This window comes from Microbulbifer sp. ABF4_107, from assembly GCF_056312215.1.
On record NZ_CM149983.1, the window covers coordinates 2360001 to 2821373 of the forward strand.

The 461373-nt window shown below is 56.7% G+C and carries 351 protein-coding genes, 8 tRNA genes, 1 other RNA gene, 1 pseudogene and 1 riboswitch (1 of these 362 cut by a window edge); of the genes and pseudogenes, 111 read left to right on the forward strand and 250 right to left on the reverse strand.

The window, feature by feature from the left end; all coding sequences use genetic code 11:
- Window positions 1–195: 195 nt before the first annotated feature.
- The 14 genes from ACYX4K_RS09755 to ACYX4K_RS09820 all read right to left on the reverse strand — a co-directional run bounded on the left by ACYX4K_RS09755 (window position 196) and on the right by ACYX4K_RS09820 (window position 16500).
- Window positions 196–285 (reverse strand) — tRNA-Ser (locus tag ACYX4K_RS09755).
- Window positions 286–506: 221 nt separating this feature from the next.
- A complete protein-coding gene (gene csrA, locus ACYX4K_RS09760; RefSeq protein WP_010131831.1) occupies window positions 507–701 on the reverse strand; it encodes a carbon storage regulator CsrA in 195 nt (64 codons plus the stop codon).
- A gap of 215 nt (window positions 702–916) precedes the next feature.
- Window positions 917–2155: an aspartate kinase gene (locus tag ACYX4K_RS09765; protein ID WP_475092315.1), complete on the reverse strand. Its 1239-nt coding sequence runs from the start codon at window positions 2153–2155 to the stop codon at window positions 917–919.
- Window positions 2156–2324: 169 nt separating this feature from the next.
- Window positions 2325–4937 carry an alanine--tRNA ligase gene (gene alaS / locus ACYX4K_RS09770; RefSeq protein ID WP_475092314.1) on the reverse strand — a complete coding sequence of 871 codons (2613 nt, stop codon included), beginning with the start codon at window positions 4935–4937 and terminating at the stop codon, window positions 2325–2327.
- A gap of 62 nt (window positions 4938–4999) precedes the next feature.
- The gene (locus ACYX4K_RS09775) at window positions 5000–5362 is read right to left on the reverse strand and encodes a histidine triad nucleotide-binding protein (RefSeq protein ID WP_475092313.1); all 363 of its coding nucleotides are present in this window, start codon (window positions 5360–5362) and stop codon (window positions 5000–5002) included.
- Window positions 5363–5396: 34 nt separating this feature from the next.
- Window positions 5397–5582, reverse strand: a complete 186-nt coding sequence (locus tag ACYX4K_RS09780; RefSeq protein WP_475092312.1) for a Trm112 family protein — start codon at window positions 5580–5582, stop codon at window positions 5397–5399.
- Between the two features lie 451 nt (window positions 5583–6033).
- Window positions 6034–7512, reverse strand: a complete 1479-nt coding sequence (gene glpK / locus ACYX4K_RS09785) for a glycerol kinase GlpK (RefSeq protein WP_475092311.1) — start codon at window positions 7510–7512, stop codon at window positions 6034–6036.
- Window positions 7513–7633: 121 nt separating this feature from the next.
- Complete coding sequence (locus tag ACYX4K_RS09790; protein ID WP_475092310.1) at window positions 7634–8245, reverse strand: regulatory protein RecX; 612 nt, start codon at window positions 8243–8245, stop codon at window positions 7634–7636.
- 2 nt (window positions 8246–8247) lie between these two features.
- Window positions 8248–9279: a recombinase RecA gene (gene recA, locus ACYX4K_RS09795; protein WP_475092309.1), complete on the reverse strand. Its 1032-nt coding sequence runs from the start codon at window positions 9277–9279 to the stop codon at window positions 8248–8250.
- 164 nt (window positions 9280–9443) lie between these two features.
- Complete coding sequence (locus ACYX4K_RS09800; RefSeq protein WP_475092308.1) at window positions 9444–9938, reverse strand: CinA family protein; 495 nt, start codon at window positions 9936–9938, stop codon at window positions 9444–9446.
- A 66-nt stretch (window positions 9939–10004) separates the two neighbouring features.
- Window positions 10005–10940 (reverse strand): MaoC/PaaZ C-terminal domain-containing protein, encoded by a 936-nt coding sequence (locus ACYX4K_RS09805; RefSeq protein WP_475092307.1) that lies wholly within the window; start codon window positions 10938–10940, stop codon window positions 10005–10007.
- Window positions 10941–11060: 120 nt separating this feature from the next.
- Entirely contained in the window at window positions 11061–13247 is a 2187-nt protein-coding gene (locus ACYX4K_RS09810; RefSeq protein WP_475092306.1) for a prolyl oligopeptidase family serine peptidase, read from the reverse strand.
- A gap of 187 nt (window positions 13248–13434) precedes the next feature.
- Window positions 13435–14805, reverse strand: coding sequence for an SLC13 family permease (locus ACYX4K_RS09815; protein ID WP_475092305.1), 1371 nt, complete (start codon window positions 14803–14805; stop codon window positions 13435–13437).
- 54 nt (window positions 14806–14859) lie between these two features.
- Window positions 14860–16500 (reverse strand): metallophosphoesterase family protein, encoded by a 1641-nt coding sequence (locus ACYX4K_RS09820; protein ID WP_475092304.1) that lies wholly within the window; start codon window positions 16498–16500, stop codon window positions 14860–14862.
- Between the two features lie 59 nt (window positions 16501–16559).
- On the opposite strand from ACYX4K_RS09820, the gene ACYX4K_RS09825 reads away from it, so the two are divergent.
- On the forward strand, window positions 16560–17510 hold the full coding sequence (locus tag ACYX4K_RS09825) for a M90 family metallopeptidase (RefSeq protein WP_475092303.1): 951 nt from the start codon (window positions 16560–16562) through the stop codon (window positions 17508–17510).
- On the opposite strand, the gene ACYX4K_RS09830 is transcribed toward ACYX4K_RS09825, so the two are convergent.
- The 4 genes from ACYX4K_RS09830 to ACYX4K_RS09845 all read right to left on the reverse strand — a co-directional run bounded on the left by ACYX4K_RS09830 (window position 17401) and on the right by ACYX4K_RS09845 (window position 24410).
- Window positions 17401–18066: a nucleotidyltransferase family protein gene (locus ACYX4K_RS09830; protein ID WP_475092302.1), complete on the reverse strand. Its 666-nt coding sequence runs from the start codon at window positions 18064–18066 to the stop codon at window positions 17401–17403. The genes ACYX4K_RS09825 and ACYX4K_RS09830 overlap by 110 nt on opposite strands.
- A 47-nt stretch (window positions 18067–18113) precedes the next feature.
- Window positions 18114–22130: a translocation/assembly module TamB domain-containing protein gene (locus tag ACYX4K_RS09835; protein ID WP_475092301.1), complete on the reverse strand. Its 4017-nt coding sequence runs from the start codon at window positions 22128–22130 to the stop codon at window positions 18114–18116.
- A 2-nt stretch (window positions 22131–22132) separates the two neighbouring features.
- Complete coding sequence (locus ACYX4K_RS09840) at window positions 22133–23953, reverse strand: autotransporter assembly complex protein TamA (RefSeq protein WP_475092300.1); 1821 nt, start codon at window positions 23951–23953, stop codon at window positions 22133–22135.
- 70 nt (window positions 23954–24023) lie between these two features.
- Window positions 24024–24410, reverse strand: coding sequence for a hypothetical protein (locus ACYX4K_RS09845; protein WP_475092299.1), 387 nt, complete (start codon window positions 24408–24410; stop codon window positions 24024–24026).
- 345 nt (window positions 24411–24755) lie between these two features.
- Between ACYX4K_RS09845 and ACYX4K_RS09850 the strand changes: the two genes are divergently transcribed.
- A complete protein-coding gene (locus ACYX4K_RS09850) occupies window positions 24756–24902 on the forward strand; it encodes a DUF3149 domain-containing protein (protein WP_475092298.1) in 147 nt (48 codons plus the stop codon).
- A gap of 132 nt (window positions 24903–25034) precedes the next feature.
- Here ACYX4K_RS09850 and ACYX4K_RS09855 read toward each other — a convergent pair whose 3' ends face one another.
- Window positions 25035–27008: an acetoacetate--CoA ligase gene (locus ACYX4K_RS09855; protein WP_475092297.1), complete on the reverse strand. Its 1974-nt coding sequence runs from the start codon at window positions 27006–27008 to the stop codon at window positions 25035–25037.
- Between the two features lie 181 nt (window positions 27009–27189).
- On the opposite strand from ACYX4K_RS09855, the gene ACYX4K_RS09860 reads away from it, so the two are divergent.
- Window positions 27190–28071, forward strand: coding sequence for a LysR substrate-binding domain-containing protein (locus ACYX4K_RS09860; protein WP_475092296.1), 882 nt, complete (start codon window positions 27190–27192; stop codon window positions 28069–28071).
- Here ACYX4K_RS09860 and ACYX4K_RS09865 read toward each other — a convergent pair.
- From ACYX4K_RS09865 to ffs, 5 genes are all read right to left on the reverse strand, one after another.
- On the reverse strand, window positions 28054–29013 hold the full coding sequence (locus ACYX4K_RS09865; protein ID WP_475092295.1) for a hypothetical protein: 960 nt from the start codon (window positions 29011–29013) through the stop codon (window positions 28054–28056). The genes ACYX4K_RS09860 and ACYX4K_RS09865 overlap by 18 nt on opposite strands.
- Window positions 28997–29386 carry a PadR family transcriptional regulator gene (locus ACYX4K_RS09870; RefSeq protein ID WP_475092294.1) on the reverse strand — a complete coding sequence of 130 codons (390 nt, stop codon included), beginning with the start codon at window positions 29384–29386 and terminating at the stop codon, window positions 28997–28999. Before ACYX4K_RS09870 ends, ACYX4K_RS09865 begins: the two co-directional genes overlap by 17 nt.
- Window positions 29387–29544: 158 nt before the next feature.
- On the reverse strand, window positions 29545–30015 hold the full coding sequence (locus ACYX4K_RS09875; RefSeq protein ID WP_475092293.1) for a Dps family protein: 471 nt from the start codon (window positions 30013–30015) through the stop codon (window positions 29545–29547).
- A 150-nt stretch (window positions 30016–30165) separates the two neighbouring features.
- Window positions 30166–32121, reverse strand: a complete 1956-nt coding sequence (locus ACYX4K_RS09880; protein ID WP_475092292.1) for a M2 family metallopeptidase — start codon at window positions 32119–32121, stop codon at window positions 30166–30168.
- Between the two features lie 292 nt (window positions 32122–32413).
- Window positions 32414–32510: signal recognition particle sRNA small type (gene ffs / locus ACYX4K_RS09885), an RNA gene on the reverse strand.
- 279 nt (window positions 32511–32789) lie between these two features.
- Between ffs and ACYX4K_RS09890 the strand changes: the two genes are divergently transcribed.
- Together ACYX4K_RS09890 and ACYX4K_RS09895 are read left to right on the forward strand one after the other, a co-directional pair.
- Window positions 32790–33644 carry a 6-carboxytetrahydropterin synthase gene (locus ACYX4K_RS09890; RefSeq protein ID WP_475092291.1) on the forward strand — a complete coding sequence of 285 codons (855 nt, stop codon included), beginning with the start codon at window positions 32790–32792 and terminating at the stop codon, window positions 33642–33644.
- Window positions 33645–33647: 3 nt separating this feature from the next.
- A complete protein-coding gene (locus ACYX4K_RS09895; protein ID WP_475092290.1) occupies window positions 33648–34376 on the forward strand; it encodes a 16S rRNA (uracil(1498)-N(3))-methyltransferase in 729 nt (242 codons plus the stop codon).
- 186 nt (window positions 34377–34562) lie between these two features.
- Here ACYX4K_RS09895 and ald read toward each other — a convergent pair whose 3' ends face one another.
- Window positions 34563–35708 (reverse strand): alanine dehydrogenase, encoded by a 1146-nt coding sequence (ald, locus tag ACYX4K_RS09900; RefSeq protein ID WP_475092289.1) that lies wholly within the window; start codon window positions 35706–35708, stop codon window positions 34563–34565.
- 231 nt (window positions 35709–35939) lie between these two features.
- Here ald and ACYX4K_RS09905 point away from each other — a divergent pair, with 231 nt between their 5' ends.
- On the forward strand, window positions 35940–36425 hold the full coding sequence (locus ACYX4K_RS09905; protein WP_475092288.1) for an Lrp/AsnC ligand binding domain-containing protein: 486 nt from the start codon (window positions 35940–35942) through the stop codon (window positions 36423–36425).
- Between the two features lie 66 nt (window positions 36426–36491).
- Here ACYX4K_RS09905 and ACYX4K_RS09910 read toward each other — a convergent pair whose 3' ends face one another.
- The 3 genes from ACYX4K_RS09910 to ACYX4K_RS09920 all read right to left on the reverse strand — a co-directional run bounded on the left by ACYX4K_RS09910 (window position 36492) and on the right by ACYX4K_RS09920 (window position 42064).
- On the reverse strand, window positions 36492–36956 hold the full coding sequence (locus tag ACYX4K_RS09910) for an Mpo1 family 2-hydroxy fatty acid dioxygenase (RefSeq protein ID WP_475092287.1): 465 nt from the start codon (window positions 36954–36956) through the stop codon (window positions 36492–36494).
- 195 nt (window positions 36957–37151) lie between these two features.
- Entirely contained in the window at window positions 37152–37382 is a 231-nt protein-coding gene (locus tag ACYX4K_RS09915; protein ID WP_475092286.1) for a hypothetical protein, read from the reverse strand.
- Complete coding sequence (locus tag ACYX4K_RS09920) at window positions 37382–42064, reverse strand: RHS repeat-associated core domain-containing protein (RefSeq protein ID WP_476178683.1); 4683 nt, start codon at window positions 42062–42064, stop codon at window positions 37382–37384. The genes ACYX4K_RS09915 and ACYX4K_RS09920 overlap by 1 nt, the downstream gene beginning before the upstream one ends.
- Before the next feature lie 105 nt (window positions 42065–42169).
- On the opposite strand from ACYX4K_RS09920, the gene ACYX4K_RS09925 reads away from it, so the two are divergent.
- Window positions 42170–42409, forward strand: coding sequence for a hypothetical protein (locus tag ACYX4K_RS09925; RefSeq protein ID WP_476178684.1), 240 nt, complete (start codon window positions 42170–42172; stop codon window positions 42407–42409).
- 210 nt (window positions 42410–42619) lie between these two features.
- Here ACYX4K_RS09925 and ACYX4K_RS09930 read toward each other — a convergent pair whose 3' ends face one another.
- The 4 genes from ACYX4K_RS09930 to ACYX4K_RS09945 form a co-directional block, all read right to left on the reverse strand.
- Window positions 42620–43132, reverse strand: coding sequence for an O-acetyl-ADP-ribose deacetylase (locus ACYX4K_RS09930; protein ID WP_475092283.1), 513 nt, complete (start codon window positions 43130–43132; stop codon window positions 42620–42622).
- Between the two features lie 65 nt (window positions 43133–43197).
- Window positions 43198–44673: a sodium/proline symporter PutP gene (gene putP / locus ACYX4K_RS09935; RefSeq protein WP_475092282.1), complete on the reverse strand. Its 1476-nt coding sequence runs from the start codon at window positions 44671–44673 to the stop codon at window positions 43198–43200.
- An 802-nt stretch (window positions 44674–45475) separates the two neighbouring features.
- The gene (ttcA, locus tag ACYX4K_RS09940; protein ID WP_475092281.1) at window positions 45476–46420 is read right to left on the reverse strand and encodes a tRNA 2-thiocytidine(32) synthetase TtcA; all 945 of its coding nucleotides are present in this window, start codon (window positions 46418–46420) and stop codon (window positions 45476–45478) included.
- 44 nt (window positions 46421–46464) lie between these two features.
- Complete coding sequence (locus tag ACYX4K_RS09945) at window positions 46465–47163, reverse strand: arylesterase (RefSeq protein WP_475092280.1); 699 nt, start codon at window positions 47161–47163, stop codon at window positions 46465–46467.
- Between the two features lie 58 nt (window positions 47164–47221).
- Here ACYX4K_RS09945 and ACYX4K_RS09950 point away from each other — a divergent pair, with 58 nt between their 5' ends.
- The 5 genes from ACYX4K_RS09950 to ACYX4K_RS09970 all read left to right on the forward strand — a co-directional run bounded on the left by ACYX4K_RS09950 (window position 47222) and on the right by ACYX4K_RS09970 (window position 56952).
- Complete coding sequence (locus ACYX4K_RS09950) at window positions 47222–47986, forward strand: ABC transporter ATP-binding protein (protein ID WP_475092279.1); 765 nt, start codon at window positions 47222–47224, stop codon at window positions 47984–47986.
- Window positions 47986–50439, forward strand: a complete 2454-nt coding sequence (locus ACYX4K_RS09955; protein WP_475092278.1) for an ABC transporter permease — start codon at window positions 47986–47988, stop codon at window positions 50437–50439. Before ACYX4K_RS09950 ends, ACYX4K_RS09955 begins: the two co-directional genes overlap by 1 nt.
- 233 nt (window positions 50440–50672) lie before the next feature.
- Window positions 50673–51944 (forward strand): adenosylmethionine--8-amino-7-oxononanoate transaminase, encoded by a 1272-nt coding sequence (gene bioA / locus ACYX4K_RS09960; protein ID WP_475092277.1) that lies wholly within the window; start codon window positions 50673–50675, stop codon window positions 51942–51944.
- Window positions 51945–52132: 188 nt separating this feature from the next.
- Window positions 52133–54964: a glycoside hydrolase family 9 protein gene (locus tag ACYX4K_RS09965; RefSeq protein ID WP_475092276.1), complete on the forward strand. Its 2832-nt coding sequence runs from the start codon at window positions 52133–52135 to the stop codon at window positions 54962–54964.
- 98 nt (window positions 54965–55062) lie between these two features.
- Entirely contained in the window at window positions 55063–56952 is a 1890-nt protein-coding gene (locus tag ACYX4K_RS09970; RefSeq protein ID WP_475092275.1) for a cellulase family glycosylhydrolase, read from the forward strand.
- Window positions 56953–57054: 102 nt separating this feature from the next.
- Here the strand turns inward: ACYX4K_RS09970 and ACYX4K_RS09975 are convergent, their stop codons facing one another.
- From ACYX4K_RS09975 to ACYX4K_RS09985, 3 genes are all read right to left on the reverse strand, one after another.
- Window positions 57055–57687 (reverse strand): thioredoxin family protein, encoded by a 633-nt coding sequence (locus ACYX4K_RS09975; RefSeq protein ID WP_475092274.1) that lies wholly within the window; start codon window positions 57685–57687, stop codon window positions 57055–57057.
- A gap of 37 nt (window positions 57688–57724) precedes the next feature.
- Window positions 57725–59791 (reverse strand): protein-disulfide reductase DsbD family protein, encoded by a 2067-nt coding sequence (locus tag ACYX4K_RS09980; protein ID WP_475092273.1) that lies wholly within the window; start codon window positions 59789–59791, stop codon window positions 57725–57727.
- Between the two features lie 192 nt (window positions 59792–59983).
- On the reverse strand, window positions 59984–61429 hold the full coding sequence (locus ACYX4K_RS09985) for a catalase (RefSeq protein WP_475092272.1): 1446 nt from the start codon (window positions 61427–61429) through the stop codon (window positions 59984–59986).
- A 186-nt stretch (window positions 61430–61615) separates the two neighbouring features.
- Between ACYX4K_RS09985 and selD the strand changes: the two genes are divergently transcribed.
- Both selD and mnmH read left to right on the forward strand, forming a co-directional pair.
- Window positions 61616–62671 (forward strand): selenide, water dikinase SelD, encoded by a 1056-nt coding sequence (gene selD / locus ACYX4K_RS09990; RefSeq protein WP_475092271.1) that lies wholly within the window; start codon window positions 61616–61618, stop codon window positions 62669–62671.
- Window positions 62668–63789, forward strand: coding sequence for a tRNA 2-selenouridine(34) synthase MnmH (gene mnmH, locus ACYX4K_RS09995; RefSeq protein WP_475092270.1), 1122 nt, complete (start codon window positions 62668–62670; stop codon window positions 63787–63789). Before selD ends, mnmH begins: the two co-directional genes overlap by 4 nt.
- Before the next feature lie 266 nt (window positions 63790–64055).
- Here the strand turns inward: mnmH and ACYX4K_RS10000 are convergent, their stop codons facing one another.
- From ACYX4K_RS10000 to sdhC, 33 genes are all read right to left on the reverse strand, one after another.
- Entirely contained in the window at window positions 64056–64499 is a 444-nt protein-coding gene (locus tag ACYX4K_RS10000) for a hypothetical protein (RefSeq protein WP_475092269.1), read from the reverse strand.
- Between the two features lie 180 nt (window positions 64500–64679).
- Window positions 64680–64928: a hypothetical protein gene (locus ACYX4K_RS10005; protein WP_475092268.1), complete on the reverse strand. Its 249-nt coding sequence runs from the start codon at window positions 64926–64928 to the stop codon at window positions 64680–64682.
- A gap of 124 nt (window positions 64929–65052) precedes the next feature.
- Entirely contained in the window at window positions 65053–65565 is a 513-nt protein-coding gene (locus tag ACYX4K_RS10010; protein ID WP_475092267.1) for a hypothetical protein, read from the reverse strand.
- A gap of 149 nt (window positions 65566–65714) precedes the next feature.
- Window positions 65715–66050: a hypothetical protein gene (locus tag ACYX4K_RS10015; protein ID WP_475092266.1), complete on the reverse strand. Its 336-nt coding sequence runs from the start codon at window positions 66048–66050 to the stop codon at window positions 65715–65717.
- A 527-nt stretch (window positions 66051–66577) separates the two neighbouring features.
- Window positions 66578–67600, reverse strand: a complete 1023-nt coding sequence (locus ACYX4K_RS10020; RefSeq protein ID WP_476178685.1) for a hypothetical protein — start codon at window positions 67598–67600, stop codon at window positions 66578–66580.
- A gap of 47 nt (window positions 67601–67647) precedes the next feature.
- Window positions 67648–68505: an IS3 family transposase gene (locus ACYX4K_RS10025; protein WP_475091449.1), complete on the reverse strand. Its 858-nt coding sequence runs from the start codon at window positions 68503–68505 to the stop codon at window positions 67648–67650.
- Window positions 68502–68810, reverse strand: coding sequence for a transposase (locus ACYX4K_RS10030; RefSeq protein ID WP_475091450.1), 309 nt, complete (start codon window positions 68808–68810; stop codon window positions 68502–68504). The genes ACYX4K_RS10025 and ACYX4K_RS10030 overlap by 4 nt, the downstream gene beginning before the upstream one ends.
- 214 nt (window positions 68811–69024) lie before the next feature.
- A complete protein-coding gene (locus ACYX4K_RS10035; RefSeq protein ID WP_475092264.1) occupies window positions 69025–69345 on the reverse strand; it encodes a hypothetical protein in 321 nt (106 codons plus the stop codon).
- Window positions 69346–69942: 597 nt separating this feature from the next.
- Window positions 69943–70560, reverse strand: coding sequence for a DUF6630 family protein (locus tag ACYX4K_RS10040; RefSeq protein ID WP_475092263.1), 618 nt, complete (start codon window positions 70558–70560; stop codon window positions 69943–69945).
- A gap of 139 nt (window positions 70561–70699) precedes the next feature.
- Window positions 70700–71089, reverse strand: coding sequence for a hypothetical protein (locus tag ACYX4K_RS10045; RefSeq protein WP_475092262.1), 390 nt, complete (start codon window positions 71087–71089; stop codon window positions 70700–70702).
- Window positions 71090–71217: 128 nt separating this feature from the next.
- Window positions 71218–71598 (reverse strand): hypothetical protein, encoded by a 381-nt coding sequence (locus tag ACYX4K_RS10050; RefSeq protein WP_475092261.1) that lies wholly within the window; start codon window positions 71596–71598, stop codon window positions 71218–71220.
- Between the two features lie 135 nt (window positions 71599–71733).
- Window positions 71734–72090, reverse strand: coding sequence for a hypothetical protein (locus tag ACYX4K_RS10055; protein ID WP_475092260.1), 357 nt, complete (start codon window positions 72088–72090; stop codon window positions 71734–71736).
- A gap of 648 nt (window positions 72091–72738) precedes the next feature.
- Window positions 72739–73182, reverse strand: a complete 444-nt coding sequence (locus ACYX4K_RS10060) for a hypothetical protein (protein WP_475092259.1) — start codon at window positions 73180–73182, stop codon at window positions 72739–72741.
- 222 nt (window positions 73183–73404) lie between these two features.
- Complete coding sequence (locus ACYX4K_RS10065; protein WP_476178686.1) at window positions 73405–73986, reverse strand: CbrC family protein; 582 nt, start codon at window positions 73984–73986, stop codon at window positions 73405–73407.
- 82 nt (window positions 73987–74068) lie between these two features.
- Complete coding sequence (locus ACYX4K_RS10070) at window positions 74069–74527, reverse strand: hypothetical protein (RefSeq protein ID WP_475092257.1); 459 nt, start codon at window positions 74525–74527, stop codon at window positions 74069–74071.
- Window positions 74528–74781: 254 nt separating this feature from the next.
- Window positions 74782–75159: a hypothetical protein gene (locus ACYX4K_RS10075; RefSeq protein ID WP_475092256.1), complete on the reverse strand. Its 378-nt coding sequence runs from the start codon at window positions 75157–75159 to the stop codon at window positions 74782–74784.
- A gap of 120 nt (window positions 75160–75279) precedes the next feature.
- Entirely contained in the window at window positions 75280–75576 is a 297-nt protein-coding gene (locus ACYX4K_RS10080; RefSeq protein WP_475092255.1) for a hypothetical protein, read from the reverse strand.
- A gap of 149 nt (window positions 75577–75725) precedes the next feature.
- Window positions 75726–76043: a hypothetical protein gene (locus tag ACYX4K_RS10085; RefSeq protein ID WP_476178687.1), complete on the reverse strand. Its 318-nt coding sequence runs from the start codon at window positions 76041–76043 to the stop codon at window positions 75726–75728.
- A gap of 1040 nt (window positions 76044–77083) precedes the next feature.
- Window positions 77084–77413 (reverse strand): hypothetical protein, encoded by a 330-nt coding sequence (locus ACYX4K_RS10090; protein WP_475092254.1) that lies wholly within the window; start codon window positions 77411–77413, stop codon window positions 77084–77086.
- 643 nt (window positions 77414–78056) lie between these two features.
- On the reverse strand, window positions 78057–78299 hold the full coding sequence (locus ACYX4K_RS10095; protein ID WP_475092253.1) for a hypothetical protein: 243 nt from the start codon (window positions 78297–78299) through the stop codon (window positions 78057–78059).
- A gap of 138 nt (window positions 78300–78437) precedes the next feature.
- On the reverse strand, window positions 78438–78716 hold the full coding sequence (locus ACYX4K_RS10100) for a hypothetical protein (RefSeq protein ID WP_475092252.1): 279 nt from the start codon (window positions 78714–78716) through the stop codon (window positions 78438–78440).
- 171 nt (window positions 78717–78887) lie between these two features.
- Window positions 78888–79229 carry a MafI2 family immunity protein gene (locus ACYX4K_RS10105; RefSeq protein WP_476178688.1) on the reverse strand — a complete coding sequence of 114 codons (342 nt, stop codon included), beginning with the start codon at window positions 79227–79229 and terminating at the stop codon, window positions 78888–78890.
- 118 nt (window positions 79230–79347) lie between these two features.
- Entirely contained in the window at window positions 79348–79779 is a 432-nt protein-coding gene (locus tag ACYX4K_RS10110; RefSeq protein ID WP_475092250.1) for a hypothetical protein, read from the reverse strand.
- A gap of 120 nt (window positions 79780–79899) precedes the next feature.
- Window positions 79900–80322 (reverse strand): FxsA family protein, encoded by a 423-nt coding sequence (locus tag ACYX4K_RS10115; protein ID WP_475092248.1) that lies wholly within the window; start codon window positions 80320–80322, stop codon window positions 79900–79902.
- Window positions 80323–80731: 409 nt separating this feature from the next.
- Window positions 80732–81604 carry a succinate--CoA ligase subunit alpha gene (gene sucD, locus ACYX4K_RS10120; RefSeq protein WP_475092247.1) on the reverse strand — a complete coding sequence of 291 codons (873 nt, stop codon included), beginning with the start codon at window positions 81602–81604 and terminating at the stop codon, window positions 80732–80734.
- Window positions 81605–81606: 2 nt separating this feature from the next.
- The gene (sucC, locus tag ACYX4K_RS10125) at window positions 81607–82773 is read right to left on the reverse strand and encodes an ADP-forming succinate--CoA ligase subunit beta (protein WP_231757951.1); all 1167 of its coding nucleotides are present in this window, start codon (window positions 82771–82773) and stop codon (window positions 81607–81609) included.
- Window positions 82774–82926: 153 nt separating this feature from the next.
- Window positions 82927–84369 (reverse strand): dihydrolipoyl dehydrogenase, encoded by a 1443-nt coding sequence (lpdA, locus tag ACYX4K_RS10130; RefSeq protein ID WP_475092246.1) that lies wholly within the window; start codon window positions 84367–84369, stop codon window positions 82927–82929.
- 172 nt (window positions 84370–84541) lie between these two features.
- The gene (odhB, locus tag ACYX4K_RS10135) at window positions 84542–85744 is read right to left on the reverse strand and encodes a 2-oxoglutarate dehydrogenase complex dihydrolipoyllysine-residue succinyltransferase (RefSeq protein WP_476178689.1); all 1203 of its coding nucleotides are present in this window, start codon (window positions 85742–85744) and stop codon (window positions 84542–84544) included.
- 70 nt (window positions 85745–85814) lie between these two features.
- Window positions 85815–88640, reverse strand: a complete 2826-nt coding sequence (locus ACYX4K_RS10140) for a 2-oxoglutarate dehydrogenase E1 component (protein WP_475092244.1) — start codon at window positions 88638–88640, stop codon at window positions 85815–85817.
- 190 nt (window positions 88641–88830) lie between these two features.
- The gene (locus ACYX4K_RS10145; protein ID WP_475092243.1) at window positions 88831–89535 is read right to left on the reverse strand and encodes a succinate dehydrogenase iron-sulfur subunit; all 705 of its coding nucleotides are present in this window, start codon (window positions 89533–89535) and stop codon (window positions 88831–88833) included.
- 18 nt (window positions 89536–89553) lie between these two features.
- A complete protein-coding gene (gene sdhA, locus ACYX4K_RS10150) occupies window positions 89554–91326 on the reverse strand; it encodes a succinate dehydrogenase flavoprotein subunit (RefSeq protein WP_475092242.1) in 1773 nt (590 codons plus the stop codon).
- 3 nt (window positions 91327–91329) lie between these two features.
- On the reverse strand, window positions 91330–91698 hold the full coding sequence (gene sdhD, locus ACYX4K_RS10155) for a succinate dehydrogenase, hydrophobic membrane anchor protein (RefSeq protein WP_475092241.1): 369 nt from the start codon (window positions 91696–91698) through the stop codon (window positions 91330–91332).
- The gene (sdhC, locus tag ACYX4K_RS10160) at window positions 91692–92066 is read right to left on the reverse strand and encodes a succinate dehydrogenase, cytochrome b556 subunit (protein WP_475092240.1); all 375 of its coding nucleotides are present in this window, start codon (window positions 92064–92066) and stop codon (window positions 91692–91694) included. Before sdhC ends, sdhD begins: the two co-directional genes overlap by 7 nt.
- A 657-nt stretch (window positions 92067–92723) precedes the next feature.
- On the opposite strand from sdhC, the gene gltA reads away from it, so the two are divergent.
- On the forward strand, window positions 92724–94013 hold the full coding sequence (gltA, locus tag ACYX4K_RS10165; protein WP_475092239.1) for a citrate synthase: 1290 nt from the start codon (window positions 92724–92726) through the stop codon (window positions 94011–94013).
- A gap of 135 nt (window positions 94014–94148) precedes the next feature.
- Here gltA and ACYX4K_RS10170 read toward each other — a convergent pair whose 3' ends face one another.
- Together ACYX4K_RS10170 and ACYX4K_RS10175 are read right to left on the reverse strand one after the other, a co-directional pair.
- Complete coding sequence (locus tag ACYX4K_RS10170) at window positions 94149–95735, reverse strand: glycosyl hydrolase family 18 protein (protein ID WP_475092238.1); 1587 nt, start codon at window positions 95733–95735, stop codon at window positions 94149–94151.
- A 94-nt stretch (window positions 95736–95829) separates the two neighbouring features.
- Window positions 95830–98709 carry a glycosyl hydrolase family 18 protein gene (locus tag ACYX4K_RS10175; protein WP_475092237.1) on the reverse strand — a complete coding sequence of 960 codons (2880 nt, stop codon included), beginning with the start codon at window positions 98707–98709 and terminating at the stop codon, window positions 95830–95832.
- A gap of 727 nt (window positions 98710–99436) precedes the next feature.
- Between ACYX4K_RS10175 and ACYX4K_RS10180 the strand changes: the two genes are divergently transcribed.
- Complete coding sequence (locus ACYX4K_RS10180) at window positions 99437–99706, forward strand: hypothetical protein (protein ID WP_475092236.1); 270 nt, start codon at window positions 99437–99439, stop codon at window positions 99704–99706.
- Between the two features lie 79 nt (window positions 99707–99785).
- On the opposite strand, the gene ACYX4K_RS10185 is transcribed toward ACYX4K_RS10180, so the two are convergent.
- A complete protein-coding gene (locus ACYX4K_RS10185; RefSeq protein ID WP_475092235.1) occupies window positions 99786–100001 on the reverse strand; it encodes a DUF3820 family protein in 216 nt (71 codons plus the stop codon).
- A 241-nt stretch (window positions 100002–100242) separates the two neighbouring features.
- Between ACYX4K_RS10185 and ACYX4K_RS10190 the strand changes: the two genes are divergently transcribed.
- Together ACYX4K_RS10190 and ACYX4K_RS10195 are read left to right on the forward strand one after the other, a co-directional pair.
- Window positions 100243–102531, forward strand: a complete 2289-nt coding sequence (locus tag ACYX4K_RS10190; protein ID WP_475092234.1) for a S46 family peptidase — start codon at window positions 100243–100245, stop codon at window positions 102529–102531.
- Window positions 102532–102784: 253 nt separating this feature from the next.
- Window positions 102785–102982, forward strand: a complete 198-nt coding sequence (locus ACYX4K_RS10195) for a hypothetical protein (protein ID WP_475092233.1) — start codon at window positions 102785–102787, stop codon at window positions 102980–102982.
- A gap of 99 nt (window positions 102983–103081) precedes the next feature.
- Here the strand turns inward: ACYX4K_RS10195 and ACYX4K_RS10200 are convergent, their stop codons facing one another.
- Genes ACYX4K_RS10200 through dcd form a run of 3 tightly spaced genes read right to left on the reverse strand, consistent with a single transcriptional unit; the run spans window position 103082 to window position 105060 of the window.
- Window positions 103082–103267: a hypothetical protein gene (locus tag ACYX4K_RS10200; protein ID WP_475092232.1), complete on the reverse strand. Its 186-nt coding sequence runs from the start codon at window positions 103265–103267 to the stop codon at window positions 103082–103084.
- Window positions 103267–104472 (reverse strand): BaiN/RdsA family NAD(P)/FAD-dependent oxidoreductase, encoded by a 1206-nt coding sequence (locus ACYX4K_RS10205; protein ID WP_475092231.1) that lies wholly within the window; start codon window positions 104470–104472, stop codon window positions 103267–103269. Before ACYX4K_RS10205 ends, ACYX4K_RS10200 begins: the two co-directional genes overlap by 1 nt.
- Before the next feature lie 18 nt (window positions 104473–104490).
- Complete coding sequence (dcd, locus tag ACYX4K_RS10210; protein ID WP_475092230.1) at window positions 104491–105060, reverse strand: dCTP deaminase; 570 nt, start codon at window positions 105058–105060, stop codon at window positions 104491–104493.
- A 232-nt stretch (window positions 105061–105292) separates the two neighbouring features.
- Between dcd and imuA the strand changes: the two genes are divergently transcribed.
- From imuA to ACYX4K_RS10230, 4 genes are all read left to right on the forward strand, one after another.
- A complete protein-coding gene (gene imuA / locus ACYX4K_RS10215) occupies window positions 105293–106012 on the forward strand; it encodes a translesion DNA synthesis-associated protein ImuA (RefSeq protein WP_475092229.1) in 720 nt (239 codons plus the stop codon).
- Window positions 106013–106040: 28 nt separating this feature from the next.
- Entirely contained in the window at window positions 106041–107546 is a 1506-nt protein-coding gene (locus ACYX4K_RS10220; RefSeq protein ID WP_475092228.1) for a Y-family DNA polymerase, read from the forward strand.
- A complete protein-coding gene (locus ACYX4K_RS10225; protein ID WP_475092227.1) occupies window positions 107543–107839 on the forward strand; it encodes a GIY-YIG nuclease family protein in 297 nt (98 codons plus the stop codon). Before ACYX4K_RS10220 ends, ACYX4K_RS10225 begins: the two co-directional genes overlap by 4 nt.
- A 378-nt stretch (window positions 107840–108217) precedes the next feature.
- Complete coding sequence (locus tag ACYX4K_RS10230) at window positions 108218–111313, forward strand: error-prone DNA polymerase (protein ID WP_475092226.1); 3096 nt, start codon at window positions 108218–108220, stop codon at window positions 111311–111313.
- Between the two features lie 18 nt (window positions 111314–111331).
- On the opposite strand, the gene ACYX4K_RS10235 is transcribed toward ACYX4K_RS10230, so the two are convergent.
- The 6 genes from ACYX4K_RS10235 to arfB form a co-directional block, all read right to left on the reverse strand.
- Entirely contained in the window at window positions 111332–112531 is a 1200-nt protein-coding gene (locus tag ACYX4K_RS10235) for a pyridoxal phosphate-dependent aminotransferase (protein ID WP_475092225.1), read from the reverse strand.
- Window positions 112528–113982: an amidase gene (locus ACYX4K_RS10240; protein ID WP_475092224.1), complete on the reverse strand. Its 1455-nt coding sequence runs from the start codon at window positions 113980–113982 to the stop codon at window positions 112528–112530. The genes ACYX4K_RS10235 and ACYX4K_RS10240 overlap by 4 nt, the downstream gene beginning before the upstream one ends.
- Window positions 113983–114125: 143 nt before the next feature.
- Window positions 114126–114971: a hypothetical protein gene (locus ACYX4K_RS10245; protein ID WP_476178690.1), complete on the reverse strand. Its 846-nt coding sequence runs from the start codon at window positions 114969–114971 to the stop codon at window positions 114126–114128.
- A gap of 167 nt (window positions 114972–115138) precedes the next feature.
- Complete coding sequence (locus ACYX4K_RS10250) at window positions 115139–117739, reverse strand: TonB-dependent receptor (RefSeq protein WP_475092222.1); 2601 nt, start codon at window positions 117737–117739, stop codon at window positions 115139–115141.
- A gap of 183 nt (window positions 117740–117922) precedes the next feature.
- Window positions 117923–118978: an Ldh family oxidoreductase gene (locus ACYX4K_RS10255; RefSeq protein ID WP_475092221.1), complete on the reverse strand. Its 1056-nt coding sequence runs from the start codon at window positions 118976–118978 to the stop codon at window positions 117923–117925.
- 27 nt (window positions 118979–119005) lie between these two features.
- Window positions 119006–119422 (reverse strand): alternative ribosome rescue aminoacyl-tRNA hydrolase ArfB, encoded by a 417-nt coding sequence (gene arfB, locus ACYX4K_RS10260; RefSeq protein WP_475092220.1) that lies wholly within the window; start codon window positions 119420–119422, stop codon window positions 119006–119008.
- Window positions 119423–119536: 114 nt separating this feature from the next.
- Between arfB and ACYX4K_RS10265 the strand changes: the two genes are divergently transcribed.
- From ACYX4K_RS10265 to ACYX4K_RS10275, 3 genes are read left to right on the forward strand one after another with little or no spacing between them, the layout of a single operon-like run.
- A complete protein-coding gene (locus ACYX4K_RS10265; protein WP_475092219.1) occupies window positions 119537–121528 on the forward strand; it encodes a BCCT family transporter in 1992 nt (663 codons plus the stop codon).
- Window positions 121529–121582: 54 nt separating this feature from the next.
- Entirely contained in the window at window positions 121583–123571 is a 1989-nt protein-coding gene (locus tag ACYX4K_RS10270) for a BCCT family transporter (protein WP_475092218.1), read from the forward strand.
- A 55-nt stretch (window positions 123572–123626) separates the two neighbouring features.
- Window positions 123627–124145, forward strand: a complete 519-nt coding sequence (locus ACYX4K_RS10275; RefSeq protein WP_475092217.1) for a GNAT family N-acetyltransferase — start codon at window positions 123627–123629, stop codon at window positions 124143–124145.
- A gap of 67 nt (window positions 124146–124212) precedes the next feature.
- On the opposite strand, the gene ACYX4K_RS10280 is transcribed toward ACYX4K_RS10275, so the two are convergent.
- Together ACYX4K_RS10280 and ACYX4K_RS10285 are read right to left on the reverse strand one after the other, a co-directional pair.
- Window positions 124213–125913, reverse strand: a complete 1701-nt coding sequence (locus tag ACYX4K_RS10280; protein WP_475092216.1) for a sodium:solute symporter family protein — start codon at window positions 125911–125913, stop codon at window positions 124213–124215.
- 3 nt (window positions 125914–125916) lie between these two features.
- Window positions 125917–126264 carry a DUF4212 domain-containing protein gene (locus ACYX4K_RS10285; RefSeq protein WP_475092215.1) on the reverse strand — a complete coding sequence of 116 codons (348 nt, stop codon included), beginning with the start codon at window positions 126262–126264 and terminating at the stop codon, window positions 125917–125919.
- A gap of 263 nt (window positions 126265–126527) precedes the next feature.
- On the opposite strand from ACYX4K_RS10285, the gene ACYX4K_RS10290 reads away from it, so the two are divergent.
- Window positions 126528–126818 (forward strand): DUF1540 domain-containing protein, encoded by a 291-nt coding sequence (locus tag ACYX4K_RS10290; RefSeq protein WP_475092214.1) that lies wholly within the window; start codon window positions 126528–126530, stop codon window positions 126816–126818.
- 140 nt (window positions 126819–126958) lie between these two features.
- Here the strand turns inward: ACYX4K_RS10290 and ACYX4K_RS10295 are convergent, their stop codons facing one another.
- The 15 genes and pseudogenes from ACYX4K_RS10295 to ACYX4K_RS10365 form a co-directional block, all read right to left on the reverse strand.
- On the reverse strand, window positions 126959–128968 hold the full coding sequence (locus tag ACYX4K_RS10295) for a cellulase family glycosylhydrolase (protein WP_475092212.1): 2010 nt from the start codon (window positions 128966–128968) through the stop codon (window positions 126959–126961).
- Between the two features lie 340 nt (window positions 128969–129308).
- Window positions 129309–130373: a lipoyl synthase gene (gene lipA, locus ACYX4K_RS10300; RefSeq protein WP_475092211.1), complete on the reverse strand. Its 1065-nt coding sequence runs from the start codon at window positions 130371–130373 to the stop codon at window positions 129309–129311.
- Window positions 130366–131118: a lipoyl(octanoyl) transferase LipB gene (lipB, locus tag ACYX4K_RS10305; RefSeq protein WP_475092210.1), complete on the reverse strand. Its 753-nt coding sequence runs from the start codon at window positions 131116–131118 to the stop codon at window positions 130366–130368. Before lipB ends, lipA begins: the two co-directional genes overlap by 8 nt.
- Entirely contained in the window at window positions 131118–131399 is a 282-nt protein-coding gene (locus ACYX4K_RS10310; protein WP_475092209.1) for a YbeD family protein, read from the reverse strand. Before ACYX4K_RS10310 ends, lipB begins: the two co-directional genes overlap by 1 nt.
- A gap of 323 nt (window positions 131400–131722) precedes the next feature.
- A pseudogene (locus tag ACYX4K_RS10315) lies at window positions 131723–132872 on the reverse strand (D-alanyl-D-alanine carboxypeptidase family protein).
- Between the two features lie 80 nt (window positions 132873–132952).
- Entirely contained in the window at window positions 132953–133855 is a 903-nt protein-coding gene (locus ACYX4K_RS10320; RefSeq protein WP_475092207.1) for a septal ring lytic transglycosylase RlpA family protein, read from the reverse strand.
- Between the two features lie 92 nt (window positions 133856–133947).
- The gene (gene mltB / locus ACYX4K_RS10325) at window positions 133948–134937 is read right to left on the reverse strand and encodes a lytic murein transglycosylase B (protein WP_475092206.1); all 990 of its coding nucleotides are present in this window, start codon (window positions 134935–134937) and stop codon (window positions 133948–133950) included.
- A 213-nt stretch (window positions 134938–135150) separates the two neighbouring features.
- The gene (rodA, locus tag ACYX4K_RS10330) at window positions 135151–136296 is read right to left on the reverse strand and encodes a rod shape-determining protein RodA (RefSeq protein ID WP_475092205.1); all 1146 of its coding nucleotides are present in this window, start codon (window positions 136294–136296) and stop codon (window positions 135151–135153) included.
- Window positions 136289–138211, reverse strand: a complete 1923-nt coding sequence (gene mrdA, locus ACYX4K_RS10335) for a penicillin-binding protein 2 (RefSeq protein ID WP_475092204.1) — start codon at window positions 138209–138211, stop codon at window positions 136289–136291. The genes rodA and mrdA overlap by 8 nt, the downstream gene beginning before the upstream one ends.
- 208 nt (window positions 138212–138419) lie before the next feature.
- On the reverse strand, window positions 138420–138896 hold the full coding sequence (rlmH, locus tag ACYX4K_RS10340) for a 23S rRNA (pseudouridine(1915)-N(3))-methyltransferase RlmH (protein ID WP_475092203.1): 477 nt from the start codon (window positions 138894–138896) through the stop codon (window positions 138420–138422).
- Window positions 138897–138914: 18 nt separating this feature from the next.
- Window positions 138915–139277, reverse strand: coding sequence for a ribosome silencing factor (gene rsfS / locus ACYX4K_RS10345; RefSeq protein ID WP_475092202.1), 363 nt, complete (start codon window positions 139275–139277; stop codon window positions 138915–138917).
- A gap of 44 nt (window positions 139278–139321) precedes the next feature.
- Entirely contained in the window at window positions 139322–139966 is a 645-nt protein-coding gene (nadD, locus tag ACYX4K_RS10350) for a nicotinate-nucleotide adenylyltransferase (protein WP_475092201.1), read from the reverse strand.
- A gap of 13 nt (window positions 139967–139979) precedes the next feature.
- The gene (locus ACYX4K_RS10355; RefSeq protein ID WP_475093934.1) at window positions 139980–141227 is read right to left on the reverse strand and encodes a glutamate-5-semialdehyde dehydrogenase; all 1248 of its coding nucleotides are present in this window, start codon (window positions 141225–141227) and stop codon (window positions 139980–139982) included.
- Window positions 141228–141425: 198 nt separating this feature from the next.
- On the reverse strand, window positions 141426–144119 hold the full coding sequence (locus ACYX4K_RS10360) for a DUF2339 domain-containing protein (RefSeq protein WP_475092200.1): 2694 nt from the start codon (window positions 144117–144119) through the stop codon (window positions 141426–141428).
- A gap of 88 nt (window positions 144120–144207) precedes the next feature.
- A complete protein-coding gene (locus ACYX4K_RS10365; RefSeq protein ID WP_475092199.1) occupies window positions 144208–144789 on the reverse strand; it encodes an LON peptidase substrate-binding domain-containing protein in 582 nt (193 codons plus the stop codon).
- 151 nt (window positions 144790–144940) lie between these two features.
- Here ACYX4K_RS10365 and ypfJ point away from each other — a divergent pair, with 151 nt between their 5' ends.
- A complete protein-coding gene (gene ypfJ / locus ACYX4K_RS10370) occupies window positions 144941–145849 on the forward strand; it encodes a KPN_02809 family neutral zinc metallopeptidase (RefSeq protein WP_475092198.1) in 909 nt (302 codons plus the stop codon).
- A 76-nt stretch (window positions 145850–145925) separates the two neighbouring features.
- Window positions 145926–146207, forward strand: coding sequence for a peptidylprolyl isomerase (locus tag ACYX4K_RS10375; RefSeq protein WP_043318700.1), 282 nt, complete (start codon window positions 145926–145928; stop codon window positions 146205–146207).
- 214 nt (window positions 146208–146421) lie between these two features.
- Here the strand turns inward: ACYX4K_RS10375 and ACYX4K_RS10380 are convergent, their stop codons facing one another.
- The 7 genes from ACYX4K_RS10380 to ACYX4K_RS10410 form a co-directional block, all read right to left on the reverse strand.
- Complete coding sequence (locus ACYX4K_RS10380; RefSeq protein WP_475092197.1) at window positions 146422–147252, reverse strand: hypothetical protein; 831 nt, start codon at window positions 147250–147252, stop codon at window positions 146422–146424.
- A gap of 138 nt (window positions 147253–147390) precedes the next feature.
- On the reverse strand, window positions 147391–151491 hold the full coding sequence (locus ACYX4K_RS10385; RefSeq protein ID WP_475092196.1) for a YhdP family phospholipid transporter: 4101 nt from the start codon (window positions 151489–151491) through the stop codon (window positions 147391–147393).
- Window positions 151492–151560: 69 nt separating this feature from the next.
- Entirely contained in the window at window positions 151561–153048 is a 1488-nt protein-coding gene (gene rng / locus ACYX4K_RS10390; protein ID WP_475092195.1) for a ribonuclease G, read from the reverse strand.
- 11 nt (window positions 153049–153059) lie between these two features.
- Window positions 153060–153713 carry a Maf family protein gene (locus ACYX4K_RS10395; protein ID WP_476178691.1) on the reverse strand — a complete coding sequence of 218 codons (654 nt, stop codon included), beginning with the start codon at window positions 153711–153713 and terminating at the stop codon, window positions 153060–153062.
- 173 nt (window positions 153714–153886) lie between these two features.
- On the reverse strand, window positions 153887–154366 hold the full coding sequence (mreD, locus tag ACYX4K_RS10400; RefSeq protein WP_475092193.1) for a rod shape-determining protein MreD: 480 nt from the start codon (window positions 154364–154366) through the stop codon (window positions 153887–153889).
- Between the two features lie 4 nt (window positions 154367–154370).
- Window positions 154371–155162, reverse strand: a complete 792-nt coding sequence (gene mreC / locus ACYX4K_RS10405) for a rod shape-determining protein MreC (protein ID WP_475092192.1) — start codon at window positions 155160–155162, stop codon at window positions 154371–154373.
- Window positions 155163–155329: 167 nt separating this feature from the next.
- On the reverse strand, window positions 155330–156364 hold the full coding sequence (locus ACYX4K_RS10410; RefSeq protein WP_043318714.1) for a rod shape-determining protein: 1035 nt from the start codon (window positions 156362–156364) through the stop codon (window positions 155330–155332).
- 365 nt (window positions 156365–156729) lie between these two features.
- Here ACYX4K_RS10410 and gatC point away from each other — a divergent pair, with 365 nt between their 5' ends.
- The 6 genes from gatC (at window position 156730) to ACYX4K_RS10440 (ending at window position 162769) form a co-directional block, all read left to right on the forward strand.
- Entirely contained in the window at window positions 156730–157017 is a 288-nt protein-coding gene (gatC, locus tag ACYX4K_RS10415) for an Asp-tRNA(Asn)/Glu-tRNA(Gln) amidotransferase subunit GatC (protein WP_475092191.1), read from the forward strand.
- A gap of 62 nt (window positions 157018–157079) precedes the next feature.
- Window positions 157080–158534 carry an Asp-tRNA(Asn)/Glu-tRNA(Gln) amidotransferase subunit GatA gene (gene gatA / locus ACYX4K_RS10420; RefSeq protein ID WP_475092190.1) on the forward strand — a complete coding sequence of 485 codons (1455 nt, stop codon included), beginning with the start codon at window positions 157080–157082 and terminating at the stop codon, window positions 158532–158534.
- A gap of 6 nt (window positions 158535–158540) precedes the next feature.
- The gene (gene gatB / locus ACYX4K_RS10425) at window positions 158541–160019 is read left to right on the forward strand and encodes an Asp-tRNA(Asn)/Glu-tRNA(Gln) amidotransferase subunit GatB (RefSeq protein WP_475093933.1); all 1479 of its coding nucleotides are present in this window, start codon (window positions 158541–158543) and stop codon (window positions 160017–160019) included.
- A gap of 427 nt (window positions 160020–160446) precedes the next feature.
- Window positions 160447–160743 carry a PA4642 family protein gene (locus ACYX4K_RS10430; RefSeq protein ID WP_475092189.1) on the forward strand — a complete coding sequence of 99 codons (297 nt, stop codon included), beginning with the start codon at window positions 160447–160449 and terminating at the stop codon, window positions 160741–160743.
- Between the two features lie 3 nt (window positions 160744–160746).
- The gene (gene cysZ, locus ACYX4K_RS10435; RefSeq protein ID WP_475092188.1) at window positions 160747–161649 is read left to right on the forward strand and encodes a sulfate transporter CysZ; all 903 of its coding nucleotides are present in this window, start codon (window positions 160747–160749) and stop codon (window positions 161647–161649) included.
- Window positions 161650–161890: 241 nt separating this feature from the next.
- The gene (locus ACYX4K_RS10440) at window positions 161891–162769 is read left to right on the forward strand and encodes a PPK2 family polyphosphate kinase (RefSeq protein ID WP_475092187.1); all 879 of its coding nucleotides are present in this window, start codon (window positions 161891–161893) and stop codon (window positions 162767–162769) included.
- A 71-nt stretch (window positions 162770–162840) separates the two neighbouring features.
- On the opposite strand, the gene rhlB is transcribed toward ACYX4K_RS10440, so the two are convergent.
- Together rhlB and ACYX4K_RS10450 are read right to left on the reverse strand one after the other, a co-directional pair.
- A complete protein-coding gene (gene rhlB, locus ACYX4K_RS10445; RefSeq protein WP_475092186.1) occupies window positions 162841–164379 on the reverse strand; it encodes an ATP-dependent RNA helicase RhlB in 1539 nt (512 codons plus the stop codon).
- Window positions 164380–164545: 166 nt separating this feature from the next.
- A complete protein-coding gene (locus ACYX4K_RS10450) occupies window positions 164546–165172 on the reverse strand; it encodes an HvfX family Cu-binding RiPP maturation protein (protein WP_475092184.1) in 627 nt (208 codons plus the stop codon).
- A gap of 146 nt (window positions 165173–165318) precedes the next feature.
- Between ACYX4K_RS10450 and ACYX4K_RS10455 the strand changes: the two genes are divergently transcribed.
- A complete protein-coding gene (locus tag ACYX4K_RS10455) occupies window positions 165319–166674 on the forward strand; it encodes an MATE family efflux transporter (protein WP_475092183.1) in 1356 nt (451 codons plus the stop codon).
- A gap of 111 nt (window positions 166675–166785) precedes the next feature.
- Window positions 166786–168327 carry a succinylglutamate desuccinylase gene (locus ACYX4K_RS10460; protein ID WP_475092182.1) on the forward strand — a complete coding sequence of 514 codons (1542 nt, stop codon included), beginning with the start codon at window positions 166786–166788 and terminating at the stop codon, window positions 168325–168327.
- Window positions 168328–168330: 3 nt separating this feature from the next.
- On the opposite strand, the gene ACYX4K_RS10465 is transcribed toward ACYX4K_RS10460, so the two are convergent.
- Genes ACYX4K_RS10465 through hemA form a run of 4 tightly spaced genes read right to left on the reverse strand, consistent with a single transcriptional unit; the run spans window position 168331 to window position 172499 of the window.
- The gene (locus ACYX4K_RS10465; protein ID WP_475092181.1) at window positions 168331–169239 is read right to left on the reverse strand and encodes a cation diffusion facilitator family transporter; all 909 of its coding nucleotides are present in this window, start codon (window positions 169237–169239) and stop codon (window positions 168331–168333) included.
- 22 nt (window positions 169240–169261) lie between these two features.
- Window positions 169262–170092, reverse strand: a complete 831-nt coding sequence (gene prmC / locus ACYX4K_RS10470) for a peptide chain release factor N(5)-glutamine methyltransferase (protein ID WP_475092179.1) — start codon at window positions 170090–170092, stop codon at window positions 169262–169264.
- 5 nt (window positions 170093–170097) lie between these two features.
- Entirely contained in the window at window positions 170098–171183 is a 1086-nt protein-coding gene (gene prfA / locus ACYX4K_RS10475) for a peptide chain release factor 1 (protein ID WP_475092177.1), read from the reverse strand.
- Complete coding sequence (gene hemA / locus ACYX4K_RS10480) at window positions 171183–172499, reverse strand: glutamyl-tRNA reductase (protein WP_475092176.1); 1317 nt, start codon at window positions 172497–172499, stop codon at window positions 171183–171185. Before hemA ends, prfA begins: the two co-directional genes overlap by 1 nt.
- Window positions 172500–172919: 420 nt before the next feature.
- Between hemA and ACYX4K_RS10485 the strand changes: the two genes are divergently transcribed.
- The 11 genes from ACYX4K_RS10485 to ACYX4K_RS10535 all read left to right on the forward strand — a co-directional run bounded on the left by ACYX4K_RS10485 (window position 172920) and on the right by ACYX4K_RS10535 (window position 181679).
- A complete protein-coding gene (locus ACYX4K_RS10485) occupies window positions 172920–174809 on the forward strand; it encodes a tetratricopeptide repeat protein (RefSeq protein WP_475092175.1) in 1890 nt (629 codons plus the stop codon).
- Window positions 174793–175464 (forward strand): lipoprotein insertase outer membrane protein LolB, encoded by a 672-nt coding sequence (gene lolB, locus ACYX4K_RS10490; protein WP_475092174.1) that lies wholly within the window; start codon window positions 174793–174795, stop codon window positions 175462–175464. Before ACYX4K_RS10485 ends, lolB begins: the two co-directional genes overlap by 17 nt.
- Before the next feature lie 83 nt (window positions 175465–175547).
- Window positions 175548–176438: a 4-(cytidine 5'-diphospho)-2-C-methyl-D-erythritol kinase gene (ispE, locus tag ACYX4K_RS10495; protein WP_475092173.1), complete on the forward strand. Its 891-nt coding sequence runs from the start codon at window positions 175548–175550 to the stop codon at window positions 176436–176438.
- A 21-nt stretch (window positions 176439–176459) separates the two neighbouring features.
- Window positions 176460–176534, forward strand: a tRNA-Gln gene (locus ACYX4K_RS10500).
- Between the two features lie 210 nt (window positions 176535–176744).
- On the forward strand, window positions 176745–177677 hold the full coding sequence (locus ACYX4K_RS10505; RefSeq protein WP_475093932.1) for a ribose-phosphate pyrophosphokinase: 933 nt from the start codon (window positions 176745–176747) through the stop codon (window positions 177675–177677).
- A gap of 202 nt (window positions 177678–177879) precedes the next feature.
- Window positions 177880–178512, forward strand: a complete 633-nt coding sequence (locus ACYX4K_RS10510; RefSeq protein ID WP_475092172.1) for a 50S ribosomal protein L25/general stress protein Ctc — start codon at window positions 177880–177882, stop codon at window positions 178510–178512.
- 32 nt (window positions 178513–178544) lie between these two features.
- Window positions 178545–179144 (forward strand): aminoacyl-tRNA hydrolase, encoded by a 600-nt coding sequence (pth, locus tag ACYX4K_RS10515; protein WP_475092171.1) that lies wholly within the window; start codon window positions 178545–178547, stop codon window positions 179142–179144.
- A 67-nt stretch (window positions 179145–179211) separates the two neighbouring features.
- Window positions 179212–180303 (forward strand): redox-regulated ATPase YchF, encoded by a 1092-nt coding sequence (gene ychF / locus ACYX4K_RS10520; protein WP_475092170.1) that lies wholly within the window; start codon window positions 179212–179214, stop codon window positions 180301–180303.
- Window positions 180304–180436: 133 nt separating this feature from the next.
- Window positions 180437–181351 (forward strand): DMT family transporter, encoded by a 915-nt coding sequence (locus ACYX4K_RS10525; RefSeq protein ID WP_475092169.1) that lies wholly within the window; start codon window positions 180437–180439, stop codon window positions 181349–181351.
- 137 nt (window positions 181352–181488) lie between these two features.
- Window positions 181489–181565 (forward strand) — tRNA-Met (locus tag ACYX4K_RS10530).
- Window positions 181566–181604: 39 nt separating this feature from the next.
- Window positions 181605–181679: transfer RNA gene (locus tag ACYX4K_RS10535), tRNA-Gln, on the forward strand.
- Between the two features lie 73 nt (window positions 181680–181752).
- Here ACYX4K_RS10535 and ACYX4K_RS10540 read toward each other — a convergent pair.
- The 11 genes from ACYX4K_RS10540 to pgi all read right to left on the reverse strand — a co-directional run bounded on the left by ACYX4K_RS10540 (window position 181753) and on the right by pgi (window position 197302).
- Window positions 181753–182784, reverse strand: coding sequence for a sulfite exporter TauE/SafE family protein (locus ACYX4K_RS10540; protein ID WP_475092168.1), 1032 nt, complete (start codon window positions 182782–182784; stop codon window positions 181753–181755).
- A 97-nt stretch (window positions 182785–182881) separates the two neighbouring features.
- Window positions 182882–183598 carry a SapC family protein gene (locus ACYX4K_RS10545; protein ID WP_475092167.1) on the reverse strand — a complete coding sequence of 239 codons (717 nt, stop codon included), beginning with the start codon at window positions 183596–183598 and terminating at the stop codon, window positions 182882–182884.
- Between the two features lie 254 nt (window positions 183599–183852).
- Window positions 183853–184860, reverse strand: coding sequence for a cupin-like domain-containing protein (locus tag ACYX4K_RS10550; RefSeq protein ID WP_475092166.1), 1008 nt, complete (start codon window positions 184858–184860; stop codon window positions 183853–183855).
- 100 nt (window positions 184861–184960) lie between these two features.
- Window positions 184961–187582: a TonB-dependent receptor gene (locus ACYX4K_RS10555; RefSeq protein WP_475092165.1), complete on the reverse strand. Its 2622-nt coding sequence runs from the start codon at window positions 187580–187582 to the stop codon at window positions 184961–184963.
- Between the two features lie 388 nt (window positions 187583–187970).
- On the reverse strand, window positions 187971–189407 hold the full coding sequence (pyk, locus tag ACYX4K_RS10560; RefSeq protein WP_475092164.1) for a pyruvate kinase: 1437 nt from the start codon (window positions 189405–189407) through the stop codon (window positions 187971–187973).
- A 170-nt stretch (window positions 189408–189577) separates the two neighbouring features.
- On the reverse strand, window positions 189578–190591 hold the full coding sequence (gap, locus tag ACYX4K_RS10565) for a type I glyceraldehyde-3-phosphate dehydrogenase (RefSeq protein ID WP_475092163.1): 1014 nt from the start codon (window positions 190589–190591) through the stop codon (window positions 189578–189580).
- Window positions 190592–190693: 102 nt separating this feature from the next.
- Complete coding sequence (eda, locus tag ACYX4K_RS10570; RefSeq protein ID WP_475092162.1) at window positions 190694–191323, reverse strand: bifunctional 4-hydroxy-2-oxoglutarate aldolase/2-dehydro-3-deoxy-phosphogluconate aldolase; 630 nt, start codon at window positions 191321–191323, stop codon at window positions 190694–190696.
- 63 nt (window positions 191324–191386) lie between these two features.
- Window positions 191387–192097: a 6-phosphogluconolactonase gene (pgl, locus tag ACYX4K_RS10575; RefSeq protein WP_475092161.1), complete on the reverse strand. Its 711-nt coding sequence runs from the start codon at window positions 192095–192097 to the stop codon at window positions 191387–191389.
- Window positions 192098–192142: 45 nt separating this feature from the next.
- The gene (gene zwf / locus ACYX4K_RS10580; RefSeq protein ID WP_475092160.1) at window positions 192143–193600 is read right to left on the reverse strand and encodes a glucose-6-phosphate dehydrogenase; all 1458 of its coding nucleotides are present in this window, start codon (window positions 193598–193600) and stop codon (window positions 192143–192145) included.
- Window positions 193601–193660: 60 nt separating this feature from the next.
- Window positions 193661–195493: a phosphogluconate dehydratase gene (edd, locus tag ACYX4K_RS10585; RefSeq protein WP_475092159.1), complete on the reverse strand. Its 1833-nt coding sequence runs from the start codon at window positions 195491–195493 to the stop codon at window positions 193661–193663.
- Between the two features lie 57 nt (window positions 195494–195550).
- Window positions 195551–197302 carry a glucose-6-phosphate isomerase gene (gene pgi, locus ACYX4K_RS10590; RefSeq protein WP_475092158.1) on the reverse strand — a complete coding sequence of 584 codons (1752 nt, stop codon included), beginning with the start codon at window positions 197300–197302 and terminating at the stop codon, window positions 195551–195553.
- Window positions 197303–197659: 357 nt separating this feature from the next.
- Between pgi and ACYX4K_RS10595 the strand changes: the two genes are divergently transcribed.
- Window positions 197660–198706, forward strand: coding sequence for a LacI family DNA-binding transcriptional regulator (locus tag ACYX4K_RS10595; protein WP_475092157.1), 1047 nt, complete (start codon window positions 197660–197662; stop codon window positions 198704–198706).
- 323 nt (window positions 198707–199029) lie between these two features.
- Here ACYX4K_RS10595 and ACYX4K_RS10600 read toward each other — a convergent pair whose 3' ends face one another.
- The 4 genes from ACYX4K_RS10600 to nagK all read right to left on the reverse strand — a co-directional run bounded on the left by ACYX4K_RS10600 (window position 199030) and on the right by nagK (window position 203655).
- Window positions 199030–200361, reverse strand: coding sequence for a sugar MFS transporter (locus tag ACYX4K_RS10600; protein ID WP_475092156.1), 1332 nt, complete (start codon window positions 200359–200361; stop codon window positions 199030–199032).
- 69 nt (window positions 200362–200430) lie between these two features.
- On the reverse strand, window positions 200431–201558 hold the full coding sequence (nagA, locus tag ACYX4K_RS10605; RefSeq protein ID WP_475093931.1) for an N-acetylglucosamine-6-phosphate deacetylase: 1128 nt from the start codon (window positions 201556–201558) through the stop codon (window positions 200431–200433).
- A 21-nt stretch (window positions 201559–201579) separates the two neighbouring features.
- Window positions 201580–202623 (reverse strand): glucosamine-6-phosphate deaminase NagB-II, encoded by a 1044-nt coding sequence (gene nagB-II, locus ACYX4K_RS10610; protein WP_475092155.1) that lies wholly within the window; start codon window positions 202621–202623, stop codon window positions 201580–201582.
- 81 nt (window positions 202624–202704) lie between these two features.
- Window positions 202705–203655, reverse strand: coding sequence for an N-acetylglucosamine kinase (nagK, locus tag ACYX4K_RS10615; protein WP_475092154.1), 951 nt, complete (start codon window positions 203653–203655; stop codon window positions 202705–202707).
- Between the two features lie 538 nt (window positions 203656–204193).
- Between nagK and ACYX4K_RS10620 the strand changes: the two genes are divergently transcribed.
- The 3 genes from ACYX4K_RS10620 (at window position 204194) to ACYX4K_RS10630 (ending at window position 207931) form a co-directional block, all read left to right on the forward strand.
- Window positions 204194–205510: a substrate-binding domain-containing protein gene (locus tag ACYX4K_RS10620; protein WP_475092153.1), complete on the forward strand. Its 1317-nt coding sequence runs from the start codon at window positions 204194–204196 to the stop codon at window positions 205508–205510.
- 49 nt (window positions 205511–205559) lie between these two features.
- The gene (locus ACYX4K_RS10625; protein WP_475092152.1) at window positions 205560–206420 is read left to right on the forward strand and encodes a DUF6279 family lipoprotein; all 861 of its coding nucleotides are present in this window, start codon (window positions 205560–205562) and stop codon (window positions 206418–206420) included.
- 239 nt (window positions 206421–206659) lie between these two features.
- Window positions 206660–207931, forward strand: coding sequence for an aspartate aminotransferase type Ic (locus ACYX4K_RS10630; protein ID WP_475092151.1), 1272 nt, complete (start codon window positions 206660–206662; stop codon window positions 207929–207931).
- 73 nt (window positions 207932–208004) lie between these two features.
- On the opposite strand, the gene ACYX4K_RS10635 is transcribed toward ACYX4K_RS10630, so the two are convergent.
- The gene (locus ACYX4K_RS10635) at window positions 208005–209021 is read right to left on the reverse strand and encodes an aspartate carbamoyltransferase (RefSeq protein WP_475092150.1); all 1017 of its coding nucleotides are present in this window, start codon (window positions 209019–209021) and stop codon (window positions 208005–208007) included.
- Window positions 209022–209120: 99 nt separating this feature from the next.
- Window positions 209121–210560, reverse strand: coding sequence for an exodeoxyribonuclease I (gene sbcB, locus ACYX4K_RS10640; protein ID WP_475092149.1), 1440 nt, complete (start codon window positions 210558–210560; stop codon window positions 209121–209123).
- Window positions 210561–210727: 167 nt separating this feature from the next.
- Here sbcB and argS point away from each other — a divergent pair, with 167 nt between their 5' ends.
- Window positions 210728–212464: an arginine--tRNA ligase gene (gene argS, locus ACYX4K_RS10645; protein WP_475092148.1), complete on the forward strand. Its 1737-nt coding sequence runs from the start codon at window positions 210728–210730 to the stop codon at window positions 212462–212464.
- A 41-nt stretch (window positions 212465–212505) separates the two neighbouring features.
- Here argS and ACYX4K_RS10650 read toward each other — a convergent pair whose 3' ends face one another.
- A complete protein-coding gene (locus ACYX4K_RS10650; protein WP_475092147.1) occupies window positions 212506–212754 on the reverse strand; it encodes a putative signal transducing protein in 249 nt (82 codons plus the stop codon).
- Between the two features lie 253 nt (window positions 212755–213007).
- Window positions 213008–214753 (reverse strand): diguanylate cyclase domain-containing protein, encoded by a 1746-nt coding sequence (locus ACYX4K_RS10655; protein ID WP_475092146.1) that lies wholly within the window; start codon window positions 214751–214753, stop codon window positions 213008–213010.
- Between the two features lie 492 nt (window positions 214754–215245).
- Between ACYX4K_RS10655 and gcvP the strand changes: the two genes are divergently transcribed.
- The gene (gene gcvP, locus ACYX4K_RS10660) at window positions 215246–218137 is read left to right on the forward strand and encodes an aminomethyl-transferring glycine dehydrogenase (protein WP_475092145.1); all 2892 of its coding nucleotides are present in this window, start codon (window positions 215246–215248) and stop codon (window positions 218135–218137) included.
- A 73-nt stretch (window positions 218138–218210) separates the two neighbouring features.
- Here the strand turns inward: gcvP and ACYX4K_RS10665 are convergent, their stop codons facing one another.
- The 5 genes from ACYX4K_RS10665 to purU form a co-directional block, all read right to left on the reverse strand.
- Window positions 218211–218945: an MHYT domain-containing protein gene (locus ACYX4K_RS10665; protein WP_475092144.1), complete on the reverse strand. Its 735-nt coding sequence runs from the start codon at window positions 218943–218945 to the stop codon at window positions 218211–218213.
- A 189-nt stretch (window positions 218946–219134) separates the two neighbouring features.
- Complete coding sequence (locus ACYX4K_RS10670; protein ID WP_475092143.1) at window positions 219135–219872, reverse strand: MHYT domain-containing protein; 738 nt, start codon at window positions 219870–219872, stop codon at window positions 219135–219137.
- A 73-nt stretch (window positions 219873–219945) separates the two neighbouring features.
- Window positions 219946–220758, reverse strand: a complete 813-nt coding sequence (locus ACYX4K_RS10675; RefSeq protein WP_475092142.1) for a hypothetical protein — start codon at window positions 220756–220758, stop codon at window positions 219946–219948.
- A gap of 755 nt (window positions 220759–221513) precedes the next feature.
- The gene (locus tag ACYX4K_RS10680; protein WP_475092141.1) at window positions 221514–221918 is read right to left on the reverse strand and encodes a hypothetical protein; all 405 of its coding nucleotides are present in this window, start codon (window positions 221916–221918) and stop codon (window positions 221514–221516) included.
- Window positions 221919–221936: 18 nt separating this feature from the next.
- On the reverse strand, window positions 221937–222773 hold the full coding sequence (purU, locus tag ACYX4K_RS10685) for a formyltetrahydrofolate deformylase (protein WP_475092140.1): 837 nt from the start codon (window positions 222771–222773) through the stop codon (window positions 221937–221939).
- Window positions 222774–222884: 111 nt separating this feature from the next.
- Here purU and pepQ point away from each other — a divergent pair, with 111 nt between their 5' ends.
- The 5 genes from pepQ to ACYX4K_RS10710 all read left to right on the forward strand — a co-directional run bounded on the left by pepQ (window position 222885) and on the right by ACYX4K_RS10710 (window position 228106).
- On the forward strand, window positions 222885–224195 hold the full coding sequence (gene pepQ / locus ACYX4K_RS10690; RefSeq protein ID WP_475092139.1) for a Xaa-Pro dipeptidase: 1311 nt from the start codon (window positions 222885–222887) through the stop codon (window positions 224193–224195).
- 140 nt (window positions 224196–224335) lie between these two features.
- Window positions 224336–225604, forward strand: a complete 1269-nt coding sequence (locus ACYX4K_RS10695) for a hypothetical protein (protein WP_475092138.1) — start codon at window positions 224336–224338, stop codon at window positions 225602–225604.
- Window positions 225604–226485, forward strand: a complete 882-nt coding sequence (locus tag ACYX4K_RS10700) for a hypothetical protein (RefSeq protein ID WP_475092137.1) — start codon at window positions 225604–225606, stop codon at window positions 226483–226485. The genes ACYX4K_RS10695 and ACYX4K_RS10700 overlap by 1 nt, the downstream gene beginning before the upstream one ends.
- Before the next feature lie 108 nt (window positions 226486–226593).
- The gene (locus ACYX4K_RS10705) at window positions 226594–227526 is read left to right on the forward strand and encodes a LysR family transcriptional regulator (RefSeq protein WP_475092136.1); all 933 of its coding nucleotides are present in this window, start codon (window positions 226594–226596) and stop codon (window positions 227524–227526) included.
- A gap of 31 nt (window positions 227527–227557) precedes the next feature.
- Window positions 227558–228106, forward strand: a complete 549-nt coding sequence (locus tag ACYX4K_RS10710) for a cytochrome b (protein ID WP_475092135.1) — start codon at window positions 227558–227560, stop codon at window positions 228104–228106.
- A 438-nt stretch (window positions 228107–228544) separates the two neighbouring features.
- On the opposite strand, the gene ACYX4K_RS10715 is transcribed toward ACYX4K_RS10710, so the two are convergent.
- From ACYX4K_RS10715 to galU, 21 genes are all read right to left on the reverse strand, one after another.
- Window positions 228545–230311, reverse strand: coding sequence for a DEAD/DEAH box helicase (locus ACYX4K_RS10715; protein ID WP_475092134.1), 1767 nt, complete (start codon window positions 230309–230311; stop codon window positions 228545–228547).
- Window positions 230312–230575: 264 nt separating this feature from the next.
- A complete protein-coding gene (locus ACYX4K_RS10720; RefSeq protein ID WP_475092133.1) occupies window positions 230576–231340 on the reverse strand; it encodes a VpsP family polysaccharide biosynthesis protein in 765 nt (254 codons plus the stop codon).
- Window positions 231341–231386: 46 nt separating this feature from the next.
- Window positions 231387–232112, reverse strand: coding sequence for a tyrosine-protein phosphatase (locus ACYX4K_RS10725; protein WP_475092132.1), 726 nt, complete (start codon window positions 232110–232112; stop codon window positions 231387–231389).
- Window positions 232109–234382 (reverse strand): GumC family protein, encoded by a 2274-nt coding sequence (locus ACYX4K_RS10730; protein WP_475092131.1) that lies wholly within the window; start codon window positions 234380–234382, stop codon window positions 232109–232111. Before ACYX4K_RS10730 ends, ACYX4K_RS10725 begins: the two co-directional genes overlap by 4 nt.
- 13 nt (window positions 234383–234395) lie before the next feature.
- Complete coding sequence (locus tag ACYX4K_RS10735; RefSeq protein WP_475092130.1) at window positions 234396–234962, reverse strand: polysaccharide biosynthesis/export family protein; 567 nt, start codon at window positions 234960–234962, stop codon at window positions 234396–234398.
- Between the two features lie 43 nt (window positions 234963–235005).
- A complete protein-coding gene (locus ACYX4K_RS10740; protein WP_475092129.1) occupies window positions 235006–236205 on the reverse strand; it encodes an outer membrane beta-barrel protein in 1200 nt (399 codons plus the stop codon).
- A gap of 183 nt (window positions 236206–236388) precedes the next feature.
- Entirely contained in the window at window positions 236389–237798 is a 1410-nt protein-coding gene (locus ACYX4K_RS10745; protein ID WP_475092128.1) for an undecaprenyl-phosphate glucose phosphotransferase, read from the reverse strand.
- Window positions 237799–238056: 258 nt separating this feature from the next.
- Window positions 238057–238479 (reverse strand): VanZ family protein, encoded by a 423-nt coding sequence (locus ACYX4K_RS10750; protein WP_475092127.1) that lies wholly within the window; start codon window positions 238477–238479, stop codon window positions 238057–238059.
- A 78-nt stretch (window positions 238480–238557) separates the two neighbouring features.
- Window positions 238558–239880, reverse strand: a complete 1323-nt coding sequence (locus ACYX4K_RS10755; protein ID WP_475092126.1) for an MATE family efflux transporter — start codon at window positions 239878–239880, stop codon at window positions 238558–238560.
- Window positions 239881–239904: 24 nt separating this feature from the next.
- A complete protein-coding gene (locus tag ACYX4K_RS10760) occupies window positions 239905–241320 on the reverse strand; it encodes a mannose-1-phosphate guanylyltransferase/mannose-6-phosphate isomerase (protein WP_475092125.1) in 1416 nt (471 codons plus the stop codon).
- 38 nt (window positions 241321–241358) lie between these two features.
- Window positions 241359–241838, reverse strand: coding sequence for a GDP-mannose mannosyl hydrolase (locus ACYX4K_RS10765; RefSeq protein WP_475092124.1), 480 nt, complete (start codon window positions 241836–241838; stop codon window positions 241359–241361).
- Between the two features lie 7 nt (window positions 241839–241845).
- Entirely contained in the window at window positions 241846–242814 is a 969-nt protein-coding gene (gene fcl / locus ACYX4K_RS10770; protein ID WP_475092123.1) for a GDP-L-fucose synthase, read from the reverse strand.
- Window positions 242815–242922: 108 nt separating this feature from the next.
- A complete protein-coding gene (gene gmd, locus ACYX4K_RS10775) occupies window positions 242923–244044 on the reverse strand; it encodes a GDP-mannose 4,6-dehydratase (protein WP_475092122.1) in 1122 nt (373 codons plus the stop codon).
- A gap of 6 nt (window positions 244045–244050) precedes the next feature.
- Complete coding sequence (locus ACYX4K_RS10780) at window positions 244051–244800, reverse strand: WecB/TagA/CpsF family glycosyltransferase (protein ID WP_475093930.1); 750 nt, start codon at window positions 244798–244800, stop codon at window positions 244051–244053.
- A 4-nt stretch (window positions 244801–244804) separates the two neighbouring features.
- Complete coding sequence (locus ACYX4K_RS10785; protein WP_475092121.1) at window positions 244805–245572, reverse strand: glycosyltransferase; 768 nt, start codon at window positions 245570–245572, stop codon at window positions 244805–244807.
- Entirely contained in the window at window positions 245569–246456 is an 888-nt protein-coding gene (locus ACYX4K_RS10790; protein ID WP_475092120.1) for a hypothetical protein, read from the reverse strand. The genes ACYX4K_RS10785 and ACYX4K_RS10790 overlap by 4 nt, the downstream gene beginning before the upstream one ends.
- A 1-nt stretch (window position 246457) precedes the next feature.
- A complete protein-coding gene (locus ACYX4K_RS10795) occupies window positions 246458–247675 on the reverse strand; it encodes a hypothetical protein (RefSeq protein ID WP_475092119.1) in 1218 nt (405 codons plus the stop codon).
- On the reverse strand, window positions 247672–248655 hold the full coding sequence (locus ACYX4K_RS10800) for a sulfotransferase family protein (protein ID WP_475092118.1): 984 nt from the start codon (window positions 248653–248655) through the stop codon (window positions 247672–247674). The genes ACYX4K_RS10795 and ACYX4K_RS10800 overlap by 4 nt, the downstream gene beginning before the upstream one ends.
- Before the next feature lie 234 nt (window positions 248656–248889).
- Window positions 248890–258744: a hypothetical protein gene (locus tag ACYX4K_RS10805; RefSeq protein WP_475092117.1), complete on the reverse strand. Its 9855-nt coding sequence runs from the start codon at window positions 258742–258744 to the stop codon at window positions 248890–248892.
- Between the two features lie 83 nt (window positions 258745–258827).
- Window positions 258828–259190, reverse strand: coding sequence for a hypothetical protein (locus ACYX4K_RS10810; protein WP_475092116.1), 363 nt, complete (start codon window positions 259188–259190; stop codon window positions 258828–258830).
- A 496-nt stretch (window positions 259191–259686) separates the two neighbouring features.
- The gene (gene galU, locus ACYX4K_RS10815) at window positions 259687–260598 is read right to left on the reverse strand and encodes a UTP--glucose-1-phosphate uridylyltransferase GalU (RefSeq protein WP_475092115.1); all 912 of its coding nucleotides are present in this window, start codon (window positions 260596–260598) and stop codon (window positions 259687–259689) included.
- Window positions 260599–261245: 647 nt separating this feature from the next.
- On the opposite strand from galU, the gene ACYX4K_RS10820 reads away from it, so the two are divergent.
- The 4 genes from ACYX4K_RS10820 (at window position 261246) to ACYX4K_RS10835 (ending at window position 264991) form a co-directional block, all read left to right on the forward strand.
- Window positions 261246–261866 (forward strand): transglutaminase-like cysteine peptidase, encoded by a 621-nt coding sequence (locus tag ACYX4K_RS10820; RefSeq protein WP_475092114.1) that lies wholly within the window; start codon window positions 261246–261248, stop codon window positions 261864–261866.
- 30 nt (window positions 261867–261896) lie between these two features.
- A complete protein-coding gene (locus ACYX4K_RS10825) occupies window positions 261897–262700 on the forward strand; it encodes a LapD/MoxY N-terminal periplasmic domain-containing protein (protein ID WP_475092113.1) in 804 nt (267 codons plus the stop codon).
- Between the two features lie 189 nt (window positions 262701–262889).
- Complete coding sequence (locus ACYX4K_RS10830) at window positions 262890–263411, forward strand: hypothetical protein (protein ID WP_406828081.1); 522 nt, start codon at window positions 262890–262892, stop codon at window positions 263409–263411.
- Between the two features lie 137 nt (window positions 263412–263548).
- Window positions 263549–264991 carry an O-antigen ligase family protein gene (locus ACYX4K_RS10835; RefSeq protein ID WP_475092112.1) on the forward strand — a complete coding sequence of 481 codons (1443 nt, stop codon included), beginning with the start codon at window positions 263549–263551 and terminating at the stop codon, window positions 264989–264991.
- A 138-nt stretch (window positions 264992–265129) separates the two neighbouring features.
- Here ACYX4K_RS10835 and ACYX4K_RS10840 read toward each other — a convergent pair.
- A tRNA-Ala gene (locus ACYX4K_RS10840) sits at window positions 265130–265205 on the reverse strand.
- A gap of 298 nt (window positions 265206–265503) precedes the next feature.
- The gene (gene gltX, locus ACYX4K_RS10845; protein WP_475092111.1) at window positions 265504–266979 is read right to left on the reverse strand and encodes a glutamate--tRNA ligase; all 1476 of its coding nucleotides are present in this window, start codon (window positions 266977–266979) and stop codon (window positions 265504–265506) included.
- 329 nt (window positions 266980–267308) lie between these two features.
- Here gltX and ACYX4K_RS10850 point away from each other — a divergent pair, with 329 nt between their 5' ends.
- From ACYX4K_RS10850 to ACYX4K_RS10860, 3 genes are all read left to right on the forward strand, one after another.
- Window positions 267309–267878 carry a hypothetical protein gene (locus tag ACYX4K_RS10850; RefSeq protein ID WP_476178692.1) on the forward strand — a complete coding sequence of 190 codons (570 nt, stop codon included), beginning with the start codon at window positions 267309–267311 and terminating at the stop codon, window positions 267876–267878.
- A 45-nt stretch (window positions 267879–267923) separates the two neighbouring features.
- Window positions 267924–270443, forward strand: a complete 2520-nt coding sequence (locus tag ACYX4K_RS10855; protein ID WP_475092109.1) for a TcfC E-set like domain-containing protein — start codon at window positions 267924–267926, stop codon at window positions 270441–270443.
- A 151-nt stretch (window positions 270444–270594) separates the two neighbouring features.
- Window positions 270595–271524: a hypothetical protein gene (locus tag ACYX4K_RS10860; protein ID WP_475092108.1), complete on the forward strand. Its 930-nt coding sequence runs from the start codon at window positions 270595–270597 to the stop codon at window positions 271522–271524.
- 11 nt (window positions 271525–271535) lie between these two features.
- Here the strand turns inward: ACYX4K_RS10860 and ACYX4K_RS10865 are convergent, their stop codons facing one another.
- Window positions 271536–272222, reverse strand: a complete 687-nt coding sequence (locus ACYX4K_RS10865; protein WP_475092107.1) for a fimbrial biogenesis chaperone — start codon at window positions 272220–272222, stop codon at window positions 271536–271538.
- Between the two features lie 746 nt (window positions 272223–272968).
- On the opposite strand from ACYX4K_RS10865, the gene ACYX4K_RS10870 reads away from it, so the two are divergent.
- The 5 genes from ACYX4K_RS10870 (at window position 272969) to ACYX4K_RS10890 (ending at window position 277501) form a co-directional block, all read left to right on the forward strand.
- Entirely contained in the window at window positions 272969–273661 is a 693-nt protein-coding gene (locus ACYX4K_RS10870) for a glycerophosphodiester phosphodiesterase family protein (RefSeq protein ID WP_475092106.1), read from the forward strand.
- Window positions 273645–274853, forward strand: a complete 1209-nt coding sequence (locus tag ACYX4K_RS10875; RefSeq protein WP_475092105.1) for a glycerol-3-phosphate dehydrogenase/oxidase — start codon at window positions 273645–273647, stop codon at window positions 274851–274853. The genes ACYX4K_RS10870 and ACYX4K_RS10875 overlap by 17 nt, the downstream gene beginning before the upstream one ends.
- Window positions 274854–274940: 87 nt before the next feature.
- Window positions 274941–275999, forward strand: a complete 1059-nt coding sequence (gene dusA / locus ACYX4K_RS10880) for a tRNA dihydrouridine(20/20a) synthase DusA (protein WP_475092104.1) — start codon at window positions 274941–274943, stop codon at window positions 275997–275999.
- Window positions 276000–276043: 44 nt separating this feature from the next.
- Window positions 276044–276988: a transaldolase gene (gene tal / locus ACYX4K_RS10885; RefSeq protein WP_475092102.1), complete on the forward strand. Its 945-nt coding sequence runs from the start codon at window positions 276044–276046 to the stop codon at window positions 276986–276988.
- A 42-nt stretch (window positions 276989–277030) separates the two neighbouring features.
- Window positions 277031–277501, forward strand: a complete 471-nt coding sequence (locus ACYX4K_RS10890) for a tellurite resistance TerB family protein (RefSeq protein ID WP_475092101.1) — start codon at window positions 277031–277033, stop codon at window positions 277499–277501.
- On the opposite strand, the gene ACYX4K_RS10895 is transcribed toward ACYX4K_RS10890, so the two are convergent.
- The 7 genes from ACYX4K_RS10895 to hrpA all read right to left on the reverse strand — a co-directional run bounded on the left by ACYX4K_RS10895 (window position 277495) and on the right by hrpA (window position 287061).
- Complete coding sequence (locus ACYX4K_RS10895) at window positions 277495–278130, reverse strand: STAS domain-containing protein (protein WP_476178693.1); 636 nt, start codon at window positions 278128–278130, stop codon at window positions 277495–277497. The genes ACYX4K_RS10890 and ACYX4K_RS10895 overlap by 7 nt on opposite strands.
- Before the next feature lie 305 nt (window positions 278131–278435).
- Window positions 278436–279695 carry a PP2C family protein-serine/threonine phosphatase gene (locus ACYX4K_RS10900; RefSeq protein ID WP_475092099.1) on the reverse strand — a complete coding sequence of 420 codons (1260 nt, stop codon included), beginning with the start codon at window positions 279693–279695 and terminating at the stop codon, window positions 278436–278438.
- Window positions 279679–280629 (reverse strand): MlaA family lipoprotein, encoded by a 951-nt coding sequence (locus tag ACYX4K_RS10905; RefSeq protein ID WP_475092098.1) that lies wholly within the window; start codon window positions 280627–280629, stop codon window positions 279679–279681. Before ACYX4K_RS10905 ends, ACYX4K_RS10900 begins: the two co-directional genes overlap by 17 nt.
- 161 nt (window positions 280630–280790) lie before the next feature.
- A complete protein-coding gene (locus ACYX4K_RS10910; protein WP_475092097.1) occupies window positions 280791–281633 on the reverse strand; it encodes an HvfC family RiPP maturation protein in 843 nt (280 codons plus the stop codon).
- Window positions 281623–282507, reverse strand: a complete 885-nt coding sequence (locus tag ACYX4K_RS10915; protein ID WP_475092096.1) for an HvfB family MNIO-type RiPP peptide maturase — start codon at window positions 282505–282507, stop codon at window positions 281623–281625. The genes ACYX4K_RS10910 and ACYX4K_RS10915 overlap by 11 nt, the downstream gene beginning before the upstream one ends.
- A gap of 28 nt (window positions 282508–282535) precedes the next feature.
- Entirely contained in the window at window positions 282536–282856 is a 321-nt protein-coding gene (locus ACYX4K_RS10920) for an HvfA family oxazolone/thioamide-modified RiPP metallophore (protein WP_043318922.1), read from the reverse strand.
- Window positions 282857–283146: 290 nt separating this feature from the next.
- The gene (gene hrpA, locus ACYX4K_RS10925) at window positions 283147–287061 is read right to left on the reverse strand and encodes an ATP-dependent RNA helicase HrpA (RefSeq protein WP_475092095.1); all 3915 of its coding nucleotides are present in this window, start codon (window positions 287059–287061) and stop codon (window positions 283147–283149) included.
- Window positions 287062–287234: 173 nt separating this feature from the next.
- Here hrpA and ACYX4K_RS10930 point away from each other — a divergent pair, with 173 nt between their 5' ends.
- Window positions 287235–288716 (forward strand): peptide MFS transporter, encoded by a 1482-nt coding sequence (locus ACYX4K_RS10930; protein ID WP_475092094.1) that lies wholly within the window; start codon window positions 287235–287237, stop codon window positions 288714–288716.
- A 227-nt stretch (window positions 288717–288943) separates the two neighbouring features.
- On the opposite strand, the gene ACYX4K_RS10935 is transcribed toward ACYX4K_RS10930, so the two are convergent.
- From ACYX4K_RS10935 to dnaX, 10 genes are all read right to left on the reverse strand, one after another.
- Window positions 288944–290125, reverse strand: coding sequence for a vWA domain-containing protein (locus ACYX4K_RS10935; RefSeq protein WP_475092093.1), 1182 nt, complete (start codon window positions 290123–290125; stop codon window positions 288944–288946).
- Window positions 290126–290295: 170 nt separating this feature from the next.
- Window positions 290296–291141, reverse strand: a complete 846-nt coding sequence (locus ACYX4K_RS10940; protein WP_475092092.1) for an AAA family ATPase — start codon at window positions 291139–291141, stop codon at window positions 290296–290298.
- Window positions 291142–291277: 136 nt separating this feature from the next.
- Entirely contained in the window at window positions 291278–291973 is a 696-nt protein-coding gene (locus ACYX4K_RS10945) for a YEATS-associated helix-containing protein (protein WP_475092091.1), read from the reverse strand.
- Between the two features lie 221 nt (window positions 291974–292194).
- The gene (locus ACYX4K_RS10950; protein WP_475092090.1) at window positions 292195–292560 is read right to left on the reverse strand and encodes a hypothetical protein; all 366 of its coding nucleotides are present in this window, start codon (window positions 292558–292560) and stop codon (window positions 292195–292197) included.
- Between the two features lie 27 nt (window positions 292561–292587).
- A complete protein-coding gene (locus ACYX4K_RS10955; protein WP_475092089.1) occupies window positions 292588–293088 on the reverse strand; it encodes a YcgN family cysteine cluster protein in 501 nt (166 codons plus the stop codon).
- The gene (locus tag ACYX4K_RS10960; RefSeq protein ID WP_475092088.1) at window positions 293039–293332 is read right to left on the reverse strand and encodes a YcgL domain-containing protein; all 294 of its coding nucleotides are present in this window, start codon (window positions 293330–293332) and stop codon (window positions 293039–293041) included. Before ACYX4K_RS10960 ends, ACYX4K_RS10955 begins: the two co-directional genes overlap by 50 nt.
- A complete protein-coding gene (gene rnd, locus ACYX4K_RS10965) occupies window positions 293329–294471 on the reverse strand; it encodes a ribonuclease D (RefSeq protein ID WP_475092087.1) in 1143 nt (380 codons plus the stop codon). Before rnd ends, ACYX4K_RS10960 begins: the two co-directional genes overlap by 4 nt.
- Window positions 294472–294475: 4 nt before the next feature.
- On the reverse strand, window positions 294476–295090 hold the full coding sequence (recR, locus tag ACYX4K_RS10970) for a recombination mediator RecR (RefSeq protein WP_475092086.1): 615 nt from the start codon (window positions 295088–295090) through the stop codon (window positions 294476–294478).
- Window positions 295091–295177: 87 nt separating this feature from the next.
- Complete coding sequence (locus ACYX4K_RS10975) at window positions 295178–295525, reverse strand: YbaB/EbfC family nucleoid-associated protein (RefSeq protein ID WP_475093929.1); 348 nt, start codon at window positions 295523–295525, stop codon at window positions 295178–295180.
- 118 nt (window positions 295526–295643) lie between these two features.
- The gene (dnaX, locus tag ACYX4K_RS10980) at window positions 295644–297749 is read right to left on the reverse strand and encodes a DNA polymerase III subunit gamma/tau (protein WP_475092085.1); all 2106 of its coding nucleotides are present in this window, start codon (window positions 297747–297749) and stop codon (window positions 295644–295646) included.
- 319 nt (window positions 297750–298068) lie between these two features.
- Between dnaX and ACYX4K_RS10985 the strand changes: the two genes are divergently transcribed.
- From ACYX4K_RS10985 to ACYX4K_RS11005, 5 genes are all read left to right on the forward strand, one after another.
- Window positions 298069–298599 (forward strand): RNA polymerase sigma factor, encoded by a 531-nt coding sequence (locus ACYX4K_RS10985; RefSeq protein ID WP_475092084.1) that lies wholly within the window; start codon window positions 298069–298071, stop codon window positions 298597–298599.
- Between the two features lie 466 nt (window positions 298600–299065).
- Entirely contained in the window at window positions 299066–300100 is a 1035-nt protein-coding gene (locus ACYX4K_RS10990) for a FecR family protein (protein ID WP_475092083.1), read from the forward strand.
- 134 nt (window positions 300101–300234) lie between these two features.
- Window positions 300235–303129: a TonB-dependent receptor gene (locus ACYX4K_RS10995; RefSeq protein ID WP_475092082.1), complete on the forward strand. Its 2895-nt coding sequence runs from the start codon at window positions 300235–300237 to the stop codon at window positions 303127–303129.
- Window positions 303130–303483: 354 nt separating this feature from the next.
- Window positions 303484–306258 carry a TonB-dependent receptor plug domain-containing protein gene (locus ACYX4K_RS11000; protein ID WP_475092081.1) on the forward strand — a complete coding sequence of 925 codons (2775 nt, stop codon included), beginning with the start codon at window positions 303484–303486 and terminating at the stop codon, window positions 306256–306258.
- 300 nt (window positions 306259–306558) lie between these two features.
- The gene (locus ACYX4K_RS11005) at window positions 306559–309510 is read left to right on the forward strand and encodes a TonB-dependent receptor plug domain-containing protein (protein WP_475092080.1); all 2952 of its coding nucleotides are present in this window, start codon (window positions 306559–306561) and stop codon (window positions 309508–309510) included.
- Between the two features lie 115 nt (window positions 309511–309625).
- Here ACYX4K_RS11005 and ACYX4K_RS11010 read toward each other — a convergent pair whose 3' ends face one another.
- From ACYX4K_RS11010 to ACYX4K_RS11025, 4 genes are all read right to left on the reverse strand, one after another.
- Complete coding sequence (locus ACYX4K_RS11010; protein WP_475092079.1) at window positions 309626–311284, reverse strand: tetratricopeptide repeat-containing sulfotransferase family protein; 1659 nt, start codon at window positions 311282–311284, stop codon at window positions 309626–309628.
- 158 nt (window positions 311285–311442) lie between these two features.
- Window positions 311443–311721 carry a hypothetical protein gene (locus tag ACYX4K_RS11015; protein WP_475092078.1) on the reverse strand — a complete coding sequence of 93 codons (279 nt, stop codon included), beginning with the start codon at window positions 311719–311721 and terminating at the stop codon, window positions 311443–311445.
- A 143-nt stretch (window positions 311722–311864) separates the two neighbouring features.
- A complete protein-coding gene (locus ACYX4K_RS11020; RefSeq protein ID WP_475092077.1) occupies window positions 311865–312182 on the reverse strand; it encodes a hypothetical protein in 318 nt (105 codons plus the stop codon).
- Between the two features lie 29 nt (window positions 312183–312211).
- Window positions 312212–312835, reverse strand: a complete 624-nt coding sequence (locus ACYX4K_RS11025) for a class I SAM-dependent methyltransferase (RefSeq protein WP_475092076.1) — start codon at window positions 312833–312835, stop codon at window positions 312212–312214.
- Window positions 312836–312974: 139 nt separating this feature from the next.
- Here ACYX4K_RS11025 and ACYX4K_RS11030 point away from each other — a divergent pair, with 139 nt between their 5' ends.
- Window positions 312975–313559 carry a MarC family protein gene (locus ACYX4K_RS11030; protein WP_255873261.1) on the forward strand — a complete coding sequence of 195 codons (585 nt, stop codon included), beginning with the start codon at window positions 312975–312977 and terminating at the stop codon, window positions 313557–313559.
- Between the two features lie 503 nt (window positions 313560–314062).
- Complete coding sequence (locus ACYX4K_RS11035) at window positions 314063–316762, forward strand: TonB-dependent receptor plug domain-containing protein (protein ID WP_475092075.1); 2700 nt, start codon at window positions 314063–314065, stop codon at window positions 316760–316762.
- Window positions 316763–316829: 67 nt separating this feature from the next.
- Here ACYX4K_RS11035 and ACYX4K_RS11040 read toward each other — a convergent pair whose 3' ends face one another.
- A complete protein-coding gene (locus tag ACYX4K_RS11040; protein WP_476178694.1) occupies window positions 316830–318047 on the reverse strand; it encodes a tetratricopeptide repeat protein in 1218 nt (405 codons plus the stop codon).
- Between the two features lie 190 nt (window positions 318048–318237).
- Between ACYX4K_RS11040 and ACYX4K_RS11045 the strand changes: the two genes are divergently transcribed.
- A complete protein-coding gene (locus ACYX4K_RS11045; protein ID WP_475092073.1) occupies window positions 318238–319773 on the forward strand; it encodes a peptide MFS transporter in 1536 nt (511 codons plus the stop codon).
- 78 nt (window positions 319774–319851) lie between these two features.
- Here ACYX4K_RS11045 and ACYX4K_RS11050 read toward each other — a convergent pair whose 3' ends face one another.
- The 10 genes from ACYX4K_RS11050 to ACYX4K_RS11095 form a co-directional block, all read right to left on the reverse strand.
- Window positions 319852–320676, reverse strand: coding sequence for a sulfite exporter TauE/SafE family protein (locus ACYX4K_RS11050; RefSeq protein ID WP_475092072.1), 825 nt, complete (start codon window positions 320674–320676; stop codon window positions 319852–319854).
- A 179-nt stretch (window positions 320677–320855) separates the two neighbouring features.
- Complete coding sequence (gene pnp / locus ACYX4K_RS11055; RefSeq protein WP_475092071.1) at window positions 320856–322973, reverse strand: polyribonucleotide nucleotidyltransferase; 2118 nt, start codon at window positions 322971–322973, stop codon at window positions 320856–320858.
- Between the two features lie 205 nt (window positions 322974–323178).
- Complete coding sequence (gene rpsO, locus ACYX4K_RS11060; RefSeq protein WP_043318965.1) at window positions 323179–323448, reverse strand: 30S ribosomal protein S15; 270 nt, start codon at window positions 323446–323448, stop codon at window positions 323179–323181.
- 176 nt (window positions 323449–323624) lie between these two features.
- Window positions 323625–324575, reverse strand: a complete 951-nt coding sequence (truB, locus tag ACYX4K_RS11065) for a tRNA pseudouridine(55) synthase TruB (protein WP_475092070.1) — start codon at window positions 324573–324575, stop codon at window positions 323625–323627.
- Complete coding sequence (gene rbfA, locus ACYX4K_RS11070) at window positions 324575–324991, reverse strand: 30S ribosome-binding factor RbfA (protein WP_475092069.1); 417 nt, start codon at window positions 324989–324991, stop codon at window positions 324575–324577. Before rbfA ends, truB begins: the two co-directional genes overlap by 1 nt.
- Before the next feature lie 193 nt (window positions 324992–325184).
- Window positions 325185–328022 carry a translation initiation factor IF-2 gene (infB, locus tag ACYX4K_RS11075; protein ID WP_475092068.1) on the reverse strand — a complete coding sequence of 946 codons (2838 nt, stop codon included), beginning with the start codon at window positions 328020–328022 and terminating at the stop codon, window positions 325185–325187.
- A gap of 142 nt (window positions 328023–328164) precedes the next feature.
- Window positions 328165–329667 carry a transcription termination factor NusA gene (nusA, locus tag ACYX4K_RS11080; RefSeq protein ID WP_475092067.1) on the reverse strand — a complete coding sequence of 501 codons (1503 nt, stop codon included), beginning with the start codon at window positions 329665–329667 and terminating at the stop codon, window positions 328165–328167.
- A 150-nt stretch (window positions 329668–329817) separates the two neighbouring features.
- Window positions 329818–330288, reverse strand: coding sequence for a ribosome maturation factor RimP (gene rimP, locus ACYX4K_RS11085; RefSeq protein WP_475092066.1), 471 nt, complete (start codon window positions 330286–330288; stop codon window positions 329818–329820).
- Window positions 330289–330508: 220 nt separating this feature from the next.
- Window positions 330509–330585: transfer RNA gene (locus ACYX4K_RS11090), tRNA-Met, on the reverse strand.
- 54 nt (window positions 330586–330639) lie between these two features.
- Window positions 330640–330716 (reverse strand) — tRNA-Met (locus tag ACYX4K_RS11095).
- Window positions 330717–331032: 316 nt separating this feature from the next.
- Between ACYX4K_RS11095 and ACYX4K_RS11100 the strand changes: the two genes are divergently transcribed.
- From ACYX4K_RS11100 to ACYX4K_RS11110, 3 genes are all read left to right on the forward strand, one after another.
- A complete protein-coding gene (locus ACYX4K_RS11100) occupies window positions 331033–331395 on the forward strand; it encodes a TonB-dependent receptor plug domain-containing protein (RefSeq protein ID WP_475092065.1) in 363 nt (120 codons plus the stop codon).
- A gap of 25 nt (window positions 331396–331420) precedes the next feature.
- Window positions 331421–333133, forward strand: a complete 1713-nt coding sequence (locus ACYX4K_RS11105) for a TonB-dependent receptor domain-containing protein (protein WP_475092064.1) — start codon at window positions 331421–331423, stop codon at window positions 333131–333133.
- A gap of 91 nt (window positions 333134–333224) precedes the next feature.
- The gene (locus tag ACYX4K_RS11110) at window positions 333225–334415 is read left to right on the forward strand and encodes a PepSY-associated TM helix domain-containing protein (protein WP_475092063.1); all 1191 of its coding nucleotides are present in this window, start codon (window positions 333225–333227) and stop codon (window positions 334413–334415) included.
- Between the two features lie 67 nt (window positions 334416–334482).
- Here the strand turns inward: ACYX4K_RS11110 and ACYX4K_RS11115 are convergent, their stop codons facing one another.
- The 30 genes from ACYX4K_RS11115 to uraH all read right to left on the reverse strand — a co-directional run bounded on the left by ACYX4K_RS11115 (window position 334483) and on the right by uraH (window position 384302).
- A complete protein-coding gene (locus tag ACYX4K_RS11115; RefSeq protein ID WP_475092062.1) occupies window positions 334483–339615 on the reverse strand; it encodes an OmpA family protein in 5133 nt (1710 codons plus the stop codon).
- Complete coding sequence (locus tag ACYX4K_RS11120) at window positions 339615–353597, reverse strand: isopeptide-forming domain-containing fimbrial protein (protein WP_475092061.1); 13983 nt, start codon at window positions 353595–353597, stop codon at window positions 339615–339617. The genes ACYX4K_RS11115 and ACYX4K_RS11120 overlap by 1 nt, the downstream gene beginning before the upstream one ends.
- A gap of 287 nt (window positions 353598–353884) precedes the next feature.
- Window positions 353885–354769, reverse strand: coding sequence for a hypothetical protein (locus ACYX4K_RS11125; protein WP_475092060.1), 885 nt, complete (start codon window positions 354767–354769; stop codon window positions 353885–353887).
- Window positions 354769–355866 (reverse strand): hypothetical protein, encoded by a 1098-nt coding sequence (locus tag ACYX4K_RS11130; protein ID WP_475092058.1) that lies wholly within the window; start codon window positions 355864–355866, stop codon window positions 354769–354771. Before ACYX4K_RS11130 ends, ACYX4K_RS11125 begins: the two co-directional genes overlap by 1 nt.
- Window positions 355867–356194: 328 nt before the next feature.
- Entirely contained in the window at window positions 356195–357574 is a 1380-nt protein-coding gene (locus ACYX4K_RS11135) for a TonB family protein (protein ID WP_475092057.1), read from the reverse strand.
- Between the two features lie 9 nt (window positions 357575–357583).
- Window positions 357584–358159: an ExbD/TolR family protein gene (locus ACYX4K_RS11140; RefSeq protein ID WP_475092056.1), complete on the reverse strand. Its 576-nt coding sequence runs from the start codon at window positions 358157–358159 to the stop codon at window positions 357584–357586.
- Window positions 358156–358755 carry an ExbD/TolR family protein gene (locus ACYX4K_RS11145; RefSeq protein WP_475092055.1) on the reverse strand — a complete coding sequence of 200 codons (600 nt, stop codon included), beginning with the start codon at window positions 358753–358755 and terminating at the stop codon, window positions 358156–358158. Before ACYX4K_RS11145 ends, ACYX4K_RS11140 begins: the two co-directional genes overlap by 4 nt.
- Window positions 358755–359534, reverse strand: coding sequence for a MotA/TolQ/ExbB proton channel family protein (locus tag ACYX4K_RS11150; RefSeq protein WP_475092054.1), 780 nt, complete (start codon window positions 359532–359534; stop codon window positions 358755–358757). Before ACYX4K_RS11150 ends, ACYX4K_RS11145 begins: the two co-directional genes overlap by 1 nt.
- Before the next feature lie 114 nt (window positions 359535–359648).
- A complete protein-coding gene (locus tag ACYX4K_RS11155; RefSeq protein ID WP_475092053.1) occupies window positions 359649–359948 on the reverse strand; it encodes a hypothetical protein in 300 nt (99 codons plus the stop codon).
- Entirely contained in the window at window positions 359948–360544 is a 597-nt protein-coding gene (locus tag ACYX4K_RS11160) for a tetratricopeptide repeat protein (protein ID WP_475092052.1), read from the reverse strand. Before ACYX4K_RS11160 ends, ACYX4K_RS11155 begins: the two co-directional genes overlap by 1 nt.
- Entirely contained in the window at window positions 360544–363798 is a 3255-nt protein-coding gene (locus ACYX4K_RS11165) for a tetratricopeptide repeat protein (RefSeq protein ID WP_475092051.1), read from the reverse strand. Before ACYX4K_RS11165 ends, ACYX4K_RS11160 begins: the two co-directional genes overlap by 1 nt.
- Window positions 363791–365845 carry a tetratricopeptide repeat protein gene (locus ACYX4K_RS11170; RefSeq protein WP_475092050.1) on the reverse strand — a complete coding sequence of 685 codons (2055 nt, stop codon included), beginning with the start codon at window positions 365843–365845 and terminating at the stop codon, window positions 363791–363793. The genes ACYX4K_RS11165 and ACYX4K_RS11170 overlap by 8 nt, the downstream gene beginning before the upstream one ends.
- Before the next feature lie 2 nt (window positions 365846–365847).
- Entirely contained in the window at window positions 365848–366357 is a 510-nt protein-coding gene (locus tag ACYX4K_RS11175) for a hypothetical protein (protein ID WP_475092049.1), read from the reverse strand.
- Between the two features lie 415 nt (window positions 366358–366772).
- Window positions 366773–367252: a molybdenum cofactor biosynthesis protein MoaE gene (locus tag ACYX4K_RS11180; protein WP_475092048.1), complete on the reverse strand. Its 480-nt coding sequence runs from the start codon at window positions 367250–367252 to the stop codon at window positions 366773–366775.
- A gap of 2 nt (window positions 367253–367254) precedes the next feature.
- Complete coding sequence (moaD, locus tag ACYX4K_RS11185) at window positions 367255–367503, reverse strand: molybdopterin converting factor subunit 1 (RefSeq protein ID WP_475092047.1); 249 nt, start codon at window positions 367501–367503, stop codon at window positions 367255–367257.
- Window positions 367500–368000 (reverse strand): cyclic pyranopterin monophosphate synthase MoaC, encoded by a 501-nt coding sequence (moaC, locus tag ACYX4K_RS11190; protein ID WP_475092046.1) that lies wholly within the window; start codon window positions 367998–368000, stop codon window positions 367500–367502. The genes moaD and moaC overlap by 4 nt, the downstream gene beginning before the upstream one ends.
- 165 nt (window positions 368001–368165) lie before the next feature.
- Window positions 368166–368681 (reverse strand): molybdenum cofactor biosynthesis protein B, encoded by a 516-nt coding sequence (moaB, locus tag ACYX4K_RS11195; protein WP_475092045.1) that lies wholly within the window; start codon window positions 368679–368681, stop codon window positions 368166–368168.
- Between the two features lie 204 nt (window positions 368682–368885).
- Entirely contained in the window at window positions 368886–369869 is a 984-nt protein-coding gene (gene moaA, locus ACYX4K_RS11200) for a GTP 3',8-cyclase MoaA (RefSeq protein ID WP_475092044.1), read from the reverse strand.
- Window positions 369854–369992: riboswitch (molybdenum cofactor riboswitch) on the reverse strand. (Overlaps the previous gene by 16 nt.)
- Window positions 369993–370014: 22 nt before the next feature.
- On the reverse strand, window positions 370015–370740 hold the full coding sequence (locus ACYX4K_RS11205; protein WP_475092043.1) for a GntR family transcriptional regulator: 726 nt from the start codon (window positions 370738–370740) through the stop codon (window positions 370015–370017).
- Between the two features lie 390 nt (window positions 370741–371130).
- On the reverse strand, window positions 371131–372609 hold the full coding sequence (gene pyk / locus ACYX4K_RS11210) for a pyruvate kinase (RefSeq protein WP_475092042.1): 1479 nt from the start codon (window positions 372607–372609) through the stop codon (window positions 371131–371133).
- 34 nt (window positions 372610–372643) lie between these two features.
- Window positions 372644–373957: a glycerate kinase type-2 family protein gene (locus ACYX4K_RS11215; protein ID WP_475092041.1), complete on the reverse strand. Its 1314-nt coding sequence runs from the start codon at window positions 373955–373957 to the stop codon at window positions 372644–372646.
- A gap of 630 nt (window positions 373958–374587) precedes the next feature.
- Complete coding sequence (locus tag ACYX4K_RS11220; RefSeq protein ID WP_475092039.1) at window positions 374588–375475, reverse strand: 2-hydroxy-3-oxopropionate reductase; 888 nt, start codon at window positions 375473–375475, stop codon at window positions 374588–374590.
- A gap of 39 nt (window positions 375476–375514) precedes the next feature.
- Window positions 375515–376294: a hydroxypyruvate isomerase gene (hyi, locus tag ACYX4K_RS11225; protein ID WP_475092038.1), complete on the reverse strand. Its 780-nt coding sequence runs from the start codon at window positions 376292–376294 to the stop codon at window positions 375515–375517.
- A 129-nt stretch (window positions 376295–376423) separates the two neighbouring features.
- Window positions 376424–378199, reverse strand: coding sequence for a glyoxylate carboligase (gcl, locus tag ACYX4K_RS11230; RefSeq protein WP_475092037.1), 1776 nt, complete (start codon window positions 378197–378199; stop codon window positions 376424–376426).
- A 172-nt stretch (window positions 378200–378371) separates the two neighbouring features.
- A complete protein-coding gene (locus ACYX4K_RS11235) occupies window positions 378372–378908 on the reverse strand; it encodes an ureidoglycolate lyase (RefSeq protein ID WP_475092036.1) in 537 nt (178 codons plus the stop codon).
- Between the two features lie 61 nt (window positions 378909–378969).
- Entirely contained in the window at window positions 378970–379821 is an 852-nt protein-coding gene (locus ACYX4K_RS11240) for a bifunctional allantoicase/(S)-ureidoglycine aminohydrolase (protein WP_476178695.1), read from the reverse strand.
- Window positions 379821–380816 (reverse strand): allantoinase PuuE, encoded by a 996-nt coding sequence (gene puuE, locus ACYX4K_RS11245; RefSeq protein ID WP_475092034.1) that lies wholly within the window; start codon window positions 380814–380816, stop codon window positions 379821–379823. The genes ACYX4K_RS11240 and puuE overlap by 1 nt, the downstream gene beginning before the upstream one ends.
- 521 nt (window positions 380817–381337) lie before the next feature.
- Entirely contained in the window at window positions 381338–382066 is a 729-nt protein-coding gene (locus tag ACYX4K_RS11250; protein ID WP_475092033.1) for a GntR family transcriptional regulator, read from the reverse strand.
- A gap of 250 nt (window positions 382067–382316) precedes the next feature.
- Window positions 382317–383681, reverse strand: coding sequence for a urate hydroxylase PuuD (locus ACYX4K_RS11255; protein ID WP_475092032.1), 1365 nt, complete (start codon window positions 383679–383681; stop codon window positions 382317–382319).
- Between the two features lie 267 nt (window positions 383682–383948).
- Complete coding sequence (gene uraH / locus ACYX4K_RS11260; protein ID WP_105103433.1) at window positions 383949–384302, reverse strand: hydroxyisourate hydrolase; 354 nt, start codon at window positions 384300–384302, stop codon at window positions 383949–383951.
- A gap of 197 nt (window positions 384303–384499) precedes the next feature.
- On the opposite strand from uraH, the gene uraD reads away from it, so the two are divergent.
- Window positions 384500–385036 (forward strand): 2-oxo-4-hydroxy-4-carboxy-5-ureidoimidazoline decarboxylase, encoded by a 537-nt coding sequence (gene uraD / locus ACYX4K_RS11265; protein ID WP_475092031.1) that lies wholly within the window; start codon window positions 384500–384502, stop codon window positions 385034–385036.
- Window positions 385037–385226: 190 nt separating this feature from the next.
- Here uraD and ACYX4K_RS11270 read toward each other — a convergent pair whose 3' ends face one another.
- From ACYX4K_RS11270 to ACYX4K_RS11285, 4 genes are all read right to left on the reverse strand, one after another.
- Window positions 385227–386012, reverse strand: a complete 786-nt coding sequence (locus ACYX4K_RS11270) for an outer membrane protein OmpK (protein WP_475092030.1) — start codon at window positions 386010–386012, stop codon at window positions 385227–385229.
- Between the two features lie 236 nt (window positions 386013–386248).
- Entirely contained in the window at window positions 386249–387496 is a 1248-nt protein-coding gene (locus tag ACYX4K_RS11275; protein WP_475092029.1) for an NCS2 family permease, read from the reverse strand.
- A gap of 627 nt (window positions 387497–388123) precedes the next feature.
- A complete protein-coding gene (guaD, locus tag ACYX4K_RS11280; protein WP_475092028.1) occupies window positions 388124–389422 on the reverse strand; it encodes a guanine deaminase in 1299 nt (432 codons plus the stop codon).
- A 315-nt stretch (window positions 389423–389737) separates the two neighbouring features.
- Window positions 389738–390508 (reverse strand): TetR family transcriptional regulator C-terminal domain-containing protein, encoded by a 771-nt coding sequence (locus ACYX4K_RS11285; RefSeq protein ID WP_475092027.1) that lies wholly within the window; start codon window positions 390506–390508, stop codon window positions 389738–389740.
- Window positions 390509–390924: 416 nt separating this feature from the next.
- On the opposite strand from ACYX4K_RS11285, the gene xdhA reads away from it, so the two are divergent.
- The 3 genes from xdhA to xdhC are packed head-to-tail and all read left to right on the forward strand — an operon-like array spanning window position 390925 to window position 395787.
- Window positions 390925–392490 (forward strand): xanthine dehydrogenase small subunit, encoded by a 1566-nt coding sequence (gene xdhA / locus ACYX4K_RS11290; RefSeq protein WP_475092026.1) that lies wholly within the window; start codon window positions 390925–390927, stop codon window positions 392488–392490.
- Complete coding sequence (gene xdhB / locus ACYX4K_RS11295; protein WP_475092025.1) at window positions 392483–394900, forward strand: xanthine dehydrogenase molybdopterin binding subunit; 2418 nt, start codon at window positions 392483–392485, stop codon at window positions 394898–394900. Before xdhA ends, xdhB begins: the two co-directional genes overlap by 8 nt.
- Entirely contained in the window at window positions 394897–395787 is an 891-nt protein-coding gene (xdhC, locus tag ACYX4K_RS11300) for a xanthine dehydrogenase accessory protein XdhC (protein ID WP_475092024.1), read from the forward strand. The genes xdhB and xdhC overlap by 4 nt, the downstream gene beginning before the upstream one ends.
- 100 nt (window positions 395788–395887) lie before the next feature.
- Here the strand turns inward: xdhC and ACYX4K_RS11305 are convergent, their stop codons facing one another.
- Window positions 395888–397282, reverse strand: coding sequence for an outer membrane protein assembly factor BamB family protein (locus ACYX4K_RS11305; RefSeq protein ID WP_476178696.1), 1395 nt, complete (start codon window positions 397280–397282; stop codon window positions 395888–395890).
- Window positions 397257–402449 carry a YncE family protein gene (locus ACYX4K_RS11310; protein ID WP_476178697.1) on the reverse strand — a complete coding sequence of 1731 codons (5193 nt, stop codon included), beginning with the start codon at window positions 402447–402449 and terminating at the stop codon, window positions 397257–397259. The genes ACYX4K_RS11305 and ACYX4K_RS11310 overlap by 26 nt, the downstream gene beginning before the upstream one ends.
- A 226-nt stretch (window positions 402450–402675) precedes the next feature.
- Here ACYX4K_RS11310 and ACYX4K_RS11315 point away from each other — a divergent pair, with 226 nt between their 5' ends.
- Window positions 402676–403395 (forward strand): YebC/PmpR family DNA-binding transcriptional regulator, encoded by a 720-nt coding sequence (locus ACYX4K_RS11315; protein WP_475092022.1) that lies wholly within the window; start codon window positions 402676–402678, stop codon window positions 403393–403395.
- Between the two features lie 91 nt (window positions 403396–403486).
- Here the strand turns inward: ACYX4K_RS11315 and ACYX4K_RS11320 are convergent, their stop codons facing one another.
- The 8 genes from ACYX4K_RS11320 to rlmE all read right to left on the reverse strand — a co-directional run bounded on the left by ACYX4K_RS11320 (window position 403487) and on the right by rlmE (window position 411872).
- Window positions 403487–404641, reverse strand: coding sequence for a hypothetical protein (locus tag ACYX4K_RS11320; protein WP_475092021.1), 1155 nt, complete (start codon window positions 404639–404641; stop codon window positions 403487–403489).
- Between the two features lie 480 nt (window positions 404642–405121).
- A tRNA-Leu gene (locus ACYX4K_RS11325) sits at window positions 405122–405207 on the reverse strand.
- Window positions 405208–405241: 34 nt separating this feature from the next.
- Window positions 405242–405673, reverse strand: coding sequence for a preprotein translocase subunit SecG (gene secG / locus ACYX4K_RS11330; RefSeq protein ID WP_475092020.1), 432 nt, complete (start codon window positions 405671–405673; stop codon window positions 405242–405244).
- Between the two features lie 56 nt (window positions 405674–405729).
- Window positions 405730–406467: a triose-phosphate isomerase gene (tpiA, locus tag ACYX4K_RS11335; protein ID WP_475092019.1), complete on the reverse strand. Its 738-nt coding sequence runs from the start codon at window positions 406465–406467 to the stop codon at window positions 405730–405732.
- A gap of 161 nt (window positions 406468–406628) precedes the next feature.
- Complete coding sequence (glmM, locus tag ACYX4K_RS11340) at window positions 406629–407975, reverse strand: phosphoglucosamine mutase (RefSeq protein ID WP_475092018.1); 1347 nt, start codon at window positions 407973–407975, stop codon at window positions 406629–406631.
- A gap of 205 nt (window positions 407976–408180) precedes the next feature.
- Entirely contained in the window at window positions 408181–409026 is an 846-nt protein-coding gene (folP, locus tag ACYX4K_RS11345; protein ID WP_475092017.1) for a dihydropteroate synthase, read from the reverse strand.
- A 143-nt stretch (window positions 409027–409169) separates the two neighbouring features.
- Entirely contained in the window at window positions 409170–411101 is a 1932-nt protein-coding gene (ftsH, locus tag ACYX4K_RS11350; RefSeq protein ID WP_475093928.1) for an ATP-dependent zinc metalloprotease FtsH, read from the reverse strand.
- A gap of 150 nt (window positions 411102–411251) precedes the next feature.
- Window positions 411252–411872: a 23S rRNA (uridine(2552)-2'-O)-methyltransferase RlmE gene (rlmE, locus tag ACYX4K_RS11355; RefSeq protein ID WP_475092016.1), complete on the reverse strand. Its 621-nt coding sequence runs from the start codon at window positions 411870–411872 to the stop codon at window positions 411252–411254.
- 71 nt (window positions 411873–411943) lie between these two features.
- On the opposite strand from rlmE, the gene ACYX4K_RS11360 reads away from it, so the two are divergent.
- Complete coding sequence (locus tag ACYX4K_RS11360) at window positions 411944–412249, forward strand: YhbY family RNA-binding protein (protein WP_475092015.1); 306 nt, start codon at window positions 411944–411946, stop codon at window positions 412247–412249.
- A 78-nt stretch (window positions 412250–412327) separates the two neighbouring features.
- On the opposite strand, the gene ACYX4K_RS11365 is transcribed toward ACYX4K_RS11360, so the two are convergent.
- From ACYX4K_RS11365 to mobA, 5 genes are all read right to left on the reverse strand, one after another.
- Window positions 412328–414310, reverse strand: a complete 1983-nt coding sequence (locus tag ACYX4K_RS11365; RefSeq protein WP_475092014.1) for a hypothetical protein — start codon at window positions 414308–414310, stop codon at window positions 412328–412330.
- 196 nt (window positions 414311–414506) lie between these two features.
- On the reverse strand, window positions 414507–415904 hold the full coding sequence (pntB, locus tag ACYX4K_RS11370; protein ID WP_475092013.1) for a Re/Si-specific NAD(P)(+) transhydrogenase subunit beta: 1398 nt from the start codon (window positions 415902–415904) through the stop codon (window positions 414507–414509).
- Between the two features lie 12 nt (window positions 415905–415916).
- Window positions 415917–417458 (reverse strand): Re/Si-specific NAD(P)(+) transhydrogenase subunit alpha, encoded by a 1542-nt coding sequence (locus ACYX4K_RS11375; RefSeq protein WP_475092012.1) that lies wholly within the window; start codon window positions 417456–417458, stop codon window positions 415917–415919.
- Window positions 417459–418127: 669 nt separating this feature from the next.
- The gene (gene modA, locus ACYX4K_RS11380; protein WP_475119255.1) at window positions 418128–418919 is read right to left on the reverse strand and encodes a molybdate ABC transporter substrate-binding protein; all 792 of its coding nucleotides are present in this window, start codon (window positions 418917–418919) and stop codon (window positions 418128–418130) included.
- A gap of 126 nt (window positions 418920–419045) precedes the next feature.
- Complete coding sequence (gene mobA, locus ACYX4K_RS11385; RefSeq protein WP_475092010.1) at window positions 419046–419717, reverse strand: molybdenum cofactor guanylyltransferase; 672 nt, start codon at window positions 419715–419717, stop codon at window positions 419046–419048.
- Between the two features lie 469 nt (window positions 419718–420186).
- Between mobA and ACYX4K_RS11390 the strand changes: the two genes are divergently transcribed.
- The 15 genes from ACYX4K_RS11390 to ACYX4K_RS11460 all read left to right on the forward strand — a co-directional run bounded on the left by ACYX4K_RS11390 (window position 420187) and on the right by ACYX4K_RS11460 (window position 439915).
- Window positions 420187–420363 (forward strand): hypothetical protein, encoded by a 177-nt coding sequence (locus ACYX4K_RS11390; RefSeq protein WP_475092009.1) that lies wholly within the window; start codon window positions 420187–420189, stop codon window positions 420361–420363.
- An 8-nt stretch (window positions 420364–420371) separates the two neighbouring features.
- Entirely contained in the window at window positions 420372–420974 is a 603-nt protein-coding gene (locus ACYX4K_RS11395; protein WP_475092008.1) for an ANTAR domain-containing response regulator, read from the forward strand.
- A 54-nt stretch (window positions 420975–421028) separates the two neighbouring features.
- Entirely contained in the window at window positions 421029–422117 is a 1089-nt protein-coding gene (locus ACYX4K_RS11400) for a CmpA/NrtA family ABC transporter substrate-binding protein (protein WP_475092007.1), read from the forward strand.
- Between the two features lie 402 nt (window positions 422118–422519).
- Window positions 422520–423998 (forward strand): NarK family nitrate/nitrite MFS transporter, encoded by a 1479-nt coding sequence (locus ACYX4K_RS11405; RefSeq protein WP_475092006.1) that lies wholly within the window; start codon window positions 422520–422522, stop codon window positions 423996–423998.
- A 146-nt stretch (window positions 423999–424144) separates the two neighbouring features.
- Entirely contained in the window at window positions 424145–425611 is a 1467-nt protein-coding gene (locus ACYX4K_RS11410) for a NarK family nitrate/nitrite MFS transporter (RefSeq protein ID WP_475092005.1), read from the forward strand.
- Between the two features lie 197 nt (window positions 425612–425808).
- On the forward strand, window positions 425809–427557 hold the full coding sequence (locus ACYX4K_RS11415; protein ID WP_475092004.1) for a bifunctional protein-serine/threonine kinase/phosphatase: 1749 nt from the start codon (window positions 425809–425811) through the stop codon (window positions 427555–427557).
- Between the two features lie 292 nt (window positions 427558–427849).
- Complete coding sequence (gene nirB / locus ACYX4K_RS11420; protein WP_475092003.1) at window positions 427850–430378, forward strand: nitrite reductase large subunit NirB; 2529 nt, start codon at window positions 427850–427852, stop codon at window positions 430376–430378.
- Between the two features lie 329 nt (window positions 430379–430707).
- Entirely contained in the window at window positions 430708–431064 is a 357-nt protein-coding gene (nirD, locus tag ACYX4K_RS11425) for a nitrite reductase small subunit NirD (RefSeq protein WP_475092002.1), read from the forward strand.
- A gap of 24 nt (window positions 431065–431088) precedes the next feature.
- Complete coding sequence (locus tag ACYX4K_RS11430) at window positions 431089–433791, forward strand: nitrate reductase (protein ID WP_475092001.1); 2703 nt, start codon at window positions 431089–431091, stop codon at window positions 433789–433791.
- A gap of 540 nt (window positions 433792–434331) precedes the next feature.
- Window positions 434332–435585 (forward strand): molybdopterin molybdotransferase MoeA, encoded by a 1254-nt coding sequence (gene moeA / locus ACYX4K_RS11435; protein ID WP_475092000.1) that lies wholly within the window; start codon window positions 434332–434334, stop codon window positions 435583–435585.
- A 193-nt stretch (window positions 435586–435778) separates the two neighbouring features.
- Entirely contained in the window at window positions 435779–436072 is a 294-nt protein-coding gene (locus ACYX4K_RS11440) for an antibiotic biosynthesis monooxygenase family protein (RefSeq protein WP_475091999.1), read from the forward strand.
- 225 nt (window positions 436073–436297) lie between these two features.
- Window positions 436298–436984, forward strand: a complete 687-nt coding sequence (gene trmH, locus ACYX4K_RS11445; RefSeq protein ID WP_475091998.1) for a tRNA (guanosine(18)-2'-O)-methyltransferase TrmH — start codon at window positions 436298–436300, stop codon at window positions 436982–436984.
- A gap of 366 nt (window positions 436985–437350) precedes the next feature.
- On the forward strand, window positions 437351–438079 hold the full coding sequence (locus ACYX4K_RS11450) for a dienelactone hydrolase family protein (protein WP_475091997.1): 729 nt from the start codon (window positions 437351–437353) through the stop codon (window positions 438077–438079).
- Between the two features lie 110 nt (window positions 438080–438189).
- Window positions 438190–439137 carry an ATP-binding cassette domain-containing protein gene (locus tag ACYX4K_RS11455; protein ID WP_475091996.1) on the forward strand — a complete coding sequence of 316 codons (948 nt, stop codon included), beginning with the start codon at window positions 438190–438192 and terminating at the stop codon, window positions 439135–439137.
- 16 nt (window positions 439138–439153) lie between these two features.
- The gene (locus ACYX4K_RS11460; RefSeq protein WP_475091994.1) at window positions 439154–439915 is read left to right on the forward strand and encodes an ABC transporter permease; all 762 of its coding nucleotides are present in this window, start codon (window positions 439154–439156) and stop codon (window positions 439913–439915) included.
- 72 nt (window positions 439916–439987) lie between these two features.
- Here the strand turns inward: ACYX4K_RS11460 and ACYX4K_RS11465 are convergent, their stop codons facing one another.
- Window positions 439988–440632, reverse strand: coding sequence for a TetR/AcrR family transcriptional regulator (locus ACYX4K_RS11465; RefSeq protein ID WP_475091993.1), 645 nt, complete (start codon window positions 440630–440632; stop codon window positions 439988–439990).
- 273 nt (window positions 440633–440905) lie between these two features.
- Between ACYX4K_RS11465 and ACYX4K_RS11470 the strand changes: the two genes are divergently transcribed.
- Together ACYX4K_RS11470 and ACYX4K_RS11475 are read left to right on the forward strand one after the other, a co-directional pair.
- Window positions 440906–442054, forward strand: a complete 1149-nt coding sequence (locus ACYX4K_RS11470) for an efflux RND transporter periplasmic adaptor subunit (protein WP_475091992.1) — start codon at window positions 440906–440908, stop codon at window positions 442052–442054.
- Window positions 442055–442105: 51 nt separating this feature from the next.
- Complete coding sequence (locus ACYX4K_RS11475; protein WP_475091991.1) at window positions 442106–445198, forward strand: efflux RND transporter permease subunit; 3093 nt, start codon at window positions 442106–442108, stop codon at window positions 445196–445198.
- Window positions 445199–445296: 98 nt separating this feature from the next.
- On the opposite strand, the gene ACYX4K_RS11480 is transcribed toward ACYX4K_RS11475, so the two are convergent.
- The 10 genes from ACYX4K_RS11480 to ACYX4K_RS11525 all read right to left on the reverse strand — a co-directional run bounded on the left by ACYX4K_RS11480 (window position 445297) and on the right by ACYX4K_RS11525 (window position 457339).
- Entirely contained in the window at window positions 445297–446220 is a 924-nt protein-coding gene (locus ACYX4K_RS11480) for a glycerophosphodiester phosphodiesterase family protein (protein WP_475091990.1), read from the reverse strand.
- On the reverse strand, window positions 446221–446982 hold the full coding sequence (locus tag ACYX4K_RS11485; RefSeq protein WP_476178698.1) for a glycerophosphodiester phosphodiesterase family protein: 762 nt from the start codon (window positions 446980–446982) through the stop codon (window positions 446221–446223).
- A 37-nt stretch (window positions 446983–447019) separates the two neighbouring features.
- Window positions 447020–448450, reverse strand: a complete 1431-nt coding sequence (locus ACYX4K_RS11490) for a hypothetical protein (protein ID WP_475091988.1) — start codon at window positions 448448–448450, stop codon at window positions 447020–447022.
- A gap of 234 nt (window positions 448451–448684) precedes the next feature.
- Window positions 448685–449809, reverse strand: a complete 1125-nt coding sequence (locus tag ACYX4K_RS11495; RefSeq protein WP_475091987.1) for an ABC transporter permease — start codon at window positions 449807–449809, stop codon at window positions 448685–448687.
- Window positions 449806–450783: an ABC transporter ATP-binding protein gene (locus ACYX4K_RS11500; protein ID WP_475091986.1), complete on the reverse strand. Its 978-nt coding sequence runs from the start codon at window positions 450781–450783 to the stop codon at window positions 449806–449808. Before ACYX4K_RS11500 ends, ACYX4K_RS11495 begins: the two co-directional genes overlap by 4 nt.
- Window positions 450770–451960, reverse strand: coding sequence for an HlyD family secretion protein (locus ACYX4K_RS11505; RefSeq protein WP_475091985.1), 1191 nt, complete (start codon window positions 451958–451960; stop codon window positions 450770–450772). The genes ACYX4K_RS11500 and ACYX4K_RS11505 overlap by 14 nt, the downstream gene beginning before the upstream one ends.
- A gap of 7 nt (window positions 451961–451967) precedes the next feature.
- Window positions 451968–452747, reverse strand: a complete 780-nt coding sequence (locus tag ACYX4K_RS11510; RefSeq protein ID WP_475091984.1) for an outer membrane protein OmpK — start codon at window positions 452745–452747, stop codon at window positions 451968–451970.
- Window positions 452744–453967, reverse strand: a complete 1224-nt coding sequence (locus tag ACYX4K_RS11515; RefSeq protein ID WP_475091983.1) for a c-type cytochrome — start codon at window positions 453965–453967, stop codon at window positions 452744–452746. Before ACYX4K_RS11515 ends, ACYX4K_RS11510 begins: the two co-directional genes overlap by 4 nt.
- Complete coding sequence (locus ACYX4K_RS11520; RefSeq protein ID WP_475091982.1) at window positions 453968–454513, reverse strand: (2Fe-2S)-binding protein; 546 nt, start codon at window positions 454511–454513, stop codon at window positions 453968–453970.
- Window positions 454514–454525: 12 nt separating this feature from the next.
- Entirely contained in the window at window positions 454526–457339 is a 2814-nt protein-coding gene (locus ACYX4K_RS11525) for a xanthine dehydrogenase family protein molybdopterin-binding subunit (protein WP_475091981.1), read from the reverse strand.
- Window positions 457340–458021: 682 nt separating this feature from the next.
- Between ACYX4K_RS11525 and ACYX4K_RS11530 the strand changes: the two genes are divergently transcribed.
- The 6 genes from ACYX4K_RS11530 to ACYX4K_RS11555 all read left to right on the forward strand — a co-directional run.
- The gene (locus ACYX4K_RS11530) at window positions 458022–458615 is read left to right on the forward strand and encodes a response regulator transcription factor (RefSeq protein WP_475091980.1); all 594 of its coding nucleotides are present in this window, start codon (window positions 458022–458024) and stop codon (window positions 458613–458615) included.
- Window positions 458612–459073, forward strand: coding sequence for a CsgE family curli-type amyloid fiber assembly protein (locus ACYX4K_RS11535; protein ID WP_475091979.1), 462 nt, complete (start codon window positions 458612–458614; stop codon window positions 459071–459073). Before ACYX4K_RS11530 ends, ACYX4K_RS11535 begins: the two co-directional genes overlap by 4 nt.
- The gene (locus ACYX4K_RS11540) at window positions 459073–459492 is read left to right on the forward strand and encodes a curli assembly protein CsgF (protein WP_475091978.1); all 420 of its coding nucleotides are present in this window, start codon (window positions 459073–459075) and stop codon (window positions 459490–459492) included. The genes ACYX4K_RS11535 and ACYX4K_RS11540 overlap by 1 nt, the downstream gene beginning before the upstream one ends.
- Window positions 459493–459634: 142 nt before the next feature.
- A complete protein-coding gene (locus ACYX4K_RS11545; RefSeq protein WP_475093927.1) occupies window positions 459635–460498 on the forward strand; it encodes a CsgG/HfaB family protein in 864 nt (287 codons plus the stop codon).
- A gap of 47 nt (window positions 460499–460545) precedes the next feature.
- Window positions 460546–461088 (forward strand): hypothetical protein, encoded by a 543-nt coding sequence (locus ACYX4K_RS11550; protein ID WP_475119236.1) that lies wholly within the window; start codon window positions 460546–460548, stop codon window positions 461086–461088.
- Window positions 461081–461373, forward strand: the beginning of a protein-coding gene (locus ACYX4K_RS11555; RefSeq protein WP_476178699.1) for a hypothetical protein. The gene runs 646 nt beyond the window's last position; the window shows 293 of its 939 coding nt (coding positions 1–293); the start codon lies at window positions 461081–461083; its stop codon lies off the right edge, out of view. The genes ACYX4K_RS11550 and ACYX4K_RS11555 overlap by 8 nt, the downstream gene beginning before the upstream one ends.

Below are 461373 nucleotides of genomic sequence, written 5' to 3' on the forward strand. Positions count from 1 at the left end.
ACACACCTAAGATCAGGAGGCTCCCATCCGGTCGGGATGGACTTGAAACACGCTTAGGCGCGTTTCAACCCTACGGGCTCGGCTGCGCCTCGGTCTCAACTCGCTTGCGCGAGTTGATCGAACCCGCGAGGGCTCTCACCCCCCTCACCGCCATACAAAAAAGGCCCCATGCTTTCGCATGGAGCCTTTTTTGTATGGCGGTGAGGGAGGGATTCGAACCCTCGATGAGTTTAACCCCATACGCCCTTAGCAGGGGCGCGCCTTCAGCCACTCGGCCACCTCACCGTATAACTTTCCGCACTGCTTTAGCAGGGCCACAGCAACTTCGAACAATTGATCTTGGCTGCTGAAAGTGAGCGGCATCATACCAACGGCGAAGCAAAAATCAATGGGGAATCAATAACTTTTTGGGATTTCTTCACCGGCGTTCACAAATCATACAGGCACAAAAAAGGCCGCTCTGCGGCCTCTTTCTCATCGACGAAAACTGTCATTCAAGACACTTCTCAGTCGGCACTGCCCTCACTGGAGGACTGCTTTTCACGCTGAATGCGCTGATAGATCTCTTCACGGTGAACCGCTACTTCTTTCGGCGCATTGACTCCGATACGTACCTGGTTGCCTTTCACACCCAATACGGTAACCGTCACATTGTCACCAACCATCAGTGTTTCACCGATACGGCGGGTTAAAATTAACATTACCTACTTCTCCTTGATCATCCTGTGATTTGGTACGACCGGTTATCCCTGGCCCGCACCTTGGGCCATAATAACCCGAGATTGCTGCAAACCGAGAATCTTGTCCGTCACTTTATTCAGTATTGCCCAGACGCAGAAAATCTCAACACGTCGTACCGTGCGCCAAACAACCGAATTGCTATGGTCGCCGGCGGTATCCATCACTCTGGTTATAGTTACGCAGAGGCCTTGGGTTCCGAGAGTTCAAATGCGCTGTGGAGCGCACGCACTGCGAGCTCAAGGTAGCGCTCATCGATGATGACCGAAATCTTGATTTCGGACGTGGTAATCATTTGGATGTTGATGTTGTCTTCACCCAGCGCCTCAAACATGCGCGAGGCAACATTGGCATGCGAACGCATACCAACACCGACAATGGACACCTTGGCAATCTTGTCGTCAGACACCACCTCTCGAGCACCAAGCTCACCCGCCACCCGCTCCAGAACCTTGCGGGCTTTGCCCAGGTCATTGCGGTGTACGGTAAAGGTGAAATCGGTGGTGCCGTCGATCGCGCTGATATTCTGCACAATCACATCGACTTCGATATTTTCAGCACCCACCGGCGCCAGGATGCGGCAAGCCACCCCGGGGGTATCTGGCACACCGCGGATTGTCAGTTTTGCCTCATCGCGGTTGAACGCTATGCCGGAGACTACAGGCTGTTCCATATCGCTCTCTTCCTCATCCAGACTAATCAGTGTGCCGTTGCCGTCCTCAAATGTGGAAAGGACACGCAGGGGGACTTTGTATTTACCCGCAAATTCAACCGCGCGGATCTGCAATACCTTCGAACCCAGGCTCGCCATTTCCAGCATTTCCTCGAAGGTAATGCGGTCGAGACGGCGAGCACTGTCTACAACTCGTGGGTCAGTGGTGTAAACACCATCAACATCGGTGTAAATCTGGCACTCGGTGGCATCGAGGGCAGCGGCAAGGGCAACACCGGTGGTATCGGAACCACCGCGACCGAGGGTTGTGATATTGCCTTCGTCGTCGACCCCCTGGAAGCCCGCAACAACGACCACTTTCCCAGAGTCCAGATCCCGTCGCATGCGCTCCACGTCGATGCGCTGAATACGGGCCTTGGTATGTGCGTTATCCGTGAGAATCTTGACCTGACCACCGGTGTAAGAACAGGCATCGTACCCGCGCTTTTTCAGCGCCATGCTCAGCAGTGCAATGGTGACCTGTTCGCCGGTGGAAACCAGTACATCCATCTCCCGGGGGTCCGGGTTTTCCTGGATCTGGCTCGCCAGGCCGATAAGACGGTTGGTTTCTCCGCTCATGGCGGACAGCACGACGACCATATCGTGGCCCTGGGCCTTGAAGCCCGCCACTTTGTCGGCCACAGCCTCAATACGCTCGATGGAGCCTACCGAAGTGCCGCCGTATTTCTGCACGAACAAACTCATCGCTCTAGTGTTTCCTTACTACCTGACTATCTACCTGAGTGCGCGGTACCAGATCCGCAGGAGCCGCGCACTAAATCACCAATCTTCGGGCAAATCAACTGAAAAATTGCGAGTTGTAGCCAATAAACTTCATCTGATTGCCCGGCGCCGAAATATTCGGCGCCTGGTTTCACTTGATATTGCTTTCCACCCACTGGGGAATGGCTTTGAGCAGCGCTGGCAACGCCGCCACGTCGGTGCCACCACCCTGCGCCATATCCGGGCGACCGCCGCCCTTCCCTCCGAGCTCACCGGCGGCATACCGCATCAGGTCACCCGCTGCCAGTCGACCAGTGAGATCCTTGGTAACCGCGGCAACCAGCGCTACCTTGTCGTCGCCTGGCGCCGCCAACAACACTGCACCGCTACCCAGTTTGTTTTTCATCTGGTCAGCCAGGTCACGCAGGGATTTGGCGTCCGCGCCATCAATCGATGCGGCGAGCAACTTGATACCAGCCACCTCCACAGCCTGACTGGAGAGGTCTCCACCAGCACCACTGGCAAGCCGGGTCTTCAGGGTGGCCAGGTCTTTTTCCAGCTTGCGGTTATTGGCGAGTAACTGCTCCACCTTCTCCGCCAGATTTTCCGGACGCGCCTTGAGCAGTGCCGCCGTGTGATCCAGACGCTGCTGGGCCTGATCAAACAAGGCCAGAGCGTGGGCACCGGTTACAGCTTCGATTCGACGCTGGCCCGAGGCAATACCACTTTCCGCCACAATACGTAGCAGCCCGATATCACCAGTGCGCTCTACGTGGGTACCGCCACACAGCTCCACGGAGAATGCTCCGCTATCGTTGCGCTCACCCATGGTCAGAACACGTACGGAATCCCCGTACTTCTCACCGAACAGCGCCATGGCACCTTTGGCCTTGGCGGTTTCAATATCGGTTTCTTCGGTCTCCACCGCGGTGTTCGCGCGGATCTGACTATTTACCAGCGCTTCGATCGCACGCAACTGCTTACTGGTAACCGCTTCCGGGTGGGAGAAGTCGAAGCGCAGGCGCTCGGAATCCACCAGGGAGCCTTTCTGGGTGACGTGATCGCCGAGAACTTTGCGCAGTGCCGCGTGCAGCAGGTGCGTGGCTGAGTGGTTGAGCGCGGTGGACTGACGCACATCACCGGCAACTTCCGCAGCAACCTGATCACCAACCGCCAGATTGCCGGACAGCAGTTTGCCCTGGTGCAGATGGTGCGCGCCGTGCTTGATACAGTCGCCCACTTCAAAACGGCCGGAATCGGACTGCAGATATCCGCTGTCGCCAACCTGACCGCCGGATTCGGCATAGAAAGGTGTGCGGTCCAGGACGATATCTGCAGACTCGCCCTCTTCAATGCTGTCGACCAGCTCGCCATCTTTAATGATGGCAACCACCTTGCCCTGTTCGCTAACGCGGTCATAACCGAGAAACTCGGTAGCGCCTTCAAGATCCAGATTGTCGGTGTAATCCTGCTTGAATTTGCCCGCCGCACGGGCGCGTTCGCGCTGGGCGTTCATGGCTTTTTCGTAACCAGCCATATCCAGGGTCAAGCCGCGTTCGCGGGCGATATCCTGGGTAAGATCCGTGGGGAAGCCGTAAGTATCGTGCAGGGTAAAGACCAGCTCACCGGGCACTTCGGAGCCATCGAGTGACGCCAGCGCCTCATCCAGCAATGCAAGACCTTTATCCAGGGTCTTCGCAAACTGCTCTTCTTCTTTGCGCAGCGCCTTTTCGATCAGCGCCTGCTTCTCTTTCAGCTCCGGATAGGCTTCGCCCATCTCCGCGACCAGAGCGGCTACCAGCTTGTAGAAGAAAATATCCTTGTGCCCAAGCTTGTGCCCGTGGCGAACCGCGCGACGAATAATGCGGCGCAGCACGAATCCGCGGCCCTCATTGGACGGCATGACACCGTCGGCGATCAGGAAAGAACAGGAGCGGATATGGTCCGCAATTACCCGCAGAGACTTCTCTTCGGTATCGCCACAACCAACGACTTCCCCGGCGGCATTGAGCAGCGCCTGGAACAGGTCGATTTCATAATTGGAGTGCACACCCTGCATAACCGCAGCGATACGCTCCAGCCCCATACCGGTATCCACAGACGGCTTGGGCAGCGGGTGCAGCTCGCCATCGGCGGAACGCTCGAACTGCATGAATACGAGGTTCCAGATTTCGATATAGCGATCGAGATCGTCGTTTTCGGAGCCGGGAGGACCGCCGGGCACGTCGGCGCCGTGATCATAGAAAATCTCGGAGCTGGGACCGCAGGGGCCGGTATCGCCCATCTGCCAGAAGTTGTCTTCATCCAGACGGGAGAAGCGGTCGGCACTAACGCCCACTTCTTTCAGCCAGATATCGGCGGCCTCGTCATCACTGATGTGAACGGTTACCCACAGGCGCTCTTCCGGCAGGTTCAACTCTTTGGTCAGAAACTGCCAGGCAAACTGGATGGCTTCGCGTTTGAAGTAATCGCCGAAGCTGAAGTTACCCAGCATTTCGAAAAAAGTGTGGTGACGGGCGGTGTAACCGACGTTTTCCAGGTCGTTGTGCTTACCGCCGGCCCGCACGCAGCGCTGAGAGCTGGCGGCGCGAACATAGGGCCGGGACTCCTGGCCGAGGAAGGTATCCTTGAACTGCACCATACCGGCATTGGTAAACAGCAGCGTCGGGTCATTGCCCGGCACCAGGGAGCTGGATGGAACACGAGTGTGCTCCTGCTCGGCGAAATAGTTGAGAAATGCTTCGCGTATCTGTGCGCTCTTCATTCGGGCTGTGTCCACATCGTCGGTAAATTCCTGTCGGCCCCGGGTATCCCCAGGCCAACGTTTCAGTCTTGCAGGTCTTCAACAAGGCCCGCTTCTGGCAGCTCGCGCTGCGCCAGCAAATGTATGTGCAGGTGAAACACCGTCTGGCCAGCTCCGCGGCCATTGTTGATCACCAGGCGGAAGCCGTCTTCCAGTTGGAGACGCGCCGCCATTTTTGAAGCCACCCACATCAAATGGCCGAGCAGCGGCACATCTTCTTCGCGGGCATCCGCCACGCTAACCAGTGGCTTGCGGGGAATAATCAGCAGGTGGGTGGGCGCCTGGGGAGCACGATCCTTGATGACGATACAGTGATCGTCTTCATACAACCGCGGGGCAGGAATTTCCCCGGCAATAATGCGGCTGAATACACTGACTTCTTCCATGCCTTTCCCCAATGCCCACAAATACCGCTAACGATTACTTGTCCAGCTTTTCGTCCACGGTCAGCTGGCGCGCTTCAGACTCCAGCATCACCGGGATGCCGTCGCGTACCGGATACGCCAAACCGCTGGCCTTACACACCAGCTCCTGCGCCTCTTCGTGATACTCGAGAGGGGCCTTGCTGACTGGGCAGACCAGTAAACTCAGTAATTTCTTGTCCATGTCGATCTCGGTGTTTCACTCAGATGACGCCCGCCGCCCTGAAAACGGGATGCCCCGGGGCTTGGCGGGCAAAAATGACCGCGTATGGTACAACGCTTTTTCGGGCTTTTCACGAATGACGGGAGAATTCCGCGGCCACTGGTTTGACCGCGGGCAGGAAGGGCTAGGGAACCTCTGATCAAGTCCGTGATGCCTCAGGCTTTCAGAGCGATTCACAATCAAGGCGTGGCTTCGCAGGAATGTCTAGACCTTTCAAGAAGTCACAACGCAGAGTATGAATCGCTCTGAAAGCCCCGTAGGGCGCGACCTGAAGACAGCATCTGCTGCGTTGCAGCTCTTGTAAAGGGCCAGCCATTCACTGCGAGCTGCGCCTAACAGCTACTGCCTTCAGGTCACGCTGAGGCATTACGGACTTGATCAGAGTTTCCCTAGGCGCCTGGCAACGGGATAGCTAGAAGCTGCGGCAGGCGGATACCGCCTTGCGCCAGCCATCGAGATGAGACTGGCGAGTCTGGGCGGACATCTGTGGCAGAAAGTCCTGCTCGATGTCCTGCAGGCACTCGGGAAGCGCATCGCTCTCCCACAGGCCGGCACCGACACCCGCGAGCAAGGCGGCGCCAACGGCGGTCGATTCTATCTGCCGGGGCCGCTCCACACGCAGATTGGAAATATCCGCCTGGAACTGCATCAGGAAATTATTCGCGCTGGCGCCGCCATCCACTCGCAGGCACTGCAACTCGACCCCCAGGGCCTGGGCCATCAGCTCTGCCAACTCGTGACTCTGAAAGGCAATGGCTTCGAGCGTGGCGCGGACAATCTCTGCCCGCCCTGCACCCCGGGTGAGACCGAACATGGCACCGCGGGCATCGGCATCCCAGTGTGGCGCCCCCAAACCGCTGAAGGCGGGCACCATATACACACCTCGGGTGTGCGGGATGGACTGGGCCAGCTGCTCAGAATCTGCCGCCTGCTGAATAACCCCCAGGTCATCCCGCAACCACTGTACCGCCGCACCGGCATTGAATACCGACCCTTCAATCGCAAATTGCGGCTGACCGTCTGCACCACAGGCAATGGTGGTGAGCATGCCATCCGGCACCAGCGGGCGGCGCTTGCCGGCACTGGCCAACATAAAACAGCCGGTGCCGTAGGTATTTTTCATACTACCCGGCGCAAAACAGCCCTGCCCGTATAGCGCCGCCTGCTGATCGCCCGCGACCCCAGCGATGGGCACCCGGGCACCGAAGAAAGCGGTGGGATCGGTAGTGCCAAAGTCACCGGCGGACGGGCGGATTTCCGGCAGTATGGAAGCGGGGCAATCGAACAGTTCCAGTAACTCGCTGTCCCACTGGTGGCGATCCAGGTCGTACAGCAGGGTTCGGCTGGCGTTGGTATGATCAGTGAGGTGCTGGCGTCCACCGGTGAAGCACCAGATCAGCCAACTGTCGATGGTGCCGAAACAGAGATCCCCGGCCTCGGCTCGGCGATGTAGCTCCGGCGACTCGCGAAAGATCCAGCGCAGCTTGCTGGCGGAGAAATAGGCATCCAGCAACAGACCGGTTTTGGCGCGCACCATGGGCTCGGCCCCTGCCCTGCGCAATTCATTGCAGATTCCGGCCGAGCGCCGGCACTGCCAAACGATGGCGGGATGCACTGGCTCGCCGGTCGCTCGATCCCACAGCACTGTAGTCTCGCGCTGATTGGTAATCCCCAGCGCACTCAGCTCGGACGCCTCAATGCCCGCCCGCTGCATCGCCGCCGCGCACACCTTCAGGGTCACCTGCCAGATCTCACTGGCATCGTGCTGTACCCAACCGGGCTCGGGGTAATACTGGGAAAATTCCGAATAACTGCGGCCGCGCAGCTTGCCATTGGTATCGAAGATAAAGGCGGTGGTACCGGTAGTACCCTGGTCGATGGAGAGAATCATGAAAGCGCGCCAGATCCGGGGTCGTTCTGTTTATGGATGGTTATTCACAAAACAACAGCCCCACTAGGCCTAGTGGACTCCGGCTGAACTAGTGCCAGTATATACGACGCGACAAGTCGACTCAGTCTTGCGGCCGGTTCAGCTCTTCAATGGCGTACTGGATCGCATCGCCATAGAAACCGCGGTAGGCCAGATACCGCTGGCGCCGCGCGCGCTCCTTCAACAATTGCTCCCGCGGCAGCGAGTCGTCGACGGGGCGGCGAAACTTGCGCTGCAATTGCTCCAGGGCAAGCTCGAACCAGTCCATTTCCTCCTGCAGCTTGTCCATCGCCTCCAGGGCCAGCACCCCGCGAATTCCACGGATCTGCAATTCCTGCCGGATTCGCAGCGGCCCCTGCCCACGGTTTACCCGGGAGCGGCAGAAGGTCTCGGCAAAACGCCGGTCACACTGGTAGTTCAGCTCCTGCAGCCGCTGCAGCACGCCGTCAAAATCTGCATCGGGGTGCTTTCGCGCGAGCTTCTGGCGCAGCTCTTCGCAGGAGTGCTCGCGGCGGGCAAGTAGATCCAGCGCGTGATTGAACAGCGCCTGGAAAGCATCGGCAGGTGTTTTATGGGGCTGAGGGGCAGGCGATGAGAGCGAGGCGTCTGAAGAGGGGCCTGAGGAGAAGTCTGGCGACGGGAAGTCGCAGTCTGCACTGCCCCCGTCGCCATTGGGATTGCGAAAGAAAGACAAGATCAGTCTTCCGCAGCTTCCACTTCTTCGGCCGGAGCCGGAGTCACGTCACCGAGCAACTGGGCGCGCAGCCCGGATTCGATCTCGTTGCGGATATCTTCGTTCTCTTTGAGGAACTTCACCGCATTGGCCTTGCCCTGGCCGATCTTGTCACCCTTGTAGCTGTACCAGGCGCCGGCCTTGTCGACCAGGCCCATTTTCACGCCGTAATCGATAATCTCGCCCAACAGGTTGATGCCCTGCCCGTACATGATCTGGAACTCGGTCTGCTTGAACGGCGGTGCCACCTTGTTCTTCACGACCTTGACCCGGGTCTCGTTACCCACCACCTCATCGCCTTCCTTCACGGAACCGATACGACGGATGTCGAGGCGCACAGAAGAGTAGAACTTGAGCGCGTTACCGCCGGTGGTGGTTTCCGGGGAGCCGAACATCACACCGATCTTCATACGAATCTGGTTGATGAACACGCACAGGGTGTTGGTGTTTTTGATGTTACCGGTCAGCTTGCGCAGGGCCTGGGACATCAGGCGGGCCTGCAGGCCTACGTGGGAATCGCCCATTTCGCCTTCAATTTCCGCGCGCGGCGTCAGCGCCGCTACGGAGTCGACCACCAGTACATCTACGGCACCGGAGCGCACCAGCATATCCGCCACTTCCAGGGCCTGCTCACCGGTATCCGGCTGGGAAACGATCAGCTCGTCTACGTTCACGCCCAGCTTCTCGGCGTAGATCGGGTCCAGTGCGTGCTCCGCATCCACGAAGGCACAGGTGCCACCTTTGCGCTGGGCTTCGGCGATCACCTGCAGGGTCAGGGTCGTTTTACCAGAGGATTCAGGACCGTAGATCTCGACAATACGACCGCGCGGCAGGCCGCCAATACCCAGTGCCACGTCCAGACCAAGAGAGCCGGTGGAGATCGCCGGGATGCGTTGCCGCTCCTTGTCTCCCATACGCATGACGGTGCCCTTGCCGAACTGGCGCTCGATCTGAGAGAGCGCTGCCTGTAAAGCCTTGTCTTTGTTGGAATCCATGACCTTTCCCATATGTACCTGAAATTTGGTGAGTAATGACTGCTATGGAAAGGGAGCTTAGAGAAAAATTACTGTATAAGCAACCAGTAATCGGGAATGGCGGGTATTCGACGGGCCAGGATAGAAAACCTGGCACAGCAGTACCGGACAAACGGGAATGAGGGTCAGGCTGGGTGACTGCGGGTAATGGCCAGCAAGCCCTGCAGGGCTTCGTCTACGGTTTGCAACTGAATGGCAGCGCGGTTGCCGGTGAAGTGCATTTGCCGGGCCTCGACGGACAGAGGTTCCTGCCCCTCCCCGTGTGCCCAGGCAATCCACACAGTACCTACCGGCTTATCTTCACTGCCGCCATCCGGACCAGCGATACCGCTCACCGCCACGGCCAGATTGGCATCCAGGCGATTGAGTGCCCCCACCGCCATCTGCCGAACCACCGGCTCGCTGACCGCGCCGGCGGTATCAAGGTCTCGCTGATCGACGCCGAGAAAGCTGCGCTTGATTCGGTCTGCATAGGATACAACTGCGCCATCAAACCAGACCGACGAACCGGCAACGGAAGTTATCGCTGCGGCAATGGCGCCACCAGTGCAGGACTCGGCAGTGGTCACTTTCCAGCCAAGCCGGACCAGCTCTTCGCCGAGTTCTGCCGCTAACGCCATTCGCGGATCCGTGTCGCTATTCGCCATAAACTTCTGTTCCGCCTCACAGACACACTTCTGCCAGCCCTACCGCAACGGCTCGAGCAGACCATTCAGATACTGGGTTTTACCGCTGTCGTCCGCAACCCGGAAACCGGTTGCCAGCTCCCCGGTGACACACTGGAAGCGCACGGACGAAGGCAGAAGTACCGGGCGTTTGTACTCCACACTCAACCGGAACTGCTGCGGCAGCCCCGCGCCTTTCTCCAACGAGGCAAGGCAGGCTGCTTTGGTCCACATACCATGCACAATGGCACTGGAAAAGCCAAACAGCCGCGCCGAAGACGCGAACAGGTGAATGGGATTCCAGTCACCGGATACCCGCGCGTAGCTGCGGCCAGCAGCCTCCGGAATAGCCCACGCCTCTGCACTGCCAGCCGCCATATCGGGCATGACTCCCGGGAAGGCAGCAAACCCGGACTGCAGGGGCTTGTCTTTACCGCCGTGACGCGCACGGCTCAACATCACGCTTTCGCACTCCCACACAAGGTCGCCCGCGACACTGACCCGGGTAACCAGCGCGAACTCATAACCGCGTTTGACCGCCACCGGTGACAGCAGATCACAGCGAATATCCAGCGCTTCGCAGGATTCGACAGGGCGGTGTTGGGTTATCTGGTTACGCAGGTGGACCAGACCGAGAATGGGGAAGTGAAATGCATCGGAAACCAGTAATTTCAGATGCAGTGGCATAGCCAGAACAAACGGATAAGTGGCCGGCAGCTGGCTACCAGCGTTAAAGCCACATACCTCGCGATAGGCGCGCACACGCTCGGCATCGACTCTCTGCCCGCGCAGGCTGACACTGGCCAGAACTGCTGGCCCCTGGGCGGCCGAAGCCCCCTTTTTGCGAGCCGTCAAAGCGCGGAAATACAGAGGAAGTATGGCCGGGCAGGCGCTCAGCTCAATCTGCAGGGGTGAAGACCGGTCGGTTGCCTTGGGCACAGCGTTAAGTCTCGGCATAAATCTATTGGCTCCAAATGATACCTCGCGACAGAGCGATAGACCAATCAGTCATATCATCCTGTCAAGCCATTATCTTGCCCCCGATTCATGCCGAAACGATGACAGAAGGTTGCAGGATCAACTTTCCGGCAGTTCGGTGACCCCCATATTGAACAGGGTAAAGCCGAAAATATCCGCGTACTGTTCGATGGTCTTGGAAACCGGGGTTCCGGCACCGTGGCCTGCGTTGGTTTCGATCCGAATCAGTGTAGGCGCAGCACCCGCCTGCTTGCTCTGCAATTCTGCGGCAAACTTGAACGAGTGTGCCGGTACAACGCGGTCATCGTGATCCGCCGTCGTCACCAGAGTCGCAGGATAGCTGGTATCGGCCTGCACGTTGTGTACCGGCGAATAGCCTTTCAGGTACTGGAACATTTCTTCACTCTGCTCCGCAGTGCCGTAGTCGTAGGCCCAGCCGGCACCAGCGGTGAAGGTGTGGTAACGCAGCATGTCCATCACGCCCACCGCAGGCAGTGCCACTTTCACCAGGTCCGGGCGCTGGGTCATTACTGCGCCAACCAGCAGGCCGCCGTTGGAGCCACCACGAATCGCCAGATAGTCGCTGGAAGTGTAGCCCTGCTCAATCAGGTATTCGCCCGCCGCGATAAAGTCATCGAATACATTCTGCTTCTGCAGCTTGGTACCGGCGTCGTGCCAGCGTTTGCCGTATTCACCGCCACCGCGCAGGTTGGGCACCGCGTAGACGCCACCCAGTTCCAGCCACACCGCATTAGCGATGCTGAACGACGGGGTCAGGCTGATATTGAAACCGCCGTAGCCATACAGGATGGTCGGGTTCTTGCCGTCGAGCTTCAGGCCTTTCTTGTGGGTAATCATCATCGGCACCTTGGTGCCATCCTTGGAGGTGTAGAACACCTGCCTGGACTCGTAGCCCGCCGGGTCAAACTGTGCACCGGACTCGCGGTACACACTGGACTCCCCCTTCTTCACGTCGAACGCGAAAATGGTGGACGGGGTTTTGTAGTTGGTGAAGGAGTAGTAGAGGGTCTCGTCTTCGTACTTGCCGCCCAGGGAAGAGGCGCTACCGGGACCCGGCAAGGCAATTTCACGTACCTGCTTGCCGTTGTAATCGTACTGATACACCTTGGACAGGGCGTCCACCATGTATTCTGCGAACAGATAACCACCACCGGTTGAGGCGGTCAGTACGTTTTCGGTTTCACCGATAAAGTCCTGCCAGTTTGCCGGAGCCGGATCTGCCGCATCGACGGTGACGATCTTCTTGTTGGGCGCTTCGCGGTTGGTGACCAGGAACAGTTTGCTGCCCTGGTTATCGAGCACGTAGGTATCGGAATCGAAATCGGTCAGCACCGGCACCAGCGGCGCATCGGCCTTGGACAGATCCTGGATAAACAGGTCATTGCCTGAGGTTGACGTCGCCCCGGAAATCACCAGGAAGCGGTCATCTTCAGTGACATAACCGGAAACGTAGCGGCGCTTCTCTTCCTCGCTACCACCAAATACCAGAGCGTCCTTGGACTGAGGCTGGCCGAGTTTGTGGTAGTACAGCTTGTGCTGGTCGGTTTTCGCCGACAGTTCGCTGCCTTCCGGCTTGTCGTAGCTGGAGTAGTAGAAACCTTCGTTGCCTTTCCAGGAAATACCGGAGAACTTCACGTCCACCAGCGGCTCTTCGAGCACCTTCTTGGACTCCGCATCAATGATGTAGATTTTGCGCCAGTCGCTGCCGCCTTCGGATACGGAATACGCCGCGATGGAGCCGTCTTTGGAGAATTTCAGGGTCGACAGTGACGTGGTTCCGTCTTCACTGAAAGTATTCGGATCGAGGAAGATTTCCGCTTCGCCATCGCCCTTCTTGCGCCACACCACGTACTGATTTTGCAGGCCATCGTTGCGATAGAAGTAGGTGTAGTCACCCTCAGTGAATGGGGAACCCACTTTCTCGTAGTTCCACAGCGCTTCCAGGCGCTGCTTCAGGCTATCGCGGTAAGAAATCTGATCCAGGTAGCCGAAGGTGACTTTGTTCTGCGCCTTGACCCAGTTTTCAGTCTCTTCACTGCGGTCATCTTCCAGCCAGCGGTAGGGATCCACCACCTGAGTACCGAAATAGGTATCCACCACGTCATCCTTGCGGGTCTGCGGATAGGACAGTGCAGATGCGACGGTAGAAGGCGCACTCGCAGTCTCAACTTCACTCATGGACGTCTCTTTTTTACTCGCATCCGGGGATTCCCCCGCGCAGGCCGCCAGTACACCGGCCACCGCCAGGATAGTTATTTTTTTCACGTTCGGGACTCCTTCCGGTCGTTAACAGGAACATAGGTAAGCCGTCTAGGAAACCCAATTCGCGCCAGCAGATCAAGGTATTGAATCCACCGGCCCACAGCCCACATATTCGGCAAGAAATTCCCCCCAATGAAGAATTAAAACCCGGAAAAAGCCAAGCTTAAAGATTAATTGTCTGCGATATTTCCTAAGTCAGCATCAACCAGCACACCCCGGCAATAATCAGGGAGGCCAGCACACTGAGCATGGCCCCTTCCCGTACCATTTCCTGGATGCGAATTTTGCCAGTGCCATAGGCAATCGCATTGGGGGCGGTGGCCACCGGTAACATAAACGCACAACTGGCACACATGGCTGCGGGGATCATCAACACCATCGGATCGAAGCCGGCACTTGTGGCAACCACCGCGAGAATTGGCATAAGCAACGTCGCCGTGGCGGTATTACTGGTAATTTCGGTCAGGAATGTCACCGACAGGCACAGCAGAACAAGCATCAACCACAGCGGCATGGCAGTCAGGAAGGTTAGCCCCTGCCCCATCATGTCGCTAAGTCCCGATGCAGCAAAGCCCTTGGCGATGGCAATACCGCCGGCAAACAGCAGCAGCATGCCCCAGGGGATACTTTCCGCTGTCTGCCAGTCCAACAGCCGGCCCCCTTTGCCGTTGGGTACCAGAAACATCAATACCACCGCCGCCAGCGCCACGGTACTGTCGCCCGCATCGGGCACACCCAACAGTTCACTCCAGCCCCCGAGCGGTTCGTTGCGGGTTACCCAGAACAGAATCGCTACACCAAATACCGCAAGAGTGCGCACTTCTTCAGGGCGCCAGTCCCCTACTTTTGGTGTCTCCAGAGATTTGTGCAGTTCAATCCCGCGGGTTAACCACAAAGCCATTAATGGGAGAGTGATCAAAACCACCGGCAAACCTATTTTCATCCAGCTGGCAAAGCTGAATTCACGGCCGGTGACCTCTTCATAGATCCCCATAAAGATGACATTCGGTGGCGTCCCAAGAGGACTGCCAACTCCGCCGAGGCTCGCCGCGTAGGCGATTCCCAGGATAAGCGCGACGGTAAGGCGATGATTATCCGCACGAGAAAGAATGGCGAGGGCGATGGGCAACATCATCAGTGTGGTGGCGGTATTCGAGATCCACATACTGAGCAGCCCCGCCGCAAGCATAAAGCCCAGCACGAGTCGACGCCCGCTGGAAATACCCACAACACGCAACATATACAGGGCCAATCGCTCATGGGCGCCACTTTTCTCCAGTGCCTTGGACAACATAAACGCGCCCATCAGCAAAAGAATCACATGACTGCCGAACGAGGATGCCACCAGTTTATGGTCTGCCACGCCGAATAGCGGCAGCAATACGAATGGCACTATGGAGGTAGCGGGGATCGGGAGCGCTTCCGTCACCCACCAGATCACAGTCAGCAGCGTGATGGCCGCCGTAACCGCAGGTAAATACGCCATCCCCAGCGAGGAAAGTAGCAGGTAAAAACCTGCCGACAGTAGCGGTCCCAAGAGGATAAACAGCGTTCTCGACATGGCGATTCTCATTTCTTGTCTTATTTTTCGTACCCGGAAATTGCCAGCCGGCGATCAACCGGCTTCCGCAGCTACTGGCTCCGACTCAGACATACTCGCGTCCGCGCAATCTGCAAGCACACGCTTGCGGAGTACCAGGCCTGGCACCTGCCAGTCGACCTTCGGTACACCAAAGGCATCACGGCGACTGATATTCCAGCAAATTACTTGCACCGAGATTTCATTTTCAGTAGTGCCGGGCGTAAATCCCAGGGTCACGAAATTGTTGTTACCTGCCGCCTGTTCACGAGCAGTCGGCTTGCCATCCTCGGGCCGCAAATAGTGCACAGGGGCCTGGATATCGTCGGTGGGGCGATCCGGAAAAATATCCGGCGTCAGCTCCCGGGTTGCGGCGGCGCTCGGGAGACAGGCCAGCGGCGAAGAAACCACCTCCACCACCTGTTTACCGCCCAGATTAAAATGGGCAAAGCGGCTAAAGTGCACATCCCCTGCCAGAATCAATACATCCTGTGGACAATCGCGCAAGGCACGCACCAGCTCCTGATATTGCCCGGTATCCGCCAGGGAATGATCGCCGAGCCCCAGCCGGACACGCAGAGAATTTCGCCATTCTTTCTTGCGGAATTGCCACGGTGTCAGTAACGGAGCTGGCAAAACCAGTACGCCAGGACAGTCCAGTTCCCGAAGCCAACGGGTCACTCGCGCGAAGGTCGCCTCGTCGGTAAATCGCCCGTCACGACCGGGTGCGCGCTGCAAGCGGGTATCCAGCACGAAAAAACGCAGTGATTCACCAATGCTAAATTGACTGGATGTAGGTCCCGCGGGCGCCTGGTAGGCATCGAAGAGGCGTCGGGCACACTGCTCCCAAACCTCGCGCACTTTGCGTGACCACAGAACCGGAAGAAAACCGGGGGGGTTTGGGTAATCATTCCAGAATTCGTGGTCACCGGCGAGAAAGTAGTGAAACCCAGAGCGTAACTTCGCACCCATGCCACTGCGCCAGTTTTCCCGGTACTCGGATGAAAAAACACGATTGAGCTTGCGGCGAATGGCCGCACGTGATCGCAGCAACAACGGTGAGAAGTTACGAGTACTGAAGCCGGGAACAACACTCAATCCGGTATTGGAATAGGCCGTATCCAGGTATACCTGGTCTCCACCCAGAAACGAAACCTGGGGGCGATACTGCGCAGGCAGTGCAGTAATGGATTCTGCCAGAGCCTGATTATCTGCAGGGCGGTAAAAGCAGGTGCCATACCAGACATTGAACCCCTGCGAGAGGTCCACAGGCCTGCCCTGACACTCCGCGCGGGCAAGTGCAGTTTGTGCACCGCACCGCCAAAGGGATAGCTGGTAGCGCAACCCCGGCTGTAACGCGAGATTTATTCGGGTGTAGCGCAATCCTTCGGCTGTCCGATCGAACGCTACGGGTATTTCCCGGCAACTGGACTCTGTGGCGACGGCCGCTGGCGCACCTTCGGGCTCTACCCGTAACCAGAAACGTGCGGAAGAGCCCGCTGTATAATCTTCGGTAAAATCCCCAATCCAGATCAGTCCACCACTTCCCTGGGTGTAACCGTGGGGGACAATCCTGAATCGATCACTGTCGTTGACTGCCGCAGAACCAGTGACTCCCAATCCTGACAATCTATCCCTGGCAATCCCCTGCCCCGCGAATTGAATACCCGTATCCATGCCCCAATCATTTCCCTAAGCGCATTTGTTTTATTTACGCCACGTCTGGCGCGGCCCACATGGTCGCAGAATTTTACCGGAGGTCAATCTTCCAACCGGAGAGCCTCCAAGCAGGGAAATACAGTGTGAACGGCTTTTTATTGGTCATCGTGCTTGCGGTACTGGTTTGGGTACTGCCGATAATGTGGCAACGCTGGCGACGCGGCTATCTGCGCTCACGCCCCCTGACGGCACAGCAGGAACATTTTCTTGCCAGTAGCCTGGCACTATTTCCTCACCTTCCAGCAGCACGTCAGCAAGAACTGAAGGAGAACATCAGCCTGTTTTTGCGGGATAAGGAGTTTGTCGGCTGTGATGGCCAGGAAATTACCGAGGAAATCCGCATTACCATTGCAGCACATGCCTGCCTGCTGTTGCTGGATCGCCCCAACAACTGCTACCCCGATCTGAAGACAGTTCTGGTGTATCCGGACTCCTATGTCGCGCAGGAAACACACCATCATGGGCATATACAGTCCTCTCATATGAGCGCTCGCGCTGGCGAAGCCCACTACCGCGGCCCGGTGGTATTGTCATGGGGGGATTTACAACGAGGACTGACGGAACCGCAGCAAGGACACAATGTGGCTATCCACGAGTTTGCTCACAAACTGGATGAAGAAGATGGCTATGTGGACGGTCGCCCGCCTTTTGAGAAGAGCGCCGATGGAAAAACCTGGGCACCGGTGATGCGGGAAGCTTTTGCAGAATTGCGTCAGCGGCTGCAAGCCCTACACGGCGAAGCCGAACTGACGGCAGATGGAACCTCCAAGGGCTTTTCAGATAAGCCTTCGGTGCTCGATACTTACGGCGCCCAATCTCCCGCGGAGTTCTTCGCCGTCGCCACCGAGGCGTTTTTTATCATTCCGACAGCAATGGAAGCGGCGCATCCGTCACTGTATCGCGAGATGCAAAAATTTTTCCGAACAGATCCTGCCGCATTGCTGCGTGGAAGTCGTCCGGGCGGTTGATATCGCAATTGATCGCTGGATCAGCGACTTCCACATCGACAACACCGTCGGCAAAGATACGTAAGACCTTTTCCATCCCCGTATTGCGCATGCGTGCGAGTGCAGACAGGTATTTACGGCCAATGGCAATGGGGTATCCGCGAGTGCCTGCACACACCGGCACACAGATACTATCCTCGCAGGAAGCTTCCAGCAGGCGGACGAAAGTATCCGGCTCCACAAACGGCATATCCCCCAGGCAAACAAGTACCGCTTTGGGGTTGGCGCCGGATCGCTGCAGCTGCTCCACGATATGCGCAAGGCTGGCGCCAATTCCAACCGGCCACACGGGCGCATGTAACACCTGAACCGGTAATTTTCTCAGGCCATTGGCTATCACGGGATCGCGGGCGCGCAATACCACCTGTACCGACGCATCCTCAAACGCACCGGCCGCCTCCATGGCTGTTTGTAATGTCCGCAGTAACATGGGTTCGCCGTGAATACTGGCGAGGCGCTTGTCGCTACCGAATCGATGGGAGTAACCGGCGGCTAAAACCGCGACTGAATATTCCATTTTGTTTTCTCTCATCGCATTTTTTGGTGTTCAATTTATATAGCTGCTCAGTAATCCTTCTTCCACTGCAGCTCCACACTTCCGGCACCACTTTCGTTGTTATCCGATGACTTGAAATCCAGGCGCAGGTTCTTGCGCAACTCAATCTGCATCTCCGCGCGCCAGGGGTTCAACGGGTCGGTACTGCGCTGCAACTCCAGGTAGATACGGCTGGTTATGTATTTGCCAAGGCTCAGGGAGTACTGATCCTCACCACTTTCGGTTGCTTCAGACTCGAAGTCGAGGGTATCCAGCCCCACCAGGTCGCGGGTACTGGCAAGCGGGTCGAAACCGGTGCCACCGGTCTGCAGGGTGCGTACCACGCCAACCAAGCGCACCGCCTGAAGGGGCGAAATATCCGTCAGCGATTTCCCGAACAGCAGCTGGGCAAAGATCTCATCTTGCGCCGCTGCGGGGTCTGAGCTGAACTCAATCTTCGGATCGTCGGTCGTCCCGGAGATCTCGGCGGTAATTTCGCCCTCCGCGTAGGTGTGTACCCCCTTTACATAAATTGCCGCGACATTGTTTTCAAACTGCACCTGCCCTTCCTGCAGTTCAAACTTCTTGCCCAGCAGATCAAATTTGCCACGCACAATACTGATAGTACCCGCGACCTGGGGATTGGCCGCAGTCCCGGCGATATCCACTTTACCCTTCAGCTCGGAATCAAGCCCCAGGCCACGTACATAAGACTGCTGGTCCAGCACTACCTGTATGGCCAGGTCGATGTTTTCCATCAGCGGTGGACCACTCGCCTCTTCGGTAGCCCCATCCACTTCGACCTCAATCACGTCAATTTCCGGCACGCTGCTGCCAATAAAGTGCTCCACCTGTATGGCAAGCGGCCGCAAATTGAGTGTGCCCGCCAAGCTCGCGTCTTTTGTGTCACCAGACAACCGCAGGTCGCCACTGATCGCCCCCTTGGCACCCGGCATATTCAGCAAGTGCGCATTGCGGGCCGCCAGCGAAAAATCCAGCGTGGCGGGCTCTGACCCGTTAAAACGCACCGCGCCCTCCAGATTTACGCGCCCGCGGTCCGCATCGCGAGCGCTGGCCTCTACGATACGCCATGCATCCGGCGCAAGCTCCGCCGCGAACATAATTTGGCGCAACCGGGTATTACTCGGACGGTGCTCGTAGTAACCATTGCGTAAATTGATGTTGCCGCGGGCGTTCGGGGCACCGCTGTTACCATCTGCGGACAGGTTGAAATCCAGAGTGCCGCGCATGGTGTGAATTTCCGGGTCGAACAGGGCACCCAGCGCCGCCAGGTCGGCCTCCCCCCTCGCATCGAAATCGATGGGCAGTGGCGGTAACTCCCCCGGGGGCTTATCGCGAAAAAGCTGTTCCAGAATCGGGGCGATCGCGAGACTTGCGCGTGCATCGGCGGCCTGGCGGCTACCGTGGCTGGCTTCCAACTGCATCTGCAGATCTTCCGCCACGGTTCCCCAGGTCAATGACAACACCAGGGGAGACTGGACCAGCGCATCATCCCGCAGCGCCGGCGCGCGGCCGGTTACCCGAAGCTCACCAGCAAGGTCGGGCTCACGGGGGGTACCGGACGCGGTTGCGCGCAGGGAAAGTTCACCATTTTCGGTAATATCCGCGCTCAGCCACTCCTCGAAATCCGCCAGCACAGCCTGCGCCTGCAGCTCCAGATCCAGAGCCTGCTCACTCAGGGTGCCATCGGCGGTCAACTGGTTGCGGCCCGCCCATAGCAGTTTCACCTCTGACAGAGTGATCGCCGCCTGGCCATAGCTCACATCCCCCTGTACATGCCACGGCTCCCCCTGAAATTCTCCCAGGCCGAGAATATTCACACTGGCTTCCGGCGATTTGAACGGGCCGGTGAAGTTGCCGTCGAGACTGAGCTCACCACGAAGGGAAGACGGCAGCTTTACGCCGGCAAGCTCCGCCAGCCCCAATGGGATATTGCGGCCGGCAACACTGCCGTTTGCACGCTGCGCCTTCGGCTCGACAACACCGTTCAGTTCCAGCCAGGCACTACCGCGCTGGCGCGCCTGTTCTGCGTCCTGCGCCAACGCCGCCGCTCCCACAACCCGCTCCCGCGACTGGCCCGGAGTATCCGGCGCAGGCTGATTCAAGGGGTAGTCTTCCTGCGGCTCGACCGTGTCGTCCGGGCGCAGAGACTGCTGCCGCGAATGCGCAGGTTGTCCGGCAGCGGCGTAGCCGCGATACAGATCCAGACGCAACCGGTCGAATGTGATGGCCTCTGTATTGCCTGCAGCACCGCCGCGCAGGCGATACCGGTATTCCCGGTAATCTCCATCCGAGGAGAGCTGTGCGGACATTTTCGGGTTTTCCCAGGGCCCGCTCACCGACACCACGGCATCCAGGTCGACCAGGGTTCCTGGGTCCACCGGCAATCCAAACTGCTCCGCCGGCTGCAGGCCTCGCGCAGCCACATCCAGTTGTGCCTGCAGGGCCTTGGCTTCCACATTGACTTCACCACTACCGCTGGCCCTCAGCCCCTCGCCCTCCAACAGCAGGTCCTGCACCGAAAATTTCTTCGGATTGCCGGTAACATGCCCCTGTACCCGGGCGGCAAATTCCTGATATTGCAGCGCACTCGATAGCTCTACCGCCAATTCGGGGTTGGCCCAGGCTCCTTTTGCAGAAACCTGCAAGCGCTCCACAGTGCCATCCAGTTCCGGGGGAATCTCGACGTCGCGAGTCTCCTCCAGTGCCGCGAGAATACTGCGAATTTTTGCCAGCGGAAGCTGCTCGAGCTTCGCCTTCAGGTCGATTGACTCTCCCTTGATATCCACCAGCCCAGATGCCTCCACTTCCGCGTCAGCCAGTGACAGACGCGCGCCGCGGATTTGGATATCGTCTTTCACGGTTTCCACTTCCGCGGTCAGGTGGACCGGTTGATCCTGGTAGCTTGTGCGCAACTCAACAGAGCCATCGGCATTTGGCAGGGTCAGTGGACCCTTAACCACAAGATCCGCCGATAGCCAACCACCTTTCAAATAGTCCTGAAATGGCTGGGAGATCGCTACTGGCAACCGGTCCACATTAATGCGCAGATCCATGGACTCGCTGCTTACCCGCCCTCGAACCGTGTGGCGGGTATCGTCGACGGTCAGGCTGAGATCTTCGGTGGAAACAGACCACGGCGACAGCACCAGGTCGCTTTTGCCACTCAACCCAAAGCGGTGACGCACCAATGGTACAGAGAAGCGCTCAATGGTCACCTCCAGCCGGCTTTCTCCGCTCAGGCGCAGCAGGAATTTGCCGTTGGCATCCAGCCCGTTTCCCTCCGGCAGCTGCAAGGTGCGACCGAGAAAGCCGCCAGCCAGTTCGTCCGCTGACAGAGTGAGCTGATACAGCTCTTTCGACTGCATCTGCCCATCGAGACGCACGTGGAGCTTATGGCCTTCGTGTTCGGCAATATCCAGCATCAGCTCTGACGGCTTGCCCGGCCACTGGTAGCTGCCGCGCCCATTCACCGCCACAACGGGAAAGTCTTTCAGATTACTATCGATCAGAGTCAGACGGTCGACGGCAAGTCGCTCCAGCCAGAGTGCCGGCATGGTCGGGTCGTCCACCTCTTCCGCAGCGTCCTCAACCTCCTCTTCACTGACGTGGTCCTGCAGGTATTCACCCAGCACCAGATTGTCGAACAGGAGCGACCGCGCGCTGACTTCTGGAATATGGATTTGATTGCGCAGCAGCGGGCGCAACGCGATGTGTACAGTGATATTTTGCGCTTCCAACATGGTGCGCTCTTTGTAGCGCACCTGCAGCAGCTCAAAGCTCCACTTGCCCCATTGCGGGCTTCGCAGACCTTGCTCACGGATTTCCAGATCCGGTAAAAAGTGACGTGCCACCGAAAGCCCACCACGGGTAAGCAGTTCGCGACCGCTTTCTGAGCCGAGCAAAAAGAGGCTGAGAATCAGCGGTACCAGTAACATGGCCGCAAACAAGGTCAGACGCGGCCGGTTCGACCAGAATCTGCGCCGGGGAGAACGGGCGGTTTTGGCAGGGCGGGAATCCGTCATGTTCAGAACGCCTGCCCCAAACTGACGTAGATCTGATAAGCGCTATCGTCCAGGTCTTCCCGGCGATCCAGTGGAAAGGCGATGTCAAAACGCAGCGGTGCAAAAGACGTCATATAGCGAACGCCGATACCAACCCCCCAATAGAGGTCGTCAAAACTGGGCTGCGGGTCGGCGTAGGCATTACCCCCATCCACAAACAACACGCCGCCCCAGGTTTCGGTAAACCGGAAGCGGCCTTCCACGGAAATTTCACTGAGGCCGCGGCCGCCGATGGGGTCAGACAGCGTGGGCGGCTCACCGGGAACGGTTGACGGAATCAGTCGGCGCGGCCCCAGGGCCTGATAAGCGTATCCGCGCACTGAACCACCGCCGCCGGAATAGAAGCGTTCATCCGCAGGAATATCCAGGTTATCGATTCCACTGATCACACCGGCCTTGATACGCACCGCCAGTGTGGGATCAAAGCGGATATCATCGCCGGTAAGATACCCAGTGCCGACCAGGGTGTTTTTTACGAAACGTGTACTGCTTCCCTTGAGGTCAAAGTAGGGACTGACCTCCAGAGCCACGGTGGCACCGCGACGTGCATCCAGCAGGTTGTCGGTGGTGTCGATCTTGACCCCCAGGGGGAACGAAAGCAGGTTGTAATTTTCGCTCTCTTCGCCCTCTTCCTGCACCTTACTGAACTTCAGCTCGCTGCCCACACTGAAGGTTCGGTGTTTGGTGTGCCGGCGGGAAATCGTTCCGCCGATGGTGACGGCTTCTGCCTGATAGGACTCCCGATCTTCATTGGAGGCCTCAGCGGTCGCCGCCAGGTCCTGGTCATCGCGGAAAAAGCGCGGCACCAGCAGCTCTCCCTTGAGGGACTGCGTGATTTCGCTGACTCGGGTCTCGACTTCAATCTTTTCCCCGCGCCCGAGAATATTGCGGTGCTCCCAGCCTGCAGACACGCCGGCTCCCTCATCGGAGGCGTACCCCACCCCCAGGCGAATGGTGCGATGTTTTCGCTCGATCACCAGAAAGGTGACATCAACCACTCCGTCGTGAGGCTCGGATACCTCGTCATTGGCACCGGCAATAAGGTTCGTGCGCAGCAAACGCAATTTGGCAGCGTCGAGTTTGGCTCGATTAAAGCAGTCACCGGGGGAGAGTTTCAGCCGCTTGCGCAGGTAGTCTTCATTGACACTGGTGGCACCGGCGATACTCAACTCGCCAATGTGCACTTCCGGACTCGGCGCTACCCGGTACACAAGCCGCGCCGTGTGCTCGCTGTGGATAACCGTCGCCTTGTAGTCCACATCGACATTCAACAGGCAGGCATTCTCAGCCAGGTAGGATTCGATCTTTTTGACCCCCTCGGCAACCTTGACCGCTTCCAGGGGATCCCCCACTTGCAGGCCGACACCGGGAAAACCTGCCTGCAGTCGCGCAGGCATATCAATCTCGAGGGATTTGATGCGGAACTGCCGCCCCGGCACCACGCGATACAGAATCTCCCCACCGGTGACCGACTGGCGCACCCGGCCATCGTAGTAGCCGCGCGAGCGCAGCAGTTTTTCAAGGGTGCCACGCTCATAGCGCGCGACGTCATGAGGGTCCTCATAGGACTTGAGTACACTGCTGGACTTGCGCTGTTCATTCAACTGATCTTTCAGCCAATCCTGCAGCTCGCTGTTTTCGAGCACGCGCACTTTGAACTTGGGCAAACTGTCGAAAAACGGAAGCGCAACACCGGGCTGCGGCAAGAGCAGCAGCGCCGATATCAGAATTCCGATAGCAATATGTATGAAATCCGCTCCACGAGCGGGCAAAGAATCGCGCAAGACAAAAATCCGTTTGCCAACCATCCCTACTGCGACGCCGGGAGACCCAAAAAGTTGCTTCTACCCAGGCTTATTGACCGCTTCGTGCAGGCCTGTCGGCAGGTTCCAGCAGCGGGTTGCAGTTTTTAATCACTACACGCCCCTCCAGCAGGTTGCCCTTGGAGTATTCAGAGAAGATGCATTGATTGGATTTTGGGTCGTAGTTTTCCACCCAAAGGTTGTCGTCTTTCCAGGTGGACCCCAGGTGACGCTGACCGTCAGGCACACTGATGTACATCACGCCACCGAAGCGCTTTACAAATACTTGCTCAAAATGGAAGTAGTAGGCCAGCCAACCAGCGAGAAAAATAATTGCGGCAACGATCGCCCCTTTCCCCAGACTGCCAAATCGGCTGCCGGCAAACAGGCTGAGCACCACGAGGGCGATAACAGCGGCCCAGTACAAGTAGGTAATCATGCGGATCTTCCGTGAATTTATTCGGTTTATACAGGTGGAATCACTACCCCACAGGGTAGCGCAGTTTGGCGGATAGGACATGCCAAGGGCAAGGGGAAACCGGGGTCCCGGGCCACAGAAGTCACTGCTAACCTCACCTGCCGCGCAGCTGAACACTGCGCCAACAGATAGCAAGAGTGGGGGTACCCCCGGGAGGGCTGAATCGGCCGCTCAGTTGATCCAGATCAAGTGCGGCACAGCACCACACCCTAGACTGGAGCCAGTTGAGAGGACTACAGCGCAACACCCCGTTAGAGCATGCAGTCCACGTTTATACCACTTCCTCTATCGCTCAGGAGTACGAAAATGGACGCAATGATTGATCTCTTCACCAGCTTTTCTGGCCTGCTGAGCTTGGGAATCATTGGATTTGTTTGCCTGATGGGCGGATATATCACCCGGATGGCGCTACGCAAAATGAATGAAGAATTGGCTCAGCCGGCAGCCAACTGATACAGAGGCTCTCCCCGGTGCGTATTTTTTGCACGGGATCGATCCATCTACCCCGACTGTTCGCCGGGCAAGTTCGCACTTGGCCCGGCCTTTTTCATCACCGCCCGTCCTGATATCGCCTTTAAGAGGAGATTACTCTCCGGCGAGCTCTGACAAATTCTCAAACAGCTTCAATGCTTCCGGATTCGCCAACGCCTCCTGATTTTTCACCGGTTTGCCATGCACGACATTCCGCACGGCAAGCTCCACAATCTTGCCACTGATGGTACGAGGGATATCCGCCACCTGGATTACTTTCGCCGGCACATGGCGCGGGGTGGTATTGGCGCGAATGGTGGTGCGGATTTTCTGGATGAGGTCGTCGCCCAGGGTCAGCCCTTCCCGCAGCACCACAAACAGCACTACACGCACATCATCGCGCCACTCCTGGCCGATACAGATGCTGTCCAGCACCTCTTCGACTTTTTCCACCTGCCGGTAGATTTCTGCGGTGCCAATGCGCACGCCACCCGGGTTCAACACCGCGTCGGAGCGGCCGTAAATGATCACGCCACCGTGCTCGGTAATTTCCGCATAGTCGCCGTGGGCCCAGACGCCGGGCCAGTTTTCGAAATAGGCGCTGTGATACTTGCTGCCGTCCTCATCATTCCAGAAGCCGATGGGCATACAGGGGAAAGACGTGGCGCACACCAGTTCACCCTTCTCCTGCTCCACCGGCTTGCCATCGTCGCTCCACACCTGCACCGCCATACCCAGACCGCGGCATTGCAGCTCACCGGGATACACCGGCAGGGTCGGGTTGCCCAGGGCAAAGCAGGAGACAATGTCGGTGCCACCAGAGATGGAGCTCAGGCATAGATCCGCCTTGATGTCCCGATACACGTAACGGAACCCCTCGTGGGCGAGCGGCGAACCGGTGGAGAGTACCGCGCGCAGGCGCTCCAGCTTGTGGCTCTCGCGCGGCTTGCAGCCGGCCTTTTCCAGCGCGGCGATGTACTTGGCACTGGTACCGAATACGCTAATGCTTTCCTCGTCCGCCATATCCCACAGGCACTGCGCTGCCGGGTAGAACGGCGAGCCATCGTAGAGCACCAAGGTAGCGCCGCAGGCGAGCCCGCTTACCAGCCAGTTCCACATCATCCAGCCGCAGGTGGTGAAGTAAAACAGGGTGTCGTCGCGGGAGATATCCGTGTGCAGGCGGTGTTCCTTAATGTGCTGCAGCAAGGTGCCGCCCACGCCGTGCACGATGCACTTGGGCACGCCGGTGGTGCCGGAGGAGTACATGATGTACAGCGGGTGATTGAATTCGGTTTGCTCAAACGTCAGTGGGCGCGCGGGCGCAGTTCCCACAAAAGCGCCGAGGCTTACGGCGCGATCCAGGCCGTCGATATCCGATTCGGTCTGCTCCGATGAGCGCGCCACTGGCACCACCACCAGCTGCTGGATCGAATCGATCTGATCGACGATCTGCTCCAGACGCGGCAGGGAGTCGATAGTTTTGCCGTTGTAGAAGTAGCCTTCACAGGCGAACAAGACTTTCGGCGCGACCTGGCCGAAACGATCTAGAACGCCATTGATACCGAAGTCCGGGGAACAGGAGGTCCAGATGGCGCCGAGGCTGGTGGTGGCGAGCATGGCCACCACAGTGTCGATGATATTGGGCATAAAACCCGCTACCCGGTCGCCCTTCTCCACTCCGGCATTGGCGAGCGCTGCGGCCAGCCGCTCTACCCGCTCAAACAGCTGGCGGTAGCTCAATTCGCGGCGGCTGCCGTTTTCCAGGCGCTCGATCAGCGCCGGCTTGTCGTCGCGAAAACGCAGCAGGTTTTCGGCAAAGTTCAACCGCGCGTCCGGGAACCACTCGGCGCCGGGCATGGTGTCTTTCCCCAGTACCCGCTCGCCGCGCTCGCTGGCAATGACTTCGCCGAAATCCCACAACTGGCTCCAGAATGCCTCGCGGTTATCCACAGACCACTGGTGCAGGGCGTGGTAATCCGGCAGGGTTTGCTGATGCAGCTCATTTACCTGGCGGCGAAACCGGTCCATCTGGGTCGCGGCAATGGCCTCTTCCGTGGGCTGCCAAAGGGGTTGCACTGGATTGCTCATGTCAGCGGGCTCTCTCATTTTTCTGTGTCGGCATTCTGTCTGAATGGTTGACCATTATTGGCCGTCTCGCCATGTGAACAATCATGCCTTGGTCTAACACTTAAGACTAATTTAAACTTATTATTATTTAATAAGTTTTACTTAACAGATAATCAGGGCCTACACGACGCAAAACTCCAGTATGAGCACCACCATCAAACAGCTGCGCGCCTTTGTGGCCGTGGCCAGAACCCGCAGCCTGGCGGAAGCGAGCGCACAGCTGCATGTGTCGCAACCGGCCATCTCCATCGCCATTCGCACCCTGGAGGAATCTCTGGGTGGCGACCTGTTCAGCCGCGGAGGTCGGCAACTGGTACTGACACCGGAGGGCACCGCTTTTGTGGAGCGCGCCCAGCAACTGCTGCACAACTGGGACAACACTCTGGATGCGGTGCAGCAGCGTTTCCGCCTGCAGCAGGGGCAACTGTCCATCGCCGCCATCCCCGCCTTTGCCCTGAACCAGCTGCCGGAATTGCTGAAGCAATTTCACCGGCAACACCCGGATATCAATATCGTGCTGGAAGATATCGTGATGGAGCGGGTGGTGAATGCGGTGCAGGAGGGGCGCGCGGAATTGGGTTTCAGTTTTCGTCCGGACGATCTGGGCAATCTGAGCTTCACCCCCATCGGCGAAGACCGCTTTATCGCGGTACTACCGGAGGGACACAAGCTACAGCGGAAAAAACTGGTGCGCTGGCGGGACCTGGCGCAGGCGCCATTTATCGCCATGAACCGGGGCTCTGCGGTGCGCCGCTGGACAGACGCCGCGTTTGGGGAAGTGCTCCCGCGGTTATTGTGTGAAGCAAACCAGCTCAGCACCATCGGCCGGCTGGTACAGAGTGGCCTGGGGGTTAGCGCGGTGCCTAGCTTATGTGAGGAGCAAATGCGCGCGTATGGGTTGGTGTGCAAACCTCTGGCGGAACCAGTGGTAACCCATGCGGTAGGAATTCTCGCGCGGGAAGCCGGCGCCCTTTCAGCGCCAGCCCAGGCATTTCTAGCCCTGGTGTCAAACACGCACTCCTGATGGTGAGCGCACCAGCCGGCGGATATTTTGAAACAGATCCCACGCAGTGATCGCCACCACGACTCCAACCGCCACCTGCCAATTACCCTGGCTCGGTTGCCAGAGGTCACCGCCTTGCCACTGTATGGAAAAAGGCGCCTGCAGGCCCAGTAAAAATGCCAGCAGTATCAGCCAGTAAATATTCAGCGCCCCATCCACCAGCAGGCGGGCACGTGTCCAAAACGGGGAAATCAATTTGTACAGCGACAGCAGCACGCTGGCGCCCAGTGCAATATTGAGCCATGGCAGCAACGCCATCATCTCCGGCGAGAGGGCCAGTGCATTACCTCCATTGCTCGCCGGCAGCAGCCAGAGATCGTTCAGCCACGCCATTGCCAACAGGGTTACGACAAATTCCACCGAGGAATCAAAGCGCTTGATGCGCCGGCCGCTGTCCACCACGTTCGGCATCGAGCGGGGATTCCAGTTGGCAAATACCTGACGGTTATTCAACCCTTCCCCGATGAGATAAAACACCAGCGTGACTGCGACAAATGAATGCACACCGCTTTCGTAGAGGCCGCTAAACCAGCCAATCGCAGCAGAAAGCAGATTGGGATTTTCGGCAAAATACAGGGAGCCGACCACATCGATCGCCGTCACCACCGCGATAATCAGAAAGGTCCACTTCAGCACCTGCAGGTACAGCGGAAACAGCGGTTCGCTGACCAGTGCACGGCGCGGCTGATAGGCCGCGGCCACCGACATGGGGTGTCCCCTCTGCTTTAACAGGTCGAGAATTTCCTGCTCACTGGGCGCACGTGCCAGGGACTCTTCCAGATCATCCCGCTGATCCTGCAGATCCGACAGCAGCTCATTGCCCACATCTTCGCGCAGGCGTGCCGGCAAATAGGTACGTACGTTATCCACGTAACGCTGCAACCAATCAGTCTGTGTCGCCATTGATTCCACCTCCACTTTCCATACTTGCCATACTTTCCATTTTGTCCGCCAGCTGGCCAATCACGTCGTTCAGGCTCTGCCACTCACTGCGCATGGCTGCGAGTGCGATCTCGCCAGTGTCATCGATCTGATAAAAGCGTCGCTTGCGCCCCTCTTCCTGCCGCCAGTCGCTGGAGAGCAGCCCCTGGTCTTCCAGCCGGCGCAGCAGCGGGTAGAGGGTGCCTTCGTCAATCTCCAGCCCCTGCTGTGCCAGCTTCTTGCGCAGGGAGTAGCCGTAGTGCGGCTCTCCCAGCGCGAGCAATACCGCAAGGGTCAGCGCCCCACGGCGTACTTCCATCACCATTCGCTGGAGTTTTTCCGGCGCTTCTGTCATTCCGTTTCAGTCCATACTGTGCATCACACAGTAATTACTGTGCACCACACAGTAATAAAGCGCAAGTGGCAATCGCAGATTGGAACCGCAGAAGAAAAGTTACGGGCACAAAAAAACCGGCCAGAGGCCGGTTTTTCGAAAGGGGGGGGGAGATCTACTTACTGCGCGGTCGCCCGCAACATCCAGGCAGTCTTCTCATGCACCCGCATACGGTCGCCCACCAGTGCTGCGGTAGATTCGTCATCCGCATCCTGTGCCGCCTTCAGCACTTCGCGACAGGTTTTTACCACCTGCTCGTGGCCCTGGGTGAGGATCCGTACCATTTCTTCCGCTGCGGGCACGTCCTCAACCTCTTTAATCGAGCTCAACCCGGCAAACGCTTTGTAAGTACCCGGTGCAACCACATCCAGGGTGCGGATGCGCTCGGCAATGTCGTCCACCGCGGTCGCCAGTTCGGTGTAATGCTCCTCGAACATCAGATGCAGCTCCCTGAACAGACGGCCGGTCACATTCCAATGGAAATTGTGAGTCTGCAGGTACAGGGTGTAAGAATCGGCCAGCAAGCGCTTCAATCCCTCTGCAACCTGTTCGCGATCCTTCTCATTGATACCGATATCAATATTGCTCATTAGCAACCTCTTCTTGTGGTTCGAGTTCAATCCATAAAATCAGGACATAGCTAATACTATGGTCATAATCTGGCATTCAAACCCCAGGCCCCATTGACTGTGAATATATGGTCAATAGTGCCAGCCAATTGAATTTCTCACGCTGCCGGATTATTCCCACCCGCACTCGCGATCTTTATTCTGCTCTTGCAGGTACTCCATCAGCGGCTGGAAGTAATCCACTATGGCAGAGGCATCCAGCTCACGCTGACCGGTGAGCGCTTCCATAGCGTCGGGCCAGGGTTTGCTCGCTCCCATGGCCAGCATATTGCGCAACTTCTCACCGGCCGCCTTGTTTTTGAAGATGGAACAACGGTGCAGCGGGCCGGTTTCACCGGCGGCCTCGCACAGGGCGCGGTGGAACTGGAACTGCTGGATACGCGCCAGGAAGTAACGGGCGTAAGGGGTGTTACCGGGAATGTGGTATTTGGCACCGGGATCAAAATTGGCCTCGCTGCGCTCAACCGGCGCCTGAATGCCCTGATAATCCTCTCGCAGCTTCCACCACGCCTTATTGTAGTCGCCCGGCTGCACTTCGCCGTTGAACACCTGCCAGCGCCACTTGTCCACCAACAGGCCAAACGGCAGGAACGCAATCTTGTCCAGCGCCTGCTGCATCAGGTACCCGATATCTTTGTCTTCACCGGGAATTTCATCCATCAGGCCGATTTCTTTCAGATACTTCGGCGTGATGGACAGAGCAATGGTGTCACCCACGGCTTCGTGGAAACCATCGTTCGCGCCCTCTTTGTAAAGGAACGGCTGTTTGTTGTAGATGCGCTGATAGAAGTTGTGCCCCAGCTCGTGGTGCACGGTAATCAGGTCTTCCCCGGTTTTATTGATACACATCTTGATGCGGATATCGTCCTGGCCATCCAGGTTCCAGGCGCTCGCGTGACACACCACGTCGCGGTCCCGCGGCTGTACGAACTGAGAGCGCTCCCAGAAAGTTTCCGGCAGCGGTTTGAAGCCCAGTGAAGTAAAGAATTTCTCCCCGGCCTTCACCATATCCTTTTCGCTCATGCCGGAATCCACGACCAGCTGGGTCAGATCATAGGGTGCTTCCATGTCGTCATCTTTCACGACGTCGTAGATATTGCCCCACTCCTGAGCCCACATATTGCCCAGCAGGTGCGCCGGAATTTTGCCGGTGGCCGGCGCAACATCATCGCCATAATGTTCATTCAGTCGCGCGCGCACATGACAGTGGAGTGCTTCGTACAGGGGTTTCACTTTGTTCCACTGATTGTCCATATCCGCGGCGAAGGCATCCGCGGGCATATCGTATTTGGAGCGCCACATGACACTGAGGTTGTCGTAACCCAGCTCCTTGGCACCGGCGTTGCCAATTTCTACCTGGCGTTCGTACAAAGGCTTCATCGGCGGCGACACCTTGCGCCAACCCACCCACAGCTCTTTGAGCAATTTCGGGTCGCGGCTATTGGCCATCATCTGGCCCATTTCGGTCAGGGTGTAGCACTTGTTTTCGCCGTCGTCGCTGGCAGCAGGCTTTTCGTCACCGAGCTTGTTATCCGGACAATACTTACCCGCCCCGTACATGCCCTGCATTTTCGAGCCGATCTGAGCCAGTTCTGCGGTCAGCTTGGGGTCATTGGGTGCGGGAAAAACCAGTCCCTGTTTGAGCATCGTGAGCATGCGGCGGGTTTCCGCGTCCAGTTCGACGTCGTCAAACTTTGCCGCTTCCTGGGCCAGCTCCACTGCCATGGAGGTGAAGCGCTCCATGGCCAGTGCTTCGGTGTACTGAGAGTCCACATTGATGTAAGTGGACGCCAACCAGCTGGCATGACTCGCCTCTTCCGACATCTTGGCCAATCGCTCTTGGGCATTATCCAGAAACGCCTTGGCAGCCTCGGCATCCAGCTGGTCGCCATTACCGTCCCGACCCTGATCCTGAGCCCTGGCAACGGTGCCCGCATCGGTGGTATCCGCGCCGTAAGCGGCCTTGGATTGTGCCGCGGGTACTGGCGCTCCGGCATCCGGGGATTCTCGGTCACACCCCGCCAGGGTGAAGGTGGCAGCGGCGATTACCAACGCGAGCTTTTTCATCGGCGTCCTCTGATCATGAGTCATTATTTGACGTTATTTGGGGCCTGGCTCGGGCTGAGCGGGCGGCAACAAGAAAAAAGTCTGTCGCGGTTTTATAGCACAGGCTTCGCCCGTGCCGAGACGTTGACACAGTTCCTCAGAGGACTTCGGCACAAAATTCCCCGTAAAGCCACTGTACTGGAGAAATATTTCGCGAACAGTCGCGACGCACACTGGAACTGCCCAAAAACCGCGCAGGCTCAAGGCGAAATAAAAGCGATGGAAAAAGACTGGAGAGGGAAATTGGAGGCAGCCCAACCAGCACACCCCCGGCACATGATGTCACTGCTACCGTTGCTCCCTTCCGGGCCTGGCGGGGTTCACAGCTGATCATTGCGAGGAGACCGGAAGGGCCGCCACAACGCTCGAGCACACAGAATAGCACTGACGCTGGTACCAGGCTGTTTACTGCAGAAAATGCAATATCAGGTACCGCTGCACTCGAAGAGGGCGCGATTATAGAGACTCCTGGCGCCAGGTTCCAGCCCCTATTTCCCCCTATTCAATCCTCCGCGGATTTTCACCCGCGCCGCTCAAATTGCCAGGGCAAAAAAGCTATACTGTGCCGCGCCCGATCTGGGCCCGCTTTCTGCGACCTTACCGAGCCCTTCGATTTAACCGAGCCACCTATGCACCTATTCGTCGACAGCCTCACCAATGTGGATTTCAGTTATCTCCACCACGCCCGGGGAATTGTGGGTGAAACCTGGCTGGCCAACGCCGCGCTGGACGGCGCTCTGGATCATCAGGGGATGGTATGCGATTTCGGCATCGTAAAAAAAACCCTGCGCAACTGGCTGGACGATGAGTTGGATCACCGCCTTCTGGTGCCGACTCAGTCGCCGCATATCGCCATCCAGCAAGAAGGCGAGCAGCTAAATCTGGAATGGACACTGGCCGACGGAAAAACCATCTCCGTCGGTGGCCCCGCGCAAGCCTTTGCTCTGGTAGAAGCAGAATCCATTACTGCGGAATCCGTAGCGCGCTGGTGCGTCACCCAGCTGGACGGTGTTTTCCCGACCAGCGTGGATCAGCTCACCCTCGGCTTCAGCAACGAACAAATCGACACACCTTTCTATCACTACAGTCACGGCCTCAAAAAGCACGATGGCAACTGCCAACGTATCGCCCACGGCCACCGCTCCCGTATTCGTATCGATGTGGATGGGCAACGTAGTCCAGAGCTCGAAACCCTTTGGGCAGGACGCTGGGAAGATATCTATCTGGGCACCCGGGAAGATCTCATCAAGGAATCCGGCGAAGGTCAGGATACGCATCTGCACTTCGCCTACCAGGCCCAGCAGGGCGCGTTCACCCTGAGCATGCCTGCCAGCCGCTGTGAAATTCTCGGCTGCGACACCACCGTCGAACAGCTCGCCCAATATATTGCGGACGAGCTGGCCAAAGAAAATTCCGGTAAGGACATTACCGTGCGCGCCTATGAAGGCATCGGCAAAGGTGCCGTGGCCAGCGCCAGGCGGTAATCAATGAACCTGATTTTGCTTGCGCCGGAGGATTTTCAGTCCTCCACAGAGGCCTCTACCGAAGTGCTCCTGCGCGGCCGCCGCTTTCAGCATATGGCGGAAGTGCACCGCGCAGAGATTGGCGACCGCATGAAAGTGGGTGTCATCAATGGACAGATTGGCGAGGGCGAAATCACCGGCCGCGGCGAAGATCACATCGCCATGTCCGTCACCCTGCAACGGGATGCGCCCGCCCCCCTGCCGCTGACCATGATCCTGGCGTTGCCCCGCCCGAAAATGCTCAAGCGCACCATCCAGCACGCCACTGCGCTCGGGGTTAAAAAGCTCTACCTGATCAACGCCTACCGGGTGGAAAAGTCCTTCTGGCAAAGCCCGTGGCTTGAGGACGAAAAGTTGCGCGAGCAATGCATACTCGGCCTTGAGCAGGCGGTGGACACGGTTATGCCACAGATCGAGCTGCGCAAACGTTTCAAGCCGTTTGTGGAAGACGAGCTGCCGTCCATTGCAGAAGAATCCCTCAAACTGGTGGCACACCCGGTAACCGACGTACCCTGCCCTGTGGATATCCAGCAGCAGACTACCTTGGCGGTCGGGCCGGAAGGTGGCTTTATTCCCTACGAAGTGGAAAAGCTGCAGGAAATCGGCTTCCAGTCAGTACATCTCGGGCCGCGCATTTTACGTGTGGAAACCGCCCTCCCCGTATTGCTCAGTCGACTCTTCCCTGCCAGATAAATCTCTTCAAAACCGATTTAGAACGTCTTCACAAAATACCCCCCCCGCCACAACGAAAAAAGCCGCGCTAAAAAGCGCGGCTGCAATGGCAGTCAGACACTGCCGGGTCTCACAGAGTGGGGCGTGGGGGCGCCCCAGAAGAGAACTGATAAAATTCAGTTCTGTACCACCTGAAGGCAGATGCCTTTAGGCAGCAACATCCGATTCCACAGCGGATTTCTGCAGAGCCAGTTTGGGATCCACGTATTCGTAACCCAGTACATCGGCTACGGCTTTGTAGGTCACCATACCAGCGTGTACGTTCAGACCTTCCAGCAGGTTGGCGTCGTCCAGCAGCGCCTGCTTGGCACCTTTGTTAGCCAGCGCTACCGCAAACGGCAGGGTGGCATTGTTCAGGGCCATGGTAGAGGTACGCGCTACACCGCCCGGCATGTTGGCAACACAGTAGTGCACCACGCCGTCGACCACGTAGGTAGGCTCTTGGTGAGTAGTTGCCTTGGAGGTTTCGAAACAACCGCCCTGGTCAATCGCCACATCCACAACTACCGCGCCTTTCTTCATGCGGCTGATGATGTCGCGGGTCAGCAGTTTCGGTGCTGCAGCGCCCGGGATCAGTACCGCACCCACAACCAGATCGGCCTCCAGCGAGTGGGATTCGATCGCATCATTGGTGGAGTATTCGGTGCGCACTGCGCCACCGAAGATATCGTCCAGCTGACGCAGACGCGGCAGGGAGCGATCCAGAATGGTCACGTCGGCACCCATACCCAGGGCCATTTTGGCCGCGTTGGTACCAACCACACCGCCACCAATAATCAGCACCTTGGCCGGGGCAACACCGGGTACACCACCCAGCAGAACACCCAGACCACCCTGGGCTTTTTCCAGGTGGTGCGCGCCGCACTGCACGGACATACGGCCGGCAACTTCAGACATCGGCGCCAGCAGCGGCAGGCCGCCAAAACGGTCGGTTACGGTTTCATAGGCAATACAGGTCGCACCGGATTTCACCAGCAGCTCGGTCTGCTTGGGGTCCGGCGCCAGGTGAAGATAGGTGTACAGCAACTGACCCGGGCGCAGCATTTCGCACTCGTGGGGCTGCGGCTCTTTCACCTTCACGATCATATCCGCAGTGGCGAAAATCTCTTCCGGCGTGTCGATAATCTTGGCGCCAGCCTGCTGGTACATTTCATCGGTGAAACCGATGGATGCACCGCCGTCTTTCTGCACGATCACCTCGTGACCGTGACCGATCAGCTCGCGCACGCTCGCCGGAGTCAGGCCAATACGGTACTCGTGGTTCTTAATCTCTTTCGGGACACCGATCAACATAACGTTTCTCCTCAATTACCCTGTAAGCGCCATTAGCTGCGCTCTTCTTTTGTTGGATTCCCGCAGTATAGGCGTCTCTTTAGAGTGGATTTCTGTAGATTTTCCAATACTATTAGTGGAATCCACTGGCCACATGGCGCAAAGACCGTTTTTTAGCCAGACAGAACCCAGCCGCGCGTTACAGCCAAGTCAAGCCCCGAGAAAGCGCACAGAAAAACCAAAAGGAAAACCATGAAACGACGTGCCAGTGAACTCAGCACCATTGACCGCAATATCCTGCGAGTACTGCAGAAAAACGGCCGCACCAGCTATGCAGAACTGGCCCGTCAGGTAGGTCTGACCGCCACGCCCTGTGTGGAGCGAGTCAAGAAGATGGAAAGTGACGGGGTTATCCAGGGCTACACCACCCTGATCAATCCGGAGTACCTGGACGCCGCGCTGGTGGTCTTCGTACAGATCCGCCTGAACCGCTCCGCCCAGGATGCCTTTGAGGCCTTCCGCAGCGCGGTGTCGGAGTTACCGGAAGTACAGGAGTGCTATCTGGTGTCGGGCAGCTTTGACTACCTGATCAAGGCGCGGGTGGCCGACATGAGCGCCTATCGAAGGTTCTATGGGGAAACATTACTGACCCTGCCGGAAGTGCAGGAGTGCACCAGCTATGTGGTGATGGAGCAGGTGAAAGAGACGCTGGAAGTACCGGTGCACTACAACCGGTAAAAGATTCCCCTTTAGGTAGGAATCGGAGCCCGCTTGCAGGCTCCTGAAGAGTACCCAGAGATAATATCAGTATTTGATTCCGAGCTTGCGGTACAGGAAGCCGATTACCCAGGCCGGGCCGATCAGCAGAAACTGGAGATCCTTGAAGAAAGAAGGCTTCTTGCCCTCAATATGGTGCCCCACAAACTGGAATACCCACATCACCACAAACAGCCCCACAGACCACCAGAGCACGCTCATGCCAGCTCGCTCCATCGCGCTGCAAGCACCGAGACAAAGCAGGGACAGTGCCAGCATACCCAGCCCCAGAGGGAAGGACATTGCCATATAGAAAAGTAGCGCCGGGATCAGCGTAACAACTGCCCAGTTCAGCCAGGGCAAGGAAGCCATCCACTCCGGCTGGGGAATGGACCAGAAAAGCCCCACTACCGTGAGGTAAATCAAAGGAACCGCCACCCAGTGGATGGCCTTGTTGGTGGAATTCTGGTGGCTCTCGCCGTATTCGCTGAACCACTGGTCTGCTGTACGCATGGTTTTCCCTCGCCTTGGTTGTTATTGGATTGGCTTTTGGGGATGGTACATTAGAACTCAATTAGACCAAGCGGTCATGACATGCAAGGTGTACTGGTCAACTCTTTTTGGCCATTGACCAATTCCATGACGCCTACCAATCAGGCTTAGCCGATATTGAGCAAAAAATAAATCAATTTTTTCTGAGCAAGAATTTTAAAGATTCAAACCCTGAATTCTGCGCTCCTTAAATTTACCAGGATGATTTCTAATTGACTCCACAAGAGCATTTAATTTCCCACTTTCAACTTGGTTGGATTCATCTTCATTGAGTCTGATTACAGTTTCATACATGGCGCCAGTACCACATAAAACAGATAAGATCAAACCACCATCATCTTCATAAAGAGAAAAGCTCCAAGGCTCTTCTTTAATTTTTTTGATCATTATTTAATCCCACCTTCTGTATAAGACCCTTTAGGAATCTTATCAACAACTGCTTCTGAATAACCTGTTGGCAATTTGCCTCCGGCTAACCATTCGTCGTTAGCCCCCCACTCATTACCATTAGGAAAACGGAGGTTAAGACTATTTGGGTCAGATATATCAATTCGCTTTAATGTTTGACCCGACCATGAGCCAGACGGAATGCCCAACTCTTTTTCAATATAACTCACATCACCACCTGCTCTTTTGAGCAGGTCATCCATTTCAACCTTACTCATTACAAATTGCGAGTTATCAGGGCACCCCAGGATTTCTCTTCCAAAACGATTCAAAATATTTTCTGGCACCAAATATGACGCACCTCCTTCAAACTTCTGCAAATGTGCATCGATGTATGATTGAGGTAAGTATGTAGCAGGGTCTGGCCTTTTGCCCTTCTCCATGGCCTGCACATTTTTCATCCGGGTATAGCTTTTTGCTGCTTCCGAACTATTCGAAAAATGACCTTTAGTGTCATTCTGGAATTGATTCCAGGAGGTTAGCTCTTTACATGTTAACCCTAAAGGGTCAATCCAAATAACGGGGCTCGGTCCGTAGGCATAGCTATTATCCCCACCTAAGAGCCCAATCGGGTCTTGCTGAGTAAACTGCCCTGTACCCGGATCGTAATATCGGTGTCGGCTATAATGCAGCCCACTCTCTTCATCAAAATACTGCCCCTGAAACCGAATCGGCTGGGCGATTTCTTCTCGGTGGGCGATGGCCAGGTTGCCGTAGGTTTTGTAGCTGACATTCCAGACCACGTCACCTTCAGCATTCGTCAGAGTGTCCGGAGTACCGAGATGGTCCAGGTGGTACTGGTATACCTCTCCATCCTCGCTTAACGCGACCGGTTTGAAGGTTTCCGGCTCGAAGTAGTAAGTGCGGGATTTCAGGTCCTGGCTGCTTTCGGAGTCTCGAGTGGTTTCCTGAAGCAGTACATCGCCATTCCACAGAAATTCGGTGGTAGTGCCCTGCCCCTGCTTGCGCACGCGACGACCGAGGGGGTCGTACTGGTATCGGGTTTCCGACTGGAGTTGTGGCTCGCCGGCATCATCCACCTTGTATTGCGTTACTTCAACAAGCTGGTGCTTGCTGTTGTAGCGATAGCGGGTCTGGAGTTTTTGGCCTTTGCCACGCAGTGCCGCGGTACGGTTACCGTGGATGTCGTATTCGTAGTGGGTATCGCCGCGGAACTGCAGGCGGTTGCCGTTTACCTGGGTGCTACCGGCCTGCTGTTGTGCTTCTTCCGCACTGCCTGCGGCGGCGAGGATATTGTGTGCGGGGTCGTGGACGAAATGTTCCGGAGACGGGCCGTCTACCTGGGTCAGGCGATCCAGCGCGTCGTAGTGATAGCTGCGGTTGCCGCGCAGGCTGTCGTTGATCTGGGTGAGCTGACCACTGCGGTTGTAGCCGTAGCTGCGCTCCAGCAGCGGGTTTTCTACTGGTTTGTTTGTATCCGTTGCAGACTTACCCACACGCAGGCTTTGCAGGCGGCCCTGCGGGTCGTAGCTACTGTTGGTGGTGAGACCGTTACCGTGTACGCGGGCGATTTCTCTACCGAGTGCATCGCGATCAATGGAGGCCAGTAGAGTCGCTGTCTCTGTTCCGGCGAACCGGGTGTGCAGGCTCTGGAACTGGCCCACTTCGTTAAAACCGTAGGTGAGCTCTTCTCCGCTGGGCAAGCGAGAGGCTATACGGTTGCCGGCTTGATCGTAACTGTGCAGGATTTCTGCATTGTCCTGCCAATCGCCTATCAGGCGGCCGCTTGCGTCGTAATCCCAGCGCAGTTTGCGGTGGGCGTTTTCTGCCTCAACCATCTGGCCGGCGCGGTTGTAGCGGTAGCTTGTGGTGCCGTCCGGGGTGATTTCCTGCAACAGGCGGCCGAAGGCATCCCGCTCGTACAGGGTATCTACACCCTTGCCGGTTGCCAGGTCCGTGACCGCGCGGCTGGCAATCAGGTGGCCAGCACTATTGTAGGCGTAGCGAGTGATGCGCCCGTCAAAGCCGACTTCCTCGGTCAAACGCTCATTCAGGTCGTACTTGAGCTGATACTGCTCGCCCTTCTCGTTGGTGAGACCAATCAGATTGCGCTCACCATCGTACTGGTACTGCAGACGGCTGCCATCCGGATTGGTGCGAATTTTCACCTGGCTCAGGCCATCGTAGTCATACCGCGTGCTGCGCCCTTCCGGGTCGGTGATCTCTGCCACCAACCCTTGCGCGTTGTAACGGTATTCCGTGCGACCACCATCGGGCGCCGTTACCGCGCTGATGCGATCCTGCACGTCGTATTCGTAACGGGTGAAGAGATCCGGGCCGTGCTGTACCTCGATCAGACGCTGGTGAATATCGTAGCGATAGTGCTGGGAGCGGCCAGCGGCATCGTGTACCGCTGAGAGCTTGCCCTGTGGATTCCACAGATAGCGTGTTGTCTGCCCTAGCGGGTTGGTGATACTGCCAATCAGGCCAATGGGGTTGTAGGAGTAGCGAGTAACCTGCCCCAGAGGATCAATGCTGGCAGTAACCTGTCCGCTTTGATTGAACTCGCGCTGCCAGATACGGCCGGCGGCGTCGGTTAGCTTTGCCGGCTGGCCATTGCCGTTGTACTCGATTTTCTGAACGCCGCCGGCAGCATCGGTTTTGGCAACCAGGCGGCCGAAGCTGTCGTATTCGAATAACTCCTTGCGCTTTGTGCCCTCTTCCGCCGGCAATTGCACTTCGGTAGGCTGCCCGAGCGAGTTGTAATTGTAGAGTGTCTCCCCACCTTCGGCATTCCGGTAGTAGATCGGCTGGCCGCGCTCATCAAACCGGTAGCGCTCGGTACCACCGCGAGTGTCGGTGACAGCGACACCGTGTCTGTCGTCATCCCACGAAAAGGAATAATCGTAGGTAGCCTGCCCGTCAATGGGGTCACCCCACTGCCGCAGGCAGCGAGCGCCAGAACCCGTATCGTCCCACTGGAAATGAAAGCGGTAACCGGACTTGAGGGTCCGCGTCTTGATCAGGTGGCCGACGTATTCGTATTGTTCGCTGTGGCCATTCGCGTCGGTCGCGCGAATCAGGTCACCCTGCTCGCTATATTCGTAACTTGCCAGGGAGGAAATCTGGCCATCACGGCTTTCTTTTTTCAGTTCACCAATACGACCGTCGACCAGCGATATGTGCAGCGCTTCACCAAGACTACTTTCAACACAGATCAATTGGCCGCGTACATAGTGGAACTTGTAAAAATTTCCGTAGCCGTCGCGAATCTCTGATAGCAATAATGCTCGATCATTACCCTGCTGAGCCCTGAAATGCTTCTGCACACCTTTGGGAGCACCGTACGGTGTAATGATCCAATGATCATCAGAGAAATAAGTGGTACTTAGTTTTTCAACGACGTTATGACTGCGACCACCCAACTGGGGCTTTGGAAGAGAAATAACCCGACCTTCGGCGTCATGCAATGCAACGGTTTCACGCCCTGATCGCACGTCCAGAGATTCGGCCAGTGTGTGACTCCAGCCGACCCCCAAACCAGAGTCCTTACGGCTACTGCTCCGATACGTCCGCGCCACGGTCAACGGCAGAGGGCCGTCGAGGACTGCATCCACCAGGGTCAGCCGCTCCTCACCGGTCTTCAGGTTGATCGGTTCGCCACTTTCACAGGCCTTGCCATTACACTGGGTTGTCTCGCCATTTTCATTGGCACCGCTCGCGTGACCTTCTTTTTCAGGACCGGGATCAGGATTACCCGACGATGAGTGTTCTTCGCCGGGCTTATTGTTACTCTTCGCAGAAGATCCCTGGTTTTTTGACGTCGAACCAGCACCATTGGGAGCTGGCTTGGAGACGGACACTTCTTCGGACTGGAGGCCATCAAAAGGAGCACCTTTAGTTTTGGCACCACGTTTTTTCTGAAGTAACTTGCGCTGCTTCTGAAACTTCGCAAAATCCAGAAACAAGTCGCCCACATCCTTGAAACGGAACATCAGGCGCGCATTTTTGGCCATGGCTCCAGCGGCGCCAACTCCGCCGGTAAATGCGGCGAGAACAATCGTCAGTACGATTTCAAAAACGCCGCCACCGGCAAATTCAGAAATTTCCAGGCTGTGTTGCGCCTTGACGTAATCCTTGGCAAAGCGGCCGATATCACTGCGTAACGTGGCATCGTCGTAGATCAGCTCGGCGATTTCAAAGGCCTGTTTTAGCTGCTCTGCGGTAATGGTGGACGGGTCGAAGCCGAGGACATCGACCACTTCTTTTTTCACTTCGCCCAGATATTCACTGCCGGATGCCTCGAAACTTCTGTCGTGCGCAATGTAGTCATATGTGGCACCGAGCATTTCGTACTGCACTCGAGTGGACCTGACCACCATCGCCACTTCGGCAACATCCTTGACCCACACGGCGAGCCCCCAAACCGCCTCGCCAAAGCCCTGGGCACCCCGAGCAATATGCGCGCCAACTTTTTCCAACTCACTGCGCTTTTCGTGTACCGCCTGAATGCGTGCGGCTTCAACGCGTTCTTCCGCAACTATTTTCTGCAGGGCGAGGCGAATCTTGTGGCGAATACCGGACTGGCGCTCTTCCAAAACCGCTTCGCCGAAGGGAGCCTCTTCAATCAGTATCTGGTGCTTGCGAACTGCGGTATACACCGCTTTGTGCTCGCTGGAAAAATGGGTAGGTACACCGGGAAATTCTGAGAGCAGGTGAGAGGCACCGCCGCCGAGGGTATGTGTATCGACCGAGCACTGAGCCCGATGAGCAAGAAACTGATCGTAAATCTGATCGAGCGCGGCGGGAGGGAAAGAAATCAGCAGCTCGGCAGCAGCGTCATTCTCGAAAACAGTACGAGCGCTTTGCCAGCCCTCAAGCACCCGAAACCGTTGGCCACGTTTATTTTCTACATACACCTGCATGAACTTTCCCTTTCCCATGCGCAAAAACACCAACACCAAGCACAAACCTGGAACGATGGTGCCACCTGCGCGAATCCTTAAGGGAGAAATTCTAAAAGAAGAGTGATGCCCGGCAAAGCCGGGCGCGAGATGAAATAGCAAAAACTGTGGAAAATTTACCGATTATTTTTGCCAGACTCGCTGACTGTTACGGCAGTGCCAGTTAACCGACCCATCAGCACAAAACTGTGCGTAAATTCCTTCGGCTAACTGGTACGCTCACAAGTCTTTCAAGACGGATAAAAATCGTATTCAACGACGCACGCAGGCGTCCAACTGCATGCGATAGAGCTCTGCCATATCTTCGTCAATGCAGCAGAAAATAATGTGGCGGGGACCGCCGTCGCGGTCGAGATGGTTTTGGGCCTGCTCAACGGCAATTTCTACTGCAAGCTCCGGGGGGTAGTCGTAGACACCACAGCTGATGGCAGGGAATGCAATGGAATGGGCGTGTTCACGCCGCGCAAGATTGAGGCACTGGCGGTAGCAACTGGCAAGCAACTCCGGCTCCCCCAGATTGCCACTGCGCCAGACCGGACCGACAGTGTGGTAAATACGCTTCACCGGCAGTCGATAGCCTGCGGTAGCGCGCACCTCCCCGACAGGGCAGCCGCCAATGGCGCGACAAGCCTCCATCAGTTCCGGGCCAGCCGCGCGATGAATGGCGCCGTCCACACCGCCTCCGCCGAGGAGCCTCTGGTTGGCTGCATTGACGATTACATCCACATGCAACCGAGTGATATCACCGAGGTGTACTTCGATCACTCCAACTACTCCAGCCGCGGCACCACCGATCAATTGCGCAAAGTTGCGCGAACACCGCGATCAGACTACTGCTTTTGCCCCAGTAATTGACGGTGGCGCGTTGAAATTCCTTCAGGGCAATGCGTCACGGCACTTACTAAAACAATAGCAGCTGCGGAGAGTACGAATCCCGGTAAAAGCTCGTATATATCGAAGATGCCACCGGAGAGCTGTTTCCATACCACTACGGTTATACCCCCGACCAGAACCCCTGCAATCGCACCCGCACCGGTCATACGCGACCAGTAGAGGCTGATCAGTATTGCTGGGCCAAAGGCAGCCCCCAGCCCGGCCCAGGCATAGGCGACCACATCCAGGACCTTGGATCCAGGATCCATCGCCACACCTACGGCAATCAGCGACAGCGCCACAACCGCCCAGCGGCCTACTTTCACGATACTTTCGGACGATGCCTGCTTGCCGAACCACACATGGTAAATATCTTCTGCCAGCGCCGCGGATGACACCAGTAACTGGGAATCTGCGGTGCTCATGATCGCCGACAGGATCGCCGCCAGCAGAATACCGGCAACCAGTGGGTGAAATAGAGACTCCACCAGGGCCATAAAGATCCGTTCGCCATCCGGCAATGTCGCGGTAAGCTCCAGGTGGCCGAACAGGCCCACACACATGGCGCCGAGAAAGCCGGCCAGAGACCAGATAGCGGCAACACTCGCCGCGGCCGGCATATCATCCGGGTGTCGCAGCGCCTTGAAGCGGGCAAGGATATGCGGCTGGCCAAAGTACCCCAGTCCCCACGCCAGAGAACTCAACACCGCGGCCACCCCCAGGGTGGCGCCGGTGTTGTCCGTCATCCAGTGCATCAGTTCCGGGTGCTCCGTCTGCATGGTTGCCCAGGCACTCCCCCAGCCACCCTCGTCGGAAATCACCATGACCGGGACGATGACCAGCGCGAGACTCATCAGCAATCCCTGAAACACATCGGTCCAGGACACCGCGAGGAAACCGCCAAACAGGGTATAGGAAATTACCGCAATTGCGCCGATCACCACTGCCCACTGATAGTCCCAGCCAAATACGGTCTCGAATAACTTGCCGCCAGCAATCAGGCCGGACGCCACGTAGAACAGGAAGAACAGCAAAATGAAAAATGCGCAGATGGTGCGCAGCCAGGGGGTCGATAGATTGAAGCGGCGGTGCAGATACGCGGGCACGGTGAGGGAATCATCCAGCGCGTAGGTGTAAATGCGCAGTCGGCGCGCCATGGTGGTCCAGCTCAGCACAATCCCGCTGAACAGACCGATGGCAATCCAGCCGGAAGAGAGCCCGGTTGCGTAGGCTGCACCGGGTAGCCCGAGCAACAGCCAGCCACTCATATCGGAAGCACCGGCACTCAGCGCAGCAACCGCGGGCGGCAGCGAGCGGCCGCCGAGAAAGTAGTCACTGGCATCCTTGGTGCGCCGGTAGGCGTACACGCCGATGGCGAGAATCAGTGCGAGATAAGCAATAAACGTTAGGGCGACAAGCCATTGTCCAGACATTTGGGATTCCCCGTCATATTTGGCAGATAAAGCCACGTCCCGCGAAAGAATAGGCTGAATCCATCGTTATTGGTCTTTATTGCGCGTAAATCTACCCATTCGCTGGCGGTTACTCAATCCACAAACTAAACCAAGGGTATGTACAGTTACCAAAAGCCGCCAAGGATGGCAGTTACAGACTGAGCAGTTAGGGAAAGCGAAAACACTATGGGTATTTGTCTGGACGAACTGCGCCTGTTCGTCGTTCGTCCCACTTTAAAGCAGTTGCGCGCCTGGTCTCCGGGGATGGAAGCCCTGTTGCTCGGCACTGCCGCACAAGAGTCCGAACTGGGGTTCCACCTCAAGCAGGGCCGGCGCCACGGTATGGGGATCTTCCAGATTCTCCCCAGTACCCACCGACAGATCTGGGATAAATACCTGATCAACTTCCCCCCGCTCGCCTCCAAAGTGCGCGGTCTCGCCAGCCAGCGCGACTTCCTGCAGCACCCCCACGCCGAACTGGCCACCAACCTACGTTACGCGACCGCCATCGCCTGGCTGGTGTACCGCGCCGCCGGTATCGAATCTGTAGAAAGTGAAAACCTGCCGAAAATGGCCAAACTGTGGAAAAAACATTTCCACCATGGCCCCAGCGCTCGCCTGCGGGATTTCGTGGACAGTTACAGCAAACTGGTAAAACCCACGGAAAGCCCCGAGACAGAAAACAGCGAGACCGAAAACGAAACAGCCGCAGTAAACACCACGGCTGTTGAGGGAGCAAACGGTAACAAGACCGATTGCCTGCTAGTAGAGGATGACGGCGCTACAGATTCCGCGCCTCAATATACATCGGCTGCGCCGGCGTCTCCGCAGGCTGCTCCGGGTCCTCATTGCGCGCATCTTCCGGTATCCAGGAGTCGACATACTGCTCGATCGCACGCGCGTCCGCCGCAGGCGCGGGTCTAGAGCGGTCCAGTTCCAGGCTCTCGAAATCATAAAGATCCCGATCCGCCAGCTGTGATGGCGATACCCGTGTCAGTGCGGCAAAAATATTGTCGCTGCGGCCGGGAAACTTCTTGTCCCAATCATTCAGCATGCCCTTGATCGCCTGGCGTTGCAGATTCTCCTGACTGCCGCACAAGTTGCACGGAATAATCGGAAACTGCTTGTGATCCGCAAACGCGATCAGGTCCGTTTCGCGGCAATAGGCCAGAGGGCGAATCACAATATTGCGCCCGTCGTCCGCACGCAGTTTCGGTGGCATCGCCTTGAGGCGGCCGCCGTAGAACATATTCAGAAACAGCGTCTCGACGATATCGTCTTTGTGGTGCCCCAGTGCCACCTTGGTCGCGCCAATCTCCTCGGCAAAGCCGTACAGGGTGCCGCGGCGCAGGCGCGAGCAGAGGCCACAGGTAGTCTTGCCTTCCGGCACCACCTCTTTCACCACGCTGTAAGTGTCCTTGTTCACGATGTGATAAGGCACACCGATGGACTGCAGGTACTCCGGCAGGATGTGCTCCGGGAAACCCGGCTGCTTCTGATCCATATTCACCGCCACCAGCTCAAAGTGCACCGGTGCGGTCTTCTGCAGGTTCATCAGGATTTCCAGCATCGCGTAGGAATCCTTACCTCCGGACAGGCACACCATCACCTTGTCGCCCTCTTCAATCATATTGAAGTCGGCGATCGCCTTGCCCACATTGCGACGCAGGCGCTTTTGCAGCTTGTTGAATTCCAGCCGCTCGCGGCGGTTTTCCAGATCAGACATGGGTAAATCTCAAAAAATTCAGGGCGCGATTGTACGCTTTCCGATCAGGAAGTGCACAGGCTATCGGACTGGGTATTCCCATTGCCTTTCAATATGGTTTCCAGGCAGGGCCACACGTGATCCAGCAGCGCCGGCTGGGCCTTGGCGGTGGGGTGAATCCCGTCGGTCTGCATGGCGCCATCCACCAGCGCCACCGTCTCCAGGAAGAACGGCACCAGGGGCACCTGCTGCTCCTCGGCCACCTTCGGATAGACCGCCGCAAACGCCTTGGTATACGCCTTGCCATAGTTCGGCGGCATCTGCATACCCAGGATCAGCACCTCGGCACCACCCTCCCGGGCCAGCTTCACCATCCGCAGAAGGTTCTGCTGCAGCGCCCGTGGCGGATAGCCACGCAGGCCATCGTTGCCCCCCAGCTCCAGCACCAGCCAGTCGGGTGAATGTTCACTCAGCAGGCGCGGCAGCCGGGTCAGGCCACCGGCAGAGGTCTCGCCACTGATACTGGCATTGACCACCTTCACCGCCAGCCCCTGCTCGTCGAGGCGGTCGCGCAGCAATTGCACCCAACCTTCTCGCTCATCGAGCCCGTAGGCCGCACTGATGCTGTCACCCAATATCAACAGGGTGCCCTCTTTTGCAGCCGGCTCATCCGCTTTGGCCGCCAGCCCGTAAAGCAAAACGATCAACAGCAGGCCACGCGAGACAAAACCGGGGGCAAGGTGCCGGAAAAAAACTGCCGCCATGTCATACTCTCCACTACTAAATCTAAAGCGCATTTTGCCGAAATTTCAGGGACTTGCCATGTCAGTGATGCTCAAAGCCGAAAACCTTCAACACCGGGTCAGCACCAGCGAGGGGCCGCTGACACTTCTGAACGACATTTCCCTGCAACTTCCCGCCGGCCAGAGCCTCGCCATCACCGGCGCCTCCGGCTCGGGTAAATCCACCCTGCTGGGCCTCCTGGCGGGTCTCGACCGCCCCACTGAAGGTAAAATCTGGCTTGCCGGCGAGGAAATCACCGCCATGGACGAAGAGCAGCGCGCGGCACTGCGTGCCCGCTGCGTCGGCTTCGTGTTCCAGACATTCCAGCTGCTGCCGGGCCTCACTGCGCAGGAAAACGTCATGCTGCCAAGCGAACTGCGCGGAGAGCGCAACGCGGGCAAGCGCGCCGAGGAATTTTTAGAGCGCGTCGGCCTCGCCCACCGTCTGCACCACTACCCGCGTCAGCTGTCTGGCGGCGAGCAGCAGCGCGTCGCCATCGCCCGAGCATTCTGTAGCATTGCCAACCAGGGTTCTGACACCTCTTCTGGAATAGATAGCGGCATTCTGTTCGCCGACGAACCCACCGGCAGCCTGGACGCCCACAACGGTGAAAAGGTTATCGACCTGCTGTTCAACCTCAACGCCGAGACCGGCACCACTCTGGTGCTGGTTACCCACGAACAGCGCCTCGCCGAGCGCTGCGGTGCCCACCTGCGCATGGCGGCCGGAGAGATCACTACCGCCGACATCCCCGACTCTTTTTCAGGCGACCAGTTTGGTGATCAAGCGGAGGTGTCCGCCTGATGCTGCCGCTGAAACTCCTCGGCCGCGACTGGCGCGGCGGCGAGCTGGCGCTGATCGCCACCGCCCTGGTGCTGGCGGTCACCTGTGTCACCGCAATCGCCCACTTTTCCGACCGCCTTACCCGCGCTATGTATATCCAGTCCCAGAGCTTTCTGGCGGCGGAGCGGGTGGTACAGAGCAGCAAGGAAGTCCCGCAGGCATGGTTGAGCAAGGCCGATGAACTGGGGCTGAAGCAGGCCCAGACCACCGCCTTTGCCTCCATGCTCTCCGCCGGGGATGAATTCCAGTTCGCCTCGGTGAAAGCGGTCAGCGATGACTACCCGCTGGTGGGCCACCTGGAAATGCGCGCAAACGCGGATGACATTTCCCGCGAGGTCCAGCAGGGTCCACCTCCCGGTGAAGTGTGGCTGGAAGCGCGCCTGCTGCCGCTGATGAATCTGTCGATCGGCGACGACCTGCAGCTGGGTGACAGCAATTTCCGAGTCGCCGGTATCCTCGACCACGAACCGGACCGCGGTGCCAACCTCTTCTCCATGGGTGCGCGACTGATGATGCACCAGTCGGATCTCGCCGCCACCAACATCCTACAGCCCGGCAGCCGCGTCACCTATCGCTATCTGTTTGCCGGTGACGACGCCGCGCTGAACCGGTATTTCGACTGGCTCAAACCCCAACTCACCGAGCACCAGCGGGTGATCGACCTGGAAGAAGGCCAGCCGCGGGTCGCCCGCACCCTGGACCGCGCCGAGAGCTTCCTGTTCCTGGCGGCCAGTCTCGCGGTGCTACTCGCCAGCGTCGCCGTCGGCCTCGCCGCCCGTCGCTACGGACTGCGTCACGCCAACTACGTGGCAGTGATGAAAAGCCTCGGCGCCGGCAAAAACAAAATCCTCGGCATCTACATTGGCCAGATGACCGCCCTGGCACTCATCGCCACCGCCATCGGCCTTGCGCTCGGCTCCCTGATCCAGGCACAGGCGGTAAACCTGCTGGAAGGCTTCTTCCCGGTTACCCCGCCCCCCAGCGGCCTGCAACCGCTACTGGTGGGCCTTGCCACCGGCTTCGCCTGCGTGATTGGCTTCGCCCTGCCACCGCTGTTCCGCCTCGCCCAGACGGATCCCATGCAGACCCTGCGTCAGGACTGGAGCAACCCGGACAAACGGGAATGGTTCGGGCTGATCCCCGGCCCCCTGTCCATGTTGCTGCTGATCTGGTGGCTCTCCGGCAGCATCGCCATCACCGTCGCCCTGCTCGCCGGCCTCGGCCTGCTGGTCGCCGGCGCCGCCCTGATCAATCGCCTGCTGGTGCGCGGACGACTCGCCTCCCTCGGCGGCAGCTGGCGCATTGCGCTGGGCAGCCTGCAGCGCCGCGCCGGCTTCAACACCCTGCTGATCGCCGCCTTCGGCACCGGCCTGCTCGCCATGCTCGCCATGTACTACGCGCGCACTGCATTGATCGACGAATGGCAAATGCAGCTCCCGGAAAACGCCCCCAACCACTTCCTCGTCAACATCGCCCCCTACGAACTGGACGGCGTGAAAGACAAGGTGGAAGGCAAAAACCTCGAGGGCACCGAGTTCTACCCCATGGTGCGCGGCCGCCTCATCGCCGTGAACGGCACTCCCGTCGACGAGCGTGAAAACAAAGACGGCTCCATCCGCCGCGAACTCAACCTGAGCTGGACCGACACCCTCCCCGCCGACAACAAAATCGTCGCCGGCGAATGGTGGAGTGAAGACCTCGATGAAGGAGTCTCCGTCGAAGTCGAAGTCGCCGCCCGCCTCGGCCTCAGCCTCGGTGACGTGCTGCGCTTCTCCATCGGCGGCCTCGAGACCGAAGCCACCATCACCAGCCTGCGCACCCTCGACTGGAACAGCATGCGCCCCAACTTCTTCATGCTGTTCGCCCCCGGAAGCCTCGACACCTTCCCTGCCACCTACATCCAGAGCTTCTACCTGCCGCCGGAAGACAAACTGTTCGTCAACGAACTGGTGAAAAACTTCCCCAGTGTCAGCATCATCGAACTGGACAAAATCCTGGAGAATATCCGCGAAACCATCGGCCAGGTCGCCATCGCCGTCGAGTCCGTACTCGCCCTCATGCTCGTTGCGGGCGTGCTCGTATTGATCGCCGGCGTCCGCGCCAGCATCGCTGAACGTTTGCAGGAAGCCGCCGTAATCCGCACACTGGGCGGCCGCCGCCAACTGCTGATTCGCAGCCTGATGATTGAATTTGGCTTGCTGGGGATTGCCGCGGGAATACTTGCGGCGTTTGGTACCGAAGCCACACTGGCGGTGCTGACCCAGCGGGTATTTGATATGCCGTTTAATTTCCACCCGGGACTCTGGCTGCTTGGGCCGCTGGTTGGGGCATTGCTGGTTGGTACTGCTGGTACGCTGGCGTGTCGCAGTGCGGTTAGTCAGCCGCCGCTTAAAGTTCTGCGGGAATTGGCTTGATTACCGGCTTCGTAGCTCTGGATTCCGGCCTGCGCCGGAATGACGGTAGACGAAAGCTTTCGAAGTAAAAATATTTGAATTGAAGGGGGAGTGCCGGGGATCTGTTTTTGAAAGCGTCGCAAACAGGATGTTTGCGACGCAGCGCCCAGGGATGGGTTCACAGCGGTTTCAAAAGCAGATACCCGGCGCTTCACCGCCACCACACTTGCTTAAGAAGACCACCCAACAGCACCATGATGGATCTAGAGTTCGATAAAAACCACATCTGGCACCCTTACTCCTCCCTGATTAATCCACCGCCTGTTTATCCCGTCACAAGAGCCGAAGGGGTCAGAATTTACCTGGAAGACGGCCGCGGATTGATCGACGGCATGGGCTCCTGGTGGAGCACCCTGCACGGCTACAACGTTCCCGAACTGAACGCCGCCATGCAAAACCAGATGGAAAAAATGAGCCACGTCATGTTTGGCGGCCTCACCCACGAACCCGCCATCGAACTGTGTAAAAAACTCGTCGCCCTCACCCCCGAGCCACTGCAAAAAGTCTTCCTCGCCGACTCCGGCTCCGTCTCCGTGGAAGTCGCCATCAAAATGGCCCTGCAATACTGGCACTCCCAGGGCAAACCGGAAAAAAACAAACTGCTGGCCCTGCGCAACGGCTACCACGGCGACACCTTCGGCGCCATGGCCACCTGTGACCCCGTCACCGGCATGCACCATTTGTTTGCCAGCCAGCTCACCCAACACCTGTTTGCCCCGGCCCCCAAACCAAAGTTCGAAGAACCCTGCACAGAGCAGGACACCGCCGAACTGCAACAGCTAATCGAACAGAATCACCAGCAGATCGCCGCCGTCATTTTAGAGCCCATCGTCCAGGGCGCCGGCGGCATGCGGTTTTATTCCCCGGAATATCTAAAGCGCGTGCGAGAACTCTGCGACCAGCACGACCTGTTATTGATCGCCGACGAAATCGCCACCGGTTTCGGCCGCAGCGGCAAAATGTTCGCCTGTGAACACGCCGGAATTTCCCCCGACATCCTCACCCTAGGCAAAGCCCTCACCGGCGGCACCATGACCCTCGCCGCCACCCTGTGCACCGACAAGGTCGCCAATGGCATCTGCAACGGCGAAGCCGGCGTATTCATGCACGGCCCCACGTTTATGGGCAACCCAATGGCCTGCGCCGTGGCCAATGCCAGTATTGAACTACTTCTGAAAAATGATTGGCGACAACAAGTTACCGATATCGAAAGCCAACTTAGACAAGAGCTGGCACCACTGAAGAGTGCCGACGGCGTGGCCGATGTGCGCGTACTGGGAGCCATTGGTGTCGTGGAAATGCAGCAACCGGTAAATAATAAAACGCTGCAGGAAAGCCTGATCAATGAGGGCATCTGGCTGAGACCGTTTGGAAAGCTGGTGTACACCATGCCCCCATACATAATTGGTACGAAAGATCTAACTATGCTGACTTCGGCCATATGTAAAACGCTGTCAGCCATATAATTAACCACTGTCACACCTGTCCTCCCCACCCCTGTCTCCGTAACAACGGGGAGCTCGTCACACTTCAATAACACTGGCAGAAAATTCGTTTCGCCAGTCATTCCTTAGACGTCCTTTTCTTGCGAACCATAGATTCGCAGGGCAGTGAACTGTGCCCGCTGATAAATATTAAAAATTAAGGAAGTCCCATGAAGCGAATGACAAGAACCTCTAAACCGCTCGCTGCCGCGATCGCCGGTGCGAGCATGATCGGTGCGGGCCTGTTTTCATCGGGTGCCGTCGCCGCCAACTACGGTGAAGCTTTGCAAAAATCCATTTATTTTTACGAAGCCCAGCAATCCGGCCCCATTCCAGGCTGGAACCGCAACGAATGGCGCGGCGACTCCGGCATGCAGGACGGTGCCGACAACAACGTCGACCTCACCGGTGGCTGGTACGACGCAGGTGACCATGTAAAGTTCGGTTTCCCGATGGCAGCAACCGCGACCATGCTCGCCTGGGGTGCCGTTGAGAACCAGGCAGCCTATGCACAGACCGGTCAGCTCGAACACCTGAAAAATAACCTGAAATTTGTCGCCGACTATTTCGTAAAAGCGCATACCGCGCCGAACGAACTGTATGGACAGGTGGGCGAAGGTGCCGTGGATCACGCCTGGTGGGGCTCTGCGGAAGTGATGCAGATGGCGCGGCCATCCTACAAAATTGACGAGAACTGTCCGGGCTCGGATCTGGCCGGTGAAACCGCTGCGGCACTGGCCGCGATTTCCATGGTTTTTGAAAATTCCGACCCACAGTATTCAGCAACCCTGCTGGAGCACGCCAAGCAACTTTACAGTTTTGCCGATAACTATCGCGGGAAATACAGCGACTGCATCACCGATGCCACCGCGTTTTACAATTCCTGGAGCGGTTATAACGACGAGCTGGTCTGGGGCGCGGCGTGGCTCTATCGCGCCACTGGCGACCAGTCCTATCTGGACAAAGCCAACAGCTATTACGACAACCTCTCCACCGAGCCACAGTCGCCAGTGCGCTCTTACAAATGGACCCACGCCTGGGACGACAAGGGCTATGGCAGCTACGTGCTGATGTCCATGCTCACCGACAACCCCCAATATCGCGCTGACGCCGAGCGCTGGCTGGATTACTGGACCACCGGCTATGAAGGCAACCGCGTAACCTATACCCCCGGTGGCCTGGCGCACCTGGATCGCTGGGGCGCCGCCCGTTACGCCTCCAACACCGCTTTCATCGCGCTGATCTATTCCGACTACCTGAAAGCGAACGATGCGGACAACCCCAAGGCACAGACTTACTACGACTTCGCCGTCAGCCAGATGGAATACATCCTCGGCGACAACCCGATGAATATGAGCTATCAGATCGGCTATGGCTCCGTGTATCCCACATCACCGCACCACCGCACCGCACACGGCTCCTGGAACGACAGCCTGTCTGACCCGGTGGATAACCGCCATACTCTGGTGGGTGCGCTGGTGGGCGGCCCGGATACCAGCGATGGTTTTGAAAACGACCGCGGCGATTACATCCTCAACGAAGTGGCGACCGACTATAACGCCGGCTTCACCGGCGCCCTGGCGCGCCTGTGGATGGACTTCGGCGGCAACCCGATTCCCGAAGACAGCTTCCCGGCACCGGAGGAGCGGGATACCGAATTCTTCGTTGATGCAAAACTGAATTCCACCGGCCCCCGCCACACCGAAATCAGCGCACGCCCGCATAACCGCAGCGCCTGGCCTGCACGTCTGACCGACAACCTGAGTCTGCGTTACTGGGTGGATATTTCCGAGCTGGTGGATGCCGGCTATTCAGCCAGTGACCTGGAACTGAATACCGCCTACAACCAGGGCAGTGATTTTACCGGCCCACACCCCTGGGGTGATCCCGCAGACAATATCTACTACGTCGAAGTGTCTTTCGAGGGTGTGGATATCTTCCCCGGCGGCCAGTCCGATAGCAAAAAGGAATCCCAATTCCGCATTGGCGTTCGCGAAGGTTTGCCCTGGGATCAGAGCAATGATCCGTCCTGGGACAACTACGGCAGCAGCCGTGAACAAGCGCCGCGCATTGCCCTCTACGACGACGGCAATCTGGTCTGGGGCGAGGAGCCCGGTGAAGGTTGCGGCGGCAGCTCCGGTGTGAACTGTGTTCCGGTGGCTAACGACGTTTCCGTTGAGACCGGATTCGAGTCCCAGGTAATGGTGACCCTGTCCGGCAGCGATCGCGACGGCAGTATCACCGGCTACACCGTGGAAACCTCCCCGGGTAACGGCAGCCTGAGTGGCACTGGCGCAGAACTGCTGTACACGCCGGATGCCGGCTTCTTCGGTATCGACAGCTTCACTTACACCGTCAGTGACGATGCCGGCGCTGTTTCCGCACCGGCCACCGTGACCATCGATGTAGAGTCCCCGCCCATCCCTGCGGTCAGCATCACCTCGCCGGCAAACGGCAGTACCTTTGAGGAAGGGGAAGACATTACCGTGCAGTACACCCTGCAATACGCAGACGGTGTAAACCTGTACCTGGACGGAGCGCTCACCGGCAGTGCCAATGGTGCCACCGATCTGGTAATTGACGCCCCCTCACTCGGCAACCACGTGATCGAAGTACGCGCTGTGGACGATGGTGAAGAGCTTAGCGCCACCGACAGCGTTTCCATCGTCGTGGAAGAGCAATCTTCCGGTGGTGGAGAAGGTGTGCAGTGCTCCGTGGACGCTGCCGACAGCTGGAACACCGGCTTTGTCATCAATGACATCGTTGTGGAAAACAACGGTGATAGCGCCATCAGCAGCTGGGAAGTAACGCTTACGTTTGCCAACCCCATCAGCATCGTGAATGGCTGGAACGGCGAGTTCCAACTGTCCTCCGATGGCCGCAGTGTCAGCGTCACCAACGCCGCCTGGAATGGAAACCTGCAACCGGGCGCCTCTGCCAGTGCCGGCTTCCAGGGCGGACACAATGGCGACTTCGCCCTGCCGACCTGTAGCGCTGACTGATATCCGGTAGCGCCCACAATGAGCATCCGACAGACCATCGCGTCTGTCGGGTGTTTTTCCGTTTCTCTTCAAATATTCATTAGAGTCTTGAAAATACAATGAAGACATTGACAACACTTTCATTGGCCACTGCGCTGGCCACGTCTCTCTCTGCACCATCATTTGCCGAAGCACTGCCGGACGACGATTGGCTGCGAGTGGAAGGCAACCAGATTGTCGATCAACAGGGCAATCCGGTATGGCTGACCGGCGCCAACTGGTTCGGATTCAACGCCAGTGAGCGGGTATTTCACGGCCTGTGGGCAATAAACCTCGAAAACGCTATGGCGGATATCGCCAGCCGCGGTATCAATATTCTCCGTGTGCCCATTTCCACGGAACTGATTTACGAGTGGCAAAGCGGTATGGCCGCAGTGCCGAGCATCAACGACTACGCCAACCCGGAAATTGCCGGGAAAACCACACTTGAGATTTTCGACACCACAGTGGCGCTTGCTAAAAAATACGGCATTAAAATCATGGTGGATGTACACAGTGCCAAAGCGGATAACTCCGGTCACTTCGCGCCCATGTGGTACAACGAAGAACTCACTTCCGAAATTTTCTACGAAACCTGGGAGTGGATGGCGGATCGCTATAAAAATGATGACACCGTCATCGCATTCGATATTGAAAACGAACCTCACGGAAAACCCTGGGCGGATTCTCCCTACGCCAAGTGGGATAGCTCCACCGACGAAAATAACTGGAAATACGCCTGCGAAACCGCGTCCAAGCGTATTCTCACCATCAACCCCAAGGTGCTGGTTCTGTGCGAAGGCATCGAGTCTTTCCCGAAGGACGGCGTAACCTGGGACAGCGATTCCAGTAAAGATTTTCACAACTACTGGTGGGGCGGCAACCTCCGCGGTGTGGCAGATCACCCGATCGATCTCGGCCCGCACCAGGATCAGCTGGTCTACTCCCCCCATATCTACGGTCCGTCTGTCTACCTTCAGCCCTGGTTTGAGCCGGACTTTACTTATGAGTCCCTGATGGAGGACGCCTGGAGAGATAACTGGTTCTACCTGTATGAGCAGGGAGTTTCGCCGCTACTGTTCGGTGAATGGGGCGGCTTTATGGACGGCGGTCAGAACGAAAAATGGATGACCTATGCCCGTGATCTGATTGTGGAGCACAAGCTGCACCATACCTTCTGGTGCTTGAATCCCAACTCCGGGGATACCGGCGGTCTCTGGGGTTATGACTGGAAAACCTGGGATGAAGAAAAGTACGCTCTGCTCAAACCGGCACTGTGGCAGAACACCGATGGCAAGTTTGTAGGCCTGGATCACCAGGTGCCACTTGGCAGCAGTGAAACAGGTATTACCGTAAGCGAGTTTTACGGCAACGACAGTCCGGTGCTGGATATCGTGACGCCGACTTCCGGCAGTGAATACCTGGTAGAAGAAACCATTACCGTAGCCTTCAACCAGCGCAAAAGCAGCGGCGCCAACATCTATATCGATGGTGGTCTGGTCGCCAGTGCGGATAGCAGCCCCACCACCATTACTGCGCCGGCAGAAACAGGTAGCTACCTGTTAGAGCTTGTCGCCGTGGACAGCGCGGGTATCGAATTGTCTGCAACGGATAGCGTACAGATTCAGGTGGTTGAGGAAGTGATACCGGATCCAGAACCGGAGTCCGACATTGCCTGTGAACCCGGTGAAGCCGACAGCTGGGCAGACGGATTTGTACTGAACACCATCACTGTCACCAACAACGGCGACAGCGCGGTAAGCGGCTGGGAGGTCAAACTGAACTTCAGCGGGGGCAATACCTTTGACAGCGGCTGGGGTGGCAACTTCACCGCAGAAAATGGGGGCACTCTGGTCACCGTTAGCAATCTGGCATGGAACGGCAACCTACAGCCCGGTGCGAGTGCCAGCTTCGGTTTACAGGGTACTCATACCGGAAGCTATGTAGAGCCCACCTGTACGGCGAACTGATTTCCGTACCCGGGAACTAAGAGCACCAACTGAAAAGGCCCTCAGGGATACTTCCCCGAGGGCCTTGTTATTTGCACGGCTTGTGATTAAACGACAACGAAATCAATACTTGACGCTACAGCCGTATGCACGACTCGAAGCCACCGCCACTTGCTCGCCTTTCAATGCTGCATCAAATGCTGCGGCCACATAATTGTTGGAGTTGGGGATCACTGCAGGGTTCGCCGAGTCGTTATCGTCGATCGCACCGGCGTAAACTACCTGCCCTTCGGGGTTGATGATAAACATATGTGGCGTGGTCTTGGCCCCGTACGCGCGCCCCATACTGCCGTCGCTATCCAACAGGAAGGGAGCACTTGCCGCGAGCTTGTGGCTCTCCGCCACTTCCAATGCCTGCGCCGGCTCCAGGTAGCCCTGCTTGCCTTTCGCAGAAGAGATAACGGTTAGCCAGTTGATGTCCTGGTCGGTGTATTTTTTCTGCAGTGCCTGCATATTGCCGCTACCGTAATGTTTCTTCACATAAGGACAGTCCTTGTTGAACCACTCCAGCACCAGCCACTGACCTTTGTAGTCTTCCAGGCTGCGGGTCTCACCTTTTGCATCCACCTCACTGAATGCCGGTGCCTGCTCGCCGGGAATCGCAACAGCCACGGCCAACGCCGGTAGCGCAAACAACGCGACACTGCTGATAAATTGACGAAAAGACCGTTTACCACTTACACGCTGAGTATTCACGATGACGCATCCTCTTGGTTGAAAATAGGGTAAAGAATTACTTGTTGTCGAACAGGGCTTCAATCATGTCCGCTTTCAAAATCTGCGGCAGCAATACTGGCTCCATTTCTCCCGGTGCATACCAGGCGTAAACCGGTACCGAGTTGCGCCCCAACTCTCCCAACGCCCGGGTGATTTCCGGGTTCTGGTCGGTCCAGTCGGCCCGCACCAGATACACGTCATTCTCCCGGAACAGCGCCTCAACTTCCTGCGACTCCAGCACCAGCTTTTTGTTCACCTGACAGGTAATACACCAGGCTGCGGTGTAGTCGATAAATACGCCCTGTTCGCGGGACAATGCCTGATTAATCGCACTGCGATCGTAGGGCTGCCAATCGCTGCTCTCCTGCGCCAGTGCCGCTCCTGCGGCGCCACTGTGCTGCAGCTTGTTGGCGGCACCAAAACTCAATACCAGTGCCGCCAGCACCAGCCCCCAGGCAAGCCAGCGGCTGCCACGGAACCCATGGCGCCCGAGCCAGAAAGCAAACACGATGGTCAGCATCAGCATGGCCCCGATTAGCCAACCGCTCTCGCCCACCAGGCGGCCCAGCACCCACAACAACCAGATCACCGTGGCATACAGCGGGAATGCGAGGAACTGGCGCAGGGTTTCCATCCAGGGCCCCGGCGCCGGCAGGCGGTTCAGCAACGCGGGAAAGACACACAGTAGAACAAACGGCAATGCCAGCCCGATGCCCAACCCGAGAAAGATCGCCATAGCGCCGTACGCCGGCAGCAAGGTGGCGGCACCCAACGCGGCCCCCATAAACGGCCCGGTACAGGGAGCAGCCACAAACACTGCCAACACACCGGTGACGAAGGCGCCGCCGCGGCTGTTACCGGCCAGGTTCATCAGGTGATGGCCGAATTCGTACAGACCACTGAAAGACAGCGCCATAACCCAGAACAGCAGAATCAGCCCCAGCACCACCGGTGCCGACTGCAACTGGAATCCCCAGCCAATCGCTGCGCCACCGGCCCGCAGCACCAGCAGCAGCGCTCCCAGCGCAGCAAAGGTCACCAGCACCCCGGCGGCATAGCGCAGGCCCTCGTGCAGACGTTCACCGGCATGCTTTTCCGGGCCGACCAGGCCAAACAGCTTGATCGACAGAACCGGAAACACGCAGGGCATCAGGTTGAGAATAGCGCCACCGGCAATGGCCGCCAGCACCAGCAGCCATAGAGGCTGTCCGCCATCGACCGGACTGGGCGCAGCAGTGGCCGCCGCCTGAATATCCAGCTGCTCCAGCTGCCAGGACCGGGTGCCGTCGCTGATCACAAAACCGGTGCTGTCCGGTAAGGGCGCACCGGGCACTCGCTGGAAGGTGTAGCCGATGGTACTGCCGGACTGTGCGATCTGAGGGGCTTTGGCGGTCAGCAGGTTCCCATCGAGGGGAAAGACCGCCGGCGCTTCCGAGGAAGCGCCTTCACCCGCTTCCAGTACCAGCTGCAGACTGTCGCCGTCCGCTTCCGCGGTAACGCTTCGCACAGACCACGGAAAACCGGTGTCGCCGTTGACCACAAGCGGAACCTGCGCGGCAAAACGATCCCGCAGTGCCTTGTCGCCGTCCGGCCACACCACCTGGTCTGCCACCGGGCGCGACAGGCTCATGGCGCCGAACCCGGGGATGCAGTCCACCTTGCACACCAGCCACTCCAGATTCACCACCAGCTCCATACGCTCCGCTTCCGGTGTCACCGTGAACAGGTAGGCCACGTCACCTTCATAGCCGAGATTGGTAAGGTGCTCGATGGGTAAACGCACCGGGAACGGCCACTGGATCTCGCCAACCTTGCCGCTGGCACCGACAAAATCAAAGCGCGGTGCGGCGCCGGAATCGCCGGCGTTTCGCCAGTAGACGTGCCAGCCGGGGTCGACCTCGAAATAGAATCCGATGGTTTCCTCGCCGGGGCCAAAGGTATCCGGCGCCAGCCAGCGGACGTTTACGTGGTCACCACTGGCGGTTTCCTGGGCATAGGAAACAGGCCCAGCGTAGGCGATTACGGCGAGCACAAGCCTCACAAGAATGGAATGAACGGTGCGATTCTGAATGAGGAACGACAAGTGAGACTCCAGCTGACAGCGAACACCAGTATGGCGACAATATTCTTATACTCGGTCCATATTCAAATGGATTGCCGCGACAGCTGCAAGCGTGAAACGGTGAAGTGTGCGGCCGAACGCCCCGGGGAGCGCAAAATCACCGGCCCCAAATAAAAAGGGCCCGAACGGGCCCTTCGTGCGATCAATTTGGCATCAATTGCCTTTTACGCCTTTCTCAATACGGTCACCGATGTCCTTGTCCACGTTGCGCCAGTACTCGAAAGCGCGTTTCAGGACTTCATCGGAGACCCCGGCGGAGAGGTGCCCCACCACATTGGACACCAGGCGTTCCCTCCCCCCATCGTCCATGACCTCACGCACCAGCGTGCCCGCCTGCACAAAATCGTCATCCTCTTTGTGGGGGGTATAGGCAGCGTGCATAAATTCACCACTGGCTTCCCATTTCTCGGTGTAGCTGTGGTTTGCACTGGGCCCGCCTTTGCTATTGGGGGCATAGACCGGATCGGTAACATTGTCGACCCGCAATGCACCATCCTTGCTGTAGCTGTGCACCGGGCATTTTGGCCGGTTTACCGGGATCTGTTTGTAGTTGACCCCCATGCGCGCACGGTGGGCGTCCGCGTATGAGAACACCCGTGCCTGCAGCATCTTGTCTGGACTGAAACCGATACCCGGCACCACATTGTTGGGCTCAAACGCCGCCTGTTCGATCTCGGTGTGGAAATCTGTCGGATTGCGATCCAGCACCAGCTTGCCAACTTCGTGCAGGGGATAGTCTCCGTGGGGCCACACCTTGGTCAGATCAAAAGGGTTGAAGCGATAGTTCTCGGCTTCCTCATAGGGCATGATCTGCACATGCAGCGTCCAGCTGGGGTGATCTCCGCTGGCGATGGCCTCAAACAGGTCGCGACGGTGCGCATCAGAATCCTGCCCGGCGATACGATCCGCCTCCTCCTGCGTCAGGCATTCCACACCCTGGTCGCACTTGAAGTGATATTTCACCCAGAAGCGCTCCCCTTTGGCATTCACCCACATATAGGTATGGCTGGAGTAGCCGTTCATATGCCGATAGGTTTTGGGGATACCGCGATCCCCCATTAGCCAGGTCACCTGGTGGGCGGATTCCGGCGACAGGGTCCAGAAGTCCCATTGCATATCGTGGTCGCGCAAGCCGGAATCGGCGCGGCGTTTCTGGGAGCGGATAAAATGCTGGAACTTCATCGGGTCACGGATAAAGAAAACCGGCGTGTTATTTCCCACCAGATCGTAGTTACCCTCAGACGTATAAAATTTAAGTGCAAAACCCCGTGGGTCGCGCCAGGTGTCCGGGCTGCCCTTCTCTCCGGCAACAGTAGAAAACCGGATCAAAGTATCGGTTTTTGTATTCGGTTGGAATACTGCGGCCTTGGTATATGCACTCACGTCCCGGGTAACCGTAAAGTGTCCGAAAGCACCGGAACCTTTCGCGTGGGGCTGGCGCTCTGGAATATGCTCCCGATTGAAATTGGCCATCTGTTCAATCAGGTAGTGGTCCTGCAGGATGATGGGGCCTTCTGCACCCACAGTAAGCGAATACTCGTCACTGGCAACCGGAATTCCGGCGTCATTGGTTGTGCGCTGCGAGTCGTCCTTTTTCACATTCAGCTCCTCATATTATCTCGAGAATAGATCCGGGTGCCGCTCGCCGGAACCGTTTGGAAACAGAAGAAACCATAGTGCACCCATACTCATACAGAATGAATCCAGACGCACCCACTGCTAAAATGAACGCCAATTGACACCGAAGACTCCGAGTTGCGGGGTGCCTGGCCAAAAGAGACCTGTATGCAAGTTTCCAGTACCGACCAATCCATACGTCTGACCCAATACAGTCACGGAGCCGGCTGTGGCTGTAAAATCGCTCCCGCGATGCTGGACAGGATTCTGGCCAACAGCGGAAGTACCGAAATAGATCCGCGACTCTGGGTGGGCAATGAATCGCGCGACGACGCCGCCGTCTACGGTTTGGATGAAACCCGTGGCGTGGTATCTACCACCGACTTCTTTATGCCTATCGTCGACGATGCCTACGACTTCGGCCGCATTGCCGCCACCAACGCCATCAGTGATATCTACGCCATGGGCGCAGATCCATTGATGGCCATCGCGATACTAGGTTGGCCGGTCAATGTCTTGCCGCCGGAAGTGGCCCGTGAAGTGATCCACGGCGGCCGGACCGTGTGTAAGGAAGCGGGTATTCCCCTCGCTGGCGGCCACTCCATTGACGCACCCGAGCCCATCTTCGGACTGGCAGTTACCGGCGTGGTGGATAAGCAGGATCTAAAGCGCAACGACACGGCCACCGCCGGCTGCAAGCTTTACCTCACCAAACCCCTCGGTATCGGTATTCTTACCACCGCAGAAAAACAGGGAAAGCTTCGCTCGCAAGACACGGGTATTGCCCGGGACCAGATGTGCACTCTGAACCGCCCCGGAAGCGTGTTTGCAAAACTTCCAGCGGTGAAAGCCATGACCGACGTTACCGGCTTCGGTTTGCTTGGGCATCTGGTAGAAATGGCCGATGGCAGCCAGCTCTGCGCGCACCTCGAATTCAACGCCGTACCACGTATGAAAGGAGTGGATTACTACATTGATCAGGGGTGTATTCCAGGTGGAACCGGGCGCAACTTCGAAAGCTACGGACATCGGGTACAGCTTGCCGAAGAAGCGCAAAAATCGCTGTTGGCAGATCCGCAAACCAGCGGCGGCCTCTTGGTTGCTGTCGATCCGCAAGGCGAACGCGAGTTCCTGAAAGCAGCGACGAAATTTAACTTGCAGCTATCCCCTATCGGAGAGCTGAAAAGCCCCGCTGCGGGCGGGCCGGCGGTACTCGTGAAATGAGCGGGTCGGATGCCTTCAAGAAACTGCGTCCAGACACCGCGGACTATCGGGATATTTTCCTGAATGATCGCCCCTTGATTGATACCCGTGCACCCGCGGAGTTTGCAAGGGGCTCCTTCCCCACCGCCACCAACCTTCCCCTGATGACGGATAGCGAGCGCCAGCAAGTAGGTACCTGCTACAAACAGCGGGGCCAGCAGGCCGCCATCAATCTGGGGCATGAACTGGTCAGCGGAAAGACAAAGGAAGAGCGTGTTGCACACTGGGCAAACTTTACCCGCGCGCACCCTTCGGGCTACCTATTCTGCTTTCGAGGCGGCCTGCGCTCACAGATCAGCCAGTTATGGCTGCACGATACAGGTGTTGACTACCCACGCATTACTGGTGGCTACAAGGCAATGCGCAACTTTTTGATTGATGAGCTGGAAAGTGCCGCACACGACTGCCGATTCACCATTCTGAGCGGCATGACCGGTACAGGAAAAACCGAAATTATCGCGCAACTATCGAATGCCATCGACCTGGAAGGACATGCGAATCACCGCGGCTCCAGTTTTGGTAAAAAGGCAACGCCACAACCAACGCAAATCAACTTCGAGAATAGACTGGCCATTGAACTGCTCAAACGCCGCGCCAGAAAGCAAGATCACTTTGTGCTAGAGGATGAAAGCCGCCTGATCGGCAAATGTTCCATCCCCTATTCACTGCACCGGAAAATGCAGCAATGCCCCGTCATTTGGCTTGAAGACGATTTCGATAACCGGGTTGATCGTATTCTTCAAGACTATGTCATAAACCTTTGTAGCGAATTCATACAAGTTTTTGGTCGTCAACGCGGCAAAGAGATGTACGCGGCATCGCTCCGTCAAAACCTGTTCAGAATTGCAAAACGTCTCGGCGGAGCGCGCTTTCAGGAGATCGATGCCATTATGCAAGATGCACTGCAACAGCAACTTTCCAACGGCAGTACAGATCGCCACAGAGACTGGATCAATTCGCTACTGCAGGATTACTACGACCCTATGTACGACCATCAAATTGCCGAAAAAGCAGAACGAATCTGCTTTCGCGGCAACCATCACGAAGTCATCGAATACCTGCGGAGGCGGCGCACCTGAAATTCAACGCTGCACAAAATGCATTGTCATCGCTTGCTTCGAGCTTCAAGGAACTTGGGAATGCTTAACCCGATGTTGGGCTGTCACTGCTGCAAACCCAATAATTAGAGAGTTTTACAAGCGCATTGTGAACCAGGGCAAACATAAAAAGTCGCCCTGACCGCCTGATTGCGAAAGATGATAGTAGTGCTGAAGCCATGGTGAAAGACGGTACCCACTGGGGACAGAGCGACATAAATCTGGCTGCTTGACACCACAGTCGCTTGCTAGGCTTTGTCACCTATTGAGTGCCACCGCTGCTTTAAACCCATTGCGTAGAATAAACCGAGTAACAAACAAATGCCCGAGCTAACTAGCCAGAATGTTATCGAATTATCTGGGAAAGCCGGCATTATGAAGTAAAACCCAAGCGCGCGAGCGAATAGAACAGTGGATATTAGAAACAAACCAACCCGCACAAGTGGTAGTTTAGCTATTAAGCCAGCGCCCGAAAATGCATACATTGCCCAGACCAATAGAATTGCTGAAATGATACTTGTAACAATAGTAGGATAAGGGTGGCCTTGCTCAGCCAATATTGCCATTTGCTCTCCGGCACCAAGGAATCTGTACCAATCGCCACCAAACACAATACACCCAATGTGAATGCAGGCAATAATAAGCGTAAATACGCCGGCCATTTTTAGATAATTAAATTTTACTTTTCTCATCGTCACTCCTTGTGAGCCCAACGCCCGCATTCGCGGCTGGTTTGAAGCGCAGCGGAAAACCAGTCCGACAACATGCGCTTTATTGCGCGATAATGGGAGCGCAGCGACCCGCGCAATAAAGTGCACAAAGTAGGACGTCCCACGGAGGGCCGAAGGCCCGGAGTATCCTGCCTGATTTTGTTAAAGCTCATGGGCCCGATACACCACAATTTTCTCTACTGACTCTCGAACTTCAACAACATAATGTTGCCAACAGCCCCTGCAAACTGAAGAATTCTCAATAGACGAACCGCGCTGCCCTTTTTTAGCCACCGCTACTACCGGATGCCCACAATCACCACAAGCGAAAGCCAGACTCTCTCCGAATGGATCGGCTTTCAACTCGTCTCCGTCTCCGGAAATGACTAAATAGTCAGTTATTTCGCTCATAAATACGAACCACGATACTCGTGAGCTTTAACGCCCAGCGCGGAGCGCCTTTTGTGTTAATGTTTGAGCGACAGCGAGTAACACAAAAGGTGCGTAGCGTTGGCTGTCGCTCTGCCGCTGATTGTTATGGTTTGCGCAAAAAGCCGCGTTTGTCCCAGAACCTTAAGTGCTGCTCCGCAATACTGTGCCCCATGCCGAACTCACTCAAATCTAACGTGTATTCCCCTAATACAGCCTCATTTATAAAGCAATATGGCAGCGCTGCAACGATTGCACCTTTAGACTTACTAGATGTTTTTGAATCAGTTAGCAACCCTAAAAGAAATTTTCCGGACACTCTTTTTCCAAGTATGGCAGTTGCAACTATAAGCTGCGGGGAGACAAAGCTTCCCCTAGATAGAGCAGCCTTGAACAGTTCGAGACCATCATTTTCATTTCTAGCTAGAGCAAAAGTGTACGCAACAAGTTGTGGACGCCAATTTCTCTCACTTAGTAGTGCATAGATGTCTCGAACCGGAAAGGCCTCACCGAGCGAGCAGTACAAATCTAGATCCACCCCATCTAAACAATTTAAACTCTTGAGGTAGTAGGTATCATCACCACTTCTATCGGAAATATATTTAAAAATTTCTTCCATACTTCATGGAACCATAACGCCGCCGGCAGGGGCAGCTTACCTTGTGCGCGTTTTGCGCGAAAATGGGAGCGCAGCGACCCGCGCAAAACGTGCGCAAGGTAAGCTGTCCCGCGGAGGGCCGCAGGCCCGGAGCATCCTGCCTGGCTTTGTTAACTGCGATGTAGAAGGTAGTAGCCGAGTGCCCATAAAAGTGCCAGATTTAGAATCCCAATTACATAGCCAAAGACCCGAATATTCTTTTCTTTCATGCAACTTTGAAAATAGCCGACGGTAAAACCTAGATAAATTATTGGGAGCGCTACAGCCATAATCATCCATACAATTTTGTGTGCGTTGTAATCAAAGCCATCAAAAATCTCCCTAATTTTTGGAAATCTCGCTCGCCCCTCCTCGGAATCTAAAATTGCAGGAAAGAGACTACCGTAGCCTACAAAAAATAGTAAAGGCCACAACGTGAACATTAATACTACCGATAGTTCTTTCATGGCTATTGCAGTTAACGCCCGCAACAGGGGCGACCAATGCTATGCACGTTTTGTGCGAAACTGGGAGCGCAGCGACCCGCACAAAACGTGCATAGCGTTGGGCGTCCCGCGGAGGCCCGAAGGGCCGGAGCATACTGCTTGCGCTTGTTATGAGTTTTCAACGTGCGGAGTAGCTCCAAATTGCATACGCAAGAAATGGTGTGCCGCAAAAGACTATAAAAAGTCCTGCATACTTTAACATTTGCAGTCTGTGCCGATTGCCCTCTTCCGTAAAAAAATGAGGGATAAATATACAAATTGGTATGTACTGCCCCCACCACATGTTTGGCTTAAAATGAGAAAGCAGACCAATCATGTGCCTCGCTGCTTGAAACCACAGATAGAATCCTATGAGAAATAGTGGCACGCCGACAACGAATACAACTATTTCTGGGATATTTTCTATCATTGCTACTTACGACTCATAACGCCCGCATTTGCGGCTGGTTTGGAGCGCAGCGAAAAACCAGTCCGACAACATGCGCTTGTTAAGAGGCATTGGCACGCTCTGCCTCGTTTAATTTCTTTAGAGCAAACTCACCCCTTTCAGATACAGCGTGTGAGTTATCTGAAGCAAAGCGTTCAGCAAATACTCTAGCTCTCATACCTACATTGCCCAACTCTCGTATTAGAATCTCTGCTGAAACACGCCTAACGATAAATGAACGATCTTCAGATGATCTTTTTAGTAAGTCTATTAGTGGAGTTTCAACTTCTAACTTCCGTTCGCCAACGATAGGTTTGAGCCTGCCTTCACAGTACCTAATATCAGTCCACACCCATTTTCGGCCTTCGATCCATACAACCCGCCCTTCAAATAAGCTGCGGTATGCCTTAGCTCGAACTGAAGGCTGAATAGCAGATTTTGCTATATCTTCAATTTGACCATCAAGTATCGGAGTGCGACCAAGCTGAGAAAAGAGTGATGGCATAGGCCCTGAAGTAGACAAAATTAATTTAGACCGAAGGGACTTTGCTATCTCTTTTTCACAGATAATTTTCAGAAGAACCTCTTTATCTGCTTCTTCTATCCTACCCCATGAATTCCAATTGGAAAGGGCGACGCATAATGCCTCTACTACATATTCAGGATCAGTCGACTTTGCTATCTCAGGGAGCTTTTCCCTTGCGGCTTTACGGACTTGAGGCACCCAATCATTGAGCCTACGAACTGCAAGAGAAAAAAAGAAGGTGTTCGGTGCTGCTCCAGACAGGGCACGCAATGCTTTTTCGCGTTTGTAACCATCCCAGCTAATGAGATCAAGCCAAGTTACTAGTTCCTTGGGTTTTGACCATACCTTCCACTTAGGGGGAATTGACTCCCTTAAAGCTGTAGAGAATTCTGAACGAATAAACCGCTCCCAGTGATCAAAACTCGAAAGAGGCAACAGAGAAGTAACTTCAATTAGTTCAGACATATCAGCTACGACTTTGCTACCCGAGTTTATCGAGCCAGCAAAAGTTCTCACTGCTGAAATAATCTTATCTTCCATAATCTGTGATTGTTGCACTAGCTATTCTTGCCTCTGGTCTTACCCACGATAAGTAGACACCCTAACTATGCGCGTTTGCGCTCAAAATCCGCCGGACTGACATGACCAATAGCGGAGTGCCTACGTACTCGGTTATAGAACACTTCGATGTACTCGAAGATTCCGCTTTTTGCGTCCTCGATACTCTCGTACTGCTCTGCGTATATTAGCTCGACTTTCAGTCGACTAAAAAACGATTCCATCGCCGCATTATCCCAGCAGTTTCCCTTTCTGCTCATACTGGGTCTGCAATCATTCTTTTCGATAAAATAACGATAATCTCGTGCGCGATATTGCACACCTCGATCTGAGTGGATAACCAGACCTGGCCGAATCTCTCGACGCTGAAAAGCCATCTTCAGCGCGTCAGTTACCAGTTGTTCAGTCATGCTCGTATCCAGGGCCCACCCTACAATCGCCCTCGAATAGAGATCCATCACCGTGGCCAGGTATAGCCAACGATCACGCACCCAGATATACGTGATGTCGGTGGTCCACTTCTCGTTCGGCTTCTCGGCGACAAACTGGCGACTCAGCAGATTCTCAGCCACGTTGCTCATAGCCTCTGCAGGCGGGCTGTACTTGAAGCCCTTCCCATTACGGGCCCGTATCCCTCTCGAACGCATGATTTTCGCCACAAAATTGACGCTACACTGGATACCCGCTGCATTGAGCTCATCAGCGATCCTAGGAGCCCCATAGCGGGCTTTAAACGCTGCATAGGTTTCAATAACTTGGGCTTCCAGTCGCTCTCGACGGCAAGCTGAAGCGCATTTCGGACGCTTTTCCCATTTATAGTATCCAGCCGTGGATACTTTCATCAGACGGCACATCATCGTCAGCGGGAAATCTTCCCGGCACTGCTCGATCAGTGCGTACTTCACTCTTGGTTTTTCGCGAAGTACGCCGTCGCCTTTTTTAAAAACTCGACCTCCTTCCGGAGCGTTTCATTCTCGCGTCTCAGCTTCCGTACTGACTCACTCTCTTTTTTGGAATAATCTACTCCGTCCAGTGAGTTGAATTGTTTATCAGAGAGGCGATGGAGCTGGCGCCGCCAGTTATAGATTTGCCCCGGGTGAATTCCTAGCTCACGCGCGACCTCAGCGGCCGTTACGCCCTCTTGATCACTACGACGAACCGCCTCCCGGCGGAACTCTTCCGTATATGCTGCAACCTTCTTCTTACCCATGATACACCTCCGTGTTAGGCCGAAACCTAACTATACAGGGTGTCTACTTTCTGTGGGTAACACTGCCTCTTAACGCCCACGGCAGGGGCGGCTTACCTTGTGCGCGTTTTGCGCGAAAATGGGAGCGAAGCGACCGCGCAAGACGTGCATAAGGTAAGCCGTCCCACGGAGGCCCGAAGGGCCGGAGCTTCACTGCCCGTGATTGTTAAGCTTTTCACTCGGACCATGGGCCAGCGCCTTGGGAGCCCATACCTAAAAGAGCACTACTTACCCCGAGATCAATTCTTAGTGCCTCTTGCGAAAATTCGATAGAACTTACTTTTTGATAATACCTGTACTGCGCGGGAGATAACGCGAGTGCGTATGCATATTCCTCATGGTCGCCTTCTAACCCTGTGAGTGAAAGAGCGGTTTTTACCTGATTGAATTTCAAGTTACTGCTCTTTCCATATTCATCTCTCAATTTAGAGACAAACACAGTGCGAAACTTGCGAAGCTTTCTCCTTTTGTTCCACCAGCGCTTTACTAGGTTCATCGTTTTTATGCTTAACGCCCAGCGCAGGCGCAGCCGGCGCGGAGCGCTTTTTGTGTTAATGTTTGAGCGCAGCGAGTAACACAAAAAGTGCGTAGCGTTGGCTGTCGCTCTGCCGCTGCTTGTTAGTGTTTCGGGCCTCTGCTTGACTATATTTTGTACGCCTTGACTCGACGTAACCACTGTCAAGAACGAACGATTTAGCCCCTACAATACCTGAAAATGCCCCGGTGCGGTGCCGCCAACTTGGCACACACTTTCCGGCTCTACCCAAATCGTGGGCGAAGCCGACGTTTAGCTTTAGCGGCACGGCACAAATAAAGTCACCGGAAACTGTGCTGAAGCCGACTTACCAATGCTAAATAGTGGAACCACGATTTCACGTTGCCAATTCTGAACACACCAGGTGCCGAAACCACCGTTTTTTTGCACCGGACTTTCCGAAACCAAAACCCAAAATGCCACCGTTGTAAAAAACACTAACGCCCAGCGCAGGCGCAGCCAACGCGGAGCGCCTTTTGTGCTAATGTTTGAGCGACAGCGAGTAACACAAAAGGCGCGTAGTGTTGGCTGTCGCTCTGCCGCTGCTTGTTACGTGAATCATAGGAAAGTCTGGATTCTCACCCCGGACTTTTGTGCCGCCAACTCCAAGGACTCTACCTTTTCCTTGCGAATTACTACAAGTGAGTACGAATCCGACCCTTCATCTATACCTCGGAGTGCAAATCCAGATTGCTCGATACACGCAGAAATTGATGGGCCGTGCCCCTTTTGCTGTAGATATGTCCCCAATCCATACTTGGCAGATTGAGAGAATTCAAGTAGAGATTGAAAGCACTCATTTTTTGAAAGTTCATTTTTAGTCAACGAATCCAATGACATCAAAGTTTCTTTGAGCTCTGAAGAAACATCTCGATAAACTATACTTTTTGCATTAACGAGCGCGTTTATTAGAACAATCACATCCTCAATATCACTAGCAGACTCTATACCTCTCTCATATAATTCACCTTCAAACTTTGAGAAATACTTATCTTTTGAATCAAAGTATAACGATATTTCAGACTCGACTTTAGGATCGCCATTCGAAATTCCCCTGGCCATATGCAAGTAGGAACTCTTCAAGTCTTCCTCCAGGTTGTGACTGCCCTTTTTTCCATTCTTGGCAAATGCGTAGACTGAAATTGCCGAAATTATAATTATTAATATTAACTTCATTTAAAACTCCATACTCACGTAACGCCCACAGCAGGGGCGGCTTACCTAGTGCGCCTTTTGCGCGAAAATGGGAGCGTAGCGACCCGCGCAAAATGTGCACTAGGTAAGACGTCCCGCGGAGGCCCGAAGGGCCGGAGCTTTACTGCCTGTGATTGTTAAGTGACTTGAACTTTTTCCCGATAAAATAGCTAGCAATAAAGACAACTATACCAATCAATATACTGACCATATACACCTCTTTCGGAATCGGATAGTCGACACGGAACAAGGCTAAAGGTACAAATACAACGAACCCAAATCCCGCTGAGTATGCAGATACACAAAGCGTAAAATATAGCGCTACTTTATAGCCATTCTCTATTGCATACAGAAAAAATGAAGCGGCTACTAGCGTTAATGGTATTCCAAATACAAGTGCGGATTTATCAGACGCCCAAATAAGGCCAGGCGCAAGTGCAGCCACAGTGCCACCGATCATTGACAGAATTACTGACAACGTCTCTTTTACACTCGCACTTTCTTTCTGCATGTAATCACTTAACGCCCAGCGCAGGCGCAGCCAGCGCGGAGCACCTTTTGCGTTAATGTTTGAGCGACAGCGAGTAACGCAAAAGGTGCGTAGCGTTGGCTGTCGCTCTGCCGCTGATTGTTATGTATTTACCTGAGGAGGTCACCGTACCCCCAAATAAAGGTGCCTGAAACCGCTAACGCGATAGAAGTGTACTGGGCTTTTTTGAAAATGGACTGATAGCGTTCCGCTAAATCTGCTTGCTGGCTAAATACGCTACCAGACGGATTCACATGCTCATTTACTTTCATGAGATTGTACTCGGCCCAAACTGCAAAAAGTACCGTAAGTGAACCACTTCTTTGAAACCAGAGGCCATCAGACTCGCCACTCGGGATAAGAAATAAATTCCAAGCGGCTAAAGGTATCAAAACAGCTAATGTAAACAGAGGGATGCAGGAAAATAACTGCCATTTTATTTGGCTTTCAGCATTTCTCAAGATCTCATAAATTGGTGCTTCTGTAGTCACGTGCTCTCCTTGTACATAACGCCCACAGCAGGGGCGGCTTACCTTATGCGCGTTTTGCGCGAAAATAGGAGCGAAGCGACCGCGCAAAACGTGCATAAGGTAAGACGTCCCGCGGAGGCCCGAAGGGCCGGAGCTTCACTGCCTGTGATTGTTAGGAGTTTCCCCACCAGCTTCTAGGATGGCGAGGACCAAGCCGACAATGGTAACTAGAAACAAAACTCCAGCACCCACAGAAATAAACATGCTTTGTCCTTTTTCGAGAATCAAGAAAAAGGCAATGTAAAACATGCCACAAGTGAACCCCCAACCACCAATCAAAACATTGCGACTATAGAGCGCACCATATAGCAACAACGCGACGCAAATGTAATCCACAAGTATAAATGGCCACCATGATGGATTAGACCAGTTATAGATCACCTCGAAAATCGCAAGAAAAACAGCAAAGTAAATGGCCATTTTTTCACTAAATCTTCTTTCTTGACCACTCATCTATACTCTGGACTCCTAACGCCGCCAGCAGGGGCAGCTTACCTTTTGCGCGTTTTGCGCAATAATGGGAGCGCAGCGACCTGCGTAAAACGTGCACAAGGTAAGCTGTCCCGCGGAGGGCCGGAGGCCCGGAGCTTTACTGCCTGGCATTGTTAAGGTGACGGACTCGAAACAGATACCAGGAACCTAAAACTCCCACAGCACAACCTAAACCAACAATTAGAAATAGAAAACTTCCAGGATCAGAATGGCCTGCCAATATAACAGCAGTTACTCCGGTTGTAGTAAAATAAACAGCACAAGCGCTCATGCAATTTAGAGCCCACTGCCCGTATTTCCTATTTTCTCTAAAAACTTGGACCGCAACTATGATAAATACAGCGAGTATGCACCCAAAAAACAGGTACGGTAACACTTCGAAGGTAATTGGCGGGTTTGCTTCACTAGCCGATCTCAGAGACTCCTCGCCAGTTAAAACCCCGAAAATTCCTACTGCTATTAACAATAAAAGCTTGATGTTCATTTGACCTTAACGCCGCGCACAGGGGCGGCTTACTTTATGCGCGTTTTGCGCGAAAATGGGCGCGCAGCGACCAGCGCAAGACGTGCAGAAAGTAAGCCGTCCCTTTGCTGCGCTTTGTTAAGCCTTTACTCCCAGAGCTCTAGAAAGCTCTTACGAAGCTCTGCGTGTTCCTGCTCTGACATATTGGAAATTGCCAATCCTTTATCACACCTATTTTTAATAACGTATTCTTCCCAGCTAGGTGGAGCCCCCGGAAGCCTTTCTTCTGGTTGTGGCCGTACAAAGTGAACCAGCTTAAGCGTAAAGTAACTGAACTCCTCTTCTTCACGCAAAATTTTAAAAGATTGCCAAAAGTGTAAATGACCAAACAAAACAGAGATCATTAAAAATAACGAAACGAACGGTACAAACCTTAGGCTTTTTGAGAATATACCGATCAAAAGCTCAACGAGCGACCAAATTAAGAGCAACAAGAATACCAGAGCATACATCCAAAAAGGGTTCAAAGTATCAGCGCGATAGTCCCATACATCTTCGATACTCCAACATTCAAATGGAGTCACCGTCATATAAATATGGGATCGAAAAAATATTAGAACTGCCGTAACTGACAGCACTAGTACCATGACTCTCCAACAATTTGATTCCACGTATCTCATTCTTCTAGTGGCTTAACGCCCAGCGCAGGCGCAGCCAGCGCGGAGCGCATTTTGTGTTAATGTTTGAGCGCCAGCGAGTAACACAAAAGGTGCGTAGCGTTGGCTGTCGCTCTGCCGCTGCTTGTTAACTTTTTAATCGAAGTCCATTGTATAAATGAACTCTGAACATTTTCGGCACTTAAATTTATAGACCGCAGGGCTACCGCCTTTACTATACCCTTTTAGTATATTTCTCCAGAAATCTAGCTTAATAATTTCTTTTGATAAAAATGACTCAAGCTGACTTCCTGAGAGAGATTGTAAGTCTTCTATCTCAGCATCACCGTGAAACTCACAAGCATCGCCGCAGTGGCTTTGCCACTGTTCTTGCTGCCAAGAGTTGAATCCGGGTGTTTTTTCGCAAACCTCCGAAACTACCTCTTCGCTTAGACCTGCTTTAACTAATGGATAATCATCAACGAACGTTCCATCAAATTTCTTTGCGGCCGAACCATCTGCAATGCACCATGGGCAGACAAACTCAATCTCTTCTTCCGCATAGAGAATCGACGTATAAATATAGCCAGTTACTTTTCCGCAACACTCGCAAGTTTCTTCACTGGTTTCAAATGATCCCGTGCCTAGAGGATTTGGGTGATATTTGAACTTAGGAAGATCCATCATATTGCCTCGAAAGTTAACGCCCAGCGCAGGCGCAGCCAGCGCGGAGCGCATTTTGTGTTAATGTTTGAGCGCCAGCGAGTAACACAAAAGGTGCGTAGCGTTGGCTGTCGCTCTGCCGCTGATTGTTAGGCAATTATACGGAGTTCCAGTATAGCTTGGACGGGACTAGCTTTTTTAATTCTTCTTTTACCGCTGAATACTCGATCTCAATGCTTTTGGACTCTCCCTTAAGATTGATGTACTCCAATACAAGTTTGTAATTTTGTTCTAGTTCAACACCCCTTATCCATTGGGTGATGTAGATATCACGGACAGTGTTCACTCCGCCCAAATTTTTCAAATGAACATGATCATTATACTTTTCGTTATCTTTGAACCATGAGTCTCTGAGCGTTAACTCAACACCTCGGCGACTCAAAAGTTCCACTCCACCTTCTGATTTCAAAGAAACTGAAGTTATCGCTATTGGTGTATCTTTGTACTCGCGATCTGAAGATACGTGAACGATAATTCTAGGTGGAAACTCGTACTCCCGCGTGTGCTGCTGGTCTTTGGCCTCCCTAGAAACAAGAGTGCTTTCTGTAAGAATCAAAATACTTAGATCACCATCTGTGTAATTCGACTGAATCGGCTGTAGCTCCGCGGCCGTGAAGTGTATTCGCGTGCATGACGAAATTATCAATGCGAGGACTACTACAAATATGGCTTTTAACACGGATATATCTCTAGGTTGCCTAACGCCCAGCGCAGGCGCAGCCAGCGCGGAGCACATTTTGTGTTAATGTTTGAGCGCTAGCGAGTAACACAAAAGGTGCGTAGCGTTGGCTGTCGCTCTGCCGCTGATTGTTAGGCATGGCCGCCCTGCTCAACTACGGCCTCTATAGATTGGCGGCCACACTTCAAGTATTGACCTGATGGATTCCACTGTAGCTCTACGCCACTTAGATTCTCAATTACTAAAGTACTCCCATCACGCCAGTTAAGCTTAAAATTCAAATTACTTGAATACGCTGAAACTATACCCGCGCCACAAGTTCCACCGCTAAATGAAACCATTACTTGCGTTACAGGTGACTCACTTTCACTCAAGGCTTCATAGACATAGGCCACATGCCCAATATTTGAAACGACCCTTCCGTACTCTCGAAACCTAATATTTTCTACAGCACCATTTCCACATGAAACTAAAAACAACGTGCTTATCAAAGTGATTAGCTTTTTCATCGTGATGCCTAACGCCCAGCGCAGGCGCAGCCAGCGCGGAGCGCATTTTGTGTTAATGTTTGAGCGTCAGCGAGTAACACAAAAGGTGCGTAGTGTTGGCTGTCGCTCTGCCGCTGCTTGTTAAATGTATGACCACACCGCACCTACGATAAGTAGAACTATTATTGCCAGCTGAATTTTGTTGGATTTGCGTTGCTCAGCTTTGGCTTCAGGCGTGTCAGTCACTCCTTCTTGATGATCAAAACCTCCTTCATCAAGATCTTCGTTGAAGATGATGAGGCCATTAATCAAAACTACGATCATAAGCAGCAATGTTGCTGTTAGCCAGTAGAACCCAGTGAAGTACTGGATGCCCGAACCAATTAAGAGGCACACAGTGATCATTATTGCTGCGGGTTTTAAGTCAATGCCATTCATCTGCAAGTACATTTAACGCCCACGGCAGGGGCGGCTTATCTTATGCGCGATTTGCGCGAAAATGAGAGCGAAGCGAACCGCGCAAAACGTGCATAAGGTAAGCCGTCCCGCGGAGGCCCGAAGGGCCGGAGCTTCACTGCCCGTGATTGTTAAGTGTGACACTTCTCGATACTAACCTCATACACACCATCTTTAGGTTGAAACATTTCTACGTGTTGAATTCTACGCTTTTCATGCCAACCACAGAAATTGAAGTCTTTTTCTGTTTGGTGGCAGATTGCCAATGCTGCCTGGACATTTCTTGCTTTCACATTGGTGCAATTCAATTTTGTGCACGAACCACTACTTTCTACTTTTACCTCAACTGATCGGTGCGCAGAGGCTTCAGAAATACAATTAGCTTGAACGAGCGTAGCTGCTGAAAAAATAAGTAGAGCTACGTTTATTTTTATTCCAAGTGATTTCATTGGTACTGACACTTAACGCCCGCAACAGGGGCGACCAATGCTATGCACGTTTTGTGCGAAACTGGGAGCGCAGCGACCCGCACAAAACGTGCATAGCGTTGGGCGTCCCGCGGAGGCCCGAAGGGCCGGAGCATACTGCTTGCGCTTGTTATGAGTTTTCAACGTGCGGAGTAGCTCCAAATTGCATACGCAAGAAATGGTGTGCCGCAAAAGACTATAAAAAGTCCTGCATACTTTAACATTTGCAGTCTGTGCCGATTGCCCTCTTCCGTAAAAAAATGAGGGATAAATATACAAATTGGTATGTACTGCCCCCACCACATGTTTGGCTTAAAATGAGAAAGCAGACCAATCATGTGCCTCGCTGCTTGAAACCACAGATAGAATCCTATGAGAAATAGTGGCACGCCGACAACGAATACAACTATTTCTGGGATATTTTCTGTCATTGCTACTTACGACTCATAACGCCCAGCGCAGGCGCAGCCAACGCGGAGCGCCTTTTGTGTTAATGTTTGAGCGACAGCGAGTAACACAAAAGGCGCGTAGTGTTGGCTGTCGCTCTGCCGCTGCTTGTTAGTGTTTCGGGTCACTGCCAACTTTCTGTAGTACTTCTTGGCTTGATGTTACCACCGCAAAGAACGAACGCGAATAGGCCGTTCTATACTTGGAAAAAACCTCTGTGCGGTGCCGCCACTCCAGGCAGAGACCTTCAGGTTCCCACCCGTGGGCGAAGCCGACGATTATCTTCAAGCGGCACTGCACAAATAGAGATGCCGATAAAACCTATAAAGCCTGACCGCTAAAGCCGAATAGTGGAACCACGATTTCACGCGGCCTATTTTTACCGCCAAATTTCCGGCTACCACCTTCCAATACTCTGAACCCCGAAACTCCACCAAACAAAAAACGCAAAGGCTAAAAAACACTAACGCCCAGCGCAGGCGCAGCCAGCGCGGAGCGCCTTTTGTGTTAATGTTTGAGCGACAGCGAGTAACACAAAAGGTGCGTAGCGTTGGCTGTCGCTCTGCCGCTGATTGTTATGTGTGGGCAGCGCTCCGGAGCTTAGCCACTCCCACAAGAATTCCACCAAATCCGATTACTATTGGCACTGCCAAAATAAAGGCCTGCTTTACGCTACTACCCACATACTCCATATCTGATATTGGGCTGATTGCAACCGCTACAGAATTCAGTGCCAAACAGACAATTGCCAAATTTAGCTGCCCGAACGCTCCTATAACTCCAGCAAGCATGATGAGCGCAAATGAAACCAATACCATAGGGGTGAATGGAGCAGAACTAGCGATAATACAGAAAATGGAGACTGGAATTATCAAAATCCATGAAAATATCTTTATCATTTTCACAATTTATGGCTCCACTGAGACGCTTTGCAAGTGCTGACACATAACGCCGCGAGCAGCGGCAGCTTACTTTGTGCGCTTTATTGCGCAAAAATGGGAGCGAAGCGACCGCGCAATAAAGTGGACAAAGTAAGCTGTCCGGTGGAGGCCCGAAGGGCCGGAACGAACTGCCTCGCCTTGTTAACGTGAATTACACGCGACGCTAACAACACCAAATATTTTTACCTAAAAATTTGCAGCCTACACCTTTAAAAGAAGGTGACACATGCTGCGGTGTATCTACCAAAAACTTAAAACGGCCTGCCAGGATTTTCCGCCAGCAAGGCTAGAACCAACGAACTCTGGCGCACCGCTCCTAACAACAACTGCCACCCTAGAGACAATTTTTGAGCACCGAACTTCAGGCACACTTTTCAAGAAAACTCTCAGATAGCACAACCAATTGAAAGCGCCACCATTTAGAACCCTGAACTCTCGGTACGCCGAAAATTCTAAAATTTCTCCGCACGTTAACGCCCACGGCAGGGGCGGCTTAGCTTATGCACGATTTACGCGAAAATAGGAGCGAAGCGACCCGCGTAAAACGTGCATAAGGTAAGACGTCCCGCGGAGGCCCGAAGGGCCGGAGCTTCACTGCCCGTGATTGTTAAGCATTGGGCTCGCTAGAAAGTGCAACGTATGCGGTGTAGCCCAATGCAACTACCAACAGCCAGAATAGAATACTAGTAATCACTACCAGAAAGCAATTTGGCTCTTTCCCTTGTTTTGTAAAAAAATTGCAAATGAGATTCCCTGGGAATTGGAACATAACTTCAAATATGGCGGCGAAGATGGTCTCAACAAGAAATCGACCGAGAAATCTAAATACACCACCTATTACTTCTTCCACAAACTCTCTCTCCAGACTCAGAATGCTTAACGCCCAGCGCAGGCGCAGCCAGCGCGGAGCACTTTTTGTGTTAATGTGTGAGCGCCAGCGAGTAACACAAAAGGTGCGTAGCGTTGGCTGTCGCTCTGCCGCTGTTTGTTATGTTGGATTTCGCTCGGAGTGGACCATGCGCTCCGTACGGACTCTATAGCTCTCTTCAAACGCGATGAGCACCGCAAGCACTCCAGCTAGTAAATACCCCCCAAATGGGTAAATCAAAAATGACAGCACATACATTTGGCTGATACCAGCAAACATCGCAGGAACAATACTTAGCGGTATTAGCACGAACAGCGCAATTGAAACTGCGTGAATTACTTTTACGAAGACTAAAAGCGGATTCAAATTTTCGCTTCTAAGATTTATGTATCCGTACATTTGACCTCTCCTTAGTCATTTTATTGCTCTACAACATAACGCCGCCGGCAGGGGCAGCTTACCTTGTGCGCGTTTTACGCGAAAATGGGAGCGTAGCGACCCGCGCAAAATGTGCACAAGGTGAGCTGTCCCGCGGAGGGCCGAAGGCCCGTAGCAAACTGCCCGGCTTTGTTAAGTGTTTTTGTATGCCTTGGACCATGGGTTCCAACTGTCTTCATTGCGCAGATATACCAAAAGAGGCAAATGTTCCATTTTCTGAGGAAATGGAACTGCCATCATTTCCTCTTTGAATCTCCGATGATTCTCTGAGTAATTGGCCAATAAGTTAGTTAGCGCAACGCTAGCAACTTCCCTAGCCTCTTCACTTGGCTCTCCATCAAATATAAAGCGAGCAACTAAATCTTCACCGTCCGGAGACAACTTAAAAGATACCGCCCTAAAAGATGGTGCAATTTCACCCAGAAGCGCTCCTTGGGCATATTGCATCAATTTTATTTCGTGCTCGGTTCTCATAGACACTTAACGCCCAGCGCAGGCGCAGCCAGCGCGGAGCGCCTTTTGTGTTAATGTTTGAGCGACAGCGAGTAACACAAAAGGTGCGTAGCGTTGGCTGTCGCTCTGCCGCTGATTGTTAGGCATGGGACCACCTGGATCGAATTTCTCCGACTCTATTGTGGAAATCACCATAAATGCTGGCATCAGCATCATACCAATTTTGATTGTGAGCTATATGGGCGAGACAGTTATCCAGAATGCCTTCTATACCACTTAAAAATTCACCTTTTTCATCTAAGATGTACTCGAACAAAGCAAGGAAACAAGACGGCGCATCACTATCTCCCTTACTCTTTTCGCTCACTAAATAGTCACCAAATGCATTTATATAAAACTGAAACGGTTTCTTTGGCATGTAGTAAAAATCTTCGCTGTAGAAGAGTGCATTATCTTCAATAAGTGAAAAAGCCTCCTCAAACGACTTCCCCTGAAAATGCTCGATCGCGGATTCTTCATCCCACCCAATTGGAACCAAATATGTCCAAGAATTTTTTGAGGGTATCGTCATTCAGGATGCCTAACGCTCTGCGCAGGCGCAGCCAACGCGGAGCACCTTTTGTGTTAATTTGTGAGCGCAGCGAGTAACACAAAAGGTGCGTAGTGTTGGCTGTCGCTCTGCCGCTGCTTGTTAAGGCTGGACCTCCGCCTTGGAAATTGCTTTATCGACACTGCGATTAATGAAGTAACTTGTTACAACAGGTAAGATCATTACAACACCAAGGAAATCAGAGACAATCCCAGGCGCTATGATTAGCCCAAGAGCAATACCATACCTTGCAACAAAGAGTAATGGTGGCAATTTTTTAAGCTGATCTGAAGAAAGTGACTGATCTTTTCCGGAATTTTTATTTTTAAATTTCTTACCTAAATTTTTGGAGGCCTTCATAGAGCGCTTGAACTCAGGATAACGCAAATAAAGCAAAATTCCGCCTATGGCAGTAGTGATCATATAAAGTCCGATAAGCGTGTACAGCCCAAGCATTGAATGAAGTTGACCTATCACTGCAACCTCACTTACTCCAAGAATTATCAGAAAAATTAGCGACTTCATATGATTCTGAATGCCTTAACAGTTTTATTCATACGCCATAGGCTTTTGTTGCAGAAGCAACTGTTCCTCGGCACAGAAATCAACACCTCAACAAAAATAGCCAAGAATCAACAACCTATAGAAACAGGCCGTCACATTCATGGGAGCAAAAGAAGCCCATGGCTTTTGTTCTTGTTTTCCAAATGGCTTGTATGAAATACCCTAACCCTTTGTATATCAACGGTTTAGCCTATCTTATTCCCTGCACACAAGCCATAGGCCGCTGAACACAGAACTTTACCGTCCGCCGAAAGAAAGAATGTCAGTTTTGGCACCTATTACACAATTATTGATTCGCAAGACTTGTGGAAGATAATTTCAGGCATAAAAAAAGCCGCCCGAAGGCGGCTTTTCAGAAAGGAATAGCTGATTACCAGCCAGTTACTTCCTTCAGTGCGTCGCCGATTTGCGCCAGGGAGCGTACGGTTTTAACACCAGCGTCTTCCAGAGCAGCAAATTTCTCATCCGCGGTACCTTTACCACCGGAGATGATCGCACCGGCGTGGCCCATGCGCTTTCCGGGTGGCGCGGTTACACCCGCGATGTAGGAAACCACCGGCTTGGTGACGTTTGCCTTGATGTAAGCAGCCGCTTCTTCTTCCGCGGAACCGCCGATCTCACCAATCATTACGATGGCTTCGGTCTGCGGGTCGTTCTGGAACATTTCCAGAATATCGATGAAGTTGGAGCCCGGGATGGGATCGCCGCCAATGCCCACACAAGTGGACTGGCCGAAGCCGTGGTCGGTAGTCTGCTTTACGGCTTCGTAAGTCAGAGTACCGGAGCGGGAAACGATGCCCACTTTGCCCGGCTTGTGGATGTGGCCCGGCATGATGCCGATTTTGCACTCACCCGGAGTGATCACGCCCGGGCAGTTCGGGCCAATCAGGCGCACGCCCAGCTCGTCGCACTTAACCTTGGCATCCAGCATATCCATGGTAGGAATGCCTTCGGTGATGCACACGATCAGCTTGATGCCGCCGTTGGCCGCTTCCAGGATGGAATCCTTACAGAAAGGCGCCGGTACGTAGATAACAGACGCTTCTGCGCCAGTCGCTTTTACGGCTTCTTTCACGGTGTCGAATACCGGCAGGCCCAGGTGAGTCTGGCCGCCTTTGCCCGGGGTAACACCGCCGACCATTTTTGTACCGTACTCGATGGCTTGCTCGGAGTGGAAAGTGCCCTGGGAGCCGGTGAAGCCCTGGCAGATGACTTTAGTATCTTTGTTAATCAGTACTGACATGATTATTTACCCTCCGCAGCTTTAACCACTTGCTCTGCCGCGTCGGTCAGGCTGGTGGCAGCGATGATGTTCAGGCCGCTGTCGCTCAGAACCTTGGCACCCAGGTCGGCATTGTTACCTTCAAGGCGAACAACAACCGGGATAGTAACGCCAACTTCTTTCACCGCGCCGATTACGCCTTCTGCGATCATGTCGCAGCGTACGATGCCGCCGAAGATGTTGATCAGAACGGCTTTAACGTTGTCGTCGGACAGGATGATTTTGAACGCCTCAACAACGCGCTCTTTGGTCGCGCCGCCGCCAACGTCCAGGAAGTTGGCAGGCTTGCCGCCGTGCAGGTTGACGATGTCCATGGTACCCATGGCCAGGCCAGCACCGTTTACCATGCAGCCGATGTTGCCATCGAGAGCTACGTAGTTGAGGTCCCACTTGGCTGCGTGTGCTTCGCGCTCGTCTTCTTGAGACGGGTCGTGCATTTCACGCAGGTCCGGGTGACGGTACAGCGCGTTGCTGTCGATCACGATCTTGGCGTCCAGGCAGTGCAGGTTCTTCTCTGGAGTGATTACCAGCGGGTTGATTTCCAGCAGGGCCAGGTCTTTTTCTTCAAACATTTTCGCCAGACCCAGGAAGATCTTGGTGAACTGTTTGATCTGGTCGCCTTCGAGGCCCAGTTTGAAGGCCAGCTCACGGCCCTGGTATGGCTGAGCGCCTACCAGCGGGTCGATGGTGGCTTTCAGGATTTTTTCCGGGGTCTCTTCCGCAACTTTCTCGATTTCAACACCACCTTCGGTGGAGGCCATGAAAACGATGCGACGAGTAGCGCGGTCAAGTACCGCACCCAGGTACAGTTCCTGGTCGATATCGGTGCAGCTTTCCACGAGGATGCGGGAAACCGGCTGACCGTTTTCGTCTGTCTGATAAGTTACCAGGTTGTTACCCAGCCACTTTTTCGCAAATTCTTCAATTTCCGCTTTGGAATCTACCAGCTTGACGCCGCCCGCTTTACCGCGGCCACCAGCGTGCACCTGGGCTTTAACAACCCACTTGTCTCCGCCGATTTCGTCTGCTGCCGCTGCTGCTGCTGCCGGGGTTTCCGCTGCGATGCCTTTGGAAACCGGCAATCCGTATGCTGCAAACAGTTGTTTGCCCTGATACTCATGCAAGTTCATAGTCAATACCAATTCACATTTGAAATGTGTTTACCAATTGCAGATTGCTCTGCACCTTTAGACAGGGTTCTGATTGTGCTTTGTTACAGAATCAAAAACCCTGAAATGAAACCGGGGCGGTAACCAGATTACCACCCCGGGATTGCGGGTCGCTTACTTGCGTTTTTTACGGTTGGCCATGTGGATGGCGTGACCGTGAACCGCGAGAGCCGCTTCCTTGACTGCTTCGGAGAAGGTCGGGTGACCGAATACGGTCATGCCGATATCTTCCGCGCTGGAACCGAATTCCATCGCAATCGCTACCTGCTGCACCAGATCGGAGGCACTCGGGCCTACGATGTGGGCACCCAGTACACGATCGGTTTCAGCGTGGGCGATGATTTTCACCATGCCGCCGGATTCGTTCGCCGCAACCGCACGACCTACCGCCAGGAACGGGAACACACCTACGTTGTAGGGCTCGCCGTCGGCTTTCACCTGCTCTTCGGTGCGGCCAACCGCAGCGATTTCCGGGTGGGTGTAGATCACGTTCGGGATCACGTCGTAGTTCATCATCGGCTTCTGGCCGGCGATGCGCTCGGCAACCACCACGCCTTCTTCAGACGCTTTGTGGGCCAGCATCGGACCGCGCACCACGTCACCGATCGCCCATACGCCCGGTGCAGAAGTCATGCACAGGTCGTTGACGTAGATGAAGCCGCGCTCGTCCAGTTTTACACCAGCATCTTCAGACAGCAGGCCTTCGGTGTACGGGCGACGGCCCACACAGACGATCAGCTTGTCGAAGGTTTCGGTCTGCTCTTTGCCGTCTTTGTCCTGATAGGTCACGACAACTTCTTTGCCTTTCACTTCGCTGCCGGTTACGCGGCAAGACAGGCGAATGTCGAGGCCTTGTTTTTTCAGAATCTTCTGGGATTCTTTGGCAATCTGCTGGTCCATGATGGACAGGAAGCTGTCGAGGGCTTCCAGTACAACAACGTCGGAACCCAGGCGATTCCAAACGGAGCCCAGTTCCAGACCGATGACGCCAGCACCGATCACACCAAGGCGCTTGGGCACGTCGGTGAATTCCAGCGCGCCGGTGGAGTCAACAATCACTTTGTTGTCCACAGGGGCCGGCGGGATATTTACCGGTACGGAACCGGAAGCCAGGATCACGTTCTCGGCTTCGTAAGTGGTGGACTTACCGTCTTTATCGGTCACTTCCACTTTCTTGCCAGACAGCAATTTACCGGTACCTTCAATGGAGGTTACCTTGTTGGCCATAAACAGGCCGGAGATGCCGCCAGACATCTGCTTCACAACGCCTTCTTTGCGCTCGATCATTTTCTTGACGTCGATCTTTACCTTGCCGGTATCGATGCCGTGTACGTCGAGAGAGTCTTTGGCTTCGTGGTATTTCCAGGAGCTGTCCAGCAGCGCCTTGGAAGGAATACAGCCCACGTTCAGGCAGGTACCGCCATTAACGGTCTTGCCTTCTTTGTTTACCCATTTTTCAACACAGGCAGTTTTCAGACCCAGCTGCGCCGCGCGAATTGCAGCGACATAACCACCGGGGCCGGAGCCGATTACGATTACGTCAAATTTTTCTGACATGGTCTGTTCCAAATTTGAGTGGATTCAACGTATGCGAATAGTTACTCGCATAACCGGGGATCTTCCCGGCATTCCCTGAGACGGTCTTGATGCCGTTGATGCCAGCTCGAACGGCTGACTCATTGTTTAGGGCAGCAGTACCAACTGCCGCCCCATCTCCAAAATACTCTGCTTACACTTCCAGCAGGATGCGCGCAGGATCTTCGATCATTTCCTTGATCGCAACCAGGAAGCCAACCGCTTCCTTACCATCGATCAGGCGGTGGTCGTAAGACAGCGCCAGGTACATCATCGGCAGGATTTCTACCTTGCCGTCGACCGCCATCGGGCGCTCCTGGATTTTGTGCATACCCAGAATCGCTGTTTGCGGCGGGTTCAGAATCGGAGTGGACAGCAGGGAACCGAACACACCACCGTTGGTGATGGTGAAGGTACCGCCAGTCATCTCGTCAATGGACAGCTTGCCGTCGCGGGCGCGCAGACCCAGATCACGGATATTGTTTTCCAGGTCCGCAATGCCCATGTTTTCCGCGTTGCGCAGAATGGGAACTACCAGACCTTTCGGAGAGGAAACCGCAACACCGATGTCCTGGTAGCCGTGGTAAACAATGTCGTTGCCGTCGATAAACGCGTTCACCGCGGAGTAGCGCTTCAGCGCTTCTACGGCCGCTTTTACGAAGAAGCCCATAAAGCCCAGGCGAGTACCGTTGTGGGTTTTCTCGAACAGGTCTTTGTAGTTCTTGCGCAGATCCATGATCGGCTTCATGTTCACTTCGTTGAAGGTAGTGAGCATGGCAGTGGACTGGGAGGCGTCGAGCAGGCGCTCGGCGATGCGCTTGCGCATACGGGTCATGGGTACACGCTTCTCAACGCGCTCACCCGCTGCAACTTCAACCTGAGCGGCAGCCGCCGGTGCGCTCGCCGCAGGGGCAGAGCCGGCTTTCATCACGTCTTCTTTCAGTACGCGACCGCCTTTACCAGTGCCTTCAACACCGGCCAGGTTTACGCCTTTTTCCGCCGCCATTTTCTTGGCAGACGGCATGGCAATTTTCTCGCCGCCAGCGGCAGGCGCTTCGGCAGCCGGCGCTTCGGCTGGAGCCGGCGCTGCTTCGGAAGAGTCGCCAGCGCTGCCGCCCGCACCCTCTTCAAATTTGGCGATCACTTCGTTGGAGAGAACGGTGTCGCCCTCGCCCTTGATAATTTCGCTAATGGCGCCGTCAGCCGGTGCAACGACTTCCAGCACAACTTTGTCGGTTTCGATATCCACGATCAGTTCATCGCGGGACACAGCTTCACCCGGTTGTTTGTGCCAGGTGGCTACGGTGCCGTCCTGTACAGATTCCGGGAATGTTGGCGCTTTAATCTCGATGGTCATTGTTCCTGTTTCCTGAGATTGTCTTGGGCACCAGCTTTACCGGCGCCCTGCTCTTCGTTGTACTGCTGCCTTATTTGACAGTCAGCGCCTCGTTGATGAACGTATTCTGTTCTTCCAGATGGGTGGACATATAGCCCGCCGCCGGTGCAGCAGAAGCCGCGCGGCCGACATATTCCAGTTCCAGCTTGGGATGTGCTTCCTTCAGCAGGCGACGCAGGTGGTGCTGGCTGGAGTACCAGGCGCCCTGGTTCATGGGCTCTTCCTGACACCAGGCAACACTCTTGATGTTCTTGAATGCGGAAACCGCAGACAGGAACTCGTCGTCCGGGAATGGGTACAGCTGCTCCAGGCGAACCAGGGCAACATCTTCCTGCTCGCGCTCCATGCGCGCTTCCAGCAGATGGTAGTAGACCTTGCCGGAGCAGATGACCAGACGCTTCACCTTGGCTGGATCCACAGCGCCATCCTGGATAACGTTGTGGAACTTGCCATTGGCCAGCTCGTCCAGGCTGGAAGTCGCGAGCTTGTGACGCAGAATCCACTTGGGGCTCATGATGACCAGCGGGCGGCGCATCGGGCGAACCGCCTGGCGACGCAGCAGGTGGAAGATCTGAGCCGGCGTAGTGGCGTTGCACACCTGGATATTGTGCTCGGCACACAGTTGCATGAAACGTTCAAGGCGTGCAGAGGAGTGCTCCGGGCCCTGGCCTTCATAACCGTGCGGCAGCAGCATCACGAGGCCGCACATACGGCCCCACTTGTGCTCACCGGAAGTGATGAACTGGTCGATCACCACCTGGGCGCCGTTGGCGAAGTCACCGAACTGCGCTTCCCAGACCACCAGGGATTTCGGGGTGGTGGTGGCGTAGCCGTATTCGAACGCAAGCACCGCTTCTTCCGACAGCAGCGAGTCGTACATATCGAAACGCGGCTGACCTTCGTACATGTTCTGCAACGGTACGTAGCTCTGGCCGTCTTTCTGGCTGTGGATAACCGCGTGGCGGTGGGAGAAGGTACCGCGACCCACGTCCTCACCGGTGAAGCGGACCATATAGCCCTCTTCCAGCAACGTGCCGTAAGCCAGAGTTTCCGCCATGCCCCAGTTCAGTGGCAGGCCACCGCCGGCCATCTTGCGACGGTCGTCGTAAATTTTGGAAACCTGGCGTTGCATGACGATGCCGTCGGGCACAGTGGTCATGCGGGTGGCCACGTCTTTCAGCTTCTTCATCGGGAAGCTGGTGTCGCCTTCGGCCGTCCACTCGTGGTTCAGGTACGGGCGCCAGTCCACAAACATGGAAGAGTCCGGCTCTTTTACCAGACCCGTCGCCACATCTTCACCGCGGTCGAGTTTGTCCCGGTAATCGTTGGCCAGCTTGTCCGCCGCAGCCTTGTCCACCACACCTTCCGCAATCAGCTTGTCCGCGTACAGGGTACGGGTGGTCTTGTGCTTGCGGATGGTCTGATACATCAGCGGCTGGGTGCCGGAGGGATCGTCGGTCTCGTTGTGGCCGCGACGGCGGTAACACACCAGGTCGATGACGATGTCTTTCTTGAATTCGTAGCGGTAATCCACCGCCAGCAGACCGGCCAGAACCACCGCCTCCGGATCGTCACCATTTACGTGCAGCACCGGAGCGTCGATCATCTTCGCTACATCGGTACAGTACTCGGTGGAGCGGGCATCTTCGCGCTTGCTGGTGGTAAAGCCCACCTGGTTGTTCAGTACCAGGTGAATGGTGCCACCGGTGTAGTAGCCGCGGGTCTGGGACATCTGCAGGGTTTCCTGCACAACGCCCTGACCGGCAAAGGCCGCATCGCCGTGGATATTGATCGGCATTACCTTCTCACCGGTGCTGTCGCCGCGACGATCCTGACGGGCGCGCACGGAACCCACAACCACCGGGGCACAGATTTCCAGGTGCGAGGGGTTGAAGGCCAGCGCCAGGTGCACCTCACCGCCAGGGGTCATCACGTTGGATGAGAAGCCCTGGTGATACTTCACGTCACCAGAGGTATCCAGGGTTTTCTTGCCCTCAAATTCCTCGAACAGGTCCGACGGGTTTTTACCCAGGATGTTGACCAGTGTGTTCAGGCGACCGCGGTGGGCCATGCCGATGACAATTTCTTTCACGGCGTAGGTGCCGGAGCGGCGGATCAGCGCATCCATCAGCGGGATCAGGCTCTCGCCACCTTCCACGCCAAAACGCTTGGTACCCGGGTATTTGGAATCCAGGTGGCGCTCCAGGCCTTCCGCAGCAGACAGGCGCTGCAGGATTTCGGTGCGGATATCGTTGCCGAAATTGGGCTTGGACTGGCTGCGCTCGAGGCGCTGCTGGAACCACTGCTGTTCGTCCAGGTTGGACAGATGCATGATTTCAGCACCCAGGTTGCGGCAGTAGGTATTTTCCAGGCCTTCTACGATTTCACGCAGGGTCGCTTCGCCTTTACCAAAGAACAGGTCTCCGGTTTGGAAGGTGGTATCGAAGTCGCCTTCGGTGAGACCGTGGTAGTTCAGCTGCAGATCCGGCACCTGCTCACGGGCCATGATACCCAGAGGGTCTAGGGTGGCCTTTTTGTGGCCGCGGTGACGGTAGGAGTTGATCAGTTGCAGAACTTTGATCTGCTTGCGCTCGTGTTCAATGTTGACCGAGCCGGCGCCGGGGGCGGAGAGAGGGCGGGTACGGTTTTTCGCCAGCAACTCGAAGTGCTGACGAATCGCAGCGTGTGAGACATCACCGCCATTTACCCTCGGCAGGCTGTCAAAGTAGCTGCGCCATTCTTCCGGTACACCACTGGGGTCGTGCAGATAGGTCTCGTACAGATCTTCCACGTATCCGGCGTTGCCACCAGAGATATGCGAAGTCCGCCAGAGCGCCTCCATAGAGCTTTCGTGCATTAATGCCTACCTCAATTGACGGCGCGCACCCTTGAATATTGCGCCGCTCTTTCCTGTCTTTTCACTCACAAAAGGGGAGGTGCTGAAAAGACACCTCCCCTTTTTCGTATAGACCTGACACCTGCGCTGCTGTCGGCCTAATTGTGATTATTTTTGGCGGGAAACCCGCGTTCCCTAAGAGGGAAGTTCCCTACACGGCGCGGGTTATCAGCATGTTGCGGATATGTCCGATTGCCCGGGTAGGATTCAAACCTTTGGGGCAAACGTTGACGCAGTTCTGGATGCCGTGGCAACGGAAAACGCTGAACGGATCGTCCAGATTGCCAAGACGCTCGTCGGTGGCGTCGTCGCGGCTGTCCGCCAGGAAGCGGTAAGCCTGCAACAGGCCCGCCGGGCCGATGAACTTGTCCGGGTTCCACCAGAAAGAAGGACAAGACGTGGAACAACAGGCGCAGAGAATACACTCGTACAGGCCATCCAGTTTTGCACGGTCTTCCGGGGACTGCAGACGCTCAATGGCCGGAGCCGGTGTGCTGTTCTGCAGGAAGGGCTCGATTTTCTTGTACTGGGTGTAGAACTGCTCCATATCCACCACCAGGTCACGAATGACCGGCAGTCCGGGCAGCGGACGCAGTACCAGCTTGCCTTTCGGCGCCGCTTCAGAGATCGGCATGATACAGGCAAGACCGTTCTTACCGGAAATATTCATGCCGTCGGAGCCACAAACGCCTTCGCGACAGGAGCGGCGGAAAGACAGGGAAGGATCCTGGGCTTTCAGCAGTTCCAGTACGTCCAGCACCATCAAGTCTTTGCCCTGGGTGTCCAGATCGTAATCCTGCATATAAGGTGCAGAATCGGTTTCCGGGTTGTAACGGTAGATGCTTACTTTCAACATATTCTTTCCGCTCCCGAATTAGTAGGTACGCGCTTTCGGTTCGAAAGCTTCTACGGTGTTGGGCGCAAAGTTCACGGCACGCTTGCCAACACGTTTTTCCGCGGGGAAGAACATGGAGTGGCACAGCCAGTTTTCGTCGTCGCGCTCCTGGAAGTCTTCGCGGGCGTGGGCGCCGCGGCTTTCGGTGCGCACTTCGGCAGCGATCGCGGTGGCTTCGGCCACTTCCAGCAGGTTCTGCAGTTCCAGCGCTTCGATGCGCGCGGTGTTGAACGCCTTGGACTTGTCGTCCAGACGCACATTGGCGATGCGCCCGCGCAGATCGTCGAGCTTCTTAACGCCTTCGGCCATGTAGTCACCGCGGCGGAATACACCGAAGTGGTTCTGCATGACATTCTGCAGCTCGCTGCGCAGCGCTGCCGCACCTTCGCCATCGTTGGTATTGTCGATGCTGTTCAAGCGCGACATGGCCGCTTCGATGTCGGACTCGGAAGCTTCACGGTTCTCGATACCCTCGCGCAGAGCCTTCTCGATGAAGAGGCCGGAAGCGCGACCAAACACCACCAGGTCCAGCAGAGAGTTGCCACCCAGGCGGTTGGCACCGTGTACAGATACACAGGCAACTTCACCACAAGCGTACAAACCATCAATCACCTGATCGTTGCCAGCGGCGTCCTGGGTCAGGGCCTGGCCGTGCACATTAGTGGGAATACCACCCATCATGTAGTGACAGGTCGGTACAACCGGGATCGGCGCTTTCACCGGATCCACATGTGCGAAGGTTTTGGACAATTCACAGATACCGGGCAAGCGGCTGTGCAACAGCTCTTCACCCAGGTGATCCAGCTTCAGGTACACGTGATCGCCATTGGGGCCGGCACCGCGGCCATCGAGGATTTCCAACACCATTGAGCGGGCGACTACATCGCGGCCAGCCAGGTCTTTGGCATTGGGGGCGTAACGCTCCATAAAGCGCTCGCCATCTTTATTGATCAGGTAGCCGCCTTCACCACGGCAACCCTCGGTCACCAGAGTGCCCGCACCGTAAATGCCGGTGGGGTGGAACTGCCACATCTCGATATCCTGCACCGGCACGCCTGCGCGCAGCGCCATGCCAACGCCATCACCGGTATTGATGTGCGCATTGGTGGTCGATGCGAAAATTCGGCCCGCACCACCAGTCGCCAACACGGTGGCTTTGGATTTAATGAAGACCACTTCGCCGTCTTCGATACAGATGGCAATAACACCGACAATCGCACCGTCCTGGTTCTTCACCAGATCCACCGCGAACCATTCGTTCAGGAATACGGTGTTGTGCTTGACGTTGTTCTGATACAGGGTGTGCAACAGGGCGTGACCGGTACGGTCCGCCGCCGCGCAGGTGCGCGCAGCCTGACCACCGCGGCCAAAGTCCTTGGACTGGCCACCAAACGGACGCTGATAGATGCGGCCTTCTTTTGTACGGGAGAACGGCAGGCCCATGTGCTCGAGTTCGAACACAGCTTCGGGACCTACGGAACACATGTACTCGATCGCGTCCTGATCACCGATATAGTCGGAGCCTTTGACGGTGTCGTACATGTGCCAGCGCCAATCGTCATTGGGGTCATCGCTGGCGATCGCGCAGGTGATACCACCCTGGGCAGACACCGTATGAGAACGGGTCGGGAAGACTTTGGTGATTACAGCGGTCTTGAAGCCGGACTGGGCCATCTGCAGCGCCGCACGCATACCTGCGCCGCCGCCACCGATCACGATACCGTCAAAGGTTATTGTTCGCATATTCGACATGGTTTACACACCCCACAGAATTTCAAAGCCCCACACTGCATAGAACACGGCAACCGCGCCCAGCAGTACTTCAACCAGGATGCGCAAAACAGTGGCTTTGCCACCCATCATCCGGTTGGTGAGGTAATCGGTAACCACGGACCAGAGACCGATCCAGGCATGAGCAAGGGTGGAAAGCAGGGCAACCAGGCTGAATACGCGTACCCAGCGCTGTTCGAACAGCGCGGACCAGCTGGCGTAGCCAAAATCTTTGGAGAGGAAAATGAAACCCACTATAAAGAGGGTGTAAGCCACCAGTACCACGGCACTGATGCGCTGAATAAACCAGTCGTACAGGCCACTGCGGCCGAAACCAGTAACTGCCTTTACCATACCAGAACCCCCGCTAGCAGGATGAGCACAACTGAAAGCACCAGTACGATCACCGCTCCGCGACGGCCACCTTCCAGGCTCTCACCTAGACCCACATCCATCAACAGGTGACGCACACCCGCAATCAAGTGGTAAATGAGCGCAGCCAGAGAGGCCCACAAGACAAGCTTGGCCGGCACACTGGTAAAAAAGTCTGCTACTTTTTGGAAACCCTGCTCAGATTCCAGACTGGAATCCAGCATGCACAAAAGAAGTGCAACCACAGCGAAGAGCACCACACCGGAAATACGGTGCAGAATCGAAACCAACGCTGGCGCAGGGAGCTTGATAGTAGAAATGTCTAAATTGACAGGTCTGTTTTTGTTCACAGGAAAAACACCTTGTTGCCCTGAAAGACGGGGCGCCCGTTAGTTTTCTGTTTACCGGGCGAGCTTGCTGATCACTATCCACACAACCTGTTGAGGTCTTGTACAAAGTGGCCTTACCAAGGCGCAAGCCGCGCGGATTATAGGCATTCAAAATTCAAAACACAACGAACGGGAAGTCGCCAGAGGCGGCTTTGTACCAGTTGCAATCCACGCCACACACCAGACCATGGTATGAGACGCAATATTTGCCCCGATCACAGCGCACCCAAATTTACACGCCAGAATCCCAACCCAAGCAGGCAAAATCCCTGCCACTTTTACTCTATACGGAAGATCCTGCGGGCATCGAATTGGTCGACCAATTCGATTTGGTTTGACAATTTGAGGCGCGGCACTTAAGTTTGGCCGCGCTCAAAAGCCCGCTAGCCCCATATCCGCGTCCGGATGCCGCCAACGAAGGCCCTCCGAGCCCGCAGAATCCGGCACTTTCCGGGTTGTGCTTGCGTACAGAAAACGTCTGGATACGCCTTATCTATAAAAAGGTGATCACAGATACGCGCGGATAGCGCCCTCCCCGGGCCGTAGAATCACCGAATTCAATTAGTGATTTGTGTGGAAATAAAAAGCTGGCGAAAGAATAGTTTTTAGGAGTCCACAATGTCCGACAAGAAAGCTCAACTCACGGTCGACGGTATCGACGCACCTTACGACCTGCCGGTCTACTCAGGCACTGCCGGTCCCGACGTTGTTGACGTCAGCAGCCTGGCCAGCAAAGGCCTGTTCACCTACGACCCGGGCTTCATGTCCACCGCCTCCTGCGAATCCAAGATCACTTATATCGATGGCGCCAAGGGCGTACTGCTGCACCGCGGCTACCCCATCGAGCAACTGGCAGAGAAATCCGACTACCTGGAAACCTGCTACCTGCTGATGAACGGCGAACTGCCGAGTGCTGCGCAGAAGAAGGAATACGTCGACAGCATCATGAACCACACCATGGTGCATGAGTCTCTGGTCAACTTCTTCAAGGGCTTCCGCTACGATGCTCACCCGATGGCCATGATGTGTGGCGTTGTCGGCGCCCTCGCCTCCTTCTACCACGACTCCCTGGACATCACCGATCCCGAGCACCGCAAGATCTCAGCGGACCGCCTGATCGCCAAAATGCCGACCCTGGCCGCCATGTGCTACAAGCACAGCAAGGGCCAGCCGTTCATGTACCCGGACAACAGCCTGAGCTACTCCGAAAACTTCCTGCACATGATGTTCGGCAACCCCTGTGAGCCGAGCAAAATCGATCCGATTGTGGCCAAGGCCATGGACGTGATCTTCCTGCTGCACGCAGACCACGAGCAGAACGCCTCTACTTCTACCGTGCGTCTGGCCGGCTCCTCCGGTGCCAACCCCTTCGCCTGTATCTCCTCCGGCATCGCGACCCTGTGGGGCCCGGCACACGGCGGCGCCAACGAAGCGGTACTGAACATGCTGCAGGAAATCGGCGATGAAAGCCGTATCGACGAGTATGTTGCCAAGGCCAAAGACAAAAACGATCCGTTCCGCCTGATGGGCTTCGGACACCGCGTCTACAAGAACTTCGACCCGCGCTCCCGCGTCATGCAGGGTATCTGTGACGAAGTTCTGGGTGCCATGGGCGCCGAAAACGATCCGCTGCTGCGCATCGCCAAGAAGCTGGAAAAGATCGCCCTGGAAGACGAGTACTTCGTCGAGAAGAAACTCTACCCGAACGTGGACTTCTACTCAGGCATCATCATGAAGGCCATCGGTATTCCTACCGACATGTTCACCGTGATCTTCGCCACCGGCCGCACCGCCGGCTGGATCGCCCACTGGAACGAAATGATCTCCAACCCATACAAGATTGGCCGTCCGCGCCAGCTGTACACCGGCTACACCGCGCGCGACTACGTATCCCTGGACAATCGCTAAGCGACCACTCCAGAACAGAAAAACCCGGCAAATGCCGGGTTTTTTTATGCCTGAAAATTCTGTTCGCCCAGTTCCGGGCACGACAAATCCCCCACACCTGACGGTGCGGGGGATTGTTTTTTACATCAGCCGATATTACGGCAGGGTATGAACGTGACTACCCACCGGTCCTGAGAAGATGCCACCGTCGTGCATATCCCAGTTAATGGACCAGGTCATTACACCGTTAAATGTAGGGTACGCCTGTGACGGCGTCAGCGTGTCACAGTTCAGCTGCTGGGTCAGACAATCCAGGGCACTGTTAATGTCGGCCGTAGTCGCAAAACCGCTACCAGCGGCGCGGGGACCAGACGGTAGTGCGAGACCCACCTGATCCGGGCGCAAGCCCTCAAAGAATCCCGCGTCACCATAGCCGAGAGGGAAACCTTCGATCAGCATCAGTGCTGAAGCCACCATCATGTCCACAGTGCCTGCCGCATACGCCTGCCCGCGGTAAGGCGTGGCCAGACTGCCATTGTTGTACAGCTGCACATGCAGTAAATCCAGGTCATCGCGCAGCTGGTCGATCATCGGCAAATAGGCGCCCCAGATACCGGTGTAAGATACGTAGCCGCCCTGCACATACGGATGCTCCGGTGCCATGGACAGGTACATGCCCGGGTACTGTTGTTTCAGCTGCTTGACGGCATTCACCATGTTCTGGATCACAGGTGCTCCATGCATCACACCGGCGCCGGACTCCAGATCGATATCGATCCCGTCAAATCCGTACTCGTCGATCATTGCCGCAGTACTGTTCACGAAGTTGGTGACATTTTCCTCGGTATTGAGAGTCACTGTACCCTTCTCGCCACCGTAGGAAGCAATCACGATTTTTCCGGCGGCTCGTTTGGCAGCAATGTCGGCAATAAACTGCTGCTTGTCCAGGCCTGGATCGAGATTGAATTCGATATTGCCATTGCCCGCGTCATCGACAAAAGCCACCACAATCACGTCCCATACATCTGAGACTTCGCTTATGCGATACAGGCCAGATCCGTTGTCAAAGTTGTGCCAGTACCCCACCAGAGCATGCTTCGGTAACAGGCCGCTGTTACCACCGGACGATGAGCCACCAGACGAGCTGCTGGAACTGGATGACGAGCTCGAACCGCCACTGGATGAACTACTGGAAGATGAGGAGCTACCGCAATCACCGACCTGACTCCAGGCGTCCTGCCAGTGAGCACCTACTCCCGGCTCATAAGCCCAGGCAGCACTGGAAGAACACCAGCCTGCGATATTGCACTGGAATTCCAGACCCACGTTCTGCACCAGCTGGCCCGCGGCATAGCTTGTGCCCGCTACATATTGCAACGACGTGCAGGAGCCACCGCCGGACCCGCCACTCGAGCTCGACGATGAACTGGAAGAAGAGCTTGAAGAAGATGAAGAACTGGATGAGCTGGAAGATGAGGAGCTGGAAGATGAAGAACTGGACGAGGACGAGCCGCCATCACAGGCGCCGTCGTAAGCCCACACATCCCAGGTGCCCGAGTGGGTCGCCGGGTTCTGGTTTTGCGTCCACCATTTTGCGGTATAGGCGTTTCCCAGGTGCTGAACCGAGTCATCCCCCACATAAATGCCGGCACTCTGCCAATCCGGTCGCGCACTGCAGTCTACTGCCGCGGCCTCGATCGAAAACAACCCGAGCGCAAGCAGGCTCATTAATTGCCTTTTCATAGCGTTTTCCTAAGTTATTTTTAGAAGGTTTGCTTACACAGACATCGGAAAGAGCAGAGGGCGCCGTAGCGCCCTCTGTTTACTGCTTTAACACTTAGTTACAGGTCGAGTCACCAATCTCTTCCCAGTCGGAAGAGGTGCTCGGCTCCTGGCCCTGAGTCCACCACTTGGCGCGGTAACGCTTGCCGTTGTGGTTGACTTCATCACCACCGTTGTAGGCCGTGCTGGCATTCCAGGGCACTTCCACGTCACTGATCAGCTTCCAGTCCGCGGCGCTGAAGCCCGGCTCCTGCTGGGTCCAGTACTTGGCTTCCCAGACCAGATCGTCGTGGCTGACCTCATCGCCACCGAGATAGGTGCTGCCGGACTGCCAGGCCGGGTAGTTACCCGCGTTCGGATCGGTCATGTCGCAGCCGCCACCACCGGTACTGTTGGTTACGGTCACGGTGACATTGGCACTGGCACTGTCGATACCATCGCTCACGGTCACTGTCAGGGTGAAGTCGGTATCGGCTTCTACCTGTGGCGCTGTGATCGTGATGGTGTCGCCGGTACCGCTTTTCATACCGCTCCAGGTGTAGGTCAGCGCGTCGCCATCGGCATCGGTGCCCACTGCGGTAATGGAATCGGTAGCCCCCTCCTGAATGGTGACCTGGGCCGGAGCAGTGACCTCCGGAGGCGTGTTGGCATCCGGTGGCAGCAGGAAGATGCTGACCTGGTCCGGAGTATCGTCACTCAGAGAACCGTCGCTGACGCTCAGCTCGAATACCAGTTCCTGCTCTGCAGACACTTCGGCAGCGGAGAAGCTCGGGTTGGCCGCAGAAGCGCTGCTCAGGGTTACCGGCGCACCGGAAACCTGGGTCCAGCTGTAGGTAAGAGCGTCGCCATCCGGGTCGCTGGAAGCACTGCCGTTCAGAGATACGGTAGCTGGGGTGACAACGATCTGATCGGCTCCTGCGTCGGCGCTCGGCGCCTGATTCGGCTGGTCGGCAAGCACCGTAACCACTACCTGATCGGTATCACTGGCGCCGCTGTCGTCGGTGACGGTCAACTCAAACACTAGATCTTCATCGGCAGTAACAGAAGGTGCGGTGAAGCTGGCAGAGACGCTGCTGGCGTTCTGCAGGCTGACACTGGCACCGGAAACCTGCGCCCAGCTGTAGGTGAGCGGGTCACCGTCGAGGTCACTGGAGCTGCTGCCATTCAGGGCGACACTTGCACCAGCATCCACAGACTGGTCACCACCGGCCCGCGCCGTCGGCGCGCGGTTGTTCTGACCACCGCCGTGTCCCAGGGCTTCGTGCATGGCATTGAGGATGTCACCGTTGTCCGCGTCGATTTCCCAGGAGAACAGGCCCGCCAGGTTATTGGCCTGGACATAGGCGCCCTTGGCCAGCACAGAGCGGCGGTTATCGTAGGTAATCAGGTCGCCGGTACTCGGCTTGAACATGTAAGGCGCTTCGGCGGTTTCGTCGTAGTACTCCTCCCACTGGCCGGTAGCAAGCCGCTCAACGATATCGCGGTAATCCACGACACCCGCTTCCCATGTGCCGTCCACTGCACCTGTGGCAGTACCGGTCATATGATCATTGCCGGTCCAACCGTTGACCCCGGTCCAGCCACGGCCGTACATGGCCGCACCTACCACCAGTTTGCCCGGATCCACACCGAGGCTCAGCATATTCTGAACGCCATTGTGAGCGGTGTAGTCGGTGTCAGGACGCCAGGACGGTGCGTACAGCGCCGTTTGGTGACCCAATGTTTCCAGGCTGAATGCGCCGTAGAAGTCGTAGGTCATCATGAAGATGTAATCCATGTACTGCTGTACATCGGCATAGTCCACATCTTCAATCTTGTCGGAGCCAGCACCAATGGCTGAAGTGAGCTGGTATTCACGACCAGTTTCCTGCTCGAGCCCATCGAGCATGGCGCGCAGGTCGCGCATCAACAGGCGATAGGTTTCGCCATCGGTGGCAGGATCGCCCAGATTCGGGTTGGCGCCCTGGCCGCCCGGGTATTCCCAGTCGATATCCACACCGTCGAAGAATTTCCAGGTGCGCATGAACTCTTCGACCGAGTCTACGAAAGTCTGACGCTTGGCAGCATCGCCGAAGAAGTAGAAGGGGTCTGACAGTGTCCAGCCACCAATGGAAGGCAGGATTTTCAGGTCCGGGTAGGCCTGCTTCAGCGCCATCAACTGGCCGAAGTTACCTTTGTAAGGGTCGGAATATGTCTGGCCGGTTTGCGACTTCTGTACTGCGGCGAATGGATCGTGCAGAGATACCTTGAAGTCTTCACGACCGGAACAGGAACGTTGCAGCGCCTGGAAAGAACCTTCGATTTCCTTCAGGCTGTCATTGATGCCGTCGCCACCACAGATCGGAATAAATCCGTAGATAATGTGGGTCAGGTTATAGGAGGGCATCATATCCACGGAGAATTTACGTCCGTAAACACCCCACTCCACAAAGTAGGTACCCACCACGGAATTGCTGGTGTTTTCGTACGGCTGGTTATTCTCGCCAGCGGTAATGGTCAGCGGGTCCAGGTGGCTGCCATCGGTGTCCGCAATCACGATATCGGTGGCTGCAGAGGTCGCACAGCCGTCGTCATTACACAGTGCAACCTGCAGTGAATACTGGCCGCCCTCGGCAACCTGCAAGGTTGCAGAGCCGGTTTGCGTATCGCCGCCAGTAACGGTCTGCTCCAGTACGACCTGCCCGTTTAACAGGTACTGCGCTGAAGTTGCGGGGTCACCGGACCACTTGGTCCATTCTACCGGCACTTCTGCGTAGTCGTTTACCGTAATCAGCTGCTCGTAGGCAGTGGCCGCGTCGTCCACCTCGATGATGGCAAAGCTGGTTTCCATCCACTCGATGGTGGGGGCGCCGGGTGCGGCGATGGCGGTGGAGCTGGTGGCGAGACCAAGCGCAAGGAGCGCGCGGCGCCAGGGACTGGGAGTGAGCCCTTTCATTGATTTTCACCTTGTCGTTATCTTTTATTGATCAGGATCTATCAATGAGAGCAGCGGTGTAGCGTCCGTCTTACCTCAACGGGCAGCGCTGCCCCCGATTGAACGGCATTCAGTAATGTCTGGATACCGGTACTTCTTTGTTATTTCTTTAACAGTACCTCTTTCAGCCATGACACCGCTGTCATTTTTCACAAAAACATGACAGCGGTGTCATTACTCTTTCACAATACCCCCGGACCTCAATCTTGACCAGCCCCCTTAGGCAGTCATGAGAGGTAAGTCACACAGAGGATTGCGTTTCTGGCGGGTATTTTTCGCTTTTGCGACCTGGGGAGAGGGAGAAAGAGGGTAAGAGAGAGGCACAAGAAAAGAAAAGCGGCCGAACTCTGTCGACCGCTTCGCCCCATTTTCCCAATCAAGCTGACTGAAACTTACCGCTGTTCGCCTCGCTGAAATCAATTCTCAGACCAGTGGCTACCCGCTGTGGGCCTATTTACGGTCATGCTCAGTCTCGGTTACGGACCGCTTTTTGTTGGCACTCCACCTCGTCTCGCGATGGGGGAGTCTTCCCGGGACTGGTACCAGTGTAGGATCCCTCGCGCGCATCCCAAACTTTTTTCTCATTTTGCTTTCCGCCTCCGCTTTTGCGCCACGGCAGCGTGGGGGCGGCGCTATCCGCACCATACACTCCAGCTGCGATATCCGAGCAAATGCAGACGGAGTAATTATGCAGTTTCAGACTTTTAAACGTGCCGGCCTGGCTTCCGCCCTGGCCCTCTCCCTGACCACAGCGGGTTGTGCCAACATGAGCGACACAGATCGCCGTGTGGGCACTGGCATTGGTATTGGCGCTGTCACCGGCGCACTGGTAACCGGTGGCGATATCGGCGGTGCCGCTGTCGGTGCGGCGCTTGGTGGCGCTGGCGGTTGGCTGTACGACCGCGAGAAGAAGAGACAGTATTACTACGACAGCCGCGGCCGCCGCGTTTATCGGTAACTGTCGGCAATATAGATATCCACTGCGCGCACAGTTAGTGTGATGTGTAGAGGATGCAAAAAACAGTGAGCCACAGGGCTCACTGTTTTTTTAGTGGTTTCACCAGGCCATCCAGGCCTTCAATCTTGATCTCCAGCGTTAACGCCATCAGGTGCCCCAGCCGCCCCTTGGGAAACTCTTTCTTGGCAAACCACAACAAGTACTCCTCCGGCAGATCGATCAATACCCGTCCCGCGTACTTGCCAAATGGCATTTCGGTGCGCGCGATATCCACCAGATCCTGCTTGTCCAGCATTTCAAATTCCCAGTCGGCTCAAATACTTATTTCAGAATTCTACACTGACTCGCCCCTACCCCGGCCAGATCTCTGCTGATCGCACAGACGGTTTTTGCTCTACGATTTCTATGGCAGTATCGGTTGACCGGCCTTCAGTGGCCGTTCATTTTTTGTTCGCCCGGAAGATCCCTGGCGCAATTTCCTGCACACTCAATAAACAAACAAGTGCAGACCCCAACAATTTGTTGAAGGAATGACAGTGAACAACATCAAGCTCACACACAAATTCGGGCTGGCCCTATCCATTGCCCTGCTCACCGCCTGTGGCAAATCCGCGCAAGAAAACGCAACTCCGGTGGATGCAGCCGCCGAGAAAAGTGCCCCCGCAGCCGAAACCGTCTCGACCGAAGGCATGTGGATGCCGCGTCAGCTGCCGGAAATCGGCAATAAACTGAAAGAGCTCGGCCTGGAGCTGGATCCGAAAACCATGACGGATCTGACCAAATTTCCGATGAATGCTGTGGTGAGCCTGGGTGGCTGCTCTGCAAGCTTCGTCTCCCCTCAGGGCCTGGTCGCCACCAACCACCATTGCGCCTACGGCTCCATTTCCTACAACTCCACCGAAGACAACGACCTGCTGGCCAACGGTTTCCTCGCCAAAACCCTGGAAGAGGAAGTGCCTGCGGCACCGGGGTCGCGTATCTATGTCACCGTGGACATGAACGAAGTCACAGACAAGATCAACAGCAAACTCAGCGATGACATGGACGGAGCCACCCGTTTCAAAGCCATTGAAGACGCGGAAAAGGCGCTGGTCGCCGAGTGTGAATCCGACCCCGGTCACCGCTGTGAGGTCTACAGCTACTACGGCGGCGCCAGCTATTACCTGATCAAACAGCTGGCCATTCGCGATGTGCGCCTGGTGCACGCTCCCGCGGCCTCCATCGGCAAGTTCGGCGGTGACATCGACAACTGGATGTGGCCGCGTCACACCGGCGACTACTCCTTCCTGCGCGCCTATGTGGGCCCGGATGGCAAACCCGCCGACTTCTCCAAAGACAATGTGCCTTACAAACCCAAGCACCACCTGACGGTGGCCACCGAGGGGCCAAAGGAAGGCGACTATGTAATGGTTGCGGGCTACCCGGGTCGCACCAACCGCTACCGCACCGCGGAAGAAGTCAGCAACAACTTCAGCTGGTACTACCCCACCATGCAGAAAGTACTGGCGGAGTGGTCTGAAGTAATCGGCTCTGCCACCGAGAACAACAAAGATGCCGCGCTCAAGTACGCAAGCCTGGTCGCCGGCCTCAATAACTACGCGAAAAACTTCACCGGCATGATGGAAGGCTACAACCGCAGCGACCTTCTGCAGCGCAAGCAGCAGTTGGAAAAAGACCTACAGGCGTGGATCGAAGCCAATCCGGAATCCAAGAAAAAGTACTCTTCAGTCATTGCCGACCTGAAGCAATTAATTGCGGAAGAGCAATCCACCCAGGAACGCGATCTGTTGCTGGGCTACATGAATCGCTCGGCGATGCTGAGCAGTGCACAGCGCCTCTATCGTCTCAGCCTCGAGAAGCAAAAGCCGAACATGGAGCGTGAACCCGGTTACCAGGAACGTGACATGACCCGCTTTAGCGAGAGCATGAAGCGCATCGAGCGCAGCTTCGAGCCAACCGTGGACCAGGCTATCTGGACCTACTTCCTCGAGCGCTATAACGCCCTGCCCCAGGATCAGCACCTGGAGAGCTTCGACAACTTCTTCGACGGAGAACTGAGTGGCGAGGCGCTGCAGAAAAAGCTATCCGCCATGTACGAAAAGACCGGGCTCACCGATACCGAAACCCGCCTCGCGTGGATGGAAAAATCACCGGAAGACTTCCGCAACAGCGACGATCCGTTCATCCAGTTGGCCGTGGCGACCTATGACGACCGTTTTGCCATTGAGCAGAACGAAAAAGCCATGTCCGGTCGCTTCGCCGAGCTGCGCCCGCAGTATATGGACCTGCTGATCGCCTACTACAACGAGCAGGGCAAACCGGTCTATCCGGATGCCAACAGTTCTCTGCGCCTCACCTACGGTTTGGTGAAAGGCTACACCCCGCCCGCAGGCACCATCAAAGGCGCGGCTGACGGCAACGATGGCAAGGATGGCTTTGTGCCCTTCACCACCCTGCGTGGCATCGAGGCCAAGTACACAGGCGTTGATCCTTTTGATACGCCCCAAGCACAACTGGATGCGATCAAAAACAAGGAGTACGGCCGCTTCTATGATGAGGACCTGGACTCTGTTCCGGTGAACTTCCTCACCACCGTAGACATCACCGGCGGCAACTCAGGTTCTGCCACCATGAACGGCAAGGGCGAATTTATCGGCCTGGTATTTGACGGCACCTACGACAGCATCAACGCAGACTGGGACTTCAATGACAATACCCGCGCAATCCATGTGGACGTGGAATATATGCTGTGGGTAATGGAAAACATCGACCACGCAGATAATCTGCTGGAAGAAATGGGTGTAGCGGAAAAATCCGATCACTGATATCCCGCTCTCCCTTTGAAAAAGCCGGCAGCCGCCGGCTTTTTTGTTTCTGAATACCGTCAAACATCCCGCCATCTCTCACCGCCTGCGTGACAGAATTAACAGTTTTCAACGGCCCCGAGTTTTTCCGGGCACCCACCCCTTGAAATCAAATAACCCGCGCACATGTTATTTCGGGAGCCAAGCTTGCGAACCTTCTTCCTGAGAATGGTCGCAGGAATACAGTACCCACCAGCCCCAAAGGAGCTAACCTATGGACACTCTGAAAAAGTTAAGCATTATCGGTTTTGCCGCGCTGTTGGTAACGGGAATCACGGCCTGTGAGAAAGAATCCGGTGCAGAAGAAATCGGTGAAACCATTGATGAAACCGCAACCGATATCGGTAATGCGGTAGAAGACACCTGTGAAGATGTAAAAGAAAAAGCCGGTGCAGAGGATAAAGACTGCTAAGCAGCAATGCCCCTTTACTAGCGGCATTTCCAGTAGCGCCAGGTTCGAGCACCCTAGCCGTCACCCGAGCCTGGCCGTGATACTGACAGCCCTGCGGAACTACACCAACTTCGTTTTTGTTTTTCCGCAGCGTTGACAGCGGTATTCGGTCACCAGTTTTCCCTGTTTTACATCAAACTTTCTTTCGGTGACTACTTTCCACTTGTGAAAACCGTCGCGGCATAAACTGCTACCCTTGTGTTTTTCCCAAGCGGTTTTCCGCTTAAATGGCAGCACGTCGCCCATCAGACCTCCCCGCCAGCCGCGTGGGCAGACGCCCAGGCCCATTGAAAGTTAAACCCGCCCAGCCAGCCTGTCACGTCGAGCACTTCACCAATAAAATAGAGCCCCGCTTGCTTCATACTTTGCATACTCCGCGATGACACTTCATTGGTATCCACGCCACCAAGGGTGACTTCTGCGGTGCGGTAGCCTTCCGTGCCCTCGGGGATCAGCGTCCAGATCTGCAGCTTTTCGCCTACATCCTTTAGCGCCTGTTCGCTGTACTGCTTGAGTGGTTTGCTTTCCAGGCCATTTCTCTGCAGGAAAAACTGTACCAGCTTTTTGCTCCACAACTCTGCCAGCACCGTATGTAGAAAGCTCTCCTGCTTTTTGCCGCGCTGCTCACTGAGCCACTCGGACAGGTCCAGCCCCGGTGCCAGGTCGAAGTTCACCGGTATACCCTCTTTCCAGTGGCTGGAAACCTGCAACACCGCCGGGCCACTCAGGCCCTTGTGGGTAAACAGCATCTGCTCGTGGAAATGGCCCTCGGCGCAGCTGGCATTCACTGCCAGTGAGGTTCCGGGTAATTCCTGCTGCCGCGCCAGTGCACGCTTATTCAATGTGAAAGGCACCAGCGCGGCGCGGGTGGAGATAATGTTGTGGCCGAACTGCCTGGCGAGGTCGTAGCCAAATCCGGTGGCGCCCATGGTGGGGATCGACAGGCCGCCGGTGGCGACTACCAGGGATTCACACACCACTTTGCCAAGGGAGGTGTGCACCTCAAAGCCTTTCGCACTCTCTTCATTAAGAGGCTCAACACGCTGGATCTCACAGCGGGTGCGAATCTGGGCTTTCGCTTCGCGGCACTCCGCCAGCAGCAGATCGACAATATCGCGGGATTTGTTATCGCAGAACAGCTGGCCGAGGGTTTTCTCGTGATAAGGGATGCCGTGCTTTTCCACCAGGGCGATAAAGTCCCACTGGGTATAGCGGGCCAGGGCGGATTTACAGAAGTGCGGATTTTCGCTGTAGAAGTTGTCCGGCGCCGTGTACAGGTTGGTGAAGTTGCAGCGGCCGCCGCCGGACATCAGGATCTTTTTGCCGACCTTGTTGGCGTGGTCCAGCACCAGCACGCTGCGGCCACGCTTGCCCGCCACCGCGGCACACATCAGGCCGGCGGCGCCGGCGCCAATGATCAGTACATCGGCCTGGGTGGGAAGGTCTGTCATTGGCTAGTGGTCTACGGATCAGGTCTTCGGCAGGGTGACGCCGCGCTGGCCCTGGTATTTACCGCCGCGGTCTTTATACGACACATCGCAGATTTCATCGGATTCGAAGAACAGCATCTGTGCCACACCTTCATTCGCGTAGATCTTCGCCGGCAGGTTGGTGGTGTTGGAGAATTCCAGGGTCACATGCCCTTCCCATTCCGGCTCCAGCGGCGTCACATTCACGATGATGCCGCAGCGGGCGTAGGTGGACTTGCCCAGGCAGATGGTCAGCACCGAACGCGGGATGCGGAAGTACTCCACGGTGCGCGCCAGGGCGAAAGAGTTAGGCGGGATAACACAGTAGTCGCCCTGCACATCCACGAAGCTGTCTTCGTCGAACGCCTTGGGGTCCACGGTGGCGGAGTGCACGTTGGTGAAGATCTTGAACTCGTTGGCGCAGCGCACATCGTAGCCGTAACTGGAGGTGCCGTAGGAGATCAGGCGATCGCCGGAGGCCCCGTGGCGTACCTGGCCCGGCTCGAAGGGCTCGATCATGCCCTCACTCTCAGCCATACGACGAATCCACTTATCGGATTTGATGCTCACCCTGTCCCCTCGCTTATCTGGTCTTGGCCCATTTCTGGCGGTCATTTGAAGAGGCCGAATCATAGCCGTTTTACCTTGTTCAAAAAAGTGCCAATGGGGTGTGTCGAATTTAGCGCACGCAGACCTGGTACGGGCTTGCCGATACTGGACACGTACTGTATAAATCACCAGTAGACACTGTACACACATACAGTCAAACCCCATCAGAACCCCCGTGTGGAGCGAGCCGATCGTGAACAGCGCCGAAAACTTTTTGCAAAACAAGCAGTTAGGTGATCAGCCAGCCAAGCAGGCCAATGACGAGCCGCTGCAGCAACTGCTGACCCGCCCGGACATCTGGCAACTGGCCAGTGGCCAGCGCCGTCCCCGCACCGGAATCAGTACCGGCTACCGCGGGCTGGATGCCTTGCTGGCCGGGCACGGTTGGCCCCGCGCGGCCACCACGGAGTTTTTGGTCGACAAGGCTGGTATCGGCGAGATGTCACTGATCCTGCCGACCCTGGCGGAACTCACCCGTCAGGGGCGCATGGTGGTCCTGATCAACCCGCCGCATATCCCCTACGCCCCGGCACTGGTACAGGCCGGCGTGCAACTGGAGAAACTGCTGATCCTGCACCCCAGAGGACAGCGGGATCAGCTGTGGGCGGCAGAGCAGTCCCTGCAATCCGGCGCCTGCGGTGCGCTGATTCAGTGGCAGAACAGGGAGACTCCGGCCGATAAAGACCTGCGCCGGCTGCAGGTAGCCGCCCGCGATGGCGACTGCCTGCATTTTCATTTTCGCCCCGGCTCCTGTGCACAAATCCCGTCTCCGGCAGCACTGCGCCTGCAACTGAAGAGCGATGGAGAGCAGCTGGCGCTGCACCTGTTCAAACAACTGAGCGGCAAGTCCGGCCAGCGCGTGCATCTGGCGCGCAACCCGGATTTGGTGCGACAGGACCAGCCGCTGCACTGAATGTGCAAGGCGGCGCGAGGAACACCTTATGCTCTGGCTCTGTATTCAGCTCCCAAAACTCTCCCTGGAAGCACTGACCCGCGCCCACCGCGCCGGCGACAATACCGCGGTGGCCGTGGCCCAGAACAGCCTCATCATTGAAGCCAACCCCGCGGCCAATGCCCACAATGTGGAGCCCGGACTCAGCATCGCCACCGCCTGCGCCTACTGCGCCGAACTGCAATTGCTGGAACGGGACCCGCAGCGGGAAGAGCAGTTACTACAACAGCTGGCCCAGTGGGCCTACAGCTTTACCCCGGTGGTTTCCCCACGCAGCGCCGAGCGCGAACAGAACCAGGCAGACAGCAATTTCGCCTGCCTGTATCTGGAAATCAGTGGCAGCCTCAAGGCACACCACGGCCTGGCGCCCCTGCTGCAACAACTGGGCAAAGAGCTGCGCAAGATGCGCGTCCATCATTTTATGGGCCTGGGGCACAGCCCCAGCGCCGCCCACCTGCTCAGCCAGTTGCCGGAACACCGCCAGTGGCTGGCCGAAGCCAGAACCGCTCCCACGCCCCAGCAGTGGCGCCAGTGGATCAGCTTCGCCCCCAGCAAACTTCTCGACTGCAATCACAAGGCCATCGCCAAGTTGTATGCCTGCGGTATCAAGCGCGTCAGCCAGTTGCTGGCAATTCCGCTGTCGGAAGTGGGCAGTCGTTTCGGGCGCGGATTCATCGACTACCTCGCCCGCCTGAACGGCACCCGCCCGGATCCGGTAGCCAGCTTCGAGCCACCGGCGGAATTTCACAGTGAACTGTTTTTCCCGAGCCCGCTGGATAACAGCGAGCAACTGCTGTTCCCCGCCGGCCGCCTGGTGCGTGAGCTGTGCCGGCAGTTGCAGCGCCGGCAGTTATACAGTCAGCAGTTGTGCTGGGTGCTGGATTACGGCAGCCGCGGCCACCAGCAGGTCCATGTGGATATCTCCCGCCCACTACTCGATCCCCAGCGCCTGATCGCGCTGACAAAATTGCAGTTTGAACGGGTTGAACTGAAGGAGCCGGTGCAGGCATTGACCCTCAAGTGCCAACAGTTGCGTCCCATTGAAAGTCACAGTCTGCGGGAGGATTTTTTTGACGAGGGCAGCAAGCTGCACGAGAGCTACCAGCTGATCGACAAGCTCAAGGCCCGCCTCGGGCACCAGGCTCTCTCCGGCGTCACCCTCAAGGAAAGCTACCTGCCGGAACAGGCCTGGCAAAACGCCGACAGCCTCACCCTGCAGAGTAAATCCCGCAGCCACCAACTCACGCCCGTGAATGCCCCCCGCCCCAACTGGTTACTGCCGCGGCCCGACCGTATTCAGCAGCGCGACCACAAACTGTTTTACGACGGCGAACTACATTTATTGCAGGGACCAGAGCGTATCGACGGCTACTGGTGGCAACACCACCGCCACGCCCGCGACTACTACATCGCCCGCGGCGCCCACGGCAGTCTTTACTGGGTATACCAGGATCTGGCGTCAGAGGACTGGTATCTGCACGGGGTTTATTCATGACTGGGTTAAGACAACCCTGTGTTTACCTTCTTGCAAACCAGCGTAATGGCACACTTTATACGGGTGTTACATCCAACCTTGTACAGCGTATCTGGCAGCACAAGGAAGGCGTTGTCGAAGGTTTCACTCGGGAGTATGGAGTGAAAGACCTTGCCTGGTACGAGCTACATGACACGATGGAAAGTGCCATTCGAAAAGAGAAAGCGATAAAGAACTGGCGGCGAAGCTGGAAGCTGAACCTGATTGAAAGTAGCAATCCAGAGTGGCGAGATCTGTACTACGACATCCTCTAATCGCCCCCGTCATCCCGGACTTGATCCGGGATCCAGCTGCAGGAGCCTGACGACCACCGAGCAACTGGATACCGGCCTACGCCGGCATGACGAGTGATGGGGCTTGGCGCAAATACACCAACCACCCGCCTGTCATCCCGGACTTGATCCGGGATCTGTAGGAGCCTGACGACCACCGAGCAACTGGATACCCGCCTACGCCGGTATGACGAGCGAAGGGGCTCGGCGCAAATACACCAACCACCCGCCCGTCATCCCGGACTTGATCCGGGATCCAGGCTACAGGAGGCCAACAAATCCGCCGAACAACTGATACCGGTACCGGATCAAGTCCGGCACAAGCTATACACCGGTATGACGTATCGGATATTTATCGGTATGCAGTACGCCGAACTTTTTTGTCAGAGTAACTTTTCATTTCTGCAGGGCGCCTCGCATCCGCAGGAGCTGGTTGCGACCGCACATAAACTCGGTTATCGCGCGATTGCGATTACCGACGAATGCTCCATGGCGGGAGTAGTGCGGGCCTATGCCGAACTGGAGAAACTTCAAGCCGAGGGTAGTCAGTTAAAGCTGATTTGTGGCAGTTTCTTGCGCCTGGAGGAAGAATCGCAGCAAGTGGTTTTACTCGCACCGGACAGGCTTGCCTACAGCGAAATCTGCCAGCTGATTTCCACCTCGCGCCTGCGCGCCGAAAAAGGCCAGTACCGGACGTTTATTCAGGACCTCCTCAATCACTGCAAACATGCACTGTGCCTGTGGCTTCCAGGCAGCGAGCCTTTCACACTTCCCGATACGCTGAAACAACATTTCGGCGGGCGGCTCTCTATCGCCCTGAGCCATCACCTGCTCCCCAGTGAAAACCAGAGGCAGCACAAGCTACTGGCTTTTGCCAGATCCCAGCGGCTACCGCTGGTTGCTACCAACGCGGTACTTATGCACAACCGTAGCCGCAAGCCACTGCAGGATGTACTCAATGCCAACTACCATAACTGTACTCTGGACCGGCTGGGGTATCACCTGCAGCAGAACGCTGAACGCTACCTGCGCAGCCTGCCGGAAATCGCTGCACTTTATCCACAGGGTGCCATCGACAACACACTGAAAATTGCTGAGCAATGCACCTTCAGTCTGAAAGAACTGCAATATCAGTACCCCTCCGAGGCTATGGCGAAGAATAAAACCGCCAGTGCGTATCTGCGTGAACTGGTGGATACTGGCATTGATAAGCGCTGGCCTCAGGGACCCCAGACGCATATTCGCCAACAAATCGAAACAGAGCTGGCATTGATCGCCGAGCTTCAGTACGAGCACTACTTCCTCACCATTTACGACATCGTCCAGTACGCGCGTAAACAGCACATCCTCTACCAGGGACGCGGCTCCGCAGCCAACTCAGTGGTGTGTTACTGCCTGTTTATCACCGAGATTGACCCACACAAGATCGGTCTGTTGTTCGAGCGGTTTATTTCCCGCGAGCGCAACGAGCCGCCGGATATCGATGTGGATTTCGAGCACGAGCGGCGCGAAGAAATTATCCAGTACATCTACCGCAAGTACGGCCGCGAGCGCGCCGGGCTCGCGGCCACCAAAACCACCTACCGTTTTAAAAGTGCACTGCGGGATATCGGCAAGGCTCTGGGGCTCGGGGCGGCAGTTATTGAACAGTTGCAGGCGGAGCGCAGCTGGTGGGACAAGCTGGAGGATTTTCCACAGCAGATGAAAAAGGTTGGCATCGCTCCAGAAAGCGTAACCGGGCGCATGCTGCCCAGGCTACTGGAGCAGATTTACGGTTTCCCCCGCCACCTGTCCCAGCATGTGGGCGGCTTTGTGATTACCGAGCTGCCACTGAGCCAGCTGGTGCCCATCGAAAATGCGGCCATGGATGACCGCACCATCATTCAGTGGGACAAGGAAGATATCGAAGACCTGAAACTGATGAAGGTGGATATTCTCGCCCTCGGCATGCTCACCGCCCTGCGCAAATCCCTTAGCTATATGGCGCTGTACGGAAAGCGTATGCGCCTGCAGGATATTCCCGCCGACGACCCGGCGGTGTATGCAATGATGTGCCGCGCGGATACCGTGGGGGTATTCCAGATCGAATCCCGCGCGCAGATGAGCATGCTGCCGCGCCTGCAGCCGCAGACCTTTTACGAGCTGGTAATCGAAATTGCCATCGTGCGCCCGGGTCCAATCCAGGGTGGGATGGTGCACCCCTACCTGCGCCGCAAGCAGAAACTCGAGCCCATCCACTACCCCCACGAAAACCTGCGCCCGGTGCTGGAGCGCACCTTGGGTGTGCCGATTTTCCAGGAGCAGGTGATCAAGCTCTCCATGGTGGCCGCCGGCTTCAGCGGCGGTGAGGCAGATGCCCTGCGCCGCGCCATGGCCAGCTGGGGCAAGAACGGTAACCTGCTGCAATTTCGTGAAAAACTGATCAACGGCATGCTGGCCAATGGCTACGAGCACAGCCTCGCAGAACAGCTGTTCGAGCAGATGAAAGGTTTCGGCTCTTACGGTTTTCCGGAGTCCCACTCCGCCAGCTTCGGCCTGCTCGCCTACTTTTCCGCCTGGATCAAATGCCACCACCCCGCCGCTTTCTACACTGGCCTCCTGAACAGCCAGCCCATGGGGTTTTACGCCCCGGCGCAACTGGTATACGACGCCCAGCGGCACGACGTGAAAGTGTTACCGCTGGATGTAAATCACAGTAGCTGGCACCACAGCCTGGCGCTGGCCGATGGCACAAAGGGTACCGATGGCAAAACTTCGGTGGCCCCCGCCATCCGCCTGGGCTTGCGCCTGGTAAAAGGGCTGGCCGAAGAAACTGTGGAAACTATTGAGACAGAGCGGGTTCGGGGCAACTTCCAGTCACTGCAGGACTTTGCCCAACGGGTCGATATCCCCCAACAGCAGAGTGCGATTCTTGCCCACGCCAACTGTTTCTACAGCATCGGCGAGAACCGTTTCCACAGCACCTGGCAGGCGCTGAACACACAACTGGAGCATAGTGCCCCGCCACAACATCAGCCGGAAACCAGTCAGGAAGACAATATCTACAGCGACTACCAAAGTAGCGGCCTGACTCTGCGCGAGCATCCGGTGGCACTGCTGCGCAGGCAAAAACGTTTTCACAATCTGGTACGCGCCTGTGACCTGGAAAAGCGCAGAGATGGAGACAGAATCCGGATACTGGGATTGGTCACCTGCCGGCAGCGCCCTGGCAGCGCAGCCGGTGTGCTGTTTCTAACCCTGGAAGATGAGACCGGTGTGATCAATGTGGTGCTGTGGCAACAGGTTCAGGAACGCTTCCGCAAGGAAATTCTCAGTGGAAAAATTCTGTTAATAGAGGGAAATTTACAGATCAGCCGGGATGCACAGACGCAGGAACTAGCCGTGATTCATCTGATCGGCAAAAAAATCGACGGTATTATCTGGAAAGGAATCCAGCATGTGAGGAGTTTTCACTAATACAGGGCATCATGTGTATTACCCAAAATCCTGCTTTTCCATCCAAGGAATAATACGCTCGAACGCCCGCTCGATATTCTCGATGGAAGTAGCATAACTGAAGCGCAGCGCATTGCGACAACTCTCACCAAAGGTATCCCCGGCGATTGTGCACACGCCGGTTTCCCGCAACATACGCAGAGCGACATTATTGCCATTCACGCCTTCCGGCAGTGCCGGGAACATATAAAACGCCCCTTCCGGCACATAGCCTTCGAGAAATGGTGTTTCATCCACCAGCTCCACCAGTCGATTGCGGCGTTTTTTATAAGTATTTACTGTCTCCGTGACAAAGCTCCGATCCCCTTTCAGAGCGGCAACACCGCCCCACTGGCAGGGAGTGTTCGCCACGGTAGTGGTGAACATGTGGTAGCGGCGCAGTTTGCGAATGGCACCCTGGCTCGCAATCAGCCAGCCAACCCGCATACCGGCCATGCTGAAGGTTTTGGAGAAGCTGCTCATCACCATCACATGATCCAGGTCCGAGCAGCAGGAGAGGACACTCGCATAGTCGCGGTCGTCATAGATCAGGTGGTCGTACACCTCGTCGCTGATCACATAAATTCCGCGGTACGCCGCTTCCTGCACAATGGTTTCCACGGTTTCCCGCGGATAGACTGTGCCGGTGGGGTTGCTCGGAGAATTCAGGATGATCGCGTGGGTATTGGTATCGATCGCGTCGATGACTTCCTGCGGATCCAGCTGGTGATTGTTCTCCGCGCGTGTCGGAATATATTTCACCTCACCACCGTTCATGCGAATCAGCGGTGCGTACAACATGAACGAGGGATCCGGCACGATAAATTCACGCCCCGGGGCCGATACGGCAGTCAGCGCAAGATAAATCGCCTCGGTAGCCCCGGTGGTAATCAGGATATTCTCCGGGCTGATCGCTCGCCCGGAACGTTCACCGTAGTATTCCGCCAGTGCCTCCAGCAATTCCGGTAAGCCCGCATCCATGGTGTAACCGGTCTGCCCGGCATTCAGTGCATCCACCGTTGCCTGCACCACGTGGGGCGGTGTCGGCGCATCGGGCTGACCGATGGAGAGATGAATAACATCCTCCATGGACGCGGCCATGTTGACCATTTTTCGAATTCCGGGCACTGGAATCGTAAGCAATGCCGGGTTCCATACCGGATCTTCCGACTCGTAAAAATCAAAGTCCAACCGGCTCATGGGTCCACACCCTCCGCTGCACCTTCCTCAGAGCTTTCGTAGAAAAGTCCGGGGCGTTTATCGGTCAGCGGGGCTGCCAACTGATAGGCCTGCGCCGCGCGCAACACCGCGCGATCGTCAAAGCGCGCGCCGACCAGCTGCAGGCCGATGGGCAAGCCTGCACTGTCAAAACCACAGGGCACCGAGATGGCCGGTTGTCCGGTCATATTGAATGGATAGGTAAAGGGCGTCCACGAAGGCCAGCGGGTGCTGGGCCAGTCTTCCGGCACTTCACGCCCCGCGGTAAATGCGGTAATTGGCAGGGTCGGGGTCAGCAACAGGTCGTATTTTTTGTGGAAGGCCGCCATACGCTCGCACAGGGCGGCGCGCTCATTGACGGCTTCGAGATAGTCCAGCATGGAAAGCTGTGCCGCCTTTTCCGAAACCGCCACCAGTTGCGGATCCATGATCATGCGCTGCTTTTTACTGATATTGCGCAGGGCGTTGGCGGCGCCGCCGTAGAACAGGTGGCCAAATGCCCCCAGCGGGTCGTCGAACCCTGGGGCCACTTCGGTGACTTCCGCTCCCAGGGATTGCAGCAGTTTGGCCGCGGCACGCACACTGTCTTCCACCTCGCGTTCCACCTGCACGTAGCCGAGAGTTGCACTAAACGCGATATGCACACCGCGCAGTAAATCCTGCGGTTCCCCTTCCAGGGCGGCGAGATAATCGATATTACGGCGAGGAACGGCGTTGGTATCCCGGCAGTCCGCTTCCGACAGGACATTCATCAGCAGCGCACAGTCCGCAACCGTCCACGTCATGGGTCCGGCATGGGCGAGGGTGCCAAACGGACTGGCCGGCCAGTGCGGCACTTCGCCAAAGCTTGGCTTCAATCCGACGAGTCCGCTAAATCCTGCGGGAATGCGGATAGAGCCACCCGCATCGGTGCCCAGTGCCAGTGGCCCCATACCCAGTGGTACAGCGGCTGCACTGCCACCACTGGAGCCGCCGGCGGTTTTATCCGGGTCCCAGGGATTGCGGGTGACACCATCCACCGGGTTATCGGTAACGCCCTTCCAGCCAAATTCCGGCGTGGTGGTTTTCCCCAGGGGCACGGCGCCGTTGCGATTGAGTGCCGCAACACTCGGCGCTTCTTTGCCGATAGTGGATTTCGGGTCGATGGTTTTGGAGCCCTTGATGGTGGGCCACTGGGGCGTAAGGAACACATCCTTGATGGCGACCGGCACACCGTCCAAAAGCCCCTTGGGATTGCCCTGTTGGTAGCGCTGCTCGGATTCCCGTGCATACGCCAGCGTCGTTTCCGCATCCACCAGGTTATAGGCATTCACCACCGGATTACACCGTTCTATCTGCGCGAGCATGGCCTGTGTGGCCTCAACCGGGGAAAATTGCTTGTCCTTGTAGCCCTTGAGCAATTCCAGTGCAGACAGTCGGATGAATTCGGTCATCGGCGCTATTCTCCGTGTTGTGCGATCGCCTATTGTCACTTGTCGTTGGAATACGGTCTTTTTATGACGCGTCCCCCTAATGTAGACCTAATTGGCGCCGTTTCGGCGAAATGCGCGTCGAACAACCCGCCCCGATAAGGCCTTCAATCCCGGTTGAACTGGCCGGGGCTGCGAATCTGGCTGCTAACAGCCGGGATCGCCGGTGAGCTGACCTCGGGAACCTGCATGCGGAAGACCTTGCGGTCCCGTTTGCGGATTCCCCACAGTGTGCGCTGGCCACTACTGCGATCCCACGCGATACCCTGTCCGTGGATTTCCGGCGCCTCCACCGTCGCCACCCAGCGCAGCTCCGAACCGAGTTCAGGAATCTGCATGACATAGATCTCCGGGTGATCGTGGCCGGTGAGATACAGATATCCATCCGGGCCCCAGCTGCCGCCGGAATTGCTCATCGGCGCAATACGATCAAGTACATTTTTCGGCAGCGTCCAACGCGCAAGCACCTCGAACGCGTCATTCATCTTGACGACCTGAGTATTCAGAGTTTTGCCATAGGGCTCCAGCTGACCTTTCTGAACCTTGTCGTAATTTCCAAATGCTCCCCACCAATAACCCTGGTAGCGATCCAGCCAGGTGAAAGACCCGAGCGCGATACCGAAACTGTGCGATGCTACGTGCTCCATGGTGGCTGTGTCCCACACTTCCACCGAACTCGTCATCGGCCAGTTGGGATAGTTGGAGTGGGAAGCATAAAGCTTGCCCTGCCACACCATACCGCTGTCCATATGCATCAGCGGGCCCCGCTCACTGACACCATCCCACTGCAGAATTGGAACGCCATCCGTCTTGCGGTGTTTGGTAATACGAAAATTATTCACTGCGTAAAAAAACTGGTTATCCACCGCAATGCCCTGCCGGGCATCGAAGGTATCAAATGTCTTCTCGGTAACTGCACGCAGGGTTTGTTCCGCACTTGCGGGTAACACCACTACCCAGAGCGCTAAAAACTTGATCGCGCTGCGTAGCGAGCAGTAAAAAGAAGCACTCTGTATAAACCTTGATAAATACACTGCCAATTTCATGCCAACATACTCCTAAATAGAAACCACAAACAAAAAGGCCCTCCGCAAGGAGGGCCTGGTATCAAACAGATAGATCAGAAGGCGTAGGTAGCACCCAGATAATAGGTAGAACCCACATACTCATACTCGGTGTTGAAGCGCTCGTCACCGCCCTGAAACTCGGTGGTTGGCTCATTGTTCAGGTTATTTATGTCCAGATATACCGAGAAATTATTGGTAGCCGCGTATGACGCGCGCAAATCCCAGCGTCCAAACTCGCCCTGTTCAATATCATCCGCCACATTTTCCAGGCTATTGAGATCCGTCAGGAAAGACGCGTTGTAGTTGTAGGTAAGACCCGCGTAAAAACCGTAGTTTTCGAAAAAGAAGGTGAAACTCTGGATTTCTTCCGGCTGCCCTTCCAGTTTGCGGTTCACACCCAGGTTGCTATCAAAGAAGGTCGCTTCGATATCCGTGTAGGAGTAGCTGGCACCGAGCCCGTTAAACGGCGCAGGCAAGTTGGTCAGCTGGTGCTGGAGGTTGAACTCGAAACCGGTAATCTCGGCCGTATCGGCATTTTTTACGGTGCGCACGGTCAGCTCGTCAACGCCGTAATCACTGCCCAGGTAAATTCCGCCATCAATCAACTGCTCGTCGTTGACGATAATGTTGTCGATGTCCTTGCGGAACCATGCCAGGGACAGCACGCTGGACTCGCTGGGGTACCACTCCATGGAGAGGTCGTAGTTATCGGCCTCGTACGGCAGCAGGTCCGGATTACCGATGGAGAGCACTGCGTCACCATCGTCGTTGATACCGAACTGGGAGCTGGCGCTGAGGTCAGAATAATCCGGGCGTCCGAGGCTGGTGGTAAAGGATGCGCGGGCAATCAGATCCTCGCGGATCATATACTTCGCCACCAGCGACGGCAGCAATACATCGCTATCACCCTCGATGGATACCGTGGAGTAGTTACCTTCCCCATCCAGTTGCGAAGCACTGGATTCGATGTCGGTTTGCTCGTAACGCAGGCCCGCAATCACATCCAGACGATCGAAGCGCAGCGTATTCATCACGTACGCGGCAGACGTGGTCTCCTCTACACTGCGGTCGCTACCAAGCAGTGCTGCGGTATTACCGCCGTCGGCCTCAAACAGGTGTGGGTTGCTGGCAAACAGTCCATTCAGCGCCTTGAGGTCAAACCAGAGGTTATCCTGGCTCATGCCATCGACATCGTTCTGGAAACTGCCATCGGTAACCGGGTAATTGCTCAGGGTATCGCGATACGCATCATAGCTCCGGTTGCCAAAATCAAACTGCTTTTCATTGGCCGTCAACTTCACACCAAATTTCACACTCGACTCGGCACCGGCAAAGTCGTACAGACGCTCCGCATCGAAGCGCACACTCTGAATGTCCTGCTCTGCGCGGTCGTTCTGGTACCCCACCGAATGGAAACGCAGATTCTCCGCCAGATTATGTACCGCACCACCGGGATTGAATTCCACAACACCTTCGCCATTTACCACGAAGCTATCGGGCCCCATAACAACAGAGTCATCCTGGCGGAAGGACCAGTCGGAATTGGTTTCGTGCAATTCCGAGCGGCTCAGGTTGACACCGTAATCCAGTTTCCACAAATCCAGGTTTGTATTACCGGTCAGGCTAAAATTCGCCAGCTCTTTCTCCACATCCTCGCGACGCAGATCTGCTCGGATATAGGTTCCGCCTTCGGCCATATACACCGTGTCACCTTCTACACGGTCAATCAGGTCGGCATCCTGTGCAATGCCCTGGCGAAAGCGGTTGCGATGCTGGAACTCTTCAAACTTGCTGTAGAAACCCTGTGCGAGAATATCGGTGGTATCGCTGAGACGATATTCCAGTCCGCCGATGAGAGTGACGCGGTCACGCCCGATCACATAGTAGTTATTCTTGGTCTGTTCCGGGAACAACAGGCCGTCTACTTCCGCCCAGTCATCCTGATAAATTCCCTGCGCCAGATATTCGCGCTCGGTCGAGGATGCGCCAAGATTCCAGCCCAGTTTTTCGCTGATTTTTCCGGACACCGCAACATCAACATTCTGCGGATTTTTACCATCGTAATAAGGGTTTTCCTGATCCGCCTCTTCCAGTCCCATGCGCACATTCGCTGTCGCATTGAACCCGTCGCCATCCAGAGGACGCTTGGTAACGATATTGATGGAACCACCAATTCCCTCACCATCCATATCCGCAGTTTTCGCCTTGTAGACTTCTACCCGCTGTAACAACTCACCACCGAGAAGGTCCAGTGGCATTGAACGGCCGCTGCCATCTTTTTCCGGAGAGCCCGTCACGAATCCATTGACATTCACCCGGTTCCAGTCCGGCTTGATACCGCGAATCGACGCGAAGCGGCCCTCGCCTTTTTCAATCAGGATAGATACGCCCGGCAGGCGATTGAGGGATTCAGCAGCATTCTTGTCCGGCAGGCGGCCGAGATCATCGGTGGCCAGAGCATCCATCACCACCGGCATATCCCGTTTGATATCCAGCGCCCGAGTACGGGACAGACGCTGACCGGTTACCGCCACTTCTTCGAGTGTGGTTGATTCAGTCGCTATAGCGCTATCTTGCGCAATCGCGATATTGGCGCTGGCAATAATTGCCAGGGTGAGAGTAGATACAGGAAATAGGTGACGCAAAGACGCCATGATTGCCCCCAGAGAGTGTGTCGTTGAAAGATCGACGGGATCTCGTGGTCCCGCCGTGTAGTTGACTGCACAATACGGGGGCAAAATGACACTAAGGTGCCACTAAAATGACCGGTCAATGAACAGTAGGTTACCGACTAATCCGGTACCGTGCTTCACGGGTGATGGAATTGAAAATGGTTTTCAATCACCTATGGCTGCTGGCATGGGAATGCCGTAGTTCCGGGCGAGCTTGTGTAAATCTTCTTCAATAGTGGGATAAAGGGAGACGCCCTGTGCCATCTGGTCGCGCCGCAGCTCCCAGGCCCGCTTGCCGGGCACCCGTGCAGCTCCGCCGTCGTCCGTCTCACAGGATTCCCACAAGTAGGTAAGAGCCGCCGTCTGGCGAAGAAAATTCTGCTCACTGCCAAACGCTTTGGGGTCGATGATCTGCAGGAAAACAGAATTGGCTTCATCATCCCCGGCCACATCATCGGCACGACCGTAGCCACCAAGACCCATGGTGAGAATTTCCAACATGGCGGACAGCGCCGCGCCTTTGTATCCGTGGTCCGCACCACCCACGGGCAGAATACTGCCACCATTGGTAAACGCTGCCGGGTCATCGGAGAGATTGCCCTCGCGGTCTTTCAGGTATTTCTCCGGCAACTGTTTACCTTCACGCTCCGCACGCGCTACATAGCCACCGGCAGTGACCGACATACTGATATCAAACAACAGGGGATAATCGGCCGCTGGCGCGCAAAAAGCGATGGGATTGGCGGAAAACAGCGGAGTTTTACAACCCTGAGGGGAAACGGTCTCTTCCGCCGGAGTAGAACAGGTGAGGATCCCCACGCAATTGCGCTCGACAATTTTAGGTAGGTAGGCGGCCAGACAGGCAATATGCTGGCTGCGGCGAAGGGTCGCGGTCGCAACGCCGTGTTCTCGAACCCGAGCCAACGCCTGATCAATGGCCTGATTGACTATCCAGGGACCGGGCAGAAAGTCGGCGTCCCAATTAAACGTATTTCCGCGATCCGACAACACATGGGGATCACCCTGCATGCGTGAAGCGCCACTTTCCAGCCAATTGAGGTTGCTCGCCACCCGGTGCAAGCCATGAGTGGTAAAACCCATCAGGTCCGCTTGTAAAAAAGTTTCCGCCATCACATCGGCCCGTGCGCGATCGAGGCCCGTCGAGGCAAAAAGGTCGCTGGCAAACTGTTTCAGGTCGCGCGCGTTGTATCGGGTGGACATGCATTCTCCTTCTTGGTGCTTTGTCGATCAGTGATCGGAAATTTTTCCACGCAGAGATTTGATCTGGCTTCGCTGGGACTTGCTTTGCAAACGCCGTTCTTTGGAGCCACGGGTGGGCTTGGTTGCGACCCGCTTCTTGGGAGTTTTCGCAACACTGGCAATCAGCTCGCCCAGCCGCTCCAGCACGTCCGCCCGGTTTTTTTCCTGGGTACGGAATCGCTGCCCCTTAATGACCACTACGCCATCGGCGGTAATACGCTGATCGCGCAAGCCGAGCAGGCGCTCCTTTACTACCGGGGGCAGGCTGGAAGCGTGTATGTCAAAACGAAGATGGATCGCCGTGGATACCTTGTTGACGTTCTGACCGCCAGCGCCACCCGATCGCATCGCGTGCATTTCGACCTCTTCCAGGGGGATTTCGACACTTTGAGAAATTTTCCACATATCAACCGACAATATTATGAGCTGTGTTTATAAGACTAACTTTCGTCTATGCTGTGAGCAAACGGCGCAAAATTATACCTCTGCGTCGGGGTAGTCTATTTTAGGGATTCGGGAATGCCTGACACTATCGACAGTAGTAAACAACCGGCCCATTTCAATCCACCGGTATTTTACTCGGCTACCGCGGTACTACTGCTGATGGTCGCCTATGCCGTTCTCGCTCCCGACCACGCGACGTCTGCATTCAAAACCATGCAGACGTGGATCGTAGCGCATATGAGCTGGTACTACGTCTTGACCGTGGCAGTCATTCTGATCGGCACCATCATCATTGCCATGTCCCGCTTCGGCGAAATAAAGATGGGGCCAGAACACGCGGAACCAGATTACGACTTTACTTCCTGGTTTGCCATGCTGTTTTCCGCCGGTATGGGGATTGGCCTTCTGTTCTTCGGGGTTGCAGAGCCGGTCATGCATTACCTGCAACCACCGGTGGGTGAAACTGGCACCGTGTTCGCCGCTCGTGAGGCCATGGTACTGACCTTTTTTCACTGGGGTTTTCACGCCTGGGCCATCTACGCAATCGTGGCACTGATACTCGCCTATTTCAGCTATCGCCACAAACTTCCTCTCACTCTGCGCTCCGCGCTCTATCCACTTATCGGTGAGCGTATTTACGGGCCCATTGGACACGCGGTGGATGTATTCGCCATTGTCGGTACCGTCTGCGGCGTCGCCACAACTCTCGGATACGGCGTATTGCAGATCAACTCCGGACTCAACCATTTGTTCGGGCTACCGGTAGGGGAGTCGGTACAGGTCGTACTGATCGTGGTGACCACTATTCTCGCCACGATCTCGGTTGTTCTCGGCCTGGATGCGGGGATCAAACGCCTTTCGCAGCTCAATATGACTCTCGCCGCCATACTTCTGATCATGGTGCTGCTGTTGGGCAGTACGGTATACCTGCTGCAGGCGTTCGTGCAGAACTTCGGAAGTTACGTATCCGAGATCGTCAGTAAAACATTTAATCTGTTTGCCTACGAACCCACCGACTGGCTCGGTGGCTGGACGATTCTCTATTGGGGCTGGTGGATGTCCTGGTCGCCGTTTGTGGGGCTGTTTATCGCGCGCATTTCCCGCGGTAGGACCATTCGAGAATTTGTGATTGGCGCCATGCTGGTACCGGCGCTGGTGACCATGTTATGGATGACCTTTTTCGGAAATTCCGCCATCCATATGATTCTCGACCAGGGTTTGACGCAGCTGGGAGAAATTGTCGCGCAAGACCAGTCGGTAGCGCTTTTCCAGTTCCTGGAGCAGTTTCCTTTTTCAGCCGTGTTCTCCTTTGTCGCGGTGATTATGGTGATCGTATTTTTCGTCACCTCCGCCGACTCCGGGGCTCTGGTGGTCAACATGCTCTCTTCCCACGGAAGAGACGATACACCGCTCTGGCAGCGGATCTTCTGGTGTGCGCTGATTGGCGTGGTCGCTATCGCATTGCTTCTCGCGGGAGGTTTAGGTTCACTGCAGACGGCGGTAATCGCCAGTGCACTACCATTTTCCGCAATTCTGTTGTGTGCGATGTACGGACTGGTCAAGGCATTGCGCACAGACACGGTCAAACGCACCTCCCAATCCGCCATCGTTGCGCCGATCAGCGCGAGAAACCCGGTAGTGTGGCAACGGCGATTGAAAAATGCGCTTAAACTGCCCTCTCTGGCCGAGGTGCACGAATATATTCGGGAGGTTGGCAAACCCGCTCTGGAAGAATTCGCCGAAGAAATGCGCAAGAACGGCTATGACACTAAAGTTACTGAGAAACACAATCAGTGGATCCAGCTAACGGTCTGCCAGGGGGATGAGACCGGGTTTATTTACGGTATTTACCCCAAGGCGACACTCAAGCCCGATGCCAGTCAGCCCGACAAGGAACTGGCCGACGATTACGATGATGGCTCACCAGACACCTACTTCCGCGCAGAAGTCCACCTGTATGAAGGTGGTCAGGATTATGATGTCATGGGCTGGACCAAAGATCAGCTGCTCACCGATATCGTTTCCCAGTATGAGCGGCACCTGCAGTTTCTCCATACCCTGCGCTGATAGCGTCCAAATTGAGAGATTTTCACCCCGACATTTCCCGACCGAGTCAAACCAATGCAATTGCGTACGACGGAAGACGGCAAAGCGAAATTTGATCCACCGGTTTTTTACACCGCCACCGGTTTATTGCTGTTACTGGTGGCTTATGCGGTGTTTTTCCCAGAGGATGCCACCAGCCGCTTCCAGAGTATGCAGAATGCCATTGTCACTTATATGGGATGGTATTACGTGCTGATCGTTGCGGTCCTTTTGGTGACCGTCGTAATCATCAGTATGTCGCGACTTGGGGATATCAAGCTCGGGGCGGAGCACGAAAAACCCGAATACGGTTTCTGGTCCTGGCTGGCAATGCTGTTCTCCGCCGGTATCGGCATCGGCCTGTTGTTTTTCGGTGTCGCCGAGCCGGTGATGCACTACATGAACCCACCGGATGCAGAACCCGGTACCATCAGCGCCGCCCGCGAGGCGATGATCCTGAGTATCTTTCACTGGGGTTTCCATGTGTGGGCGATCTTTGCCGGTGTCGCACTGATCCTCGGCTACTTCAGCTATCGCCACAATCTTCCTCTCACCCTGCGCTCGGCACTCTACCCGATGATCGGGGAGCGTATTCACGGACCTATCGGGCATGCCATCGATGTCTTTGCCATCGTGAGTACCGTGTGCGGTGTGGCCACTACCCTCGGGTTCGGCGTATTGCAAATGAACTCGGGGCTGAACCACCTGTTTGGCGTTCCCGTGGGTGAGATCTCCCAGGTAATCCTGATCGTTGTTACCACGTCACTCGCCACCGTCTCTGTAGTTGTAGGGCTGGACGCAGGGATCAAACGACTTTCACAGCTGAATATGGGGCTGGCAGCGCTACTGTGCCTGACTATTCTGGTTCTCGGCAGCACCGTCTTTCTATTCCAGGCGTTTGTGCAAAATCTCGGCAGCTACCTGTCCGTCCTTGTCAACCGCACCTTTAATCTATACGCCTACGCACCTACAGACTGGATCGGCGGCTGGACCATTTTCTACTGGGGCTGGTGCCTGAGCTGGTCACCCTTTGTGGGGCTGTTTATTGCGCGCATTTCCCGGGGCCGCACCATTCGTGAATTCGCCGTGGGCACGTTGCTGATGCCAACGCTGATCACCATCATCTGGCTGACCGTGTTTGGCAACTCTGCGATCAAATTTATACGGGACGACGGCCTACAGTCTCTCGCGGATATGATTCAAAAAGACCAGTCGCTGGCACTATTCCAGTTTCTGGAACAATTCCCCTTCTCCCAGGTGCTTTCGGGTCTCGCCATAATTCTTGTAGTGATCTTCTTTATCACCTCCGCAGACTCCGGAGCCATGGTAATGAACATGCTGTCTTCCCACGGGCGCGATGATACCCCTGCGTGGCAGCGAATATTCTGGTCTGCAATTATCGGGGTCGTCGCCATCGCACTGCTTCTCGCGGGCGGCCTGGCATCACTGCAAACCGCAGCCATCGCCAGCGCACTGCCTTTTTCTATTATTTTATTGGTGGCGATCTACGGGCTGGTGAAGGCACTGCGCATGGATTCCGCAAAAAAGGATGCGCAATCTGCGCCGGTCGCCCCCATCAGTGCGAGCAACCCGGTGTCCTGGGAACGCCGCCTGCGCAATCTGGTACAACTGCCTTCGCTGCAAGAAGTCCACGACTACATTCGCGAGATTGCCGAGCCGGCGCTGCGCAAATTTTCCGCACAAATGCAGAAAAATGGATTTGTTGCCGAAGTCACTGAAGATGAGAACGCCGTGATTCACCTCACAGTCTACCAGGGCGACGAAGTAGACTTCCTCTACAGTATCTACCCCAAGGCCCACTTGAAACCCAATGCCAATAATCCGGACACGGTGCTGGATGACAACCACGACGACGGCTCGCCGGATATCTACTTCCGGGCCGAGGTACACCTGAGCGAGGGCGGCCAGGATTACGACGTGATGGGCTGGACCAGCGATCAGTTGCTAACCGACATTCTCTCTCAATACGAACGGCACCTGCAGTTCCTTCATTCTCTGCGCTAAATCACTTGCACCATTGCCGCTACAATGACCGGATCAACTAAGGAGTGATCCGGTCATGCCCCTGTTACACACAAACCGCCTACATCTTCGAGAGCTCACCAATAGCGACGACGATGCCCGCTTCACCCTCACGCTGCTCAATGACCCTGAATTTCACCGCTTTATCGGCGACCGCGGTGTGCGCACTCTGGATGACGCACGCGATTATCTGTTGAGAGGCCCCATCGCCATGTACCAGAGTCACGGTTTTGGCATGTACCTTGTGGAGTTGAAAGATGGAACACCAATCGGTCAGGCGGGATTGCTACGCCGCAATGGGCTCGACGATGTGGATATCGGCTTTGCCTTCCTCCCGCAACATCGCGGCCACGGGTTTGCACTGGAAGCCGCCTCTGCGGTGATGGATTGGGGCAAGACGCAATTGGGACTAAAGCGTATTGTCGCGATCGCGTCTCCCGACAACCGCAAGTCCATTCACCTTCTCGAAAAACTTGGCCTCCAAAAGGAAGGACCAATTACCCTGCCGGGAGGTGACGAGCAGCTGGTATTGATGGGGTGGAGCTCGCAGAACTGAGTGCAAAATACAAAAAGCGAGCCGAAGCTCGCTTTTTTATTGGTTATATATTCATCTGAATTCAAATTCAGTGTGCACTGGCCTGTCCTGCCCCCTGAGGGAAGCGAATACTCTCGACCATCTCCTGCACATCTTTCGGGGCCTCACGGGTCACCTTCGCCACCGCAATCGCCACTGCAAAATTGATGATCATACCCAGGGTACCGATGCCCTCCGGGGAGATACCAAACCACCAGTTGTCCGGGGTGTTGGCCGCCGGGTTGATGAACTTGAAGTAACAGATATAGACCGCGGTAAATAGAATGCCGGAGACCATACCGGCGATAGCGCCTTCCTTGTTCATCCGCCTGGAGAAGATCCCCATAATGATCGCCGGGAAAAAGGACGACGCCGCAAGCCCGAAGGCAAAGGCGACCACCTGCGCCACAAAGCCCGGTGGGTTGATCCCGAGGTAGCCGGCAATACAGATGGCCACCGCCGCCGCACCTCGGGCGTAGAGCAACTCCTTTTTCTCGCTGATATTCGGCATCAGATTGCGCTTCAACAGGTCATGGGAAATCGAGGTGGAGATAACCAGTAACAGACCGGCAGACGTGGACAGCGCCGCGGCCACGCCACCGGCAGCCACCAGGGCAACCACCCAGGCCGGCAGATTGGCAATTTCCGGGTTCGCCAGCACCATGATGTCGCGGTCCACGCTCATCTCGTTGCGCTCATCACCGGAGTAGAACATGTTGCCATCGCCGTTCTTGTCTTCCCATTTGATCAGACCGGTTTCTTCCCAGTTGGAAATCCAGCTCGGCGCTTCGGCGTGGGCGGTACCCTTGCCGTCAGGACCGTTGATGGTGTCGATCATGTTCACACGGGCGAACGAGGCAATGGCCGGTGCGGTGGTGTACAGCAGGGCAATAAACAACAGTGCCCAGCCAGCCGATTTACGCGCGTCGCGTACCTTCGGCACGGTGAAGAAGCGCACAATCACGTGGGGCAGACCCGCGGTACCCACCATCAGCGCGGCGGTAATAAAGAATACATCGACGGTACTTTTGGTCCCCGAGGTGTATTCCGCAAACCCGAGTTCTGCAGAGAGCCCGTCGAGTTTATCCAGCAGATAGGTACCGTCCGACAACATGCCACCGAAACCGGTCTGCGGCAGCACGTGGCCGGTCATCATGATGGAAATAAAGATTGCCGGCACCATGTAGGCAAAAATCAGTACACAGTACTGGGCCACCTGGGTATAGGTAATGCCCTTCATGCCGCCGAGTACCGCGTAGAAGAACACTACCCCCATACCGATCACAACACCGGTGGCGATATCCACTTCCAGGAAGCGGGAGAAGACCACACCCACACCGCGCATCTGCCCGGCCACGTAGGTAAAGCACACGAAGATGGCACAGATCACGGCCACCGTACGTGCCGCCTGGGAATAGTAGCGGTCGCCGATAAAATCCGGCACGGTGAATTTGCCGAACTTGCGCAGGTAAGGCGCGAGGCACAGTGCCAGCAGCACGTAGCCGCCGGTCCAGCCCAGCAGGTATACCGCACCGTCGTAACCCATAAAGGAAATCAGGCCGGCCATGGAAATAAACGAGGCCGCCGACATCCAGTCGGCCGCCGTGGCCATGCCATTGGCCACCGGGTGTACGCCGCCGCCGGCGACGTAAAAGTCGGTAGTGGAGCCGGCACGGGCCCAGAAGGCGATGCCGATATAGAGTACGAAGGTGGCTCCGACAATCAGGAAGGTGAGACTCTGTACGTCCACGGCTCAGTGACCTCCCTGCAGCTGATGTGCATCAGCCGCCGAGCCATCTGCACAGGGCTCTTTCCCGGATCCCGCTGCTGGCTCGTCGTCTTCGTAGACGCCGTACTTTTTATCCAGCTGATTCATCTTGTAGACGTAAATGAAAATCAGCACCAGGAATACATAAATGGCGCCCTGCTGGGCAAACCAGAAACCGAGCTTGAAACCGCCCATACGGAACTGGTTCAGTTCGTCTACAAACAGAATACCGCAGCCAAATGACACTGCGAACCAGACCGCGAGCAAACAGAACATCAGACGAAGGTTCTCTCGCCAGTACAAGGAGGCCTGGCGCCGGTTGGAAAAGCTCATCGCGCAACTCCGTAATTATTTTACTTATCTGACGCAACACTCTACCCGGAGAAAAACAGTTTTGTCATTGATTTCGTTTCGATTTCTCCGCCAAACCCGAAGCCCGATACGCGACTGCGCCCTCCAAAATAGTCACACCCTGCCCTTCCTCTACTCCGAGACCGCTCCCCCCTTCCCTGTCTTCAGAATTGACACCCTGTACCACTGAACTAGGCTTACAGGGGAAGTTTGGCCCTTCGACAATTATTAAAGAGTATCGCGCCATGATCATCGCCACCGATATGCCCGAAGTATCCAGCTGTACCGCCATAGAGTGTGCCTATAACACAGATGCCGCCTGCCACGCCCGCGCCATTACCATTGGTGACGGCACCCATCCGGACTGTGATACCTATTTCAGCAACAGCCATCATACCAAGCGCGAGCGCAATGCCGGTGTTGGCGCGTGCAAGGTCACCGGGTGTAGTCACAACGTCGATTTCGAATGTGGCGCAGACCAGATAGAACTCGGCTACAGCGGCGACTCGGTCAATTGCCTGACCTACGCCCATTGACCGCAACTTACCTTCGAGTATTCGAGTGTGTTCGTCCCTGAGCGGACGCGGCCGCGTTTAATCCGTTTCACGAACAAAAAGGCTGGCAGATTCATATCTGCCAGCCTTGTGGTATCACGTTGAGCAATTAGCGGAGCATACTACTCGGGCGTATTACTCCACAGGCGCTCAAGCAGGTTGGTTTTGCGCTGATCAAACTCCAGCCACTCTCCCCAGCCGGCGGTATTGCTTTGCGGGTCGTAGGCGTGGCCGTACCAGCCACCAGTGTCACCAGACTCCGGATTGATCGACCAATAGCAGCCCTGGATATTTTTCTCGACCATGTAATCGACAAAAATGTCCTGCCACTGTGCATCAACCACTCCCGGCTGAATGTGATCCCAGCGCGCCTGATCGCGCAGAGCGGCTTTCGCTGGCCAGTCCAGGTTGCCGCCGAACTCACCAACCACCATGGCATAACCCATTTCACGCAGATAGCCGAAGTGCTCGTCCCAACCGGCGCGCAACAATTCTTCATCAATCACGATATTACAGTCGGCATCACCGGCAGCATCTCCCTCCAGACCTTCACATTCAGGCTGCGACACCGCGTCCATAAAGCCTTTCTGCACAAATACAGACGGACCGTAGGTGTGCGGAGACCATACCAGGCGGTCTTTGGGGATATCCGGCGGGTTGTCACCGGCTTCAAACAGGTTTTCCCCCCAGTTCGGGTTGGTCAGCTCGTTGCCGTGCGGCACCTGAACAATAGTGTCCGGAGTACCGTCCTGATTACCAGCGGTGGCGGAAATACCCTGCACAAACAACAGCATATGCGGGCTGACTTCGTCGATAGCGGCAAACGCATCTTCGGTCAGGCTTTTCCACTCTTCCCAGGTGTAGTCCCAGGGCTCGTTGTAGATATCGATCCCGATGATGTTATCCACACCCAGCGCTTCTTCAAGGCCAGCCAGCTCGCGCAGGTTGTCCAGCCAGATGTCGCGGTTATACGCCTGCACATTGGTGACCGAATCCGGGTTGCCGGTGGCGGCACAAGAGCTGTCTTCCCGCGGGTAATCGTACATATCCCGATCCGCATCCACGTAGGGAGGACGGGCATCCAGGCGACCCGCACGCCAGCCCACATAGTTGGAGCAGGAATGCACATCGAGCATGACTTCAATGTTGTTCTGATCTGCGGCGATAATAAATTCTTCCATCGCCTGGCGCGCATTGGGGACACGTACGGATTCGTGGTTTTTCAGCACGTCGCCGCTGGCCTGTGGATCATTCGGGTCAAGTGTTTGCGGTACCACCGGGAAGCGCACCACGTTCACTCCCATTGCGGTGATCTCACTCATGGTCTGCTGAATGGTACGACCGGTGCCCGCACTGCCGTTGGCCCAGAAGGTGTTGCCCACGTAAAGCTCCATGGGCGCACCGCTGGGGTTCACTTCCGCATCGGATGGCTCATGGCGCCCTTCCAGACCAAACCAGGAACCGCAATTTACCGGAATGACTTCACCGTTTTTGGTGATATTACCGGTTGTATCCACACGGAAACGACCTGCCGTGGGCTCACCACCGGAACTGCCGCCGGAGGAGCTGGAAGAGCTGGACGAGCCGCTGCCTGAGCTGGAACCACCGGAAGAACTGGAGGAACTAGACGAGCTGGAGGAACCACTGCCGGAGCTTGAACCACCAGAGGAACTGGATGAACTGGAGGAGCTGGATGAACTGGACGAGCCGCCCGAGGAAGAACCACCACCATTTCCATCCACAACCACCGGCACGGGCGCCTGGCCGCCGGGGTTGGCAATAAAACCTATGATCACTTCACCGCCGGGTGCGATGGTACTGTTGTACGAAGCGGCCGCCACTACGTATTGGCTGGCACTCTGCGACGTGAGTACACCATTCCACAGGTTGTTGATATCCACATCCATGTTGAATGATACAGACCAGTCGCTAAGCGGCTCACTGCCGTCGTTGACGACAAGAATCTCCCCCTGGAATCCTCCGCCCCAATCACTGACAATCCGCATTTCCGCTTCCGCCGCCATCAACGCAGCCGACGACGAGGCCAGCCAGAAGGCCAGCCCGGCCCTGGCGCAGGCCCGGTACAGCGATTGCCGCTGAAAGGGTCGTTTACCCGAAACACTTGCTTCCATTTTTCTCTCCGGTCGTTGTAACTGATTCACCACCGATCATCGATCGGTTAAAAATTGATAGATACCAATTCCCCGATAAAAAGCGGCGAAACACTGTATTTTCAATAATATTTTCTTAGTGCGTGCTCATTCGAGACGCTCTGATGCAACGTGTGGAAAAAGAAAAAGAACCCCATAAAAAGATGACTTTCAGGCCATTTTTCTACAGTTGAGAAATAATTAATTTTTCTGAAACGACAGCGTGAACTGTAGCGGAAGTAAAACGAGGGAGATGTCACAGTAAAAAATGGGCAAAAAAAATCCCGGCACCGGGCCGGGATTTTTCAGGCAGCGCACATAATCAGCTGACGACTTCACCGTGCGCCTGCTTATCTGCATGGTAAGACGAGCGTACCATCGGCCCGCAGGCCGCGTGTTTAAAGCCAATTTTCTCGGCATACACGCGGTATTCTTCAAATTCATCCGGGTGCACGTAACGCTGTACCGGAAGGTGCTCTTTACTCGGCTGCAGATACTGACCAATGGTGAGCATGTCGATGTCATGTGCCCGCATATCGTCCATCACTTCGAAAATCTCTTCCTTGGCTTCGCCGAGGCCAACCATCAGGCCGGACTTGGTCAGCACGTCCGGGCGACGCTTTTTATATTCCTGCAGCAATTTCAGGGACCACTTGTAGTTGGCACCCGGGCGAGACTCGCGATACAGGCGCGGCACGGTTTCGAGGTTGTGGTTGAATACATCGGGGGCGTCCGCTTCCAGGATGTCCAGGGCGATATCCATACGGCCGCGGAAGTCCGGGGTCAGGATCTCCACTTGTAGGTTTGGAGATAGCTCACGGGAACGCTTGATGCATTCGGCAAAGTGCTCGGCACCACCGTCACGCAGGTCATCGCGGTCAACGGAGGTAATCACGACGTAGCGCAGGCTCATGGCGGCAATGGCTTCGGCCAGGTGCTGCGGCTCGTTGGGGTCTAGCGGATTCGGTTTGCCGTGGCCCACATCGCAGAAGGGGCAACGGCGGGTACAGATTTCACCCATGATCATGAAGGTGGCGGTACCGCCACTGAAACACTCACCCAGGTTGGGGCAGCTGGCTTCTTCACACACGGTAGCGAGTTTCTGTGACCGCAGGATGCTCTTGATGCGATCCACTTCCTTCGACGCTTTTACCGAAGGTACTTTCACGCGGATCCAGTCCGGCTTGCGCAGGGTCTGATCACTGGCAATCACCTTGACCGGGATACGCTCTACCTTGTCACCATCGCGGAGTTTTTCGCCCTGCTGCAGGCGGCGGGTGCGCTTTACCGGAGTGATCTCGGGCTTGTTATCAACCCTGTTACTCTCACCGGGATTGACCGTAGTCGCTTTGATTTCAGACTGGTCAGCGTCGAATCGTTCAGACATTGTTGGTTCCTGATTCGGCAGCCTGCGTGTTTGCGGCTACCTCAAATAGCTTCTCGTCAAATAGTTGCTCGTCCACCGGTTGCCATTCGGCTTCCGGCAGTTGCAGCTTGCGCTGTAGTGCCGCCACAAAGCTTTTTGCTACGGCTGCCCACTGCGGGGTGGGCTGGATGATCTCTGCCATCTGTACCATTTGCATGCCGGCATAACCACAGGGGTTGATGCGCAGGAAGGGCCCCAGATCCATATCGATGTTGATGGCAATTCCGTGGAAGCTGCATCCCCGGCGTACCCGCAACCCGATGGAGGCGATTTTGTTGCCGGCACGCGGGCCTTCGGTCAAATACACCCCGGGCGCATCGGGGCGCGGTGCGGCGGCAATGCCGAATTCGGCGAGCATGGCGACGGTGGCCTCTTCAAGGGCGGTGACCAGATCGCGCACGCCAATTTTGCTGCGGCGCAGGTCCAGCAGCGGATACACCACAAGCTGGCCTGGACCGTGGTAGGTAACCTGTCCACCCCGGTCTACCTGCACTACAGGTATATCGCCGGTATTCAGCAGGTGTTCGGCTTTGCCGGCCTGGCCCTGGGTGAAGACCGGGGGGTGTTCGACGCACCAGATCTGGTCCACGGCGTCGTTGCCGCGGTTGTCGGTGTAGTGGGCCATGGCGCGCCATACGGTTTCGTAATCGCGGCGGCCAAGGTTACAAATGACCGGGTTGGCGACAGCCGGTTCTGGAGCGGCCATCAAATCACCATGTATACGCCCGGGTGGGCGGTGAGTTCGTCGGTCAGTGCCTTCAGCTGATCTTCGCCGGTGGCGACGATGTAGAAGGTCACGGAGGTAAATTTGCCATTGCGACTGGGCTTGTGCGTCAGCTTGCTTTCGTCCAGCTCGGGGGCGTGGCGACGCATTACTTCGAGTACGAAGTCCTTTACCTGGTCATCGGAGTCGCGCACGACTTTGACCATGTAGTCTTCACAGGGAAACTCGATTTTGGGAGGCTGCTGCTCTGAATCCTGGGTCATACCACTCTCACTGGGCCGCAGGTCAGAAGTGGGATTGCCGGTCACTTGTCCGGCGAGAGTTGCGGCCGGGCGGCGATTATACAGTGCCGACGGGGCACTGGACAGGGAGGAAAGATTGCAGAAGTAACTGCTTTTCCAGGAAGGACTAGGTCAAGTGGCGGCACTGCTAATGGGTAAACCCTTCTGAGACACGAGCTAGGCGCCCCCCCTCAACCCATCCCTGGGGGCTCGGCTGTGGCCATCCAGGCCACAGACGGTCTCAGAAGGGTTTACCCGCTATCAGTGCCTTCGCATCTGACAATGCAATATATCGAGCTTTAGGTTTACTGAAAGAAACCCATCACAAAGCGCTTGATGGAATCCCAAAGACGCTTGAAGAAGCCCGCCTCTTCCACATCCTCAGCAACCACGGCCGCTACGTCGGCAACGGTTTCACCATCCAAATTGACCACGACTTTACCCACCTGCTGACCTTTGGCGAGAGGCGCTTTGAGTTCGCCGTCGATGATAAGGTCGGCCTTGATGTTTTCTTCACCGCCACGGGGGATGGTGACGAACACATCGCGGGATACCGCGACGCCTACAGTGTCGGTTTTACCGCCCCATACTCGCTCGGTCTGCAGCACGTCGTTATTACCGTAGACTTTGTGGGTCTGGAAGTAGCGGAAGCCATAAGCGAGAAGCTTCTGGGTTTCCGCTGCGCGCTTTTCGTCACTGTCGGTGCCAACAACCACGGAAACAAGGCGCATACCGCGTTTGACAGCGGAGGCGACGAGACAGAAGCCGGCCTCTTCGGTGTGACCGGTTTTGATGCCATCTGACCGCGGGGTCACGCCACAACAGGCGGTTGCGGTTGGGCTGGTTGATACCGTTGAAGCGGAAATATTTTTCAGAGTACAGAGCGTAGTGGCTGGGATGATCCTGGATCAGTGCGCGTGCCAGCTTGCTAAGATCGCGGGCGGTGGTGAGGTGCCCGTCAGCAGGCCAGCCGGTGGCGTTCACGAAGTGGGTGTCATTCATACCGAGCAATTGGGCCTGCTGATTCATGACTTCGGCGAAGACTTCTTCGCTGCCGGAGACGTATTCGGCCAGCGCAATACTGGCATCGTTTCCGGACTGGACGATAACGCCACGCAGCAGGTCGATGACCGGTACTTTGTCACCCACTTTCACGAACATTTTCGAGCCGCCCTTGCGCCAGGCTTTCTCGGAGATGTTGACCGAGTCCTGCTCTTTGATAGTGCCCTTTTCCAGCTCTTCGGAGACGATGTAGCTGGTCATCATCTTGGTAAGACTGGCCGGGGGAATCTGTTTGTCGGCGTCGTGCTCTACCAGTACCTGGCCGGTGTGGGCATCGATCAGGATGTAGGCGGTCGCCGCCAGTTGCGGGGGCGCGGGGATCAGGGGTTTATCGGCCTGGGCCACGCTGGCGCTGACAATCAGGAGCAGACAGGCAAATAAGCGTTTGAACATGGGTCTCTCTTTATTCCTTGCAATCGATGTGTGTCATACGCCCGGCTCCGGCCGGGCAAAAAACGGGGCGAGTGTAACGGTTAATCCACTACAACCTGAGGCTGGCCGAAGTTTTTCTCTTCGACAGATTCCCTCAATGCAGCCAGTGCGCGTTGCTGCTCGATGGGCCCGATTCTGACCCGATAGAGCATTTTCCCGCCCCGGTTTACCGGGCTGACGGTTACAGGATAGCCGAATGCAGCGGCAAGCTGCGCTCGAATCTCTTCTGCCTGACTGGAGGAGCTGTAGGCACCCACCTGCAGGTAGGTGTTATCGGGCAGTTTGAAGCTGGCGTCTTGCGGTAAACCCTTGCGCGCAGCGGCATCTTTTTCCACCGCCAGGGTTTCAATCGCACTTGGCAAACTCGCAGGATCCAGGGCTTCGACTTCGACCCGAGCCACACCTTTGTTGATATAACCGAGCTTCTGCGCAGCGGTATAACTGAGGTCGATGATACGGCCCGGTACAAACGGGCCGCGGTCGTTGACGCGTACGATGATGCTGCGGCCGTTATCCAGATTGGTGACCTTGGCGTAACTGGGTAGCGGCAGGGTTTTATGGGCGGCGGACATGGCGTACATGTTGTACACCTCGCCATTGGCGGTCTTGCGGCCGTGGAATTTGGTACCGTACCAGGAGGCGTGGCCGCGCTCGCGGTAACCTTTTACGTCCTCGCGCACACGATACCTCACCCCATTCACCACATAGGGGGATTTATTGCCGGCAACACCGATGGGCTCACGTACCGGAGTCACTTCGGGGGTCGCCAGCATGTCTACCGGTACCGCCGGACCACTGTCGCGCACCTGATCGAACGGGACCTCATCCGGCTCGACTTTGGCGCTGCCAGTATCCCGGAGAGGTACGTTGCTACAGGCCGACAGAAATACGAGCGCACAGGCGGCGCCAAACCGGGCAGACAACCCGGGTAGTGGTTTTATCATGACTTCCCCCTGTGCAGGACAAACTGCGCCCGCAACTGCGTTTTATCGCTCTATTTCGTTATGTATTAAATTTGCCGAACTGCAGGGCCGGTTCAGGACCGGCCGCCCCGCGCCTTGATAATCTCCTGGCCCAGTTCGTACACCGCCATGGCATACAGGCGGCTGTGGTTATAGCGGGTGATAGTGTAAAAATTATTCAGCCCGATCCAGAACTGTTCGCCATCTTCGGTTTTCAGTGAAAACACATTCGCCGGCATGTCCTTGGTGACCTGTGCAGTGGTGGGGAAGCCTTTGGCCTCCACTTCACCCACGGTCCAATTGGGCTTGAGATCATCGTTGACGATGGTCATATCCGCGTTGGGCAACGGTTGAGTGATCACGGTGACCGGTTCACCGGTCTTCCAGCCGTGCTCCACAAAGTAGTTCGCCACACTGCCAATGGCATCTTCGGTATCTTCCCAGATATCCACACGCCCATCGCCGTTAAAATCCACCGCGTAGTGGCGGTAGCTGGACGGCATAAACTGGCCGAAGCCCATGGCACCGGCGTAGGAACCTTTAAGGCTGGTAGGGTCAATTTTTTCGTCTCGGGTCAGCAGCAGATAATTTTCCAGCTCCTTGGTGAAGAACTTGGAACGGCGCGGATAATTGAATGCCAGGGTCGACAATGCATCAATCACCCGGTAACTGCCCATGTTGCCGCCGTAACGGGTTTCTACGCCGATAATCGCAACAATCAGCTCCGGTGGGACCCCATACTTTTCTTCCGCGGCTTTCAGGGCCTCGGCATTTTTATCCCAGAAGTCCACGCCACCGCGGATACGGGTATCGGTAATGAAAATCTTGCGGTACTCGTACCAGGGCTTGGCTTTTTCTGCCGGGCGCTTGATCGCCTTGAGAATGGAGTCCTTGCGCTTGGCTTCCCGCATCAGGCCCTGAAGCTCATCGCGGCTGAAGTTGTGCTCCGCCACCATGTAATCCACAAAAGTCTTGGCCTGGGCATTTTCATCGTGCCCCTGCTCCTGGGCACAGGCGCCAAGCACCAGCCCCAAGCCAGCCAACAATCCCGTGGTCCACTTCAAAACAACCGCTCCTGTCTTCATAAAGTACTTCCAACTACTTTTCACTGATCGATGTATTTGTTCAGTCGCCCTCGCGTCCCCGCACCGGGAATACTGCGAATGGCTATTGTGACTGCAACCGCGCCAAAAAGTGGCACGATACACCCGAAAAAGTGAAGGCAGCCTGAACCGGCTCACGTTATTGCATACGCGACCAGTTTCAGGTCAAAGTTGTCAGAAAAGTACTCTGCGCCTTTCCGTGCTGACGGCCATCAGAATACCAAACCCCGCCATCAGGGTAATTACCGAGGTACCACCGTGGCTGACCAGGGGCAGAGGAACCCCCACCACTGGCAGTAAGCCGGTCACCATACCGATATTCACAAACACGTAGACGAAAAAGGTCAGCGTGATACTGCCCGCCAACAACCTTCCGAATACATGTTGGGCCATAAAACTAATATAGATGCCCCGGGCGATGATCAACAGATACAGAGTCAACAGGATCAGTGCGCCGCGCATTCCCCACTCTTCCGCCAGTACCGCGATGATGAAATCTGTGTGGCTTTCCGGCAGAAAATCCAGTTGCGACTGGGTGCCCTGCATGTACCCCTTGCCGGACCAGCCCCCGGAACCGATCGCCGCCTTGGACTGGAAGATGTTCCAGCCGGCGCCAAGACGATCCGCGTCCGGGTTGAACAGGGTGAGAATCCGCTGTTTCTGGTAATCCCGCAGCCCCCACATCCACATGGGCCAGGCGGCCATCAGCCCCATGACAATGGCGCTGCCAATCATCTTCCAGCTGAGGCCGGACAGATACAGGGCAAAGATGCCGGAGGCGGCGATCAGAATGGAGGTACCCAGGTCTGGCTGACGTACGATCAGCACAGCGGGAATACCGATAATAACGAGCGTGGCCACGACCGTCAGAAAGGACGGCGGCAGGGCCCGCTTGTGCAGATAGGCCGCCACCGCGATGGGTACGGCCAACTTCAGAGCCTCGGAGGGCTGGAAGCGAAAGCCACCAATCTGCAGCCAGCGCTGGGCACCCTTGGCACCGACACCCACAAACAGCACCGCCACCAACAGGCAGCACCCGGCCAGATAAAACCAGGGCGACCAGCGCCGGTAAAACTCCAGTGGAATCTGTGCGGCAATCAACATGCCGATAAACGCCAGGCCCATAAAGACCGCCTGGCGTTTTACGTAGTGAAATTCTTCGCCGGCAGCACTGTACAACACCACCAGGCCGACACCAGCCAGTGCCATCAGCAACAGTAGCAGCGGCAAATCGATGTGCCAGCGGCGGGAAAAACTCTCCGGGCGGCGCAGGCTGCTGCCGGTGTCCGGCAGCCGGTTCATGTAATCGCGGCTAGCCACTAATACGCACTCCCGCTTGCTCGTTCATACAGGCGTTGACCATGGGTGGACGCCAGGAGTGACGACTGGCGGTATCTTCGTAGGCCCGAGACATCCAGTCGAAAAAGACTTCACGGGCTACCGGCGCGGCGACCTTGCCGCCGCCCTCGCCGTTTTCCACCAGCACCGACACCGCTATCTGCGGATCGTCCACCGGCGCGAAGGCCACAAACAGGGCGTGATCCCGATGGCGCTCTTTCAGCGCTTCGGAATCGTATTTTTCACCCTGCGCAATACCGACCACCTGAGCCGTACCGGACTTGCCCGCCACTTTGAAGTCGAGGCCGGCACCGGCGCGCTTGCCGGTGCCGTGAGTGCTGTAGACCACCGCTTCCATACCTTCAAAGACCAGGTCCCAATGCTCTGGGCGCGCGTCCACATGGTGCAGAATTTCCGGCGGCTGCTCGATGCCATCCACCGCCATAACCACCTGCGGGCGGTAATGAGTGCCGCGGTTGGCAATGGTCGCAGTCATCACCGCCAGCTGCAGTGGCGTTGCCAACACAAACCCCTGCCCCAGCACTGCGTTCAGGCTGTCACCGGGAAACCAGGGCACACCGCGAGCGCCGCGTTTCCAGGCGCGCGACGGGAAGAGTCCCGGGTATTCCCTCGGCAAATCAATACCGGTTTTTTCCCCGAGGCCGAAACGGGTGGCAATATCGTGCATGCCATCGATGCTCCAGCGATGCGCCATGTCCCAGAAGTAGACATCACAACTCTGCGCGAGGCCCTGAATCAGGTCCACATGCTTGCCGTGGCCCCAGCGTTTCCAGTCGCGATAGATACGGGAGTCATTGGGGAGCTTGAAAAAGCCGGGGTCCGCCACTTGTGTCTCGGCGGTGATCACACCGGCAGCCAGCCCCCCCAGCCCCATCATGGGCTTGAGCGTAGAGCCGGGCGGATACTGCCCCTGCACCACACGGTTAAACAGCGGCACATCCAGTGAGTCCCGCAGGGCGCTGTAATCCTTGAAGCTGATACCGGTGACAAACAGGTTTGGGTCGAAAGACGGCTGGCTGACGAAGGCGAGCACACCACCGGTTTTCACATCGATTGCCACTACCGCGCCACGGTTGTCCCCCAGCGCCTCGGTGGCCACCTGCTGCAGGCGGGTATCCAGATACAGGGTCAGCTCCGAGCCGGGTTTGGGGTCCTGACGCTCCAGCACCCGCAGCACGCGACCGCGGGCGTTGGTTTCCACATTCTCGTAGCCCACTTCGCCCAGCAGCATATCTTCGTAGGAGCGCTCCAGCCCCACCTTGCCGATACTCTGGGTGCCGCGGTAACGGCGCACGTCTTCCTCGGAGAAACTCGACAGTTCGCGCTCGTTGATCCGTCCAACATAACCGACGCTATGGGCAAACAGCTCCTGCTCCGGGTAATAGCGCACCAGCTCCGCCTCCACGGAAACCCCGAGCAGGTGGAACTCGTTCACGCTGATACGGGCGATTTCTTCTTCGCTGAGACGGTAGCGCAAAGGGACGGGTTCGAAGGGACGGCGGCGCGGCAGGCGGCGCTTGAATTTTTCTACATCGCCATCGTCCAGCTCTACCAGCTGGCCGAGCAGTTCGAGGGTCGCGTCCAGGTCTTTGACCCGCTCGCGCACGATAGACAGGGTGTAGCTGGGCCGGTTGTCGGCGAGCAACTCGCCGTTGCGGTCATAGATCAGCCCGCGGGTCGGTGGCACCGGGCGCACCTGAATGCGGTTCTGGTCCGACTGGGTACGGTAGTCCTCGAAGTTGACTACCTGCAGGTTGTACAGGCGCGCAACCAGCACCCCCAGCAGCGCAACCACACCGAAGATGGCCACCAGCATACGGTTGCGGAATAGCCGCTGCTCCGTGTGGTGATCTTTAAAGTGCAGGTTTTCAGGCATGCTGGTGAAAACAGGTTAGTCAGTGGCGCGAAAATGACCACGGAGTGTACACAAGTTTGCCGTCCATGCGGAGATGACAGCGGAGTTGATGGCAAATATCGCAACCTATGATCCAGGTGCAAGGTTGAGCTCCGCGCCACATGGTTGAGACCACAGCCGCCAGCAGCAGTTCACCATCCCTCGGCCAACCGATGGGATTGGTGACTATCTACTTGTGATAGGGGTGCCCCGCAAGCAGTGTCCAGGCCCGGTAGATCTGCTCCGCCAGCAGCACCCGCACCAGCGGATGCGGCATGGTGAGCGCAGACAGGGACCACTTTTGATTCGCCCGCGCCACACACTCCGGCGCCAGCCCATCGGGGCCGCCAATCAGCAGGCAGACGTTGTCGCCGCCCATCTGCCAGTCCGCAAGCTCGCGGGAAAGCTGCTCGGTGCTCCAGGCCTTGCCCTTCACTTCCAGCGCCACCACATGCTCCCGCGGATTGATCGCCGCCAGCATGGCCTCCCCTTCTTTCTGGCGGGCTTTCTCCACCAGTGCCGGAGAGTTCTTCTGGCCGCGATTGCCAAGGGGGATTTCTACCATTTCCAGGGTCAGTTCCCGGGGCAGGCGCTTGGCGTACTCGTTGTAGCCCTCCTGCACCCACCCGGGCATCTTGCCGCCGGCGGCGATGATTCTGATCTTCACGGAAGAACGACCAGCGGATCAGTCTTGGTGCGGGTCGGAACCGTCCGCGTCGTCGCGGGTGTTCGGGGTCATGGACCAGAGTTTTTCCAGGTCGTAGAAGCCGCGGGTTTCCGCCTGCATCACATGGATCACCACGTCACCGTAGTCCACCAGCACCCACTCGCCCTGCTCCATGCCTTCCACACCGATGGGGCGAATGCCCGCTTCCTTGCCGTCCTCAACCACATTGTTGGCCAGGGACTTCACCTGGCGGTTAGAAGTACCGGTGCAGATGATGAGGGTATCCATCACGTCGCTGAGTTCAGAGACGTCCATGGAAACGATGTCTTTACCCTTGAGGTCTTCCAGTGCGTTTACCGCAATTGATTTGATATCAGTCATAACACCTGTATCGGGAGCCGGGGCTCCGCTCTTTTGAGGCTCAACTATTGGTAGAGCCGATAAGTTTGAATGTAGTCCAGCACCCGCTCCGGCAGCAGAAACTGCGGTGAGCGGCCACTTTTGATCTGGGTGCGAATGTCCGTGGCGGAGATTGGCAACAAGCTCAGTTCCTGCAGCAGGATTCGCCCTGCGGGCTGCTGTTGGATATCCACCAGAGCACCGCGCTTTGCCGCCACCAGTTCAGCCACCGCCCCTTCGCCAGGGATGTCGAATCCAGGGCGGGCGACAACCACCAGATGCGCCAGCTCAAGCAACCGCGGCCAGCGGTGCCAGCCGGGCAGGCCCAGCAGGGAATCCATCCCCATGCAGAAGCTGATGGAGACTTCGCCTCCCAGCTCACCGCGCAGTTCTTCCAGGGTATCCACCGTGTAGGTGGGGCCTGCGCGCTGCAGTTCCCGCGCGTCCAGCACCAGCTCCGGGCAGTCCTGCAATGCCAGCGCCAGCATGTCCCGCCGCGTTTCCGCGGTCACGCCGGGGGCGGCGCGGTGCGCCGGCTGGTGGGATGGCAGCAGGCGCATTTCATCGAAACCCAGGCCCTGCTTCAGCTCCAGCGCCATGCGCAGGTGGCCGAAGTGCACCGGGTCAAAGGTGCCGCCAAACAGCGCCAGGGTTTTCGACGTCGGATTCATTACGAATTCGGGCTCACTGGCGGATCTGTCCGTCCCCGAACACGATCCATTTCTGCGAGGTCAGGCCTTCCAGGCCCACCGGGCCGCGGGCGTGAATCTTGTCGGTACTGATACCGATTTCCGCGCCCAGGCCGTATTCAAAGCCGTCCGCAAAGCGGGTGGAGGCATTGATGATCACCGAACTGGAATCCACTTCCGCCATAAAACGGCGGGCGCGGCTGTAGTCTTCGGTGACGATCGCCTCGGTGTGGCCGGAGCTGTAACGGGCAATGTGCTCCATGGCCCCATCCATATCCGCCACCACGCGAATCGCCAGTACCGGCGCCAGGTACTCCGTACCCCAGTCTTCTTCCGTTGCCGGCAGTGCCTGGGGCAGGATCGCGCGGGTCTTGTCGCACCCGCGCAGCTCAACGCCTTTTTCACCATAGGCCGCGGCCAGGCGCGGCAGGAACTCTGCCGCTACAGCCTCTGCCACCAGCAGGGTTTCCATGGCGTTGCACACGCCGTAGCGGTGGGTTTTGGCGTTCAGGGCAATGTTGAAGGCCTTTTCCGTATCCGCGCGGTCGTCCAGATACACATGGCAGATACCATCGAGATGCTTGATCACCGGCACCCGTGCGTCGTTGCTGATGCGTTCGATCAGCCCTTTGCCGCCGCGGGGGACGATCACGTCCACGTATTCCGGCATGGTAATCAGCGCGCCCACCGCAGCGCGATCGGTGGTGCCCACTACCTGTACCGCGGTTTCCGGCAGGCCAACCTGTTTCATGCCCGCGGAAATACAGGCGGCAATGGCACGGTTGGAGTGCAGTGCCTCGGAGCCGCCGCGCAAAATAGTGGCGTTACCGGACTTCAGGCACAGGCTGGCCGCATCGATGGTCACGTTGGGGCGGGACTCATAGATGATGCCCACCACCCCAAGCGGCACACGCATTTTGCCCACCTGGATACCACTGGGGCGGTATTTCAGGTCGCTGACTTCACCCACCGGGTCCGGCAGTTCGGCAATCTGGTTGAGCCCATCGATCATGGCGTCGATACGCGCATCATTCAGTTCCAGGCGGTCCAACAGGGCCGCATCCAGGCCGTTGTCGCGGCCGTTCTGCATATCCTGGGCGTTGGCCGCCGCCAGCTGTGGTCGCTGACTGTCCAGCTCCGCGGCGATGGCCTTGAGGGCAGCATTTTTGATTCCAGTGTCAGCGCGAGCCATCAGGCGGGCAGCGGCGCGCGCCGCGCGGCCCATGGCCTGCATTGTTCCCATGGCAGATGTGGAGCCGGTAGATTCCTGCTCTCGCTCGGTGGCGCTGACACTGTTCATTGCTGATCTCCTTGCAAAACACGCTATCTCGCCGGGATTGTCGCCAATCCCGCGTCAATTCTCACATCTCCCGGCACGAGCGCCGGAAAACGGCCGCGCAGTATACCGCAACAGCGCCGGAAAATTGCCCAACTAAAACGGTTAATGGGCAGATTCTTGCGGCCGCTGCTGCCCCAGTTTCTGGTGGAGAAAGGCAATCCCCAGTAGCGCCAGCCCCATTCCCATAAACGATGCCACCCGCAGCAGCCCTTCAAGACCGGACATATCCACCAGGAACAGCTTGACGATAACGAGAGCCAGCACCGCCATACCGCCCTGATAACAGCTGCGCCAACCGCGCCAACTGCCGAGCAATATGGCCGCCACCGCCAGCGCCAGCCACACCGCAGAATAGGTGTAGAGCTCGCCGGTGGCCGCGGAAGTATCCAGGCGGATACTGCCTTGCCACAGGTGCCGCACCTCCAGGGATACCCATACAAACGCCGCAAATGCCGACAGCAGCGCGGCATAGCGGCGCACCCCAGGTAGATAGAAACGGCTCACCACAAAGGCCAGTAGCACCGGCCCGGCAAACGCCGGCAGCAGCATATTGAATAGCGGCCGCTCGCTAATGGCGCGCCAGGCCCAGGGCTCGCTGGTGGCGGTGGCCAGCAGAATCCACAGGTAATTGACCAGCCCCCCGGCCATCAGCAGCCGGCCGTAGCCGTCGTACCAGTTGGCGAAGCTGCCGGCGATCAGGCTTTTGCGGTAGTACACCAGCCCCAGGGCGGTAAACAGCCACATATTGATCACCGCCTCGGCAAATCGGTACTCCCCGGCCAGGGCATTGCCGTCGTACAGCCAGTAGCGGCATTCCGCCCACAGGGTCAGTACCAGCAAGTGCAGTGCCGCCGCCTCTGCCCAGCGGGCCAGGTTCAGCTGGGGTTCCCGCAACAGACGAGCAGCCAGCCAGGCGCACAGGGCGGAACCACCGTAGGTCCACAGGGACCAGTGGGCGACGTTGTTGTAGATACTGTCATATGTCAGGAGCCAGGGATTCAGGGTAAGGCGCACCACCACCAGTACCAGTACCGCCTTCAGTAGCCAGCCCAGCGCCGGCACTTCAAACCGGCGAATCACCCAGGCCAGAGAAATGGCCTGCAATGCCAGTGCGAGAGTCAGACTCGCCTGCTTCAGCCACAGACACACCGCCAGACTGTAGGCAAAATGCGCTGCGATAAACAGCCACACCACCATGCCCCGGGACCAGTGCCGGCCGACACCGCGGCTGCCCAGATACATAAACACCGCGCCAAAAATGGCGGCGTACAGGCACCACCAGAACTTGGACAGATAGCCCCCGGCCAGCGCGTATCCGATCAGCAGGGACAGTAGCGGTGCCATCACCGCGAGGGACGCCCACCAGGCACCAGACGCGCCGCGGCGGTTCTCCTCGCCCGCCAGCTTGATTGAGAGATAGTTGTAGATGGCCATACCACTGAAAAGCACCGCCGTTAACAGCAGGTACAACAGGAAAGCGCCCTGCTGCTCCGCGGCCAGCGGCAACAGGCGCACCGCATCCCCGCCCCACTGATCCAGCCGGCTGGCAAACCAGGCCACCAACTGTCCGAGAAACAGCACCCAGGGCACCGGTGTCAGTGTGGGATTTTTGCGCGCGGCGATCAGCGCCACCAGAGCCAGCGGGCTCCATGTCCCCAACAGGGATACTGCAGAAGCCGTCGAGGGATCAACACCTTCACGGAATATCGACAGACACTGGGCGACCACAATCACCAGCAGGCTCGGCAGTACCAGTGCCGCTGCGGATCCGTTTGCTGGCATGCGTTCCCGCAACAGCCAGTTACCGGGAATGACCGCAATCACCAGATATGCCAGTGCCGCCAGGTAGAGGCCGCGCCAGCCGTCGGCCTGGTGCCCGGCCAGGGAGATCAGCCACCACAGCAGCGCACCAGCCAACATTCCAAGCCACAACCAGCTGCGGTAAACGTGTCGCAACAGCAGCAGTACCGAGGTGGAAATAATCAGTGCGTACACCATCGCACCCAGCACATTTCCCGAGCCGCTGGAAACCAGAATCGGCACCGCATAAGCGCCGAGCATGCCGATGGCGGCGAGCACCGGGCCGTGCAATCGCGCCAGCCACATGGTGATCAGTGCCACCAGCGCCAGCGCGCCAAAGGCCACACCTGGCTCAACCAGGCTGTAAAGATGTACCGCAGACAGCACCGCGGCAAACGCGGTAATAGCACCGCCGCCGGCGAGTGCGGCGAAAGTAGGATGGGTGCTGCCGGTTTTGCGTCGCAGCACTTCGGCTGCCACATACAGGGCAAGCGCGGTCACCAGCCCCATGATCACACGCACTTTCGGGCCGAGTAATCCCTGCTCGATACCGTACCGGGCGAGGAAAATTCCCGACAGCGCGACACAGGCGCCGCCCAGCCACACCATCCAGTTTTTCTGCAGACGCTCGAAGAGCCGGTCGCCCACAGGACCCTTATCCTGCGACTGAGCGGCGGAGCTTGAATGGGTGGACCAGCGCTCTTTTTTCCAACCGGCCTGCGGAGCCGGGGACGGAGCCGGCTCAACCGCTTTTGGTGCATCGATCTCGATATCGAGTTTCAGGTCGTCCGGTGCCGGCTGTGGCTGCGGGGTCATTGTGACGGCGGGCTGCACCGTCTCATCCGCAATGCCATCCACCAGTTCATCCAGCCTCTCTCGCAGGCGAGTGACTTCGCGGCGCAATTGCCTGACTTCGGCGAACGCAAAAATACCCAGAAAGGAGCCGATGATGATTGCGAGAATCAACATCACGCCCACAAAAATAAAATTATCCATTGGCAAAATCTGTTTTCTTTTTGTTTATTTATTTCTTATCGATTATTTACCAGCCCAATTCCGTGGTGCGCAGCTGGGCCTGTACTTTCTATTCCTTGGCCCAGCGATCCAGGTTGGCCGCGATGTTTGCCAGCCGTTCCAGCGGGTCGTGACTGGCCAGCAGCTCGACACGGGCGGCATCGTCCAGAGGAAGCAGCTGCGCCAACTGCCAGGAAAGCGCCTCGGCGGTTTCCACCGGGGCAAACTTCAATGAGAGCGTCGCGGTATGCTGCTTGAGCTCGTTCAAAATCGCCATCAGCCCGTCAAAGGTATCGGGCACCGGGTGCGACTCTTCATCCGGTAACCACTCCACATCTGCCATCAACAGACCGTCCTCTTCGGGAAAGGTCTCCAGCACGCGAAAGCGGGACTCTCCGGCCACATCGATATGCAGCAACCCTTCTTCTCCCTGGCTCCAGTCGACAATACGCACATACAACCCCAGCGGCCACACCTCCGCAGGGCCCACGCCCACTTCCTTGCCACTGCGAATCAGTGCCACCCCAAATCCGGTATCGGACCGGAGTGATTCGGTCACAAGTCGCAGATAACGCTGCTCAAAAATACGCAACGGCAGGGTCACACCGGGAAACAGCGCCATATTGAGGGGGAAGAGTGGGATAAGGGACAAGATCTTGGCTCTCCGGCTGAATGGGTTGGCGACAAAGATACCACTCCTGTCGATGGCACAAGAATAATCTCCCCACCTGAAAACAAAAACTCGCGCCAACTGTTCTATGCTCAAATTTATATGCGAATGGTTATTCAGTGAGAGGTATCCCATGCGCTGGCGTGAAGGTCGCAGAAGTTCAAATGTTGAGGATCGCCGCGGCGAGCGCTCTCCGGGTGGCGGAGGAGGCATGGGTGGCCTGGGCAACCTGCTGGCCCTGGCGCCATTTCTGTTACGCAGTAAAAAGGGCTGGCTGATTCTGCTGGCACTGGCAGCGCTGTATTACTTTGGCGGCAACCTGTTCAGCGGTATGCCGAACACCGAATCCCCGAGCCTTGGCCCCGACGCACAGACAGCGCCCGGCGCACCCGGGGCTGACGATGAGGTGGCGCAGTTTGTCTCGGTGGTGTTGGGCTCGACGGAAGATGTGTGGGGGCAGGTTTTCCAGCAGGCCGGGGCACAATATTCTGCCCCCAAGCTGGTGCTCTATTCCGACGCGGTGCGCTCCGCCTGCGGCCTCAGTTCTGCGGCGGTAGGCCCCTTCTACTGCCCCGGCGACCAGAAGGTGTATCTGGACCTGAGTTTTTTAAACGAATTGAAAAAGCTCGGGGCGCCGGGTGACTTCGCATTTGCCTACGTGATTGCGCACGAGGTCGGTCACCATGTGCAGAATCTGCAGGGCCTCTCCGCGAAAGTACAGCAAGCGCGCATGCAGGCAGACAAGGTAACGGCGAACCGCCTTTCGGTAATGCTGGAGTTACAGGCAGACTGTTATGCGGGAGTTTGGGCGTACTATGCCAACCGCGACAAGCAGATGCTGGAGCCCGGCGATGTGGAAGAAGGCCTCCGCGCAGCGGCGGCGGTAGGCGACGACCACCTGCAACGCCGAGCCGGCCGCGCCGTCTCCCCCGACGCCTTTACCCACGGCAGCGCCGAACAGCGGGCCCACTGGTTCCAACAGGGGTTCAGCACCGGTGACGTCAACAAGTGCAATACCTTTGCGACGCTATCAGGACAGTAGCTGGCCCCAGGAAGCTTTAACCACTAAGCTTGCCGCTCAAGAATTTATCCATCATCAATAAATGAGGAATACACCCGTGCCAAGAGCAACAGCCCGCCACATTCTGGTAGAAAGCGAAGCCCAGTGTCAGGACCTGAAAAAGCAAATTGAAGACGGCGCCGATTTCGGAAAGGTTGCCCAGCAATATTCCAAGTGCCCCTCCGGCCGCAACGGTGGCGACCTGGGTGAGTTTGGTCAGGGTCAGATGGTGCCGGAATTCGACAAGGTGGTTTTCAACGATGAGTTGAACAAGGTACACGGTCCTGTGAAAACCCAGTTTGGTTATCACCTGCTGGAAGTAACCAGCCGTACTGATTGAGGACAGCCAATTAGCCTTTTTACTGCCGGTTAAGAACTTGGCAGCTAGAAGCTAAGACAAGGTGCTGGTGCGAGTATTTCGAACCGTCGTCGCCATGGATGGCGGCGCCGGAGCGTACAGGGATGTATTCACAGCGATTCGAAATACTCGTACCAGCACCTTGGCGCCACTCAAGTGGCTTACAGGGCTCCACTATTGAAGCCCTTGATTTCAATTACTCAGCGCTAGTCTCAGCCTGCCACTCGAACAGGTTCATCTCGATAAAGAAGAAGGCCACCAGCCACAGGAACGCATCCCAAAAATCAAGAAGCTCGCCACTGACTCCCCAGTAAATAGCGCAAAGCAGCAGGGTGAAATACAGCAGCCCCTTGAACACCTGGGAATACCGCATGATGGAATCGGTCAGCTGGTGACGCAGTTGCAGCCAGACATCGAACGCCAGAATCGCCACCACCAGCAGCCAGGCACCGGCATTGATCACATCCACCCACGCCAGCCACTGAATCTCTCGCCAGATCTCCGCATCACCCACGATTTGTGCATCGGCCAGACCAAGCAGGCTCGCATCCGCCAGCGACCCGCAATTTGCCGCCGACAGTGCCGTATATTCATTCTGCTCCAGCACCATCGACCAGCCACCGCTGGCCGCCAGATCACAGGCAGATCCCGCTACCGGCAACAGATGCGTCAGCGACAGCATCTCCGAGAAATAACCGTAAAACGAGTACACGATAACCACATAACAAAACGCGGAAACCGCATTCAAAACCCACTTAATACGCCCCTTCAGCTTCTCATCGGACAACACCCAGGTTTCCAGCTCGAACACCAACAGCAGTAACACCCAGGCCAGCGTGTCAATGGAATCGTTATAAGCCTCAATGATATTGCCCAGGCTTATCCCGTCGGCAAAAACAGTACCCGCTGCTGCGTGATTCTCGACAAAAAACGCATATACGTTGACCGCCAAAAGGCAGTAAACGGTGTACTTGAAGATTTTGAACAGGGTATAGCGATTCGCGGAAATACCAGTCAAAGAAACCACCTCGGACACTGGCGACCCACTTCAATAGTGAGCTTATTTTATTATTCATCTTGCCCTGGCCCCACACCACTGACCGGTATTACATTGCAAGTTGCATCAATATCGAAAGATAACTCGGATTGTGCAGTCAACGCTCATTCAGTTGGCACCCGCGCGCTGGGTCTCTCGCCCGGCCGCGCCGTCGTCAAACAAGCGGTCGAAGCGCACCTCAGGATCCGTCCATTCACCGCTGATTCGATAACTCACACTCGCAACCCTATCCACCTGCTTTTTGAACACCTTACTGATCAGGTACACACCCGCCGCAGCGGGCAGGCCCCCGGCCAGCGCCGCGACAAAGGCCAGGTTATTCCCCACGGGCAAAGTTGCCACCAGAGTCAGGTTCAGGTCTTCCCGGCGCAAGTTGACCCGCCCCGCCATCTGCAACTCACTGGTGGGCCCTTCCACCTGAATGGGCACCGCGATCAACAACTCGCCATCCCCCTCGAAATAGACCTCCCCGCGCACCTGGTCAAAGGTCAGTCCGCTCTGCACCAGGTCGGAAAAATCCAGGCGCAGGCGACGTGCCCAGGTGTCGAAGTTGAACAGGGACAGCAGGCGCAACAACGAAGTCCCCGCGTTGTCGCTGGCACGAAGGAAGCGGCCGTTGCGGATATCGATACTGATCTCGCCGTTCATATCATTGGGATTGACCATAGCGGGAGATCCACTCCAGCGCAGCGCGGTATCGAACACCGCTGCGCGGCTTTCGATCGCGGCCTCCTGCCCCCAGGCCTGCAGCACATCACCCAGATTGTCCCCCCGCAGGCGACCAATAAATTGGGAGGATTCACTGCCATCGGCATCGCGCATCCACATCAACTGCGCACCCAGTTTGTTTTCTCCCGCACCACGCCCCTCGATACGGATGCCGCGCATGGCCCCCTGTATTTCACTGATCACAAGGCGCTGTTCAGATGGGCGCAGGCGGAACGACCAGGGACCCATCGCCTCTTCACCCAGCCACAGGCTTTCGGTGGAAAAATCCACCCTTGGCAGACTGGCAAAATCGAACCCTTTCCAGCGGTCATGACGCAAGCCGGGCTCACCAGGTTCCTGCTTATCGACTTCCGTTGCTTCAGCGTCACCATCGGCGGACGGCTCTGCGGCAGCCAGTGCCGGTAGACGAAGGTGCTCCAGCTTCAATCGCAATGGCGAGGCGGTGTTGAGCATGCCACTCAATTCACCCGCCGCGATTTCACTGTCGAAATTGAGCAGCCAGTCCGCGCCGAGACCACGGCCACGCACGTGGATATTATCGATCCGTACCGACTCGGAAACTTTGAGCAGGTCGGTACTGAGATCCAGATTGATCGGCAGTGGTGACCCACCCTGGCCCACGTCCGGCTCGACCGCCTGAGTGGTGTAGATTTCCAACGCCTTTTTCCAGGGCGCAAGGTCCACCAGAGAAAGGTCGCCCACAACAGAGATACCGGGCGTGTCCGGCAGTTTCGCCGGTGCATTCAGCGCGATCGCCCCTCGCTCGAGCTTGCCATCCACCTGCCACAACTGGCCCTGCAAATGTTCCCCATAACTGATGTGGTAGAGGTTGCCCTCGTCACCCACCGGTACACGCATCACAAACCGGGATTTCTCGCCACCGGGTTTACCCAGTGGCGCAGGAAGGTTGACCGCCACTTGCTCAAGATCGGAAGTCAGCTCGAGAATCGCTCGATAGGGCTTGTCTTTGGATTTGGCCGGGATAGTGACCAGTGCCTGGTAATCCAGCTTGCCATCCAGCCACTGCAACTCGGGGCGTCCACTCCACTCGCCGATACCTGACGTAACCGCCTTGCCGTTGACCACCACCTGCGTATCTCTCTCCGCGCCACTGCCCAGATGCTGGATGGACGCGCGCAACGGTTGCCCCCACAACTGGCCGCGAAAATGAGACCCCTGCAAACCTGTTTCACTGTGATAGCGCACGTTGCCATTGAGCTGATGGATCTGCAGGTTCAGGCGTTGCAGGTCCAGGCTGGCATCGGAGAGCGCCAGTTCCACCACCTGCTCTGAAGCAAATTTTGCGCCGCCCATGGGCTGTGCAATCTGCAGAGTGCCCTGCATGGCACCGTCCAGAGACCAGTGATCGAAGGCATCTCCCAGGCTGTCGCGCAGGGGCGACTCGCGCAGCAGCTTGAGACCGTCGGTCGCCGGGCCCTGCAGCTCGGCGAATACATCCAGGCGGGAGCCGCCCGGCGCAGGGGATATGCGCACCGAGACATTGGAGCCGTCGACATCCCAGAGGCGGGCCTTGGGTGCGACTACGAGAACCTCGGCATCGTTGATCCCCAGGTGGCCATCAACGTGCTCGGCCGCCGGCCAACCGGGGCTGTAATGCAAATGACTATCGGCAATATCTGCCTGAAGCTGCACCGTCTGACGCTGCGCATGCTGCCCCAGCGCAAGAAGCCCCTCGTCCTCTCCTTCGCGGTAGCTGTATCCGCGATACACAAATCCGGCCGCGGGGATACGCCCCTCGTTACTGGTGCCGATACCGCTGTTCAACCAGTTGCGCAGGTCGTCGCTGACAACGGTGGGCACCAGGTGGCGCTGCTCGGTAACCGCCACATCGCGCAATCCCAGTGCCAGAGTAAAATCCGCAGCGCGGGTGAAAGGCACCAGCGGGATCTGTAACAGAAACTGGCCCGTGAAGGCGCCGCCAGCCGGTACCGATTTTTTTCCTGTCTTGCCAGCGGCATCCAGGTCCAGAGGCCCGGAATACACCGAGACCGTCTCGTGTTCGCGGTCGATATCCCAGGCCACGGTGCCGCGCGCGGCAGAAAAGAAAAATGGTTCGTCGTACAGCAGCGGGAAATGGGCGCTGAACCCAAGCTCGCTGTCCAGCTCGACACGCCCACCCTGTCCGTTCAGGGACAGGAACCCGTTGACTCCGGTCACCGCTGGCGCGCCGCGGTGCGCTCCGGCAGCCACATCGCGTAAATTGGCAGTGACGGTCACTTCGCCATTCACGCGGGATAAACGCACATTTTGCAATTCGCCAGAGGGCTCGAGAGCCTGCAGCCATTCATCGGCCTTGGCAGGAATCAGTTCCAGCACCTTGAGCACCCGGTGCCAGGCCTGCAGTTCGATTTGATCGACCGCCAACTGCAGTCCGCCCTGCTGGTCACCGCTGGCCTGAATATTGACCGCGGGCACTTCCAGCTGTTGCCAGTTCAATCCCAGGTCCTGCAGTACCAGCTCCCAGTTTTGCCCCGGGCGCCAATGACCGGAAATATTGCTGGAGGTGGCGTTCAGGGTCTCCAGTGCACCGGCGGCCTGATTCGACACCGCGCTCCCGGTATTTTGTTCGGGCTGCTGGGCAAGGCTCAGATTGCCACGCAGACTGTATCCCGACTCGGCATCAGAGTTCAGCCACAAACGCCCGCCGGCAAGTTTGCGCCCGGGCCAATACAGTTTTTCCGGCAATGGTGATAGCTGGTAAAGCAGTCCCACCAGATCGGCGTCGATCAACAGTTCGTTGAGCTGCACGTATCCGCGCAGGGAAAACTCCTTGCTGCGGCGGGGATCACCACGCCCCTCCAGCACCAGGCGCAAACTTTCTTCACCCCGGTGCAGACTTTCCATCGCGCCGGTAACAAAAGCACGAGCCACCAGGCGATGAAAACCGCCACTGTTTTCCAATAGGATTTCTTTGAGGTTTAGATTTGCCGATTGGCCATCGGTGAGAGACAGGCCAATACTGGCGTCGCGCACCAGTACCTTGGGCCCAAGCTGAAAGATGCGTGCCGGATCACCAAGCCGTACACCGCCGCCACTGTTTTCCTCTACCGGCTTGCTGGCAAGCGGGAACCCGCGCACCTGCCACCCCCCTTCGGGGCGCTGTTCCAGCTCTGCTGAAAAGCCATCGGCTTCCAGATTTTTCCAGATCAGCTCGCGGTTCCAGATGCTCGCCAGCAGATCCAGATGGAACAGGCCGCGATCCAGTTTTACCTGGCCCTCGGCACCAATTTTCAGACCATCGATCTGCAGCGCCACTTCCAGAGCCTGCCATTGCAGGGAGATATGCTCGAGCGCCACCGGCGCGCCCAGTCGCTCGGACAGCCAGAGGCCAATTTGTGGGCTGTATTTGCCAACCTGTGGCGAGAGCATACGACCGGTCTGCACAAGGATTGCCAGAGTGATCACAGTGATCACCACCAACAACCAGAACTTGCGGGCAAACCAGCGCAACCACAGCATCAGTCGGCCTCCCCCTCAGGGGTGGCACGCGAAAAAGCCGTCACAGTCGGGCGCCTATACCAGAACCACTTACACCAGAACAATGTCGTACTGCTCCTGGTTGTAGATGGGTTCCACCTGAAACTGGATCGGGCGCGCGATAAATTCTTCCAAATCCGCCACATTTGCGGATTCCTCGTCCAGCAGCAGGTCGATCACAACCTGACTGGCCAGCACCATGATCTTGTCGCTGTCGTAAGCGCGCGCCTCGCGAATGATCTCGCGGAAAATTTCATAGCAGACGGTTTCCGCAGTCTTCAGGGTGCCGCGGCCGGCGCAAACCGAGCACGGTTCGCACAGCATCTGGCCGAGGGATTCGCGGGTGCGCTTGCGGGTCATTTCTACCAGACCCAGTTCGGACACCCCGGTGATACTGCTCTTGGCGTGATCCCGCTCCAGCGCTTTTTCCAGAGTGCGCAGGACCTGGCGCTGGTGCTCGGTGTCCTGCATATCGATAAAGTCGATGATGATGATGCCACCGAGATTGCGCAGCCTCAGCTGGCGGGCAATGGCGGTGGCCGCTTCCAGGTTGGTTTTGAAAATGGTCTCTTCGAGATTGCGATGGCCAACGAATGCACCGGTGTTCACATCGATGGTGCTCATCGCCTCGGTCTGTTCGACAATCAGGTAGCCGCCGGATTTCAGGGTCACCTTGTTTTGCAGCGCCTTGCGGATTTCTTCCTCAACGCCGTACAGATCAAACAGCGGGCGCTCACCGGGATAGTGCTCGATACGCGGGGCAATTTCAGGCGCGTACTTGCTGGTGAACTTGGCGGCGCGGGCGTGGGCCTCGCGGGAGTCGATACGGATTTTTTCCGTATGCGGGCGCGCCAGATCCCGCAGGGCGCGCATAAACAGCGGCAGATCTTCGTAAATGATCGCCGGTTCTTTTTCTGTTTTTATCCGCTGCTCCAGCTCGTTCCACAACTTGTACAGGAACGGAATATCCCGCAGTAATTCTTCTTCGCTCACACCTTCGGCGACGGTGCGCAGAATAAAACCGCCGTCAGCGCTCAGGCCTTCATCCGCCAGTTTGGCAGAAGCCAGATCCACCAGCTCGCGCAGGCGTTCACGCTCAGACTCGTCTTCGATGCGGTTTGAGATACCGATATGACGGGTCTGCGGCATATACACGAGATAGCGTGCGGATACCGACAGATGGGTGGTCAGGCGTGCGCCCTTGCTGGAGATGGGGTCTTTCACCACCTGCACCACCAGAGACTGGCCCTCGCGCACCAGCGCACGGATATCCGCCACCTCCCCTTCACGGGACTCCATGCCCTCGTCGTCGAGAGGAGCAATGTCCGAGGCGTGAATAAAACCGGCACGCTCAAGGCCGATATCCACAAACGCCGCCTGCATGCCCGGCAGTACCCGCACCACCTTGCCCTTGTAGATATTGCCCACAATACCGCGGCTGGCGGTGCGCTCCAGGTAAACCTCCTGCAGCACGCCGTTTTCTACCAGCGCCACCCGGGTTTCCATGGGCGCCACGTTGATGAGTAATTCTTCGCTCACTGGCGTAACTCCTAAATCGTCCCTGCATCCGCGCCGGTCGAGCGCTTGTCAAACTGCCAGTAGGGAATGCCCGCCCGCTGTAAAAACCCGGCCAGGGTTTCCAGCGGCAGCCCCACTACATTGCTGTAACTGCCATGAATGGATTCCACCAGCAGTGCGCCCATGCCCTGGATGCCATAACCCCCGGCCTTGTCCTGGGGCTCGCCGGTATTCCAGTAGCCTTCGATCAACTCGCGATCCAGCGCGCGGAAGCGCACCCGGGTTTCGACCACATCGCTGAAGGATTGATCGCTCCCGGTGAGGCAGATGGCGGTGAGTACCGAATGCTCACGGCCGGACATCAGGCGCATCATGCGGGCAAAATCGGTGAAATCCCGAGGTTTTTCCAGTATTTCGTCGTTTACCACCCCCAGAGTATCCGCTCCCAGTGACCAGACAGTGGCATCACCTTCCACCAGTGCGAGACCGGCGCGGGATTTCTCCTGGGCGAGCCGCAGCGCATAGTCACGCCCGGACTCTTCCGGTTGGCGGACTTCTTCCACAGAGGTGGCGGCGGAGGAAAACGGCACCCCGATCTGCATCAACAGTTCGGCGCGCCGGGGAGAGCCGGAGGCGAGGATCAGGCGCGGGGATGGGCTGGGCTGTCGGAAATCGGATGAAGGCACGGGCAACGCTTATGATTATGTGTTTGCTGAATATCGATCAGCTGAATACCGATCAGAAGGCCTGATTATAGCGGCCGCGCTCGAAAAATAACCGCACTCTGCGGACACTTAACACTATTTTTCAGTCACCATTTTTAGACGATCGTCCGCCGATAGAGCTTGAATGAAACGGGTTAGCGAATCCTCAAACTTGAGGCCATCCGGTGCAACCAGGGTGTCACCAGCGGCCAGAGGAGCGCCGTGGTCAGCGCCGGCCAGAGGAACGTCAGTCCGGGCACCGGCTTGCCCGCCAGGCTGTGCACCCAGTTACCCAGCAACTGATTGATTCCCACCAGTACAAATACCCACATCAACTGCTGCCCGGGATTGAAGGCGCGGGTGCGCCGATAGGTCAGCAGGCTGAAATACGCGAGCACCCCCAGGGCCAGTGCGTGGGCCCCGAGTGTAGAGCCGGTCACCAGATCTTCGGCCAACCCGGCCATCCAGGCAAAACCCACACCCAGCTCCTGGGGCATACGGGTCGTCCAGAAGATCACCAGCAGCGCGCAGAAGGCCGGACGAAACCACAGCCAGTTGGTGGGCAGCGGCATCACCGCCAGCAGCAGTGCGACGATAAAGGTGAACAGGATAAACCAGCGATTGTGGGCATCCATGGGATCAGTTCTGCTCTTCCGCGGGCTGCTCGCTCAGCACCGCCAGCACAAAGCGGCTGCGATTCATCAGGCCCCGGGGTTGCACGTCGACATCGGCAAAGGCACGGCCCGGGTCGCGCTTGACGGAAATCACTTCACCCACCGGGTAACCCGCAGGGAAGCGGCCACCGAGGCCAGAACTCAACAGCAGATCCCCTTCGCGGATATCGCTGGTATTGGCCAGGTGACGGAGCTTGAGGCGGTACAGGTCGCCGGTGCCCTCGGCCACCGCGCGCACACTGTTGCGCAGCACCTGCACCGGCAGCGCGTGGTTGGCATCGGTGATCAGCAGTACCCGGCTGGAAAAGTCCCCGGCCTCGATCACCTGCCCCAGCAGTCCGCTGGCATCCATGATCGCCGCACCCTGCTGCACCCCATCGGAGCGGCCCTTGTCGATGATCAGTACGTGCTCGAGCGGATCCGGCGAAACGCCAATCACCTGGGACACCAACACGCGCTGGTCCACACTCTCGGCAGAATTCATCAGCTCTTTCAGCTGGGTGTTTTCCGCGCGCACCGCGGCCAGTAACTGGGTCTGCTGCTCCAGCAGCATCACCTGGTGCTTGAGGCGGCTGTTTTCTTCCACCAGTTCTTCGCGGGTGCGCAGCTGCTCACCGGCCCAATCACCCACACGGGACGGGGTTCCGGTAATCCAGTAGAAAGGCGCGGCGAGACTGGAGAGGCGCTCGCGCACCGGGTCCAGCCAGTCGGTGTAGATATTGACCAGAATCAGCGCCGTCGCCAGGGCGCCCAGCACGATAATGCGGGATTCCGGTGACGGACCTCGGGTAAATAGCGGTTTAATGGGCGGCTCCCATTGACCAGTTCAGCAGTACTGTTGTTATTGGCTGTGGCGCCATTCCGTGGGCTGGTGCAGCGGCGGTGCTCACTCCTTAAGCACCGCCATCGTTCGGGCAGAATCTATCAGTTGGAGACCAGATACAGACGGCTCTTGTCCATCATATCCAGCGCCTGGCCGCCACCGCGGGCAACACAGGTGAGCGGGTCGTCGGCGACGATCACCGGCAGGCCGGACTCTTCCATCAGCAGACGGTCCAGGTCGCGCAGCAGTGCGCCACCGCCGGTCAGTACCATACCGCGCTCGGCGATATCGGAAGCCAGTTCGGGGGGAGATTGTTCCAGCGCGCTCTTCACCGCCTGCACGATACCGGTCAGGGGCTCTTGCAGCGCCTCCAGGATCTCGTCGCTGTTCAGGGTAAAGCTGCGCGGTACACCTTCCGCCAGATTGCGACCACGCACGTCGATTTCGCGCACTTCGCTGCCGGCGTAGGCACAGCCGATTTCTTCTTTGATGCGCTCGGCAGTGGCGTCGCCAATGACGCTGCCGTAGTTGCGGCGCACGTAGTTGACGATGGCCTCGTCAAAGCGGTCACCGCCGATACGCACGGAATCGGAGTAGACCACACCGTTCAGGGAGATGATCGCAATCTCGGTGGTACCACCACCGATATCCACCACCATGGAACCGCTGGCTTCTTCTACCTTGAGGCCGGCACCAATGGCGGCGGCCATGGGCTCTTCAATCAACCACACCTCGCGGGCGCCGGCGCCCAGGGCGGATTCGCGAATCGCACGGCGTTCCACTTCGGTGGACTGACAGGGGACACATACCAGAACCCGCGGGCTCGGGCGCATCCAGCTGTTCTCGTGCACCTTCTTGATGAAGTGCTGCAGCATCTTCTCGGTGACCTGGAAGTCTGCGATCACGCCGTCTTTGAGCGGGCGGATGGCGGTGATGTTACCCGGGGTACGGCCCAGCATACGCTTCGCCTCAACACCTACCGCTTCCACGATCTTGGTGCCGTTGTAGTGGCGAATGGCAACAACAGAGGGTTCATCGAGGACTACGCCGCGATCGCGCACGTAAATCAGCGTATTGGCAGTACCCAGGTCGATAGAGAGATCACTGGAGAACATGCCCCGCAAACGTTTAAACATGGAATTCGGTTACCTTAATTCTGATGTACAACACCCAATCCGGGTCGGGTGCCGCGGGCGCCGACAGAAGCCCCGGGCGAAGATGCGCCACAGGGTAATTAGTCCACGCAAATAATTCTGTGTTCCGGACGGCGTTTTCGTCCGCTTTTCGACAAGTTAGCCAGACACAGTCGTAGCCTGGCCAGAATCGGCAAACTCTAACAACGGCGTGGGTTCAGAGCAAGGCTCAGGAGCCCCTTAATAAATAAGCATAAAGAGATTCCACCACAGATATGCTAAATTTGCGCTCCTTCTGATCCCGCCGGCCCCGTTGATTCCGGGCCTGGCCGCAAATTAGCCAATGAGAAGCTGGAGTCTCTATCCCCATGGCCGTGGACGCGCAAACCGTTGAAAAGCTGGCCGAACTGGCCCGCATCGCCATTTCCGAAGAAACCATAGACGAAGTCAGCAGCCGCCTGGGCGATGTACTGCAACTGGTGGACCAGTTGCAGGCCGTCAATACCGACGGCGTCGCGCCTATGGCGCACCCCCTGGACGAAGTGCAGGTACTGCGCAAAGACGAAGTCACCGAGCCCAACCGTCGCGAAGAGTTCCTCGCCCTGGCCCCACAGACCGAAGCGGGCCTGTATCTGGTGCCCAAGGTGATCGATTAAGAGCCTATCGACCATCTCACCACCCTGAGCGAATACAGAATAGACAAGAAACCGGATTTCCAATGCATCAGTTGACCATCGCCGAGATTATTCGCGGCCTGCGCGACAAACAGTTCTCCAGCGTCGAGATCACCAGCCATCTGCTGGAGCGTATCCAGCAGCTGGACAGCCAGTTCAACAGCTTCATTACCGTCACCGGCGACCAGGCGATTAAAGAAGCCGCCGCCGCCGACGCCCGCCTGGCCCAGGGCGACGCCCCGGCCCTGTGCGGTGTACCCATCGCCCACAAGGACATCTTCTGCACCAATGGTGTGCGCACCAGCTGCGGCTCGAAGATGCTCGACAACTTCGTGCCTCCCTATGACGCCACCGTTGTGGATAACTTCCAACAGGCGGGTGCGGTCAGCCTGGGTAAAACCAATATGGACGAGTTCGCCATGGGCTCCTCCAACGAATCCAGCTTCTACGGCGCGGTAAAAAACCCGTGGAATGTGGAGCGCATTCCCGGCGGCTCTTCCGGTGGGTCCGCCGCCGCGGTGGCCGCGCTGTTGGTACCGGGCACCACCGCCACCGACACCGGCGGCTCCATCCGCCAGCCGGCAGCGATGACCGGCACCACCGGTTTGAAGCCTACCTACGGCCGCGTATCCCGCTGGGGCATGATTGCCTTCGCCTCCAGCCTCGACCAGGGCGGCCCCATAACCCGCACCGCAGAAGACGCCGCACTGATGCTGTCAGTGATGGCGAGTCCGGACCAAAAAGACTCCACCTGCCTGGATCGTCCGACCCAGGACTACACCGCCAACCTGAACGATTCCGTCAAGGGACTGAAGATCGGCGTACCCAGCGAGTACTTTGGCGAGGGCCTAGACAGCGAAGTGGGTGCGCGCGTGCAGGAAGCACTGAAAGAATACGAAAAGCTCGGCGCGGAACTCGTGGAAATCAGTCTTCCCCACAGCAAACTTGCCGTGCCAGCCTACTACGTGATCGCCCCGGCCGAGGCCTCCGCCAACCTGTCCCGCTTCGACGGCGTACGCTACGGCTACCGCTGTGAAAACCCGGCGGACCTGCGCGACCTGTATATGCGCTCCCGCGGCGAAGGTTTCGGCGAGGAAGTGAAGCGCCGCATTTTGGTGGGCAGCTACGCCCTGTCCGCAGGTTACTACGATGCCTACTACAACAAGGCCCAACAGGTGCGCCGCCTGATCAAACAGGATTTTGTCGACGCCTTCGACAAGGTCGATGTCATCATGGGCCCCACCGCGCCCAACCCGGCGTTCAAGCTGGGCGAGAAAAATGCCGATCCGGTGGCCATGTATCTGGAAGACATTTACACCATCGCCACCAACCTGGCCGGCCTGCCCGGCATGTCCATCCCCTGCGGTTTCGCCCACGGCCTGCCCGTTGGCCTGCAGATCATTGGCAACTACCTGAATGAGGCGCGCATGCTCAACGTCGCGCACCAGTTCCAGCAAGCCAGTGACTGGCATCAGCAAACCGCCCCGGCAGCAGAATAAGTAGGAATAAGGAGAAGCGACGTGGAATGGGAAGTCGTCATCGGGTTGGAAGTGCATGTGCAACTGGCCACCCAATCAAAAATTTTCTCCGGCGCCAGCACCGCCTTTGGTGCCGAGCCGAACACTCAGGCCTGCGCGGTCGACCTGGCCATGCCGGGTACCCTGCCGGTCCCCAATGAAGAGGCCTTCCGCTATGCGGTGATGTTCGGCCTCGCCATGAATGCGGAAATCGGCAAGCGCTCGGTGTTTGAGCGCAAAAACTATTTCTATCCTGACCTGCCAAAGGGCTACCAGACCACCCAGCTGGAACAACCGATCGTCGGCGAGGGCCAGATCGAAATTCACCTGGAAGATGGCAGCAGCAAAACCGTGCGTTTGCACCATGCGCACCTGGAAGAAGACGCGGGCAAGTCTTTACACGATGCTGTTTTTGATTCTGGCCACGGCATGTCCGGCATCGACCTCAACCGCGCCGGCACACCACTGATCGAAATCGTATCCGAACCGGATATGCGCAGCGCCGCGGAAGCGGTTGCCTACCTGAAAAAAATCCACAGCATCGTCACCTACCTCGGCATTTCCGACGGCGATATGTCCCAGGGTTCCCTGCGCTGTGACGCCAACGTTTCCGTGCGTTTGAAAGGCGAAGAGGAACTGGGTACCCGCACCGAGATCAAAAACCTGAACTCCTTCCGCTTTATCGAGAAGGCGATCAAAGTGGAAGCCCAGCGCCAGATCGACCTGATCGAAGACGGCGGCAAGGTGACCCAGGAAACCCGCCTGTACGATGCGGACAAAAACGAAACCCGCTCCATGCGCAGCAAGGAAGTGGCCAACGATTACCGCTATTTCCCCTGCCCGGATCTGCTGCCGGTGGTTCTGACGGACGATTATGTGGAGCAGGTGCGCGGCGAACTGCCGGAATTGCCGGATGCGAAGTGTGCGCGCTTTGAGAAAGACTATGGTCTGTCCGCCTACGATGCAGATCAGTTGACCCAGGAGCGGGCCACTGCGGATTACTTCGAACAGGTGGCGGCAAAATCCGGCGAGCCGAAACTGGCTGCAAACTGGGTAATGGGTGAACTGGCGGCGCTGTTAAACCGTGAGGAAAAGTCCATCGACCATTCTCCGGTTTCTGCGGAGCATCTGGCGGGTCTGATTGCGCGCATCAAGGACAACACCATTTCCTCGAAGATTGCCAAGCAGGTTTTTGAAGCAATGGCGAATGGTGACGGTGATGCGGACGCGGTAATCGAGGCCAAGGGCCTGAAGCAGGTTTCCGACACTGGTGCTATCGAGAAGCTGGTAGACGATGTGATCGCAGCCTCTACTTCTCAGGTAGAGAACTACCGCAATGCCGCCCCCGACAAGCGCCCGAAAATGATGGGTTTCTTTGTTGGCCAGATCATGAAGGCCTCCAAGGGACAGGCAAACCCGCAGATGATCAACAAGATTCTGAAGGATAAATTGGACGCACTTTTATAAGTTGGTCCACGTTATCGGGTCCGCTTTGTTGCAGGCCCGGTGGCGGCCAAGCACCGGGTAAGACTTTTCGAAACCGGACTGGGCGTCCCCCTGGGAATACATCCCTGTACGCTGCGTCGGCGACGTCCCTGTCGCCGACGCTTTCGAAAAGTCTTACCCGGCACTCGCCCTTAGATTTGAACAATTGCTCTTCGCATCAACTCGACGAGCTAACCAAGCACTCTAAAGTTTGATGCGAAGACGATGTCGCCGGGATTTGTTTGCGAAACCTTCCGCGAGAGGGACCTCGCGGAAGAGTCCCCATGGATGGGTTCACGACGTGTTTCGCAAACAAATACCGGCGGCAGCGCCGCCACCAAACCGCCCGACATGGAGCGGAGGTACAACGAGCAAGAGATTAGAAACAGACCACGAAAGGAATTAACAAGTGAGCCTGAAAAAAGACAAGCAAAAAGTCCTCGGTGAAGTATTCGACGATGAGCGTATCGCCGGATTTTTGGTAGGTGAGGCACCGGAAGGATTTAATCGAGATTTCTACCTGCTGGAGCGCGCCTACCGCGGTATGAAAGCAGAGAATTTTGAAACCTTCGTGCGCCTGTTCAAAGAGCAGGGACTGGATCTGGACAGCCAGAGCCCGGAAGGCCAGACACTGCTGGCGCGAATTGGCGAGCATGAGCAGAGTGCGGATTACGCCAACATCCTGAAGGCCGCGGGAGCGCAGTAACCCATGACCTCCAACCCGGCACATGGCGTACACGCACTGATCCGGGGGGCGCAGTTGCTTACCCGGAAAGAGCTGCGCCCGTTTATTATTATTCCCCTGCTCATCAACCTGGTGCTGTTTATCGCACTGGGTGCCCTGATGATCAGCCAGTTCGACGACCTCGGCCAGTATATCGGCAGCCTCCTGTCCGATACCCCCGTCGACACCTCCAATATGTCCTGGTGGCGTGCGATTCTCGCCAAGGGCGCAGACTGGGCCGCAAGTGTATTCCAGTGGCTGGCGTGGCTGATCGCCATCGTCGTGGTACTGCTGTTCTTCTTCGTGTACGGCTACCTGTTCGGCATAATCACCAACATTATCGCCGCACCGTTTAACGGCTTTCTCGCGGAAAAAGTCGAAGAACTCCTCACTGGCCATCCACCGCCCCCGGAAGCCCTGCACAGCATGGTATTCCGCACCCTGGGGCGCGAACTGCGCAAACTGATGTACTTTATTGGCTGGGGACTCGTGATTTTCGTGATCGCCCTGCTTACCAGCTGGACCGTTTTTATCCCGGCTATTCTCGGTGCGCTATGGGGCGCCTGGTGCATGGCGATTCAGTATGTGGATTACCCCCTCGACAACCACCAGCGCTCTTTCGGCGAGCTGAAAAGTGTATTGATGCGCAAGAAGTTCACCACCCTCGGTTTCGGCGGTGCGGTGATGCTGGCGAAAATGGTGCCGATCCTGAACATCTTTGTCATGCCCGCGGCGGTGGCGGGCGGAACCGCGCTGTGGGTGGAGCGAATCTGGACCGAAGGCGATCCCGGCCAGGGACCCAATGGTGGCGGTGATGTGAGCCCCGCCATTTCCCAGACTCGTGAGAAAAAGAAATGGCCCAAGGGAATCGACGGCCCCAAAAGATAACAGGCACCGCCAGCCCTCTGCCGTGCTGTGATTGACTAGTGGACCATGCGGAAAGTTCGGTAACTAAGGAGCACAGCCAAAGTGTTCAGATCAAGGCGAGAAAGCGCAGGAATAGTGGTTCTACTTCAAGCTTTCTCAACGCAGAGCTGGGCACTTTGGCGAAGCGAACAGTTACACAACTTTCCGCATGGACCACTAAGCTTTACCTGAAACCAGGCAATCTCGCAGGCAGACAGGGCTTATGGAAATCGACTGGGGTAAAATCCGCTTCGAGGGTGACAACCGCTACCGCAAGGGCGCCTGCCCCACCAGGATGACCCCGCTGTATCGCGATAAAAAAGACTACAAGAAGAAAATACGGCAACTGCGCAAGGCGATCGACGAGCGCCAGCGGATCATGTATGCCCACGACCGCTACAGTCTGCTCAGTATTTTTCAGGCATTGGACGCCGCCGGAAAAGACGGCACCATTCGCGCGGTGTTCAACGGCGTCAATCCCCACGGTGTGGAAATCACATCATTTAAACGCCCCAGTGAAACGGAGCTGGAGCACAACTTCCTCTGGCGCACCTCCGTGGCCATGCCCAGACGCGGCAATATTGGTGTATTTAACCGCTCCTACTACGAGGAAGTACTGGTGTGCCGCGTACATCCGGAACTGGTGACTCAATATCAGAAAATTCCCGGGGAGCAGACCCGCGATCTCGATGCCCTGTTTGCCAGCCGTTTTGAAGCGATCCGTACCATGGAACGCTATACCGCCGATAATGGCACCGTAACCCTCAAGTTTTTTCTCAACCTGTCCCGCGACGAGCAGCGCACCCGGTTCCTCTCCCGCATTGACGAACCGGATAAGAACTGGAAATTTTCCGAAGCGGACCTGAAAGAACGCAGATACTGGGACCAGTATCAGGATGCTTTCGAAGACATGATCAATGAAACCGCCACCCCCCACGCCCCCTGGTTTGTGGTGCCGGCGGACGACAAAATGAATATGCGATTGATCGTGGCAAGCGCGGTACTTCAGGCGCTCAATGAAATGGAAATGCGCTACCCGAAAGTATCCGAAGCACGCCGAAAGGAACTCAGAGAATACCGCAAGCAGCTTCAGGGGGACTGAGAAAGCAAACAGAAAAGGGGATGAGCGCGCCCCGGAATGGAATGCCCAGGGCGCCACAAGCGGTAAAGAACTTAGCGGCGTGGACGTCCACCACCACGGCGCCCGCCGCGGTTGCCACCGCGGTCATTGCGGTCGCCACTGCTGCGCTTCACGTGGACTTTGGGCGGTTTTACCAGCAGCTCTTCCGGAGGCACTTCGCACTTCAGCTTACTGCCCAGCAATGCCTCGATGGGTTCCAGACGCATGGCGTCGTCTTCACACGCGAAGCTGATGGAGGTGCCACTCTTGCCGGCGCGGCCGGTACGGCCGATGCGGTGCACATAGTCTTCCGGCTCTTCCGGCAGGGTGTAGTTCACCACATGGCTGATGCCGTCGATATGAATACCGCGGCCCGCCACATCGGTGGCGACCAGTACCTTGGACTTGCCGGTCTTGAAGTCGTCCAGGGTACGCACGCGCTTGTTCTGCGCCACTTCCCCGGACAGCAGGCCAGCGTTGATACCGTGAGCCAAAAGGTTTTCGTGCAGACGGCGGCACTGGTCGCGGCGGTTGGCGAACACGATCAGGCTTTCCACGTCGTCCTGCTGCACGATGTTGAACAGCAGCGGGTACTTTTCGTCACCGGACACCAGATACACATGCTGGGTAACGGTGTCCGTGGCCACGCGCTCGGGCTGGATTTCCACGATCACCGGTTCGGAAGTCCACTGATCGACCAGATCGTCCACTTCCGGCGTAAACGTGGCGGAGAAGAACATGGTCTGACGGTGGGTCTTGCGCGGGGTCTGGCGCACAATGCGGCGCACATCGGGGATAAAGCCCATATCCAGCATGCGATCCGCCTCGTCAATCACCAGTATCTCGGTCTGATCGAGGAAGCAGTCGCGCTTGCTGACAAAATCCAGCAGGCGACCGGGGGTGGCCACGAGGATGTCTACCAGGCGCTCATTCAATGCTTTCTGCTGCTTCTGGTAATCCATACCGCCGACCAGGGTGTGGATTTCAAGATCTGTGTATTTACACAGGCCCTTGGCGTCGTCGGCAATCTGCATCACCAGCTCGCGGGTCGGCGCGATGATCAGCGCGCGGGCCTCGCCGGCGTAGCGCTCGCCCTCAAACGGGTTCTTGAGCAGATCGTCGATCACGGTAATCAGGAAGGCCGCGGTTTTGCCGGTACCGGTCTGGGCCTTGCCCACCAGATCGTGGCCATTGAGAGTATGGGGGAGTGACTGGCCCTGAATGGGCGAGGCGTATTCAAAACCCAGGTCGGCGATGGCGTGCATCAGCGGCAGCGGCAGATCCAGATCGTGGAAGCGCACCTTGCCTTCCTGCTCCGGAACCTGAAACTCGTCCAGGCTCCAGGGCTTTTCCGGTGCCTTCTGGCGAGTGTCTTTGCGCTTGTCGCGACCGCCCTGTCCGCCACCATCTCCGCCGCGGCGACGGTTGCGCTGGCGACCGCCGGAGCGACCGTCCGCTTTGCCGCCCTCTGCGACGCGCTTTTCAGAGCCAGAAGCGGATTTCTTGGACTCGGGCTTCTGCCCTTTGGATGCGTTGTCAGACTTGTCTGCGCCTGATTGCTCAGCGGAACGACGGAAAAACTTGCCTATCAAAAGATTGCTCGCTCAATTGCGCCAGCGGGGCCGGAAGTGGCCGGGCCGGGGTTGCAGCCGTGACCAGCGGGCCACGGAAACGGGTTAAATAATCGGCGAGTATATCATCTATATGCGAATTGCGAGTTACTGGCGCAAACTCCACTGTCTCTGTCATCACCGGCTATCAATCCCGCAATAGTCCCCGCCGGCGGGCGATCCAGTAATCCAGACTCACGTAGCGTCCGCCACCGGTAAACAACAGCGCCAGCAGCATGACAAAGTAAGTGGCCGCAAACTCGATTCCGTTCTTGAGCACGGTGAAGCTCCCCGCCTCGGTCAGCCACTCGTAGTTGCCGTGCGCCTTGAGCAGCTCTACCGCCTTATCCTTGCGAACCACCGCCTGTTCAATCAGATCCTTGCGCCACTCCCAGGGCATGGTAAGCGTCTGCTCCGGCAGCGCGTGCCACCCGTACTGCCAGTGCGCCGTTACCGCGGCAACCGCCATAGTGAACATCAGCGGAATGGCAGCGAGGCGCACCCCCAAACCCAGTACCAGGGCGATACCACCGAAAAACTCGGTCAACGCCGCCAGCCACGCCATCAACAGCGGCGCTGGCAGCCCCAGGCCCCAGTCAGGGTTACCAAACCAGGCCGCCACATCGTCGATGCCAGTGATTTTATTCCAGCCTGCGAGAATAAAGATTGGACCGAGAAACAGGCGCAGTGCCAGTGGGCCCAATCCACTCAATGGCCGCAGTGCGTGCAGAAAACAGCTGTAAATCCGATTGAACCCGCTGTGTGCCCCATCCATAATCCGCTCCCGTTTTCGACAATACTGAATTCAGTAACATACTGTTCACTGAAGACTGGTCGCCGGAGACAGTGGATTCTTACACGCTGTCCCGAACCGAGTTCGATCAGTTTAGCCAGCCTCTATCTTTTACCCATACCAAATCCATGTTCAGACTCTACAAACGCGCCACAGCCACGGAGCTGCGCCACCTCACCAATTTGGGTGGGCCTCTGGTTGTGAGCAATCTGGCGGTGGTCAGCATGGGCGTCACCGATACCATCGTTGCCGGCCAGTCCGGCGAGGTGGACCTGGCCGGGCTGGCGCTGGGTTCCAGTATCTGGGCGGTATGTGCGGTGACGCTGATCGGCATGCTCGCCGCTGTTTCGCCGGTGGTGGCAAACCTGCGCGGTGCTCGCGACGAAACAGGCTGCGCGCGACAGATGAGCCAGTCGGTGTGGATTGCGCTGATCGGCGGATTACTGGTAGCCGGCGCACTGCTGGCCTCGCCCCTCTGGAGCCAGTGGATCCAGACCGAAGAGCCGGTGCGCAAGGTGATGGTCCAATATCTGCTGGCACTGGCCACCGGCACCCTGCCCTTTGCCTTTGGCAGCGCCCTGCGCGGTTACTGCGAAGGAATGGCACAGGTGCGGCCGGTCATGCGGATCTATCTCGCCGCGGCGGCACTCAATATTCCCCTGGATATCCTGCTGGTATTTGGTTGGGGGCCGATTCCCGCAATGGGCGGTGCCGGCTGTGGCTGGGCCACCAGTATAGTGTGCTGGTGTATCGCCATCGCCCTTTACTGGCACGCGGGTCACGATCCCGCCTACCGCGCACTGAACCTGAAGCTGCTGCCACCGCGCCCCCACTGGCCCACCCTGAAGCACCTGTTGGCCGTGGGCATGCCCATCTGCATTGGCGCTGCTAGTGAAGTGACCTTCTTTGCCAGCCTTACCCTGCTGCTGGCCGCCTACGGCGCCACCATCGTTGCCGCGCACCAGATCGGCCTGAGTATCGGTTCAATTTTCTATCTGGTGGCGCTGGCGCTGGCGCAAGCAGTGAGTATTCGCACCGCCCAAGTATTGGGCCAGGGACGCCCCAAACGGGCCAAATTTGTCAGTATCGTCGGCGTCGGCAGCGGCCTGATTTACGCCCTGTGTACCGGTATCGTGCTGATCAGCCTGCGCAACCTGTTGGTACTCGCTTACACCGACAACCCGGAAATCATTGCCGTGGCCACCAACCTGCTGTTGCTGGCCGCCGCCTTCCAGCTGGTGGACGTGGCTCAGGCCATGGCCTGGGGCGCTCTGCGCGGCTACAAGGACACCCGGGTGCCCATGTACCTGCAGCTGTTTTCCTACTGGCTGGTGGGACTCGGTTCTGCCTACTGGCTGGGAGAGCAATTCTGGGGGGTGTACGGCTACTGGGTGGGCATCTGTATCGGTCTCGGCACTGCGGCATTACTGCTGATCCTGCGCCTGCGTCACACCAGTCGCAAAGCCTTGGTAAACACCCGCTAACCCGGTCGATTTCTGAATTACACCAAATGCCGCGCAAACCTGCGGGAACCGATTGGCTATACTCGCGCTCTCAGCAACCTGACACCTGTTTTTCCCGCAATGGAGTTTTTCATGCGCCGTCGCTCTTTGAGCCTCTCTGCAAGTCTGTCCCTGTTTTTTGCGCTCACCAGCTATACCGCAAGTCTGCCGGCGGAAGAATCCGACGAGAACGGCGAGCCCGTGGAAATCCAGCAGCCTCTGGAGGCGGCAACAGAACAGCAACCCGTGGAAACCCCGCAGGAGGAAACGCCACCCACTGCGGACCTGAAGCTAGACGACCAGCTGGAAACCGATACGCAGCCGGAAAAGCCGATGCCGAAAGCAAAAAGTATCGAGCTGGATAAACCAGTCAGTGAACAGGAACTGGTTACGCCCCCGCAGGCGGACGATACCGAAGCCAAGACAGAAACCACACCGAAGGCACCCGCCGAGAACCCCCTCGAGGAAGCGGTGCCCTTACCAGATGTGACTGTCGGCCAGCCGCTGCAATTGCTCGGTTCAGAGGTATCCCCGGCAACCTCAACCCGTTTGGCCTGGTCCCCCAGCCAGCACTTTGAAGGGGTTTACAGTGCAACGCCGGTTCTGGTGGTCAACGGCGCGGAAACCGGCCCTACCCTGTGCCTGTTTGCTGCGATTCACGGGGACGAACTGAACGGTATCGAAACCGTGCGCCGGGTGATGTACAACCTGAACCCGAAAACCCTGAAGGGTGCAGTTATCGGCGTACCCATCGTCAACCTGCAGGGCTTTCACCGCGGCTCCCGCTATCTCACTGATCGCCGGGATCTGAACCGGTACTTCCCCGGCCACCAGCAGGGCTCATCCGCCTCCCGTATCGCGCGCTCGTTTTTCGATGAAGTAGTCACTCACTGTAACGCGATTGTGGATCTGCACACCGGCTCTTTCTATCGCACCAACCTGCCGCAGCTGCGCGGCGACCTGACGAATCCAAAAGTGGTAAAACTCACCAAAGGCTTTGGTTCCACCGTGGTGCTGCACAGCGACGGCGCCGAGGGCACCCTGCGCCGTGCGGCAGTAGAAGCCGGTATCCCCACGGTCACACTGGAAGCCGGCGCGCCCATGGTGCTGGACGAGCCCTCGGTAAGCCACAGCGTAAAAGGCATTCGCACCCTGCTGAACCAGCTGGGCATGGTGAGTAAATTCCGCCTGTGGGGAGACCCTGAGCCCGTCTATTACAATTCCACCTGGCAGCGGGCCACCACCGGAGGCATCATTTTCAGTAAAGTGGAGCTCGGCGAATCAGTCAGAAAGGGAGACCTTCTCGGCACCGTCACCAACCCCATCACCAACGTGCGCAAGGAAATCCGCTCCCAGTACAACGGGCGCATTCTCGGGATGGCGATGAATCAGGTCGTACAGCCCGGATTTGCCGCATACCACATCGGTATTCAGGCACCGGAAGAACAGATTCCGGCACCGGAGGAGGTTACTGCAGAAGCAGAGCCCGCGTCGGTGGAGGCCGGTAACACCGCCACCGGCGAAAGCCCGGCGGTAGAAGCGAAAGAGAGTGCAGATGAAACCCACGATGAAACGCCACTGAAAAATGGCAACGAGCCGTCGATAGGCCGCGATGAGGATAGAGAGGAGGACTGAGCCTTACCCCTTGGTCGGGCTCACCCTATCAATAATCGGTACAGGGTCCGGGTGCAGCGGCTCCGGTTGCAGCGTGATGTGATGAATCGCAAAGCGTTTTTCCAACGTTTCCTGCAAGCGTTCCAGTACCTGTGGCCAGGCTGTCAGATCGTCCACAACAATATGTGCGGACAGGAAAATCATGCTGCTATCCAGGCGCCAGATATGCAGGTCGTGGACCGAGCGCACCCCCTCCTCTAGCGCAATGGCTTCACCGACCACGGGCAGGCTCAGCTCTCGCGGAACCCGCTGCATCAGCACATCTACCGCATCCCTCATTAATCTTACGCTGGCAAACAGAATCAGCACACAGATCAGTACCGAAAGCAACGGGTCGATAGGCGTCCAACCGGTGAAATAAATGACCGCACCGGCAACCAGTGCAGCGACGGAACCGAGCAAATCGCCGATGACATGCAACAGTGCACCGCGAATATTCAGGGTCTGCTCACCCCGGTGCAGCACCCAGGCCACAGCAATATTTACCAGTAGCCCGATTGCCGCAATCACCATCACCATGCCGCCCTGCACCGGTTGCGGATCGTGCAGGCGATCAAACGCAGCGACGGAAATTCCGCTAACGATGAGCAACATCAACACGGCGTTGGTCAGCGCGGCGAGTACTTCTGCGCGTCCCCAGCCAAACGACATTTCCCGGCTTGCCGGCTTCTGCGCGAGCAGCGCGGCGATGGCGCCCAGGGCGAGAGAAAAAGAATCGGTAAGCATATGACCGGCATCGCCGAGCAGTGCCAGAGAACCGGAAATCCAGCCGCCGATGGCCTCGACCATGGCGAAGGCGAGTGTGATGATGAGCCCCCAGATCAGAGGCTTGAGATGGCCACTTCCGTGGTGATGATGAGCGTGATCGTGCATGGATTCCTTCCCAAGAGTGCACTTATTTGTAAGTACCCAGCGTAATACGTTCCCGCCCGGCATAATCAAGACGGGTTTCCACATCCGTGTAACCGAGCTCGGTAAAGAGCTTGCGCACCGCTTTGCCCTGCTCCCAGCCGTGCTCCACCGCCAGCAGGCCGTTTAGATTGAAATGGTCGCGCGCGTCATTGGCGATTTTGCGAATATCCGCCAGCCCGTGATCCTCGGCAACCAGAGCGGACAAGGGCTCGAATCGCACGTCGCCTTCACGCAGATGCGGATCCTGGGTATCGATGTAAGGAGGGTTGCTGACAATCACATCAAACTGCTGATGCTCCAGGGAAGAAAACCAGTCGCTTTGCCGGATTTCCACATTGTGAAACCCGAGCAACTGACGGTTTTCCTCTGCGAGCGCGACCGCTGCGGGCATGGTATCAACGGCGGTAATTGCCCAGCGTTTTTTCTCGCTGGCCAGCGCCAGGGCAATCGCTCCGGTACCGGTGCCCAGGTCGAGGAGTTTCGCCTCTGCCTGCGGACAGCGTTCGAGCACCACTTCCACCAGCACTTCCGTATCCGGGCGCGGAATCAGGGTGGAGCGATTGACCTTGAGAGGGAGCGACCAGAATTCGCGGCTGCCGGTGAGGTGGGCCACCGGCTCGCCGGCGATGCGCCGTTTTACCAGCGCATCGAATTTCGACTGTTCAATTTCTTCCAGCGGATGTTCCGGCCAGGTGTAGAGCCAGGCCCGGGACTTGCCTAACAGATGGCAGAGCAACACTTCCAGATCCAGACGCGGGCTGTCACTTTCGTTGAGCTCTGCTGCGCGCTGCAGGTTTTCCTTCACCGTGGCCATGGGAATCAGTTCTGCCCCAAGGCTGCCAGCTGGTCTGCCTGGTACTCGGTGCGCAACGGTCCGATGACTTCGTCCACCGCACCCTGCATAACTTCGTCGAGCTTGTACAGGGTCAGGCCGATACGGTGGTCGGTAACCCGCCCCTGGGGGAAGTTGTAGGTGCGGATACGCTCGGAGCGGTCGCCACTGCCCACCAGGTTTCTACGCGCGTCGGAAATTTCCTGAGCGGCGGCGGATTCCTGGGCGCTGTTCAGCTTGGCCTGCAGCAGCGCCATGGCCTTGGCCCGGTTCTTGTGCTGGGAACGCTCGTCCTGACACTCCACCACAATACCGGTGGGAATATGGGTTAGACGTACGGCGGAATCGGTTTTGTTGACGTGCTGACCACCGGCACCGGATGCGCGGTAAGTATCAGTGCGCAGGTCCGCCTTGTTGATTTCAATGGCGTCGCGCTCGTCTGGCTCCGGCATCACCGCCACGGTGCAGGCAGAGGTGTGAATGCGCCCTTGGGATTCGGTTTCCGGCACACGCTGCACACGGTGCGCGCCGGACTCAAACTTGAGTTTTGCGTAAACCTCTTCGCCGGCGACGCGGGTGATGATTTCTTTATAACCGCCGTGCTCGCCGGGGTTTTCACTGATTACCTCGACGCGCCAGCCCTGCTTTTCCGCGTAGCGGGAATACATGCGGAACAGGTCGCCGGAGAAAATCGCCGCTTCATCACCACCGGTGCCAGCGCGAATTTCCAGGTAGACATTTTTGCGGTCGTTGGGGTCGCGGGGCAGCAACAGGGTCTGCAGTTCTTTTTCCAGAGGCTCCAGTTGGGCTTCCGCTTCACGCAGTTCTTCCTGGGCCATTTCACGCATTTCCGCATCGCTCTCTTCGAGCATTTCGCGGGCTGCGGCCATATCGTCCTGCAGGGTTTTGTAACGGCTGTAGCAGCTGACCACTTCTTCCAGCTCGGAGTATTCCCGGGAGAGATCGCGGAATTTATCCTGATCACTGATGATTTCCGCATCCCCCAACAGGGCGGAAACTTCTTCGTGGCGCTCGACCAGATTGTCGAGCTTGGTTTGTACCGACGCTTTCATTACTTGAGTTTCTTCTTGTGCTGCTTGTCCGATGCGTCGCTATTTTCAGTAGTGGAATCTGCACCGGTATCGTCCGGGTTCAGTCCAATGATCTGGCGCGCCAGACGTAATTTTTCCATGTCGCCCTCGGCGGTGGCCTGTCGCAGTGCCACCGTCGGTGCGTGTATCAGTTTATTGGTCAGGGAGCGGGCCAGTTGTTCCAGTAGCTGCTCCGGCTCACCGCCGGTGCGCAATTGAATCAGTGCTTTTTCCAGTTCGTCTTTGCTGATCGCCTGGGCCTGCTGACGGTAGCTGCGAATGGAGTCCACCGCACGCAGACTGCGGTGCTCGCGCATAAATGCGCAAGCGGCGTCACTGACGATTTCGTCAGCCGCTTCGGCGGCCTGTTCGCGCAGCCGCTTGCCCTCGTCAATTACACCGCGCAGGTCATCCACGGTATAGAGATAAATGTCATCCAGCTTGCCAACCTGCGGTTCGATATCCCGCGGCACGGCGATATCCACCATAAACATGGGGCGGTGACGACGCTGCTTGAGTGCCGTTTCCACCGCGCCTTTACCGAGAATCGGTAACTGGCTGGCGGTAGAACTGATGACGATATCCGCACGGGGCAGGTAATCGGGGATATCTGCAAGAAGAATCGCCTCGGCACCGAAGTCTTGAGCCAGTGCCTGGGCCCGATTGAGCGTTCGGTTCGCGACGATCAGCTGCTTCACACCTTTATCCAGCAGATGGCGCGCCACCAGCTCAATGGTTTCACCGGCACCAATCAACAGCGCGGTCTGCTCACGCAAATCGGTAAAAATGCGCGATGCCAGGGAGACGGCAGCAAAGGCCACGGATACCGGGTTTTCGCCAATCGCGGTCTCGGTGCGCACCTTTTTCGCCACCGAGAACACCTGCTGGAATACATTGTGCAGGGTAGAACCCACACTGCCGGACTCCCGCGCCACCGCGTAGGCGGATTTCATCTGCCCGAGAATCTGCGGTTCCCCGAGTACCAGTGAATCGAGCCCACAGGCCACGCGCATCATATGGCGCACGGCAGACTCATCCGTGAATTGGTAGTGGCAGCTGGTCAGTTCTTCGAGAGAGACCCCGTGATACTCGGCAATCCAGGCCAGCACCGACTCGGGAGTCGCCTCACCGTAGATTTCGGTGCGATTGCAGGTGGAAAGTATGGCCAGTTCCGGGCATTCGAGGGCAATCCGCGCTTCGGCCAAGGCACTGGGCATCACTTCCGGGGCAAAGGCCACCCGCTCGCGCACCGCCACCGGTGCGCTATCGTGATTGATTCCCAGAGCAAGGATTGGCATAAGTTCTCGTCATCTCTTCCAGATACGGCGGTGCACCTGGCACAAAAAGGCCGCACATTGTCCGGGCCCACTGCGGCTGGTGCAAGTGGATTGCGGCTATCTGCCTGATAGCACCTCTCAGTTAACACCCCCGGTCCAATCTGGCTCTACCCGGTATAAATAGATGCTGACTTTGCCGCTGAATCTGGTCCAGGGACAACAGGGGGGCGAATTCAGAACTAGAATTATACGGCGATAACCCGGAAAAATACGCCAAAAGGCGTCTCCTCTGCCGGATTGGCATCGCTTCCAGCGCGCCCGGGGCACACCCCGGCCCACTGGAGTTCACAGGAGACGCGAACGTACGGACACGTTTCTATGCAGCTTTTCTTTCCCTTTTTATATGCCCGGAATCACTCACGCTCGCGGTTGAGTACAGCCATGGAAACGGGCGGTTCCACGCAGCGCCACCGCCCGCTGCGCTTCGCGGCCACCGCGGCGTCCATCGCTATCTTGTGCGCCTGTAGCCAGCAGCCACACCAGTCGAGCGAATCAGGCCAGGCGGACTGGCAGTCCGCCTGGGAGGCTGAAGCCTCGGCAGCACCCGCTCCAGCGCCAGCCAAATCAGCAGAAGAAGGCAATCCTGCAGGGCCCAGGGCACAAGACACTGCCAGAGAAACATCACCGACCGCCGAAGAAGCGGTGGCCGACAACAAGTCCAAGCCATTTCCCATCGAGACCTTTTACACCCTTCTGGTCGCGGAAGTGGCGGGCAACAGGGAGCAATACGACCTGGCACTTGCCAACTATTACTTTCAGGCCGAGCGCACCAAAGATGCCGGGGTTGCCGCACGGGCCACCCGCATAGCCCGCTACCTGAATGCTCGCCGCGCCGCTCTGCGCTCGGCGGTACTCTGGGTCGAACTCGAACCGGAAAGTGCCGAAGCCCAGCTGGCCGCAACAGCGGAGCTGACGCTGGCCGGCAAACTGGATGAAGCACTGCACCACGCGGAACGCGCGCTCGAACTGGGTGGCGATGCGCCACTTCAGTCCGTTGCAGCCACTGCCGTTGACAACGAAGAGCTGGCAGCAAAAGTGCTGCCGGAATTCCAGCGGCTTTCGCAAAAGTATCCCGGCAACTCTGAAGTTTCCCTGGCCCTTGCCATGGTGTTGCGCGCCAACAACCGCTCGGAAGAAGCACTTCAGGTCACCCGCCAGGTGCAGGAACGCGATCCCGCCAATCTGGACGCACCGCTACTGGAATCCCACGCGCTGATTGACATGGGACGCGAGCGCGAAGCGAGACGACTGCTGGAAAATCTGGTGGAACTGTATCCCAAGGAAAGTCGCCTGCGCCTGCAGTATGCCCGTCTGCTGATACGCCAGGACCTCGAGCTGGCCGAGCAACAGTTTGCGGAGCTGGTGAAGCAGCGTCCCAACGACAGCAACCTAATCCTTTCACTGGCGCTCATCCATTACGAAACCAAGCAATACGATGACGCAAAACCTCTGCTGGAAACGCTGCTGGCCCAGGAAGAACACGAATCTGCCGCACATTTTTATCTGGCCGGTATCGCCGAACAGTCCGCCGACCCGCAGCAAGCCGTAACCCACTACCGCATGGTTCGGCCGGGCAGCGATTATGTGCAGGCGATTACCCGCGGCACCAGCCTGCTCGCCGCGCATGGGCAAACGGATGCGGTAAACCAGTGGTTTGCCGAATTGCGCCAGCGCCACCCCACACAAGAAGAACAGTTCTACCTTCTTGAAACCGAATTGCTGACCAAGCATGGGTATGTTCAGGAAGCGCAAAGCCTGTTGAGTGGTGCCATTTCAAAAAATGAAGACAGCAACCGCCTGATCTACGCCTACGCGATGACCAGTGAACAGTTAGGCGATGTGGAAAACTTTGAACAGGGTTTGCGCAAGTTGTTGTCTCGCGACCCGGATAATGCGAATCTCCTGAATACATTGGGTTATAAACTGCTTTCTTACGACCACCGCCTGGAAGAAGCGATGGTGCTGATTACCAAGGCATTGGAGCTGAGCCCGGAAGACCCCGCGATTATCGACAGCATGGGTTGGGCGCATCACCGCCTGGGCAACCACTCCGAAGCGGTGCAATACCTGCAAAAAGCCCTGAGCCTGTTACAGGATCCCGAAATCGCTGCGCACCTGGGTGAAGCGCTTTGGGCGCAAGGCGATCGCCAGCAGGCGATGCAGGTATGGGAACAGGGATTGCAGAAACACCCGGAAAATAAACTAATCCCGGAAGCCATGCAGCGGCTGCAGGATCAACAAAGACTGGAACAGCATGTTACGGAAAGCTGACGTTCTCTCTGCCTCTTATCGTTCAATGAGCTTGCCCCAGGGCGCGTGTCGCGCTCTGAAACTAATCGGTGCATCACTACTACTGACACTGGCGGCCTGTAGTGCTCAAAAGCCGCAACCCCAGCAACCGAGTGAACCCACCACTCAGCAGCAGACGTCTGCGTCCGCGCTGCAGCGATGGGAAGCCAAGGGCAAAATGGGCGTGCGTTCGCCAAAAGAAAATGGCAGTGCCAACCTGGTCTGGCAACAAGCGGACAGGGCCAATTACCGCATTCACCTGAGCGGGCCCCTCGGTGCCGGTGCAACCTCAATCAGCGGATCGCCAGGAGGCGTCAGCCTGCAGCGCGGCAGTGATCCCGCCGTGTTTGCTTCGGATCCCGCGCAGCTCACTGAACAGATCATGGGTTGGCCGCTGCCAGTTTCGGAGATGTTTTACTGGGTGCGCGGCCTGGCTGCACCCGGCGCGGTGAGCGGGCAACAGAAGAATGCACAGGGACTGCTACAAAGCCTGCAGCAAGCCGGCTGGGCACTGAGTTTCAGTGGTTACCAGTCTGTGGGCCCTTACAAACTTCCCGGAAAGATCAAAGCGGAAACCAATAACGCCGCTGGCCCGGTGAGTGTAACGGTGGTGATCAAAGAGTGGAGCCCGCGTTAAACGCTGCGCGCGCAAACCATACACACAACAAGAACGGCGGCTGGTAAACTGACCGCCGTTTTTGCTATCGCCCCTCATTCGTCATGCCCACTTCTCACCTGACACTGTCAGCACCTGCCAAACTCAACCTGATGCTGCGTATCCTCGGGCGTCGCTCCGACGGCTATCACGAGCTGCAAACGGTATTTCAGTTGCTGGACTTTGGTGACACCCTGCGTTTTAGCGCCAGTAGCGACGGCCAGATTCACCTGCACTGCCCTGCGATCAACATACCCGCGGAACAGAACCTGGTGTATCGAGCGGCCGAGCTGCTCAGACAAGCCAGTGGTCACATGGATCTCGGAGCTCGAATTTCCATCGACAAATCTCTGCCTGCGGGAGGCGGTATCGGCGGTGGCAGCAGTGACGCAGCAACCGCGTTACTCGGCCTGAATCACCTGTGGCAGTGCAACCTCGATCTGGATACGCTCGCGGAGTTGGGCAGACAATTGGGCGCGGATATTCCCGTTTTCGTGCGTGGTCGCTCCGCCTTCGCCGAGGGCGTCGGCGAACGATTGACCACTGTTTCCATAGAGCCGCGCTGGTACCTGGTGCTCACCCCCGCCTGCCACGTCAGTACAGCGGCGCTTTTTTCCGATCCGCGTTTGACAAGAGATTCTGCCGCAATTACATTAGCGGCCCTTCGCGACAGGCGGCTGAACACACACTGGCTCGATGAATATGCCGGTAACGATTTTCAGCCATTAGTAGAAGACCTCTACCCCGAGGTGCAGCAGGCCAGAGAGTGGCTTGCGCAACATGCCAAGGCATATCTGACGGGAACCGGCGCTTGTGTATTCGCCGGATTCGAATCAGAAAGCACGGCGCAGGCGGTGTTAAATGCACGGCCTGAAGGGTGGCAAGGTTTTGTTGCCAAAGGAGTGGATGAATCACCCGCTCACCGGCAACTCGCGAAATTTGCAGCAACGGTCTAAATTGACTATCTGCAACATTGCTGGGGTGTAGCCAAGCGGTAAGGCAGCGGGTTTTGATCCCGTCATGCGAAGGTTCGAATCCTTCCACCCCAGCCACATTTCCTTTTTTATAGGTATCCCAACCTCGCGGATACAGACGGAGCCTCCGGCCCTGCCGGAACACGCCTTAACCAGATACTTGCACCAATGGTCGCCCAATGAAACGGCATCACACTACCCTGCAAGCAGTTCTCGCTCCGAAACTCACCTGAATTTCACTACTATCTTCTACTCCCAACGAAAAAGGTACTCGCAGTGGCTGACTTAATGGTCTTCACCGGCAACGCAAACCCGGAACTGGCACAAAAGATTGTTGAGCATATGGCGATACCGCTGGGAGAGGCGGTGGTTAAGCGCTTTTCCGACGGTGAGATCGCCGTGGAAATCACCGATAACGTGCGCGGCCGCGACGTATTCGTGGTGCAGTCCACCTGCCAGCCCACCAACCGCAACATCATGGAACTGATCCTGCTGGTAGACGCCCTGCGCCGTGCCTCCGCCGGCCGTATCACCGCGGTTGTGCCCTACTTCGGCTACGCCCGCCAGGATCGCCGCGTACGTTCCCAGCGTGTACCGATTTCCGCCAAGGTTGTGGCCGACATGATGGTGAGCGTGGGCATCGACCGCGTTCTGACCGTCGACCTCCACGCCGAGCAGATCCAGGGCTTTTTCGACGTACCTGTGGATAACGTCTACGGCTCCTCCGTACTGCTGGACGACATCGAGCGCCAGGGTTACGAAGATCTGGTGGTAGTTTCCCCGGACATCGGCGGTGTTGTGCGCGCCCGCGCTGTGGCCAAGAGCCTGGACTGCGACCTGGCGATCATCGACAAACGTCGCCCGGCCGCCAACGTGGCGGAAGTGATGAACATCATCGGTGAAGTCAGTGGCCGTACCTGCCTGCTGGTGGACGACATGGTCGACACCGCCGGCACCCTGTGCAACGCCGCCAGCGCCCTGAAAGAACACGGCGCCAAAAAGGTTGTGGCCTACTGTACCCACCCGGTACTGTCCGGCAAAGCCATCGACAACCTGAACAACTCGGTAATGGATGAACTGGTAGTCACCGACTCCATCCCCCTGGGCGACAAGATGGAGAAAGCGCCGAAAATTCGTCAGCTGACCCTCTCTGCAATGCTGGCCGAATCCATGCGCCGCATCAGCAACGAAGAATCCCTGTCGGCAATGTTCAGGTCTTAAGGGTTCCGCTCTTAAGAGCTCCCCCCTCAAGATCCCGCCTTTAAGCGCTGGCATTCCCCAGCGCTTCCCCTTAGAATACGCGCCCGCCCGGTACTGCCGGGCGTTTACTATTGGGCGTTTCAATAGATTCTGCCCAGCTTATAGCAACGCCAGAGGGTACCGGTCGCAGGTCCTTCTGGACAGACAACCTGAGGTTTTCCCAATGTCTGATTTTAAATTGAACGCCAACGTCCGTAGCGACGAAGGGAAAGGTGCGAGCCGCCGCCTGCGTCGTGAGGAAGCAAAAGTTCCGGCCATCATTTACGGTGGCGAAGCGGAACCGCAATCCATCGCTCTGCTGCAGAAAGATCTGTTCAAAGCACTGGAAAGCGAATCCTTCTTCTCTTCCGTTGTGACCCTGAGCGTCGACGGTAAAGACGAGACCGTGATCCTGCGCGATCTGCAGCGTCACCCGGCCAAAGCCATCCTGCTGCACGCTGACTTCCAGCGCGTTTCCGCCAACACCAAAGTTCACGTAAAAGTGCCGCTGCACTTCCTGAACGAAGACACCTGTAAAGGCGTTAAGGCTGGCGGTATCGTTTCTCACACCCTGAACGAGCTGGACATCAATGCCCCGGCTTCCAAGCTGCCTGAGTTCATCGAAGTTGACCTGGCTGACCTGGAACTGGACGGCACCGTTCACATCTCCGACATCAAACTGCCGGAAGGTGTTGAGTCTGTAGATCTGGCGCACGGTGAAGACCACGACCTGGTTGTTGCCTCTGTACACAAGCCGCGCGGCGCTGTTGAAGCCGACGCTGAAGATGCAGAAGGCGAAGAGTCCGGCGAAGCATAAGCCGGCTTTTCTCCAGGTAAGGTAACAGTACCTTGAGCAAGGCTCCGGACACGCCCATCCAGTTGATTGTGGGCCTGGGAAATCCAGGCCCAGAATACGACCGGACGCGACATAATGCCGGAGCCGACTTTGTCTCCGAGCTGGCCCGTATCCACGGCACCCAGCTTGCGCCAGACAGCAAGTACCACGGCCACTCCGGCCGGGTACGAATCGGCGGGCAGGATATCCGCCTGCTGATTCCCACCACCTATATGAATCGCAGCGGCCAGGCAGTGGGCCCGCTGGCGAACTTCTTCAAGATTCCCGCCGAAGCCATTCTGGTCGCTCACGATGAGCTGGACCTGCCCTGCGGCACCGCGCGCCTGAAAAAAGGTGGCGGACACGGGGGCCATAACGGCCTGCGCGATATCATCAGCGCCCTCGGGAACAATCGTGAATTCATGCGCCTGCGCCTCGGTATCGACCACCCGGGTAATGCCCGCGACGTGGCCAACTACGTACTGCAGCGCGCGCCCCGCACCGAACAGGACCAGCTGGCGGAAGCCATCGACCGCGCCGTGGACGTTATGCCCACCGCCGCCGCTGGTGACTGGAACGGCGCGATGAAAACACTGCACACCAACGCCAAATAGCAGCCTTTTTTCGGGAGCACTATCCGCGCCCCGATCACAACACGAACACATTATTAGGATTCAGACCATGGGTTTTACTTGCGGCATCGTCGGCCTGCCCAACGTGGGCAAATCCACCCTGTTCAATGCCCTGACCAAAGCGGGCATCGATGCAGAAAACTTCCCCTTCTGCACCATTGAGCCTAACGCGGGCATCGTACCGGTACCGGATACGCGCCTCGACAAGCTGGCAGAAATCGTCAAGCCGCAGAAGCTGATTCCCACCACCATGGAATTCACCGATATCGCGGGCCTGGTCGCCGGCGCCTCCAAGGGTGAGGGCCTCGGCAACAAGTTCCTCGCCAATATCCGCGAGACCGACGCCATCGCCCACGTGGTGCGCTGCTTTGAAAACGACAACGTGATCCACGTGGCCAACCAGGTGGACCCGGTGGCAGACATCGAGGTGATCAACACCGAGCTGGCACTGGCCGACCTGGACACCGTGGAAAAGGCACTGCTGCGCTACACCCGCGCCGCCAAGGGCCAGGACAAGCACGCAATCAAAATGAAAGCGCTGCTGGAAAAAGTTCAGCCGCACCTGGATGAAGCCAAACCCCTGCGCTCTTTCGGTCTCTCCGACGACGAGCTGGAAGGCCTGCGCGAACTGAGCCTGCTCACCGTCAAACCCACCATGTACATCGCTAACGTGGATGAGGATGGCTTCGAGAACAATCCACACCTGGATGCTGTGGCCGCCATCGCCGCGGAAGAAAACGCGGTACTGGTCCCCATCTGCAACAAGCTGGAGTCCGAAATCGCCGAACTCGACGACGATGAAAAACAGGAATTCCTGGAAGAGCTGGGCATGGACGAGCCGGGCCTGAACCGCGTTATTCGCGCCGGTTACGAACTGCTGGGCCTGCACACCTACTTCACCGCTGGTGTAAAAGAAGTGCGCGCCTGGACCATCCCCCTGGGTGCCACCGCGCCGCAGGCAGCGGGCAAGATCCATACAGATTTCGAGAAGGGCTTTATCCGCGCAGAAGTAGTGAGCTACGACGACTTCGTCAGCAACAAGGGCGAAGCCGGTGCCAAAGAGGCCGGCAAGTGGCGCCTGGAAGGCAAGGAGTACGTGGTTGCCGACGGGGACGTAGTGCACTTCCGTTTCAACGTCTAACGCCTGCCTTCCCTTCCCGGCTAATCTAGCCTGACTACTCGCAGACTTTCAGGGGGAGCGCCAAAAGCGCTCCCTTCGATCCCGATCCGCTACCCGCGATCCTCTCACCGCACCACCGTTACCAAAGGTTGCCATGTACCAATCCAACTGGAGAGTCGGCCTTCCCCTCGCCCTGACTACCGCCTTTCTGTGGGCGCTCTTGCCCATCGCCATGAAAGGTCTGATCGAGGATATGGATTCCACCACCGTCACCTGGTTTCGCTTTTTTGGTGCGGCGCTGCTTGCCGGTGCCTGGTACGGCTGGCGGCGGGAACTGGAGCTGAAAAAGCTGCTCAGTGGTCGCCTGCTGCCCTATACCCTGCTTGCCGTAGGTGGCCTGCTCGGCAATTACATCGCCTACGCCACCGGCCTCAACTACATCACCCCCGGCGCCCTGCAGGTACTGATCCAGCTGGCACCGCTGCTGCTGTTGATCTTCAGCGTATTCTGGCTCGGAGAGCGCTTCTCAGCGCGCCAGTGGATGGGTGTGGGACTGGTGTGTATCGGCCTGCCGCTGTTCTTCAACCTGCGTATCAGCGAGCTGCTGGAGGGCCAGGACAAACAGTATCTGATTGGAGTGGGCCTGGTGGTGGTCGCCGCTGTGACATGGGCGGTATACGGGCTCTTTCAGAAGAAGATCGTCGCCGAGTCACGACCGCAGAACCTGCTAATGATGATTTATGTGGCGGGCAGCCTGTGCTTCCTGCCCATTTCCCACCCCACCAGTGCATTGCAACTGGACTGGCTTGGCTGGGCTCTACTGCTATTCCTTACCGCCAACACCCTGATCGCCTATGGCGCCTTCGCCAAAGCCATGGCCGCCTGGGAGGCCTCCCGAGTCAGCGCCACCCTCGCCCTGGTACCGCTGATGACCCTGGCGCTCAGCGCAGTGATCAGCGCCCTGTGGCCCGGCTATATTGAAGTAGAGCCCATGAACTGGATCAGCTGGGTTGGCGCGTTTACCGTCGTTATGGGCTCCCTGCTGGCAGCCATTGGGCGCGGCCGCTGATCCCGTAGACATATTGACAACAAAATGAACGTCGCCCGCCCGCTCACGTAACTTACTGATTAATTTACTAAAAAAGTATTGACAGCCCTACGAGGTCGCCCGATAATGCGCGCCCTCGGTTAGCCGAGACTTTCAGTGGCAAGGTAGCTCAGCTGGTTAGAGCGCAGCACTCATAATGCTGAGGTCGGGAGTTCAAGTCTCCCCCTTGCTACCATTTTCCCTCTGTGAGAAACCAGACTCACAGCACCTTTACTGGGGTGTAGCCAAGCGGTAAGGCAGCGGGTTTTGATCCCGTCATGCGAAGGTTCGAATCCTTCCACCCCAGCCATATATAAAAAAGGCGATCTCGCGAGAGATCGCCTTTTTTATTGCCCAGCACTAATAAGCACAACTTCCAAAGATCAGGCGATCGACCCCCGGAGCTCCCCCGGTGGAACAGAGGAAGGCGACGATGCATACCCCGCAGCCGCATTCCCCTTCCTACGCAGCCACTCAAAACCCAGCAGGCACACCAGCACCGCAGCAGCAAATATCGCCATTCCCCAGAGGCCCAGAGTCTCGCGCTCGGTAAAGCCGGTCCACAGATACTGACCAATACACAGAACAGCCACCACCAGCAGTGTCGGCTTGCGGCCGATTAATCCCACCACAAAGACCCCCAATGGCGCACCCAGCGCCACTACCGGCGCGGCGGCCAGCCAGTTGCCCAGCACGCCCGGCTGCCAGGTGCCGGTGACCGTTTTCACCGCCACACCCACCAGCGAGGTAAATGCCATGATGATCACCGAGGTGGGAATCGCCACCTTGAGGTCCACTCTGCACAGCAATACCAGCAGTGCGTAGATCACCATATCGATCCCCACCCCGGTAATCGCCGCCGCCATACCACCGGCGCAAAAACCGGCCACCAGGCCCAGACGGAAATCCCGCGCCGAAGTATTAGCGCCATGTCCGGAATGAGAGGTGATCTCCCGCAGCCGGTACAGGTGCAGCAGACCAAAGCTGCCCCAGATCACCGCAAACACCAGTTTTATCCACAGCTCCGGGATCAGTGGGGATAAAAACAGAATGCCCAGTGGTGTACCGATCAGTGCACCGATCATGGCACCCCGCAACATACTCCAGGCGAGTGCCTGTCGGCGACAGAGGATAAAGATACTGGCGCTGACCATACCGATGGACTGCACCGCGAAGCTGAAGTCCCGGCCAAGGCTTGCGGGCATATCGAAGAGTAATACCAGCACGGGAAAGCCCACGGTACCGCCACCCATCGGGGTAGAACCGGCGGCGTAACTGCCGATGGCCATGGAGAGGGCCATGGGCCAGTGTTCGGCGACTAAGGGCAGATAATTCTGGGAAAGTACCACAAGCCCCCAAAGAGCGTAAAACAGCCCGAGGAAGGCGAACCAGGGGGAATAGTGCTTGAGAGACATAACAGGAAGGAAAATTGGGGCCTCAGTGGTGAGGCCCCGGAAGCCGGGAGGCGACGAAAGACGCCCTACCCGGCTCGCAGCCTGACTTATAAGCTAATCAGGCGCCGGCTTGCATCTTGGCCAGACGGGAGAACTGATGCATGGAGCTCAGCTGCGCGTACAGCGGCGGCAGGAAGCCACGCTTACGGAAGTCGGCGAAGTCTTCTTCGCTCAGCTCGCCCAGTTTCTTCTCGTCAACCATGTAAATACCGGTCAGGTTGATCTTCTCACCACCAGCGTTAACAGCAACGTTCTGGGTGGTCAGCAGGTCTTTCTCGGCCAGGATGGTGATGAACGCTTTGGTCATCTGGTCACTTTCCAGATAGCCCACCAGAGACTCTTTCTTGGCTTTCAGGTACTCGGACTCTTCACCGGATTCGTTGAACAGGGCATTGCCCTCTTCTTCGCCAACCACCGGGCTGTTCTCAACCAGTCCAACCATCAGCTTTTCTTTGTCGTCACCGGCAGGGGCCAGAACGAAAGGATGGTTGCGCACAGCACCAGGAACGAAAACACCTTTCCAGTTTTCGCCGTCAACAAACAGGTTCTCGCCTACTTTCAGGCTCAACAGCGCAACAGATTGGAACTGACCGGAATCGGAGTTCTTGACGAAAACAATCGGATACTCCGCACCCAGGCGGGCGAATTCGTGAGCAGTAACCGGCACCATATGTGCGTTTTTGACGTGCTCAAAGGTCCCCAACTCACGGACTTTCAGCTTGCCGTGAACGTCGCTGCGCAGAGGTACGATTTTTGGGGCTTCTACAGTGGCCATACAACACCTTATTCAAATTGGAAGTTATTCTAAAAAACCCGCTTAGTATATTTTTTATACTTGAAAAGGGAAGCAAAAAGTTACACCACTATTCAGAAGGTTGCCAGTCTCTTTGTAACCTAATAGACAGCCTAATCCTGCAAGCACGCTTGCTGTGAGCCGCGATGTAACCGGACAGCGCCTATGACTGCGCTCGCCCCCAGACCAGTAGTGAAAACAAATACTCGCTGAGAGAATGCCTGCAGAATACAGGTTTATATAGACAACTGTTTAACCAGCCACTTTTTCAGCGCCTGCGCCTCATCACTGCCAATTTCACCTAGCACCCCCTTCAGAGGGTCAGGTATATGCGCAGACGGATCACCATTAACTCCAAAAATATAGTGGTCAAAAAATGATTTCCATGCATCCCGCTCCTTCACCGGCAGAGACTTTATGGTCAGACACGCTAACAACAACGCATCCTGAGGTGTTACTCCTTTTTCTCCTGCAATGGCGCCGCCACTCCAGAAGTTGATCAATATATTGAATTCACTGAGTGCCTCGACGTGGTGCCACCACAAGGTAGGTATGTAAATCGCATCACCAGGCTCTAGCTCAGCCACATAGCTGTGAGCCAGAGCCTCACGTAGCTTAGGGAAACGCTCTAGATCAGGTGACGTGAGTGAAGCCATACTCACCGGTGTTCCCGCCGGGGTCTTGTTTAGCGGCCCTATATACAGGTTAGGAAGCTGCTCAGGAGGAAACAATGTGAACCGGCGCAGACCTGCAGCAACACAGGCAATGTTTTCGGAATCATCATTGTGTGTAGCAACCACGGTCCGGTTTCCAATCCAGATCCTCGGCCTTACATTGTCCCCACATAAACTTATCCGATGCTCGTGATCGATTCGATCAAAGTACTCATCAAGAAAAGCACTTTGAATCGAGAGAATCGGCGATTCCGATTGTCCGCGTGCCGCCAGCAAGCGATCAACAAAATCGTCAAACGTCGCCACCTTGCGCGAAAAATTGAAGCCTCGAAAATCATCGGAATAAAAGAAACGCCCCCCCGACGCTGCAGGAGCTTCGAGCATCCAGATTTTTCCCGGGGCCGCTTTTTGTTTCAGATACCCCGCTAGCGCATCCACAGACTCGGCCGCACACTGCACGATCGGCCAATGTGCACAAACTCCCCGAAATACCACCGGTTCATTCCGTGGAACAATTTCATTTTCAAACGTCACGCGATCACAGGCTTGGATCACCTCGATCTCCGGCATATCTCCCCCAATAAACTCTGGCTCGCTGCTGCAGAAAAACAAAAAAGCCGGGCATAAGCCCGGCTTTCATACTACTCGTTACAGCTCTAACAGAGACTCCTTAGAAGCTGTAGCGTGCACCGATCACGAAACGGCGTCCGTTCTGATACAGAGACGTCATGCGATCATTGGTTTCACTGAACTGCTCAATTTCTTCGTCGGCCAGGTTAACGGCCTCCAGAGTCAGCTGGGCATTATCAGTGATGTTGTAAGACAGGCTCGCATCCCACTGGCCAAACGCTGAAGTAGACAGCGGATAGTTGTTCCAGTGGAAGCCATTGCTCCAGTCGGAACGATAGTTATACATCAGGCGCGCACCGAAAGTCTCGTTCTCAAAGTAGCCCATCAGGTTGGCGCTATGCTCAGAGATACCAATCACTTCGCGATCACCGGTGTCGGTGTAGGTGTAGTTGGCCTGGGCACCGAAACCGTTACCCAGGTCGTGCAACACTGCCAGTTCGATACCGTTCACCGAGCTGCCGACACCATTTACCGGGCGGTCGAAGTCGACATCGACCATAGTGCCAGTCGCTTCATTCAAACGCGGTGAAGTATAAGTTTCACGCTCCAGGGTGGTCTGGTTGTCCTTGAAGAATAAAGTAGCAGCGAAATTAGATACGTCGCCATAGTACCATTCGTAGGCAAAGTCCACTTGGTTGGCAATAAACGGCTTCAGCATCGGGTTACCGGCCTGACCTTGCGGGTCGGCAACATCCAGAGAACCAAAAGTCTCGTAGGGAGAGATCTGGTTCCAGTTCTGACGCGCCATAACGCGGGCGGCAGATGCACGTAGCACCATATCGTCGTTCAGGTCGTAGGCCAGGTTAACACTAGGCAAAAACTCGCTGTAGTCATTATTCTGGGTTACCCACTCAAGGTGGGCCGGTGTCAGCCATTCGCGATCGAAGGTCGCGAGACCCCAGGTTTCACTACTAAAGCTATAGCCGGAAGAGGCCTGATCGGTAGTCACATAGCGCACACCCACGTTACCGCGGAAGCCGCCATTTTCGAAATCCGCCTGCGCATACAGCGCCACGATATCTTCCTCAACCTCCCAGATCTCCGGCAGGTTCAGGTGCTTGGCGTAATCCGCATTCACACCGCCGAGCCCACTAAAGGCGATCTGCTCCATCACGTCCTGCATCTGCGCAATTACAGTGGTGGAGTTGCCAGTTACGGGAGTGTTCACCTCGTCAATACCGCCGGAGTTCAGGCCACAACTCTCGAGATTGGGGCACTGCGCGAAGATATAGGCCAGGTAATTGGCGGCGAGATCTTCATTGCCGGCCATGGTGCCCGGGCCGTGCCAGCTGTAAGCAACGCGACCTTGTGTGCGCTCGGCCTGGCGGTACTTGACGCCGGTCTTGAAGGTGTGGAAAGCAGCCGCTTCGATAGGCAGCTCCAGGTCAACCTGGAAATAGGTTTCCTCATCAGTGGTCGGCTTTTCGCCACCCCAGATCCAGCCCGGCGCGTACTGATCGCCTTCAACCGGAGCTGGATCAATATCCAGAGATGGGTCGCGCAGGTCGAAAGAGTAATCGGCGTTGGTGGCAAGATATTCCCAGGAAGTCTCGCGCAGGGTACCGCCTTCCGCATTGGTCTGCCCCACAACACCGGTCAGGCTGAAAGCGTCGGTAGCGTATTCCGCGGTCAGAGTATAGGACTGGGACTCAGAGGTAGACTGGCGGTTAATCCAGTTCAGCAGAGCAGTGCCGGTACCCGCGTGGGCGACGACGGTATTACCGCTCAGCTCACCATTGGCAACCATATCGTCCACATTACCCGCAACATCGCTGGTCCGGATCATCCAGTTGGCATTGCCGTTATTGGACTCCATGGTGGTGTCCAGAACATCCAGGGTGAACTGCAGCTCGTCGGTAGGACGGAGCTGGGTGGACAGGTAGAAGGTATCGCGCACACGCTCCTGCTGGAACACCGGCGAACCCATCAGGTCAGGGACCATGGTGCCAGGGGTGCTATCGTCGGTCCAAGCCAGCACCTCGAATCCGGAGCGCTTGACGGTGCGTTCCTGGTGAGTTGCAGATACCAACACGCCGAAGGTTTCGCTGTCATTTTTCCAGGAATACTGACCGGACGCACTCGGCTCATTTTCTCCAGAGGCTTCGGAATAGGTGTTTTCCACAGCCAAGGAGACACTGTTGGCATCCAGGTCAAACGGACGATAGGTGACAATATTGACGGTACCGCCGAGCGAACCTTCGTCCTGAGAAGCCTCTGGGCTTTTCGCCACAGAAAGAGTTTTAATCAGCGTGGAGGGCAACAGAGAAAAGTTAAAGCTACGCGCCGGGTTATCTAGGATAAACCAGTCGGAAGTCGCTACGCTCTGGCCATTCAGCGTGGTGCGGTTGTAGTCCGGACCGGCACCGCGGATAGAGACCTTTTCACCTTCGCCGAAATCCCGGCTGACGGTGATACCGGTCATGCGCGAGAGGGATTCAGCGATATTCTTATCCGGAAATTTACCGGCATCTTCTGCAGAAATAGCATCGACAATGCTATTGGAGTTGCGTTTTACTGCCGTGGCATCTATCAGAGATCCGCGAATACCAGTAACGGTAATCTCTTCCAGAGCGTCTTCTTGAGCAACTGCCAGCGGAGCCATCAGGCCACCACTCAGTACAGCTGCGCTGATCGAGAGAGCGAGTTTGTTGCGCTTAAGCATCGATTTCCCCTTCCTTTTTTATAGATATAAAGGTTTGGTTAGAAACTTTTATTCACCTTGTACCGCCAAATGATAGCGCTGTCATTCGTTTTTATGATAGCGCTGTCATTCTCACGATCGACAATACACAGAATGAAATAAAAAAGCTACAGGCCTTCGGGGAATTTATCTGGATATTTTGCAGTTTTTTGTAACAGCTGCCTGTCATTTGTGACAGTTGGGAGTGATTTTACATGGGGATGAGAGCTTCTGCAGGATATTTTTTGTACAGCATGAGTGACCAACCAGTCCAAGCTATTGTCCGAACTTGGCGCTTCAGAAACCGAAAACAGAACTCCCGGCATATAGCCGGGAGTTTGCGAGGAGTCAGCTCAGTATCAACGAGAGATCACTCGATCTCCTTGATTCGCATGGAGCTGGTACCGCCACCCATATTCAGGCGCTCGCCCTGGGTAATCAGGATACGCTGCCCTTTTTCCAGGTCGATACGCGATCCCAAGACCTCGACAATGGCGTCGGTCAGGTGACCGAGCGGTACCGAAGCCGGGTCGAACTCGATGGGTTCAACACCACGCAGCAATACCAGCTGGCGAGCGACACGGGAGTGGCGAGTCAGTGCGTAAATCGGCAATCGGCTGGTCGCCCGTGACATGATGCGCGGGGTGCGGCCGGATTCGGTTAGCGCGGCAACCGCACACAGGTTTTCGACGCGGGCTGCAGATTCGATGGCTGCCTGAGCGATAACAGTGTCGATGGACTCAGAAGCTGACCGGTCTGCCTCAGGACGCGTGGTGGTACCGAGATATTGCTCAGCACCCACAACCACTTCGGCCATGGACTCAACAGCAGCCACCGGGAAATCACCCGCCGCAGTTTCCGCCGACAGCATGACCGCATCGGTGCCATCGAGCACGGCGTTCGCCACATCCATCACTTCCGCGCGGGTCGGCGTGGGGTTGGTGATCATGGATTCCATCATCTGGGTGGCAGTGATCACACCGCGGTTCAGGGCATTGGCACGGTTGATCAGCTTCTTCTGCACACCAACCAGTGCCGCATCACCGATTTCCACACCCAGGTCGCCGCGGGCCACCATGATGACGTCGGATGCGAGGATGATGTCGTCCATCTGCTGGTCGTTATTCACCGCTTCTGCACGCTCAACCTTGGCAACGATGGCGGCATTGCTGCCGGCTTCGCGCATGGCCTTGCGAGCGATTTCCAGATCTTCGCCGCTGCGCGGGAAGCTCACTGCGAGGAAATCCACATCCAGCTCGGCGGCGAGTTTGATGTCTTGGTAATCTTTTTCAGTCAGCGCCGGCGCAGACAGGCCACCACCCAACAGGTTGATACCTTTGTTGTTGGACAGCTTGCCGCCCTGCAGTACACGGCAGAACAGTTTGCTGTTGGTGCCGCCGGTGACTTCCAGGCGGATCTTGCCGTCGTCCAGCAGCAGGATATTGCCGGGCTTGCAGTCGGCGATCAGGGACGGGTAATCCACGCCCACTTTCTGCTGGTTACCGCCCTCTTTCGGGCAGTCGGCGTCGAGGGTGAACTCGGCATTGTTCTCAAGGAAGATACTGCCCTCGGCGAAACGGGCGATACGGATCTTCGGGCCCTGCAGGTCGCCCAGCACGGCAACCAGTTTGTTTTGCTCTGCAGCGGCGCGGCGCACTTCTTCCACACGCTTGCGGTGATCGTCGGCGCTGCCGTGGGAGAAGTTCAGGCGTACAACGTTAACGCCGGCACGGATAATCTCGTCAATAACACGCGGCTTGTCTGTGCCCGGGCCGAGTGTGGCAACAATTTTTGTATGGCGAATCATAGTGGTGATTTTTGTTTGTGAATTAGGTGTGAGACAAATTTGTAATTATGGCAGTCGGCGTTGACTGCGAAGAAAGCAGCCGGAGCAGGTATTGCACCCGCCCCGACAAGATAACGAAACGTTATCAGGCTGTTGTTTATTAACAGTTACAGCCGTTTTACTTGGCTCGCTTAAAGACCCTGAGCCTTCGCCATCGCCAGGCTGGTGTCGAGCATACGGTGAGAGAAGCCCCACTCGTTGTCGTACCAGGACATGACTTTCACCAGGTTGCCGTTTACACGGGTGTGGTTGGCATCGAAGTGGCTGGAAGCTGCGGTGTGGTTAAAGTCTACGGAGACCAGCGGCTGGTCACAGTAAGACAGTACACCGCCTTTCATGCTACCGGCGGCGTCCTGCAGGATCGCATTGATTTCATCAGCAGTCGTTTCGCGGCTGGCGATAAACTGGCAATCCACCAGGGATACGTTGTTTACCGGTACGCGAACGGCCATGCCATCCAGCTTGCCCTGCAGTTCCGGCAGAACCAGGCCAACCGCGGCGGCAGCACCGGTTTTGGTCGGGATCATATTGTCAGCCGCTGCGCGCGCACGGTAGATATCTTTATGTACCGCATCCTGGGTGTTCTGGTCGTTAGTGTAGGCGTGCACGGTAGTCATAAAGCCGCGCTCGATGCCGATAGACTCGTTCAGAACCTTGGCTACCGGTGCCAGGCAGTTGGTGGTGCAGGACGCGTTGGAAACAACCTTGTGTTCTGCGGTCAGCTTGTCGTCGTTCACACCGTAAACCACGGTCAGGTCGGCGTCTTTGGACGGCGCAGAAATCAATACCGCTTTGGCACCGGCTTCCATGTGTTTGGAGGCCGCCGCTTTATCAGTGAACAGGCCGGTACATTCCAGAACCAGGTCCACTTCCAGCTCCGCCCACGGCAGAGCAGCGGGGTCGCGCTCCTGGCAAACTTTTACGGTGTCGCCACCGATCACCAGGTTTTCGCCTTCAACGGCAACTTCGGTATTGAAACGGCCGTGTACGGTGTCGAAACGGGTCAGGTGGGCATTGGCCTCAACCGGTGCCAGATCGTTGATAGCAACCAGTTGGATGCGGTCGTTATAGCCGGACTCGTAGATAGCACGAGTTACGTTGCGTCCGATGCGTCCATATCCATTAATAGCAATTCTGAGTTTCATATCGCTACACCCTCTGTGTCTTAAAAATTGTGGATTATTTGTTTGTTCTAAGCGCCGGGTGATCGGTCCCCCCCAGCACAATTCTGCTCTGTGAAACTACTTTTAGCCTTTCAGCAAGGAGGCCTCTTTGGCCAGACGGGTAATTTCCGCCCAGTTTTTCTCGGCAACCAGTTTCGGTGCTGCCATCCAGGAACCACCCACACAAACTACGTTGGACAGCGCCAGGTAATCACTTGCATTGTTCGGGCTGACGCCGCCGGTGGGGCAGAACTTCACTTTCGCCAGCGGACCACCGATGGATTTCAGCATCGGGATGCCACCCGCCGCTTCCGCGGGGAAGAACTTTTGATAACCGTAACCGCGCTCGAACAGGCGCATTACTTCAGACGGATTGGCAGCACCTGGCAGCAGCGGTACGGAGACGTTACCTGCCGCGTCCAGCAGCGCTTCGGTAGCGCCCGGGCTGACCATGAAAGTCGCACCGGCATCAACGGAGCGCTGGATGTCGCCGGCGTTCAACACGGTACCGGTACCTACGTGGGCGTCCGGCAGATGCTTGGCGATCTCTTCTACAGCGGCCAGCGCAGCTTCGGTGCGTAGGGTCACTTCCAGTACATTCAGGCCGCCTTCCACCAGCGCCTGCGCCAGAGGCAGTGCGTCGCTGACGTTGTCCACTACGATTACCGGCACCACACCGGCTTGTTCCAATACGGGTACGAGAGTCTGTTGCATTGTCACTTCCTAAAACTCGTCTATTTCGTTGTTATTCGCCGATCCTGAATCCGGACCAAACCGTTAAGGCGCCCAGTAAACAGTGACCGGCTTGTGTCCCTGCTTGAGAATACTGCGCACCGGCATCTCCGCCTTGTCATCACCGAGCAGCGCCTGGCGATAGACCTTCAGCTTTTCTTCACCGGTGATCAGCAGCTTGATTTCCTTCGCTTGCAGGATCGCCGCGAGCGTCAGGGTCATGCGTTCGGTGTGCGCTCCGGTTACCGCACTTTGTTTTGCGGTAATGGCTTTACACAGCTTTTCGCCTTTGGCATCCAGCGCGTCTTCAAGGCCTTCTGCATAAGGGAAGAAAGAGGCGGTGTGGCCATCGTTACCCATACCGAGCACACAAACATCGAACGGGCGCACCAGCTCTTGATAGGCGCGCTCGCAATCCGCTTCACCCTCCGCCGGAGTGGCAGCGGCATTTTTCATACCCAGGCAAGGTGCCTTGGCCGCTTCATTTTGCAGCAGGCTGTTGGTGATAAAGGCCAGATTGCTGCCTGCTTCATCTTTTTCCACCCAACGCTCATCCACCAACGCCACATTGACCTGTTCCCAGGGCAGCGGGCGACGGGACAGCTCGCGGTACACAGGCTCCGGGGAGCTGCCACCGCTGACCAGAAAGGTCGCCTGACCGTTGGCCTTGATTCCGGCGTGCAACGCCGCTGCACACTCATTGGCCAGCGCCAGCGTGAGCCTTTCCCTGTCTGCAAAAAACTTTTCTTCAACCATGTCGTTTTGACCTTTGCGTATTTTGCCGGTGGCTGTCAGGTTAAATTACGGGTTAAACCAGTGGTGACCATTTTCGGCCAGCAACTGATTGGATGCTTGCGGCCCCCAGGTTCCCGCGCGGTACAGCTGCGGCTGATTCGCGGTATCGCGCCAGTGATCGATAATCGGGTCGACCCAGGCCCAGGCCGCAGCCACTTCTTCGCGGTGAATAAACAGCGCGGAATTGTTTGCAGCGGCGTCCAGCATCAGGCGCTTGTATGCGTCACTCTTGAAGCTGTCGTAGGTGTCGGACAGTGTCAGGTTCAGCTCTACCGGTTGCAGCTCCATGGTGAGGCTGTCCATCTTCTTGGCCATCAGCACCATTTTGATGCTTTCTTCTGGCTGCAGACGGATCACCAGGCGGTTCGGTAACACCTTGCCCGCTTCCGGCTGATACACACTGTGGGAAACGTTCTTGTACTGAATCACGATTTCCGCACAGCGTTTTTCCATGCGCTTGCCGGTGCGCAGATAAAACGGCACGCCGGTCCAGCGCCAGTTATCGATATGTGCGCGAATGGCCACGAAGGTTTCGGTGGTGCTGTTCGGCGCTTTCAGTTCTTCCAGGTATCCGGGCACCAGCTCCTTGCCGAGACCACCGGCCACGTACTGGCCGCGCACGATGTTCTTGTCGACATTGCTATCGGTCAGCGGGCGCAGGGCCTCCAGCACTTTGATTTTTTCCGAGCGGATATTGCGCGCGGACATGCTGTTGGGGGATTCCATGGCGATCAGGCACAGCAGCTGCAGCAGGTGGTTCTGCACCATGTCGCGCATTGCGCCGGTGTCATCGTAAAAACCCGCGCGCCCTTCCAGGCCCACGGTTTCGGAAATGCTGATCTGGATGTGATCGATGGTCTTCGCATCCCACAGGTGCTCGAACAGCACGTTGCTGAAGCGCAGGGCCAGCAGGTTCTGTACGGTTTCTTTACCCAGGTAATGGTCGATGCGGAAAATACTGTCTTCCGGGAAGTACTCGGCGATCTTGCTGTTGATCTCGTCGGAGGTCTTGGCGTTGTAGCCCAGGGGTTTTTCCACGACTACGCGGGAGTTTTCGTGGATCAGACCTTTTACCGAGAGGTTTTCGCAACAGGGGCCGAACACTGCCGGCGGAATCGCGAGATAAAACAGGCGGGTGCGCTTGGTGTCTTTACCCAGAATATCCACCAGCCCATCCCACTGCTCGTCGGGCTTGGCGATATCCAGATAGACGGCGCGCAACAGGCCGCTGAATTCTTTCCAGTTTTTATCGCTGTACTCGCCATCGCGCAGATGGGTTTTCAGCGCTTGCTGTGCGGTCTTCATGTAGGTGTCCGCGTCTTCCTGACGGCGAACTACGGGCAGGATGCGCGTGTCCTTGTTCAGACCGCCTTCAATATAAGCGCGGTAGAGTGCAGGAATCAGTTTGCGCAGAGACAGATCGCCGCCACCGCCAAACAGTACCATGTCGAATGAATTTGCCATTTCTTTGCTCTCAAACAGTTGCGCGGGCCTGATGTGGTATCAGCACCCGCGCGAATTCAGTTAAAAAAGAATGCTACCGCCGGTTTCCGCGCCGCTCGCAAGCTTGCGCATATTCACAAACAGATCCCGCCCCATGCCGCTGTTGTTGGCAGACAGGTCGCATTCCGCTGGCGCGCGCGCGGCCAGCTCTTCATCACTTACTTCTACTTTGAGAACGCCGGCTTCCGCGTCCAGCTCTACAATATCTCCGTCCTGGATTTTTGCGATTACGCCACCTTCCAGCGCTTCCGGAGAAAGGTGGATGGCCGCCGGCACTTTACCGGAGGCGCCGGACATGCGGCCGTCGGTGACCAGTGCCACCTTGAAACCGCGGTCTTGCAGTACGCCGAGGGATGGCGTCAGTTTGTGCAGCTCCGGCATACCGTTGGCCTGGGGGCCCTGGAATCGCACCACGGCGACAAAATCTTTTTCCAGCTTGCCCGCTTTGAAAGCGTCCAGCATGTCGTCCTGACTGTTGAACACAACTGCCGGTGCTTTTACTTTCAGCTGCGGGGTTTTTAGCGCGGAAACCTTGATCACGCTGTTGCCCAGATTGCCTTTCAGCAATTGCAGACCGCCGTGGCTGGAGAACGGATCCGCTGCCGGGCGAATGATGTCCGGGTTGCCGGACTCTTCTGCAGTCGGGCGCCACACCAGGCCGTCCTTGTCTTCGTTCAGGAACGGGTCGTAGGTGTAGGGCTCCATACCGGAATCGCCGAGTACGGTAGCCACATCGTTATGCAGCAGGCCTGCGCCCAACAGTTCGCGAATCAGATACTGCATACCGCCGGCAGCAGCGAAGTGGTTGATGTCCGCGGTGCCGTTCGGGTACACGTGGCACAGCAGCGGCACTACTTCAGACAGCTCGGCCATGTCCTGCCAGGTAATCTGGATACCGGCGGCGCGCGCCATGGCGATCAGGTGCATGGTGTGGTTGGTAGAACCACCGGTTGCGTGCAGGCCAACGATGCCGTTGACGAAGGCTTTTTCGGTCAGGATCTTGGCGATCGGTGTGTAGTTACTGGGCTCCGAGTTCTGCACCAGCTGCTTCACCGTCGCTTTATTCATGGCGTCGCGCAGCTCGGTGCCCGGATTGATAAACGAGCTGCCCGGCAGCTGCAGCCCCATGATTTCCACCAGCATCTGGTTGCTGTTGGCGGTACCGTAGAAGGTGCAGGTACCGGCGCTGTGGTAGGAGGCGCTTTCCGCTTCCAGCAATTCTTTGCGACCCACTTTGCCTTCCGCGTACAGCTGGCGAACGCGTACTTTTTCCGCGTTGGCGAGACCGGTTGGCATGGGACCTGCAGGTACGAATACCGCAGGCAGATGACCAAAAGACAGCGCGCCGATGACCAGGCCAGGGACGATCTTGTCGCAGATGCCCAGGTACATGCCGCCGTCAAACATATCGTGTGACAGGGAGATGGCGGTCGCCATGGCGATGACATCGCGGGAAAACAGTGACAGTTCCATGCCCGGCTGACCCTGGGTCACGCCGTCACACATGGCGGGCACACCGCCGGCAACCTGTGCGGTTGCGCCGTTGCGCAGGGCTTCGGCCTTGAGCATTTCCGGGTAGGTGCCGTAGGGCTGATGCGCCGACAACATATCGTTGTAGGCGGTGACGATGGCCAGGTTGGGGCCGTGCCCGGAGGCGATCAGATTCTTATCGTGATCGCTGGATGCCGCCATCGCGTGCGCCAGGTTGCCGCAGGACAGCTTGTGACGCGCGCGGCCTTTGCCCTGCGCGCGCTCAACCTGAGCCAGATAGCTGGCCCGGGTTTCTTCACTGCGGCGGATGATCCTGTCGGTCACCGCCTGTATGCGACTGTGTACCACTGTTTGGTTTGCCATTTTTGATCAACTCTTCGTTTTTTATCAGTTCGTTTCACGCTGCAGCACAATGTGCGTTTAAGCCTGTTCTCCAGCAGGCTCAGCCACCTCAACTTCAGGCGACTCCGTGGACGTAACCGTGCCGTTTATCCGGCGGTAGTATTCGATCAGCTGGGCAGTTGAACCGTCTTCGTCTGCCAGGTCACCAGCAGCCAGTTTTGGCTCCAGTTTATTGGCGAGACCTTTACCCAGTTCCACTCCCCACTGATCAAAGGAATAAATTTGCAGAATCACGCCCTGAACAAAAATCTTGTGCTCGTAGAGTGCGATCAGCGCTCCCAGTGATCGGGGGTCCAACTCCTTCAAGAGTATTGTGTTACTTGGCTTTCCACCCCTGTGGACCTTGAACGGGGTGAGCCTTTTTATTTCTTCTTGCGACAGCCCCTTGGCTGCCAGTTCACGACCGACGGACTCTGCATCCACACCGTTCATCAGTGCCTGACTCTGGGCAAACATGTTTGCCAGCAAAATCTCGTGGTGACCGTCGAGATCGTGTCCCGGGGTCACACTGCCGATAAAGTCGGCGGGAACCACTTCCGGACTCTGGTGCAGATACTGGTAAAACGCATGCTGCCCGTTGATGCCCGTCTGCCCCCATATTAGAGGGCCGGTGGTGTAGTCCACCTCCACCCCTGCACGGGTGGTAGATTTGCCGTTGCTCTCCATATCTGCCTGCTGCAGATAAGAAGGCAACATGTGCAATGCCTGCTCGTAGGGCAATACCGCATGTGCCGGGTAGCCCATAAAGGTGCAGTACCAGACACTCAGCAGCGCCATGATCACCGGCGCATTGGCTTCCAGAGGTGCCTCGCGGAAGTGCTTGTCCATACTTGCCGCGCCATCCAGCAGTGCGCGGAAGTTGTCGTACCCACAGGCAATGGCGATGGGCAGACCGATGGAAGACCACAGCGAGAAGCGCCCGCCTACCCAATCCCAGAAGCGGAAGGTCCGCTCCGGCAGCACACCAAACTGCTGCGCCTTGTCCGGGCTGGAAGTCACCGCTACAAAGTGCTGCCGCAACAGCGCCTCGGCGTCAGCCTCCGGCATCGCCTTCTGCAGCCACTTCAGGCCACTACTGGCGTTGGTCATTGTCTCGCTGGTCGTGAATGTCTTGGACGAGACAATGAATAAAGTCGAATCGGCATCCAGGCCGGCCAGCACATCCGTGAGCTGGGATCCATCCACATTGGATACAAAATGCACTGCGACATCGCCCTTCCGATGGGCACGCAGTGCTTCGATGGTGGTTTGCGGCCCGAGATGGGAGCCACCTACCCCAAGATTGACCACATCGGTAATTCGTTTACCGCTATAGCCAGTCAGGGCTCCATTATGTAGTAAAACTACAAACTCTTTCAAGCGCTCCAACTCGGCTTCCACCTGGCTGGTGACGGATACGCCGCCGATCTCAATATCTTCCGCCAAACCGCCGCGCAGCGCGGGATGCAGTACTGGCCGGCCCTCCGTGGCATTGATGGGCTTGCCGGCGAAGAAGTCCGCCCGCCACCGTTCCAGATCCGCGGCTTCCGCCAAGCGTAATAAATTTACAAAAACGTCCTGATCCAGCTGGTTCTTCGAGTAATCCAGCAGGAATTCCGGCAATTCCAGGGAGAAACGCTCCGCCCGCTGCGGGTCTGCGGCAAACAGTGCTTTTAGAGACTGACCTTTCAGGTCGGCTGCCTGCGCCCGCAGCGCCTGCCAGATTGGCGATTGCGAAAGAGGATCAGAAGAAGATTGAGCGTGAGACGTGTGAGAGTGTGCACTGCACATAGCGAGCCCCCTGAAAGTGGCGCCCGCCGTGGTGTTGCAGGCACCGGTTATTGTTATTTACCTGATTATCCAGCAGCCCACTCCCGCCCGCGGGAGCCACTGCCAGCCTGTATGAAACCGAAATGACAACGCTGTCAATTTGGCGCCAGAGTCACATAGTTGGCAAAGGGTGTCAATTGGGTTTGTAGTTTTATTTCAGGAATACCAACAGGGTGCAAACCTGTGACCCGCAAGCCATCGTCGTTCTGCCCATAACCGGTTAAACTTGCTGGCTGGGCAACAGGAATTATTCCAACAAGGACCTCTTAAGGCCCCATCAAGGACCCATCAAGGACCCATCAAGGATCACAGCCGACAATGAAAAGCACCATCAACGACGTGGCCGCAAGAGCCGGGGTATCGATCAAAACCGTTTCCCGGGTGATCAATAACGAACCGTCTGTACGCCCCGCGACCCGAAAAAAAGTGATGGATGCGGTGGAAGCGCTGCACTACCAACCGAACCTGGCAGCGCGCAATCTGGCGGGCACCCGCAGCTACACCATTGCCCTGATTTACGATAACCCGAACGCCTACTACGTGATCGATATGCAGAACGGTATTCTCGAGGCGTGCAAGGCGCGGGGCTACGAACTGCTGATTCACCCGAGCAACTCCAAATCCGCCAGCGTGAACGATGAGCTGCGCGCGCTGGTGGAACACTCCAAAGTGGCAGGCCTGGTGCTGACCCCACCTTTCTCGGAAACACAGTCGGTCATTGATGAGGTGAAAAAACTCGGCCTCGACTATGTGCGTATCGTTTCCAGTGCCGCCGCCGAAGGGGATGAGGACAACTGCATTCAGGTAGACGATACCGCAGCCGCCTTCGACATCACCAAGCATTTGATTGAGAACGGACACAAACGCATTGGATTTCTGGCGGGTGGCGAGGAGCACGTTTCCACCCACGGGCGACTGGATGGCTACAAGGAAGCACTGGAACAGGCGGGCATTGGCATCGACCCCGATCTGATCATTCCCGGCGAATACTCTTTCGACTCCGGCGTGTCCGGGGCCAAGGCATTACTGGAAAAAGACAACCCGCCCACCGCCATTTTTGCCAGTAACGATGAGATGGCGGCCGGCGCGCTCTTCGCTGCCCGCCTGATGCACATCGAAATCCCCGAGCAGCTCTCCATCGTCGGCTTCGAGGACAGCCCCTTCTCCCGCCAGACCTGGCCCAAACTCACCACCGCCCACCAGCCCAACAGCGAAATCGCCAAGTGCGCCGCCGCGCTGGTACTCAACAAAGCCCGCAGCAAGAGCGCCACCGAAAGCGCCTCCGCCAACAAGGATGCCGGCATCACCAAAAAATTCGTCCCCGAACTCCTGGTCCGCGACTCCACCGGCCAATCTCCCGCCTAAATGAACCCGCTATAACCCGTAATACTGCGCACTTAACGCAGCTGAGGGGGAAGGTGACGGTATCGGGTGCGGTCTTGTGAGACCTTCACCGCCAGGGATGGCGGTGCAGAGCCCCCAAGGATGGGTTTACGGCGTGTCTCACAAGACCGCACCCGGTAGCGGCACCGCCACAGAACCCCTTAGGTAAGTAAAATTATTCAATACCCCAACGATTTCGAGACAAAAAAAAGCCCTCATTAAGAGGGCAAAGATGACGAGAACCAAAGAGAGAAACTTTAAAAAGAAACTTAGACTGACTGTGACGCCAGCTGGATAACCGGAGGTTATTTCCAGCTGCGCATCTTGTGCCCTTTCAGAGCGTAAAACAGGATAAACAGGTAAGCCGGGATGGAAATCACGTAGGCCAGCTGACCGTCGCCGGTGTCGGCGAAGTGACCGTACAGGGGCGGCAGTACCGCACCACCGGAGATACCCATAATCAGCAGGGCGGCACCTTTGGAGGTGAACTTACCCAGGCCTTCCAGCGCCAGCGGCCAGATTGCCGGCCAGCACATGGCGTTGGCGAAGCCCAACAGGGCTACGAAGTAGACCGCGTTGGGAATTTCAGGCAGACCGAACAGCGCCAGGGTCGCGGAGGACATGACGGTGCTTTCCATGGAGCCGGTCATCACCGCGATGGTGAAGACAATACCCAGCACCGCAGAGATCAGCAGCGCAGTCTGCTGACTGATAAAGCGCGGAATGGCGATGGTGCCCCAGATATAACCCAGCACCATGAACACCATGGTGTAGGAGGTCAGAACAGAAGCGACCGCCGTATCCAGACCCGCCTGCTTGCCCAGCAGACCAATGGCGTCACCGGCAATCACTTCCACACCCACGTAGAAGAACAGCGCGATAGAACCCAGGATCAGCTGCGGGAATTTCAGCAGCGCTGGCAGGTTTACCGCCATCTCTTCCTGACCTTCCACCACTTCGTCTTCAATGTCCGGCAGGGGGGCGAACATCATGGCGATGGCCAGTACAAAGCCGAGAACCGCCATTCCGATATACGGGCTCACCATTTGACCCGCCAGTTCGTCAAGCTTGGCATCTTTGGCGGTGGCACTCAGCGCAGCCAGCTCTGCTTCAGAAATACCACTGATACCAGACATAACCAGCGCCGCAAAAACCAGCGGCGCAACAATGCCGGCGCCCTTGTTCAGCAGGCCCATGATGCAGATACGTACCGCGGCGGTTTCCGGGGAGCCCACTCTCACTACGTAGGGGTTGGACGCGGTCTGCAGAATGGTGAGGCCAGAACCCACCACGAATTGCGCCAGCAGGAAGATACCGAACATGCGGCTGTAGGCGGCGGGGATAAAAATCAGCGCGCCGACGGCAACCAGTGCCAGACCCAACGCCATACCGGTCTTGTAACCGGTGCGCTCGATAATGGCCGCCATAGGCAATGCCATAACGGTATAGGCGATATAGAAAGCAGAAGCCACGAGCATGGCCTGGAAAGCACTCAGCTCACAGATGGTTTGCAGAAACGGGATCAGGGCCCCATTCAACCAGGTAACAAAACCAAAAATAAAAAACAGCAGACCGATGATGGTCATCGGCAGGATACTGCTGCGGGTTTCCCCCTGGCTAACAACTGCGGTATTCATAGGCTCACCTTTCATTATCGTTATTTAGCGTCGACTAAATTCGTCATCGGTTTTCTTGAATGCGCGGAATCACCCGGCCGTGAACACTTCCTGTCCGCCGATCCAGGTTTTCTGTACCTGTAAATCGTCGTTTACCAAAATCATATCGGCGGCAGCGCCTTCGGCGATGCGACCACCTTTCGAACCCAGAAACTCAGCCGGATAGAGTCCGGCCATGCGCAGGGCTTCGGTCAATTCAATGCCACACCAGTCGCGGATATTGCGCACCGCGCCGATCATATCCAGGTGCGAACCGGCCAGCTCTCCGGTGTTGGAGGTCAGCTTGTCGCCATCGCGGGTCACGGTGCGGTTAAACAGCGGGAAGCTCTGCTCGTCGCTGCCCACCAGTGACATTGCATCGGTCACCAGCATGATCTTGCCGCGAGGCTTGGCCTTCAGCGCCAGGGTCATGGCTTCCGCACTCACGTGGTGGCCATCGGCAATCAATCCGCACCAGCAGTCGTCGCTGATCAGTGCGGTGCCCACCATGCCGGGGTCGCGGGAATGCAGTGGCGACATGGCGTTGTACAAATGGGTAAATCCGCTCGCGCCTGCGGCTACGGCCGCGGCGGCGGTCTTGCCGTCGGCATTGGAATGACCGAGGCAGACTTTCACCCCGAGCGACACCAGCTTGGCGATATCTTCCGGAGAAACATTTTCCGGCGCCAGGGTGACCATCTTCAGGCCGAGATCGTCCCGGGCATAAATCGCCAGCTCTTCATCGCTGAGCGGGCGAATAAAACATTCTTCGTGGGTGCCTTTTTTCGGCGCACTCAGGTGCGGGCCTTCAAAGTGCACGCCGAGGACACCGGGCACGCCTTCTTTCAGGGCGGCACTGACCGCGTCCGCGGCTTTTTGCATTACGTCCACCTGATCGGTAATCAGGGTGGGCATAAAGCCGGTGGTGCCGAACTGGGCGTGAGCCGCAGACATTTTTCCAAGGGCGTTGACGCTGGTGTCGTTATTGAACAGCGCACCACCGCCACCATTGACCTGCACATCGATCAGGCCCGGCGCCAGCAATCCCTGCAATCGCACAGCATCGGCCGCAGGGGTTCCGCCGAGGGAAACCACCTTGCCGCCGTCAACGGTCAGCGCTACATCCTTGTGTAGCTGCTCACCGTCGAATAACTGTTGTGCGATAAATGCCTGTACCACGTCCAAAATCCTTATCCGCGATCAAACGGTCTGGGTCACTTTCTTCAGACCTGCCGGCTCGTCCGGGTTGATACCCCGGCTTACCGCTACATGGGCAACGTCGATGTAGAAGCGCTGCAGCAGGGGCAGCGGTGCAACACGCGGGTGTACGCCCTTGCTCGGCACATGCAGATTGATCAGGGTGCCGCCGCGACGGATGATGTCTGCGATCTGCTCGCTGTGGGCCTGGTAGGATTCATCTTCGATGGGCACGTTCACCACGGTGAGCTTCTGCTCTACCAGAGTGACCGGGCCGTGCAGGAATTCCGCACTGGAGAAAGATTCCGCGTGCACGCTGCACACTTCTTTCAGCTTCAGTGCCAGCTCGCGGGTAATGCCGTAGCCGGGGCCGCGGCCGAGAACCACCAGGTTTTTTACCGCGGCCAGGTCTTCCGGGCGCAGCTGCACATCGGATTCAATGGCGTCGGTCAGGGTTTGCGGCAGCATTTCAACGCCGGCTTTCAGCTCTTCATCCTGGGTCCAGTACGCCACCAGTTGCAGCACCGCAGACAGGGTGCACAGGTAGCTCTTGGTCGCAGCAACAGCCAGTTCAGGGCCGGCTTTCAGCGGCACAACCTGGTCGACAATATCTTTGATCGGTGCGGTTTCATCGTTCACCAGCGCCACGGTGTAGGCACCGGCGTCTTTCGCCATTTGTGCCTGGGCGAGGATGTCCGGGCTGCGGCCGGATTGGGAAATCACGATGACCAGCGCGTCTTCGAGCTTCAGTTTTTTGCCATAGACGCTGGAGACGGACGGCGCTGCGGCAAAGGTCGGAGTGCCGGTTTCAATTTCAATCAGGTATTTGGCAAATACGCCAGCGTGGTCGGAAGATCCGCGACCAACGATCATTACAAAGCGCGGCGGCTTGCTGCGCAGGCGCTCGCCCAGCGCCTCCATGATCGGCGCGTTGTTCTGCAATTGTTCGGCAACTCGGCTCGGGGCTTCACGGGCCTCGGTTTCCATTACTGTCATCGCCATAGATGCATCCACCTTATTGGCCTCACCTGAGGTCACTGCGCTCATAAAATCTATCCGTAACTTTTTCTATCGTCGTCTTCCGACAACCTGTGTGTTCTAACGATTCGACGCTCTTATCCAAAGAGCTTATCCAAACAGCGCCTTGGCATCCGCCTCTTCCCGCGCTTTGGACTCACTGTCACCCAGTGCCGCAAGGGAGTGCTGGGCGAAGTAGGCGCAACCCAGCTCTGGCGGATCCAGCGGGTCGGAAACCCGCTCCGCCACATGGGGCTTGAGCCAGGGCTTGAGGCGCGGCGCCAGGCCGCCAATCATGGCCAGGCGCGGCGGCTTGCCTTCCATCAACTTGTCTGCGAGATCGCTGATATAAGCAGCACCATCGCGCATGATCGACGCAGCAATAGGACAGTTCGCCTCGGCGCACTCCACCAAAGGCACCGCCAGCTTGGCGTACTGACTGGAGGGCTTGCCCGCCATCATTTCAATAACATCGTAGGGATCGTCGGTCCCCAGCGCAGATTGCAGCTCGCCTTTCAGCGCTGAATCCTCCGCCAGACCTTCCATCGCCATTAACAGATATTTCACCGCTTCCATACCCAGCCAGGCACCACTGCCTTTGTCGCCGTGGGGGAAACCGTGGCCGCCGACAATCTCGCTGCGGCCATTGACCCAGGAGTAACCCACGGATCCGGTGCCGGCAATGATCACCGCGCCGTCACCACCGCGGTGCGCACCCAGACAGGCGGAGTGCTGATCGGTGGTGAGGAACATCTGTTTGAACGGGTGCGCCCAGGCATTCATCTCGTTATAAAGACGGGGCATATTGACCCCGGCCAGCCCCACACCAGCCACCAGCTCACCCAGAGTTTCCGCGGGCAGACCAGCGTCCGCCACCGCCAGTGCGGCAGAGCGCACGATGGAATCAATGGTTTGTGCATAACCGTGAAGGGGGTTCGCGGGCCCGGAGACACCGGTACCCAACAGGCGATTGCTGGTGTCGAATATAGAGGCGCGGCATTTACTGCCACCGCCATCGACGCCAATGAAAAGAATGTCCCTGCTGTCTCTCAAAGCAACCATCTAACCGGCCCCTAAGATTTTCTATTGTTATGTGTCCTTGCCGGATTCCCCACCGCATTCGCTGCGCCCCAGAGAAATCCGGCTGGGCGTCGCTGACGCCTCTGCCAATATGTGAGAAATACTACAAGACAAATGACAGCGTTGTCATGCCTTTTTTAAAAAAAAACCTGAAGGTTTCTCCCATTATATGCTGATTTTACGTGCCGTTTGGTGAAAAAAACGCCGACAAAGCCCCTCAGAGCCAGCCCTCCCGGACGCTCGAGCTCAAAAATCACCCAGCCATTTTTTCGCAGTGTCGGCAGTCCAATCCAGAGAACCTCCTCGCCACTCGCCGACCAGTTCAACCCGATTGCAATAAACCCGTCACACTTTTCTGCGATAAAGCGCGCGCCCGCGACGGACTGGATGCAATACAACGATCAACAAACAGCAACCGGACGGGCACTCGGAACAGTATTCAGAAGTGATAGGGGGCAGGATGAAACGCGTAAACGCGGGCAGGGGATCGAATTCAGGAATAATCGGCGCAAGATGGGTTGTGGCGCTATTGCTGCAACTGACTCTGGCTGCGGGCCTCATCGCTAGTGGCCAGGCCGCTGGCGCAGACCGTGATCGCGTGCTGTTCCGCCTGACTGGCTCCAACACCGTAGGCGCAGATCTGGCGCCCGCACTGGTAAAGCGATATCTGGAATCCCGGGGCGCCAGTGAGGTCAGTCAACGCTCGGAAGGCGAGAAACACTGGATTCACGCACGCCTGCAGGGTGAGCCTGTAGTTGTGCCCATCATCGCCCTGGGCTCCAGCACCGGCTTCAAGGCTTTGAACGGCGACACCGCCGATATCGGCATGGCATCTCGCCGCATCAAACCCAAAGAGGTAGATATGCTGGCGCGTTTCGGCGACTTCACAGGTCCACAGGCGGAGCATGTGATCGGCCTCGACGCCCTGGTGATTACCGTCCACAAAGACAACCCCATTAACCGCTTGAGCCTGGCGCAGCTGGCGCAGATTTACAGCGGAGAGATCCGCAACTGGCAACAACTGGGGGGACCGGACCTTCCGATACGCCCGCTGCACCGGGATATCGAGTCTGGCACCCGGGCTACCTTTGACGGGGAAGTCTTTGGCGGCAGCCGCCCGGCCAAAGGATTTGTATACGAGGTTTCCGGCAACCACGAAACCCGCGCACTGGTACAGCGGGATCGCGCGGCAATCGGCTATCTCCCGTTTGCCGACTCTGAAGGCATGCACAAGGTCGCGATCAAATCGGGGGAACTGGCCGCGGTGGTTCCAGACAGAGGCATTATTGCCACGGAAGACTTCCCCCTCACCCGTCGCCTGTACCTCTACCGCAATCCCGGGCGCTACAACCCACAGGTAGATGCCTTTCTGCACTTTGCGGAGTCCCACGCCGGGCAGCAAATCGTCGAGCAGATCGGCTTTATCAACCTGACCCCCGTGTCCCTGCAGATGGCGCCATACGCTAACGCGCCAGAGAGCTACCGCAAATTGATGGAGAACGGGTCGCGTCTCAGCATCTCCTTCCGATTTGCCGATGGCAGTACCGAGCTGGACAACCGCGCCCTGCGCGACCTGCACCGGTTACAGGACTTTATGGCGGAAAATGAAAACCGCGAATTATCGCTGACCCTGGTTGGCTTCTCAGATCGCAAATCCAATCAGAACATCTCCGACCTGATTTCCCGCTTCCGCGCACTCAAGGTACAGGGCGCACTGCTGCGGGATCACCAGATGGGAGACAGCCAGATCATGGCGGTTGGCGCCTTCGCACCACTGACTGGCGACAGCGAGCAGGGTCCGGTGAAAAACAGTCGGGTAGAAGTCTGGATCAATTGATCCACCGGTATCAATGCGGTGTAACCGGCGAGCAACTATATTTATCGCCATGAGCACCGCAACCTCCACAGGCGTTAACACGCGCACCGCCCTGCTGATAACCGCGGTAATACTGCTGTTATTCAGCGGTTGCTCCAGCATCCGCCTCGTCTATGGCCACCTGGATTGGTGGATGGACCGCACCCTCAATAAATACCTCGACCTGGATGGCGCTCAGAAAGACCTGCTGCAATTGCGAGTCGACGAATTCCATCGCTGGCACCGCCAGACCCAGCTGCCCCGCTACGCCGACTATTTCGAAGAACTGGCCGCCAAAGTAGACGACGCCGACACCAACCCGGCCCAGCTGGATGCCATCGAATCCCAGGTGGATACCTTCTGGCACTCCTCGGTGACGATGCTGAGCGACCTGATGCTGCCGATCCTTACCCAGCTGGACGACAAGCAGATCGACCAACTCGCAGAGAACATCCGGGAAGAGCGCGAAGAGTCATTAAAAAAGTGGGACAAGGCGCAGCGCAAGCGGGAAAAAGAGTTTCGCAAACAGGCTGAGCGCTGGCTCGGGGATCTCACGGAGGCTCAGGAATCCATGATTGATCGCCAGGTGGCCACCACGACTTTCGATCCGAAGCGCCGGGATGCGCAGCGGCAAATATGGGCGAATGCGTTTCTGGACACCTTGCGCAGCAAGCCCGATGGCTATCAAGCCCGGTTGCGCGCGCTGCTGATTGATCCCCAAACCCTGTGGCCGGAAGACTACCGCAAGATGCAGGACCAGTTGCGTCTTCAGGCCCGGTCCCTCGCCACGGAAATTCTGCAAAGTGCCACCCCTGAGCAACGCGCCCACCTGAAAAGCACGCTACTCGAATACGCCAGTGATTTCCGCCACCTGGCGGTTCAAAAACACTGACGGCGACGCGCGACAGCGCAGCCGGTGTGATACTACCGGCACAATCATCCAGTCCGTTTCAACTGCAACAATTGCGCCGCCACTTTATCTACCGAAATGCGCTGTTTTTACCGGGTTTTCCTGCAAAAAAGTGTCATAAAACATGACGCAATCCGCCCACTGCTGATAAGCTCCCGTCCCCGTAACTTCCTCCGGAAGTTGCCTGTCAAGAGTTGTCCATCAAGAGAAGAGGATTTTCCGTGCGTATCGAGACCGCCCAACGCGAACAGCTGCAACAGTGGGAAAAAGAACTGGACCAGCAATACCAGCGTATTTGCCAGCACAGCCTGAGCCTGGACCTGACCCGCGGCAAACCGGCAGCGGACCAACTCTCTCTGTCCGACAGCCTGGACGGTATCCTGAATGGCGACTACCGCGCTCCCGACGGCACCGACACCCGCAACTACGGCGGCCTCGAAGGTATTGCCGCCGCCCGCGAACTGGGTGCGGATATTCTGCAGGTGCCGTTTGAAGAGGTACTGGCCGGCGGCAACAGCTCCCTGACCCTGATGTACCACGCGGTTCTCACCGGCTACCTGTTCGGCTTTGCCGGCAACCAGCCGTGGAAAGAAATGAGTGCGCCCAAGTTTCTGTGCCCGGTACCCGGCTACGACCGCCACTTCGCCATCTGCGAGCAGCTCGGGATCGCCATGGACACGGTCCCGATGACCGCCACCGGCCCGGACATGGATGTACTGGAACAGAAGATCCGCGAAGACGACCAGATCATCGGTCTGTGGTGCGTACCCAAATTCTCAAACCCCACCGGCGTAACCTACGACGCAGACACCGTCGACCGTCTGGCGCAACTGGCCAAGATCGCCAACCCGGGCTTCCGTATTTTCTGGGACAACGCCTACGCCATTCACGACCTGGACCACCAGGTAAAACTGCCGAACATCCGCGAAGCCGCGCTGGGCAATGACACCGCCGATTCCGTACTGCAATTTGCCTCTACCTCCAAGGTGACCCACGCCGGCGCCGGTGTGGCCTTTGTGAGCGGCAGTCCCGCCAACCTGGCGTCCCTGAAACAGCAGATGTCGGCCATGACCATCGGCCCGGACAAGATCAATCAGCTGCGCCACGCGCGCCTGTTCCCGGAACTGACCCAGCTGAAAGAGCACATGCAACAGCACGCGGAAATCCTGCGTCCCAAGTTTGCCTGTGTACTGGAACATCTGGAAAAGAACTTCGCCGATACCGATCTGGGCGAGTGGGAAAAACCCGAAGGCGGTTACTTCGTTTCCTTCAACACCCGCCCGGGTGTGGCGGCAGACGTGATTCGCCTGTCTGCGGAAGCCGGCGTAAAACTGACACCCGCCGGTGCGACTTTCCCCTACGGAAAAGACCCGGAAAACACCAACATCCGTATTGCACCCAGCTTCCCGCCGCTGGAAGAACTGGATACCGCCATGTCGGTGTTTGTGTTGTGTGTGAAACTGGCGACGGTGCGTAACGCGCTGGCCGGCTGATTTTTCACAGCATCAGAAATAAAAAAACCGGCAATTTTGCCGGTTTTTTGATGCCTGAATTTCTACACAAGTATCAGATCTGATTGCGCCGTGTCTGCCAGGTAATCGGCCGCGCGTACTGCTCCACCTTGTCTTCCACCCCCAGCAACATGGCAAATAATGCCATGCGCACCAGCAGGCCGTTGTCCGTCTGGCGGAAAATCGCCAGGCTCGGGTGTTCATTCAGATCCGAATCCAGTTCATTGGCTTCCGCGCGGGAATCCCGTGGCAGCGGGTGCATGATCACGGTATTGGGTTCCGCGTGGCGGGTAAAAATATCGCGGTTCAGGCGGAAACGGCCGCGGTAGCGATCGGCGTCGGCCTGGGATTCAAAACGCTCTTCCTGGATGCGGGTGGAATAGACGATATCCACATGCTTGATCGACGGCTCCAGCTGATCGGTTACCGTCACCTGATGCCCCACTTCGCGCAGTTTCTCCACCACTACTGCCGGCATCGCCAACTCGCCCGGAGAGACCAGCACCAGTTGAACATTTTTGAACAGGCACAGCAGTTTGCACAGGGAGTGCACGGTGCGCCCGTGCTTGAGATCGCCAATCATGGCGATGCGGAAGTTATCCAGGGAGCCGCCTTTGCCTTCCAGCTCCTTGCGAATGGTGTACAGGTCGAGCAGTGCCTGGGTCGGATGCTCGTTGGCGCCATCACCGCCATTCACGATTGGCACCCGGCTGGCCGCGGCGAACTCCGCCACAGACCCCGCCTGTGGGTGGCGCATACAGATTACATCGGAGTAGCCGGAAAGAACCCGCGCGGTGTCGTACAGGGACTCGCCTTTGGCCAGGGAGCTGGCTGACACCCCCACCGTCTCGCGCACGGTGCCACCGAGCAGATTGAACGCGCAGCCAAAGCTCACCCGGGTACGGGTGCTGGGCTCGAAAAACATATTGCCGAGGATTGCGCCCTCGAGGACACGGGTGACTTTTTCCCGGCGGGCGTAGGGAACCATGGTGTCGGCCACGGCAAAAATTCGGTCGATGTCGTCCCGCTCAAACTGGCTGACGGAAAGGATATTGGCACCGATAAAGTCCATTGCTGCTCCACTTACTCAAGGTTGCGCCGGGATCACCGGCGGCTGGGCGGGCGGTATTCTACGCGCACCATCGCGGGCGGAACAGCCGCAATTGGCGGATCAACCCAGCAGTGCATCGCCCCAGGTTTCCAGTTGATCCAGCAGGTCACTGCGCTCGGGAAACTCCTCCCGCAAGCGCGCAATCTCCTCGAAATAGGCTTCCATGGTAATACTCGCCCCGAACTTGGGGTCCGTCAGCCGCTGGTAGCGCCACTCTTCCCAACGCTCCTGCTCTTCCTCATTTAGCGTCTCGGGGAAGTTACGCGCCCGCAGGCGAAAGAGTAGCTCCGGCAGGCGCGAATCGGAAAACGAGGGCTGCCCGGCCAGGGCTTCCGGGCCGCGGCTGATCAGGGCGTTGTGCAGCTGGCGGCACGCGTCGCGATCGGCATCGTTCATAAAGCCGTCGTAGAGGCGCGCTTCCACATCCTTGGCCGGGAACTCTCCATCGAGAAACACCTGGTGTAACTTCTCGGTCAGATCCAGCCCCTGCAGCTTCTGCCAGTTGGCCTCACAGGCCTCTTTGTCGATCTGCAGGTCGGCCGCGCGCTGACCGGAGAGCATATTCGCCGGCGCCAGCACCGGGCAGCGGTTCATATGAATCAGCTTCAGGCCGGCCGGCAGCTCGCCTTCGCCCAGCTTGTCACGGGCGGTGTAGAGGCGCTCGCGCAGGGCGTCCGGGTCCAGGTCGAGAATCGGCTGCGGGTCCATGGCCAGGTTGGCACAGATCACCGCATTGCGGTTCACCGGGTGCATGGCCAGGGGAAGCACATAGGTCAGGTGACCGTGGGTCGCGGGGACCTTGCCGGAGATATGCAGCAGCGGTTTGCGATCCCGCGGGTTGAGTATCTTTGCCACTTCCTGCTTGCGGCGCAGCTTGTACACGTAATCGTAGAGCTTGGGCTGCTTGTCGCGGATCAGCCGCGCCATATCGATGGTGGCGCGCACATCCGACAGCGCATCGTGAGCGCCCTCATGGCTGATGCCATTGGCCGCGGTAAGCTCTTCCAGGCGGAAAGAAGGCACCCAAACGCCGTCTGCCACTTCCCGCCGGGGCCATTCAATGCCCTCCGGGCGCAGGGCATATGTCAGCCGCACCATATCGATAATGTCCCAGCGGCTGTTGCCAGACTTCCACTCCCGTTCGTACGGGTCTAGCAAGTTGCGGTACAGGGTATGGCGGGTGACTTCATCGTCAAAGCGCAGGCTGTTGTAGCCCACTCCACAGGTCCCGGGCGCACCCAGCTCGTTGAGGATCCGCTGGATAAACTCGATTTCCGGCAGCCCTTCGGCAAACGCCTTCTGCGGTGCCAGCCCGGTCACCAGCGCCGCCATCGGCTGCGGCAGGCAGTCACTGGCCGGCTTCGAATAGATCATCAGCGGTTCACCGACCACATTCAGATCTTCATCGGTGCGGATACCGGCAAACTGGGAAGGCTTGTCCGCCCCCGGGTCCACGCCCCAGGTTTCGTAGTCATGCCAGTAAAGCGTGGTCCCGGACATTGTGCTCGCCCCTATTCCTGTTACCTTTCGTCAATAGCGCGCCATGTTACCGCAGCCGACCGGGCTCGCGCAGGTTGCAAACCCCTTCCCGGCCATTAAAATCCCGCCTTCTTCTATATTATCCAGACTCCCATTTTCCAGAATCGCCACGGGATAACGCCCCCCTTATGAATATTCGCCAGCAGCTCAACGATATTTTCCAGACCGCCATGACCGCCGCGGGGATTCCCGCCGAGTGCAGCCCGGCGGTGGCCCCCGCCAAAAAGGCGGGCTTTGGTGACTACCAAGCCAATGGCGCCATGGCGGCGGCCAAAAAAGTGGGCAACAACCCTCGCGAGCTGGCGGCGAAGATCATCGAGAACCTGGGCGATCAGCCGATGATCGAGAAGACCGAGGTTGCCGGCCCCGGCTTTATCAACATTCACCTGAGCGAATCCTGGCTGGCCGGTACCCTCGCCGCGGCCCGCGCCGATGAGCGTCTGAATATCGCCAGCGCCGATGAGCCACAAACCGCAGTGCTGGACTACTCCCACCCCAACCTCGCCAAAGAAATGCACGTGGGCCACCTGCGTACCACCATCATCGGTGACGCCCTCGCCCGCCTGTTGGAATTCCAGGGCCACACGGTAATTCGCCAGAACCATATGGGCGACTGGGGCACCCAGTTCGGCATGCTGCTGGCGCACCTGGCCGACAAAATGGAAAACCAGGACGCCGAAGTGGCACTGAAAGATCTGGAAGTCTTCTACCGCGAGGCCAAGGTCCGCTTTGATGAGGAAGAAGGCTTTGCCGACCGCGCCCGCGAATACGTGGTGAAACTGCAGGGTGGCGACGCCGACTGCCTGAAACTCTGGCAGCGCTTTATCGACATCTCCATCAGCCATGCCGAAGAGATCTACGAAAAGCTGGGCGTTACCCTGCAGCGCAAAGACGTGTATGCGGAAAGCCAGTACAACGACGACCTGCCGGTGCTGGTGAAAGACCTGATCGATCGCAGCATTGCGGTGGAAGACCAGGGGGCCATTGTCGCCTTCCTGCCTGAAATGGCCGACAAGGAAGGCAATCCCAGCGTGGTGATTATCCAGAAGAAAGGCGGTGGCTACCTCTACGCCACCACCGACCTGGCCGCCATCCGCTACCGCGCCAATACCCTGAAAGCGGACCGTATTCTTTACGTTGTCGACGCGCGCCAGACCCTGCACCTGCAGCAGGCGTTCACCGTGGCGCGCAAGGCCGGCTATATTGCCGACAGCCAGACGCTCGAACACTGCGCCTTCGGTACCATGATGGGCAACGATGGCAAACCGTTCAAAACCCGCACCGGTGGCACCGTAAAACTGGCGGAACTACTGGACGAAGCGGTAGAGCGCGCGACTGCACTGGTCGCAGGCAAGAACCCGGAGCTGAGCCCGGAAGAGCAGGCCGAGATCGGCCGCGTGGTGGGTATCGGCGCGGTCAAATACGCCGACCTCAGCAAAACCCGCACCAACGATTACGTGTTCAACTGGGACGCCATGCTGGCGTTTGAGGGCAATACAGCGCCCTACCTGCAGTACGCCTACACTCGTGTGCGCAGTATTTTCCGTCGCGCCGGAGTGGACCCGTCTGCGCTAAACGGCGATATCGTACTGGGCACCGATGCCGAGCGCGCACTGGCGATCAAGCTGAATCAGTTTGGTGAGGTACTGGACCAGGTAGCCAAAGACACTTTTCCACATGTGCTGTGTACATACCTCTACGAACTGGCAAGCGCCTATATGGGCTTCTACGAAGCCTGCCCGGTTTTGAAAGAAGGTGTGAGCGAAGAGGAGAAGCAAAGTCGCCTGCAGTTGTGCGACCTGGTTGCGCGCACCCTGTCCACAGGGTTGGGCCTGCTCGGAATCGAGACCCTCGAGAAGATGTAACCCTACCGGCAGTGGTGCCGATAGTGTTGCCGAAAACGCGGTCAGGCGCTTTCTCTGGAAAGTGCCTGCTGCAATACCTGCTGGGCACTGGCCAGGTCCGCATCGCGGATCAGCCAGAGCTCGGACTGCCAATCCAGATTCCCCGCCCCATTTTTTCCCTTATCCCCCGCGTCCACAGAGGGCTCCACCCGGGTTTGCTGTGTCAAAACCGGGAAGCCGGCGGATTGCAGTAAGTTGCGTAGATAGCTACTGAGAAGCTGGTCGTCGGTAGTGTAAATTTTGCTCGCCATAGTGCGGACTGGTTAACCTTGCAGACTCTGGGTACCGGGCTTGTGGCTCGGTGTCAGGTCGAACATCAGTTGTGAAAAAGTATTCCGCCGTTCCAGCACTCTGGGGGTACATCCGCGTGGAAAAACGGATCGGGATAAATTAAAGATAGACCAACCGGACAAATAGCGCCTGTGCACAGCGGAAGAAACTCGCGGCAGCCACATCCGCAAGGCGTATTCGTTCGCATTTGCGAGATAGATTTGCGCGCGGTAATTAACGAGGCTTAAAAGAAGTGACCAATTCCAGTGGGCGCACCACCCCATCGAGAGGCTTTTCAGCACTTTGCCCCGAAAGTGCCGGTAAGGACGCCGAGTACAACTGATATTTGTTTTTGCCTTGACGCTTGGCGTGGTACATCGCCAAGTCCGCTTTTTGCAGCACCCCCTCCAGCGTATCTTCCTGCCCCTCCACCGCAACCACGCCCACACTCATGGTGACGGTAACCAGGTTATCGGAAATTTTTACCGGCTGCGCCACGGTATTCAGCAGCTTCTCTGCCAGCGTGCGATAGGCATCCACCCCCTGCACACCCCGGACAAATACGCAGAACTCATCGCCACTGAGTCGAGCGACAATATCGCCACACCGCATAACACTGAGCAGGCGCCGGGCAATCACGCACAAAAGTTCATCACCGCCCTGGTGCCCCAGAGTGTCATTGACCTGCTTGAAGTCATCCAGGTCGATAAAAAACAGATAACACTGCTCGTGCACTCCGTCCGGCTGGTGTCGGGCAAGCTGCAGATGAAACTCCAGTTGCTCCAGCAGACTGAATCGATTAGCCAGCCCCGTAAGGCTGTCATGCATGGCAATCTGCTCCAGCTGCGCCGTCTTGCGCGTCACCATGTCATTCATATCTTCAAGCTGGTCGCAGACCGTGAGCCCGGTGTTGTCGAGTACGTCCAGCTCATCAAATTTATCCAGATTTTTATGCACCGGACGGATCAACTGACGCGCGTCGCTGAAGCGGCCATTCGTCAATAGCGGCAAGGCCTGGGCCAGACGTCGCAAACGCACAATTGGCCCCCACAAAGTCCCTGCGACTGCGGCGCTAAAAATCAGCGCACCGAGGACAGAAAACAGCAGCAGTAACTGCACCGACTCATCGATGTGCTCGACCTGATCGGAAACATCCTCGATAAATACAAACTGCGCGCCGTTGTCGTCGACACCCACACTCATGGTGCGAATATCGAACTGGCGATTATCCAGTTCGTGTATCCGCGCGCGCTGCAACCCGCCCACCGTCGACACCTCATTGGCCACCCGGTTCAGCAATGGCAAAACACGCTCGCGGGATGTCAGAGACAATACCTCACGCTGCCAGCGCGCAAGGTAATTAAGCCCTGCCCCGGGCGGAGGAAGGGTACGCACCGCCGACAGAATACCAATATCAGAGCCGGTCATTTCGCGAAAGCGCTGTAGTTGCTTCACCAGCGGCCGGTCGATCTGCAAAACATAGTCACCACCTCGGGCACGCATGGGTACCGACAGGCTCTGAACACAGCCCGGCTCACACTGGATCCGTTCCAGTGGCTGACCGCGCATCAATACCTGAGCCACCTGCTCCGCACTCAACTGGCTGTAGGACGCCCCCCAGCTCAGCACCGGCTTGCTTTCCGCATCGTAAATTTTCAGGGAGTGGAGATCCCAGCTTTGCTGGAGAAGCTCCCATTGGCGGTCCATGGCTTTGCGCAGCTCTTCCCGGGAAGATATGCGCCCACGGGGACTGAGGGCAATCAGCTCTGCAAGTTGCGCCATTTCCTGGCGGGACTGCTGCAACAGGCCGGAAACCTGAAATTGGAAATTGAGGTGGCGATGTTCGCGGTTTTTCGCCAGCAGAGACTGCAGGCTGCCGTTGCCGAGCAGGATAAAAAACAGGCACATGGCCACGACCAGCAACGCGGAGAGCAGGCAGGCTTTGAAGCGCAAAGTGTTGACGTTTGCCCGAGGCAACACGGTGAGTCCTCTTGATTCCCTGGCTCGATGGCTGTACGCAACTCCGGCGACAGCTTCTTTTTAATCATTGAGTATGGCGCAAATTTTCAGGCCAACCCGCTCGAGTGTGCGCTCACAGACAAAAATAGCGCCACAATGCCAAAAACAGGATTTATGTCACAAAACCGTCCCGCTCCCAGCATAACTTTGACCGCATAGTGCCCCAATTGCCCACACACACTGCGGTTGCTAAGATGCGCGCCTTCTGGCAACCGGTATTACCTCACCGCCCGTGCTTGTCTCTCTTACGCAGCGGTGCCGGTAACTGGGCAAGTTCACTCTGCCACACCATTATTACCGAATGCCGAACTCGGGAACCGTTGGTCACTGACCCGCGTGTCCCGTGAACTTGGACGGATCCGCTTTCCCGATCCACTTTGCTATTTTTGAGCGTTCGCGTTTCCCGGCAATCTCCCGGCAAGCGCCGTCAGCGTTTACAGGAATCCAACCACCATGACCCAGCCTTCCCTCAAGCAGTTGGAACAGCACGACGCCTTTATCCGCCGCCATATTGGCCCGGACGCCGCGCAGACCCAGGCCATGCTCGACACCCTCGGCGTCGCTACCCTGGATGAACTGATTGCAAAGACCGTACCCGCCGCCATCCGCAAGTCCGATGACCTTGCCCTGGCCGATGCGGTCGACGAGCAGGAAGCGCTGGCGGAGCTGAAAGCCCTGGCCAAGCGCAACAAGATTTTCCGCACCTTTATCGGTATGGGTTATCACGACACCATTACGCCGAACGTGATTCTGCGCAACGTGCTGGAAAACCCGGGCTGGTACACCGCCTACACCCCCTACCAGCCGGAAATCGCCCAGGGCCGCCTGGAAGGCCTGCTGAATTTCCAGCAGATGATCATGGACCTCACCGGCATGGACCTGGCAAACGCCTCCATGCTGGACGAAGGCACCGCCGCCGCCGAAGCCATGGCCATGTGTAAGCGCCAGGCGAAACGCAACAAATCCAACGTCTTCTTTGTGGACGCAGACTGCCACCCACAGACCATCGCCGTGGTACAGACCCGCGCCGAACACTTCGGTTTCGAAGTGGTTGTCGGCAACCCGGAAACCGAGCTGCCGGAAGAACTGTTCGGCGCCCTGTTCCAGTACCCGGGTTCCACCGGTGTGGTGCGCGACCTCACCGACCTGATCGCCAAGGTGCACGACGCCAATGCACTGGTCACCGTGGCCGCGGATCTAATGAGTCTGGTAGCCCTGAAGGCACCGGGCACCATGGGCGCAGACGTGGTGGTTGGCTGTAACCAGCGCTTCGGTATCCCTATGGGATACGGCGGCCCCCACGCCGGTTTCTTCGCCTTCCGAGAAGCCTACAAGCGCTCCGCCCCCGGCCGTATCATCGGTGTGTCCGTCGATAGTAAAGGCAAGCGCGCCCTGCGCATGGCCATGCAGACCCGCGAACAGCATATCCGCCGCGAAAAGGCCAACTCCAACATCTGTACCTCCCAGGTACTGCTGGCGGTCATGAGCGCCTTCTATGCGATCTATCACGGCCCCGAAGGCCTCAAAACCATCGCCGCGCGCATCCAGCGCCTCACCGATATTCTCGCCGCGGGCCTGAAAGAAAAGGGCCTGGATCTCACCCACGACAGCTGGTTCGATACCCTCACCGTTGCCGTGGGTGACAAGCAGTCTGAAATTTTTGATCGCGCCATCGCCGCAGAAATCAATCTGCGCAAAGTGGGCAGCGACGCGCTGGGCATCAGCCTGAACGAAACCACCAAGCTGGCGGATGTCTCCGAACTGCTGAACATTTTTGTCGGCGGTGACCACGGTCTGGACCTGGACAAGATCGACAGCGAACTGTCCGCCAAAGGTGTAGCCGGCGTACCCGCCGACCTGCAGCGCGACACCGACTTTATGACCCACCCGGTGTTCAACACGCATCATTCGGAAACCGAAATGCTGCGCTACCTGAAGACCCTGGAGTCCAAGGACATCGCCCTGAACCACAGCATGATTCCGCTGGGTTCCTGCACCATGAAGCTGAACGCCACCGCGGAAATGATCCCGGTGACCTGGCCGGAATTCGGCAAGCTGCACCCGTTCGCCCCGGCAAACCAGGCCGAAGGCTACCGCGAGATGTTCAAGCAGCTGGAAACCATGCTGGCGGAATGTACAGGCTACGACGCCGTGAGCCTGCAGCCGAACGCCGGCTCCCAGGGTGAATACGCGGGCCTGGTTGCGATCAAGAAATACCTGGAAGCCAAAGGTGAAGGCCAGCGCGATATCTGCCTGATCCCCGCCTCTGCCCACGGCACCAACCCCGCCTCCGCGATGATGGTGAGCATGAAGGTGGTTGTGGTTGCCTGTGACAACAAGGGCAACGTGGACATTACCGACCTGAAAGCGAAGATCGAAGAGCACGGCGACCGCATCGCCGCGCTGATGGTCACCTACCCGTCCACCCACGGTGTATTCGAGGAAGGCATTCGCGAGATCTGCGAGCTGGTCCACAACGCTGGCGGCCAGGTGTATATCGACGGCGCCAACATGAACGCGCTGATCGGTGTCGCGGCTCCGGGCAAGTTCGGCGGTGACGTATCTCACCTGAACCTGCACAAGACCTTCTGTATCCCCCACGGTGGCGGCGGCCCCGGCATGGGTCCGATCGCCGTCGGCGAACACCTGAAGCCCTACCTGGCCGGTCACCCGGTGACCGAGGTACCGGGTAACGATCCGGTCAACGGCACCATTTCCGCAGCACCCTGGGGTTCCGCCAGTATTCTGCCGATCAGCTGGATGTATATCCGTATGATGGGTAAACAGGGCATGAAACTGGCCACCGAAACCGCGATCCTGAACGCCAACTACGTGGCCAGGAAGCTGAGCGAGCACTACCCGCTGCTGTACAAAGGCAGCAACGGTTTTATCGCCCACGAATGCCTGATCGATCTGCGTCCACTGAAGGAAGCCAGTGGCATCACCGAAGAAGACATCGCCAAGCGCCTGATGGACTTCGGTTTCCACGCGCCCACCATGTCCTTCCCGGTGGCCGGTACCCTGATGATCGAGCCCACGGAATCCGAGGCCCAGGAAGAGCTGGACCGCTTCGTCGAAGCCATGGCGACCATCCGTCAGGAAGCGGAAGACGTGGCCAGCGGTAAATACAGCGCAGAGGACAATCCCCTGCACAATGCGCCGCACACCCAGGACGACGTGATGACCGACGAGTGGACGCATCCGTACAGCCGTGAAGTCGCCGGCCGCCCGGCAGCCTGGCTGAAGCACCACAAGGTATGGCCCGCATCCAACCGTATCGACAATGTGTATGGGGACCGCAACCTGATCTGCTCCTGCCCACCGGTCGAGAGCTATATGGACTGAGTCCGGGACAACAGGCACAAAAAAGCCGGAGCATTGCTCCGGCTTTTTTGTGCCTACAAATAGGGCAAAATAATCATGCGGGGACTAACTGACGATTTCGGTACCAGTAATTGACCCGTAAGGTCAGCACGATAATTCCGATACTGATGGCCACCGTCGCCACACTCAGATGCTCACTACTGAGCGCCCCCAGAAAACCGGATTCCGGCATGGTGCCGGTGTGCTGGTAACTGGCCGCCGCCATCCCGGTGTAATGCATACCGCACACCGCAACCCCCATGACCAGTGCACTGCCAAATTTTTGCCAGGAGCCATGCAGATGGAACGCCATCCACAGCGCCGCAAATGACGCCGCCACCGCGATAAGTACCGAAATAAGCAGAATATTCAGGTCATACTCGATTTCCGCCGGCATCAGCATGGCTTCCATCCCCATGTAATGCATACCAGCTACGGCACCGCCCATAAATATGGAGGTAGGCATCAGTTTTTCCAGGGTGAAACGCCGCGCACCGAGAATCGCGAGGCCCGCGGTACAGGCGGCTACCGCAATGACGATTGATAGAATGGTTTTAAACACGTCGTAGGACATGGGCATATGGGACTCAAGCGCCAGCATACCCACGAAATGCATAGACCAGATGGCTCCGCCACCCATGGCCAGACCGGCAAAGGCAATGGCTCGCCAACGGTCGGCCTTGAGAATAGCCTCGCGGATACCGGTTACCAGCTGCAGCGCTGCAAACGACCCGAAAACGGAAATTGTATAAGAAAGAATAACCAGTGGCAGGCTGTACTGATCAAGCATTAAGTTTTCTCCCTGAAAAATAGCGCCGAAGCGAAAAGCGGCGGATTATAGGGAGGAGAAAAATGTGACCGTCAGTCCTTAACGGTTCTTTACATGATATTGGTCGACCAGATGATCATGGCGCCAATGGAGAGAGTTTTGACGCCAAAGCCGGCGCGTAGCACCGGCTTTCAGACGGGAAATATCGATTCAGATAGCCAACTCTTCCCGCTGGCGACGGCGGTGGCTGCCAATGGCAAGTGTCAACACCAGCGAAGTGGTAACAATAAGGAAGATACTGATACCGAGATATTCACCGCCCAGCGAACCGGCAAACCAGGCCTCATTGACAACATTAGTGTGCTCGTAACGCGCGGCGGCCATACCGGTATAGTGCATGCCACATACCGCCACCCCCATTAGCAGGGAGCTTCCAATCATCTGCAACTTTCCACGCATATGGAATGCCATCCACAAAGCGGCACAGGATGCGAGCACGCCAATAATTACGGAAATAATCAGAATATTCAGGTTATAGGAGACTTCCATAGGCATAAGCATTGCCGCCATCCCCATATAATGCATACCGGCAACGCCGCAGCCCATAAAGATCCCTGCCGGCAAAAGCTTATCAAAGCTAAATAACCCAATCCCGGCAATACCAAGACCCACCGAACACGCCGCCATTGCGATAAACGCAGACAGTACCGTCAGGAAGACGTCGTAAGTGACCGACATACCCATATCGTAGGCCAGCATTGCAATGAAATGCATCGTCCAGATAGCGCCACCACCCATCGCGGCACCCGCTTTGAGAATTGCTTTTTTCTTTTCCGCTTCATTCTGCGCAGCCGGAATAGCGACCGCTAACTGCAAAGCAGTATACGACCCTAAGACGGCAACCAAAAATGAAAGCCCGACCAATACTGGATTATATTCAGCGACCATATCCCTTCCCCATTTTAGGATTTATTGTTAAAACCACATCTGCAAATAAATAACTACCCTGTTATTTACCGGATCAATCGACTACTTCGAACACACACTCAGAAGCCCCTTCGCTTCGGCACTGAACCTCTCTCACCACCACCCGGCTACTCGCTCCCGACTCATGCAAGAGTCCCTGCAAGAAGCCACAGAAGAAGTCACCATTGCGACAGTGTGAGCCCGGCAAACAAAACGGATTGTTTTTCACGTGTACCGCGTAATCTTTCGTTTCTACGGGCAGTAGGGCACGCAATGCCGGCTGTGCAATCTGACGCAGTGCACTTTTGAGATCCAATTGGCCGCCCAAAGCGTAATCTCTCTTGTACACCCAAGCTCCAACGCGCACGCCAATAAACTTAAGACTGGGGCCCCATTGAGCATCGGCAACCTGCTGCTGTAACTCGAGCAGCTGGGGGAAGATTTTCGGATAGCTTTTCGCCAACTTGGGCAGCACCGGCTCTACGATGCTGATATCCGGCGCCGCCGATGCGGGCTTCTTTCGAGCGCCCGGGGAAGCCTGAGACGGCCTGGGGGCCGGTGGTGGTGTTCTGCGTGGGGTAGTGGCCGGCCGAGCCACCTGAGGAGCCGTACTGGCGGCGCCCCCACTCTGCACAACAGGGGAATGATCAGCTTCAAATCCAGTTACCAGGGGGTGGGAGCTCAAACGATCCTCAAGTTCCAGTAACCTGCCCCGCTCGCCGGTGAGCTTCAACCACAACTGCACGCCCGTTGGCGTCGACATCATGCGCTGGCGGTGCAACGTAAAGCCACACGCTATGACCACACTCCCCATTTCCCGCAGTAAGCCATCTTTAATGTCAGAGAATACAGTTACTTCTATATCCATGTTGCCGCCTGTTTCTTTTAATAATCTTTCTACTTCGAGCTAATCGCTATTTTTATTACTGCATCCGGTAGTGGCGCGCGCCCATACCTGTGACCGGAAAATACTTTCGATTCAAAAGAAATGACTTCACGGTGTTAACCAGTTCACTAATTTAATAATTAGTTATAGCACTTTTCTCCTATTTTTTAGTTCGGACTCTGGCAATCGTCAAATCCATAAGTGCGATACAGACGTACCAGTCGAAGCGGGGAGGGTTTACAGAGGTAACTTAAAGAGTTTTTGTGACTTTCTAGTCAATACAAATGGTTACAAATGGTTAAAGGACCATCAATCTAACCAAATTAGCATCAAATTCGACATCAATAATGCAGGCAGAATTTGCAATGAAACCGCTAAAAAATTTGGAAAAGCGCTAGTTCATCCTAATTGAATGTAGCTATATAGACCCGATGAATAAAAATATCCGCCTGGTTGAAAAAAATGACAATTAAGGTCATTAATTTTAACTATCAATGGATTTTTCGAAATACAAAAAACATGTTTTTTGCCGAAGAATTGAGCAGCAGAAAATGCGTAATGGGGAAATGGCGAGATGGGCCCAGCAGGCTTGTGCTGTTTTGCCGGGCAATTAGCGGTATAAATTCCTAACCAGATAGTTTAACCTCCCCGAAATTGCACCTTATTACAGATTATTAGTACATTTGTTCCAATCTGCGCGCGATTTATAGGTTAGTTTTCAGACACCAGTCAGAAAATCAGCGTTCAGCAGCATCCCGACACTCGCCCCGAACCTCGCCGCCGAGCTGCGAGACCACTCGATCGATCACAAAATACCCGTCTCGGCAGAACGCTGTCTCCTTTAGCTTTAGCGCCAACGCATAATCGAAGTCCAAACGCTGACCACGGCTAGCACGCCCTCTTCCCAGATCCTGCTGCCGCACCATGCCGCCGCGCATTTGCGGGCTCTCGGTATAGGGCCCGCGCAGCTGAGGCGCAGCCATTTCCAGGGTATAGGTAAAGCGCTTGGCCCCATTCGCCGCGACCTCAGTGTGAAATGACTCCTTCAGCCCGGGGTTGGGCGCAGTAGGCTCACTGGCGCAGCCGGTGAATAGAGAGACCGCAGCGGACAGAGTTACAGTGAAGAGATACGTTCTGTTCATTTCTTCTCCAGGGATATCCTATTTAAAAACAACCGTGCGGTTACCGTGAATAAAAACCCGCTCCTCCAGCACAAGCTGTAATGCTCGGCTCAGCACCTGTTTTTCCACATCCCGCCCGGCGCTCGCCATGGATTCTGCGGAATAGCCGTGGTCCACGTGGATAACATCCTGCTCAATAATCGGCCCCTCATCGAGGTCATCCGTGACAAAATGTGCGGTGGCACCAATGATTTTCACTCCGCGCTCAAAGGCCTGCTGATACGGCTTGGCGCCGATAAACGCAGGAAGAAATGAATGGTGGATATTGATAATGCGGCTTTTGAAGTGGGCGACAAACTGCGGCGTCAGCACCCGCATATATTTGGCGAGAATTAGGTAATCCGGCTGGTAACTGTCTACCAGCTCAATCACCTGTGCTTCGTGCTGTGCCCGCTCCAGGTTATCGGCAGGAATCCAGTGGAAAGGGATATCAAACTTTTCCACAAGTGGTTGCAGCACCTGGTGGTTTCCAATTACCGCGGCAATCTCAACATCCAAAGCCCCGGAGTAGCACTTCATCAGAATATCGCCCAGGCAGTGGGACTCTTTCGTCACCATCAGGACCAGCCGCTTGCGCCCGCTAGCCACCAGCTTGCGCTCCGCACCATCTGGCAGCGTAAGGTCCAGATCTTCCAGAAGCGTCGCATCATTAAATATGCCTTCAAGCGCAGTACGCATAAAGAAGCGCCCCTGAGCCCGATCTACAAACTCATCGTTCTTGATGATATTTAGTTGGTGCTTGTAACAAATGTTGGTGATCTTGGCGATCAGCCCTTTGGCATCCGGGCAGTCCGTTAGCAGTATCTTCTTTTCCATCGTCAAAAATCAGACTAATTATTCAGAGGCCTGACTATACACTATGCGCATTCTTGTACCTGCCCTACAGGTCAATCTTTACACAGCTTAGGGGATAGAACCGGGAGATTTATGGATAAGCAGCTTTTCGCCGACCACCTGGCCACACTTCGCAAACGCTACGACGAAATTCTCGATCAGTGCGGCTTTGAGACTCTCAACGTATTCAGTGGTGCACCTTCCGTACAGTTCCTGGATGACAACTACTACCCCTTCCGGGTGAACCCCCAATTCAAGGCCCTGGTCCCCGTTACCGACAATCCCCACAGCTGGGTGATTTATAGACGCGGACAGAAGCCCAAGCTGCTGTTTTATCGTCCGGTAGACTTCTGGCATTACGTCCCGCCCGCACCGCAAACTTTCTGGAGCGATGAATACGATATCGAACTGCTTGCCAAGCCCGACGAAGCAAAGGCCTTTTTAAGTGGTGAAAATGCGGCATTTATTGGCGAAACCGTAAGGCTCGAAGGCTGGGAAATCGGTCAGCGCAACCCGCAGCACCTGATCGATCAATTGCACTGGGCCCGAGCCTACAAAACCCCCTATGAATTCGCCTGCCTGCGAGAAGCCAACCGTATCGCCGTACATGCACACCAAGCGGCCGAGGAAGCCTTCCGCGCGGGCGCCAGTGAGTTTGAAATCAACCTTGCCTATATGAAAGCCGCCGGACAAGGCGAGAACACCATGCCTTACGGCAATATTGTCGGCCTGAACGAACACGGCGCTATCCTGCATTACACCCACCTCTCCACGGAAAGGCTACCGGAGAGTGACCGCCGCAGCTTCCTGATTGATGCCGGTGCTGACTGCAATGGCTACTGCGCGGATATAACTCGCTCCTATGCCTATCGTGACGGCGAGTTTGCAGAGCTGGTCAATGCAATGCACGAGAAAGAACAGGAACTGGTCGCAGGTCTCACTCCCGGAGCCTCTTATATAGAGCTGCATAAACGCTGCCACCACAAAATTGGCCAGCTTTTGCAACAGTTCGGCGTGATCAAAACCTCGCCCGAAAGTGCCGTGGAATCCGGCCTCACCGGCACCTTTATGCCCCACGGACTTGGCCACTTCTTGGGGCTGCAAGTACACGACGTGGGCGGTCATCAGTCAGCCCCGGAAGGCGGCACCACCCCACCACCAGCGGAATACCCCTTCCTCCGCACCACGCGTGCCATCGAGGAGAACCAGGTATTTACCATCGAGCCAGGCCTGTACTTTATCGACAGCCTGCTGGCAGAACTGAAAGAATCCCAACTGGCTGATGAAGTGAACTGGGACAAAGTGGAAAAACTGCGTCCGTTTGGAGGTGTGCGCATCGAAGACAATGTTATTGTGCATGCCGATCGGATTGAAAATATGACGCGAGATTGCTACGGAGAGTAATCTATCGGTGGGAGTCAGCCTGCAGGGCTGGCTTCTACACCCCAACCAAAACGTACGTACCAATTTCGTACAAATAATAGCCAAGTCCTGCTCTCTTATATATGATTGCTCCCAATCAGATATTCAAAGGGAGTTGAATCATGTTTGCGAATAAAGGCGTCAAGCAAAATATCGTGATTGCCGGTAAATCCGCCGGTAAAGTGGTCACCATCACCCCGCAAGCGGAACCCGTTTACAACGAAATCCGCAACCTCGCCAAACAGGGCAACTACTGGGCCCAGATCACCGTCAATGCCCTGCACCAACTAACCTCCGGCCGCCTCCACCAAGACAATATCTTTATCAAGCCCGGTCCCGTACACCGCGGCGGTGAAGAAGAGTTCGTGATGATCCTGCCCGGATGCAAAGTGACTGTGGAGAAGCAGTCCAAGGATGCGTTCAAGGTTGTATATTTTGAGGCGGATGCTGGGTATGCGGAGTTGCAGACGAAAGATGAAACACCAGGGCTGTTTCATGCGACTCACCTCGCAAACAAAGGATGGACAGCCAAAAAGAGTAAAACAGGAACACTAAAGGGGAATGAAGGGAGGCTCGTCGCAATAGGGAATTCACGGTATTCGAATAGTACAATTGCCGCCCAAACAGCTGCGCCATATATCGCAGCAAGCCACTACAGCGCATCAGTGGGTGAACGAGACCTAAGACAGAATGGTTTTGACCTACATTACACACCGAGTGAAAAAAGAATTGGTGGGCTACGAAATCTCAAAGGTGCTTTAAAACCCCTGCAGACACAGGATATCCATTCATCGGCCTTACTTCTTGCGCGAACAATGTACAAAGCAAGAAAAATCGCCAATGTAAGCTGGATTTCCGAGAACGGCGGATCGGCAGTGCTGACACAAGCAATGAAAATACTGGCGGACCAAGGCGTAAAGCTCTCGAAGCACAATATATTCTTGTATCAGCCCAAGACTTCGCAGGTTGAAACTTTATCCGTTGCTCGTAAGCTTGAAATAAACGTAGAACGAAAGTTCACTGAAGTTTCCGCTTTAAATTTTGCCGGTGTGCTTGGACAACCATCAGCCTCGTTGAACCGGCTCGTAAATGAAAAAAATTATAAACTTGGACATTTGATAGGTGACGGAGCAACCTTTAGCGGGCTTGTTGCTACTGCTGGAGGAGTCGCAGCCACCACAGCAGGTCTTGCTGGAATTAATATTGGTGCAATTGCTGGAAGTCTTGGAGTTGCAGGTGCCGCTGCAGTTCCCGCACTTGGTGCTTTCTTACAAGCGCTCTCTAATGCCACTCCGTACTTCAAGAAAGCGAAAGAAATTGGAGACTCAGCGATGAAAGCAACTGAGCAGATTTCCCCTAGACTGCACAACAAAATCAAGAGCAAATTCTAATGCTGAATTTTATAAAATATAACAGGATCAAGCTTAGGGACTTGAATACCCCCTGTGTCCCACATGGGCCTGACTTTCTTAAATCAAAAAAATTTTCCTACAAATTTCGCTCCAGTGAGCTAAAGTTTCAGGCTCCAACGCAACATCATCTTTTTCGATCCGGCATGGAACAGTGGACACCAAAATGGAAAGAGGATGAGTTAGATCAGCTACATAACAGTGATATCTATTCCCATGACTACACGTGGGAATCTCGAGTTATTTTCCAACGAAAATATGCATTCTTCGGACCTTGGTTTAGCGGTGAAAAAGCTAGGGCGACCTTCGTTATAGGGGTCACTACGCCGGCAAAGCCAAATGGAAAAATAAACTTTCTGCACCCCAAAGCGTTCGAAGTGGCAATCTCAGGCTATTTAACCGCAACGGTCGGGCATTTACATCATGACTCGGATGGGGAACCGTACTACCACGGCCCAGTCAGTTGGAAGCCTCGCTTAGACTTTCCGGTTCCTGCGGTAGAATTTAAAATTGAAGACTACGAGAGTCATCAACCAGATTACTACTTATGCTTCGCGATCGATAAAGATCGGATCATGACTGTTGAACTTACATACTCTCAGCATGCATCAGGAAGTATGAGTGAAGTAGATGCAGTTATCAGCCCAAAGCCAGCACAAGATTTGATTGAAAACATTATCAACAGCGTAGAGTTTTCGCCGTCCCCAACGCTAGAACAAGAGCTGGCCGAGCTGCGCAAAACCTGCCCAGACTTATCTGTAAGTAAAGACTTCCCACCCCTCAAGTGGCCGGCAACGGTTGATGAGACCGGTTTGAATATCGTGGAGCTAAATGCTGAGCGCCGAAAGGCATTGGCAGGATAGAACTCAGCGGGCTCCTACATTGTCCGTTGATTTCAGGGTTGATTTTACCGGTGACGTGATATTCAATCATTTTCATGTTTTTCTTACCAAGCATGAACCTAGCTAAAGATGATTGAACTGCGACACCTGAAGGCTCTGGTCACCCTGCGGGAGACCGGCAGTATGGTGCGCGCTGCTGAGCGCTTACACCTGACCCAATCTGCCCTGTCCCACCTATTCAGAGAGATGGAAGACCGGCATGAGCAGGCGCTGTTTGTGCGCAAGTCCCGTCCGCTGCAATTTACCAGTGCGGGGTTGCGGTTACTGCAGCTGGCTGACGATGTTCTTCCCAGGGTCGCAGTTGCCCAGCGGGATATTGCCCGGCTCGCCTCCGGTCAGGCCGGGCGGCTGAATATCGCCATCGAATGTCACAGTTGCTATCAGTGGCTGATGCCCACCCTGGATGCCTACCGGGACGACTGGCCAGAGGTCGAGCTCGACCTGTCCAGCGGCTTCCACTTTGCCCCCCTACCTGCCCTCACCCGTGGCGACCTCGATCTGGTGGTCACCAGTAATCCCGACGATTCGTTGAAAGGTATCCACTACGAACCGCTGTTCAGTTTCGAGATGTGCCTGGCCGTCAGTCGCAAGCACCCACTTGCTGACAAGAAGTGGGTCACACCGGAAGATCTGGCGGGCGAAGTGCAGATCACCTATCCGGTAGAACGGGAACGGCTGGATATCTTTCAGAACTTTCTCGACCCGGCGGGTGTGGAGCCGCACTCGGTGCGCACGGCAGAGTTGACGGTAATGATGGTGCAGCTGGTGGTCAGTGGGCGCGGTGTGTGTGCGCTCCCTAACTGGGCACTTTACGAATATTTACAGAAAGGTTTGGTACAACAGCTTAGACTGGGAAAAGGTGGTCTATGGAGTACACTCTATGCGGCCGTGCGCGAAGAGATGCTGGAACAGGCATTTCTGCAGGATTTTTTCACCACCGCGAGAGACACCTGCTTCGCCAACCTCAATGGCGTGCGCGCGGCAACCACTGGCGTAACCTGAACGATAAAACGAACACCATAAGGGGAAGTATATGGCCTCCACGCCCAATAGCTGGAGCAAAGCACTCAAAACGCTGCACTGGCTGATTGCCTTTTTTATTCTGTTTGCGTGGGGCTCCGTCGAGCTGCACGAGTTTTACGAGAAGGGCGACCCCATGCGCGGCTGGTGGATGGTCTTACATTTCTCCCTCGGGTTTTTAGTACTCTTCCTGGGCATATTCCGCCTCTACTGGCGCGCCACCCACGGGCGCCCGACTCTCTACGGCAGTGGTCTGCAAAAACCCGTATCGCTACTGGTACAAAGCCTGATGTACATCATCATGATCGGCATGCCGCTTTCCGGGCTGATGATGCGACAGTTCGCCGGCCGCGATACACCGCTGTTCTGGCTGTTTGACCTGCCGTCTTTCGTGGCAAAAAACACCGACCTCGCCAAGCAGCTGGCATTTATCCACAAGGAGTTTTTGTGGAATGCGCTATTGGTACTGCTGGTACTGCACATCGGCGGAGCCCTGTGGCATCACTTCGTCACCAAGGACAATACCCTGCGGCAGATGTTGCCGTTCGGGAAAACGAAATAGTGGGTAGGAATTTCGGATAAACAAAAAGGGCACCGCAAGCGGTGCCCTTTTTGTTTGGCTGGATACCGGCCTTCGCCGGCATGACGGGAGACTGCGCCATGACGGGAGCGTGTCATCCCGGACTTGATCCGGGATCCAGATGGCTCGGAGTGCGGAGCTTCGCTTCCCTGGATACCGGCCTTCGCCGGTATGACAGGAGTCTGTGCCATGACGGGAGCGTGTCATCCCGGACTTGATCCGGGATCCAGGTGGCTCGGAGTGCGGAGCTTCGCTTCCCTGGATACCGGCCTTCGCCGGTATGACAGGAGTCTGTGCCATGACGGGAGCGTGTCATCCCGGACTTGATCCGGGATCCAGATGGCTCGAAGTGCGGAGCTTCGCTTCCCTGGATACCGGCCTTCGCCGGTATGACGGGAGTCTGCGCCATGACGCGGGGGCTTAATCCCGCGGTTTTTTCGGCTTGCGTTTCTTGGCCTCGAACGGTGGCTTGCCGCCCTTACCGCTGCCGCCCTGCTCGGCGAACTTGGTGATGTTCATCGGGCGTCCGTTCACGCGCACTTTTTTCAGGTGCTGGAAGATCTCTTTGGGCATGCCTTCCGGCAGGTCCACGGTGGTGTAGTCCGGATAGATCTCAATGCGGCCGATGTAGGAGCTGTCGAGATCCACTTCGTTGGCGATGGCACCCACCACGCTGCCGGGACGCACGCCGTGTTCGCGGCCGACTTCGATGCGGAAACGCTCTTTGCCTTCATCCGGCGGACCTACGTGCTTTTCCTTATCAAACGGCTTTTTATCGCGCTTGTTGCGTTTGCGATCGTCGCGGTCACCACGGCGGTCATCACGGTCGCGATCATTAAAGTCGCGCTGCTTGGGTTCGCGCTCGTCCAGTAACAGTGGCTGATCACCCTGGGCCATGGCGGCGAGGGCTGCGGCCACGTCCAGCGGATCCACTTCGTTATCTGAGAGGAACTGATCCACCAGATCACGGAACGGCGCCAGGTCGCCATCCCCCTGCAGCGTGTCGGAAATACGCTGACGGAATTTCTCCATTCGCGAGGCGTTTACCGCTTTCGCAGTAGGCAGCTCCAGACGCTCGATTGGCTTTTTGGTCGCCTTTTCAATCACGCGCAGCATACGGCGCTCGCGAGGGGCCACAAACAGAATGGCATCACCCTCACGCCCGGCACGACCGGTACGGCCGATGCGGTGAATATAGGCTTCGGTATCGTAGGGAATATCGTAATTGATCACGTGACTGATGCGTTTTACATCGAGGCCACGGGCGGCAACGTCGGTGGCGACCACGATATCGAGACGACCTTTTTTCAGTTTGTCGATCACCTGCTCACGCAGATTCTGCGCCATATCGCCGTTCAGGGCCGCGCTGGCAAAGCCACGGGCCGCGAGCTTGTCGGCAATCTCTACGGTGGCGTTCTTGGTACGCACAAAAATGATGGTGCCATCTACCGGCTCGGCTTCCAGAATCCGGGTCAGCGCATCCATCTTGTGCAGTCCACCTACCGGCCAGTAGCGCTGGCGGATGGTATCGGCAGTCTCGGTTTTCACCTTGATCTTTACGTCCACCGGATTGTCCAAGTGGTCGCGGGCGATTTTGGCAATCTCGCGGGGCATGGTGGCGGAGAACAGCGCAATCTGGCGCTCGTCCGGGATCTGCTCCAGTACCCACTCAACGTCGTCAATAAAGCCCATACGCAGCATTTCGTCGGCTTCGTCGAGTACCAGGGTTTTCAGGTTGGACAGGTCCAGGGTGCCCTTGCGCATATGGTCCATCACCCGGCCCGGGGTGCCCACTACCAGCTGCACACCGCGCTTCAGCTGCTGGATCTGGCCGCGGTAGTCCGCACCGCCGTATATCGGGGCGACGTGGAAACCCTTCAGATTGGCCGCGTAGGATTGGCAGGCTTCTGCCACCTGGATGGCCAGTTCGCGGGTTGGCGCCAGAACCAGTGCCTGGGGACGCTTTTTCTTCAGGTCGAGGCTCGCCAGCAGTGGGAGCGCAAAGGCCGCTGTTTTGCCCGTTCCTGTCTGTGCCTGGCCCAATACGTCGCGGCCTTCCAGGAGTGACGGAATAGTCTGTGCCTGGATGGGGGACGGGGTTTCGTAGCCAAGTTTGGTGACAGCGTCGAGAATTTCAGCGGGCAGGCCCAACTGGTCAAAACCAGTGGCCGTAGGGGTATCGGTCATATTGGAGTTCACTTGAATGTACATAAGGCCGGGCCGGGCCACAGGACCCGTCAAGGGTAACCATAGCGCACGGCTGAGGATTGCTGGGCAAGGCGAAGAAGCCCATTAATAGCACCGGCTATTTCAAGCTTTTTCAACTCTGAGACAGGGGCCTGTGGCGAGGAGGTCTGCTACCCATTGCGTCTGATGTCCCGATCGTGACCGCACTTGGGCGGTGGGGACAAAAGGCTGCGCAGTCTACCAGTTTGGCAGCAGACTGCCAGTTTATTTTTTGACCGGCAGGCGGTCTTCTAGACCGTAGCGGGTAAATAGCTCCGCAATCTGCTTGCGGACCCGGTGGTCTCCGAGTCCACGCTCTGCGTGGCGCTCGAACAGTGTGCGCTGCTCGCCGCTAAGCCCCTGCCAGCGCGGCACGCCCGCTTGCACCACCGCCAGATGTACTGCCGGCGTGTATGGGCCCAGTTGATCGGCGCGGGCCAGGATCTGATCCAGTTCGGCGTCGAACTCGTTCAGGCGCACCTTTACCTGGGCCATTTCTGCCCAGGACTCTGGCCACAGGGGGCGCAGGGTTGTGGCTTCTTTATAGAGTGCGAGTGCCTGGCGGTAATCTTCCTCGATGACCTGGCCATTGTTGTACGCGCGCCACTCCAGAATTCTGGCTTGCAGGGTAATCTGATAGGGGTTGTCCGGATGCAATCCGTTGGCGCGCTCGATGGCCGCCAGGGTGGTATTCAGAGAAGCCGGCGATGGGACCTTGCCCAGCTTCTGCCAGTAGCGCAGCTGATTTTCCACCCGTAGTACTTCCAGGTGCGCCAGACCATAACGGGCAGCAAAAAAACTGAGCGATAACAGAATAATGATGGCCAGCCAGGAGGCAGTTCGCACCGTGAGGCTGCGTTCTGCAGGCCAGACGGTGGACACTATGCGCGACGCCAGACCTGAACGCCGGCGGGATCGACGCCGACGCCGGCGCGTGCTGGGTTCGGTTTGGCTCGATAGCGTCTGATCCACGTAACTTGTCTGATTCATGGCACCCGGCTCTTGAAAGCTGGCAGTTAGTAAGAATTCACTTCCGTTAGGCGAAGTGAACACCCGCTATTTTACCCGGATTATCCCGCACCAGTTGCCAGGACTTCTCCTCACCAACAACTTCTGCAGCGGCCTGCCGGCCAGCTTTTAAGATTGGTGGTCGGCGCACTTCGTGGTGGGCGTCTGTGGCAAGGATGGTGACCAGGTTCTGTTCCAGTAACTCGATGGCCCGCTGCTGTGCGGGCTCACCAAACTGACCAATGACCGCACCGGAAGTCACCTGGAACAAACACCCCTCTCGCACCAGCGGCAGAACCTTGCTGAAATCCCGAATCACATCTTTGTTGCGTTCCGGGTGTGCAATCATCGGGCGGATTTTCTGTTTGATCAGCCAGCGGATCAGCTGCTCGGTTCCCGGGGGGATATGGCTATGGGGCAATTCCAGCAACAGGACCCGGTCCCCTTCCCACTCACCCAAAAACGGCACCTGCTTCAGCATCACCATATTCAGGATTTCTTCGGAAAGGCGAATCTCTGCGGCCATCCCCAGCTTCAGAGGAATGCCCTGCTCCTCCAGCGCCGCTTGCAGCGTGCGGAAAGCTTTGGTGATGGTGGCGAGGGTATTGGGAAAGCGGCCGGGGTGAATATGGGGGGTAGCAACCACATGAGTGATGCCATCGGCCACCGCGGCGCGGGACAGGATCAGTGACTGATCCAGGTCCCGGGCACCGTCGTCGATGCCCGGTAGCAAATGGCAATGCAGGTCGATCATGCCGGCTCGAGGTTTTTCTCTTTCGACGATTTACTGGCCGTCGCAGATACGGATTCAGGCGCAGCGCTTTCGTCCGCGCCATAGCCATAACGACCGCCGTAGTAGCCGTAATATTCACCGTAGCCACTGGCTTTGGAAGTCGTGTCCACCTGGTTCAGCACCACGCCATCGAGCTTGGCGCCGACTTGCAGCAGGCGACCGATACCGTCGGTAATAATTTTCTGGCGCGTACTGTCAGACTTCACCACATACAACATGGAATCTGCAACGCGGGAAACCACCAGAGCGTCACTCACAACCTGCGAAGGCGCGGTGTCCAGAATGATCCGATCGTAGGTTTCGCTGAGGGACTCCAACACCTGCGCAAAGCGCGGCGAAGCCAGCAGTTCTTGCGGATTGGGCGGCACGGCACCAGCGGGAATAACGTCCAGGCCACTCTGCTCATCGTGAAAAACACATTCATCCACTGTCGCGCTGCCGGCGATCAGGTTGGAAAGGCCCGGCTGGTAAACCGGCAAGCCAAAATCCTTACCCACCGACGGGCGACGCATGTCCGCATCAATCAGCAGTACCCTTTCCATCTGAACCAGAGAGAACGCCAGGTTTTCAGAAACCGTGGTTTTACCTTCGCCGGGAACCGATGACGTCACAGAGATGATCTTGGCCGGCTTTTCCAGATGCGAAAGCACCAGACTGGTCCGCAGTGTGCGCACCGCTTCGGAGAACTGATGCCGACCACTCTCAAAGAAGGTGCGCAGCCCCAGGCGCTCACCTTTTTCATGATCGACCCAGGGCAACAGACCGATCATGCGCTGAGACAGTTTGTTTTCCACATCGTCGGGGTTGCGCACGCCGTCGTTCAGCGCTTCAAACAGGAAAGCCAGCATGACACCCATCATGGCGCTGACCACCATGGCCAGGGCCACGATCAAACTCTTCTTCGGCTTGGACGGCTGGCGCGGCGCAACCGCCGGATCGACAACACGCGCGTTTGCCGCTTCGAAACTGGACGTTTCGCTGGTTTCTTTAAAACGCGTCAGGAAAGCGTTGTACAGCTGACGGTTTACATCCGCGTCGCGCTTCAGCTCCTGGTAACGGGTCTCCTTGCGAGAAACCACCTGAAACTCGGCCTTGGCATCGTTCAGTTCCTGTTGCAACGCGCGCTCGTTCGACAGTGCCGCCTGGTACTCACTTTCAATACCGGCCACCAGCTGGCGAACTTCGCTCTGTAGCTTGGATTCCACAGACGCCAACTGATCGTTGGCGGCAATCATTTTCGGGTGCTTGGGGCCGTAACGGCGGGCGAGCTCAGAAACCTTGCGGGAAGCTTCCACTTCCGCGCGCTTCACATCCTGAATCACGCTGTGATTCAGCACTTCCGGCAGGCTCGCCAGGGCATTCACATCGGAGCCTCGCACGGTCACCAGTTCGCGGATACTTGCGGCCTGCTTCAGTTCTTTCCGCGCGGCCAGCAGCTGCTCGGTAATTTCGTTCAGTTCCTGCCGCGCCAGACCGCGCACACCTTCCACATCCACCAGGCCTTCGGCCTCCTGGAATGCTTGCAGGCGCGCTTCAGATTCTTCCAGCTTTACCCGCAATCCATCCAGGCGGCTGTTCAGCCAGCTGGTGGCCTGCTGGGTCATTTCCAGTTTGGCTTCCAGATGGCTGTTGATGTAGACCTCGGCCACCTTGTTGGCAATATTGGCCGCGAGCTTGGGGGATTCCGACTCAAAGCTGATTTTAACCAGCTGGGTATTGCGCACCGGCGAGATACTCAAACGCTCAATAAAAGCATCGGTCACCTGCTGCACTTTCAGCTGGGCCGCTTCCTCTTCGCTCAGTGGTTCCGCCTGGGAAAGAAAGGGCAGCAGAGAGCGCAGGCTAAAACCGCCTTCCTGCTGTTCCGGATCAAATTCCGGATGGGTGGTAAGCCCCATCTGTTCCACCACGCGCTCGGCAATGCGCTTGGACTTAAGAATTTCAAACTGGGTGAGGAAGTATTCTTTGCGGCTGGAATCCAGCCCGTACACCTCTTCGATCGACAGCGCCTTGGCCTGCTCCGCTTCAATCATCAGGGTCGCCGTGGCCTGATATTTGGGGGTCATGGAAAACACCACCATGGCGGTAAGCATGGTCACCGCGATCGACAGCGCAGCAATGCGCCACTTGAAGCGGTCCACAATGCGCCAGTACTGGCGCAGGTCGATGACTTCTTCCTGAAGCAGTCGCTCCTGATTGTTCAGGTTACCCATATTGGTCTGTGCATTCATGGCTACGACTACCTCAGAAGAAACTCTGTTCGACAGTGACAATATCCCCAGGGCGCAGCAGCGTATTCAGCTCCGCCTTCTCCCGGGATTGACTCGCGTCGTCGCCACGGATAATAAAAATCTTGTTTGCGGAAGCCCGCTCGGTGAAGCCCTGGGCCAGTGCCGCCGCTTTACTGATGGTGAGCCCCGGCTGGAACGGGTAGCCGCCCGGCTTTTCCACTTCGCCATTAATAAAGAAGGGGCGGTACTCCAGAATAGAGACGTGCACATTCGGATTAATCAGGTAATCCGGCTTCAAACCATTCACGATCACCGCTTCAAGGCTGGATACCGTCAGGCCAACCACTTTCAATTCACCCAGAAATGGATAATTGATTACACCGCTATCGCTCAGGGTGGTTTCCAGGGTCAGATCTTCTTCCCCGTACACACTGATCTGGATCTTATCCCCAGAACCCAGCTGATAGTCACCCACCGCTTTTAGATTACTTTGCGCAGATACCGCAGCGGAAAAAGCACAAGCCACCAACACAACAGCAGCGCGTAAAACGCGCTGCAGGAATGAGGTAAAAATACCCATAAAATTACCGATCAAATAGTCGTTTTTTCTACTTTATTACCGATTACAGAGACGCCTGCAGGCCAATAAAGGTTACATTTTTGTCGTAGCTGAAGCCGTCCGCAGTGGATTCCTTGTCGGATACAACAAAGCCCGCGTTGAAGGCCAACCAGCGCTGCATCTGGTAGTTAAAGCGCAGGGTACCGGTATTGATATCCTCCACACGCTCAACATTTGCGCCCTGATAATCATTGATGGAGTGGTCCAGCGTTACCTGGCTTGACAGGCGATCCGCCCAGGCGTGGTGCCAGCTCAGGGTATAACTTTCCACATCAATAAAGTTGCCCACACCACTGGTTTCATCACTGCGGCGCGCAGTGTTGAAGTCGAAGGCGCTGTACTCTTTCGGGGTCCAGCGAACACCCACTTCCCAGGCCGGGCCGGTGTAATCTTTACGCTCGGGGCTCACGAAATCTTTGGTGCGCAGACCGACTTTCGCGGTACCGGTGGTCTTGGCGGTACCTTCCCAAGTTACACCCACCTGGTAGCGCATTTCCGCACTGTCCAGCGTCTCGTTGCCTACCGCGGTGTACTCGTAACCCAGCTCGCGACGGCCAACTTCGGCCAGCAACTTGGTTTTACCACCGGCGTTATAGTTGAACGCGATGGAACCGTAATCGGTACCGCGATCGCGGCCGGCGGTGCGCATGCCACCTTCGTAATCTGTGTCCGCGGTGCCCAGTTGCAACTCCAGCTGCCCCTTGGCAGTGGCCGCACCAAACACATAGGTCGCGTTTACGTCATTACTCTGGAAGCGGTCCGGCTCGTTTTGTGCGTTGCCAGCACCCTGAGAAAAACCGGTACCGCGAGGCTCGTGGCCATCGGTAAAGCTGGCCGCCAATGCCAGGCGGTTGCGCGCATTCAGCTCCCAGGCGGCTTCGCCGGAGAGAAAGTGATCGGTGTAGTTATCTTCTTCGCTGTCGAAGTACTCGCCACGCAGCAGTGAGTAGTTGACCATATACGCGGAAACGCCGTCGTCCGCAGACAGCAGGAAGTTAGGGTTGATGACTGCCACCAGGCTTTCAATCTCGCCTTCTTCGACGCTGGTGACGTTGTCGTCCTGTTGCAGGTCGAAGTTCAGGGTCGGAGTAAAGTTCACCCCGCTGCCCAGCTTTACCGCAGCGGCCTCCGTTTGTGCCAATGCAGTGCCCGCACCCAGGCTGGTGATCATAAATACAGCCGCAGACAAATTAAGCTTGGTCATGTTTCCTTTCCAATGGTCTGAAATTATTTTTGAAGCCCATATCCTTTCCCCAACAGGCTTCGCTCCCCTTTCGAGCAACTCCGGCTCGCGACGCAATGTGACGCGCATCACATAAAGCGCCGAACAATATCACAAAACAATGAAATCCACTATGTATATACAGCCCAAACGTGGCGCCCCGTATTAATAGGCATTGCTACTCACAAAGCCCTTAAACAAGGTCATCCATACAATGCGGATATCCAGCCAGAGCGACCAGTTGCGGATGTATTGCAGGTCGTGCTCCACACGCTTGCTCATTTTTTCAACGGTATCGGTCTCGCCACGCCAGCCATTGACCTGGGCCCAACCGGTAATGCCCGGCTTCACTTTGTGGCGCAGCATGTAACCATTTACTACGGCGCGGTACTGCTCGTTATGGGCAACCGCGTGCGGGCGTGGGCCCACAATACTCATGCGGCCCTGCAACACATTGATAAATTGCGGCAGCTCATCCAGTGAGGTGCGGCGCAGGAAAGCGCCAACCGGTGTAATGCGGGCATCCCCTTTCTTCGCCTGTACCACCTTGTCGCCATTGTCCTGCGTGGTCATGGAGCGGAATTTCCACACCTTGATCGGCCGCCCATCCAGGCCGTAGCGGTGCTGCTTGAAAATCACCGGCCCCTTGGAAGTAAGCTTTACCGCCGCGGCGATCACCAGCATCAACGGTGAAATCAGCAACAGGATCAATGAAGACAGAACCAGATCTTCCATTCGCTTCAACCAGCTGTTGATACCCTCGATCGGAGTATCGTGCACGCTGAGCAGGCTGGTACCACCGACCTGATAAAAGCGCGCGTGCAGCAGGTTATTTACAAAGAGGTCTGTCGCCACATGCACGGTAACGGTGCTATCGGCAAAGGCGTGCAGGATTTCTGCAATACGCAACTCTTCACGCATGGGCAGAGTGATATAGACCAGGTCCAGCTCGCCGGCCTTCGCCGCCGCCACCGCCTCATCCAGATCGCCCAATACAGGCACCGGGCTACCGGCAGCAGACATCTCTCCACAGGCGGCGGAATCCGGCACCCGGTAAAAACCTTTTACGCGAATCCCCAGGTGCGGCTCCCGGGCCAGGTCGCGAGCCAGGCGAATACCGGAATCCGTCATACCGACAATCACTGCCGAGCGGGTATTGTGATCGTGGGCGCGGAGATAAAACAGAAACTGCCGGAACAGGTAGCGCCAGCTGCTCAGTAGTACGAAGGTACCCAAAAACCAGAACCCCACCACCAGGCGGGAAAAGGTATGGCCGGTTTTGGAAAAATAGGAAACCAGCACCAACAATACACACACCGCCAACCAGGAAATAGCGGTGATGCCAAACATATGCAGGTAGCTGTCGGCACGCCAGGAGCGATAGAGATTGAGCGACTCCGCCATAAACGCGAAGCTCACCGAAGCCACCAGCCCCGCGATCATCCAGTCTTTGCTGACGGCGACCCCGAAATATTGGCAACAGACAATCAGCGTACCAAGAATTAATAGTGCATCCAGCAAGCGGTAAACAGCAGCCAACCCAGACTGGTGGCTGCGAATCCATCCCTGTTTCACGACTCCATCCCCCATGGAAACTATTCCCTTAATGCTTCAGTTGAAGCCTTCCCTGAATGACCCCCAGCCAACCAATCCTCGGTCGGCACAGCAGCGCCTGCAATGCGCCACCAACCCCTAAAACGGACCCAGATCCGGGCCTCTAACTATGGAGCAGGATCATGCCACAAGTGTGACGAAGGTCAAATAATCAATGTGACCCAAGAGCAGAAAAAACAATAAAACGCACAACAAACACACAGTGTGCTCAACTTGAGATCAATCGGTTTTCGTCAAACCCTGACTCAAGAAACGCAAGAAGCGGGCCAATAAAATTGCAAACAACCCACCCACGAAAACACCCGCGCCATTTGCGGCCATATCTACCAGTGAAGCCGTGCGCGCGGGCATCAACCAGCCCTGCCACAGCTCTATAAAAAACCCGAACAGTAACAAGCCAGCTAGCCCAATCACCCAATATCGCCGCGCCATGCCCAATACCCACAACCCAGCGAGCACTGCAAACGCACCGCAGTGCAGTATTAAATCGAAATGGGGTACCACTTGAGGCACTGGCTCAGACTTCATGCCCGCAAACAGGGCAATACCCAATACGGCAATAAACAGCACGCGTACCAGCAATATCAGGTGACGAATTTTAAACACGGACACCAGGATTCCTAAATAGCCCGAAAGGGTCAAACCGCTAACGGCGCGTTTCGTAAAGAATACGCGCCGTTAACGTAACAGGGAAAACCAACAGGAAAATGACAGTGAGAATCAGCCGCGCCAAACCGCGAGCGTGTTAAAACCCAGCCGCCGTTTGACCTGCCACACAGCGATCAGATTCTGCGTGGCCACGGCCACAGCTGTCGCAATCGCACTCCCAGTTGCACCCCACACTGGTGTCAATGCAAATGCCAGGCCCACCGCGACAGGCCCGGATATAAGAACCGTATTACGGAAGTCTTTCTCGTGCCCAGACATCGTCAGCAAATAGCCGACAGAGCCGGTCACTACATTTACAAACTGACCTATGACCAGAATCTGTAAAAGATGTGCACCGCCACTGAAGCCTTCACCAAACAGGCCCATCAAAAATTCTGGAAACACCAGCATCACTACCACAATCGGCAAGGCAAACAGCACCATTAACTTCACCGAGGTAAGCGCCAGCTTTTCAAGGTCGGCAAACTTCTCCTGCTTGTACATGGCAGCAAAACGTGGTGCTACCACCAAGTTTACCGCCATCAGGACAAAACTGGTGAGCATGGCGGTACGCATAGCGACAGCAAGTTGGGCTACTGCCGCCGGCTCTACATAAGCACCCGCAATAAACTGACCAGACCACTGCACCAGTTGCCCCATAATCAGCACTACCCACAGGGGCATACAACTCTGAAAAAGCTGACGCCAATGAATATTCTCTCCATCATCACGATCGGGGGATTGCGCGCGTAGATGCCGCAGCCCAAACCACAAAAACCAACCACCCAACACCACAGTGAGAATAGACGCCACGCTATAAGCGTTCGCGCTACCCTCTGCAGTGCTAAGCGCAAAATGAAATAGAATTCCAACCAAAAACAGATTGCTGAGGATATTCAGTGTAAATACAGAGGTTACAATTTTACGTAACCCCTGTAGCGCCATTGCCAGTATGGTGAACAGTGCCAGACCGATAACCCCGGGCGCCATAGCCTTGAGAACTGATGCCAACCCTGGCTTATTAAATACGTAATACGCCAAAGGCCCACTGGCAAAATAAAGTGCCAGCGCTCCGGCCAGCGACGTGCCAGCCACAATTAGTAGTGATTTGATCAATACCGAACGAATCGACGCCCAGTCCTGCTCCGCAAATCCCGCCCCTATATATCGCAGGGTCGTATTATCCAGCCCCACACGGCACACGCCCGCGATAAACGTAATGAGACTGAAAGACAGAAAATAGTAACCAGACTCTGCCGCACCAAGTTGGCGACCAAGTGCCAGACTGGCGAAAAATGCGGAGAGGGCGGCAAGCACGCGAACAAAAAGGCTTACTCCCGTACTCAATAACAGCTCGTAGCGTTCAGAGATCTGCCCGATCAATGCGACCTTCATTTATCATACCGCTTGGAAATAAAATCAAGCACGCGCATATCGGTCTTCCAAACGCACAATATCGTCTTCACCGAGATAAGAACCCGACTGAACCTCAATCAGTTCCAGCGGAATACTACCCGGGTTTTCCAGACGGTGAACTTCTCCCAGTGGAATATAAGTACTCTGATTTTCCGTCACCAGAAACTGATTCTCGCCACAGGTTACATTAGCGGTACCAGACACCACGATCCAATGCTCCGCTCTGTGGTGGTGCATTTGCAGACTCAACTGTGCTCCCGGATTGACCACGATGCGCTTAACCTGAAAACGATCACCGTAATCCACCGAATCGTAGTAGCCCCAGGGGCGGTATACCTTTCGGTGCAGTTGTGCCTCAGAGCGGTTCTCCGCTTTCAGCTGCTCAACCACCTTTTTGATTTCCTGCACGCGGCCTTTCGATGCCACCAGCAATGCATCGTCACTTTCCACTACGACAATGTCATCCAGCCCTACGGTTGCAATCAACTTACCGTCGCTCTGCACATAGCAATTGCGACTATCGTGCAGGATCACATCGCCCTTGGCGGTATTGCCATTTTCATCTTTGTCCGACACTTCCCACAGGGCAGACCATGAGCCCACATCGCTCCAACCGCAGTCCATGGGTACCACTACCGCATCGCGCGTATGCTCCATAACCGCGTAATCAATGGAGTCATCCGGGCTGGCAAGGAACGCCTCGCTGGCGGGGCGAACAAAGTCCACATCAAAGGTGGCGCCCTGCATCGCCTTTTCACAAGCGGCGAGAATATCCGGGCGGAACCTGGCGAGCTCTTCCAGATAGCGGCTGGCGCGAAACAGGAACAGACCACTGTTCCAGTAGAAATCACCACTGCGCAGATATTCTTCTGCAGTTTCCTGATCCGGCTTTTCCACAAACTGCTCGACGGCGAATGCACTTACCGCGTCATCCAGCGCACCCGCCTTGCGGATATAACCGTATCCGGTCTCCGGCGCGGTGGGCACGATGCCGAAGGTTACCAACTTACCCGCTTCCGCCAGGGGAATCGCACGGTGGACGGCGGCCTGGAAGGCTCCCACATCCTTGATTACATGATCTGCAGCCAGCACCAGCAACAGAGGATCCTCACCGCGGCCTACGGTTGCGCGCAGTGCGGCAAGTGCCACTGCCGGTGCCGTATTGCGACCGGCAGGCTCAAGTAAAATCCCGCTGTGCGCTTCGCCCGCCTCTCGCAATTGCTCGGCAACGATAAAGCGGTGGTCATCACCACAGATCAGCAAGGGCGGTTGCGCATCAATATCCGCAAGACGCGCACAGGTGCTCTGCAGCATACTCGCCTCTTCGGTTAAGGGGAGAAACTGCTTGGGGAATAGCTTCCGGGACAGCGGCCAAAGACGTGTGCCGGAACCACCGGCCATAATTACGGGTAAAATCATCTCGTCATTCTTTCTGTTTCGAGCGTGGTACCTACAGATCACTCTGCATTTCGATCGAGATACCACTTGGAATGTTTATGTACTGAAGGATCTGCCAATAGGGAATCCACCGGCCACCAGCGATAGTTTCCATGTTGTTGGTTGGGTAGTGCCGCAAGATCAAGATCCAGCGGTATCACATAACCCAAGACCACGTAATGAGTGGAAACACCTTCACTTTCCGCTGCCCCAAAGACACTATCGGAATAAAAGTGCTCGAATGGCCCTATAAATTCCGCTTTCTCTATCGGCACAGCGACGCCCAGTTCCTCCTCTGTTAAGCGGAGGAAGGCATCGGCCAGCGACTCGCCTTTGACAATGCGCCCACCGGGCACAAACCAGTACCCTTGCGCCGGCCGGTTCAGGCGCTCACCGAGCAGGACTTCCCCGCCGGCGTTACGCACCACCAAATCGATGGAAACCAGTGGTGTGGAAGACACCACCGTCTTAAAGGTATCCAGAGGCAATTTCTTTGCCATAACGGCATCAGCCCCGAAAATCGGCCTGGTGTGCCAGGAACCATTGGTAGGTGTCTGCCAAGCCCTGCTCCAGAGTAACGGAGTAGCGCCAGCCCAGATCCGCCAGGCGGCTGACATTCATCAGTTTGCGCGGCGTGCCATCAGGCTTGGTCGCATCAAAGGAAATTTGTCCTTCAAAACCCACCACTTTTGCCATGGTCTCCGCCAGCTCACGGATGGTGCAGTCTTCCCCGGTGCCCACATTGATGTGAGACAGCATAGGCTCGGTACATGACAGATATTGCGCTTGCGGCAAATTCATCACGTGCACACTAGCCGCCGCCATGTCATTTACATGCAGGAACTCCCGCATGGGCTTACCGCTGCCCCACACAACCACTTCGCCATCACCGGCCAGCTTGGCTTCGTGGAAACGGCGCATCAGGGCCGGAATCACATGGGAGTTCTGCGGGTGGAAGTTGTCGTTCTCACCGTACAGATTGGTGGGCATGACACTGCGGTAATCTCGCCCATACTGGCGGTTATAGGATTCGCACAACTTGATACCGGCAATTTTGGCAATCGCGTAAGGCTCGTTGGTAGGCTCCAATACACCGGTAAGTAGCGCAGCCTCGCTCATGGGCTGCTCAGCCAGCTTGGGATAAATACAGGAGGAACCAAGGAACAACAGTTCCTGTACGCCTGCCGTGTGCGCAGCGTGAATGATGTTGCACTCGATCATTAGGTTTTCATAAATGAACTCGGCCGGGTAAGTATTGTTCGCCACAATACCACCCACCTTGGCTGCCGCCAGGTACACCTGATCGATGTTCTCCTGCGCAAAGAAATCTGAAACAGCCTGCTGGCTCACCAGATCCAACTCCCCGCGGGTACGCACAACCACCTCAACAGAAGGATCATTCTCCAACTGTCGCACAATCGCCGAACCCACCATCCCGCGGTGGCCGGCGACAAATACTCTTTTCTTATCCGCCATAAAAACTCTATTAATTGCACCGTCATTCCGGACTTCTCACAGAATCCGGAAAATCGTCATCCCGGACTCGATCCGGGATCCAGCTCTACAAGACTCAAAGAGCTCCACTTATTCCATCGCCACACTAATATCAAACCCATGCTCTTTCAGCAGCGCATGCCGCTTGGCCTGATCCAGATCATGTGCGACCATTTCGGAACACATTTCCTCAACGGTAATTTCCGGCACCCAACCCAGCTTCTCTTTTGCTTTGGAAGGATCGCCAAGCAGCGTCTCCACTTCTGCGGGACGAAAGTAGCGCGGATCGACTTTAACAATCACATCACCAACGCTAACCCCCGGCGCCTTGTCACCTTCAATCTCAACCACGGTAGCCACTTCGGCTTCGCCCTTACCGGTAAACGCCAGCTTGATACCCAGCTCTGCCGCACTCATACGAATGAACTCACGTACAGAGATCTGCTTGCCGGTAGCAATAACGAAGTCCTCCGCCTGCTCCTGCTGTAGCATCATCCATTGCATACGCACGTAGTCTTTGGCGTGGCCCCAGTCGCGCAGCGCATCCATATTGCCCATATACAGGCATTTCTCCAGGCCCTGAGAAATGTTCGCAAGGCCGCGGGTGATTTTGCGGGTTACGAAAGTTTCACCGCGGCGGGGAGACTCGTGATTGAACAGAATACCGTTACAGGCGTACATACCGTAGGACTCACGGTAATTAACCGTAATCCAATAGGCGTACATTTTTGCTACCGCATAGGGAGAACGCGGGTGGAACGGCGTGGTTTCCTTCTGGGGAATTTCCTGAACTTCACCGTAAAGCTCAGAAGTCGACGCCTGGTAGAAACGAGTTTGCTTTTCCAGCCCCAAGAATCGGATCGCTTCCAGCAGACGCAGCGTACCCATGGCATCCACATCCGCAGTGTATTCCGGAGCCTCAAAAGAAACCGCTACATGGCTCTGGGCGCCAAGGTTATACACCTCGTCCGGCTGCACTTCGCGCAGGATACGGGTAAGGTTAGAGGTATCAGACAAGTCACCGTAATGCAGCTTAAGGCGCGGATTCGGCTCGTGAGGGTCCTGGTAAATATGGTCGATACGATCAGTATTAAAGGAGGACGCTCGGCGTTTGATGCCGTGAACTTCATAACCCTTTTCAAGCAGGAACTCTGCCAGATAGGAACCGTCCTGGCCTGTAATACCGGTAATAATTGCCTTTTTCACTAACATAAAAAACTATCTTTTCAAACTATACAAAAATAATGACGGCAAACTAATTAAATTTCGAGAGTATCGACGCCAAAGTCGAGCCGGCTCATTCGAAAGTCGCCAAAACCATTCAAGCCCTACTCTTTGCATGAACAATGGAGCTCTTTTCTTATGCCCAACAACAAAATCGAAAGCGGCGCCCACACAAAATGCAACATCGAAACCAAATTTACTGCGATTATTAAAAATCCAATCCTCTTGTTTAGGAGAACCTAATGCAAGAAATATATAGTTTGGATTCTCATTTTTAATAAAACTTACAAGTTTGGCCATTTCAACTGGACATTTTTCGAACCCCACTGGAGGGCAATAAGCAGAGAGTCTGCTTTGATCGATCTCAAATTTTTTCGAAAAATGCGCAGAAGCCTTCTGTGCCACTCCATCTTCGCCACCTATAAACAAAATCTTCGGCGAAGACTTAGCAACTTTTTCGATAAATATTGACAACAAGTCAGAACCAGTAATTTTAGATACAGACTTATCGCCAAAAAGTAAACTTCTAATCTTCATAAGCCAATAGATTGGCGTACCATCACAAATCAAATAATCTGCAGACTTTAATGTGCGTCTAAAACTTAAATCACTATTTGCACGCACCCAAAAATCCACATTCGGGGTAACGACAACCTTCCTGACATCACTACCAAAGTTTGCAGCGACTACATTCACAAACTGGTCATAGCCACCCGAAAAAAAATCCAGCTCTTTTATGTGCATCAAGTTAACGCACCCCCCCTGTAGCCGTCTTCGCAAAATCCCACAGATAATGAAGCAAGCCATACCACATATTCATCAAAAAAGGAAACTTATACAACCTACGACGAATTAGCATATCTTCCAAAATTGCCTCCGAGCGCCGTAACTTAGAGACACCGCCAAACTCAAAAGAGCAAAAAACTCGTTCAGTTATGTAAATCCTGCCTTCATCAATAGATAAAAGTATGCGCCCAATAAAGTCAAAATCTGCCGATAGCTTATACTCCGTATGATACCGAATATCTTTCAGAACACTTTTTTTGACAATAAACGCTTGATGCTCACATACCATCCTTGTCGCTGAATTTCGTATACTACGAGGGAGCTTTACATAAACTTTGTCTTGCGAAAAACGACGTGACGCACCAATAAAAACATCATACTCCTTACCTCTTTTAGCTAGGAGCCGCGGTCGCTTTAACATATCAATCAAATCTGAACCAAGTAAGTCACCCGAATTCAAAAAAAGCAAAAAACTATCACTTACAGACAGCCCTATTCCTTTATTCATCGCGTAATACAAGCCATCATCAGGCTCAGATAAAAAGGTAATATATCTTCCTTCAGGAAGTAACAACTTCTCCTCTAGAAATTCCACGCTACCATCTGATGAGCAACCGTCAACGACTACCCATCGAATGCGCCCACTAGCTAAACAAGCTGATAAAGATTCGAATGTGGATTTAAGACCAGGTAAGTTATTGAAATTAACAGTTATGATCGAAAGTATCATATGCAGCTCTTAGACATAAAATAGTGAATAATGGAACCAAAATAATCTTCCACGAACTGAACCTGTAGATCAGTGAACGAGCCGCGCCAAGCCTTTGACATGGCGCTCGCGTTTCTAGTGACCTGATGCAACTCTCCATTTCTCTCTATTTTACTTGACATCATCGTCGACACTAAAAGCTTTTCGAGTTTATCTTTAGACAATTGGAAGTCTTCCACCAAAGGTAGAGACCTCAATTCAAGCGGCCTTTCACAAAACCTTTGATGCCAAATCAAGTAGCCGGAAAATACGCTACACTTCAACTCACGGTGCAAAAAAAACCATAACCACAAAAAGTCGGACTGCTCGGGGCTGAAAATCCCCCCCACATCCAAAAGAAAATCTCGATACTCGCACCCAAAAATATCCTCACAAAAGTCGTCTTTATTCAAACTCCACCCTTGATAAGAAACTGAGTGTAAGTTAGACAGCGGGTGCTTCACAGTGACAACAACATGATAGCCACATGCTGAATAATCTGAAGCCAGTCTCAATAAGAATGGGTCCTTTACAAGAACACCTGACGAATTGGACTTGGCCGCCTTTAAACTCTTCTCAAACTCCCCCCCAAAAATAGTACGCAAACAGCTTTTAACATAGCTTTCTCCATCTGCGCGTTTAACTAATCGGGGCTTTACTTTCCTAGGATCCAAGATGTCTCTAGAAAAATTTTCGCCCCCAGCATCAATCACGCTCTTACTTGGATACCAGCATGGAACCCTGCCATCCCCTAGAGAATAATTAGCTGGCTCATGAAGAACCGACAACTCTCCTGACTCACTTAGCAACTTTCCGAGGTGCGTAGTACCGCTACGATGGAGACCACTAACTAAAATTTTGCTCATATCAGGAGGCACCTACTTTGACATTTTGACATGCTAGTGGAGCGCCCCGACAATCAGCCGCACCAAAGGCACACCACCCCAAAGCAAACCAAAAAATTATAATCAACTTAACCTGATGTAAAATTGGATTGACCGCCATAGTCAGCAGACCAGCAAAAACACATGAACACCACAAAAAACTTTCTTTCGAAAACTGCACCATGCTACCCTTGGACAACATGAAGTGCTTAATAATGAGAAACACGTAAAAGAATAAAATCGCGACCGAAATCAGGCCCCCAAATGCCAAAATATCAAGAATATCAGAATGACTGGGGATATAGAGGTATCCAAATTTTGTTTCAAGCCTCTCAATTGGACTGCTCGTATAAAAGCTTCCCCAAATTGGGCTATCCAAAAATTGGTAGTATCGTTCAGAATAAGTTTTCAACCTCACTTCCGGACTCCCATCCGGCAGATAACGATGCCTATTATCGACAATGTAATATACTACGGGAAGAAAAAATATGATTGCGCCAGCAATAGATAGTTTATAGATTGACAACCAGTGGCCATATAAACTCTTACTCTTTGAATAAGCTAAAAAAGCAACCGAGAGAAAAGCTAAAGCATACCCTGTGTTTTTTCTTGTTAAAATGAGGGAAAGAATAAAAAGACAGATCAAGATAGCTTTCATCCACCCACTTCTCAAATACAGCTGACAGGCAATCACACCAGGAACAAGAAAAACAACATCCTCGTGATAAATGTGAGGTTTAGATATCGTATACACTCCGCTAACCCAAAACAAAATGACAATTGATACAAAAACTGCATACATCACAAAGGCCTTTGCCATAGTGTTTGAAACCAATTCTCTAGTGTTTTCCGATTTTGACGCAAGAGCTCCAACAAAAAAAGCAATCATGAGCAATGCACGACTTAGAAAGCTTTCTTCTACTTTTCCCGACTCAATATATCCAAGCACACCACCGAAAAGCGCTATAAAAAACAAACAAAAAAATGGTGCCATCAAAAAAAGCGTTGAAAATCTAACTCGCCGCCCTTTCGGATAACAGATAAGGCTCATCAACATTAAATAATAAGGGAGAAACTTTAAAAACAAATTACTTTCCGCCCCCCAAGAAACATCCATCGGGTCAGAAGCATAAATCAAACAAAGCGCAGCCGAAAACACGAAAAAAAATGCACCAGTTAACGAACGAGTATAAAATGTCACTTTAAAATAAACGCCCGCTTAGTTTTCAATGCACCCAATATCGCCTCAGGCTGAAGATATTTATAAAAAAAATAGTAAATCATAGTGAAGAAATCTTTTATAAATGCAGGTTTAAACAAACCATTCAAGCTACTAAAATACCTCAACCTATCCACGGTGGAATTATAGTCGTACCCCATATACTGGAGCGACTCTTCCCCAATCCATTTTTTTATTAATTTACGACCAAAGTAGACACGAATCGGGTTATCAAAAAATTTAATCCAATCATTATCTGGCGCAGCGGTAATTCTATTAAACTTGATGATTCCAGTAGGATCTCCCATTCGCCCCTTCAAACTAGAGCCATCGTCCAGTTTTTCCGCATCCAAATCATCCACCTGAAGATATTTAGCTAAACTAGCTAGTTCCGCATCAGGGCAACTAACAAAATCTTCATATTTAATTGCCACTGAGTCTTCGAGGCGCGAGTGCAAATCTACCATATTTTTTACACCCACTTTGAAATCTACCTCAAACGAGGAAATATTCCATTTTCCCTCCCCCCAAGTTGTGAAAATTGACTTGGCGACAGATAACGGATGCCTCCAAATAAAAATATACTTAGCTTCGCTACCAAATAACTCCTGGATCTCATTGCATATTAAGGAATACCTGGGCGTTTTATCAATGAAATATTCAGCACCGCAAGATGCCTCAGAATATATACTGATCAGCGCCTCCTTAATCAATGCATCGAACTTCTTCCTTTCACATGAGGTGTCACAAAAATCCGACAAAGCGCGCAATGCATGTCCATGCCAATAATCGGCCAAAACACGAGAACCGTCTTTGTAGCTCAACAACGGTAACAATATCCAAGGCTCGGAAGATGTACTAATTTTTCCTGAGCTAATCAAGGCCCTCTGCATCAGAGTCGACCCACTTCTTGGCAATGAAAATATAAAAACAGGCTTAGTAAATCTGCAACCTTCCGTCATCTACGCCACAACTTTAAATTTATTACTGAAAAATCAAACGGAAATCACTGGTGAATAAACACCGTTCCTCACGCCCTAGAATATAAAATTAGCCAGTGATCTCGACATACGCAAAAACTAAAATGTGCCAGGACTTATACTGCATCACTATCCTGCCAACCCTAAATAGCTATATTAAAGATAGTCGAAAGCATACCTGGTTAGGTATGCCTCCTTCAACGTTGTCGATAGACTCTAAAGATCAACAAGGGTGTATCCGATCGACGCTCTTCCAATCCACTTTTCTCGCTGCCTTTTACCATTTTCGATTTCCCATATAATTTGGTTCCCGTAATGATCATTCAACAAAATATCAGCGTCGCCGTCGCCATCATAGTCCTCGACCATACTCAAGTGATACCCAGATGGAGAATTCCCAACCCAAGCAGCCGAAACCTTAACTCTATTCTCAATAGTCCAAATCACTACATTTCCACTTGAATCGGAGAATAAAATATCACCATCTCCATCGCTATCGAAATCGCCTATTTTGCTTATCGCATATTTTTTATTTATGGCCCCAATCCAAGCCATTGACTGCCTGAAACCTTCTTCGATATTCCATATGACCACATTTCCATTTCCGTCTTCGAATAGTAGGTCGGAGTCTTTATCACCATCCAAGTCTCCTATGAGAGCTAGTTTGTACTGACTGCTCATTGCCCCGACCCAAGAACTAGACTGCTTCACTCCATCTTCAATAATCCAGATAATTTGATTTCCCGAGTGATCGCTAAAGATTATGTCCGAATCTATGTCATCATCGAAATTGGCACTACCGGAAAATTCGTACCCTGCAGCAATAGTCCCAATCCATTTAGAAGAGACCTTCTCGCCCATTTCCATTAACCAAATTACTAAGTTACCACTTTGATCTTGAAACAGGAGGTCCGAGTCAAAGTCACCATCGAAGTCCTTTGCAATAACAAACTTGTACTTTGAGTCAATCCGGCCAATCCATTTAGCAGACTGTTTAACGCCCTGCTCAATGGTCCACACTACTTGGTTCCCGTTTACGTCACTAAACAAGAGATCGCTATCTCCGTCACGATCGAAATCTCCAATACCCGACATTTCATACTGTGTGGACATAGATCCAATCCATCGAGCTAAATCTCGTTCCGCACCTTTTATTTGCCATATTACGACGTTACCTCGCTCATCCTGGAATAAAAGATCCGAAATTCTGTCCCCATTAAAGTCATTTTGAACTTGCCCCCTTCCTCCGGGATTCGATCCGGCATCTGACGGGTTAGTCCCAGCCTCAAACTCTTCCAGATTGGTCGCGCCATCTCCATCGGCGTCAGCTGCGGCGTCATCCACATTCGGGTCGAGGTTGTTGGCAACTTCGTAGGCATCGCCCATACCATCGCCGTCGGTGTCACTCTCCAGAGGATTGGTAGCCGCTTCAAACTCTTCGAGGTTGCTGAGGCCATCACCGTCCAGGTCGATGCCGCTGTCGTCGCCGTTCAGGTCCAGGCCGTAGGCAATCTCGAAGGTATCTGCCATGCCGTCACCATCGGTATCGTAGAAACCGAAGTCGGTGAAGCGCACTGAGGCGGTTAGCGGGTCGGCAACGTTATTCAACACCATGCCTATCAGCTGCTCGGAATACCCGTTGCCAATATAGGTGGCGGTGAGCATTTCAGTATTGGCATCCAGGTGGAACTGGGTGTACGCCATAGTCCCTTCTTCGCCCTGCTCCAGGTCTACGCTACCGTCGGAATTCACACGGTAACGACACTGAATTGGATAGGACGCGGTTGCGGACTGCCAGGGGTTTTGCCCGGCATCGGCGCCGATAAAGCCCCAGAAGGCGTGGCCCTGGAACTTCTCGATCCGCTGCAGGGTACAGGCGTTGTAGCCTTCGCCGTCGGTAGGACCGTTGCCATCGAAGTCGATAATGGAGCGTGCAATTCGGGCACCGGTAGAGCGGTAGTCAACGCCGTTGCCCCAGTCGAGGAAGCTCAGGTTGCCGGCCATAAACACGGTGCCATTCAGTGCGCTGTTGTCAGCGTAGGTCGCTGCGTCACCTTTTTTGATGAGCATTACCATACCAACGCCAGCACCCCAGTCTTCATCATCCATGTAGATGCTGACCATGCGCTGTTTTGCGGCATCGACTTTGAACTCAACAACGCTGTTTTCGTCGTCACCACCGAGCTTCAGGTCAACGAGGACACGGCCCTGGATTGGGTCCACTGTGTAACTGCAGCTTTCCAGGTTGTCCTGGCCAGATTCTTCATCAACACCTTCTGGTGCCAAATTCTGGCCGTCGAAGGGCGCCCAGGCATCGTGATATTCAAATGCGGTTACCGCTTCACAGGTGCCATCGCCATTGAACCGCCAGTCTGCGTTCCCTACGTAGTGGCCTTCGGTAAGGCTGCCGTCGCGCTCGAACTCACGGCCCCAGTTACTGAGGTGCCACACGCCGTTGATATCGGCCAGGGTGAGCGTATCCGGTTTCTTCACGCGGAAGGTGGTCCAGGTGTAGCGGGTTTGCTCACCGGCTTCGACCAGTTCCGAGTTGATGATCAGGCTGCGGTCGCTGGTGGCCATACCTTCTGAGCCATCGCTACGGCTCCAGAAATTGCCGTCGAAGTTGATCTGGGAAACACAGTCTTCCCCTGCCGGGCAACCGCTGGTGCCGTAGAACGTGGATACGAACGGATCATTGGTGCCGGTGACATCAATAAAGCGCTCTGCCACATCGAATTTACCCTGGGTATCGGCGCGCATGGTTTGTGTGCCATTTGCGTCGATAAACAGCGGGCTATTGCCGAAGGCGGCAAAGCTACGGTAGTTCCAATCCTGGCCGCTGCCTTGGTCGGCCCAGCTTACGCCAGCCCCCCAGACGATGTCGGATTCGATCCCCATGGTGTAGTAGAGGTCACCCGCCGGGAAGTCACTGATTTCATTGAAATCGGTACCCGCCATCACTTCTTCGAAGTTGGTGTAACCGTCACCGTCGGCGTCGACCAGTGCGTCTGACGGATCCAGCGGGTTGAGGCCAGCATTCACTTCGAAGCCGTCGTCGATACCGTCATCATCAGAGTCTGAAGAAGAAGGTGATGTGCCCTGAGCGAACTCGGCGGTGTTGTCGAGGCCGTCGCCGTCGTTATCACCAAAGGCGTCACCACTGTCGTTGGGGTTCAGGCCATGAGCGGCTTCCCAAGCGTCGGGCAGCCCATCATTGTCCGCATCGAAGATACGATCGAACTGGGATACGTAACCCTGCCAGTCACACAATTCGCCGGTGCCGCAGTAGTTAAAGGCCTGGCGGATGGTGACGTAGTGACGGTCGGTGTATCCGTTTTCGTCCTGATCTTCGGTGTCGTTGATGATGAATTGACGTTCGCGGGCCTTGTAACAACTCCACTCGCCGTAGCAATTCTGGTCGTCGTAGTAGTTTCCGTATTCATCCTGGAAGTATTCGATGATTACGGCATTGCCATCGATGTACCAGGTGAACGGGACGTAGGCGGTAAAGCCGTCGCTGTTGTCCCAGGCACCCTGGCTACCGACACCTCCGGCAGTAAATTGCAGGCCGAAGCTGTTGTTACCTTCATAGGCACTTTCCGGTGTATCTACGAAAGTACCCAGTACATCGGCTTCGCTCAGTTCGCTGACGTTTTCCTGTTGCCACATGGAGTCATTGGCAGCTGCGCGACCGTATACACCAGACGTGGATTCGTATTCCTGCAGCACAATGGTCTTAACGCCTTTGCCGAAGGTTTCCACGAAGTAGACGGTCGTTTTGGCATCGCTGTTGATATCGAATAGCTGCAGGCTGCCATCGGCATCCTGGTTCCAGTCTACGCTGACATCGCCGCTACCACTGACTTCCGGATCGATGAATACCACACCGGTCTGGTCGCCGTTCAGCTCGACCGCGGTCGGGGTAAACAGGTTGGACGGAGTGATGTTGTCATGTTCGGAAATCGCAATTTCGGTAGCGTAAGTGCCGGCCGCGATTAGCGGAACATCACTAGCGACACTGCCGGCACCAATCATTTGCGCTTCGTATACGTCGACGAAGGGTTCATCGGCCAACATGCCGCTGACATAACGGTTGTAGCCAATCGCAACCACTTTCCAGGTCGGGTAATCGCCCGCGTCGTCTTGCAAATAGATGTACAACTGCTCGACATAGCGCTCGATTTCATCAGACTGGCCGATGGCATCGACCCACCACCAGTCTCGGTTTACGTAGTTGCCATCGGTGGTTGCTGAGATTGCGTTGCCGGAGTGCTCCCAGGTGAAGTGGGCACTGCCATTCCAGAGGGCGATCCGTCCATTGTCGTCAAAGCCTGCGCCATCGCCTTCGAGGTCGATGACATAACCACCGGAGCCATTAAAGAAGGCGCCTTCGTTGGTCAGAAGGAAGCGACCGGCACCGGGGTTGCTCAGGCTCAGTGGCATGGAGCCATCTGCGTTCATGTCAGAACCAACCACTGCTTCGTGCAGGTTGCTGAAACCGTCGCCATCGTTATCGCCGAAGGCGTCGTTGGCGTCTTGCGGATTCAGACCGTTGTCGATTTCGAATTGGTCGGTGAGGCCGTCGTTGTCGTCGTCCAGGTCTTCGTCATCGATGATGCCATCGTTATCGAAGTCCCCGGGCGGTACGACTTTCTGGAAGATGCTGACATAGCCATTCCAGTAGTCGTTATCGAAGGTACCGTCATAATCCCAATCGAAGATCTGGTGGTTGGTGAAATAGATTTCCTCACCAGAAATATCGTTGATGGTGAACTGGCGTTCCCGCCAGAACACACAGTTAACCCCGTTATTGCCACAGGTGGATTCGTTGTAAATCTGCCAGTTGTCTGTGTCCATCCAGGCACGAGCAATGATGGTTTGCCCCTGCAGGTACCAGCCGTAAGACCAACCTGCCCGGTTCCACTGACTGCCATCCCATGAGAGATGGTATGCCTGACCATCGGCCGCGAATTCGAGACCAAATTGCGGTACGCCATCTACGGAATCATCGCCGTTCGATACGTACTGGCCTACGACTTCCTGTTCGTTCAGGCCGAGGTCCACATGATTATGGAAAAGAACACTGGTGGCGAAACGTTGGCCGTCAAAGTTGTAAACAGCCAACGCATTGCGCGTATCACCAATACTGTCGATAAAACGATATTGCGTGGTATTACCGTTGCCGTAGGCCACAGTGAGGACACCGCTGCCGTTATAGTTCCAGTTAAGATCGCTGCGCTGGTTCAGCGCGTCACTGCTGGTTCCCGGGTTGTCATTCAGCGCGAGAATCGTCGGGCCTACGTTTAGCACCGGATCTTCATTGCCGACGGTATCGTAAACAATGGTCGCGTACTCGCCCTCGCCTATTCCTGCATTGAAGAGGTCGCTACTGCCAACGACGTTGTGATCCCACTCCTGTGTGTAACCCGCGTCCGCGAGCTCGCCGTTCGGGTAGTGGTGGCGGCCAACAATCACCTGTTTCCAGGTAGTGTTGCCATCGCCCTGGTCGAATTCGAAGTAGTAGACCTTGTCATAAAGAACCTGCTGCAGCACGTCCTGTTGCGCGAGTGCATTCCAGGATGTTTCTTCAGACGCGACGTAGCTGCCCAGGTCGATTTCCAGATAGGTTCCGGTGTAGTTCCAGGTGCCGGCGATATCGTGCTGCTGCGTGCTCAAACGGCTCGATGTGTCGGACTCCAGGTTCAGCAGAGCGCCATAGTTTGAGCCCTGGAAGCCGCCGTAGTTGGCAAACATGAATTCGCCGGTACCGGGGTCTGCCAGAGGTGCGGGGGTGCTGCCGTCATAATGCGGGTCTGTGCCAACCTTCACTTCGTGCAGGTCCAGATAGCCATCGCCATCCTGGTCTGCATTGAGGTTAGAGGTTAGCGGATCGAGACCACTGTTCCATTCTTCGCCGTCGGAGATACCGTCGGCATCCGTATCGGACACATTGATATTTGTGCCGATTGCGTATTCGGTCCAGTTGTCAGCGCCATCGCCATCACGGTCTTCGGAGGCATCGTTACCGTTGTAGGGGTCCAGGCCATTGGCGATTTCCCACTCATCCGGAATGCCGTCGCCATCACTGTCTTGCACACCACGCACAAACTGGCCGACATAGCCCTGCCAGTCGCAAACCTGCTCGCCGCAGTAATTTGCAAAACCCTGGCGAATGGTGATGTAGAAACGGTCGAGTTCGCCATCACCGGAAGTATCTTCCGCATCGTTAAAGATGACATGTCGCTGACGATGCTCGTAACACTCAGCGGCCCCCTGGCAGTCTGACTCGCCGTAGGAGTTCCAGTTTTCATCGCGGTAATAGCGTGCGATGACGGTGTTGCCGTTAATCTCCCAGCCAAATGGTGCCGACTGGTACCACTGCCCTTCCGACAAGAATTCCTGGTGCCCCAACCCGTCTTCATTGAATACCAAGGCAAAGGTCGACATACCGGAAGGATCGCCTTCCGGTGCGTTCTCCAGGCGACCAACAACATCCGCCGTATCCAGAGAGGTAATTGTGACCTCTTCCCACATGGACTGTTCGGCTGCCGCCGAACCTGAAAGGCCAGGTGCGGCGCTGTCGAACTCGTGCACGACGACAGTCTTGATACCCTTACCAAAGGCTTCGACAAAATAGTTGGTGATACGAGCACTATCACCCTGGTAATCGAGTACCAGTGTGCCGTCGCCTTCTGTCGACCAGGTTACGGGCTGGTTGCCGCTGCCCCCGACTTCGGACGGGATCACAACATGGCCAGAAGCATCACCATTCAACACAACTTCTGTGGGATGGGTAACCCAGGTGGGGTCCAGCAAGTAATCGGTACCGAGACCAACACGTGTGGTAAAGATGCCAGAAGTGATTGCAGGTGCAGCGGTAGAGCCGGTTCCAATTACCTGATATTCATAAATGTAAGTGAACGCATCAGGATCAATCGCTTCATCCGGGTAGACTTTGCGACCGGACATTACGATTTTCCATATAGGCGAAGCACCGCCTTGGATCTCAAAAATTGAGAGGCTGTCTACCCATTCCTCAACTTTGGTGCCGTAGCCCAGCTCCTGCACAAACCAGTCATCGCGGTTTACATAAGAGCCATTGTTTGCACCGGTAATCGCGTTGCCATCGTAGTTCCAGATGAAGTGCGCACTGCCATTGTGCTTGGCAAATCGACCTTCATCATCACCGCCGACGCCATCGCCAGCCAGGTCAAGAACGTATGCGTTGGCAGCAAAGTTACCGAATTCACCCAGCAGGTAACGGCCTTCGCCGGGGTTGTTCATTGCGTTCGGGACGGAGTACTCGTCGCCGCGATCGGTGCCCGCCATGATTTCGTGCAGGTTGGTGAAGCCGTCGTTGTCGTCGTCTTCTCCAGCGTCACCTGCGTATTCAGGGTCGAGGCCATTTTGAAGTTCGAATTCGTCAGTCAGGCCATCGCCATCGGTATCGATAGTCGGGTCGATATAGGTAACGGTCGTCGTTACCCGGGTGTTAAAGCCCATGGCAGCCAAGGCGGGTGCGCGGACATCGAAGTAGCCATTGGGGTGATCGATTTCAGCCCAAACATCCCACTCACCAGGCTGTACCCAGTCGGGCACGTGCAAGTAGCCCTCGGTAGCGGAGCCGTCCAGCCATGCATAATGCGCTTCGGTGTCTTCGGGTGCGAGATGAATAGATACCTGGCTGCTGTAGACGTTTTCCTGATCTGCAGTACTGAATGTAACCATTGCATCGACGCTGCCATTGGTGAGGTCGATGGTGCTCGGGTCTATCGTCAGCTCGGTGATCTCGGGGCGGCCCCAGTCGGCGTTATACCAGCCGTTCGGACTAATCAGACCCAGGTCACTGTCCGGTATGGCGTTACCCCAGATATCAACATCCCAAACGTTCTCTTGCCCGATGAGGGGGGATATATCGGTGACTGCGTTGTGCGCCATGTAAATGCTGTGAAGACTCGGCAGACCGGAAATATCCGGAATCGCGGTTATCGCGTTTTCACCAGCATCAAACCACTCCAGTGAAGGCATCGATGAAATAGCACTGATGTCTGTCAGATGATTGCGGTTCAGATTGAGTTCGCGCAGCGGCAGACCAGCCAGCGGACTGATATCGGTAATGTTCGCATTGGTGAGGTGCAGGCTCTGCATTCTCGACAGCTGGCCGATCGGCGAGAGGTCGGAATAGGAACTGCGATTCGGGTCGTGCTGGTCGCCAGTGGTGGAAAGGTCCAGATAATCCAGCATGAACAGTTGTTCGATACCTGACAGATCGTCAATCAGTTCGTGACACCAGAAACCTGTGAACTCGTGAACATAGGAAATACCGCTGTCGCTCGCTACACCCTGAACACAAGCGGTTAAATCCGAATCAGCGAAATTCAGGCTGTAGATATCAATCGGACCCGGGTTTCCGTTGGCCACATTAAATTCAATTGGAAAGCCCTGTGCTTGCAGCTGCCAGCCATCAATATGCAAGTGGTTGTTGGCATAGTCATCTGCAGCAATGTAGTTAATGAACCATTTACCGGCGGCATCGACGGAGTGGAAGAAGAATGTCGCCTGAGTCTGACCAGCACTGAAGTTGACGAACTTGCTATCAGACTCCCAGTTTTCATGATGAATCTCGATCCAGCCGCCCTGGAAACCGGAGCCATTGCCATCTTCAACTACAAGGTCGACAGTTACGGCAACGTAGCCGTTTGGCGCCGCATCCAAATCGATGTTGGTTTCCGAGAAGCTCAGCTGGTCAACGTATGGCGCTTCCAGATCTCCGGGGCCAGTGCCGTCGACGGTTAATACCGTGTCGCTGAAACCCATCACTTCCAGTTGCGGTTTTGTCACTTCCCAGCAATCACCGCCATCAATACACACGTTGCCGTACAGCGCCCAGTCACCACGCTCTGCGTAGGTGCTGATCCATGCACTACCATCGGCGCTGCCGTTCCAGCTGTCGCAATAGCCGGCGCCTGCGCCACCGGGGCTTCTCAGGTCCAGGCATGTTTCCGATATTGGTGAACCGTCCAGCGCACTGCCGGAAACGGTGAAAAAGATTTCGTGGTCGCCGTCATCGGCGTTGATATAGCCGGTTGGAGAGAAGTAGGCTTGATCGAAACGTACGGGAAGTACTGAGCCGCTGTAGCTTGGTACCGCGGCAATCAGCGCACTCTCTTCAGCGCTCCCCGGAGTGAACAGGTTCCACTCGATGTTGAGTATTTGCAGCGCGGTAATCTGGGCAAGTTGCGCAAGGTCGTCGTCCTCAAGCCCATTTTGCGCTAGCGACAACTCAGTCAGTGCAGGAAACGCTGCACCGAGATCGCTAAAACCGGCACCGACTGCGTCCGGCAGGTCCTTGACCCAGGAACTATCGGCGTTTATGTAATTGAGGTTGGGCATCCCCATCAGCGGGCTCAGATCCGCTACCCGAGAGCCCCACATGCTGATCCATTCCAGGGAAAAGCCCGTCAGAGGTGAAATATCCGAAACCGGGTTTCCGCCTACATCCAGGCCATGAAGACCAGACGCGGCACTCAGAGCACTGATATCGGTAACCTGGTTATCCCAAATGCTCAACCATTCAAGACTCGGGAAAAACGCGTAGCCTGAAAGCGCAGCGAAATCGTCATCCCCAATATTTGAGACACTGAGTCCCAGGCCACGGAGGTTATTCAGCCCGGACAAAACGGAGACATCGAAGTCTTCAACGCCCGCCAGATCAAGATCAACCAAGGCTGTGAGCGCACCGAGTGCCGAATAGTTGTGCAATGAGTTCCAATGCAGCGAAACCCTGGTTAACGCGGTGAGCTGCTCGATGCCGCTCAGGTCCTGGATATCCGGTTCGGAGCAATCTAACCACTGGAATTCACTAATTTGCGTCCAACCTTCACTGGCCGCCACCTGGTCAATACAAGACTCGAGGCTGGCGTCGGCGAATTCGAGATCGGTGATTTCGGTTGCCTGAGCCGCGGTACTAAAGAGTGAAGCGGTAATGGCGAAAGGAAGAAGCAGCTGCTTTAAAGTGTCCATGGTGTTCTTTTTGTTCATTTTTTCAGATTTTGGGTACTGCTGATCCATGACAGGGCTCCTCGTGATTTCCCGTCTACGAGTCAATACCAGCCAACTCGGTGCGTTATATGTTTCCGGCGTGAAAGACCGAATTATTGAATGGTTTGCGCGGAACCCTGCTGCCGGCGCTGTACTGCTTCGCGGCTGAGCTGTTCGCTACGTGAAAGAGATTCACGCTTCTGGGTAGACATGCGTGCGAGAGAGTTTTGCTTGCGCAATTGAGCGTTGCGACGCTCCATATACTCTTCGCGACTGGGCCTGGCATTCGGCCCGGAAGTAGAACTGCTGTGCATTTCAAGCTCAGCAATTTTCTTTTGGAGGGTAACCAGTTGCGCCTGCGCGTCTGAGGCTTCACTGGAGATTTTTCGGTGCTGGATCGCGCCGTAAATATTTGTCGCCACGGATACAACCAATGCGACGGTAACCACTAGCAGTACTTTTTTTGTGCTATTCACCCCAACCCCCAACTTTGTCTCAAGCCGATGCTTTGTCAATTCGCAGCGCCTGAGACTCTTTTTTCATTTCGATTTAATTCTAGAAATTACGACCCCAACCGCTCCCCAAGACCTCCCCAACAGGGCCAGGAGAGCAAAAGCTCGCGAATCCTACCATGTGACACACATCACACGCCATCCGCAAGTGCATCACAAGTAATACGTGTCTCTACCCACAGAAAACTCCACACGACGAACAAAAGTCACAATATCACTTATTGTTCGACCGAAATCAGAGAACTGGCCGCGTATTGCAGACATGTCATTTCTACCACCAACTCAAACACCCCATAAATAGCCCCGAGGGGCTAAATTGAGCGCTGTTTTTCAATTAACAAAAGCGCTCGCGCTCGAAATCGTCAATGGACTGCACACAGGCGGGTCTGCTTTTTGCGATCGCTGGATCCCGGCTGGCGCCGGGATGAAGAGCTGGGGAAGTGAAATACTAGCGACGTCTCTAGGCGGGTTCGGTGGTTTTGGCTTTCTGGGAGCCAAGGAACTCTTTCAGGCTGCTGCCGATTTCGGCGTGGTGCAGGCCGTATTCGAACTGGGCTTTCATGTAGCCGAGCTTGTTGCCGCAGTCGTGGCTGTGGCCAACGATGCGGTAGGCTTCAACGGATTGCTGTTTGAGCAGTTCGTCGATGGCATCGGTAAGCTGAATTTCGCCGCCGGCACCGGGAGCGGTGTTTTCCAGCAGGTTCCAGATTTGGGCGGGCAGCACATAACGCCCCACTACGGCCATATTGGATGGCGCGGCGTCGACTTCCGGTTTTTCTACCATGCCGTCAATTTTGGCGGTGCCGCCGGTTTGCAGATCTGCACCCAGGCAGTCCACCACGCCGTATTTACTCACTTCTTCCCACTCGACGCGCTCGACCATGATCTGGCTGGCACTGTTCGCTTCAAAGTTTTTCACCATATCGGCAAGATTGCTGGCGGTAAGGTCGGAAGCGTACTGATCAATCAGTACGTCGGGCAGCAGTACCGCGAAGGGGTTGTCGCCGACCACCGGGCGCGCACAGCTGATGGCGTGGCCCAGGCCTTTGGCTTCGGCCTGGCGCACAGAAATTACGGTGACATCTTTCGGAACGATGGAGCGGACTTCATCCAGCAACTGGCGCTTGAGGCGATTTTCCAGTTGGGCTTCCAGCTCAAAGGAGGTATCGAAGTGGTTTTCGATGGCGTTTTTACTGGCGTGGGTAACCAGTACGATTTCTTTGATTCCTGCGGCGACGGCTTCGTTGACCACATACTGGATCAGCGGTTTGTCGACGATGGGCAGCATTTCCTTGGGGATCGCTTTGGTTGCCGGGAGCATACGCGTCCCCAGGCCGGCCACGGGGATAACGGCTTTTTTCACTTGCTGCATGGTTTATTTCCTTAACGTCTAAATACTTTTTCTCGCAAATGCGGAATGCTGCTTCACTCCCTGAAAGCTTCGGGGTGCCACCGATATCCCACCTGCCAATGTGAAAGGCGTCACACTTTAGCACTTAATTATGACAGTTCAAGATTAAGTGCGAGCGCCTAGCCAGTGGGTGCCGGAGACCGATAATCCACTGCTATCTCGAAGACGCGTGAAGCTTTCTCTATCTCTCTTCCTTTCTTTGGCAATTTGCATACCAACTGGCACTTTCGCCTATTTATTCATCTTAAGGCGCGGTATTGCGGTTAGAAAATAGCCTCAAAGGGCTATCTGAAACACTGCGGGAATAGCTCTGCCTGCTGCAGCCCGCGCCTCCGTTGCGTGAGCACGAATTTGTATCAATTTGTCGCGGCGCCTGTGGCAACGTGAATTTGAGCCAGAACCGAAGGGTTCGCGCCAGCGGTGCCAGACTGTATTGAGGTTGATCGAATTTTGATCGCAACGATACAGGTCTGCTGATGTTTGGTAGTAGCAGCTTTTGTTTCTGGAGCCGTCGGGCAACCCATCAACATAAGGCGCACACAGGTGGTGGCAGGTGCTATCGCGCGCTGGTCAATTGCGCGTTACTTGGGTTGTTTGCGGCCGGCTGTATGATCACCGCGAGCGCCTTTACCCCCGGCCAGGCGCCCAAATTGTCCCGGCCTCTTTTAGAAGAGGTACATGCGGAATACGGTGCCCTTGCCCACGGGCGCCTGGTGCGCTGGCAGCAGCTGATCACAGAGCAATCCCGGGCGCTGGAGTGGCACCGCCTGTTGCGTATTAACCATTTCCTGAACCGGGTGCCGTATGCGGAAGATCTGGCCCACTGGGGGCAGGAGGACTTCTGGGCAACGCCGGTTCAGTTTCTGGCGTCCAACGGCGGCGATTGCGAGGACTACGCCATCGCCAAGCTGTTCAGCCTGACGAGTGCCGGTATTTCACCGGAAAAAATCCGTCTTACTTATGTGGTGGCGGCGCAGGCCGGGCAGCCTCATATGGTACTGCTGTACTCCGCCAACCCGGGAGAGCACCCACTGGTGCTGGATAATATGACCGGTGATGTTCTCCCCGCGCGGGAGCGTACCGACCTGGAACCGGTGTACAGTTTTAACGCACAGGGACTGTGGCTGAACGCCTCTTTGGCGACCGCCACGAAAGTGCGCAATCAGCCGGGTTCGGCACTGTGGACCGAGCTGCTGGCGCGCATGAAACATGAAGGCGTATTCGATTAGTCCGGTATTGCCCGAGACAAGGAGATTCGAGTGAGCTATCCCCGAGCCCGAGCGGACCGTCGCTACGGTTTTAACCCATGGCATACCAGTATCCTGCTGGTACGGCAGGCGCTGCTGTGGTTACTGGGGCTCTGCGCGGCGATCGCCATTGGCCTGTTCATCGCCCGCGAGCAGTCGCAACAATTACTGGCACATCAGGCCCGCGATAGCGCGGCGTTGCTGGCCGCGCAGTTAGGTAGCGCTTTGCGCGAGCGCGCGTCTCCCGAGCTTTACATTCAAACCCTGCTGCAGGGTGTGACCCATAGTGGTGCTTATTCAAAGGTGACCTTTTCACCGGCACGGGAATTCCACGCCGATTCGGCAGATCCCTCTTCGACGGTCACAAGCACGCAACAAACTCGTGCTTCGATGGCTCCGGCTTCTGTTTCAATCCCGGATTACTTTGCCGGTGTGCCGGACTGGTTTGCGGCACTTGTGCGGATACAGCCGCCAATTGCCACCCTTGACGTGACAAGTGGCTGGGAAATTGCAGGACAGGTTGCAGTCAGCCGGCACCCGGGGCCTGCACTGCAATTACTCTGGCGCCTGGCGGTTGGCCTGTGCGGCGCGGGAGTTGCGCTGATGGCGATGGTGCTTTGGCTGTCTCATAAAACACTGATGCAATACAGACGTGAAGTTGACGCGCTACTGACATCCGCCGAACGGGAACAGGAAGAGTTTCAGGCACTTTCCCGCAAGCTGAATTTGCACCTGGCCGGGAATATATTTTCCGAGGAAACGGAAGAAGATATTGCCGGCGAGAAGCGCCCGCATAAAAAACATACGGAAGCCTGATCGCATACCAGGGATGCACTAGCTATTAATAGCTAATAATTTTCTGTTTTGCGTACCAGTTACCACTGGACAATAATTTTTTTCGACTTTATCTGTGGCATAGCCTTCCCATTTACTGTATGGGCGCTACAATCGGCCGCAGATTGAATGGAATCCACTGTAAAACAATGTTCTTTATTAGGGGGACGCATGAAAAAGTCAGCACTGGGGATCGCACTGGGTGCGAGCTTGCTGAGCGCTGTAGCCATGGCCGATGTTGCACAATACATCGAAGCTGGATACAGCATGGATCAGGTTATTGCTCTGGCACAAAGTGAAGGCCTGAGCACCGAGGAAGCCCTGGAGCAGGCGCTGGCAGCAGCCCCTGAAAAAGCGGCAGAAATCGCAACTGCCGCCATCAAGGCTGGCGCCAACGCGGAAGCGGTGGTTGCCGCCGCCGTTGCCGCAAACCCGGCCTCTGCCGAAGCGGTTGTAACCGCAGCCGTGGCTGCCGGTGCTAACCCGCAGTCTATTGCCGCCACTGCAATTGCTGCCGGTGCCGACGCTTCCGTGGTCTCTCAGGCAACTGCAGCGGCAGCGCCTCCGGCTGGCAGCTCCTCCCTGGCGAGCAGCACTTCTACCCCAACCACTCCGATCCCCCCTGCACCTCCGGTGATCAGTGGCGCCGGCGCTGGTGGCGGCGGTGGTGGCACCGCAGCTTCCCCGAACTAATTGCAAGGCGTGCACCGTACGTGCAACCCGCGCAAACAGAAAAGGCCCGCAAGGGCCTTTTTTGATTTCAAAACCTGAAACGCTTTGGTTTGGGAACAGCTTCCCTGGCTTCAACAGATAAATAGAACGATTTAACAATGTCTGCGATTGGTCACGCGCCTTTCCCCGAACTTTCACAACCGGCACCTGCCCTCTCTGGCAGTGCGCGCCTGGAAATCGGGCTGTTCTACGGGCTGCTTGCCCTGCTGTTCTGGCTGCCGATTCCCCTGGGCTCTCACCGCCCCTGGGCCTGGTCGCTGATGGAGGTGTGGGTATTTACCCTGACCGCGGGCTGGCTGCTGCTGAACCTGTTTCGCCCGGGTCTCCACGCACTCCGCCCTTACTGGCCGCTACTGGCAATCTTCGGCCTGTTTCAGGTTTGGGTTTTTATTCAGCAGCTGCCACTTCCCATTGGCCTGCTGGAAACACTTGCCCCCCAAATTGCCGAGGCCCACCTGCGAGCAGCCCCTGGGCTCTCTACTGCCACACTGTCTCTCGACCCGAACCAGACACATGTCGCGCTGATAAAAGGCCTGAGTTACTGGTGTATGTTGCTGTTGCTACTTGCCCTGGTAAGCAGTACCAAACGGCTGCGCCTGCTGGCGATGGTTGTGGTACTGGCGGGCACTTTCCAGGCATTTTATGGCGTGCTGCTGGCACTCTCCGGTGCGGAAACCACTTGGATTCTCGGTTTCAAAAATTCCGGTATTGCCACCGGCGGCTTCCGCTATAAAAACCATTTCGGCAATTTTCTGGTGATGTGTCTTTGTCTGGGTATCGGCCTGCTGATTGCGAGCCTTAGCGGCCACAGTGGAGGCAAACTCAAAGACCGGCTGATGCGAATCATTAATATGCTGCTGGGCGGAAAGGCGGTTTTGCGTATCTGCCTTGCGATGATGGTGATCGGCCTGGTGATGTCTCACTCGCGCATGGCCAACACGGCATTTTTTGCCAGCCTTTCCATTGTGGGTGCACTGGGCCTGCTGCTGATCCGCAACCGCAGTAAAAGCCTGACCATTCTGCTGGCCAGCCTGATGGTGATCGACCTGATGATTGTGGGCAGTTGGTTTGGGATGGATCGCCTGCGCCAGGAAATCGAAGAAACGACATTCACCAAAGAAACCCGCGATGAAGTGAATCAGTACGGGCTGTCACTGATCGAGCAACACCCGCTCAGTGGCACCGGGGGCGGCAGCTTCTATTCGTCGTTCCCCAGTGTGAAGGGACCGGGCATCAATACCTTTTACGATCTCGCCCACAATGATTACCTGCAGTTCAGCATCGAGTTCGGACTGCCCGCGACTCTGTTGCTGGGGGCGGCGGTGCTGTGGAGTTTGTTTCACGCCTTTACCGCACTGCGCACCCGGCGGGACAGCCTGATGCAGGGCCTGGCTTTCGCTACCCTGATGGCGATTGTGGCGGAGCTGATCATGTTGACCACGGATTTTCATCTTCAGGCACCGGCGACGGCGGTGTACTTTCTGATGATGCTGGGACTGGCGTGGAAGGCGCGATTTATGCAGAGTGAGCGACGGCGATAGCCAGCACGGCCCGCCTCCGTCATCCCGGGCTTGACCCGGGATCCAGCACTCCGAAACTCTGGATTCCGGCCTACGCCGGAATGACGGAACACCAAATACAAAAAGGCCGCATCCTTCCGGATGCGGCCTTTTTGTATTTGGTGGAGCCTAGCGGGATCGAACCGCTGACCTCAACACTGCCAGTGTTGCGCTCTCCCAGCTGAGCTAAGGCCCCAAATTGGGTGGCTTTCAGATGACGTTTCCGTCGAAAGCGGGGCGCATTTTAACAATGCGCGGGCCACTGTCAACAAGAAAAATAACTTTTTAATCAATTAGTTAGGAACCGGGCCGTCACAGTCACCCCCGACTCCTTCACACCGTGATACCGACCTCTCCCACTTCGTCATCCCGGCGAAGAGCCTGTGCCGGACTTGATCCGGTATCGGGATCCAGGTTCCGTGGCGCTGGATCCCGGGTCGAGCCCGGGATGACGCAGTGAGCCGCCCGGGATGACGCACGGAATACGGTGGGGCTTAACCCAGTGCAGCGTATTCCTTCTCCCAGCGCTTCAGCACCTTCTTACCGGCGCCGCCCAGCACGTCAATTGCCTGGCGCAGGCGGGCGCGGCTGAGGTCTGGTCCCAGGAGATCCATCGCATCCATAACCGAAAATGACGCGGTAGTTCCACTGATGGCGACAAACAGCGGCGCGTTGAAGTCCTTCAGCTTTACGTCCATCTGGGTAGACAGCTCTTTCACCGTGGCAAAGATGTTGTCTTTGCTCCAGCTGCGCAGGGCCTCCAGGCGCCAAAGGGCGAACTGCAGCAGTTTCTTCTGCTCGTCCAGCTCCATCTTATTGCTGGCGAAGCTCTCTTCGGTCAGCGGCAGTTTGCCGGAGGCAAGGAAGCCGACCAGAGGGGCGAAATCGCCGAAGGTTTCCATGCGGCCTTTGGCGTGCGGCAGAACCTTGAGCAGATTTTCGCGATTGAGCAGCCACTGCTGTAGACGATCTGCCAGCTGCGCGTCTTCCAGCTCGCGAATCCACAGGCCATTCAGCCAGCTCAGTTTCTCCACATCAAACACCGGGCCGCCGAGGGACACACGCTGGATATCGAAGTGCTTGAGCATTTCGTCCAGGGTGAACTTCTCGCTCTCGTCCGGCATGGACCAGCCCATGCGACCGAGATAGTTCAGCAGAGCTTCCGGCATAAAACCGGCGCGCTGGTAATACAGGATAGAGGTGGGGTTCTTGCGCTTGGACAACTTGGTTTTGTCCGGGTTGCGCAGCAGCGGCAGGTGGCAGAGCACCGGCATTTCCCAGCCGAAGTATTCGTACAGCAGCTTGTGCTTGGGAGCGGAGTTGATCCACTCCTCACCGCGCAGTACGTGGGTGATCTCCATTAGGTGGTCGTCCACCACGTTGGCCAGATGGTAGGTGGGCATGCCGTCAGACTTTAGCAGTACCTGAGCGTCCACCTGGGCCCAGTCGATCTCGATGGTGCCGCGCAGCAGGTCTTCCACCACACAGGTACCGGACTCTGGCACGTTCATACGCACAACATAGGGCTCGCCGGCGGCTTTGCGCTTTTCCACCTCTTCCGCCGGCAGCGCCAGATCGCTGGGCTTCAGCGTCGCTTTGCCTGACTCCTGCAACTGTGCGCGCAACTGATCCAGTTCTTCCGCGGTGCGATAACAATGGAAGGCATGTCCCTTGGCGACCAGCTCGTCACAGTACTTCTTGTAGATATCGCCGCGCTCGCTCTGGCGATAGGGACCGTGAGGCCCCCCCACATCCGGGCCTTCCTGCCAATCAAGCCCCAGCCAGCGCAGGCTGTCGAGAATGGCCTGTTCCGACTCCGGGGTACTGCGCGCCTGATCGGTATCCTCAATACGCAGCACAAACTGGCCACCCTGGGCCTGGGCAAAGCACTGATTGAACAGCGCGATATAGGCGGTACCTACGTGGGGATCGCCGGTGGGGGAAGGAGCAATACGGGTTCTTACGGTCATTGTTAACCTGATGTTGGACTAGTGACTAATTACTTATAAAGGAAGAAAGACTTTTGAGGCGCGGCATTATATCGCCGAGGTTTGCATGCGCACAGGGGAACAAACGCGGCCCGTCGAGCTGCCCAATCGCCCTGTATCGGCATACGAACGCCCAAAAAACATCACCCCAACAAAAAATCCGTGACTGACGTCACAGAACAGGTATTATTGCCACGTAGTCGACGAAATTGGGGGAAAAACCGCCAATTTGATGCAGTAGACGCCAGGGGCAGGCTAATAAATGACCACCCCAGAACAACAAACACTTTCAGGTATTTAGGGATTAAATGATGAAGAATGTAGCCCGCTCCCTCGGTGCAGCTCTTTTCACCTTGGCCGCAATGTCGGCGGTTGCCGTTACCCAAGACGGAGATGTGGATGAAACCGCCTCTACCGGAACGGTCGACATCACGTTGAATATTACCTCGGCAATTGTTGTTGCCAACCTGGACAGTATTCCGATGACTGCAGACGGCACCACCCCCGCCAATACTGCCCTGGAAGGCCGCGATGCCTTCTGTGTTGGCGGCTTTGGTTTTGCCAATAGTGCCTACGCAATCGAATTTGAAAGTGCAACGGCAACCGCGAACTCCGCCACTGGCTTTCTGCTCGACGGTAGCAGTCACGACCTGACGTATAACGTCGCGTTCACCTCTGATATCGCCCCGACCGCAGCAGGCTCCGCTGTGGATAACTCTACCGGTCAAATGGCTGGCACTTTCGACTTGAGCGACGGTGTTGAGTGTGCAGTTGCCGATAACAATGCGCAGGTTATTGTGTCGGTTCCAGCCAGCCAGTGGGAATCTGCTCTGGACTCCTCTTACACGGATGTTCTCACAATTACCGTAACTGGCCAGTAAGACAAGACAATGTGCCGGTAATCGCCGGCACATCTCATTCCCGAAATGAATAGCGCGGTAGCTCGGATTTTGTGTGCGCTGGTGTTCGCCGCCCATTGCAAATTCGCATTGGGTGCAGCAGCCGCCGCGTTCACTCTCGAAACTTCAGCCCCTGCGGGATTTGGAGATCTCACCGAGCCGGAAAGTCTGGTAGCCGATGTTTATTTCGGCGGCCGACCTGTTGGCACCGCCCAGGTCAAGGTAGATCTGCAGTCGGTTCAGTTTTCAAACCCCCATGCCGTTCTTGAACTACTACCGGAATCACTGCAGCCGGACGCCGTACTCTCCGCGCTAAGCGCGCCTCAGCCACGCAATTCACACCGCACGTGCCGCCTTGAAAATCAGCGCGATTGCGGGTTTTTAGTTCCGGAAATTGTCGGCCTTATTTACGATGAGCGCCGCTTTCGTGTGGACATATTCATCGCGCCAGAATACCTCCCAAAACAGGCCGCGATTGACTCACCCTACCTCCCGGAAGCGACCAGCAAGTTCTCATTTATACAGAATTTAACCGGTACCTGGTCCGGCGTGGACACCAACCAAGGAACCGCGACACAAAGCGCCTCGCTGTTTGGTGCCTCAATTCTGAGCTTTGGGGAAAGCGCGCTGCACAGTCATTGGTCTGCTACTGATGAAGGTGATCCACTTATTCACGAACTCCACTGGAGCCGCGACTACCAGGGCAAGGCATATTCCATCGGGTTACTGCAGCCCGAAAGCTATTTCAGCAGTTTTATCCCATCGCCTTTCATCTACGGCGTTGAATACCGTAGCTCAAACAATAGCCGAACAGACAATTACTACCGAGAGGGCACACCTCTGGAAGTAAACATGCCCACTCGCGGACGAGTGGAAATTCACCGCGATAACCGGTTGATTTTCAGCACCCTGATTGAAGCAGGTAACCAGCTCCTTGATACTAGCAATCTGCCGGGTGGGGCCTACGAGATAGAGGTCCTCACATTTGATGAGAGTGGTCGCCCGCTAAACCGATTCACTCAGTTCTTTGCCAAAGATGGGTTGCTCCCCCCGTCCGGGGAGTGGAACTGGGAACTCCTCGCCGGTAAGCCTGCACGAGAAGCCGATAACAGAACCCTACCTTCGCAAACCGATAGCTACTACCTGAAAGGGAGTCTCGCCCGGAGAATCTCTGACAGCGCAGGCATTTTTACAACCGCGGCGACTACCGAAAAAGAGCAGGTACTGGAAGTTGGATCGCGATGGGTTCAGGAAAACTTTGAGCTATCCCCGAGCCTTATTTACAGCAGTGAAGGTAGCCATGGGTATCGCCTGTCGGCGCTGCTGCACACCCCATATATTGACATAGGTGCGAGTGAGACCCGCATCAGCGGCGAGCCAGATTCTAGTGCTGACACAGCCGGTTTCAGTATTTTAAGCCGCAGTTCATTCAATCGAAATTTATCGGCTAGCAGCTCCGTGTTCGGCGGGAGAGCCTCCATTCGGTATAGCGAAAGCGACCGACTTCAACAATTCGAAACACCGGGAATTATTCTGGACGGTGAGTTTGGTGGAACTGAGAAACTGACCACCTTCGAGTTTCAGCGCGGGCTGTTACGTTCTCGATATTGGTACGGTGACTTCCGACTTTCTCATAGCGTCGCAGAAGGAAGTGAACAGCTGACCGCGATTAATTTTCAGTTTCGCTACAGAGGCAGCCGATGGAGTAGCGGTGGCACATTCCGGTACGATCGGGACCAATCAGGAAACGGCTTCGCCCGCGTCGGAGTCAGCAGCAACTGGAATGACAGAGACCTGTGGGCCCATGATGTTTCACAGCAATTTTCTGCCGAAATCTCGGAAGATGATTATTACCTGGGCAGCCAGACACGCTTGGCAGGCAGGCGGGGCTATCTCACGTCCACATTAAGCCATCGCAATAATAGTCGTGTATCCGGCTCGCGAACGACCAATTATCTTGGAAGCTTTAGTACTTCCTTGATGACAACTGGAGATACTTTTTCCTGGGGTGGGGAGCGAACGCTCAACAGCGCGGTCATCGTCGATATTGAAGGTTCCGAGGATCAGGATTTCGAAATTCTAATCGACGGCACCCGCCGAGGCTATGCCCGGGGGGGCAGCCAATCAGTAATCAGCCTGCCCTCGTTTCGTACCTATGAACTGTCTTTACGTCCCCTGGCCGATGGTTTCCATGATTACCGGGATTCCCGTGATACCATCACGCTATACCCCGGTAATGTCGCCACCACCGATTATGAAGTTCAGACGATAATCGTCGTACTCGGCAGGCTGGTTCATGGTGATCGGCCTCTGCGCAACACGAAGATTTCCATCGGGGAGTTCTCTGCGGTTACTGACGATTACGGCGTATTCCAGATTGAAATACATGGAAAACCCGAAGCTTTACGAGTACCGCCCGTACAATGGGGGGATTGCAAGGTCGAGATCCCAGAACAGTCTGGAGCCGATGACTGGATAAACATTGGCATCGTAGACTTGGCCCAAGCAAAGTGCCCAGCCAAGGGAGGAGTCTATGCCGCCAATTAAACCTGGTAACCCGCCCCGCTGTCGTTTTTTGATACTGATCCTGTCATTGGCAGGGGCCATTACCAGTAACCAGGCACTGGCGCAAAGCACTAATCAGGACCCCTGCGGCGATGGCTCTGCGATAATGCCTGTGCCAGAAAAATCTCTGGGTGTGTGCGGGCTTGATGACACCGAGCACGCCGTTGTATACAACGGCGACCTGTCTATTCCATTTAGTATCCGTAGTTGTTGGGCAGATTGGGAAGGTAACGAGTGGAACGCCGCCTATTGTACGGCCTCTCGAGACTACACCATTGAGATTACCGGCCCGGCTCAAGGGCAAGAGTTCCTGTTTAGTGGACCCGAGGGCGATATCCCAGTCACGTTAAAGTTTCATCACCCGGCGACAACAGCAAAAACGATTACACCTGGCCAGGTAACCAATACCCGCTTTGCCGGTGCTGCTAACGGCCAGCAAACGCCTGTATCGTTATCCTTGACACCGAATACCGCAACTTCCCCGGCACCCGGCTTGTACCGCGCGACTCTGCAATTCTACCTGTACCAGTGCAATCCCTGGGGAGATCCTGACAACCCGTACAACCCGATCATCTGCAAAGGCTCGACGGCATCAGACAATCGCACGGAACTGTCACCGCCACTTTCGGTAGATATTGTTATGGTAGTTGGTGCCAGTATCCGAATCAGCGGGCTTGAAGATATGACGCTGCAAATGCCCAACCCCGTTGCGGACATCACCGCACAGCAAAATTTTTGCGTGTACACCACTGCCGGGACAGACTTCAGACTCTTGGCGGATAGCGCTACCGGGAATGGTCAATTTTTATTGGGCGGTGCGTCCAGTGCAGACACCATTGAATATGAAGTCAAAATTGCCAGTGAGCTCCCCCCGAAAAAGAAGAGCAGGATTCAGGAGGGGGTATACACAAAGAAGGACTGGAAAGGCCACTCATCCATTGACTGCCAGGGCTATAGCGATGAGAACATGCGACTGGAATTAACCATTCCCGCGAGCAATTTGGCTAACCCTCAGGACTATCGATACACAGATATCCTGACCCTGACAGTAGAGATGAATTGATGAGGAAAGTATCAAAGACTCAGCTTGAGTTTTTCTGAATCTTTGCCACTGCGAGCAATAAACTCCAGGTATCCACCACGGGAAAAGTCCCCTTCCAGTGCCAGCTCCGCGCCTCCGTATACTCTCCCTCCCTGATCGATCGCCGCGCACTGACCAGAATCGGGACAATACCGGATACCAGTGACTTCAACATTGATGTTTCCGGTGTTGGCAATAGAAAGTTTACCGTTTCCAGACTTATCCAGCGACAATTTATAACTACCTGACTCAGGCTGAACAAAAATCAGAGCCTGGTAGGCCACCAGAATTTTTAATGCTGTTCGATCGGATTTAATATCACCCACAACAGGTTTGAAGGTCACCCGATAGACTTTTTCACTGTCCAGATTTTGCTCCAGCGACATCAAACGAAAGCGTTTTTGTTCACCCGCTGGAATCACCGCTTTTGACGGGCTCACCAGTAATTTGAAGTCTTTAGGGTCTATTACCCGAATACGTTTTTCATCAGTGCGACCGGGGTTATCCACCCTGTAAATCTCGGTTTGCAGGTAAAGTGTTTCCTGATCCGGGTTTGTCACTACAATATCTTCCCGAGAGTTCGGTTTGTCCTGAAGGTATAGAATGATTTTATCCAGTGACATCGCTGCAAAAGCGGGACTTGCGGCAAGTGCCAGAAGAAGAGGCAGGATTTTTTTCATGTTCGTCCGCGATTGGGCCTGTTTACACAATGGCATCATTCTAAGCGGATACGAAGGATAAACAACCACTCTCCGAAGCTGCTGCCAGCCGGTTTTTTAAATCACTCTGCAGCAATGAGTAACCGCCGCACTTCTCCCTTCCGTAGCCGGATAGCCTGATACTCCAGCGGCAAGCATTGATTGATGATGCGCCCCACTTCTCGGCGAGCAGTCAGCATGTAGCGGTTCTGCAAGGCTTTCGGTGCAGACCGGACCACACCCAGTGTCCATACCAGACTGACTCGGGATGCGGGAACGCCTCTCAGACAGACATCATGCCCACCCTGATTTGACATCTCGAGGTCCACTCGAGATGGAATCGTGAGCGTAATCCGTATGGTGCCACTGGCAACTCTGCCAGACTCGATGGCTTCCCCAAAACCTTCCGGTGCGGGCCCCGCTAAGGCTATTCCCAGGAGTATCAGCAGGAATCCTCTCAGCTTCTTCCCACCAGGGCCCAATAACGCTGCCGATAGCCGTGCCAACTGCAATACCTCATAACACAGTGCATACCGATATTTTCAGTCTAGGAGGTGGCCGCGATTGGCGCGCCAATCCTTTTAGTGAATCTCTCGCGGTTCAGGTTTGCGCTCGCGCCAATCCTTTCTTGCAACCCCTCCCACACCAACTATTTTTCAATAAGAGATTTTGCGGTATCTCCCACCCCTTCCACACAATAAGGCCACGCCCGGCGGGAACCCACATCGATGCTTATTGCGCATTTAGGCGACAAAATTCACCACCCGGAAAACACCCTTGCGGCCTTTGAGGCGGCGCATGGTCTCGGCGCCTGTGCAATTGCCACGGAAGTGCAATTCAGCAAGGACCAGACCCCCTGGTGTTGTGCCGGTGACGGGCTGGAGATTCCACAGGCAGCAATTTCTGCCCCACTGCGCAGACTGAAAGACAAGGATCTGCGAACGCTGCCGCTCAGCAACTTTCAGCAACTGGTGGATTGGGCCGGACGTCATCGCCATCTGGAGTGGTTTGTGGAGTTGAGCCCGGAAACCCTGGCGCTGACCTCGGCGGACATTGCCATTCAACGTCTTCTGGATGAAATTCCAGGCTCCACGGACAATTTCGTGCTGCTTACATCTGATCTGCGCAGCCTGCGCCTGGCCCGAAATATGGGGTTCGATCTTGTGGCGCTGCGGGTACCGAATGTAGCCCGCTGCCTTTCTGCGGATGTGGTGACGCTGGCGCCAGACTACCTGTTGATTGACCACGCGGCGGTAGATTGCCAGGAGCTCCCACCGGGACCCTGGCAGTGGGTCGTCCACGAAATCAATACCACCCAGGGCGCCGTGCACTGGCGCCACAGGGGGGCGCACCACATTCTTACCGGCAATCTGCCACTGTTAATGCGCTCGCGAGAGGCAAGCAATGTCTACGGAATATGATGTTCTTGTTGTTGGTGCGGGCATACAGGGCGCCGGCGTAGCCGAGGCACTGACCGCGGCGGGCTACCGGGTTGCGATCCTGGAGCAGGAGGCGGTTGCGCACGGCACATCGTCGCGCTCATCCAAACTGATCCACGGCGGGCTGCGCTACCTGGAGAGCGGACAGCTTTCCCTGGTGCGGGAATGCCTGAATGAGCGTCGCTGGCTGCTCTCCCACAAGCCGGATCTGGTGCATATGGTGCCGTTTCTGATTCCGGTGTACCGCCACAGCCGCCGCGCACCCTGGAAAATTCGACTGGGGCTCAGCCTGTACGCACTGTTGGCAGGCCTGTTTTCCTCACAATCCCGTTTCCGCAAAGTTGATATTCACGACTACGAGACCCTGTGCGGCCTCAACAGCGATGACCTGATTGCGGTCTACCGCTATTTTGATGCGCAAACCGACGACGCCGCCCTCACCCAGGAAGTCATTCGCACTGCGGTGCGCGGAGGTGCGGAACTGATCTGCCCGGGCAGCCTGGTGGGCGCCGAGGTCACCGACCGGTTTGTGCGCGCAGACTACTTCCACCAGGGGCAGCTAAACACCCTGCACTGTCGGGCGCTGGTGAACTGCACTGGCCCGTGGATCGACGATACCAACAGCAAATGCTCTCCGGGAGCGAAATTGCCATCCCTGGAACTGGTGGCCGGCACTCATATCCAGGTGCCGCTGAAGTTGGCCAATAAGATCTTTTATGTGGAAGCGGAAGACGGGCGCGCCGTATTCGTGATGCCCTGGCAGGGGGAAACACTGGTTGGCACCACCGAGCGCCCCTATCACGGCGACCCGTCCGAGGTAGCTCCGACGCTGGAGGAGAAGGCCTATTTGCTGCGGACTCTTAAACAGTATTTCCCGGAGACACGCCCCCTGCAGTTGAGCGAGCTGAGCGACAGTTTTGCCGGCCTGCGAGTACTCCCCCACGCCAACAACAACCCGTTTTCGCGCAGCCGCGAGACCATGATCTGCTGCGACAACGACAAACTGCCGCGCATCGTCGCGGTCGCCGGTGGCAAACTCACCAGCTACCGAGCAACAGCGCGCAGCGTGGTGAAAAAGCTCCGGCCACAACTGGAAGCCCGCCGCCCCTGGCCTCAGGCGTCAGCAGCCGCAGAAGAGAGCAACCAGGAAGGTGCGAAAGAGCGCAACCTGTAAGCCATCAGCTTAACCTTGCGCTCGACGCGCAGGGTTGGGTCCGCCCCTGTTATACTGCGGGCAGTTTTTCCGCCTGATTTGCTGTTTATGTCCGACGCCGCACCTGCCAATACTCCGGTTTCCACTTCTGCCGAGAAGCCCGATCCCAGTACCCGCCCCACCTCCGGTAGTGCCACACCGGTATCCCACCGTTTTTGTACTGCACCGTTGATGGACTGGAGCGACAGACATTGCAGGTATTTCTGGCGCTTGTTCAGTAAGCACGCGCTGCTGTATACGGAAATGGTGACCACGGGTGCGATCCTGTTTGGCGACAAGCAAAGCCATCTGGATTTCAATCTGGAGGAGCAGCCCGTAGCGCTGCAACTGGGCGGTAGCGATCCTGGTGATCTGGCGCGCTGTACCGAGATTGCCGAGCAATGGGGCTATAGCGAGGTGAATCTGAACTGCGGCTGCCCCAGTGACCGGGTCAAAAAGGGCCGCTTTGGCGCCTGCCTGATGGCGGAACCGGATCTGGTGGCGGAATGCCTCGGTGCCATGCGCAGTGCGGCTTCCGTTCCGGTGACGGTAAAACACCGCATCGGGATCGACGATATGGAAGATTACCCGGGGTTGACGCGCTTTGTAGAGGCTCAGGCGAAGGCCGGGATCACCACATTTATCGTGCATGCACGCAAGGCCTGGCTGAACGGACTGAGTCCAAAAGAAAACCGCGAGGTACCACCGCTCAAATACGAGATGGTGTATCAACTGAAGCGGGACTACCCGGAGCTGGAAATTGTGCTGAACGGCGGCATCAATTCCATTGAAGAGTGTCAGCTGCATCTACAGCAACTCGACGGTGTTATGCTCGGGCGCGCCGCCTATCAGACGCCGGCACTACTGGCGGACGTGGATTCCGCCCTGTTCGGCGGCGAAGCCGGGCCAACTCCGGCACAGGTAGTGCGGCAAATGCTGCCGTATATCGAGCGAGAGATGAGCAAAGGCCAGAGCCTCAAGCATATTACCCGGCATATGATGGGACTCTTTCAGGGAGTACCCGGTGCACGCCGCTTCCGCCGACACCTGAGTGAGCGCGCACATACTGCGGGGGCAGGGCCGGAAATACTGGAGCAGGCGCTGGCGATGGTCACAGACGCCGCATAATGCCGAAAAGATTATTACTTTTTAGAGAATAAGGAAGTGGGGAAATGAACAAACTGGAACAACTGAAACAGCGCAGCCTGGTGGTCGCGGATACCGGCGATATCGAGGCGATCCGCCGATACCATCCACAGGATGCGACAACCAACCCTTCCCTGCTCTACAAGGCGGCGCAGCTCCCGCAGTACCAGCAACACTTGAAAGATGCCCTCGCCTGGGCCGAGCAGAGCGGGGAGGATGTCATCGCCATGGCCTCCATGAAGCTCGCGGTCGCCATCGGCAAGGAGATTCTGCAAATCGTGCCCGGTGTGGTTTCAACCGAAGTGGACGCGCGCCTGTCGTTCGATACCCGCGCCAGCGTGGAATATGCGCGCAAGCTGATTGCCCTGTACGAGCAGGATGGTGTCGCACGCGACCGGGTACTGATCAAGCTCGCATCCACCTGGGAAGGCATCGCCGCCGCTTCGGTACTCGAGCGCGAGGGTATCCACTGTAACCTGACCCTGTTGTTCAGCCAGTGCCAGGCCGTAGCCTGCGCCGAGGCCGGCGTGACTCTGATCTCGCCGTTTGTGGGCCGTATTCTCGACTGGTACAAGGCCAGCACAGGACGCGACGACTACACCTCTGCAGACGATCCCGGCGTGCTCTCCGTCGCCAGCATTTACGAATACTACAAATCCCGTGGCTACCCCACCATCGTGATGGGTGCCAGTTTCCGTAATACCGGTGAGATTGAGGCGCTGGCGGGCTGCGACAAGCTCACCATCAGCCCCCAGCTGCTGCAGGAACTGCAAGATGATAAAGGAGAGTTGGCAGCGGGCCTGAAAAGTGACATTACCCCACAACCCAAACCGGCTGCGCCGATGACAGAAGCCGAGTTCCGCTACCAGCTGAACGCGGATGCCATGGCCACGGAAAAACTGGCAGAAGGTATTCGTAATTTTGTGGCGGACCAGCTGAAGCTGGAGCAACTGTTACAAGACGCGCGCTGATACCCATCCAGATAGAGCAGAAAGAGCAGAAAGAGCCACATTATGCTGCAACACATTCGTAAACTGTTTGATCAGATTGGCCGTGGCGAGAGCGTGGAAGTGCGCCCCGAAAAAGACGTGCGCATGATCAGCGCAGCGCTAATGGCGGAAATCGCAACGGCAGATCAAAAAGTTGACGAGCGTGAGCGCAGTACCCTGCTGCAATTGCTGAAGAGCCATTACCAACTGGACGAAGACACCGCCCGGGCGATGGTGGAACGGGCGCTTACCGAGCGCAACGAAGCCACCTCCCTGTACGAGTTTACCCAGACGGTAAACGATCACTTCAGCGAGCGGGACAAGTACCTGCTGGTGAAGCAGATGTGGCAGGTGGCGTTTGCGGATGGGGAAATCGATGCATTTGAAGAGCATCTGATACGGCGGGTCGCGGAGCTGATCTATCTGCCCCACGGCCTGTTTACCCGCGCTCGCGCTGAAGCGCGGGATAACGATCTACCCGACGGAGATCAGTGATTCACCAGGGATTTGTGACCGTGCCGGGAATGACTGCCTGACGCGTGGTTGTGGGACGCGCGGCTGTGAGAGTGGTGATTCCCAGCTTGGGCATTGCGCCCGGTCTCACGGTCCTCCGGCTCACTTTCAGATATGCGGTTGGAGGTCTCCGACGATCCACCACCCTGCTCACTTTCCAGAGCGTGCACGAGATCGCGGAATGTGTCCGCGTTTTCCTTGTTCATGCTCATCAACACCCGGTGCGCTTCCAGCACCATTTCACGGGCGCTCTGCTCATCGGGGGTATCGCATTTCAGAGGGGTAGGCTCAGCCTGGTAGGCATCGGACTCGCTGGAGAAATCCATCAGATCGTCGAACCCCATGGAGTCCAGCAGGTGCAGAAGACCGCGGTCGTCGCATAGCACCAGCGGCTTGCCACCATCCCGCTCTTCACTGCGGAAGGCGATTTTGGCCATCAGCCCCAGGGTCGTGCTGTCGACACCATCGGTGTCGTGCATATCGAACACCACACTGCGAAAGTCGCTGTGAGAAAACATCTTGTCGATAAAGCTATCGAAAGATGTACACAGGTTGAGGCGTACATCACCCACCAGTTTGACAACATAAATGCCCTGGTGGTCACCAACCATTATCTGCCCGGACTGCATAGTTGACCTCAATCACACCCTGCCCTGTTCCCGAGCGCGGATGCGAGATGGTTAAATTGCGGCTTGTGACCGCAGCACGCTTCCCTGTGCATACCTTTGCATATCGGCCCTGAACTGGTGCCTTTGTGGTGCACCCGATGGAACGATTGCCCTAAAGTGGGCGGAGCTTACTCCTGCCCGACAGCGCTGACAAGACCACTGTGGTACCGGTGGGTCTTGCGGACAGTATGCAGCAATTTTCGGGCCGACTGGTGACCGGCTGGCCACACTTTCGCCGGGAGAGAGGGTCAGTCTGCCGCCAGATCTTGCCGCAGTGTGAGAATGGTAATGTCGTCGGGAAAGGACTCGGCGGTATCCACCTTGAGCGCGGCACAGAGGCTGTCCAGATCGCCCCGACTGCGGTCGATCAATTGCAGCAGTTTTTCTTCTTTTTGCAGCAGGTCACCATCCAGTAATTCAAGCACGCCATCGGAACAGGTGACCAGCCGCCAGCTGTCGGGCAGCTTGCAGTGGCGCACTTCCCATCCGCCGCGGTGGAACAACCCCAGCGGGCGCCCCTTGCCGGTCAGCCAGTGCGCCCCTTCGCTGGTAACCAGCGCAGGCATCGGCACCTGGCCTGCCACCGCGTAATGCAGCTGCCGCGCGCGGCTGTCCACTACCCCTACAAACATACTGGCGTGTTTATCGAGACTGGTGCCGATCAATTCTGCATTGATCATTTCCAGGATATCGGTGAGATCCTTGTCGATGGTGTTGAGCTGACTGAACAGCGGACGCTCGCGCAATAGATGCATGATGCTGTGTTTGATCAGCGCGGTAACCAGTGCGGAAGAGACACCGTGCCCAGAAACGTCCACCAGATAAAAGCCGACAAAGCGCTCGCCAAACAGCCCGTAGTCAATAAAGTCGCCACTCAGGTAGAGGGACGGTTGCAGGCGATAGGCCGCTTCGATACCAGCCGGATAGTGGTAGGGACTGCGCGGTAACAGGTGCTGCTGCAGCTGGCGGCCAGCTTCGTGGTCGCGCTGCAGGAGTTCGATGTGCTCGTGCAATTCCCGGTTACGATCTTCCAGCTGCTCGCGGTACGCGCGATTTTCCCGCGCCAGGTCCTGGGCCTCGGTCACTCGGGTTACGGCATGGGTGATCACATCTTCGTCGGCGATGGGTTTTAGCAAATAATCACTTGCGCCCAGGCGCAGGGCCTGTACCACATCACTGACTTCGCTATTGGACGCCAGAACCACCACAGGTGTTTCCGGGCACACGCGTTTGACCTTGCGCAGTACTTCCAGCCCCCCCATGTCCGGCAGGTGCAGATCTGTTACCACGAGGTCATGTCTGGTTGGATCAAAACAGCCGATCGCCTCTACCCCGTTTTCTACCAGAGTAACGACGTAGCCAAGCTGTTCCAGTGCTTTTTGGACCTGCGCCCGGGAGGGTTGATCGGACTCGATCAGGAGCAGGCTATGGCGCCCGCTGGTCACTCGATTGGTACCAGCGGAATCATCAGAGATGGCGGTTTGGGTAGCGTCAGAAGTCGTATTCATCCAGATCGCCGCCGAAGTCATCTTCCTGTTCGCCATCGTTGATCAGGAACTCCCGGCGCTGCAGGTACGCATCGCGTATCAGTACGTAGCGGTCGCGATCCCCTTGCACCAACGATTCCGCCTGCAGCAGCCCCGCTCGCGTCTGAACCACATCCACCATTTTGATGGTGTACTCCAGTGAATTCGGGTCCACGTAATAAGTCAGCGGGTTGGTGTACCACATGACTATGTCACCGGGTACATCTCGCACGGTAAACGGCCCGAGAAAGGGGACGACCAGATAGGGCCCAGAGGGTACTCCCCAGACAGCCAGGGTCTGACCAAAATCTTCGCCGTCACTGGGTTCCAGCCCCATATGCTGGGCCACATCAAACAGGCCAGCAACTCCCACGGTGGTGTTGATCAGGAATCGGCCGGTGTCATTACCCGCCTGCTTCCATTTCCACTGCAGCACGTCGTTCAGAACATTATTCAACTCGTGCACATTGGAAAAGAAGTTGGAGATACCGGTCTGCATAAAGATCGGCGTAATTTGGCGATAACTGACAGCCGCAGGCTTGAGAAACCAGCGGTCCGCCGTATCGTTGAGGCGGAATATAGCGCGGTTGAACCCTTCCCAAGGGTCGCGCTGCTCCGGCTCTTCGGCACTGGCGAATTCATCCGCCGGGTCGAATCCGTATTCATCTTCCAGCGCAGAGCTGGAACCATCGTCCGAGGCACTCGCTCCGGCACTACCGCTGGTGTCCGCTGCAGATTCAGCGAAAGGGTCCGCATCTGTGGCACTGTCCACCGGGGCCGGGGCCGGAGCTTGGGGAGCCGCCGGGGATTCATTGGGAACTTCGGCAAATGGGTCCGACGCATCCTGCGCCAGGGCCAGTGGAGCCGAAAGGAATGTGGCCAATACCAGAGTATTGAGTGTGGTGCGGTCAAGCAAGTCCCTGCTCCTCGCAAATAGGTGACGTTTCTTCAAACCAGAATCTTTTGTGTACGTTTGGACGATATTAACACTGGCCGTATTGCCAGCATAGCAGCTGGCGGTTTTGGCCAATGGAATTGAGAGAGGAAACACTCTCTATGGGTTCGGCGCCGAAAAAATCAATGGGGGTCGAGGGAGCGGAAGCCGGCGATAATATCCAGCTGGTGCATTTTCTGCAGAAGATCTGCGCCAAAACCCAGTAATTGCAGGGGTTCCGGATGCTGCATATCCTGCGCCAACTGCAGAATCAGATCCCGGGCGCTGATCAGATTTTTTTCCTGCGCCTGCTCCATCAACTGCAGCAGATGAAGGGTTGCGGGGTTGGCTTCCATAAAGCGCACATCATCATCGCGGTTGCGGTACACCACCAGGCAGGTGATTTCCGCCGCGGGCTCCGCAGGCTGAAAGGCCGGGCCTATCTCGTGTACCGGGTATTGATAACTGAGGCTCCACGCCAGGGGCGAGACCACCGGGGCCTTGTCCAGCGCGGCCTCCGCCGAGTCGAATCCGCTCAGCCCGCTCGGGAATTCTTCCGGGCTCACATCGAGCGCAAGCTCCACCCACTCGTAATGCGCCAACTCCAGTATAAAAGGCGGGTCCTGCTCGTTGCTCGGGTTGTTGGTACTGTTGATACGCTCAGTTTGCAGGTATTGCAGGAACTCTTCGCTGATCTGTAAAAAGTACGGACTGTGGGAGCAGTGGTGCTGCACAAAGTCACGCACCATGGCGTGCCAATGATCGTCGGCGACAATACTCCGAAGTACAGGAAATCCACCGGAAATAAACGATTCAATATTGTTGTAAATCAGATCGCGATAAATACCCATGCGACGATCTTCAATTCCGGCAGGCGCCGCCACTTGCTCCGGTGCGCGCAAGTGAGCGGCAAAATACTGTTGCATTAACTGGAAGCCGGCTGCTTGCTTCTGCCCGGGCTTCTCGTCCACGGAATCATCGCGCATTGAGCAACTCCCGTGAATTCCCCGATATCTGGGGGCTTTCGATACCGCCAATCGCCGCAGCCTGGTACTGGCGTACACGCTCCACCTCAAGACAAAGCTCTGGCAACGGCGGAATGTTAAAGTCCCGTTCCAGTAGCGTCGGTATCGGGCCAAAGGCGGCGTAGGCTTTCTGCAGAAGATCCCAAACCGGGTCGATTACCGGCGCGCCATGGGTATCCACCTTGAGGTCGTCCGCTTCATCATAATGGCCCGCCACATGCACATAGCGAATCCTTTCCGCGGGCAGACCCAGCAAAAACTCTTCCGCGTCGTAGCGGTGGTTTATGGCGTTGACGTAAATATTATTGACATCAAGCAGCAGGTCGCAGTCCGCCTCCTGCAGCACGGCGTTGATAAATGCCAGCTCGCTCATTTCCTGGCCGGGCGCCGCGTAATAGGAAACATTTTCCATCGCGATGCGCTGCTCAAGTATGTCCTGTACACGGCGAATCCGCTCCGCCACATAGCGAACCGCTTCTTCGGTAAACGGGATGGGTAATAAATCGTACAGGTGCCCGTGGTCAGAACAGTAACTCAGGTGTTCACTGTAACAGCGAATATTGTAGGTACGGATAAATGCCTTGATGGAACGTACCAGGGCCTCATCCAGCGGCGCGGGCGCGCCGATGGATAAGGAAAGACCATGGGTTACGAAGGGAAAACGCTCGGTGACTTCCCGGAACCAGCGGCCGTAGCGGCCGCCGACGCCAATCCAGTTCTCCGGTGCCACTTCGAGAAAGTCCAGCGCTTCCGGATCCAGCGTCTCGCCCATCATCGAGCGCCGCAGCCCAAGGCCAGCGCCCTGAACCGGGTATTGCCGTTGCTTGTCACTCATGATCTTAGTGGGAAATGTGCGGGCTTAATCAGCCGCCGCACTTACCTTCGCCACATTTACCCTCTTTCTTTTTACCTTCACCACACTTGCCTTCGCCGCATTTACCTTCTTTCTTTTTGCCTTCGCCACACTTGCCTTCGCCGCACTTACCTTCTTTCTTTTTCCCCTCACCACATTTGCCTTCACCGCACTTACCTTCCTGCGGTTTGTCCTGAGCCATTTTCAGGTTGTAACCGGCAGAAAGCTCGGTAGCGGTGAACGGGTTGGCCGCAGTAGAAGTACTGAGGGTGGCGGAAGCGATAAAGGCAGCACCAACGGCAGCTGCGATCGGCAGGTTCTTCTTGTTCATGATGGATCTCCAGTTGGATATCAAAAAGTAAAGGCTCTTTACGCTTACGGCGCGTACACCGCCGCCCCCGGATTATAGTGACTCGAGAGCGCAATGCCGTGCCTGTCAGACCAGCGGTTCAAATTGAGGGTTCAATGCCGTTTGACGACAAACGCCCAAACTGTGAACCAGGCCCACCGCTCGAAACCGTGCGGCTGATGACTAGTCGCACCGGTCCAACAGTTCTTACACAAAAAGCCGATTTTTCGATACAGCGCTGTCAGAAGTGTGCTGCACTTCTCGCAACGCCCCTACTTCTGGATCTCGGACCAGGATTTACGCAGGCGTTTAATGGATACGGGCATCAGTGTCTTGAGGGTCTGCGCAAACAGGGAGACGCGAAATTCTTCCAGTAGCCAGCGGTATTGCAGCAAATCCGCATTTCCGGACATCTTCAGTGGGTCCCGCTTGCTGGCGTAGGCCTGATAGGGCTCGTCCGCCTCCTGAAATTCCGCGCTGAGTTTGCGATCCCGGTTCGGATCCAGTGTCGCCTTTTCCAGACGCAACTCAATGCCCTTCAGGTAGCGCCCGTACTGACGCAGCCACTCCAATGGTGTGTGGAACAGGAAGCCGCGATAGAACAGGCCGCCGATCTGTTGATTGATATCCCCCACCGCCATGGCGACGGCGAGGTTCTTCTGCTGTTTGATTTTTTTGCGCAGTGGCACCAGCTGCGCCAGCGCCCTGACCAGCAACTCACCCATTTCCTGGGCCACGGCGATCAACTGTTCGCGATTTTCCAGTGCGGCGAGAAAGTCCTGTTCGCTGCGCGGCCAGTTTTCATCGTGCCAGAAGCATTCGCGCACCGCGGCCATCAGGATATCGTCCGCAACCTCTTCACGACGGCCGAGATCCACGGCGCTCAGCCCCAGCTCTTTGCCTTTCAGCAATTCCTTGCGCAGATATTTCACCGGCTCCGGTAGATGCAGTAACGCCAGGCGGCAGATGCCCGCGCGGGTATAGCTGGCCGCTTCGTCCGGGTTGTCCAGCAGCTTGAGGTCGACGCTGTCTTTGTTGGCGATCAGTGCGGGGTAAGCGCGCACCTTAAGGCCGCCCTGATCCAGCTGGTGGGTATGCGGCAGGTCACCGAAATCCCAGCTGGTGATTCCCTCGCGCTCGAAGTTATCACCGGCACTGGCAAGCTCCTGCTGTACCCGGTCACGATAGCGGGCCTGTAACTCCGGCAGATCTCTGGCCTGGTCCAGCAGGCGGCCGTTTTCGTCCAGCACCTGAATATTGAAACGGAAGAAGTCTTCCACACCCTGCTCTGCAGTAATCCAGGCGGCCTCCGGAAGGTCCTGTGCAGTCTGGCGTTTCAGCTCGTGGGCCAGCGCCTGCCACAGGGGCGTATTGTCCGGCTGCATGCGCGGCAACGCTTTATCCACGGCCGCAGGTACCGGCACAAAATATTTGCGGTATTGCTTGGGCAGGTTCTTCACCAGCGCGATGCATTTGTCCCGCAGGATTCCCGGCACCACCCACTGCAGGCGCGCTGCAGGCACCTGGTGCAGGGCGCCGACTGGCACCTGAATACTGACACCGTCTTCCGCACTGCCCGGCTCAAAGTGATAGCTGAGCGGGTACTCGATGCCGCCACTGGAGAGGGAATCCGGGAACTGGGCTTCGCCCACGTGGCCGGCGTCCTGCTGCATCATCCACTCACGGGGGATAAACAGCAGCTTGGGATCTTTCTGCTCCGCCTGCTTGCGCCACTTTTCAAAGCCCGCCAGATTGACGATATCTTCGGGAACCCGCTCATCGAAGAAGCGGTACACCACCTCGTCGTCCACCACGATATCCCGGCGGCGAGATTTCGCTTCCAGATCTTCCAGTTCTTCCAGCAGGTTTTTGTAATGCTGGAAAAACTTTCCTTTGCCGCGGTAGCGCTGTTCCACCAGCGCCTCGCGGATAAAGACTTCCCGCGCGGTGACCGGGTCGAGTTTGCCGAAGTGGATGCGCTGCTTGTCCACCAGCACCAGGCCGTACAGGGTGACCTTTTCGAACGCCATCACCGCGCCGGAGCGCGGGTTGTAGTGAGGCTCAAAATAATTGCGTTTGACCAGGTGCTCGGAGCAGCCCAGTACCCAGTCCGGCTCGATCTTGCCTACGGTGTGGGCAAACAGGCGGCTGGTTTCCAGCAGCTGTGCCGCCACCAGCCAGCGCGGCGGCTTTTTGAACTGGCCGGAACCGGGGAATACATGGAAGCGGCGGTTGCGACAGCCGAGGAATTCCTTGTTCTCGTCGCGCACGCCGATATTGCCGAGCAGGCCGGGCAGAATGGCTTTGTGCACGCTGGCGTAATCCGCCGGTTCCGGGTTCATTTTCAGATCCAGATCGCGGATGGCGACCCGCAGCTGGTGGTGGATGTCTCGCCACTCTCGTAGCCGCAGCCAGGACAGGTAGTTTTTCTGGCACCACTTGCGCAGCTGGTTCTGACTCAACTCCTGACGCTGGGCTTCAAAGCCGTCCCACAGGTTTACCAGAGTGAGGAAATCTGACTGTTCGTGCTGCCACTGCTTGTGCTTTTCATCGGACGCCTGACGTTTTTCCGCCGGGCGCTCGCGCGGGTCCTGTACCGCCAGTGCACTGACAATAATCAACAGTTCCCGCAGCGCTTTGGTGGGCCCGGATTCCAGCAGCATGCGGCCGAGGCGCGGGTCCAGCGGCAGGCGCGACAGGGCGCGGCCGGTCTTGGTGACATGGCCCTTGCCATCCACCGCCTTCAGCTCCTGCAGCAGGCTGTAGCCATCGTTGATCAGGCGCTGGTCCGGCGGATCGACAAAGGGAAAATCGCGAATATCACCGATGCGCAGCTGCAGCATCTGCAGAATCACTGCCGCCAGGTTGGTGCGCAGGATTTCCGCATCGGTAAATTCCGGGCGCTGAATAAAATCCGATTCCTCATACAGGCGAATACACACACCGGCACTGACCCGGCCACAGCGGCCCGCGCGCTGGTTGGCGCTGGCCTGGGAAATCGCTTCAACCGGCAGCCGCTGGATTTTGCTGCGGTAGCTGTAGCGGCTGACCCGTGCGGTACCGGGGTCGATCACATAGCGGATGCCCGGCACGGTAATGGAGGTTTCCGCCACATTGGTGGCCAGTACGATCCGGCGGCCTTTGTGGGGTGCAAACACTTTGGTCTGTTCGGCCAGGCTCAATCGTGCGTACAGCGGCAGCACTTCGATATGTGGCAACTGCGCATCCCGCAGCGCCTTGGCGCACTCGCGGATTTCCCGCTCGCCACTCATAAATACCAGAATGTCACCGCCGCGGCGGGGAGAGGATTTTTCCTCTTGTAACAAATCTTCGACGGCACCAATCACCTGCTCGTTCAGGTCCGCATCGCTGTCTGCCGGCGGGCGGTAGTGAATATCCACCGGGTAGGTACGGCCGGAGACCTCGATGATCGGTGCATCGTCGAAGTGTTTGGAAAACTTCTCCAGATCGATGGTGGCGGAGGTGATGACCAGTTTGAGATCCGGGCGCCTGGGCAGCAGGGTTTTCAGGTAGCCCAGCAGGAAGTCGATATTGAGACTGCGTTCGTGGGCCTCATCGATAATCAGGGTGTCGTAGCTGTTGAGCAGCGGGTCCCGCTGGATTTCCGCCAGCAGGATACCGTCGGTCATCAGCTTGATATGGGTGTGTTCGGTGCTCTGGTCGGTAAAACGCACCTGGTAGCCCACCGAGTCACCGAGTGGCTGCCCCAGCTCCTCTGCAATGCGGTTGGCCACCGTGCGCGCGGCGATCCGCCGCGGCTGGGTATGGCCGATCTGGCCGAAGATACCGCGCCCCAGTTCCAGACAGACTTTCGGCAACTGGGTGGTCTTGCCCGAGCCGGTCTCGCCGGCCACCACCACCACCTGATGCTTGGCGATCAGTTCGGCAATCTCTTCCCGCCGCGCCACCACCGGCAGGCCTTCCGGCCACTCCACCTTGGGCAGTTTCTGCTTGCGCGCCTCGGCCAACGCCACAGACTTCGCAATCTGCCCCTGTACCTGCGCCAGCATCCGGTCCGCCGGCTTGCCCTCTTTCAGGCGCCGGCGGGCATTGCTCAGGCTGCGCTTCAGGCCATAGCGATCCCGCCCCATGCACTGGGGAAGTAACTGCTCACACTGCTGGAGAGTGGCTTTGGGATCGGCGCTGCTGGGAGATTCGGGACTCATGAAACCGCTTTATTTGAGTGACTGGAGGTTCGAGCTCGCTGTTCGAGGCCGGGAATTATACCCGCTGTGGACCGGCAAGACCTGTCCCTAAACTTGCCTCCGATGCGCCCCGTCTATACTCAGGGCAATGGCGCCTGTTACAACCCCGCGCCCTGCGTTTTCCAGGAGTCTCCATGCAAGACCTCAAGCCAAAGCCCCCAGCCTCTGCCGGGGAGATGATGGGACACCCGAAAGGATTGTTCCTGCTGTTCGGCACCGAGATGTGGGAGCGCCTCAGCTACTACGGCATGCGCGGTATCTTTGTGTTCTACCTGACCTCCGCCGCGGCTGCGGCGGCGTTTGGCTGGGAAGCGCTGTCTGACACCGAATTGCAGTCCAAGGCACTGAGTTATCTCGGCACCTACGCCATGCTGGTGTACCTGACTCCGATCCTCGGCGGCTGGATGGCGGACAACGTGTGGGGACAGCGGCGCTGCATCATGTTCGGCGGCGTGCTGATGATGCTGGGGCAATTTGCCCTGGGCTTCCCACACAAGTGGATGCCCGATGGTACGCAGATCTACGGTCTGTGGATTGGCCTGGCGTTGATGATTATCGGTAACGGCTTCTTCAAGCCGAATATCTCCACCATGGTGGGGGACCTTTACGACGAGGGCGACAAGCGCCGGGATACCGCATTTACCATTTTCTATATGGGGATCAACCTGGGTTCGATTCTCGGCTATCTGGTGATCGGCTGGATCGGCGAGAAGGTGGATTACCAGCTGGCGTTTGTGGTGGCGGGTCTGGGAATGCTGCTGGGCCTGATTCTGCAGGCGACCCAGTCGAACAAACTGCTGGGGGAAATCGGCAACCAACCATCGGCAAAGCTGGGCCTGAAGCCGAACCTCAGTGGTGAGGAGAAAAAGCGCCCCCTGACCGTGGAAGAGCGCGATCGCATCAAGGTGATTCTGATCCTCGGTCTGTTTACGGTGATCTTCTGGGCCGGGTTTGAGCAGGCGGCGGGCTCGATGAACCTGTTTGCCAAGTACAACACCGACCTGCACATTTTCGGCTTCGAGATTCCGGCCAGCTGGCTGCAGATGGTGAACCCGCTGTTCATTATCATCCTCGCGCCTATTGTGGCGAGTATCTGGGTTGGGCTCGGCTCGCGGGAGCCGACGTCGCCGGCCAAATTCAGCCTCGGTCTGATTTTTCTGGGTCTGGGCTTCCTTTCCATGGTCGGTGCGGCGATTCAGATTGGCGATTCCGAGACCGCCAAGGCAAGCCCCTGGTGGCTGGTGGTGGCGTATATTTTCCACACCATTGGTGAGTTGTGCCTGTCACCCATCGGGCTGTCGATGGTGACCAAGCTTGCGCCCTTGCGTTATTTGAGTGTGATGATGGGCTTGTGGTTTGCGTTTATCGGTATCGCCAACAAGGGTGCGGCGGAGATTGGTAAGTTGGTAGGCGAATCAGGGCCGCTGGCGACCTTTGGTGGTGTGGCGGCAGCGGCGATTATTGCCGGGCTGATATTGTTCTTTATCCGCGAGAAGCTGGTGGACTGGATGCATGGTGCGGAGGAAGAACACACGGTGGTGAAAGACACTACCAAAGAAGAGATTGGCATCACCGCGGATCACGATATGGCGCCTCAGAAAAAATTTGGGGAGTAATTTTCAAAGCCCTGTCGTCATTCCGGACTTGATCCGGAATCCAGCACTACGTAGTACTGGATGCCGGATCAAGTCCGGCATGACGGAGCGCTACTTACTGGTCAGCTCGCAGGGTGGATAAACGACTAGCGTCATTCCGGCGCATGCCGGAATCCAGCGCTACGTAGTGCTGGATGCCGGATCAAGTCCGGCATGACGGGGATCAAATTATTGCCCGGTCCCAGTATTCAACGCCCTTTCACCAAGTAGGCAATCGCCCTATCCAGCCCTTCGATGGTCATGGGGTACATATGTCCATCCACCAACTTCTGAGTCATGCCGGTGCTGGCGGTGTATTGCCAGTACTCTTCGGCGGTTGGGTTGAGCCAGACCAGTTTTTCGTAAGTATTGGTGACCCGCTGCATCCAGGCCGCGCCGGGTTCTTCGTTCATGTGTTCGACACTGCCAAAGCGGCTGGTGATTTCGTAGGGAGCCATGGCGGCGTCGCCGACGAAGATTACCTTGTAGTCCTTACCGTAGGTGCGCAGCACTTCAACGAGGGGCGTTGCTTCGGAGTAGCGGCGGTGGTTGTCTTTCCACACGTGTTCGTAGATGAAATTGTGGAAATAGAAATATTCCAGGTGCTTGAACTCGCTGCGGCACGCGGAAAAGAGTTCTTCACACTGTTTGACGTATGGATCCATGGAGCCACCCACGTCAAAAAAGATCAGTACTTTTACCGCATTGTGCCGCTCCGGCACCATCTTGATATCCAGTAGTCCGGCATTGCGGGCGGTGGAGCGGATGGTATCGTTCAGGTCCAGCTCTTCGGCAGCGCCGGTGCGGGCGAATTTGCGCAGTTTGCGCAGGGCCACCTGAATATTGCGGGTGCCGAGGCTGATGCTGTCATCGAGGTTGCGGTACTGGCGCTTTTCCCAGACTTTGGAGGCAGACTTGTTGCGGCTCTGGCCACCGACACGAATGCCACCCGGGTGATAGCCGCTGTTGCCAAACGGACTGGTGCCACCGGTACCGATCCATTTATTGCCGCCACTGTGCTTTTTCTTCTGCTCCTCGAGGCGTTTCTTGAATTCCTCCAGCATTTTCTCCAGCCCACCCATGGACTCGATCTTTGCTTTCTCTTCCTCGCTCAGCTGCTTCATAAACTCCGCACGCAGCCAGTCTTCCGGAATCATCTGCTCCAGAATATCGTCGAGGGTTTCCAGGTCTTTGAAATAGGCAGCGAAGGCGCGGTCGAATTTGTCGAAGTGTTTTTCGTCCTTCACCAGACAGGTACGGGCGAGGAAATAGAACTCGTCCAGATTGGCGTAAACCAGGCGTTGTTGCAGGGCTTCCAGCAACGAGAGGAGTTCGGTAATGGATACCGGGAGCTGGTAGCGGCGAAGGTTTAGGAAAAATCCGATCAGCATAATAATCGCACGACGAAGTGAATTGTTTCGGGCGAAGGTGGTGCTGGCGGGTGGAGGTTTGCGAAACCTTCCGCGAGAGGGACCTCGTGGAAGAGCCCCCATGGATGGGTTCACGGCGTGTTTCGCAAACCTCCACCCGCCAGCACCGCCGCCACCTCACTCAGTTCTAATCAGCGCCCTTCCCGACGAGCCATAAAGGCAAGGCGCTCAAGCATATGCACATCCTGCTCGTTCTTCAGCAGCGCACCGTAGAGGGGCGGAATCGCAGTGGACCCATCGCGGTTTTTCAGTACGTCTTCGGAAATATCGTCCGCCATCAACAGCTTCAGCCAATCGATCAGCTCCGATGTGGAAGGCTTCTTCTTCAGCCCCGGGACTTCGCGGATCTGGAAGAACACATCCATCGCCTCGGCCACCAGCTGCTGCTTGATATCCGGGTAATGCACATCCACGATTTTCTGCATCGTCGCCCGGTCCGGGAAACTGATGTAGTGGAAAAAACAGCGGCGCAAAAACGCATCCGGCAGCTCTTTCTCATTGTTCGACGTAATGATCACAATCGGGCGATGCTTGGCAGTAATGGTCTCGCCAGTTTCGTACACAAAGAATTGCATACGATCGATTTCCACCAGCAAATCATTGGGAAATTCGATATCCGCCTTATCGATCTCATCAATCAGCAGCACCACCCGCTCGTCGGCCGCAAAGGCCTCCCACAGCTTGCCCTTCTTGATGTAATTGCCGATATCGTGCACCCGGTCCACCCCCAACTGGGAATCCCGCAGGCGCGATACCGCATCGTACTCGTACAGGCCCTGCTGGGCCTTGGTAGTGGACTTGATATGCCACTGGATCAGTTTCAGCCCCAGGCTGCTCGCCACCTCTTCCGCCAGCAGAGTCTTACCGGTGCCCGGCTCCCCCTTGATCAACAGCGGGCGCTGCAGAGTGACAGCGGCATCTACCGCCATCTGCAAGTCATCTGTGGCTACATAACTGTCGGTACCGGTGAATTTCATGGACGCTCCGAATGCCTCGAAAACATCCATGGTAAAGGAAGCCCACAAGAGGGCCAAAGGCGGAATCGGTCAGATTGGATGACGGCAGCGGCCGCGCCTCGTTTTATAAGGATTAAGCGCGACCGGAAAATAAAAATCAGTCAGAAAGTGATTGCGCAGGCTGTGAACGGCGGCGGCGCACAACCTGGCGCCCCTTGTCGGTAATGTACCAGCGGATACCCAGATGGCTGTGGATCTTGCCCACCATCTCCAGCACCAGCAGGCTGTTCAGGGCGCGGGCCACGGAATTGGTCTCCATATTACCCTCCTGCACCATCCCCGCCAGGGAGCGGAATACGCAGTCACCGTTGTTCAGCAAACTCAAGACATGCAGCGCATTGTCATCCAGCTTGCGGATCTGGTTGAAGTCGAGCGTCGGCCCCTGCTCCGGGTCTCCCTCGATCTCGTGCTCCAGCAACGGCATCATCTCCAGCTGCATCGCGCGGATTTCCTGCTCCAGATTTTCTACCCGCGCACGGGCGATACTGGCATCCCGCAGCTGACGGCGAGCGGCGTTGAATACGAACATACGGGAGGCGATGGCCGCGAGCAGGCAGTAACCGGTGAAGATCAACAGGCGCGAGGGGTCACCCTGAATCTCGATCAGCAGGTCGCTCTGGGTGAACTTGAGAAAGATGGGCACCATCAGGGCGCCACACAGCCCCATAATCAGGCAGCGCGCCAGGCCCGCCGGATCTTCTTCGGTAAACAGCATCTGGTAGTAATTGACCAGGCCCCCGAGAATACCGGAGACCAGCATGACCGCAGTCAAAATCAGCAGGTGATCGAGCATCCCTGTCCCTTCATTCCATGCACATCAAACGCCACGACAGGCACTTATTGTGTTTGTTGATCATTTGCGCACAACTGTTGCGGGCAGTTGTATTGCGACGGGCTTAATTAGATATAGCAGTTTGCGGCGCGAACGGCTCAGGCGGGACGAGAGGGAAGTAGGGAAAGGCGCCAGTAACCGCTAAACAGGCCACCTGGCGCAGAAAGAGAGGATATGAACGATCAGTACTGGTCACTCTCGGTCATCGGGCGATCCTTGCGACGGCGCATCATCAACATAGCGATGCCCATAATCAGCATCACCGCAATAGCGCCACCGGCGGCAAATACCAGACTCGCGGAGACCTCCGGTGTGGCGCCATTTTCTTCAAACAGGGTTTGGTAGACAAACAGAGGTAATACCGGCACCAGTGGGCCATCGGCCTCGGTACCGCGCGCGGGTACCAGCAAAACTGTGGCGCCAACCAACAACAGCAAGTTACGCACCCAGGACCACCCCCAGTTGCGCATAAACCACCAGCCGGCCGCCAGTAATACTACGACGCCCGCAGCGTAAATCGCCCAGGCGAGCTTGAACTCTTCTGCCATTTGAATGCTCTTTTTTCTCTTTCTATTTCAGCCCGGCTCATCGCCAGACCAGATCACAATATATTCTTCGTAGTCATCGGCCTGCACTTCTGTTTCGCTGATGACACTGTCGCGTACCGATATACCTGCCTTGTGCACCGACTCGGGATCACCACTTATCAGTGGGTGCCACTCGGGTAACCGGCCGCCGCTGGCGAGAATGCGGTATGCGCAGGTTGCCGGAAGCCAGGTAAAATCTGCCGCGCCCTGCGGCGTCAGCTGGATACAGTCCGGTACATGCTGCTTGCGATTGGAGTAATCCTTGCACTGACAGCTGTGGGTATCCAGCAGTTTGCAGGATACACAGGTGGTCGCGATTTCTCCGGAGTCCTCATCTTCCAGCCGATGCAGACAACAGCGTCCGCAACCGTCACACAGGGATTCCCACTCTTGCGCGGTCATCTCCTGTAAGGTTTTCCTCTGCCAGAAAGGCCGCTGACTAACCACGAGAAAGCTTGCTGTTCTGCGCGGCAATTGCCCGCATCTCATCGTCTACCACCGGCGGCATCTGCAGATAATAGCCCTGATCCTGCAACGCGTTGATGACCTTGTCCACATCCGCGCGCGCCAGTTTGCGCTCAGGGGTAATCAACAGGGTGGTGACGTGTACCGGCTTGCCGAACATTTCCTGCAACTTTTCGGGCACCCGCGCCATGCCTTCTTGCTTGAGTACGTAGAGGTACATTTCATCGTTCCGCGGGCTGCGGTAAATATCACAGATTTGTTTGCTCATCGTTTCAATTCTTTCAGTTCCTGCAGCAGTGGTTCGCCCACTACTGCGCGACGCCATCCCGTGAGGCGCCCTTCCAATTCCGGTTGCTGGGCCTGCACCAGGACTTCCAGCTCTTTTTTGCGCACCAGAATTTCCGCTGGCAGCCCCGCCGCTTCCGCAAGTTCGGTGACCTTTTTACGCAGCAGCTTGAGCACTTCGCCCTGCTCGCGGTTCAACGGCTGCTGCAGGCGCGCGGGAGGATCCTCGCGCTCGGCAGCGCGGGTGATAATCTCCAACAGGGTTTCGCCATAGCGCCGCAGTGTTTTTCCTTCCAGCCCGGGCTGTGCCAGTGTGGCAAGGTACTTCGGCATATTCTGCGCGAGCGCCATACACACATTTTCTTTCAGCAGGTGATTGCGCGGCATATTGCGCGCGCGCGCTTCCTGCTCTCGCCAGGCACACAGATCCTGCAATACGGCCAGCTGATTCTGGCGCAGGCGCCAGGCACCTTTCACCTTGAGGTAGTATTGTTCCGGCGGCTCTGGCCGGCGCGCCGCTTCCACCATCGCCGTGCAGTCTTCCCACAGCCAGTCCAGTCGATCCTGCTCGCGCAGTTGCTTGAGCAAAATACCGTAAACAAACGGCAGCCAGGCTACATCGAGCGCGGCGTAATTCTTCTGTGAATCACTCAAAGGACGCTGTAGCCAGTCTGAGCGGGTTTCGCTTTTTGGCAGATCAATCTGCAACAGTTGACTGACGGTGGCCGCATAGCCCAGACCCGCACCCATGCCGGTGATGGCAGCGGCGATCTGGGTATCGAAAATGGGATCAGGAATCGCGCCGAGCAGGCGGTCCAGGGTTTCCAGATCCTCACTACAGGAGTGCATGATTTTTACCACGCGGGTGTCCTGCAGTAATTCCTTCAGCGGCTCCAGGTTTTCAATCGCGAGATTGTCGATCAGGTAGCAGTGCTTGCCATCCCCTACCTGCACCAGAGCCGGTTGCGGATAGAAGGTGCGACTGCGCATAAATTCCGTATCCAGCGCCACCGCACTCTGGGTGCGCCAGCGGCTGCAAAGCTCAGCCAGTTGTGCATCGCTATCCACCCAGATGGGCGTGGTGTCTACAAGTTGCTTTTCCGAAGTATTGATAGAACTCACCTTTTTACAGCACCGTGCGGCTGTTGAATGCGTGGGCCAGGGTGCCGCCGTCGATGTATTCCAGCTCCCCACCAATGGGAACACCGTGGGCGATACGGCTGACTGCCACGCCCTTGGCGCGAGCGCGTTCAGCAATAAATTGCGCGGTGGCTTCGCCTTCCACGGTGGGGTTGGTGGCAATGATCAATTCGCGAATCCCGCAGCCTTCCTGCTCCTCGCCTTTTTCAGACAAGCGCTCACCCAGTACATCCAGCCCGATATCCGCGGGGCCAACGCCATCGATAGGCGACAGGTGACCGTGCAATACAAAGTACAGCCCGTGGTAATTACCGGCCTGTTCAATGGCGAGCACATCTGCCGGGGTTTCCACCACACACAGCATGGAATGATCGCGCCGGATGTTATTGCACAGGGCACAGACTTCCTGCTCGGTGAGTGTACGGCAGCGGCTGCAGCGGCCGACCTTTTCCACCGCCTGCTGCAGGGAGCTGGCGAGCAGACCGGCAGCATCGCGATCCTTTTCCAGCAGGTACATGGCCATACGCTGGGCCGACTTGGGGCCGACGCCCGGCAGACAGCGCAATGCGCGAATCAGGTCTTCAATCAGGGGACTGAACATAGTTTGCGTTCAAATGTAAAAAGGGCCCACGCAGGGCCCGGAAAAATTGTCAGGGACGAATACCACAGACGGGTCCACGGGTCCCATTCATCCGAACGGGAATTTGAAGCCTTCCGGCAGATTCATGCCGGCACCCAGATTACCCATCTGCTCTTTCTGCACTTTTTGCGCAGCCTCTTCCACCCGGCGCACGGTGTCGTTGACCGCAGCGGCGAGCAGGTCTTCCAGCATTTCCTTGTCTTCGCCCAGCAGGCTCGCATCGATATTCACGTCCACCACATCGTGGCGGCCGTTCATGGTGACCTTGATCATGCCCGCACCGGATTCACCGGTTACGCGCAAGTCGGTCAGCTCTTGCTGCACTTTCTCCATGCGCTCCTGCATGTCGGCCTGCATCTTCTGGGCCTGTTGCATCAAATCGCCGATACCTTTCATCATGGCAATTTCCTTAATCTCAAAATAGTTCTGCTTGGTTCTGAATCTCGATTCAGTAACGCGTTTTTTCGGGCTCACTTCATACCGGATATTCAACCCGGACTCTTAACCCAGGCTCTCACCCCAAGTATTCGACAGAGTCCGGTACCAGCTGTGCGCCTAGTTCACTCTGCAACTCCTGCACTACGGGGTCCTTGTTCAATGAATCCCGCGCGGAAAGCAGCTGGGCTTCGCGCGTTGCGGCGATCAGCTGTGCGGGGGTTCCGCCGTAAACATCACCCACCTGAATCTGAACGGTGACCGGCTGACCGAAAAAGTCACCCAGCACATCCGCTAGACGCCGCTGGTGGCCGTCGTCGTAGAGGCTGCTGCGCGTCTGATCCAGGGTAAAGGAAAGTATATTGTCCTGCCGCCCCAGTAACTCCAGGTTGGAGGCGATGGAATGCAGGATACCGGTCACCCCCATTTGTGGGTACATGGCCGGCCAGCTGCCCGGGGTCAACGCTTCCAGGCGCGCGGCAGGTACCGGGGCTTCCTGTGCAGGAGCCTGGGCCGGAGCGGGAGCCGGTGCCGCTTGCGGTGCGGGCTCGGCGAATTGTTGCGGCGGCGCAGCTTGCACTTCGGCCACTTGCTGACGCAGACGCTCGCGCATTTCGGCGCGATCATCCCGGGGCTCCACCGTGGCGGACTGAACCACCAGCTCTGGTTCTGGTTGCGGCTCTAATTCCGGTACTGCTGGTTCCGGTACTGCTGGCACCACTTCAGGAGCGGGCTTTTTTTCAATGTCCGCTGCCACCTCGCCGGTTTGAGGAGCCGTTTGAGGAGTTAGTTGCGGCTCGTCATCCCAGGGGGGCGCATCGTCTACTGGCGGGGCCGGCTGCATTTCCGGCTCGGGTCGCACCTCGTGTTCTGCTCGTTGTTGCGCTGGCGGTTGCTGCACCGGAGATTGTTGTCCGGAGGGCTGCTGCTCGGGCGCTGCAGGCCGCGGTTGTTCCACCGCAGGTTGCGTTCCTACCGGCTGGGCTTCGACCACCGGTTGCGTTGCCGCACTCTGTTCTACCGGAGCAGCTTGTGGTGACGGTGCAGCCTGCGCCGACGCACCGGCCCCCGCCAGCGGCGCCGTGGGAATATGGGCGACCCCCTGAGGTTTGAACGCAAGCATGCGCAGCAGCGCCATTTCAAAACCACCGCGGGGGTCCGGCGCCAGCGGCAGGTCCCGGCGCGCAAGCAGCGCCATCTGATAAAACAGCTGAACGTTTTCCCCGGCCATGGAGGCGGCATGGTGTTGCAGAAGTTCCGCATCACCGAGGGCATTGTCGATGGATTCTGGCAATACCTGTGCAATGGCAATGCGGTGCAGGATGGACGCCAGCTCCGCCAGGGCCGCGCTATAGTCCGGTGCCTGCTCAGACAGCTCCCCTACCGCGTCAAACAGTGCGGACGGGTTCTCGTCGGCCAGGGCCTGCACCAGCTTCCACACCAGGGTGCTGTCCAGAGTACCCAGCATGGCCCGCACTTCCGCCTCGCTGATCTTGCCGCCGCCAAAGGCGATGGCCTGGTCGGTGAGGCTCATGGCATCGCGCATACTGCCATCAGCGGCACGGCCGAGGTGCCAGAGGGCCTGCTCGTCAAACGGTACCAGTTCTTTTTCCAGTACAAAGCGCAGGTGCTCGACCACCCGCTCCGGGCTCATATTCTTGAGATTGAACTGCAGGCAGCGGGACAATACGGTCACCGGCAGTTTTTGCGGGTCCGTGGTGGCCAGCAGAAATTTGACGTGGGGCGGAGGCTCTTCCAGGGTTTTCAGCAGCGCGTTGAACGAGCTGTTGGAGAGCATGTGCACCTCATCGATCAGGTACACCTTGTAGCGGCCGCGGGTCGGCGCGTACTGCACGTTCTCCAGCAGCTCGCGGGTGTCTTCTACCTTGGTGCGAGAGGCAGCATCCACCTCGATCAGGTCGACAAAGCGGCCATCGGCGATTTCCGTGCACACAGAACACTGGCCGCAGGGCTCGGAGCTCACACCGGTCTCACAGTTCAGGCACTTGGCGAGAATCCGCGCTATGGTGGTTTTACCCACACCGCGAGTACCGGCAAACAGGTAGGCGTGGTGCAGACGGTTGTTGTCCAGGGCGTTGATCAGAGCCTGGAGCACGTGCTCCTGCCCGACCATTTCCCGGAACAACCGCGGCCGCCACTTTCGCGCCAGTACTTGATAACTCATTCGTTCTCCGCAGTGGCAACTGCCATGAAGGTGCCACGATATGATGATTGGTCACGGGCCAGATGTGGCTGGCCCGTCGCAAAACTCGAAAAGTCGGCCATTATACCGGCATCGGTGCTCAGGAGTAGAGATACGCCAGCGGTCATGAAATTCCACCTTTCAGCGCGAGTAGGCACAATGTTTGAAGACAAGTTGACAGGTTCAGTCATCTTATCGTGTCAAAACGACCACTCGTCGATTGCTGTGTCGCTGTGTTATAACTGGCGATGCCCGCCTTATAACAAACACAACGAGCGCAGTACGGGGATCCCACCAACCAATGAGTAAAGCCCGGAAGTCACTTCTGGAGAAGCTGTTTGCCGATCATGGCCAGGCACTGGTGCGGTTTATCGCACGCATCGTGCGCAGCAACGAGGATGCGGAGGATATTGCCCAGCATGCCTATCTGCGCCTGCAAAAACTCAGCGACGAAAAAGATCTCGAGAATCCCAGGGCTTACCTGTTCCAGATCGCCAACAACCTGGCGGTAGACCAGCTGCGTCGCGGCAAGCTGCACATTGAATACGTCAGCCAGCAATTGCCTCCAGAAGGAGCCACCCCTGGCGATGATGATCACGGCTATCACCAGTCCCCTGAGCGCGTCCTCGCTGCCCGACAACAGTTGCAGGCCATTCACCAGGCCATGGACAGCCTGCCGCTGAAGTGCCGTCAAGCGTTCCTGCTACACCGTAGCCGCGGCCTCTCCTACGCTGAAATCGCCCACGAGATGAACATTTCCGTGAGCAGTGTTGAGAAATACATCCTGCAGGCACTCAAGGTCTGCCGCCAGAAAGTCGGAACTCCCGCGTAACGCGCCACCTTCCTAACGAACTATTGGATGGCCTCCCCGCACATCGCCACTCGCCGCAGAAACCTGACAGCCAGGCGCACTTCTGTTGCCTCGCGAACCACCTTTGAACAAGCTTGGCGCATTGCTGGCCAGAGGTGCACCGCAGTGCAGCAAAAAACCTGAAAAAGAATTGAGGGGGGAGGCCAGTCGATCGTCTTAATTGTGAGTGGCAGCATCCGTACAAAAAAGAACGGAAACCACATAGATAATGTGCTAAATTTTGCGAACTTTTATTGCATAAATTGCGCAGGACGAACAGAAGCGTTGATTTGAACGCCCTTGAATAGCACCATATTGGTGCAGACAGGCGTAAATGGTTCTAGAGATTCACCATTTAATCAAAAGACAACTCTGACAGGCAGCTCGATAGGTTATCGGAAAACAAGGTGTTAGTGCGGTGAATCCTCAGGAAGTACAAGACGTACCAATGGAAGACAGGCTCGATCAGGCGTGCGCCTGGATTGCGCGCCTGCGTTCCGACGCGATCAGCGATGCTGACCGCCGCGCTTTTGCCGCCTGGATGTCTGATTCCACCGCCAACCGTCAGGCGTTTGACGAGATGACCGAGCTGTGGGGCGACCTTGGCGCCCTGTCACATATGCCCCTGGATGAGCTCTATCCGGAAAGTGTGCCCAGCAGCAACCATTGCACCACCTCCCGGCCGGCAACCCCCGCCGCCTCCCGTGAAGACACAACCGACACCGCCGCATGGAATCTGCCTCAATGGTTGTTCGGCGGCAGCGCCGTTGCCGCCTGCCTGGCCGTCGCCCTCTGGGTTGGCAATGAGTGGCTGCAACAATCACCGGTCCAGCAACAGATATATGCCACAGCGGTGGGCGAAACCCGCACAGTGTCCCTGGCTGATGGCTCCGAGGTTCAGCTGAACACAAACTCTGAACTGATCGTCAAGTTCAGTCGCGATGAGCGCCGCACCCAGTTACTGCGCGGCGAAGCCTATTTTGATGTTGCACGCCAGACGTCCCGCCCATTCACCGTAGCGGCGGGCGAGGCCAAGATTCGTGTACTGGGTACTCAGTTCAACGTTGAGCGGAATCCCGGCAACACCCGCGTCTCCGTCACCGGGGGCACCGTCGCGGTAAGTGAGGCCCGTACTGCCAGTGGCTTGCAGCCGGAAAGCGTCAAGCTGACCCGCAACCAGAAAGTCAGTGTGTCCAACAGCGGCCTCTCCGATGTGGGCCACACCTCGGCAGACGAGGCCCTGGACTGGACCCGCGGCCAGCTGGTCTTCGACCGCACCCCGCTCGACGAAGCCCTTGAAGAACTCAACCGCTACCTGAAAGTCCCCGCTGCTGCCGCGCCCAATGTAGGGGAGCAAACACTCTCTGGCACCTTCGAGCTGGCAGACCCGGAAAGCACCCTGGCAGCGATCGCTGCAGCTCTCGATCTGGATCAGGATCAGAGCGACCCCAACCTGACTCTCTTGTCACCCAAGCGTAACTAAGATATAACTCTCGCCCCGGGTAACCGTACTTTTTTTAGCCAAAAGCTGGTCGGTTACCCACACCACAAAACGAACGAGAAATTGGCTGTGCTTTCCGGTTGCTGATCGTGCCGGGCATGGGTGGGATGAGAGAATTGAACAACCGGCATTGGGCAACACTGTCACTGACAGGGCTGATGTTACTCGCTCAGAGTAGTAGTGCCGCCTGCCCGAAATCCGGTGTTCAGGTTCCTTCCGGCAGCCTGGCTCGCGCGCTCATTTCTCTCGGTCGCCAGTGTCGGGTCTCCCTGGTGGTGCAGGCCGACAGCGCCGCCTCTATTCAGATTCCCCAGCTACACCTTGAAACACCAGACGGCAGCATTGCCCCGGCCCTGCACCAGCTGCTGGAACGGTCCGACCTGACCTTCAGGCATACCGGTACCAATGCCGTCGCTATTGTGGCGAAAAAAGAAGAACCCGAGCAAAACGCGACGGACAGCGCGCTACTGCCCGAGGACGAAGTGATCGTAACGGGACGCAGCCTGACCGGCAGTCACCTGCGCCACCTGAAACTCGACAGCTACGCTCCGATTGACGTCCTCGCACAGCCGGAGCTCGAGATTACCGGCGCCCAGACCATATCGGAGCTATTGAAATTCCTGCCCGCGGTATCGGGTAACTCTACCAGCACGTCGGTCACCAACGGCGGAAACGGCACGGCCACCGTCACCCTGCGTGGCCTCCCGGCGAGCAACACCCTGGTACTAATCAATGGCCGACGCATCGTCAGCAATGGCTTTGGCGGTGAAGCCGCAGACCTGAATACCATTCCGCTCTCAGCCGTGGATCGGATCGAAGTGCTGAAAGATGGCGCTTCCGCCGTCTACGGCTCCGACGCCATCGCCGGCGTAGTGAATATTATTTTGCGCCGGGATTTCGACGGTCTCTCGATAAACACCTATTTCGGGCAGGCAGAGCGTGGCGATCAGGAAACCAGCTCCTACAGTCTCACCTGGGGCGGAGGCAATGAAGATACCCACCTGATGCTCAGCCTTGCGGACTACCGCCAGGGTGGAATCCTCAGCCGCGACCGCAATCTTTCCGCCTCCGCGGACAACCGCCCCCGGGGCGGCACCGACCTGCGCTCCTCGGCGTCCCCGCAGGGCTATATTGCCCTGTCCGACAGTGTGGTCGCCAATGCCGCCGATGGCTATAGAGCCTGGACGCCGGAAGACCTGTACAACTTTCGCGAACACACCTCTGCACGCGTGCCCTCGGAGCGCCAATCTATATATATTGCAGTCAATCACCGGCTGAATGAAGAAACCCTGGGATTTGCGGAGTTAATGACGGTGCGTACCCGCTCCGAATCCACACTTGCTCCGACACCCGTCTTTACCCGGTTTGACAATGGCGACCTGGCCATTGCCAGCGACAATATATACAACCCGTTTGGCGAAGAGATCACCGACGTGCGCAAGCGAGTGCTGGAGCTTGGCCCCAGGGTTCAGTACAACGGCACCGATACTTACCGCCTGAATACCGGCTTTAAAGGACTGATGGATGACTGGCAGTGGGAGCTTACCGCAGCGACCCACTACACTCGCGCCAAAGAAACCCTGACAAACCTGATAGACCCCCATCACCTCTCCCTAGGGCTAAAAGGCCCGAGCACCTGCACGGAAAGCGTGGGTTGCACGCCGGTCAACCTGCTCGGACTAACCGGCAGTATCGACCAGGCCCAGCTGGACTATATTCGCAGCGCCAACCATGTGGACGGCGCCAGCCGGATGGCCTCAATTACCTATATTGCCGACGGCCCTCTGGGCCAAAATTCCGCGGGCGATATCCTTGCCGCTGCGGGTGTAGAGCTGCGAAGGGAAGCCATTGACTTTACTTCGACGGATGCCGACGGATTCTCCTTGATCGGTGGTGTAGCATCGGGCGCGGCACAGGGTCAACGGCTCATAGGCGAGGCCTTCGCTGAAATCTCTCTGCCATTAAAAGCCGAGCGCTTGTGGCTTGATGGCGCGATCCGTTACTCCGACTACAGCGATTTTGGCAATACCGCCAATCCGAAGCTGGCCCTGCGATGGCGCCCGTTGCCAACCCTGCTGGTACGCGCCAGTTACGCGACCGGGTTCAAGGCACCAACGCTGGTGGACATGAACCAGACCGGATACCAGAGCCAGGAGTTTCTGTTCGACCCCTGCACCAATAGCAATGCGGAGAGCCTACCCGGCTGCAGTGGCCGCGCGGATCAGGCGCGAATCCAGTACCTCACCGAATTCGGCGGCAACCCGGAGCTACAACCAGAGACCTCTGACAACCGGTCTCTGGGTATTGTGTGGACGCCCGGGGACTTCACCGGTTTCCATGCCAGCCTGGACCTGTACGACATCCGTCAAAACGACGTCATAGACACCAGTCCGCAATACCTGATCAATGAAAACGCAAACAATGGCCTGTTTGCCGATCGCGTACAGAGAGATGAGCGCGGCGATATCACCCGCGTCGTTGCAACTCGCCTCAATATCGGCGCCAGGGAAGTCCGCGGCGTCGACGCCACGCTGCGCTACCAGCACCAATCAAAAGAGCTCGGTTTGATTCGCTGGTCCATGAACAGCAGCCATATGGTGCGCTACCTGAACCAGCTGGCCCCCGGAAGCCCCGTTGAAGACCTGGCCGGCACCTTTGCCGACTCTGCCAGCGGGGGCGCTGGCTCCCTGCCCCAATGGAAAGCCAACACCGGTCTCTACTGGCAGCGCGGGCGCTGGGAAAGCGGTTACACCATCCACTACGTCAGCAACCTGGTGGAAAGTTTTACGCTCAACGATGCGACTGTGAGCCGCGACATCCCCAGCTGGGCCACACACGATTTGCAGGTGGCTTACGCTGTACCAACCGGGTTTCGATTTGCCATCGGTATCGACAACCTGACGGACAAGGCCCCACCATTTGCAGCGTCGGCTTTTAACGACAACTTTGATGCCCGCACCTACGAATTGACCGGGCGCTACTGGTACGCCACCTTCAGCTTTAACATGTGAAGCAGCGCGTGCCATTTTATTTCACCCCCCCTGAAATTTCCCTCTATTCTGATCCCTGAACATCTTCCGCCCGACACCACGGCGCACACCTCCTGTTTGTTTGCCCATTGTTTTTGAAGCGCACTTCATACGCGCCCTTTAAAAACCAGCGCACACACTGTTCGTTTTTTGCCCCGCTTTTGACGTCACAATTGGCGAAAACGTACCAAAGGCGCAATTTCATTCACGAAAATCCTTGAACTTGAAAAAATTGTTCTAGGGTTGTTAGCAAGCCTCTTGTTGATAGATGTATGTAGTTGTCAGGGAGGGCATGGCCAATTCGGCGAACATCACCGGTATCAGGAGAGGTATACCATGGACAAAACCCGTCTTTCTCGGGCAATCAAGGGCGCGATCGCAGCTGCCGCCGTTACATCCAGCTTTTCTACCGTTTCTATTGCTCAGGATGCACAGGCGCAGGTTGAGGAAATTGTTGTAACCGGTTCTCGCATTCAGCGTGCGACGGACGCCAATAGCGCCACGCCAATCAGCGTGTTTGATGCAGCCCAACTGGAGCAGTCAGGTCAGACAACACTGGAAGACTTCCTGCAAAATATTCCTTCAATGACTGGTGGCCAACTGGGTTCCTCGGTCAACAACGGCAGTGGCGGTCTCGCCACGGTCTCTCTGCGCGGCCTCGGCTCTTCCCGCACCCTGATTTTGATGAATGGACGCCGCCTCAGCTCCTCCGGTGGCGCCACCGGCGTGGTAGACCTTAACACCATCCCCACCTCGGTAATTGAGCGTGTGGAAATTCTGCGTGACGGCGCGTCAACCATTTACGGGTCAGATGCCATCGCAGGTGTTATCAACATCATCACCAAGAAAGGATTTGAGGGCGCCGAGCTAACATTCGATTACGGATCGTCCACACACGGCGATGGTGACGAGTATCTGGCAGCAATGACCATCGGCACCGGCAACGATAAAGGCCATGTGATGCTGAACGCGCAGTACACAAAGCGCGATGATATCTGGCAAGGCGACCGTCGATTCTCAGCGTGTCCGCTGGGAGAGTCGGGCGGCAATGTCGTGTGCGGCGGTAGCCCTACCACTATTCCTGCGCGCTTCTCACCGACCGCGGACGACCGCCAGCTGATCGTGGACCCGGTCACCGGTAATGTGCGTAACTTCAACTCCACCACCGATGGATACAACTTTGCCGCAGCCAGTTACCTGACTACGCCGCAAAAAGTTGCCTCCATCTATGGCTACGGTACCTACGAGCTATACGACTGGAAAGACGTTACCGACATTAACGCCTTTACCGAACTGTCTTTCGTAAACCGTCGCTCTGACCAGCTGATGGCTGCTGAAGGTACCTTCTGGGGACCAGAAGTACCGGTGACCAACCCCTACAACCCGATCGGGGAACCGGTAAATATTGGTCGCCGCCTGGAAGAAACCGGCGGACGCTCTTTCTCACAGGATCTGAACACCTGGCGTGGCGTTGTCGGCCTTGAAGGGGAGTTCTGCAACGAGTGGACCTGGGATCTCTCCTACAACTACTCTCGCTGGGTAGACACTCAAATTGATCGCGGCCGCGGCAATACCGTGCGCTTCGAGAATCTGCTGGATCCCGTCGCCTGTGCTGCCGACCCTGACTGTGCTGCTGCCGTGGGCGCCACTGGCGTGACTGCCTGGAATCCATTCGCCGCAGGCACTCTGACCGATGAAATGCAAAACTACGCCCTGGTGACCAACTCCCCAGTTGAGCGCTCTTCACTGCGCAGCTTACAGGCCAACCTTGTAGGTGACTTTGGAGACTGGGCTCTGACAGGTGAAGCACCCGCTTGGGCCGTCGGCTATGAGCATCGCGCTGAGCGCACTGAAATCGTACCGGATGGCGCAGCGGAAATTGGCCAAATTTACTTCGTTAACGGAGACGCCTGGGGTGGCAACTACAGCGTGGATGAATTCTACGGTGAGGTACGCGTACCTGTATTAGAAGGTCGCCCTTGGGCTGAAATCCTCGCTTTCGAAGCCTCTTTCCGCTACTCCGATTACAACACCATCGGTAGTGATACCACTTATGGTGCCGTTATTGAATATGCACCACTGGATGAGCTTCGCTTCCGCGGCACCTACTCCCAAGGTTTCCGAGCTCCCGGTTTGGATGACCTCTACCTGACCCCAACTGTGTCAGCTGAGACATACGCAGACCCCTGTAACGGCTGGGACAGCAGCTTTAACCCGAACGTTCAGGCAAACTGCGCCGCGGACGGTATCGCACCGGGTACCCCGATCGTCTCTCCGCAAGCGACCGGCCTGTTCGGCGGCAACCCGGACCTGGAAGCTGAGAAATCTGATAGCTGGACTCTGGGCATGGTGTGGACACCATCCTGGACAGACAACATGGGCTTCACCGTTGATTACTTCAACATCAACATTGACGATGCCATCGGCACCCTGACAACCAACACCATTGTGCAGGGATGTTACGAAAGCGCTGGATTCAGCTCTCCATTGTGTGACCTGATCACCGGTGCAGCGGCGGTCGGCAGCAGCCCGTCTCCCACCAGCCCATACCGCGCGAACGACAACACCATCGCCGGCCAGCTGCTGAACAGCCAGAACGTCGCCAAATTCGAAACCTCCGGTGTCGATTTGGGCTTCGACTACAGCATGGATGTAGGTCCCGGCGTAGTAAGTGTCAACCTTTCTGCCACTTATCTACACGAGTGGAAATACCGCGGCAGCTCGGAAGACCCGACCATTGACCTCGCCGGTTACTTCGGTGCGGACCCGGTAACCACCGCCATTGTTGCCTTCCCGGAATGGAAGTTCTACGGAACCGTGGGTTACGAGTACGACTGCTGGAGCGCTTTCACTACCGTGCGCATGCTGGGCGAAGTGGATGATATCGACCCATCTCCTGCAGCCCTGGCGACTCACATTGATACCACCTGGTATCAGGACATGAACTTCAATTACTTCCGCTGGGAGAATGTCACCCTGACCGGCGGCATCCGTAACATGTGGAATCAGCAGCCCCCTTATGTCACCAACTACGATGACATGAACACCCTGATGAGAAGCTATGACACCGTCGGCCGCTTCTTCTACGGAAGTGTGACGCTGCAGTTCTAAGCCTTTAAAACCTCTCTTGAAAGCCCTGCCTCGCGCAGGGCTTTTTTTTGCCTGCTACTGTACCTACCCCGCATTTAACGCCCGCCCCGCAATTTTCAGACGAACGTCCCCAAAAAAGCCCAGCATGACTAACGTGACTTTTATCCATTCATGCGGTTTTTTTATTTTTTTTTGAGGGAACTTATCCCTGATCCGTTAAATACACGTTGGGAAGGAAATGACCACTTGGGGGTAGTCATTTCCGCACACGCCAATCCTTGGCAACACACTATAAATCCAACGATCAAGAGAGGATTTACAATGAAAAAGAACCTTCTGTCCGTAGCAGTAGCCGCTACGATCATGGTTCCTGCCCTGCCTGCATTCGCACAAGAAGATGCGCAAATGGTAGAAGAAGTGGTCGTTACCGGTTCTCGTATCGAGCGCGCCAATGACGTAAGCGTAAGCCCGGTAACTTCTGTTAGCGCAGAAGATCTGAAAGCAACTGGTGTGGTTCGCGTTGAAGACCTGATCAACGACCTGCCTCAGGTAGCAGCAACCCAAACCGCTGGCCAAGCCAACGGCTCCACTGGTACTGCAACCGTTTCTCTTCGCGGCCTCGGCTCACAGCGCACCCTCGTACTCATCGACGGTCGCCGTATGCCTGCAGGCTCTCCGCTGGCTGGTGGTTCTGGCGCCGACCTTAACCAGATCCCCGGTGCTCTGGTTGAACGCGTAGAAGTTCTGACTGGTGGCTCTTCCGCGACCTATGGCTCTGATGCAATTGCAGGTGTTGTGAACTTCATCATGATGGATGACTTTGAAGGCGTTCGCTTCGAGTCTCAAACCAGCGTGTACCAGCACAACAACAACAACAGCGACATGCAGGACCTGGTAACCTCCAATGGCTTTGACGTAGCCGACGGCAGCGTTACCGATGGCGAAACCAATGACTTCTCCATGATCATCGGTGCCAACCTGGACGGCGGTCGCGGCAACGTAACTGCTTACGCTAACTACCGTAAAATTGACGCAGTACTGCAGGCCGACCGCGACTACAGTGGTTGTGCGGTTTCCGGCAGCCCGGACTCTTTCGGTTGCGGCGGTTCCTCCACTGTACCCTGGGGTCGTTTCACCGACTTCGGTTTGAACAAAGGTGATACCACTGAAGGGTTCGACTACAGCGTTGATGGCGACGGCTTCACTGACTTCAGCCGCCTGTACAACTACGGCCCGCTGAACTACTTCCAGCGTCCGGACGAGCGCTGGACCATGGGCGCCTTCGGTCACTACGAAATCAATGAGAATGCAGAAGCCTACACCCAGGTAATGTACGCAGATGACCGCACCGTTGCGCAGATCGCTCCTTCTGGTGCCTTCTTCGTAACCAACGATCTGTTCTGTGGCAACCCATTCCTGTCTGACGAACAGTACGACGCAATCTGTGGCGTTTATGGCCTGGGCAAAGACCAGTTCGTAAGTGATCTTGAGGTTGTAAACACCGATCCGGATACTGGCGAAGTTACCACTACTCCGGGTGCTGTCTACATCGGTCGTCGTAATGTTGAAGGCGGTCCTCGTCAAGATGATATGCGCCACACCACCTTCCGCGGTGTGTTCGGTGTTCGCGGTGATATCAACGAGAACTGGGCTTACGATGTTTACGGCCAGTACTCTGAAGTTAGCCTTGAGCAAACTTACCTGAACGACATGTCCACCACTCGCATCCGTCGCGCACTAGACGTTCGTTCAGATGTCGATGGCAATCCGGTTTGTCAATCCGTACTGGACGGCTCCGATCCGAACTGTGTGCCGTGGAATATCTTCCAGGAAGGTGGCGTAACTCAGGAAGCTATCGATTACCTGGTATTACCTCTGTTCGCCCGCGGTACCACCGATCAGGAAATCGTTTCTGGATACGTAACTGGCGACCTGACTGACTACGGCGTAAAGCTGCCGACAGCTGACACCGGTGTGGCGATCGTTGCAGGTCTCGAAAGCCGCCGTGAATCCCTGAACTACTCCCCCGATTCTGGCTTCCAGAATGGTGAAGGTGCAGGTCAAGGTGGTCCGACCCTGCCAGTAGACGGTAAGCTTTCCGTAAAAGAAATCTTCACCGAAGCCAATATCCCGCTGCTGAGCGGTATGGCGGGCGCTGAGTACCTGGGTTTGGAATTAGCTTACCGCTACTCCGACTACTCCACCGATGTGCAGACCGACACTTACAAAGTGGCTGCTGACTGGCAACCGACTAGCGATCTGAAAGTTCGCGCGAGCTTCCAGTCCGCAGTACGTCACGCGAATATCCGTGAACTGTACCGCGCTCAGTCTATCGGCCTGTTCGACATGACTTACGACCCATGTGGCTCTCGCACCGATGACGATGGCGTTGTAATCGGCCCAGAGTACAGCGAAGCACAGTGTGCCAACACTGGCACCACTTCCACTACTTACGGTGGCAACTTCGATTCCCCGGCTGGCCAGTACAACTATGTTGGCGGTGGTAACCCGGACCTGGCACCGGAAGAGTCAGAAACCGTATCTTTCGGTATCGTATACTCTCCTGAATTTGTTGAAGGCCTGACCGTTAGCGCTGACTATTTCAACATCCAGGTAACCGAAGCCATCGCAGGTATCAACCCTGAAACCGTATTGCGTCGCTGTGCGGAAACCGGTAACGCCCTGTTCTGTGACGCAGTAAGCCGTGGTGCAAACGGCAACCTGTGGATCGGCTCTGCCGGCATCACCGCTACCGATGTGAACATCGGCTTCTTCGAAACCGAAGGTGTTGATATCAATGCTAACTACGGCTTTGATGTTGGTGCTTACGGCTCCATCGATATGAACTACATCGCTACTTACTTGACCAAGTGGGACCAGCAAGAGTTCGTTGGTGAGCCGATCGAAAGCTGTGCCGGAAACTGGAACAGCTCCTGTGGCACCCCGACTCCCGAGTACGTAAGCACCCTGCGCACCACCTGGGCAACCCCCTGGAACGTCGACGTAACAGGTAGCTGGCGTTACATCGGCGAAGTTACTGACCTCGGCAGTAACGGCGCTGACTTCGACGCGATCAGCTACTTCGATCTCGCCGCAGCCTGGTCTGCCACTGACAACGTCACTGTTCGCAGCGGTATCAGCAACGTGCTGGATGAAGAGCCGCCGCTGACTGCTGACGCTGGCGCTGGCATCTACGGTAACGGCAACACCTTCCCTGGCGTTTATGACGCTCTGGGTCGCTATGCCTTCCTGGGTGTTTCTGTAGACTTCTAATTCTTACGAATTAGGCAAAAATAAAGGCGCGGTGGGAAACCACCGCGCCTTTTTACTATCTGTGTCCAGTCCTGAAACTACGCCACAATCATGGCAACCGACAGAGAAAGTAGGACTATTGATTGCCCTGCAAATATTTATTTAGCACGGAAATATATGACTGGTAATTTTTGAAGCGACCTATTGAACCGGTATGCAAAGCATTCCTAACCTGCCAAACGCTGGCAGTTTTGACATAGTTATTGCGCTGCTGAAAATCCAGGCAACCCTCTTCCCAGGCAACTTCAAGAAAATCAAACATCCTTCGGACCTCTTTCTCCGGAGACATCACCAGACTTTCATACCCTACCTCCAAAATACTGTCGGGAAACAAACTCTGCCAGTGATGCATCAGCCTCTCCTGCTCTACAAAAAAATGTCCAATCGCATCAAGGTCAGCGGAGTAGTTCATCCCCCCACCTAGTTGCTGAAAGTACACCGAGAGGCAGTTATCCAGAAGTCCCCTTCTTGTCCAGACAAAGCGAGCATTAGGCAACACACGCTTGATCAACCCCACATGCAAAAAATTATCTGGCCGCTTGTCTGTGACAATTGTTCCATCCGCAAATCGATCTGAAAGAAAATCGCGATAGTCCTCCCCTGCTTTTCGGTAAAAACCTGCATCAAGATTTTCGAGCTTAGCTGGGTAGCGATCCCCCAACCCTGCAACCAGATGCGGAAAAAAATCCAGCTCTCCCCCGGATGTTATTTCAGAATGCCCACTTAGCACCTGCTCAACCAGTGTGGATCCGGAGCGAAACATACCGCAGATAAATATCGGTGCGAGATTCGATTTGTAACCAGCAACCTGGGTCATATCACCAGAAAAAGAACTTATCAGGCTATCAACATACTGTGATTGTATGTCTTTGCGATAAGGCGTAAACCTGGACCTCCCCAACCTGTTCGCTTCTGAATAGGAGGAAAATGCTCTCTCATACTCACCACAGTCATCCAACAGCTTTCCAAGTGAAAAATTCAACTCTTCGACTTCAGACCTGGATAATCGACTGTTTTTCAGCATAGTAAAAATACTTTGAATCAGTGGTTCATCCGGGTGCTTTGCGGAGGTGAGATAGGCCAAGCGACAAATTGCCAATACGCATTTTCCATCTACAGCCAATGCTTTTTCATACAGGGCGGTAGCCGCCTTATGATCACCAGACTCTTCAAATAGTGCGGCGAGGTTCAAGATAGCTGGTAAGTAGCCGTCGCGAATTTCCAGCGCCCTGCGGTAACAATCGCGCGCTTCAGACTCTCGCCGTAATTCAGACAGGATTACCCCCATATTGGTGTAAACCTCTTCTTTACCCGAAACCCCCATCTCCAAGGATTTTCGATACCACGTCAGCGCCTCATGAAGCCTTCCAACCTGTTTCAATAAATACGCCAAGTTGTACACGGAATTGGGGCGATCAGGCACCCTACCCAGGAACATTTGATAACCGAATATCGCCTTCTCAAGATCCCCACGGGATTGCGCATACTGAGCTAATTGATGCCACCACTCAGGAGTATCACCAAAGAAATGCGCCATTTCTTCCAGACACGACATCGCCTGCTTCGGCTTATTCTGCTGCACATAAAACTGGAACAACTCGCGATACACCGCATCTTCTGAGCCAGAGCCAGAGAGCAACTTTCGATACAGCTTTTCCGCTTCATCAAATTTCTTACTTTCGGCGAGCACCCTTGCCTCACGCAGACGCTCTCGGATATGTGCTGGCACACTCATAACTTCAAGACCCAGGAGTCAAATTAAAATTTAGAAAACTAACTGCCACTATTTCACACCTCCCAAACGGAAAAAAGGCACCTTGGCTTACCAGTCGATAGCCAAAGCGCCTTCCGCAAACAACACCATTATGGATAGAGAAACAGACTCTCGCGCTACTAGTAATTGGTAGGTTTACTGCGCGTGTCTTCTTCCAGCATTTTCTTGGTTTCGTAGGCCATGCGGTCCCACTCTTCCTGAGTCATACAGGTTTTTTGCTTGAATCGAGATCCAGTAATGGCTCGCACTTTACAAATTTTTTCTTCTTCTGTAGCGGCAAGGCCTTTTGAAGCAGAGCCGTTCTGGTTAGCAGCAGGCGCCTTTTCACCAGTTCCTGACGCACACCCGGCCAGGATCCCCACCCCCAACAAAACACAAAAAATCATCTTCAGTTTCATATCAGTGCCCTACTTAATTATCAAATTCCTTTCTACCTGCCTCTGGGACAGGACCACATATTACCGTTGTGGAAATTGTATATCCACAGCGGGCCGTCGATGTGATACGGCCCCTCGTCTCAATAAAGAAGGTAAAGGAACTACTATTTCACTTTTTCAGCAAGAATGGACCAGGCCAGAGGTGCCGAGCAATCTGGTGCACTAAGCGATTCCGCGACGTGCAACTGAAAGCCTTCGGAAATCAACCCGCTCTTCAACGACTCAAACTGCTCAATGCCTAATGCGGACTGACACATGGAGTGCATGCGCTCCGCATAGCTCTCCAGCTCGCAGACAGCCTGACGAAGCCAGGCGTCGACTTCACACAGCTCAAAAGCCGGCAGGTTTGAATGTATATGGTCCACATCCAGATACAGCTTTCGAACGACTCCAGCCGCAACTTGATTCCCGAATTTCGCCATGATTCGCTCCATATGGCGAAATGCCGGAATCAACCTTTGTGAAACTCGCTCATACTCAGATCGCTCCCCCCCCTCAGCACATTGAATGCGAGAGGGAACATATCAATGGCCCCCTGTAAAAAGCCACTTTTCTGAACCTCCCGCAGAGCCAAATAGTTGTGATAACACTCGCCATATATGGCGCCACCCCTGTGATGCAAAAGCAATGCGAGCCGCCCCTGCGGCCTAATCAGGCTGTGCAGCCCGGTTACAGCATCAAGACCTGCATACTCAATACCGAATTGGCTCACAACAATATCCGCACAGCTCTCCGCAAGGGGCAGTGCCAAACCATTGGCCACAACCCCGGTTACGGCCGGCCGGCGATTCTTTACTGCTTTTACAGCGCCGTATGACAAATCAACACACACACTGTCGCAGCACGCTTCATCCACAATCGAAAACAAATGTTCAAAAACCGCACCACTACCGCTGGCGACATCAATAATTCGCAGCCTAGGCGACACACTTTTTGCACTCAGACGCGCATCACTAAAAAATCTGTGCCAAAATTGACTAATGGCCGGATGGTCTGTCCCACCAAGCTCACAGACCTGTTTATCACCCGCCTGCTGCCAGTAGGACTGCCAGCTCGAGGCTGAGCTCGTACTCATATTGCCTTAACTCCCTGCTTTTATCTTTTGACCTGTAGCGCTGCCGGGTATGGCAGGGAAAGTCATAAGATTTTAGAAGGTAACCCTGTTAAGACGAACAAAGCCGGTTTTTCCACAATCATTCAGCTATACCGCCATCATGGACACATTAACCGCCTTCTTAACTCTCCTCTTCGTAATGGACCCACTGGGCAACATCCCGGTATTCCTCGCCGCTCTGAAGAATGTCCCGCCCAAGCGGCAACTCTATGTGATTATGCGCGAACTGATTTTCGCCCTGATTGTGCTGCTGGTATTCCTTTATGGCGGCCGGTTCGTTTTGGCATGGCTGGGGCTCTCCCAAGAGGCCATTCGGATTGCTGGGGCGATTATTCTTTTCCTGATCGCAATTCGAATGGTTTTCCCCATCGAGGGGGGCATCATGGGAGAGCGGCTGGAGGGGGAGCCCTTCTTTGTACCACTCGCCGTGCCGCTGGTAGCAGGGCCGTCCACCATGGCAATTCTTATGCTGATGACAAACAGCGAAGGGGAACAACTGTGGGACTGGACTCTGGCGCTGCTTGGGGCCTGGGCGGTATCCGCGGTGATTCTGCTAGCGTCGTCACCACTCGCCCGCCTGCTGGGGAATCGCGGATTGATCGCGGTAGAGCGCCTGATGGGTATGGTACTGGTAATGCTGGCCGTGCAGCTCTTCCTGGATGGTATCAAGCAAAGCCTGGCTTAACCCCCTCAGTTGCGAGGCGTTGACCACCCTGCGCCTCGCAACCACAGACCCCGCACGGACTTGTCCACGCAGACCCACCGCGAAAACTGACACCCACTGAATAAATTTACTTTCGCAGAATTAATTATCGAGCCAAATTGATTTAAAGAAATATACCTCTGCGAACGAATGAAAAGTCCCATCACCACTCAATTTTTAACCAACCCCCTTCGATCGCGCAAAAATTAAACAACCCTGACAACCCGATCGATAGTTATGCATGTCCTAAATTTAACTGAAATTTAATAAATTCTAATAAATAATTTCAAATTATCAGGACGCCAACACTTCTTAACGTTCACCATTTATCCAGTGTGATCAATAAAGACGCAGAATCCACGATAGGCATCTGATACCCTTATGTCAGGTTAGTTCCACAAATCTATTTCATCCTTTAAAGTCAGCGCGCACTCGAATTACAACAAACCAATAAAAGTGCCTCTAAATACATAAAGGATGCATTTATGATCAAGACCAAGTTGAGTATCGCTATTGCAGCACTCGGCACCATCGCCGCTACCGGTGTTTCCGCTCAGGAAAACGTGCCTGGTCCAGCTGTTGAAGAAGTCATCGTTACCGGTTCCCGTATTGCACGTGATCCGCTGTCTACTACCGGCCCGATTACTATCGTTGATTCCGAAGCGATCAGCCGCTCCGGCGTTGGCACCATCGACGAGCTGCTGAACCAGCTGCCGTCCATGGGTACCACCGGTATCAATGCAAACGACAACAACGGCGGCCAGGGTCTGGCATTCGTTGATCTGCGCAACCTCGGCTCTGCCCGCACCCTGGTACTGGTAAATGGCCGTCGTTTCGTCTCTTCCGCTTCCGGCGTTAGCTCTGCGGTAGATATGAACAACATCCCGGTTGATATGATCGACCGTATCGAAGTGCTGACCGACGGTGCTTCTGCCGTATACGGTGCTGACGCGGTTGCCGGTGTGATCAACGTGGTCATGAAGGACTCCTTCGACGGCGTTCGCATCAATGCACGCGCTGGTGCGACCAAGCACGGTGGCGGTGAGAACGGCGACCTGTCCATCACCTTCGGTAGCGAAGGCGAGCGCGGTAGCTTCATTGCCAACATCAGCCACGCACAGCGCGACGAAATCACCTACAACGATCGCGACTGGGCTGGCCTGACCAGTTCCATGGGTCCGAACGGTAATATCTTCACCAACTACGGCAGCTTCAGCATCGGTGAAGATGGCGTGACTCTGGGCGACTACGCTGGTTACGACATCGGCCAGCACATGTGGCTGTCTGGCGCCATGGAACGTACTTCCGCTACCGCGTCCGGTAAATTCTCCATTACCGACAGCGTAGAGCTGTGGGGTGAAGCGAGCTTCACCACCAAAACCAGCAACCAGCAGCTGGCTGCACAGCCTCTGTATGCGGGTAACGGTTTTGACCTGGATCCGGAAACTCACCTGCCTGAGGCCATCAAGTCTCAGCTGGACGAAGCATGGCAAGCAGCCGATAACGCTTACCAGATCGAAGTAGCTGCCTATGAAGCTGCTAAAGCTGAGTGGGAAGCCCAGGGCAGCCCAGAAGGACTGGAGCCAACTGCACCGGAAGCCTCTCACGGCACCGACTGGGTTGACGGCTTCTCCGATTTCCGTATTCGCCCGGTATCTGGCGGTACCCGCTCTTACGAGCAGACCACCGACACCTACCGTCTGGCTACCGGCCTGAACGGTGACTTCTCCAACGGTTGGAGCTGGGACTCCTTCGTAAGCTACGGCAAGAACGAAGGCGAAAACGTCATCCTGAACTCTTACAACAAAACCAAGTTGGAAGAAATCTTCAGCGGTGAAGCTGGCCTGGACTACGATTTCGCTGGCGGTATGAGCCCCGAAATCATGGACTACTTCCGCTACGACGATTACGAAGACAACTCTTATGAGCTGCTGAACGTTGGCGCATCTCTGTCTGGCGACATCAACGCTATTGAATTCCAGGGCGGCGCTCTGGGCTTTGCAGCGGGCGTTGAATACCGTGAAGAGTCCGGTGAGTTTAACCCGTCTGTACAAACTCAAAGTGGCGACACTTTCGGTAACCAGCAAGACGCTACCGGCGGTGAGTACGACGTAACCGAGGTGTTTGCAGAATTCAATCTGCCGATCCTGCAAGGCGCGCGCTTCGCAGAAGAGCTGACTGCAGACGTAGCGGTTCGCTACTCTGACTTCAGCACCTTCGGTGGCCAGAGCACTGGTAAAGTTGGCCTGGTTTACGCACCGGTTGAAGATGTGCGTTTCCGTACCAGCTACTCCACTTCTTTCCGTGCACCGGGTATCTACGAGTTGTTCAGTGGCTCCGCTCAGAGCTACGAGTACCTGATCGACCCGTGCGACACCAGCGAAGCAAACAAAGACGGCCAGGGTGGAAACTGTGGCATGGTTGGCGCAGGCTTCACTCAGTCCGGCAACCAGGTACCGACCAACATTGGCGGTAACGAAGAGCTGACCCCGGAAGAAGCGGAAACTTTCACTGCCGGTATCGTTTGGACCCCGAGCTTCGTAGACGACCTGTCTATTACTCTGGACTACTACGACATCAGCATCGAAGACGCGATCACCTCTCCGGATCTGCAGCGCATCCTGGATGATTGCTTCCGTGACGGTGTTGCGAGCGCTTGTTCCTTCGTAACCCGCGGCGCGGGCGACCAAATCGTATCCCTGGAAGGTGCGAAGATGAACATCGGTCAGATCGACACCCGTGGTGTTGACGTCGACATCGTTCAAAACCTGCACTTCGACGCTGGCCGTCTGGGCCTGCGTGCACAGGCTTCCCGCCTGCTGGAGTACAACGAATTCAACGAGCAGTCCGGCACCGAGTCTGACTACCTGGAATACGTTGGTACCACCGGTGGTCTGTACGTGAAATGGCGCGGCCTGGCCAGCGCGACCTGGTACGGCAACGACTGGGATCTGGGTGCTGAAATGCAGTACTTCGACGACGGTGAAAGCCCCTACCTGCCGGTTAAGTCCATCACTTACCTGAACCTGCGTGCAGGCTGGGACATCAACGAAGGCACTCGCCTGTCCGCTGGTATTGATAACGTATCCGACAAGGATCCGCACACTACCTCCGGCAGCGACTGGAACAGCTTCTACGACTTCCAGGGCCGCTACTTCTGGGCTGGTGCTTCTTACCAGTTCTAAGTTGCGGACCTGACGTTGTAGACGTTCAGTCAACAAAAAAGGGGGATGCCAATGGCATCCCCCTTTTTTATTCACCGTGACTACTTAGCAAATAATTTAGCTTCCTGTTGTACGCACGTTGGGTTCCCGGATTATCCGCCAGCGAGAATGCCTCAGAAAAATACTCTTTCGAGTTGTCCACTTCGCCCAATTTGAAACTGGTCAACCCCATCAAAAAATGAAACCGGTGATCATCCTCGTATTGCCAGATAGCACGCTTTAACTGCTTCTTTGCGCTTTTATAATCACCATGCTCATACGCGTTGCGCGCCTGATAATAAAGGTAGTAGGGGTTGCGTTCGCGATGGAAGCGGGCCTTTTCGGCATAGTGATCGGCCAGGTCGAACTTACTCTGCTTGCGATACAAGCGTTCCAGATTACTCATGGCAATGGTATGGCTGCTTTTCAGCTGCAATGCATGCAGGTAGCTCTGTTCTGCGGCAGCAAACTCCCGATTGCGACTATATAGAGCTCCGAGGTTTGCCCACAGGTCCGCGTCTCCTGGCCTCAGGTCCAGCGCCTTACGCAAATAGCGGAACGCATCGATCATTTGCTCCTGCTGCATCAGCTCCAGGCCGCGATTGCTGTAGTACTGTGCAAAAGCTTCGTTATCCGACAGTTTCCGCTGGTCGTAGATGGGGTCATAGGCCTCGAGATTGAAATCCACCACGCGGCGGCCGCGGGGAGTCTCGCTCACCATATTGATATGGCGGTACACCACAAAGGTCTGCGACTCCTCATGGCCCCACACCGGAGGGACTTCGACCTGATTGAAGTAGGCATCCGCGCCCAGCTCCCTCGCCATGGAAACCATCATCACCGTAAAGGCCATGCAGTTGCCCACCTGCTGGCGGTAGGTCTCACCGGCGGTCAACGTCTGATCCGCCTGATAGCGAACAGTGAAGTCTCGACTCTCGAATCCATTCAGCAATGCTCGCAAACGCTGCTGGGGGCTCGCATCCGGCGCTACCCGGGCGAGGTACGCTCGCATTTCAGGGGATAGACCGAGAATATCGTCTTCCGGCAGCTCAACCTGTGACAGGGGCTGCTCAAACAGCGCCTGTCCCGAGAGCAGCCAGCCCACATCGACAGGCTCAGACATATCCGAAGGATTTGCGGCACAGCCGGCCAGTAACACAGCAACGATTGCGCTGCAGGCGGCGATCCGCCTGGGCTGGAAGCGCCCGGGGTTAGCAGGTTGTGACCGTTTGATTTCTGGCAGTCCAGAATTTTCCGGGGTTTTCATGGTTATTCTCCCCATAACGTGTTCTGAATCCCTGATTTTCCACAATTCTTGTCGCGTAGGAATACCTTTCGCAGGTTCATTTCCTGTTTCACCTGTAACCATTCGCCAGTTTCCGGGACCGCTGTTACACTCGGGAAGGTCTCAATTAAAGCTATAACGAGCTAAAGCTATAACAATCGGAACAACTGATATGTCGTCACAGCCACAACAAAACAGCGATGGCTTCTTTGGCCATCCCAAAGGGCTCTCCACCCTGTTCTTTACCGAGATGTGGGAGCGGATGAGTTACTACGGCATGCGGGCCCTGCTGGTCCTGTTCATGACCGCCAGCCTGCAGCAGGAAGGCCTCGCCTTCACCGTGGCTGCTGCCACGGCCATCTACGGCCTCTACACCGGTGCGGTGTACTTCCTGGGTCTCCCAGGGGGCTGGATTGCCGACCGTCTGCTCGGCGGCCAGCGTACCGTCTGGTACGGCGGCATCATCATCATGTGCGGCCATATCGTGCTCGCCATCCCCAGCGAACACACCTTCTTTATCGGCCTGATCCTGGTTGCTACCGGTACCGGCCTGCTCAAACCCAATATTAGTGCACTGGTTGGCCACCTCTATTCCGACGACGATGTGCGTCGCGACAGCGGTTACGCCCTTTACTACATGGGTATCAATATTGGTTCCGTGCTGGGCTACATGATCTGTGGTTACTTTGGCGAGAAAGTGGGCTGGCACTGGGGCTTTGGCGCCGCAGCCGTTGGTATGGCAATCGGTCTGGTCCAGTACCGCAAGACCATTGGCAACCTGGGTAACGCCAGCCTGAAGCCGGAACACCCGATGACACCAGCCGGCGAGAAAAAAGCCTGGAGCACCATCTGGGCAATCGTAGGTGCCGTGGTGGTGATCACCGCGCTGACCATGAGCGGTGTGATCGCGTTTGATCCGGTTGCCGTGGCCAAGTACGTTGCCGTTGCCTTCACCCTGATTTTCTTTGCCTACTACGCCTACATCTACTTTGGCGGCAAGCTGACCCAGGCAGAGAAGAAGCGCATGTGGGCCCTGTTCCTGGTGTGTGTGGCTTCTGCCTGCTTCTGGTCCGGCTTTGAACAGGCGGGCTCCTCCCTGAACCTGTTTGGTCGCGATTTCACCGATCGCATGCTCGGTTCCTTCGAGATCCCGGCTTCCTGGTTCCAGAATGTGAACCCGATGTTCATCATCATTCTGTCGCCATTCTTCGCCGCTCTGTGGATCAACCTGGGCAAGCGCATGATCTCGCCGTCCTACGGTATGAAGTGCGCCATTGGCCTGATCATCATGGCTACCGGCTTTATCGTGATGTTCTTTGCTGCCCAGCAAGCCGCTGCGGGCCTGAAAGTAGCCCCGATGTGGCTGGTAACCACTTACTTCCTGCACACCGTGGGTGAACTGTGCCTGAGCCCGGTTGCCCTGAGTGCGGTGAGCAAACTGTCCCCGCGTCGTTTTGCCGGTCAGATGATGGGTGTGTTCGTACTCACCTACTCCATCGGCAACATCATTGCCGGTCTGCTGGCGGGTAACTTCGATCCAAACAATGTATCCGAGCTGCCGAATCTGTACCTGCAGATTGCGATCTTCAGCATTGGCATCGGTGCGGTAATCGCGCTGATCAGCCTGAAGTCCAAATCCTGGGAAGGCCAGGGTGAGGATCATATCGAAGCGGTTGAGCCGGCCGAGGCACCTGCGAAGACTGTTTGATTCTCGGCTTAGCCCGAAATAAAAAGGCCGCTGCGGGAAACCACAGCGGCCTTTTTATTAATTAGCCAGTCGAATAAATCAGCTGGCAACTACCGCATAGTTCAGCCAGATAAACCGCGCACCAATTATAAACAGCAACCCCGCAAAGCAGTTCTTCAGCAATTGAGGCGACAGTTTATGGGCCAGCAGGGCACCGAAGCGGGCAAACCAGGTGCTGGCCAGAACAATACCCAGGAACGCAGGCCAGTAAATATAACCGCTACTCCACTCCGGTAACTGCGGGTTACTCCAGCCCTGCACGGCAAAACTGAGCGCGCCGGCAATGGCAATCGGCAAACCACAGGCTGCCGACGTCGCCACCGCGCGCTGCATGACCACATGACAGCGGGACAGGAAGGGTACCGTTAGTGAGCCCCCACCAATCCCGAAGATGGCGGAAACCCAGCCGATAAAGCCGCCGGCAATCGACAAGCCCACCCTCCCCGGCACCTTTTCGCCGTTGCTCGGCAGCGATCCCTTGCGCAGGCCATCGAGCCACATTTTGAGCGCGATACCAACGGCAAACAGTCCGATCAGCAGCTGTAACCAGGCCCCGCTCAGCCAGTCTGCGGTCACACCGCCTATCCAGGATCCAAGCAGAATACCCGGCGCCATGGCGGCAACGATCTTCCAGTCGACTGCACGCTTGCCGTGATGGGTACGCACCGAGCTGATGGAGGTAATGATGATGGTGGCGAGCGAAGTACCTACGGCCATATGGGTAAGAATTTCCGGCGCGATGCCCTGTGCGGTAAATACCAGGACCAAAGCGGGCACGATAATCAGGCCTCCGCCCACACCGAACAAACCCGCGATAGTACCTGCGCCCATCCCCACCAACAGGTAAATCAATAACACTTCCACTGAACTTCCCCCGGAATCCCTGCTTATAAAGTTCATTCAAACAAAACGGCAGGAAAGCCGTTTTGCACAGCCGAAGGCTGCCCGAAGGGTGAGGGCCAAGGATGGCCCGAATGAAAAAACGGTGGCATATAGCCACCGTTTTCCGTCGCTTGCAAGCAAGCGTGCCAAACCGGGAGGAATTACTCCTCGCCAGTGGCCTCATCCGCCTGCTCGGCTTCTTCGGCTTTGGCTTCCTTAATGGACAGCTTGATGCGGCCGCGCTGGTCCACGTCCAGCACCTTCACTTTGACCATCTGGCCTTCGCTCAGGTAGTCGGTGACCGCATTGACGCGCTCTTCGGCGATCTGGGAGATATGCACCAGACCGTCTTTGCCCGGCAGGAAGTTTACGAATGCGCCGAAGTCGACGATACGTACAACTTTACCTTCGTAGATGGCGCCGATCTCCGCTTCCGCGGTGATTTCCTCGATGCGGGTAACTGCCGCTTCCAGGCTCTCACCGTCTTCGCCGAATACCTTGATGCTGCCGTCGTCTTCGATATCGATGGAAGCACCGGTTTCTTCGGTGATGGAGCGGATGGTAGCGCCGCCTTTACCGATCACGTCGCGGATCTTGTCCGGATGGATCTTCAGGGTGGCGTAGCGCGGGGCATTTTCGTTGACCACGTCACGAGAAGCGCCGATCACCTTGTTCATTTCCGCCAGGATATGCAGGCGCGCATGCAGGGCCTGCTCCAGGGCAGTTTCCATGATCTCTTCGGTGATGCCTTCGATCTTGATGTCCATCTGCAGTGCAGTGACACCAGAAGCGGTACCGGCTACCTTGAAGTCCATGTCGCCCAGGTGGTCTTCATCACCCAGGATATCGGTCAGAACCGCGAAGCCTTCGTCTTCCTTCACCAGGCCCATGGCGATACCGGCAACCGGCGCTTTCAGCGGTACACCCGCGTCCATCAGTGCCAGGCTGGAACCACACACGGAAGCCATGGAGCTGGAACCGTTGGATTCGGTGATCTCGGAAACCACACGCAGGGTGTAGGGGAATTCTTCCGGGTTCGGCAGTACTGCAGCGATACCGCGGCGGGCCAGACGGCCGTGGCCGATTTCGCGACGGCCGGTAGCGCCTACACGGCCCGCTTCACCTACGGAGTAGGGAGGGAAGTTGTAGTGCAGCATAAAGTAGTCTTTACGCTCGCCTTCCAGGGCGTCGATGATCTGCGCATCGCGGGTAGCACCCAGAGTGGAAACCACCAGTGCCTGGGTTTCACCACGGGTGAACAGCGCAGAACCGTGACCTTTCGGCAGTACGCCGACTTCTACGGAGATCGGGCGTACGGTTTTGGTGTCGCGACCGTCGATACGGGGCTCACCGCGCACCACGGCGCCGCGTACGGTTTTCTTCTCGAGCTTGCCGAAGTAGCTTTTTACGGTGCCGGCATCCAGCTCGTCAGAAGACAGGGCTTCGGCCGCTTCGTTGCGCAGCTCACCCAGTCGGGCGGTACGCTGTTGCTTGTCGGTGATTTTGTAGGCTTCTGCCACTTTCTCACCGAACTGCGCTTCCAGCGCGGATTTCAGATCTTCGTTGACCGCTTCTGCCTGCCAGTCCCAGGTGGGCTTGCCGGCTTCGGCTTTCAGCTCGGCGCAAACTTTAACAACGGCCTGCATTTCCTGGTGGGCGAACAGTACCGCGCCCAGCATGATGTCTTCCGGCAGTTCTGCTGCTTCGGATTCCACCATCAGAACCGCGTCTTTGGTACCAGCCACAACCATGTCCAGTTCGGACTCTTTCAGAGCCGCGTAACCCGGGTTCAGGATGTAGCCATCTTTCTCGGTGTAACCCACACGCGCGGCGCCAATCGGGCCAGCGAAAGGAATACCAGATACGGACAGTGCCGCGGAGGTGCCGATCATGCCGGCGATATCCGGATCTACGTCTTTTTCCGCAGATAGTACGGTGATCATTACCTGTACTTCGTTCATAAAGCCGTTCGGGAACAGCGGGCGGATCGGACGGTCGATCAGACGGGAGGTCAGAGTTTCTTTCTCGGACGGGCGGCCTTCACGCTTAAAGAAGCCACCGGGAATTTTGCCGGCCGCGTAGGCCTTTTCTACATAGTGTACGGACAGCGGGAAGAAGCTCTGGTCTGGCTTGGCTTCTTTGGCGCCGACAACGGTACACAACACAACGGTTTCACCGATGGTGACCAGCGCTGAGCCAGTGGCCTGGCGTGCGACGCGTCCGGTCTCGATGGTGACCTGGTCTTTTCCGTACTGGAAGGTTTTGATTACTGGATTCACTAGTATCTTTCCTGTTTCCTTACGGCTGCTGGCCCATTCCAACAGCCCCTACAGTTGTTCGCCTGCCTTCAATAACACAATAAGAGACAGACGAATTTGCCGGGCCCAATTTAGAGCCCAACATTCCAGAGGCAAACATAGCACCCCTGAAAATTCGAATTCTATAAAGAAGAATGCCCGCCAGAAGGCGGGCATTCTCAGGGTCTTAGCGACGCAGGCCGAGCTTGGCGATCAGCTGAGCGTAACGGTTCAGATCCTTGCGCTTCAGGTAGTCCAGCAGCTTACGACGCTGGTTTACCATGCGGATCAGACCACGACGGGAGTGATGGTCTTGCTTGTGGGAAGCAAAGTGACCCTGAAGCTTGTTGATGTTGGCAGTCAGCAGGGCTACCTGGACTTCCGGAGAACCGGTGTCGCCTTCAGCTTGGCCGTGCTCTTTCAGGATGGCTGCTTTTTCGTTTGCAGACAGTGCCATAACGAATTACCTCGTTCGTAACATGCTTTGAAAATTCGGCTGGCCCGTGCATGTTTACAGACCAGCTAGTTGCGATTGCGGGTTACCCGCTCACAGTACCTTCCTACCGTCATTCTGGACTTGATCCGGAATCCACTGGATACCGGTCTGCGCCGGTATGACGATGTTCAGGAGTGCTACTTCACCAACCGACGGGGTGCGACCCGCCCGTCATCAGTAATCTCTCCAACGCCTAGAAATTCACCACTTTCCAGGAAGAGGCGCACCATATCACCTTCGTCGCCCAAGCGATAGACCTGCAGATCCATTACCGGCTGACCCTGACGCAGATAGTAACCCGTGTCGTCAGAAAGGATCATTTTGGGCAGGCCGGAGGCGGGAGAATCCGCCGGAAGCAGGTGGTGATCCAGCTCTTCCGCGCGCCCTTCTCCGCGCTCTTCGGTCAGTGTGTCCAGCGTGACCGAGTCGTCTTCGTGGTAGGGACCGGCGGCGATGCGGTGCAACTTCTCGACGAATGCACCCACGCCAAGCGCCTTGCCAAGGTCTTCCGCCAGACTGCGCACATAAGTGCCCTTGGAGCAGTGCACCTCGATCACCGCCCGCGGCAGTTTGTCCGGGGACTGGTCGGCGGGGATGAAATTCAGCAGCTCGTAGGAAAAAATCTCGACCTGGCGCGGCTCCCGCTCCACCTCGATACCCTGGCGCGCCAGCTTGTATAGGGGCTGGCCATTGTGCTTGAGGGCAGAATACATGGAGGGAATCTGGCTGATGGTTCCGCGAAATTCGGCCATGGCATCGCGCACCTGCTCTTCCGTAATACCGGAAGCATCGCTGGTCGCAACCACGTCGCCGTCCGCATCGCCGGTTTCGGTGGTCATGCCGAAACAGAAGGTGCTGCGGTAGCGCTTGTCCGCATCCAAAAGGTACTGGGAGAATTTGGTCGCCTCGCCAAAACAGATCGGCAGCACACCGGTCGCCAGCGGGTCCAGCGCGCCGGTGTGGCCGGCGCGGTTAGCGAAGAACAGGCGTTTGGCTCGTTGCAAGGCGTCATTGGCAGAAATACCGGCGGGCTTGTTCAGCAACAGCACACCATCAATCTGCCGGCCCCATTTTGGTCGGCGGCCCATCAGTCGTTGTCTTTCTCGCTGGCGTCGCTACTGTCGTCATCATCGCCTGATTTGGACTGGTCCGACTTCACCGCCTTGTCGATCAGGGCAGACAGGTGCTGACCGCGTACGGAGGTTTCGTCGTAACGGAAATGCAGGCGGGGGATGGAGCGCATCTGAATCTCTTTGGCGAGCTGGGTACGCAGGAAACCCGCGGCCTTGTTCAGCGCTTCCATGGAGATATCAATCTTGCTGCGGTCGTCCTCGCCCACCAGGGTTACAAAAACCTTGGCAGTGGCGAGGTCTCGGCTCACTTCCACGTCGTTGACATTGACCATGCCAACCCGCGGGTCGCGCACTTCGTGCTGGATCAGACGGGCCAGCTCGCGACGCATGGCGTCGGCTACCCGGTCAGCACGGTGGAATTCTTTGGCCATTTTTTACCTATTCAGAATGGCGGTATCTCGTCATTCCGGCGCAGGCCGGAATCCAGAATACCCAGGTGGTCGGCTAGCCCCCGTGGCGGGTTCCCTGGACCCCGGCCTGCGCCGGGGTGACGATTTATATTCGCCGGAGTGACGGTTTATATTCGCCGGGGTGACGATCTATATTCGTCAGGGTGACGGTCAATTACAGCTCGCGAGCTACCTTGACGATATCGAAGACCTCGATCTGATCGCCCGGCTTGACGTCATTGTAGTCTTTAACGCCGATACCACACTCCATACCGTTGCGGACTTCCTGTACGTCGTCTTTGAAGCGACGCAGGGATTCCAGTTCGCCTTCATAGATCACAACGTTGTCGCGCAGTACACGGATCGGCTTGTTGCGGTAGACGGTACCCTCGGTGACCATACAGCCGGCAATAGCGCCCAGCTTCGGCGAGCGGAATACGTCGCGCACTTCGGCGATACCGACGATTTCTTCGCGCTCTTCCGGATCCAGCATGCCAGACAGGGCCTGCTTCACTTCGTCCAGCAGGTTGTAGATCACGCTGTAGTAACGGATTTCTACGCTTTCAGTTTCCGCCAGCTTGCGTGCGGCCACATCGGCACGGGTGTTGAAACCAATCACGATGGCGCCGGAGGTCAGGGCCAGGTTGATATCGTTTTCGGCGATACCACCCACACCGCTGGAAACCACGTTGACGGAAACCTCTTCGTTGCCGATCTCGGCGAGGGCTGCCTGGATCGCTTCCAGAGAACCGCGCACGTCGGCTTTGACGATAACCGGCAGAACTTTCTTCTCGCCGGCTTCCATGTTGGCAAACATGTTTTCCAGCTTGGCCGCCTGCTGACGCTGCATGCGTTCGATACGCTCTTTGTCCGCTCGCTGCTCCGCCACTTCACGGGCCTTGCGCTCGTCGGCAACTACCATGAACTCGTCACCGGCATTCGGCGTAGAGTCCAGACCCAGCAGCTCCACCGGAGTGGACGGGCCGGCTTCGGTCACAGATTTGCCCAGCTCGTTGGTCATGGCACGTACACGGCCGTAGCTCTGGCCCGCCAGTACGATATCGCCACGCTTCAGTTCGCCGCTCTGTACCAGCAGGGTGGCAACCACACCGCGGCCTTTCTCAAGACGCGCCTCGATCACAACACCGTTCGCCGGTACGCCGACTTTGGCTTTCAGCTCGAGCATTTCAGACTGCAGGGAAACCGCTTCCAGCAGGTCGTCGATGCCCTGACCGGTATGCGCAGACACTTCGATGAACTGAGTGTCGCCGCCCCAGTCTTCCGGGATAACGTCTTTCGCCGCCAGTTCGTTCTTCACACGATCCGGATCAGCGGATTCTTTGTCGCACTTGTTGATGGCAACAACCATCGGCACGCCTGCGGCCTTGGAGTGCGCAATGGCTTCTTCGGTCTGCGGCATTACGCCGTCGTCCGCTGCCACTACCAGAATAACCACGTCGGTCGCCTGGGCACCGCGGGCACGCATGGCGGTAAACGCGGCGTGTCCCGGAGTATCCAGGAAGGCGATCTCGCCCTGGCTGGTTTTAACGCGGTAGGCACCGATGTGCTGGGTAATACCGCCGGCCTCACCGGAGGCCACTTTGGTCTCGCGGATATAGTCCAGCAGGGAGGTTTTACCGTGGTCAACGTGGCCCATAACGGTTACCACCGGCGCGCGGGAAACTTCTTCACCCTCGATATCGGCAGTCATCGCAACCAGTTTTTCTTCCAACTCGTTCTCGGAGCGCAGTACCACGGTGTGGCCCAGCTCTTCGACCAGCAGGGTCGCGGTATCGCGATCCAGGCTCTGGTTGATGGTGACCATCTCGCCCATTTTCATCAGGCGCTTGATCAGCTCGCCGGCCTTCACATTCAACTGCTTGGCAAGATCGCCGACAGTGATCGTCTCGCCCAGTTGCACTTCGTACACTTGCTTTCCTGTCGGCTTCTTGAAGCCGTGTGTGTTCTTCACTTTCAGCGTAGGACGAGAAAGAGAGCGGGTGCTGCGTTTCTCGTCTTCCGTTTCGAAGGCTTCCAGCGCGGCATCGTACAGGGAAGTCTTGCTGGATTTCTTCGGGCCAGACTTGCCGCGACGGCTACGTTTCTTGCGCGGCTCGTCGTCGTCGCGATCGTCGACAACCGCTTCCTGCTTACGGCGCAGGGATGGTTTCTCGGTGGTGGTTTCTACCGCCGCTTTCTGCTTGGCTTTTTCCGCGCGTTCTTTCTGCTCTTCTTCTACACGCTTGCGCTCGGCTTCTACGCGCGCTTTCTTTTCTTCCAGCTCAGCCGCTTCGCGTTCCGCTTCTTTCTTGCGGCGCTCCATGGCGGCGATGCGCATGGCTTCGATGTCGTCTACATAGCTGGAACGGATTGGGGCAGGCGCAGGCTTCGGCGCGGCCTTGGGCTCAGGCTTGGCCTTTTGCTCTGGCTTGGCCTCTTCTGCCGGCTTGGCTTCTGCGGCTTCCTTGGCGGCGGCTTCTTCAGCTGCTGCAGCCTTGGCTTCCGCTTCTGCCTGGGCAGCAGCTTCCGCTTCCTGCTGGGCCTTGGCTTCCGCTTCGGCGCGGGCCTTGGCTTCGGCTTCTGCCGCTTCCTGCTCGGCGCGGGCGCGATCGGCGGCGGCTTTTTCTGCCGCTGCCAGCTCTTCTTCCGCCTTCTGCAGTGCGGAAGTGTCGATTTCGGCTTCCGCCTGCTCGCCTTCTGCTTCGGCGCGCTTAACGTAGGTGCGCTTCTTGCGCACTTCCACATTCACGGTCTTGCGGCCTGTGCCAGAGCCGGTTTTCAAGGTCGTGGTGGTTTTGCGCTTGAGGGTGATTTTGCGAGGAGCGGCGTCCTCTTCCCCTTTGCTGCTGCCGTGGCTGCTTTTCAGGAAATTGAGCAGGACCTGTTTTTCTTCCGCAGATACATTTGCATCTGCTGAAGTGTGGGGCAAACCCGCCTCCTGCATCTGCTTGAGCAGACGCTCTTCGGTGGCACCAACCGATTTGGCGAGTTCGCTAACTGTTACTTCGGCCATTCTTTCTCCTAAAAAGTCTCTTTGCAGCGGAGCGGTATCAGTTCATTTTACCGCTCCACCCTTGGCCTGCACGGCAGGCAATTGGTGGGCGCGGGCGTTATCCGCCACGCGCAGGGCCGGGCTCTTGCCCGGCGCCCTGGCATTAAGCCTCTTGGTCACTGTCGTCGGCGAACCACGGCTCGCGCGCTTTCATGATCAATGCAGCGGCACGTTCCTGGTCCATGCCTTCGATGTCCAGCAGGTCGTCAACCGCCTGCTCCGCCAGATCTTCCATGGAAGAAACACCGCGGCTGGCCAGCTGGAACGCCAGTTGACGATCCATGCCTTCCATATTCAGCAGGTCTTCCTGGGGCTCGGACGCATCCAGCTCTTCTTCAGACGCCAGCGCCTGCGTCAGCAGAGCGTCTTTGGCGCGGGCACGCAGCTCTTCGGCGATTTCCTCGTCGAAGCCTTCGATGCCCAGCATTTCCTCGATGGGCACATAGGCCACTTCTTCAAGGGTGGTAAAGCCTTCTTCCACCAGCACACCAGCGACGTCTTCGTCGATATCCAGGCGCTCCATGAAGGTTTCCATGATGCTGCCGGACTCTGCTTCCTGCTTGGCCTGCCACTCATCAACGCTCATCACATTGATCTGCCACTGGGTCAACTCAGAAGCGAGACGTACGTTCTGACCGCTGCGGCCGATGGCCATGGCCAGGTTTTCTTCGGCAACCGCCACGTCCATGGAGCCCGCATCTTCGTCGACCACGATGGACTCGATTTCCGCAGGCGCCATAGCGTTGATAACGAACTGGGCGGGGTTGTCGTCCCACAGAACGATATCCACGCGTTCACCGGACAGCTCGTTGGAAACCGCCTGAACTCGCGCACCGCGCATACCAACACAGGCGCCGACCGGATCGATACGACCGTCGTTGGTGTTGACCGCAATCTTGGCGCGCAGACCCGGGTCGCGGGCAGCGCCCTTGATCTCGATCACCTGCTCGGAGATTTCCGGAACTTCGATGCGGAACAGCTCGATCAGCATTTGCGGGCAGGAGCGGCTCAATTTCAATTGCGGCCCGCGGGCTTCCGGCTCAATTTCCAGCAGGATGGCGCGGACGCGGTCGTTAAGGCGGAAAATTTCCCGGCCAACCAGTTGGTCGCGAGGCAAACGCGCTTCGGCGTTGTTGCCCAAGTCCACGGCGATAAAGTCGCGGGTGACCTTTTTCACGGTTCCGCTCACCAGCTCACCTACGCGATCGCGATACTCGTCGACGATCTTGGCGCGCTCGGCTTCACGTACCTTCTGTACGATCACCTGCTTGGCAGTCTGCGCGGCGATACGGCCGAACTCGACATTTTCTACCTGCTCGCGGAACACATCACCGGCTTTCAGTTCGGTGTCTTTTTCATGGGCTTCTTCCAGGGTGAACTGGGTGCCCAACTCGGCGAGGGTTTCGTCGTCGACCACTTCCCAGCTGCGGAAAGTTTCGTAGTCACCGGTGCGGCGATCGATGATCACCTCAATGGTGGAGTCTTCGTCGTAGCGCTTCTTAGTGGCAGTCGCGAGGGCCACCTCAATTGCCTGGAAAATAATATCCCGGTCAACGCCTTTCTCGTTGGAAACCGCCTCGGCTACCAGCAAGATCTCTTTGTTCATGCAGCTGCCTCTTTAAAAACGCTACGTGCTGACTAATCAATGCGCTGATGGGACTGTTACCGCATATCCCACCGGCTACTTCCGCATTGCCCTAACATGGTCGGCCCATAGTCGGGCCCAATAATCCAAGTTTTAAAACTAACTCTGTACTTACTTATCGCCGTCAAACTGCGGAATAATATTGGCCTTCTCGATACTGTCGATGGGCAGCAGATATTCGTTCTCGCTATCAATGCGCAAGACGATCTCGTCCCCTTCCACACCGGCCAGCAGGCCGCGCCATTTGCGCTGGCCGTCCAGCGGCATGCGCAAGCGCAACTCTACCTGGGCGCCGATATAGCGCTGGTACTGTTCCAGCTTATACAGAGGACGGTCCATACCCGGAGAAGAAACTTCCAGGGTGTACTTGCTGCTGATGGGATCTTCCACATCCATCACCGCGCTCACCTGACGGCTGACTTTTTCACAGTCGTCCACGGAGATACCGCGCTCGGCGTCGATGTAGATCCGCAACAGCGCATTGCGGCCATGGGTCTGATAGTCGATACCCCACAGCTCACAGTCCAGTGACTCAACCACCGGAGCCAGAAGCTCCTCCAACAGTTCGCGCTTACTTGCCATATCACCTTGTGGCCCCGTTTCGGGGCGGATGCGCAACCGGCGGTGCCGATCGCTAAAAACAAAAAATGGGCAGCGAAGCTGACCCCACGGTCCGAATGAGAAACCGCGGCGCCGACTCCCGGCCCATTCGGATGGCAAACCACATTTGCCGCAGATACGAAAAAGCCCCTAACAGGGGCTTTTACTGCGCGAAAACAACCTGAAATGTTTTCGCAAAATTTGGTAGCGGGGGCAGGATTTGAACCTACGACCTTCGGGTTATGAGCCCGACGAGCTACCAGGCTGCTCCACCCCGCAACAACATCTTGGGAGTTAACAACCATCTACACATCAGAAGTATAAGATGGAAATTGGTAGCGGGGGCAGGATTTGAACCTACGACCTTCGGGTTATGAGCCCGACGAGCTACCAGGCTGCTCCACCCCGCACCGACACTTCCCAGAGGCCGGATCCTGGTAGAGACCGGCCCCTCGCGATGGGTTTCCCCAACCGCTCAAGAGGCTGCGCATTCTATTGATCGCCCCCCGGGGAGTCAAGTCACTTTTGGCATTTAATCACACCCATTCGCCAGGGGATGGGGACAACAGCGATTCGCTTCTTATATATAGACACTTTTATCACTTCCAGCGTTTCCACATCGCATGGCCAGCTGCACCCCACAGCCCCGCAACAGAATTGATAAACATTCTCATTTTATTTAATATCGCGCCACTTTCGACCCACTTCTATAGTAGGAACCCAAATATGCGCGGGACTCGCACCACCCTTGCCCTGGCCATTGCCGCCACCAGCACACTTTCCATTGCCGCCATTGCCGCGGAAAGCAATTCCCAGATCGAAGAAGAAGTGGTGGTCACCGCCAGCCGCACCGAAAAGCCCCTGAGCGCCATCCCCAATACCGTCACCCTGATCGACCAGCAGGAGCTGGCGAATCAGATGGCCGCCACCAGTGACCTGTCGACCATTCTGGGCAATCTTATTCCGAGTTTTTCTCCCAGCCGTCAGAAAATGACGAGCTCTGGTGAGAGTCTGCGCGGCCGCAAACCGCTTTATTTGATCGACGGCGTCCCGCAGTCCAACCCGCGGCCGCGACGGTCACACGATTGATCCACTGGTTCTGGAACGGGTCGAAGTGATTCACGGTGCCAATGCCATCCATGGCATGGGTGCCTCTGGCGGTAACATCAACCTGATCACCCGCACCCCGAGCGACGAGTTTCAACAGAGTGTACGAGTGGAGTCAGCTTTTCAGACCGAAGAGCTTGACGACACTCTGGGCTACAACGGCAGCTACAGCCTTTCAGGCAAATTAAGCGATGTGGACGTGCTGGCCAGTATGACCTACCGCAATAGTGGTATCGGCTACGATGCCAACGGGGACATTGTCGGCTTCGACAATACCCAGGGCGACACTATGGACAGTGAAACCACCAATGCGTTTATCAAGGCTGGTTACAGCTGGGATAGCCAACGGGTGCAGCTGACCATCAACCACTTTCTGGTGGAAGGGAATAACAATTGGCTAAGCGTGGACGGCGATATTGACGCCGGTATTCCCACCACAGCGGTAAAAGGTGAAGTACCAGGAAAGTCCCCCTCCAATGAAGTTACCACGATAAATTTGCAATACAGTAACGAAGATTTCTTCGGGCAGAAGTTGCGCGCCCAGGTATTTTCCCAGGATTTTGCCGGAACCTATGGCGCTACCAACAGCGGCACGTTTCAGGATGTGGAAACTTACGGGCCGGATCTTTTTGACCAGTCCCAGAACAATTCAGAAAAACGCGGTCTCAAGCTGACACTGATCAAAGACCAGATCGCCGGCGCCCCGGTAAGCCTCGCCTATGGTGTGGATCTGCTGGAAGACGAAACCTGGCAGCAACTGATTCTGACCAGTCGCGCCTGGGTTCCGCCCACCCAGTATAAAAATATCGCGCCCTATGCTCAGGCGGAATTCAGCGGTATCGACAACCTGACGGTTACTGCCGGCGTACGCCATGAGATCTCCGAATTACAGGTTGATGATTTCACAACCCTCGCCTCCTACGGCAGCCAGTTCGTCAAAGGTGGCAACCCTGAATTCAGCGAAACACTTGGAAATATTGGCGCGACCTATGCACTCACCGACGGCCTGCGAGTTTACGCAAACTATTCCGAGGGCTTTTCCATGCCGGATGTGGGTCGGGTTCTGCGCGGCATCAACGAACCGGGCCTTGCGGTCGAGAGCTTTCTGGACATGCAGCCGATACTGACGGAGAACCAGGAATTGGGGCTGGAGTTTACCAGTGAGCCATTCGCAGCCCAGCTCGCCTACTACTCATCCGATTCCGATATTGGCCAGCGCCTGGCGCTTGGCGACGACGGTATCTACAGCGTGCAGCGGGAAAAGACTGATATCGACGGTTTCGAACTGCGCGGCCAGTGGTACCTCAGTGACACCGATACCCTCGAAGCTCGCTACGCCTACACCAAAGGCCGCTACGACTCTGACGACGACGGCAAGGTGGATACGGATCTGGATGGCCGCAATATCGCTCCCAACCGCTTCAATCTGAGCTGGGCACGCAACTGGAGCGACGTGTTGAGTACACGAATTCAAGCAAACTGGCTGTTGGATCGTGACTTTGAGAATGCCTCCGGTGACGTCACCCGTGAATTCGACGGCTACACCATCATTGATGCCAGCGCACAGCTGCAAGCATTGGGTGGCGAATTCGCACTGGGTATCCAGAACCTGACCAACGAAGACTACTTCACTTATTACTCCCAAACTGCGGGGAATGACATCCGCAACTTCAAGGGCATTGGGCGCAGCGTGAATCTGTCTTACTCCAAGGTATTTTAATAAATAACGAATGTTCGCCAGCCAGCAGGCCACTATTAGAGAATACTCCGTAGGAGCCCGCTGGCTGGCGAACCCATAAATACTTTATTCCATGCGCAAAACATTTTTCGTCCTGCACAAATACGCCGGCCTCACCCTGGGCCTGCTGCTGTCACTGATCGGTCTCACCGGCAGCCTGCTGGTATTCGACCACGCGCTGGATGAAACACTCACACCGCAAACGGTAACCTTCAACCCGAGCGATCGCCCCGCCAGTTATTCAGAAATACTGGCGGCTGCGCAGGCCGCGGTTCCCGGAAATCCCGAGCCCACCCGCCTGATGACCCAGCGCCAGCCAGGCAGCCCCCACGTTGTACGCTTTCCCACACCGGAAGGCGCACCCGGCCCTATCGAGGTCAGCGTGTCACCCACCGACGCCGAAGTACTGGCTGTGCGTGGCTGGGGCACCGCGGCATACACCATGACCTGGCTGTACCGCCTGCACTACACGCTGCTCGCAGGCAAAAATGGCAAAACTGTGGTGGGTTTTATGGGCCTGCTACTGATGGTGTTCTGTATTTCCGGTGCTGTACTTTGGTGGCCGAAACAGAAACGCAGCGGAACACGAGACTGGAAGCGGGCTTTTTCCATTTCGCGCATCGGGAATCGCTTTCGGTTTTACTTTGATATCCACAAGGTCTTTGGCATTTATTTTTTGCCGTTGCTGTTGATGATCAGCTTTTCCGGTGTGGCGCTGGTATTTCCAACACAAGTAGAAGCGGTCGTCGGCAGCCTGTTCAAGGTGGAGCCCCGCCCCGCCCTGCCCGGTTCACGGGTGGCATCTGGCACACCGATATCGCCGGATCAGGCGGTAACCATTGGTGAACGGGTTTTCCCCGGTGGGGTGCTGAAAAGAATTTATCTGCCGCGCAATAGTGAAGATAGCTACGGCGTGACCTTCCGTGCAGAAGGCGAAGCCTGGACCAATTACGGAGCCAGCTTTGCACGGCTGGACCAGTACACCGGCGAAGTGCTATTGACTCAGAAGGTTACCGAGATACCACTCGGCAATAAAATCCTGCGCTGGCAGTTCCCTCTGCACAATGGGGATGCCCTGGGGATAGTCGGGCGCTGGCTGGTGTTGTTGGCAGGTTTAGCACCCGCACTGTTGTTTGGTACCGGCCTGTACCTTTGGTGGCAGAAGCGACGTTTGAAAACGCAGGCTCAACGAAAGCAACGAGCAAGCACTACCAATACCACAATCACAGAGCCCGCCAGGGGAATCACAGCCGGAGCCAAGTGACCCCCTTACATTCCTCGCAAACCCCCATCATTCCACTCGATGGGGGTTACTCGCCGGTAACGAGACTTTAGAACTTGCCCACCATATTGATAAACACGCCCTGGCTGTCGTAATCCAGATCGGTCAGATCGTCGGAGAAGTCAGTAAAGTTGTAGCCGATACCCGCCTTGAAGTTACGCCCCATTTGCCGGTACAGCGCGAGCAGTGCGCCGCTGCGGCTGTCGCCGGCTTCCGGCAGGTCGAGCAGGCGGCCTTCGATCAGCAGGTCCCAGTGATTGACGAAGTGCCAGTCCGCGCGCACTACATAGAGATGGGCAGTACTATCGAAGAACTCGGGGTCTTCCCGCTCCATACTCAGTTGCCCCAGGCGGTAGGCGTACTTGGCACCGACAGTCCAGCGCTGGGTGAGGTCGTAGTTGGTATCCACGGAGAAGATATGACTCTTCTGCACGAACTCGATGGCGCTGCTATTGCTGCTTGACGTTACCAGTACCTGATCATTGGTGGGCACATTGTAGAAATAGGTGTATTTCAACAGGGTGTTCCAGCGGTCGTTATCCACCGGGCGGTAGGCATAACCCATCACACCCTCGGTAAATTTACCGTCGTAGAACTGGCCCGCGGAACTCTGGCTGTCGGAATAGTTGAGCTTGCCAACTAAACGCCAGTCCGGGCTCATCTGGTAGCTGAGAGTGTTTTTCAGCAGCCAGGTCTTGCGTTCGTTTTCCAGCACACTTTGCGGATCGTCCTCGGTACCCGCTCCGTTCAGGGTCTGCATGTTATCCACGCGGTATTCCACCGCGCTCGCCACTCGCAGCTCACCATCGTTAAAGCCCATGCTTGCACCCATGGCACGGCGCTCGGTTTCCGCACCGGTGCGCGGATCTTCAAGGGTACCCGCCTCCAAGCTAGTGCCGTAATTCCATTTATCACTGGGCGCCAGGTCCACCCCAAGGGCGTGGGTAAGACCGGTGGAAACATCACCGTGGGTATAGCGCTCTTCGCCGTAGATACTGGTGGTATCGGAGAAGCGGCTGCGGAAGCCACTGTTCAGGTTGCCCTTGCGCGCGCGCACACCGGTATCGGTGCGCTCGTTATCCAGGGTGTAGTTCAGATAGAGATTGGTGCGGTCGGTAACCAGGAAGTCTGTTCCCAGGCGCGCAGCGGTGCCAGTGTCGCCACCGGATAATTCGCTGTCCACCGTCAGGCGGTCGCTGACACGGTAAGCGCCACCAAACCCGATGCGGTTGTTTTCATCGCGGTTGCCGGACACTTCCGCGGTGCGCTGCACGAAACCAAAGGCGTTCCAGTTTGCACCGGAGTCGTAACCGGCCTGGATCGCCACATCAGTTCGCTCACCCTGTTTTTGGGTGAGCGGTACAACCGATGAAAGGTCTTCCCGAGAATCTGCCCGCGCCGCGGCGGCAATACGCCAGCGATCAGTCAGGCGATACCCCAACTCCACATCGGTGGCTTCCGTCTGCAGCCCCTGCTGCTGTTCCTTGGTGTCGGTTTTAAGGCCCACATCAAAGCGCTCGCCAATGGGCAGGTTGATGGTTGCACCATACTGTTCGGTTTCGTGGGTGGCCAGCTGGCCCGGGCCAGAGAAACCCGCGTCGCGCTGCTGGGCGTAAACCGACATGGAACCGCGCGCACCGTCAAAGAAGTCGCCCATCTGGACGGCAGCCTCAACCTTGTTTGCACCGGCCTTGGCCTGTGGATCGATGGGGTTGTCCTGATTGAAACTGTAACCACCATCGAGAGAAGAAAGGCTTTCCAGCGTGTTGCCCTGACTCTCCGCCACTTCCACCTTCATCCAGGTACCGGCGGTTTTACGCAGGGTCAGATCGACACCATTGAGGGACGACTCATTATCTTCCTCGTCCTGCTGACTGGCGCTGACGCCGATGCGCACATGGTCACCGGCCCAGTACTGGGCGCGACCGCCCACCGCGAGGGTATCCAGGTCATCAAAACCCGGGGTGTATTCATAGCGGGCCACCAGATACTGAGGATTACCGTTATAGGAGCCGTCCTGCACGATCAGGTTGTCGTTGGCAATGGCCGACAGAGGACGGTTCAGCAGCACGCGGCCCTGTATGTAGTCCACATCGTAATCAATCACCGGAGTCAGGTTTTTCACCCCCAGCACCAGGCCGGAGTTTTTGTCCCGCACTTCCACACGCAGGCGCTCGGAACCGGTGAGAATATCCTGGTGGCGCAGGTAGTAGAGGGAGCCACCGGTACCCCGGTACTCATCGCGGCCAGCGATGGTGCCGGGTTCCGCACTGAATGCATCCACTTCAAAGCGCTTGTCGCCAAAGTCGGTAACGTCATCGGTTTCGAAGTGGAAGTTGGCCCCGTAGAGGGCGCGGTCGATCTGCGCCAGCTCGTTATCGGTGTAGGATGCCTTGAAGTTACCCCACAGGGCGTAGTCGTCGTAGTTTTCCAGCTTGATATAGAACTTGCCGGAAGTGGGCGCATCTTCCACCACGGTGGAATCATCGCCAAAGGTCGGGTAGTACAGATCACTGTCGAGACGGCGGAACAGGGCATCCGGCGTCTTTTCCATAAAATTGGTAAACAGCTCGTCGATTGGCCCTTCATCGGTATCCGCACTGGCGGAAAGGCGCCAGCCGTCACCAAAGCTGCCGCTGGTATAAAACGCCAGGCGGCCGTCGTAACTCGCGGAGTTGTCGTAGTGGGTCTGATCGCCGGTCACCAGTGCGGCCGGGCCATTGGTGTCGTCATGGGCGATGGTGAGATCCGCAATGCCCACGGTGAACCAGTCGTCGCGGTTGAACTCCAGGTCCCGCAGGAAGAGCTCACCGTTGCCCTGCTCATCCAGCACCGCCACTTCTACCGTATGCAGACCCTTGGCGAAAATTTCCTCGGCAACAAACTCGCCATTACTACTAACCGGAATCTCGCGCCCCGCCAGCCACACGCTGTGATTGGTCGGAATATCCGCACCGTTCACCAGCACTGCGTTGCCATTTACCGGGATATTCTGCTCGGACAGGCGATTTTCGCCGTAGCCCACCAGCAGCTCCTGCTCCGTGGTGGTCTCCTGTAATTGCGGCTCGAAGTTATCCACAAGCCACAGGGTCTGTGGGCGGGTTTCGTCGAAGCGCTGTTTCCAGTCGTACACCCGCAATACATATTTCAGTTTTTTCAGTGGCGCCTGGAAGCTGTCAAAGTCTGCCTGCCAGTCGCCCTCGCCATTCTGGTCAAGGGTGACGACGGCCAGCGGCTCGTCGCGCAGAGATTGCGCCTCCTCGAAAATCCGTACTTCGGCGCGGGTAATAAATGACGGGTAATTGGTGTAGCGTTTGAACGCGACCCGGCTTTCCACCAGCTCGGTTTCCGGGTCATCCGCGAAGCGGATGGTATTCGGGAAGGCAGTGACATTCAGCCGGGGCTGCATGGTCTGGTTATCGAAGCGGAACTGGATATTGGCATTGTCCAGTGCCACATCGGTACAACGCTGCAGGTCGGCAGAATTTTTGTGCGGGTCGTACTCTGGCGCGCCGTCCACAGTAATCCGCATCAGGTTCAACGCGTAAGGGTTGTGGGCAACCGCTTCCTGCTGCAAGCGCTCGATTTCCAGCCGGTCCTGCTCCGCCAGAATCGCCAGCTCGTCATACAGCACCTGCACTTCCACGCGGGCGCCGTCCATGTGGATAAAACCGGTCTGTACCACGTCTTTGGATTCCACGTAACCGCGGCCCTCGAACTCTACCTGATCGTCTTCGAGGCCGAGCTTTTCCTGTACCAGCTGCATGGTTTTTTTCGCACGCGCGGATGACAGCCCCACGTCGTCGCCATAGACCATGGCCTCGCGCCGCTCCATACGCTCGTTGTCGCTGTAGCCGACAAAACTCAGGCGCACATTTTGCTTGCTCGCCACTTCGTCCATCAGACGCTGCATCTGCGCCAGTTGTGCGCTGGTAATCTGCGGCTCACCACTATTCAGAAAAATCGGCGGCACTTCACCGGTGGGGGACTCGTGCTCAATGGTGATGGTTTCTGCATTGGCCGCTTCCGGGCAGGCCTGCACACCGTCGGCGGCAGTCTCCAGCAGGTCGTCGTACCAGAACTCCACTTCTACACGGTGATTCAGTGAGCGCCCCTTGGCGGTGTCGTTGGCTGCAATCGGCTGCGACGAGCCCTTGCCACTGCTGGTCACCATATAGCCCGGCAGATTCAACTGGTCCGCCACGGCCAGCGCCACCCGACGTGCTTCCGCGCGGGACAGAGCCATCTGGTCATCGTACAGCTCCGCCGGCCCTTCCGGCAGTGCACCGCCGTCGGTGTGACCGACAAAATGAATGGTGAGATTTGGCTTGTCCTGCAGGGTATTGCGCACTTCCTGAATGCGCCGCACAAACGCCATCGGCAAATCCGCCTGCCCCGGCTGCAACCGCAAGGGGGAAACCAGATTTTTCAGGCGCGCGCGCTGGTCGGAACCCGCGGTATAGCGCAGCTTACACACGGTTTCCTGGCGGCAGACCTGTACGCGATTGAGTTGCAGGGCCTCGGCGCGGCGCTGGGCATCCCGCGCCTGCTGATCCAGTTCGAAATAGCGCACCGCCAGCTCCACCCGCCGGTTCAGCTCGCGACCTTTTTCGGTGATATTTTCCGACAGGGGCTCGCTGTCTCCACGCCCCTCCACCACGATGGCCTCATCGGGCAACTCCAGCGCGGTTTGCAGATAATCCGCAATCAACTGCGCGCGCGCCTGGGTGAATATGGTTTTATCCGCGTATTCCGCCAGCTCATCGTCATTCAGCGGGCCGCTGTCGGTGTGCCCGACGACGATCAGCTGCATTTCATGGGCCGACTCCAGCTCCGCGAGTTTCTCGCGCAGCTGTTCTACAAGATCGGGATCAATTTCATCTTCCACTGCGCGGAACAGGAGCGGGGGCAGAATGTTGTTTTCCACAACCGCTTCTTCCGGCGCAATAAAGGTTTCCGCATCCTGCATCCACAGCTGCCCTACGGCCGGGATCAGGGTAGTTTCCGTATTGCTACCGAGCGGTTTCTCCGTGTATTCACCGGCGCTTTCCACTTCCGGCGAGAGCCCCGGAATCAAGTGCCACCAGGCGCTGTCAGCCTGGGTTTCTTCTTGCGCGTAGGCGACGGTGCTTACCAGTGCGGCAACGAGGACCGCCATTTTTTTCTGCGAAGGACGGAACATCACCGGGCACCTCCCTGATCTTCACTTCCGATCATGCGGTTAATACTGCGTTTGAACCCGTCCAGCACATTGCCGCGCTCGGGCGGCGCACCACGGCGCCAGAAAATTTCGGTTTCGATATTCAACGGATAGCAGCAGTCCAGTGCTGCCCAATCTTCGGCAATACGCGCCTTGATGGTTTCCAGTCGCGCTTCCACCAGTGCCGGATCTTCATTTTCCGCAAGGTACGACAGGCGCAGCAGCGATGGTGCTTCTTCCAGCCGCTCCAGCAACAGCTCGGTGCGGGACCGCCATTGCGGACGCAGCTCGGTAGAACCGGGCTCGAACACCGCTTCCGCCAGATCCAGGCGCACCACACGGTGCAGGCTGGTGCCGAAGTTGAACTCCAGCATCTTGCCTCGAGTGGCACGCTGAACCCGCGGGTTTTCCGTGGTCAAGCGGTAACCGCTTGGCAGACTGCGATCGTCCAGCTTCAGCACAAAGTTGGAGCCGCGATCCGGGTTCGGTACAGCCGCACAGGTAATGTGGAAACGCCCGTGGGCATCGGCGGTCGCCTTGAGACCATTGGCAGTCACAACCCGGGCACCGGGCACACCGCCCTCACCCTGATCCTGATAACCGTTCAGGTTCTTGTCATCGAAGACCTTGCCAATGACATCGGTACAGTCAAAGGTCGGGTCCGGAACCACACGTACGGTGGCCGACGCTTCACCAGAGGTTTGCTGGCCGGACAGTTCGTTAAACATCCGTGCACGGTTGACGTACTCCCCCTCACCCACACCGGAACCTACTACCAGCAGCAGTTTCAGGGTGTGAGTCTGCTCCGGCTCGGCGCGCAGATGCGGCCACTGCAGCTGCAATCCGTGTACCTGCGGCTCCACCGGCAACCCATCCAGGTTTGCAGAGCCGGCAACGTACTTGAAGCCAGCGGGGAAATAATCCACCAACTGCAGGTCGGTCAGCGGTACCGGCAGCGAGTTGTTGAAGGTAATGGTGTAAGGCACCAGCTGGCTGCGCGTCACATTCAACATGGCTGCGGTTTTGGTCAGTGCCAGGGCACCTTCCAGCTGCGGATCCAGTGCGATGTGGTTATTGAACAACTGGCTGCTACCGGGCTGATTGCTGTCGTCCAGATTCAGCCGCAGGTAGTAGTCCGTTTCACTGCTGCGCGCGTCGGCATCAATCGATGGAGGCGTCACAGACAACTGCACTTCACAGTGATCCGGAGTACCCGGAATCACGTCGGTCGCGCTACCGATACAGGCCCCTACATCGAAGCTGCCGGTATCCAGGCCGGTCTGCGGCGGAATGATCTGGGACGGCCCGGACACGTAGTCCTCGTTGGGCACATCCACTTCGATCAGGTAGTCCGCATTCACCGCACAGGCAGCACTGCTGAAGTTCACATCGAACTTGTAGAAACCACCGGTGAGGGTGACCTGATTCTGCTGCTTGGGATCCTCGAAACAGCTATCCGGCAACGGTTGCCCACTGGATGCGCCGAGCAGTCGGACGCGAGCACCATTCACCGGTGCACGCAGTACCGAATCGTAAACAACACCGTTCGGCGTAATCGGCAGATTCAGGTTCTGCGGGTTGGCCCCTGACTCCACATAGATGTTTTTAATCTGCTGCGGGCCGTTGGTGTAGTCGGAGCTGGCGGTACCCAGTGAAGCGGTGGTATCGACCGCATTGGGCGCAAGGTAGCGCAGCTCATAGCTGGCACCGGCCATGTCCGCGCCGTCCATGTTCGGCACCAGGCCATCGAAGACAAAGTACCCCTTGTCATCACTCTGCACGGTTTCGAGCAGGGCGTTGTTGAAGTACAGCTCCACACTCCAGTTCACCAGCAGCTGTTCTTCCGCATCCGCCGCTTCACTGAAGTTCACATCGTGCCAGAGGTAACCGGAGAGGTTTGCAATACCCGGGGTACCACCGATATCGATCGACACCGTGGCTTCGTTATACATTGCGGGATCGTTCCACTTCACCTGCGCGGTGTTCACCACCGGGTAACCCATAGCCAGGTTTTCACCCAGCTTGGCCTCAAAGCGAAGCGCGATGGTTTCCTGAGGCTGCAGGTCACCGTAATTGGTGCTGTAGTCCACGGTAATCAGCGGGCCATCCACCATCACGCCATCGGGCTGGCCGTTCAGGCGTGCGGAGTCTTCCACGTATGTGAGCACACCCTCACCGGCTACCAGCAGATCGTCGTAGATACTCACCAGGCTCGCGGGTACGGCGCTGATGTTGGTAACGCGGACGATGTATTCCAGCACCTTGCCGGACTCCGCCGCGCCACCACCAACAACCGCCACTTCCTTGGTAATGGAAAGCTGCTGGGCGTCGCCAACGACCACTTCGGTGGGCTGGGCACCATTGCTGCTGTTGCCATCCGCATCGGTCAGTGTCAGCGGCAGTTCGAGGCTGTAGACGTTGCCCTGGTTACTGATAATGGTGCCGCGTTCGGTATCGGCATTGACCATGACATCAAACACGATGGTGGCGGTTTGTGCGGTGGTCAGAACACCTTCACCTTGCGCGGGCAACGGCGGGGTCAGGTCTTCCGTGCTGATGGCAATGCCGGAAACCAGCGGTGAATCGGCACCGTCATCGGCCACAGCAAAACCATTGAGCGTGGTACTGCCAGCCACATAGGTGGTGTGCTCGGGCACCAGATCCACAAAGCGCGCCTCGGTGGCATCCTTGCCACCCATATTGCTGACAATAATGGTGTAGCGCAGCACATCTTCCGGATCGACGATGCCGGCGGTCATGTTATCCACCACCAGCTCCACGGTTTTCTGTGCGCGGATCAGCGGCACATTACCCACGATATCGATGGTCGGATCGTCGGCGACTTCGGTGGCGGGGTCGTCGGACGGCTTTTCGTCCAGCGGCATATTTTCGCCATCGGCGTTCACGCCGGCACCGGCACCATTGGCAAAGCCCTGGTTTGAAATCACCGTGCCATCGTTGACGTCATTGATGATCACATCAAAGGTGATCAATGCCGCCTGGGCACCAGACGCCGCCGGATCGGCCAACAGCTGACCGACTTCCGCACCGGGAGACTGGATGATCAGTGTCTGCGCCAGTGGCGTGCTGCCATCGATGTCTTCCAGGGCAGCACCGTTCAGAGTGGTAGATCCGGCAACGTAGGTGGTGTTGGCAGGCACCTGATCGCGCAGGGTCGCCTCCACCATGTTTTCGTTGCCGATATTTTCTACCCGCAGGGTGTAACGCAGTGTGTCACCCGGCACCAGGCTGTCCGGTTCGCCGGTCATGTCTTCGGAAATTTTCTCTACCTTGAAGACAGGAGCGGATTCGATAATGACCTGAGTTGGATTTTCAGCGCCCGGTGCTTCCGGGTCGGCCTCGCCATCGATATTCGGGTCATCACTCACCGCCAGCTGCTGGCCGTAAGCCAACACCCGGGACTGGTTCAGAACCGCGGTGCCACTGTCGATCACATTCGCCAACTGTACCTCGAAAGTTACGCGAACACTGTCACCGGTCTCTCCCTGTTGAGCCAGGCTGATTCCATCGATACGCAGCAAGCCACTGGCTGCATCGCCGCCGGTCGCATCGCTGTTATCCACGGCATCTACCGGAACATCGATGACCGTCAGGGTACCCGGGGCAAACACCATCTGCGTATTAAGAGTGCCGAGCGCATCTTCAATGGCAAATTCTGCCAGAGGAATCTCGCTGACATTGCTGACGGTGATGGTATAGCGCAGGGTGTCCCCCGGGCTTGCTTTCTCAGCGGGCGCCTCGCCGGTGGTGATATTGGCGACCTCTTTCAGCATCTTCAGCGTTGCACTCTGAGTCACCAGCGCGTGCGCATCTTCATGGTCGAGCACATCCGGCGTACCGTCGGTGGGCAGTGCACCGTAGGTTCGACGATTCTCACGATCATCGCCCTGGCTGAACCACTGCGCTGCGGCCACGTTCACCAGAGTCTGATCCCCCGCAGTGTCCTCATCCAGCCACGCACGATACTCGATCAGCATGCGCTGGCTCGGCTCGATGGCGACACCCGTCGTAGTAATCGTGAGGGTGCAATCCTCAAACACGGACTGGAAATCGGTATCCGCCGTTAACGCACGTACCAGGGTATCGGTGTCCGCATCGAATATCTGGATTGCGTCCACTTCCGGCGGCTGGGCACACATACCGCCCTGCTCTACATCCGGCAACAGGTCGACAACCGTGGTATCCCAGGCGGCGCTGTCACCTACATTGTTAATGCTGAGAATAAATTCTCCGGCAATACCTGCATGCAGAATTTCCGGACCCGATTTTTCCAGAGTGAGCTGCGGCTCAACCAGAGTCATCTCCGGAGAGGTATCCGCGAGCAATGCAGGGTCACCATCAAAGGTGCTGAATCGGTAACTGGCGGTGTTGGTAAATGCCAGACCAGCGACATTGGTTTCGCTGTCGAGCACTTCGACAATCAGTTCCAGCTCGATCTGCTCGCCGGCCGGGATATCGATACCATCAACGCTATCGACGATTTCCAGCTCGGTTTCGCTGCCGATATTTTCCGGTGTCCAGCTGCCGGAGCCGCTGATTTTATTCACCGCAATAAACCGCAAGTCCGCGGCGGAGGCCGTCAGATCATCGGTGATCTGCACCCCGTAGAGGGCAGTGTCGGCGGGCGTCGCGGGCACGGTGATGCGATACGCAAATTGCTCGCCAATCGTCGCTTCCGGCTGGGTAATGTTTTTATCCAGTGCAGCCGGTAACGGGCTCGTCAGCACCACGCTTACCGCCTCATCGAGACGATAGTCCTGACGCTCCTCGGCGAGACCGTTGGCCGGTACAGTATTATTGTCAAAGGAATAGTAAACCGGCAGGGTCACACCGTTACCCAGCGAAAGACCCGCACCGAGGGTGTCATCCGCTGTCACCGTGTACACCAGGCGCAGTGTTTCGCCCACCGGAATGGTGTAGACATCACTGTCGTCGAGATCCCAGAATGCAATGCCGGTGGCCGCATCAAAGGCCGGCATGCGCACCGGAAGGCTGCCACTACCGAGAAGCTCGATACTTTGCGTGGTCACACCACCGCCGTTTCGCAGCCCCTCTGGCAATAGATCTCGAATCTGTAGGTCGTACGCGGGCGCCTCACCATTGTTGGTGACCTCAACGGTGAAGGTCGCTTCCTCACCCACGGTGATTTCCGTATCGCCACCGATCGCGGTGGTGACCTCTACGCGACTGATTGCGAGTAGCGGCTGTACCGCTTCAACCGTCGCCTGCGCATTGATTGTACTGGCCGGACCGGACGGCAATGCGTAATCCAGCGCGACCGCGTTCTCCAGTGCCTGCCTGCTGGGTAATTGCGCCAGTACACTGCCGTTTTGCACGCGTACTTCGTAGACGATCTGCAGGGTGTCACTGGCCGCACTCGCGGGGTTGGTCACATCACCCAGGTTAAACACAACGTCGGCACCATTCACCGTCGTCGCACTCGCCACCGAAGCGGTTTCATCCGTTCCGAAGAAATCCGCACTGATCACGCTTTCAAATACCAGCCCAGTCGGCAGAGTATCGGTGATGACAACACCCGGATAGGTACCCTTCTGCAGGGTCGCCGTGACTGTGAAGCGAGCGCGATCACCGACACGAATACTGCCGGTTCCATCAAACGTATCGCTGAGCAGGTGTTTTTCCAGGCTGGTGTTGTCAGCGAGAGTCACTGCCGCACTGGCACTGTCGAGATAGTCGTTAAACACCGGGGTTTCACTACCGTCGCGTTCCCAATCGGAATCACCGGACACACTGGTCCAGCGCACTTCCGCATCGTTGTTCAGCACCTGACCGGGGCGGGCGTCGTCCCCCACTACCGCCTGATATTCCAGGTTCAAGCTATCGCCTACTGCGACGCTGGCCAGGTTCCACTGCAGTGTAAAACCACTGGTGGCATCGCCACTGACCACTGGCTCTCCCGCACTCGCCGAGCCCGCAACATATTCAAGCCCGGGGTCCAGTACATCGGTAACCACCAGATCGTAGGCCGCTGAGGAGTTCGCACTGCCGGCCTCGGTCATTGTCAGGCGGTAATCGAGTACCGTACCCGCGGTGATATCTGCCGGTGCAGACAGCACTTCTTTTTCCAGTGCAAGCTGTGGTTCAACAATCGTCAGTGGATCCGTGGCCGCACTGGTGTAGGTAACCCCACCAGTGCTGTAGCTGGCCTGGTTGATCACACTATCCCCGGCATTACTGTCGGCGCTGTTGGTCACACGCAGCACAAGTTCAATCTGCGCGGTCTGACCAGCCTGCAGTGTTCCGAGATCGAAGCTCAGGTCAGAATCGTCGCCACCGTTCAGCAGGTCGCTGGCGCTACCGCCGTTGATACTCAGTGTGGCCCCGACAAACTCGAACTGAGGTGCCAACGAATCCGTCAGAGTGACGTCCGTGCGGGCGATATTGTCTTCCGGGATGGTGATGCGATAGCGCACCTCTTCACCGATGGTGGCGGTGGGGGCACTGACCAGCACTTTTTCCGGCGGCATCGCGTTGCTGGGATTCTGCATCCACACAGACGCAACGGTGTCGTCGGTATATTGCTGGCCGTTTTCTGCCGGTAGCGACCAGTAGCTATCGACACTGGCACTGTTGTTAAACAACTCGCTGGTGCCGATATCCGCATGGAAACCGATGGTGTAGTCCACCGTCAGGCACTGATCCGGCAGCAGCGGTTCATCATCGTTCAGGGTGAGCGTAAAGCTGCCACCGACAGCCGGTTGTCCGCTAAAGGTGAACTCACTGGTGGCCGTACCATCGATCGCCACGGTAAAGACACTGGCATCCGACAAAGCCGTCTCATCCAGTTGCGGAGCCAGGGTGTCGGTAAGCTGGACGTTGTAGGCCGGGGCATCGCCCTGGTTACAAGACTGCAGCTGGAACTGCATGGTGTCTGCCGCCAGTACGACCAGATAGGGATCGACCTGGGTACCACTGCCGGCGCGCCCACTCAGGGTGTCGGTTTTGAGCAGAGAACTCAGCACCGGTTGGTGTACCGCAATCGAGGCAGTTGCCGCAGGCAGCGTTACCTTAGAGCCATCGTAGGCATCGAAACTCAGCTCCGCCTGGTTGTTCAGGGGACCGAGTACATCCTGATGCGCTAAAACATCGGTCACCACACGTGCACGATACACAATAGCGAAATCGTTATTGCCGTCATCGCCATCGACGGCGTCCACGTCACCGAGCGCCAGGTTCAATACCTGGCCCGCGCTCGCGTCACCGGTCAGATTGGTTACAAGCGGGTCGTGAGTGAAAGCGCCGGTATTTTCAAACGGCGCGCTGGTCTGTCCGTTGACACTGATTAATTCGACAAACTCCAACCCAACGGGCAGCGTATCGGCAATGGCAACGTTGGCCGTGATGCTCTCGTTCAGTGTCAGTGTCAGGCGATAGTCCACGGTATCGCCCACGCGAAGCTGGGCATCGCTCGCATCACTGCCATGCAGTACCCAACTGTCGGACTCAAACGCCTTAAGCAGCGCGGTATTGTCTTCCGCGGCAGCATCGGTGGTTTCGCTGGCGCTGACGCAATAGTCGTTTGGCGCCGCCGGGCAGTCTGCACCGGTACGCTCGTAGTCACTGTTGGACGCAACGTCGTCCTGCAGGGAGGTCCAGTCGGCCGTAATCTCGTTGGTAAAGGGACCACCATTGGCAGCCACCCTGGCCCGATAAGTCAGCACAAGTTGTTGGCCGGCAGGCAGATCGAGAGAACCGTCGCTGTTGCCGCGCCCCCAGACCAGCGTATTTTCGGTGCTGGTATCCGGCGTTGCTTCAAATCCACCCACAGGGCTGCCGCCGATGGTAACGGTGGGAGTAAAGCTATCGTCCCATTCCAACTGCTCCGGCAAGCTGTCTACCAGGTTCAGGTCATAGGCGGTGGCATTACCATTGTTGGTGAGCGTTACCACGTACTCCAGCACCGCGCCGCGGGTCAGCTGCCCCGGGGTAATCTGGGTTACGTCTTTGGTGGCACCGAGCGCCGATTCTGTCACGGTGATCGCCGGTGTATCCGCAGTCTCTATGACCGTGGTAAGAGATTCGCCGTGCTGGTAGCGCAGTTCTGCACCGTTTTGCAGGCTATTTCCTTCTCCACTATCGGTACCGGTAGTAGTGTCGTTATTGATCCGCGCATAGTAGGTGATGACGATTTGCGGATTGATCGCGCCTGCGGATGGCAAATCACTTTCCGATTCGGTAAGCACGGTACCGATATCCCACAAGACTTGGCCGCTGGCACCATCCACCGGCGCCGCTGCGCGGAACGCACTCTCGCCCACCGCCGTATTGCCATCGATACTGACAATTCCGATGAAGGTGTAACTCACATCGTAATTGGCATCGCGGGTCAGCACATAGCTGGCACTGCCGCTATTCAGCAGATCGCGGATTTGCAGGTCGTGGGTGGTGCCTTCCGGCAGGTCGACGGTAATCTGGAACTGCTTGTGCGCACCGATCTCCGGCAATACGCCAGGTGTCAGATCCTGTTTATTCATAACAACAGGGTCGAGATCGGCAGTGACCTGATTACTGTCAACGCGGTAATCATTCACCGCGTCCGCGCCGGTTTCCAGCGGCAGCTCACCAATCCGCATACCGTCCGCTGCACCATTGGCACCGATCTGGCCGGTACGCGCCGAGCCACTGTTCTGATCAATGGGGTTCAGTGCGGTACTGCGTGTGGGCAGCGACGTCCAGGCGGCATGCGCTGTATTCTCCAGCTGCTGTTGGGGTTGCGCACTGTCGTCCACCCGTACCTGGAAGGTAAATTCACGGGACTCACCGGGAAGCAGCGGATTTTCAGGCTCCCACACAAATACCGGCTGGTTCTCTCCGAATGCATCGGTATCCACCAGGGGAGGATCGGAGCCGGTCACGCTGCCGGCAATAAAGGTCATCTCGCTGTCGACAAGATCTTCCAGAATGCGCAGGTTGTAAAGCGCGGCGGAACCACTATTGGTTGCGTTCAGTGTGACGGTCACTTCGTCACCGGCATCCCGAGGGTCGGTCCAGCTTTTATCCAGTACCAGCGCCGGCTCGGTTACCCGTACCGCCACGCTGCCAAAGCTGAGTTCGGTCTCGTTACCCATGGCATCGGCGTAGCGCAGGTAGGCGGAATCACCGCTGCCATTTTCCAGCACGGTACCACTAGTGCCTTCGCCATTATTGTTGGAGGGAATGTTATCCACACGGGCAATAAAGCTGACCGGGAAACTGAACAGTGACTCGGAACCCGGTGTGGTCAGGGTGACATCGCCGAAATCCCAGGACACCTGGGTGCCGCTGCACACCGGGGTAATAATCGGCACCGGGCTGAGATCCGGACGGCGGAAGCCCGCCGCAGCATAGGGCGGTGCGTTCAGATCGATTGCAGGGGCATCTACACAGGTAAGGCCGTTCGGCAAGGTGTCACTTACCACCAGTCCACGCAACTGCTGATATGGCAGCTGACCGGTCAGGGTATATTCAATTTCCTCACCGATTTTGACAGCCTGATAACCGCCAATCATTTCACCGAGGGTAGTCTCGGACAGCGCAGTAATTTCTTTGGGCTCAACCGCCGGCGTAATAAAGGTAATCGACGCGTCGGCAGGGCCGGCGGCGTACACCCGGGCACCGCCTACATCACCATTTCCACGCAGCTCTACGGTCTGGTTACCAAATTCATTGCGATCGCTTGCATCGCCGCCTTCGAGGGTATCGTAGTCGATCAGGTAGCCACTTTGCAGCGTCTGGTTAGGCGCAATGCGCTCATCCGGGTTGACCCGGTAATAAAGGTTTACGCTGCGATCATCTTCCGCGCTACCGGTGCCGCCGTTCAGTCGGCGAAGGCCATTATTGGCCGCGCTGCCCAGTGGTGCGCCGCTGTCACTGTGTGAGTGGGAGAACACCAACGTCGCGTCCACGCCATCATTGGGTGTGTTCTCGATCAGGCTCAGGTGCTCGCCGTCTTCATCGATCAGTCCGTCGCCGTCGTTGTCAATTCCGTCACTGGCGGGGTCAACTACAACCAGCAAGTCCGGCACGGTATCGGTTACCACAAAGTCGTAGGCCGGAGCGTTCGGCTCGCCACTGGTTTCATTGGCATTGACGAGCCGCAGGCGCACAACATAATCCCGCGAAGTATCTGCACCCGTCAGGTTTTGTTGCCAGCCGCCGGAACAGTCGCCGGTGGAGGAATTAAAGCTACCCACTTCACAGTAGGTTTTTGTTGGAGTGATTTCGGGCTCGGTCACCACAACATCAACGCGGCGAATACGCTCCCAAGGGTAACCTACGATATTGCTGCCAAAGTCGAAGTACTCGTCCTCACCAGTATTCTCATTGTGGTAGGCCGCCTCGAAGCTGGAATTCAGGATGTTATTGCGATCCGCGCCCTGCACATTGGGCGCGTTGCGGTCATTAATCGCTTTGTTTTGTACCCGAGTAGTGGCGTTGACGTGGAACCACTGGTCGATGGTGGTGATGTAATCATTACGCCCGTCACTACCCGGCTGGTTACCGCTGAAGAACCAACCAAAGAGCCCTTCGTCTAGCGGGCCTTTGCTGGGCTGGTTGGGTGTCGAGGTTGCACCGGCGATCTGCAGGCCGGTTTGAGGCTCGGTATTGGAAACATAGGCGAGACCATCTTCCACCTCATCCTGTACCGCGACATTGCTCACACCAATAAATGAGAAACCGCGGGATTTGAAGCCAAACCAGCCACCGGTCTGGATCCGGTTGGTACATTCCTCACCGACCTGCACCAGCTCCCGCTGTTTACGCGCAAAATTGGGGTAACCGTCGGACATGGCACTATCCGGCAATGCCGCATTGCGTGTCGCAGGGCTGGCCTCGTTACACTCCCCCAGTGTGGGGATCACGCCATTGAGAGCAGAAATATCACCGCCAGTGGTACTCCAGGCTACCTGATCTTTTAGCAGGTTAAAGCCAATACCACGGGACCAGTTTGCATCGAGGGAATACAGGTTGCCACGATCTACCTCGCCGTCGCTGCGCGCATTGTTTTGGCTGGCATTGCCCGGTTGCGGGAACCACAGCGGCTGATCATTGTTGATTGCCGTTGGTGTATTGGTGGTTGTATAGCTCTGAACAACCCGATTATTGGTGTTGCCTCCGGAGTTGCTCATGCTTACGGTAGGATTGGCCAGATCCAGGCTGGCTACCGTCCAGATTTCACCAATGGCGTCCACACGGAAGGTGACATCGTCTTCCAGGACTCGCGCTGGATCTGAAGATTTACGCACCTCGAAGTGGAATTCGACCGCATTTCCGGCACCCGTCGCAAGCACGCGATTGAGCGGGTTGCCGTGGTTCGCGTAGCAGCGGTAAACCGTGCCGGTCGTGGTCAGAGGCAAATGCAACTGACTTGGATCCCCAGGCGGGTTCACCACCCAGGTTTTATAAGGATTGGGCTGCGGCACCGGCGAGCCGGTTACGCTTGTGATGTCGCACTGCCAGTTGCCATTTTGCTCATCCACGGTCACCACTTCGAGAGTGGGACCAAAACTGATAAACACACTGGCATCACGGGCGTCTACACCGCCATTGTTGGTGGCACGCACGCGCAGCGGTGTGGTCTGGTCCGGGTCATTGGTAACAATAAATGACTGGTCGAGAATTTCGACATCGATGTCTTCGGGGTTGAACACAATGTTTGTGCCGGCGGTGTTATCCGCCGGGCTGCTGCTGACACCGTTGCCGGTTAGGTTGTATTCCTGAACCCCCTGGGAGTTGCACAGGGTTTTGAACTCCACCTCCAGATTATTCTGCAGGCTTGAGGAAAGTGCGGGCGGATCGGTGGGTTCCGGCCGCTGAAACAGATCCACGCTGGGGCTCTCGGGAACCACATCCAGATCGGCTGCGCGGTCGAAGTGCTGGGGGTCTTTGTGAACAATGGCAAAGCGGATAACCACCACATCACCATGACGCATCAGATCGCGATAGGTTTTACCGCCGTTATAGTCACCGGCAGGATTGCTCTCCGTATACTGGGTCGAGCTAGACAGTTTGAATTCCGGGGCGGTATTCAACAGATAGTCGGTATGATTACCGGTATCAACCGTATCAACACCGTTTGCCGGGTTGACCCACTCCAGGCTATCCACCCGGCCGTCATACTGTCCGTACAGTGAACCCTGCGTATAACCGTTATTCCCTGTGGGACGGAGTAATTGCGGCGCATAACTCGGGTCCAGTACGTAGCCTTCCGGCAGCTGATCGCGAATATGATAGGCCATGCCATTGTCAAACCAAACGGTACCACCACTCTGGTTGGACAGGGTGATGGTCATCAGGCCACGCATACCCACCGTGGCACTGCCGTCGATACCGGTAAGCGTGCGCTCCACTTCCAGCGCGGTTGCGCCACCGGCAACGGAGCCCTGGCCATACCAGAAACGGAGCTCCGAGGTTTCCTCACCCAGACCGGGGTCGATGCCGCCCGGTGGCGTCTGAACCGCACAGCCGAACTGCACATTTTCCAGACTGTTGATCAGCGGCGCGCCGCCTACACAGGACGCATCCCCCTGCAATTTGCCAACCAGATAAAGGTTGATTGAGTCGTCTTCGGCGATATCGATGGTGCCACTGGACGACCCCGGTGTTTCCGCCTCTACGGTTCCTGCATAGGGCGAAGGAATATCGTCACCTTCGCCAAATGGCGGTGCCACATCCCAATTGTCCAGCACGCTACCGGTCAGGTTATCGGTGGCAATACAGTTTGTGGGGCCGCTCGGCACACCGTTATTGGCCGCAACGGCGTTCGCTTCCGAGGCACTGGGGCAGACGTAGTGAACATTGGCGACATTACTCCGAGAAAGCACGTCGTCGATACGCAGGTCCTGTAAAGGCGCACGGGCATTGGTGCCGTTATTGGTGATATTGAGGCGCCACACGATATCGTCATCGCTGTGGCCATAAACGGTGTCGCTGCGGGTGTTCTCACGCTGGCCGGCGTCGTAGTTCCAGCCCTGCTTGTCAACCTGCACGAATGGCTTGTTGATATAGATCCGGTCGGTGCTGGTCAGATCGCGGTTGAAGTTGCTGATTTCGTCCGGAGTTTCAGGAGTACAGTCGATAGCCGTTCCCGGGTAGGCCGGATATGCGGGTGCCGGGCGCTCCCAGTCAGTCCAACCACTACCCCAGTTTATCGGGCAACTACCGCTATTTGTCGGAGCGCGCTTCGCCTGCCCACCCGAGGTACAGCTATCCGTGGTTACATAGTTCAGTTCGGCGGTAACACCGCCGATGAAATTCCCTTCATCATCCAGCTGTTCAGGCCCATCATCATCTACGAGAGGGCGATGGATGGGGATAAGCACCGTCATGGTAGTCGGGCTATTGCCATCTGGCAGGGTGGGCAGCCCACCGATCCGGATCTCCCAGTTACCCCCGTTCTGAGATTCGCTCACGCTGCCAACATTACCGCTGCTTACCGCCCCAGTAACCGTGACATTGACCCCGGTATACAGTCGTATACCGGCATCGACTGGAATGCGGACAACCAGACCATTGCTGTTGTCAAAGTTCATATTGGGGTTGGCAGAGCCGTAATCCCCGTTACTGGAATAGGTGTAATAGTTACCGGAGCGGCGGCGATACTCGCGATCAAACCAGGATCCTCTTTGCTCTTCCTCCCGAGTTTGCTGCAGTCCGGATGTGTTGTACGCAAAGTCATCCCCGCCAGCACGGTACGGGTTGGTGATATCCACCTCGATAAACCCGTAACCACAGAGATCACAGTAAGTGTTGTCCCTTCCTCGCTGGATATTTACCAGCTGCGCGTCTGCACTGGGGTTGGCCACACAATAGCTAGTCGGCGCCGCCCACACCTCTCCGGATATCGAAGCCAGCAGCAAAACTGACAGCCACAGCCGCACGGATTGCCCCAGTGCCGCAATTGCATTTTTGAAAGTGTTTCGCCCTGTTACTTCAGACTTCATTGCTTTCCGCTGCCAGTCAGTTTTATTTTTTGCCAACTGCCGCACAGGCGACAGCACCGGGGAAGGAGCCGGTCGCGGAACTTTATTGGAAGGGAGGGATCAGCACCGTGAAGCAAGTCAAAATTGCTGCGCGGTACTGGGACGTTTTTCCCGATTTGCCAAGTAGTTCTCGGGAAAAGTTGAGGTAGATTCTTAAGTGTTCACAGTGCGCTGGTTATGAATAGATCGATTGGGAGATAGGCGCATTGCGCGGCTGCCTCACACAACTAAAATTGCACTAAATTTGATCAATCCGTTTTGTAGCGGCCTTCCCGGTATTCCAGCATGGTCAGTCCGTCTTTGTCGACGTCAGTCGGCCAATTAAAGGGCTTGCATTCGGGGGATACGGAATACTCGCCCTTGCATGAGGATTTTGCCTGATCAATCTCAGCCTGGAACTCCGGAGAAGGCTCCAGACGAATGCTGGCTATGATGTTGTTTATTAGGTCGAGCATTGGCTGGGGGCTAATTTTTGCATCTACAACCTCCTTTTTACCTACACAACTACGGCTGTAGTCAAACTCTAATACGGCTAATCTATCTCGCGAAACCGGGAAGAACAATAAACGGCTATGTGTCAAGCTTTTAAGATTCTCAACTACATCCAACAGTACTGCTGGCACTTCCAAGCTGCGCATGGGTTGCCAGTCAACAGGTGCCTTATAGTAAGGTGAGCTCTTTTGCTGGCCATAGACTGCATGCCCGTAACGAGCTGTCAGATAGCCCAATACGGCTGTCTCCAATGCCGGCGGATACAGAAAATTCAATTTCGAGCTATCAGATGCAGTACCAATAACTCTTACCGAAAATCCTACATCACCCATGTAACCGGTAAACCAAGGTCCATAAAAGCCCCAACGCCGCCAGCAAACGCTTACTTTTCGCCAACTGTCACTGGGAACTAGCGAATCTCCTATAGAGGTTAGGTGACCAAGACTATAGCTTTTCTGGACCCGATACTCCTCTACCGGAAATCGTCTGGCCGGGGCATGGCGTGGCGCACGAAATTCAAGCGTGCAATGAGGAAGGTGGACACGCTCAATTTTTGCTCGATCAAACGAGGGGCCTTGAGCCACACATTGTCCTTCATACTCTCTCAACTCTAGCGACGAATATTTAATAATATCCAGCATCAGAATTTACTCGCTATTTCATTGTACTTCCGAGGCGCCCAGGCCTTTAATGCTTGTTGACCAAGCTTGCCCGCCGTACCAGCAACGCCAACAGCTGCACCCAAGGCCGCTAAGAAGGTGCCGGCAGCGGGAGCGCTTACTGCAAGGCCCGCCAATCCAGCGGCACCAGCCACAAAGCCTGCAGCCTTGTGTACAGTAACACCTGCGCACACTGTATCAGTTGCTCGATGAAGCAAGGTATAACTGCCTTTTTCTATTAACCGGCGCTCTTTAGCTAATCGGAGATTGTCGCGATTTCCAATATAGTCTAGTGCGTTGGAATCCTTAATGTCGCGATCCAATTCCAGCCCTTGAACTTGGTGCATCGCCTTTAAGGCTTCGTTTGGAGACGTACTCGGTCGATACATAAAGGCAGTGTGCCCATTGAGCCTCACCTTCCTATCCGCGAGAATTTTAAATGCCTGAGTCAGAACACCGGAGCCACCAAACTCAGAAATCCAACGTACATCTTGAACGTCCCTCGCCATATACATACTACGTGCGAGTAGCAGAGCTGACTCGTGTAGACGTTCATTATCCAGCGGATTTATAGCGCGGTTATATCTTATAACGCCACCAATGGGCTTGTTTCCGGGGGTGAAATGGAGATCGAAGCCACCACCGGGACCACCAAACTTGATCGACCGAGCACCCCCTGAAACATTAGCCACCCGACCACTGCCTGAGAGCGCACCCGCGGTAGATCGCACCGCCTCCTCTGGGAGTGAGTATCCGGTATCGCAAACAGCAACAACGCGCTGAGGACGCTTGTCAACCTCACCGTTATCGCGGTGTCTCGTTATCCAGCGCCCCTCATTGAACTTCGCGTCATATAACCCCGGCGCCTGCCCATCCTTTATCAACTCCCCATAACTCAAATCCGCTTGAAAATGCAGCAGTTTATAGCTGTCATTCTCGAGCTTCTCCGCCGTGACCCGGCACCCCGGAAGAATAATGACAAACTCTTCGGTACCACCACGATGGATACAGCCAGGTTTGACGAAGATGCTTTTCTGGCTGAGGCGGCCAGCGGCCAGCGGCCAATTGCTTGACGCCATTGACACTCATCTGAGCCCAGTAATTGCCTTTATTGGCAAGTGAGACCAGCGAGTTCCAAATGGGCTCGGCTTGAGGTGTGATGGTGATGCGTTTACCGAAATCGCCTCCGGCGATCAGCTTATCCGCACTGACGGGGTGGTAATTGAACATCCGACTGAGTCCCTGTGATTCCGTGTTTTCCTACGCACCAGTCATTGGTGCAATCACGAAATACTACGTGGGTTCAGCCTGCATTCCTATAAAACAAACGTACCATTTAAGCGCTTCTCTACGCACCAAAAGCTCCTCTCCACAGTTCCGGAAAGGAGCATTTCGGTACGCCGACGACTACGCCGCCGGCAGGAAGTCGATCGGGTACAGGATGGTGATGGTAGGCACACCCTCCTTGGGTCCGAAGTTGAAGCGTTTCACCCGCGCAACAATTTTGCTATCCAGGGTGGGCGAGTCCATATCACTGTTCTCAACAGAGGCAAGCGACACGGTACCGTCCGGTTCGATAGTGATTTTCAGCACCATCTTACCCTGCAACGCGGGGTTGTTACGCAGCTCGCGGTTGTAGATCCGGTAAAGCGCCGACTTGTAACGGTCGAAGACAATCTGGATCTCTTCGTCGGTACGAGACGGCCCTACACCTTCGCTGAGCGGGCGCTCTTCGCCGGCAAAGTCACCTTCGGTACCAATTCCACTGGATACCCGCGAGAAGCTGACACCGTCCAGCGCCGTTCCCACACCACCGGCATCACGGCTGAGGGCTGAGGTATTAATACCATCGGAGCCTGCTTTTGCCGCCGAGGTGATAAGTGAACGCTGACTGCGGCTTTCCTGCTTGCCGGCAGTGCTGAGTTGCGTCTGCTTACCGAGCCGGTTGTCCAGATCGTCCTCGATAAGATCCTGGAAGTTATCCTTGAAGGCCAGCAGGCCTGCGCGCTCGACTTTCTTGCGCACCTGCTTTTTCTCCACATTCGACGGCTTGGGCTCTTCCTTCGCCACCTCCTGCTTGGGCTTCTCAGGCTCTTTCTTTTTCTCTTCCGGCTTTTTCACCACCTGCTCGGGCGGCTTGGGCTTGGGCTTTTTCTTTTCCAGTACCAGTTTGGCCAGACGCTCAGGTACTTCCACCACCTCGTTTTCATCGGGCTCCGGCAGCTGCCAGATATGTACGCCGAAACCGAGGAAGCAGGCCAACAGCAAACACGCGAGCAGGCTGATACGGAAGCGACGCTCGTCCTCGCCACTGGTATTCCAGGGCATGGTGCCATCGCGGAAGGCGGACTGCTCCAGCTCCCTGGTGACTTCATACTCGTAATGGACGTCCTCTTCGGCCTGGCGAATTTCGCGGAACTCGGCATCCAGGTCAAACAGGTCGTCACGGCAGTCCTCAATCTGATCCTGCAGCTTTTGCTTGCGCTCATGCAGCAGGTTCATGTTGGCGTGATAGATACTGACGGTTTTCTGCAGGCGATGGATCAGCGCCTTGGAAGCGTCCTGCTTGTAGTGCTCTGCCCAGAACAGATCACCGGCACCAGCCTCCTCCAGTTTGCCAAGACGATCTGAAATCTCATCCAGCAACTGGTGCTTGGCTTCATCCCGATGCAGCGTGTCCAGTTTGCCATCAACCTGGTCGCACTCCGCCTGAAGCGCCTCCAGCTGCTGACGAACCGCTTCCTGCTTTGCGGTCAGTGCCTGTTTTTGTTGATGAAAATTATTCACAAACGCTCACTAACTCTGAGATGCTTTTTGAATGACCGCCAGGGAAATTCGCGTGTATCCGGCGTTGGTACAGCTGGACATTACTTTTTTCAGGATATTGAACGGCACAGTGCGGTCCGCAAGGATATTCACCTCCGGGGGTTCCGCCAGCAGTTCCGCCGCTTCGGCTGTAACGTCTTCTCCGGCAGCGGCGCGCTCGGCCAGTGCGGCTTTCGCCTCCTCCAGCTCGCTGTCCGCCATGGTCATGGCCTTACCGACTTCGGCAATCATCGCCTGCTGAATGGCCTCAATCACCAGCTCTTCACTCTGGAACAGCTGGTCTGTGGTCATCACCGGTTTGGCTTCAATCAAAACCTCGTCGTGGGTCACCATCAGGGTAACCGTCTCCCGCGGTTTTGACTCCACTACCGAGTCCGGCAGGGTGATTACCTTGGGTGCCTCAATGGCTTCATTGCTGGAACTGTTGGTCAGCAGGAAGAACACCAGGATGGTAAACACGTCCATCAGCGAGGTCAGGTTCATTCCTGGTGTTTTGCGCTTGTGGCTTCGCCCCATGCGCTTCATGCGTCTACTTTCACGTTTCACGGCGCATCTCCCAGGGAAATATCGGGGAAGAGTTCCATCTTTTCAGGCGATGCCTCGGGGTCTGGCGCGCTGCCATCTTCCGGTACGGGCATAACCTCGGCACTGCGTACCGTATCCATCACTCCCACAAGGTGCTCATAGGCCACATCCGGCTCCATCAGCAGTGTGGAATCGGTTTTATCCGGGTAGGTTTCCTTGATCCGCAGCAGGTACTCCCGCAACTGGGCAAGATCGTAAACTTCTTCCGTAGGCAGAATGATCGGCAAGCCATTTTCGTCCACCGGGATTTGCAGCTCTCCCTCCACGGCGACCGCTTCTGCCCCGCCTTCTGGCTGGTTCAGGTTCGGGAATCGCGCGATGACTTTTTCACCATCGCTGATTTCCAAAACCTGCTTGCGCACCACGACTTCGAGGGTCACGCCGGGGTCTTCCGAGGCGCCGCCGGCACCGGTCGGCATATTCAATTCGAGAATGGTTACCCGTGAAAACACCGCAGAAACCAGCAGGAAAGGTACCAGCACCACCATCAAGTTCAGGAAGGCGGTGATGTCCAGTTCCGGCGCTTCTTTGGCTCTACTGTGACGCCTGCTTCTCATTACGCAGATTCCGGTTTGGCGCTGTTATCGGATGCCACTTCAGCTTCGGCCTCGGATTCCTCTGCCTGTTGCGCCTGCTTGGTCTGCTCGATATCGCGATTGACCGGCTTGTCTGCGGGAGCATCTTTGGCCGCATCACTACGGCGGCGCGTGCCGGAGGACATGATGTTGAGTGCCTTGACCGACACCATTTCCAGACTGTCGACGATTTGGCCGGTGAGCGAGTTCAGCAGTGCGTGCACGATCAGCAGTGCAATACCGACCATCAGACCGAAGGCGGTGGTGTTCATCGCAACGGAGATACTGGCGGACAGCAGGTCGGCTTTCTCCGCCGGGTTGGCATTGGCCACCGCGGTAAAGGCTTCGATCAGACCCATAATGGTACCGAGCAGACCCAACAGGGTGGCGATGTTGGAGCCAAGCGCAACATAAGGCGTGCGCTTTTCCAGCTGCGGAATGGTCTCCATGATGCTCTCTTCCATGGCGATCTCGATATCTTCACGGCGGCGGACTGCGCCCTGACGCTCGAGGCCCATGGCCAGCAGGCGACCCACACCGGTGTTATCGTCTTTGACCAGGTTACGGGCGCGATCAAAGTCACCGGTTTTGAGCACTGGCTGAAGCTTCTCCCAGGCGGCACGGTTGGTGTGACGCTCGTAAATGAGGCGAATATAGCGCTCAATGGCTACCGCGGCGCCGAGCGCGAATACCACCAGAATGGGATACATGAATGCACCACCAGTCTGAAAAAACGCGATTACGCTATTAAAGAAATCCATCACTTATCCTCTTGGTTTTCTTTCTCGGGTCCGCGGACACTTCCGCTTTGCCTGGTTTCGACCGCTAACGGTCTCTGTTGAATTAAAAGTAAAAAAGTTTTGTTTAAGGAGTAACTATTCTTCCGGAAGACTGAGCTCGTAAAACTCAAGCTCCCGCGAGAAAACTTCTTTGTCCAGTGGCTGCAGGCGAGGGTTCAGAAGGCTGGAGTTGAGCCCGCTTTCCACGCCTACTTCGGAGCTTTTCCAGGGGACGATGTACAGGGACTTGGGCGCTTCCTCATTACCGATAATGGAGATACCGGAGAGCTCCTTCACCTCGGTATCGACCTTTTTCTCACCCTCTTCCTGCGCTTGCACACCCAGGGAGCCGAGCAGCAGACAAATGGCCAATAGTGATTTCTGCATGGAATCCATCAGTTGGCTCTCCGCTTGAGATCGGTTATCCAGATAGCGACTTTGGCATCCTCGGGTTGATATTTCAGGTACTGCTCGAATTGTGCGAGTGCACAATTCACATCCTGGAGATAGAGGTCGCAGAGAATGCCGAGATTCTTCATCAACGGCAGGCTTTCCGGGTGCGCCTGCAAGGCATTACTGTAGGTTGTCTTGGCTTCATCAAAACGGCCCTGGTGGCGATAAAGCACACCGAGCTCGCTGCTCGCAATCGGGTCCAGTGGCGCTGCGCGCAGGGCCTCCAGAAAGGATTCCTCCGCGTGCTTTTCGTCACCGGTCTTGAAATAGGCAATCCCAAGGTTTACATAGGGCGCGGAGAGACGCTGCTCACGCTCGACCACTGACTGCAGTAGCTCGATGGCTTCCCCGTAGCGCTCACCCTGCAGATATTCCACCGCCTGGGTGAAATCGCGGTTCACTGCCCCGGACACTTTGACATTCATCGGGTCTACCGGGCGGCTGGAAGTTTGCGGACCACTGGCACAGGCACCGAGCATCAGCATTCCAATACACAGCACCGCCTGACCGACCCGGCGTATTTTGATGACTGCATTCATCAGCCCTGCCCCTCTTCAGCGGTATTTTCGGCGATTACGGTAGACTCAGGATTATCCTGCTCCACCGGCTCCGAAGGATCCCCCGATTCCTCGCCCACATTTTCAGCAGGCTCTTCCGCAACCTCAGGCACCGGAACAATGGTCATTACGATATTGCCAGCGTCTTCCGGGCGCTCGTAGCGTGCAGGTACCAGCCCGGCAAGCTGACCGATACTTTTCGCTACCCAATTGTTGTAGATACCCGCAGCCATCAGGTCGATATTTTTTTCGTGGACGGAAATAGCGCGCTCTTCGAACGGGTAAATCTGTTCTTCCAGAGCCAGCTCATATTCTTCCAGCTCCAGCGCACTGAGATTGGTCGGGCGCTCTGAGTCCTTCAGGGCTCGGCTGAAATGCAGGTAGATTTCGCCCAGATAGTAGGTGGCCGCTGCGGTCACATCTGCCACCTGATAGTCGATCAGATCGCTGAAGGCGGCGGTGGCCGCTTTCATGCGGGTGCGCTTGGTGTTCAGATTGCGCTCAAGTGGCGCCACCAGGGCAACCTCTGCAAAGGACGTAAACTTGGGCTCCGCCAGCTTCAGTGCAGCGTTACCACCCAGATAGCGCGTGCGATCATTACGTTCATCACCACCACGCAGTTCAATACGGACTATGTCATCAAGCGTATTGAAGTAGGCTTTCTGGTTGCCGGCATTGAGATAGATGTCGGCAATTTTCTGGCGAGTTTCCAGTGCCGGCTCCATGGGGCGCGGGAAAAGCTTGACGTAGCGATTGAGTGCCGCCAGCGCCTTGTCATAGCTCTTGGCTGCGCTGTACAGGTCTGCCGCCTGGGTCAGAGCCTCGCGACGTACATCTTCATCGTCAGATTCCCGTTCGATCCGCTCAAACTCCGCGGCCGCCAACAGCAATTGACCGCTCTCCTGGTAAACCACCGCCAGTTTCTTGGTGACTTCCTTCTGCAGTTCGTGCTCCGGGTGATTACTGCGGAATGCTTTCAGCACGTCGGCGGCACGGGCCCAGTTTTCGAGCTGAATCAGTGAGGCCGCCGCGTCATACTCGGCGGTTGCGAGAATGGTCGCGCCCGGGGCGGCATTGCGAATGCGCAGGAAGTGCTCGGCGGCCGCCAGGTGATCTTCGGCCTTGCGGGCCTGATCACCCTGCTGATAAATGGCACCGGCCAGATTATCCACCAGGGCCGGGCGATCCTTGGCATCGCCTGCGGTCAGGTTCAGCGCTGCGCGGTAACCCGCCTCTGCGTCCACATAGAGTTCCGTATCAAACGAAGCGTGGGCAACCAGGAGCCAGGCAGAACGCTGAATCTGCTGGTCCGCCGCGGGGAATTTCTCCAGCAACAGGCGGCCGTTCTGAATGGCTTCCGGGAAGCTCTTCAGCTTGTACAGATCGTCCACCGCGCCCAGCAAAATCTGCGGTGCCTTGGCGTGCTGCGGGAAAGTCTCTGCAAAGGCCAGCGACGAGCGAATAATTTCCTTCTGCACAGCGACTTTATCCGCGCTGCTACCCCTGCCCAGATCGTTTGCCAGGTGTTCACGGTAGGCGAACACAGCGGCATAGCCCGCCTCACTGGCATTTTCGTTTACGTCGTGATTTGGGTAATGGTAGGCGGTACGCTCATACTCCCGTGCAGCATTGAGGAAGTCCTTGTTCTCCAGCATCAGGCCAGCGAGCTGGTAGTTGATTTCCGGCGCCTTGGGCTTGTCGGCGAACGACGAGAGGTAGCGACGGTACCAGTGGATCGCTTCCACATAGTTTTCACCGCGCTTTTTGGCGAACTCTTTGTCTTTCGGCTTAACATTCTGGTAAGCCGCATGGTAGTGACTCGCCAGATCAATCAGGTTCGTTTGCAGAAACTCCACCACGGTGGCGTATTCGGCAATTTCAAACACGGTCCAGTATTCGGCATCCAGCGCATAGGTGTTGGCGAAGGCTTTCTTGGCCTCCAGCACCAGCCGGGGGAAACCACCCTTCTGATAGATTTCAATTACGCGAATGGAAAAGTCCGGAGCCACTTTGTGCAGCGGGTTGCGCTCCACAAACGTGTCGTATGACTTGGCAGCATCCTGGTAGCGTCGTTTGTCGAGGTAGTATTCACCCAGGTGGCTGTAAACGTAGGACTCGTAGCCTCGCGGACCTTTGTTGGTGAAGTAATCCACAATAGAGTCGGCGCCACCGAGATAGGAGAAACTCAAGCTGACAACGCGGAAGGTATCCTCAACGTGCTTGCGTTCCGTCTCGTTGGTCTGCTGCTCAAAGTCGTAGCCCTGCTCAACCTTGTAGTCCAGCATGCGGACGAAATCGTCCAGCGCCATTTCGTACATATCCTGCTTGAACAGCGCCCAGCCGCGTTTGTACAGGGCCAGCTCATAGAAACTGGAGACTTCCCCCATGGTAATCACACGACCGTAGGATTCTTCCGCATCAAGGAATTTCTTACGAGTGAAATAGTATTCACCAAGGCGGAAGTAGGCTTCGTCCAGGTGACGGGAAGCCGGATATTTTGCGACGAGCTGGCGCAGAACGCCGACTGCCTCGTCCACCTCGCCGGTCTCCTCGTAGGCACGGGACAGCTGGTACATGACCTGATCGTTGCGCTCATACTGCGGATACTGCACCAGCAGTTTTTTGTAGAGCGCAATGGCCTCTCGGGCATTGGCGGCGAGCAGCGCATCCGCGTCGTCACCAGGCACGGCTGCTTCCGTGTCACTCGCGACTCCACTGAGATCCACCGCACCACTGGCACGGGCTTCGAAGTCGTTCTGGCTTTCACCGCTACTACCAGCAACACTACCGAGGGCAACATCGGACGCCTGAGTCGCAGACCGGACACCCGCTACCTGCGGCGCATCCAGCGCGCCCATCGCTGCGCTGGTCTTTTTACTCGCAGTTAAATTGGCCGACGCAATTTCCTCGGCCGACAAGATGCGAGTCTCGGTGCTGTTCGGCAGAATGCCCTCTTCCGCGCGGTGCGCCTGCTTGATTTTCAGATCCGCAATACGGCGAATCGCTTCCGGCGTCAGCGCGGTTTCCGGGGTTTCCTGCAGGTATTTCTGGTAACTGGCGAGGGCTTTTTCCAGGCTGCCATCGATATGGGTTTCCTGAATCTCGATATCCACACGCTGCAGGCTGCCGATCGTCTTGCCACTGTGACTGGCACAGGCGCTGAGCAACAGGGCCGCAGACGCCGCGGTGGCCAGGCCAAGGTTATTAAATACTATGGCGAAGCGAGTCTTATTCATTACCCGAGGCCTCCGCATCCGCTGCCGGCGCTTCCAGCTCGGGAGGGTTTTCCGTGGGCAGTGGCTCGGGTTGTGCACTCGGTGCAGCCTGCTTCATCTGCTCCACCTGCCGCTGATACTTCTCAACCTTGCGCGCATCTGAACGGCGCTCCTGCAATTCATTGGCCCGGTCGTAACTATCGGCCAGCGCAAAACGCGCTTTAATCTGGTAGCTCTCCAGCTGTGCGCGACGCTCGTCCAGCTCACTGATGGCCAGCTGCTCGAGCATGCGCCCCTGACGCAACATCAGCTGATCGATTCGCTCCTGAGCCCGATTCAGGCCAGCGCGCAGGCTGACGATCTGATCGGTATAGCCCTCATAGCTATGGGTCGCAGCCTGGCGGGTACGCACATAACGCTGGTAGCTGTCCTGCAGGGTGGCGATGACCTCATCCAGTTCCTGCAGGTTTTTGTAAGCCTTGGTGAGACGATCATCAAACTCGCGGGACAGGCGAAACTTCAGCACACCCTCAAGGCGCGCAACGCGATCCTCAGTCTCTTCACTCTTCAGGCTGGGGCTGTATTCGAGAATGTCGCGAATCTGCTGCAGAATCAGACGAGATTCTGTTTCGCCGCTTTTGGCCAGAAGTTCCGGACGACGGTTCACCAGCAGGTTTTCGATCCGCATGGCGAGATGCTGACGCTGCTCCAGCCGCATTTTGATACGCGCATCCACCTGACGGAACTGCACGTCCAATCCAGGAAGAATCGGTTCGTAGTAGCTTCGGCGCAGTGCGATAATCTCTTCGAAAGCATCGAGGCTTTGCAGCCAGTCTTTGTTGCGCTCGAGCAGGTCGTTCAGGTCCTGGTAATTGCGCAGGAATTCCTGATAGTCGTTAGAGGCCATCAGGTCGAGCAGGTAATGGGTTTCCGGCGCATCCGGCAGTTTGCGCAACTCTACCACCCAGTTTTTCACCTGACTGGCTTCTTTTCGGCGCAGTGCTTCCAGCAGCTTACCTTCGCGGATGCTGTTGATGGACTGACTGAGCACATCCACCTGGTTACCAAACAGGTCCAGTGCCTGACCGTAGTTCACCGCCGCGGTGCTGTGTACTTCCAGCTTGCCGTAGGCATAGGGCACCGCGAGCATGGCCTCCTGAACGGCGGCATCGGTGGATTTTCGCTGCTTCAGCAACTGCCAGGGCACCAGTGCACGGTCGTAACGGCCGGCATTGGCCTCCACCCAGCCCGCCCCCAATAGCGCCTGATTGGAGAAGGGCCCACTCAGCTGCACACGGTCAAAGTAGGTACGGGCACGCTGGTATTCTTCCGCTTCCATCAACTGGAAACCGAGCAGCAGGTTGGTCTTGTCCTGCAATGCGCGCATGGCATCGCCGCTGCCCGCACCGCGGCCGAGCCCGTCCAACTCCAGCACACCCCGCTCGGTCTCTCCGGACTTCAGCAGAGCGATCCCGAGGTTGTACTCGACGAACCCCGCCAGAGATTTTTCGCCCTTGAGATCTTTTAGCAGCACCACCGCTTCTTCAAAGCGGCCCAGTTGCATGTACACGCGGGCGCGCAGGAACTGCTCATCTGCACGCACACGCTCCGGCACGCGCCCCTCGATCAACTCAAGCGCATGCAGAGCATTGGCAAACTGCTGCTTGTGATAGTGGATTTTCGCCAGGCGGTAGGCCGCCTCATTCTTGATTGACTGGGGCACATCGCCCTGCAGCACCTGCTCCATGGCACGGCCGGCTTCCCGGTGCATGCGATAGGAGAGCTCGAGATCCCCTACGGCAAACTCCGCCTGCCCAAAATGCATGAAAAAAGGGTCGAGCTCCGGATCGTCGAGCAAGCGAAACTGCTGAAGCTCGGTGTCCAATCCGGTGATCGCGTCGAAATAATTATCCTGGTGCGCATTGAATAATGCTTCGCCAAAGAACAGATCGCGAAGGTTATCGGTATGCAGTGCCGTGGGGTCTTCGGGCGCTTTGGCCTGCACAGACGCGGCGCACAGCACAGTCAGCGCTGCGCCGGCAACCGCGCGGGCCAGACGGGAGTTCATGCTTACCAGTCCTTGAAGTTGATAGCGGACTGGTTGCCGGCGATCTGGATCTCAACAAACTTGGGACCCACTGCTTTTTCCACGCTGTAGCTGGCGGTTGCGCGGTATTCTTTGCCGGACTTGGACTTTCCGAAATAGGTGACTTCCAGGGGGTGGGTACCGGTCTGCACGTTGGCAGTATGGATACGCTGCACACCACCGAGCTGCAGGGCTTCAATTTCGCGGTAGGTATACAGGTGGTGAGCGACGATCTGGTTATCGAGCTTCACCTCGACGGACTCAAGGCTGAATTCGGTACTGTTAGGCAGCGAGACAAACAGAGCCACCTGGGTATTGGAGGGGAACAGTAGCTTCTCTTCCAGACGATTGAGTTCGGAGGTAAGACTGATCACATCCTTCTTTACATCCTGAATCTGCTCGTCGAGCCCGCGAATTTCTTCGCGACTGACTTCCTGAGCATTGGTCATCACCGCCAGCATGAGCAAAACGGTTGCCAACAGAATTCTGCACATATCCCTTATACCTCGAAACTAACTCTGGGAACGCTACCCAGGAAGCCCTGCCCTGATATCCGGGCTCATTTTTATTGGTCGCAATCTCTCGACCGATTTTGTCCGACTAACGTCGAATACGAGTACTTAGCGAGGCGATTGTATTGCAACCGGCGGGGGGGGATATGTGAGGCGCTTCAAAACTCGCGCAGAGAGTTAGAGAAGAATTTTTTCTTAAAATTCAAAGGACAAGAGAAAAAAGCTCGATTATGTGACAGGTTTCACGGGTATCTTTGATGGGCCTTGCGTGAGTGCTGTCACACTTTTCACGGAATCAGCGGAACCAGGTCAAACTTTAAGCAGAACAAAAAACGCCCAGACAGCTATCTCGGTGGATATACCGATAGCAAGTGCTCACTATGCGCTTATTCAGGCATCACCACTTTTTTAGTGCGTCTTCATCACTGGACCTGGCATCTACCCAGCAGCCTTTTTCTGTTCCGCCCGCGAATTCCTTTTTCCAGAAAGGAGCACGGCTTTTCAGGAAATCCATAATAAACGCACAGGCATCCAGTGAGGCCTGACGGTGGGCGGAGGTAGTGCCCACAAACACAATTTCTTCACCGGCATTTAATGGGCCGTAGCGGTGGATGATTCGCACCCGCCCTAATGGCCAGCGTTTGGCAGCCTGGCGGGCGATGTCGGTAAGTGCTGACTCCGCCATGCCGGGGTAGTGCTCCAGCTCCAGTACGGCGACGGATTTGTGCTCACCGGATTCATCGGGCGTGAAGTCCCTGACGTTGCCGACAAACATGGCAGTGGCGCCGTCGGAGTAATTTTCACTGCGCAGCAGATTGTACTCGGCACCCGGGTCGAAACCTTTTGCCTGCACGGAGATGGAGATTTCCAGCGGCATCTTCAGCCTCCGGTGACCGGTGGGAAGAAGGCGACTTCATCGCCGTCTTTGATGGCAGCATCCATGGTCGACAGCTGCTGATTGAGAGCAACCTGCAACTGGTCGCTGCCGAGGGCGCTCTGCCAGATTGCGCCCTGCTCGGCCAGCTTGCTGCGCAGCTGAGCCACGTCAGTAAGACCTGCCGGGTCGATTTCCATTGCATCGCGTTCCAGCTGCTCGCGCAGGCTGGCGAAGAACAATACCCTGATCACGATTTTTCCCCTGCGCTCTGTTCAGGCGTCCAGTGGCCGCGCTTGCCGCCGACTTTTTCCTGAAGCCTGGTGGGGCCAATGACCATGGCGGGGTCTACGGCTTTGCACATGTCGTAGATGGTGAGCGCGGCCACACTTGCTGCGGTGAGCGCTTCCATTTCTACGCCGGTGCGGCCGGCGAGGCGGCAGTAGGCTCGAATGTTGACGCTTTGGTTGGCTTCATCCAGCTCAAAATCTACCTGCACTTTGGTCAGCGCCAGCGGGTGACAAAGAGGTATCAAGTCGGCGGTTTTCTTGGCGGCCTGGATGCCGGCAATGCGCGCGGTGGCGAGCACATCGCCTTTTTTGTTGTTGCCGGCTTTCAGCTGTTCGAAGGCTTCCGCAGACATGGCGACGGCGGATTCGGCGCGGGCGGAGCGGTCGGTGATGTCTTTGTCGGTGACATCGACCATGCTGGCTTCGCCTTTCTGGTTCAGGTGTGTGAGGGTCATTTTCATTCTCTAACTTTAGTAACCGCTGAAAAACGTAGCGAGCGAGTGGCTGACGGTGGCCGCCGGAGCGGAAGAAGCGGAGTGTACACGCAGTACATGAGCATTCTGACCGGGCTGGCGCACCAGCACCGCCGGACGCCGTCAGGCGCTCGCGCAGTAGTTTTTCAGTGGTTACTTTGTGAGGTAGCCGACGAAGTTACAGGGCATATGGGTTGCGGTCAGTTGTTCTCTCAGCAACTTGGTCCAGCCGGTTTTGCAGGCGCCGGTGGAGCCCGGGAGACAGGCGACCAATGTGCGGTTGGCGATGCCGGCGAGTGCGCGGGACTGGATAGTGGAGGAGCCAATTTCCTCATAGCTGATGGAGCGGAACATTTCGCCGAAGCCGTCGATGTGTTTGTCGAGCAGGGGGGCGAGGGCTTCGGGGGTGGAGTCACGACCTGCGAAGCCGGTGCCGCCGGTGGAGATGATGACCTGGATTTCCGGATCGGCGATCCATTCGCTGACTTTGGCGCGCAGGAGATATTTGTCATCGATGACGATGGCCTTGTCGGCGAGGTTGTGGCCGTCTTCTTTCAGTGCTTCTACGAGATATTTACCGGAGGTGTCGTTTTCTTCGGTTCTTGTGTCGGAAACGGTGAGGATGGCGATGTTGAGTTTTTGATCTGGGTCTTTTGGGGCGTGGCTCATTGATTTGTGCTCCGTAGCCTTTGTCTGGTGCTCTGTTGTTCGTATGTGGCGGCCGGTCACCGGGTGTGAGTTTTCAGGACCGCTGTAAACCCATCCCTGGGCGCTGCGGCGCAAACATCCTGTTTGCGACGCTCCTGAAAACCCACACCCGGCGCCCGGCCTTCGCTTTGAATTTTTTGACTTCGTTAGCTGGCTGCGCTTTTCCTATCCACCAATAATGGAAAGGTTCTGGGTTCCGCCGGTATTTCCCTGCTGTAGATAGTGGCTCACTTCTTTATTGCCGATCAGCGCCCTCACCTTTTCGGCAAGCGCACTGGCATCGCCAGCGCGGATGGTTTCACGCAGGTCGAGGCCAGCGTCGCTGAACAGGCACAGGTGCAGTTTGCCCTGGGCGGAGACGCGCAGGCGATTGCAGCTGTTGCAGAAGTCTTTGCTGTAGGGAGTGATCAGGCCGATGCGGCCTGTGTAGTCGGGGTGGACGTATTCGCGGGCGGGGCCGGCGTCTATGGCTCTGGGGAGGAGTTGCCAGCCGGTTTCGATCAGCTGCTGTTCGATGTCGCTGCCGCGCAGGTGGTTACTGGCGAAGTAGTCGCGGTTGTCGCCGGTCTGCATGAGTTCGATAAAGCGCAGGGTGACCGGGGTGCTTTTTAGCCAGTCGAGGAATTGCTGCAGGCGGGTCTGGGCACCATCGGAGAGCAGGACGGCGTTGACCTTGGTTTGAATGCCCAATTCCAGTGCACGATCGATGCCGGTGCGGATTTTGGGCAGACAGTCGTGGCCGGTGATACGGGCGAATTCGGTATCGTCGAGGCTGTCGATGCTGATGTTGAGCTGGTCAAGGCCGCTGTGGTGCCAGCTGTCTATAACGCTGGGGAGTTTGTAGCCGTTGCTGGTAACGGCGACGCGCTGGATGCCGAGGGTGGTGCTGGCTGCCTGGATGAGTTCGGGCAGGTCTTTGCGCAGGGACGGCTCGCCGCCGCTTAGGCGCACTTTTCTGGTGCCTAGCGTGGCAAAGGCGCGCATGACGGTGCTGGCCTCGGCGATACTGAGGTCCGGGGCTTTTGGGGTGGCCTGGTAGCCGTCGGGCAGGCAGTAGTCGCAACGGAAGTTGCAGACATCTGTCACCGACAGGCGCAGATAGTAGAAGCGACGGCCGTGGCCGTCCTCCAGGATTTTGTTCTGTTTCATCACCTTTCCAAATGCGGGAGGCCGCTCGGTTTCCCTTACGACCCTGGCGGGCGGTATTACTGCCCGCGGCCAATGGCGCTTATCTGTGACTTAGCGCCAGAGGCTTCGGTGTTGTTAAAAATCAGTCGACTCTAATTTGGTTAAATCAACTTGCTCTCTGTCCAAGAATTGCCATCAGATCAATACTGGAATCCCTTGTGCTGAGGTCCATCAAATTTTCCAGACGATTCAGGTGCGCGACGATGGCGTCGCGGGCTCCCTCTCCGTCGCCGGACTGCAGGTTTTCCAGCAGCCGGGTGTGGTCGCCTTTCAGGTAGCAGGAGGCGAGTCCGTCCCGCTTGTACAGCGCAATCACGATGGAGGTGCGCAGCACCAGATCCGTGAGGAAGTTGCCCAGTACCCGGTTACTCGACAGGTCCGCCAGCATGTGGTGGATTGCCAGTGAGTGCTCGATCCGCGCCGGTTCATCGCCCGCCTGATGGGCTTCGATTTCTGCCTGGACCAGCTTTTCCAGTGTCTTGAGCTGGGCGGGTTTCATGTTACCCGCCAGCAGTGCGCAGACTTCGCCTTCCACCAGCCGGCGGGCAGCAAAGGTTTCCCGGGTTTCCTCGATAGACGGTGCACGGACCCGGGCGACCTGGTTGGGCGCCTGGGTAATCACGTGGTCTGCATCCAGGCGGGTCAGAGCCTTGCGGATAACCGAGCGGCTGACGCCAAAGATCTCACCCAGGGTGAGTTCCGGCAATCGGGTATTCGGCGGCAGGCGCTGGGTCAGCACGGCCTTGCGAATCTTGTCCACAATCTGCTGATCGGTCACCCGGCCACCGGCCTTGATCTCCGCCAGCACCTCCTGTTGCCAGGATTTGCTCATCTTGCACTACTTCCTGCTGGAGGCTCCCTCGCACTGGACTCCGTCATCAGAAGTCATGCAATTTGGCAGCCAATTTATTCAAGGGGGCCTCTGGTTAAGTCCGCGATGCCTCAGGCTTTCAGAGCGGTTCACAATCAAGGCGTGACTTCGCAGGAATGTATGGACCTTTCAAGAAGTCACAACGCAGAGTGTGGATCGCTCTGAAAGCCCCGAAGGGCGAGACCTGAAGGCAGCATCTGCTGCGTTGCAGCTCTTGTAAAGGACCGGGCCATTCACTGCGAGCTGCGCCTAACAGCTGCTACCTTCAGGTCACGCTGAGGCATTGCGGACTTAACCAGAGTCCCCCTAGTGTTGCCAGCCAGTGTATACGATCCGCCGCAGCGAATGTAATCAATCCGCGACTTCGAGGATCTTAAGGGTATTGGTCCCGCCGTGGGACTGCATCAGGTCACCGCGGATCAGAATCACCTGCTCGCCAACTTTGACGATACCTCTTTCCTTCAGTGTCGCCAGTGCGCGCTCATTCAGTTCCCTGTCCCCCTCCCCTTCACCGGGTTCAAACAGTACCGAGATCACCCCGCGATACAGCGCCATGCGCCGCTGGGCGATGGGATCGTGGGCCAGGCCGACGATGGGCAGGCCGGAGCGGATGCGCGAGGCGATCAGCGGGGTGTAACCGGTCTGGGTCATGCAGGCGATGGCGGTAACACCGGCCAGATGGTTGGCGGCGTACATGGCAGACAGCGAGATGGTCTCGTCGATGCGGCTGAAATCCTGGTGCATGCGGTGGCCGGACTCCTGGGCAGAGCGCTCGCGCTCGGCGCCGAGGCACAATCGGGTCATGGCCTCCACCGCTTCCACCGGGAAATCCCCGGCGGCGGTTTCCGCCGACAGCATGACCGCATCTGTGCCATCGAGTACCGCGTTGGCCACGTCGAACACTTCAGCGCGGGTGGGCAGTGGCGCGGTAATCATGGTTTCCAGCATCTGGGTGGCGGTGATCACCGCGCGGTTCAGTTGGCGGGCGCGCAGGATCATGCGCTTCTGCACACCGATCAGCGCGGCATCGCCGATCTCCACACCCAGATCACCGCGGGCCACCATCACCGCTTCCGAGGCGCGGATAATATCGTCGAGGGTTTCCTCGTCCGCCACCGCTTCGGCGCGCTCTACCTTGGCCACAAGGCCGATATGCTTGCCCGCCTCGCCCAGCAGTGCGCGCGCTTCTTTCATATCCTCGGCGCTGCGGGGGAAGGAGACGGCGAGATAATCCACACCGATATCGATGGCGGTTTTCAGGTCGGCCTTGTCTTTGTCGGTCAATGCCGCTGCGGACAGTCCACCGCCCTGTTTGTTGATGCCCTTGTTGTTGGACAGCTTGCCGCCCACAACGACGGTGGTGTGCACTTCCCCGTCACTGACGCTGTTGACTTCCAGCACCACGCGGCCGTCGTCCAGCAACAGCACGTCGCCGGCGGATACATCCCGGATCAAATCCTTGTAGTCGCAACCGACCCGCTTCTCGTCACCCTCGTTGGTGTCGAGGGACATATCCAGCACGAAGGGCTGGCCTTCCTGCAGGTTGACGGCGTTATCTTTGAAGCGGGCGATACGGATTTTGGGGCCCTGCAGGTCACCGAGAGCGGCGACGGTTTTGCCGAGGCGATCGGCAATTTCTCGCACCTGCTGCAGGCGGCGGCGGTGATCGTCGGGCGTGCCGTGGGAGAAATTCAGCCGCACCACGTCCACGCCGGCCTTGAGCATTTTTTCCAGCACGCCGTCTTTGTCGCTGGCGGGGCCGAGTGTGGCGACAATTTTGGTACGGCGGGTGGGGTTGGCCGTGCGTTGGTTGGCGGGTTTCTGGCTCATCGGGACCTCTAATCTCTCAACTTTTCTCGTTTTATCAGCTCTTCGCCGGCGGCAAAATCAGGATTGCGCGGAAATCATTGACGTTGGTGCGCGTGGGGCCGGTGACAATCAAATTTTCCAGCTCGGCAAAGAAACTATAGGCGTCGTTGTTGGCCAGGTACTCCCGTGGGCTCAATCCCTGCGCCTGCATCTTCGCCCAGTCGTCAGGCGCGCAGAATGCACCGGCGTTGTCTTCCGAGCCATCGATGCCGTCGGTGTCGATGGCGAGGCCGAAAATGCCATTGGCGCCGCCAAGGGCGGTGAATAGTCCCAGCAAATATTCCACATTGCGCCCGCCGCGGCCATTACCGGTGACAGTGACGCTGGTTTCTCCACCTGAAAGAATCAGTAATGGATGGCTGATTCCTTTCTGCACGGCGAGGGCCATCAGGGCGTGTTCGCGGCCAAGTTCGCGCGCCTCCCCTTCCAGGTTGTCACCGAGTACGCGGACGTCGACACCGGCGGCGATGGCGGCATCGCTGGCGGCATTGAGAGCATCGCTGGCTTTGGCGAGTACGCGGGCAGTGTCGCGGTTGAATTCTTTGTCTCCGAGCCTGGGGGCCTTTTTGTCGCTTTGCAGATGCGCGCGCACGTCATCTTCGATTTCGATGTTGTAGCGCTGCAGGATCTCGAGGGCGTCGGCCGGTGTGGAGCTGTCTGGCAGTGTGGGGCCGGAGGCGATGAGGGTTGGGTCGTCTCCGGGGACATCGGAGATCAGGTAGGTGACGACCCGCGCGGGGTGTGCGGCGGCGGCGAGGCGGCCGCCTTTGATGGCGGACAGGTGCCGGCGCACGGTGTTGATTTCGCGAATGGGGGCGCCGCTGCGCAACAGGGCTTTGTTGATGGCCTGTTTCTGTTCGAGTTTCAGTCCCGGCGCTGGCAGTGTCATGAGTGCGGAGCCGCCGCCGGAGATGAGAGCGATGACGAGGTCGTTTTTGCCGAGGTCTTTGACGGCGGCGAGCATGCGTTTGGCGGCGACTTCTCCCATGTTGTCGGGCATGGGGTGGGAGGCTTCGAGGACTTCGATTTTTTTGCAGTTGGCGCCGTGCTCGTATCGTGTGACGACGAGGCCTTCGATTTCGGAGCGCATGTATTTTTTGGCCCAGGCTTTTTCGAGGGCGGAGGCCATGGCGGCGGCGGCTTTGCCGGCGCCGATGACGATGGTGCGGCCGATGGGTGGTTCGGGGAGCCGCGAGGGCAATAAGGTGTCGGGGTGTACGGAGGCGATGGCGATTTCAGACAGGTCCCGCAGCCAGGCGGTGTAATCCGCGGGGCGGTTGAGGGTCGGAAGTTCGGGCAGTTTGTTCATCGACAGTGACCTCGTAATTGTTATTTCCCATGCGCTCGATCAGGGCCCTTCCGTTCTTTTTGGGTCCTGTGGCGGTCGAGCACCGGGTAAAAGGTTTCAGGACCGCTGTGAACCCATCCCTGGGCGCTGCGGCGCAAACATCCTGTTTGCGACGCTCCTGAAACCTTTTACCCGGTACTCGACCTTCAATTCTTACATCTTAACTACGTAAGCTGATTGGCAACTTCCATTGTAGTTTCAGATTACTACACGGAAGTATCCAAGCCGGATAAGGGAAACGTGTCCGACAGCTTGACTCACGGAGAAGAGCCTTGCTGGGGGAGTCCGTGGACACGTCTCCCTTATCCAGCCTGTTTTCCGCATTAAAAGAGATAATGCAAAAACAGTTCCGGAAAAAGCCACTGGCGACGGCGATTCTTCATCGCCAGCGGAAACACTGGGTTCTTTAGGCCGCAACGAAGTAATACTGTTCAAATTGCAGCCCGCTGGCGGTAACCCTTCCCGGGACCTTCTAAAACAGGGACGTTTTAGAAGAGCCCCCAGGGATGGGTTCACGGCGTGTCCCGGGAAGGGTTACCGCCAGTGGGCGCCGCCAGACTTATTTCATGCGACTCTGACTAAAAATACAGCTCAGCTGCCGATTTCGTGGTCCGCGAGCTTTTCCAGGGCGCGCACGATGCCGGCGTGGTCCCAGTCGGCGCCGCCGTTGGCGGCGCAGGCCTGGAACAGCTGCTGAGCGTTGGCGGTGCCCGGGAGGCTGAGGTTGAAGGCGCGGGCGCTTTCGAGGGCCAGGTTGAGGTCTTTCTGGTGCAGGCGGATGCGGAAGCCTGGGTCGAAGGTGCGTTTGATCATGCGTTCGCCGTGGACTTCGAGAATTTTCGAAGAGGCGAGGCCGCCGAGCAGGGATTCGCGCACTTTGGCGACGTCGGCGCCGGCTTTGGAGGCGAACAGGAGGCCTTCGGAGACGGCTTCGATGGTGAGGGCGACGATGATCTGGTTGGCGACTTTGCAGGTCTGGCCGGAGCCCTGGGGGCCGATGTGGGTGATGGTTTTACCCATGACTTCGAGGATCGGATGGGCGCGGACGAAGCCTTCTTCGGTGGCGCCGACCATGATGGTCAGGGCAGCGTTGATGGCTCCGCCTTCGCCGCCGGATACGGGGGCATCCACGTATTCACCGCCGGCAGCGGCAATGCGCTTGGCAAATTCCTGGGTGGGGACCGGGGCGATGGAGCTCATGTCGATGACCAGAGCACCGGGCTGCAGGCCTTCGACTACACCTTCCTGGCCGAACAGTACGGATTCCACGTCCGGAGTGTCCGGGACCATGGTGATGATGATTTCGCAGTTTTCTGCCACGGCTTTGGGGCTGGCGACAACCTGCATGCCTTTTTCGGCGAGGGTTGCGTCCAGGGCGCGGCCGCGGTCATTGGTGAACAGTTGGTGGCCTGCGTCCAGCAGGTGACCTGCCATTGGGCGGCCCATGATGCCGAGGCCGATAAATCCGATCTTGCTCATTTCTCTCTCCAGAATTTTTTACATTTATTGGTTTACGGCTTAACCGTGTGCCGTATCCAACCAGCCGAGGCCTTCGCTGGTGGTGGTTTTCGGCTTGTATTCGCAGCCGATCCAACCTTCATAGCCGAGCTTGTCCAGGTGCTGAAACAGGAAGGGGTAGTTGATTTCTCCGGTACCCGGCTCGTGACGGCCCGGGTTGTCCGCGAGCTGTACGTGGGCGATCTGCTCCAGATGCTTTTCGATGGTCGGGGCGATATCGCCTTCCATAATCTGCATGTGGTAGATGTCGTACTGCAGCTTCAGGTTGTTGCTGCCCACCTCGTCGAAAATTTCCAGTGCCTGCTCGGTACCGTTCAGGAAGAACCCGGGAATATCGCGGGTGTTAATGGGCTCGGCCAGCAGCTGGATGCCGGCAGCCTGCAGGTTGTCTGCAGCAAAGCGCAGGTTCTGAATCAGGGTCTGGCGGGCTTCTTCCTTACCTACACCGACCGGGGCGATACCGGCGAGGCAGTTCACCTGCTTGCAGCCCAGTGCGGTGGCGTACTCGATGGCTTTGGCCACACCTGCGCGGAACTCGTCCACGCGATCCGGGTGACAGGCGATGCCGCGCTCACCGGCGGCCCAGTCGCCCGCGGGGAGGTTGTGCAGTACCTGGGTCAGGCCGTTGTCGTCCAGGCGCTGTTTGATTTCCTGCACGCTGTAATCGTAGGGGAATAGATATTCCACGCCCTTGAAGCCCGCATCGGCGGCGGCTTTGAATCGGTCGAGGAAATCCACCTCGGTAAACAACATGCTCAGGTTGGCAGTAAATTTTGGCATTTTGCTTCTCCTGTTATTTTTTTCGTCATTCCCGCATAGGAACGTCATGCCGGACTCGATCCGGTACGGGAATCCAGGTACTTCGATTTCTGGACCCCGGCCTTCGCCGGGGTGACGGGAGTTAAGTGATCAGGTCAGTGCGGCGATAGAAGTGGGCGCGTCGCCCTCGCCTTCCGCCAGCGCTTCAAACTCGTTTACGCCGTCGAGATCCACACCCATGGAAATATTGGTTACGCGCTCGAGGATTACCTCAACCACAACCGGCACGCGATGCTGTTTCATCAGCGCGCGGGCTTTTTCCAGTGCCGGGGCGATATCGTCCGGGTGGGTGACCCGCAGCGCTTTACAGCCGAGGCCTTCCACTACGGACACGTGGTCCACACCGTAGCCTTCAATTTCCGGGCAGTTGATGTTTTCAAATGCCAGCTGCACGCAGTAATCCATATCGAAATTGCGCTGCGCCTGGCGGATCAATCCCAGATAGGAGTTGTTCACCAGTACGTGGATGTACGGCAGGTTGAACTGGGCACCGGCGGCGAGTTCTTCCACCATAAACTGGAAGTCGTAGTCACCAGACAGCGCAACAATTTCCGCTTCCGGATCGGCCTTGGCTACACCGAGCGCGGCGGGTACTGTCCAACCCAATGGGCCGGCCTGGCCACAGTTGATCCAGTGGCGCGGCTTGTACACGTGCAGAAACTGGGCGCCGGCGATCTGTGACAGACCGATGGTGGAAACGTAGCGGGCGTTCTTGCCGAAAACCTTGTTCATTTCTTCGTACACGCGCTGGGGTTTTACCGGCACATTGTCGAAGTGGGTTTTGCGCAGCAGGGTGCGTTTGCGCTCCTGACAGTCATTGACCCAGGCACTGCGGTCTTTCAGGCGACCGGCGGCTTTCCATTCGCTGGCCACTTCAATCATCAATTCCAGCGCGGCTTTTGCATCGGAAACAATTCCGTAGTCCGGCCCGAAAATACGCCCAATCTGGGTGGGCTCGATATCCACGTGCACGAACTTGCGGCCTTCGGTGTAGGTGGAAACATTACCGGTGTGGCGGTTGGCCCAGCGGTTGCCGATTCCCATTACAAAGTCAGAAGCCAGCATGGTGGCGTTGCCGTAACGGTGGGAAGTCTGCAGGCCTACCATGCCCGCCATCAGCGGATGATCATCGGGAATCGTGCCCCAGCCCATCAGGGTCGGGATTACCGGTACGCCGGTGATTTCTGCAAACTCGGTGAGCAGATCGCTGGCGTCGGCATTGATCACACCACCACCGGCAACCAGAAGCGGCTTGTCGGCGTCGTTCAGCATGGTCAGTGCTTTTTCAACCTGGGCGCGGGTGGCGGCCGGCTTGTACACGGGCAGCGGCTCGTAAGTATCCGGGTCGAATTCGATTTCGGTCATCTGCACGTCGATGGGCAGGTCGATCAGTACTGGACCCGGGCGCGCACTGCGCATCAGGTGAAACGCCTGCTGGAAAGCGCGCGGCACCTGGGCCGCTTCCATCACGGTGATCGCCCACTTGGTGACCGGGCCAGCGATTGCCTTGATATCCACCGCCTGGAAATCTTCCTTGTGCAGTTTGGAAACCGGCGCCTGACCGGTGATGCACAGAATCGGAATGGAGTCTGCGCTGGCCGAGTAAAGGCCGGTAATCATGTCGGTGCCGGCGGGGCCGGAGGTACCGATGCACACTCCGATATTGCCGGCCTTGGTGCGGGTGTAACCCTCGGCCATATGTGAGGCACCTTCCACATGGCGGGCCAGGGTATGGTCGATACCGCCGACTTTACGCAGCGCAGAATAGAAAGGGTTGATTGCGGCACCGGGCACGCCGAAGGCAACGTCGATGCCTTCTTTTCTCAAAACGTGAACCGCGGCTTCGGCAGCTGTCATGCGAGCCATAGTTTTCTCCCACTGAAGTCATCGCTTCAGAAATTGCTTGGTTATTCTTGCTTCCTGCACCGGTTATTGGGTGCTTGTACTATCGGTATTTCTTCGTCATTCCCGTTAACATGTGACCCTGCACTTCGTGTCACTGGACCCCGGCCTTCGCCGGGGTGACGCTGATCTAAATTCAGGCGGTGACTAAAGCTTCTTCTCCGACCACTACATCCGCTACATGCACTCGAATATTCATCGGGTACTCATCGCAGTTTTTCCCTTTACCACCACGATCCACCACCACAAACTCGCCCTTGCGCTCGATTACCGACTGCACGCCGTGCCACAAGCCCGCGCGGTAATTCACGCCCTGGCGGCCGTCGGTAATAAACGCGCGCACCTCCTTCGGATCGATGGCTTCCCCCTTGGGCGCGACCACGATGACGAAACGCTCTTCGTGCATCGGAATAAACGCCTGGCTACCCAGCGGGTGACGCTCCAGATATGTCAGCTCCAGGGGAAGCTCGACGGGCTCACTGATAAAAATGCTCACCAGTGGGCGGGCCTCTTCACCCAGGGTTTCGATCTGCACCAGGTCGTGATAGCGCTGCGCGCGTCCGCCGTTGATCGAAAACGAATCCGCGGTGCGACTGTCGATCACATCGCCATAGGGCGCGAAGGCTTCTGCGGTCAGTGGTTGTGCCCTAAGTTCGAGTACAGTTTCGAGCATGGTGGTTTTCTCCATCTTTTTTAGAATTAGGGTGCGCTACATCCGTGTACGCGCATAACAATCAGCGGTTACCAAAACCCCCGAGTTTCATTTGACGGTTTACGTCTTTGTACAGGAGGTAACGGAACGGGCCGGGGCCGCCGGCATAGCAGGCTTGCGGGCAGAAGGCGCGCAGCCACATGTAATCGCCGGCCTCCACTTCTACCCAGTCTTTGTTCAGCAGGTACGCGGCCTTGCCCTGGAGTACATAAAGGCCGTGCTCCATCACGTGGGTTTCCGCAAACGGAATTACGCCACCGGGTTGGAAGGTGACGATATTCACGTGCATGTCGTGGCGGATATCTTCGATATCCACAAAGCGCGTGGTGGCCCAGCAGCCTTCTGTGTCCGGCATTTCGATGGGCTGAACATCTTTTTCATTGGTAACGAAGGCTTCCGGCACATCGATACCGTTTACCCGTTCGTAATATTTGCGAATCCAGTGGAAGCGCAGTGTAGACGCACATTCGTTGCGCACCTGCCAGTCGCTGCCCGGCGGAATAAATGCGTAACCGCCCTCTTCCATGCGGTAGCGCTGGCCGTTCAGGGTCAGGGTCAGTTCGCCCTCCACCACAAACAGCACGCCTTCGGCATTCGGGTCAGACTCGGGCTTTTCACTGCCGCCACCGGACTGCACTTCCATAATGTATTGGGAAAACGTCTCGGCGAATCCAGACAGAGGACGGGACAGCACCCACAGGCGGGTCTTCTCCCAGAACGGCAGATAGCTGGTGACGATATCGCGCATCACGCCTTTCGGAATCACCGCGTAGGCTTCGGTAAATACCGCGCGATCAGACAGCAATTGCGTCTGCGGCGGGTGCCCGCCTTTGGGGGCGTAATAGGTGTGCATTGGGTATTTCGAGTTGCTCATTACTGTTCCAGTGCTTTTTCCAAACTGCTACAAACCGTATTGTTTTTCGCCGCTGGGGCGGGGTGTTCAGACGCCCAGTGGCGGGCGATATCCACACGCCGGGTCACCCAAACCCGATCGTGTTTTTCGATATGGTCGAGAAATTTCTGCAGCGCGCGGAAGCGGCCGGGGCGACCGATCAGGCGGCAGTGCAGGCCGACACTCATCATTTTTGGTGCGTCTTCACCCTCTGCGTAAAGCACGTCGAAGGCATCGCGCAGATAATCAAAAAAATGCTCGCCGGTGTTGAACCCCTGGGGCGTGGCGAAGCGCATATCGTTGGTGTCGAGGGTGTACGGGACGACCAAATGGTTTTGCTGCTCACCCTCGGAAGTTTCTACCGGGGTCCAGAACGGCAGGTCGTCGCCGTAGTTATCGCTGTCGTAAAAGAAGCTGCCTTCGTCCACCACCAGTCGGCGGGTATTGGGGCTGTCGCGGCCGGTGTACCAGCCCTGGGGCTTTTCGCCGTACAGTTTCTGGAAAATCTCGATGGCCCGGCGCATATGCTCGCGCTCGATGTTTTCCGGAATGTTCTGGTAGTGAATCCAGCGCAGGCCATGGCAGGCGATTTCGTGGCCCAGTTCTTTAAAGGCCAGGGCCAATTCCGGGTGGCGCTCGAGCGCGGTGGCGACACCGAATACGGTCATCGGCAGGCCGCGTTTTTCAAATTCATTGAGGATGCGCCATACACCGGCGCGGGAGCCGTACTCGTAGATGGACTCCATGCTCATGTGGCGATCGGCATAGGCCTCGGCACCGACGATTTCCGACAGGAAGCGCTCGGAGTGGCTGTCCCCGTGCAACACACAGTTCTCACCGCCCTCTTCGTAATTCAGCACAAACTGCACAGCCACTTTCGCGCGCCCGGGCCAGTTGGCCTGAGGCAGGTCGCGCCCGTAACCGATGAGGTCGCGGGGGTACGGGTTCTGCGCTTTTTCCTGGGTCGATGAATTCAACGTTGTTATTCCTTTTCTGTTGCTGATTACCGCTGGCAACGGATGCCGGAGATCGGGCCCGATCAACCCGGTCACTTCTGGATACAAATCACCGCGACTTTGTGGCGACACTTTTTGTATACAAGACAACGATATAGTGTATTCAGGTGGTTTGCAATCGTCGGATTGCAGTTGTTCAGGAATTTTTTGGGGGAATGGGCAGGGCTTCGCGGCGGCTCAGGGTCCGATGGGGGGATCTCTGGTAGCTCCGTGGCGGTGGATCACCGGGTAAACCTTTTCGAAACCGCCACAAGTACGTCCATGTAGGCTGCGTCGGCGACGTGGCCCGGCCGCTCCAAGTATTCACGGCGCCTTCGGCCCCTGTCGCCGACGCTTTCGAAAATGTTTACCCGGCACTCCACCTTCGCATCAACGAATGGAGTAACTTGCGAGCTATGCAGGCAGAGAAATAAATATCAGAAATGGGGAGCGAGCGGCCTGAAAGGACTTCAGGCCGAAAGAAAAGGAAAGATAGAAAGGAATCAGTTGCCGAAAATACTGTAGAGATCCGGCACTTCTTCCGCGCCTTCCACAATAGACAGAGAGCCTTCAACGGCCTTCAGGTGATCCAACATAAATTGCGACGCACCCGCGCCATCGCCGGCTTCCAGTAAACGCACAAGCTCATCGTGATCGTGGGACTCACACCCCATATGCTCACCGCCGGAATTGCCATAAACCGCGAGAATCAGAGATGAACGAGAACAAAGGCGCCCGATAAATTCTGCCAGGGTTTTATTGCCGGACATTTGTGCCAGGCGCTCGTGAAATTCAGAGGACGTGCGAATCGCAAGGCTGTTATTTCCCTCGCGCAGCGCACCCACTTCCCGTTGGGACAACGCGCGCAATTCGGCAATTTCTGCTTTGGAAACACGCGCAGCCACTTCCGGCATCAGACCGCACTCGATCATCTGCCGCGCCGCAAACACCTCCCGCGCCTCATCCGCCGTCGGCCGTGCCACGCTGGCACCGCGACGGGGAGCGATGGTTACCAGCTGCTCCATAGCCAGACGCTGCAGGACTTTGCGGATACCGGTACGGCTTACGCCAAATACTTCAGAGAGCGCATCTTCCCGCAGGCGGGAGCCGGGTTTGAGACGATGCTCGACTATCGCGTCACTGATGGACTGGTAGATAGCATCCTCGCGTTCGGTCCCTTCCTGACGCTTGCGTTTGGTGGCTGGTGCGGTATCCGCGGTGGCTTCAGGCATTCCCCGTGACTCTCTTCGCTTGCTTGTATTGACGTTTTTGGATTTGGAAACCGCCTATTGTATACAAACAAGACAGATGAAAACCAATCTTGAGAGGAACCACACGGTCCGGGCGAAGGGCGAGTGCTGGGTGTGGGGTTTCAGGATCGTCGGCAACAGGGACGTTGCCGACGAAGCGTACAGGGATGTATTCACAGCGGTCCTGAAACCCCACACCCAGTACTCGCCCGCCACCGCGGGCAATTCAAAGCTACTCGAACCAGGCCGCAAACACCGCGCGTTCTTCGTCGGTCATGCCGGTCATGTTGCCGAGTGGCATATAGCCACTGGCGACTGCGGCCTGAATTTTGGCTTTGGTTTGTTCGACCTGCTCGTGATTATCGAAGGCAAAACCCGCCGGCGGTGCAGAGAAGCCCGGTTGCGCTGGGCTTTGGGAATGGCAGTTTGCACAATGGCGTTCGACCAATGTGAACAACTCTTCTCCCTGGGAGGACTCTTCAGCAGCCGGCGCTTCAACTTCTGCAGGCATCACTTCTGCGGTATCCCCTTGCTCTGCTTCGACCGGCTCTTCCGTAACCTGCTCCACTTGCACCGACTCCGACTGAACAACTTCCGCATCTTCAACCGGCTCCACTTTTTCCACAGGCTGAATCTGCTCCACCTCAACCACTGCCGGGTTCGGCGCCGCCTGCGGAGACACAATCCAGAAAGCCACCATAATCAGCGCAACACCGGCCGCTGGGTACGCCGGCTTGATCTGGCCGGAGTGCATCAACACAAAGAACTGACGGATCAACGCGCCCGCGAAAATAAACAGCGTCATGATTACCCACGCAAATTCATGTGTATAAGTGAAGGCATAGTGGTTGCTGATCATCAGCAGCACCACAGGCAGGGTGAAATAAGTGTTGTGCACGGAGCGCTGCTTGCCGCGCTTGCCGTCGATAGGATTCGGCTCTTTGCCTTCTTTCATGGCATTCACCATGCGGCGCTGGCCGGGGATGATCCAGAAGAAGACGTTGGCGGACATGGCGGTGGCCATGACGGCGCCGGTCATCAGGAAGGCGGCGCGGCCGGCGAACAGTTGGGTGCTGACGTAGGCGACGACGATCATGAGTACACCGACGGCGATACTCAGCAGGCCATCCCGTTCCATGTTGGGGCTGATGCGTTTGCACAGTTCGTTGTAGATGATCCAGCCGGAGAGCAGGAAGCCGATGGCGACGACGTTGGCTTGCCAGCCGGTGAGTGCGGCGGCCCAGGCCCAGTCGCTTTGGGTATTGATGAGGTAGAAGGCGGGATTGGTCATATACAGCAATATGAACAGGGCGAAGCCGGAGAGCCAGGTGGTGTAGGATTTCCAGAAGGACCAGTGGAGGTCGTCGGGGAGTTTTTCGGGGCTGGTTGCGTATTTCTGGTTGTGATAGAAACCACCGCCGTGCACGGCCCACATTTCACCGAAGACGCCTTTTTTACGGCAGACTTCGTTTTCCGGTTTTTTGAGTCCGTTGTCGAGCATGACGAAATAAATCGATTCGCCAATCCAGGCGATGGCGGCAATCACGTGCAACCAACGCAACATAAAGTTTGCAAATTCCAGGATAAAAGTTTCCATAGCCCGTTCTCTTTCTCGCTTATTGTTTTTCGGGGTGAGAAAAACACTTCCTCATCCCGCGGGCCCACCCTCTCCGTTTAAGCAGGTCCTGTGGCGGGCAGGCACCGGGTATCGGTTTTCAAAACCACTGTGAACCCATCCCTGGGCGTTGCGGCGGCGACGTCCTGTCGCCGACGCTTTTGAAAACCGATCCCCGGTACCTACCCTTCGCGTCTGGCATTCGGCTTCGTTAGCAAGCCGAAAATCAACAACTCCCCTAACGTCTGATCAACTACCCCGGTAAGTGGAATAGCTGTAAGGGGAAACCAGCAGCGGCACATGGAAGTGCTGGGAGGAATCAGAAACCCCAAATCGCAGCGGGATCACATCCAGAAAGCGCGGCTCGCCGTTGCGGTTGCCCTGGCGGCGCAGGTATTCGCCGGCGTGGAATACGAGTTCGTATTCACCCACCAGAAACTCTTCCCCTTCCAGAATCGGGCCATCGCAGCGGCCGTCGTCGTTGGTGACCACTTCTTTCAGCCAGGTGCGGTTGCCACCGGCGAGGCGGTAGACCTCGACGCGGATCCCCTGCCCCGGCAAGCCGCGGGCGGTGTCCAGTACGTGGGTTGTCAGGCGTCCCATCGTTTTCTCCTGTGTTCTTCTGTTCTCTCAGATTCTTTCGGCACCCGGCTTCCAGAGGATTCCGGGGCTTCTGTTTGTTGTGGATTTATTTTTACACCAAATATGGATACATATTCAAACACTTTATGTATACAATTTGATTTTATAAGTGAATACATTAATCTGGCGATACAAATAAATGACCGGGAGAGAAAACAATGACAGAGACGACAACCGCAAACCGCCTGGCACCAGCACCGGCCACTCAGAGCTGTGAGGATTTTGTTGCGCGGTTTGGGGATATCTACGAACACTCCCCGTGGATTGCGCAGAGAGCGTGGGATAAAGGGCTATCAGACGACCACTCCGATCCGCTGGTACTGGCAGAGGCGATGTCGCAGGAGCTGTGGGGAGCGAGCGAGGACGAGCAGATGGGCGTGATCTGTGCGCACCCGGATTTGGCAGGTAAGGCGGCGTTGGCAGGCGAACTTACTGACGACTCCACCAAGGAACAGGCAGGCGTAGGACTGGACCAGTGCACGCCAGAGGAACTGGCAAAGTTTGAGACGCTGAATAACGCCTATAAAGACCGCTTCCAATTCCCCTTCATCATGGCAGTAAAAGGAAGCAACCGCTTCCTGATCCTCGATGCCTTCGAAGTCCGTCTGAAAAACAGCATTGAAGAAGAGCGCAAAACCGCAATCGAACAGATCAATAAAATCGCACGCTTACGATTGGTGGACAGAGCACAATAGCCAGAAGCGAAGGACAGGTACTGGGGATCGGTTTTCAAAAGCGTCGGCGACAGGGACGTATTCACAGCGGTTTTGAAAACCGATACCCAGTGCCTGGCCGCCACAACACAACGAATATACGTACCACCGAACCACAAAAAAATGCCCGTGCATCACTGCCCGGGCATTTTTTATCGCGTGAACTCAGACGTTAGAAGTAAAACTTCACCAACGCACTTACCGCATTTTCGGTATCAATCGCGCGGCTACCGAACTTGTTGCGCCAGTAGGAATACTCGATACCCGCATACATCACGCCCGGCTTGTCGGTAAGGCTACCCACGTCCAGAGTCAACTGCGGGTTGATGTGGGTTTCCGCCGCCTGGGCGCCGCTCACACCGGAAGAGTAATCCGCGAATCCGTCGAACAGGAATTTTGCAGAGCCGATTTCAAAGGGAGCACCCCAGGTAACCGTCATCTGCCAATCGTTGGGATCGTCAAACGCGGTGTTGTTATCCACATAGTACACATTGGTATTGAAGTACTGCATGCCCGGCACATCCCAGCTTACACCCACACCCGCCAGGTAGTTATCCGCATCGGCACCGCCGCCGAATTCATAGGTACCCGCGAGCAGTACGTCTTTCACCGGACCAAACTTCAGCTCATTGCCGGTCAACCAGCTCATGCTCACACGCGGCGCAAATTCACCGTAGAGATCGTTTACACCGGTATCTTCATCCTCCACCTGGTAGCGGTCGATAAAGAAGAAGCTGTCGCCCCAGTTGTTTGCGGCGATGTTTTCAAAGGTAAATACGGTCGCATCTTCCTGAGCGCCGCCGAAAGTTTCGTACTGGCCGCTGTGTAACAGGGACAGGGTCGAAGTTCCGAAGAAGCGCTCGGCGTGGGCGGTGGGCGCCATGGCTGCGGCGATGGCGGTCACCAGGATAGATTTGGACAGGGTAGCTTTATTCAGAATGGTTTTGATTGATTTCACAACTCAGTCTCTCTGGTTATTTTTATTTCGCGCGTTTCATATGCGCATACAAAAATGTCGTCGACTGCACACTTCCAACAACAGTTATCAGGCTCTTTCCGGCCTTTCATTTATTCGTCGAAATGCTCATCTCGCGGACAGGACTCACCGGGCCGGGGCTCTACAGGTAGAGAAAGCTCCCGACGGTGAGTCCTTTCAATCGATTTCGTGTTTAAGACAGCTTACGAATAAGCGACTTACAAGAAGGCAAACTTGGCGATAAAGATGGCACTCAGCACATACAGGCTGACGGAGATCTTTTCGTGTTGGCCGGTGAACAGCTTCATGGCGGTGTAAGTCAGGAAGCCGAGGGCGATGCCGTTGGCGATGGAAAAGGTCAGCGGCATCATCACCACGGTGACGATTGCCGGGATGGTGTCGGTGTGATCCTTCCAGTTGATGTGCGCCATGCCACCCATCATCAGCATGGCCACGTAAATCAGCGCACCGGCGGTGGCGTAGACGGGGATCATGCCGGCGAGGGGTGCGAAGAACATGGCGAGCAGGAACAGTACACCCACGGTCACGGCAGTGAGACCGGTGCGACCACCGGCGGCGACACCGGAGGCACTTTCCACATAGCTGGTGACTGGCGGACAGCCGACAAAGGCGCCCATCACACTGGAGGTGGAATCCGCTTTCAAGGCGCGGGAAAGGTTTTTGATGCGGCCGTCATCATCCACAAGGTGCGCGCGGTGGGCAACGCCCATCAGGGTGCCGGCGGTGTCGAACATGTTGACGAACAGGAAGGCGAGAATGACGCTGATCATGCCGACGTTCATTGCGCCCTTGATGTCCATAGCCATCCAGGTGGGCGCCAGGCTCGGCGGTGTGGATACAAGCCCCTGGTATTCCACCAGGCCGAAGGCCCAGCCAATGGCAGTCACCCCCAGCATGCTGAACAGGATGGCGCCGAACATTTTGCGGTAGCTGAGAATGGCGATCAGCAGGAAACAGAGTGCGGCAAGCAGTGCAGATGGATTGCCGAAGCTGCCCATGGACAACAGGGTCGCCGGGTTATCCACAACAATGCCGGCGGTCTTGAGGCCGATCAGGCCGAGGAACAGGCCGACACCGGCGCCCATGGCAAAGCGCAGGCTCATGGGAATACTGTTCAGCAGCCACTCGCGTATCCGCGACAGGCTCATGATCATAAACAGCACGCCGGAGATAAACACGGCACCCAGGGCGATCTGCCAGCTGTAGCCCATCTCCCCGACCACGGTGTAGGTAAAGAAGGCGTTCAGGCCCATGCCCGGCGCCAGGCCTACGGGCCAGTTGGCGTAGAGGCCCATCAGGAAACAGGCGAGCGCTGCACCGATACAGGTGGCAACAAACGCCGCCCCGTGATCCACACCGGCCTGGGCCATGATATTGGGGTTCACGAAAATCACATACGCCATGGTGAAGAAGGTGGTGATACCGGCCACCAACTCTGTTTTCACCGAGGTTTTGTGTTCGCGAAGTTTAAAAATACGGTCTAAAAAACCGGTGCTCTCTGTATTCACTGAACTCTTTGCCGAACTCGTCTCCGAACTGGTGGACGGATTGAGTAAATGCTGGTCTTGCTTAAGCGTTTCCACAAGTGATCCTCTCATTATTGTTGTTTATTACCAGAGAGCGAACTTCTGTCTCAGGTAGGTGATGGCATTGCCCGCCTTTCCTGTGCCTTCTTACGACGCTTCCACGCTTTCTCCGACCGTTTCGGCGCCGACCTTTGTCACCCCTTTATACGCCAGGGGGCGTCCTTATATGGGCTTTATTTTTGACCTAAAGGTCAAGAAGTAAGGGCTGAATCGATAATAATCCTGTATACAACGATTGCAACAATATTTTCAGAGAGAGTACATCACTTGTTCACGAACAAACCATGCGTCATTTAACTTAACCAACAATGAACGGATCATCCGCATTTAAAACATATAATAGGGATGACCATTACGAACCATGCCGGTCAAATAGTAGCCACTCGTGTAATCCCCCACTCAAAACCGAACTTGTCGATACAAAAAAGGGGCCGCAGAGCCCCATAAAAAGTACAAACAACAAAGATAAATTGCGTGACTAAAAACTTACTTTTGGTGGCGACAGATCCCCGCGGCGTAGGTCGCTTTTACCGCGCGGTCGTCGCCGAGAATCATCAGCGCAAACAGCTTTTCCATCAGGCTGCCGGACTGGGCAATACGCCGGCCGATCAGCGGGGTGGCGTTGTAATCCAGCACCACAAAGTCCGCGTCCTTACCGGGCTGCAGGTTGCCGATACGGTCATCCAGATACAGGGAGCGGGCGCCGCCGAGGGTGGCCAGGTACAGGGCCTTGAACGGGTCGAGCTTTTTGCCCTGCAGCTGCATCACCTTGTAGGCCTCATTCAGGCTCTGCAATTGCGAGAAGCTGGTGCCGGCACCCACATCGGTGCCGAGCCCTACCCGTACGCCGTGCTCTTCCAGCTTGTCCAGATTCAGCAGGCCGCTGCCCAGGAACAGGTTGGAGGTGGGACAGAAGGACACCGCGGAGCCGGTCTCCCCCAGGCGTTTGCATTCGTCATCGCACAGGTGCACCCCGTGGGCAAACACCGAGCGCTCGCCGATCAGGCCGTGGTGGTCGTACACATCCAGGTAGCCCTTGCGCTCAGGGAACAGGGATTTCACCCACTCGATCTCCTGTTTGTTTTCAGAGATATGGGTGTGCATATACAGGCCCGGGTACTCCTGCAGCAGCTGGCCGGCGATGGCCAGTTGCTCGGGGGTACTTGTGGGCGCGAAGCGCGGGGTTACCGCGTAATGCAGGCGGCCCTTGCCGTGCCAGCGCTCGATCAGCTCCTTGCTGTCGGCGTAGCCGGTTTCGGCGGTGTCGCACAGGTACTCGGGGGCGTTGCGGTCCATCAGTACTTTGCCGGCGATCATGCGCAGGTCGAGCTTCTCTGCCTCGGTAAAGAAGGCGTCGATGGACTGTTTGTGCACGGTGCCGAACACCAGCGCGGTGGTGGTGCCATTGCGCAACAGCTCCTGGATAAACACCTGGGCGAGTTCGCTGGCATGGGCCGGGTCTTCGAATTTGCGCTCGGCGGGAAAGGTATAGGTCTCCAGCCATTCCAGCAGCTGTTCGCCGAAGGCGCCGATAATGTCGACCTGCGGGAAGTGGATGTGGGTGTCGATAAAGCCGGAGGTGATCAGGGCGTCGGTGTATCGGGTCAGCTCGGCGTCCGGGAATTTGCCCAGCAGGTCTTCGGCGTGGCCAACTTCGAGGACTTTGCCGTCCTCGACCACCAACAGGCCGTCTTCAAAATACTCGTAGGAAGCCTCGACGCCAACGTCACGGGGGTCGGCGATACTGTGGAGAATGGCGGATCGGAAGGCTTTGCGTTGGGACATGGTGACTCTCATCTGGCAATTATTTTTTCCTCGCCAGCGGTATCTCCCCTCCGCAGGCGGGAAAAAATTAAACCAGTGAGCCAACCGGCGTCAACAAAAACCTGATCAAATGGTCAGAAATTTACGTCATGCCGGACTTGATCCGGCATCCAGCTTCGTAGTACTGGATTCCGGGTCTAGCCCGGAATGACGGGAGCGGGGGTGCGTGGGTGGTTTGTGGCGCACTTACTTCGAATTTACGTCATGCCGGACTTGATCCGGCATCCAGCTTCGTAGCGCTGGATTCCGGGTCGAGCCCGGAATGACGATAGTGGCTTAGTCCCAGTCCAGGTCCACCTGTACCGACTCAAACGGCGGCACTTCCAGCCCGCAGCCGCGCAGCACCACATCAATCAGGAATTTGGCCGCGTGGTCGAAGTCTTCGCGGGTGTATTCCGCCTTGTTCTCGATCATCAGGATCTGGGTCTGGAAGTCGGCGTAGTGCTGGGTGGAAGACCAGATGAGGAGGATGAGCTGCACCGGGTCTACCGGCGCCATGCGCCCCTCGTCGATCCACTGCTGAATCACCCCGGAGCGGTCGCGAACCCAGTCGCGCATGCTGGTGCGCAGGTGTTCTTTCAGCACCGGCGCGCCCTGGATCACCTCCATGGCGAACAGCCGCGAGGCGAGCGGGTGGGTGCGGGACATTTCCACCTTGGCCTTGATAAACCGCGCCAGGGTCATGGCCGGGTCGTCTTCCGGTTTGATGGACTCCAGCATGGCGTTCCAGCGCCCGGTGATGGTGTCAAACAGGGCCGTGTACAGGCGCTCCTTGTTGCTGAAGTAGTAGAGCACATTGGACTTGGGCAGCTCGGCGCGCTCGGCGATACGCTGGATGGTGGTACCGCGGAAGCCGTTCAGGGCGAACTCTTCCTCCGCCGCAGCCAGAATCAGCTCGCGGTTGCGTACCCGGATTTTGCCGGGACGCTTTTTCCGAACGGTTTTCCCGGGCTCCGCGTCGTCGGGTGCCATATCCAGGGCGCGGGCCAGCTCTAGCTCTTCACTGCGATTGGACTCGGTATCGGGCGTGTTCTTTGGGCGGGGCATAGGGGACATTGTGATTGTTATTAACAGGCGGCCGACAATAGCCTAACTGCCGGGAGCTGGCAAAAGCGTTGTCGGCGTTCTGCCGCGTCACCACTTCCCACCCAGCCATCAAATTTCAGACGAAAACCCTCCATCCGGCCAAAAACATTTCCTAACCACCTGATCAGCTTTTCCGGGCGCCACAGCCAAATCCGCAGCAAAACCTGACCTTTTGATCAAATTATTACTTGTCCAAATGGTCAAGAAAATGTAAAACAAAAACTCGTCGCAGTACCGAAACGGAGTTTGGAGCGCTGCCGGCGAGCAAAGCGGAGAGAGAAAACCCGCCGGCACCTGCCTGTGAAGGTAACCGCCCAGGCAGGCCCGGCAACCACCATCGCAAAACCAATAAGCAAACGAATAATGCGGGGAAAACAGTGATCGAGTTCTATCTGAATGGTCGGCATCAGCAGCTGGCGAGCGTCGACCCCAACCTCACCGTACTGGAGTGGCTGCGCACCGAAGCGCGGCTCCCGGGCACCAAAGAAGGCTGCGCCTCCGGCGACTGCGGGGCCTGTACCGTGGCCATCGGCTCCATTGAATCGACAACAGCCACCGGCGAAGACCGCTTGCGTTACGACAGCGTCAACAGCTGCATCGCCTTAGTTGGCAGCCTGCACGGCAAACACCTGATCACCGTGGACGGCCTGCAGACAGAACCGGCGCACCCGGTGCAGAAAGAAATGGTGGAATGCCACGGCGCCCAGTGCGGCTTCTGCACCCCGGGCATCATCATGTCCCTGTTCGCCCTGCACACCGAGAGCGCAGCCAACGGCAAGACTGCGGACGACGCGGCTCTGATGGAATCCCTTGGCGGCAACCTGTGCCGCTGTACCGGCTACCGCCCGATTGTGGAAGCAGGCCGCAAGGCCGCGGTGCAGGAGTGGCAGCCGGTTGAGACTGAGGTTGAGGGCACGGAACAACAACAGAATTCCACCGAGCTCGACCTGCGCGGCCCCGCCTGGCTGCAAAACCCGGAAATGATCGCGCAGCTCAAACAGGTGCAGCACAACCCCATTGCCGTCGCCACGGAAAACGGCCGCCGCTACGACGCGCCCACCACCCTGGAACAACTGCGCCAGCTGCGCGCGGAACACCCCCAGGCGCGCATGGTCGCCGGCGGTACCGATTTATCCCTGGAGATCACCCAGTTCCTGCGGGACCTGGACCACGTGATCGGGCTGAACAATATTCCCGAGCTGCAGGAAATCCGCGAGCAGCAAGACGGCCTCTATCTGGGCGCCGCTGCCAACTACCGCGCTGCGGAACACGCGCTCGCCAGCCGCTGGCCCCACTTCCACACCATGCTGGAACGCCTCGGTTCCAAACAGATCCGCAACCGCGGCACCGTGGGCGGCAACATCGGCAACGCCTCCCCCATCGGCGATATGCCTCCGGCGCTGATCGCGCTGGGCGCCGAGCTGGAACTGGACAGCACAGACGGCGTGCGCCGCCTGCCGCTGGAAGAGTTTTTCCTCGACTACAAAAAAACCGACCTGCGGGAAAACGAATTTATCCGCGGTGTGTGGATTCCCGCTTCCCAGCCCGATGAACAGCTGCTGATCTACAAAATTTCCAAGCGTCTGGACGATGATATTTCCGCAGTGCTCGCCGCCTTCTGGCTGAAGATCGACGGCGCCATTGTGGAAGACTGTCGCCTCGCCTTCGGCGGCATGGCCGCCATTCCCAAGCGCGCCGCCAATGCCGAAGCAGCGCTGCGCGGCCAGCCCTGGAACCTGAGTTCCGTGGTCGCCGCGGTAAAAGCACTCGCCGAAGACTTCGCGCCCATGACCGATGTGCGCGCCTCCGCGCAGTATCGCCAGCAGGTGGCCGGCAACCTGATTCGCCGCGCACTGCTCGACTCCGCGCGCAGCGACTTCAAACCCGTCAAACACCACACGGATAACAATGAAAAGCCATTGATGGTGACCGAATATGCGTAAACTCCCAGACGTCTCCCACTCGAACAGCAACTCCGAGAAAAACCCGGCCACCCATATCAATTCCGCCCGCGGTGTCGCCGGCAATTCCGCCATGCACGACAGCGCCTGGAAGCACGTGCGCGGTGAAGCCCGCTATATCGACGACCTGCCGGAACCGGAAGGCCTGTTGCACGCCGCCGTCGGCCACAGCAGCCACGCCCACGCCAGAATCAAATCTATGGACCTGTCGGCAGTGCGCGCCTTTCCCGGCGTCGTCGCCGTACTGACCGTGGACGATGTGCCCGGGCATATCGATATCGGCCCGGTGTTCCCCGGCGATCCGGTACTGGCCAACGGCCTGGTCGAGCATATCGGCCAGCCGCTGTTCGCCGTCGCCGCCACCAGCCTGCGCGCCGCGCGCCAGGCCGCACGCCTCGCCAAAGTGGAATACGAACCGCTGGATCACGCGGTCACCGTGCACGATGCGCTGAAAAAGCAATTGTTCGTGCGCCCGGATCACACCCAGCAGCGGGGCGATTATGAAAAAGCTTTGAAGGAAGCCCCGCACCGCTTGCAGGGTGAAATCAATGTGGGCGGCCAGGAACATTTTTATCTGGAAGGCCAGGCCTGCCTGGTGGAACCCACCGAAGACGCCGGCGTGCACGTGCACACCTCCAGCCAGCACCCCTCGGAAGTGCAGACGCTGGTAGCAGAAGTACTGAACCTGCCGATCCACGAAGTCACCGTGGAAGTGCGCCGTATGGGCGGCGGCTTCGGCGGCAAGGAAACCCAGGCCGCGCCGCTCGCCTGCGTCGCCGCCATGCTGGCCCGCCACACCGGCCGCGCGGTGAAATACCGCCTCGCCCGCTACGACGACATGGTGCAGACCGGCAAACGCCACGACTTCTACAACACCTACGACCTCGGCTTCGACGACGACGGCGTCCTGCAGGGCGCGGACATCATGGTCGCCGGCCGCTGCGGTTATTCCCCGGATCTGTCGGACGCCATCGTCGACCGTGCCATGTTCCATTCGGACAACGCCTACAGCCTGGGCCCGGCACGGGTCACCGGCCACCGCTGCAAAACCCACACGGTGTCCAACACCGCCTTCCGCGGTTTCGGCGGCCCCCAGGGGATGATGACCATCGAGATGGCCATGGACGATATCGCCCGCTACCTGCAACTGGACCCGCTGGATGTGCGCAAGCGCAACCTGTACCGCCCCGGGCGCGACACCACTCACTACGGTCAGGTGGTGGAGCAGCACGTACTCGCGGAGCTGATGGAAAAGCTCGAAACCAGTTCCGACTACCGCAAACGCCGGCAAGAAATCGCCGCGTTCAACCGCAGCAACCCGGTACTGAAACGGGGCATTTCCCTCACCCCGATCAAGTTCGGTATCTCCTTTACCGTGCAGCATCTGAACCAGGCCGGCGCGCTGGTGCATATCTACACCGACGGCAGCATCCTGGTGAACCACGGCGGCACCGAGATGGGTCAGGGCCTGTATATCAAGGTCGCGCAGGTAGTGGCCGCCGCCTTCCAGGTGGACCTCGACAAGATCAAGGTCACCTCCACCCGCACGGACAAGGTGCCCAACACCTCTCCCACTGCCGCGTCTTCCGGTTCCGACCTGAACGGCATGGCGGCGCTGGATGCCTGTGAAAAAATCAAAGCCAACCTGGCCGACTACGCCGCACAGAAATTCGGCGTGGACGCCAACGAAGTGCGCTTTGCCAACAACCAGATCATCGCCGGTGAACACGCGGTGGACTGGGCCGAGTTTGTACAGGGCGCCTACACCGCGCGCATTCCATTGTTCTCCAGCGGCTACTATCAGACCCCGAAAATTCACTACGACCGCAGCACCGGCCAGGGCCGCCCGTTCTATTACTACGCCAACGGCGCCGCCTGCTCGGAAGTGATCGTCGACACCCTCACCGGGGAATACCGCACCCTGCGCACGGACATCCTCCACGACGTGGGCCAGTCCCTGAACCCGGCCATCGACATCGGCCAGATCGAGGGCGCCTTTGTACAGGGGGCCGGCTGGCTCACCACCGAGGAACTGGTCTACGCCGACGACGGCCGCCTGCTCAGCAACGGCCCAGCCACCTACAAAATCCCCGCGGTGTCCGACGCGCCACTCGATTTCCGGGTCAACCTGCTGGAAAACAGCCCCAACAAAGAGGCCACCGTATTCCGCTCCAAGGCCGTGGGCGAACCGCCGTTTATGCTCGGCATGTCCGTGTGGTCCGCCCTGCGCGACGCCGTCGCCAGCGTCGCGGATTACCGGGTCTGTGTACCGCTGGATACCCCGGCCACTCCGGAGCGGGTACTGGACGCCGTCACCCGCACCCAGCAATGGATGGAAAACCAGACCGCGAGCAGCACCGCGGCCCCGGTTGAGGAGGGCGAACCCGCATGATGCAGCAACTCCCGTGGCACAAGGCCGTTGCCGACTGTGAACAACGCGGCGAACCCTATGTACTGGTCACAGTACTCGGGGTCACCGGCTCCGTACCGCGGGAGCCCGCCAGCAAAATGGTCATCACCGCCGGGGATACCTACGACACCATCGGCGGCGGCCACCTGGAATACAAAGTAATCGAGCGTGCCCGCGGGCGCCTCGACACCCGGGAATACGGTTTCGATCTCGCGCACTTTCCGTTGGGCGCCAGCCTCGGTCAGTGCTGCGGCGGCAGCGTCGCCGTATTGCTGGAAGCCCACGGTGGCAGCGATGCCCGGCTGGTGGTGTTCGGTGCCGGCCACGTCGCCCAGGCCATCATGACCATCGTCGGGCAACTGCCCTGGCAGGTGACCTGGGTGGACGCCCGCGCGGAGACCTTTCCACAGCAGATCCCCGCCAACGTCACGGTCCATCACACCGACGATCCGGCCGGCGACGCCCCCGAACTGTGCGAGAACGCCCACGTACTGATCCTCACCCACAACCACGCACTGGACTTTGACCTGTGCTGGAAACTGCTGGAACACCGCCGCCATGGAATAGCTGCGGCCTCGATCGGCCTGATCGGCTCACAGACCAAGGCGGTGCGTTTTCAGCAGCGGCTGCTGCAGCGGGGGTTCAGCGAGGAGGAGATCGGCAACATCCGCTGCCCCGTAGGGCGAACAGACGTGCCCGGCAAGCGCCCCATGGAAGTGGCGGTGTCGATCAGTGCGGAGATGATTGCGCTGGTGGCGGAGGCCACTGGCAGTGCAGACCGGCAACCCCGCCGCGGTCTGCCATGGAACCAGCTGCGGGACCTGAACAGCCCGCAACCCGAAGAAGCATTACGCGCGCAGGCGGGCTGACCCCGCCGCGCCGAACCCGTGTTCACTCAGGGGGCTACATGCTAGCCAATACCTACCCTGTCTTTGCGACCGGCCACTGGCCGGTCTTTTTTTGGTTTCGCTATTCCGGCAACAGATCAATCGCGGTCAGCTCGTGCCCGGAAATATACAGCACCCCTTCATCACTGAGGCTGAGATCGCCGGAGGCAGTGTAACTCCACACAGTCTCCTGGCTTTCCAGATCAATGGCAAAGGTCGTGGTACCGCCTCCAACGAACACATGGGTTCTGGTGATCACAATGTTGGAAGTCAGAGACTCACTGGCCTCGTAACTCCACAAGGTATCTCCGGTAGGTTCATCAATGACCTTCAAAATGCCGGACTCGAGGGCAAAAATCTGCCCCAGGTGCGAAGACGGTTGCCCGACATAGCTGCCGGAACGCTCCCACAGGATCGCTCTCTGCTCCAGATCAAATACCACCAGAGTACCCTGCTGAATCGCCACCGAGTTCCCCAGCCCGGTCAGCACGGTCGCCATATCTACGTCGTAACCACGCCAATTAAAATTGGGGAAGTCGATGGTGTAGGCAAGCTCCCCCGTCACCCGGTCATATGCAGCAAAGTCGGTAATAAATGCGTAGACGTAGTCGTCATCTACCGCCGGTGTAAACCCATCGTATTGCGCAGTATTCGCAAACCAGTTTTGATCGCCGGTCTCCGCATTGTGGGAGTACATTCCCCCGTAATAGCCACCCGCCATATACAACTGGCCATCAAACGGCGTTGGAGCGAGATACCTGGACCATTGATTCGAATAGGACGTGGCGAAAGACAAGGCCCCGGTTTCCGCATCGACACCGCGAACAAAAGAATCCCCGTGCCCGCCGGTTTGGAAAAAGACCTGGCCATCATCGTAGGCCGGAGCATTCAGGCTACTGATATCGTCATAGGCTTTTTCCCACAGTAGCTCGCCAGTTTCCGCATTCAGACCGTAAATCCGCTGGTTGCTGTAATAACTACTGCTGGAAACAAACACCCGGCCATCGCCAGCGGCGGCGCCGTGCAGTTGCGGGGTATCCGGGAAGGCCTTGTTCCAGCGCAAGCTGAAATCACTTTCGTCCAGGTCCCAGGGGGTATAGCCGGTATGATCCGCGCCGCCCTGCGCGGTACCCCAGACGATCGGCCGCGGAAACTCTGTTTCATTTGATGGTGAAGTATGCGCAACGTACTCTTCCAGGTTGGAGAAAGTATCCGAGTCCAGATCTTCCGCAGCGTCTCCTGGAGCGTTGGGATCCAGTCCTACGAGTAGCTCCCAGTCGTCCCGCATGATGTCGCCATCACTGTCCCGCAACAGCGGAGAGGTATCGTGAATCGCGTACTCATCAAAATCACTCAGCGTATCGCCGTCGGTATCAGAAAGCACTGGGGAGCTGCCGATCACCGCCTCTTCGAGATTCGTCAGGCCATCGTCATCCGCATCCGCTGCGGCATCATCTGACCTGAACGTCCAGGCCATAGGTGATTTCGTACAGGTCATCCATACCATCCATATCGGAGTCACTGGCCAATGGGTCGGAACCGTACACCTCTACCTCTTCCAGGTCCGTAAGGCCATCGCCATCGGAATCCATCAGGGTCGGATCCGTGCCTGCGGCGACCTCTTCGCCATCATTCAGGCCGTCACCGTCTGAATCCGGATTCAGAGGATCTGTACCGCGTACCAGCACCTCGTCACCATCATTGACGGAATCTTCATCCGTGTCCGTTTTGTTTGCGCGGGTACCCAGCACAAACTCTTCTGCGGCGGTGAGATTGTCGAGGTCATAGTCCGAGTTCGCGTCACTGGCGTCGTGGGGATCGAGGCCATTGCCGGCCTCCCACCAATCGGGAAGACCGTCGTCGTCGCTATCCAGGTGCGGCGTAAAATCAATAAACGCTGCATAAACGGACAGGTTAACAGCACTATTCAGATTGGTATCCGCCATCACCAGATCATTAAACCGGGATGACAACAGCAGGTCGCCATTCGGGCGCAGGGAGATATCGTAAAAACTGCCACCGATATCCAGGCTGGCCTGTTCAACACCGGATTGATCGTACTTGGTGACTTGACCATTCCAATCGGCAACAAAGAACTCACCAGCCGCATTGACCGCAACGCTTCTGCCACTGTTCACGGTAATTTCTGCCAGTAGCCCCATGGTGTCCGGATCATATTTATCGATGGCACCACCGCTAAATGCGTAAAGGTATCCATCCTCCCCTACGGTCAGGTCGATATAACCCTTACCACTCACAAATTCGACCGAGCCATCACCGAGATCAAATACCACTATGCCCTGATTGGGGCTGCCAGAGGTCGACATGTTGGTGACAAATACGCGCTCACCAATAGCGTCGATACCGCCATAACTGCCATTGTTGATGGTCGACCAACCGGGCGCCGAGTAATGCGCCCACTCATGCAGGTGCGGGGCGTAGATACTGAGAACCGGCTCGAAGGTGCCATTGAATACGGCAACTCGCCCGTCTTCCAACGTGGCCAGGTCGCGAGCGTATCCCGTGTACTCCTCATTCCCGGCAACCTCGACTTCTTTCTGCAGGTTTCTTTCAAAATCGTAGAACTGGATTCTGTTGCCGTTCGAGGCAACAAAACTCGTACCCATTTCAAAAACATTTTTCAGTGGCTCAACAACAAAGTTATCAAGGTATACCGAACAACTTGCACCAGTGCCCTGAATAGAAATGCTCAGTTCATTTTTACCACCCGCCATCAATACAGTCTGGGTATTCCAGGCAGTCTGCGGCGGATTCCCGGCATAGACCAGCTCGCCATTTACACGAACCGATACGTCTTTGCTGTAGTAGTTGTAACAATCCGACACCAGATCAAAAGAAAGCTCGGCAGGTGAAAAGTTTCGCTGCCAGGTGATGTTGGCACTGCCATCTAGTACCAGCGCATGGCTACCATGGCTCGCCTGGTCGGTTGTGACCGCCACCTCATCGGGCGCCGATGCCACCACAAACTCTTCAGGAATGCGGCCGTCTTCAAACGAGAAATACGCGTTCGATACGCTGGCCGGCACTGAGCCGGCCTCGGCCGCATCGGTGCCATTGATATACTCGATGTAGTTGGCGTACCCATCACCGTCCAGATCCTCTGCCATATCGCCCGCGCTGTTGGGGTCCAGGCCGGCAGCCAGCTCCCACGCATCCGGCATCAGGTCGCCATCAGAATCTTTTTCACTCGGGTTGGTTTCATGAACAAAAACCTCATCCCCGTCATTCAGACCATCGCCGTCAGAGTCTGCTTCGGTGGCAGAGGTGGAGGCGATAAACTCCTCCAGGTTACTCAGGCCGTCGCCATCGAGATCCTGGTCAGCATCCGAGGCATCGTCGTCATCCAGCCCAAACTGGAACTCCCACCAGTAGGGAATACCATCTTCATCCGCGTCGCCAAATAGTGGAATTTTCCGGAACGACATGCCGGTTCCGGCATCGGGCTCCAGATAGACAAGACCTTCGTCGTACTGCAGCACCTGTCGGCCATCAAGTGTCCCCAGATCCATACTGAACAAGGGCTTGCTCAGCTGTGCGTCGTAGGCAGCCAGCCACAGGTTGTCCTCGATCTGGAACAGTACTGTCGATATCGTATTCCACCAGAATGCATCGCGGGGATAGAACTCGCTGCTGAGCGCAGGCCAGGATTCCGACAACGGCAATTGTTGGCTGTACGGGGTGCCCTGCATATCACGCACCACCGTATCTCCCCCCACTAGAATACGACCTGCATCCGGAGATACTGCGACAAACGCTGGCAGCTCTGGGGGGGCAAACCTGAACGTCCGGGTGTAACCCAGGTACCCTGTTTCCGGGCTTATCGCACCACTACGTAACTGCCCGTCGTAGCTATTTTCATTCCAGTAGAGACGATCGGTTTCGGCGTGATACTCGAGATCGACCGAGTCGTTGTAGATCTGAAAATAATTGAGGCGATCGAAATCAGAGCTCAACACATTGAATTTTCGGTACCCGGAGTTGGTGGTTTCCGCGACCAGCAGGTGCGGCCCGGCATTAACCAGGTCGACATCACGACCCGCCACCTGGAGCAGCCGCTCCGACTGCAGTGGTTGAACACTGGAAATGCGGTGCGCAACCCCGGCATCATCGGCGACCAGCAAATTTCCGTTATCTGTTACCGCAATGGATACCGCCTGTGCTCCGGTCAACTCACGCGCAAGCAGGATCGGGTTCAGGTTTTCTTCCTGCATCAGATCCCATCGATAAATGATCTGCTCGCTCACCGACAGGGCATAAACAATGTTGTCGTGCAGAACAGATTTTTCCACCTCACCGATCACAACGGCATTTGTAACATCGCATACCGTGCCGTTTCCTTCCGAGACCTCCTGGCAGGCGGAATCTTCAGGGTAAGCATCCAGAGTGAGCCCGGTGGTGGAGTCTGTCTCACTGTAGCCAGCATTCCAGCTGTCCGGCCAACCATCACCATCGGAATCCAGCGACGCCGCCGGATCCGTTGGGAAATGGTCATCGACATTTTCTACACCATCGTCATCCAGGTCGCGGTCAGTTCCAAATGTATGAAAATGGAACTGTCCGGAAGCCTCGCGAGTCACCAGGAAGTACTCGTTTTCCCGCGCCATCAATGCGCTGGTAGCGCCCACAAAACTCTGCGTCTCGTACAGTTCACCGTTGCGGGTGTAAGCTTTCACGCTTGTCGCGCCTTGAGCGTTGGTACCTGCCGTGACCAGATCATGGCCGTCATACTCGGCGCGATCAAACGGCAGCAGATCGAATTCGGAGCGGTCCTGACTATCGGCCTTAAATTGCACACCCGAGCCTGTCAGTACCCGGTTGACATTGTCGAGCACCAACACCTGCCCATCCGGGTAATAATCGTTGTCGTAAGGGTAGTAATAGTCGTAATTGAACTGACCGTTACTCTGATTGATATCGAGATAAGCCAGGCGAGAGGCCGAAGAAGTACCAGTGCGGAAAAAGAGTCGCCCAAGCGAGTCAGACCAGTCGGCAGAGAGGAAATTATTTTCATAATCCCGCTGGTACATAAGCTGGCCGCTGCTGGCCAGAGTCAGGTGAGTGGTTCCCTTATCATCATCCGCGGCGACAAAGAGGTAGTCACCCGCCGCAGCGAGGTTCAGCACAGGAAAGCCGATATTGGTGAGTAACCGCAGGCTACTGCCATCCAGGTAACGAATGGCGCCATCCGGGTAGGCAATGTAGGTGCGCGTATGTCCCTCGTGTACCAATACCGATGTGGGCATTACGTCGTCCACGGCGAGCACGATCTTCTCTTCAATGCCCTGTGATTCCGGCACGTACCGGAACAGGGTCAACTCGGCCTCAGTGCTCGCGACCAGCAGGACACTGCCGTCCTCCCCCGCGATACTCTGGTCAATTTCATAGGCTGAAAGGGCGGTCAGATAGCACTCGCCACCATTGCCGTGTTCCTCAACGCTACAATTTCCATCCGTTGGATAGGCGTCACCGTTATCGCCGACACCATCGCTGTCGCTGTCCAGGGTTTCCGAGGGATCCAGAGGGAAGGCATCCGCGATATTGAGAACACCATCGCCGTCGATATCTTCGTCAATCTCATCCGGTCTTCCGTCGGCATCCATATCCGGACCGAGCGCCGCCAGTACGATCGGTGAAGGGGCATTTTCCAACGCCACAGTATCGGCCCCAGGCGCCGTTTCAGCCGCTTCCATCAGGAGTAGCTGCGCGGTTTCACCCGCAAGATAATCCTCTGCGCCCTCGCCGCGTACGGCCCCCGTTCCCGGAATAATCAGCTCGCCAATCACCTGGCGTGCGGCCACTTCAAACACCTGCTGGCTACCTTCGATAAAGTCGGCGGCCGTCAGCGAGGTGAGGCCATCGTACTGACCGTCCAGCAGGTCCGCCGCCATCAGTTCCAGTACTCGGGAAACCGGCTGCCCCAGCTCCAGCGAGACCTGCCAGATCAGCGCAACCTGAGCTTCCAGTGCAGTACGGTAGTCAAGCAGCGCCTCCGTAGCGGCTTTGGTCTCAATAACAAGAGGTTCCTGCCTGAACAGGTCCACACCCTGCAACAGACCAAATCCGAGCTCAGAGCCCACCGTTGCAGAATAGCGATCAACTAGTTCGTCGAATTGTGCAGCGCTCTCGGCACCACCATTGAGGCGCAGCATTTCCACCACCAGGGTGGTACTGACGGTGGCGTAGACAGGCTCCCCGCTTTCCAGCGCGTCGCTCAGAGCAAGGGTGGCCAGTGTCGTCACAACCGGCGCCTCGCCGGTGGAAATGTCGACGGTGTCTGTATCGGCAGTTACTTCGACCAGATAATAGTCCGCGTCATCCAACTCGAACTCGATGCCCTCAAACGCACCCGCCGCCTCGGTGCTACCGTCTGCGAGCAACTCGCCTTTCAGAGACGCCCCGGTCAAAATCGAGTAAACACCGACCGCCGCGTTACTGAGGGGGCCCTTGACCGCATGGCCATCGAGCACAACGGGCTCAACGGAGGCGGGCGGGGGATTCGGGTTTGGATCCGATGGGCCACCCGATGAACCGTCACCGCCTCCACCACCGCCACAGGCGGCCAGTGCGGTTACCGACAGAAGGAACAGACCCCGGGAAATGATATTTATTGTTTTAGTCGACATTTTGAAAGCCAAGTGAACATTTTTTATGCAAAAGGACTCCAAAACCATCAACTCTGGCGCGGAGTTCCCCAACTTTTCTGGGTATGTAAATTACGCAACTTGACACGCCTGTTCAATTACACGCGATTACACTCGCCCCCATCGAATTCGAATAGCTTCTCATCCCCCCGCCGCCCCAGTAAAATCGCCCCTTCATCGGATACCAGAGAACCCGGAGCACCCCCCCATGGGCCGAGCCTACCAGAACCGCAAAGAATCAATGGCCAAGACCTCGAACATGAAGGCCAGAGTCTACAGCCGCTACGGCCGCGAGATTTACGTGACCGCCAAAGCCGGCGGCATCGACCCCAACGGCAACCTCGCCCTGCGCAGCCTGATCGACCGCGCCAAGAAAGAACAGGTGCCCACCCACGTGATTGAAAAGGCCATCGACAAAGCCAAAGGCGGCGGCGGCGAAGACTTCTCCCGCGCCCGCTACGAAGGCTTCGGCCCCGGCGGCTGCATGGCCATCATCGAATGCCTCACCGACAACCCCAACCGCACCTTCGGCGACGTGCGCCAGGCGTTCACCAAAACCAAGTGCAAGATCGGCACCGAAGGCTCCGTCAGCCACAGCTTCGACCACCTCGCCATCCTCGTATTCAAACACGACGACGAAGAAGCGGTACTGGAAGCCCTGATGGAAGCGGACGTTGACGTCACCGATATCGAAAACGAAGACGGCAAACTCTCCGTCTTCGCCCCGCATACGGATTACAACAAAGCCAAGCAGGCGTTAATTGAAGCCTTTGGTGAAATTGATTTTGACGTGGACGAAATTCAGTTTGTGCCGCAGACGTATACCCAGGTGACCGGGGATGATGTGGCGCTGTTTGAGAAGTTTACGGCGATGCTGGATGACTTGGAGGATGTGCAGGCGGTTTATCATAACGTGGAGAATATGTAGCTCCCGAATGAGTCTATTTATAAGGTACTAGCCCAAATTCCGGAACTTGGACTAGTACTCTCAACGCTCAGTGACCAAAAAGAGTTGACCACTATACTGTCGTGACTTTGCGGATCAAACGGTTGACGGCACCTCGTAAAGCACGAATCGCGGCTTTCATTCGCGCTGAAGGATAGCTCCTCTCAAGATCGCTGACTTTTAACTCAAGATCGGCAAGCACTTTTTCTTTTTCATCTAGGTTTCTCTTAAGCTCTCGGTTTTCCACCTCAAGGCGCTCATACCTCGATTGAGAAGAGTCAGTATAGCAGCGCCCAGATAACGGTCCCTCATCAAAATAGAAGCGGATAAGAGGCTTCACTTTACTTAGCCAAATAATGCCCGGCTCTCGAAACCTGGAGTGGTCGTAGTCCAGTAAGTGACAAGGTAAGCCTGTGAGCTCGGAAAATGTCTGTTGATATTTTTCATCAAATCTATCCCTAAACTCAATCGGTGGAGGGCCTTCGATATACTTAGAGTGCTTAGCAGACAGGCCCATTTTTTCCAGGACTTCTTGAAAACTTGGCACCGCATTCCGAATTTTAGCGCTTCTGGTACTGTTGATGATTCGGTATATTTCAATGTCTGGAGCGCTAAGGCCGACATTTTTTCGGTCTGCTAAATCAACCACCAGAAGGCATTCAAGCCCCATTGCCTCAATGATTTCTTGAGTAACACTTTGTGAGTAGTTCAGAAACTCAACCTTGATGCCCTTTTCAAGAAAAGGCTTAAAAAGCTTGTTGTAATCAAAAAACGCAAATCGTTTTGTTAAGTATTCTCCAAACTCCGTGGACCACCCCCAACGCCTTACAAACTCCCGGTAGTGACTAACTGCATAGTCAAAAACATTACGCACAACAAAAATCACTGAAATTTCTTCAGTGGAGTAAGGTTGAAGATGACTGATAAGATCGAAAAGCTTAACTGCGGCTCCTGGTCTTGACCAAGCTTCGCTTGAAAGAATCAGCTTTTCCGGCCGATGAACTTCGATTTCACTTTTGAGGTCAGAAAGCAGTTTTTGATAGGAGTCTTTACCATATTCATAGACAAACCTACTATGCCGATAACCAATAGATTCACCATTTTTTGATATCCCTGCTAACGGAAATAACACCTTGTTTTCTAATAGTTTTTCTCTTTGTTTGTACAGGGAATCCTGGAGTGCTGAGCTACCCGTTTTAAATGTCCCAGCATGGATAAAAATCTTCACCGCAACTTCCTTACTTCAAGCTGAGTTTATTTTTTGTGCTTCTTTTACAGGAAGCTACCTTAGCACGCTGAATATATAAGCAGTAGACGCATTGCATCTACCGGTCAACGAACCATCAATTCCCTGCCCCCAGGAATATTAAACTTAATACTTTGCCTTCGGAGCTGCAGGCGCTCAACGGTGGTGGCTTACTAAGCCCAAACACAAATGTAGTCACATTTGTATCTCACTAATCGAGCGGCTCACGAAGCTCAGCCGAGGGGCCCTCAGAATCTTGCAACTGCCCAGCTGCTGCATGGCCCTAATTTTTCGACCAAGAGCCGCCATGGCCCGACATTGATAAATGCATTTAATACCCAGCGAAGTGTCACACCTTCCAAGGCCTAAAAACGAAAACACCCCCCAAGGTTTCCCTTGGGGGGTGTATGGAAACGCTCCTGACATGGTCTATGCGACTCTCTCAGCGCGTCTACTTTAAGATGGTGCCCAGGGCGGGACTTGAACCCGCACGAGCATAGCTCACTACCCCCTCAAGATAGCGTGTCTACCAATTCCACCACCTGGGCAAAAACTTTGCAGTTTTTGATTTCGCCTTTCGGCTTACTGAGGCTGTTCCTCAGTGGCTGCTTCCGGCAGTTCGGCCTGGGGGGCTTCTTCTGCGGAGGGCAGTTCGTCAGTGGCCGGGGCTTCGTCCTGAACTTCAGGGATGTCGCTCTCAATCACTGCTGGGATTTCGTCCTGCTGTTCGCGGGATTCAATCGCGGCCGGTACCTGCGGGATACCGTCGATTGCCGGTGCTTTGTTGTTGCTGGCGAGGTAGGCCAGGCCAAAGCTGGTGACGAAGAATACCGTCGCCATGATTGCAGTCAAGCGGGAAAAGAAGTTTCCGCTACCCTGGCTGCCGAATACGGTCTGAGAAGCGCCAGCACCGAAGGAGGCACCTGCTTCCGCACCCTTACCTTGCTGCAGCAAAATCAGCGCGATGATGCTCAGCGCGGTGAGGATATGTACGATTAGTACCAGTTTTTCCATTGTCCAGAAAACCTGCTGTCGGGCATTGGCCCTTGCTCAAAAATTTCTTGCTGCGCTCAATCTGCGGCGCAACAAATCTGAATAAACTCTTCGGCCTTTAATGAGGCCCCGCCTACCAGTGCGCCGTCGATATCGGGCTTGGTAAACAGTTCTGCGGCGTTGCCGGCTTTTACGCTGCCGCCGTAGAGAATCTGTACTTTGTCACCGGCTTCGCCCAGTTGCTGGCGAATGAACTGGTGTACTTCCTGCGCCTGTTCCGGGCTGGCGGTTTTGCCGGTGCCGATGGCCCATACGGGCTCGTAGGCGATGACGGCATTCTGCCAGGTGTCTTCCAGACCCAGTGCAACCACAGCCTGAATCTGCTCGGCGACCACTTCCAGGGTCTTGCCGGCTTCGCGCTGTTCGAGTGACTCGCCCACGCACAGCATCGGGATGAGGCCGGCGGATTTGGCGGCGGCAAATTTGGCCGCAACCAGCTGGCTGCTTTCACCGTACAGGCTTCTGCGTTCGGAGTGCCCTACGATGACGTAGTGCGCGCCGCAATCCTTCAGCATCTCCGCGGAGACTTCTCCGGTGAAGGCGCCGGAGGGCTGCTCGCTGAGGTTCTGTGCCCCCAGTTGTGCCTGCCCGATCTTGTCGCCAACCAACCCTAAATAAGGGTATGGGGGACAGACCACTACCTGAGAGGAGCAGTTGCCGGACTCCAGTCCGCTGTTCAGCTCGGCCAACAGTTGCTCGGCGAACGCTTTGGTGCCGTGCATTTTCCAGTTGGCAGCTACCAGGGTTTTACGCATGGGTGCTCCTCCAAGGGGCGCAAATCTTAGCGGTATTGCCGGTAACATACAACCAGCGTTTCCGGATATTTATTGGTTTTTCCATTGCTTTTCAATGGGTTCCGGCCCCTGGCCTGTGGGGCTCCAGTGAAACCGGGCCCGACTTGCAGCGGGGCGCCAGATCAGGCGTTGCCGACCCGCTCGACGACCTGGGCGATGTCCCCGGCCAGTTGTTGGACGAGCGCAGGGTCTTTGCCCTCAACCATGACCCGGATCAGCGGCTCGGTCCCGGACGGACGCAGCAGTACCCGGCCGGTATCGGCGAGCGTGGATTCGGCCTGGCTCACCGCCGCCTGTACATCACCGTGCTCCAGTACGCCGTCGCGGCTGGCGAGGCGCACGTTGATCATGTGCTGGGGCAGCATTTCCATTTGCTGGCTGAGCTGGTGCAGGGGTTCGCCAAAATCGCTGACGGCGCGCAGTACCTGCAGCGCGGAGATGATGCCGTCGCCGGTGGTGGTGACGTCGGTGCAGACGATATGCCCGGAGGATTCGCCGCCCAGGGTCCAGCCGTTCTTGTACATCATTTCCAGTACGTAACGGTCGCCCACTTTGGCGCGGGCGAAGGGGATGGCGCGGTCTTTCAGGGCCAGCTCGAAGCCGAAGTTGCTCATCTGGGTGCCCACGACGCCGCTGCAGCCACCGAGGAACTGCTGGCGGTGGATGGCGATGAGGAACAGCAGCTGGTCGCCGTCGATCAGGTTGCCGTCTTTATCCACAAACATCACCCGGTCGCCGTCGCCGTCGAAGGCGATACCGAGGTCTGCACCGCGTTCGACTACGGCTTTCTGCAGGGCTTCGGGCTTGGTGGAGCCACAACCCAGGTTGATATTGAGGCCGTCCGGCGCGATGCCGATGGCGTGCACCTCGGCACCCAGCTCGCGGAATACCTTGGGGGCGATGTGGTAGGTGGCGCCGTTGGCGCAGTCCAGCACGATGCTGAGCCCCTGCAGGGAGTAGGCCCAGGGTGTGCTGGCTTTACAGAATTCGATATAGCGACCGACGGCGTCGTCGATGCGCCAGGCCTTGCCCAGGTCTTGGGCGGTTTCCATGGGCAGGTCGAGGGCGGCTTCGATCTGCGCTTCGACGTCGTCCGGCAGTTTGCTGCCGTTGGCGCTGAAGAATTTGATGCCGTTGTCCTGATAGGGATTGTGCGAGGCGCTGATGACGATACCCGCCTGGGCGTGGAAGGTGCGGGTGAGATAGGCGATGGCCGGGGTGGGCATGGGGCCCAGCAGGCCGACGTCGACGCCGGCGTTGATCAGTCCGGCTTCCAGGGCGGCTTCAAACATGTAGCCGGAGACGCGGGTGTCTTTGCCGATGAGGATGCGGCTGCGGCCTTTGCCTTTGGGGTTGGCGCCGAGGACTTTGCCGGCGGCGTAGCCGAGGCGCAGCATGAAGTCTGGGGTGATAGCGCCCTGGCCTACGAGGCCGCGGATGCCGTCTGTGCCGAAGTATTTTCTGGTCATCTTTGTCTTACTTCTCGTTATCTATCGCTAATTTTGATCTGCGTTGTTGCGCTTTGTAGGAGCCTGCCCTGCAGGCGAATTGATGCGGAGTGGTTCGCCTGCAGGGCAGGCTCCTACGGGAGTTTCCTCGCCGATTTGGTTCGCCTGCAAGCAGGCTCCTACAGTTTGGTTTTGGCTCCGGGCTGTTCGCTTGCAGGGCAAACTCCTACAGGGTAGTGTCGACTAGTTGTTGCATTTTCAGGACGTCGGCGGTGGGGGCGACGTCGTGGACTCGGATTATGGCGGCGCCGCGTTGGGCGGCGAGCATGGCCAGGGCCAGACTGCCGGGTAGGCGCTGGTCCACTTCTCGCCCGAGCAGGCGGCCGATCATGGATTTGCGGGACATGCCCACCAGGATGGGGATGCCTTCCGGGGCCAGTTCTGGCAGCTGGCGCAGCAGTGCCAGGTTGTGCTCGTCGTTCTTGCCAAAGCCGAAGCCGGGGTCGTAAATCACTTTGTGCTGCGGGATACCGGCCTCGATGCAGGCCTGCAGGCGCTGGTCGAGGTAAGCGCGTACTTCGCCCACAACATCCGCGTATTCGGGTTTGTCCTGCATGGTGCCGGGCTGCCCCTGCATGTGCATGATACACACGGGCAGGCCGGTGGCGGCGGCCGCTTCCAGGGCGCCGGGGCGAGTGAGTGCTCGCACATCGTTGATGATGCCGGCACCGGCGCTGGCAGCATCGCGCATGACCCTGGCGGTGCTGGTGTCCACGGAGATCACTACATCCAGACGGGAGGCGATGGCTTCTACCACCGGCACCACACGCGCCAGTTCTTCCTCTTCACTCACCGGGGCGGCGCCGGGGCGAGTGGATTCGCCGCCGATATCCAGAATGGCGGCGCCATCTTGTACCATCTGTTCCGCGCGCTTCAGCACCAGATCCAGATCCAGGCCGGTATCGCGGTAATAGCTACCGCCATCGGAAAAGGAATCGGGGGTGGTGTTGAGGATGCCCATGATCCGGGGGCGGGACAGATCGAGGGTGTGCTGGCCGCAGACTAGATTCATATTGGCTTCATAGCAGTCGTATTACTTGGCCCCGGGAGTTGCCGTTTGGGGCAGCGGAATATGCAAAACGGGCCTGCTCGTTACAGCAGGCCCGCTTGGGAGCGGTGCATCCATTAGCGAATGCGCCGCTATGTCAGACAAGATCAGTGGCCGTTGACCGGGCCACCCACCGGGCTCTCTCCGTCTTTGGAGTCGTCTTTGGTTTCGTCCTTGTTTTCGTCTTTCGGCTCCACCTCTTCGGGGGTGCCACCACCGGTGTAGTCGTTGTCGTGCCAGTCTTTGGGCGGGCGCACTTTGCGACGCGCCATCAGGTCGTCCACCTGCTCGGCATCCAGGGTTTCGTATTCCATCAGCGCGTCTTTCATCGCTTCGAGAATATCCCGGTTGTCTTCCAGCAGCTTTTCCGCGCGCTCGTAACAGGTGTCGATGATGCGGCGCACTTCCTCGTCGATCTCGTTGGAGGTCTTGCCGGAGATCGGGTTGCCGTGGCCGGGCTGGCCGGTTTCATCTTCACCGTAGTGCAGCGGGCCGAGCTTCTCGGACAGGCCCCACTTGGTGACCATATTGCGGGCGATGTCGGTGGCGCGTTCGATATCGTTGGAGGCGCCGGTGGTCACACCGTCGATCCCCAGGGTCATTTCTTCCGCGATACGGCCGCCGAACAGGGAGCACAACTGGGATTCCAGGGCGCGCTTGCTCAGGCTGTATTTGTCTTCCTCGGGCAGGAACTGGGTAACACCCAAGGCGCGGCCGCGAGGAATGATGGTGACCTTGTGCACCGGGTCGTGCTCCGGTACCAGGCGGCCGATGATGGCGTGGCCGGCTTCGTGGTAGGCGGTATTGGTCTTTTCTTTCTCGTTCATCACCATGGATTTGCGCTCGGCACCCATCATGATCTTGTCGCGGGCACGCTCGAACTCTTCCATGGACACCATGCGGCGGTTGGCACGGGCGGCAAACAGGGCGGCCTCGTTCACCAGGTTGGCCAGGTCCGCACCGGAGAAACCGGGGGTACCGCGGGCGATGACCTGCGGATCAATTTTCTCGTCCAGCGGTACCTTGCGCATATGCACCTTGAGGATCTGCTCGCGGCCGCGGATATCCGGCAGACCGACAAACACCTGGCGGTCAAAACGGCCGGGGCGCAACAGGGCCTTGTCCAATACGTCCGGGCGGTTGGTGGCGGCGATGACGATGACGCCTTCGTTGCCTTCAAAACCGTCCATTTCCACGAGCAGCTGGTTGAGGGTCTGTTCGCGCTCGTCGTGGCCACCGCCCATGCCGGCACCGCGGTGGCGGCCGACGGCGTCGATCTCGTCAATAAAGATGATGCACGGGGCCTGCTTTTTGGCCTGCTCGAACATGTCGCGCACGCGAGATGCGCCCACACCGACGAACATTTCCACAAAGTCGGAGCCGGAGATGGAGAAGAAAGGCACCTTCGCTTCTCCGGCGATGGCCTTGGCCAACAGGGTTTTACCGGTACCGGGAGGGCCCGCCATCAGTACACCGCGGGGAATATTGCCCCCCAGGCGCTGGAATTTGGACGGGTCGCGCAGGAATTCCACCAGCTCCTGTACGTCTTCTTTCGCTTCATCCACGCCCGCCACGTCGGCGAAGGTGGTCTTGATCTGGTCTTCGCCCAGCAGGCGGGCCTTGCTCTTGCCAAAGGCCATGGGGCCGGAGCGACCGCCGGCACCACCCTGCATCTGGCGCATAAAGAACATGAATACGGCAATGATGATCAGGATCGGGAAGCTGGCCACCAGCAGCTGCTGCCAGATGCTGGGGGACTCCGGCTCGCGGCCATTGAACTGAACACCGCCGCGCACCAGCTCGTTGGTGAGCTCGTCGTCGATGATCTGCGGCTGAATGGTCTTGAAACGGCTGCCGTCAGCTTTTTCACCGGTGATGACGAGGCCATCTACCAGCGCGCTCTTGATCTGACCGGACTGGACGTCCTGAACAAATTCGGAATAACTGACGGACTCGTCCCGGGATTGCGGCTTGAAGTTCTGGAAGACCATCAGCAGCACCGCAGCGATGATCAGCCACAACACCAGATTCTTTGCCATATCGTTCAAAGGGTTTGCCCTCTTGCCTGTGCCCGGGTTTCCTCCCCGGCAACGTATTCCATTTCACCCAGTATAGGCGGCGAAAATCGTAAAACTGTCGCCCCGGTCATCGGGGACTTTATCAAATCTCTGCGGGATGCGCTGAGTTGATCAACCTTTGAAGCCTCGCGCGACCACATAGACCTCGCGAGAGCGGGGACGGGATGCACCGGGCTTGCGGGTGACGACCGTTTGATACTGACTGCGCAGGTCGCGAATCAGTTCATCAAATCCTTCGCCCTGGAAGACTTTGGCTACAAAAGCGCCTCCAGACTTGAGGGTCTGCCGCGCCATGTCCACCGCCAGCTCCACCAGATACATGGAGGCCGGCTGATCTACAGCGCGCACTCCACTCATATTGGGGGCCATATCGGAAATCACAAGGTCGGCGCGCTCTTCCCCGAGTTTTTCGAGAAGCTCGTCAAAGACTTCTTCCTCGGTGAAGTCGCCCTGCACAAAGTCCACACCCGCCAGGGCATCCATGGGCAGGATATCCGATGCAAGAACCCGGCCTTTGTGGCCAACCAGTTCTGCAGCCACCTGCGACCAGCCACCGGGAGCGGCACCGAGATCCACCACCGTCATGCCCGGTTTGATCAGCCGGTCCTTCTCCTGCAGCTCCTGCAACTTGTAGGAGGCACGGGAGCGGTAGCCATCTTTCTGGGATTGCTTGACGTAGTGGTCGTTAAAATGTTCACGCAGCCAACGGTGGCTGCTCTTTGATCGGCCCATCAGTTACAATACATCGCTAATTTCTGGGGTTGTCCGCGCACGGGTTACCCGATTTAAGGATGGAGTATTGTATGCCTTTAACTGCTGACCGCAAAAAAGCCTTGCGCGCGCGTGGCCACAGCCTCAAACCCATTGTCACTGTAGCCGACAAGGGACTGACCGAAGGGGTGCTGGAAGAGCTGAATCGCGCCCTGGAAGACCACGAGCTGATCAAGGTGAAGCTGGCGGTGAATGACCGCGATGTACGCCGCGAGCTGATTACCGAGCTGTGCACCCAGAGCAAATCCGAGCTGGTTCAGGAAATCGGCAAAATTGCGCTGATCTTCCGCAAGGCGGAGAAGCCCAACGCGCGCCTGTCCAACCTGCTGCGCCCCTGACCCACCTGCTACGCCTCACCCTGGAACACAGGCTGGGGCCTCCTCTCTCTGAGATCCGCGCGACAACCCGCTTTACCGTTAAAAACGGGTGGGCGGGATAAAGCTGCGCGGGCGCTCTACCGGCATCGGGACTCGCTGGCTGGGCACGGGCGCGGCAAAGCGCAGCAGGCCCGATGCGCCTTCGCAGGCGGGGGTCAGGTTCTGGGCCCACCCCTCTCCGGCACACAGTGCCAAAGGCAAAATGCTATTCAGGTGTGCATCCGCCTCTGCCCATGCCTCCGGCAGTAACCCCTGCACCGCGGTGCTGGCACGAGGGCGTATACGCTCGGAAGCAATTCTGCTGCGCTGTCCTCGCGATACCACATAGTCGTCGGCCGAGAGCGGTGCGCTGGGGCGGTTGGTAACCGCGATGTCGCGCTGGATACCGTAGCGCAGGCTCATCATGGTTTCCTCAAACAGCATGGCGGTGTCCTCCCAGGGGGAGCTGTAGCTGTAGAAATCATTGGCCGAGTCCGGAAAAAAGAAACCGGCAATGTCCGCTGGCGCGTACTCGCGCTGCGTGGCACTGGCCTCGACACCGCGATAACGTACATCTGCCAGTGCGAACAGTTCAGAGGAATACATCGGGTTTACCGCGGTGACAGACTCATTGACGAACCCACCACTGCTGGACTGGTTGAAAAATATATCGTCGCGATCCAGGCCGCTGTTGAGCTTGGCCGGTGACATGGCATCGGCCGCGTGCGCCAGCTCGTGGTACATCAGCGAGCCCAGGTCTGCTTCAAGCTCGTAGAAATCCCGATGGTAACGGTCCTGAACCTCGTAACTGGTAAACACATAGTTGTTGTTTTTCACATAGCGCCAGGGGGTGACAAAATTCAGTGCAGAACTGAAACCACTGCGGTAATCCGGCTGCTCATTGATCACGTCGCGCTCGGCCGGCGACAGCCACAGACTGTCCGGGTCCAGATAGATGGCCCCGGTAAGCGACCAGTAAAACGACGGGCGCACGTCGCTGGAAATCACCACCGCGGTCACCGAACGCAATAGCCGGGCGAAATCCCCGTGGTTGTCCAGCTGGGTCAGGAAGCGTTCGAAACGCTCGCCCATCCAGTCGTGGGACACCAGCACGTGATCCATGATCTGGTCCACCGTGGGCGCGTTGCTGATCAGACCGATTGGCGGCAGGGTGCGCAGAGTACACAGATTGCTGTCGTTTAACTGATTGGAATAGACACAGTCTTTCAGCACATCGCGGTAGGGGCTGTCGGCGCGGTAGCTGTATACCGGCATCAGGGGCTCGTAGGTCGCACAGGCCTGCCCGTCGCCATCACAGAAATAGTCGCTGTTGGTTGCCGGGCGATCCTGCACCACCACATAAGCGGTATCAGAGAAACTGCCCGCGGTGGTTTCCAGGGTGGCGCGCAGAGTGATCACCTGGTCGCCACTCACTCGCGGCGCTGTCACAAATACCACCGGCTGACCGGAGTCGTCTTCCACCAGGTCCGCCTGAGGGCCGGCGAGCTGCTCGAAGCGCCAGGAGTTGACACCGCCACTGACATGGCTCGCATTCAGGCGCAGTGAAAACTCTGCGCCCTCACTCACCGCGCGATCCGCACGGAACTGAACCCGGGTGCTTGCGCTGCTGGGCGCCACGGAAATATTGAAAATGTCCTGCAGGCTATCGCCTTCGGGGTTGGATGCTGTCAGGCGGAAGCTGTACTCACCGCTGAACACGGCATCAAAACTGATACCTGCTGTACCATTTCCCGCCAGCGGCATGACGTCGGGGCCAGACAACTGCTCCCATTCAAAGCGGTTGTAGCCCTGCTCGCTCAGGCTGGCGACCACACCGACACTGTCGCCCTGACTGGCACTGCTGTCGCCGGTGAGTGTCATTTGCGCCGGCGCCGGGGCAATGGGTGCTCCGCCGCTGTTGTCGCCACTATCCGAGCCTGAACCGCCACCTCCACCGCCGCAGGCAGTCACCGAGAGAGCCAGGAGAGAGGCGGAAAAAACGCGCAGTGCGCGACCGGAAAGATTGTGGAGAACGGCTGTCATGCTGGCTCTTATTCTGATGATCACTTGATTGACCCGTAGATTACCACCGGTCTGACGAACGAGAGAACCCCGCGCCACACACCGCCCTCCGGCGGTGATCCTCCACAAAAAGTGATCCACCACAAAATCCGGGCGAAAAAAAACGGCCCTCCTCGCGGGGGCCGTTTTTTGATCAGATACAGTACTGACTGATGGATCAGGCCGGATTCATCTTACCCAGCACAGACTGCAGACTCTCTTTCGCATCGCCGAACAGCATGCGCGAGTTGTCCTTGAAGAACAGCGGGTTGGAGACACCGGCGTAGCCGGAGGCCATGGAGCGCTTCAGCACCACCACTTTGCCCGCCTTCCACACTTCCAGTACCGGCATGCCGGCGATGGGGGAACCGGGCTTTTCAACGGCATCCGGGTTGACGGTGTCGTTGGCGCCGATCACCAGCACCAGGTCGGTTTCCGGGAAGTCGTCGTTGATCTCTTCCATCTCCAGCACGATGTCGTAGGGCACGTTGGCTTCCGCCAGCAGTACGTTCATGTGCCCTGGCAGACGGCCCGCTACCGGGTGGATACCGAAGCGTACGGTTTTGCCGGCCTTGCGCAGCTTGTCGGTGAGGTCGCTCACCGCCTGCTGGGCGTGGGCTACCGCCATACCGAAGCCAGGTACGATCACGATGTTCTTGGCCGCTTTCAAGTCGTCCGCCAGCTCGTCGTGGGTGGTCGCTACCGCTTCACCCTCTTCCTCGCCATCGGCGCTGACTGCGGCGCCGTCGGAACCGAAACCACCCAGGATCACGCTGATAAAGGAACGGTTCATACCGCGACACATGATGTAGCTGAGGATGGCACCGGAGGAGCCCACCAGCGCACCGATCACAATCAGCAGGTCGTTGCTCAGCATAAAGCCGGTGGCCGCAGCGGCCCAGCCGGAATAGCTGTTCAGCATGGAAATCACCACCGGCATATCCGCACCGCCGATGGCGGCGATCAGGTGGATACCCAGCAGCAGGGCGATACCGGTCATGATCAGCAGATTGATGATGGTGGCATTGCTCACGTCCGCAGGGATGAACTGGGCACCGAGCACCACACAGATCACCAGGGCGATCAGGTTCAGCCAGTGACGCGCCGGCAACATCAGCGGCTTACCGGAAATCAGCCCCTGCAGCTTGCCGAAGGCAACGATGGAGCCGGTCAGGGTAATGGCACCGATGAAGACGCCGATAAAGATCTCGGAGTTGTGCACGATGTGCGCGGCACCTTCGAGATTGATGCGCGGATCCAGGTAGCCGCCCCAACCGATCAGTACCGCGGCCAGGCCCACAAAGCTGTGCAACAGGGCTACCAGCTGTGGCATTGCGGTCATTTCGACCTTGCGCGCCAAGTGGATACCGATCACCGCGCCCACGCCCATGGCGATGCCAACGGGCAGGTAAGCGCCGGAGGTGATGCCGGCCACGGTGGCGATGATGGCAACCGCCATACCGACCATGCCGTAGTAGTTACCGCGACGCGCGGTTTCGTGTGTGGACAGTCCGCCGAGGCTCAGGATAAACATCACCGCGGAGAACAGATACGCCATAGAAATTACACTATTCATGTCTGTCTCTCCTTATCGACGGAACATTTTCAGCATACGGTGGGTTACGAAGAAACCACCGAAGATGTTGATACTGGCAAACAGTACCGCGATAAATGCCATTACGGTCACCAGGAAGGAACCGGTGGCCCCCACCTGCAACAGGGCACCGATGATCACGATGCCGGAGATGGCGTTGGTCACACTCATCAGCGGGGTGTGCAGGGCGTGGGATACGTTCCAGATCACCTGCCAGCCGATAAAGATGGACAGAACAAACACGGTAAAGTGGGCCACGAAGTCCGCCGGGGCGGATTTGCCCAGGGCCAGCAGCAGTGCACCGGCCACGGCCCAGAAGGCCACCAGTGACAGCGGGGAAGATTTCTTCTCCGGCTTGGGTTCCACTTCAATCTGCGGCTCCGGCTTTTTCTGCTGGGGCGCGGCAGAGATTTTCGGCGCGGGGGGCGGCCAGGTGATTTCACCTTCCTTCACCACGGTGGCACCGCGCACGGCTTCGTCTTCAAAGTTGATGACGATCTCGCCGTTCTTCTCCGGTGTCATGTCGGTCAACAGGTGACACAGGTTGGTGGCGTACAGGGTGGACGACTGGGTGGCCGCGCGGCTCGCCAGGTTGGTGTAACCGAGGATGGTCACGCCGCTCTTGACGACTTTCTTGTCCGCTTCGGTGAAGTCACAGTTGCCGCCCATCTCCGCGGCCAGGTCCACCACCACAGAACCGTCGGCCATGGTTTCCACCATGTCTGCCAGCCACAATTTTGGCGCCGGCTTGCCCGGGATCAGTGCGGTGGTGATGACGATGTCCACTTCCTTGGCCTGTTCGCGGAACAGGGCCATCTCCGCGTCGATAAATTCTTTCGACATCTGCTTGGCGTAACCGCCAGTGCCGGAGCCGTCTTCCTCGATTTCCACGGTGAGGAATTCCGCCCCCATGGACTCTACCTGCTCGCGTACTTCCGGGCGGGTATCGAAGGCGCGCACGATGGCCCCCATGCTCTTGGCGGTACCGATGGCGGACAGGCCCGCAACACCGGCGCCGATCACCAGCACCTTGGCCGGCGGAATCTTACCGGCGGCAGTGATCTGGCCGGTAAAGAAGCGACCGAACTCGTGGGCCGCTTCGATCACCGCGCGGTAGCCGGCGATGTTGGCCATGGAGCTCAGTGCGTCCATCTTCTGAGCGCGGGAAATACGTGGGATGGATTCCACCGCCAGCGCGTTGATGTTCTTGTCGGCGAACTTCTTCAGCAGCGCTTCGTTCTGCGCCGGCTTCAGGAAGGCCACCAGGGTGGCGCCGCTGGGAATCAGGTCCAGCTCGGCGTCGTTGGGCTGCTGTACTTTCAGTACGATGCCCGCCTGGCTGATGCATTCCGCTGCGTTGGCACACAGCTTGGCGCCGGCCTGTTCGTATTCTGCGTCGGGGAAGCTGGCTGCTTCACCGGCCCCCTGCTCGATGACAACGTCAAAGCCCAGCGACTGCAAACGCTTTACGCTGGCTGGCGTTGCCGCGACCCGCGACTCTCCAGGCGCGGTCTCCTTTGGTATGGCAATAATCACCGTTTGTGCTCCCGTTAAATATTTCGTTGTTATAAAACTCTTTCCAGAACGCTTTATAAAATCCTGCCAAGAGCCGACCCGGTTAACCGGGTCATTTATGTACCGCTGACATTTAATCCTGAACTTCCCGGTCCGTCATCAGGGCTATCTGATTTTGGCGCGAAAGCGGTCCTCTCCGGGAAAAACAATTTCCCGGAAAAATTAAATCCGTTTCGGTAGGACGATGAATTAAAGGGAATAAAACTGGGCAACGGAAATAGAGGATTCTTATTACTCGTTTAGTGGAAATCTATCAAAAATGCGGAAAATCGCTTAAAAAACAGCAGATTACGTTACACATGTAACAGAAAACACCACTAAGGACATGACTTTCGTGTGTTTTGATTAAATCACAACCGGCGGTGAACATTTCATTGAAGCGGCGCGAAATTAATCAAAAACCGGTTTTTAAATTCATATAAAGGAATATTTGGTTAACTATTCCAATGTGTTTCCGTTTAAACCAAATAAATAATAACGCTTTGATATGGTAATAATTCACCAATGGAATAGGTATCAATTAAAACCATTTATCGGCCCAGGAATTTGCACTATTCAGACGGGGGAAATAAATGGAATTTATGGTAACTATTTCCACTGAAACCAAAATATTCCACGTTTTGCAGAATATTATTCTGCCGAGCGAAAACCCAATTCCGGCAGCTTCTGCTGAACTCCATCTGAGCGCAGATATTGCAGCAGTCGAATCGCCAGAGTGCGCCGGCGGGTGTCCCGCAAAATCACCATCTGTAACTCGATCGGCGGGTGGAACTGCTCGGGGATGCGCATATATTGCCCGCGGCGCCCAGAGGCCAGCGCCTGGCTGTAAGGAATCACCCCCAGGTCCCCCTCCCCCTGGTGCAACATGATCTGCGCATGGCCGGAATGACCGGCATACACCACCCGGTTTTTGACCCGTGGCCACAGGCGCAGCTTCTTCAGCATCTTCACCGCCGCATCCCCGTCCGGGGCCAGCTGCGGATCCGCCACCACCAGCTTGTGTTTGCCGCGCCCCAACAACAGGATCAGTTGCCGCGGTGTCAGGGCGGCATCGCTCTTTGCCAGCTGCATGGAGAGCGTGGAAAAGCCGGAGGACTTGTCTTTGGACACCACCGGGTTAGCCCACACCGCCAATTGCCCACGGGCAAATGCCTGGCGACTGGCGGGCACCGTCAGGCCGGCCTTCTCCAGCAGCACCGGGCGCGCACTGTCGGCGGACAACAACAGATCGAAGGGAGCCTGGGAGTGGTCTGCGCGAATCTGGCTGTAGAGCAGACCGCTGGCACCGGCGGTGATTTGCAGGCGGCAAGCACAGAGGGATTCGAACTGGGGCCGCAGGGCCTCCAGGGCCGGCTGGAAGCTGGCGTCTACCGCCACCCGGAGCACCGGTTGCGAGCGCTCACCGCAGCTTGTCAGTAGCAAAGAAAAGAGAACTGCGAACACTGTCCACAGAGAGAGGGGCTTCCGGGGCGGAAGGAATGCGCTTGCTTGTCCCGTCATTCGAAATCAGTACCTCTCTTCGATAGCGAACGACTGCTCCGTGCCGAACTAACCCTGGAAGCGCTGGTAGTCCTCCGGGCGGTTCAGATTCAGGTGCCAGTCCCCTTCCGGTTCGGGCAACTGCATACACCCGATAAAGCCGAACAGCGCACGCACCGAGGCAATGGCATTGCCCTCTGCCGCGGCGTCCAGATAATCACGGCAGCGCTGCCCCAGCGGCAACCAGCACGGCAGGTAATAATTGCCATAACACACCGCCTGCTCCACGGTCTGCCCGGCCACACACAATCGATGCAGCAGCCCGGGGGTCAGCAGAGGCATATCCACCGGTACCACCAGCAGTGCATCACAGGGCAAATCCCACTGTTGCAGGTGCCGGTAAATTGCCTGCAGGCCTCCAAGGGGACCGACGGCCTCGGTCTGGTCCGGAATCCCTCCAGGGCGACGCCCGCTAACCAGTGTGGGCATCAAATTGACACCATTAACCGCGCGCATCTGGGCAAACTGGTTCTTGGCCTGCTCCAGCAGAGAGCGTCCATTGGATAATTTTAGCAGCGCCTTGTCCTGGCCCATGCGGCTGGACAGACCACCAGCGAGAACAACCGGGCAAACCTGTACGGGTGCAGCGCTACTGCGGGCGTTTTGAGGCTTATTGACCGTCGCAGCGCCGGCATCGGAGCTGGGCTTGCCAAACGAGTTGAAGTTATCGGGAGGGGTCATTGAATACGGCTTCCTGGCATCAGAATCATCCTTCCTTGTGACATCCTGAAAAGGAAACGATACAACAAAAGCAGCTTCGCATAATCCATAGCGGACTCCACTAGCCCAAAAGGGCTATTTCGCTCCGCGGCTCCCTTTTGAGGCCGCAACAGTCAGCACTGCACCAAATTGCCGCCAATGCCGCCCGCCTCGCACCAACTGGAGGCACCCAGGGCAACGGCCAAGCGCATCACCCGTCCACTACCGGTCCGGGAGGTCAGGTTTTCCCGAAGGTTCACGGGATCTGCTGCAGTTGGTACGAGTTTTGATTGTCCATATACCTCAGGCAAAGAAGCCCGGCTGCACAATCCGTGCCGCCGGGCTTTTTTATGCCTGCCGGACTGCAGGAATTGATGGTGCTCGGGATGGTACTTGGGACTGATGAGTCGACAGCTCAGCCGCTGTCTCTGGCATCAAGATTGCAGCGACTTTGCATAAATTCTATAGCGATCGCCACAGCCGCGAGTACGGCAACGAACTCGACCTGGTAGCGACCTATGCCATAACAAGAAATATCGGCCTGCTCGCCAAGTACGCCACCTACGATGCTGATACCTTCAGCACCGATTCGGACAAGTTCTGGCTGCAGTTCGAACTGAAGTTTTGACGGAAGCGATGACGACGATACCTGCCACTGCCCCTATCAGTATTCTGCTGGTCGATGACCAGCCCGAACGCGCCTCTATGGTCGCCGGGCAGCTCACCGCTGCCGGCTACAACCTGCTGGCTCAACTTTCCAGTGCCGAAGGCCTGCTGTTTCAGGTAGAACAACACCGCCCGGACATCGTGCTGATCGATATCGAATCCCCGGACCGGGATATTCTCGAGAGCCTGTCGGTGATCAACCAGCACAATCCCACCCCGGTGGCGATGTTCTCCGCCCGCGGCGGCGCTGAGTTTATTACCAGTGCGGTAGAGGCCGGGGTCAGCGCCTATATGGCCGAGGGCCTGTCCGCGGAGCGGGTGGCACCGGCCATCGAAATCGCCATGGCCCAGTTTCGCAGCTACCAGCACCTGCGCCAATCCCTGGAGCGCACCCAGCAGCAACTCGACGAGCGCAAAATCATTGAGCGGGCCAAAGGCCTGCTGATGGCGCGCAAAAACATCAGCGAGCAGGCCGCCCACCAGACCCTGCGCACCCTGGCCATGAACAGCAATTCCACCATGCGCAATGTGGCAGAGCAGATCGTCACGCATCTGCAGAGCGCAGTGAATTAATACGGAAGACCCCCTGGTGCGACCAATGACTAAAAAGAATTCGAGAGTATTACTGTGAGCAGCCTGCAAGCCGAAAAGCCAAACCTGAAACTTCTTTACCTGCGCCTCACCGACAGCGCACCGCTGATCATTGCTCGCGAGATGGGCCTGTTTGATCGCTACGGACTGAACGTGGGGTTGCAGCGGGAAACCTCCTGGGCCACCCTGCGCGACAAACTGATTGGTGGCGCCGCCGATGCCGCGGCGATGCTGGCCCCCATGCCACTGACCCTGAAGCAGACGCTGCCACACTGCGAAGAACAGCTTCTCAGTGGCCTGATCCTTAGCTGCAACGGCAACGCCATCACCCTGTCAAAAGCGCTCTACGATCAGCTGCAGACAGATACCGACGATGCCGCCGGCACCGGTGCCGCACTCAAAGCATTTATTGACGCCCGCGGTGACGATGAAGCGCCGCTGACCTTTGCCAGCGTCTACCCCTTTGCCAGCCACACTCTGCAACTGCGTCACTGGCTGAACAGCGCCGGCATCAACCCCGATACCGATGTACGCCTGCTGGTACTGCCACCGGAGCAGATGGTGGATCATTTGCGCCGCGGCGATATCGATGGTTTCTGTGTGGGCGAGCCCTGGAACACCCTCGCGGTACAGGAAGGTATCGGTGTGATCGCCACCCCCAACAATGCCCTGATGCCAGCAATGCCGGAAAAAGTGCTGGCAGTCACCCAGAGCTGGCACGAGGCCAACCCGGCCACCCACCTGGCCCTGCGCGCCGCCCTGCTGGAAGCCTGCGGCTGGTTGAGCGACCGCAGTCACCGCCGCGATGCCATCGGTATTTTGGCCCGGGCCGAATATCTCGACCTGCCGGAGGAAACCTTTGCCGCCTCCCTGAACGACCAACTGCTGAGCCAGCAAGGCCGCGAACCGACACAGAATACCGGCTGGCACCTGTTCGCCCACCCGCAGACGGACCACGGCCGCCCCACCGAGAAGAAGGCCCGCGAGCTGCTCACCCTGTGTAATGAGATTGCGCCGGTGGATATGGACACGGCGGCGCTGTTCCAGTCCGATCTCCACCAGCAAACCCTGGACTATATTCGCCACCAGCAGCTGAGCGCCCCCAGGCACGCCCGCACCAATTAACCCCCAGCCCGACCAGGGCTCGCCCGCCCCCGGTGCACAAGCGTGCACCGGGGCGCTCAAAACAGCCCAAAACAGGGCACCCACTCTCTCCCGCACCAATAGACTTCCCCCCTTTGCACCACCATCCGTACCTCGCCCAAAAATGGCACAGATATTGAATACCTATTAAATGCGCGCGCAAAGCGGCGGGATAAAAACAACAGACCTGAGCAAGACTCGGGCAAATCCCAACGCTGAAGTCAGTAGCGCCATCTCTTTATTGAGAAACCATAGCGAATACGAAATTCAGGACAGCGAAGTCCACCGGCGGCAGCCAGCTGCGCCCGTGGGCTTTTTTTGTGTCTGCGATTTGGCCCCGCCGACACGAACCCAGCTGCTCCGATGAGGGAATTAGAGAAACCGATGTCTGGACACAGTCAATCCGATCGCCTGAACCTGTTGTCGTTTACCGGTAACGTCAAAATCCTGCACATGACCTGGCTGGCCTTTTTCCTGTGCTTCTTTGCCTGGTTCAGCCACGCCCCGCTGCTGATGGCCATCGCAGAAAGCCTGGCACTGACTCCGGACCAGGTAAAAACCCTGCTGATCCTGAACGTGGCGCTGACCATTCCCGCGCGCATGATCATCGGCATGCTCACCGACAAATACGGCCCGCGCCTGACCTTCTCCGCGCTGCTGGCCATCGGCGGCCTTCCCTGTTTCGTATTCGCCCTGGCCGACAGTTTTGTGCAGGCGGCCATCGCCCGCTTTTTTATGGGCTTTATCGGTGCCGGCTTCGTGATCGGTATCCGCATGGTGAGCGAGTGGTTCCCCGCCCGCCACCTCGGCACCGCCGAGGGTGTCTACGGAGGCTGGGGTAACTTCGGTTCCGCCGCCGGCGCCATCTTACTGCCTTCCCTAGCATTAGTATTCGGTGGTGACGACGGCTGGCGCTACGCCATTGGTCTCACCGGTGTGATCGCGCTGCTGTACAGCGTGGTCTACTACAACAGCGTGACCGACACTCCCAAAGGATCGACCTATTTCAAGCCGAAAAAAATCGGCGCGATGGAAGTGACCAGTAGCGGCGACTTTTTTCTGCTGCTGTTTATGAAGCTGCCCATGTACGGCGCCCTGGCGCTGTTGACCTGGAAACTGTCGCCGGCGGAAGTGGGCCTGCTGAATCAGTTCTGGACCTACACCATTTACGCCGCCCTCACCGGTCTCTATCTGCTGGAACTGAAAAAAACCTGGAGCATCAACCGGGAGGTTTTCACCAATCCACCGGCGCCGATTCACCGCTACAAATTCAAGCAGGTGGCGATTCTCAATCTGCTGTACTTCGCCACTTTCGGTTCCGAGCTGGCAGTGATCTCCATGCTGCCGCTGTTTTTCTTCGAGACCTTCACCCTGGACCCGGTAAAAGCCGGTCTGGTGGCCTCCGCCTATTCCTTTATGAACCTGGTTTCCCGCCCCACCGGCGGTCTGCTGAGCGATAAATATGGTCGCAAACCGGTGCTGATGATTCTGGTGGCGGGCCTCGCCTGCGGTTACCTGCTGATGAGCCAGATCGGTGAAACCTGGCCGCTGTACCTGGCGGTGGGTGCGGCCATGCTGTGTTCCTTCTTTGTACAGGCCGGTGCCGGTGCGGTATTCGCGGTAGTGCCGCTGATAAAGCGCCGCCTCACCGGCCAGATTGCCGGTATGACCGGCGCCTACGGCAATGTGGGCGCGGTATTTTTTCTGACGGTGCTGACCCTGGTGGATTACCAGACGTTTTTCCTGGTGATCGCCGGCACCGCTGTTTTCAGTTTTATTGTTCTGTTGCTGATGGAAGAGCCGGAAGGCCATATGGTAGAGGTGATGCCGGACGGCAGTGTCTCCCTGATTGATGTAGCCTGAGCTCTTCCACTTCCGTCATTCCCGCGAAGGCGGGAATCCAGCTCTGCGGTATCTGGATCCCCGCGTTCGCGGGGATGACGAGCTCGCGTTTCGGGCGGCGACCGCAACAGAACAGAGAAAAGATTCATAACTAACGGGATACGACCATGTCCAGTGATTCTTTAAATCTGTTTTCCTTCAAAGGAAAGATCCGGGTGCTGCACCTGACCTGGATCGCTTTCTTTATTACCTTCCTTGCCTGGTTCAACCACGCACCGCTGCTGATGGCCATTGCCGACAGCCTGTCGCTCACCTCCGAGCAAGTGAAGACACTGCTGATCCTGAACGTGGCGCTGACCATTCCGGCGCGGGTGATTATCGGCATGCTGACCGATAAATACGGCCCGCGCCTGACCTATTCCCTGCTGCTGGCCATTGGCAGTATCCCCTGTTTTATCTTTGCGCTGGCGGACAGCTTTACCGCGGCGGCTATCGGCCGTTTTCTGCTGGGCTTTATCGGCGCAGGGTTCGTGATTGGCATCCGCATGGTTTCCGAGTGGTTCCCGGCAAAGCAGCTGGGTACCGCGGAAGGTATTTACGGTGGCTGGGGTAACTTTGGTTCTGCCGCCGGTGCCATGAGTCTGCCGACCATCGCACTGCTGTTCGGTGGCGACGACGGCTGGCGCTATGCCATCGGTATTACCGGTGTGATTGCGCTGGTTTACAGTGTGATTTATTACCGCTCGGTAACCGACACTCCGAAAGGCGGCACCTATTTCAAGCCGAAGAAAATCGGCGGTATGGAAGTGTCCAGCCCGTCGGACTTTGTACTGCTGCTGATCATGAAGGTGCCCATGTATGCGGCGCTGGCGCTGCTGACCTGGAAGCTGTCGCCGGCGGGCGTGGGCATGCTGGCAATGCCGGTGGCGATCGCGATTTATGTATCCCTGGTGGCGCTGTACGTGTTTGATGCGAAGAAGTGTTACGACATCAACAAAGAAATTTTCGTCAAACTGCCGGAGCCGATCCATCGCTATCAGTTCAAGCAGGTGGCGGTGCTGAACATTCTGTACTTCGCCACTTTCGGTTCTGAGCTTGCGGTGATTTCCATGCTGCCGCTGTTTTTCTCGGAGACCTTTACCCTGGATCCGGTGAAAGCGGGCCTGCTGGCTTCTGCTTATGCGTTTATGAACCTGATGTCCCGCCCGGCGGGTGGTTTGATCAGTGACCGGTTCGGGCGCAAGAGTACGCTGCTGATTCTGACGGCGGGTCTGGCGCTGGGCTATCTGACCATGAGCATGATCGACAGCGAGTGGCCTTTATACCTGGCGGTGGCTGCGGCGATGGCATGTTCTTTCTTCGTGCAATCCGGTGAGGGTGCGGTGTTTGCGGTGGTACCGCTGATCAAGCGTCGCCTGACCGGGCAGATTGCGGGGATGACCGGGGCTTACGGGAATGTGGGCGCGGTGTTTTATCTGACGGTGCTGAGCATGGTTTCTTACCAGACCTTCTTCCTGGTGATTGCGGGTACGGCGGTGCTTGGCTTTGTGACGCTGCTGTTCCTGGAAGAACCGGAAGGTCAGATGGCGGAAGTCATGCCGGATGGTAGTGTTTCTCTGATCGACGTTGCGTAATTCTTCAAATACGGTCATGCCGGACTCGATCCGGCATCCAGCTTCGCAGCACTGGATTCCGGGTCAGGCCCGGAATGACGAGAGGGGCGAATTCTGGCACCGACTTTATAAACCGTCATGCCGGACTTGATCCGGCATCCAGCTTCGTAGCACTGGATTCCGGGTCAGGCCCGGAATGACGAAAGAGACCACCTATTTTGAACACCACCTGCGAAACCATCACCGTGCCCGATTCAGACCAACAGGCCTCCAATTCCGAGAACCTGGAATTTGCCACGGCCACCGAGTGCGGACAGCGCGCCTACAACGACGACGCGGTTGCGATCTACCGGGCCACCGGCAGCGATCTGCGTTATCGCGGTTCTCTCGCCGCGATTGCGGATGGGGTGGGCAGCGCGGAGGCCGGGGGTGCGGCGGCGCGGGCGGCGGTGAGCGGGTTTATTTCCGACTATTACAGTACGCCGGATTCCTGGTCGGTAAAGCAGGCGGCGGCGCGGGTTTTGCACGCACTGAATGGCTGGCTGTACCGGCAGAGCGGCGGCGCGGATGAGGTGCAGCGGGGTTGGTTGACGACCTTCTCGGCGGTGATGCTGAAAGGCTCTACCGCGCATCTGATTCATATCGGGGATTCGCGGATTTATCGACTGAGAGACGGCAAGCTCGAATGCCTGACACAGGACCACAGCCGCACCCTGGGACCAGGGCGGACGTTTTTGAGCCGCGCACTGGGGATGGATGCGCATATCGAGGTGGATTACCGCCAGGAGCCGCTGGAAGCGGGCGATCTGTTTTGTGTGACCACCGATGGTATTCACGATTTTCTGCCGACCAGGCAATTCAAGGATCTGCTGGTAGAGCACCAGCTGGAGGCGGCACAGCCGCTGATGTCGGCGGCGCTGGATAATGGCAGCAAGGACAACTTGAGCCTGGCGCTGTGCCGGGTGAATGTGCTGGATACGCTGGAGGCGGACGATGTGATGCTGGCGACAAGCCAGTTACCCTTCCCACCTCCGCTGCAACCGGGCAACAAGATCGACGGTTACGAGGTGCTGCAGGAGCTGCACGCGAGCAGTCGCAGTTATCTGTATCTGGTGCGAGATATGGAATCCGATGCGCTGCGCGCTTTGAAGGCGCCGTCGGAAAATTTCAGTGACGACCCGGCTTATATCGAGCGGTTTATCGCCGAGGAATGGACCGGGCGTCGGCTGGAGCATCCGGCCATTGTGAAGGTGTATCCGCCGCGCAAGGAGCGTCAGTTTCTTTACCACGTTATGGAGTATGTGGACGGGCAGAATCTGCGGCAGTGGATGCAGTTGAATCCGGAACCGCCGCTGGATCAGGTGCGCAATCTGGTGCAGCAGCTGGTGAGCGCCCTGCGCCGCCTGCAACGGCTGGAAATCGTGCACGGGGATCTGAAGCCAGAAAACATCATGGTGGATTCCACCGGTCGCCTGAAGCTGATCGATCTGGGCGGCGCCAATGCAGCGGGGTTGCAGGAGCTATTGCGTTACCAGGACAGTGCACCGCCCGGCAGCAAAAATTACTGTGCTCCGGAATATTTCTTCAGTGATGCGGCCAGCCACCGCTCGGATATCTTCTCCCTCGGGGTCATCGCCTACGAGATGCTCACCGGGCACTACCCCTATAAAGAACGCTTCGGCAGCAACCACTATCAATTAAAGAACTACGCCAGCCTGCGCTATCTCAGTGCGCGTCGGCAGCGGGAAGATATTCCGGACTGGATCGATGGCGCCCTGCGTAAGGCCTGTGCGCCAGACCCGAAGAACCGCTACCCGGCACTGTCGGAGTTTGTGCACGACCTCAGCACGCCCAACAAAAAATTCGATAGTGCGGATAGACCGCCGCTGATGGAGCGCAATCCGCTGCTATTCTGGCAGACGGTCGCGGTGCTGGCGATTCTGTCTCACCTGCTGTACTTCCTGTAACCTGCCCCTCTTTGACGCAAGCCTGACGGAACCGCACCAAATTAACGCGCACCGCTATGGGAAATCGCCAATAAACCGCACAAATCCTGTGGTTTCCCCCACCTTCCGCCGCTCGTAAAAGTTGGCACAGAGATTGAATATCTTTAGTCACAATCCGAAATTCTTTTAGCAAGGCAACGGCGCCTGACACTCTTCGACAGAAGAGGGGACGCCCGTGCAGCCGCAAGCTACCCAGGCCCTCCCCCAACGCTGTACTTCTGTCGAAACCAATCAGGTTCAAACGGCAGAGATTATGGTTAAGCAAAAAATCGTCGTCATCGGCAACGGCATGGTGGGTCACCACTTCCTGGAACAACTGGCAAATCGTCCCGAACGGGAACTGTTCGACGTGCTGGTATTCTGCGCCGAACCCCGCCCCGCCTACGACCGGGTACACCTCTCCGAGTACTTCGGCGGCCGCACCGCCGACGACCTGGCCATGGGCAAGGTCGAGCAGTACCGCGAGTGGGGTTACGACCTGCGTCTGAACGATGCCGCCGTGGGCATCGACCGCGAAAACAAAATCGTGACCTCCGCCAGTGGCGCAAGTGAAGCGTACGATCACCTGATCCTGGCCACCGGTTCCTATCCTTTCGTACCGCCAATCCCCGGCCACCAGCACGACAAGTGCTTCGTGTACCGCACCCTCGAAGACCTCGACAAAATCCAGGCCGCCGCCAAAGACGGCAAGGTCGGCGTAGTTGTGGGCGGTGGCCTGCTGGGTCTGGAAGCGGCCAACGCACTCAAGCAGCTGGGCCTGGAAGCCCACGTGGTGGAATTCGCCCCGGGCCTGATGTCCGTACAGCTGGACGAAGGCGGCTCCAAACTGCTGCGGGAAAAAATTGAAGAGCTGGGCGTGACCGTACACACCAGCACCGCCACCGAACTGATCGAAGAAGTGGACGGCGGTCGCCTGCGCATGAACTTCAAGGGCGACAAGTCCCTGGATACCGACCTGATTGTGTTTTCCGCCGGTATCCGCCCGGAAGACAGCCTGGCCAAATCCGCTGGTATCGAACTGGGTGAGCGCGGCGGTATCGTGGTGGACAATACCTGCCGCACCTCCGACAAAAATATTTTCGCCATCGGCGAGTGTGCCCTGTTCAACAACTTTATCTACGGCTTGGTAGCCCCCGGCTACACCATGGCGCGCACCGCGGTTTCCCTACTGTGTGGCGAGGCAGCCGAGTTCAACGGTGCGGACATGAGCACCAAGCTGAAACTGCTGGGCGTGGAAGTTGGCTCCATCGGCGATGCTCACGGCCGTGCGGAAGGTTCCGCTGCGATCACCTTCGTTGATGAGCAGACCGGCGTGTACAAGCGCATGATCACCGACCGCGAAGGCAAGAAACTGCGCGGCGCGGTACTGGTAGGCGACACCGGTGATTACGACACCCTGCTGCAATACCACCTGAACGATATGGATCTGCCGGAGCACCCGGAGCAACTGATCCTGCCGGCACTGGACGGCGCCGCCCCGACTCTCGGTGCCGACGCGCTGCCAGACACCGCCACCATCTGCTCCTGTCACAATGTGAGCAAGGGCGATATCGTCGGCGCGGTACAGGGTGGTTGCTGCTCTGTGGGCGAAGTCAAAGACTGCACCAAAGCGGCCACCGGTTGTGGCGGCTGTTCTGCGCTGCTGAAAAATGTGGTGGATGCAGAGCTCGCGGCTCTGGGGATGGAAGTCAACAACGACCTCTGCCCGCATTTCCCCTACACCCGCCAGGAAATTTTCCACATGGTGCAGGTAGAGGAAATCAAGACCTTCGACGAGCTGCTGCACAAGCACGGTTCCGGTAAAGGCTGTGAAATCTGTAAGCCTACCGCGGCTTCCATTTTCGCCTCTCTGTGGAACGAACATATTCACGAGAAGCCCCACGTTGGTCTGCAGGACACCAACGATACCTTTATGGCGAACATGCAGAAGAACGGTACCTACTCCGTGGTTCCGCGTATTGCCGGCGGTGAGATTACGCCCGACAAACTGATCGTGCTGGGCCAGGTGGCGAAGAAGTACGACCTGTATACCAAAATCACCGGCGGCCAGCGTATCGACCTGTTCGGCGCGCGCCTGGAAGAGCTACCGGAAATCTGGCGCGAGCTGACCGATGCGGGCTTTGAGACTGGCCACGCGTACGGCAAGTCCCTGCGTACGGTGAAATCCTGTGTGGGTAGTACCTGGTGTCGCTTTGGTGTCCAGGACAGTGTGGGCATGGCACTGACGGTCGAGAACCGCTACAAGGGCCTGCGTTCGCCGCACAAGATCAAGATGGCGGTTTCCGGTTGTACCCGTGAGTGTGCGGAAGCCCAGAGTAAAGATATTGGTGTAATTGCTACCGAGAACGGCTGGAACCTGTATGTGTGTGGTAACGGCGGTATGCGCCCGCGTCACGCGGACCTGTTCGCGACGGATCTGGATGATGTGACGCTGATTAAATATATCGACCGGGTGCTGATGTTCTATGTGCGCACGGCGGACAAACTGCAGCGTACTTCGGTATGGCTGGAGAACCTGGAAGGCGGTCTGGATTACCTGCGTGAGGTGGTGATCGAGGACAAACTGGGTATCTGCGATGAGCTGGAGCGTCAGATGGGTAATGTGGTTGGCACTTACCAGTGTGAGTGGAAAACCGCGATCAACGACCCGGAGATGGTCAAGCGCTTCCGCCAGTTCGTGAACACCGACGAGAAAGACGAGAAGATCGTCTTCGTAGAAGAGCGCGAACAACGCCGTCCTGCGACCCAGGAAGAAATCGTCAAGATTGCCGAGCCGGCGTAGAGGCTTGAATTAGCCCGGTGGCGGTGGAGCACCGGGTGTCAGGTTTCAGGACCGCTGCAAGTACATCCATGTACGCTGCGTCGGCGACGTCCCTGTCGCCGACGCTCCTGAAACCTGACACCCGGCACTCCACCTTCGCATCGACCTCGTATCGTCATTCCGGCGCCGTCATGCCGGACTTGATCCGGTACGGAATCCAGCTCCACAGGAGCTAAATAGAACCACTCCGCCCCGCGTCATTCCGGCGCAGGCCGGAATCCAGCCCCACAGAGGCTGGAAAAGAACACAAGTTTTAAGAATTTCACCACCACCATTTGTGGAGAACCAGAATGAGCGAAGTTGCCATAACCCGCACCGAGTGGCTGCAAGTCTGCAAGCGATCAGATCTTGTAGCCGATTCCGGAGTGTGCGCTCTTGTGGGCGGTCGTCAGATTGCCCTGTTTTTTTTACCCACCCAGGAACCCCAGTTGTACGCTGTTGATAACTGGGACCCTGTCGCCAATGCGGGCGTGATCGGCCGCGGTATTGTGGCGGAAATTGACGGTGAACTGACCGTTGCCTCGCCGCTGTACAAGCAGCACTACCGTCTGACCGACGGGCAGTGTCTGGAGGAGGAAGAACTCAAGCTGGAGACCTTCCCCGTTGCCTTTGAAGGCGATGATGTGCTGATTAAGATCGATCAATAAGAACCAGAAAATAAGCAGTCTCCAATGGCATTAACCGAACTGTTCAGCGCCCACCGTTCCTGCACCACCTGCCCCTATTGCGGGGTGGGTTGTGGGGTGGCGGCGACGCGGGAGTCGAGCCCTTCCAGTGGCGAGGATGTGATTCGTATCCAGGGGGATGAACAGCATCCGGCCAACAAGGGCAAGCTGTGCGTTAAGGGTTCGTCCCTGGCGGATACCCTCGGCAACCACGGGCGTCTGTTAAAGCCGCAGTTGCACGGCGAAGAGTGCGACTGGGAAACGGCGCTGGAATTTGCTGCTTCCAGACTGCGTGAGACCATTGACGAGCACGGGCCGGATTCGGTGGCGTTTTACCTGTCCGGTCAGTTGTTGACCGAAGACTATTACGTTGCCAACAAACTGATGAAGGGATTTATCGGCACGGGCAATGTGGATACCAATTCCCGCCTGTGTATGTCCTCCGCGGTCGCCGCCTACAAACGCGCGCTGGGTGCGGATGCGGTGCCGTGTAATTACGAGGATCTGGACGAGGCGGAGCTGGTGGTTCTGATCGGCTCCAATGCCGCCTGGACCCACCCGATTCTGTTCCAGCGGATGCAGGCCGCGAACGCCAAGCTGGTGGTAGTAGACCCCCGCGGCAGTGCCACCAGTGAAATGGCGGATATGCACCTGGCGATCACGCCGGGTAGCGATGCGGCTATATTCAATGGCCTGCTCCATTACCTGACCGAGTTCGGCGCGCTGGACCAGGAATTTATCGACAACCACACGGAAAGCTTTCCCGACGCGCTTTACGCAGCCGCGGAGTGGACGCCGGAGAAAGTGGCGGAATACTGCAGTGTGGAGCAGGAACAACTGCTCGAATTCTACGAGCTGTTCCGCACCACGGAAAAAACCATCAGTTTCTATTCCCAGGGCGTCAATCAGTCCAGCACCGGCACCGATAAAAATAACACCATTATCAATTGCCACCTGGCCACCGGCCGCATCGGCAGGCCCGGCTGCGGCCCCTTCTCCATTACCGGCCAGCCCAATGCCATGGGCGGGCGTGAGGTGGGTGGCCTGGCAAATATGCTCGCCGCGCATATGGATTTCACCAAAGACAATATCGACCGTGTGGGCCGCTTCTGGAATGCCACCAAGATGGCACAGGGCCCGGGCCTGAAGGCGGTGGATCTGTTTAACGCGGTGGAGAGCGGTCAGATCAAGGCCGTGTGGATCATGGCCACCAATCCGGCGGTGAGTATGCCGGATGCACGCCGCGTCGCCGCCGCCCTGAAAAACTGCCCCACGGTGATCGTCTCCGACTGTGTCGGCGATACCGATACCGCGCGCACCGCCGACCTGTTGTTGCCCGCGACCACCTGGGGTGAAAAGACCGGCACCGTCACCAACTCCGAGCGCCGTATCTCCCGTCAGAAAGGTTTTCTGCCGAAACCGGGGGAAGCCCGCCACGACTGGGAAATCATCTGCGACGTGGCAAAGCGCCTCGGCTTTGGCGAAGCGTTTGATTTTGAAACCCCGGCGGATATTTTCCGCGAACACGCGGCCCTGTCCGGTTTCGAAAACCACCGCAATCAGGCCCGCCGCGCCTTCGATATTTCCGCGCTGGCGAATATCAGTGATCAGGAATACGACTTCTTTACCCCAGTGCAGTGGCCGGCTAACGCCGAACACCCCAACGGCACCGCGCGCCTGTTCAGCGATGGCGATTTCTATACGCCCAATGGCCGCGCGCGCTTTATCGCCGTGCAGCCCCAATGCCCGAAACAAGAAACCCGCGACGAATTCCCGCTGGTACTGAACAGCGGCCGTCTGCGCGATCAGTGGCACACCATGACCCGCACCGGCCGCGCGCGCAAACTGCTGGACCATAGCGAAGCGCCGGAACTGCACGTACACCCGCAGGAAGCGTCTAAATTCGGTATCGAAGATGCGCAACTGGTGCGCGTGGAAAGCGAGAAAGGCCAGTTTTTCGGCCGCGCCCGCGTTACTAGTAGCCAAAAGCCCGGCCAGCTGTTTGCCCCCATCCACTGGAGCGACAGCCTCGCCCACAACGCCACCGTCAGCGCCCTGGCCATCCCCTTCACCGACCCCTTCTCCGGCCAACCAGAGTTGAAGCAAGTGGCGGTAAAGGTAGAACCACTCTCCGCCCACAGCTACGCCTGTTTATTGCTACGCAGCAAAGCCGCGGAAGAACTCCACAGCCGCCTGCAGGCCGGCGATGCGCAGCTGTTTGAAACCATCCTGCACTGGTATCGGGTACCGGTGGAAGGCGGCTACCGTTTCGAGCTGGCCCTGAAAAAGCAGCCGGACTGGCAGTCGATGGCGGACAAGCTGTTCAACCTGAGCGGCAAACAACTCAATCGCAAGCAGCTGCAACTGCCCAGCGGTGAACGCTGGTTACTGCACAGCGAAGAGATGGAACTACTGGTCTTCACCAGCGCCGACTGGCAGGGCCTGCCGGACCGCAAAACCCTGGAAAACGCCCTGCAAGAGCCACTGCCAGACGCCCCCGCCAAACTCTTGCATGACGTACCCGCCGGCGCGCAGATGGTATGTACCTGTCTGCAGGTTTCCCGCAAGGAAATCGAAGTGGCCATTGCCGAAGGTGCAGCGTCGGTTGATGCTCTGGGTGAACTGCTGGGATGTGGTACCAACTGCGGTTCCTGCAAGCCGGAAATTTCGGCGCTGCTGAATACCAATCTCGCGGTGGCAGTCGGATAACGACCAGATTATCGTCATGCCGGACCTGATCCGGCATCCAGCTTCGTAGCGCTGGATTCCGGGTCGAGCCCGGAATGACCGGAGAGCGGCGAATCAACCGGTAAGTGCGACACAGCTACTCTCAAGCTCTATCACCGTCATGCCGGACTTGATCCGGCATCCAGCTTCGTTGCGCTGGATTCCGGGTCGAGCCCGGAATGACGGGAGAGCGGCGAATCAACCGGTAAGTACGATACAGCTACTCTCGAGCTCTATCACCGTCATGCCGGACCTGATCCGGCATCCAGCTTCGTTGCGCTGGATTCCGGGTCGAGCCCGGAATGACGGGAGAGCGGTGAATCCACTGGGAATTACGATACGGCTACTCTCACGCTCTATCACCGTCATGCCGGACCTGATCCGGCATCCAGCTTCGTAGTGCTGGATTCCGGGTCTAGCCCGGAATGACGATGGAGCGAACAATCCCATATCAGTACTTGGCAAATCCCACCCAGCCCAGCTATCTTCTCGACCAAACAGACAAGATTTAAGGCAATAACAATGACTGATGCCTGTGCAGAAAACGGCCTGCGTTCCGTAGAAGTGGCCAAACAGATGCTGATCGACAGCATCAACCCCATCACCGCGACCGAAACTGTCCCATTGAGTCAGGCCTGTGGCCGCGTATTGGCCGAGCCCGTACTGGCCGCACTTGATCTGCCCCCCTGCGACAACTCCGCCATGGACGGCTACGCCCTGAGCGGCGACCATGACAGCTACACCATCATCGGAAAAAGCCTCGCCGGCCATCCCTTTAATGGCACTCTAGAGCCAGGCCAGGCTACCCGAATCACCACCGGTGCCGCCGTACCCGCGGGCGCAGACCGCGTACAGATGCAGGAAAACTGCACTTTAGATGGCGACCAACTCTCCATGAGCCGCCCTGCCAGACCCGGCGAAAATATTCGCCGCCGAGGCGAAGATGTTCATACCGGCCAGAGCCTCATACCAGTCGGCTCCAAAATCAAAGTCCCCCACATTGCACTGTTAGCCGGCGCCGGTGTGGCCGAAGTCACGGTACTGCGTAAACTCAAAGCCGCCCTGCTCTCTATCGGTGATGAACTGAAACCTATCGGCACCCCGGCATCCGAACTGGGCGACGGCGACATCTACGATAGCAATCGAATTGCACTACAGGCTGCGCTGGAACAACTGGATGTGGATATTCTGGATCTCGGCTGTTGGCCGGATCAGCCAGAAAAAATCCGCGAGGCGTTTATCAAAGCCCGCGACAACGCAGACTTTGTCATCACCAGCGGCGGTGTCTCCGTAGGTGAAGCGGATTTCACCAAAACCGTATTGCAGGAACTTGGCGAAATCGGTTTCTGGAAACTCGCGATCAAACCCGGCAAACCCTTCGCTTTCGGACGCCTCCCAAAAACCGACGGTGAAACGCTGTTCTTCGGTCTACCCGGCAATCCAGTTTCCGCAATCGTCACCCTGTATCAACTGGTCGTCCCCGCCCTTGAAAAATTGCGCGGCACCTCCGAACAATTCCGCCAGCCTCCACTGCAGGTTCGCGCGCGGCTACTGAACGATATCCGCAAGAGACCAGGACGCACGGATTATCAACGCGGGTTTACCTATCGTGATGAGGATGGGATTCAGGTGGTGGAGACTCGTGGAATTCAGGGAAGTCATATTCTTTCCGGCTTTGCTTCGGCGAACTGTTTTGTTGTTTTGCCGAGAGAAGGTGGGGATTGTGAAACTGGGGATTGGGTAACAGTGGAACCCTTTTCCGCACCTTTGAAGTAGTTCAGTGGTCCCGAGTAAGCAGGCTCGGTGGCGGCAAAGCACCGGGTGTAGCTTTTCGAAACCGAGCTAGGCGCCCCCCTGTAAATACATCCCTGTACGCTGCGTCGGCGACGTCCCTGTCGCCGACGCTCCTGAAAACCTGTACCCGGTACTTTACCTTCGTATTTAAGTGTGTACTTTTTAAGGAACTTGCGTGATTCTTGAAGTTGCAATTCTGGACATAAAGCCCAATCAGAATAAAGATTTTGAACGTACCTTCAAGAAGGCACAAAACATCATTTCCTCAATGCCAGGCTACATAAATCACCAATTACAAAAGTGCCTGGAAACAGAAAACCGCTACATCCTCTTAGTAAACTGGGAAAAACTAGAAGACCACACCCAAGGCTTCCGAAAGTCTCCCGAATACCAAAACTGGAAAGCCCTCCTCCACCACTTCTACGATCCATTCCCAGAAGTAGAACACTACTCGCGCGTCGAACTGTAAGTTCTCCGATGCGAAGGCGCTGATACCGAGTACACCTTTGCGGGACCGTCTGCGGCCAGGACGGCCGCAGCCGAGCCCCCAGGGATGGGTTTACGGCGTGTCTCGCAAAGGTGTACTCGGTAGCAGTGCCGCCCCCACACGTCCAAAGCCGGCACCACAAAACCCTTTAGAACCCACGATGCTATAATCCGCGGCACCCCAAAGACCGAACAAGACAGAAGTACCATGAGCCGCAGCCGCTACGAGAAATTCAAGCAGGTGCTCCGCCAGCGCCAGCACGATATGACGATCCTTACCGACCAGGTACATAAAGCCCAGAATATCTCTGCCATGCTGCGGACTGCTGACGCTGTCGGCATCCCCGAAATCCACATGGTGCAGCCCACCCACGGTCACAAGATTTATCACAACACCGCCGGAGGCAGCGGCCGCTTTACAGGGAACAGCGTCTACCCCGATATTCAAACCGGTATGGCTCACCTAAAACAGCAGGGCATGCACCTCTACGCCGCCCACTGGTCCGACCGCGCTATCGACTACCGACAAGCCGACTACACCCAACCCTTCGCCCTCGTCATGGGCGCCGAGAAAGATGGCCTCAGCGATTACGCCGCCGAGCACGCCGACGACCATGTCACCATTCCGATTATCGGCATGGTGGAAAGCTACAACGTGAGTGTGGCCGCGGCGATTATTCTGCAGGAAGCGATGTATCAGCGGACCAACGCGGGCATGTATGAAAACAAAGTGCTCGACGAAGAAGATCCGGAAATAAAAGATATTCTGTTTCGCTGGATGCACCCGAAAATTGTGAGATATTGTGAGCAGTACAAGTTGCCATTTCCGGAGCTGGATGAGGATGGCGATATTATTCCGCCTAAAGACTCAAAGTACCGCCAACCGAAAAGCTAACCGCCTGATCGTCATGTAGGATTCGATCCTGCATCCGGCTTCGTAGCACTGGATTCCGGGTCAAGCCCGGAATGACGAGGGGGGTCGATTCCCGCACCCAACTTTACAGAAACCGTCATGCCGGACTTGATCCGGCATCCAGCTTCGTAGCACTGGATTCCGGGTCGAGCCCGGAATGACGAGGGGGGTCGATTCCCGCACCCAACTTTACAGAAACCGTCATGCCGGACTTGATCCGGCATCCAGCTTCGTAGCCCTGGATTCCGGCTCGAGCCCGGAATGACGGCTGCGCGTTGCTTTACCCAAAGCACCCATCTACCCTTGGCACACCATTTCCAAGACCAAGCATTCCTCAAGGAGGACGCAGTGCATACCGAAGAAATCGAATACACCATCGACGGCGAATCCTTTACCGGCTACCTGGCCTACGACGAAACCATCGAAGGCAAACGGCCCGCCATCCTCCTGGTCCACGAATGGTGGGGCATGAACGACTTTACCAGGGAAGAAGCCGAGCGCCTCGCTGCTGAAGGCTTCACCGCCTTTGCCCTCGACATGTACGGCACCGGCGTCGGCGCTGACAACCCGGGCGATGCCGCAGCTCTGATGAACAAAACCATCGAGACCGAAGGCGCCGCCCTGAAACGTTTCCAGGCCGCCCTCGATCTGATCAACGCCCACGAAACCGTGGAAGCCGGCCAGGTTGCCGCTCAGGGTTACTGCTTCGGTGGCGCGGTGGCATTGACCATGGCCCGCCTGGGCCTGCCGCTGAAAGGTGTGGTCAGCTTCCACGGCGACCTGCAGACCGAAGTGCAGATCAAGCCCGGCGACGTCAAGGCGGAAATTCAGGTCTACACCGGTGGTGACGACGACATGATTCCTGCCGAGCAGGTAGCCAACTTCGTCACCGAAATGCAAACCGCCGGTGTGCGTTTTGATGTGATCAGCTACCCCGGGGCCAAGCACGGTTTTACCAACCCAGCCGCCACCGGTCGCGGCGAAAAGTTCGGTATTCCCCTGGCGTACAATGAAGACGCCGCCAACGATGCCTATGAGGGTGCGGTGAACTTCTACAACAGAATCTTCCGACTCTAAGATCGGTAGAAAGCGCTCCCCTGATTTCTGGCGGTAGCGGCAGCGGTGCCATTCGGGGCACAATAGCGGCCGCTACTTGCACCGCCAGTCATATTTCAGAAGGGGGAAGCGTGCAACCGATCATTTCCATTGAGGGTGTGGGTAAAACCTACTCCGGCGGTTTTACCGCGCTCAAATCCGTCGATCTCCAGATAAACCGCGGCGAAATCTTCGCCCTGCTCGGCCCCAATGGTGCCGGCAAAACCACCCTGATCAGTATTATCTGCGGCATCGTCAATGCAACCAATGGCAGTGTGTCCGCCGATGGCCACGATATCCAGCGGGAGTTCCGCCCCGCGCGCAGCAAGATAGGCCTGGTACCCCAGGAGCTTTCCACCGATTCTTTCGAGAGCGTGTGGAACACCGTCAGTTTCAGCCGCGGCCTGTTTGGCAAAGCGCCCAATCCTGAATACATCGAAAAAATCCTGCGTCAGCTCTCTCTGTGGGAGAAAAAGGACAGCAAGATCATGGCACTGTCCGGCGGTATGAAACGCCGGGTGATGATTGCCAAAGCGCTGTCCCACGAGCCGTCCATTCTGTTCCTCGACGAACCCACCGCCGGCGTGGATGTAGAGCTGCGCCGGGACATGTGGGAAATGGTGCGCGGGCTGCGGGAAAATGGGGTTACCGTGATTCTCACCACGCACTACATCGAGGAAGCGGAAGAAATGGCAGATCGCATTGGCGTGATCAACCATGGTGAGCTGGTACTGGTGGAAGAAAAACACACGCTGATGCGCAAACTGGGCAAAAAGCAGCTAACCATTCACCTGCAGAACCCGGTTACCGAGCTGCCTGAAGCTCTCGGCGATTTTTCCCTGGAAGTGGCCGACGAGGGGAACCAGCTGGTGTACACCTTCGACACCCAGCGCGAGCACACCGGCATCGCAGAACTGCTGCGCGCACTGAACCAGCAGGGTATCGAATTCAAGGACCTGCACTCCAGTGAAAGCTCCCTGGAAGAAATCTTTGTCAATCTGGTGCACCAAAACCAGAACGAACGCCAGCAGGCCGGATAACAGAGGAGTTTTACGGATGAATGTTTACGGTATCCGCGCCATTTACCAGTTTGAAATGGCCCGCACCGGCCGTACCCTGATGCAGAGCATCGCCTGGCCGGTGATTTCCACCTGCCTGTACTTTATCGTGTTCGGCACCGCCATCGGCGGTCGCCTGGGCGAAATCGAAGGGGTAAGCTACGGAGCGTTTATCATTCCCGGGTTGATCATGTTGTCGCTGCTGTCGGAAAGTATTTCCAATGCATCGTTCGGCATTTTCTTCCCAAAATTCAGCGGCACGATTTACGAGGTGCTTTCCGCTCCAGTATCCGCGTTTGAGATCGTCGCCGGCTATGTAGGTGCGGCAGCCACCAAGTCGGTCATTATCGGCATACTGATACTGATCACCGCGCGTTTTTTTGTGGACTACGAGATCGCCCATCCGTTCTGGATGATCGGCTTTCTGATTCTCACCGCAGTGACCTTCAGTATGTTCGGTTTTATTATCGGCGTGTGGGCAGACGATTTTCAGAAGCTGCAGATTATCCCGCTGATGGTAATTACCCCGCTGACTTTCCTCGGCGGCGCCTTTTACTCCATCAATATGCTGCCGGAATTCTGGCAGAAGGTAACCCTGTTTAACCCGGTGGTGTATCTGATCAGCGGGTTCCGCTGGGCCTTTTACGGTGTCTCCGATGTGAATGTGGGTGTCAGCCTGGGCATGACCCTGCTGTTCCTGTTCACTTGCATGGCGGCGGTGTGGTGGATTTTCCGCACCGGCTACAAGATCCGCACCTGATTCAAAACAGAAGAAATAAAAAAAGCCCGCGGGAGCATGCTCTCGCGGGCTTTTTTGTGTACGGCGCTGGTGTTAATGCGCCTGGTATGCCCGGATAAACACCCGAACCACTTCCGCCACATGTTCCGCAATCTCTTTCTTTTCCGGAGGCGCCGCACACCCGAGCATAATCTGAATATGCCGACACCCACCCTGCAGCATGCCAAAAAACACTTCCGAGGCGCGCTCAGGATCCGGCACTCGCAGCTGCCCAAGTTCCACCGCCCGCTTCAGGAAGCGGGTCATTTCATTGCGGGTACGCATGGGGCCGGCCTCGTAAAACAGATTGGCCATGGTCTGGTCCTGGGCCCCCACAGCGCTGATCAGACGCATCAGTTTCATGGAGTCCTCGTGATAGAGCATCTCCAGAAAGGCCTCGCCGATTTTGTGCAACATCTCCGCCACCGGCATTCCCGGCTCCAGAGTAAACATCACCATCGGCATCTGGCTGCAGCACTTGGCCTCGATGGCCGCGCAGAACAGGTTCTCCTTGTCGGAGAAGTGACTGTACACCGTCAGTTTGGACACTCCAGCCTCGCCGGCCACCGCATCCATGCTGGTTCCGGTAAAACCGTGGCTGAGAAACAGGTGTTTGGCCGCATCCAGAATCGCCTGCCGCTTGATCGGGTCTTTCGGGCGGCCCCGGCTGGCAGGGCTGCTTGAATTTGTTTCGCTCATGGTCGTCATCGTCTTTATGTCGCGCGCGGCACCCTGCCAGTTTGGCAAATTTGCCGGATGTTGAAACACGCGCTCACCGCCACTGAATTAGTGGACTCGTGAGTTTAATATACTTACTATACTCGCCAGTACAGAATAGCGTCCGGCGCAGTATGGCAGACAACTGTACCAGTTTCCGCCGACTTCCCCGACCTATAAGTCACGTTCTTCATAGTCACCGGGTCACGCGCCGCACCGTTCCGCAGCCAGCGAACCACAAGGAATGAGGTATTCATGAACCGCTTCCTCCCGAACATTGCCCCAACCCTGAAGCTTACCGGCGGCCTTTTCGCCGCGATTCTTCTGGCCGCCTGCTCCGCACCTGAAGCAGGTAACAGCAAACCCCCACGCCCCGCCATTGTCGTCCACCCCACTGCCTCGGGTAGCCAGTTGGCGGTGTATCCCGGGGAGATCCGCGCACGGCACGAGCCGGCACTGGCATTCCGGGTCGGCGGCGCTGTAACCCGCCGCCTGGTGGAAGTGGGCGACAGGGTCAAGCAGGGGCAGCCTCTCGCACAACTGGACGCAAGCGACCTGCAGCTGCAAAGAGACGCCGCCCGCGCACAGCTGGAAGCGGCGCAAACGGACAACCGCAATGCCAGCAATGAACTCGCCCGCTACCGCGACCTGCTGGAGCGCAAGCTGATCGGAGAATCCCAGTTCGACGCGGTCAAAACCCGCCACGACAGCAGCGTAGCGCAACTGGATCGCGCCCGAGCTCAGTGGAAGGTGGCAGAAAACCAGGCCGACTACGCAACCCTCAGGGCCCCCAGCGACGGTGTGATTACCCGCCGCAGCGTCGATGCCGGGCAGGTAGTGAGCGCCGGCCAGACCGTATTCGCCATGGCCGCCGATGGTGAGCGCGAAGTGCGTATCGATCTGCCAGAGCACGAAGTGACGCGTTTTGCCGTAGGCCAGCCGGTGACCATCGAACTGTGGTCCGCACCGGGTACCCCCATCAATGGTCAGGTCCGGGAACTCTCCCCGGCGGCGGAATCCGGCCTGCGTACCTTCGAGGCACGAGTGGCATTCGCAGTAGATAACAGTGCCAACAGCAAGCCGCAGCTGGGCCAGAGCGCCCGCGTCTATGCGCGCACCGATTCAAACCGCCCCACACAACGCCTGCCAATGTCGGCGATTACTGCCGACGGCGTCGAGGCGCACGTATGGCGCATGGACCCGAGTACCTTCACCCTGCAAAAGGTCGCGGTCACTGTGGCCAATTACGGCCATGAATACGCCGAGGTGATATCCAGCCTCACAGCGGAAGACTGGGTACTTTCCGCCGGTACCCAACTGGTGCGAGAAGGTCAGCGTGTACGCCCGGTGGACCGGCAAAACCGACCGATCGAATCGGACGACCGACTGGCGCAAAGCCTTTAACCGTCCCCAAAGAAGCCTCCAAGAAATTCCTGCATCCACGGACACACCAAGATGTCATTCAATCTCTCCGAGTGGGCCCTGAAAAATAAACCGCTGGTGCTCTATGCCATGCTGATACTCGGCTTGCTGGGCGCCATTTCCTATACGCAGCTTGGGCAGAGCGAAGACCCACCCTTCACCTTCAAGGTGATGGTGGTGAATACCCTGTGGCCCGGCGCCAGTGCCGAAGAGGTTTCCCGCCAGGTGACCGAGCGCATTGAAAAGAAACTGATGGAGACCGGCGACTACGAGCGCATCACTTCCTTCTCACGCCCGGGTCAATCCCAGGTCATGTTTGTGGCCCGGGACAGTATGCGCTCTGCAGAGATCCCCGACCTCTGGTATCAGGTACGGAAAAAGGTCAGCGATATTCGGCACACGCTGCCCGGGGATATTCAGGGCCCGTTTTTCAATGACGAGTTCGGTACCACCTTTGGCAATATCTACGCGCTGACCGGTCAGGGATTCGACTATGCGCTCATGAAAGATTATGCCGACCGATTGCAGCTTGCGTTACAGCGCGTCGACGACGTCGGCAAGGTCGAGTTGCTGGGCCTGCAGGATGAAAAAATCTGGGTAGAAATCTCCAATGCCAAACTGGCCTCCCTGGGGATTCCGCTCTCGGCAGTGCAGTCGGTGTTGCAGGCCCAAAACCAGATGGCTGATGCGGGTATTGTGGAGGCCGCCAGCGATCGGGTACGCATCCGTATCAGTGGGCAGTTCCGCAGTGTTGACGAAATCCGCCAGTTTCCGATTCACGCCAACGGGCACACATTAACACTCGGCGATATTGCCAACGTACAGCGTGGCTTCAGTGATCCACCGCAGCCGCGTGTCCGTTTTATGGGCGAGGATGCCATCGGTATCGCCGTGTCCATGAAGTCCGGCGGCGATATTCTGCAATTGGGTGAACGGCTGGATGCCGCCGTGGAAAGTCTGCAACAGGACCTGCCCATCGGTCTCTCCCTGAGCAAGGTATCCGACCAGCCGGCGGCGGTAAAAAGCGGCGTGGGCGAGTTTGTGAAAGTGCTGATCGAGGCACTGGTGATTGTGATGCTGGTGAGTTTCTTCTCGCTGGGCTTCCGCACCGGGCTGGTGGTGGCGCTGTCGATACCACTGGTGCTGGCGATGACCTTTGCGCTGATGAGTTACTTTGATATCGGCTTGCACAAGATTTCCCTCGGTGCACTGGTGCTGGCACTGGGACTGATGGTGGACGATGCCATCATCGCCGTGGAAATGATGGCGATAAAAATGGAACAGGGTCTTAGCCGGCTGAAGGCAGCAGGCTTCGCCTGGACCAGTACCGCGTTTCCCATGCTCACCGGCACCCTGATCACCGCCGCGGGCTTCCTGCCCATTGCCACCGCACAGTCCGGGACCGGTGAGTACACCCGCTCGATTTTCCAGGTGGTGACGCTATCCCTGCTCGCCTCCTGGGTAGCGGCAGTGGTATTTGTGCCCTACCTGGGTAACCGCCTGCTGCCGGAACACGGCGGGCACGGGTCGACCTCTCAAAATGATCCGTACAGCAAACCCTTTTATCAGCGCTTCCGTCGCATACTGAACTGGTGTCTGCACTATCGAAAAACCGTATTGCTGCTGACCGTTGTAATTTTTATAGGCTCCATATTTCTGTTTCGCTTTGTGCCTCAACAGTTTTTCCCCTCCTCAGCTCGCCTCGAGTTGATGGTGGATCTGAAACTGAATGAGGGCGCCTCGCTGCACGCAACCGAAGAGCAGGCCTTGCGATTGGAGGAATTGCTTTCCCAGAATCCGCTGGTGGAGAATTACGTGGCCTATGTGGGCACCGGCTCACCGCGGTTTTACCTGCCACTGGATCAACAGCTGCCCGCCGCAAGCTTTGCGCAGTTTGTCGTGCTGACCCGCAGCGTGGAAGAGCGGGAACAGGTACGCCAGTGGCTGATCTCCACCCTGGGCGAACAGTTCCCCGCGGTGCGCACCCGGGTATCCCGCCTGGAGAACGGTCCGCCGGTGGGTTACCCGGTGCAATTCCGGGTTTCCGGTGAACATATCGGCGAGGCCCGCCGCATCGCCCGCGAGGTGGCTGCGGTAGTACGCGAAAATGAAGACGTGGCCAACGTCCACCTGGATTGGGAAGAACCCAGTAAGGTGGTAAAACTGGACGTCGACCAGGCACGGGCACGGGAAATGGGTGTGAGTACAAATTCACTTTCCCGCGCATTGCAGGGGTCACTTTCCGGCACCGCGGTTGGCCAATACCGCGAAGACAACGAGCTGATCACCGTCGCTGTACGCGGCCAGGAGCGGGAGCGGCAGGCGCTGGAACAGCTGGGTAACCTGGCGGTACAGACCGACGCAGGAAGGTCGCTCCCCCTGAACCAGATCGCGACTCTCGACTACGGCTTTGAGGAAGGGGTTATCTGGCACCGGGACCGCCTGCCCACAGTGACGGTGCGCGCGGATATCTACGGCACCCAGCAGCCGGCAACCGTGGTCGCCAGTATCTGGCCACAGCTACAGGCACTGCGCGATACACTGCCCCCAGGTTACCTGCTGGAAATCGGTGGCAGTGTGGAGGAATCCGCGCGAGGCCAGGATTCCGTCAATGCCGGTATGCCGCTGTTTATTTTTGTGGTGTTCACCCTGCTGATGTTGCAGCTGCGCAGCTTCTCCCTGTCCACCATGGTGTTCCTCACCGCGCCGCTGGGAGTAATCGGGGTCACACTGTTCCTGCTGCTGTTCAATCAGCCGTTTGGTTTTGTCGCGATGCTCGGCACCATTGCCCTGGCCGGCATGATCATGCGCAACTCGGTCATTTTAGTCGACCAGATCGAGCAGGATAAACGGCAGGGACTTGCGCCCTGGGATGCCATTGTGGAATCCACCGTGCGCCGCTTCCGCCCGATTGTGCTCACTGCACTGACGGCTGTGCTGGCGATGATCCCGCTATCCCGCAGTGATTTCTTCGGCCCCATGGCGGTGGCAATTATGGGCGGTCTGATCGTGGCCACCGCACTGACGCTGCTGTTCTTGCCCGCGCTCTACGCGGCATGGTTCAGGGTTAAGAAATCCGAGGAAAGCGATTCATCGGAAAGTGCCTTACCCGCAACCAGCAGCTAAGTGAAAACTGCTATATGAAACCAACTATGTGAATCCAGCAAAAAAGGCTTCCGGAACGGAAGCCTTTTTGTTTCAGTCGCGGGAAATCGCTTATTTGCTCATTCGCTCATCTCGTGAAAGTCCTGCAACTCCTCGATCACCTGAAACAGGCGATCGGGTCTGTCGGTCATAATCCCATCCACACCCAGTTCTATCAGTCGGCGCATCTCGGCCTCGTCATTGACCGTCCACACATCGACGCGCACACCGTGATCCTGAACCTGATGCAGGCTATTGCGATCCACCAGGGCAATGCCATCGTACTCGGTGGGAATGTGCAGCGCCTGGTAGCGCGGGCTCAGTAGCCGGAACACGCGTAACTTGCTGGCTGTGGCAAAGACCTTGACTTCATCGGAGCCAGCCCCGGTAGCCACCTGCGGGCAGTCTTCGCGCAGGGCATCCACGGCGCCCTGATGGAAGGAAGATACAATCACCAGGTTGCTTTTGTTGTATGCCTTCAGCTTGTGACAAAGTGAGCGCGCTGCTTCGGGATTCGGGGTTTTCAGCTCGATCACCATCGGGTAGCGAGGATAGGTCTTGAACACTTCATCCACAGTGAGAATACGCTGGGGATTGTCTCGATAGGGGTAGCGACTGCCATCCTGGCTCCAGTTGTAAGCCACATTCAGCTGTTTGAGCTCAGCAAGGGTTTTATCGCGTATGCGCCCTTTGCCGTCGGTGGTTCGGTCGACGGTATCATCGTGCATCAACACCAGTTCATCATCGATGCTGGCATGCACATCCATTTCCAGAACATCCACCTTCATCTCGGCCATTTTCTGTAAAAAAATCGGCGTGTTACCCGGGTAAAGTCCCTGGCCGGAGTCATCCGCATGGGAAATCACCAGCGGCCGGCGAAAACCTTCCGTTTGATAGCTGGGGAATTGCAGTCCGGTGTAGGGTGCCGGGCGCGCAGCGAGATAACGCCAGCCGAGAAATCCCAACAGACAGATCAGCAGCAACAACAATAGACGTTTGATCATTCAGCGTTCCAGAGTCGACATCAGTTTATCGGGGCGGTCGGTAACGATTCCGTCCAACCCCAGGGTAATGAACTTTTTCATTGCGGCGGAGGTATTTACCGTCCACACGGAGAGGGGCAGCCCACAGCGCCTGGCAGCTGTTACAAAACGGTGTGTAAACACCGGTATGCCATAGTAGCGCATGGGTAATTGCATGGTCCGATAGGCGGGTTTAAGAAAACGCTCGGCAAACACCAGCTGTGCAACAAAAAACAATAATGCTTCGGGTAAAGTGGCCCCTGTAGCAACGTCGGGGCAGAGCTTGCGGAAGGTGCGAATCACACCGTGGTGAAATGAAGAAACAATAACGCGCGAATGGCTGCCCGCCCGCTCGATCGCCTTCGCCAGCACCTGCGCCGCGCGCGGGTCATCGTTCTTCAGCTCGACAATCATCGGCACTTGCGGGAACTCGCTAAACGCTTCATCAATGGTCATCAGCGGCTGGGGATCGTCGCGATAGGGAAAGTGATGCCCGTCTGATGACCAGTGATAGGCTGCATTCAGTTCTCTCAACTCCGCAAGGGATTTGCCGGTTACCAAACCACTGCCATCGGTGGTGCGTTCAAGGGTACCGTCGTGGAGTAATACCAGGTGACCGTCTGCGGTAAGGTTCACATCAATTTCCACAGCATCGACCCCGAGCGCAACCATTTTGCGCAGGTACAACCGCGTATTGCCGGGACAGAGCCCGCGCCCGCGCTCATCCCCATGGGCGATCACCATTGGGTTCGATCGGTTTTGACTCAACCAGCCTTGAATATCAGTCAACGGGGAGTTGCTCAGCCGGGATCTTTCTTGCGGCCACTTTGCGAGCAGCCTGTTCACGCCAGCGCAAGTAGCGGGCTTCAAGCCACAACGGGAAGAAAATGACAATATCGTAGACACGAACCAGCATGGCACCGGTGCGAAGAATGCCGGTGCCGGCAAGCCGCAGAATAACTGAGAGTAAACGCAGAGAAAAGGCCACAAAAAACCCGATGAGCGTGCGGGTCGACGCAATAAATTTCTCCAGCGGAATAGCCACGAAGGTGAGCATAAACGGCAGGACAAAACCCATTCCCATCTGCGCCGCAGTGATAATCCAGGAAATGCCACCCGCTGAAACCGCCGCGTCCTCGCCGGGCGACTGGGCGCTCACGGCCAGATCTTGCTGCATCAATATTTCACGCATGAATGCGAGTCCCGCTTCCAATGTCGCGAGGAAGAACAGCAGAAAAAACGCAGCCCACATCATGCGTGTGCGGATTTTATCGTGCAGTGCACTGATAATGGGGAACAGGCGAGTGATTCGCAGGCACTCCATCACAAACAGTCCCATGGTAATTTCCACCAGGATAATCACCAGCGCAGAAATATCCGCAACCTTGAAGTTTCCGATATAGCTGGTGCCACCGACCATTTCGGTCATGGGCCGAGCGATCAAATGAAAATTGATCAGCGCCCCACCCACTGCGATAGTCAGTACGAACGCAGAGATAAAAAACTGACTCAGAGAAGACGAGGACAGCATGCGTTGCGCGCGGTCGCTCCCCTGCAGGATTTCCTCATAGCGCTCCATATGCCCATCAATCACTTTGGCACGCTGCTGCACGGTGGTGACCGTCTTGTTCACTTTGCCGAGGCTTTTCAGAATAGATCGCCAGGCGGGCATCATGCGCTTGAGTAGCTGATGACGCTCGCGCGCGGATTCACGATAGGCTTCCAGTGCCTTGCCTTCCGCCTTGCGCATGGATCCGTGAATGGTCTCCAGTACATCGCCCACCACCGGGTCCTGCTTGGCAGGAATCTCGGCAACCGCCTTGATGGCCTTTGCCCAGTTAGTCGGTTCCGGCGGTACTTCGGCGCTGCGCACATAGTCTTCGTCGATGGCGGTGAGCTGCTCGCACAGACGGCGGTGTAATGCCGGGTATTGCGCAAGCTCTTTTTTCATCGCCCCTTCAATTCGATCAAAGTCCCGCTCTATCTGCCGCTCGGTGGTCTCTCGACCTGCGGCCAGTAGCACCTCACGATTACGCAATTGCAGTCGCGCCTCAGCGGCGGCAACGGCGTTGGCACCCAGTCGGAAAGACTGGTGAAAAAAGCGCGCCAGCGCATAAATTCCCTGATGCACGGGCTTGCGTGCCAGGAACAGCGCAACCAGTGCAATCACAAACCACAACCATGGTGGCAAACTGTGGAATAGCTCGGTCATGGTACAGCTTCCTCCCTGCTGACAGGCAGCAACGTTATTGTGTGTACAGACCCCGGTACGTCCTTTATGGGTTCCCGTCAGATGCTACCAACTGTATGAATCGGATTCCCGTGGACAGTCCCACAAATGCTGTGAAAAGCACGGTACCTGCGGTGAAATAGAGGGGGAATTGGCAGGAAAGTTCTCAGGAAGATGCATTGCACGCCAAGCAATCGAATAGCCCTATCGGGTGGTTCAGTCGAGGCTCTTGTTGAAGCGCAGAATTGCGAGGGTCATCATCACCGCAATAAAGGCCAGCAGGGCCATCAGGTCCGGCCACAATTCGAGGATATCTGCACCGCGCAGCATAATGCCCCGAATTAGGCGCAGGAAGTGAGTGAGAGGCAGAATTTCCGCCAGCCACTGGGCCGCCCCGGGCATACCTTCAAACGGAAACATAAACCCGGATAGCAGAATCGAAGGCAGAAACACAAAAAAGGTCATCTGCATTGCCTGAAACTGAGACTGAGCACGGGTAGAGATCAACAGCCCCATCGCCAGGTTGGCGAGGATCAGTAATAGCGCGGCCAGGTACACATCGAGCAGGCTTCCGCGAATAGGCACACTGAACAGAAACAAACCCAGTATCAGGATCAGGCTGGTCTGGATGAGGCCGATCAGGCCATAGGGCAGAACCTTGCCAATCATCAGTTCCGCGCTGCTCACGGGGGTCGCTATCAGCAATTCCATATTGCCCCGTTCCCGCTCCCGCACAATCGCCACAGAGGTGAACATCACCATGGTCATGGTAAGAATGATACCGATAAGCCCGGGGACAATGTTGATCGCAGAAACCCGCTGCGGATTATAAAACGCAACAATGCTGATGGCGCTTTGCGGGAAGGGTACAGAGGACTGGCGGTTGGGTAACTGCGTATTATTTTCCGGCGGAGGCTCGCCAATGGGAATCTGGGCCAGCTGTGCGGCGGCGCTCTGTACGACCGTATCACTGCCATCCACCAGAATCTGAACCGCCTCCTGACCAACCGCAAGGCGGCGCTCAAAATCAAAGGGAATGACCACCCCCACACTGATTTCTCCGCGCCGCAGCATTTCCATCAACTGCTCTGGCGTTTGCGCCGGTGCCACGGGCTGGATCACCTCCGTCGCCAGCATATCCATCACGAACTGGCGCGATGCACTGGTACCGGATTGATCCGCAATCGCCGCGGGCAGATGCCTTAAATTAAGGTTGATAGCGTAGCCAAACAGCACCAGCTGCATGACCGGGATCCCCACAATCATCGCCAGGGTCATCCGGTCCCGCCGCATCTGGCGGAATTCCTTGATCAGTACCGCGTAGAGGCGACGCAGGTTCAAGTGCGGCCCTCCTTTTCCGCCGCAGCTCCGGTACCGGTCGACTGACGGTGGGTTACCGAGACAAACACATCCTCGAGGCTGGCGCCGATCGGTGCAACACGCACATCGCTTTCCTGCGCCTGCAATATGTTCTGCAGCTGCTGCCGGGTCTCGGCTGCACCCTGTTTACCGTCGGTCAGGATCCTCAAGCTGTTGCCAATCTGTGCCGCACTAATGACTCCCGGTACGCGCAACACCTGCTCACGAGCTGCACGCTGATTGTGCGCTTCCACCAGTAAGGTCCGCCCTTCCAGCGCTCCGGTCAGTTCGCCGGGGGTACCATCGGCAACCAGTCGACCGCGATCGAGAATGGCCAGACGGTGGCAGCGTTCGGCTTCATCCATATAGTGGGTGGAGACCAGGATTGTCGTGCCGCTATCGGTGAGCTCGAATAACTTTTCCCAGAAGTCCCGCCGCGATTCCGGATCCACCGCACTGGTCGGTTCATCCAGAAACAGTAGTTCCGGTTTATGGATCACCGCACCAGCAAGGGCCAGGCGCTGCTTCTGGCCGCCACTCATGGTTCCGGCCAGCTGTCGGGCGCGTCCCTCGAAGTGGTACTCCACCAGTAAGTCGTCAATACGCGATCGCGCCTGACGCGCCGGTAGATTCTGGACCGCCGCCAGAAACTCCAGATTCTCCCGCACCGTAAGATCGGCAAACAGTGAAAACTGCTGTGTCATATACCCGATGTGCTGGCGAAGGACTTCCGCCTGGGCAGGGATTTGCAGGCCCAGAACTTCAATCTCGCCCGCCGAAGGTGTCAGCAATCCGCACAACATGCGAATGCTGGTGGACTTGCCGGAACCGTTCGGCCCGAGAAACCCGTAGATCTGTTGGCGGGGCACCGTAAGATCAACCTGGTCTACCGCAACCAGGTTGCCAAACTGCTTGCTGAGACCTCTAGCGCAGATCGCAATTTCACTTTCCGCCATTGTAGGGCTCTGGATCGCGTGGCATATACGCATCAGCGTCTTTATCGGGGAGCGGACTGTGCGTATCTGGCTGAGTATCTGGCCGAATGTCGGGCGTGTAGACGGAATACGGATCCTGCGTGTCAGATTGAAGACCCCCTTGTGGATACTCCTCCTCACCGACGGCGCCCGGCAGGAATTCCACACGCAGGGGCAGACCAGCGGGTAGCTGCGTTGCCCGCGGATCATTGCGCAGCTGAACTTCGGCGATATAGCTGAGGCGCGCCACATCATCACCGGTGAGCGCATAGTAGGGGGTGAAGGAGGGTTCGTTACGTACCATACGCACGCGGCCGTCGAACAGCGACAAGTGATCCTGTTCAGAGTGCGTCGCAGCGGAACCGCCACGGTCAACACTGCTATCCAGAATAATCCGCGCGCGTCCGCCAACAACAACATCCCGCCGCAGTGACTGGGGTACGTATACCCGCGCATAGGGGGTTTCACCACTGAGCAAAACCACCAGTGCACCACCGATGGGGGCCTCATCACCCAGCTTGAAGGGAATACTATCCACCACGCCCGCACGAGGCGCGCGTAGTTTCAGTTTTTCCAGCAGAACCCGCTGTGCCTGAGCCTGGGCGCGCGCCGCAGCCAGGGACGCCTCGCCCTGATCAATATCTTCAGCCCGGGTGCCGCGCTCCAACTCCAGCAATTGCTCCTGCGCCGCTCGCACCTGGGCGCCGGCACTTTCTGCGGCTGCGCGGGCGCCGTCAATATCTGATCGGGATGCATAATTCTTTTTGCCAAGGGCAACCAGACGCTGGTAATCCGCCTCGCTATCCACAAGGTTTGCACGAGCCGCCACAAGACTGGCTCTGGCACGCTCGATTTCCTCAACCCGAGGACCCACGCGTAACTCGATCAGCGCAGCCTGTGCCCGTGCAACCGCGGCCTCTGCATTGTGTAGCTGTGCCAGAGCTTCCGAAGCATCCAGATCAAGCAGCCGCTGCCCGGGCCCTACCCGCTCGCCCTCGCGTACATAAACGCGCACAATTTTTTCTGCCGCCGGCGCCGGCAGCACAATCCGATCCCACTCCAGGGTACCCAGTGCTACGTCTTCTCGCTCGGCGCAGGCCGTCAGGAAAAGCAGAATCGAGAAAACGACACCTTGCGGGTTCAGGCGGGATAAACACATCGCTGCATCAGAAACGCCATACAAGCAGAGCCTGCACGGTGCTCTCGGTAATATCGACGCCGAGCTTGTTGCGCCAGTACTGGTACTCTATCCCCACAAAAATCTGCTTGGGGCTGTTGAAAAGCGTCTTGCCCATGTCCCAGCGAAACTGGGGCTGGGCGAAAACCCAGCTTTTAACATCACCGAACTCGCTGGTACGGCTGTGGATATATTCAATATGCCCCTCGATACTGAAATCCTGCTCACCAATACTGAAAGGAAAGGCACCGTTGAAGTCGATCATGTAGCTATCACCCTCTTTGGGTGCGCCATCACCGTAGCCAATGTCTTTGTACCCGGTAATATCCGTATTCAGGAACGCCTCTCCCGGTAGTTTCCACGCCACCCGCACACCGGGTAAAAACTTCTCGACATTGGCATCCGACGAGAAATTAAATCCCGCGATCACTCCCAGATCCTTAACCGGCCCAAAGCTCAGGTCACATCCGGTTATCTTTCCGAGGCTGAAATTTGGATACCATTCCGCATAGACATCGGAGTCATTGAAACCATCGCGTGCTCCGTCATTGATAAAATCGACGAAGAAAAAGTTATCGCCATACTTCCAGCCACTGGCATGCTGCAGGGTGAGAATGGTCGTGCTGGTTTTGCCACCATCAAACGGGTTCTTGAGGCGGCCGTACTGCAACTGCGCTTCGGTTGTCGACCACTCGGCGGCCAGCGCAGGGAATGCCACCAAATTGAGGGCTATGAACAGGCCCCCGAAAGCTTGCCGGAAACCGTTCATTCCACTTCTCCAAGAAATCCGTGTTTGAGAAGGTCCGCCCGAATCTCGGCAACCTGATCCCGGGTTACTTCGTTTGAGGATGTACCCCAGGCCGCACGCATAAAGTTCACCAGTCCGGCAATCCGTGCATCGTCCAGTTCGTGGGCGAAGGCTGGCATTCCGGCGCGCGCATTGGAACGGCTCATGCGCTGCACCGGTAGTCCCCGCAGGATCACCGCAATGGTGTTATATGGATTTTCACCGCGAATACCCGCATTGCGGTTCATCGGCGGTGCAAAGGCCAGTGTTATACCGGCGCCCTCGCGCCCGTGGCAGGCGGCGCAGTAGGCGACAAAATCAGCGCGTCCCTGCCGGTACTTGTCCGCAGCGAGGGTCGCATCACCATCATTCACCGCAATTGCCTGGGAGTCGTCCAACAGGTAGGTGATCATCGCATTGATGTCACTTTCAGAGAGATGGCTCAGGCTGTGCTTGACCACGCTGAACATTTCACCGAAAGCCATGCCCCGCTCGCTGGCACCGGATGTGAATAGTTGCCGCAGATTATCCCTGTCCCAACCCTGGCGCTGCAGGGCCTGAGGGCGGATATCCACAGCGTCCCACCCCTCGAGAATGTTGCCCGCGAAAGCGTCATCCTGCTTCATTGCAAATGCAAAATTACGCGGTGTATGACACTCACCGCAGTGTCCCAGGGCATTGACCAGATAATTACCCCGCTGCCATTCAGCGCTTTTTCCTGCGACTTGTGCCAGTGGCTTCCTGTCAAAGAACGCCCAGTTCCAGCTTTTCAGACCAAACCGCAGGTTCGCGGGGAAAAAAAGATCATTTTTTGGCGCCACATATTCAACCGGTGGCAATTGCATGAAGTAGGCGTACAGGGACGCAATATCTTCATCGGTAATCAGGTAATAAGAGGTATACGGCATGGCCGGGTAGAGATTGCCATGCATCCCCACTCCACGACGCATGGATGCAGTAAAGTCCTGCAGGCTGTAGTTGCCGATACCGGTCTTTTTGTCCGGCGTGATGTTTGTCGAATAAAGAATCCCGAAAGGGGTGTGGAAGGGCCTGCCACCGATAAATGGGCGTCCGTTGGTTGCGGTATGACAGGCAACGCAGTCTCCGGCGGTAGCGAGGTAGCGCCCCTTTTCTACCGGTGTTTCAGCAGTCGCAGTGCCAATGGCCAGTATGCAGAACAGAAAGAGTGTCACCCGGAACATTTAGTCGCTCTCCTTCAGTAAACCAGGAGTCGATTCAATGACTTCCTTCACCGCGCGAAAGTAGCGCACGTAACCGGTACAGCGACAGATATGTTCTCCCAGTGCCCCTTCGATTACCTGCTCCACCCTGTCCGCCGACACTGGCTCGCGCCTGAGTCCGTCGATCAGTGCGGTCGCAGCGTTGACGAAACCCGCCGTGCACCAGCCGCACTGGAAAGAAAAGTTGCGCAGAAACGCTTGCTGCACCGGCGATAAAAACAAGAGTTCGCCATCACCACTCCGTTCGGCCTGCCCCTCAACGGTGGTGACTTTGCTCCCATCAAAACGCCCGACATTATTGATACAGCTGCGCACGGGCTCCAGTGCACCATCTTCGCCCTCCACCACTATGGTGCAGGCGCGGCAGACACCGATACCACAGCCAAGTTTGGTGCCAGTAAGGTTCAGGTACTCCTGTAGAAAATCCAGCATGGAGGTGTATTCGTCCACCTCCACGGGGCCCACCTTCTCCCCATTCACCACCATTGAAACCGGAATTCTCGCCATTATTCAGTTTCCTCACAGCACCTGGGGGTTGAGCGCACGACGCAATTTTTCCGGCGAAACCGGCGTTTCGTTGAACCGCTTTCCGGTGGCCTGATAAATGGCTTCGACCAGTGCCGCAACAATCGGAATCATCACTACTTCGGCGATACCCTTATGCGGGTCCTGTTCCGTTTCCGGGGGCAGAATGTCATGCTGCTGATTCCATACCGGAACGTGTTTCGCGAGCGGTACCTGGTAGCGGTTGAGATTCCAGGTGCCATTGCCCGCGCCATCCCCCAGAGTTGGCAGTACTTCGTACAGCGCATGGCCGATTCCCATGGCCACCCCGCCTTCAATCTGTCCTTCCACCAGCTGGCGCACGATGGGGCGGCCGCAATCCATATAATTCTGCAGTCCGTGAATAGTGACTGCCCCGGTCCCCGGATTGACAGCCACTTCAACCATCGCAGCGGTCGGTGCGTAGTAGGTGACCATGGCGTTGTTCAGGGCCGTAGGCGGGTAACGCACGGCACGGCGCTTCACTACTTCGTATTCGCCGGCCAGAACTTTTTGCGAACGCCCCCCACGGCGCAGGGCCAATCCGTCGACGCTTCGGGTCTGCGGAACGTCATCAATATCAAAATCAGCTTCCGCCCACTCCCAGCGATTGAAGCTGTGCACCATGACCCCGGTAACACCGCCACTGCGATGCGCCTCTTCGGCCAATTGCGGCAGAGACAATGGCTGCCGCTTGCCGTAATGCAATTTGCCCTCTCGCCACTGAACCTGTGAATCGTCCATGTCCGTCAATTTCCACAGGCGTCGGGCAGCAGGCATTAGCCCTTGGGCAAGAAGGATCTCTGCCGCCTGCTGTGTTGCGTGACTCTGAAAATAGGCCGACATGGATGCGGCACTGGCCATTGCGGTTACCGGTGTCCACAGGGGGTCAGAGGACATCTGATCCTGGTGGTCCTGGCTCATGGTGTATGGGCTTTCGGTCTGGAACTGCTGCAATGCATGCCAGGCATCCACCTCACCCACGTCACAGCGATGCGCCGGCTGCCCGAGAATACTTTCCACCAGCATGGACTGGGAGGTACTAATCCCGGTACCCATTTCCATGAACTCTACCGCGATGGAAACTCGGCCCTCAGCGTCAAACTGCACTGCCGCACTCGGCGCTGCGGCTCCGGTGCCGTAATCTTTGGTGGCGATAGCATATCCAGTGCCAAACAGCAGCCCGGGATTCTTCTGTTCGAACGCCTTTTTACGCTCCGCTCGCTCAAGCCACATCGGGTGCTTGCGGGCACGCTCCAGTAGTTCCGTATAGCGAACCCCGACTCTCGGCACCGCTCCCTGAGTATTGCGCCAGCCGTTCTGAAAGGCATTGCGCAAGCGCAGCTCGATCGGGTCAATCCCCAGCTCTTCCGCCGCCTGATTGACCATCATTTCCATCGCGGACATGGTCTGCAGGGTGCCGTAGCCGCGCATGGAGCCAGAGTCCACATTCATGGACTGGTTGGCGACCGCGGAAATATCGTTGCGGGGCAGATAATAAATACTTTGAATGGCACTGGCCCCGACCATCGACACAGACGCGCTGAAGTTCTGCCGACCGCCGCCATCGACCTGCATTTCGGCGATAAGGGCCTGGAACTTCCCGCTCTTTCTGTCCACGGCCAATGTGTTGCGCATATGAAAGGGGTGCCGTTTAAGTCCCGCCTGGAACTGCTCAAAACGGTTATTGGCCAAACGCACCGGCGCGGTCGCGAAAAGCCCGGCAACCAAACCGTAATACGGAAAAATTGAATGGTCTTTTGCGCCAAAGCCACCGCCGACTACCGACGAGTGCACCACGATATTTTTAATGTCGGAGCCATAGCCGCTTTCCGCAATCATATGGGCCGCCAGCTCCTGAAAATCCTGCGGCGATTGGCTGGTCAATACCAGGTGTAGCGTCTGCTGCGCACTATCGAACCAGACATTGGATGCCTCGGGCTCCATCATCATCGGGTCGATGATCTGCGTATGGTATTCACCTTCAACCAGGTGCCAGTTACCGGAGCCGGCTTCATCCCTGGACTGTTTACGAATTTCCTGCGCGTAAAAGATACCCCGTTCGCTGACGTCCCCGGCCTTGTTGGCATCGGTCGGCCACGCCACCTTGCGGTTATGATAATTGGGAAAGAAAAGGCCATCCTGCAGGGGAGAATAGAGATCAGCTCCGCCCGGTCCCTCCGGGCCTTCCACACGAATAATGCGCCAGCTGGCGTATGGATCTCTTTCCACCGGAGGTGTCTGCTCGCCGTACCGAATGATCTGCTCATTGAACTGCAGAGCCTGTTTTGTGGCGGCATATTTTTCGAAATCGTCGAACAGCAGAATGGCGACTGCGTGACCGTAATAAAAGGGAGACTCGCCCTCCGGCAGGAGCATCGCATCACCGTAAAAAGGCGGTAGCTTCAGCTTCTTTTCTGTCAGCGATTTTGCGGTCACTCTCGCGTAGGGTTGAGCATTGGGGGGAAGCTGGCTCCAGTCGATCCCGCTAAAGCGCCGCTCTACCCGATTGCATCGCAATACATAGGCATAATGCTGCTGTTGTTTCCACCCGGGCATATCCGCGGCACGGAAATCCCGCCCAAAGATTTTCTGTCCGGTAACTTTAGCGATACCGTCCATGCGAAATGCAGGCTCATCTCCTACGCCCCGCCAATTCGGCAGGTTATTCGCTAACTCCGGTGTTTCGGCACTACTACGCTGCCACAGCGCAGGCACAGCGAATACACTGATACCGGCAACGGTACAGACCTTGATAAATTTTCGCCGATCCGCACGGAACCCTTGCATAGTATTCCTGACTGATTGTCGTGGATTTTCGGTAATGAATGTTTCCCGCGACAACACCGGGAGACAGGTCGTAACATGAACCAGCACCCTGAATGGGTACCTACAGCAAGCGCTTGTCTTTTAATTAAGCACGGTGATCAAGCACACTCTCACTCGCGCCATCCATGAACTAATAGCTCTCCCGACGCCGAACTTCCAATAATCGGATCACCTGTGGCGCGACTTCTATCTCGACCCTTGTTATTGCTCAGGCCAGCGCCAAACCTAACGGCGGGAGAATAAAGCCCGAAGATAAGGACCCATTCACCAACAAATCCTGCCAGGGAAAACCAAAGTCGCTATCTGGTCCGGCCAAGAATAGAAATTTGTTTCAACAAGCACGCAAATCGTTTGCGCAGGGAATAATCCATTATTAAAAACTCATTTCTTAACAAAAAATAATATGTGATATATGTCACAACAATCATCAGCACCCCAAGGCAAGCCGACTACACTCCATACAAATTTCTCAAGGAATGAGATTTTCCACTTAACGGACTTGCGCAAACTCTTGAAAATGGGGCAATTAGCGGTAACCGCCCGAACTAGAAGTAAGAGAGGTGAGCAGCGGGGAACACCCCTGTGATCATAGGCGCATAAATCTCCACCTGGGATCATCAGCGACTAATCACGGGGTACTTTCATGCCGATTCTCTTTTTGAGTGATTCCGGCCTGCATGGGGACTTGCTGTTCTCACTTGTTTCAGAATCTATTCCCTTCAGTTGGGAAAAATCGGATTTCGGTAAACAGAAACACTGCCTGAAGACTTACGATGCCATTGTGGTCGACTGCTTTGGACTATCGTCAAAATCCACGCCCAGTGCTGAATTCAATTACCTGAAGAATATTGATCACTCAAAAGTGATCCTTATCAACATCCCGCAAGAGCTTCCAGCGCATATCACGCAGCCTCTTGAGAGCCGGAAATTTTCCTTTCTCTGCGACAATCGGGCCAGTCAGAAAGACCTGATCAAAAAACTGGAATATTCCATTCAGAACACCCGCTCGCAATCCGAACCAGATCCGCGCTCGCAACTTCTGCTCACCAAGCGGGAACAGGAAATTCTCGCCCAGCTGACGACCGGTGACCCGAACAGCATCATCGCCTCGCGCCTGCATCTGAGCGAACACACCGTCAAAAATCACATGTACAACATTTACCGGAAGATCGGAGTCAAGAACCGGCTTCAGGCCAGTAACTGGGCAAAGCTTCACCTGCAGGTCGAGCGGATATGAATCCCCTGGTCCGGCTCGCTATACCGCTGTTCATCACTCTTTTCAGCCTGTCTGCGATCACCTGGGCTCAGGAGGGCGACTCCAGTGCACTGGAAGAAGGTCCGGGGCAATCCGACAGTGGTCAGATCGAAGATGAGATCAGCGGATTTAATATCGATCAGACCATCACCCGAACGGGACATGATTTTGCGCGCTATATGAGCGAATACCGCAACCTTCACTACCCGGATAGCACCTACAACCTGACCATTCAGGAGCGCCCCTCCGCACGCTGGGGCAATCTGATCTGGGTGACTTACAACAACAAAACTGTCTTTCGACAATTTATCAGTCCCAGTACCAACAATATTCGCGCAGTCGCCGAAGAAACGTCAAAGGCCATTCACGAGATGGTGCTTCAGGAAATGGTCCGACAGGCATTAACCGATCACTTCGATCTAGGAAAGGATGAATTCTAATGAAAATCAACAGGCTGGCCGCACTGGCCACGGCTCCCATCCTCCTCTTTGCAGGGGCCCATGGGCTTGCCTCTCAACTGATCTACGAACCGGTAAACCCTAATTTTGGCGGGAATCCACTGAACGGTAGTTATTTAATCCAGAACGCGCAATCACAGGATGACCACGAGGATCCGGATAATCCGGCGGACCTGTACCAACAGCCCAGCGCGCTCGATCGCTTTACCGATTCACTGGAAACCCGCCTGTTGAACCAGCTCCTTACCGATGTGGGCGACGGCAATAGTGGCGAGTTGGTCACCGATGATTTCATCGTGCAAATTGTCGACAACGACGGACAGCTCACCGTACTCATCACCGACCGCACCACCGGCGATAAAAGTGAAATCATCGTCAGTGGGCTGAATCCAACCAACTGAATCAACCATCTGGCCCGAACAAAGCACCGAATTCGGCACAACAGGAACTACACGAGAGGAAGTACAGCTATCGAGTCCTAGATGTACCCGGGACTGATCCGTGAGCCCTGAATAATCACGAATAATATTGGAGATAAGCGTGATGTTTTTAAGAGGTACAAAACTGGTTGCAGCCCTGTCTTTCGTAACCGCATTGGCAGGATGCACGGCCGTAAAAAATACCGGCGACGCCATTTTTGGCCCCGGTGAAGAAACCGCCAAACTGACCCCGAGAAATGAAACCTACCGGGACCTGCTCAGCCTGCCGCAACCGAAGGGTAAAATCCTGGCAGCGGTGTATAGCTTCCGCGATCAAACCGGGCAATATAAACCTTCACCGGCGAGTAGCTTTTCCACTGCTGTAACCCAGGGTGCGGCGTCTATGTTGATGAACGTACTCAACGAGTCCGGCTGGTTTATCCCGCTGGAGCGCGAGGGACTGCAGAACCTGCTCACCGAGCGGAAAATTATTCGTGCCGCGCTCGCCAAGCCCAATGCACCAGAAAATAATCTGGCATTGCCATCACTGGTCGCGGCCAACATTCTGCTTGAGGGCGGCATTGTGGCCTATGACACAAATATCAAAACCGGTGGTGCCGGCGCTCGCTACTTTGGCATTGGCGCCGATGAGCAGTATCGGGTCGACCAGGTAACCGTTAACCTTCGTGCCATCGATATCCGTTCTGGCCGGGTGCTGCATACGGTTCTGACATCCAAAACTGTTTATTCAAAAGCTATCAGTGCTGATGTATTCCGCTACGTGAAGTACAAGCGGCTGCTGGAAATCGAGGCGGGTACCACAACCAATGAGCCCGCTCAGCTCGCCATGCTGTCCGCGATGGAGTCCGCGGTCATTCACCTGATCAGCAAGGGTATTGTCGACAACTCCTGGGCTCTGCAAAACCCGGATGACATAAACAGCCCAGTGCTCCAGTACTACCTCAATGAAAGCACGGCGATTATGTAGAAACAGACACTTCACTCTCCAGTAAAAGTATAGAAGCCGAGGTAGGGATGGAACCGAGTACGAGCCGCCATCAGCGAACAGCACTGGCAATGATGCTGTTCCTGTCCACAGGAACAGTATGCGCTGACGATTTTTCGGCAGCCCAGGAGTTATCTGCTGTCAGCGAACTGGATTTGTACAGTGTTGGGGCTTCGGCAAACCTCGCCGTGATCCACCAGGAAGGGAACTTCAATCATATTGCCGCAGACCAGTCTGGCACGGTTAACTACCTTTCCATTCAACAGTCTGGCTACGGCAACCTTCAGATCGTCAATCAGATCGGCAAGAGCAATAGCATGATTACCAGTCAGCAAGGGGAAAGTAACATCGCCGTATTGCTGCAGGCGGGCTATGAGAATCTTATTTTACTGGAACAGATTGGCTTTGCGCACAAGGCGGGTATCACGCAATACGGTATTCAGAATTCGGCGACCGTCGAACAGATAGGTCTGGCACACCAGATCACTATCAATCAGCGCGGTAATGGGTTACATACAGCGGTTACCCAGACAGGGGTTTCGATGACAACAACGGTCAACCAATATGACTGATGCAAGATTCACCAGGTACAAAAAGACGCTGGCTGGCTCCCGGTTATCGAACCTGACGATAGCAACCCTGTGCCTGCTATCGGGCTCAAACGTGGCGTATACACAGGAGTTATTGCCCTATCAGCACCAGATCCCCATCGAAGATATCCCTGCGATAACGGAACAGGTCAACACCGGTTCCGGAAATACACTGACACAACAACAGGATGGGGAAGCGAATACTGCCGATGGTGGGCAGCTGAACGAAAGCGATAGCACCATTGCGCAGATACAGGATGGCACGCT

Bases quoted from the DNA above. Each gene is read 5' to 3' on its own strand.
- csrA (WP_010131831.1), bottom strand. From the start codon at position 701: ATGTTAATTTTAACCCGCCGTATCGGTGAAACACTGATGGTTGGTGAC.
- ACYX4K_RS09765 (WP_475092315.1), bottom strand. From the start codon at position 2,155: ATGAGTTTGTTCGTGCAGAAATACGGCGGCACTTCGGTAGGCTCCATC.
- alaS (WP_475092314.1), bottom strand. From the start codon at position 4,937: ATGAAGAGCGCACAGATACGCGAAGCATTTCTCAACTATTTCGCCGAG.
- ACYX4K_RS09775 (WP_475092313.1), bottom strand. From the start codon at position 5,362: ATGGAAGAAGTCAGTGTATTCAGCCGCATTATTGCCGGGGAAATTCCT.
- ACYX4K_RS09780 (WP_475092312.1), bottom strand. From the start codon at position 5,582: ATGGACAAGAAATTACTGAGTTTACTGGTCTGCCCAGTCAGCAAGGCC.
- glpK (WP_475092311.1), bottom strand. From the start codon at position 7,512: ATGATTCTCTCCATCGACCAGGGTACTACCGGTACCACCGCCTTTATC.
- recA (WP_475092309.1), bottom strand. From the start codon at position 9,279: ATGGATTCCAACAAAGACAAGGCTTTACAGGCAGCGCTCTCTCAGATC.
- ACYX4K_RS09800 (WP_475092308.1), bottom strand. From the start codon at position 9,938: ATGGCGTTAGCGGCAGAACTCGGCGAAGAGCTGGTCCGGCTTGGCTGG.
- ACYX4K_RS09805 (WP_475092307.1), bottom strand. From the start codon at position 10,940: ATGCCGAGACTTAACGCTGTGCCCAAGGCAACCGACCGGTCTTCACCC.
- ACYX4K_RS09815 (WP_475092305.1), bottom strand. From the start codon at position 14,805: ATGTCGAGAACGCTGTTTATCCTCTTGGGACCGCTACTGTCGGCAGGT.
- ACYX4K_RS09820 (WP_475092304.1), bottom strand. From the start codon at position 16,500: ATGGATACGGGTATTCAATTCGCGGGGCAGGGGATTGCCAGGGATAGA.
- ACYX4K_RS09825 (WP_475092303.1), top strand. From the start codon at position 16,560: ATGGTCGCAGAATTTTACCGGAGGTCAATCTTCCAACCGGAGAGCCTC.
- ACYX4K_RS09830 (WP_475092302.1), bottom strand. From the start codon at position 18,066: ATGGAATATTCAGTCGCGGTTTTAGCCGCCGGTTACTCCCATCGATTC.
- ACYX4K_RS09835 (WP_475092301.1), bottom strand. From the start codon at position 22,130: ATGACGGATTCCCGCCCTGCCAAAACCGCCCGTTCTCCCCGGCGCAGA.
- ACYX4K_RS09845 (WP_475092299.1), bottom strand. From the start codon at position 24,410: ATGATTACCTACTTGTACTGGGCCGCTGTTATCGCCCTCGTGGTGCTC.
- ACYX4K_RS09850 (WP_475092298.1), top strand. From the start codon at position 24,756: ATGGACGCAATGATTGATCTCTTCACCAGCTTTTCTGGCCTGCTGAGC.
- ACYX4K_RS09855 (WP_475092297.1), bottom strand. From the start codon at position 27,008: ATGAGCAATCCAGTGCAACCCCTTTGGCAGCCCACGGAAGAGGCCATT.
- ACYX4K_RS09860 (WP_475092296.1), top strand. From the start codon at position 27,190: ATGAGCACCACCATCAAACAGCTGCGCGCCTTTGTGGCCGTGGCCAGA.
- ACYX4K_RS09865 (WP_475092295.1), bottom strand. From the start codon at position 29,013: ATGGCGACACAGACTGATTGGTTGCAGCGTTACGTGGATAACGTACGT.
- ACYX4K_RS09870 (WP_475092294.1), bottom strand. From the start codon at position 29,386: ATGACAGAAGCGCCGGAAAAACTCCAGCGAATGGTGATGGAAGTACGC.
- ACYX4K_RS09875 (WP_475092293.1), bottom strand. From the start codon at position 30,015: ATGAGCAATATTGATATCGGTATCAATGAGAAGGATCGCGAACAGGTT.
- ACYX4K_RS09880 (WP_475092292.1), bottom strand. From the start codon at position 32,121: ATGAAAAAGCTCGCGTTGGTAATCGCCGCTGCCACCTTCACCCTGGCG.
- ACYX4K_RS09890 (WP_475092291.1), top strand. From the start codon at position 32,790: ATGCACCTATTCGTCGACAGCCTCACCAATGTGGATTTCAGTTATCTC.
- ACYX4K_RS09895 (WP_475092290.1), top strand. From the start codon at position 33,648: ATGAACCTGATTTTGCTTGCGCCGGAGGATTTTCAGTCCTCCACAGAG.
- ald (WP_475092289.1), bottom strand. From the start codon at position 35,708: ATGTTGATCGGTGTCCCGAAAGAGATTAAGAACCACGAGTACCGTATT.
- ACYX4K_RS09905 (WP_475092288.1), top strand. From the start codon at position 35,940: ATGAAACGACGTGCCAGTGAACTCAGCACCATTGACCGCAATATCCTG.
- ACYX4K_RS09910 (WP_475092287.1), bottom strand. From the start codon at position 36,956: ATGCGTACAGCAGACCAGTGGTTCAGCGAATACGGCGAGAGCCACCAG.
- ACYX4K_RS09915 (WP_475092286.1), bottom strand. From the start codon at position 37,382: ATGATCAAAAAAATTAAAGAAGAGCCTTGGAGCTTTTCTCTTTATGAA.
- ACYX4K_RS09925 (WP_476178684.1), top strand. From the start codon at position 42,170: ATGAGCAAGAAACTGATCGTAAATCTGATCGAGCGCGGCGGGAGGGAA.
- putP (WP_475092282.1), bottom strand. From the start codon at position 44,673: ATGTCTGGACAATGGCTTGTCGCCCTAACGTTTATTGCTTATCTCGCA.
- ttcA (WP_475092281.1), bottom strand. From the start codon at position 46,420: ATGTCTGATCTGGAAAACCGCCGCGAGCGGCTGGAATTCAACAAGCTG.
- ACYX4K_RS09945 (WP_475092280.1), bottom strand. From the start codon at position 47,163: ATGGCGGCAGTTTTTTTCCGGCACCTTGCCCCCGGTTTTGTCTCGCGT.
- ACYX4K_RS09950 (WP_475092279.1), top strand. From the start codon at position 47,222: ATGTCAGTGATGCTCAAAGCCGAAAACCTTCAACACCGGGTCAGCACC.
- ACYX4K_RS09955 (WP_475092278.1), top strand. From the start codon at position 47,986: ATGCTGCCGCTGAAACTCCTCGGCCGCGACTGGCGCGGCGGCGAGCTG.
- bioA (WP_475092277.1), top strand. From the start codon at position 50,673: ATGATGGATCTAGAGTTCGATAAAAACCACATCTGGCACCCTTACTCC.
- ACYX4K_RS09965 (WP_475092276.1), top strand. From the start codon at position 52,133: ATGAAGCGAATGACAAGAACCTCTAAACCGCTCGCTGCCGCGATCGCC.
- ACYX4K_RS09970 (WP_475092275.1), top strand. From the start codon at position 55,063: ATGAAGACATTGACAACACTTTCATTGGCCACTGCGCTGGCCACGTCT.
- selD (WP_475092271.1), top strand. From the start codon at position 61,616: ATGCAAGTTTCCAGTACCGACCAATCCATACGTCTGACCCAATACAGT.
- mnmH (WP_475092270.1), top strand. From the start codon at position 62,668: ATGAGCGGGTCGGATGCCTTCAAGAAACTGCGTCCAGACACCGCGGAC.
- ACYX4K_RS10000 (WP_475092269.1), bottom strand. From the start codon at position 64,499: ATGAGAAAAGTAAAATTTAATTATCTAAAAATGGCCGGCGTATTTACG.
- ACYX4K_RS10005 (WP_475092268.1), bottom strand. From the start codon at position 64,928: ATGAGCGAAATAACTGACTATTTAGTCATTTCCGGAGACGGAGACGAG.
- ACYX4K_RS10010 (WP_475092267.1), bottom strand. From the start codon at position 65,565: ATGGAAGAAATTTTTAAATATATTTCCGATAGAAGTGGTGATGATACC.
- ACYX4K_RS10015 (WP_475092266.1), bottom strand. From the start codon at position 66,050: ATGAAAGAACTATCGGTAGTATTAATGTTCACGTTGTGGCCTTTACTA.
- ACYX4K_RS10030 (WP_475091450.1), bottom strand. From the start codon at position 68,810: ATGGGTAAGAAGAAGGTTGCAGCATATACGGAAGAGTTCCGCCGGGAG.
- ACYX4K_RS10035 (WP_475092264.1), bottom strand. From the start codon at position 69,345: ATGAACCTAGTAAAGCGCTGGTGGAACAAAAGGAGAAAGCTTCGCAAG.
- ACYX4K_RS10040 (WP_475092263.1), bottom strand. From the start codon at position 70,560: ATGAAGTTAATATTAATAATTATAATTTCGGCAATTTCAGTCTACGCA.
- ACYX4K_RS10045 (WP_475092262.1), bottom strand. From the start codon at position 71,089: ATGCAGAAAGAAAGTGCGAGTGTAAAAGAGACGTTGTCAGTAATTCTG.
- ACYX4K_RS10055 (WP_475092260.1), bottom strand. From the start codon at position 72,090: ATGAGTGGTCAAGAAAGAAGATTTAGTGAAAAAATGGCCATTTACTTT.
- ACYX4K_RS10060 (WP_475092259.1), bottom strand. From the start codon at position 73,182: ATGACGGTGACTCCATTTGAATGTTGGAGTATCGAAGATGTATGGGAC.
- ACYX4K_RS10065 (WP_476178686.1), bottom strand. From the start codon at position 73,986: ATGCGCTCCGCGCTGGCTGCGCCTGCGCTGGGCGTTAACTTTCGAGGC.
- ACYX4K_RS10075 (WP_475092256.1), bottom strand. From the start codon at position 75,159: ATGAAAAAGCTAATCACTTTGATAAGCACGTTGTTTTTAGTTTCATGT.
- ACYX4K_RS10080 (WP_475092255.1), bottom strand. From the start codon at position 75,576: ATGAATGGCATTGACTTAAAACCCGCAGCAATAATGATCACTGTGTGC.
- ACYX4K_RS10085 (WP_476178687.1), bottom strand. From the start codon at position 76,043: ATGAAATCACTTGGAATAAAAATAAACGTAGCTCTACTTATTTTTTCA.
- ACYX4K_RS10100 (WP_475092252.1), bottom strand. From the start codon at position 78,716: ATGTACGGATACATAAATCTTAGAAGCGAAAATTTGAATCCGCTTTTA.
- ACYX4K_RS10105 (WP_476178688.1), bottom strand. From the start codon at position 79,229: ATGAGAACCGAGCACGAAATAAAATTGATGCAATATGCCCAAGGAGCG.
- ACYX4K_RS10110 (WP_475092250.1), bottom strand. From the start codon at position 79,779: ATGACGATACCCTCAAAAAATTCTTGGACATATTTGGTTCCAATTGGG.
- ACYX4K_RS10115 (WP_475092248.1), bottom strand. From the start codon at position 80,322: ATGAAGTCGCTAATTTTTCTGATAATTCTTGGAGTAAGTGAGGTTGCA.
- sucD (WP_475092247.1), bottom strand. From the start codon at position 81,604: ATGTCAGTACTGATTAACAAAGATACTAAAGTCATCTGCCAGGGCTTC.
- sucC (WP_231757951.1), bottom strand. From the start codon at position 82,773: ATGAACTTGCATGAGTATCAGGGCAAACAACTGTTTGCAGCATACGGA.
- lpdA (WP_475092246.1), bottom strand. From the start codon at position 84,369: ATGTCAGAAAAATTTGACGTAATCGTAATCGGCTCCGGCCCCGGTGGT.
- odhB (WP_476178689.1), bottom strand. From the start codon at position 85,744: ATGACCATCGAGATTAAAGCGCCAACATTCCCGGAATCTGTACAGGAC.
- ACYX4K_RS10140 (WP_475092244.1), bottom strand. From the start codon at position 88,640: ATGCACGAAAGCTCTATGGAGGCGCTCTGGCGGACTTCGCATATCTCT.
- ACYX4K_RS10145 (WP_475092243.1), bottom strand. From the start codon at position 89,535: ATGTTGAAAGTAAGCATCTACCGTTACAACCCGGAAACCGATTCTGCA.
- sdhA (WP_475092242.1), bottom strand. From the start codon at position 91,326: ATGTCGAATATGCGAACAATAACCTTTGACGGTATCGTGATCGGTGGC.
- sdhD (WP_475092241.1), bottom strand. From the start codon at position 91,698: ATGGTAAAGGCAGTTACTGGTTTCGGCCGCAGTGGCCTGTACGACTGG.
- gltA (WP_475092239.1), top strand. From the start codon at position 92,724: ATGTCCGACAAGAAAGCTCAACTCACGGTCGACGGTATCGACGCACCT.
- ACYX4K_RS10170 (WP_475092238.1), bottom strand. From the start codon at position 95,735: ATGAAAAGGCAATTAATGAGCCTGCTTGCGCTCGGGTTGTTTTCGATC.
- ACYX4K_RS10175 (WP_475092237.1), bottom strand. From the start codon at position 98,709: ATGAAAGGGCTCACTCCCAGTCCCTGGCGCCGCGCGCTCCTTGCGCTT.
- ACYX4K_RS10180 (WP_475092236.1), top strand. From the start codon at position 99,437: ATGCAGTTTCAGACTTTTAAACGTGCCGGCCTGGCTTCCGCCCTGGCC.
- ACYX4K_RS10185 (WP_475092235.1), bottom strand. From the start codon at position 100,001: ATGCTGGACAAGCAGGATCTGGTGGATATCGCGCGCACCGAAATGCCA.
- ACYX4K_RS10195 (WP_475092233.1), top strand. From the start codon at position 102,785: ATGGACACTCTGAAAAAGTTAAGCATTATCGGTTTTGCCGCGCTGTTG.
- ACYX4K_RS10200 (WP_475092232.1), bottom strand. From the start codon at position 103,267: ATGGGCGACGTGCTGCCATTTAAGCGGAAAACCGCTTGGGAAAAACAC.
- ACYX4K_RS10205 (WP_475092231.1), bottom strand. From the start codon at position 104,472: ATGACAGACCTTCCCACCCAGGCCGATGTACTGATCATTGGCGCCGGC.
- ACYX4K_RS10220 (WP_475092228.1), top strand. From the start codon at position 106,041: ATGCTCTGGCTCTGTATTCAGCTCCCAAAACTCTCCCTGGAAGCACTG.
- ACYX4K_RS10225 (WP_475092227.1), top strand. From the start codon at position 107,543: ATGACTGGGTTAAGACAACCCTGTGTTTACCTTCTTGCAAACCAGCGT.
- ACYX4K_RS10230 (WP_475092226.1), top strand. From the start codon at position 108,218: ATGCAGTACGCCGAACTTTTTTGTCAGAGTAACTTTTCATTTCTGCAG.
- ACYX4K_RS10235 (WP_475092225.1), bottom strand. From the start codon at position 112,531: ATGAGCCGGTTGGACTTTGATTTTTACGAGTCGGAAGATCCGGTATGG.
- ACYX4K_RS10240 (WP_475092224.1), bottom strand. From the start codon at position 113,982: ATGACCGAATTCATCCGACTGTCTGCACTGGAATTGCTCAAGGGCTAC.
- ACYX4K_RS10250 (WP_475092222.1), bottom strand. From the start codon at position 117,739: ATGGCGTCTTTGCGTCACCTATTTCCTGTATCTACTCTCACCCTGGCA.
- ACYX4K_RS10255 (WP_475092221.1), bottom strand. From the start codon at position 118,978: ATGTCCACCCGATACAACGCGCGCGACCTGAAACAGTTTGCCAGCGAC.
- arfB (WP_475092220.1), bottom strand. From the start codon at position 119,422: ATGTGGAAAATTTCTCAAAGTGTCGAAATCCCCCTGGAAGAGGTCGAA.
- ACYX4K_RS10265 (WP_475092219.1), top strand. From the start codon at position 119,537: ATGCCTGACACTATCGACAGTAGTAAACAACCGGCCCATTTCAATCCA.
- ACYX4K_RS10270 (WP_475092218.1), top strand. From the start codon at position 121,583: ATGCAATTGCGTACGACGGAAGACGGCAAAGCGAAATTTGATCCACCG.
- ACYX4K_RS10275 (WP_475092217.1), top strand. From the start codon at position 123,627: ATGCCCCTGTTACACACAAACCGCCTACATCTTCGAGAGCTCACCAAT.
- ACYX4K_RS10285 (WP_475092215.1), bottom strand. From the start codon at position 126,264: ATGAGCTTTTCCAACCGGCGCCAGGCCTCCTTGTACTGGCGAGAGAAC.
- ACYX4K_RS10290 (WP_475092214.1), top strand. From the start codon at position 126,528: ATGATCATCGCCACCGATATGCCCGAAGTATCCAGCTGTACCGCCATA.
- ACYX4K_RS10295 (WP_475092212.1), bottom strand. From the start codon at position 128,968: ATGGAAGCAAGTGTTTCGGGTAAACGACCCTTTCAGCGGCAATCGCTG.
- lipA (WP_475092211.1), bottom strand. From the start codon at position 130,373: ATGTCTGAACGATTCGACGCTGACCAGTCTGAAATCAAAGCGACTACG.
- lipB (WP_475092210.1), bottom strand. From the start codon at position 131,118: ATGGCCGCTCCAGAACCGGCTGTCGCCAACCCGGTCATTTGTAACCTT.
- ACYX4K_RS10310 (WP_475092209.1), bottom strand. From the start codon at position 131,399: ATGACCCAGGATTCAGAGCAGCAGCCTCCCAAAATCGAGTTTCCCTGT.
- ACYX4K_RS10320 (WP_475092207.1), bottom strand. From the start codon at position 133,855: ATGATAAAACCACTACCCGGGTTGTCTGCCCGGTTTGGCGCCGCCTGT.
- mrdA (WP_475092204.1), bottom strand. From the start codon at position 138,211: ATGCCTGAAAACCTGCACTTTAAAGATCACCACACGGAGCAGCGGCTA.
- rsfS (WP_475092202.1), bottom strand. From the start codon at position 139,277: ATGACTGATATCAAATCAATTGCGGTAAACGCACTGGAAGACCTCAAG.
- nadD (WP_475092201.1), bottom strand. From the start codon at position 139,966: ATGAATCCGACGTCGAAAACCCTGGCGCTGTTTGGCGGCACCTTTGAC.
- ACYX4K_RS10355 (WP_475093934.1), bottom strand. From the start codon at position 141,227: ATGGGAACAATGCAGGCCATGGGCCGCGCGGCGCGCGCCGCTGCCCGC.
- ACYX4K_RS10360 (WP_475092200.1), bottom strand. From the start codon at position 144,119: ATGGATAATTTTATTTTTGTGGGCGTGATGTTGATTCTCGCAATCATC.
- ypfJ (WP_475092198.1), top strand. From the start codon at position 144,941: ATGCGCTGGCGTGAAGGTCGCAGAAGTTCAAATGTTGAGGATCGCCGC.
- ACYX4K_RS10385 (WP_475092196.1), bottom strand. From the start codon at position 151,491: ATGCTGTGGTTGCGCTGGTTTGCCCGCAAGTTCTGGTTGTTGGTGGTG.
- mreD (WP_475092193.1), bottom strand. From the start codon at position 154,366: ATGGATGCCCACAATCGCTGGTTTATCCTGTTCACCTTTATCGTCGCA.
- ACYX4K_RS10410 (WP_043318714.1), bottom strand. From the start codon at position 156,364: ATGTTTAAACGTTTGCGGGGCATGTTCTCCAGTGATCTCTCTATCGAC.
- gatC (WP_475092191.1), top strand. From the start codon at position 156,730: ATGGCCGTGGACGCGCAAACCGTTGAAAAGCTGGCCGAACTGGCCCGC.
- gatA (WP_475092190.1), top strand. From the start codon at position 157,080: ATGCATCAGTTGACCATCGCCGAGATTATTCGCGGCCTGCGCGACAAA.
- cysZ (WP_475092188.1), top strand. From the start codon at position 160,747: ATGACCTCCAACCCGGCACATGGCGTACACGCACTGATCCGGGGGGCG.
- ACYX4K_RS10440 (WP_475092187.1), top strand. From the start codon at position 161,891: ATGGAAATCGACTGGGGTAAAATCCGCTTCGAGGGTGACAACCGCTAC.
- ACYX4K_RS10450 (WP_475092184.1), bottom strand. From the start codon at position 165,172: ATGGATGGGGCACACAGCGGGTTCAATCGGATTTACAGCTGTTTTCTG.
- ACYX4K_RS10455 (WP_475092183.1), top strand. From the start codon at position 165,319: ATGTTCAGACTCTACAAACGCGCCACAGCCACGGAGCTGCGCCACCTC.
- ACYX4K_RS10460 (WP_475092182.1), top strand. From the start codon at position 166,786: ATGCGCCGTCGCTCTTTGAGCCTCTCTGCAAGTCTGTCCCTGTTTTTT.
- ACYX4K_RS10465 (WP_475092181.1), bottom strand. From the start codon at position 169,239: ATGCACGATCACGCTCATCATCACCACGGAAGTGGCCATCTCAAGCCT.
- prmC (WP_475092179.1), bottom strand. From the start codon at position 170,092: ATGGCCACGGTGAAGGAAAACCTGCAGCGCGCAGCAGAGCTCAACGAA.
- prfA (WP_475092177.1), bottom strand. From the start codon at position 171,183: ATGAAAGCGTCGGTACAAACCAAGCTCGACAATCTGGTCGAGCGCCAC.
- hemA (WP_475092176.1), bottom strand. From the start codon at position 172,499: ATGCCAATCCTTGCTCTGGGAATCAATCACGATAGCGCACCGGTGGCG.
- ACYX4K_RS10485 (WP_475092175.1), top strand. From the start codon at position 172,920: ATGGAAACGGGCGGTTCCACGCAGCGCCACCGCCCGCTGCGCTTCGCG.
- lolB (WP_475092174.1), top strand. From the start codon at position 174,793: ATGTTACGGAAAGCTGACGTTCTCTCTGCCTCTTATCGTTCAATGAGC.
- ispE (WP_475092173.1), top strand. From the start codon at position 175,548: ATGCCCACTTCTCACCTGACACTGTCAGCACCTGCCAAACTCAACCTG.
- ACYX4K_RS10505 (WP_475093932.1), top strand. From the start codon at position 176,745: ATGGTCTTCACCGGCAACGCAAACCCGGAACTGGCACAAAAGATTGTT.
- ACYX4K_RS10510 (WP_475092172.1), top strand. From the start codon at position 177,880: ATGTCTGATTTTAAATTGAACGCCAACGTCCGTAGCGACGAAGGGAAA.
- ychF (WP_475092170.1), top strand. From the start codon at position 179,212: ATGGGTTTTACTTGCGGCATCGTCGGCCTGCCCAACGTGGGCAAATCC.
- ACYX4K_RS10525 (WP_475092169.1), top strand. From the start codon at position 180,437: ATGTACCAATCCAACTGGAGAGTCGGCCTTCCCCTCGCCCTGACTACC.
- ACYX4K_RS10540 (WP_475092168.1), bottom strand. From the start codon at position 182,784: ATGTCTCTCAAGCACTATTCCCCCTGGTTCGCCTTCCTCGGGCTGTTT.
- ACYX4K_RS10545 (WP_475092167.1), bottom strand. From the start codon at position 183,598: ATGGCCACTGTAGAAGCCCCAAAAATCGTACCTCTGCGCAGCGACGTT.
- ACYX4K_RS10550 (WP_475092166.1), bottom strand. From the start codon at position 184,860: ATGCCGGAGATCGAGGTGATCCAAGCCTGTGATCGCGTGACGTTTGAA.
- ACYX4K_RS10555 (WP_475092165.1), bottom strand. From the start codon at position 187,582: ATGCTTAAGCGCAACAAACTCGCTCTCTCGATCAGCGCAGCTGTACTG.
- pyk (WP_475092164.1), bottom strand. From the start codon at position 189,407: ATGATTCGCCATACAAAAATTGTTGCCACACTCGGCCCGGGCACAGAC.
- gap (WP_475092163.1), bottom strand. From the start codon at position 190,591: ATGAAACTCAGAATTGCTATTAATGGATATGGACGCATCGGACGCAAC.
- eda (WP_475092162.1), bottom strand. From the start codon at position 191,323: ATGCAACAGACTCTCGTACCCGTATTGGAACAAGCCGGTGTGGTGCCG.
- pgl (WP_475092161.1), bottom strand. From the start codon at position 192,097: ATGGTTGAAGAAAAGTTTTTTGCAGACAGGGAAAGGCTCACGCTGGCG.
- zwf (WP_475092160.1), bottom strand. From the start codon at position 193,600: ATGGCAAATTCATTCGACATGGTACTGTTTGGCGGTGGCGGCGATCTG.
- edd (WP_475092159.1), bottom strand. From the start codon at position 195,493: ATGGCAAACCAAACAGTGGTACACAGTCGCATACAGGCGGTGACCGAC.
- pgi (WP_475092158.1), bottom strand. From the start codon at position 197,302: ATGTGCAGTGCACACTCTCACACGTCTCACGCTCAATCTTCTTCTGAT.
- ACYX4K_RS10595 (WP_475092157.1), top strand. From the start codon at position 197,660: ATGAAAAGCACCATCAACGACGTGGCCGCAAGAGCCGGGGTATCGATC.
- ACYX4K_RS10600 (WP_475092156.1), bottom strand. From the start codon at position 200,361: ATGAATACCGCAGTTGTTAGCCAGGGGGAAACCCGCAGCAGTATCCTG.
- nagB-II (WP_475092155.1), bottom strand. From the start codon at position 202,623: ATGAGCGCAGTGACCTCAGGTGAGGCCAATAAGGTGGATGCATCTATG.
- nagK (WP_475092154.1), bottom strand. From the start codon at position 203,655: ATGGTTGCTTTGAGAGACAGCAGGGACATTCTTTTCATTGGCGTCGAT.
- ACYX4K_RS10625 (WP_475092152.1), top strand. From the start codon at position 205,560: ATGAGCACCGCAACCTCCACAGGCGTTAACACGCGCACCGCCCTGCTG.
- ACYX4K_RS10635 (WP_475092150.1), bottom strand. From the start codon at position 209,021: ATGGACTTTATCGGTGCCAATATCCTTTCCGTCAGCCAGTTTGAGCGG.
- sbcB (WP_475092149.1), bottom strand. From the start codon at position 210,560: ATGTCCGGGACCACGCTTTACTGGCATGACTACGAAACCTGGGGCGTG.
- argS (WP_475092148.1), top strand. From the start codon at position 210,728: ATGAATATTCGCCAGCAGCTCAACGATATTTTCCAGACCGCCATGACC.
- ACYX4K_RS10650 (WP_475092147.1), bottom strand. From the start codon at position 212,754: ATGGCGAGCAAAATTTACACTACCGACGACCAGCTTCTCAGTAGCTAT.
- gcvP (WP_475092145.1), top strand. From the start codon at position 215,246: ATGACCCAGCCTTCCCTCAAGCAGTTGGAACAGCACGACGCCTTTATC.
- ACYX4K_RS10665 (WP_475092144.1), bottom strand. From the start codon at position 218,945: ATGCTTGATCAGTACAGCCTGCCACTGGTTATTCTTTCTTATACAATT.
- ACYX4K_RS10670 (WP_475092143.1), bottom strand. From the start codon at position 219,872: ATGGTCGCTGAATATAATCCAGTATTGGTCGGGCTTTCATTTTTGGTT.
- ACYX4K_RS10675 (WP_475092142.1), bottom strand. From the start codon at position 220,758: ATGGATATAGAAGTAACTGTATTCTCTGACATTAAAGATGGCTTACTG.
- ACYX4K_RS10680 (WP_475092141.1), bottom strand. From the start codon at position 221,918: ATGAACAGAACGTATCTCTTCACTGTAACTCTGTCCGCTGCGGTCTCT.
- purU (WP_475092140.1), bottom strand. From the start codon at position 222,773: ATGGAAAAGAAGATACTGCTAACGGACTGCCCGGATGCCAAAGGGCTG.
- pepQ (WP_475092139.1), top strand. From the start codon at position 222,885: ATGGATAAGCAGCTTTTCGCCGACCACCTGGCCACACTTCGCAAACGC.
- ACYX4K_RS10695 (WP_475092138.1), top strand. From the start codon at position 224,336: ATGTTTGCGAATAAAGGCGTCAAGCAAAATATCGTGATTGCCGGTAAA.
- ACYX4K_RS10700 (WP_475092137.1), top strand. From the start codon at position 225,604: ATGCTGAATTTTATAAAATATAACAGGATCAAGCTTAGGGACTTGAAT.
- ACYX4K_RS10705 (WP_475092136.1), top strand. From the start codon at position 226,594: ATGATTGAACTGCGACACCTGAAGGCTCTGGTCACCCTGCGGGAGACC.
- ACYX4K_RS10710 (WP_475092135.1), top strand. From the start codon at position 227,558: ATGGCCTCCACGCCCAATAGCTGGAGCAAAGCACTCAAAACGCTGCAC.
- ACYX4K_RS10715 (WP_475092134.1), bottom strand. From the start codon at position 230,311: ATGACCGATACCCCTACGGCCACTGGTTTTGACCAGTTGGGCCTGCCC.
- ACYX4K_RS10720 (WP_475092133.1), bottom strand. From the start codon at position 231,340: ATGAATCAGACAAGTTACGTGGATCAGACGCTATCGAGCCAAACCGAA.
- ACYX4K_RS10725 (WP_475092132.1), bottom strand. From the start codon at position 232,112: ATGATCGACCTGCATTGCCATTTGCTACCGGGCATCGACGACGGTGCC.
- ACYX4K_RS10730 (WP_475092131.1), bottom strand. From the start codon at position 234,382: ATGAATGCACAGACCAATATGGGTAACCTGAACAATCAGGAGCGACTG.
- ACYX4K_RS10735 (WP_475092130.1), bottom strand. From the start codon at position 234,962: ATGGGTATTTTTACCTCATTCCTGCAGCGCGTTTTACGCGCTGCTGTT.
- ACYX4K_RS10740 (WP_475092129.1), bottom strand. From the start codon at position 236,205: ATGACCAAGCTTAATTTGTCTGCGGCTGTATTTATGATCACCAGCCTG.
- ACYX4K_RS10755 (WP_475092126.1), bottom strand. From the start codon at position 239,880: ATGAAGGTCGCATTGATCGGGCAGATCTCTGAACGCTACGAGCTGTTA.
- ACYX4K_RS10760 (WP_475092125.1), bottom strand. From the start codon at position 241,320: ATGATTTTACCCGTAATTATGGCCGGTGGTTCCGGCACACGTCTTTGG.
- ACYX4K_RS10765 (WP_475092124.1), bottom strand. From the start codon at position 241,838: ATGGCAAAGAAATTGCCTCTGGATACCTTTAAGACGGTGGTGTCTTCC.
- fcl (WP_475092123.1), bottom strand. From the start codon at position 242,814: ATGGCGGATAAGAAAAGAGTATTTGTCGCCGGCCACCGCGGGATGGTG.
- gmd (WP_475092122.1), bottom strand. From the start codon at position 244,044: ATGTTAGTGAAAAAGGCAATTATTACCGGTATTACAGGCCAGGACGGT.
- ACYX4K_RS10780 (WP_475093930.1), bottom strand. From the start codon at position 244,800: ATGCACATAAAAGAGCTGGATTTTTTTTCGGGTGGCTATGACCAGTTT.
- ACYX4K_RS10785 (WP_475092121.1), bottom strand. From the start codon at position 245,572: ATGATACTTTCGATCATAACTGTTAATTTCAATAACTTACCTGGTCTT.
- ACYX4K_RS10790 (WP_475092120.1), bottom strand. From the start codon at position 246,456: ATGAGCAAAATTTTAGTTAGTGGTCTCCATCGTAGCGGTACTACGCAC.
- ACYX4K_RS10800 (WP_475092118.1), bottom strand. From the start codon at position 248,655: ATGACGGAAGGTTGCAGATTTACTAAGCCTGTTTTTATATTTTCATTG.
- ACYX4K_RS10805 (WP_475092117.1), bottom strand. From the start codon at position 258,744: ATGGATCAGCAGTACCCAAAATCTGAAAAAATGAACAAAAAGAACACC.
- galU (WP_475092115.1), bottom strand. From the start codon at position 260,598: ATGCAGCAAGTGAAAAAAGCCGTTATCCCCGTGGCCGGCCTGGGGACG.
- ACYX4K_RS10820 (WP_475092114.1), top strand. From the start codon at position 261,246: ATGATCACCGCGAGCGCCTTTACCCCCGGCCAGGCGCCCAAATTGTCC.
- ACYX4K_RS10830 (WP_406828081.1), top strand. From the start codon at position 262,890: ATGAAAAAGTCAGCACTGGGGATCGCACTGGGTGCGAGCTTGCTGAGC.
- ACYX4K_RS10835 (WP_475092112.1), top strand. From the start codon at position 263,549: ATGTCTGCGATTGGTCACGCGCCTTTCCCCGAACTTTCACAACCGGCA.
- gltX (WP_475092111.1), bottom strand. From the start codon at position 266,979: ATGACCGTAAGAACCCGTATTGCTCCTTCCCCCACCGGCGATCCCCAC.
- ACYX4K_RS10850 (WP_476178692.1), top strand. From the start codon at position 267,309: ATGAAGAATGTAGCCCGCTCCCTCGGTGCAGCTCTTTTCACCTTGGCC.
- ACYX4K_RS10855 (WP_475092109.1), top strand. From the start codon at position 267,924: ATGAATAGCGCGGTAGCTCGGATTTTGTGTGCGCTGGTGTTCGCCGCC.
- ACYX4K_RS10865 (WP_475092107.1), bottom strand. From the start codon at position 272,222: ATGAAAAAAATCCTGCCTCTTCTTCTGGCACTTGCCGCAAGTCCCGCT.
- ACYX4K_RS10870 (WP_475092106.1), top strand. From the start codon at position 272,969: ATGCTTATTGCGCATTTAGGCGACAAAATTCACCACCCGGAAAACACC.
- ACYX4K_RS10875 (WP_475092105.1), top strand. From the start codon at position 273,645: ATGTCTACGGAATATGATGTTCTTGTTGTTGGTGCGGGCATACAGGGC.
- dusA (WP_475092104.1), top strand. From the start codon at position 274,941: ATGTCCGACGCCGCACCTGCCAATACTCCGGTTTCCACTTCTGCCGAG.
- tal (WP_475092102.1), top strand. From the start codon at position 276,044: ATGAACAAACTGGAACAACTGAAACAGCGCAGCCTGGTGGTCGCGGAT.
- ACYX4K_RS10890 (WP_475092101.1), top strand. From the start codon at position 277,031: ATGCTGCAACACATTCGTAAACTGTTTGATCAGATTGGCCGTGGCGAG.
- ACYX4K_RS10895 (WP_476178693.1), bottom strand. From the start codon at position 278,130: ATGGTTGGTGACCACCAGGGCATTTATGTTGTCAAACTGGTGGGTGAT.
- ACYX4K_RS10900 (WP_475092099.1), bottom strand. From the start codon at position 279,695: ATGAATACGACTTCTGACGCTACCCAAACCGCCATCTCTGATGATTCC.
- ACYX4K_RS10910 (WP_475092097.1), bottom strand. From the start codon at position 281,633: ATGCGCGATGATTCCGTGGACGAGAAGCCCGGGCAGAAGCAAGCAGCC.
- ACYX4K_RS10915 (WP_475092096.1), bottom strand. From the start codon at position 282,507: ATGAGTGACAAGCAACGGCAATACCCGGTTCAGGGCGCTGGCCTTGGG.
- ACYX4K_RS10920 (WP_043318922.1), bottom strand. From the start codon at position 282,856: ATGAACAAGAAGAACCTGCCGATCGCAGCTGCCGTTGGTGCTGCCTTT.
- hrpA (WP_475092095.1), bottom strand. From the start codon at position 287,061: ATGAGTCCCGAATCTCCCAGCAGCGCCGATCCCAAAGCCACTCTCCAG.
- ACYX4K_RS10930 (WP_475092094.1), top strand. From the start codon at position 287,235: ATGCAAGACCTCAAGCCAAAGCCCCCAGCCTCTGCCGGGGAGATGATG.
- ACYX4K_RS10935 (WP_475092093.1), bottom strand. From the start codon at position 290,125: ATGCTGATCGGATTTTTCCTAAACCTTCGCCGCTACCAGCTCCCGGTA.
- ACYX4K_RS10940 (WP_475092092.1), bottom strand. From the start codon at position 291,141: ATGAAATTCACCGGTACCGACAGTTATGTAGCCACAGATGACTTGCAG.
- ACYX4K_RS10945 (WP_475092091.1), bottom strand. From the start codon at position 291,973: ATGCTCGATCACCTGCTGATTTTGACTGCGGTCATGCTGGTCTCCGGT.
- ACYX4K_RS10950 (WP_475092090.1), bottom strand. From the start codon at position 292,560: ATGGCAGAAGAGTTCAAGCTCGCCTGGGCGATTTACGCTGCGGGCGTC.
- ACYX4K_RS10955 (WP_475092089.1), bottom strand. From the start codon at position 293,088: ATGAGATGCGGGCAATTGCCGCGCAGAACAGCAAGCTTTCTCGTGGTT.
- ACYX4K_RS10960 (WP_475092088.1), bottom strand. From the start codon at position 293,332: ATGAGCAAACAAATCTGTGATATTTACCGCAGCCCGCGGAACGATGAA.
- recR (WP_475092086.1), bottom strand. From the start codon at position 295,090: ATGTTCAGTCCCCTGATTGAAGACCTGATTCGCGCATTGCGCTGTCTG.
- ACYX4K_RS10975 (WP_475093929.1), bottom strand. From the start codon at position 295,525: ATGAAAGGTATCGGCGATTTGATGCAACAGGCCCAGAAGATGCAGGCC.
- dnaX (WP_475092085.1), bottom strand. From the start codon at position 297,749: ATGAGTTATCAAGTACTGGCGCGAAAGTGGCGGCCGCGGTTGTTCCGG.
- ACYX4K_RS10985 (WP_475092084.1), top strand. From the start codon at position 298,069: ATGAGTAAAGCCCGGAAGTCACTTCTGGAGAAGCTGTTTGCCGATCAT.
- ACYX4K_RS10990 (WP_475092083.1), top strand. From the start codon at position 299,066: ATGGAAGACAGGCTCGATCAGGCGTGCGCCTGGATTGCGCGCCTGCGT.
- ACYX4K_RS11000 (WP_475092081.1), top strand. From the start codon at position 303,484: ATGGACAAAACCCGTCTTTCTCGGGCAATCAAGGGCGCGATCGCAGCT.
- ACYX4K_RS11005 (WP_475092080.1), top strand. From the start codon at position 306,559: ATGAAAAAGAACCTTCTGTCCGTAGCAGTAGCCGCTACGATCATGGTT.
- ACYX4K_RS11010 (WP_475092079.1), bottom strand. From the start codon at position 311,284: ATGAGTGTGCCAGCACATATCCGAGAGCGTCTGCGTGAGGCAAGGGTG.
- ACYX4K_RS11015 (WP_475092078.1), bottom strand. From the start codon at position 311,721: ATGAAACTGAAGATGATTTTTTGTGTTTTGTTGGGGGTGGGGATCCTG.
- ACYX4K_RS11020 (WP_475092077.1), bottom strand. From the start codon at position 312,182: ATGGCGAAATTCGGGAATCAAGTTGCGGCTGGAGTCGTTCGAAAGCTG.
- ACYX4K_RS11025 (WP_475092076.1), bottom strand. From the start codon at position 312,835: ATGAGTACGAGCTCAGCCTCGAGCTGGCAGTCCTACTGGCAGCAGGCG.
- ACYX4K_RS11030 (WP_255873261.1), top strand. From the start codon at position 312,975: ATGGACACATTAACCGCCTTCTTAACTCTCCTCTTCGTAATGGACCCA.
- ACYX4K_RS11035 (WP_475092075.1), top strand. From the start codon at position 314,063: ATGATCAAGACCAAGTTGAGTATCGCTATTGCAGCACTCGGCACCATC.
- ACYX4K_RS11040 (WP_476178694.1), bottom strand. From the start codon at position 318,047: ATGAAAACCCCGGAAAATTCTGGACTGCCAGAAATCAAACGGTCACAA.
- ACYX4K_RS11045 (WP_475092073.1), top strand. From the start codon at position 318,238: ATGTCGTCACAGCCACAACAAAACAGCGATGGCTTCTTTGGCCATCCC.
- rpsO (WP_043318965.1), bottom strand. From the start codon at position 323,448: ATGGCACTGTCTGCAAACGAAAAAGCAGCCATCCTGAAAGAGCACGGC.
- truB (WP_475092070.1), bottom strand. From the start codon at position 324,575: ATGGGCCGCCGACCAAAATGGGGCCGGCAGATTGATGGTGTGCTGTTG.
- rbfA (WP_475092069.1), bottom strand. From the start codon at position 324,991: ATGGCCAAAGAATTCCACCGTGCTGACCGGGTAGCCGACGCCATGCGT.
- infB (WP_475092068.1), bottom strand. From the start codon at position 328,022: ATGGCCGAAGTAACAGTTAGCGAACTCGCCAAATCGGTTGGTGCCACC.
- nusA (WP_475092067.1), bottom strand. From the start codon at position 329,667: ATGAACAAAGAGATCTTGCTGGTAGCCGAGGCGGTTTCCAACGAGAAA.
- rimP (WP_475092066.1), bottom strand. From the start codon at position 330,288: ATGGCAAGTAAGCGCGAACTGTTGGAGGAGCTTCTGGCTCCGGTGGTT.
- ACYX4K_RS11100 (WP_475092065.1), top strand. From the start codon at position 331,033: ATGCGCGGGACTCGCACCACCCTTGCCCTGGCCATTGCCGCCACCAGC.
- ACYX4K_RS11110 (WP_475092063.1), top strand. From the start codon at position 333,225: ATGCGCAAAACATTTTTCGTCCTGCACAAATACGCCGGCCTCACCCTG.
- ACYX4K_RS11115 (WP_475092062.1), bottom strand. From the start codon at position 339,615: ATGTTCCGTCCTTCGCAGAAAAAAATGGCGGTCCTCGTTGCCGCACTG.
- ACYX4K_RS11120 (WP_475092061.1), bottom strand. From the start codon at position 353,597: ATGAAGTCTGAAGTAACAGGGCGAAACACTTTCAAAAATGCAATTGCG.
- ACYX4K_RS11125 (WP_475092060.1), bottom strand. From the start codon at position 354,769: ATGCTGGATATTATTAAATATTCGTCGCTAGAGTTGAGAGAGTATGAA.
- ACYX4K_RS11130 (WP_475092058.1), bottom strand. From the start codon at position 355,866: ATGGCGTCAAGCAATTGGCCGCTGGCCGCTGGCCGCCTCAGCCAGAAA.
- ACYX4K_RS11145 (WP_475092055.1), bottom strand. From the start codon at position 358,755: ATGAGAAGCAGGCGTCACAGTAGAGCCAAAGAAGCGCCGGAACTGGAC.
- ACYX4K_RS11150 (WP_475092054.1), bottom strand. From the start codon at position 359,534: ATGGATTTCTTTAATAGCGTAATCGCGTTTTTTCAGACTGGTGGTGCA.
- ACYX4K_RS11155 (WP_475092053.1), bottom strand. From the start codon at position 359,948: ATGGATTCCATGCAGAAATCACTATTGGCCATTTGTCTGCTGCTCGGC.
- ACYX4K_RS11160 (WP_475092052.1), bottom strand. From the start codon at position 360,544: ATGAATGCAGTCATCAAAATACGCCGGGTCGGTCAGGCGGTGCTGTGT.
- ACYX4K_RS11165 (WP_475092051.1), bottom strand. From the start codon at position 363,798: ATGAATAAGACTCGCTTCGCCATAGTATTTAATAACCTTGGCCTGGCC.
- ACYX4K_RS11170 (WP_475092050.1), bottom strand. From the start codon at position 365,845: ATGAACTCCCGTCTGGCCCGCGCGGTTGCCGGCGCAGCGCTGACTGTG.
- ACYX4K_RS11175 (WP_475092049.1), bottom strand. From the start codon at position 366,357: ATGTGCAGAATTCTGTTGGCAACCGTTTTGCTCATGCTGGCGGTGATG.
- ACYX4K_RS11180 (WP_475092048.1), bottom strand. From the start codon at position 367,252: ATGCCGCTGGAAATCTCCATCTCCGTGCAGGCAAAAGGTTTCGACCCG.
- moaC (WP_475092046.1), bottom strand. From the start codon at position 368,000: ATGAAAATGACCCTCACACACCTGAACCAGAAAGGCGAAGCCAGCATG.
- moaB (WP_475092045.1), bottom strand. From the start codon at position 368,681: ATGAGCCACGCCCCAAAAGACCCAGATCAAAAACTCAACATCGCCATC.
- moaA (WP_475092044.1), bottom strand. From the start codon at position 369,869: ATGAAACAGAACAAAATCCTGGAGGACGGCCACGGCCGTCGCTTCTAC.
- ACYX4K_RS11205 (WP_475092043.1), bottom strand. From the start codon at position 370,740: ATGAGCAAATCCTGGCAACAGGAGGTGCTGGCGGAGATCAAGGCCGGT.
- pyk (WP_475092042.1), bottom strand. From the start codon at position 372,609: ATGAGCCAGAAACCCGCCAACCAACGCACGGCCAACCCCACCCGCCGT.
- ACYX4K_RS11215 (WP_475092041.1), bottom strand. From the start codon at position 373,957: ATGAACAAACTGCCCGAACTTCCGACCCTCAACCGCCCCGCGGATTAC.
- ACYX4K_RS11220 (WP_475092039.1), bottom strand. From the start codon at position 375,475: ATGAGCAAGATCGGATTTATCGGCCTCGGCATCATGGGCCGCCCAATG.
- hyi (WP_475092038.1), bottom strand. From the start codon at position 376,294: ATGCCAAAATTTACTGCCAACCTGAGCATGTTGTTTACCGAGGTGGAT.
- gcl (WP_475092037.1), bottom strand. From the start codon at position 378,199: ATGGCTCGCATGACAGCTGCCGAAGCCGCGGTTCACGTTTTGAGAAAA.
- ACYX4K_RS11235 (WP_475092036.1), bottom strand. From the start codon at position 378,908: ATGCTCGAAACTGTACTCGAACTTAGGGCACAACCACTGACCGCAGAA.
- ACYX4K_RS11240 (WP_476178695.1), bottom strand. From the start codon at position 379,821: ATGAGCAACTCGAAATACCCAATGCACACCTATTACGCCCCCAAAGGC.
- ACYX4K_RS11250 (WP_475092033.1), bottom strand. From the start codon at position 382,066: ATGCCTGAAGCCACCGCGGATACCGCACCAGCCACCAAACGCAAGCGT.
- ACYX4K_RS11255 (WP_475092032.1), bottom strand. From the start codon at position 383,681: ATGGAAACTTTTATCCTGGAATTTGCAAACTTTATGTTGCGTTGGTTG.
- uraH (WP_105103433.1), bottom strand. From the start codon at position 384,302: ATGGGACGCCTGACAACCCACGTACTGGACACCGCCCGCGGCTTGCCG.
- uraD (WP_475092031.1), top strand. From the start codon at position 384,500: ATGACAGAGACGACAACCGCAAACCGCCTGGCACCAGCACCGGCCACT.
- guaD (WP_475092028.1), bottom strand. From the start codon at position 389,422: ATGTCCCAACGCAAAGCCTTCCGATCCGCCATTCTCCACAGTATCGCC.
- ACYX4K_RS11285 (WP_475092027.1), bottom strand. From the start codon at position 390,508: ATGCCCCGCCCAAAGAACACGCCCGATACCGAGTCCAATCGCAGTGAA.
- xdhB (WP_475092025.1), top strand. From the start codon at position 392,483: ATGCGTAAACTCCCAGACGTCTCCCACTCGAACAGCAACTCCGAGAAA.
- xdhC (WP_475092024.1), top strand. From the start codon at position 394,897: ATGATGCAGCAACTCCCGTGGCACAAGGCCGTTGCCGACTGTGAACAA.
- ACYX4K_RS11305 (WP_476178696.1), bottom strand. From the start codon at position 397,282: ATGGCCTGGACGTTCAGGTCAGATGATGCCGCAGCGGATGCGGATGAC.
- ACYX4K_RS11310 (WP_476178697.1), bottom strand. From the start codon at position 402,449: ATGTCGACTAAAACAATAAATATCATTTCCCGGGGTCTGTTCCTTCTG.
- ACYX4K_RS11315 (WP_475092022.1), top strand. From the start codon at position 402,676: ATGGGCCGAGCCTACCAGAACCGCAAAGAATCAATGGCCAAGACCTCG.
- secG (WP_475092020.1), bottom strand. From the start codon at position 405,673: ATGGAAAAACTGGTACTAATCGTACATATCCTCACCGCGCTGAGCATC.
- tpiA (WP_475092019.1), bottom strand. From the start codon at position 406,467: ATGCGTAAAACCCTGGTAGCTGCCAACTGGAAAATGCACGGCACCAAA.
- glmM (WP_475092018.1), bottom strand. From the start codon at position 407,975: ATGACCAGAAAATACTTCGGCACAGACGGCATCCGCGGCCTCGTAGGC.
- folP (WP_475092017.1), bottom strand. From the start codon at position 409,026: ATGAATCTAGTCTGCGGCCAGCACACCCTCGATCTGTCCCGCCCCCGG.
- ftsH (WP_475093928.1), bottom strand. From the start codon at position 411,101: ATGGCAAAGAATCTGGTGTTGTGGCTGATCATCGCTGCGGTGCTGCTG.
- rlmE (WP_475092016.1), bottom strand. From the start codon at position 411,872: ATGGGCCGATCAAAGAGCAGCCACCGTTGGCTGCGTGAACATTTTAAC.
- ACYX4K_RS11360 (WP_475092015.1), top strand. From the start codon at position 411,944: ATGCCTTTAACTGCTGACCGCAAAAAAGCCTTGCGCGCGCGTGGCCAC.
- ACYX4K_RS11365 (WP_475092014.1), bottom strand. From the start codon at position 414,310: ATGACAGCCGTTCTCCACAATCTTTCCGGTCGCGCACTGCGCGTTTTT.
- pntB (WP_475092013.1), bottom strand. From the start codon at position 415,904: ATGAATAGTGTAATTTCTATGGCGTATCTGTTCTCCGCGGTGATGTTT.
- mobA (WP_475092010.1), bottom strand. From the start codon at position 419,717: ATGACCCCTCCCGATAACTTCAACTCGTTTGGCAAGCCCAGCTCCGAT.
- ACYX4K_RS11395 (WP_475092008.1), top strand. From the start codon at position 420,372: ATGACGACGATACCTGCCACTGCCCCTATCAGTATTCTGCTGGTCGAT.
- ACYX4K_RS11405 (WP_475092006.1), top strand. From the start codon at position 422,520: ATGTCTGGACACAGTCAATCCGATCGCCTGAACCTGTTGTCGTTTACC.
- ACYX4K_RS11410 (WP_475092005.1), top strand. From the start codon at position 424,145: ATGTCCAGTGATTCTTTAAATCTGTTTTCCTTCAAAGGAAAGATCCGG.
- nirB (WP_475092003.1), top strand. From the start codon at position 427,850: ATGGTTAAGCAAAAAATCGTCGTCATCGGCAACGGCATGGTGGGTCAC.
- nirD (WP_475092002.1), top strand. From the start codon at position 430,708: ATGAGCGAAGTTGCCATAACCCGCACCGAGTGGCTGCAAGTCTGCAAG.
- ACYX4K_RS11430 (WP_475092001.1), top strand. From the start codon at position 431,089: ATGGCATTAACCGAACTGTTCAGCGCCCACCGTTCCTGCACCACCTGC.
- moeA (WP_475092000.1), top strand. From the start codon at position 434,332: ATGACTGATGCCTGTGCAGAAAACGGCCTGCGTTCCGTAGAAGTGGCC.
- trmH (WP_475091998.1), top strand. From the start codon at position 436,298: ATGAGCCGCAGCCGCTACGAGAAATTCAAGCAGGTGCTCCGCCAGCGC.
- ACYX4K_RS11460 (WP_475091994.1), top strand. From the start codon at position 439,154: ATGAATGTTTACGGTATCCGCGCCATTTACCAGTTTGAAATGGCCCGC.
- ACYX4K_RS11465 (WP_475091993.1), bottom strand. From the start codon at position 440,632: ATGAGCGAAACAAATTCAAGCAGCCCTGCCAGCCGGGGCCGCCCGAAA.
- ACYX4K_RS11470 (WP_475091992.1), top strand. From the start codon at position 440,906: ATGAACCGCTTCCTCCCGAACATTGCCCCAACCCTGAAGCTTACCGGC.
- ACYX4K_RS11475 (WP_475091991.1), top strand. From the start codon at position 442,106: ATGTCATTCAATCTCTCCGAGTGGGCCCTGAAAAATAAACCGCTGGTG.
- ACYX4K_RS11480 (WP_475091990.1), bottom strand. From the start codon at position 446,220: ATGATCAAACGTCTATTGTTGTTGCTGCTGATCTGTCTGTTGGGATTT.
- ACYX4K_RS11485 (WP_476178698.1), bottom strand. From the start codon at position 446,982: ATGGTGATCGCCCATGGGGATGAGCGCGGGCGCGGGCTCTGTCCCGGC.
- ACYX4K_RS11490 (WP_475091988.1), bottom strand. From the start codon at position 448,450: ATGACCGAGCTATTCCACAGTTTGCCACCATGGTTGTGGTTTGTGATT.
- ACYX4K_RS11500 (WP_475091986.1), bottom strand. From the start codon at position 450,783: ATGGCGGAAAGTGAAATTGCGATCTGCGCTAGAGGTCTCAGCAAGCAG.
- ACYX4K_RS11505 (WP_475091985.1), bottom strand. From the start codon at position 451,960: ATGTGTTTATCCCGCCTGAACCCGCAAGGTGTCGTTTTCTCGATTCTG.
- ACYX4K_RS11510 (WP_475091984.1), bottom strand. From the start codon at position 452,747: ATGAACGGTTTCCGGCAAGCTTTCGGGGGCCTGTTCATAGCCCTCAAT.
- ACYX4K_RS11515 (WP_475091983.1), bottom strand. From the start codon at position 453,967: ATGTTCCGGGTGACACTCTTTCTGTTCTGCATACTGGCCATTGGCACT.
- ACYX4K_RS11520 (WP_475091982.1), bottom strand. From the start codon at position 454,513: ATGGCGAGAATTCCGGTTTCAATGGTGGTGAATGGGGAGAAGGTGGGC.
- ACYX4K_RS11525 (WP_475091981.1), bottom strand. From the start codon at position 457,339: ATGCAAGGGTTCCGTGCGGATCGGCGAAAATTTATCAAGGTCTGTACC.
- ACYX4K_RS11530 (WP_475091980.1), top strand. From the start codon at position 458,022: ATGCCGATTCTCTTTTTGAGTGATTCCGGCCTGCATGGGGACTTGCTG.
- ACYX4K_RS11535 (WP_475091979.1), top strand. From the start codon at position 458,612: ATGAATCCCCTGGTCCGGCTCGCTATACCGCTGTTCATCACTCTTTTC.
- ACYX4K_RS11540 (WP_475091978.1), top strand. From the start codon at position 459,073: ATGAAAATCAACAGGCTGGCCGCACTGGCCACGGCTCCCATCCTCCTC.
- ACYX4K_RS11545 (WP_475093927.1), top strand. From the start codon at position 459,635: ATGTTTTTAAGAGGTACAAAACTGGTTGCAGCCCTGTCTTTCGTAACC.
- ACYX4K_RS11550 (WP_475119236.1), top strand. From the start codon at position 460,546: ATGGAACCGAGTACGAGCCGCCATCAGCGAACAGCACTGGCAATGATG.